The organism is Stutzerimonas sp. 21-1 (assembly GCF_056336065.1).
This window is the reverse complement of sequence record NZ_CM150500.1, coordinates 1,924,420-2,377,398: the sequence shown is the minus strand read 5'-3', so window position 1 is coordinate 2,377,398 and position 452,979 is coordinate 1,924,420. Positions and strand designations below refer to the sequence as shown.

The window sequence follows — 452,979 nt, the reverse complement described above, 5'->3', positions numbered from 1 at the left end:
CGTCGCTGCCGAACAGGTGATACAGCGGCACGGCCTGCCAATGCCCCGGTTGCGGAGCGAAGGCAGCGGTCGGCGCGAACCAGGGCAGCGTAGCGCCGCGCGATTCGAGCAGGCGTACGCCCGGATCGCCGGCGCGCAGATGGCCGCCGACCTCGTCCTGGAACTTGTTCCAGGCCTGCGGCGAATTCCAGCCCGGCGACCAGGCGAACGGGATCTGCTGACGTGCCTCGGCCGAGCCGGAATAGCCTTCCATGGAGAAGGCGAACGGCGAGTCGATGTCTTGTGGCTGGCGCGGCTCGTGCACGCTGATGTCGGCACGCATCGCCGTGCGACCGCTGTAGCGAAGGGGCTCGCGGGCCATTTTCAGACCCTTGATGCGAAATTCGGCCTTCGGCGCCGCATCACGAATCGCGGCCAGCAGCGGATGACTGGAGGCACAGGCTTCGGTCGCCTGATCGAGGCGGGTCCAGTCCACCGGGCGATGCTCGCGGGTCGACTGCAGTGCATGCAGCCAACGCCAGCCTTCGCGGATCAGGATGCTGCTGTCGTAGTAGCTCGGCTCGAACACCTGGAAGAAGCGCTGGGCACGGCCTTCCTGGCTGACCAGGGTGCCGTCGCCCTCGGCGAAACTGGCGGCCGGGAGCAACAGATCGGCGCGCGCGGCGGTCTCGGTGTGCTGGTGATCGGCGACGATCAGCACGTGCGCGGCATCCAGCGCAGCGTCGACGTCGGCGCGTGCGGCGCGGCGGTACAGGTCGTTTTCCAGCACCAGTACGGCATCGGCATGGCCACTACGCAATGCCTGCAGCGCGGCGTCCACCGACTTGTCGGCGCGCTCGTCGGCCAGCAGCAGGGCCATGCCCAGGCTGTTGGCTTCGGCAGCCACCAGACTGATCGAGGCGTTCTTCTCGCGATTCTTCAGCGCCTGGGCGATGTTCGCTGCGGCCTTGAGCACGGCTTCGGAGCCGAGCGACGCGCCGGAGACGATCAGCGGGCGCTTGCCTGCGAGCAGGGCGTCGGCAATGCGTTGCGCCAGTTGCACCGCGTCGGCTTCCAGTCCGGTAACCGCTGGTGCGCTGGGGTCGATGGCGTGTGCGACGGCGAAGCCCAGTCGGGCCAGGTCGTCGGGCGCGGCCTGCACGCTTTCGGCGGCGACGTCGTCCAGGCGAGTCTCGCTGACGCAGGCGATGAACAGCGGGCTCAGTGCGCGCTGGGCAACGTTCTGCACGGCGGCCTGATGCCACTCGGGAATCTTCGCCGCGGCGGCGATTTCGGTGGCCTTGCCCTTGACGGCTTGGCGCAGTGACAGCGCCAGACGCGGAGCAGTCTGGGTCAGGTCCTCGCCGAGGACGAAGACGGCGTCGTGTTCTTCGATCTCGCGCATCGACGGCGTTGGCAGCGGGCCGTTCTGCAACAGCTCACGGATCAGCTGTAGGTTGTGCAGTTCCTGGGCGGCGATGCCGGAATAGAAGTTGTCCGCGCCGACCAGTTCGCGCAGCGCATGGTTGCTTTCCAGGCTGGCGCGCGGCGAGCCGATGCCGATCAGCCGACGACCGGCAAGCAGCGCGGCGGCCTTGTCCAGTGCGGCGTCGACGCCCAGCTGGACCTGTCCGGCACGCAGCAGCGGTTGGCGCGGACGATCCTTGCGGTTCACGTAGCCGTAGCCGAAGCGGCCGCGATCGCAGAGGAAGTAGTGGTTGACTGCACCGTTGAAGCGGTTCTCGATGCGGCGAATCTCGCCGTAGCGCTCACCGGGGCTGATGTTGCAACCGGCCGAGCACTGCTGGCAGATGCTCGGGGCGAACTGCATGTCCCACTTGCGGTTGTAGCGTTCGGAGTGGGTCTTGTCGGTGAACACGCCGGTCGGGCAGACCTCTACCAGGTTGCCGGAGAATTCGCTCTCAAGCACGCCGTCCTCGACGCGACCGAAATAGACGTTGTCATGCGCGCCGAACACGCCGAGGTCTTCACCGCCGGCATAGTCCTTGTAATAGCGCACGCAGCGATAGCAGGCGATGCAACGATTCATCTCGTGCGCGATGAACGGGCCGAGTTCCTGGTTCTGGTGGGTGCGCTTGGTGAAGCGGTAGCGGCGCTTGTTATGGCCGGTCATCACCGTCATGTCCTGCAGATGGCAGTGACCGCCTTCCTCGCACACCGGGCAGTCGTGCGGGTGGTTAATCATCAGCCACTCCACCACGCTGGCGCGGAAGGCTTTGGCTTCCTGGTCGTCGATGGAGATCCAGGTCTTGTCGGTGGCCGGGGTCATGCAGGACATCACCAGGCGGCCGCGGGTATCGTTTTCGTCGCTGTACTGCTTGACCGCGCATTGGCGGCAGGCACCGACGCTGCCCAGCGCCGGGTGCCAGCAGAAGTAGGGAATGTCGAGTCCGAGGGAGAGACAGGCCTGCAACAGGTTGTCCGCACCGTCGACCTCGTAGGCTTTGCCGTCTACGTGGATCGTGGCCATTTCTAGGTCTTCTCATCCGCTTGCGCGGGTCAGGCTAATAGGAAATCTGCTTCTGAGGCGGAGCGCTGAGGCTGACGGGCTGAATGCGCCTCGCGTCGAGCCTTTCGTGCTCCGCGTCGTTCAATTCTCTATGCCGGCTGCGTAGGCGCCTTCGCCTCTTGCGCGACGCCCGCTTCGAACTCGTGTCGGAAATACTTCACCGCGCTGCCCAACGGCTCCACCGCGCCTGGCGCGTGGGCGCAGAAGGTGCGGCCCGGTCCGAGGAAGTCGACCAGTTGCAGCAGCGTATCGATGTCCTGCCGGCTCCCCTGGCCGCGTTCGAGCGCGCGCAGGATCTTCACGCTCCACGGCAGGCCGTCGCGGCATGGCGTGCACCAGCCGCAGGATTCGCGGGCGAAGAACTCTTCCATGTTGCGCAGCAGCGAGACCATGTTGATGGTGTCGTCAACGGCCAATGCCAGGCCGGTGCCCATGCGCGTGCCGACCTTGGCGATGCCGCCGGCATACATCTGCGCCTCGAGGTGCTCGGGCAGCAGGAAGCCGGTGCCGGCGCCGCCGGGCTGCCAGCACTTGAGGCGGTAACCGTCGCGCATGCCGCCGGCGTAGTCTTCGAACAGCTCGCGGGCGCTGATGCCGAACGGCAATTCCCAGATGCCGGGATGCTTGACCTTGCCGGAGAAGCCCATGAGCTTGCTGCCCATGTCTTCGCTGCCCGGCCGCGCCAGGCCTTTGTACCAGTCCACGCCGTTGCCGATGATTGCCGGCACGTTGCACAGGGTTTCGACGTTGTTCACGCAGGTCGGCTTGCCCCAGACGCCGACGGCGGCAGGGAAGGGCGGTTTGGCGCGCGGGTTGGCGCGGCGGCCTTCGAGGGAGTTGATCAGTGCGGTTTCTTCACCGCAGATGTAGCGTCCGGCACCGGTGTGTACGAACAGCTCGAAATCGAAGCCGGAACCGAGGATGTTCTTGCCGAGCAGGCCGGCGGCCTTGGCTTCCTCGATGGCGCGGTTGAGGTTGTGCGCCGCATCGACGTATTCGCCGCGCAGGAAGATGTAACCGCGATAGGCCTTGAGCGCCCGGGCGCTGATCAGCATGCCCTCGACCAGAAGGTGCGGCAGCTGCTCCATGAGCAAGCGGTCCTTCCAGGTATTGGGTTCCATCTCGTCGGCATTGCACAGCAGGTAGCGGATGTTCTGTGCTTCGTCTGCTGGCATCAGGCCCCACTTGACGCCGGTGGGGAAGCCGGCGCCGCCGCGACCCTTGAGTCCGGAATCCTTCACCGTCTGCACGATGTCGGCCTGGGCCATTTCGGCCAGCGCCTTGCGCGCGGCAGCGTAGCCGTTCTTCTGCTGGTATTCGTCGAGCCAGACCGGCTGACCGTCGTCGCGCAGGCGCCAGGTCAGCGGGTGGGTTTCCTCGTTGCGCGCCACGCGGTTGGCCGGGCCGAGGGAGGCGAGCATTTTCGTCGTGCTGCGCGTCATGGGTAGGCCTCCAGCAGGGCGGCGACGCCTTCGCTGCGCACGTCGCCGAAGGTGTCATCGTCGATCATCAGTGCCGGGGCCTTGTCGCAGTTGCCCAGACAGCACACCGGGATGAGGGTAAAGCGGCCGTCGGCGGTGGTCTGACCCGGTGCGATGCCCAGCTGACGCTGCAGTGCCTCGAGGATCGATTCGTGGCCGCCGATGAAGCAGGTCATGCTGTCGCAGACGCGGATGATGTGGCGACCCACCGGTTGACGGAAGATCTGGCTGTAGAAGGTAGCCACGCCCTCGACATCGCTGGCGGGAATGCCGAGCAGCTCGCCGATCGCATCGGCGGCACCGTCCGGCACCCAGCCGCGGGCCTTCTGCACGATCTTCAGGGCTTCGATGGAAGCCGCGCGCGGGTCTTCGTAGTGGTGCATCTCATGCTCGATGGCCGAGCGTTCGGCTGCGCTGAGGGCGAAACGGTCAGTCTGGATAAGCGTGCTCATATCAGCGGTCCACGTCGGCCATGACGAAATCGATACTGCCCAGATAGGCGATGAGGTCCGCGACCATGCTGCCGCGGATCACGGCCGGGATCTGCTGCAGGTGCGGGAAGCTCGGCGTGCGAATGCGCGTGCGATAGCTCATGGTGCTGCCGTCGCTGGTCAAGTAATAGCTGTTGATGCCCTTGGTGGCCTCGATCATCTGGAAGCTCTCGTTGGCCGGCATCACCGGCCCCCACGATACCTGCAGGAAGTGCGTGATCATGGTTTCGATGTGCTGCAGCGTGCGTTCCTTCGGCGGCGGCGTAGTCAGCGGGTGATCGGCTTTGTAAGGACCTTCGGGCATGTGTTTCAGGCACTGCTCGATGATGCGCAGGCTTTCGCGCATCTCCCCCATCTTCACCAGGCAGCGGTCGTAGGCATCGCCATTAACCGCCAGCGGAACCTCGAACTCGAAATGCTGGTAGCCCGAGTAGGGACGTGCCTTGCGGATGTCGAAGTCGCAGCCTGTAGCGCGCAGGCCAGCACCGGTGGTGCCCCACTCCAGGGCCTCCTTCGTGTTGTAGGCAGCCACGCCTTTGGTGCGGCCGATCAGGATGCTGTTCTTCAGCGCGGCCTTTTCATATTCGACCAAGCGTTTGGGCATCCAGTCGAGGAATTCGCGTACCAGGCGGTCCCAACCGCGCGGCAAGTCATGCGCCACACCGCCGATGCGGTACCAGGCCGGGTGCATACGGAAACCGGTGATGGCCTCGATTACCTGGTAGGCGCGCTGGCGGTCGGTGAAGGTAAAGAACACCGGCGTCATGGCGCCAACGTCCTGAATATAGGTGCCCAGGTACAGCAGATGGTTCTGGATGCGGAAGAACTCCGCCATCATCACGCGGATGAAGTCGACGCGGTCCGGCACCTTGATGCCGGCGAGTTTTTCCACGGCCAGCACGTAGGGCAGGTTGTTCATCACCCCGCCGAGGTAGTCGATACGGTCCGTATAGGGAATGAAGCTGTGCCAGCTCTGGCGCTCGGCCATCTTCTCGGCGCCGCGATGGTGGTAACCGATCTCCGGTACGCAATCGATGATTTCCTCGCCATCGAGTTGCAGGATGATGCGGAAAGCGCCGTGCGCCGAGGGGTGGTTCGGGCCGAGGTTGAGGAACATGTAGTCCTCATGAGGGCCGCTGCGCTTCATGCCCCAGTCCTCGGGCTTGAAGCGTAGGGCCTCCTGCTCCAGGTCCTGCTTGGCGGCGGTCAGGCTGTAGGGATCGAACTCGGTCGCGCGTGCCGGGTAGTCCTTGCGCAGCGGATGCCCTTCCCAGGTCGGCGGCATGAGCATGCGCGCAAGACGAGGATGTCCGGTGAAGTCGATGCCGTACATGTCCCAGACTTCGCGCTCGTACCAGTTGGCGTTCGGCCAGACACCGGTAGCAGTCGGCAGGCTGAGATCCTTCTCCGACAGTGCGACCTTGATCATCACGTCGCTGTTACGCTCCAGCGACATCAGATGATAGAAGACGCTGAAGTCCGCGGCGGGCAGCCCCTGGCGCTGGGTGCGCAGGCGCTCGTCGACACCGTGCAGGTCGTAGAGCATCACGTAGGGTTTGTGTACCTGGCGCAGGAAGCCCAGCACCTCGATCAGGCGCTCGCGTGGCACCCAGAGGACCGGCATGCCAGTGCGGGTGGGCTGCACGGTAAAGAGGTCGGCGCCAAAGCGCGCATTCAGTTCGACGACGATATCCTGGTCGTCAGCCTTGTAGGGCGGGATGTACAGAGCGCTGTCTGCAGTCATGATCTCGGTCGCTTTCGGTCAACGTTGGGGTGCGAGCAGACCTTCCCGCGAGGGAAGGCGGAAGCTGGATCACACGTCGTCGGGGCTGCGCAGGTTGGTTACCTGGATACGCTGTTCGCGTCGCTGTTCTTTCTGCGAAGGCATTTCGGCACGGTAGATGCCTTGGTCGCCAACGACCCAGGACAGCGGGCGGCGCTCCTTGCCTATGGAGTCCTGCAGCAGTTGCAAGCCTTGCAGGAACGCCTCGGGGCGGGGCGGGCAGCCGGGTATGTAGACGTCCACGGGGAGGAACTTGTCGACCCCCTGAACGACCGAGTAGATGTCGTACATACCACCGGAGTTGGCGCACGAACCCATGGAAATGACCCACTTGGGCTCGAGCATTTGTTCGTAGAGACGCTGGATGATCGGCGCCATCTTGATGAAGCAGGTGCCGGCGACCACCATGAAATCGGCCTGGCGCGGCGAGGCTCGGATTACCTCGGCACCGAAGCGGGCGATGTCATGTGGTGCGGTGAAGGCAGTCGTCATCTCCACGTAGCAGCAGGACAGGCCGAAGTTGTACGGCCACAGGGAGTTCTTGCGCCCCCAGTTGACCGCATTGCTCAGCACGTCTTCCAGCTTGCCCATGTAGATGTTGCGATGGACTTGTCCTTCTAGCGGGTCGGCAACAGTCTCCTGCTGGCCGATCGGATAACGGTCGATGACCGCATCCGGATCGATCCGGGTAAGTTTGTATTGCATGTGAAGAGCCTCATTGTTTTAGCTTCGCCTGTCGCTCGCGACGGCTTGCAGGCGCCCAATCGAGCGCCCCAACCCGCCAAAGGTAGACAAGACCCGCCAACAGAATTGCTATGAATACGGTAGCTTCAATGAGGCCCGCCCAGCCGCTTTCGCGCACTGATACGGCCCAGGCAAAGAGATAAAGGGCTTCAACGTCGAAGATCACGAAGAGCATCGCGACCAGATAGAATTTTGCGGAGAGTCGCAGGCGGGCGCTGCCAGTGGGGACGATGCCGGATTCGAAGGGTTCGTTCTTGGCACGGCCCCAGGCTTTGCTGCCCAGCAGGCTGGAGGCGCCGAGCATGAAAGCGCAAAGGGCGATGACACCAAGAAGAAATACTGCGAAGCCCCAATTGTGGGACAGAGCTACATCAGGCATGCCGGGCCCCTTTAACGGAACGGCTTGAATAAGTCCAGCTTGCGACAGCGACCATGCGTCGCAACTCCTAATGGCCGGGCATTCTATGCGTCTGCAAAAATTAAGTACATGTTTCTGTATGAAACTTATTGAGGTTTTCTCTAGCTTTAATTGATTTCATCAATGCTCGCAGCTTAGTTCGACATCATCCGCACCAAGCCGTCTGGGGCGCGTGCCAGCTTCGAATTACGATGGTGGTCGGCGCGAGAAAAAGCGCTGTCGCTACTTCTTGCTGCGACTTCGCCGATCACGAGAATCGCAGGACTCTTCAGCTTGAAGGTCAAGGCGTCGCGGCACATGTCGGCGAGGCTGGAGCGGCATTCGCGTTGCTGCGGTAGTGAAGCGTTCTCGATCATCGCCACTGGTGTACCGGCGGAAAGTCCGCCCTCCAACAGCCCGGCCTGCACCTGTTCCAGCTTGCTCACACCCATGTACACCACCAGCGTGGTGCCGCTTTTCGCCAGCGCCTGCCATTCCGGACTGCTGTCGTCGAGCGTGTGCGCTGTTACCAGGGTGACGCCGCGGGCGACGCCGCGCTGGGTCAGCGAGATGCCGCACTGGGTGGCTCCGGCCAGGCCGGCGGTGATGCCGTTGACCAGCTCGACCTCTATGCCGCGTGCCGCCAGCCATTCGGCTTCTTCGCCACCGCGACCGAAGATGCATGGATCGCCACCCTTGAGGCGCACCACACACTTGCCCTGACGGGCGTAGCGCAGCATCAGCCGGTGAATGAAGGCCTGCGGCGTCGAGCGGCAGCCGCCGCGCTTGCCCACCGGGATGATGCGAGCGTTGGGGCAGTGTTCAAGCACGGCGGGGTTGACCAGGTCATCGATCATCACTACCTGTGCTTCGCCCAGTGCGCGTACGGCCTTGAGGGTCAGCAGCTCCGGGTCGCCAGGGCCGGCGCCTACCAGCCAGACTTTTGCGCTCATAGGGTAATCCTCGTCTTGGTTGGTATCAGAGAAGTGCGCGTTCCGGCTGGCTGGCCAGCAGACGCTTGATTTCGGGCACGCAGGAGCCACAGCTGGTGCCGCAGCCGAGCTCCTGCTTGAGGCCGGTCAGATCGAGACCGCGCTCGATGCCTGCACGGACCTTGTTCTGGCTGACGTTCATGCAGTTGCACAGAGTACGGTCGGTGCTGATGGTCGCGCCGCCAGGTGGCGCGCTGAGTGGAGCCAGCAGCCAGCGACGCAGTTCGGCGTCGGCGCTGCCGCTTTCCCAGAGTCCGCGCAGCCACTGCCGGGCGACGGTCTCGCCGGCCAGGCGCAACGCGACGATACGGCCTTCCTCGATGCGTACGCGCTTGCCGACCGCGCGACGCGGGTCGTCATAGGCCAGCACCGGGCCTTCGTCGAGGCCGAGCAGGCTGTCGATGGCGTCCAGCTCGGCAGCCGTTGGCGCCGCATTCCGGGCGGCGCGGATCAGCAGTGCCGAGCGTTCGCGCCCGCCGAGGCTGAAGCTGGCGTAGTCGAAGGTTTCGAACAATGGCCGCAGCGCCTCGAAGCGTCGCTGCACATCGCCTTCAACCAGCGCAAAGAACTGCCAGGGCAATTCGACCTGTTCGACTTCGATGCCGGCGTGCTTGAGTTCCGGCTGCTTCGACAGCGGATCGACGCTGGCCAGAGTCAGTACGTTGCTGCCCAGCCCCTTGAGAAAGCGGTCGCCCCAGTGCATCGGCAGGAAGGCCTGGCCGGCACGCAGGCTGTCGTCCTTCTGCACCGGCAGGATCAGGCTGCCGCGACGGCTTTTCACCGTCACCAACTGGCCGTCCAGCAGACGCCGGCGACGCATGTCATCGGCGTTCATGCCGAGCAGTGCTTCCTCGACATGGCCGAACAGCCGCGCGGCGGTGCCGGTGCGGCTCATGCCGTGCCATTGATCACGCAGCCGGCCGGTATTGAGCGTCAGCGGATAGCGCGCCTCGCGCTTTTCCTTCGGCGCCTGGTAGTGCTCGGCGATGAAGCGCGCACGACCAGTGGCAGTGGGAAACACACCGTCACCATACAGCCGCGCGGTGCCCTGTTGGCTGCCCGGCGGGAATGGCCACTGCTGCGGACCGAGGGTGTCGATCAGTGCGTAGCTCAGGCCGCTGTAGTCCAGATCGCGGGCCGCGGTAAGCGGCTTGTACTCCTCGAACAGCGCCTCGGCATTCTCGAACGCGAACAGGCTCGGCTCGCCGGGGCGCAGGCGACGTTCCAGACGTCGGGCGAAATCGCAGGTGATCGCCCAGTCCGCACGGGCTTCGCCGGGCGCCGGCACAGCGCGACGCACATGGCTGATGCGGCGCTCGGAGTTGGTCACGGTGCCTTCCTTCTCGCCCCAGCTCGCGGCCGGCAGCAGAAGGTCGGCGTAGCGGCAGGTTTCGGTCGTGAAGAAGGCTTCCTGCACCACGACAAAGGGGCAGGCGGCCAGGGCCTCGTGGACGTTCTGCTGGTCCGGCAGCGACTGCGCCGGGTTGGTGCAGGCGATCCACAGCGCCTTGATCTTGCCGGCGCGCACCGCCTCGAACAGCTCGATGGCGGACAGTCCAGGCTGCTTGGGCAGCTGCTCGACACCCCAATAGCCCGCCACTTCGGCACGGTGTTCGGCATTGGTCGCGTCGCGGTGTCCGGGCAGCAGATTGGACAGGCTGCCGGTTTCGCGGCCGCCCATGGCATTCGGCTGGCCGGTGAGCGAGAAAGGCCCGGCACCCGGCTTGCCGATCTGTCCGGTGGCCAGGTGCAGGTTGATCAGCGCGCTGTTCTTGGCGCTGCCGGCGGTTGACTGATTCAGCCCCATGCACCAGAGAGAGAGAAAAGCTGGAGCGCTTCCAATCAGCCGTGCACAGGTTTGCAGATCATCTACCGAGATGCCGCAGAGGTCGGCGACCATCGCCGGGGTGTAGTCGCGCACCAGGCTTTTCAGCGCATCGAAGCCTTCGGTATGGGCATCGATGAAGCGGCGGTCGATCCAGCCTTCCCACATGAGGATATGCAGCAGGCCGTGGAACAGCGCGACATCGGTGCCGGGCAGGATCGGCAGGTGCAGGTCGGCCAGCTCGCTGGTGTCGGTGCGCCGCGGGTCGATGACGATGAGGGTCATCTCCGGCCGCTTCGCCTTGGCTTCTTCCAGGCGGCGGAACAGCACCGGATGGGCGTAGGCCATGTTGCTGCCGGTGATCAGCAGGCAGTCGGCCTGCTCGATGTCCTCGTAGGAGCAGGGCGGGGCGTCGGCGCCCAGGCTGCGCTTGTAGCCGACCACCGCCGAGGACATGCACAGCCGCGAGTTGGAATCCAGGTTGTTGGTGCCGACCAGCGAGCGGGCCAGCTTGTTGAAGGCGTAGTAGTCCTCGGTGAGCAACTGGCCGGAGACGTAGAAGGCGACGCTGTCCGGGCCGTGCTCGCGGATGGTCTCGGCGAATACGCTAGCCGCGTGCTCCAGCGCGCTGTCCCAGTCGGTGCGGCTGCGCGCCAGGCTCTTGCCCAGGCGCAGCTCGGGGTAGAGCGCGCGAGCGTCCAGATCGCCGGTCAGGTGCAACGTCGAGCCCTTGCTGCACAGCTTGCCGAGGTTGGCCGGATGGCTGGGGTCGCCAGCCACGTCGAGGATGCGCTCGCCGTCGTGCTCGATCAGCACGCCACAGCCGACTCCGCAGTAGCAGCAGGTCGAGGCGGTTGTCATACGCATGGCGTCGTCTCCTGGAAAAAGGTGCTGGTCAATTGCGCGTGTTCAGGCCGCGCATTCCTTGCGTGGGTTCAGCGAAAGCTGTACACGCCCGTTCTCGACGCGCGCCGCGTGACGATGGGCGCAGCCGACGTCCGGGGCCAAGGCCTCGCCGCTGGCCAGATCGATCTGCCAGTTGTGCAGCGGGCAGGCGACCTGCTTGCCGTAGATGATCCCCTGCGACAGTGGCCCGCCCTTGTGCGGGCAGCGATCGTCGAGGGCGAAGACCTGATCGTCCGCGGTGCGGAATATCGCAATGTCACCCTTGGGGCTGGCGACGATGCGCGAGCCGAGCGGGTTGATTTCATCCAGTGCGCAGATATCGAGCCAGTTCATGCGGTGTCTCTCCAGATCAGGTGCTCAGGCGTTTTCCAGCTGCTTGACGGCGATGCGGTCGAATTCCTTCTTTAGCTGCGGCTTGGAGAGCTGCTCGTGCCACGGGTCCTGCTCGAAGGAGAGCGAGAACAGCAGCCGCTGATGCAACGCCTTGCGTCGCTCGGCGTCGTCCAGCACGGCCTTCTTGATGTGGTCCATGCCGACGCGCTGCATGTAGTGCACGGTGCGCTCAAGGTAGAAGGCTTCTTCGCGGTAGAGCTGGAGGAACGCCAGGCTGTATTCCATGACGTCTTCGGCGCTCTTCACCTTGACGAAGAACTCGCCGGCCTCGGTCTTGATGCCGCCGTTGCCGCCGATGTACAGCTCCCAGCCGGAGTCCACGCCGATGATGCCGACGTCCTTGATGCCGGATTCGGCGCAGTTGCGCGGGCAGCCGGAGACGGCCAGCTTGACCTTGTGCGGCGACCACATGTTGAAAAGGGCGTGTTCCAGGTCAATGCCCATCTGCGTGCTGTTCTGCGTACCGAAGCGGCAGAACTCGCTGCCGACGCAGGTCTTCACTGTGCGGATGGATTTGCCGTAGGCGTGGCCGGAAGGCATATCCAGGTCTTTCCAGACACCCGGCAGGTCTTCCTTCCTGATGCCCAGCAGGTCGATGCGCTGGCCGCCGGTGACCTTGACCATCGGCACCTGATACTTGTCCGCCACATCGGCGATGCGCCGCAGCTCGGCGGCATTGGTGACGCCGCCCCACATCCGCGGGATGACCGAGTAGGTGCCGTCCTTCTGGATGTTGGCGTGGGCGCGCTCGTTGATGAAGCGCGATTGCGGGTCGTCCTTGGCTTCGCCCGGCCAGGTGGAGATCAGGTAGTAGTTCAACGCCGGCCGGCAGGTGGCGCAGCCGTTTGGCGTGCGCCAATCCATGAAGGCCATGGCCGCCGGGATGCTGGTCAAGTGGTGCTCGCGAATGGCCTTGCGCACCTGACCGTGGTTGAGGTCGCTGCAGCCGCAGATGGCCTTCTCGCTCTTCGGCTTGACGTCGGCGGCGCCGCCCACGGTATTGATCAGAATCTGCTCGACCAGCCCGGCACAGGAGCCGCAAGAGCTGGCGGCCTTGGTGTGTTTTTTCACCTCGTCCACCGAGAACAGCCCGTGTTCCTGGATCGCCTTGACGATGGTGCCCTTGCACACACCGTTGCAGCCGCACACTTCCATATCGTCGGGCATGGACATGGCCTTGCTCTGGCCCTGGTGACCAGCGTCGCCGATGGCGCCTTCGCCTGAGCCGGCCGCACCGAACATCAGATGGTCGCGGATCTGCGCGACGTTCTGGCCCTCGCGGACCTGGCGGAAGTACCAGCCGCCATCGGCGGTGTCGCCGTAGAGGCAGGCGCCGACCAGTACGTCGTCCTTGATCACCAGCTTCTTGTAGACGCCGCCGATGGGGTCGGAGAGGGTGATGGTCTCGGTGCCGTCGCCGCCGATGAAATCGCCGGCCGAGAACAGATCGATGCCGGTGACCTTGAGCTTGGTCGAGGTCACCGAGCCCAGATAGCGGGAGAAGCCGAGCATGGCCAAGTGATTGGCGCAGACCTTGGCCTGTTCGAACAGCGGCGCGACCAGGCCATAGGCGATGCCGCGATGGTTGGCGCATTCGCCGACAGCGTAGATGCGCGGGTCGTAGGTCTGCAGGGTGTCGTTGACCAGAATGCCGCGATTGCACGGGATGCCGGCCTGTTCGGCCAGTTCGCTGTTGGGGCGGATGCCGGCGGCCATCACCACCAAGTCGGCGGGGATCACTTCACCGTCCTTGAACTTGACCGCGCAGACCCGGCGTTCGCCGTTGTCGAGCAGTTCGGCGGTGTGCTTCGGCAGGAGAAACTTCAGGCCACGGCTTTCCAGCGCGCTCTGCAGCAGGGTGCCGGCGGTCTTGTCGAGCTGGCGTTCCATCAGCCAGTCACCGATGTGCACCACGGTGACGTCCATGCCCCGCAGCTTGAGGCCGTTCGCCGCTTCCAGGCCGAGCAGGCCGCCGCCGATGACCACCGCGTGTTTGTGGGTTTTGGCTGTTTCCATCATCACCTGGGTGTCGGCAATGTCGCGGTAGCCGATTACGCCCTGCAGGTCCTTGCCGGGAATCGGCAGGATGAACGGGCTGGAGCCGGTGGCGATGAGCAAGCGGTCGTATTCCGCCTCGCTGCCGTCATCGGCGATGACCCGGCGTCTGACGCGGTCGATCTTCACCACCTTGCGGTTGAGCATCAGGCGGATGTCGTTCTCGGCGTACCAGTTCAGGTCGTTGAGCACGATCTCTTCGAACTGTTGTTCGCCGGCCAGCACGGGCGAGAGTAGGATGCGGTTGTAGTTGGGATGCGGCTCGGCGCCGAACACCGTGATGTCGTAGAGGTCGCGGGTGAGCTTGAGCAGCTCCTCCAGGGTTCGTACGCCGGCCATGCCGTTGCCGATCATCACCAGTTTGAGTTTCTTCATGCCCGTTCTCCGTGCCAGCTGCCGTCCGGCCTGCTCGAAATTTTTCAACAACAAAAAAGGCGTCCCACCGGTTATCCGGTGAGGACGCCTTTGTCCGTGTCCCGCTCGATCGGGAAGCCAGGCTCTCGTCGTTGAGGGGCTGGCGCTATGTTCGCTGGTGATTGGTATAGCAGATGCCATGCCAATTCGTCGCGAGCCGTAAATGCCGGTGAAGGCGGGCGCGAGAGGGATCTGTGCAGCTGCCGGACGCACCACGGCGAGGCCTTATGCGCGCTGCTGGTGCGCCCTTGTTGTAGCGGAGCGCCGATTGACAGGCGCGCGGCCGCTTGCATAAAGTCGTGCCCATGCGCCGATTTAGTCAGCTACTTGCGGGGCGCCGGGAACCGAGAGGTTTCGAAATACCGCTAAAGCGCTGGTTCCGGTGAAGCCTCCCACCGCTGCCCAGCGGAACTCGTGAGGCGGAATCTCCAAAGCATGAACGCAACGCACGCACAGCTACGCCTGGCCCCGATCACCAGCGGCCTGATCCGTTCCAATCCCAAGGTTCTTCTTGGCGGCGCTCACCAGCCGTCCCTGTTGCGCTACCTCGATGGCTGGCCGCGGCGCAACAGTCGCTCGCGTGCGCTGCTGGTGCAGTTCGCCGGTGCCGATGAGTCGCTGGCGCGCTTCGCCGACGACAGTTTCGACCTCGCGGTGATCCAGTCGCCTTCGCCGGACAATCTCGACGAATGCATCTGCGAACTGACCCGCGTGGCGCGGCAGGGCTTGATCACCCGTCGCTGAGCAGCACCAGCCACAACAGCAGATTCGCCAGCAACGAGAGCAGCGCCAGGCCACGCCAGACTTTCAGCGGTTCGCGCTCCAGCCAGGGGCGCGGGCGCTCCGGCGTAGCCAGACATTCCCCCTGTTCGAGGCGCAGCAGCCATTGCTCGGCGGTTTCGAAGCGCTGTTGCGGATCGGCGGCGACCGCCTGCGCCAGCATTGCTTCCAGCCATGTCGGCAGGTCCGGGCGATAGCGGCCGAGCGGCGTCGGCACGCCGAAGCGGCGGTGCTGAAAGGGTTCGATTTCACCGTACGGAAACTGTCCGCTGAGCAGGTAATAGAGGGTGACGCCGACGGCATAGAGATCCTGGGCCACGCTCGGCGCGGCGCCGGCAAACGCCTCGGGGGCGAGAAAACTCGGTGTGCCGGGCAGGCTGCCGGGTGCATGGCGTGACAGCCCCGGGCAGAACGCCAGGCCGAAATCGAGGATGCGCAGCTCGCCGTCGTCGCCGATGTGCAGGTTCTCCGGTTTGATGTCGCGATGCAGGATGTTGCGTCGATGCAGCAGGCCCACCGCGCGGATCAGTTGCGTGGCCAGCGGCAGCCACTCGTCCAGATTCAGCGGACCGGCTTGCTGCACGCGCTCGGCCAGCGTCTGGCCGGCGTATTCACGCTGCACGTAGTACAGCTGCTGGCGTTGTGGCAGCGGGTGCAACTGGGCGACGCTGCGTGCGGCGGCGCGACGCATGAACCACTCCTCCTGCAGCAGCGCCGTCGCCGCCTCGGGGTCGTCCCGCCGAGTCGCCGGCAGGGTTTTCAGCAGCCAGGCCTGGGCCTGCTCGTCGCGCACGCGATACAGCAGCGACTGGCGCGACGTGTGCAGCAGGCTTTCCACCCGCCAGCCTTCGAACAGCTGGCCGGTGCGTAGCGGCGGCGGCAACGGCCAGTGCGGCAGCTGCGCGAGGGCGTCGGCCAGCACTGCGTCGGGCAGGGCGTCGATGCGCAGCAGCAGGGCGCTGGCGTTGTCCTGGCTGCCGTTGCGATGGGCCTGCTGAATCAACGTGCGAGCCGCCACGTTGAGATCCGGCTGTTCGCCCAGCAGTCGCGCGATGGTGCGCTCGTCGACGCTCGCCCAGACGCCATCGCTGAGCAGCACGAAGCAGTCGCCGACGTGCAGCTCGCCGTCCAGATAGTCCATCCGCAGATGCTGATCCAGCCCCAACGCGCGCTTGAGCACGTGCTGCATGCCGGCCTGTTCCCACACGTGGTCTTCGGTCAGCCGCTGCAGCTGCCCGCCCTGCCAGCGATAGGCGCGGCAGTCGCCGATATGCGCGAGGGTAAAGCGCCGGCCGCGCAGCACCAGCGCGGTGAGTGTCGTCAGCAACGGCTGGCCGCCGCCACTGGCCTGCAGCCAGCGGTTGTGCGCGACCAGCACGCGGTCCAGCGCCTGGGCCACTGCCCAGGTTTCCGGGGTGGCGTAGTAATCCAGCGCCAGCGCCTGCAGCGTCGCCCGCGCGGCCAGCCCACCGTCGGTGCACTGGCTGACGCCGTCGGCCAGGGCAAACAGGCAGCCCTTGCTGGCAGCCAACCCGGGCAGCGGGGTCGCCACGCGGATGGCGTCCTGGTTCTCTTCACGCGGGCCGGTGGCGCTGGCTTCGCCGAAAGACAGTTGTAAAGACACGGCAACCTCCGGCCGCGCTAGACCCGCGCGGCGGTTACGGCCGCCGAGCCCCAGGTGGTGCGCCAGCGGCGCTTGACGCCCTGCAGGCCGAACCAGGCCACCACACCGAGACTGGCGAACAGCCACAGGCCGAGCTGGTAATCGCCGGTGGACTGCTTGACCGCGCCGAGCCCGGCGGTGAGCAGGAAACCACCGATACCGCCGGCCATGCCGACCAGCCCGGTCATCACACCGATCTCCTTGTGAAAACGCTGCGGCACCAGCTGGAACACCGCACCGTTGCCGGCGCCGAGGCTGAGCATGGCGACCACGAACAGCGCCAGCGCAGCCGTGGCACTGGGCAGGTTGAAGCCCACCGCGGCGATACAGATCGACGCCACGGTGTACATCACCAGCAGTGCGCGGATGCCGCCGATGCGGTCGGCCAGGGCACCGCCGAGCGGGCGCAGCAGGCTGCCAGCGAACACACAGGCGGCGGTGTAGTAACCGGCCTTCACCGGGTCGAAGGCGTACTGGTCGTGAAAGTAGCCGGGGAGGGTGCTGGCCAGGCCGAGGAAGCCGCCGAAGGTCACGCTGTAGAAGAACATGAACCACCAACTGTCGCGGTCGCCCAGCGCCTTCAGGTAGTCGGCGACGGATTTCGCTTTGGGCCGGTTGGGCGCGTTTTTCGCCACGCTGGCAAAGATACCGAGCGTCAGCACCAGCGGGATCAGCGCCAGGCCGAACACATTGTTCCAACCGAACATCGACGCCAGCACCGGCGCGAACAGCGCCGCCAGCACGGTGCCCGAGTTGCCTGCGCCGGCGATGCCCATCGCCTTGCCCTGGTGTTGCGGCGGATACCACTGCGAGGCCAGCGGCAGCGCCACGGCGAACGAAGCGCCGGCCATGCCGAGGAACAGACCGAGCAGCAAAGCCTGCTCGTAGCTGCGGATGCCTTGCAGCCAGGCCACTAGCAGTGCGCCGATCACCACGATCTGGCCCAGCAGGCCGGCGCTCTTGGGCGAGGTGCGGTCGGCCAGCATGCCGAGCATCAGGCGCAGCACCGCGCCGGAAAGAATCGGCGTGGCGACCATGAAGGCACGTTGCTGGGTGGTCAGGCCCAGGTCCGCGGCGATCTGCACGCCGAGCGGGCCCAGCACGTACCAGACCATAAAGCTCAGGTCGAAGTAGAGGAAGGCGGCAAACAGGGTCGGCGCATGGCCGGCTTTCCAGAAACTCGTGTTCATCGTTCGGCTCCAGTTCGGAAGGCGCGGCGGCGCTGCCGTCGCGCATGAGGCGGTTGCTTCGTGGCCCCGACAGCGGGGCGGAAACGACAAAGGCGCCGCAGCACACCTGCCGGAACAGGGTGATGCGACGCCTTTGTCGGGGTCGGTAGCCGCCGTTGGTTACCGTTGCAGAGCGTTGAGCAGAAAGCGTGCCAAGCGCTGGAGCGTGCTGTGGCGCGGCGTGCGGGCAACGCTGGTGGCCGGTTTGCGTGGCCGACGCGCGCTTATGGCGCATGCTGGGTGCAAATCGGGGCGCTGACGCACGGTGCCGGGCTGCTGGTAGGCTTGCCGCAAAGCGACTGCAAGCCGCAAGGAGTGAACGATGACGCGTATCGCCACGCTGACCCTCAACCCGGCGATGGACCTGGCTGTCAGCACGGCACGGGTGCTGCCCACCGAGAAGCTGCGCTGCGCGCATCCGCGTCACGACCCCGGTGGCGGCGGCATCAACGTGGCGCGGGTGGTGCGCATCCTCGGGGGCGACTCGCTGGCCGTCTATCCCGCCGGCGGCCCGTTCGGCGATCTGCTGCGCCGCGCGCTGGACGACATCGGCCTGGCGCATCTGCCGGTGGCGATCGCCGGCGACACCCGCGAGAGCTTCACCGTCGACGAGCAGGAAACCGGGCTGCAGTACCGCTTCGTGCTGCCCGGCCCGGTGCTCGGCGAGCAGGAGCGCCTGGGCTGCCTGGCCGCGTTGCGCGGGCTGCATCCTGCGCCGGGCTATCTGGTGGTCAGCGGCAGCTTCACGCCTGGCATCGAGCCGGCGTTCTTCGATGAACTGCTGGCGCTGGCGCGGCAGATCGGCGCGCGGCTGGTGATCGATCTGTCCGGCGAGCCGCTGGCCTACGCCGCGCGGCGCGGTGGCGCTTACCTGATCAAGCCGAGCCTGAACGAACTCGCCGGTCTCATGGGCCGGCCGCTGGAAAGCGAGGCGGCGCAGGCGGCGGCGCTGCGTGAGCTGATCCAGCGTGGTGCCGCCGAGATCATCGTGCTGTCGCTGGGGGCGCAGGGCGCGTTGTTCGCCTGTGGCGACCGGCTCGAACGCCTGCCTTCACCGGCGGTGCCGGTGGTCAGCGCGGTAGGTGCTGGCGACAGCATGCTGGGCGCCATCGTGCATGCCCTGGCGCAAGGCTATGAGCTGGGTGCGGCCGTGCGTTTCGGCGCGGCGGCCGGCGCGGCGACGGTGATGCGTCCGGGCACCCAGCTCTGCCTGCGCACGGATGTCGAGCGGCTGTTCGCCGGGCGGCCGGTCGACGCCAGCGCGTGAGCCCGCCGCCTGCCGCTCAGTGGCCGAGCAGTTCGTTCATCGCGATGATCTGTTCGGCCACCTGGATCAGCTTCTGCTGGCGGCTCATGGCCTGGCGCCGCATCAGCGTGTAGGCCTCCTCCTCGTTGCATTCGCGCAGCTTCATCAGCAAGCCCTTGGCCAGCTCGATGCGCTTGCGCTCGGCCAGCTGCTGATCGCGGGCATGCAGCTGGGCGCGCAGCGCCTGGTCACTCTCGAAGCGCGCCATCGCCACGTCGAGAATTGGCTTCAGTCGCCGCGCGTGGATGCCCTCGACGATATAGGCGCTGACCCCGGCACCGATGGCCTGGCGCATGGCATTTGGGTCGTCGTCGTCGGTGAACAGCACGATCGGCCGCGGGCGATCGCGGCTGACCAGCACCACCTGTTCCATCACGTCGCGGCCGGGGGAGTCGGTATCGATCAGCACCACGTCCGGGCGCACGGCCTCGACGCGTTCGGGCAGGTCGATGATCGAGCTGCAGGCGTCGATGACCTCGAAGCCGGCGTCGACCAGCGCACTGCGCAAGCGCCCGACCTTCTTCGGCGTATCGTCGACCAGCAGGATGCGCAGTACTTCGCTCTGCATCAGCGGCTACCTCCCGAAGTATCGTCGGCCAGCGCATGCAGGGCGAAGCTGCGGGCATAGGCGGCCGGATCGCTGCCGTCCCAATGGCTGTCGCCCAGCAGCAGGCTACTGCGATTCGACGTAGCAGGAACGGCAACACCCAACGCACCGGCGGCGTCCCGATACAGCGCGGTCTGCTGCACGGCGCAGGCCACGGCGTGGTAATCCGGGTCATGCCGCAGCAGGCCCCAGCGGCGCAGCTGGGTCATGAACCAGACCCCGTCGGAATGAAACGGCATGTTCACTGCGCCGTCGGCGAAGAAGCGCAGCGGATGCGCGTCCTGCCAGGCGTTGCCGAGGCCGTCGCAGTAATGCCCGAGAAAGCGCGGCGCGATGGCCGTCAGCGGTGCGTCGACATAGTCGCGGGCGGCGATCAGCTGCGCGGTGCTGCGGCGATTCTCGTCGTTGCGCTCGATGAAACGGCTGGCGGCGAGTACCGCCATGATCAGCGCGCGGGCGGTATTGGGGTATTGCTCGACGAACGCACGGGTGCAGCCGAGGACCTTTTCCGGGTGATCCGCCCAGATCGACTGGCTGGTTGCGAGGGTGAACCCGGTCTGTTCGGCCACAGCCTGCGCGCCCCAGGGTTCGCCCGCGCAGAAGCCGTCGATGCGACCGTGGCGCAGGTAGCCCACCATCTGGGCCGGCGGAACCACCAGGGTGCGCACGTCGCGCAGCGGATGGATGCCGTGGGCGGCGAGCCAGTAATACAGCCACAACGCGTGGGTGCCGGTGGGGAAGGTCTGGGCGAAGGTCAGGCGTGCACCGCTTTGGCGCACGCAGCGGTGCAGCGCTTCGGCATCGGTCACGCCGGCTTCCTTGAGCGGCATCGACAGACTGATGCTCTGGCCGTTCTGCGCCAGCCCCATGAGCACAGCCATGTCCACCGGCGCACTGCCACCGATGCCCAGATGCACGGCGTAGATCAGGCCGTAGAGGCCGTGGGCGGCATCCAGCTCGCCGTCGAGCAGCTTGTCGCGCAGTCCGGCCCAGGAATGCTGGCGGCGCAGGTTGAGTGTCAGCCCGAACGGCTGGGCGAAGCCCTGGGTGGCAGCGACGATCAGCGAGGCGGCATCGGTCAGCGCCATGAAGCCGAGGTTGATGCTGCTTTTCTCCGGAGCATCGCTTCCGGCGACCCAGGCGAGGGCGTCATGGCGCGGTGGGCGGGGCGTTGCGGGCATGCGGGCGACCTTGTCGGTACGGGCCGGCACGCAGTTCGCACCGGCTTCGGTCAGCTCCGTAGCAAGCGATATGCCAGGGCCGCTGCGGCCAGGCACACCGGCGGGGAGGTCAGCGCGGGTACAGAGGCGGCAGCACGCCGGGTTCCTGCTCGGCGGCGGGTGTCTGCGCCGGCGGCAGGGTCTGGATCGCCTGCCAGAGCGCGTCGCCTTGCCAGCGCTGGCCGGTTTCGCTGTACAGGGCGCCATTGAGGCCGTCGAGCGCATCGGACAGCGGCACGAAGCGCGCCGCCATATCGGCGAGGGTTTCCGGTTGCTGCCGCGCCCAGGCGTCCAGCGCCTGGCGGGTGGCCTGGGTGTCGTTGGCCTGGCAGGCCCGACGCAGGTCATCCAGCAGGCTGCGGGGGGTGGGCCCGGGCTGCAGGGTGCGTACGGCCGGCTGGCGCCGTGCACGCCACCACAGCGCGAAGCCGAGTGCGGTGGTGAGCGCGAACAGCGCGGTACTCAGTTGCCACGGCCAGAGCAGTGCGCGCGGACGGGTGCGTGTGCCGGCCGGCCGCGGTTCCAGCGGCGGTTGGTCGAGGTTGGCGTTGGGCGCGACCTGCAGGGTGCGCGCGGCGAGCGTGGTGCGTTCGAGACGGTCCTCCAGGGTGTTCCACCAGACCACTTCGATGGCTGGCAGCCGCAGCTCGCCGCTGCCGGTCGGAACCAGCGCCTCGCGTTCCTCGCGGCTGCCGATCAGGCCGTTGCTGTCGACCTCGTCGGCGAGGTTGGGCTGGTCCGGATAGCGGCGCAGGCCGGCGATACGCGCGGTACCGACGGACGGCAGCTGCGCGCCGGACAGACCTTCGGCCTTGAGCAGCAGGCTGCGGGTCAGGGCTTCGCCATGCATGGCCTGATCCGGCTCCGGGCTCCAGGCTTCCACCAGGGTTACACGGGTGGCCGGCAGCCAGGGGGCGTCAGCCGGATAGCTGGCGGGCCTGGGCTTGACGTGCAGCGGGATGCTCGGCGACTTGACCTGGGTGGCCTTGCCCGGACGCGGGCCGAGCAGGGAACTGCCGCTGGCGACGGTGGTGGCGCTGAACAGCTGGCTGGGAATCAGCAGATCGCCGCTTTGCTGCGGGAACAGCGCATAACGGATCTCGATCACGCCGTGGCGCAGGCCGTTGATGGTCTTCTCGTAGGTGCGTGGCTCGCCGAGGCGCTCCACCCGCGCGTTCGGCATCTGCAAGGGCGACAGGTTGCTGTCGTCGTACAGCGACACGGAGTGGAAGATGCGCAGGGTGAGGATCACCTGCGCCTGCACGTAGACGCTGTCGCGGTCGAGGCTGGCGTCGATGAAGATCGGTGCCAGCTGGTCGCCGTCATCCGTGTTGCCCGAATCCTTTACCAACAGCGTGATCGGCTGGCTGCGTAGCTCGCCCAGTTGCAGCGGCGGGATGACCAGCTGGCCGCTGCGCCGGGGGCGCAGGGTGGTGAGCCAGCGGGTGGTCGAGCGGGTTTCGCCCTGAACGTTGGACAGGCTGTTGAGCTGGCGGGTATCGAAAACCTCGAACAGCTCGTCCAGCGGCTGCAGGTCGGGCTTGCCGAAGACCGTGGCGTTGCGCACCTCGAGGGTCAGTTCGAGGGTTTCATCGAGGCTCAGCTGCGTGCGATCGACACTGGCGTGCAGGTCCGCGGCGTGGCTCGGGACAGCCAGGAGAGCGAGCAGTACAAAGGCCATCAGGCGGATCATCGATTCAGTTCCTGGCGCTTGCGTTGTTCGTAAAGGAATTTGCGGCGCAGCAGCTCGCCCGGATTGTCCGGAATCTGCCGTAGCCACTGCTCCATCGCCTGCTGGCGCTCACGGGCCGGTAGGTCTTCGAGCGGCGTTGCGGGGGCCTCGGTATCCGCCTCGGCTGGCGGCGGTTCGCTGGCCTGCGACGCGTTGGCGGGTGCTTCGCTGGCGCCCGGTTCGGCGTTGGGCGACGGCGTTGCCGGCTGCGTGGTGTCCGGCGTGGTGGGGCTGGTCTGCGCGGTGGGCGGCGGCGGTGTTGTGGCACCGGGTTGCTCGCCGGCTTGCGGCTGCTCGGGTGCTGACTCCTGCTGGCGCTGGCGCAACAGTTCTTCGACCAGCGCCTTGTTGCGCTGTGCCGGCGCCAGGTCGGGTTGCCGCTCCAGCGCCTGTTCGTAGGCTTCGAGGGCGGCCTCCAGCTGCTCGCTGCGTGCCAGCGCATTGCCGCGGTTGTAGTGATCGCTGGCGCTGTCACCAGTGGCGAAGCGTTCGGCGGCTGCCGCGTAGTCACCGGCGCGGTAGAGCGCGATGCCCTGCCAGCGCGGGTCCTCGAAGCGTTCGGCGGCCTCGGCCGGTCGCTGCGCCTGCAGCAGACGCTGGCCCTGCTGATCCGGGCGCAGCCAGAGGTCGGTGAACTCCAGGGCACTGGCCGGCTGCGGCTGCAGCAGCAGGAGCGGCAGGCAGAACAGCCAGCCGCGGCGCCCTGCGCAGGCGGCGAGCAGCAGCAGCGGCAGCAGCAGCCAGTAGCCCTGGTCGAGCCAGGCATCCAGGCGGGTGGTTTCGTCCTGCTTGAGCATGCCGCCGCTGGCCTCCAGCAGGCCGAGGTTGTGCAGGTCGGCATCGTCCAGGCGCGCCTGCTGGTAGCGGGCCCCCAGTTCGGCGGCGAAGCGGCGCAGGCCGGCGTTGTCCAGCCGCGGGATGAGGATGGCGCCGTGTTCGTCCTTGAGGAAACTGCCGTCCTCGCCGGCGATCGGCGCGCCCTGTTCGCTGCCGATGCCGAGGATCGCCAGGCGCTCGCCGCGCCCGCCCAGCAGTTCGGCGATGTGTTGCTGCGCCGCATCGTCGATCGCGCTGGTCATCAGCAGCAGTCGCCCGCGGCCCTGGGCGCCCTGTTCGAGCAGTGCCAGGCCTTGTGCCACGGCCAGATCGGCGCGTCGTCCAGGTTCGGGCATCAATGCAGGGCTCAGCACGTTCAGCAGGTTGGTGGTGGTGGCCAGATCGTCGGACAGCGGCACCAGCGTGTGTGCGCTGCCGGCATAGACGACCACGGCCGTCTGCGCGTCGGGGCGGCTTTCGATCAGGTCGAGCAGCTTGCGTTTGGCCTGTTCCAGGCGTGATGGCGGGCTGTCGGCGGCGAGCATGGCGGGCGTCGTTTCGAGCAGCACCACCAGCGGATCGGCGCGTTTCAGGCTGGGTTGCTCCAGGCGCTGCCAGCTCGGCCCGAGCAGGGCCAGGCAGGCCAGCAGCCAGGCCAGCCCGAGGGCGACCCAGGGCAGGCGGCTGTTGCGCAGGCGACCGCGGGTCAGCAGCGCGGCGTGGAACGCCTCGGGAAGCAGGCGCTGCCAGCGGCCGATCTGCCGCTGGCGGTGCCAGAGCCGCCACAGCAGCCAGATCAGCAGCGGTACGATCAGCAGCCAGAAAGGCCTTAGCAGATGCGGCCAGAACGCGCTCATCGACGTCGCTCCAGAGCCGCGGCGAGGCGTTGCAGCGGCGCCTGCCAGAGATCGGCGGCGACCAGGAGCAGGCTGATCAACAGCGCTGCGCTGAGCGGCCAGGCGTACAGCGGCTGGGCGATGCGGGCGCGGGCCGGCTGCTGCGCCGCTGGTTCGAGATGATCGAGGGTATCGCCGATGACTTGCAGCTCGGCGCTCGAACGCGCACGGAAATAGCGACCTCCGGTGCGCTCGGCGATGGCCTGCAGGGTCGCTTCGTCCAGCTCCAGTCCGGGATTGAAGCCGAAGCGACTGAGCACGCCGCCTTCCTCGGCGTCGGCACCGATACCGATGGTGTGAATCTTCACCTGCTCATCGGCAGCCAGCTGTGCCGCGATCAATGGCGCGATCTCGCCGCCGTTGTTGGCGCCATCGGTGATCAGCACCAGTACCCGGCTGTGCGCGGGGCGCTCGCGCAGGCGCTTGACGGCCAGGCCGATGGCGTCGCCGATGGCGGTGTTGCTGCCGGCGATGCCGACCACCGCTTCGTCCAGCCAGGTGCGCACGGTGCGTCGGTCGAAGGTCAGCGGCGATTGCAGATAGGCCTTGCTGCCGAACAGGATCAGCCCGACGCGATCACCGTGGCGGGCCTCGATGAAGTCGCCGAGCAGCAGCTTGACCAGCTCCAGACGGCTGATTTGCTCGTCCTGCCATTGCATGTCGGGGTAATCCATCGAGCCGGAAACGTCCACTGCCAGCAGCAGGTCGCGCCCGCTGGTGGGCAGCGGCAGCGGCTCACCGAGCCATTGCGGGCGGGCGGCGGCGAACAGCAGCAGCAGCCAGATCGTCAGGTAGGGCAGCTGCTGACGCCACGCCGGCAGCGCGACCCGTGCGCGGCGGCCGGACAGGGTTTCCAGCTCGGCGAGAAAACTCACCTTGAGCGCCGCTTCGCCGCTGTCGGCCGCGGGCAGCAGCCAGCGCAGCAGCCAGGGCAGCGGCAACAGCAGCAGCATCCACGGCCAGGCCAGCTCAAACATGCTTGCGAATCCAGATCTCGACGGCTTGTTCCAGCCCGTCGATGGCCTTGTCGTCGAGCCGGCATTCGGCGCGGTAGGAGCCTTCGACCAGCACCATCCAGCGGGTCAGGCCGGCGGCCGGGCAGCGGCTGTCGAGAAACGCCAGCCAGGCGCGGCCGCTGAGCGTATGTGGGTGGTTGTCCGGGTAGCGCGTGCGGCACAGCCGCTTGAGCAGGGCGTTGAGCTGTTGCAGCCAGTGGCTGGCGGGCTGCCCGCCGTAGGGCTTGATGAGCTTGGCCAGTTCGAGCAGCGCGGCCTGGCGCTGCGGGTCCAGCGGCGCTTCGGCGGGTGCGCGGCGCGGGCGCACCCGCTGCAACAGACGGTAGCGCTGGTGCCACAGACCGGCAAAAGTGCCGATCAACAGCAGCGCCAGCAGCCACCAGCCCGGTGCCGGCGGCCACCAAGAAATCGCCGCCGGCAGGATCGGCGGTGCGAGTGGATCGAGCGGGTTCATGCGTGTGCCCCGGCGTGCTGCACGCTGAGGTGCTCGCGCAGTTGTTCGACCGGGTCGCGCTGCGTGTCGAGCGGCATCAGCGGTACGCGCAGCCGGTCGGCCAGGCGCTGCCAGCGAGCGCCGCGCGCCTCACCCAGCTGACGATAGGTCTGGCGCAGCGTGGCGTCGTGGGTGTCCAGCTCCAGTCGCGCGCCGCGCTCGGCGAAGCGCAGCAGGCCGGCGGCGGGGAGGGCATGGTCGAGCGGATCGAAGACCGGCAGCAGCAGCAGATCGACGTGCCGCGCCAGCAGGCTGAGCTGCTGCTCGGCGGTGTCGGTCAGGGTGCGTTCGTCGCACAGGATTACCGCCAGGCTGCCCGGACGCAGCACCTCCCGCGCGCGGCGCAGGGCCAGGCCGAAGGCATCCGCTTCGATGGGCGTATCGCTGTCGAGCCGGCCGTTGGCGCGGGCCAGGCGGTCGAGCAGTTGCAGCAGGCTCTGCTTGTTGCGCCGCGGTTTGATCTCGTGGTGCTCGGCGTTACCGAACACCAGCCCGCCAACCCGGTCGTTGTGCAGCAGCGCGGCCCAGCCGATCAGGCTGGCGGCCTCGGCGGCAAGCACCGACTTGAACACCCGCGCGCTACCGAAGAACAGCCGGCGGCTCTGTTCGACCAACAGGTAGATGGGCCGCTCGCGCTCCTCGTGGAACAGCTTGGTGTGGGGCTCCTGGGTGCGCGCGGTGACGCGCCAGTCGATGGTGCGCACGTCGTCGCCGGCCTGGTAGACGCGCACCTGATCGAAGTCCACGCCGCGCCCGCGCAGCTTGGAGTGATGCAGGCCGACCAGCGGGCTGCGCCGGTGCGGCGTAGAGAACAGCGGCACCTCGCGCACGCGATGGCGCAGGTCGATAAGGGCTTTCAGGCTGGTGCGCACGCCGGTTTCGGCCGGCGGCGCGGAGGGCTGCGCGGCCGGGTGCATTTCAGGCGACCGCGACCACGTCGAGAATGCGTTGCAGCACGCGGTCCTGGTCGATGCCGGCGGCTTCGGCCTCGAACGAGAGGATCAGGCGGTGGCGCAACACATCGAAGAGCATGGCCTGGATGTCTTCCGGGCTGACGAAATCGCGTCCGGCCAGCCAGGCATGCGCCCGCGCGCAACGGTCGAGCGAGATCGAGCCGCGCGGGCTGGCGCCGTAGGCGATCCATTCGGCCAGCTCGGCGTCGTACTTGGCCGGGGTGCGCGTGGCCATGATCAGCTGCACCAGGTATTCCTCCACCGCGTCGGCCATGTACAGCCCGAGAATTTCCTTGCGCGCGGCGAAGATCGCCTGCTGGCTGACGCGATGCTCCGGCGCGGTTTCGCCATTGATGGCCTCGCCGCGCGCCTGTTGCAGGATACGGCGCTCCACCGAGGCGTCGGGAAAGCCGATCTTGACGTGCAGCAGGAAGCGGTCGAGTTGCGCCTCGGGCAGCGGGTAGGTGCCTTCCTGCTCGATGGGGTTCTGCGTGGCCATTACCAGAAACAGCGGCGGCAGGTCGTAGGTGCTGCGGCCGATGCTGACCTGGCGCTCGGCCATCGCTTCGAGCAGCGCCGACTGCACCTTGGCCGGAGCGCGGTTGATCTCGTCGGCCAGCACCAGGTTGTGGAAGATCGGCCCCTGCTGGAAGACGAAACTGCCGGTTTCCGGGCGGTAGATTTCGGTGCCGGTGATGTCCGCCGGGAGCAGGTCGGGGGTGAACTGGATACGGTGGAATTCGGCTTCCAGGCCTTCGGCCAGCTCCTTGATCGCGCGGGTCTTGGCCAGGCCGGGGGCGCCTTCGACCAGCATGTGACCATCGGCGAGCAGGGCGATCAGCAGACGCTCGATCAGGCGGTCCTGCCCGAGGATCTGGGTGGAAAGGAACTGTCGCAGCGCGATTATCGATTCACGATGATCCATCGTTTCAAGGCTTCCGGTGGGGAGGAAACGCCGGCGTGCCCGGCTGCTGGCGTGCGGCCCCGCGCCGCGCCGACGAGCGCGCACTTTACTGCATTTGCGGGCATCTGGACTAACGTTGAACCATGAGCCTGTGGCCTCGGTCACTACCGACGGTCCCCCTTTCTGCAAGTCAGATGGAGCATTTCATGGCGTTCTTCACCGCTGCCAGCAAAGCCGATTTCCAGCAGCAGTTGCAATCGGCCCTGGCGCAACACGTAGACGGACAGCTGCTTGCCCAGCTGGCGCTGTTCGCCGAGCAGTTCTTCGGCATCGTTGCGCTGGCCGAACTCACCGAGCGACGCATGAGCGACCTGGTCGGCTCGACCCTGGCCTCCTGGCGCCTGCTGGAGCGCTTCGAGCCGGAGCATCCGCAGGTGCGGGTATTCAATCCGGACTACGAGAAGCACGGCTGGCAGTCGACCCACAGCGTGGTCGAGGTGCTGCACCCGGACATGCCGTTTCTGGTCGACTCGGTGCGCATGGAGCTGACGCGCCGCGGCTACAGCATCCACACCCTGCAGAACAGCGTGCTACAGGTGCGCCGCGCGGCCGACGGCAGCCTGCTCAAGCTGTTGGCGGCGGATGCGGTCGCTGACGACAGCTCGGTCGAGTCGCTGATCTTCATCGAGATCGACCGCTGCGCGAGCCCGGCCGATCTGCGCGAGCTTGAGCAAGCGCTGCTCGGCGTGCTGGCCGATGTGCGGCTGGCGGTTGGCGATTTCCATGCGATGAAGAACAAGGTGGCGGAGGTGCGTACCCTGGTGCAGGCGGGCGATCTGGCCCAGCGCATCGATGGCGAGGAGCTGGCGGAAATCGAGGATTTCCTCGACTGGCTGGCCGATGACCATTTCACCTTCCTCGGCTACGAGGAATTCACCGTCAGCGACTCCCCGGAAGGCGGCTGCATCGTCTACGACGAGACCTCGCTGCTCGGACTGTCACGCAAGCTGCGGGTCGATCTGAGCGCTGAGGAGCGCTCGCTGTTGCCGTCGTCGCGGGCCTATCTGCGCGAGCCGCTGCTGCTGTCGTTCGCCAAGTCGTCGACGCCCTGTCGCGTGCATCGTCCGGCCTATCCGGATTTCGTCTCGATACGGGAGTTCGATGCCCACGGCCAGGTCGTGCGCGAGTGCCGTTTCATGGGGCTGTTCACCACTTCGGTGTATACCCAGAGCGTGCGGCGCATCCCCTACATCCGACGCAAGGTCGATGCGGTGGTACGCCGCTCCGACTTCGGCGGTTCGACGCATCTGGCCAAGGAGCTGGTGCAGGTGTTGGAGATGTTGCCGCGCGACGAGCTGTTCCAGGCTTCCGAGCAGGAGCTGTACGAGAACGCCGTGGCCATCGTGCAGATTCAGGAGCGCGCGCGGTTGCGCCTGTTCCTGCGCTTCGACCCGTACCGGCGCTTCTGCTATTGCCTGGTCTACGTACCGCGCGACAGCTATTCGACCGAGTCGCGCATGCGCATGCAGCAGGTCCTGCTGGAACGCTTGCAGGCCAGTGATTGCGAGTTCTCCACCTACTTTTCCGAGTCGGTGCTGATCCGCGTGCAGTTCATCCTGCGGCTGGACCCGAGCCGGCTGCCGGAAGTCGATCCGCAACGGCTGGAGCAGGAAGTCCTGCAGGCCTGCCGCAGCTGGCAGGACGAGTACGCCGGGCTGGTGGTCGAGCGCTTCGGCGAAGCGCAGGGCATCAACCTGCTCGGCGACTATCCCAAGGGCTTCCCGGCGGGCTACCGCGAGCGTTTCTCGGCGCAGTCGGCGGTGGTGGACATGCAGCATGTGCTCAGCCTGAGCGACGAGCGCCCACTGGTGATGAGCTTCTACCAGCCGATCACTGCCGAGGAGAATCGCCTCCATTGCAAGCTCTACCATATTGATACGCCGCTGCCGCTGTCGGACGTGCTGCCGATCATGGAGAACCTCGGCCTGCGCGTGCTGGGCGAATTTCCGTTCCGCCTGCAGCACAAAAGCGGGCGCGAGTGCTGGATTCACGATTTCGCCTTTACCTATGGGGCAGGGCTGGAAATCGACCTGCTGGAGATCAACGAGCCGCTGCAGGATGCCTTCGTCAACATCAACAACGGCGCGGCGGAGAACGATGCCTTCAACCGCCTGGTGCTGACTGCCGGTCTGACCTGGCGCGAGGTGGCGCTGCTGCGCGCGTATGCGCGTTACCTCAAGCAGATTCGCATGGGCTTCGATCTGGGCTACATCGCCAGCACGCTGCTCAACCACACCGATATCGCTCGCGAGCTGGTGCGCCTGTTCAAGATGCGTTTCTACCTGGCGCGCAAGCTCGGCGAGGACGACCTGGCCGACAAGCAGCAGCGGCTGGAGCAGGCCATCCTGACCGCGCTGGACGAGGTCGCGGTGCTCAATGAGGACCGCATCCTGCGGCGCTACCTGGCGCTGATCAAGGCGACCCTGCGGACCAACTTCTACCAGCCGGACGCGAATGGCCGGGCCAAGGAATACTTCAGCTTCAAGTTCGATCCGCGCGCGATCCCGGAAATGCCGCGGCCGATCCCGATGTTCGAGATATTCGTCTATTCGCCGCGCGTCGAGGGCGTGCACCTGCGGGCCGGCAAGGTGGCGCGCGGCGGTCTGCGCTGGTCCGATCGCGAGGAGGACTACCGCACCGAGGTGCTCGGCCTGGTCAAGGCGCAGCAGGTGAAGAACGCCGTGATCGTGCCGGGGGGGGCCAAGGGTGGCTTCATCCCGCGCCGCCTGCCGGCCGGCGGTTCGCGCGACGAAATCCAGGCCGAGGCGATTGCCTGCTACCGCATCTTTATCAGCGGTCTGCTGGATCTCACCGACAATCTCAAGGACGGCCAGGTGGTGGCGCCGGCCGGCGTGCTGCGCTATGACGCGGACGATCCGTATCTGGTGGTGGCCGCGGACAAGGGCACGGCGAGCTTCTCCGATATCGCCAATGGCATCGCCGCCGACTACGACTTCTGGCTCGGCGACGCCTTCGCCTCCGGCGGCTCGGCCGGGTATGACCACAAGAAGATGGGCATCACGGCGCGTGGCGCCTGGGTCTCGGTACAACGGCACTTTCGCGAGCGCGGGATCGATGTGCAGCGCGATGCCATCAGCGTGATCGGCATCGGCGACATGGCCGGCGACGTGTTCGGTAACGGCCTACTGATGTCGCCTGCCGTGCAGCTGGTGGCGGCGTTCAACCACCTGCACATCTTCGTCGACCCCGATCCGGACCCGGCACGCAGCTTTGCCGAGCGCCGGCGGCTGTTCGAGTTGCCGCGTTCGGCCTGGACCGATTATGACAGCACGCTGATCTCGTCCGGCGGCGGCGTGTTCTCCCGTTCGGCCAAGCGCATCGTCATCACCGCGCAGATGCGCGAACGCTTTGCCATCGATGCCGAGCAACTGACGCCGAACGAGCTGATCAATGCATTGCTCAAGGCGCCGGTCGATCTGCTGTGGAACGGCGGCATCGGCACCTACGTCAAGAGCAGCACGGAAACCCACGCCGACGTGGGCGACAAGGCCAACGACGCGGTGCGCGTGGACGGCAACGAGCTGCGCGCCAAGGTGGTAGGCGAGGGCGGCAACCTCGGCATGACCCAGCTGGGGCGCGTGGAGTACGCGCTGCACGGTGGCAGCAGCAACACCGATTTCATCGACAATGCCGGCGGCGTGGACTGCTCCGACCACGAGGTGAACATCAAGATTCTGCTCAACGAGCTGCTGGCCGCCGGCGACATGACCGGCAAGCAGCGTGATCAGTTGCTGCACGAGATGACCGACGCGGTTGCCGAGCTGGTGCTGTACGACAACTACAAGCAAACCCAGGCGCTGTCACAGGCACAGTACCGCTCGCGTGAGCGCGCCGGTGAATACGTGCGGTTGATCGCGGCGTTGGAAAGCGAAGGGCTGCTTGATCGCAAGCTCGAGTTCCTGCCCAGTGACGACGCGCTCGCCGAACGGGCGGCGCTAGGCAAGGGGTTGACCCGCCCGGAGCTGTCGGTACTGATCTCCTACAGCAAGATCGAGCTGAAGGAGGCGCTGCTCAAATCACGCGTGCCGGACGACGATTACCTTGCCCGCGAAATGGAGAGTGCATTTCCGCAGCTGCTCGGCGAGCGCTACCGCGACGTCATGCTGCGCCATCGCCTGCGGCGCGAGATCGTCAGCACGCAGATCGCCAACGATCTGGTCAACCACATGGGCATCACCTTCGTTCAGCGGCTCAGCGAGGCTACCGGCATGAGTGCGGCCAATGTTGCCGGTGCCTATGTGATCGTGCGCGACATCTTCCATCTGCCGCACTGGTTCCGGCAGATCGAGGCGCTGGACTACAAGGTGCCGGCCGAGTTGCAGCTGCGGCTGATGGACGAGCTGGTCCGGCTCGGCCGACGGGCAACCCGCTGGTTCCTGCGCAACCGCCGCAGCGAGCTGGACGCCGCTCGCGACGTTGCGCATTTCGGCCCGCGTGTCGCCGCGCTGGGGCTTAAGCTCGACGGTTTGCTCGAAGGTTCGACGCGCGAACTCTGGCAGTCGCGCTACCAGCGCTACACCGCGGCGGGTGTTCCGGAATTGCTCGCGCGAATGGTCGCCGGCACCAGTCACCTGTATACGCTGCTGCCGATTCTCGAAGCGGCAGACGAAACCGGGCAGCCGCCGATCAAGGTCGCGTCGACCTATTTCGCCGTCGGCGGTGCGCTGGAGTTGCCCTGGTATCTGCAGCAACTCACCAGCCTGCCGGTGGAGAGCACCTGGCAGGCACTGGCACGCGAGGGCTTTCGTGACGATCTCGACAGCCAGCAGCGCGCTATCACCGTGTCGATTCTGCAGATGGAGAGTGGCGCACAGCAGCCGGCCGCCTGCGTCATGGAATGGCTGGAGCAGCGTGGCTATCACGTCGATCGCTGGCGCGGCATGCTGGCCGAGCTGCGCGCCACCAACACGCCCGACTGCGCAATGTACGTCGTAGCCAGCCGCGAGCTGCAGGATCTGGCGCAGGCGCCAGTGAGGCATGGTGAATAAATGGCGAGGGTGGCGGCTGAGGATAGCCGCCACTGCGGACTGTTTTACGAGTCTTGCGGCTGGCCGAGCTTGAATCGCGTGATCTGCGGCAGGTTGCGCAGATAGCGCACCATGTCCGGCGCGCCGGCGCGTTTCAGCCCTTCGCCGATAGCGCTGGCGGTAGGGTGGTGTTTCTCCAGCAGCAGCAATTCCGAGTTGCTGGCGTTACGTAGCACGGTCAGGCGCGCATACGGCACCTGCGTGTCGAGCAGCAGCGCCATGAACTCCGCATCGCTCCAGGCCTGGGCGGGCATTGCAATGGCGTGGTACTGCTCGTCCAGCGCACGCAGCCCGGCTCGGTCGAGGCGGTAGACGACAAGCTCGGCAGGCATCAGCAGTTCAAGGCCGCGCAGGCGCGCATAGGCCACCGCACTGGCGAATGCCTCGACGTGGTGCTCTCCGGCCCAGTACAGGCGTTCACCCAGCCAGCCGGCCTGGCGCAGCTCGATGGGCTCATCCTGCGCATGGCCGGGCAGGGCGATGCCGAGGGTACGCAGGAAGTCCTTGTAGCTGATGATGCGGGTGCGCCGGCAGGCCTCGGTGGCGGCGAATGCTTCGATGCTCGGATAGGCGATGCCGTCGGGACTCTGGCCGCCGAGACCGTCGATCTGGCGCAGGTCGATGCTGGCCAGCGACTGACTGTCTTTCTGAATCAACCGGCTCAGCGCAGCGTGCGCGCGCGCCTTGTCTTCCTGTACCGGACCCGAAAGTGCACCGCGCGGCAGCTCCAGCAGGCGCTGCAGGCAGGGGCCGTCATTCCAAAAAATGCTCGGCTCCGGCTCGTAAAGCGGCGCGAAAGGCAGGTTCAGCCGACTCGCACGCTCTAGCGTCTGATGGCCGGGTTGTGCGCGTAGCCCCAGCCGCTGGGCCAGGCGGGTGATGTGAGTGGACAATGAAGGCATGGACTCGGGCAGGCTCGTCACGATGCTTGAGCTCGGAAAGTACTCTGGGGAGTGTGGCAGACCGAGCCGCGAAGCGCACCTGCCTTGCGCGCTTCATGCGCCGGGCAGCAGCGGACCGATTGGCTATGGCGGCCGGAACGGCGCGCCGATGTGCGAGGATTGCTGCAATTGAACACGAGGAGCCTCCATGCCTAGCCTGGTGCTGGATATTGCACTGCCTGCCGAGCGCCTGCTGGCTGCCTATCAAGGGCACGCCAACCGGGTTCTGCTGCGCAGCCGCGACGGCAGACGAATCAGCCTACCGGTGCATCATCTGCGGCCCTTTGTGACTCGCGAAGGGGTATTTGGTTCCTTCGAGCTGGAATTTGCCGAGCAAGGCCAGCTGATCGGCCTGCACCGCTTGCGCTGAAGCGCCTTCGGAGCAGCCGTGCAGGCGGCTGAAATACCGCGTCGCCTGCTATACTCCGCGGCCATCACTTCCCGAGATTCTAGGCTGCGTATGTATAACCTGGCCCGCCAGATGCTGTTCAAGCTGTCCCCGGAAACGTCTCACGAGCTGTCGCTCGATCTCATCGGCGCCGGCGGCCGCCTGGGTATCAATCGGTTGCTGAGCAAGTCGCCGGCAAGCCTGCCGGTGCGCGTCATGGGCATCGATTTCCCGAACCCGGTCGGGCTCGCCGCAGGCCTGGACAAGAACGGCGAGGCCATTTGCGGGTTGTCGCAGCTGGGCTTCGGTTTCATCGAAGTCGGCACCGTCACGCCACGCCCGCAGCCGGGCAATCCGAAGCCGCGCATTTTCCGTCTGCCGGAAGCCGAGGCGATCATCAACCGCATGGGCTTCAACAACCATGGCGTCGATGCGCTGCTTGCGCGGGTGGACGCCGCGCGCTTCAAGGGCGTGCTGGGAATCAACATCGGCAAGAATTTCGATACGCCAGTGGAGCGTGCCGACGAGGATTACCTGCTGTGCCTGGACAAGGTTTACCACCATGCCAGCTATGTGACCGTCAATGTGAGCTCCCCCAATACGCCGGGGCTGCGCAGCCTGCAGTTCGGCGACTCGCTCAAGCGTCTGCTCGAAGCGCTGCGCCTGCGCCGCGAGGATCTGGAGATCGAGCATGGCAAGCGCGTGCCGCTGGCGATCAAGATCGCCCCGGACATGACCGACGAGGAAACCGTGCTGGTGGCCGAGGCGGTTCTGCAGGCTGGGATGGACGCGATCATCGCGACCAATACTACGCTGAGCCGTGAGGGTGTCGCGGGGCTGGCGCACGCCGACGAAGCAGGGGGATTGTCGGGCGCTCCGGTGCGCGAGAAATCCACCCACACCGTGCGCGTGTTGGCGCAAACCCTCAGTGGCCGGCTGCCAATCATCGCCGTGGGCGGGATCACCGAGGGGCGCCACGCCGCCGAGAAGATCGCCGCCGGAGCGAGCCTGGTTCAGCTGTATTCGGGATTCATCTACAAGGGGCCGGCGCTGATTCGCGAGGCGGTGGATGCGATTGCCGAGTTGCGCGCGAAGGCGCAGTGACTAAGAGGTCGGAATCGAGATCGGAATCGGCCCGATGCGGGGCTCCGGATCGGAGCCCCTGGGCTTCTAGCCCGCCGCCCGGATGGGGCGTGCGATGAAGAGTCGGTCAGGTCGGGGAATCAGCCGACCGCGTGGAGTTCGTTCAGTCGATGCAGACCGGCGGTGCCGGTCAGACCATCCCAGTTGTCGCCGCGACCCTCCCGCCAGCCGTTGATCCAGGCTTGGCGCACAGTGGGATGGGTGAAAGGACACAGGTCGCGAGATTTGCCATGTATGCCGTGTTGATAACCGCGCAGGAATGCTCGTTCCATCGGATCACGCTTGAGTCTTCTCATTGGGTATTGCCCTCAGTGGTTGACTGGTGTTCCTGGTGGCCTCATGGCGAGACCGGGCAGACAGGCTGCCGTTGGGTCCGCTGCCGGCGTGGCGGACGCCATCGACCTCATTGCGATGGTCGATTGGGACGAGTTCTAACCCAATGGCCGAGAGGCTGGAATGATCGTTTTGTCATAAGTAGGTAACCAAACTATGGTTCAGCCCATAAGCAGTGTGTACTGCCGGGCCTAGAGCCACCCGCCCGCAACCGCGCGACAGCGCCGGCGCGCGTCTGTGTGACGCAGGGCAATTTTTTTGCTGGGCCATTCCGACGAAGGGTCGGATCGTTCCGCTTCGAACACTCACTGGAAGCATCCATGACCGACCGTCACGAACTCATTCTCACCTGTCCCAAGGGACTCGAAGGCTTGTTGCTGGAGGAAGCCCGGCAATTGGGGCTGGAGGACGCGCGTGAGCAGACCGCGGCAATCCGCGGTTTCGGCGCCCTGGAAGTCGCGTATCGTCTGTGTCTCTGGTCGCGCCTGGCCAATCGCGTGCTGCTGGTGATCAGCCGCTTTCCGACCACGACCGCTGAGACCCTTTACGAAGGCGTGCGCAGCGTGGACTGGGCCGAGCATCTGGAACCTGGCGGCAGCCTGGCAGTCGAGTTCAGCGGGCGCGGGTCGGGTATCGACAACACTCATTTCGGCGCGCTCAAGGTCAAGGATGGCATCGTCGACCGTCTGCGCACCGCCAGCGGCGAGCGACCCACGGTCGACAAGCTCAACCCTGATCTGCGCGTGCACCTGCGCCTGGACAAGGGCGAGGCGGTGCTGTCGCTCGATCTGTCCGGGCACAGCCTGCATCAGCGCGGTTATCGCCTACAGCAGGGCGCTGCGCCTCTCAAGGAAAACCTGGCGGCGGCGGTGCTGATCCGCGCCGGCTGGCCGCGCATTGCGGCGGAAGGCGGCGCGCTGACCGATCCGATGTGCGGCGTGGGTACTTTCCTCATCGAGGGCGCCATGATCGCCGCGGACATCGCGCCCAACCTCAAGCGCGAGCGCTGGGGCTTTAGCGCCTGGCTCGGACATGTGCCGGCGCTATGGCACCGCTTGCATGATGAGGCCGAGGCTCGCGCTGCGGCCGGTCTGGCGCGTCCGCCATTGTGGATTCGGGGCTACGAGGCCGATCCGCGCCTGATCCAGCCAGGACGCAACAATATCGAGCGTGCCGGGCTGGGGAGCTGGATTCGCATCTATCAGGGTGATGTGGCGACGTTCGAGCCGCGTCCCGACCAGAACCAGAAGGGACTGGTGATCTGCAACCCGCCCTATGGCGAGCGCCTGGGCGATGAGGCAAGCCTGCTGTATCTCTACCAGAACCTCGGCGAGCGTCTGCGTCAGGCCTGTCTCGGCTGGAAGGCGGGGATCTTCACCGCGGCGCCCGACCTGGGTAAGCGCATGGGTATTCGCAGCCACAAGCAGTACGCCTTCTGGAACGGTGCGCTGCCGTGCAAGCTGCTGCTGATCAAGGTCGAGCTCGACCAGTTCGTGACCGGCAATCGCACCGCGGCACCTCAGGCGAACGCCGCGCCGGCGCCGGTTGAGGTCGCGCGGCTGAGCGAAGGCGGGCAGATGTTTGCCAATCGCCTGCAGAAGAACCTGCGCCAGTTGGGCAAATGGGCGCGCCGCGAGGGCATCGAGTGCTACCGGCTGTACGACGCCGACATGCCCGAATACGCCGTGGCGGTGGACCTGTATCGTGACTGGGTACATGTGCAGGAGTACGCGCCGCCGCGCTCGATCGACCCGGACAAGGCCCAGGCGCGCCTGCTCGATGCCCTGGCGGCCATTCCGCAGGCGCTGGGTGTGCCGCGCGAGAAGGTCGTGGTCAAGCGCCGCGAGCGGCAAAGCGGGACGCGCCAGTACGAGCGGCAGGCGGCACAGGGGCAGTTCCTGGAGGTCGCCGAAGGCGGCGTGAAGCTGCTGGTCAACCTCACCGACTACCTCGATACCGGGCTGTTCCTCGATCACCGACCACTGCGCTTGCGCATCCAGCGCGAAGCGGCGGGTAAGCGCTTTCTCAACCTGTTCTGCTACACCGCGACCGCCACGGTACACGCGGCCAAGGGCGGCGCGCGCAGTACCACCAGCGTGGACCTGTCGCGGACCTATCTGGACTGGGCCCGACGCAATCTTTCGCTCAACGGTTTCTCTGATCGTCAGCGGTTGGAGCAGGCCGATGTCATGGAATGGCTGGCGGCCGATCGCGGCGAATACGATCTGATCTTCATCGATCCGCCGACCTTCTCCAACTCCAAGCGGATGGAAGGGGTGTTCGATGTGCAGCGTGACCATGCGGTCCTGCTGGACCTGACTATGGCGCGGCTGGCGGCTGGCGGCACGCTGTATTTTTCCAACAACTTCCGTAAGTTCGAACTCGACCCGAGTATCGCCGAGCGCTACGCGGTGGAAGAGATCAGCGCCGCTACGCTGGACGAGGATTTCCGGCGCAACCCGAAGATCCACCGGGCTTGGCGACTGCAGGCTCGCTGACGGCGGGCATCGCTAGAATGCATGGCTAGAAATGCATGAGGGCGGCCCGAAGGCCGCCCTCATGGCAATCAGCGCTGGGCTGTGTCCGCGTGTCGCTGGTTGTGCAGGCTGACCAGCACCTGATCGAGGATGGATGACGCACCCCACGGGCGTGGATGGTTGAGAATCGCCACCACCGCCCAGGTATTGCCGTCGCCGTCGCGGCTGTAGCCGGCAATCGCGCGCACGGTGTTGAGCGTACCGGTCTTGATATGTGCCTTGCCGGCGACTTCGGTGTTGCGCAGGCGCTTGCGCATGGTGCCATCCACCGCAGCCAGCGGCATCGAGGAGATGAACTCCGCTGCATAGGGGCTGCGCCACGCGGCCTGCAACAGACTGGCCAGTTCGCGTGCGCTCACGCGTTCAGCGCGCGAAAGGCCGGAGCCGTTCTCGATGACCAGATGCGGGGAAATCAGGCCCTTCTTCGCCAGCCACTGCCGAATGACTCGCTGCGCGGCCTTGGAGTCGTCGCCATCCGCTTCGTTGCGAAACTCCGCGCCGAGGCTGAGGAACAGCTGCCGGGCCATCGTGTTGTTACTGTACTTGTTGATATCGCGGATGATCTCTACCAAGTCCGGCGAGAACGCCCGCGCCAGCAGGCGCGCATCGTCCGGCACCTGGGCGACGCGATCCTGGCCGAGAATGCTACCGCCCAGTTCCTGCCAGATTGCGCGCACTGCGCCTGCGGCGTAGTTGGGATGGTCAAGCAGAGAGAGGTAGGTCTGGGACCGGCAGCCGGCGGCCAGCTTGCCGCTGACCACCACTGTCACGCCGTCGGCATCGCGGACCGGGTTGAACAGCACGTCCGGCCAGCCCGGGCATTTGGCGGCTGGCAGCGGCTTGACGCGGTTGTCGATCTTCACGTTGGCTATCGGCGGTTCGACGGCCACGCTCACCTTGCCTGCATCGTTGCGCACGATGAAGCGCAACGCCTTTAGGTTGACCAGCAGCGAGTCGGGGCCGACCAGAAAGGGCTTGTTCTGGTCGCCGCCATCGTCATTGAAAATTGGCAGTTCGGGCTGGACGAAATGGCTGCGATCGAGCACCAGATCACCGGTGACCTTGCGCACGCCATTAGCCCGCAGATCACGCAGCAGCAGCCAGAGCTTCTCCATGTTCAGCTTCGGATCGCCGCCACCCTTGAGATAGAGGTTGCCATTGAGCGTGCCGTCGACCAGCGGACCGTCGGCATAGAATTCGGTCTTCCACTGGTGGCTGGGGCCGAGCAGTTCCAGCGCGGCGTAGGTCGTCACCAGTTTCATCGTGGATGCGGGGTTGACCGAGACGTCGGCGTTGACGAAGGTCGGTGCGCCTTTGGCGTTGAGCGGCAGCATTACCACCGACAGGGCATTAGTCTCGATTTTATTGGCCTTGAGCGCCTTGACTACCTGCGGCGGCAGGTTCTGGTTGACCGGCGCAGCGTGCGCGGGCCAGGCCAGCGGCGCCGCCAGTGCGGCGATGGCCATGCAGCGGAGAAATTTATTCATCTGACGGCGCCTCTGAAAAACGGGCACGAATTGCTGGTCGCGGCATACGGATCCCCACTGCTTCAAGGGAAAAGGTGCGGGCATTATGCCTGCGCACCGGAGGCACGGTGCCCCACTCCGATAAGCGTAGCCGGGCAGGCCATCATCCTGCAAAAGGGCAGTGCGATGAATATTGGCGGCCAGTGCTGCGGGCAGGGTGGTTTCGTCGCCTAAGCGCGGCGTAGCTGGTACAGTGCGCGCCGTTATCAAACTAGAAAAGGATCACTCCAGATGGCTACCAACCGCTCGCGTCGCCTGCGCAAGAAGCTCTGTGTCGACGAATTCCAGGAACTCGGCTTCGAGATCAACCTGACCTATCGCGAAGGCGTGGACGCCAAGGCCGTGGACGATTTCCTCGAGGCGTTCGTTACCGAAGCGATGGAAGCCAAGGGTCTCGGCTATATCGGTGGCGAGGATTATGGTTTCGTTTGCCTCGCTAGTCGCGGTTCGGTCAGCGAAGAGCAGCGTGCGCAAGTGGATGCCTGGCTGAAGGGGCGTGCCGAGCTGGCCGAATACTCCGTCAGCCCGCTGATGGATGTCTGGTACCCGGAAAACCCGATCAGGACCGAGGCGTAGTCACGTCTCGCGCCTGCTCATCTTGAGCCGTCGCCTGCGGTCGTTTCGACGACCGCCTGGTGATGAGGCGGCGCAGCAGGTACATGACCAGCGTTGCGCCGAGGGCGATCCCGACGCCGATGGTCGCATTGATCAACCGCATTTGCGGCAGGTTCCAGTCCTGCGCCAGGGTTTCGGCCAGCAGCAGGAAGCCGAGCGTCGCCTGCAGGACGAACAGCCCGTAGTGATGCGCCTGGAACGCCCGTCCGAAAAAGATCAGCGGCAGCAGGATCATCACCATCAACGGTGGATCCGCCAGGCTGTGCCCCATGTAAATCAGGATTACCGCCGCGCCGAGAACGCCCAGGCAAGCCTGTAGCGCCCGCATCAGACTACGTTCCATATCCAGTTGCAGCATGGTGAATACCGCCAGCGTCAGCCAGTAGCCGCGTGGCAGGTCCGCCAGTTCGACGATTGCGCCGCCGAGTGCACAGGCCAGCACATAGGTCAGCGCATGTTGCCTCCACTGACGGATCGGCGTACGCCGTGCATGGCGTCGCAGCACGCGCAGCAGGCTCATCAGACGCGGCATGTAAGGCCACATGCGCAAGCCGTGTACGCCGCGCATGCCGAACGCGAGCAGCGTCACCCACAGCCCACCGAGCGCAAACAATATTGCGATCGCATAAGGGTTGTTGAAATCGGCGATGCCGTACTGGCCCTGCCCCAGGCACAGGCAGATCGCCAGGCCGATGCCGAGCTTGCCGGCTTCGTTGCCATAACGCTGCAGCCAAGCCAGCAGCAGGCCGTAGAGAGCAAACAGGCCGAGGCTGATCAGCGGATGAGTGGCGGACCAGAAGCCCAGTCCGGCACTGCAGGCGCCCAGTGCGATTAGCAGCAACATGCGTAGCATGCCGAAGCGATGCAGCGGGTTGGCCTTGGCTGCCTGAAATGCCCCCACTGTCGCCCATAGAAACCCCGGATGCCCGCTGAACAGGCCGAGCAGCAAGGGCAGGGCGCAGCCCAGCGTGGCAACCGCGGCCGCACCCCAGGCGGGGCGCCCGGGGTGCCAGCGCAGGCTTTCGGTCAGCAGATGCCTCATGAGTTACACCGGGCTGGAACGGCCAGTCATCTCGCTGGCCATTTCCGTTGCATAGCTGTCGGTCATGCCGGCGATGAAATCGATCACTCGCAGGAAGGAGTGATACAGCGGCGCGTTCGGATTAGGTGCATTACGGCCCAGCAGATCGAGAATGCGCTGATTCTTGAACGAGAGGCTGCGCCCGCGATGCTGTTCCAGTGCGGCACCGCAGAACGCGTTAAGGAGAATTTCGAGCGTGGTGTAGGCGCCGATCTCGTGGAGCGTCTTGCGCTTGTCCTGGAAAATCTTCTCGCGCGCCAGGGCCTTGGCCTGCAGCACGCACTCCTTGGCGGGGCCGTGCATGTGCTCGACCAGATCGCCCGGCAATTGTCCTCGCAGCAAATTGTGCTGCTGCGCGACGAAAGCGCGAGCAGCGGCGTTGGTGAGGTGCTCGATCGCCTTGCCCCGCAGGATTGCCAGCTTGCGCCGCCGGGAGTCCTTCGGACCGAGCTGGCGATAGGTTTCCGGCAGATCGTCGCCAACCAGGCCGAGCAGTAGGGCTTCGACCTCCGGGTAGTCGAGCAACTCCATTTCCAGGCCGTCTTCAAGGTCGATCAGCCCGTAACAGATGTCATCTGCCGCTTCCATCAGGTAGACCAGCGGATGACGACCCCAGCGCTGATCCTCCACCAATGGCAGGCCGAGCTTCAGCGCAATCTGTTCGAGCAGCGGTCGCTCGTTCTGATAGCAGCCGAACTTGTGCTTCTTGTAGCCCAGCGCCTCGGCATGCCGCGAGGTCCATGGATACTTGAGGTAAGTCCCCAGCGTGGCGTAGGTGAGTCGTGTGCCACCGTCGAACTGGTGGTACTCCAATTGCGTAAGCACCCGAAAGCCTTGGGCGTTGCCTTCGAAGTTAAGGAAGTCCGAACGCTGGAAATCGCTCATGTCATCCAGCCAGCCGCGATCCGCAGCTTGCTGGAACCAGTGACGGATTGCGTCTTCGCCGGAGTGGCCGAAGGGCGGGTTGCCGATGTCGTGGGCGAGGCAAGCGGACTGTACGATCATTCCCAGATCGGCGGGGGAGCACCATTCGGGCAGTTCGTCGCGCAGCACTTCACCGACCCGCATGCCGAGCGAGCGACCGACGCAGCTGACCTCCAGCGAATGGGTCAGGCGTGTGTGGATGTGATCGTTGCTGGAAACTGGGTGCACCTGGGTCTTGCGGCCCAGACGGCGAAACGCGCCGGAGAAGATGATGCGATCATGATCCTTGTGAAACGGACTCCGCCCCAGCTCTTCGCTGCTGTGGCTGGATTTGCCGAGTCGTTCACGGGTAAGCAGGGTATGCCAGTCCAAGGACTATCTCCATATGGCCTCCAGCGGGCGCGACTAAGCTAGCACAGTAATCGCCATCCACCGATGCGGCTAAGGTCCCGTCGCATCGGTGCAGGTTTTACGGTGCTTTTCCATGTGTCCACGTGAAGCACAACTCCTAGCGCAATTTGCTGCGCAACTTCTGCTGCCCTTTGATCAGCGGATAAAGCGTGATAGCGACGCGAGCAAGCGTACCGATTCTGCCCAGCCGACGACCAAACAGCGCCAGGACCACGGTCGCGGCCATCATTAGCGGTTTCTTCCCTGTGCCTCCGTCCACACTTTCGCGACGTCTGGCCAGCATGCTTCGCGCCTGTTCGAATGGATGGCTCAACGGCTGCGCATGGTAGAGCAACTGCTGGCGGTGCATTTCCATCCGCAGGCGAACCAGCTCTTTGCGCATATCCAGATCGGTGGCGGTGCTCAGTTGCTGACTCATGGCAATAGGCGCTCCCGGTCGCGGGTGAGTTCCTCAATCGTGGCCTGAAAGGGTGAGGCGCACGCTTTGGCAAGCTTCAGCGCACGACCGATACACATCGCCATGCCCACAGCATAAATAGCGCAAAGCACTAGGATTGCGGTGATTCGGTAGCTGTCCCAGAAGACGATCACCAATGCTGCGGAAAGGCCGATCAGTACCAGCAGCCCCAGGATCAGGCTGACTCCGGCGAGGAGAAAAAGCCGCACAGTCCTGGCTTTTTCCTCCTGCAATTCGATGCCGAGCAGTTCCAGATGCCCCTGCAGCAGGCCGACAAACGCCCCGCTCAGTTTCTTCAGCGAAGGCTTTGGTGCCTCTTCGCCGGGTTCGACCTCCATTGACTACCTCGACTTAGCGACGTGAAGAAAGCAGGCCCAGCAGGAAGCCGACACCAGCAGCAATGCCTACCGATTGCCAGGGGTGGCTCTGGACATAGTCTTCGGTGCACTGAATTGCGGCTTGGCTCTGCTCGCGCATGGAGGCTTCGCGATCCTTCAGTAGTGTTTTTGCCCGAGCTAGATTCTCATTGATCTTGCCGCGTAGCTCTTCGCTCTGTAGGCCAGCCGTTTCCTGAGTGTGCTTGAGCAGGCGCTCGGTATCCCCTATCAGCGTGTGAAATTCGTCAATCAGGGCGTTTTGCGCATTGTGCAGATTGCGCCGATGAGCCGACTTGTCGAGCAGCGGCGCACGTTGATCATGAGGCGTATCGGGAATTGGGGTTTCGTCGGTAGTGCCGAAGGTAGACTCGGTAGACATGGGCGGCTCCTCGAGATTGTGCCGGAACGATGCGTTCCGGTGCTGTAAGTTTCGAGCATAGCCGGCAGGTAAGGTTCCCGCTTCGTTTCGAGGATAGCGCGGTGGAGTTGCTGGATTTAAATTTTTCACTAGATAAAAAGAAACCCGCCGAGGCGGGTTTCTTTTTATCTGCTGCAGCAATACAGCAAGACGCGATTACATCAGCGGGATAGTATAGCTAACGATCAGGCGGTTTTCGTCGATATCGTTCGCTGCACCATTGCTGCGGAAAGTGGCATTACGCCATTTGAGCCCCAGGTTCTTGAGTGCGCCATCCTGAATAACGTAACCGATGTCGGTATCTCGCTCCCATTCCTTACCCTCCGAGACACCGGCACGCTCGAAGTTGTCACCAGTGACATAGCGAGTCATGAAGGTCAGGCCAGGAATGCCGATGGCAGCGAAATTATAGTCGTAACGAGCTTGCCACGATTTCTCGTCAGTCTGTGCGAAATCGCCGATCTGTACATAGTTGACCAGATAGGGGTCTACGCCACCGCCGACATAGGCGAAGCCGGTATCACCGGACATCTTCTGATAACCAAGGCCGAAGCTGTGGCCGCTGATGGAGTAGGTGACCATTGCGCCGAACGCCTTGTTATCGACGTTTGTATTGCCGTCATCCTTCGAACGCTGATAACGCAGATCGGTCTTCAACGACTGACCATCTGCGATCGGCAGCACGTGAACGAGGTTCAATGCATGCTGCTTATAGTTATCTTCAAGATTGCTGTAATAATAGGACGCACTCAGGTCCTTGGTGAGCTTGTAAGTACCGCCGAGGTAAACAAACTCATCAGATTCCGTAGCGCCGGTAATACCTTTGCCGGAGGTATTAATGGTGATGTCCTGATCGTTGGTGGAGTTACGATCATTGAACTGGTCGAAATACGCGACATCCAGAGTAAGGTTGTCAATTTCGTTGGAAACAAGCTGAGCACCACGCATTGTGGCCGGCAGCAGACGACTATCGCTGGTAGCAATAGCCATATTCTTGGGTTGCAGCGTACCGACTTTCAGAATGCTCTTGGAAACTCTGGCCTTAGCAGTCAGCCCCAATTGGGAATAGTCATCCGGTGCTCCTGAGTCACCGACCGGCAGCAGGCCGGTGCCGGTACGATCAGGACTAGAGTCCAGTTTGACGCCGAGCAAGCCAAGGGCGTCAACACCGAAACCTACGGTGCCTTCCGTATAACCAGACTCAACGCGCAGCAGGAAACCCTGTGCCCATTCGTCGGCTTTGGATTGGCCAGCGCCGTCTTGGCGCCAGTCGCGATTGAAATAGAAATTACGCAGTTCAAGGCCAGCCTTGGTGTCTTCGATAAAGGCAGCTTGAGCCATGGACGGGATAGCCAGTGTTGCTCCCAGAGTGGCCAGGGCCACGCCCCGGGCGATGGGGGTCTTGAGCATTTCTTATTTCTCCTCGTTGGATGATGCTCTGAAAGTCGCTCTTTACGGCGTCCTGCAATAAAACATTACAGGACAATTTCAACCTTTAGACTTTAGTCTTCAGGAGCACACAGTCAACGTGCTAGACGGCGCCGTCTGTATGTTCCCCGCATCGACTGCTCCAGTGATATTGCACCTGACTGTCAAAACGGCATCTGTTGGATGTGAATTACCCTGCAATCTGTCCGTTGCTTCGGGTTGCGGCATCCTAGCGTTTCGGTGCGCGAGAGTCGAATTTTGCGGTTAATCAAGCCGAGCGATGCGTGGAGCTTCACAAAACCATGCTGGGGAGGGAGGTGGCTACCGATAGCAGCCAATCGTGAAGCGACTGCTAGAATGCGTTCATAGCTGGAAATATGAATGAGTCGCTTATGCTGCCTGAGTGTCAGCTTTTCGGAACCCTTGGTTGCCACTTGTGTGAGCAGGCCGAGGAGATATTGATGCCGCTGGTTGAGCATGGCCTGCTGGTGGAGCTACTGGATATTGCTGAAAGGCCGGAGTGGGTTGATGATTACGGTCTGCGCATTCCGGTGTTGCGTCGAGTTGATACCGGAGCGGAATTGGATTGGCCGTTCGAGGCTGAGCAGATAGTGGGTTTTCTGCAGGTCTGAGGCACCGTGCCTACTGTATGGCGACATGTTTCGCGGAAACGAAAAAAGCCGACTTAAAAGTCGGCTTTTTTAATTCTTGCATTGGGTCGTGCAAGAGATTCGGGAATTGGTCGGAGCGACTGGATTCGAACCAGCGACCTTCTCGTCCCGAACGAGACGCGCTACCAAGCTGCGCTACGCTCCGAAGATGGCGCGCATTCTACAGAAAAAGTTTTGTCGCACAAGGGCTTAGTAAGGATTTTTTTGAGGGGCGCTTGGCTGCGGTCGATCAGGCGCGGGGCCTGGCGAAGAGCCGAGGGTTGGCTGAAGGGGGCGCCAACCCATCGGGCGGATACTCAGAGCTCGCGGACGGTCCGAACCTGATCCTTGTTGACCTTGCCGGGATTGCCGTCGAGCTGTTCGTACTCGTAGAAGCCGGATTCATCGTCGTACTCGGGGTGGTCGAGCGTCTGGATTTCTCGGCCATCGTTGAGGGTGATAACGCTCGGATTGGCGCATCCGGTCAGTGCCCCCAGCCCGACGATGACAAGCAATGCAGGAATGATGCGTGAGGTCATGGTCCTTGCCTCCTTGGTTATGATGCAAGTGGGACGGGCGTCAGCCAGGCTAAGTTCCCGAAACCTCAGCGTTCGAGTAGTTCCGGGGTGTTGAGGTTGGCCAGGCGTGGATCGTCCTCGGCTAGATCCAATGCTCGTGATCCTAGCGCCAGCAGTACCTGGCGAGGGCTGCGAGCGCCGGCCTGCCAAGCTGCTTCGAGACGCGCAGCCAGGTGTGTTGGAATCATGCTGAACAACGGCTCCCACTGCGCTGAGCGGCGCACCATCAAGGGATGCAGAGGATCCTGCGTGGCAATTGCGTGGAGGCTCCGCAGCAGCAGCGCATCGATCATCGGAGCGTCGCAGGGCAAGACCATCAGCCAATCATGATGTGCAGCGGCAAGCCCCGCCCGAATCCCGGCCAATGGACCGGGATAATCGGGTTCTTCATCTGAGAGCAGGCGATCCGCGTAAGGTGCATAGGCGGTCTGGTTGCGGTTGCATGACAGCAACAGATCGTCGGTTAGTGCGCGAACGGTCTCGTGCACCCAGGCAATCAGCGGTCGTCCATGCCACTCGATCAATCCCTTGTCCCTGCCACCCATGCGCTGGCCTCGACCGCCGGCAAGCAACAGGATGGAGCACGCAGGAAGAAGGCGGTCGCTCATGGCAGGCTCCGAGAAAAAAGGCAGTGATATACACCCGGTCTGTTTGCATCACAACTGGGCGCATCAGGTCGTGATCGATCGTTTCGATGACGCTTTCGCGTCGCCCATTTACGTGACTTCTCCGCGGTAACGCGCTGTAGTGCTTGGTGGATCAGGCGTTTCGCATGCCTCTGACGTCGATTATTCATTTGGTGAGCGTGGCTGAGTGTTATGGCTGCTTGCCGCTGGAGGCTGTCCTTTTGCCGAGGCGCAAACAAATCCTCGAAAGCATTGTCTATCTGCAGCATCCGCTCTCAAGCGCAGGCTGAGCGCCGGCTTTCCGATGCCTTCACAACAAGGAGAACGATGATGATGCAGGAGAGAAATGTCTGGGTCGATTATGCCAAGGCGATAGGGATCATCCTGGTCGTTTATGGGCACGTCGCGCGCGGGGTGTTCAACGCGGGCCTGCCTATGGATGAAGCCAATTACGTACTGGTGGACAGCATTATCTACAGCTTCCACATGCCATTGTTCTTCTTTCTGTCGGGGCTTTTCTTCTTCGACTCGCTGCAAAAACGTGGCAAGGGCGGGTTGATCATCAACAAGGTCGATACCATCGTTTACCCGTTTATCGTCTGGTCGCTGTTGCAGGGGCTGATCGAGGTTGTGCTTTCCAACTACACCAATGGTCAGGTAACACTGGTCGAAGTGTTCTCCCTGTTGTGGATGCCGCGAGCCCAGTTCTGGTTCCTGTATGCGCTGTTCTTGGTGTTCTTGCTCTGCTCCTTTCTATACGCGCGAGCTGATCGTCGTTACTTCTTGCCGATGGTGGTTCTGTTTGGCGTGCTTTTCATATTCAAGGACGCGCTCACGGTCAATACGGCGACCAGGTTCATCCTCGGTAATACCGTTTTCTTTGCACTAGGCATTTGGTTCAACGAGGTTAAGCAGTTCTTTCTGGCGCGCTGTATACAGCTGACGCTGTTCTTCGGGGCTCTTTTTGTGGTCGGGCAGTACCTGTTCCACATAACGTTCGGGATGAACTATGTGGATGGTGGTTTGCCTGTGCTAGCGCTGGCGACCATTTCGATCTTCTTTATGGTCGCGCTCTCCATGTGGCTGGGGCAGTTCCGGGTGGGCTGGTTGCTGTTCCTCGGTGCGTCGTCAATGACGATCTATCTGATGCACATCCTGGCAGGCAGTGGCGTGCGCGTAATTCTTGCCAGCTTCCTGGGTATCGATTCGATACCGGTGCATCTGGTGCTGGGAACGCTGGTTGGTATCGCGGCGCCGCTGCTTGCCCAGATCGTGATCAATCGCTACCGGCTTGGTTTTCTTCTCACACCGCCCAAGCCCGTTTCAGCATCCAATCTCCGCGTGCGCAGGGCGATGGCGCAGTAACTGCGGCGTAGCCGAAGGTTCAGGGCGCGGTCAGCTGCCGGTGGGCGCGTTCTTAACCGCATGTTAGTCGTTGGATCTTCAGATTCTTGTCGGTGTGGATGTTCAGTCGCCGTGAATCGTACTCCAGGGTAACGACCTGATCCGGGCGCAACAGGCGTGCGGATTGAGCTCCGGCCAGTTCGCGTGCCTGCTCGAGCAATTGTGGGGTGGCGATTCGGCCCAGCAGGTGCTGCACGTGCTGCGAGTCGCACATATTGCCGGCGGCTTCGGTGGTTGCAGGATGCCACTGGCAGCCTGCAAGAAATGACGCGACGAATAGCAACACTACGCAAAGCGGTTTGGACATGTGCTTTTCCCATTTAGGCTGATTGAATTCGATCTACTACGATCAACGTTAGTGACGGACAAGCAAAAGGTAAAATGCCGGCCAACCAAAGTCCGTCACGAAATACCTGACAAGCGGGAACCGAAGCGGCTGTCGTTCGTCTTACTGGTGATGGCCTTTTGCAGTTGCACAGGCCGATCTCGAAAAAGGAGTAGCACCATGTTCAGCTCATCCCTGCTCAAGCGTGTCGCTGCCGTTGTGGCGGCTTTGCATTTCATGCTGGTTGCGCAGATTCCGATGGCACAGGCGGCGATGATCGGTACGCCCGAAGTGATTGCCGAGCAGCAACAGCAAGTCGATCGCCAACAGCTGCTTACGATGTTGGACGATCAGGACGTGCAGAAGAAACTCGAGTCGATGGGAGTCGATCGGACTCAGGTAGAAAAGCGTATTAACAGCCTGACCCCCGCAGAACTGGCGCAGTTCAACCAGCAGCTCGACCAGGCCCCGGCCGGTGCCGGTGTGGTTGGGATAATCGTGCTGTTTCTAGTGATCTTCATCATCACGGATATGCTTTGTGCAACCAACATTTTCAATTTCGTCAATTGCATCAACCGTTGACCCGACGCCTTGGTTGGCCAGTATTGCTGGTCATCGTTCTGCTCGGCGGCTGTGCACAGAAACCGCTGAACATCGGTAGTGCTCGGCTGCCGGGGCAGATCGAACTTGTCGATACACCATTCTTCGCGCAGGAGGATTTTCAGTGCGGACCTGCGGCGCTGGCGACAATGCTGGTGCATGGCGGACGGCCAGTCACTCCTGAACAGTTGGTCGATCAGGTCTATATCCCGCAGCGCCGTGGAAGCCTGCAGGTAGAGATGGTGGCCGCTGCGCGTGCGAACGGGATGTTGGTGTATCCGTTGCGCCCGCGGCTGGAAACGCTCTTGGAGGAAGTGGCCGCGGGTAATCCGGTTCTGGTTTTGCAGAACCTGGCCTTCGATCGCTGGCCGCAGTGGCATTTCGCTGTGGTGATCGGCTACGACCTGGGCGAGCAGGAGATCATTCTGCGCTCCGGGACCACTCGGCGTTGGGTCGGCAGTTTTCATCAGTTCGAGCGCAGCTGGGCAAAGGGGGATCGCTGGGCAATCGTGACGGTTAGGCCGGATCGATTGCCAGCGACGGCCGAGGAGGCGGTCTGGCTGCGGGCAGCGAGTGACCTTGAGCAGGTGGGGCTGGTGGATTCAGCGCAAGTGGCCTATCGCGTGGCCGGCGAGCGCTGGCCTGGCGGCATGCCGTGGTTTGCGCTAGCTAACAGCGAATATGCACTGGGTGATCGGCAGGCTGCAGAGCAGGCGCTGCGCATCAGCGTGAGCCGCGACGCCGGATTCGCTCCCGGCTGGTTCAACCTTTCGCATGTATTGGCAGAAAAAGGATGCTTCAACGAAGCGCAGCAGGCGCGCACTTGCGCGGCGAGTATCTCGCCGCAGGACACGCGCTTTGCCGAGCCTCTGCCGTTGCCCGTCGCTGGTGCGCGACAGGCTTGCCAGGCGATTCCTGCCTGTCGCTAATCTAATCAGATGCCCAATCTATCGCGCAGACTGTAGTACAGCGCCCCAAGCGCGCTCAGCGGCACGCGTAGCTGATGGCCGCCAGGGAAGGGATGGTGCGGCAGGCTAGCGAAAGCGTCGAAACGTTCCGCCTGGCCGCGCAAGGCTTCGGCGATGATCTTGCCGGCCAGGTGGGTGTAGGTGACGCCGTGGCCGCTGCAGCCCTGCGAGTAGTAAATGTTGTCTCCCAAGCGTCCGACCTGCGGTAACCGCGACAGCGTAAGCAGGAAATTGCCGGTCCAGCTGTATTCGATCTTGACGTCTTGGAGTTGTGGAAAGGTCTTTAGCATCTTGGGACGAATGATCGATTCGATATCGGCCGGGTCACGCGCGCCATATGCCACGCCACCGCCGTAGATGAGGCGTTTGTCGGCAGAGAGTCGGTAATAGTCGAGTAGGTAGTTGCAGTCTTCGACGCAGTAGTCCTGCGGCAGTAGACGGTGGGCGAGATCACCGTCCAGCGGTTCGGTTGCAATTACCTGGGTTCCACATGGCATCGATTTGGCGGCGAGCTCAGGCACTAGTCCACTAAGGTACGCGTTGCCGGCAATTACCAAGAATTTTGCATGTACCGAGCCTTGTGCGGTGTGCACCACTGGCGCAGGACCGCGATCGATACGGATTGCCTGGCTTTGCTCATAAATGATCCCGCCCAGCGACTCCAGCGCCGCAGCCTCGCCCAGCGCAAGGTTAAGTGGGTGGATGTGGCCGCCCAGCTTGTCCAGGGTTCCGCCGATATAGCGATCGCAGGCGACGATCTGGCGAATGGCATCTTGATCGAGCACTGCCAACTGGTCGTAGCCATAGCGCTCCCAGAGCGCTTTCTGCTGCTCGAGGTGGTGTATTTGTTTGTGCGTGAAGGCTGCAAAAACGCCGCCGTTCTTGAGGTCGCACTGGATGCCGTAACGCGCGATGCGTTCACGAATGATCCTTCCGCCTTCAAACGCCATCGCGCCGATCAGGCGCGCTTCGTCGACGCTAACACTGCGCTCCACGCTGTCGAGATCCCGACTGTAGCTGTTGACGATCTGGCCGCCGTTGCGCCCAGAGGCGCCGAAGCCTACTTGGGCCGCCTCCAGGACCACCACCTGATAGCCTTGTTCGGCGAGAAACAGGCCGGCGGAAAGGCCGGTATAGCCGGCGCCGATGACGCAGACATCGGCGTGCTTGCTTTCACGTAATGGCGGCCGTTCCGGTGCTGGATTCGCTGAAGCAGCATAGAAAGACGGGGGGTAGGGTGTGTGCGGCATTTCGATATACCTGTTGTATATATTTGACGCGATGCTAGCGCGAGCGCTGGTGCTCCGCCAGCGCTGCCGTTCCATCCGCTCGCGTCCCGGTAAATTTTTCAGATATCAGCGGCTTAGCTGAAAAAAAGCTTGACTCTCGCGGGGCTGGCTATAGAATGCGCCCCCATCGAAGGCACATAGCTCAGTTGGTTAGAGCACCACCTTGACATGGTGGGGGTCGTTGGTTCGAATCCAATTGTGCCTACCAATTCGAAAAGGGTCGCGAAAGCGACCCTTTTTTTTGGCTTGCTTGTCAGGATGCGTGGCTTTCTGAAAGCATGTCTGTTTCATTCTTCCAGTGACTTCGGTTTGTGCGGCTCGAGCCTACCGGCATCTGCCACTGTGCGGCAGGAGATTCGCTGAATCGCTTTCCTGGCTCATCCCAACCCATGTGGCCTTTGGTAGGGGTCACCACTAGGAGAGGAGGCGCCATGCCCATCATTACTCTTCCTGACGGCAGTCAGCGTTCGTTCGATCATGCGGTGTCCGTTGCGGAGGTTGCGCAGTCCATCGGTGCGGGACTAGCCAAGGCGACGCTCGCCGGCAAGGTAGATGGCCGGCTGGTCGATGCGTGTGATCTGATCGAGCGCGATGCCAGCGTGCAGATCATCACGCCGAAGGATGACGAGGGGCTGGAAATCATCCGTCACTCGTGTGCGCACTTGATCGGGCATGCGGTGAAGCAGTTGTATCCGACGGCGCGGATGGTGATCGGGCCCGTGATCGACGAGGGCTTCTATTACGACATTGCCTACGAGCGTCCCTTTACGCCGGATGACGTCGCCGCGATCGAAGCGCGAATGCGCGATCTCATCGACAAGGATTACGATGTCGTCAAGAAGGTCACTCCGCGCCAGGAAGTGATTGATGTCTTCAGTTCGCGTGGCGAGGAATACAAGCTGCGCTTGATCGAGGACATGCCGGACGAGCAGGCGATGGGGTTGTACTACCACGAGGAATACGTGGACATGTGCCGTGGTCCGCACGTCCCTAATACCCGCTTTCTTAAGGCTTTCAAGCTGACCAAGCTGTCGGGCGCGTACTGGCGTGGCGATGCCAAGAACGAGCAGCTGCAGCGTATCTACGGTACGGCCTGGGCGGACAAGAAGCAGCTGGCGGCCTACATCCAGCGCATCGAGGAGGCAGAGAAGCGCGATCACCGCAAGATTGGCAAGCGCCTTGATCTGTTTCATACGCAGGAAGAAGCGCCGGGCATGGTTTTCTGGCATCCGAACGGCTGGACGCTCTACCAAGTGCTTGAGCAGTATATGCGTGCCGTGCAGCGCGATAACGGCTATCTGGAGATCAAGACGCCCCAGGTGGTGGATCGGGTTCTCTGGGAAAAGTCGGGACATTGGGCGAACTACGCCGAGAACATGTTCACCACCGAGTCGGAGAGTCGTGATTACGCGATCAAGCCGATGAACTGCCCGTGCCACGTGCAGGTCTACAACCAGGGGCTCAAGAGCTACCGCGAGCTGCCGTTGCGGCTGGCTGAGTTCGGTGCCTGCCACCGCAATGAGCCGTCCGGCGCGTTGCATGGGATTATGCGGGTGCGCGGCTTCACTCAGGATGACGCGCATATCTTCTGTACCGAAGAGCAAATGCAGTCCGAGTCCGCGGCATTCATCAAGCTGACTCAGGCGGTGTATGCTGATTTCGGTTTCGACGATATCCAGCTCAAGCTGTCGACTCGCCCGGAAAAGCGCGTGGGTTCCGATGAGCTGTGGGATCGGGCTGAGGCGGCTCTGGCTGCGGCGCTCGACAGCGCTGGGCTGGCATACGATCTGCAACCGGGTGAAGGTGCATTCTACGGACCCAAGATCGAATTCTCGCTGAAAGATTGCCTCGGCCGGGTCTGGCAATGCGGTACGTTGCAGCTGGACTTCAATCTGCCTATTCGTCTGGGTGCTGAATACGTCAGTGAGAACAATGACCGCCAGCATCCGGTGATGTTGCATCGCGCAATTCTCGGTTCATTCGAGCGCTTCATCGGTATCCTGATCGAGCACTACGAAGGAGCCTTCCCGGCTTGGCTGGCACCGACTCAGGCGGTGGTGATGAATATCACCGACAAGCAGGCCGAATTTGCTCTCGAAGTTGAAAGAACCTTGAGTCAAAGCGGGTTTCGTGCCAAGTCCGACTTGAGAAACGAGAAGATCGGCTTTAAAATCCGCGAGCATACTTTGCTCAAGACTCCTTATCTCTTGGTTATCGGGGATCGGGAGGTTGAGACTCGCTCCGTTGCTGTGCGCACCCGCGAAGGCGTCGATCTGGGCTCCATGCCCCTCGAGCAATTCGCGCAGCTGCTGGCGCAGGCGGTTTCCCGGCGTGGTCGCCAAGATTTGGAGTAATAGCTATTAAGCGTGAAATGAGACAAGACAAACGAACCGCACCCAAGGCCCCGATCAACGAGAATATCTCGGCTCGTGAGGTCCGTTTGATTGGTGCTGACGGCGAGCAGATTGGCATCGTCTCGATTGATGAAGCGCTTCGAGTAGCAGAAGAAGCAAAACTGGATCTGGTGGAAATTTCCGCTGATGCCGTTCCGCCGGTTTGCCGGATCATGGATTACGGCAAGCATCTCTTCGAGAAGAAGAAGCAGGTCGCAGCGGCGAAGAAAAACCAGAAGCAGATCCAGGTAAAAGAAATCAAGTTTCGTCCAGGGACGGAAGAGGGAGACTATCAGGTCAAGCTGCGCAACCTGATTCGTTTCCTTAGCGAGGGAGACAGGGCCAAGGTTTCGTTGAGATTCCGTGGTCGTGAGATGGCCCATCAGGAGCTGGGAATGGAGTTGTTGAAGCGGGTCGAAACCGATCTGGCTGAATACGGTTCCGTCGAACAGCATCCGAAGATGGAAGGACGCCAGCTGATCATGGTCATCGCTCCCAAGAAGAAAAAGTAACCACCAGGGCACTGGCAGGCCTTGCGGTTATTTGTAATCACCCACACTGTGGAGATCGAACATGCCAAAGATGAAGACTAAAAGTGGTGCTGCGAAGCGCTTCAAGAAGACTGCTAACGGCTTCAAGCACAAGCACGCTTTCAAGAGCCACATCCTGACCAAGATGACCACTAAGCGTAAGCGTCAGCTGCGCGGTTGCTCGCAAGTGCATCCGTCCGACGTTGCAAAAGTGGAGCGCATGCTGCGCGTTCGTTAATCCGGTCAAGACTCAGAGGAATAACTCATGGCTCGTGTTAAGCGTGGCGTCGTTGCCCGTCGCCGTCACAAGAAAATCCTGAAACTCGCCAAAGGCTACTACGGTGCGCGTTCGCGCGTGTTCCGCGTCGCCAAGCAGGCGGTAATCAAGGCTGGCCAATATGCCTACCGCGACCGCCGTCAGCGCAAGCGTCAGTTCCGCGCTCTGTGGATCGCTCGTATCAATGCCGGTGCGCGTGTTAACGGTCTGTCCTACAGCCGTTTCATCGCTGGCCTGAAAAAAGCGGCCATCGAGATCGACCGTAAGGTTCTGGCCGATCTGGCAGTGAATGAGAAAGCGGCGTTTGCTGCGATTGTCGAAAAAGCGAAAGCTTCTCTGGCTTAAGCCCCGGCAATCACAGGCTTTCTAGCCTGCTGCAACGTCATCAATAGGGGAAGAGTCTCATGCTCTTCCCCTATTTTGTATTTGCGAGGGGCTTTTGCAAAAGTGCGCGTGGCACCGATCTGCGCCTCGATCGGCGGCCAGTGCGGTTCTGCAAGAACCTCTGGAGGTTGTGTACATGGAAAACCTGGAGGCACTGGTCTCGCAAGCGCTCGAGGCTGTGCAACGAAGCGAAGACGTCAACGCCTTGGAGCAGATTCGGGTCCAGTACCTGGGAAAGAAGGGCGAGCTGACGCTGGTGATGCAAACATTGGGGAAGCTTTCGCCGGAGGAGCGACCCAAGGCAGGCGCGTTGATCAACGCGGCCAAATCCCAGGTTCAAGACGTTCTCAACGCCCGCAAGGCTGAGCTTGAGCAGGTGGCGCTGGGCGCTCAGCTGGCAGCTGAGCGCATTGACGTTTCCCTGCCTGGGCGTGGCCAGGTCTCGGGCGGCCTGCATCCAGTGACCCGTACGCTCGAGCGCATCGAACAGTTCTTCAGCCACATCGGATACAGCGTTGCCGAAGGGCCTGAAGTTGAGGATGACTATCACAACTTCGAGGCCCTCAACATCCCGGGCCATCACCCGGCGCGGGCGATGCACGATACCTTCTACTTCAACGCCAATATGCTGTTGCGGACCCATACATCTCCGGTTCAGGTACGAACTATGGAGTCCCGCCAGCCGCCAATCCGGATCGTTTGCCCGGGGCGAGTCTATCGCTGCGATTCTGATATCACTCATTCGCCGATGTTCCATCAAGTAGAGGGCTTGCTGATCGACGAGGGCATCAGCTTCGCCGACCTAAAAGGCACCATCGAGGAATTTCTGCGGGTGTTCTTTGAAAAACCGCTCGGTGTGCGCTTTCGACCTTCCTTCTTTCCGTTCACCGAGCCTTCGGCCGAAGTGGACATGCAGTGCGTGATGTGCAGCGGTAAGGGCTGCCGGGTATGCAAGCAGACTGGTTGGCTTGAAGTCATGGGCTGCGGCATGGTGCATCCGAACGTATTGCGGATGTCCGGCATCGACCCGGAGAAATACCAGGGGTTTGCCTTTGGCATGGGTGCCGAGCGCCTGGCCATGCTTCGCTATGGCGTCAATGATTTACGCCTGTTCTTCGATAACGACCTGCGGTTCTTGGCGCAGTTTCGCTAGGCGCGGTGCCCGTCAACGAATTTAGGAGAACAGAATGAAATTCAGTGAACAGTGGCTGCGGAGCTGGGTTAATCCGCAGGTTTCTCGTGACGAACTGGTAGCTCGTCTGTCGATGGTTGGCCTCGAGGTTGATGCCGTTACTCCCGTCGCCGGTATGTTCAGCGGTGTGGTGGTTGGCCAGGTGCTGAGTGTAGAGCAGCATCCCGATGCCGATAAGCTGCGGGTTTGTCAGGTCAGCAACGGTGTCGAAACCTTTCAGGTGGTTTGCGGTGCGCCGAATGTGCGCGCCGGATTGAAGATCCCTTTCGCCATGATCGGTGCGGTGCTTCCGGGTGACTTCAAGATCAAGAAGGCCAAGCTGCGCGGAATCGAATCCAACGGCATGCTTTGCTCGGAAACCGAACTGCAGGTCGGTAACGATGGCAGTGGTTTGATGGAATTGCTCGATGACGCACCGGTTGGACGCGACTTTCGCGACTATCTGGGGCTGGATGATGCGACCATCGAGATCGGCCTGACTCCGAATCGGGGTGATTGTCTGTCGCTGAAAGGTCTGGCGCGCGAAGTGGGTGCGATATATGACGTCGCAGTGAATGTTCCGTCTGTTCCGGCTGTTGCGGAAAGCCACGAACAGCGTCTTTCTATTGAAGTGACTGCCCCACAAGCCTGCCCGCGTTATCTGGGGCGTGTCATTCGTAATATTGATTGCTCGCGCCCGACGCCGTTGTGGATGGTGGAGCGTCTGCGTCGCTCTGACGTGCGCAGCATTGATGCGGTCGTCGATATCACCAATTACGTGATGCTTGAGCTCGGACAACCACTCCATGCCTTCGATCTGAAGCAGATCAACGGCGGCGTTCGAGTGCGGATGGCTGACGAAGGCGAAAAACTGGTTTTGCTGGACGGCCAGGAAGCGACGCTGCGCGCTGATACGTTGGTGATCGCAGATCATCAGCGAGCCTTAGCCATCGCCGGTGTAATGGGTGGCGAGCATAGCGGTGTGGCCGCGCAAACCCGAGACATTTTCCTTGAGAGCGCGTTCTTCGACACCATCGCCTTGGCCGGTAAGGCTCGCTCCTATGGTTTGCATACCGACGCGTCGCACCGCTATGAGCGTGGTGTCGATCCTCAATTGGCTCGAATCGCCATGGAGCGTGCCACAGCGTTGCTGCTTGAGATTGTTGGCGGCGAAGCGGGCCCAATCACAGAGGTAGTAAGCGAAGTCGATCTGCCGAAAATTGCTCCGATTACGTTGCGCGCAGAGCGCATCAGCCAGATGCTGGGTTTGCAACTCGAGCCTACTCAGGTGGTTCGGTTGTTGACCTCGCTCGGCTTGAGCGTTACCGACGACGGCATCGGCCGTTGGCAGATCGGCGTTCCCAGTCATCGTTTCGATATCAGCCTAGAGGTCGATCTGATCGAAGAGCTGGGCCGGCTGTATGGCTATGATCGTCTTCCCGTGCGCTATCCGCAGGCGCGTCTTGCACCGGAAGCGAAGGCTGAAGCTCGTGCAGAGTTGCCGCTTTTGCGGCGTCTGCTAGTCGCACGTGGTTATCAGGAGGCAATCACCTACAGCTTTATCGATCCGAAACTGTTTGAGCTGTTCGCGCCTGGGGTAACGCCGCTGCAATTGGCTAATCCGATCTCCGCTGATATGGCAGTGATGCGTGTATCGCTGTGGCCGGGCCTGATCAAAGCGTTGCAGCACAATCTCAATCGTCAGCAGTCGAGGGTACGTTTGTTCGAAGCCGGCTTGCGTTTTGTTGGCCAGCTGGACGGGCTGAAACAGGAATGCATGCTGGCCGGTGTGGTGTCCGGCAGTCGTTTGCCTGAGGGATGGGCTAACGAACGCGAGCTGGTCGATTTCTACGATGCTAAGGCGGACGTCGAGGCGTTGCTGGCCTACGCGGGTGATGGTGGGTCGTATCGGTTCGTTGTTGCCGAGCATTCGGCTCTGCATCCTGGACAAACCGCTCGTATTGAGCGGGACGGCCGGCTGGTCGGCTACATCGGCAGACTGCATCCGGAGTTGGCCGGTAATCTAGGAATCGATCAGCCGGTTTATCTGTTCGAATTGCTCGTTTCAGAAATTGCCGAAGGGCGCCTCCCACAGTTCAGCGAGCTATCGAGATTCCCCGAGGTGCGGCGGGATATTGCTCTGCTCGTCGACCGCGACGTCGCAGCTGAGGCAGTGACGCGGTGTATTCGCGAGGCGGCTGGGGAATACTTGGCTCACCTCAAGCTATTTGATGTGTATCAGGGCAAAGGTATTGATCCCTCTAGCAAAAGTGTGGCAGTCGGCTTGACCTGGCAACACCCTTCACGCACTCTTAATGACGAAGAGGTTGGCGCTGCTATGCAGAGCATCCTGACCTCTCTGGAAGAAAGGTTTAACGCCACGTTAAGGAAATAGCGTATGGGGGCTCTGACGAAAGCTGAAATGGCGGAACGTCTATACGAAGAGCTAGGCTTGAATAAGCGTGAAGCCAAGGAGTTGGTCGAGCTTTTTTTCGAAGAAATACGCCAGGCGCTGGAACATAACGAGCAGGTGAAATTGTCCGGGTTTGGCAATTTCGACCTGCGTGATAAGCGCCAGCGCCCTGGTCGTAACCCGAAAACAGGCGAAGAAATTCCTATCACGGCCCGCCGCGTCGTAACTTTCCGTCCAGGGCAAAAACTCAAAGCCAGAGTCGAGGCCTATGCTGGAACCAAGTCATAACGACGAACTGCCGGCCATCCCTGGCAAGCGCTATTTCACTATCGGTGAGGTTAGTGAGCTTTGCGCGGTGAAACCCCATGTACTGCGTTACTGGGAGCAAGAGTTTCCGCAGCTTAATCCTGTGAAGAGAAGAGGCAATCGGCGGTATTATCAGCGACAGGATGTGTTGATGATCCGTCAGATTCGTGCACTCCTTTACGAGCAGGGATTTACTATTGGTGGAGCTAGGCTGCGTTTGTCAGGTGATGAGGCGCGCGAAGACACCACGCAGTACAAGCAACTGATTCGCCAGATGATCTGCGAATTGGAGGAAGTGCTACAAGTTCTGCGTAAGTAGAGCGCGGCAAAACCACCGGAAGAAAAACCTTCACATTTTCAGTCGCTTAATGTATAGTTTCGTCCGTTTTCAGCTTTCGCAGAAGACTTCGGGGCGTAGCGCAGCCTGGTAGCGCACTTGCATGGGGTGCAAGGGGTCGAGTGTTCGAATCACTCCGTCCCGACCAAAAAATCCCTAGAAAATCCAGTTACTTAGCGGTAACTGGATTTTTTATGGGCGATGATTTTTGCTCCTACCATTTTTTGCTCCATTTTTTGCGCCACCGCTGTTTAAGGACAGCCAACTGCAATCTGCCTATCTGGCGCGAGTAAGATATAGACACGCTGGCCCCGTCTCGGTCGCGTTTGCAGTCACCAACCCCCTTCACGGCACCATCTGATAACTCGATCAGGAGAACGATCCCTCCTACCGGCGCGAGCTGCACCAAGCTGCTCGGCGTTGTGATCAAACGATGCCGAGTTTGGCAAGGTTGCCGGTGACGACCGTAGCGATCTACTGGTTCGCACGTAGGTCATGTCCGAGACCCAGTGCCGGTTGGCATGATCCGAGGCGAACTGGCGATCCAGATGATTCGGCGCAATCGGCAGAGCGTGACGACTGCTGGAAACCAGCCGCCAGCGCTTGCGCGAGCGAACGCTCAAACCGGCTTCGCGCATCAGTCGGGCAGCCCGGTGCCGACCACACGCATGCCCCACGGCCGCCAGTTCGGCCTTGATTCGGAGATGGCCATAGATCCCATTCACCTCATAATGGATGGTGCGGATCTCCTTGCTCAGGCGTCGGTTCGCCATCCCTCTCGTCGAAGGAGGCCGCTGCTGCCAGGCATAAAAACCGCTGCGCGATACCCGCAGCAGCCGGCACATTGGCGCTACGGGGTAGCGATCGGCCAACGCCTCGATGGCGCGGAACCTCACTTCGTGGGCTGCGAGAAGATGGCGAGCGCCTTTTTTAAAACATCGCGCTCCATGGTGACCTGGGCCAGTTGCTGGCGTAGCCGACGCAGTTCCGCGCTCTCGCCACGCTGCTTGCCATTGCCCGGAAAAACATCGTCACCTTGCTGTTCGTACTGGCGCTTCCATTTGCCCAGCAGGCTTTCAGCAATGCCGAGCGTCTCGGCGACATGACGAAGCGGCGTGCCAGCAAGCACCTGGTCTACCGCATCGCGTTTGAAAGATTCGGGAAAACGTCGTCTGGTCTGGGTCATGAACACTCCTTGCGGCGGACATTATCCACCTTAAGTCAGTGTCCACTCAGCCCGGGACAGACCAGTGCGTGGCCTGACGTACCCTTAAGGCAGAGATCTTAGATGCATCAGTCTGAGTGGCGCGTTATTGCCCTGCATGTTCACCGGCTATCTGCAGGTTACCAAGGAGCAGACAGGCTACGAACGTACGGATCCCTGCAAGGGATCACTCACCGCTATATTCGCAGCCACTGGTGCAGGTTTCGTGGATACGTATGCGCGAGAGTTCTGGAAGGAGCGGTTTTAGCTCGTTCCAGATCCATTTGGCGAGATTTTCGCTGGTTGGGTTTTCGAGGCCCGCAAGGTCGTTGAGATAGTTGTGATCCAGCCGTTCATAGATGGGGCGGAAGATCGCTTTGAGTTCGCTGAAATCCCGAATCCAGCCGGTAAATGGGTCTACTTCGCCAGCAACGTAGATGGCCACACGAAAAGAGTGGCCATGGAGGCGTCCGCATTTGTGACCGGCGGGCACATTCGGAAGCCGATGAGCAGATTCGAAAGTGAACTCTTTGAAAATTTCCACAAGAAACTCGCTAAATGGTGAGCCGACAATGTGATGATTTTACTGCCTTTACTGGGAGCCGTCGCGAATAGCCGACCAGCTTGGTCCAAGAGTGCTAAGGAACTTGACGGGTAGGGCTGGCGCTCAAATGTGCGAGCTGGACACAGATAATGCGTTATTGCAGAGTACGCCCCTTTCTCTCAAGTCTGGCTCGCGTAACGGTGAAGTTTGATGAATGCAGTGGTGGTTGCGGTCGGCGTCATGCTGATCATGAGTTTGTGCCGAGTGCACGTTGTGGTTGCGTTAATCGCCGGTGCGCTGTGCGGTGGGCTTCTTGGTGGATTGGGCATCGAGTCCACGCTTGCCGCATTCAATAAAGGACTCGGAGGGGGCGCAACGGTTGCGCTGTCGTACGCGCTGTTGGGAGCATTCGCCGTGGCCATCGGTAAGAGCGGTCTCGCTCATGCGTTGGCTGACAAGGCGCTGATGATGGTTGGAAACCGGGCGGCCCATACGGGGCAGTCCGTCAAATGGATAGTGATTGCCTTGTTGCTGGTGGTTGCGATCTCTTCCCAGAACATTTTGCCCATTCACATCGCCTTCATCCCGCTGCTGGTTCCGCCCTTGTTGTCTGTGCTGTCCAGCTTGCGCATCGACCGTCGTTTGATCGCCTGTGTTCTGGCTTTTGGGTTGATCACGCCTTACATGTTTTTACCGGTCGGTTTTGGCAACATTTTCCTCAACGAGATACTGCTCGCCAACGTTGCGAAAGGTGGAGTGGACGTATCTCAGGTAAAGGTGACGGAGGCGATGCTGATCCCGGCGCTTGGGATGGTCGCTGGGCTGATCATCGCCTTCTTCAGTTATCGCAAGCCGCGTGATTACGATCTGAGCCGAATAGACGCGGTGGAGCGGGTCAACGCAACCTACAGCCCCGTCACATTGCTCGTGGCGGCAATTGCCATTGGTGCTGCGTTCATTGTGCAGCTGTGGCTGGATTCGATGATTATCGGTGCGCTTGCCGGGTTCGTGATCTTCTCCGCCTCCGGTGTGGTGCGTTGGCGCGAGGCGGACGACCTCTTCACCGAGGGTATGAAGATGATGGCCATGATCGGCTTCATCATGATTGCTGCGGCGGGGTTCGCCGAGGTCATGCGAGAGACCGGTCAGGTGAAATCGCTGGTAGACGCCTCCGCCGCGTGGATTGGCGACAGCAAGGCTGTGGCTGCGCTGCTGATGCTATTGGTTGGCCTTTTAGTAACCATGGGTATCGGTTCGTCGTTCTCGACGGTACCGATTATTGCGGCGATCTTCGTGCCGCTAGGGGTGGAGCTGGGTTTCAGCCCGCTTGCGATCGTGAGCCTGGTGGGCACGGCGGGCGCATTGGGCGACGGTGGCTCTCCCGCGTCGGATTCGACCCTGGGGCCGACCGCTGGCCTCAACGTCGACGGCCAGCACAACCATATCTGGGACACTGTGGTTCCAACGTTTCTCCACTACAACTTGCCGCTGCTCGCCTTTGGCTGGGTGGCGGCAATGATCCTGTGATTCGATAGGATCGAACGAAGAGGGCAGGGTAATTCCTGCCTTTCTTTTTTGCTCGAATAGAAAAGCTGCGCACTCGCCAATCCGTATGTTGACTAACTGGATAGCACAACGAATTTCTGGGTGAGGCATGATCAAATCGACGCTCGAGCAGAAGACATTCCTCGTATTACTGGTGCTGGTTTCCCTGGCATTCGGATGGATCCTCCTGCCGTTCTATGGCGCGGTGTTCTGGGCAGCGGTGCTTGCCATACTCTTCTCGCCATTGCAGCGCCGACTGCAGCAGCGCTTCGTAGGGCGCCCGAATGTCGCCGCATTGCTGACTTTACTGATATGTCTGTTGGTGGCGGTTATTCCGGTAATCGTTATTGCCGGAATGCTCGTGCAAGAAGGTGCTGCGCTATACCAGCGCATCGAGACCGGCGAGCTGGATGTCGGTAGTTACCTGGCACAGCTGAAGTCAATGATGCCGGATGGTCTGCAAGCACAGCTCCAGCGATTCGGCTTCGGCGATCTCGACAGCCTGCGGGAAAAACTTTCCAGCGGTGCGTTGGAAGGCAGTCAGTTTCTAGCGACGAAAGCATTTAGCTTTGGGCAGGGTACGTTTCAGTTTCTGGTGAGCTTCTGCGTGATGCTCTACCTGCTGTTCTTCTTCATTCGCGACGGGCGTGAGCTGGTGTTGCGGATTCGGCAGGCGCTGCCGCTGAGCGATACCCAGAAACGACGCTTATTCAATAAGTTCACCCGAGTGGTGCGTGCCACTGTGAAGGGCAATGTCATTGTCGCGATTACACAGGGCGCGCTCGGCGGAGTGATTTTCGCGGTGCTCGGCATATCCGGTGCCCTGCTCTGGGCGGTATTGATGGCGTTCCTGTCACTGCTTCCCGCCGTAGGCGCCGGGTTGATCTGGACGCCCGTCGCGATCTACTTCCTATTCAGCGGCGCAGTCTGGCAGGGCGTGGTTCTGATCCTGTATGGGGTGATGGTCATCGGCTTGGTGGACAACATCCTTCGTCCGATCCTGGTGGGCAAGGACACCAAGATGCCGGATTACCTTGTCCTTATTTCCACCCTCGGCGGGCTCGCTCTGTTCGGGCTGAATGGCTTCGTAATCGGGCCACTTATCGCGGCGTTGTTCATCTCATCGTGGGGGCTTTTTACCAATGGCGATCGGCCTCGAGGTTCAGCCGATACGCGCGAATGAGTGCAGTGTTTTTCAATCAAGGGCCGGCGGAGCCGGCCTTGATCTGGGTGCCCTTACATCAGTCGCTTGCCGTCCTTGCGGCTGATGATGACCGTTGCAGAACGCGGCCGCAGGCCTGGGCCATCCGGCCAGCTGCTGCTGTAATTGCCCGGCGTAGAACCCTCACCTGGATGCTGGATGTTCACGAACAGCGTGCGGAAATCGGGCGTTGCGGTAATGCCGGTCACCTCCGCGCCTAGCGGCCCGACCAGGAAGCGCTTGGTTTCCCCGGTTCTGGGGTCGGATACCAGCATCTGATTGTTACCGAACGGGCCCGATCTCAGCTGGCTGCCGCTCATGTCGGTCTGGATCCAGAGCCGGCCTTCGTCATCGAACCACAGCCCATCCGGACTGGCCAGGATGTTGCTGTCGTCCAGAGTTCGGCCCTTCGGCGTTCTGCTGTCGCCCTGCGGGCCGGCCATCAGGTAGATGTTCCAGCGAAAGCGGGTTCCCGCGTAGTCGCGGCTTTCTTCCGACCAGCGAATGATATGACCGTAAGGATTGGGAGCGCGCGGATTGGCTGCATCGGCCTCGCTACGCGCGCTGTTGTTGGTGAGGGTGAAATAGACATCACCGTTATCCGGGTGAACCGCACCCCATTCCGGGCGATCCATGCGCGTGGCGCCGGCGATGTCGGCAGCCAGACGGGTGTTGATCAGCACTTCGCCCTGATCGGCGAAGCTTACGCCGGCCGTTGCGCACGCCTGCTGAAATTCCGGGTCGTCAATGTCCAACGCCAGCCAGTCGCCGCTGCCATCTGCATTGAAGCGCGCTACGTAGAGCGTTCCCGCATCCAGCAGACGACCATCGCTACGCAGCGGGCGGTAGCGGTCACGGCTGACATACTTGTAAATGTATTCGTTCTGCGAGTCGTCACCGGAGTAGCACACCAGCGGGCGGCCCGGTTTGACAGGCGCAAACACCAGCCCTTCGTGCGCAAAGCGGCCGAGGGCGGTGCGTTTTACCGGCATGGCGTCCGGATCGAACGGATCGATCTCCACGATCCAGCCGAAGGTGTTCGGCTCGTTGCGATAGTCGGACTGCGCATCGGTGCCGCGGCGTTTCGCATCGAAACGCTGAAACTCATCGCCAGCGATGGTCTCCCAGGCATAGCGGCTGGTATCACGTACGCCGTAACGGCTGAGTTCACGCGGCAGCTCACTGTCCTGGCTGGCAAAGTAACCGGCCCAGTTCTCTTCGCAGGTCAGATAGGTGCCCCACGGGGTAAAGCCGTTCGCGCAGTTGTTCAGTGTGCCGCGGGTCGAGGTGCCGCTCGGGCTGTAGCGGGTGCGCAGCAAGGCGTGCCCCTTGGCGGGGCCTTCAATTCGCATGGGGGTGGCGCCGGTGATGCGGCGATTGCGGGCAGATGGCAGTACGGACCAATCACCGCGTACGCCGCGACGGATCTCCACTACGGAAACCCCGTGCGCATTGATTTCCTTACGGACTTCGTCGACTACGGTGCGTTTGCCGTCGACCACGGTCGGCCCGTTGGGGTGCAGCAGCGGCGCATCGATGTACTCGTGATTCACCACCAGCAATCCGTGATCGCTCTGGTGCCCGCCGTATTTGGCATTGATTGGGAAGAAATGCATGCCATCGTGATGCATGCCGGTCTGGTGCGCCTGGTCCTCGGCGCTGTTGCTGGCGTCCTCCAGATAGGCCGGATAGCGCCCGCTGATAGGGGTGCCCCACGGGATGAACGTCGTTGCGATGTATCCCGGCGGGACGCTGATGCCATCGTGGCGAGTAACTGGAACCGCTGAAAATGGAAGCCGGCTGCGGCGTTTCAGCGGAAAATCCTTGAGCCGCTCTGCCGATTGGCTAGCGGCCTGGACTGCGCCCGGAAGTGTCGCCCCCAAGAAGGCCAGCGCGCCTAGCGAGGCGCCACCTGCCAGTACCTGGCGGCGGCCGAGGTTGATCACATCCTGAATATGGGCGTTCCCGGAACGGTTGCTGGGTAGCTCATCGCCGTTACCGAAAAGAATATTGTCGTTGTCAGTGCTCACGTCGCGTTCCCTGAGTCGATTGACGGAATCCTGACTCTAGTTTTGTCGTGAGACAGCTATATGACACCGCTCCGCGGGGCGACGAACAACATGAACGCCCGAAACGCAAAGGCCCCGGCTATATGCCGGGGCCTTTGCTACACCGCAGCCTGTTGCCAGGCTGAAACCGTTCCTTAGTGGAACTGGTTCATGGTGTTGTCTTTACCGCTCGCCTTCAGAGCTGCTTCGCCAGCGAAGTACTCTTTGTGGTTGTCGCCGATGTCGGAGCCAGCCATGTTCTGGTGCTTGACGCAGGCGATGCCCTGACGCAGTTCCTGACGCTGAACGCCCTTCACGTAGGCCAGCATGCCTTCTTCGGCGAAGTAGCCCTTGGCCAGGTTGTCGGTGGACAGCGCGGCGGTGTGGTAGGTCGGCAGGGTGATCAGGTGGTGGAAGATGCCAGCCTGAGCGGAACCGTCGCGCTGGAAGGTACGGATCATTTCGTCTGCACGAGCGGCCAGTTCGGTTTCGTCGTAGTCGACGCTCATCAGCTTGGCGCGATCGTAGGCGGACACGTCCTTGCCTTCGGCAACCATGGCGTCGAACACCTGCTGACGGAAGTTCAGGGTCCAGTTGAAGGACGGGCTGTTGTTGTACACCAGCTTGGCGTTCGGGATGACTTCGCGGATGCGGTCAACCATGCCCTTGATCTGGCCAACGTGCGGCTTCTCGGTTTCGATCCACAGCAGGTCGGCGCCGTTCTGCAGGGAGGTGATGCAGTCCAGGACGCAACGGTCTTCGCCGGTGCCCTTGCGGAACTGGAACAGGTTGGACGGCAGACGCTTCGGACGCAGCAGCTTGCCGCCACGGTTGATGACGACGTCGCCGTTGCCCAGGTCGGCAGCGGAAACTTCTTCGCAATCCAGGAAGCTATTGTACAGGTCGCCCAGGTCGCCCGGCTCTTTGGTCACGGCGATCTGCTTGGTCAGGCCGGCACCCAGGGAGTCGGTACGAGCAACGATCACGCCATTGTCGATGCCCAGCTCAAGGAAGGCGTAGCGGACGGCAGCGATCTTGGCGAGGAAGTCGGCGTGCGGAACGGTCACTTTACCGTCCTGGTGGCCGCACTGCTTCTCGTCGGAAACCTGGTTCTCGATCTGGATGCAGCAAGCGCCTGCTTCGATCATGCGCTTGGCCAGCAGGTAGGTAGCTTCCGGGTTACCGAAGCCAGCGTCGATGTCGGCGATGATCGGAACGATGTGGGTTTCGTAGTTGTCGATCTGGTTCTGGATCTCGGCAGCCTTGGCGCTGTCACCGGCTTCGCGAGCGGCGTCCAGGGCGGTGAACAGCAGGTCCAGTTCGCGGCTATCGGCCTGACGCAGGAAGGTGTACAGCTCTTCGATCAGGTTGGAGACTGCGGTCTTCTCGTGCATCGACTGGTCCGGCAGCGGGCCGAACTCGGAGCGCAGAGCGGCAACCATCCAGCCGGACAGGTAGAGGTAGCGCTTGTTGGTGGTCTTCAGGTGCTTCTTGATGGAGATCAGCTTCTGCTGACCGATGAAGCCATGCCAGCAGCCCAGCGACTGGGTGTAGACGGACGAGTCGGCATCGTACTCGGCCATGTCCTTGCGCATGATGTCGGCGGTGTACTGAGCGATTTCCAGACCGGTCTTGAAGCGGTTCTGGGCGCGCATGCGGGCCACGGATTCCGGGTTGATAGCGCTCCAGCTGCTGCCGAACTTCTCTTTCAGGGCGGCAACTGCCTTGATGTCGTCTTGATATGCGGACATGGTCAATCCTTCATAGATGTGAATTTGGTTGAGCACCGACTTTCCCACCAAAAACTGCGTGCTAACGGATCAATGCGAGCAACACGCGGCAGAGTGTCGAACTGCGACCAGGACGAGGATTGAAACCGAGGAGGAGGGCATGGACACGATCGCCGGGCTGGCTCTTGGTTGCGAAGCTCCCGGTTGGCGTGGCTGCCGTGGGGCTCGACAACGTCGAGACTACAGTCTGACTGATGCGTTAATCGCTTCCCCGTCCCTCAGGACGACTCGTTCCAGTCGCAACCTCGTCAGTCCGCCTTGTGGGCAGTACAGTCACGGAGCGGCTCGGCTGGTTGGCTGGAGCGCGCCCCGGAGACCCTTTCCAGAGCCTCTGGTTAGCGGGAGCGGGGCAATGATGCGCTGCCGGGAAAGTCTCGTCAATCATTTTGTAGTGTTTTTTTTGTGGCACTACATAAGCGGGGCGTGGCTACATTACGCGAAGCGCTGTTACTCCAGCACGTCGACTTTCAGTCGCAGCGAAAGGTCTTGCTGGCCCTGCGTGCTGTAGCGTCGCAAGGTGCCGTCGTGTTGTGACGAAGCGCTTTCGTCGATGCCGCCCAGGCTGATCCATTCGCCAACGCGACCACTGACGCGGGTATCGGCGAGCTGTGTTTCGATCACATTCGGGTTCATCTGATTGACGCGATCACGGTTGCTGCTGACGGTGATCTGTACGCGATCGCCGATGAGATTGGCCGTCACGTAGAAACCGCGGGTGACGTCGCGATACTGCGTCTGCTGGTAGATCCGGCCGTAGCCGTCGGTGCCGCTGGTGGTCAGCGGTACGCTCTGACCGACCTGGATCAGTGCCGGATAGCCCTCACTGGTCTGGATTTGCTGGATGCCGCCGCCCTGACTGCTGGTCGAGCGCCGGATGATGCGCACCTGGTCACGGCCATGACGTTCGCCACGGCCCGTCTCGAACTCGACATCTCCGGCACGGATCGAACCATCCACGCCGTAGCCGCTGGCGTTGCCAGCAGCCGAATCCTGGGTGTCGACACTGATAAGCAGGCGCTTGGGTTCGCTGTCGAGCTGCTCGAGTACCTGCCGAAGTTCTGTGATCGCCGCTTGCGGCGCATTAACGATCAACTGATTGCCGTAAGCATTGACCCGACCCTGCTCACCGATCACCGATTGGGCTACCGGCAGGACATCCTCAGCCATCCGGTATTGCAGCGGAATGACCTCAGTGGCGGCGTGCAATGGCAGGCAGACGGCCAGAGCGAGTGCGGCAAGATGGCGGCGTACGGTCATAGCAGAAAGCTCCGCAGGTTGGCATCGGACAGGCTGTGTTCCCAGGCCTGGTCGAAGCTCGACTGGCTCACACGGACCCGCGCCGGGTTGTTGTACAACGCATACCCGTTATAGGGATCGCGATGGGGACGTATCAGTAGGCCGCTTTTGTCCGCGATCAGATAGGTGTCCTCTTCGCGCGGATACTCGGGATTGACCTTGCGAATCTGGGCATTGCTGCTGAGGCGCCTGACCAGCGTCAGCAGGCGGTGACCGCTCTGCACGGCCCGGGTGGAGTCCTCGAGGTTGCGCGGGTGCGCCAGCAGAAAGCGTGTGCAGGCCTGCTGGATACTGCTGTGGTGAAACAGCCAGGGTTCCAGGTCAGGGCTGTAGAGACACAGGTTGCGCTGCGCCTGCTGGAAGAACGCCAGCGCGTGAGCGCGCACCTGGTCGGGGCTAGTGAAATGCTGCACGTCGGCGTCCGCGCCGAGCCGCGCCGACGCGGGCTGCCAGGGCGTCGGCTGCGGCTGGTCCGGCAGCGGATTGTGCACGTCGAACCGCCCTGGCGATTGGAAGTCGATGACCAGCGGCTCGCCTGTATCGTCCCGGTCATCCTCGGCGTTGTCGTGCATGACGAACCTCAGTGGCTCTTGCGCAGCATGTCCACGTGGGGGATGCCGGCTTCGAGAAACTCCTCGCTGACGACCTCGAAACCCAGTCGCTCGTAGAAGCGGGTCGCGTGTACCTGAGCGGTGAGTTTCTGTTCACGCAGGCCGCGGCGTTCGGCTTCGGCGATTACCGCCTGCATCAGCGCGTCGCCCACATTCATTCCGCGCCAGTCGCGCAGAACGGCGACACGACCGATCTGGCCGTCCGCGAGCAGCCGTGCGGTACCGATGGCGTAACCGTCCTCGAGCGCAAGGAAATGCACGGCCTCGACATCGTCGGCATCCCATTCCTGCTCCGGCGGGACGGCCTGTTCGGCGATGAACACCGCTTCGCGTATGCGCCGCAGGTCGGCGTTATCCTTCTGCCAATCGGCGATGCGTACTTGGATGTTATTCATCAGCGAACTCCAGGCTTCCCTGTTTGATCAATTCCTGCAGCAGCTTACGCCCGTCGTCATCGCCAAGCCACGGAGCAAGATTGTCCTCGTGCAAAGCGTCGGCCGAGCAGATCAGCTTGAGCAGATCGCGCAGCTGAGCGGGCAGCAGACGACTCTGGCCGCTGGCGAACAGCAGCAGCCCGAGATCGATCTCACTCCAGGCCATGCGCGCCGCGGGATTGCGTACCAGCACGGCGCCATCGGCGAGCGCCGCGCGCAGATCCTGCTCGGTCAGTTCGACGCCTTCGATCCGCTCGGGATAGCGTGGCTCGGTCATGAACTGGCCGAACCAGGTCAGCAGCAGACGCTCGTCGCCCATGTGCTCGGCCAGCAGCGCTTTCAGACGCTCCAGCGCGTCGCTCTGAATCTGGTAGGGATCGTCGCTCGGTTGCAGATCTGCGTCACCGTAGCGTTCTTCGTCTGGCAGGAACTGGGCGAGGAAATCGGTGAAGTGGGTCAGTACCTCAGCGGCGCTGGGCGCGCGGAAGCCTACCGAATAGGTCATGCAGGCATCCTCGGCTGTGCCGAAGTGCGCCAGGCGCGGTGGCAGGTACAGCATGTCGCCGGGCTCCAGAACCCATTCGTCGGTGCCCTGGAAGTCGGCGAGGATACGCAGGTCGCCATGTTCGAGCAGCGCGCTGTCGCTGTCGCACATCTGGCCGACGCGCCAGCGCCGCTGACCGTGCGCCTGCAGCAGGAACACGTCGTAGTTGTCGAAATGCGGGCCGACGCCGCCGCCCGGCGCGGCGTAGCTGATCATCACATCGTCGATGCGCCAGTTCGGGAGAAAGCGGAACTGTCCAAGCAGCTCGGCCACTTCGGGTACCAGCTGATCGACGGCCTGGACCAGCAGCGTCCAGTCACGCTCGGGCAGCTGCTGGTAGGTGTCCTCGGCGAAGGGACCGCGGCGCAGCTCCCACGGGCTGTCACCATGCTCGATGACCAGGCGCGACTCGACTTCCTCCTCGAGGGAAAGACCGGCCAGCTCGTCCGGCGAGATCGGGCTTTGGAAATTCGGGATGGCCTGGCGGATCAGCAGCGGCTTCTTCTGCCAGTAGTCACGGAGGAACTCCCGCGCGCTGAGGCCGCCCAGGATTTGAAGTGGAACATCAGAAGTCATGCGTAACACCTTGCTCTATATGCAGAGCTGCAAATAAAAACGCCCGGCGCAGCCGGGCGTGCGTATAGGGAAATCGCTCAGACGCGCTTGGCCTGCTCGCCGGCGTTGCCGATGTAGCTGGCCGGAGTCAGTTTGCGCAGTTCGGCTTTGGCTTCGGCCGGAATCTGCAGCGCGTCGATGAAGGCCAGCAAGGCGTCCGGAGTGATGCCCTTGCCGCGGGTGAGATCCTTGAGTTTTTCGTAGGCGTTTTCCACGGCATAACGACGCATGACGGTCTGCACCGGCTCGGCCAGCACTTCCCAGCAGTTGTCCAGGTCGTCGGCGATGCGCGCAGCGTTCAGCTCCAGCTTGCTGATGCCCTTGAGGCTGGCTTCGTAGGCGATGACGCTGTGGGCGAAGCCCACGCCCAGGTTGCGCAGGACCGTGGAGTCGGTCAGATCGCGCTGCCAGCGGGAGATCGGCAGTTTGCTGGCCAGATGCTGGAGGATGGCGTTGGCGATGCCGAGGTTGCCTTCGGAGTTCTCGAAGTCGATCGGGTTGACCTTGTGCGGCATGGTCGAAGAGCCGATCTCGCCGGCCACGGTCTTCTGCTTGAAGTAACCAAGGGAGATGTAGCCCCAGACATCGCGGTCGAAGTCGATGAGGATGGTATTGAAACGCGCGATGGCGTCGAACAGCTCGGCGATGTAGTCGTGCGGCTCGATCTGGGTGGTGTAGGGGTTCCAGGTCAGGCCCAGGTCCTGCTCGATGAATTCGCGGGCGTTGGCTTCCCAGTCCACCTGCGGATATGCGGACAGGTGCGCGTTGTAGTTGCCCACGGCGCCGTTGATCTTGCCCAGCAGGGGCACTTCGGCGACCTGCTTGATCTGTCGCTCCAGGCGGTACACCACGTTGGCCAGCTCTTTGCCGAGCGTGGTCGGCGAGGCCGGCTGCCCGTGGGTGCGGGAGAGCATCGGCACGTCGGCGAACTTGACGGCCAGCGCGCGAATCGCCTCGGCAATCTGGCGCATCAGCGGCAGCAGTACCTGGTCGCGACCTTCGCGCAGCATCAGCGCATGGGACAGGTTGTTGATGTCCTCGCTGGTGCAGGCGAAGTGAATGAATTCGTTGACGGCGGCCAGTTCCGGCAGCTGCTTGGCCTGCTCCTTGAGCAGGTATTCGACGGCTTTCACGTCGTGATTGGTGGTGCGCTCGAACTCTTTGACGCGCTCGGCATGTTCCAGCTGGAAATTCTCCGCCAGCTTATCCAGCAGCGCGTTGGCTTCGGCAGAGAACGGCGCGACTTCCGGGATACCTGGGTGAGCCGCCAGGCGCTGGAGCCAGCGCACTTCGACCTGGACACGGCAACGGATCAGGCCGAATTCGCTGAAGATCGGGCGCAGGGCGCTGGTTTTGCCGGCGTAGCGGCCATCGACGGGGGAAACCGCCGTGAGCGAGGAAAGCTGCATAGAGGGCATTCTCGGACAGTCGGGCAACGAAAAGGGCGCAGATTATACACGAAAGCGCTGGCCGCCGGACCGCACGCGCGGATGAATGCGCCGGTCCTGAACGACTTTCGTCTGTCGGCGCTGTCGGCAGCGAAACCGCTGCGGTTGGGCGGTTAACGTGCCGTCAGTGGATATCGGTCTGCGAGCGGACCTTGGGATACAACGCATCGAGCAGTTTGCGTCGGCTGATAATCATCTGCCAGCGATGCCCGCCAAGCTGGCGCCACAGGCGGGCCGAGCGGATGCCGGACAGCAGCAGCGCGCGAATTTTCGCGGCGTTGTCCGGCTGCTGCAGGTGGCGCATGTCACCTTGCACCTGAATGCGCTGGCGGAAGGTGCTCAGAGTGTCCTGATACAGGCCGCCGAATGAGGCGATGACATTTTCATGCGTCAGGCCGAAGTGCTCGACCTGTTGCTGGATCTGATCGAGCCGGCTACCGATGACCTGCAGCATGTCGCCACGCTTGTCCAGCTGACGCTCGAGACCGACCATCGCTAGGGCGTAGCGCAGCGGTTCGCGTTGCAGGCTGCTGCTGTCGCGCTCCAGCGCGCCTACCAGGGCGCGATAGCCGTCGCGCAGATTGAGGTCGTCGCCGCCGTAGATTTCCAGCGTCGTCTGCGGGTTGCGTGCCAGCAGACTGCCGAGCATGCAGGCAACCTGTGCGGTGGGAGCCTGGCCAGTGCGGGCGATACGATCGACCAGCACGGCAGCCTCGAAGACGGCGCCGAGCGCGATCAGTTGCTCTTCGACGGCGCTCATGGGTGGGCTCCTTCGAACCAGGGTTCGGCGCGCTCAATCACGCCGCCGCCCAGGCAGATTTCGCCATCGTAGAAGACCACCGACTGGCCAGGGGTCACGGCGCGCTGCGGAGCGTCGAAGACCACCCGGTAGCCCTGTGCAGTTTTCTCCAATGTGCAGCCTTGATCTGCCTGGCGGTAGCGCACCTTGGCGGTCAGTCGGCGCGGGGCGCTGATATCCAGCGGATTGACCCAATAGATTTCCGAGGCGAGCAGGGCGCGGGAAAACAGCCAGGGGTGATCGTTGCCTTGGCCGACGATCATCACGTTGCGTTGCAGATCCTTGCTGAGCACATACCAGGGTTCGTCCGAGGTGTCCTTGAGTCCGCCGATGCCCAGGCCCTGGCGTTGACCGATGGTGTGGTACATCAGGCCGTGGTGGCGGCCGATGACTTCGCCGTCGATGGTTTCGATGTTTCCCGGCTGAGCGGGGAGGTACTGCTTGAGGAAATCGCTGAAACGGCGCTCGCCGATGAAGCAGATGCCGGTGGAATCTTTTTTCTTCGCCGTGGCTAATCCGTATTTCTCGGCGATTGCCCGCACGGCAGGCTTTTCCAGCTCGCCGACGGGGAAGAGTGTCTTGCCCAGTTGTGCGCCGCCGACGGCGTGCAGGAAGTAACTCTGGTCCTTGTTCGGATCCAGGCCCTTGAGCAGCTCGCTGCGTCCGTCCACGTCGCGGCGACGTACATAATGGCCGGTGGCGATCAGGTCGGCGCCGAGCATCAGGGCATAGTCGAGGAACGCCTTGAACTTGATTTCGCGGTTGCAGAGGATATCCGGGTTGGGCGTACGTCCGGCCTTGTACTCGGCGAGGAAGTGCTCGAAGACGTTGTCCCAGTATTCGGCGGCGAAATTGGCGGTGTGCAGCTTGATGCCGATCCTGTCGCAGACGGCCTGCGCGTCGGCGAGATCTTCCTTGGCGGTGCAGTACTCGGTACCGTCGTCTTCCTCCCAGTTCTTCATGAACAGGCCTTCTACCTGATACCCCTGTTCGAGCAGCAGAAGGGCGGAAACGGAGGAGTCTACGCCGCCGGACATGCCGACAATGACGCGGGTGTTTTCCGGGGCGGTGATGGCTGAAGCAGGCATAGGGATTTCGCTGGCAGGATCTGCAAAAAGGACCGGATTCTAACAGGCTGCCGAACACATGTTGAAATCGTGTCAGTCGCGAACGACCTCCAGCGCGTGTACCGGGCCACGCAGATAGTCGTCGATGCAGCGCAGGACGAGTTCACTGCGCCAGCGTCCAGGTTGCGCGGCCAGCTCATCGCGACTGAGCCAGGTGGCCGCTACGATGCCGTCATCCAGCTCGCGTTGCGGATCGTGCCGGATCGCCTTGGCGGTGAAGCAGACGCGTTGGTAGGTCACACCATTGCTCGGTGCGGTGTAGAGATAGATGCCGGTTACACCGGTAAGCTCCACGTCCCAGCCGGTTTCTTCGAGCGTTTCCCGTATCGCGGCCTGGCGCAGGGTTTCGTTGGCCTCCAGATGGCCGGCGGGCTGGTTGAGCACCAGGCGTCCGGCCTTCAGTTCCTCGACGAGAAGGAAGCGACCTGAATCCTCGATGATCGTGGCCACGGTTACATGGGGGCACCAGTCCATAAAAAATTCCTCGTAAGACACTGCGCGAGCGTAACAGTCGCAATAGTCGCTGGCGGGTGTAAAAACGGAAAAACCCCGGCGCGAGGGCCGGGGTTTTCCTTGAGCGGGCCGAGGGCGGCCCGCGCCTTCCTTTAACGCAGCGCAGCGAGCGCGTTGTTGAAGGTCTGGCTCGGACGCATGACCTTGCTGGTCAGCTCCGGGTTGGAGCGGTAGTAGCCGCCGATATCGACCGGCTTGCCTTGCGCGGCGTTGAGTTCGGCAACGATGGTCGCTTCGTTCTCGGTCAGCGTTTTGGCCAGCGGAGCGAAGCGTGCCTGCAGCTCGAGGTCTTCGGTCTGCGCGGCCAGTTCCTGGGCCCAGTACATTGCCAGATAGAAGTGGCTGCCACGGTTGTCCAGCTCACCCGTCTTGCGCGACGGCGACTTGTTGTTGTCGAGCAGTTTGCCGGTCGCTGCATCCAGCGTCTTGCCCAGCAGCTTGGCTTTCGCGTTGTTGGTCTTGATGCCGGTTTCTTCCAGGGAGACCGCCAGCGCCAGGAACTCGCCGAGCGAATCCCAGCGCAGGTGGTTCTCTTCGATCAGCTGCTGCACATGCTTGGGTGCCGAGCCGCCGGCGCCAGTTTCGTACATGCCGCCGCCGGCCATCAGCGGAACGATGGACAGCATCTTGGCCGAAGTGCCCAGTTCCATGATCGGGAACAGGTCGGTCAGGTAGTCACGCAGTACGTTGCCGGTTACCGAGATGGTGTCACGGCCACGAATCATGCGCTCCATGCTGACGCGGATGGCTTCGTTGTAGCCCATGATGCTGATATCCAGGCCGCTGAGGTCGTGCTCTTTCAGATACTTCTCGACCTTCTTCTGCAGTTCGCGGTCGTGGGCGCGCTCCGGGTCGAGCCAGAAGATTGCCGGGGTGTTGGACTGACGGGCGCGGGTAACGGCCAGCTTGACCCAGTCGCGGATCGGCGCGTCCTTGGTCTGGCAGGCGCGCCAGATATCGCCTTTCTCGACTTCGTGCTGCATCAGCACGGTGCCGTCGGCCAGTACGACGCGCATGGTGCCGTCGGCGGTCATCTCGAAGGTCTTGTCGTGCGAGCCGTATTCTTCAGCCTGCTGGGCCATCAGGCCAACGTTCGGCACGCTGCCCATAGTCACCGGATCGAATGCGCCGTTGGTTTTGCAGAAGTTGATCATCTCCTGGTAGATGCGGGCGTAGGTGCTTTCCGGCATTACCGCTTTGGTGTCCTTCTGCTTGCCATCCTTGCCCCACATCTGGCCGGAGTTGCGGATCATGGCCGGCATCGAGGCATCAACGATGACGTCGCTCGGAATGTGGAGGTTGGTAATGCCTTTGACCGAGTCGACCATCGCCATTTCCGGACGGTGGCTGTATACCTCGTGGATGTCGTGCAGGATTTCTTCCTGCTGCGAGGCCGGCAGCGATTTGATCTTGTCGTAGACGCTGCTGATGCCGTTGTTCGGGTTGACGCCCAGTTCGTCGAACAGCTTGCCGTATTTGTCGAACACGTCTTTGTAGTAGACGCTGACGGCGTGGCCGAAGACGATCGGGTGGGAAATCTTCATCATCGTGGCTTTGACGTGCAGGGACCACATCACGCCGGTTTCCTTGCAGTCCTGCAGGGTGTCTTCGAAGAAGTCCCGCAGTTTCTTGCAGCTCATGAACATGCCGTCGAGCACTTCGCCCTCGAGCAGGGAGAGTTGTTTCTTGACCTGAACCTGGCCGTCCTTGCCGACGAACTCAAGGCGCACGTCACCAGCCTTCTCCATCGTGATGGATTTCTCGCTGGAGAAGAAGTCGCCACCGCGCATGTAGTCGGCATGCGACTGCGAAGCCTTGCTCCACTTGCCCATGGAGTGCGGGTGCTTGCGCGCATACGCTTTGACGGCCGCAGGGGCGCGACGGTCGGAGTTGCCTTCACGCAGCACCGGGTTGACGGCGCTGCCGAGCACCTTGCCGTAGCGCGCGCGAATTTCTTTCTCGACGTCGGTCTGCGGATCTTCCGGATAGTTCGGCACGTTGTAGCCGAGTGCCTGTAGCTCAGCGATGGCCGCCTTGAGCTGGGGCACCGAGGCGCTGATGTTCGGCAGTTTGACGATGTTTGCATCCGGCTGCATGGTCAGCTCGGCGAGTGCGGCGAGACTGTCCTCGACACGCTTGTCGGCGTCCAGGTGGTCGGCAAAATTCGCAAGGATGCGCCCTGCAAGAGAGATGTCGCTGGTTTCGACGGCGATGTCTGCGGAGGCGGCGAACGCTTCGACGATAGGCAGAAGCGAGTAGGTGGCGAGAGCAGGGGCTTCGTCGGTGAAGGTGTAGATGATCTTCGAACGGGTGGGCATATCGTGTTGACTCTCTTCTTTGCTGGGCGTGCTCAAATCCTCGAAATGCGCAGGTAGGCGCTATGGCTCTCCGTTTCGTCGAGCCGGAAGTCAAGGGTTCGCCGCGGTGATGTTGGGTGCATCAGTAGAGTGTGGAGCATTTGATCCGTCAGGCCGCGGTAGCAGTGCGACGGCTTCAAGAAGCGGCGTCTCGATCCGGGACAGGCGCTCCTTATGACTCGTTAGTCACCTACGCAGTATACCATCGTGCCGGTACGTCGAAGAATGTCGTCGCATAAGACGAACGAACATGTGGTCTGGCTGGATTCAAGTGGGTTAACCTCGGGCGCTGACCATTGTCAACCACGAAACGGAGTCCAGCATGGGATACCAAAAGATCCAGGTGCCAGCCAGCGGTGACAAAATCACCGTCAATGCCGATAACACTCTGAATGTTCCCGATAACCCGATCATTCCTTACATCGAGGGCGACGGCATTGGTGTCGATATCAGCCCGGTGATGATCAAGGTCGTCGATGCTGCTGTCGAGAAAGCCTATGGCGGAAAGCGCAAGATCGCCTGGATGGAAGTGTTTGCCGGCGAGAAGGCCACCCAGGTTTATGATCAGGATACCTGGCTGCCGAAAGAGACGCTGGAGGCCGTTCGTGACTATGTCGTATCTATCAAGGGGCCGCTGACCACGCCCGTTGGCGGTGGTATCCGTTCGTTGAACGTAGCTCTGCGTCAGGAGCTCGACCTGTACGTCTGTCAGCGTCCGGTACGCTGGTTCACTGGCGTGCCCAGCCCGGTGAAGAAGCCTGGCGACGTCGATATGGTGATCTTCCGTGAGAACTCGGAAGACATCTATGCGGGCGTTGAGTGGAAGGCGGGTTCGCCTGAGTGCGAAAAGGTGATCAAGTTCCTCACCGAGGAAATGGGGGTCAAGAAGATCCGCTTTACCGAGAACTGTGGCATCGGCATCAAGCCGGTATCGCTCGACGGCACCAAGCGTCTGGTTCGCAAAGCCCTGCAGTATGCCGTGGACAACGATCGCAGCTCGGTGACCATCGTCCATAAAGGCAACATCATGAAGTTCACCGAAGGTGCCTTCAAGGAATGGGGCTACGAAGTGGCGCGGGACGAATTCGGCGCCGAACTGCTCGATGGTGGTCCGTGGATGCAGTTCAAGAATCCGAACACTGGCAAAAACATCGTCGTTAAAGACGCGATTGCCGACGCCATGCTGCAGCAGATCCTGTTGCGTCCGGCTGAGTATGACGTGATCGCTACCCTCAACCTTAACGGCGACTATCTATCCGATGCTCTGGCGGCCGAGGTGGGAGGCATCGGTATCGCGCCGGGGGCCAACCTTTCCGACACGGTCGCCATGTTCGAAGCCACCCACGGCACTGCGCCGAAGTATGCAGGTCAGGACAAGGTCAACCCTGGTTCGCTGATCCTCTCCGCAGAGATGATGCTGCGTCACATGGGCTGGGTCGAAGCGGCCGATCTGATCATCAAGGCAACCGAGGGCGCCATTGCTGCGAAAACCGTCACCTACGATTTCGAGCGTCTGATGGAGGGTGCGCAGTTGATGTCCTGCTCGCAGTTCGGCGATGCGATGATCAAGCACATGTAATCAGCCGCCTGAAAAGGCACTCGCTAAACCGGCCGCCTGTGGGCGGGCCCGGTTCAGAGCGAGCTTTCCGATGGCAAAAACAAAAAGGCCGATCATGGATCGGCCTTTTTGCGTTCGGCTGGCGCTCAGGCGTCTACCGGAGTGGCGGCCTGAATTGTCGGAGCTGCGACATCCGCCGACACCTGCTGAGGCCGGATATCTGTTGCGTGAAGGCCCTTCGGACCCTGCAGGATATTGAACATGACTGCTTGCCCAGCTTTGAGTGTCCGATAGCCTTCCATTTGGATGGCGGAGTAGTGGGCGAACAGGTCCTCATCACCGCCGTCTGCTACGATGAAACCGTAACCTTTGGCGTTGTTGAACCACTTGACCTTACCGCTTAGCATGCTGTTGTCCCTCTGCAAAGGAGTCCACTAGTGGAGTAACATCCATTTCATTCCGCGCTTGCAGCCTTGGGCCTTCATTGCGCGCAACCCATTTGCCCGATATAGGCACTTACTGTTTGTATCATCGTTTTGCCGATAGTCAAGGCGACTCGTCAGCTGGCTGTTAGCCCGTTCATTTACCTGGCCTCGGCGCCACGACCAGAACCGTATCCGCATGCGTGCATTTGCTCAGATTCGACTAACATTCAATCAGGATTCCGACCGAGAAGAGGACGATGCTTCCGGCTTGGCCGTGCAGGAAGCCAAGCCGGAATTGAAGGCACCACCGATGTATAAGGTGGTCATGTTCAATGACGACTACACGCCAATGGATTTTGTCGTCGAGGTGCTGGAAGGCATCTTCAATCACAATCGGGAAGTGGCGACGCGGATCATGTTGGCGGTGCACACGGAGGGCCGCGCGGTGTGTGGTACGTACACACGAGATGTGGCTGAAACCAAAGCGCTGCAAGTCAATCAATATGCAAGGGAATGCCAGCACCCGCTGCTTTGTGAGATCGAGAAGGACGGTTAACTCCGATTGCTGGGGAAGAGGTGAAGCTATGTTGAACCGTGAGCTCGAAGTCACTCTGAATCTGGCTTTCAAAGAGGCCCGCGCCAAGCGTCATGAATTCATGACGGTCGAACACCTCCTGTTGGCTTTGCTGGACAACGAAGCAGCCGCAACGGTATTGCGTGCGTGCGGTGCCAGTCTGGACAAGTTGCGGCGTGATCTGCAGGAATTCATTGACTCCACTACGCCCCTGATTCCTCCGCACGATGAGGAGCGGGAGACGCAGCCTACGCTTGGGTTCCAGCGTGTTCTGCAGCGTGCAGTTTTTCATGTTCAAAGTTCCGGCAAGCGCGAAGTCACCGGTGCCAACGTGCTGGTGGCCATCTTCAGCGAGCAGGAAAGTCAGGCGGTATTCCTCCTCAAACAGCAGAATGTGGCCCGCATCGATGTGGTCAATTACATCGCGCACGGAATCTCCAAGGTTCCCGGCAACGCGGGGAATCCTGAGAACGATGCCGAGATGCAGGATGACGAGGGGAGCGATTCGGCCGCCACGAGCAATCCGCTGGATGCCTATGCCAGCAATCTCAATGAGCTAGCGCGCCAGGGGCGGATAGATCCTTTGGTAGGGCGCGAGCATGAGGTCGAGCGCGTCGCGCAGATTCTCGCGCGTCGTCGCAAGAACAATCCGCTGCTGGTAGGTGAGGCCGGCGTCGGTAAAACCGCCATTGCCGAGGGGCTTGCCAAGCGAATCGTCGACAATCAGGTTCCGGACCTGTTGAGCGACAGCGTCGTGTACTCACTCGATCTCGGTGCGCTGCTGGCGGGCACGAAGTATCGCGGTGATTTCGAGAAGCGCTTCAAGGCATTGCTGCACGAACTGCGCAAGCGGCCGCAGGCCATTCTTTTCATCGACGAAATCCACACCATTATTGGCGCCGGAGCGGCATCGGGCGGTGTGATGGATGCGTCCAATCTGCTCAAGCCGCTGCTTTCCTCCGGTGAGATTCGTTGCATTGGCTCGACGACGTTCCAGGAGTTTCGCGGGATCTTCGAGAAGGATCGCGCGCTGGCCCGACGCTTCCAGAAAGTCGATGTGTCGGAGCCCTCGGTGGAAGATACCGTGGGCATCCTGCGCGGCCTGAAGGGGCGTTTTGAGCAGCATCACCACATCGAATACAGCGACGAGGCGCTTCGGGCCGCGGCCGAGCTGGCTTCGCGTTACATCAATGATCGTCATATGCCCGACAAGGCGATCGATGTCGTCGACGAGGCCGGTGCGTTCCAGCGTCTGCAGCCCGAGGAGCGCCGGGTGAAGCTGATCGATGTCCCGCAGATCGAGGACATCGTTGCCAAGATTGCGCGCATTCCTCCGAAGCATGTGAGCAGTTCCGACAAAGAGCTGCTGCGCAACCTGGAGCGTGATCTGAAGCTCACGGTGTTCGGTCAGGATGATGCGATCGATTCGCTCGCAACCGCGATCAAGCTTTCACGTGCAGGGTTGAAGGCGCCTGACAAGCCGGTTGGTTCGTTCCTTTTCGCCGGCCCGACAGGTGTCGGCAAGACCGAGGCAGCCAGGCAGTTGGCTCGGGCGTTGGGGATCGAACTGATTCGATTCGATATGTCTGAGTATATGGAGCGGCATACGGTGTCGCGTCTGATTGGTGCGCCTCCGGGGTATGTCGGTTTCGACCAAGGTGGTTTGCTGACCGAGGCCATTACCAAGCAGCCGCACTGCGTGCTGTTGCTCGACGAGATCGAGAAGGCGCATCCCGAGGTCTTCAATCTGCTGCTGCAGGTCATGGACCACGGCACGCTGACCGACAACAACGGGCGCAAGGCTGATTTCCGCAATGTGATCATCATCATGACCACCAATGCGGGAGCGGAAACCGCTGCACGAGCCTCCATCGGCTTTACCCTGCAGGATCATGCTTCGGATGCGATGGAGGTCATCAAGAAGAGCTTCACGCCAGAATTCCGCAACCGCCTGGATACCATTATCCAGTTCGGTCGGCTGAGCCATGACGTCATCAAGAGCATCGTTGACAAGTTCCTCATCGAGCTGCAGGCGCAACTTGAGGACAAACACGTGACGCTCGAGGTTACCGACGCTGCGCGGGGCTGGTTGGCTGAGCACGGTTACGATGCGCGTATGGGCGCGCGTCCGATGGCTAGGCTGATTCAGGACAAGATCAAGCGCCCGCTGGCGGAGGAGATTCTGTTCGGGGAGTTGGCCGAGCACGGCGGCATCGTGCATGTCGATATGCGTGACGGCGAGCTGTTTTTCGACTTCGAGACGACTGTCGAGCTGGCTTGATCGATAACCTTGGCGAGCGCCTGGCTTCGGCCGGGCGTTTTGCTTTTCGGATTACCGATTGATCTGCAGATACAAAAAAGCCCGGAAAGACCGGGCGTTTTTCTCGCGACTCGCTTAGCGAGCGCGGTAGGTGATGCGCCCCTTGCTCAGATCGTAGGGGGTCAGCTCCACGCGAACCTTGTCACCGGTAAGAATCCGGATGTAGTTCTTGCGCATCTTTCCGGAGATGTGCGCAGTAACGACGTGCCCATTTTCCAACTCCACGCGAAACATGGTGTTAGGTAGGGTGTCGACGACAGTACCTTCCATTTCGAAGCTGTCTTCTTTCGACATTCAGTAAAGTCCTCGATATATCAAGAAGAGCCCGGTGCAAGCACGCCCAGGCAAAAGCGGCAAGCATTGTGCCCGAAATGGCAGGATGAGCCAAGGGCTTCAGCTGAGCGTCACCCAGCGCTGGTTGACCAGCAGCTCGATGGGGCGGTACTCGGTCTTGTAATTCATCTTGCGGCAGTTCTTGATCCAGTAGCCCAGATAGACCGCTTTCAGCCCGAGGCGAGCCGCTTCGCCGATCTGCCAGAGGATGGCATAGCGGCCGAGGCTGCGCCGTTCGTCCGAGGCATCGTAGAACGTGTACACCGCCGACAGGCCGTTAGGCAGCACGTCGGTGACTGCCAGGGCCTTCAGGAGGCCATCGAGACGAAACTCATAGAAGCGGCAGAACGACAGGTCGCGAACGAGAAACGTGTTGAACTGATCGCGGCTCGGGGGGTACATGTCGCCGTCGGCGTGGCGTTTCTCGATATAGCTGGCGTAAAGCGCGTAATACTCTTCGGTGAACGCCGGCTTGACGGGCCTGACCTGCAGGTCGGCGTTTCGCTTGAGGATGCGCCTCTGCTGACGGCTCAGATTGATGCCTGTGGCCGGAATGCGTGCCGGAATACAGGCCGAGCAGCGCTGGCAGTGAGGGCGATACAGGTGATCGCCGCTGCGCCGAAAGCCCATCTCCGAGAGTTCTGCGTAGACCTGCACATCCATGGGCTGGCTGGGGTCGAGAAACAGCGTGGTTGCCTGCTCGTCGGGCAGGTAACTGCAGGGGTGCGGCTGGGTCGCATAGAACTTGAGGCGGGCCAGGGAAGTCATGGTCAACTCTCGCAAATCTTGCGATCAGTGTAGGTCAGCTTGTCATGGCCGACTAGGCGCTCCAGTCGGCTTGGCTGGGCTGATCGATATATGTCGCGAGCGCCTGCGCAAACGTCGCGCGCGGTATTGCTCTGGCACCGAAACTGGCCAGATGCTGTGTTGGCATCTGGCAATCGATCAGTTCGAAACCCCAGTCGCGCAAATGCTCGACCAGGGTCGCGAAGCCCACTTTCGAGGCGTCCGTGGCGCGGCTGAACATGGACTCACCGAAGAACAGGCGACCAAGGGCCAATCCATAGAGCCCGCCGACCAGTTCGTCGTTGCGCCAGACCTCCACGGAGTGTGCAACGCCCATGTCATGGAGTTCGCAATAGGCGAGTTGCATCTCGCGGGTGATCCAGGTGCCGTCGGCGTAGCTGCGCGGCGCGGCGCAGTTTTCGATCACCGCGCGAAACGCCCGGTCGAAGGTGACGCGATAGGTGCCCTGGCGCATGCGCTTGCGCAGGCTCCGCGAAATATGCAGTTCGTGCGGATAAAGCACGGTTCGCGGGTCGGGAGACCACCACAGCAGCGGCTGACCCTGTTGATACCAGGGAAAGCAGCCGTGACGATACGCGGCGAGCAGGCGTTGCGGGCTCAGATCGCCGCCGGCCGCCAGCAAGCCGTTGGGTTCACGCAGCGCCTTTTCCAGTGGGGGGAAGGCGAGTGAATCGCGTTGCAGCCAAGTCAGCATAGGGGGAGAGGGCGGGGCGAAAGCCCCGCCGAAGGGTCAATTGTCGAGGTATTTTTCGGCGTCCAGCGCGGCCATGCAGCCAGCGCCGGCAGAAGTGATCGCCTGGCGGTAGACATGATCGGCCACGTCGCCGGCGGCGAACACGCCGGGAATGCTGGTGCAGGTGGCGTCACCGTCACCGCCGCCCTTGATCTTCAGGTAGCCGTCCTTCATGTCGAGCTGTCCCTGGAACAGATCGGTGTTGGGCTTGTGGCCGATGGCGATGAACACGCCAGTCAGATCGAGCGTTGATTCCTCACTGGACAGCGTGTTCTTCAGGCGTACGCCAGTGACGCCGCTGGCATCGCCCAGAACTTCCTCGAGGGTATGGTTCCAGTGCAGGCGGATATTGCCGTTGGCGGCCTTCTCCATGATCTTGTCCTGCAGGATCTTCTCCGAGCGCAGCTTATCCCGGCGGTGGATCAGGTGGACTTCCTTGGCGATATTCGACAGGTACAACGCCTCTTCGACGGCGGTATTACCACCGCCGATCACGGCGACCACCTGATTGCGATAGAAGAAGCCGTCGCAGGTCGCGCAAGCGGATACGCCGCGCCCGGAGAAGGCTTCTTCGGAGGGAAGGCCGAGATACTGCGCGGAAGCGCCCGTGGCGATGATCAGCGCATCGCAGGTATAGGTGCCGCTGTCACCCTTGAGCGTGAACGGACGTTGCTGCAACTGTGCGGTATGGATGTGATCGAAGACGACCTCGGTGTCGAAGCGCTCGGCGTGCTTCTGCATACGAACCATCAGGTCCGGCCCGGTGAGGCCCTCGACATCACCGGGCCAGTTGTCGACTTCGGTGGTGGTCGTCAGCTGGCCGCCGGGCTGGATGCCGGTGATCATCAGCGGCTTCAGGTTGGCGCGCGCGGCGTACACCGCGGCGGTATATCCGGCAGGGCCCGAGCCGAGAATGATCAGACGCGAATGCTTGACTTCACCCATAAAAAGCCCTCATAAGCCTTTGTTGCGAATAGAGAAGCGTGCTCCAGTCGAGCCGCGCTGCGAAAACCGGCGTTTATGCTACACCGAAGCATCGCCAAAAGCCCAAGCCGACGCGGAACCGGCATGCGATCGAACCGACAAACCCGTACAATGCCGAGGTTCTGGCTGACTACGGTTCATCGAGGCGCCGCAGGCGCAGGAAATACAGCGTTTTGAAGAATTCCTCCTCTACTGCGCCAGCAGTCGTCTGGCGCCAGCAGTTGCATTACCGCCTGAAGGAGGGCGCACTGATCGCCCTGGGTGCCCTGTGTGCCTACCTCTGGATGGCGTTGCTCACCTACGATCCGTCCGATCCGGGCTGGACCCACACCAGCAATGTTCAGCAGGTGCAGAACGCCGCCGGCCGAGCCGGTGCGTGGTTCGCCGATGTGCTGTTCATGGTGCTGGGCTACTTCGCCTATGTGTTCCCGTTGTTGCTGGGAGTGAAAACCTGGCAGGTGTTCCGCGCGCGCCATGAGGCCTGGCGGTGGAATGGCTGGCTGTTTTCCTGGCGGTTGATCGGCCTGGTAATTCTGATCCTTTCCGGCTCCGCGTTGGCCTATATTCATTTCCAGTCAGCCGAAGGGCTGCCGGCCTCATCCGGGGGCGCGCTGGGCGAAAGTCTGGGGCAGTTCGCGGTTCTCTCGCTGAACGTGCAGGGCAGCACGCTCGCTCTGCTGGCGTTGTTCCTGTTCGGTCTGACCGTCTTTACCGATCTGTCGTGGTTCAAGGTCATGGACCTGACCGGCAAGATCACGCTGGATCTCATCGAACTGATCCAGAGCTTCTTCAGCCGCTGGTGGAACGCCCGCGCCGAACGCAAGCAGCTGGTCGCGCAGTTGCGCGAGGTCGACGACGTGGTGAGCGAAGTGGCCGCGCCGATGGTTCGCGACCGCCGCGAGCAGGCCAAGGTCAAGGAACGCATCATCGAGCGTGACGAGGCGCTGGCTCGGCACATGAGCGAGCGCGACAAGCGCGTCGCGCCGGTGATTGCACCGCCACCGCCGCCGAAAGCCTCCGAGCCGAGCAAGCGCGTGCTCAAGGAAAAGCAGGCCACGCTGTTCGTCGATCCACTGGTCGAAGGCAGTTTGCCGCCGATCTCGCTGCTCGACGCGGCCGAGAAGCAGCAGAAGCAGTACTCGCCGGAATCCCTTGAAGCGATGTCGCGGCTGCTGGAGATCAAGCTCAAGGAATTCGGCGTCGAGGTGGTCGTCGAGTCCGTGCATCCGGGGCCGGTGATCACTCGCTTCGAAATTCAGCCGGCGGCGGGCGTCAAGGTCAGTCGTATCTCCAACCTGGCCAAGGACCTGGCGCGCTCGCTGGCGGTGATCAGCGTGCGGGTGGTGGAAGTGATTCCCGGCAAGACCACCGTCGGCATCGAGATTCCCAACGAGGACCGCCAGATCGTGCGCTTCTCCGAGGTGCTGTCGTCGGCGCCGTATGACGACGCCAAGTCGCCCGTCACGCTGGCGCTCGGCCACGATATCGGCGGTAAGCCGGTGATCGCCGATCTGGCAAAGATGCCGCACCTGCTGGTGGCCGGTACTACTGGCTCCGGTAAGTCGGTAGGGGTCAACGCGATGATCCTGTCGATCCTGTTCAAGTCCACGCCCGAGGAGGCGCGGCTGATCATGATCGATCCGAAGATGCTCGAGCTGTCGATCTACGAGGGTATCCCGCACTTGCTCTGCCCGGTGGTCACCGACATGAAGGAGGCCGCCAATGCGTTGCGCTGGAGCGTCGCCGAGATGGAGCGGCGCTACAAGCTGATGGCGGCGATGGGTGTGCGTAACCTGGCCGGCTTCAATCGCAAGATCAAGGAAGCCGAGGAAGCGGGTACACCGCTGACCGATCCGCTGTTCCGCCGCGAGAGCATGGACGACCAGCCGCCGCTGCTGAAGGCGCTGCCGACCATCGTCGTGGTCGTCGACGAATTCGCCGACATGATGATGATCGTCGGCAAGAAGGTCGAAGAGCTGATCGCGCGTATCGCCCAGAAGGCGCGTGCGGCGGGCATCCACCTGATCCTCGCCACCCAGCGGCCGTCGGTCGACGTGATCACCGGCCTGATCAAGGCGAACATTCCGACCCGCATGGCGTTTCAGGTCTCGAGCAAGATCGACTCGCGCACCATTCTCGACCAGGGCGGCGCCGAACAACTGCTCGGCCACGGCGACATGCTCTACCTGCCGCCGGGCACCGGCCTGCCGATCCGCGTGCATGGCGCCTTCGTCTCCGACGACGAAGTGCACCGTGTGGTCGAAGCCTGGAAGGCCCGTGGCGCACCGGATTACATCGAAGAAATCCTCGTTGGCGTGGAAGAATCCGGCAGTGGCTTCGACGGCGGAGCAGGCGAGGGCGGTGGCGAAGGCAGCGAGGAGGACCCGCTGTACGACGAGGCCGTGCGCTTCGTTACCGAAAGCCGCCGCGCGTCGATTTCCGCCGTGCAGCGCAAATTGAAGATCGGTTACAACCGCGCCGCGCGAATGATCGAGGCCATGGAAATGGCCGGCGTGGTGACTTCCATGAACACCAATGGCTCGCGCGAAGTCATCGCGCCGCCACCTATGCGCGATTGACTCGCTTCGAGGGCTTCATGCAATTGATCCGTTTGCTGTGTGCATCCGTCCTGCTGGTCGCGCTGGCCCCAGCGCATGCCGACCAGGCTGCATCGACCAAGCGACTCACCGGGCTGCTCAGCCAGGCCGAGACTCTGACCGGGCGCTTCTCCCAGCTGTCACTCGATGGTAGCGGCACCCAACTGCAGGAAACCTCCGGCGAGCTGGCGCTCAAGCGCCCCGGACAGTTTCGCTGGCATACCGACGCGCCGATGGAGCAGCTGCTGGTCTCCAACGGCGAAAAGGTCTGGCTGTATGACCCGGACCTGGAGCAGGTCACCATCCAGAAGCTCGACCAGCGCCTGACCCATACGCCGGCGCTGCTGCTGTCGGGCGACGTATCGACCATCAGCGAGAACTTCGAGGTCTCCCACAAGGAGGCGGGCGATGTCGTCGACTTCACGCTCAAGCCCAAGGCCAAGGACACGCTGTTCGACAACCTGCGCCTGTCGTTCCGCGGCGGAGTGATCAACGACATGCAGCTGATCGACAGTGTCGGCCAGCGCACCAACATCCTGTTCATGGGCGTGAAGATGAACCAGCCGCTGAAGGCCGATCTGTTCACCTTCGAGATTCCCGAAGGCGCCGACGTCATTTCCGAGTGACCGGTCGTTCCCCGAGGCCCGAATGTTCCGGGCCGTGCCAGCAGAGGTAGCCGTCCGCGATGGACCTGTTCAGCCGCGAACCCGTTGCCCAGCCGCTCGCCGCGCGGTTGCGCCCGGCCAGCCTCGACGAGTACGTCGGGCAGGAGCATCTGCTCGCGCGCGGCAAGCCGCTGCGTGAGGCGCTGGAGCAGGGCGCCTTGCACTCGATGGTGTTCTGGGGGCCGCCGGGAGTCGGCAAGACCACGCTGGCCCGGCTGTTGGCCAAGGTTTCCGACGCGCATTTCGAGACGGTTTCGGCGGTGCTGGCCGGGGTCAAGGAGATTCGCCAGGCCGTAGAGATCGCCAAGCAGCAGGCAGCGCAGTACGGCCGGCGCACGATCCTGTTCGTCGACGAGGTGCATCGCTTCAACAAATCGCAGCAGGATGCGTTCCTGCCCTACGTGGAAGACGGTACGCTGATTTTCATCGGTGCCACCACCGAGAATCCTTCCTTCGAGCTGAACAACGCACTGCTCTCGCGGGCGCGCGTCTATGTGCTCAAGAGCCTCGACGAAGCCGCGCTGCGCAAGCTGGTCGGGCGGGCGCTGAACGAGCCAAAGGGGCTTGGCGATCTGCGTCTCGAGCTGCCGGAAGAGAGCTTCCAGATGCTGCTGGCGGCTGCCGATGGCGATGGCCGCCGCCTGCTCAACCTGCTGGAGAATGCCTCGGATCTGGCCGAGGAGGGCGGTTCGATCGGGCCCGACCTGCTACGGGATCTGCTCGGCGATAGTCGCCGGCGCTTCGACAAGGGCGGCGAGGCGTTCTACGACCAGATCTCGGCGTTGCACAAATCGGTGCGCGGGTCCAACCCGGACGCCGCGCTCTATTGGTTCGCGCGCATGCTCGATGGCGGCTGCGATCCGCTGTACATCGCCCGCCGCGTTGTGCGCATGGCCAGCGAGGAAATCGGTAACGCCGATCCGCGGGCGCTGCCACTGTGCCTGAACGCCTGGGACGTGCAGGAGCGCCTGGGCAGCCCGGAGGGCGAGCTGGCGGTGGCGCAGGCGATCGTCTATCTCGCCTGCGCGCCCAAGAGCAACGCCGTCTACACCGCGTTCAAGGCCGCCATGCGTGATGCTGCCGAGAACGGCTCGCAGGAGGTGCCGCTGCACCTGCGTAACGCCCCGACCCGATTGATGAAGGATCTGGGGTACGGCAACGAGTACCGCTACGCCCACGACGAGCCGGACGCCTATACCGCGGGCGAGGATTACTTCCCCGAGGCGATGGAGCCGCGCCGCTATTACCATCCGGTTCCGCGCGGGCTGGAAAGCAAGATTCGCGACAAGCTCGAACACCTGGCGCGGCTCGACCGCGAAAGCCCGCAGCAACGGAGAAAACCATGATCCGCATGGTTCTGGCCGTCACCTGTGGCGGCGTGATCGGCACGCTGCTGCGCTTTGCCATCTCCACCTGGGTCAGCACCCAGTGGCCGCGACAGTTCTATCTGGCCACGCTGGCGGTCAATCTCATCGGGTGCCTGCTGATCGGCTATCTCTACGCGACCTTTCTGCTGCGTCCGGAGATTTCGCCGGAGCTGCGGGGGGCGCTGATCATCGGTTTTCTCGGTGCGCTGACGACCTTCTCCAGCTTCTCGCTGGATGCCTTGCGACTGCTGGAGAGCGGGCAGATCGCAATCGCCTTCGGCTATCTCGCGTGCAGCGTACTCGGCGGCCTGCTGGCAGCCTGGGCCGGGCTGGCGCTGGCAAGGTTATGAACCCGCGCGGCTTCAAGTAAACTCCGTTCCCTCTTCGCCTTTCATCCAAGCTTTCACAGACGAGACCCACCATGCTTGATTCGAAACTGGTACGCACACAGCTACAGGACGTGGCGGCCCGCCTGGCCACCCGCGGCTACCAGCTGGACGTGGCGCGCATCGAGGCGCTGGAAGCCCAGCGCAAGGTGGTGCAGACCCGCACCGAGCAACTGCAGGCCGAGCGCAATGCGCGCTCCAAATCCATCGGCCAGGCCAAGCAGCGCGGCGAAGACATCGCGCCGCTGCTCGCCGACGTGGATCGCATGGGCTCGGAACTCGAATCCGGCAAGCAGGAGCTGGACCGCATCCAGGGCGAGTTGGATCAGCTGATGCTCAGCATTCCCAACCTGCCGCACGAGTCGGTACCGGTCGGCGAGGATGAAGAGGGGAACGTCGAGGTACGTCGCTGGGGTACGCCGGCGACCTTCGACTTCCCCGTGCAGGATCATGTCGCGCTCGGCGAGCAGCATGGCTGGCTGGACTTCGAGACCGCCGCCAAGCTCTCCGGGGCCCGTTTCGCCCTCATGCGCGGGCCGATCGCTCGCCTGCACCGCGCGCTGGCGCAGTTCATGATTGACCTGCACACCCGTGAACACGGCTACGAAGAGGCCTACACGCCTTATCTCGTGCAGGCTCCGGCGCTGCAAGGCACCGGCCAGTTGCCGAAGTTCGAGGAAGACCTGTTCAAGATCAGCCGCGAAGGCGAGGCCGATTTCTACCTGATCCCGACCGCCGAGGTCTCGCTGACCAATATCGTCGCCGGCGAGATTCTCGATGCCAAAGAGCTGCCACTGAAGCTCGTCGCGCACACGCCGTGCTTTCGCAGCGAGGCCGGTGCTTCCGGACGCGACACCCGCGGCATGATCCGCCAGCACCAGTTCGACAAGGTCGAGATGGTGCAGATCGTCGAGCCGTCGAAATCCTTCGAGGCGCTGGAGAGCCTGACTGCCAACGCCGAGAAGGTCCTGCAGCTGCTGGGCCTGCCGTACCGCGTACTGGCGCTATGCACCGGCGACATGGGCTTCGGCGCGACCAAGACCTACGATCTCGAGGTTTGGGTACCGAGCCAGGACAAATACCGCGAGATTTCCTCGTGCTCCAACTGCGGCGACTTCCAGGCCCGGCGCATGCAGGCGCGCTATCGCAACCCGGAGACCGGCAAGCCGGAGCTGGTGCACACCCTCAATGGCTCTGGCCTCGCCGTGGGGCGTACGCTGGTCGCGGTGCTGGAAAACTACCAGCAGGCCGACGGCAGCATCCGCGTGCCGGATGTGCTCAAGCCGTACATGGGCGGTATCGAGCTCATCGGCTAAGCCTCGCACAGATGGGTGCGGACGCCGCGCCACCCACGCGTGGCGTTGCGGCAAATGGCCCATCCTTGATTTTCGACAGGGGCAGGCCGATGCCGATCGGCTCAGATGCCCCTATCTACTGAGCTGAAATCGGGATCGAGCCGCATGGATTACCTTCCTCTGTTCCACAATCTCCAGGGCCGTCTGGTTCTGGTCGTCGGCGGTGGCGATATCGCCTTGCGCAAGGCGCGGCTGCTGTCCGAGGCCGGCGCGGTTCTACGGGTGGTTGCGCCACAGCTCGATCCGCAGCTGGTCGCGCTGGTGGAGCAGCAGGGCGGCACGATCGCGCCGCGCGGCTATGCCGACGGCGACCTTGCCGGCTGCGTGCTGGCGATTGCCGCCACGGACGACCAGCCGCTCAATGCACGCGTCTCGCAGGATGCCCGCGTGCTGGGCGTACCGGTTAACGTGGTGGATTCGCCCGAGTTGTGCAGCGTGATCTTTCCGGCCATCGTCGATCGCTCGCCGCTGGTGATCGCAGTCTCCAGCGGTGGCGATGCCCCGGTGCTGGCCCGATTGATCCGCGCGCGTATCGAAACCTGGATTCCGGCGGCCTATGGTCAGCTCGCCGGGCTGGCCAAGCAGTTTCGTGCCCAGGTCAAGGCACGGTTTTCCGACGTCCAACAGCGCCGGGTGTTCTGGGAGGAGGCGTTCCAGGGGCCCATCGCCGAACAGGCACTGGCGGGTCGTACCGCCGAGGCCGAGCGCCTGCTGGCGGAGAAACTCGCCGGTGCCGCGCCGCGGGCACTGGGCGAGGTCTACCTGGTCGGCGCCGGTCCGGGCGATCCCGATCTGCTGACCTTTCGTGCGCTGCGGCTGATGCAGCAGGCCGACGTAGTGCTTTACGACCGCCTGGTGGCGCCGGCGATCGTCGACCTGTGCCGGCGCGACGCCGACCGCATCTACGTCGGCAAGCAGCGCTCCGAGCATGCGGTGCCGCAGGACCAAATCAACCAGAAGCTCGTCGAGCTGGCCAGGCAGGGCAAGCGCGTGCTGCGTCTGAAGGGCGGTGATCCGTTCATCTTCGGTCGTGGCGGCGAGGAGATCGAAGAACTGGCCGCCAACGGCGTGCCGTTCCAGGTGGTCCCGGGCATCACGGCGGCCAGCGGTTGCGCCGCCTACGCGGGGATTCCGCTGACCCATCGCGACCATGCGCAATCGGTGCGCTTCGTCACCGGCCATCTCAAGGACGGCACCTGCGATCTGCCGTGGACGGAACTGGCGGCGCCGGCGCAGACGCTGGTGTTCTATATGGGGCTGGTCGGCTTACCGATGATCTGCCGCGAACTGATCGCGCATGGCCGCGCTGCGCACACGCCCGCCGCACTGGTGCAGCAGGGCACGACGCGCACCCAGCGGGTGTTCACCGGCACGCTGGCCGAACTGCCGGAGCTGATCGCCGCGCAGGAAGTCCAGGCGCCGACTCTGCTGATCGTCGGCGAGGTGGTGCAGTTGCGTGAAAAGCTGGCCTGGTTCGAAGGTGCCGAGGCCTGACGCTCGCCAGAAATGAAAAAGCCCCGGATTACCGGGGCTTTTTCATCATGCAGATGGCGGAGGCGGTGAGATTCGAACTCACGGAAGAGTCTCCCCTTCGGCGGTTTTCAAGACCGCTGCCTTCAACCACTCGGCCACACCTCCGCATGAAGCGGGCGCCATAGTACCGGATCGAAACACACTGTCAAACACTGCGCGTCAAACTGCTCCCGGTGCTCTGTTATAGTCACCGACGAATCGTTTTCATCCTCGGGAGTGTCGCCATGCACGAACACGAATACGCGCTTAGCCACACGCAGGTCGAACAGCGCGAAGTCAGCAAGGTCCTGCGCAACACCTATGGCCTGCTGGCCATGACGCTGGCCTTCAGCGGCCTGATCGCATACCTCGCCATGCAGGCCAACGCCGCGTATCCGAACATCTTCGTGGTGCTGATCGGCTTCTACGGTTTGTTCTTCCTGACCGCCAAACTGCGCAATTCGGCCTGGGGCCTGGTTTCCACCTTCGCCCTGACCGGTTTTATGGGCTATACCCTCGGTCCGGTGCTGAACATGTACCTGGGCCTGAGCAACGGCGGCGAGCTGATCAGCTCGGCGCTGTCGATGACGGCGCTGGTGTTCTTCGGCTTGTCGGCCTACGTGCTGATCACCCGTAAGGACATGAGCTTCCTCAGCGGCTTCATCACCGCAGGCTTCTTCGTTCTGCTCGGCGCCATGCTGGCCGGCTTCTTCTTCGAGATCACCGGGCTGCAACTGGCGATCAGTGCCGGCTTCGTGCTGTTCTCCTCGGCCTGCATCCTGTTCCAGACCAGCGCGATCATCCACGGCGGCGAGCGTAACTACATCATGGCCACCATCGGCCTGTACGTTTCGCTGTACAACCTGTTCCTCAGCCTGCTGCAGCTGCTGGGCATCTTCGGCGGCGACGACTGATCGCGCGCCGGATCGATTGAGCCCGCTTCGGCGGGCTTTTTCGTTTTTGCGGCTCGCGTATCATGTCGGCCCCAGCAACCCACTGGTGAGCCATGAAATTCGCGATCGCCCTGTTTTCTCCTCCCCATGCGCCGGCCTCGCGCCGCGCCTTGCGCTTTGCCGAAGCGGTGCTGGCCGGCGGACATGACATCGTTCGGCTGTTCTTCTATCAGGACGGGGTACATAGCGCGTCGGCCAACATCGTGACCGCCCAGGACGAGCTGGACGTTGCCGTTGAGTGGAGTCGCTTCATCGCTGCACATCAGCTGGACGGCGTGGTGTGCATCGCCGCCGGCCTGCGCCGTGGTGTGCTGGACGAGCAGGAGGCGCGCCGCTATGCGCGCGCTGCCGCCAATCTGGCCGCGGGCTGGGAGCTTTCCGGTCTGGGTCAGTTGCACGAGGCGGCGCAACAGGCCGACCGTCTGATCTGTTTTGGAGGTGACTGATGGCGCGTTCGATGCTGATCATCAGCCGTCGGTCGCCCTGGTCCGGGCCGGGCGCGCGTGAGGCGCTGGATATCGTGCTGGCCGGTGGCGCGTTCGAGCTGCCGCTGGGCTTGCTGTTCCTTGACGACGGCGTGTTCCAGCTGGTGCCGGGACAACAGGCCGCGTGCCTGCAGCAGAAAGACCTCGGTGCCAACCTGCAGGCCTTGTCGCTGTTCGGCGTCGAGGCGCTCTACGTCGCGTCGCGCAGTCTTGCCGAGCGCGGCCTGGAGGGGCAGCCGCTGAGCCTGCCGGTGGAGCCGCTCGACGATGCCGGCCTGCGCGCACTCATCAATCGCTACGACCATGTGATCACTCTCTGATGGCGACCCTGCACGTTCTTTCCGCTTCACCTTTCGCCAGCGACCATTTCGCCGGCTGCCTGCCACTGCTCGGCGCGGGCGATGGCCTGCTGCTTTGCGGCGATGCCGTGTATGCGCTGCGGGCCACCACGGCCCAGCGTTGCCAGCTCGAACAGCTTGCGGCAGACGTTGCGCTGTACGGCCTGGCCGAAGATGTCGAGGCTCGCGCGCTCGGCGAACTGCCTGTGCGGGTGGCGCTGCTCGATTACCCGGGCTTCGTCGAACTCTGCGGCCGCTTCGAACGGGTCAACAGCTGGCTATGAGCGTCCTGAACGTGGACGGTCGGCACATCGAGCTGGACGACGACGGCTACCTGCGTGATCTCGCCGAATGGAACGAGGACGTGGCCCAGGCGCTCGCCGAGCGGGAAGGGCTGGCGCTCGAAGCCGCGCATTGGGAAGTCATCCATCTGCTGCGCGACTTTTATCGCGAGTTCCAGCTGTCACCGGCCACCCGGCCGCTGATCAAGTACGTCGCACTCAAGCTGGGCGCGGAAAAGGGCAACAGCCTGCACCTCAATCGTCTATTCAACGGCACCCCCGCCAAGCTGGCCGCCAAGCTGGCGGGCCTGCCCAAACCGAGCAATTGTCTATGAGTCTGGTTACCCCTGAAGAGCATCCATTTGCCGTTTTCGTGCGCATTCTTGGCAAGGGCAAGCGGGGCGCACGCGGCTTGACCCGCGAGGAGGCCCGCGAGGCGATGGGCATGCTGCTTGATGGTCAGGTTGAGGAGGCTCAGCTCGGCGCCTTTCTCATGTTGCTGCGGCACAAGGAGGAGAGTGCCGAGGAGCTGGCCGGCTTCACCGACGCGGTGCGTGCGCGGGTAGGCGAGCAGAGCATTGCGGTCGATCTCGACTGGCCGAGCTATGCCGGCAAGAAGCGTCATCTGCCGTGGTATCTGCTTGCTGCGAAATGCCTCGCCGGCAACGGCGTGCGCATCCTGATGCACGGTGGCGGCGCGCACACCGCCGGGCGCCTCTACAGCGAGCAGTTGCTCGATATGCTCGGCATTGCGCGCTGTGCCAGCTGGCAGGAAGTAGGGGCCACGCTCGATCGCGACGGCCTGGCGTTCATCCCGCTCGGAGCCTGGATGCCGACGCTGCAGCGCATGATCGACCTGCGCAATGTGCTCGGCCTGCGCTCACCGGTCCACTCGCTGGCGCGCATCCTCAATCCGCTGAACGCGCGCTGCGGTTTGCAGAGCATCTTCCATCCCGGCTATCAGGACACCCACCGGGAGGCGAGCCGGTTGCTGGGCGACCACGCCATCGTGATCAAGGGCGAGGGCGGGGAGATCGAAATCAACCCGGACAACATTTCCCATCTGTACGGCGCCACCGCCGGCGAGGCCTGGGACGAGGAGTGGTCGGCGCAATCGGCGCAACGCCATGTCAAGCCTGCGACGCTCGAGCCGCAGCACCTGCTCGACGTCTGGCATGGCCGCGCCAGCGACGCCTACGGCGAGCTGGCCGTGGTGTCGAGTATGGCGCTGGGCCTGCGCGGGCTCGGGCATCCGCGTGAGACGGCGTTCGAGCTGGCGCAACGCTACTGGGCGCAGCGCAATTCATCGAACTGACGGATCGGTTAGACCAAGCATTCGGTCCCATCGACCGAACCATCGTCTCTAGAGTGCTTCCTAATAGAAACGACTGGAGGCACGAATGGGATTGTTGATCGATGGCCAGTGGCATGACCGCTGGTACGAAAGCCGCGACGGACGTTTCGAGCGTGAGCAGGCCAAGCGCCGTCACTGGATCACCGCGGACGGTAAGCCGGCTGCCGATGGTCAGCCGGGATTCAAGGCCGAGGCCGGGCGCTACCACCTGTATGTTTCGCTTGCCTGTCCGTGGGCCCACCGCACGCTGATCTACCGCAAGATCAAGGGGCTCGAAAGCCTGATCGACGTCTCGGTGGTGAGCTGGCTGATGGCCGACCACGGCTGGACGTTCGACCGCAGCACCGGCTCCAGCGGCGATGCGCTGGACGACGATCGCTACCTGCACCAGCGCTACACCCGCGACGATCCGCGTTACAACGGCCGCGTGACGGTACCACTGCTGTGGGATCGCAAGCAGCAGCGCATCGTCAACAACGAATCCTCCGAGCTGATCCGCATCTTCAACAGCGCGTTCGACCACCTGACAGGATCGTCGCTCGATCTCTATCCCCAACCGCTGCGCGGTGAGATCGACGCGCTCAATGCGCGTATCTACCCGGCGGTCAACAACGGTGTCTACCGCGCCGGCTTTGCCACCAGCCAGGAGGCTTATGAAGAGGCCTTCGCGCAGGTTTTCAGTACGCTGGACTGGCTGGAGCGTCGCCTAGACAAGCTGCGCTATCTGACCGGTGAGTATCTGACCGAGGCCGACTGGCGGCTGTTCACCACGCTCATCCGCTTCGACGCGGTGTACCACGGTCACTTCAAGTGCAACCTGCGGCGCATCGAGGACTATCCGAACCTCTCCAACTGGCTGCGCGAGTTGTACCAGTGGCCGGGGATCGCCGACACGGTGGATTACCGCCATATCAAGGGGCATTACTACCAGAGCCATCGGCAGATCAACGGCAACGGCATCGTGCCGCAAGGCCCGGCGCTGCAACTGGAGCGCGCGCACGATCGCGAGCGCCTACCGGGCCTGGGCATCTTCAATCGGTCGACTGCGGCCGTTCTGTCCTGAGCGCGACGGCTGCGCAAACGGCCAATTCACCCCTGAGATAGCCGCAGTATCGCTCGCCCATCCGCCGTCGGGGCGGCGCGGCGGCGATGCACCGTGCATACTGCGCGGCCAAGCAAGGGTGGATGGACGCGATCGATGTGGGGGCTTTCCGGCTATCTCGGCCTTTTTCTGGCGGCGTTCGGTGCGGCGACGCTGCTGCCGATGCAGTCCGAGGCGCTGCTGGCGGGCTTGCTGCTGTCGGAGCGCTATGCCGTCTGGGGATTGCTGGCGGTGGCCAGCGCCGGCAACGTGCTCGGCTCGCTGGTGAACTGGCTGCTGGGGCGCTACGTCGAGCGGTTTCGCCACAAGCGCTGGTTTCCGGTCAACGAACGGCAGCTGACCCGCGCACAGCAGCACTATCACCGCTACGGCCGCTGGACCTTGCTGCTCAGCTGGATGCCGATCATCGGTGACCCGCTGACACTGGTGGCCGGGATGATGCGCGAGCCGCTGTGGAGCTTCGTGCTGATCGTCGCGCTGGCCAAGACGACGCGCTATCTGATGGTGGTCGGCCTGACGCTGGGCTGGATGTGACGGACGTCGGGTTGGAAACCGCAGCCGACTGAACGATGATCCCGTGCGACGTCCAGCGGATACCTCGGCACGCATGACCCACGCACCGTCCTCGACCACACGCCTTACCGTTACGCAACGTGACAGCATCTCCGTGCGCCTGGTGCGCGAGGCGCTGCTCGCGTTCGAGCGCGCCGATCTGTCGGGCGCGCAACTGCTGGCCGAGCTGGGCCTCGATCCGGCCTGCCTGCGCGATCCGGACGGGCGCGTCGATGTGCGCGACTACACGCGGCTGTGGCTCGGGCTGGCGCAGCGCTTCGATGACGAATTGTTTGGCATGGATCCGCGTCGACTGCGTTCCGGCGGCTTTGCCTTCATCAGCCGCTGCTGTATCCAGCAACCCACGCTGGAAAAGGCCTTGCAGCAGGCGCTGAGCTTCTTCGGCCTGGAGCTGGAGAACTTTCGCGGCAAGCTGATCCGCAGCCAGAGCCTGGCCGAGATCGTGCTGCGCGAGCGCACCGCCGAGCCCGCGCGGGCGTTCTGTTACTTCACGTTCTGGATGCTGCTGCACGGACTGGCCTGCTGGCTGGTGGGCCGGCGCATCCCCTTGTTGGCGGTGGAATTGCGCTGCGCCGAGCCGGAGTACACCGACGACTACCGGGTGATGTTCTCCGACAACCTGCGCTTCGCGCGGCCGTCGACGCGCATCATCTTCGCCGCCGAAGTGCTCGATCTGCCGATCCGGCGCAGCGAAGCCGAGCTGCACAGCTTCCTTGCCGAGGCGCCGGCGAACATCCTGGTGCGCTATCGCGACCATTCCAGCCTGGCCAGCCGAATCCGTCAGCAGCTGCGCCATCTGCCGGCAGAGCAGTGGCCCGATGCGGCGACGCTGGCGCAGCGTCTGTGCATGTCCGCCTCGACGTTGCGCCGCCGGTTGGCCGAAGCGGGCCAGCCCTACCAGACCATCAAGGACGGCCTGCGCCAGGAGATGGCCACGCAGTGGCTGGCCGATGCCAGCGTCAGCTACGGCGAGATTGCCGAGCGGCTCGGGTTCGCCGATGTCAGCTCGTTCTACAAGGCGTTTCGCAAGTGGACGGGCAGCAATCCCGGCCACTACCGCAACCTGATTCTGGCGCCGACGCAGCATTGAACGTACGCGCCGGCAGCACCCGTCGCCGTCGTGATTGCGCTTTGCCATTGGCCAAAACGCTCAGGCAGGTTGAGTAGATCGGCCATTGCCGCTCCCGTGTCGTTGTCTAAACATGAATCCCGGCTTCGCACCGAATAACAACAAGCACGGGAGAGAGCCATGCAGATTCGCGACAGGGTATTCCTCATCAGCGGTGGCGCTTCGGGGCTTGGTGCCGCCGCGGCGCAGGCGCTGGTCGAGGCGGGTGGCAGCGTGGTGCTGGCCGATCTCGACGAGGCGGCGGCCATCGCCCAGGCCGAAGCGCTCGGCGCCGGCGCACTCGGCGTGCGGGCCGACATCCGCGACGAACAGGCCGCGCGCCACGCGGTGACGACGGCCCGCCAGCACTTCGGTGCGCTGCACGGGTTGGTCAACTGCGCCGGGGTCGCCGGAGGCGAGAAAATCCTCGGCCGCCACGGCCCGCACGGCCTCGACAGTTTCAGCCGCATCGTCGGCATTAACCTGATCGGCACCTTCAACATGCTGCGCCTGGCCGCCGAAGCGATGGCCGAGAACGCGCCGGATGCCAACGGCGAGCGCGGCGTGATCATCAATACCGCGTCCATCGCGGCCTACGACGGACAGATCGGCCAAGCAGCCTATGCGGCCTCAAAGGGCGGCGTCGTCAGCCTGACCCTGCCGGCCGCCCGCGAGCTGGCGCGCTTCGGTATCCGCGTGATGACCATCGCCCCCGGCGTGTTCGAGACGCCGATGATGGCCGGCATGACCCAGGAAATTCGCGATTCGCTGGCCGCCGGCGTGCCGTTCCCACCACGTCTGGGCCGCCCCGCCGAATATGCCGCGCTGGTGCGGCACATCTTCGAAAACAGCATGCTCAACGGCGAGGTGATCCGTCTCGACGGCGCCTTGCGCATGGCCGCCAAATAAAAAGGAAATGCACATGAAAGATGATCCGATCGTAATCGTCAGCAGCGCGCGCACGCCGATGGGCGGCTTCCTGGGTGACCTGCTGGGCATGACCGCTCCGCAGCTCGGCGCGGCGGCAATTCGCGCTGCGGTGGAACGCAGCGGCCTGCCGCCGGAGAACGTGCAGGACGTGCTGATGGGCTGTGTGCTGCCGGCCGGGCAGGGCCAGGCGCCGGCGCGGCAGGCGGCGCTGGGCGCCGGGCTGACCCGCGCCACCACCTGCACCACGGTAAACAAGATGTGCGGTTCGGGCATGCAGACGGTGATCCTGGCGCATGACCAGCTGCTCGCGGGCAGCTCCGACATCGTCGCCGCCGGCGGCATGGAGAGCATGTCCAATGCGCCGTATTTGCTCGACCGCGCCCGCGGTGGCTATCGCATGGGGCATGGCCGGGTGCTCGATCACATGTTTCTCGACGGCCTTGAGGACTCGTTCGACAAGGGGCGCCTGATGGGCTCGTTCGCCGAAGAGTGCGCTGATACTTTCGGCTTCAGCCGCGAGGCGCAGGATGCCTACGCACTGGAGTCGCTGCGCCGGGCGCAGGTTGCGATCGCCGAAGGCCGTTTCGCCGAGGAAATCGTCACCCTGGAAGTCACCCAGGGCAAACAGCAGCGCACGGTTCGCGACGACGAGCAGCCGCCCAAGGCTATGCCGGAGAAGATCCCGAGCCTGAAGCCGGCGTTCCGCGAAGGCGGTACGGTGACCGCTGCGAACTCCAGTTCGATTTCCGACGGCGCCGCCGCGCTGCTGCTGATGCGCCGTTCCGAAGCTGAGCGCTGGGGCCTGCAGCCGCAGGCGGTGATCCACGGCCACGCGGCTTATGCCGATGCACCGAATTTGTTCACCACCGCGCCGATCGGGGCGATCCGCAAGCTGATGGAGCGCACCGGCTGGCGTCTCGAGGACGTCGATCTGTTCGAGATCAACGAAGCCTTTGCTGTGGTGGCGATGGTGGCGATGCGCGAGCTGGGGCTGGATCACGCCAAGGTCAACGTCAACGGCGGCGCCTGCGCGCTGGGGCATCCGGTGGGCGCGTCCGGCGCACGCATTCTGGTCACACTGCTGGCGGCGCTGCGCGCGCGCGGCTTGCGGCGCGGTGTGGCGGCGATCTGCATCGGCGGTGGCGAGGCCACGGCGATGGCTGTCGAGCTGATCTGAGGAGGCGCCCATGCTGCCCAACGAAGACCAGTGCGCCATCGCCGAGATGGCGCGGCAGTTTGCCGAAGAGCGGCTAAAACCCTTCGCCGAGCAGTGGAGTCGCGAGCACCGCTTTCCGGCCGAGGCCATCGGCGAGATGGCGGCGCTGGGCTTCTTCGGCATGCTGGTGCCGGAGCAGTGGGGCGGTAGCGACACCGGCTACCTGTCCTATGCCATGGCGCTGGAGGAAATCGCTGCCGGCGACGGCGCCTGCTCGACCATCATGAGCGTGCACAACTCGGTGGGCTGCGTACCGATCCTGCGCTTCGGCACCGAGCAGCAGAAGCGCGACTTCCTCATGCCACTGGCACGTGGTGAGCAAATCGGCGCCTTCGCCCTGACCGAGCCGCAGGCCGGCTCCGATGCCAGCAGTTTGCGCACCCGCGCCCGGCGCGACGGTGACCATTACGTACTCAACGGCGCCAAGCAGTTCATCACCTCCGGCAAGCACGCCGGCATGGTGATCGTCTTTGCGGTGACCGACCCGGAGGCTGGCAAGCGCGGCATCAGTGCCTTCATCGTGCCGACCGACAGCTCCGGCTATCAGGTGGTGCGCGTCGAGGACAAGCTCGGCCAGCACGCGTCCGACACCTGCCAGATCGCCTTCGAAGACCTGCGCGTACCGGTGGCCAACCGACTGGGCGAGGAGGGCGAGGGCTACCGCATTGCCCTGGCCAACCTGGAAGGCGGACGCATCGGCATCGCTGCGCAGGCGGTCGGCATGGCTCGGGCGGCATTCGAGGCGGCGCGCGACTACGCCCGGGAGCGCGAAGCGTTCGGCAAGCCGATCATCGAGCATCAGGCGGTGGCCTTCCGCCTGGCCGACATGGCGACGCAGATCGCCGTGGCGCGGCAGATGGTGCATCACGCTGCCGCGCTGCGCGAAGCCGGGCGTCCGGCGCTGGTGGAGGCTTCGATGGCCAAGCTGTTCGCCTCCGAAATGGCGGAGAAGGTGTGCTCGGCGGCGATCCAGACGCTCGGCGGTTACGGCTACCTGGCCGACTTCCCGGTAGAGCGCATCTACCGTGACGTGCGCGTCTGCCAGATCTACGAGGGCACCAGCGACATTCAGCGCCTGGTTATCGCCCGCAACCTGGGAGAGTGAGCGAAGCGTCATGCGGCGCGGCGAACCGCCGTGCCGAGCACAGCCGGGAACGCCGGCCACCTGAAAATAACAACAAGACGAGGTAGGAAACATGCAGACAGGCTTGATGCAGAACGCGCCCCTGTTGATCAGTGGCATCCTCGCCCACGCCGCACGCGCACACGCCGATCGCGAGATTGTCTCGCGGCTGGTCGGCGAGCTGCTCTGGCGTTACGACTACGCCGGCCTTGCCAGCCGCGCCGCGCAGGCCGCCACGATGCTGCGCAGGCTCGGCATCGAGGCAGGCGACTGCGTGTCTTCGCTGGCGTGGAACACCCATCGTCATTACGAGCTGTTCTTCGCGGTGCCGGGTATCGGCGCGGTGCTGCATACCGCCAACCCACGGCTGTCGGATGAGCAGATCGTCTACACCATCAACCACGCCGGCAGCCAGGTGCTGTTGTTCGACAGTTCCTTCGCCGAATGCGTCGCTAGGTTGCGGCCGCGCCTGGACAATATTCGGCATTTCATCGAGCTGGCAGCCCACCCCGTTTCCGCAATGGCCGACGTACAGGGCTATGAGCGACTGATCGCTGCCGCCGCGCCGCTGGATTGGCCGCAGTTCGACGAGAACGCCGGTGCCGTGCTCTGTTACACCTCCGGCACCACCGGCGATCCCAAAGGTGTGCTGTACAGCCACCGTTCCGTGGTGCTGCATGCGATGGCGGCGGGGTTGTCCGGTGCCTTCGGCCTGTCCGCTTTCGATTGCATCATGCCGTGCTCGTCGCTCTACCACGGCACCGCCTGGGGCCTGCCGTACGCCGCGGCGATCAATGGCTGCAAGTTCGTCCTGCCGTGCGACAGGATGGACGGCCCGAGTCTGCAGGAGCTTATCCAGAGCGAAGGCGTGACCATTTCCGGTGGCGTGCCGACCATCTGGACCATGTACCTGGCCCATCTTGAGCGCAGCGGTGAGGACGCCGGTACGCTCGCGCGGCTGGTGATCGGCGGCTCCGCGGTGCCCCGCGCGATGGCGGAAACCTTCCAGACCCGTTACGGCGTTGCGGTCTGCCAGCTCTGGGGCATGACCGAAACCAGCCCGTTGGGGGTGGTGGCCACGCCGACGCCCAGATTGGCCGGGCGTGGCCCGCAGGCCGTCAACGATACGGTCTGGACGCGCCAGGGGCGTTTGCAGTTCGGCATCGAACTGCGGGTGGTGGACGAACAGGGCCACGAGCTGCCACGCGACGGCGTCAGTGCCGGTCGTCTCAAGGTGCGCGGACCGTGGACGGTGGAGCGTTACTACCGGAGCGAAACCAGCGCGCTGGACGAGGACGGCTGGTTCGATACCGGCGACATCGCCACGCTGGATGCCGATGGCTTCATGCGCATCACCGATCGCAGCAAGGACGTGATCAAGTCCGGTGGCGAGTGGGTCAGCTCCATCGATATCGAGAACGTTGCGGCCGCGTGTCCCGGCGTGAAGGTCGCGGCCGTGGTCGGCGTGTTCCATCCGAAATGGGAGGAGCGCCCGCTGCTGGTGATCGAGCCGCATGCTGACGCCGAGGTCACCGCCGAATCGGTCCTCGCGCACTTGGAGCCGAACATCGTCAAGTGGTGGATGCCCGATGCGGTGGTCTTCGACGCCGTGCCGCTGACCGCCACCGGCAAGATCGACAAGAAAGTGCTGCGCGAGCGCTACCGCGACCATCTGCTCGACAAGCCGCTGAATGCAGCGAACCAGTAGTCGCCACCGCACGGTGTTCTCGCGTCGAAGCGGAGCGCCTGCGGCTGGCAGGAACGGGGAGGGGGTATGAGCGAGACGGAGCAGGATCGTCAGGGGCCGCTGTGTGGCCTGCGCGTGCTGGAGTTCGCCGGCATTGGTCCCGGACCGCACTGCGCGATGCTGCTGGCGGACATGGGCGCCGAAGTGCTGCGCGTCGAGCGCGAGGGCGGTACGGGATGGGCGAACCCGGTGGTCGACCGCGGCCGCAAGGTGGTGACGCTGAATATCCGCAATGCTGCAGGGCGGGCGCGCTGCCTGGAACTGGCGCAAGGCGCCGACGTGCTTATCGAGGGGTTTCGTCCGGGCGTCATGGAGCGCCTGGGCCTCGGGCCGGACGAGCTGCTGGCGCGCAACCCGCGGCTGATCTACGGGCGCATGACGGGCTGGGGCCAGACCGGACCATTGGCCCGGGCGGCCGGGCACGACATCAACTACATCGCGCTGACCGGGGCGCTGGCCGCAATCCGCGGCGAGAGCGGACCGGCGGTGCCGCCGCTGAATCTGGTCGGCGATTTCGGCGGCGGCTCGCTGTATCTCGCCGTGGGTATCCTCGCTGCACTGTGGGAACGCGAGCGCTCGGGCCAAGGGCAGGTGATCGATGCCGCAATCGTCGATGGCGTGTCGTCGCTGATGACCTTTTTTGCCGGGCTGCTACCCAGCGGGCGCATCGAGATGCAGCGCGAGCGCAATCCACTGAGTGGCGCGGCGCCGAACTACCGGTGTTACCTCTGCGCCGATGGTCGTGAGATCGCCATCGGCGCGCTGGAACCGCCGTTCTGGCGCGAGTTGCTCGAACGCATCGACGCTCCGCAAGCGCTCTGGGAGGGCTGCGCGGACCCGACTGTCTGGACCGAGCAGGGCGACGCGCTGGCACGGTTGTTCGCCAGCCGCAGCCAGGCCGAATGGTGCACCCTGCTGGAGGGCAGCGATGCCTGCTTCGCACCGGTGCTGCCTCTGGAGGAAGCAGCCGGGCATGTTCACATGCGCCAGCGCGGCATCTATCAGGAGGTCGACGGCCAGTTGCAAGCAGCGCCTGCGCCGCGCTTCTCACGCACCCCGGGCAAGGCCCGGCGCACGCTGCGCGTAGCGGAAGCGGACGCCCGCTGGGATTGATGCGAGCTGTCGCCGTTGCCCGCCGCGTGCGTCTGCCGGCTTGGCGGTTCACGCTCACGAACAGGTGATGAATGTGCGAAGTTCATTGTTCGACGATCCGTAATTCACGCCGATTCACTAAAGCCTCTTGGTCTCGATGCCGCGACGAAGAGGCGGGCGGGATATCAGAAGTTGAATAAGCAGATGAACTTCAGGTGGTGCGTAGACTGTCGACGGGATGTTGCAGAAGTGCCTGTAAACCAATGTTCATCCGGCTGTAATGCTCGACCTAGACGAGCCGCGCGTCGGTTCGAATTGCATCGGCACGAGAGCTGGCTACCCTCAATGTAGATGCCAATTATTACAACAAAAAGCGGGGAGTCAGACGTCATGAACAATTACAACGAGCCTGTAGTTGCACTTGAACTATGCCGCTTCTGCGCGCATTGCATTGCTGCCATTGTTGTGGCCGGCATGTTGTTCATTGGTTTGATCGGGTCCTGGAGCGTGGCCCTGAATGTAGGCTTGATACCACTGCTCGCTCTTGCGGCCTCCGATCTGCTGGCCAAGCGTCAGGAAGATGCGCTGCAATCGGCGATCCGCGCCTGAGCACGCTGCGTCGGCGCAACCCATGGCGCCGACGCCCTTCCGATAGCACGCATGGCAGCTGCCGGTTCCCGTCGCCGCCACCTCCCATTCCAAGCGGTTCTCAAGTCTTTACCGTTTCTGCCGCCGCCACACTGGTGCGCGCTGGGGTGGCGTGCCGGTGTTACCGCTTCACGAAAATGTAACGATGCTTGGGGCGCACGGTAACGACGATGTCCGTTTTTTGTGCGCACGACGCTTCGCGGAAAATCGTAACTCTATGAAAAATAAGGATTTATAAAAGCTGGCACGCCGAATGCTCTATCTCTGGCACAACAAAAACAAGAAAGCAGAACCCACAACAAAAACAACACGTAGCGACTCCAACACAATAAAAATAAGCACATGGAGGCGTAGCAAACTGATTCTTTTGGAGAGGAATTGCCCGACAGGTTTCCTGTCGACCGGGCCGAGAACGACAAAACTGCCATGAGGCAGCGCCAGAACCGGTTGAGCCCGCGAGGACAGTGGCAAATCAGCGACCAAAAAAATCCGTTTGTTCTTAATGTCCCGAACATGGGACTGCGTCGGGCCTTGGCTCGAACCGGGCGCTCAACAAAAACAACAAGCCCGTCAGCAGAAGAAGAACAAAGCAATAACTCTTGAAGGGGAGCCGTCAGGCTCCCCTTTTTATTTGCGCCTTCGCCAGTACGGCTGCTCAGACCGTGGCTGGCGAAGAGCGGCGCACCTCCCAGCCTATCCCGCCAGGTCGAGTACTTTGAGGATGAAGGCATACTCCAGTGCCACGTCCTTGAGCGCCTGATAACGGCCGCTCATGCCGCCGTGCCCTGCGCCGAACTCGGTCTTGAGCAGCAGCAGGCTGTCGTCGGTGCGCGTGGCGCGCAGCTTGGCGACCCACTTGGCGGCTTCCCAGTACTGCACGCGGCTGTCGTTGTAGCCGGCCACGACCAGCAATGGCGGATAGGCCTGCGCGCGGACATTCTCGTACGGCGCGTAGGCCTTGATGCGTTCATGCACCTCAGGATGATTCGGGTCGCCCCACTCGTCGTACTCGGTCACGGTCAGAGGCAGATCGGCGTTGAGCATGGTGTTGAGCACGTCGACGAAGGGGACCTCGGCGATTGCCGCACCGAACAGTTCCGGGCGCAGGTTAAGCACCGCGCCGATCAGCAGGCCACCGGCGCTGCCACCACTGATCGCCAGGCGCTGCGACGTGGTGTAGCCATCGGCCAGCAGTTGTTCGGCGCAGGCGATGAAATCGGTGAAGGTGTTCGGCTTGTGTTCCAGTTTGCCGGCGCGGTACCAGGCTTCGCCCAGATCGCCGCCGCCGCGCACATGGGCGATGGCGAAGATGAAGCCGCGGTCGAGCAGCGACAGTCGCGCATGCGAGAACCAGGGATCCAGGCTGTGACCGTAAGCACCGTAGCCGTAAAGATAAAGCGGCGCCGGCTTGCCGAAGCTGTCGCGGCGGCCGACCAGGCTGATGGGAATCTGCGTGCCGTCCTGGGCGGTAGCCCAAATGCGCCGGCTTTCGTAGGCATCGGCATCGAACGGACCTTCCACCGGGGTTTCCTTGAGCACCGTCTGGCTGCCGTCGGCGAGAGTCAGTTGGCGGATCTGCGCGGGCCGGTTCAGCGCCTCGTAGCGCACGCGGATCACCTTGCTGGTGAATTCCAGCGAGTTCTGCACGTGCAGGCTGTAGGCCGCATCCGGCAGTTGCAGGCGATAGGGCTGGGCGCCCTGCGGGCGTACCTCGATCACCGGCAGGCCGCTTTCACGCAGGGTCAGAGTGAGTGCCTCGGCGTTCAGGCTGACGTCCTCGAGCATCACCGCGTCGTCATGCGGGACCAGCTCCTGCCAGTGCTCGCGGCCCGGCTCGGCCTCGCTGGCGTGGTAAAGGGCGAAATTGATGCCCGCCTGGTTGCTGCGGATCAGCCAGCGCCACTGACCTTCGTACAGGCCGTGATCGGGGAAATACTCGTGGTCTTCCCGGCGTGGCGCCAGGCAGGTCCAGTTGCCTTCCGGCTGGTCCGCCGACAGTACCCAGGCTTCGCTGGTGGTCTTGCTGTGGGAGAGGATGACCAGCTGGCGTTCGGAGCTGGCGCGGTAGCAGTGCACGAAGAAGCGCCCGTCCGGATCGTGGAACACCGCGGCGCTACCGGTCTCGCCCAGTCGATGGCGGTAGATTTTGTGCGGTCGGTGGGTGTCGTCCAGTTCGCCGTAGAACAGAGTCTGGCTGTCGTTGGCCCAGGTCATGCTGCCGTCGCAATCGTCGAAGGGCAGCTCCGACACCGCGCCGCTGGCCAGGTCTTTGACGAACAGCCGGTAGATTTCGTCGCCTTCGCGGTCGAGGCTGTAGGCCAGCTTGCTGTGGTCCTGGCTGATGCTGAAGGCGCCCAGCGACAGGAAGCCGCCGCCGGCCAGCTCGTTGGGGTCGAGCAGTAGCTGCTCGGCGCTTTCGTCCACCGTTAGCGAACCATCCAGCGGACGCGGGCAGCGGTAGTGCCGTGGGTACTCGTCACCAGCCGTGGTGCGCTGGTAATACAGCCACGGACCCCAGGGCGAGGGCAGGGACAGATCGGTTTCGCGAATGCGGCCTTTGATTTCCTGGAACAGGGTTTCGCGCAGTTCGGCCTGATCGGCAAGCTGCTGCTCGAGGTAGATATTCTCCGCCCTGAGATAAGCCAGCACGTCCTCGGCGTCACGATTCTCCAGCCAGCGGTAAGGGTCGGTGCCGGTATCGGCGCGGGCGATGGGGGCTTGGGACATGCAGTACTCCGGTCTGGGGCGGCGGCGTTTCGGTCCGCGTTTGGCGTGCAATGAAAGGCGGCAGTGTACCCGCTCGGCCCTTTTGAGGATTGACTGACGCGGCGGGCTACGGTTTCCGCGATGGGTGCCGCTCGCCATTGGTGGATAGATGCTGCAAATGGCTGGGGATTCCTGCGGTTGAGAATGACCGATCAGTCGCGAAATGTCCGTATCCGCCTCGATGAGAGAGCCGATTGACAAGGCGGTGCTTTTGCTCGAAGGTGTGCCGACCCAAATCAAACGGGCGTATGAATCGAGCGTTTGTCAGTGCATCGCCGATTGCCCGATGTATCGTGTCGGTGGGTGTCGTCGCCGCGAGGCGCGGTCGCAGTAGGCCGAAGACGTGCGGCACGTAACGTTCAGCTTCCATTCCTGGAGATCAGTTGATGATTTACGAAGGTAAAGCCATCACGGTTAAGGCTCTTGAGAGCGGCATCGTCGAATTGAATTTCGACCTCAAGGGTGAGTCCGTCAATAAATTCAATCGCCTCACTCTCAACGAACTCCGTCAGGCGGTCGACGCCATCAAGGCCGACGCATCGGTCAAGGGCGTGATCGTCACCAGCGGCAAGGACGTATTCATCGTCGGTGCCGATATCACCGAGTTCGTCGACAATTTCAAGCTGCCCGATGAGGAGCTGATCGCCGGCAACCTCGAAGCCAACAAGATCTTCAGCGATTTCGAAGACCTGGGCGTGCCCACCGTAGTTGCCATCAACGGCATCGCCCTGGGTGGCGGTTTCGAGATGTGCATGTCTGCCGATTACCGCGTCATGTCCACCGCCGCCAAGGTCGGGCTGCCTGAAGTCAAACTGGGCATCTACCCGGGCTTCGGCGGTACCGTCCGCCTGCCGCGCCTGATCGGTGTCGATAACGCCGTCGAGTGGATCGCGTCCGGCAAGGAAAACGGTGCCGAGGATGCGCTCAAGGTGCACGCGGTCGATGCCGTCGTCGCTCCGGAAAAGCTGCAGGAAGCCGCATTGGATCTGGTCAAGCGCGCCGTCGCCGGCGAGCTGGACTACAAGGTCAAGCGCCAGCCGAAGCTGGACAAGCTCAAGCTCAATGCCATCGAGCAGATGATGGCATTCGAAACCACCAAGGCCTTTGTGGCTGGCCAGGCCGGTCCGAACTACCCGGCCCCGGTCGAAGCCATCAAGAGCATCCAGAAAGCCGCCAACTTCGGTCGTGACAAGGCGCTGGAAGTCGAGGCCGCCGGCTTCGTCAAACTGGCCAAGACCTCGGTCGCCGAAAGCCTGATCGGCCTGTTCCTCAGCGATCAGGAACTGAAGAAGAAGGCCAAGGCCTACGACAAGCAGGCGCGCGACGTGAAGCTCGCTGCAGTGCTGGGTGCCGGCATCATGGGTGGCGGCATCGCCTACCAGTCGGCCGTCAAAGGCACGCCGATCCTGATGAAGGATATCCGCGAAGAGGGTATCCAGATGGGTCTGGACGAGGCCTCCAAGCTGCTCGGCAAGCGTGTCGAAAAAGGCCGTCTGACCGCTGATAAGATGGCGCAGGCGCTCAACGCGATCCGTCCGACCATGTCCTACGGCGACTTCGGCAACGTCGATATCGTCGTCGAAGCCGTGGTCGAAAATCCGAAGGTCAAGCACGCCGTGCTGGCCGAGGTGGAAGGCCACGTTCGCGAAGACGCGATCATCGCTTCCAACACCTCCACCATTTCCATCAGCTACCTGGCCCAGGCGCTCAAGCGTCCGGAAAACTTCTGCGGCATGCACTTCTTCAACCCGGTGCACATGATGCCGCTGGTGGAAGTGATCCGTGGTGAGAAGACCAGCGAAACCGCCATCGCCACCACCGTCGCCTACGCCAAGAAAATGGGCAAGAGCCCGGTCGTGGTAAACGATTGCCCGGGCTTCCTGGTCAACCGCGTGCTGTTCCCGTACTTCGGCGGCTTCGCCCGCGCCATCGCCCACGGTGTCGACTTCGTTCGCGCCGACAAGGTGATGGAGAAGTTCGGCTGGCCGATGGGCCCGGCCTACCTGATGGACGTTGTTGGCATGGACACCGGCCACCACGGCCGTGACGTGATGGCCGAAGGCTTCCCGGATCGCATGAAGGACGACAGCAAGACCGCCGTCGACGTCATGTACGAGGCCAACCGCCTCGGCCAGAAGAACGGCAAAGGCTTCTACGCCTACGAGATGGACAAGAAGGGCAAGCCGAAGAAGGTCGTCGATGCTGAGGCCTACGAACTGCTCAAGCCGATCGTGGCCGAGACGCGCGAGCTGTCTGACGAGGACATCATCAACTACATGATGATCCCGCTGTGTCTGGAAACGGTGCGTTGCCTGGAAGACGGCATCGTCGAGACCGCTGCCGAGGCTGACATGGGCCTGATCTACGGCATCGGCTTCCCACCCTTCCGTGGGGGCGCGCTGCGCTACATCGATTCGATCGGCGTTGCCGAGTTCGTCGCGATGGCCGACAAGTACGCCGACCTGGGCCCGCTGTACCACCCGACCGCGAAGCTGCGTGAGATGGCTGCCAACGGCCAGCGCTTCTACGGTTAATCGAGGGAGAGAGAATTCATGAGCCTGAATCCAAGAGATGCAGTCATCGTCGACTTCGGTCGCACCCCGATGGGGCGCTCCAAGGGCGGCATGCACCGTAACACCCGTGCTGAAACCATGTCCGCACAGCTGATCGACGGCGTGCTGGCGCGCAACCCGAAGATCGACCCGGCTGAAGTCGAGGATGTGATCTGGGGCTGCGTGAACCAGACCCTCGAGCAGGGCTGGAACATCGCGCGTATGGCCTCGCTGCTGACCCGCATTCCGCACACCAGCGCCGGCCAGACCGTGAGCCGCCTGTGCGGCTCGTCCATGAGCGCGCTGCACACCGCCGTGCAGGCCATCCAGACCGGCAACGGTGACGTGTTCGTCATCGGCGGCGTGGAGCACATGGGCCACGTCAGCATGATGCACGGCGTCGACCCGAACCCCCAGCTGTCGCTGCACGCCGCCAAGGCGTCCGGCATGATGGGCCTGACCGCCGAGATGCTCGGCAAGATGCACTGCATCACCCGCGAGCAGCAGGATGCCTTTGGTGAGCGTTCGCACCGCCTGGCGCACAAGGCTACGGTGGAAGGCAAGTTCAAGGACGAGATCATTCCGATGGAAGGTCACGACGAGAACGGCTTCCTCAAGGTCTTCGATTACGACGAAACCATCCGTCCGGACACCACCCTGGAAAGCCTGGCCGCACTGAAGCCGGCATTCAATCCGAAGGGCGGCACCGTGACTGCGGGTACTTCCTCGCAGATCACCGACGGCGCGTCCTGCATGATCGTCATGTCCGCCCAGCGCGCCAAGGATCTCGGTATTCAGCCGATGGCCGTGGTTCGTGCCATGGCGGTGGCGGGTGTCGACCCGGCAATCATGGGCTACGGCCCGGTTCCGTCGACCCAGAAGGTGCTCAAGCGCGCCGGTCTGACCATAAATGACATCAGCCACGTCGAGCTGAACGAAGCCTTCGCCGCGCAGGCGCTGCCGGTGCTCAAGGACCTCAAGCTGCTCGATCAGATGGAACAGAAGGTCAATCTGCATGGCGGCGCCATCGCCCTGGGGCACCCGTTCGGCTGCTCCGGTGCGCGTATCTCCGGCACTCTGCTGAACGTGATGAAGCAGAACAACGGTACGCTGGGTGTCGCCACCATGTGTATCGGTCTGGGGCAGGGGATCAGTACGGTCTTCGAACGCGTCTGACAGATGCAGATGACTGCGCTAGGCTGACAGCCGCGCCCGCAGGTTCGCGGGGCGGATTGTCAGACGGTGCATGGAAGCCGGGGCCAAGTGCCCCGGTTTTTCTTTTTGTGACGGCAGGGGAAGCAGATGATGCAGGTGGAGCCGGGGCGATATCGCCATTACAAGGGGCCCGAATACCGGGTGTTCGCCGTGGCGCGACATTCGGAGACGGAAGAGCCGATGGTGTTCTATCAGGCGCTGTACGGTGAGTACGGACTGTGGGTGCGCCCATTGTCCATGTTCGTCGAGACCGTCGATGTCGATGGCGAAACTGTGCCGCGGTTCGCTCTGATCGAGGCCGAGCCGAGCCGTTACTGATGCGTGCGAACGCTTGCTTGCCAGGCTCGGCGCTTGACCTCGTCGCGCTCGCCACTATATATAGCGGTGCCTTCGGACAGAGTGGCCGTCTTTGCACTCGTTCATGCGTTCTCGGGCATGCTCGGAAAGCTCATTGAGGCGCGTCGACGCCGCTGCCAGCAGTCCGACCTCCGGTCGCCGATTTGCGCGCACCTTGCCGCAGATACTCGCTCCGTTCACCTCTCGATTCAGGAACTCTGCTCTCCATGGGTAAATCGCTGGTCATCGTGGAATCACCGGCCAAGGCCAAGACAATCAACAAGTATTTGGGCAACCAGTACGTGGTGAAGTCGAGTATCGGCCACATCCGCGACCTTCCCACCAGTGGTTCCGCCAGCAAGGAGCCGGCAAAGCGCGGCAAGGCCGCCGCTGGCGAGACGCCTGCACTGTCGCCCAAGGAGAAGGCCAAGCGTCAGCTGTTCGCGCGCATGGGCGTTGACCCGGAGCATGACTGGAAGGCCAAGTACGAGATCCTGCCGGGCAAGGAGAAGGTGATCGAGGAGCTGCGTCGCCTGGCCAAGGAAGCTGACACCATCTATCTCGCGACCGACTTGGATAGAGAAGGGGAGGCGATCGCCTGGCACCTGCGCGAATCCATCGGCGGCGATGACAGTCGCTACAAGCGCGTGGTGTTCAACGAAATCACCAAGAAGGCGATCCAGGAGGCGTTCTCGCAGCCCGGCGAGCTCGACATCAATCGCGTCAATGCCCAGCAGGCCCGGCGTTTCCTCGACCGCGTGGTCGGTTACATGGTGTCCCCGCTGCTGTGGGCGAAGATTGCCCGCGGCCTGTCCGCTGGCCGGGTACAGTCGGTGGCGGTGAAGCTGGTAGTGGAGCGCGAGCGTGAAATCCGCGCCTTCGTGCCAGAAGAATACTGGGAAGTGCATGCCGACCTGGCGACCGCGCAGCAGGCCAAGGTGCGCTTCGAGGTGGCCCGCCAGAACGGTGAGGCGTTCAAGCCGCTGAACGAAGCGCAGGCCACCGCCGCGCTGGAGAAACTCAAGAGCTCGAACTACCGCGTCAGCAAGCGCGAGGACAAGCCGACCTCCAGCAAGCCGTCGGCACCGTTCATCACCTCGACCCTGCAGCAGGCTGCGAGCAACCGCCTTGGCTTCGGCGTGAAAAAGACCATGATGATGGCGCAGCGGCTCTATGAGGCCGGCTACATCACCTACATGCGTACCGACTCGACCAACCTTTCTGCCGACGCCATCGCCATGGTGCGTGGCTTTATCGAGAGCGAATTCGGTGGCAAGTACCTGCCCGAGAAGGCCAATGTCTATTCGAGCAAGGAGGGCGCGCAGGAGGCGCACGAGGCGATCCGCCCGTCTGACGTCAATCTGCGCCCCAACCAGCTTTCGGGAATGGAGCGTGACGCCGAACGCCTTTACGAGCTGATCTGGCGCCAGTTCGTGGCTTGCCAGATGCCACCGGCGCAGTACCTGTCCACCAGCGTGACGGCGGCGGCCGGCGAGTTCGAACTGCGCGCCAAGGGCCGCATTCTCAAGTTCGACGGCTACACCAAGGTCATGCCGCAGCAGAGCAAATCCGGCGAGGACGACGTGCTCCCGGATATGCAGCAGGGCGAAGCGCTGGCGCTGCTCAAGCTCGATCCGAGCCAGCACTTCACCAAGCCGCCCGCACGCTACTCGGAAGCCAGCCTGGTCAAGGAGATGGAGAAGCGCGGTATCGGTCGTCCGTCCACTTATGCGGCGATCATTTCCACGATTCAGGATCGCGGCTACGTCTCGCTGCACAACCGCCGCTTCTATTCGGAAAAGATGGGCGACATCGTCACCGAGCGTCTTTCCGAGAGCTTCGAGAACCTGATGGACTACGGCTTCACTGCCGGCATGGAAGAGCATCTGGACGATGTCGCGCAGGGCGAGCGCGAATGGAAGCATGTGCTCGATGAGTTCTACGGTGACTTCAAGCGCAAGCTCGAACAGGCCGAGGGCAGCGAGGATGGCATGCGCGCCAACCAGCCCACCCTGACCGATATTCCCTGCAAGGTCTGCGGCCGGCCGATGATGATCCGCACTGCATCCACCGGCGTATTCCTCGGCTGCTCTGGCTACAGCCTGCCGCCCAAGGAACGCTGCAAGTCGACGATCAATCTCGTGCCGGGTGACGAAATCGCTGCGGATGACGAAGGCGAATCCGAATCGCTGGTGCTGCTGGGCAAGCATCGCTGCCCGATTTGCAGCACCGCAATGGATGCCTACCTGCTCGATGAGAAGCGCAAGCTGCATATCTGCGGCAACAACCCCGATTGCTCGGGCTACGAGATCGAGGAAGGCCAGTACCGTATCAAGGGCTATGAAGGCCCAAGCCTGGAATGCGACAAGTGCGGCAGCGAGATGCAGCTCAAGACCGGTCGCTTCGGCAAGTTCTTCGGCTGCACCAACGCCGAATGCAAGAACACCCGCAAGCTGCTGAAGAACGGCGAGCCGGCGCCGCCGAAGATGGACGCGGTGAAGATGCCGGAGCTGCGTTGCGAGAAGGTCGACGACACCTACGTACTGCGTGACGGCGCATCTGGACTGTTCCTGGCTGCCAGCCAGTTTCCGAAGAACCGCGAGACACGTGCTCCGCTGGTGAAGGAGCTGATTCCGCACCGTGACGAGATCGATCCGAAGTACCACTTCCTGCTGGATGCGCCGCAGCAGGACGCGGAAGGTCGCCCAACGGTGATCCGCTTCAGCCGCAAGACCAAGGAGCAGTACGTGCAGTCGGAAGTCGAAGGCAAGCCGACCGGTTGGAAGGCCTTCTTCGTCGGCGGCAAGTGGAAGGTCGAGGAAAAGTAACGCACGCCGCTGCGGCGATGCGCTCGCAGATGCCGTCTGGCTAGACGGTGTCTGCGGTTGTTCTGCTCGGCCTGTAACGCTGGCGTTGACGGGCGTCGAAGTTCATTCTTGCAGTTTCCCGATATTCGGAGAGCGCCCTCATGGCTCACGAGCTCTACACCCGGACCAATCAGAAAATCTACTTCGCCGGTCTGTCGCTGGATAGCTGGCGCAAGGCCGAAGCGTCGGGCTCGCTGAATGCGCAGGGACTGATCCAGGCCGAGCGTGAGGCGAGCCTGTTCCATCTCTACGGCGCCTTGCTGGGGCTGTGTCATGAAATCGCCGGCTACTACCGCTCGCCTGGAGCCGGTGCGTCGCGGGTCGAACTGATTCTCTCGCGTTCAGTTCTCGACGCAGCGCCGAGTCCGGAGCTGGCCGAGCTGGTGGAACTGGCCGAGCAGGGAGAAACCTGGCTGGCCAGCCTGTTGCAAGCCTATGCGGCGCTATTCGAGCCGCCGCGTGCGCCGGCAAAGGTTAAAACCGACCCACGCCAGCCATTGATCGAGGCCGTCAGCCTCGACGAGCCAGAGCCCGCTCTGACGCGTGACGAGCTGGAACTCTGGCGACAGAACCTGAAGAGCCTGGCCTTGCGCTTTCGCGAGTCGCTGACCGAGTGGTAAGCGGCGCTTCCACATCATGACGGTTCTGGCTTGCGAGTCAGCATGACCAGGGCAATGCCGCAGAGAATCGCCGTACCGGCGATGAGCAGGCGGTCCGTCAGTGCTTCGCCAAGCAGCAACGCTCCGGCAACGGCGGTCAGCAACGGCACGCTCAGTTGCACGCTGGCGGCCTGGATTGCCGTCAGACCGGGTAGCGCCGAATACCAGATGGCGTAGCCGACGCCGGAGGCGAGGGCGCCCGAGAGCAGCGCGTAAACCAGGCCCGGGATATCCCACTGCAACTGATTCCAGACCGACAGGCTCAGCAAGATGCCCAGCGGCACCGCTCGCACGAAGTTGCCGGCCGTGGCATTCAGCGGATTGGCGGTCCCGCGTCCCCGCAGCGAATAGATTCCCCAGGCGACTCCGGAGGCCAGCATCAGCAGGGCAGCATGCCATGACGGTGCGCTGCTGCCCGGCAGCAGCAGAAATACCAGGCCGCCCATCGCCAGGATCAGGCCGACTACCTGCCAGCGACCGAATCGCTCGCCACGTATCAGCCCCCAGACGATCATGCTCAGCTGTACGGCGCCGAACAGCAGCAACGCGCCGGTGCCGGCGTCGAGATGCAGATAGGCAAACGAGAACGCCGCGGCGTACACGAACAAGGCCGCCGCACCGTACCAGTCACCGCCCGGTATCGCGCGACGTTCCCGTCGCAGCATCAGAAACCAGAGTGTCAGCGCACCGCCAAGCAGGCGCACGCCGGTGAAGCTGGCGGGATCTATGGCGGTGTCTCGCAAGGCGATCCGGCACAGCAGCGAATTGCCGGCGAAGGCAAGCATGGCCAAGGTGGTAAGCAGCAGAATGCGGGGTGTCATGGAGACTCGGCCTGTTCTTGTGTGTTGTGCCGGGCAGTGTCGGTTCGAGCAATGCTACGTCGTGGACGGTCACCATGAAACCCGGATCGTAGCGGGTTGCCTGATGCTGGAAGGCTGCTGCGTCGATAGTCGGCTGGTACAATGCACGCCTTTCTCTGAGAGCTGATCGAATGCCTACCTCGTTTCTGGAAATTGTCGAGCTACCTGACGGCCGCATCGTACTGCGCCGTGCCGAAGACGAAGAGGTGCTGGTGACGCTGGATTTCTCCGATGACGCGAAACTTTTTCTGCAGGGCCAGCATGTGGAAATCGCCAAGGCCATGTTCAACGTGGGCGTGCAGATGGCTGGACGGATGTCGGAAGGTGATAGCGAGATCGAGTACGAGGATGAGCCGCGGGTACTGCACTGAACGAGGTGGGGTGTAGCGGGGGAATTCGGCACGATCCATGTGCCTGTCGGGACTATTTAGCTAGCGGCCCAGGCGAATGTTGAGACTCTGAGCGTTGCCCTGGCTGGCGGCGCTGTGCAACGTGCTGCGCATGCGGGCATCCATGTGAGCAAACCAGCTGACGACGGTGTGGCTACAGCCGGAAGTCAGCGCCTTGCAAGTCAGCTCCAGTGCGCCCTGAATACCGCGCGGCTGCAACAGGATGATGCGTTCGCGGTTCAATCCGGTTTCGCGCAGCCAGTGCGACGACAGAAATGCCGGAGGGGCGACCAGCGTCAGCCAGCGGCTGTCGGGGGCATCGCTGAGTTCGCGCAGCATGGGGGCGAGTAGCAGTCGACAGTGCTCGCTGTTGCCGCTCAGGCTCAACTCGCTCAGGCGCTCGAGTTGCGGCGGTGGCGGTTCGGCGAGAAAGGGCGGCATGCCATGAGCGATCAGCCCCTCGAAGAGAGACAGCTGCGGCTTGGCGTTTGTCGTGGGGAGGTACTGCATCGAACGTCTCCTAGCGGCGTATCACGCCGACACTCAAGCCCTCGATCACGAAGTCTTCATGTTCGAGATCCACTTCGATAGGTGCGAACTCGGCGTTTTCCGCCAGTAACCACACTTTGTCACCTTCGCGCTTGAGGCGCTTGACGGTAACCTCCTCGCCCACCCGTGCGACGACGACCTGGCCGTTGCGCGCGTCGCGGGTGCTGTGGACCGCCAGCAGGTCGCCATCGAAGATGCCGATGTCCTTCATGCTCATGCCACGTACCCGCAGCAGGTAGTCGGCGCGCGGGTGGAAAAAGCCTGGGTTGATCTGGCAGGACTCCTCGACATGCTGTTGCGCCAGGATCGGTGCGCCTGCCGCCACCCGGCCGATAATCGGCAGACTGCCTTCCTGGGCAGCGGGCTCGAAGTCGGGAATGCGTATCCCGCGCGAGGCGCCGGGCGTCATCTCTATTGCACCTTTGCGCGCGAGCGCCTTGAGGTGTTCTTCGGCGGCGTTGGGCGACTTGAAGCCGAGCTCCTGCGCGATCTCGGCGCGCGTCGGCGGGTAGCCGTGGTCTTCCAGGCAACGCTTGATGAAGGCGAGGATTTCCGACTGGCGGGGCGTCAGCTTGATCATGGGGGTCTCTGTTCTTTTATACAGTGACTGGGATTATATACAGTGATCGGGTGTTGGCAATCGAGTTCTGCGAGCATTCGGTCGCGACGGCGGTGAATGCGAAGATGAGCTAGGCGCCACGCCGCTTTCATGGTTGACTTGGCTATTGGCTGAAACGTAAGTTTCAAACAGATGTTTGTCATTGGAGGGGGCATGGCGCAGTCCGAGACAGTCGAGCGCATTCTGGACGCAGCGGAGCAGCTGTTCGCTGAAAAAGGCTTCGCTGAGACTTCGCTTCGCCTGATCACCAGCAAGGCAGGCGTAAACCTGGCGGCGGTGAACTATCACTTCGGTTCGAAAAAGGCGCTGATTCAGGCAGTCTTCTCGCGCTTTCTCGGACCCTTCTGCGCCAGCCTGGAACGCGAGCTGGATCGTCGCGAGTCGATTTCCGATAAGCCGGATACGCTCGAAGAACTGCTGGAAATACTGGTTGAGCAGGCCCTGGCGGTTAAACCACGCAGCGGCGACGACCTGTCGATTTTTATGCGCCTGCTGGGGCTTTCGTTCAGCCAGAGCCAGGGCCATCTGCGCCGCTATCTGGAAGACATGTACGGCAAGGTATTCCGCCGCTACATGCTGCGTGTGCACGAGGCAGCACCGAACATTCCGCCGATCGAGCTGTTCTGGCGCGTGCATTTCATGCTCGGTGCGGCGGCTTTCAGCATGTCCGGGATCAAGGCACTGCGCGCGATTGCCGAGAACGATTTCGGTGCCCGGACTTCGATCGAGCAGATCATGCGGATGATGGTGCCGTTCCTGGCGGCTGGCATGCGGGCCGAGAGCGGCGTGGCAGATGCTGCGCTGGCCGAGGCCCAGCCCAAGGGTCGGCGCAACGCCGTAGCCATGCCGGCGAAGGGCTGAGGGTGCTAGGCGTCAGGTCCTTCGTCTAAGCTAGCCGCCCATGACCCATCTCGATTGTTTGTACATCTCCCTTGCCGACCAGCAGCTCTACGGCTTTGCCGACGGCAAGTTGCGTTGCCGCTTTCCGGTATCCACCGCCCTCAATGGCGCCAGCGAGCGCAACGGCTCCGGTTGCACGCCACGTGGTCGGCATCAGGTACGTGCGCGTATCGGTGGCGATCTGCCGCTCGGCGCGGTGCTGCGTGGTCGGCGCTGGACCGGAGAGATCTGGTCGGCCGAACTGCACGAGCGCTTTCCCGGGCGCGATTGGATTCTGAGCCGCATTCTCTGGCTGAGTGGCTGCGAAATCGGCCGCAATCGACTCGGCGATGTCGATACCTTTCGCCGCTACATCTACCTGCACGGCACGCCTGATTGTGAACCCATGGGCGTTCCGCTGTCTCACGGTTGCATTCGTATGCGCAATGCCGATCTGGCGCGGCTGTTCGAGCAGGTGCCGCTGCATTGCCCCGTCCACATAGAAGAACATGCCCGCCCGGAATGGGCCGGCGCCGAACTCGCTCAAGGATTTATCTGACCCATGCACGGTTCACTGATGCTGGATATCGGCGGTACCTGGCTGACGCCCGAGGATCGCCACCTGTTGCGCCAGCCGGAAGTCGGCGGGTTGATTCTGTTTGCTCGCAATATCGAGCACCCCCGCCAGGTGCAGGAGCTGTGCCGTGCGATTCGCGCGCTGCGGCCCGATCTGTTGCTGGCGGTGGATCAGGAAGGTGGGCGTGTGCAGCGGCTGCGTCAGGATTTCGTCCGGCTACCAGCAATGCGTGAGTTCTCCCGGCATGCTGACGGCGCGCGCCTGGCTGAGGTCTGTGGCTGGGTGATGGCTACCGAGGTGTTGGCGGTGGGTCTGGATATCAGTTTCGCCCCGGTGCTCGACCTCGATCACCAGCGCAGTGGCGTCGTCGGTACGCGTGCCTTCGAGGCGGACCCACAGCGCGCGGTCGAGCTGATCGGCGCGTTCATCCTCGGTATGCGTGCGGCCGGTATGGCCACGACCGGCAAGCACTTCCCCGGTCATGGCTGGGCTGAGGCGGATTCGCACGTGGCGATTCCGGTTGACGGGCGCAGCCTCGACGAGCTGCGCGATCACGACCTGGTGCCGTTCCGCGCACTGGCGCCTGTGCTCGATGCGGTGATGCCGGCGCACGTGATTTTTCCTGAAGTCGATGCGCAGCCGGCAGGCTTTTCGCGCCGCTGGCTGCAGGACATCCTGCGTGGCGAGTTGGGCTTTCGTGGGGTGATCTTCAGCGATGATCTATCGATGGCAGGGGCGCATGTAGCGGGTGATGCTGCGGCCCGCATCGAGGCTGCGCTGGTGGCCGGTTGCGACATGGGGCTGGTATGCAACGACCGCGCAGCCGCGGAGCTGGCGCTGACCGCGTTGCAGCGCCTGGGTGTGCGGCCCGCGCCGGCTCTCGCGCGCATGCGCGCCGCCGGCACCGCGTCGCTTGACTACAAGCAGCAGCCGCGCTGGCTCCAATCGATTGCGGCGCTGCGCAGCGCCGGGCTCATCGACTGATCACGCCGATACTCCAAGGAAAGATTCCATGACTGTCCACGCCATTATCGGCGGCACTGGCCTGACCGAACTCAGCGGGCTCGTGCTGCGCGAGATCAGATCGATCGAGACGCCCTACGGCCTGCCTTCTGCCGACATCGTGTGCGGCGAGTTCGCCGGGCGGGAGGTCCTGTTTCTCGCCCGTCACGGACACCCGCATCGCATCGCGCCGCATCAGGTCAACTACCGGGCGAACCTGTGGGCGCTGCGTCATGCCGGCGCACAGGCTGTCATCGCGGTAAATGCCGTCGGCGGCATCCACGCCGCTATGGGTACCGGGCATTTTTGCGTACCGCATCAGATCATCGACTACAGCTACGGTCGCGAACATACCTTCTTCGCCGGCGACCTCGACCATGTCACCCATATCGATTTCAGTCATCCCTACGATGCGCAACTGCGTGAACGGCTGATCGCCGCGTTGCAGGCTCAGGGTTGCGCCTTCAGCTACCGCGGCGTCTATGGCTGCACGCAAGGGCCGCGCCTGGAGACGGCGGCCGAGATCGCCCGAATGGAGCGCGATGGCTGCGACATCGTCGGGATGACCGGCATGCCCGAGGCTGCGCTGGCGCGTGAACTGCAGTTGCCTTACGCGTGCCTGGCGCTGGTGGTCAATCCGGCGGCGGGCAAGGCGAACGAGGTGATCACCATGGGCGCGATTGAGGCGGCGTTGGTCGAGGGTATCGGTCTGGCCCGTGCCGTGTTGGCCCGGGTTCTGGCCTGAGCGTCGACATACAAACGAGGTCGCGGACGGAAACCGGCCTGTCATCCAAATGTAGGAAACTGCCTTCTTTTATGGTCGCTCCCCGTTGCGGCCCAAGCGCCGCTTGTTACACTGAGCCGTCCTTTGGAGTACCGGTATGCTTTGCCCGCCACGAATAACAAGAACGCTAAACACCGTGGTTCTGCTGGGTCTTTTCAGCCTGCTGAGCGGTTGCTCCACCTGGTTCGGCGCCGAGTTTCGCGATCCGCGCGTCGAGCTGACGAAGGTCGAGATCATCAAGGCGCGGCTGCTGGAACAGCAGTTTCTGCTGCGCTTTCGCATCGACAACCCCAACGACCGCAGCCTGCCGGTACGCGGGCTCGTCTACACCGTGCACCTGAACGATGTCGAACTGGCCAGCGGCGAATCCAGCGGCTGGCTGACGGTGCCGGCCAACGGCTTCGACTATTACGAAGTACCGGTGCATACCAACCTGTGGCGACACATGAAATACATCGTGCGCCTGCTGGAAAAGCCTGATCGGCCGATCCGCTACCGCTTCGACGGCGAGATCAAGACCGGCCTGATGTTCGGCCGCAAGGTGCATGTCGCGAGCAATGGCGAGATAATCCCCGGCAACTTCATCCCTGAGTAGTAGACGCAACATGAACCACGAAACCCACGTCCACGGCCCCGACTGCAATCACGACCATGACCATGCGCACGATCATCATGTGCACGGGCCGCACTGCAATCACGGCCATCATGAGCCGGTACGCAATCCGCTGAAGGATGTCGGTCGCAACGACCCGTGCCCGTGCGGCAGTCAGAAGAAATACAAGAAGTGCCACGGCGCCTGACCGACCATGACTCCGCTCGTTGTCACGCTGCTGGTCGTTGCGACGCTGCTGGTCGGCGCGCTGGCCGGCTACGCGTTGTACCTGTGGCGCCGGGTGTGGCGTAACGAGCGACTGCTGGCTGAGGCGCAGACCAAGCGTCACGCTGCGCTGGCTGAAGACCTGCGGATTCTCGCCAGCTGTCTGTTGGACGAGCAGCTGCCGCTGATCGAAGGTGCCATCCGCATCAAGGTGCTGCTCGACAACTACGACTCTGCACTGGGGCAGGACCCGCGCTGCGAGGTGTTCCAGAGACTGTTCGAGGCGACTGAGCAGGTCCCTACGCACGCTGCGTGGAAGGCACTGGACAGCAAGGAGCGACGCCGTCACGAGGCGAACTTCAGCGCCTTGGAGCTGCAGCACAAGGCGGCCGCGCGACGCTCGGCGCGCTGGTTGCTCGACGAGGCGCTGCCCAAACCCGGCCGCGCGGCCTGAGGCGTCAACCCCGGCACTTCCTGCGGCTCATACACTCACTACCATTACTACCGGCTTTGCGCTCTCAGGAGTCGTCGATGACGCTGCGTCTGCCTTTTCCCTTGGTTCGCCTGACCGTTGGCATGGCGTTCGGCCTGGTCAGCCTTGCCGGTTGCCAGTCCTATCTGGACAACCGCTACAGCGCCAGCCTGCCGCCGGCGCAAGGTATCCAGCCGTTGTCCGGCCTGGCCGGCAGCGCGAGCATTCGGCGTAATCCCCTGGGCATGCCCTTGATCGAAACCTCGTCGTTTCACGATGCGCTGTTCGCGCTGGGCTACGTTCACGCCACGGACCGCCTGAGCCAGATGGTCAGTCTGCGCCTGACCGCTCAGGGCCGGTTGGCGGAGATGGCCGGACCGGGCGTGCTGGAGATCGACCGCTTCATGCGCACGGTGAATTTGCGCCAGAGCGCCGAGCTGCTCTATCGCGAAAGCTCGCCACGGATGAAGAAGTTCTTCGAGGTCTACGCCCGCGGCGTCAACGCCTATCTGTTCCGTCACCGCGACCGCTTGCCGATGGATCTAGCCGAGTCCGGCTACCGCCCCGAATACTGGAAGCCCGAGGACTCGGTGCTGGTGTTCTGCCTGCTCAATTTCGGCCTGTCGGTGAACCTGCAGGAGGAGATCGCCGCGCTGGTCATGGCGCAGAAGGTCGGCAGCGACAAGCTGGCCTGGCTGCTGCCTACCTACCCGGACGAGCCGCTGCCGGTGGAGGAGGCGGCCAAGCTGCAGGGGCTGAACCTGGGCGGGCAGATTCCGGGGCTTGCCGCGCTGGAGCGCGCCGCCGGTCAGGTCGCGGCGCTGAACATGCTCGGCGTCGCCGCATCGAACAACTGGGCGATTGCCGGCAGCCATACGCGCGGTGGCAAGCCGATCCTGGCCAACGACACCCATCTGCCGCTGTCGATGCCCTCGTACTGGAATTTCGTGCAGATCCGCGCACCGAAATTCCAGGCCGCAGGTGTCTCCATTGCCGGTGTGCCGGCGGTGGTCGCCGGTTTCAACGGCAAGCTGGGCTGGGGCATGACGATGGTCATGGGCGACAACCAGGACCTGTTCCTCGAGCGGATTCGTCGCGAAGGCTCGCGCCTGATGTATCAGGCCGACGGCAAGTGGCTCGCCGCGCGCGAGCGGCATGAGACGTTCTTCATCAAGGGGCAGCGGCCGGTTCGCGAAATCATCTACGAAACCCGCCACGGCCCGTTGCTCAACAGCGCACTGGGCGAGCGCAAGCACCCGATTCAGCCGATGCAGCTCGGCAGCGGCTATGGCCTGGCGCTCAAGACCACGCAGCTGGAAGCGGACAAATCGCTGGATGCGTTTTTCGACCTCTCGCGCGCGCAGTCCGTCGATGAAGCCTTCGCCGCCACCGGCAGGATCGGCACGAGCGCGTTGAACATGGTCTTCGCCGACCGTCAGAGCATTGGCTGGCAGGTGACCGGACGTTTTCCCAACCGTCGTGAAGGGCTCGGGCTGATGCCGTCGCCCGGCTGGGACGGGCGCTACGACTGGGACGGGTTTGCCGATCCGATGCTGCATCCCTACGACCAGGACCCCGCGCAGGGCTGGCTGGGCACCGCCAACCACCGCATAGCACCGCGCGGCTACGGCATGCAGCTTTCCAGCACCTGGTATGCGCCGGAGCGCTTCGAGCGTCTCGCCGAGCTGGCCGGGCGCGGCAAGCACGACACCCGCAGCACCATCGCCATGCAGTACGACCAGACCACGACATTCGCCGCCAAGCTCAAGGCGATGTTCGAGGTGCCCGGGATGGCCGAGCCGCTGCGTGCCGCCATCGCGGCGCTGCCAGCCGGCGAGCGTGCCAAGGCCGAGGAGGCCTACCGGCGGCTGCTGGCGTTCGACGGCCGTCTCGCCGCCAGCTCGGCGGATGCCGCGCTGTATGGCGCGTTCCTGCACGAAAGTGCGCGCCATACCTTCCTCGATGAACTGGGGCCGGACGACAGCCAAGCCTGGAAAGCCCTGCTGCAGGTGTCTGGCCTGTCCTATTCGGCGCAGGCCGATCATCTGCTCGGCCGCGACGACAGTCCGTTCTGGGACGACATCGGTACGCCGCAGGTCGAGGACAAACCGGCGATCCTGGCGCGCAGTCTGGCCGCAGCGGTGAATCTGCTGGAGGCGCAGCTGGGGCACGACCGCAGCGGCTGGCAGTGGGGCAAGCTGCATCGTTACGAGTGGCTTACCGGCAGTACCCAGCTGGCGCCGCACCTGCCGGCGGGGCAGGCGCGCTCGATCAAGGCGCTGCATGGCTATCTGAATCGCGGACCCTATCCGGCGGGTGGCGACCACAGCACGCTGAACGTCTCGGCGTACCACTGGGGTGAGGGGTTCGATACCTGGCTGATTCCGGCGATGCGCATCATCGTCGACTTCAATCAGGCAGAGCCGATGCTGGGGCTGAACAGCTCGGGGCAGTCAGGCAATCCGGCCAGCCCGCACTATGCGGATGGCATCGATGCCTGGATGAAAGCTCAGTACCTGAGTTTCCCGTTCCAGCCGGCCAACCTGGACAAGGTCTATGGCACCCGGCGCCTGTTGCTGACACCGAAGAAATAGCCGCTTCGCGTGGTCGAGGTGGCAGCGCTAGGCGCGAACCACCTCGATCACGCGGATTGTGTCCGGTGCGGGGTAGTGCCAGCGGACTTGCACGTCCCAGAACTGCGTGCCATAGCGCCGTTCGGGATCGGGCTTCTGGTACGCCGGGCGTGGGTCCTGCGCCAGGCACTGTTCGATCAGTTCCACCAGCGGCTCGCCCAGGCGCAGCGCCTCGCCACGGGCCTGAGCCAGCCCTGACTCGCTCCACTGCACCTCGAGCAACCGGGGCGGTGCCGCCGCCATCGCGTTCGTGGCGTCTGGCAAGGCGTCGGCGTAGGGCACGTAGGGTTTGATATCGAGCACCGGCGTACCGTCGAGCAGATCGATGCCGGAAAGCCACAGCCGATTCGCCTCCACCTTCTCCAGCTTCACCACCGATTGGCCGATGCCGTTGGGGCGATGGGTCGAGCGGGTGGCGAACACGCCGGTCATGCGGTTACCGCCCAGGCGCGGCGGACGCACCCTGAGACGCGGCTTGTCCTCCAGCGCCTGGTGGAACAGGAACAGCAGCCAAACATGGCTGACCTGCTCCAATCCGGCCACCGCCTCGCCGGTGTCGAACGGCGGCAGCAGTTCCAGCACGCCGCGTGCGGCAGGGGCTAGCTGTGGCTGGCGCGGGATGGCGAACTTCTCTTTAAAGCAGGAGTGCAGGATTCCGACAGGGCGGACGTTATGCAGCATGGAAGGCGCCCGGGAAAGGAACGAGGCTGCGGATGATACGCGCCGCACGCGGCGAGAACACCCCGCGCCGCGAGCGCGGGGCGCAGGTTCGACTACAGGCCCAGCAGGCGCGCGACGTAGTCGGCGTCCTTGTCGCCACGGCCGGACAGGTTGACCAGGATGTGCGTGTCCTGCGGCAGCGTTGGCGCCACACGGATCGCCCAAGCTATCGCGTGGGCGCTTTCCAGCGCCGGGATGATGCCTTCCACGCGCGACAGGGTCATGAACGCGTCGAGGCATTCCTGATCAGTCGCCGTCTGATAGTTCACCCGGCCGAGATCCTTCAGATAGCTGTGCTGTGGGCCGACGCCGGGGTAGTCCAGCCCGGACGCGATGGAGTGCACCGGCGACGGATTTCCCTCGGCATCCTCCAGCACGTAGCAGGCCATGCCGTGCAGCTCGCCCGGCTTGCCCTTGGACAGCGTCGCCGAGTGACGGCCGGGCTTGTCCAGGCTCTCGCCGGCCGGCTCGATACCAACCAGGTCGACCGCGGCATCCTCAAGAAACGCGGTGAACATGCCCATGGCATTGGAGCCGCCACCCACGCAGGCGACGACCTGATCGGGCAGACGGCCATGTTTGGCCAGGAACTGCGCACGCGCCTCGGTACCGATGATCGACTGGAAGTCGCGCACCATCTTCGGGAACGGATGCGGGCCAACCACCGAACCGATGGCGTAGATGTAGTTGTGCGGGTCTTTCAGGTATTCCTCGAAGGCGCTGTCCACCGCTTCCTTGAGCGTCGCCGCGCCGCGGGTCACCGGCACCAGCTTGCAGCCGAGGATCCTCATCTTGGTGACGTTGGGGTGTTCCTTCTCGATATCCACCTGGCCCATGTGGATCTCGCAGGGAATGCCCACCAGCGCGCAGGCGGTAGCCAGCGCCACGCCGTGCTGGCCGGCGCCGGTTTCGGCGATCACCTTCTGCTTGCCCATGAATTTGGCCAGTAGCGCCTCGCCCAGGCAGTGATTGATCTTGTGCGCGCCGGTGTGGTTCAGGTCCTCGCGCTTGAGATGAATCTGCGCGCCACCGAGCTGCTCGGACAGGCGTCGGGCATGGAAGATCGGGCTCGGCCGGCCGACGTAGTCAGCGAAAAGGGCCGCCAGTTCCTGCTGAAAGTCCTCGCGCTGGCGGATTTCCTCGTACGCCAGGTTGATGTCGTCCATGGCCTGTTTCAGGTGCGGCGGCACCAGCTGGCCGCCATAGGGGCCGAAATATCCGTTGGCATCAGGCATGGCGGCGAAGCGCGAGTCTTGGGTCATGGTCGTGCGAGTCCTGATAGGGGGCGTGAAAATCTGCAGTTTATCGGAGGTCATTCGTTCGGGGCTGCGGCAGATCAGCATGCACGTCGGCCTCGTGCATCCACAGCGATCAGTGTGGCGCGTGGTTGCCCACCGAGGCCGCGCTGGACGAGCTGCCAGATCCCGCAGGAGCGGTGATAGCGGGTATTCACGCGGCGACCCGGGCCGAAGCGTGGGCGGATTCTATGCCGCCTCACCACGATCGCGGAATCCGGCGCGAGGTCAGCAGTATGTGGCCGAGGACCGAGGTCGTTCTTCCATCAATCGCTGGTTTGGGCGGAGCTTGGTCGGTGGGGAGGCGGGCGGCAGATTGCTCCTCAGCCGCAGCGTGGAACTAGCCGGCCTGGGTGCAGGCTCGGTTGAATCTGGAGTTAGCCATCACGCTCGGTAGCTGGTCGCCTTGAGAATTGGTGGATCGAGGTAATTTCCCCCGGTGCTATTCCGAGCGATTCCAGAAAATCCTGATGCGCATCGGGTGACATCTTCTCGAATTCCGCATGCCATTTTTGCATTCCTTCTTCGTTCAATCCGGTGGAGGCGAGTAGCGCAATCCACTGCTCCTTGGTAATTGAACGACTCTTTCGCAGCCTGCGCGTCGCCGAGCAATTGGGCGATGACGTGTTGTTGCTGTCGGAGTCTGGCGATTTCCTCGTTGACCTTCTGCAAGTGACGTTCCAGCACCACAGGAGCAGATGCGCCATCGGCCTGTAATAGCGCTCCGATGACATCCAGCGAGAGCCCCGCATCGCGATAGGTCATTATCCCTACCATGCGCTGCACATCATCTTAGGAATAAAGGCGATAGCCAGATTGGTGAGGAGAAAATATAAAGATCTCGATGGCCTCGATGCTTATTTGGGATGTGGTTTGATATTTTCTCTAGTGTAAGCTCACCATGCTTTTCAAGCATTTTTTAGTATTTTAATTGCATGCCCTTTCATGGCGATTGGCCAGCTTCTAACGATTAAGCTAACGGGCGGACAAAAGCGCAGCTTTTGGACGTCCAGCGAACGAAGTGAGCGAAAGTTGAGCGCATTGTTATGCGCTGAACTGGCCCAGGGCTGCCATTAACGAAATAGAGAACACGAAAATTCCGACGCAGCATACATACGCCTCATTTTTTGATCCGCTCAACCATTCGCGCTTGGGGTATTTCCCAAGTGTGACGGCTTTTACAAAAGGCCAGCCTATAGCGTAGAAGAAGGTTCCGAGTAGTAACTCGCTTACTACGTAGCCTAGGAAGCGGAGTATCGGGCTTAGTAGTTCGTCCATGTGGCTCCAGCGTATAACGTTTGGCTAAGGGGCCGGCTTAAGCCGGCCCCAGTGAGCGAAGCGAACGATTTGAGCCAGTTGTTAGGCTTTTAACCACTCGCGCAGGAGTGAAGCGGTGTACGGTTCGAAACTTTTAATTACCCAGAGAAATAATGCTAGCTTCAAAGCCAAGATGACCCAGGAGAAAAAACCATATCGGCTATGCCTTAGCCAGTCGTCTAGAAATTTAGGGCCTACGAATACAAACCAAAGCACGGGGGACACTAAAAATATTGAAGTTATCCAGTTTTCGACGGTGTTCGGCTTTACGGTAATTATGGCTAGCGGAATGCACGCGAGCATATGCCATAAGCCGGTATGGCGTTTTTTATGTAGCGGGATATTCAGCGGTTTTGATGGCATTCGATAGCCTAACGTTTGGTTAAGGGGCCGGCTTTAGCCGGTTCCGAGTGAGCGAAGCGAACGGCTTGAACGATTTGTTATGGGCGCTCTGCAGAGGAGCCTACAACGCTCAAGCAGTAGTCTCTTGTTGTGACCACTGTATGCATTACAGAGCCCGCGGCCTCGCCAAAATTCTCCGGGACAATCCATTCGCAGAATGCAGTTAGCTCCCCAATAGTTGAGCCAACTATCGCGGAGTATCTCTTCTCGCCCTCTTTAAGGCTTAGCGGTTGCTTGGTTTCATCGTCGATGATGTGTGCTGCGTATTTGCTGCGAAATTGATAGATCTTTCTGCTCTCTATTTCGGCTTTGAGCCTGCGGCAGCTTAATTTCACATCTTCAGGAAAGGAATTTATTTCCTTGCCGTAGTGATTGAGTGCCTCCCACAGCTTTGAGAGCGAAACTATTAGTGAGGTTGTGCACATTCTGAAATAGGAGATTGTTTTTTGGCTGGCAGGGTCAAAATTTTCTCCGGCCAGATGCTCTCTAATGGCTGTCGTGGCTGTTGTTAGATCAACTATTTGATCTACCAGTATCCATTTCAAATGATTAAGCTTCTCGTCCATGTGATAGTGACCATAACGATTAAGCTAACGGGCGAGCAAAAGCGTAGCTTTTGCGAGTCCAGCGAACGAAGTGAGCGACAGTTGATCGCATTGTTATGTTTCTCCTACACCGTGGCTAGTCTAGGAAGTCCACTGGGACTGTCTTCATAAACTCTTTAGCTCTTTTAATGAGAGCTTCCCACCCGGCTTTAGGCGTTTCGGTTACGCCATTTTCAATAAGTGACTTCTCAAGTAAGTCAGCTAGCCCCCAGATAGCTCTCTTTTCCTCATTTGAGAGGCTGTCGTATGGCTGCAGGTCTGAAAACTTGTCAGAGATTACCTCCCAGGCGAGCAGGAGGTGGCCAAGGGGTATTTTGATCGATGCTTCTTTAGAGAAATCTTCGGTTTCCATTTTGGAGATTTCCTGCACTTGAAGCATAACTATAAGTAGGCGACACAAATGGCGTAAAAAACTACGTCACATGTGTCGCATAAAATTCTTTGTCACCTTGCAAGTCCTTGTCTAGCCTGAAAAACGCATCAACAGATGCGACACGAATCAGGGAGCAACAGCGACATTGATAACAAGCCTAGGCTGCTCGACCAGGTGCGAGGGCAGATTCGATTGCGACACTATTCGATTCGTACCGAAGCTGTCTATTTGGAGTGGATCAGGCGCTTCATTCGTTTTCATAAGTACCGACATCCACAGGATATGGGCGCGTCTGAAGTGGAGGCCTTTCTCAGTGATCTGGCGGTGCGCCGTGATGTTTCGGCGTCCACGCAGAACCAAGCGCTGTCGGCGATTCTGTTTCTGTACAAGCAGGTGTTGCAGATAGAGTTGCCGTGGCTGGAGGGTGTGATCAGGGCGAAGCACGCATTTGCTGAGAGCGGCCAGGACATTCGCACGGTGCAGGAACTGCTCGGCCATGCCGATGTAACCACGCAGATCTACACTCATGCCTCAATCGCGGTGGTCTGGCGATGCTCAGTCCGCTCGACCGCCCATAAAGAAGCCCCGCATGAGCGGGGCTTCTTTGGCAGGCGCGGTGATCAGATCACTTCGGCCCAGAGGTCGTACTCGTCGGCGTTGGTGACGCGTACACGGACTTTGTCGCCCGGCTGCAGCGGCTGTTCGCTGTCGACGTAGACCATGCCGTCGATTTCCGGTGCGTCGGCCCAGGAGCGGCCGATGGCGCCGTCTTCGTCCACTTCGTCGATCAGCACGTCCATCTCGCGACCGACTTTCAGCTGCAGGCGCGCTGCGCTGATGGCCTGCTGGTGGGCCATGAAACGGTCCCAGCGGTCTTGTTTGACCTCGTCCGGTACCGGCTCCAGGCCCATATCCTCGGCCGGTGCGCCGTCGACCGGTGAGTACTGGAAGCAGCCGACGCGGTCGAGCTGGGCTTCGGTCAGCCAGTCGAGCAGGTACTGGAAGTCTTCCTCGGTCTCGCCGGGGAAGCCGACGATGAAGGTGGAGCGGATGGTCAGCTCGGGGCAGATCTCGCGCCACTTCTGGATGCGTGCCAGGGTCTTGTCCTCGAAGGCCGGGCGCTTCATGGCCTTGAGCACCTTCGGGCTGGCGTGCTGGAAGGGGATGTCCAGGTACGGCAGGATCTTGCCGGCGGCCATCAGCGGGATCACGTCGTCGACGTTCGGGTACGGATAGACGTAGTGCAGGCGCACCCATACGCCCATCTTGCCCAGCGCTTCGCACAGCTCGAGCATGCGCGTCTTGACCGGCTGGCCGTCCCAGAAGTCGAGCTTGTACTTGAGGTCGACGCCGTAGGCGCTGGTGTCCTGGCTGATCACCAGGATTTCCTTCACGCCGGCCTTGACCAGGCGTTCGGCCTCGGACAGCACGTCACCGACCGGGCGGCTGACCAGCTTGCCGCGCATCGACGGGATGATGCAGAAGCTGCAACTGTGGTTGCAGCCTTCGGAAATCTTCAGGTAGGCGTAGTGGCGCGGGGTGAGCTTGATGCCCTGCGGCGGCACCAGATCGACGAAGGGGTCGTGCTCGATGCTCGGCGGCACCACTTCATGCACGGCGTTGACCACCTGCTCGTACTGCTGCGGGCCGGTGACGGCCAGCACGCTGGGGTGTACGCCGCGGATGTTGTTCTCGTCCACGCCCATGCAGCCGGTGACGATCACCTTGCCGTTCTCGGCGATGGCCTCGCCGATGGCATCCAGCGATTCGGCCTTGGCGCTGTCGATGAAGCCGCAGGTGTTGACCACCACCACGTCGGCATCCTCGTAGGACGGCACGATCTGGTAACCCTCCATGCGCAGCTGAGTAAGAATGCGCTCGGAGTCGACGGTTGCTTTAGGGCAGCCGAGGGACACGAACCCTACACTTGGGACTTTATTCGACATGACAGGCCGGGCCTCGGTGATGCGGCAGGGGAAAAATGGCGCGAGATTATACAGCGATCTGCGCCTTTTCGATGCACGTAGCGATGCCGAATATCAGCTCGCACGATGAGCCCGCCGGCAGCGAATCGCCGCAGTGTCGCGGCGATTCGCTGTGCACCAGCGATGTTCAGCCGCGGTAGTAGCGTTGCGGCACGAACGGCGTCTTGGACACTTTCATCGGTACGCGCTTGCCACGCACCAGCGCCCAGACCTCGCTGTCGAGCGCGGCATGGCTGCTGGCGACATACCCCATCGCCAGCGGCGCGCCCAGGCTCGGGCCGAAACCGCCGCTGGTGACCTGGCCGATCGGGCTGCCATCGGCATCGACCAGCTCGGCACCTTCGCGCACCGGCATGCGGTCCTGTGGCAGCAGGCCGACGCGCTTGCTCGGCACGCCGTCGCGCTGCTGGGCGAAGATGCGTTCGGCACCCGGGAAGCCACCGGCCCGCGCACCATCGGCGCGGCGCACCTTGGAGATGGCCCACAGCAGGCTGGCATCGATGGGGGTGGTGGCGCTGCTCATGTCGTGGCCGTACAGGCACAGGCCGGCTTCCAGGCGCAGCGAGTCGCGCGCGCCGAGGCCGATCGGCTGGACTTCCGGCTCGGCCAGCAGGGCGCGGGCGAGCTGTTCGGCGGCGACCGCCGGTACGGAAATCTCGAAACCGTCCTCGCCGGTGTAGCCGGAGCGGCTGACATAGCAGTCGATGCCGGCCACGGCGACCCGCGCGAAGTTCATGAAGGTCATCTTCGTCACGTCCGGCGCCAGGCGCGCCAGCACGTCGACGGCGCGCGGTCCCTGCAGGGCGAGCAGCGCGCGCGACTCGAACAGCGATTCGATCTCGCAGCGGTCGCCGATGTGTTTGCGCAGATGGGTAAGGTCCTGCTCCTTGCAGGCGGCGTTGACCACCAGGAACAGCCGGTCGTTGCCCAGGTTGGCGACCATCAGATCGTCGAGGATGCCGCCGTTCTCGTCGGTGAACAGCGCGTAGCGCTGCATGCCCACCGGCAGGTCGATGATGTCCACCGGCACCAGGCTTTCCAGCGCGGCCGCGGCCTGCGGGCCGTGCAGCAGGATCTGGCCCATGTGCGATACGTCGAACAGACCGGCCTGCTCGCGGCAGTGCAGGTGTTCCTTGAGCACGCCCAGCGGGTATTGCACCGGCATGTCGTAGCCGGCGAACGGAACCATCTTGGCGCCCAGTTCCAGATGTAGGGCGTGCAGCGGAGTTTTTTCCAGGGACATTGCTCGTTCCTCAATATGAAGGAGCCGCAAACTTCAAACCGCACGCTGCAGGGTGAAACTGACGTTTCACCTGCCGCTGCCGATGTCAGCTTGCCGCTGCTTTTTTCAACATTCGATGATGTTCACGGCCAGCCCACCGCGGGCGGTTTCCTTGTACTTGCTCTTCATGTCCGCACCGGTCTGGCGCATGGTGCGGATGACCTTGTCCAGCGAGATGAAGTGATGACCGTCGCCGCGCAGCGCCAGGCGCGCGGCGTTGATCGCCTTCACCGAGCCCATTGCGTTGCGCTCGATGCACGGCACCTGCACCAGCCCGCCGACCGGGTCGCAGGTCAGGCCGAGGTTGTGTTCCATGCCGATCTCGGCGGCGTTCTCGACCTGCGGCGGAGTGCCGCCGAGCACCTCGCACAGTGCTCCGGCGGCCATTGAGCAGGCCACGCCGACCTCGCCCTGGCAGCCGACCTCGGCGCCGGAAATCGAGGCGTTCTCCTTGTAGAGGATGCCGATGGCCGCAGCCGTGAGCAGGAAGCGCTCGACGCCCTCGATGTTGGCGCCCGGGATGAAGCGCATGTAGTAGTGCAGCACTGCCGGCACGATGCCGGCCGCGCCGTTGGTGGGCGCGGTAACCACGCGTCCGCCGCTGGCGTTCTCCTCGTTCACTGCCAGCGCGTAGAGGTTCACCCAGTCCACTACCGACAGCGGGTCGCGCAGGGCGGCCTCGGGGTTACCGCTCAGCTGGCGGTACATCGCCGCCGCGCGACGCTTGACCTTGAGGCCGCCGGGCATGATGCCCTCGTTGTGGCAGCCGGCTTCGACGCAGTCCTGCATGACCTGCCAGATGCGTTGCAGGCCGTTGCGGGTTTCCTCGTCCGGGCGCCAGGCGCGCTCGTTCTCGCGCATCAGCGCGCTGATCGACAGACCGTGCTCGGCGCACAGCGCCAGCAGTTCGGCGCCGCTGCGAAACGGGTAGGGCAGCGGGGTACTGTCCTCGACGATGCGATCGGCACCGGCGGCGCTGTCGTCGACCACGAAGCCGCCGCCCACCGAGTAGTACTCACGCGAACGCAGCTGCAAGCCAGCGGCGTCGAAGGCACGAAAGATCATGCCGTTGGGATGGTATGGCAGCGGCTTGCGGATCAACGCCAGGTGTTCCTTCTCGACGAAGCGGATCGGCCGCTCGCCGCCCAGTTTCAGCTCGCCGTTGGCGCGGATCGTCTCCAGACGCTGCGGGATCAGCGCAGTGTCGACCCGCTCCGGCAGTTCGCCTTGCAGGCCGAGCAGCACGGCCTTGTCGCTGCCGTGGCCCTTGCCGGTGGCGCCGAGCGAGCCGTACAGCTCCACCCGTACGCTCGCCGTGGCGGCCAGCAGATCGTCGCGACGCAGGCCGTCGACGAAGCGCACCGCCGCGCGCATCGGGCCGACGGTGTGCGAACTGGATGGCCCGATGCCGATCTTGAACAGGTCGAAAACGCTCAGGGACATGGCATGTACTCCGATTGCGGGAGCCGTACCAGCGGCCCGCGCAACATCGATGGCCTGGTTATTCAACATAGACGGGGAACGTCGCGCAGAGGTCGGTGACCTGGGCTTTGACGCGCTCGATCACCGCCGGATTGTCGATGTCATCGAGGATGTCGCAGATCCAGCCGGCCAGCTCGCGGCACTCGCCCTCGCCGAAACCGCGCGTGGTCACCGCCGGCGTGCCGATGCGGATGCCCGAGGTCACGAACGGCGACTGCGGGTCGTTGGGCACGGCGTTCTTGTTCACCGTGATATGCGCGCTGCCCAGCGCGGCGTCGGCGGCCTTGCCGGTCAGGCCCTGGCGGATCAGGCTGACCAGCATCAGGTGGTTGTCGGTGCCGCCGGACACCACGTCATAACCGCGGCCGACGAAGACTTCGGCCATCGTGCGGGCGTTCTGTACCACCTGCGCCTGGTAGTCGCGAAAGCCCGGTTCCAGCGCTTCCTTGAAGCACACCGCCTTGGCGGCGATCACATGCATCAGCGGGCCGCCCTGGGCGCCCGGGAATACGGCGGAGTTGAGCTTCTTCTCGATCTCCTCGTTCTTCTTCGCCAGGATCAGGCCGCCACGCGGGCCGCGCAGGGTCTTGTGGGTGGTGGTGGTGACCACGTCGGCGAACGGCACCGGGTTGGGATACAGCCCGGCCGCGACCAGCCCGGCGACGTGGGCCATGTCGACGAACAGGTAGGCGCCGACCTTGTCGGCAATTGCGCGGAAACGGGCGAAATCCAGCACGCGGGAATAGGCGGAGAAGCCGGCGACGATCATCTTCGGCTTGTGCTCGACGGCCAGCCGCTCGACTTCGTCATAGTCGATCAGGCCCTGCTCATCGATACCGTATTGCACGGCGTTGTACAGCTTGCCCGAGGAGGAAACCTTGGCGCCGTGGGTCAGGTGGCCGCCGTGGGCCAGGCTCATGCCGAGCAGGGTGTCGCCGGCATTGAGCAACGCCAGGTACACCGCGCTGTTGGCCGAGGAGCCCGAGTGCGGCTGGACGTTGGCATAGTCGGCGCCGAACAGCTCCTTGGCGCGATCGATGGCCAGCTGCTCGACCACGTCGACGTACTCGCAACCGCCGTAGTAGCGCTTGCCCGGGTAGCCTTCGGCGTACTTGTTGGTCAGGCCGCTGCCCTGGGCCTGCATGACCTGCGGGCTGGTGTAGTTTTCCGAGGCGATCAGCTCGATGTGGTCTTCCTGGCGGCGGTCTTCGGCCGCGATGGCCTGGGCCAGCGCCGGGTCGTACTGGGTCAGCGTCAGGTTCTTGTGGAACATGTTTTTCACCTCTTGTAGGGAGCGGGCGCGACGCGCGTCGCGCCTCGAATCATCGGTTCGCGCCTTCAGCGCTCGAAGGACACGGCCGCCTGCATACGGCGCCGGGCGAAATATTCACGGGTGAGCTTGACCACCACCGGGCTGAGCAGCACCAGCGAGATCAGGTTGGGAATGGCCATCAGGCCGTTGAGGGTGTCGGCGACCAGCCAGGCGAAGTCGAGCTGGGCGACGGCGCCGAAGGGAATCGCCACGACCCAGAGCACGCGGAACGGCAGGATCGATTTGGTGCCGACCAGGTACTCCCAGCAGCGCTCGCCGTAGTAGCTCCAGCCGAGGATGGTGGTGTAGCTGAACACCACCAGCGACAGCGCCAGAATGTACTGGCCCACGCCCGGCAGAGCGGTCTCGAAGGCCACGCTGGACAGCGCCGCACCGCTGGCGCCGCTGGTCCAGACGCCGGTGGTGAGGATCACCAGGGCGGTCATCGAGCAGACGATGATGGTGTCGATGAAAGTGCCCAGCATGCCGATCAGCCCCGAGCGCACCGAGCAACGGGTGGTGCCGGCGGCCTGCGCGATACCGGCAGTGCCCAGGCCCGCTTCGTTGGAGAAGATGCCGCGCGCCACACCGAAGCGGATCGCCGCCATCACCGCTGCACCGGCGAAGCCGCCGGTGGCTGCGGCCGGGTTGAAGGCGTGGTCGAAGATCAGTGCGAAGGCGCCGGGGATGGCCTGATAGTTGAGTGCCAGCACGGTCAGCGAAGCGACGACGTAGCCGACGCACATGAACGGCACCAGCATCTCGGCGACCTTGCCGATGCGCCGGACGCCGCCGAGGATCACCATTCCGGTGACGACCATGGTCGCCACGCCGGTGGCCCAGTCCGGAATGCCGAACGAGCCCTGCAGCGCGTCGGCCATGCTGTTGACCTGCACCATATTGCCGATGCCGAAACCTGCCAGGCCGCCGAACAGCGCGAAGACGCCGCCCATCCAGGCCCACCGGCTGCCCAGGCCGTTCTTGATGGCGTACATCGGCCCGCCGACATGCTCGCCGCGCTCGTCCTTCTCGCGGTAATGCACGGCCAGCACCACTTCGCAGTATTTGGTGGCCATGCCCACCAGCGCCGTACACCACATCCAGAACACCGCGCCGGGGCCGCCGAGGAAGATCGCCGTGGCCACGCCCGCGATGTTGCCGGTGCCGACGGTAGCGGCCAGACAGGTCATCAGCGCCTGAAACGGGCTGATCTCGCCGGATTCCTCATCGTCCTTGTGGCGCCCTTTCCAGAGCAGGGCGAAGCCGGCCGGGATGTTCAGCCAGGGCATGAATTTCAGATAGATCATCAGGAACAGACCGGTGCCGAGGATCAGCACCAGCATGGGGACGCCCCAGACAAGGGCATTGATGTCGTTTACCAACGTATTGAGGGTTTCCATAACTACTCCAATCTTGTTTTTATTTGGTAGCCGGTTATTGGCGTGGCCCGGAGGCGGTGGGTGCTTGTGGCTCCCGTGTTGTTATGGGTACGGTTTGGTAGTGAGGACACTGGCCGGCGTGCGGCGGGGGATCGCCCCGCCCGCAGGCCGGCTTCCGGTCGAGGCCGGGGGCGCGTCAGTCCTGATAGACCTCCATCGGTGGGCACGAGCAGACCAGGTTGCGGTCGCCGTAGACGTTGTCGACACGCGCCACGGGCGGCCAGTACTTGCTGTCCACCGCGGTCTTGCCGGGGTACACCGCCTGCTCGCGGCTGTAGGGATGCGACCACTGGCCGGCCAGTTCTGCCGCAGTATGCGGCGCGTTGGTCAGCGGGTTGTCGGTGCTGTCCAGCTCGCCGTTTTCCACCGCACGGATTTCCTCGCGGATGGCGATCATGGCGTCGATGAAGCGATCCAGTTCCTCCTTCGACTCGCTCTCGGTCGGCTCGATCATCAGCGTGCCGGCCACCGGGAAGGACATGGTCGGCGCGTGGAAACCGAAGTCGATCAGGCGCTTGGCCACGTCATCCACCGAGATACCGCTGGAGTCTTTCAGCGGGCGCAGGTCGAGGATGCACTCATGCGCCACCAGGCCGTTGCCGCCGGTATAGAGCACCGGGTAATGCTCCTCCAGGCGCCGGGCGATGTAGTTGGCGTTGAGGATCGCCATCAGCGAGGCCTGCCGCAGGCCTTCACCGCCCATCATGCTGATGTACATCCAGGTGATCGGCAGGATGCTGGCGCTGCCGAACGGCGCGGCGCAAACGGCACCGTCCTTGCGCTCCATCCGGTCGTGCCCCGGCAGGAACGGCGCCAGGTGCGCCTTCACGCCAATCGGGCCGACCCCCGGGCCGCCGCCGCCGTGCGGAATGCAGAAGGTCTTGTGCAGGTTCAGGTGCGATACGTCGCCGCCGAACTGCCCCGGGGCGCACAGGCCGACCATCGCGTTCATGTTGGCGCCGTCGATGTACACCTGGCCGCCGTGCTGGTGAACGATGGCGCAGATCTCGCGGATGCCTTCCTCGAATACACCGTGGGTCGAGGGGTAGGTGATCATCAGCGCGGCGAGCTGAGCCGCGTGCTGCTCGGCCTTGGCGCGCAGGTCGCCGATATCGACGTTGCCGCGGCTGTCACAGGCCACCACCACCACGCGCATGCCGGCCATGTTGGCGGTCGCCGGGTTGGTGCCGTGGGCCGAGGAGGGGATCAGGCAGACATCGCGCTGGTCGTCGCCGCGGCTCTGGTGATAGGCGCGGATCGCCAGCAAACCGGCATATTCGCCCTGCGAGCCGGCGTTGGGCTGCAGCGAGACGGCGTCGTAACCGGTGGCGGCGCAGAGCATGCGCTCCAGGTCGTCGGTCAGCTGGCGGTAGCCCTGGCTCTGCTCGGCTGGCGCGAACGGGTGCAGGTTGCCGAATTCCGGCCAGGTGATCGGGATCATCTCGCTGGCGGCGTTGAGCTTCATGGTGCATGAGCCAAGCGGGATCATCGCGCGATCCAGCGCCAGGTCCTTGTCCGAGAGCTTGCGCAGGTAGCGCATCAGCTCGGTTTCGGAGTGGTAGCGGTTGAATACCGGGTGCTGCAGGATCGCCGACTGACGCAGCAGGTCCTGCGGCAGTTTGGTCGCGCTGCTGGCCAGCGCATCGAAGCTCGGCAGGCTCTGGCCCGGCTCGGCGAAGACTTCCCACAGACGCTCGACCGCAACGCGATCGGTGGTTTCGTCCAGCGACAGGCCGATGCGCCCGGCATCCACTTCGCGCAGGTTGATGCGCATGTCGCGGGCCTGACGGTGCAGCTGCGCGGTGCGCTCGCCCGTGGCGAGGGTGAGGGTGTCGAAGAAGCTCTGCTGCTCGACGGTAACGCCCAGCGCGCGCAGGCCCTCGGCGAGGATCACGGTCAGCTGGTGCACCCGCCGGGCGATCTGCGTCAGGCCGCGCGGGCCGTGGTAGACGGCGTACATGCTGGCGATGTTGGCCAGCAGTACCTGCGCGGTGCAGATGTTGCTGGTGGCCTTCTCGCGGCGGATGTGCTGCTCGCGGGTCTGCATGGCCAGGCGCAGTGCCGGCTTGCCGTGACGATCCACCGAGAGGCCGACCAGCCGGCCCGGCATGTCGCGCTTGAACGTGTCGCGGGTGGCGAAGTAGGCGGCATGCGGACCGCCGAAGCCCAGCGGCACACCGAAGCGCTGCGCGCTGCCGAGCGCGACGTCGGCGCCGAATTCGCCGGGCGGGGTGAGCAGGCACAGCGCCAGCAGGTCGGCAGCGACTGCCACCAGCGCCTTGGCGTCATGGAAGCGCCCGACCAGTGCGCTGTAGTCGAAGATGTCGCCGTTGCTCGCCGGATACTGCAGCAGGGCGCCGAAGTACAGGCTGACATCGTCCAGCTCGCGCTCGTCGCCGACCACCACTTCGATGCCCAGCGGCTCGGCGCGGGTGCGCAACACGTCGAGGGTCTGCGGGTGGCAGTGCTGCGAGGCGAAGAACGCCTTGGCGGTCTTGTTCTTCGACAGGCGCTGGCAGAAGGTCATGGCCTCGGCGGCGGCGGTGGCCTCGTCGAGCAGCGACGCGTTGGCGATCTCCATGCCGGTGAGGTCGCTGATCAGCGTCTGGAAATTCAGCAGCGCCTCCAGGCGACCCTGGGAGATTTCCGGCTGATAAGGCGTGTAGGCGGTGTACCAGGCCGGGTTTTCCAGCAGGTTGCGCAGGATCGGCGCCGGCGTGTGGGTGCCGTAGTAACCCTGGCCGATATGGCTGGCGAACTGCTGGTTCTGCGCGGCGATGGCCTTGAGCCGGGCCAGGGCCTGAGCTTCGCCGAGACCGGCGCTCAGCTCGAGCACGCTGGTGTCCTTGATGCTGTCGGGGATCACGCTGGCACCGAGCGCCTCCAGCGAGTCATAGCCCAGCTGCTGCAGCATGGCAGCGGTATCGGTCGCACGCGGGCCGATGTGACGACCAACGAATTCGTTGGCGGTGTCGAGGGGGAAAGGCTTGTTCATCGGGCCTCCTCAGACATCGTCGCTGGCGTTGAGCAGACGGTCGTAGGCGGCCTGGTCGAGCAGATCGGCCACGGCGCTGGCGTCTTGCGGGCGGAAGCGGAAGAACCAGCCATCCTGCAGCGGCGAGCTGTTGACCAGCTCCGGGCTGGCTTCCAGCGCGGGGTTGACCTCGACGATTTCGCCTTGCAGCGGCATGGCGATATTGCTGGCGGCCTTCACCGACTCCAGTACCGCGACCTCGTCACCGGCAGCGTATTCCTGCAGCTCCGGCAGCTGCACGAAAACCACATCCCCCAGCGCCTCCTGGGCGAACGGTGTGATACCCACGGTGACCAGGCCGTCGCTATCCAGACGCAGCCATTCGTGATCGGCCGTAAAACGCAATTCGCTCATGGGTGAACTCCTGACTCTTGTTAGGGGCCCGCGACAATCCGCAGCGGGTGGAAAGGCTCGTGCGTTGCAGCGAGCGATTACCCTGATCAGAGCAAGGACAATGCCTGATTTGAAATATCCTTATAAATCAGTAGCTTGTCCAATTCGTGAGCAAGCCGTCGTGATCGATCTGGAGCGATTTCGATACAGCTGAGGCGACAGAGCGCACGCCAGCGTGCGCAGTCGGCCGCTTTGATGCTCTGTAACGATTTCATTCCGTTTGTAGCGAAATCGAAACGGCGCTGGAGCCAATGCGACATGGGCGCTGAGCGGGGCGTTTGGCGACCGCTTACCGGGAGGGAATGCCGTACTTGCGCAGGCGCATGGCGATGGCCGTGTGCGAGGTGCGCAGACGCGTAGCCAGCAGGCGGCTGGAGGGGTAGCTGGCGTAGAGCGTTTCCAGCAGTTCGCGCTCGAACTGGCTGACCGCTTCGCTGAGGCTGCCGACTTCCTCGGTAGGCACGGCGGTGGTGGTGCAGGCGATGTCCAGATCGCTGATTTCCACCGCGCTGCCTTCGCAGATTGCCGCGGCGCGGAAGATCACGTTCTGCAATTGCCGCACGTTGCCCGGCCATTGGTTGGCCAGCAGCGCCGGATAGGTGGCCGGCACCAGGCGGCAGGGTGTGCGGCGAATCTGCGCGCAGGCCTGTTCGAGGAAATGCCGGGCCAGCTGCAGGATGTCCTCGCCACGCTCGCGCAGCGGCGGCACGGCGAGGGTGAGCACGTTGAGGCGGTAGAACAGGTCTTCACGGAAATGGCCTTCATCGACCATGCGCTGCAGATCGCGGTGCGTGGCACTGAGGATGCGCACGTCCACGCGGATCTCGCGCTCGCCGCCGACGCGACGGAAGCTGCCGTCGCTGAGAAAGCGCAGCAGCTTGGCCTGCAGATAAGGCGACATCTCGCCGATCTCGTCGAGAAATACCGTGCCCTGGTGCGCAAGCTCCAGCAGGCCCGGCTTGCCACCGCGCTGGGCGCCGGTGAAGGCGCCGGGCGCATAGCCGAACAGCTCGCTTTCGGCGAGGTTTTCCGGCAGCGCCGCGCAGTTCAGCGCGAGGAAGGGCGCGTTGCGCCGTGCGCTCAGCGTGTGGCAGGCACGCGCCACCAGCTCCTTGCCGGTGCCGGTTTCACCCTGGATCAGCAGCGGCGCATCCAGGCTGGCGACACGCAGCACGCGGGCCTTGAGGGTGCGCAGCGGCGGCGAATCGCCGAGCAGCGCATCCAGACCTTCGGCGTGATCATGGTGCAGCGCCGCCAGGCGGCCGCCGATTCGGTTCGGGGTGTAGAGCGTCAGCAGCGCGCCGGCCAGCTGGTGCGCGCCCGGCAGGTCGGGATCGCTGATCGGCATGGCGTCGAGCAGCAGCGACTGGCCTTCGAGCGTGACCTCGTGCATCGGCAGGCGAAAGCCGTGCGCCAGCAGATTGCTGTGCAACTGCGCATCGCCGAACAGCGCGCTCAACGGCTGGCCCTGCGGATCGTGGCCGGTCAGCTCGATCAGCGCCGGGTTGGCCAGCAACACCTGGCCGCTGGCATTCACCGCCAGCACCGGATCGGGCATGGCGGCGAGCAGCGCGTAGAGCTGCAGGTTGCGTTGCTGGCCCGGCAGGAGGTCAACCACCTCGACCGCCCGTACGCCCCGCACGTTGAACAGCGCCTCGCGCAGTTCTTCGAGTACCTCGGCGCTGAGCGCCGGCGCGTCGATATAGACATGCGGCGGAATCATCTCCACGGCATCGAGGTTGAGGTTGCGCCCGCCGAGCAGCGCAAGAACTTCCTGGGTGATGCCGACGCGATCGATGAAGGTGACGTGGATGCGCATGGGTGAGCCGGGGCGATTGCGGGAGAGCGCAAGTATGCCGCTATTCGCCGCGCCTCACACGCGGGCGAGCGGGGCGCTATTTCGACAGGAAGGTCGGTTCGGCCAGGGGCAGCGACTCGGCCTCCAGGCCCAGGCGCTGCGCGTCGGACAGGTCGCGAACCGCCGCGCGGGCGGCCATCCCGGCGTTGGCGCGGTATTCGCTCGGAGTGCAGCCGACGAGCTGTTTGAACGCCCGGGCGAAGTAGGACGGATCGCGAAAGCCCGCCTCGTAACCGATGGTGGTGATGGACATCCGGCTGTTGTCGAGCCGGTCCTTGGCCAGCTCCAGGCGCTTGCACAGCACGTACTCCTGGTAGCACACGCCGTGCACGTCCTTGAACAGGCGGCTGAAGCGCGAGGGCGTCATCCCGCACAGCTGCGCCAGGTCCCGCTGGTCGATGTTCTCGCACAGGTGCTGGTCGATGTAGTGCAGCGCACGGGCGAGCGACTGGTGCTTCTGGTGATCGGCAGTCAGACGGATGCTGGCCGGCAGGTCGGGGAAGTGCTCGCTGGGAATCTTGCGGTTGCCGCCCTCGGGGTGCTGGCGCAGTTCGCAGAGCTGTTGCAGCGCCTGGCGATAACGCTGCAGCTCGGCGGCTGACAGCGGCAGGGTGAGGTACTCCCACACCCGCGAGCGCATCGCCCACACCGCCAGCTCTTCGGAGTGCTGCACGGTGAACATGGTGATCGGGATCGACGGCGCGGCGCGCTTGACCTGCTGCAGCTGGTTCAGGCCGAGCACGTCGGGGCGATCGTAGTGCATGCAGATCATGTCGATCCGGCGGTTGTGCGGGCTCGCGACAAGGCTGTGGCTCTGTAGCAGACGGCATTCGGCGAACGGGGTGAACTGTTGCATCAGCGTCGCGGTACTGCGGTCGTGTGACAGGTCGAGCCAGAGCAACAAAGGAAGGGTGGGCGAGTTTGACTTCTGCACAGACTCAGCTCTTGGTTGTACTTGTTCGCAGAGAGTATTGGCGATGCGCCATCAGTCGCTAGGAATGGATTCTGCTAAGCGCTGCGCTAGATGGCTATTTGCCGTTATGAGTGTGCGAACGCTTCCCATCCTCCCCGTCAACGTCGCCAGAGGGCGCCAACCAGAGCGTTTGCGGCCTCTGGAAATTGAGTCCTAGCGACCCGCAACGGAGTCCTAACTGCGTAGTGGCACTCTGACTATCTTTCACCTCGAGCGGCGCACGAAGCGTTGCCAGCTGTTGAACCGACATTCCTCAGTGAGGTGAGCGAAATGACCATTCAAACGATCAAGCGCGCGGTGCTGAAGTTCGCGAAGGACGAAGACGGGCTGACCATCGTGGAGTATGCGGTGGCGGGTGGGTTGATTACGGCAGCGGTGGTACTCGGATTCACCAACCTGGGCGCTGCGGTACTTGCAAGGATCAATCAGCTCATCACTGCGCTTGGCGGAACTCCGGCGGCTTAAACCGTGAGCTTCCAAGGCGGAATCAGCGGACTTTTCCTGCTAGCCCTGCTGGGTTATGCGGTGGTCAGCGACCTGCGCCACCACCGCATCCCCAACCTGTTGATCCTGACCGGTTTGGCGCTGGGGCTGGCCGGGCAGCTGTTCAGCGGGGGGCTGGCCGGGCTGGGGCAGGGGCTGCTGGGGGGATTGATCGGCTTCGGGCTGTTTCTGCTGCTGTACGCCGTGGGCGGTATGGCGGCCGGTGATGTGAAGCTGATGGGGATGGTCGGGGTGTTCCTGACGCCCGCACAGGCGCTGAGTGCGACCGCCGCCAGCCTGATGGCCGGCGGTCTGTGCGGGCTGGCCCTGGTGGTCTGGCGCCGGCAGTTGCGCCAGACACTGGGTCGCTACGGGCTGATGCTGCGCACCCAGACCTACCTGGCAGCCGTGCCGGGCGAGGTCGCCGGGCAACCGTTTCCCTACGCCATCGCGATTCTGCTGGGCACGCTCGCCAGCGGCCTGTGGTTCCACTTCAACTAGCGCGGGAGACCGCCATGTACGCCGTCAGCGATAGCGATGCCTACCCGAGCGAGCGTGAAACGGTGCAGCGCTTGGCGCCGCAGCCGCGCACCATCGCCGAGACCGGGCTGAGCGACCAGCTGCTCGTCGACCTGCTGTGCAAGCACCTGCACGAAAGCGGCGCGCTGGACATGGCGCGTCTGGTCGACCGGCTGGCGTTGCCCGGCACTGTGCTGGAGGAAGTGCTGGGCCTGCTGCGCAAGGATGGCCGCATCGAGGTGCTCGGCCAGCACAACGGCCAGGCGCTGCGCTACGGTCTGACCGAGCGAGGCCGTAACGCCGCGCGCGATGCGCTGGACCGCGGCGGCTACATCGGTGCCGCGCCGTTTCCGGTGAGCACCTATCGCTCGCTGGTCAAGCTGCAGACCGTCCACCACGCACGAATCGACGCCGAGAAGATGCGCGCGGCCTACAGCGGCGTGGTGCTCGCCGGTGAACTGCTCGACCAGCTCGGCGTGGCGGTGAATTCCGGCCGCGCGATCATGATCTACGGCCCGGCCGGCACCGGTAAGACCTACATCAGCGGCCGGCTGATACGGCTGTTCAGCGAAGCGATCTGGGTGCCGCACGCCATCGCCGTCAACGATGCGGTGGTGGAAATCTACGACCCGCAGATTCACCAGCGCCTGGATGAGCCCGGGCAGAACAACCTGCTGCTCAACGAAGGCATCGACCGGCGCCTGCTGTGCTGCATGCGCCCGCTGGTGGCCTGCGGTGGCGAACTGAGCATGGAACAGCTGGACGTGCGCTACGACCCGCTCAGCCGGCGCTTCCTGGCGCCGCTGCAGCTCAAGGCGAGCAACGGCCTGTTCATCATCGACGACCTCGGGCGCCAGCGCATGCCGCCGGCCGAGCTGTTCAACCGCTGGATCGTGCCGATGGAGGAAAAACGCGACTTCCTCAACCTCGGCGGCGGCCGCCAGTGCGTGTTGCCGTTCGACCTGATCCTGGTGTTCTCCACCAACCTCAATCCGCTGGAACTGGCCGACGAGGCCTTCCTGCGGCGCATCGGCTACAAGCTGCGCTTCAGCTACCTCAAGCCCTCGGAATACCAGGGCATCTGGCGCCAGGAGAGCGAGCGCCTGGGGATCGACTTCGATCCGCAGCTGCTGCGCTACGTCCTGCGCGAACTCTACGAGGCCGAAGGCATGCCGCTGGTGCCCTGTCACCCGCGCGACCTGCTGGGCATGGCGCTCGATCGCCAGCGCTACGTCGGTGCCAGCGGCCCGCTGACCCCGGACGACCTGCACTGGGCCTGGCAAAACTACTTCGTTCAGCTCGACTACCTCGAATAAGGAGATGCAGACATGGGCTCACGTACCCTCACGCTGATCGCGCTGTCGCTGCTGCTCGGTCTGGGCGCGGTCTGGATGGCCAACAACTGGCTGAGCGCCCGGCTCGACGCCGGCACCACCGACAACACCCAGAACGTGGTAGTGGCCACCACCGAGATTCCCTTCGGGCAGATGGTCGAGGCGCAGCAAGTGACCCTGGTGCGCATGCCCAAGGGCACCGTGCCGGACGACTCCTTCGCGACCACCGAAGAGGTGATCGGCAAGATCGCCACTTTCGGCATGCTGCGCGGCGACGTGCTGCGCGGCGCGCGGCTGGCCGAGCACCTGGGCGGCAGCACGCTGGCCTCGCTGATCGCCACCGACAAGCGCGCGGTATCGGTGCGCGTCGACGATGTGGTGGGGGTGGGCGGCTTCCTCCTGCCGGGCAACCGGGTCGATGTGCTGGCCACCAAGCGCAAGGGCAGCGGCGACGAAGCCGAGGCCAAGACCATTCTCGAAGACCTGCGCGTGCTGGCCGTCGACCAGACCGCCAGCACCGACAAGACCCAGCCGGTGGTGGTGCGCGCGGTGACGCTGGAAATGACCTCCGAGGAGGCCGAACAGCTGGTCAAGGCCATGACCGAAGGGCGCCTGCAACTGGCGCTGCGCAACCCGCTGGATAACCAGAAGAAACCCGTCGCCGCCGCGCCGGCCCCGGCTCCCGTGGCGGTGGCGCCGAAACCGGTGGTGCGCCGCCGCGCGCCGGCGGATAGCGGCGTGACGATCATTCGCGGCACCGAGGTGAACATGACGAAGGTGGGCCTGTAGGCCACCACCGCCAGCGACGCGCGGCCGCGACGGCCTGACATGCAAGGAGAGGGGCTATGAAGAACATGCGCAGAGTGGGGGCTCTGGCCCTGATGCTGGGTAGTCTGGCGATGCTGTCCGGGCTGGCGGGCGCCGAAACCGTGCCGGCAGTACGCGCCACGCCGGCGGCCAATATCAGCGACGTGCAGGTGCCGATCTACAAATCGCGGGTGCTGACCACGCGCACGGCGGTCAAGCGCATCTCGGTGGGCAACCCGGCGATTGCCGACATTCTCATCACCAGCCCGACGCAGCTGTACCTGCTCGGGCGCTCGCTCGGCAGCACCAACGTGCTGCTGTGGGACGGCAACAACCGGCTGATCGACAGCCTCGATCTGGAAGTGGTGCACGACCTGAGCGGGCTGAAAGGCAAGCTGCATCAGGTGCTGCCCAACGAGCCCATCGAGGTGTTCAGCGCCCAGGGTGCGCTGGTGCTGCGCGGCCAGGTCAGCAATGCGGCAGCGATGGACAGCGCGTTGAAGCTGGCCGAGAGCTACGCCCAGCAGGCCACCAAGGACGACAAGCAGGGCGCGCTGGCCGGTGCTGCAGCCGAGCAGCCGATGCCGCTGATCAATCTGATGAGCGTCGGCGGCAGCCAGCAGGTGATGCTGGAGGTGAAGGTCGCCGAGATGCAGCGCAACCTGTTCAAGAACCTCAACGTGCGCTTCAACGCGCTGGACTTCGGCTCGTCCGGGCGCTGGTCGGGCGGGGGATTCAACAATGGCGACGGGCTGGGCTTCGATGAGGACGGCCTGGTCAACCCGACCACGCTGTTCGGCGACGGCACCGGCATCTTCGGCCAGTTCCTGTCGGACAACTTCCTCTTCAACGTGGTGCTCGAAGCGGCCAAGGACAACGGCTCGGCCAAGGTGCTCGCCGAACCGACGCTGACCACCCTGACCGGGCAGCAGGCGGAGTTCATCTCCGGCGGCGAATTCCCGGTGCCGATCACCGAGGACGACGGCATCACCATCGAGTTCAAGGAATTCGGCGTCGGCGTGAAGTTCCTCCCGGTGGTGCTGGATTCCGGGCGGATCAACCTCAACCTCAACGTATCGGTCAGCGAACTTTCCAATGCCAACTCGCTGGTGCTCGACACCGGCCTGGAAAGCATCCTCGGCAACGGCGTCAATCAGGTCATTCCGTCGCTGACCAAGCGCAGCGCGCAGTCCACCGTCGAGCTGGGCAACGGCCAGACCATCGCCATCGCCGGCCTGATCAGCGAGAACACCCGCGACTTCGTCAGCCGCTTCCCCGGCCTGGGCGATGTGCCGGTGCTGGGCCAGCTGTTCCGCAGCCAGCAGTTCATCCACGGCGAAACCGAGCTGGTGATCCTGGTCACGCCGCACCTGGCCAAGCCGGTGGATGCGCGCACGGTACGCCTGCCGACCGAGCATTTCGTCGAACCCAGCGACGCCGAGTTCTACCTGCTCGGCAAGACCAAGGGCAGCACGCCGGGCCGCGCGGTGCCGGTGAGCCTGGGTATCAGCGAAGGCCGCTTCGGCCACGACCTCAAGTAACGGAGCCGCCACCATGAAAACCATCGTTCCGCTGTGCTTGTTCGCTCTGCTGGCCGGTTGCATTCCCTATCAGGAAGGCCGCGTCGGCCCGCTTGGCAGCTCGGTCAACGCCACGCTCTACCAGCAGATCGCCGACCAGCAGACCGCCGCCAACCCGGGTACGGCGCTGCCGGCAACCGGCTTCGACGGCCCGCTGACCGAGCAGGTGCTCGACGGCTACCGTGACGTCACCGGCGATGCCCGGCAGGTCGCGCAGCCGATCCAGATCAACGTGGAAAACTGAGGTCGGCGCCATGCACGCCTCACGCGCAATGCACTCGCTACCCCGGCACCAGCGTGGCTCGGTCCTGGCGCTGGTCGGCCTGGCGCTGGCCGCGATCCTGCTGATGGCGGCGCTGGCGCTCGATGGCAGCCACATGCTGGTCAACAAGACGCGCCTGCAGAACGCCGTGGACGCCGCCGCGCTGAGCGGCGCCAAGACGCTGCAGCAGGTCATGGGCTCGGGCAATGCCGGCACGCTGAGCCGCGATGCCGCGCTCGATACCTTCCGGCGCAACGCCGAGGCGGCCGGCAACCGCGAGCTGGGCGAGGCGGTGGGCAGCGACCTGGGCGGATTCGTGCGCGTCGAGCTGGCAGCCAGCGTCTATGGGCCGTTCGCCTTCCCGGGGCCGACCGATGCCCGCTATGTGCGCGTGACCGTTGCCGAGTTTCCGCTGGCCCGTTTCTTCTGGGGGATGCTGTCGATGTTCGGCAGCGACGCGGATAAGCGCGTGGCCGCTGTCGCCACCGCCGGCCCCAGCCCGACCAGCCCCTGCAACATTGCCCCGCTGATGGTGTGCGGCAATCCCAGTCAGTACGACCCGGACGCCGGGCTGTTCTGGGGGTATCGCTTCGGCGGCCTGCAGGTGCTCAAGGGCGCCGCCGGTAACGAACCGACCATCGGCCCTGGCAACTTCCAGTTGATCCGCCTGGGCGACAGCAGCGGCGGCGCGGATGTGCGCGAGGCGCTGGCAGGCGGCATCGAGCAGTGCAACAGCGTCGGCGAGTCGGTGGAAACCGAGCCCGGCAACACGGTCGGCCCGGTGTCGCAGGGCTTCAACACGCGCTTCGGCGAGTACAGCGGCGCGCTGTCCAACAGCGCTGGCCAGTACCCGCCCGATCTGGTCACCGATTACAGCTCGCCGCGCATGACCTACAACGACAGCACCGGCAAGGTCGAGCACCAGGGCGAGGAAGTCAGCTCCCGTGACGGCGACCTGAGCACGCCGAGCGCGGCGCTGCTGGATTACAACGACTGGCATCGGCGCGTGGCCGACTGCCCCAACGGCTGTCGTAGCGACGGCGTGTTCGAGCGGCGCGTGCTGAAGATCGTGGTCGGCAACTGCACCGGCAGCTCAGGCGGGCAGACCTCGGTGCCGGTGCTGGGGTTCGGCTGCTTCTTCCTGGTCCAGCCGCTGCCGACCGGCGCCGGCAACCAGGCGCAGATCTTCGGCCAGTTCATCCGCGAATGCGAAGGCGACAACGTGCCGGATATCGATCCGGTGGACGACGGCGGCCCGCAGATCATCCAGCTGTACAAGACCTACATCGACAACAGCCGCACGCCGAGCAGCGATTCGTGAGGAGGCGACCATGCACAGCCTGACGAACACCCGGACGCGCCAGCGCGGACTGGCGATGGTGGAATTCGCCATCGCGCTGCCGCTGCTGCTGCTCCTGCTGCTGGCTATCGGCGAAATGGGCCGCCTGCTGTACCAGTACAACAGCCTGCTGCAAGCCAGCCGTGACGCCAGCCGCTTCGTCGCCGGCCAGGCCTGGAACCGCACGCTCGGACGGCTGGAGCTGACCGACGAGTTGCGTGCCCAGGCCCGTGCGCTGGCCGTGTACGGCGTGCCGGTGGCGAGCGCCGGCAGCCAGCCGCTGGTCAGCGGACTGACCACCGCCCAGGTGACAGTGGGTGCGCAGGGGACCGATCACGTGCAGGTCAGCATCAGCTATGCGTTCCGCCCGATCATCGGCAGCGGTCTGCCGGACGTCGGCTACGGCGCGCGCGTGCTGAGTTTTCCGCTGGTGGCCACCAGCGTGATGAGGGCGCTGTGATGAACGCCAGGCGCATGCGCGGGGTGTACGTGGTGGAGTTCGCCATCGTCGGGCTGCTGCTGTTCGTGCTGCTGTTCGGCGTGCTGGAAATGGGCCGGCTGTTCTTCACCGTCAACGCGCTCAACGAAACGGTACGCCGCGGTGCGCGGCTGGCGGCGGTGTGCAACATCGACGATCCGCGCATCCTGCGCCGGGCGATCTTCAACGCGGCCGACGAATCCGGCGCCAGCAGCCTGATCGCCAACCTCGACAGCAGCGACCTGCGGCTGGTGTACCTGGACGCCAACGGCGCCGAGATCGCCCCGGCAGCCGCCGGCGGCTCGGGCTTCAGCAACATCCGCTACGTGCAGCTGCGCGTGGAGAACTTCACCTTCAACCTGCTGATTCCCGGCCTGGGCGGCGTGTTCACGCTGCCGCCGTTCTTTTCCACCCTGCCTCGCGAAAGCCTCGGCCGCCACGCCGAGCCTGATGTCATCCCGGAGATCACGCCATGCTGAATACACTCGAAATGCCCAGCGTCGCCGTGACCGGTCGGCAAACCCTGCGCATGTTGATCAGCAGCCGCGACGCTGCCGCGCTGACCCGCCTCAAGGCGCTGGTCCAGGAGCTGCCTGGCCTGGAAGTCAGCACCCGGCTGGTGAACAACGGCCACACCGATCCGCTTTACGGGCTGGAGCAGATGCCCGATGTGCTGCTGCTGCATGCCAGCCACCTGTGGCGCGAGGAGCTGGGCGCGCTGCAGCAGCACCCGGCGCAGTTGCGGCCGCCGCTGCTGGTGTGTGGCCCGCAGGACGATCGCGATTGCATGCGCCTGGCGATGCAGGCGGGCGCACGGGATTTCTTCCCGGAGCCGGTGCTGGCGCACGAGCTGCTCGCCGCCATCGGTCGTATCTCGCTGGAGCTGCGTGACGGCCAGGCATGCGGCGGCAAGGTGATCGCCATCATGAACGCCAAGGGCGGCTCCGGCGCCACCATGCTGGCCTGCAACCTGGCCCACGCGCTCAGCGCCCGCGGCCGGCGCACCTTGCTGCTGGACCTGGACCTGCAGTTCGGCAGCGTCGCGCATTGCCTGGACGTGCATCCGACGCACAGCCATATCGAGGTGCTGCAGCGCGTCAATGAACTGGACGGCATCGCGCTGCATGGCTTCTGCAGCCACTTCAGCCCGACGCTGGATGTGCTCGGCGGACGCGCTGGCGAGCTGTGCCTGACTCAGGACGTGCAGCTGGAACAGCTGGAAAGCCTGCTCAGCCTGGCGCGCGGCAGCTATGACTGGGTGGTGGTGGACCTGCCGCGGCAGATCGACCACCTCACCGGCATCGCCCTGGAGCAGGCCGATCACGTTTATGTGGTGATGCAGCAGTCGCTCAGCCACCTCAAGGATGCCGCGCGGCTGGTGCGCATCCTTCGCGAAGACCTCGGCGTTGCCGGCGAGCGCCTGCAGGTGGTGGTCAATCGCTACGACAAGGCGGCACCGGTCAGCCTCAAGGACATTGCCGAGGCGCTGCGCTGCGGCGAACCGCAGAAGCTGCCGAACGATTACGCGGTAACCAGTGAAAGCCAGAACACCGGCGTGCCGCTGGAGCTGCACGCACCGCGCGCGGCGCTGACTCAGAGCATCGCGCAGATGAGCCGGGAACTGCTCGGTGGCGAGGCTGTGGCGCCGGGGCTGCTCAAACGCACCTTTGGCCGATTCTTCGGGGGTTGATCATGCTCAGCGAACTGCGCAACCGCCTGCAGGCAGGCAAGCGAACCCCGCCCAGCGCACCGACGCCGCAAGCCGCGGCCGCAGCGGCGGAAAACGTCATGGCCTGGGAGAGTGCGACGGTCGAGTCGCTGTACGAGACCCGCAGCCAGCTCAACCCGATCGATGCCGAGTGGCGCGAGAAAATCTACCAGCAGCTGCTCAAGGTGATGGACCTGTCGCTGCTCGATTCCCTGGAGCCGGCGGATGCGACCTGGCAGATCCGCGAAATCTGCCAGCGCCTGCTCGACGAGCATGCCGCGCCGGTGAGCGCCGCCGGGCGCCAGCAGATCATCAAGCAGATCACCGACGAGGTGCTCGGCCTCGGCCCGCTGGAACCGCTGCTGGCCGACGCCACGGTGTCGGACATCCTGGTCAACGGCCATGCCTCGGTCTACGTCGAGCGCCACGGCAAGCTGCAGCGCACCGACGTGCGTTTTCGCGACGACCAGCACCTGCTGAACATCATCGATCGCATCGTTTCCAGTCTCGGCCGGCGCATTGACGAATCCTCGCCGCTGGTGGACGCGCGGCTGAAGGACGGCTCGCGGGTCAACGCGATCATCCCGCCGCTGGCCATCGACGGGCCGAGCATGTCGATCCGCCGCTTCGCCGTGGACCTGCTGAATGCCGAGAGCCTGGTGCAGATGGGCACGCTGACGCCGGCCATCGCCCTGGTGCTCAAGGCCATCGTGCGCGGGCGGATGAACGTGCTGGTGTCCGGCGGTACCGGCACCGGCAAGACCACCATGCTCAACGTGCTGTCGAGTTTCATCCCGCACAACGAGCGCATCGTCACCATCGAAGACTCGGCCGAACTGCAGCTGCAGCAGCCGCACGTGGTGCGCCTGGAAACCCGACCGCCGAACATCGAGGGGCGTGGCGAGGTGAACCAGCGCGAGCTGGTGCGCAACAGCCTGCGCATGCGCCCGGACCGCATCGTCATCGGTGAGGTGCGTGGCGCCGAGGCGCTGGACATGCTGGCGGCGATGAACACCGGCCACGACGGCTCGATCACCACCATCCACGCCAACACCCCGCGTGACGCCCTGAGCCGCATCGAGAACATGGTGTCGATGAGTGGTGCGACCTTCCCGATCAAGGCGCTGCGCCAGCAGATCGCGTCGGCCATCGACGTGGTCATCCAGCTGGAACGGCAGGAAGACGGCAAGCGGCGGCTGGTCAGCGTGCAGGAGATCAACGGCATGGAGGGCGAGATCATCACCATGACCGAGATCTTCACCTTCGAGCGCCGCGGTATTGGCGAGCACGGCGAGGTGCTCGGCGATTACCGGCCGACCGGCATGGTTCCGGCGTTCCGCGACGTGCTGGCCAAGCGCGGCATCGAGCTGCCGCTGGAGCTGTTCCGCCCGGACTGGATGGAGGCCCTGCAGCCATGAGCCAGCTCCCCGCGGAATTCTTCCTGGCGTTCTTCGGCATGATCTTCGTCGCGGTGTTCCTGCTCAGCCAGGGCCTGACGGTGCCGGTATTCGGCGAGGCGGGGCGCGTGCGCAAGCGCATCCGCGAGCGCCTGCAGCTGCTGGAACAGGCCAGCGACCTGCCGAACATGCAGGTGCTGCTGCGCCAGAAGTACCTCAAGCGCCTGTCGCCGCTGGATGCCGCGCTGGAGCAAATGCCGCTGATGGAGCGGCTGGCGCAGGCGATCGAGCAGAGCGGGCACCACTACCGCGCCTATCGCGTGGTGCTGCTGGGGCTGGTGCTGGGCGTCGCGGTGGCGCTGGCCGGCTGGTTGCTGCTGCGGCTGTGGTGGCTGGCGGCGCTGCTGGGGTTTGCGGCGTTCTGGCTGCCGCTGCTGAAGATCGGTCGCGACCGCGCCCGGCGCTTCGCCGAGTTCGAGGAGGGCCTGGCCGATGCGCTGGACGCCATGTGCCGGGCGCTGCGCGCCGGTCATCCGTTCAACGAAACGCTGCGCCTGGTGGCCGAGGAGCACCAGGGCGCGGTGGCTCACGAGTTCGGCCTGACCTTCGCCGACATCAACTACGGCAACGACGTGCGCCGCGCCATGCTCGGCCTGCTGGAGCGGATGCCGAGCATGACGGTGATGATGCTGGTGACCAGCATCCTCATCCACCGTGAAACCGGCGGCAACCTGACCGAGGTGCTGGAGCGCCTCAGCCGGTTGATTCGCGAGCGTTTCCGCTTCCAGCGCAAGGTCCGCACGCTGTCGGCCGAAGGGCGGATGTCGGCCTGGGTGCTGGTGTCGGTGCCGTTCGTGCTGGCCGCGGTGATCATGCTGACCACGCCGGAGTATCTGCCACTGCTGGTCAACGAACCCATCGGGCAGAAACTCAGCATGGCGGCCTTCGGCGCGATGCTGCTGGGCATCTTCTGGATACGCCGGATCATCCGTATCCAGGTTTGAGTGAGGGCGCGGTGATGGACTATCTCTACGGACTGGTGCAGAGCGTGGTGGGCGATGAGCAGCAGGTGCGGCTGATCTTCCTGCTGGCCGTGGCACTGAGCGCGATGCTGGCGGTGGGCACCCTGTCGGTGCTGGTGATGGGCCTGCAGGACCCGGTGCGCCGGCGTCTGGCGGTGATCAAGCGCGGTGGCCTGCGTGGCGCCGAACATGCCGCGCAGGCGCCACGCGGCAATCTGCATGTGCTGCTGGAGCAGGTCGGTCAGCGCTTCGTCAGCGCCGAAGACGGCCAGCGCTCGGCGACCGCCGCACTGCTGCAGCATGCCGGCTACCGCTCGGCCGCGGCGGTGCAGATGTATTGGGCGATCCGCCTGCTGCTGCCGCTACTGTTGCTGGTGGCGACCTTGCTGGTGCTGCCGATGCTGACCACGCCCAGCCTGACCACCGGCCTGCTGGTGGCGGGGCTGGCGGTCGGCCTCGGTTGGCTGGCCCCGGCAGTGATCGTCGAGAAGCGCCGCGACCGCCGGCAGGCACGGCTGCGCGGTGCGTTTCCCGATGCGCTGGACCTGATGGTGGTCTGCGTGGAGTCGGGGCTGGCCCTGCCGCAGGCCATCGAGCGGGTCGCCGAGGAAATGGCGGTGAGCCAGGCCGAGCTGGCCGAGGAGCTGGCGATGGTCAATGCCGAGATTCGCGCCGGCATTTCCAGCGCGGCGGCACTGGCGCATCTGGCCGAGCGCACCGGCCTGGAGGATGTACGCGGGCTGGTCAGCCTGCTGGCGCAGAGCATCCGTTTCGGCACCAGCGTGGCCGACACGCTGCGCATCTACGCCGAGGAGTTTCGCGACCGGCGCACCCAGGCGGCCGAGGAGCAGGCCGCCAAGATCGGTACCAAGCTGGTGTTCCCGCTGATTTTCTGCCTGTGGCCGAGCTTTTTCCTGGTCGCCATCGGCCCCGCCATGATCGGCGTACTCAAAGCGTTCGGGAGATTGTGAGATGAAAAGAATCAGTCTGCTGCTGGCCCTGTCGGCCGTGCTCGCCGGGTGCCAGTCGATGGGGCCGGAGCCGGGCGAGGGACGTTCCATCTACGCCGGCAACCATTCGGTGCTGTACCGCGCACGGCAACAGGCCGGTTCGCTGGAGCAGGCGCTGCAGCTCGCCGACATGGCCTATCAGGCGGGGGATCTGGATCAGGCGCTGTTCCAGTATCTGCGCGTGCTGGAACTGGAGCCCACGCGGTATTCGGCGCTGGTCTGGGTGGGGCGGATTCACCGCGAGCGCGGCAACATCCAGCTTGCCGAACTGGCCTTCGAGGAGGTGCTGAGCAAGGCGCCGAACGATCTCGACGCGCTGGCGGAGATGGGCATGCTGCAACTGGCCAAGCGCGATCAGGACGCGGCGCGCGAGCTGCTGTCGCGCGCACTGCTGCGCGATCAGCAACGCCTGGCGAACGCGCCGCAGAACGCCATGCCCGCGGTGGATGCGCTGAAGGTGGACCGGCAGTCGCCGCTGCGCCTGTACAACGCGCTCGGCGTGCTGGCCGACCTGACCAACGAGTTTCCGCTGGCCGAGCGCTACTACCGGCTGGCGCTGCAGATCGAGCCGCGTTCGGCGCTGGTGCAGAACAGTCTCGGCTACTCGTACTACATGGCCGGACACTGGGCGGAGGCCGAGCAGGTCTACCGCCGCGCGCTCGACCGCAACGGCAGCTACGCGCCGCTGTGGCGCAACTACGGCCTGTTGCTGGCGCGCACGCAGCGCTACGAGGCAGCGCTGTCGGCGTTCGAACAGATCGGTTCGCGCGCCCAGGCCAGCAACGACGTGGGTTACGTCTGTCTGGTGGAGGGCCGGCTGGATGAGGCCGAGCAGTTCTTCCGCAGCGCGATGGAGCAGTCGCCGTCGCACTACGCCACCGCCTGGGACAACCTTGAGCGCGTGCGTCAGCTGCGCAAGGTGCGCCAGCTCGGCCAGGAGCCGATCCAGGCGGAGGCGGTCGCCGCGGCGGCCGAGGTCAAGGTGTTCGCCGTACCGTAGCGGCGCCGGCCAGCGAGGGACTGCTGCGCGTCGCGCGACGCGGACCGCGCGGCAGGTAGCGCTTGAGCGCCAGCGCCGGTGCCTCGACCAGATGCCACGAGAGCACGGCGGCCAGCAGGCTGGCGCTGAAACCCAGCACCATGAATGGCAATAACGGCAGGCTGCCGGCGCTCCAGTGCATCAGCAGTTGCTGGAGCGGGAAACTGAAGATGTACAGGCCGTAGGAAAAATCGCCGGCCTTGCCGAAGCCGGCGAGTCGTGGGATGCGCAGGTGCGCCAGGTAGATCACCAGATAGGGCAGGGTCAGCGAATGTACCAGCGGCCAGATGCCGTGGCCGGCGCTGAGCAGGCTGGCCGCCAGCAGCGGCACGGCGATCTTCCAGCTCCAGCGGATGCGATGGCGGTACAGGTACAGCACCGCACCGAAATAGAAGAACACCCCCAGCCGGCTGAACTTGCGCAGCAGGTCGCTCTGCAGATCGAACGCCGCAATCAGGTAGAACTGCGTGGCGAACAGCAACGCCAGCCCGAGCAGCGCCATGCGTCGGTTGAACAGCCCGAGCATGCCCAGCAGCACCACCGAGGCATACATCAGCACCTCGTAGGGCAGGGTCCAGAGCGAGCCGTTGACCGTGTTGGGGAAGGGGTTGTCGACGAACACGCCGGGTAGCTGGAACTGCGTCAGCAGCGCGATGTTGCCCAGGTAGCCAAGCGTCTGCGGCCCGCTCCAGTAGTCGGCCGGCGGCAGCTGCGTGGCCAGCGGCCCGATCACCAGCACGCCGAGCAGCACCGAAACGGCCAGCGCCGGAAAGATGCGCAGCGCTCGCTTGCCGACGAAATCGATCACGTTGCGGCTGTTGAGCCAGGACGCGGCGATCAGATATCCGCTCATCACGAAGAACAGGTGAACGGCAATGTCGGCGCTGTCGTAACGGCCGGTGAACAGGCGTACCGGCTCGCTGGTGCCTCGGCCGGACAGCCAGAAGCTGTGGCCGAACACCACCGCCGAGGCGGCGAAGAAGCGCAGGAAGTCGAAGTTGTTGTCGCGCGAATCGGTGGCATTCATTGCCGTCAATCTCCTGGATGAGGGGTCAGCGCAGCGGGAACGCCTCGCTCATGCCCAGCGCGCGGCTTTCGCCGTCGCGGATGGCACGTTCCAGCAGGCGCAGGCGTTGTGGGGCGTTGCACCGATGGGCGACGAGTCGCAGCAGGGCGAGGAAGACCGTGCGGTTCAGGCGCAGTAGCCAGCGCGAGCCGACCCAGACGTGGGTGTCGAACCAGGCCTGGTTGCGCGCGCTGTAGTAGGCGCGAAAATCCGAGTCGCCGAGCAGGAAGGCCTCGTAGATGTTGCGGGTGTGCGCCTTGATGTTCCACGACAGCTCCAGCTCGTCGATCAGCGCATCGGTGAGCAGGTACAGCTTGCCGCCGTCTTCGGTGATGCGGCGGGTGTATTCGGTGTCGTCGGCGTACAGCACCAGTTCGCGCAGCGGCACGCCGATGCGCTGGTACAGGCTGCGATGCGCGAGCATGCCGCCGTACGGCGCGAACGGCAGGCTGATGCGCCGTGGCGGTGTGCCCCGCGGCATGCCCCAGGGCAGGCGTCGCCAGAGCTTGTAGGGCAACTGGGCGATGTGAAAGCCGAAGTAGCTCGAACGCGGCTGGATGGCGAAGCAGGCCGGCACGCCCTGGGCGATATCGGCCTGCTGGGTGGGGCGAAAACCCAGTACCGCGACACGCGCCAGACCGTGCTCGTTGCCCAGTTCGGTCAGCTCGCGATGGAGGATGTCCACGGCGGCGGCGCTCGGTGCGTTGTCGTCATCCATCATCCAGATGTATTCGGCGCCGCGCTGCAGCGCGGCTTCGATGCCGACCGCGTAGCCGTTGGCCGAGCCGCTGTTGTGCGGCAGCTCGATTAGCTCGACCTGTTCCGGCCAGCGTTCGCGCAGCGTGTCGAGCGCGGCAGTGGCGGCGTTGCTCACCACCAGCACACGCTCGATGGCCGCGAAGGCCAGCGCGCGTTCGATCAGCTGTTGCAGGTAGCCCAGGCGGTCGCCGTAGGTCACGGTCACAATCGTGGTGGTGCGTTTCATGGGCGTCTCGTGGCGGGGCGGTTTCAGGCTTCGTCGGCGGTGGACAGCAGGCTGCCGTGGGGGGCCGCTGCGGGCTGATCGTCATCGTTGGGGTGGAACAGTGCGTGGAAAATGACCACGTACTCCGGCCCCGTCCCGGTCCCGGCGGGTTGCGATACCGGGACGATTTCGATGTAGGAATAGCCGTCGGCGAGGATCATTGGACGTCGGGTATTACCTGGGCGATGCATGATGGTTCTCCTGCGCATCGATTGATGCGCCTGTCGATCAGAACGAGTAACGGCGGGTATCCGGGGTACTGGGCAGGTAGGGCTGGACGGCCGGTTCGGCGATCACGCGGATAGTCGGTGGCGCCGGTATGGCGATGGCGCGCAGCGCTTGCCGCCGCGAGCAGGCGGCGCGCGGCTGCGTCTTGATGGCGCTCTCGTAAACGGCCACGCCGATGCAGCGCGTTGCGGCCGGGCTGGTTACCTGGCGTGGCTCGGCATGCACGGTCTGTACGATCAGCAAGACCAGACCGAGGGTGCGGCCAGCTTTCATCCACTGCTTTGCGGTGTTCATCCTTGAATCTCCGTGAGGTGGGTTGCGTTCTGGTCAGGCGTGCTTGGCCGAAAGCAGCGGCTGGATGGCCGCACGTCCTTGCAGCGCCAGTTGTCCGTCGAGCAGCGACACTTCCCGTATTCGCGCCTCGACGAAAGCCTTGATTTCCTGCTTGAAGCGCTCGCCACCGAAGCGCTCTGCGTTGCTGCGGCAGTTGCTCGCGCTGATGCGCTGGCGATGCGTCTCGAAGGTCCGCACGGCGGCGACGATCGAGTCGATGCTCTGCTCGGGATAGAACACCCCGGTGGGCTTTTCATGCTCCAGGCCGCGGATGGTTTCCAGCACGCCGCCGCGGGCGAAGGCGATGACCGGCGTGCCGCAGGCCTGGGCTTCGATCGGTGCGATGCCGAAGTCCTCCTCGGCGGCGAAGACGAACGCGCGGGCACGCTGCATGTACTGGCGCAGCACCTCGTCGCTCTGGTAGCCCATCAGGGTGACGTTGGCGCCGGCGACTTCGCGCACGCGCTCCATTTCCGGGCCGGTACCGATCACCACCAGGCGTTTGTCCGGCATCGCCGCGAAGGCTTCGACGATCAGCGGAATCTTCTTGTACGGCACCATGCGCGAGGCGGTGAGGTAGAAGTCTTCCTTGGCCTCGTGCAGGGTGAAGCGGCTGGTGTCCACCGGCGGGTAGATGACCGTCGACTGGCGCCGGTAGCTCTTGTTGATGCGCTTGGCGATGAAGTGCGAGTTGGCGATGAACTCGTCGACGCCGCTGGCGGTGCGCTGGTCCCACATGCGCATGTAGTGCAGCAGCATGCGCGCCAGCTTGGCCTTCATGCCGCGATCCAGGCTGGCTTCGTGCAGGTACTGGTGCTGCAGGTCCCAGGCGTAGCGGATGGGCGAGTGCACGTAGCTGATGTGCAGCTGATTGGGGCCGGTCAGCACACCCTTGGCGACCGCGTGGCTGCTGGAAATCACCAGGTCGTATGCGGACATGTCGAGCTGTTCGATGGCCAGCGGCATCAGCGGCAGGTACTTCTGGTAGGCGCTGCGCGCCTTGGGCAGTTGCTGGATGAACGTGGTGGTGGCGCGCTTGCCGCCCAGCCGCGCGCGGTCTTCATCGGACAGGAAGTCGATGACGGCGAACAGGTCGGCTTCCGGCCAGGTCTCGCACAGCGCGGCGAGTACCCGTTCAGCCCCGGCATAGGTCACCAGCCAGTCGTGAACGATGGCGATTTTCATGGGGTCACCTCGATAGTGGCGGTGCGGCAGCGCGGGGCGCCGGCGCACGAATGGGGTGATGTGGCTTTGTTAGCGCTGGCCGGGGTTCCAGCGGGCGATTGCCGGGTGGTTGTGCTTGCCGGCCAGGGTGCGGTCGATCAGGCGCGACACCGTTCGGGCCGAGGCCTCCCACGAGTAGCGTGCCACGTTGGCGCGGCCGAGTACGCGCAGGTCGTTGCGCAGGCTGGCGTCCTGCAGCACGCGGCTCATGGCCAGGGCCATCGAGCGGACGTCCAGCGGGTCGAAGTACAGCGCGCTTTCGCCGAGCACCTCGGGAATCGACGCGGCGCGCGCGGCGATCACCGGGCAGCCGCAGGCCTGCGCCTCCAGCGGCGGAATGCCGAACCCTTCGTACAGTGAGGGAAACACGAACGCCCGCGCGCCCTGGTATTCCTCCACCAGCTCTTCGTCACTGAGGCGCCCGAGCATGCGGATGCGCTGGTTGCCGTTGACCAGGCAGTTGCCGGCGGAAAACGCCGAATGCGAGCCGCCGACGATGCGCAGCTCGGTATCGTCGAAGCCTTCCAGGCTGAGAAAGGCGGCGACCATCCGCTCGAAATTCTTGTGCGCGTTCGGCGAGGAAACGGCCAGCAGGTACGGCTTCGCTGCGCCCTGGCAATCGCTCGCGCTGAACGGCCGGAAGCGCGGCGCCACCGCATTCGGCACCACGCAGATGTTGTGTGCGGGGTAGCCGTAGTGCTGGGCGATTTCCCGGCGGGAGAACTCGCTGACGGTGATCAGTGCGCGGATACGGCGCAGCAGCAGCGGTGTCATGGTCTGGTAGAAACGGCGGAACAGCGGCGAATAGCTTTCCGGGTGGCGCACGTAGGTGATGTCGTGATGGGTGGCGATCTGGTTGGCGTAGGCCAGCGGGGCCGTGTTGCATAGCGAGACCAGCGGCGGCCGGCCGTTGCGCGCCAGCCACAGGGGCAGATCCAGCTGCTCCCACAGATGGCCGCGGTTGCGGCCGATGCGGCGCACGTTGAGCTGGGTGGCGCTGTCGCGCAGATGCACGTCATGCGGTGCCACGAACAGCAGATCGCTGCGCAGCTTGCCCAGTTCGAGGCACAGCTGCTCGGCAAAGCGCTGCACCCCGCGAATCTCCTGGCTCAGGAAACGAGCGTTGATCACGATCATGGGACTACTCCTTCAGAGGCCTGCGCCAGCGATCCGGCGCCGGCAAGACGCAGTGTTTCAGCGCGTCGGCGACGCGCGGGTACTGATGATCTTGGGGAACTCGTTCAGCTCGATGCGCGCCGTGCAGGCCTGGCCGGCAGCGGCGCAGTTCCAGCGCACGTCGCTGGCGAAGCGTCCGCGCTGCGGCGTGGCGGTATCGAGCATCTGTACGTTGCCGGCCCGGCCACGCGCGCTTTCGATGGCCAGCGTGCGTGGGCGGCCGCCGGTCCAGGCGACCAGCAGCTCGTCGTCGTCGCGGGCGAAGCGCAGCAGCACCACCTCGCCACGGGCGCGGCGCTCATGGCCGAGCAGTTCGTATTCGCCGACGATCTCGCTGATCGCCTGCAGCACCGCGTACGCCGGTTTGGCCGAGTAGTCGTGGCGCAGCAGGCCGAAGTTGTGCTCGCGCTCGCGGCGGTCGGTGCCGTCGTTCCGGAAGTCGTACCACCACATGCCCTTGACGTTCGCCAGCGTGCGGGCGAGGAAGTAGCTGCGCGCCAGGTAGGCCGCCTGCAGTTTTTCGCTGACGCCGCAGGCGCCGTCATGCGCGGGCCAGGCCATCTCGGTCAGGTACAGCGGTACCGGCCGGCCGGCGGCCACGCTCAGCTGCTGGTCGACCTCGGCGAGCCAGTCGATCCAGGCTTCGGGCGTGTCGCGCCGCCAGCCGCGGCAATGCACGTACGGATGCAGCGACAGGCCGTCGACCGCTTGCAGCACGCCATGCTCGATCAGCCGCCGGGCGAAACCGGACTCGATGCCCTGAGTCGTCACCGCGCCGGCCAGCACCCTGGCGGCCGGGTCCTGCTCGCGGATGATGCCGGCGGCATCGGCGATCAGGCGCGCATAGTCCTCGCTGAAGGCGGGGCTGTGCGGGTCTTCCACGTCCCACTCGTTCCACACTTCGTAGTGCGCGACCTGGCCCTTCAGCGCGCCGGCCAGGTGGCTGACGTAGCGGTTGAACGCCGCGCGCACCGGCTCGCTGCGGGGTTTTTCGCCCTCGCCGTGAAAGTGGTTGCCGTAGCCGAGGATGAACAACGTATCCAGGCCGTGCCGGCGGTTGTCGGCAAGGTAGCGCTGCCAGGATGGCTCGATCAGCAGGCGGTTGCGTTCGCGTTCCACATAGGCCCAGTGCGCATCGGTGCGCACCGAGGTGATACCGGCGGCGCTGGCGAGCGCGCCGGGCTGCTTGCCGGCTACACCCTTGTGCAGCTCATGCGAGCAGACGCCAACGGTGAACAGCGGGTCGGCGGTCTGCGCCGCCGTGGTCAGGGTGAAGCCGAGCAGGCTGCCGAACAGCACCAGCGGCCATAGGGCGAAGCGATTCATCATCGGTCTCGTCATGGTTACGCCAGGCGGCGGGGATCGGTGATGCGTGACGTCATCAGGCTGGCTGCCGGTCGGTCGAGCGGGGTGAGCACGTGGGCGATCGCCAGGCCGAGGAACAGGCTGGCGACGGGCACCTCCAGCACGTCGGTGGCCCAGGCCACCAGGCAGATGCAGAACACCGCGCCGAGCAGGCCGCTGCGCACGCGCGGGCCGCGTTCGTGCAGGCGCAGCAGCAGCGGCAGGGCCAGCAGGTACAGCGCCACGCCGCTCAGGCCGAGCATTCCCCACAGGTACAGCGCGGTGTTGTCGGCGATGGCCAGCAGCTCCAGGCCCGGAATGGGAAACGCCGTGCTGCCGCTGCCAACCGCGCCGAAGCCCGCACCCCACCAGATCGAGGCCTGGGTCGTCACGTTGTCGATGAAGTTCGGCCAGCTGTTGACCAGGCGATCGGCGAACGAGGCCAGCAGGCTGCTGCTGACCGCGGCGATGGGGTCGATGCGCAACAGCAGGCTGGCGATCGGCAGGGCCGCGCCGCCCAGCACCGCGAGGAAAAACGCGGTGGCGCTGGCGAAGCGGTACGCGGCGAAGGTCAGCATGAGCAGGGTGACCACATACGCCGCCACGCTCGACTTGTTGGTGGTCAGCACGATGCCGGCCAGCGACACGCTGTAGAGCAGCACGCGCAGCAGCCGCGAGCGGATGAATGCGGCGAGAAACAGGCTGTACACGGCGATCATCACCGACAGGCTGGTGGACATGCGTGCAAAGCCGCCGATGCGGTCGATATCGTCCATCGCCCAGGAGCGATTGCCGCTCAGTTCCACGTCGCCGAGCATGTAGCTGTAGCCCTTCCACGGCACGCTGATGAGCATGTCCAGCGCGATGCCGACGAACGAGGCGAGCAGGCAGAAGCCGATCACCCGGATCAGCAACGCCAGCTTGCCTTCCAGATACCGGCCGCAGATCACGCCGAACAGCAGCGGGATGTAGATGAACAGCGCGAAGCCGATGTTGGCCAGCTCCGCGCCGTTGAGCAGCGCCAGCCAGGCCGAGGTCACCAGCGCCAGCAGCACCAGCCAGAACAGCGGCTGGCCGCGGTAGCCGAGCAGCTCCAGGCCGAGCGCGGCCAGGCACGCCATCTTCGGCAGGTAGAGCAGCCAGGACACTCCGGCCAGCGCGCTGTAGTAGCGCAGCGCACCGGAGAAGGTCTCGGTCAGCAGCAGTGCGGCGGCGATCAGCGTCAGCAGCGTCGGTTTATCGATCTCGAGCGGATGCGATGCGGGGCGTCGTGCAGTGATCAGCAGGCTCTGGTTCATGGCGAATGCTCGTTCCCTGAAGCGTTTTGCGCAGGATGGACTGGTACTCGTCCAGCATGCGTTCCCTATCCAGCAGCGGTTCGACGCTGGCGCGCGCCTGCCGGCCCAGCCGCTCGCGCAGCTCGGCGTCGAGGTACAGCCAGAGCATGGCGATGGCCAGCGAATGCGGTTCGTGCGGCGAGCAGAGCAGGCCGTTGAGGTTGTCCTGGATGATTTCCGGCAGGCCGCCACGCTGGGTGGCGATCACCGGGACGTGGTTGGCGCAGGCCTCCACGGCGACCAGCCCGAAGGGTTCGTCCCACAGCGATGGCACCACCAGCACATCGATCTCGCGCATGAAGTCGTCGGCCTTGCGATAGCCGTGGAAGGTGACCTTGCTCGGGTCGGCCTGGGCCTTGAGCCGCGCTTCGTAATCCAGCTTGCCGCGCCCGGCGATCTCCAGGCGCGCGTCGATGGCCAGCGCCTGGAATTGCTCGATCAGCCAGGCGACGCCCTTGTTCTCCGACAGCGTGCCGATGTAGCCGAAACGCAGCGGCTGGTTCGCCGGGCGCGCCGCCGGCGCGTGCTGCTCGGCATTGGCTTCGCTGCGGTTGTGCACCACATGGCGACTGGCGTTAGGAAAGTAACCGTGGCTGGCGACCCGCTCTAGCACGAAGCGGCTGACACCGATCACCGCCGCCACCTGTGCCGAGGCGCCGGCGTGGCGGATGCGCATGAACCGGCATTGGCCGCATTGCTGCGTACAGACCTTGCCGTGGTTGAACATGGTGTCCTTGGGGCACAGCAGATAGAGGTCATGCAGCACCTGGACGATCGGCACGCCGGCGGCGCTGATCTCGTCCCAGGCGGAGATCGACCAGCCGGTGAGGTTGTTGCTGACCACGATGTCCGGCCGCTCCAGCGCAAGCACGGCGCGTACGTAGCGGCGCATGCGCTGGTTGTAGCGATCGAGCAGGTGCCAGCCCATGCGCGCGAGACGGCCGGGGCGCTGCTGGGTGTAGTGCCAGTAGAGGTTGTGCAGGCCCGCGCGGTAGACCCGCACGTTCTGCTGCAACTGCTGCTGCAGGCCGGCATCCGGTCCGGTCGCCAGCACGGCCACGTCGCAGCCGCGCCGTTGCAGACCTTCGGCCAGCTGGCGCAGCACCACTTCGGCGCCGCCGCCGATGTGCGGCGGATAGAAGGCGTTGAGAAAAAGGATCTTCATCGGTTCGAGACTCGCTGATGCCGGGCAATCCGGCCGTTCATGCAAAGCACTGCAGGTAGTGGTTCGGCACCGTGATCTTCTGCTGCCGATGCAGCAGGTTGAGCAGGATGATCGAGCGCTGCTCGCCGTCGCTGGCGACGAAGATCGCCTCCAGCTCGTGGAGGCCGCCGCCACTGACCTGGACCCGCTCGCCCGGGCTGAACGGCGCCGCGGCCATCACCGGTACGGCCAGGCGCTGGCGCAACTGCTCGATCAGCTCGTCCTGCACCGGAATCGGCTGGCCACCGAAGCTGACGACCCGGCTGACGCCGCGGGTGGAGCGGATCGGGTACCAGTTGTCCTTGCCGGGATCGAGGCGGATGAACAGGTAGCCGGGGAACAGCGGCTCGGCGTGGCGCGCCTGCTGCCTGCCGCCGGTGGTGTTGCGCAGCGGGCGGTAGCACTCGTAATGCTGGCGCTGCAGGTGCTCTTCGGCCCGCGATTCCTGGCGTGGCTTGGTCTGGATGAGGTACCAGCGCGGTGTGTGGAGTGGCGTCATGTGAGGTCCTTCCCGGAGTGGATCGGCCAGCCTGGCCGGAATGAGGATCAAGCCAGGTGCAGCGTCGGCCTTGTCTCGCGCCCTTCGATCACGCCGAAGCGGCCGAGCATGTCCTTGAGCGTTTTGCGGTCGTTGAACATCAGCACGTCGATGATCGACAGCGCCGGCACGAACGGGTGGTTCAGCTGCGGGTAGCTCAGGTCGTCGTCCATACGCAGGAAGCGCAACAGCAGGCCTTCGGCGCGGAATCGGGCAGGGCAGTACAGGTCGATGCCGCCGATGGGATTGAGGTACAGCTCGCCGTCCATGCGCCGGGCGATCTGGATGACGCGGTCCTGCTTGTCCATCACCGGCGGCAGGCACAGGTCCGAGCCGCGGAAAATCGGCGTGGTGATGCCCATGTACTGGCACAGGCGGCGCAGCGAGTGCTCGGTGAACAGCGCCAGGTTGCGCTCCGGGTATTCGAGAATCTCGCGCAGCAGCGGCACCACCTGTTCGCGCTGCGGTGCCTTGGCGTAGGCATGCTCGATCTTGCGCAGCAGGGTCTGGGCCTGCTGGTCGAAGTCGTCACTCAGCCAGCGCTCGTTGATGCGGTCGTACTGGTGTCCCTTCTTCAGGGGAAAGGTGATCAGCTTCGGCTGGCCGTCACCCAGAATCCGGTTGCGATTCATCCATGAGCCCTTTTCGTACTGCAGGTCGTCGCCCAGTACGAACACGTCACTGACGTTGATCAGTTGAAAGTAGCCCAGGTACGGAAACAGGTACGGTTGCATCATGGCGATGGTGCGGAGCACGGCGCTTCTCCTTGTGCGTTGTCAGGCTTTCTGGGGATAGCTGTAGTAACCGTAGGCGCCGGTGTCGTACGCCGAGTTGGAGGCGCGGCGGCGTATGCCGTTGAGGATCGCGCCCTTGAGCAGCACGCCGTTGTGCATCAGGCGGCGCTTGGCAGCCTCGATCTGTGCGCCGCTGCTGACGCCGAAACGCGCCACCAGCAGGCTGGTGCCGGCCTGCTGGGCGACCAGCACGGCATCGGTCACGGCCAGCACCGGCGGGGTGTCGACGATGACGAAGTCGTAGTGCTGCTCGGCTTCCTTGAGCAGCCGGGCGAAGTTGTCGTGCATCAGCAGTTCGGATGGATTCGGCGCGTTGCAGCCGCTGGCGATGAAGTCCAGATTCTTCTGTGCGGTGCGGCGGGTCACCTCGTTCAGCGGCAGTCCGCCGGCGAGTGCGTCGGACAGGCCGTGGCGCGGTGTGAGGCCAAGCACGCGATGCAGGTAGCCGCGGCGCATGTCGGCGTCGATCAGCAGCACGCGCTGGCCGCTCTGGGCGATGACCGCCGCCAGGTTGCTGGAGACGAACGACTTGCCGACGCCCGGCGTCGGGCTGGTGATCATCAGCACCCGGTTGCGCGCCTCGAGGGTGGCGAACTTGAGGCTGGTACGCAGGCTACGCATGGACTCGACTGCCAGATCGGCCGGGTCGGTGAGGCTGAGCAGCCGGGCCAGACCGTCGTTCGCCTTGTGTGCTTTTTGCAGTTGCTCCTGACGGCTGGAGAACGGCGTGGCGGCATACACCGGAATGCCGAGCTTCTCGATCACGTCGGGGCTTTCCACGCCGCGATAGAAGGCCTGGCGCAGCAGGATGACCAGCGCCGAGGCCAGCAGTCCGAGAAAGATGGCGATGCCGACGATCAGCGGACGGATTGGCTTGGCCGGTTTCTCGGTGGTGGTGTAGGCATCGTCGATGATGCGCACGTTGCCGATGGTGCCGGCGCGCAGGACGTCCTGCTCCTGGGCCTGGTTCATCAGCAGCGTGTAGGTTTCGGTGGTGACTTCCATGTCACGCTTCAACCGCAGCAGCTCCTGCTGGGTTTCCGGCAACGCATCGACCTTCTTCAGCAGCTGCTCCTTCTGCGTCTGCAACTGGCCGATCTGTTTCATCAGCGTCTGGTAGATCGGGTGTTCGCGGGTGTACAGCCGGTTGTACTCGACGCGTTTGAGGTTGTGCTCGGAGAGCAGTTTTTCCAGCTCGACGATCTGCTCGAGCACCGATTCGGTCTCGATGCTGATGTCCACCGACTTGGCGCTGGTCTGGTAGGCATTGAGCGCGGCCTCGGCCTTTTCCAGCTCCTTGCGCACCAGCGGCAGCTGCGAACGCAGAAACTCCAGGCGCTGCGCGGCCTCGGCCGAGCTGCGTTCGACGTTCTGGCGTACATAGAGGCGGCCGATTTCGTCGAGCACGGCGGTGGCCTTCTGTGCGTCGGCGTCTTCCAGCGACAGATAGATGATCCCGGAGTCCTTGCCGGCTTCGCCGACCTTGAGCCGGTCCTGGTAATCCAGTGCGGTGGTTTGCGCGCGGCTGCGCACCAGCTCGAACTCGGTGCCGGGACGCGCCAGCAGTTCGCTGATCTGGACCTTGAAGCCACGGCCGGCCACGGCCTGGCCCACTTCACCGCGCAGCAGTAGGGTTTGTTCTTCGTCCAGCAGGCGATAGCCACCGTCGTTCTCGGCGATGAGGGTGAGCTTCTCGCCCAGGTAGGCCGGCGGTACGTCGAGCTGGAATACCTCGATCTTCTCGCCGCCCCAGGCATGGCTGGCGAGGCCGAACAACGGCGCGGCCAGCGGCCCGTCGACGGCCGGGTCGTGTTGCCGCGCGAGGTAGCCGCCCAGCAGCGGCAGCCGCTTGGGTTTGGCGGTGATGTAGAGCTTGAGGTTTTCCACCGTCTTGCCCAGCACGGCGCGCGACTTGAGCAGGGAAATCTCGGTGACGGCCTGGGATACCGAATCCGGCCGGGGTACGACTTCCGGCACGCCGGTGATACCGGTCTTCTTCGGCTCGATCTGGATCATCGCGGTGGCTTCGTAGATCGGCGTGGCGACTACGGCGTAGGCGATGCCCAGGGCGGCGAACAGCCCGGTGATGCTGGCGATCAGTCCCTTGTGGTCGTAGGCGGTACGCAGAATGCCGGCCAGATCGATACGGCTGTCCGTGTCGTATTCCAGCGAGGAGCGGGTCAGTGCAGTCATTTGGGATCCATCCTGATGGTGCAGTGAAACAGGGTTCTGGAACTCAGCCTTTGGCCGGTCGCGGGGCCAGGCGCCGCAACAGGTTGAGTCCGAGGTTCTGGGCAACACCGCAAAGCGCCTGCAGCTTGCTGAGCGGCGAGAGGAGCGCCAGGCACTCGCTGGCGACCTGGCCGAGGAAGTACTCGTACAGCTCGCGTTTGCCGATGCGCTGGTAGTAGCGCGCCAGGCAGTAATGGGCGTGCAGGGTCATCTGGATGCGCTGCCGGCTGGGGCGCATGGAGAAGATGCCGCCTTCGTGAACGCGGTAGGCCGCCGGTTTGATCTCGGCGATGAACTTGCCTTTGCCGTGAGCACCGAGCAGCGACCACCAACAGATGTCCAGCACTTCCACACCGAGCAGCTCGGGCGGCAGCTCCTGCAGCAGGTTGCGAAAGCACACGGTCAGCGTGGAGAACGGCCGGCCCTGCATCAGCTCGCGCGCGCTGGCGTCCTGGCGCAACTTGCCGGTGAACTGCGGGCTGCGGATGACGCCCTGGGTGTTGAACATGAAAGCGTCGTGGTAGGTCAGCACGTAGTCGCGGTGGCGTTCGAGGAAATCCACCTGGATCTGCAGCTTGCGCGGATCGGTCCAGTAGTCGTCGCCCTCGCAGTAGGCGATGTAGCGACCCGCCGCACGGGCGAACAGCCGTGTGCTGAACGGTACGCCGAGGCTGAACTGGTTCTGCTGCTGGTAGATCGGTTTGACGATGCCCGGGTAGCGCGCGGCGTACTCGGCGATGATCGCGGCGGTCGCATCGGTGGAGGCGTCGTCATGCACGATCACTTCAAAAGGGAAGTCCGTTTCTTGCTGGAGAAAGCTATCCAGCGTCTTCCTGATAAACGCGGCGTGGTTGTAGGTCAGGCAGATGATGCTCAGCGTCGGCTCGGTGCGGCCTTGCCAGCGCGACCTGATGTCGTCTTCGCTCTTCAATTCCATGTCACAGGCTCGGTTTGGTGATCAACACGTAGAGTTTGAGAACCAGCGACCCGGAGCTGGCGGCGACCAGGACCAAGCAGATCAGGCCGCTGCTGGCCAGCCCCAGCAGGATGTCGATGCGCTCGTCGCTGGCGATCGCATCGAACAGCGGTTCGCCGAGCAGCAGGCCGAGGAAGGTCACGGCGGTGATACGGATCAGGTCTTTCAGCCAGATGCCGTGCAGGCCCGGAACGAAGCGCCGGTGTACCAGCGGCGGCCAGATGACGAAGGTGATCAACCGCAGGCCGAACCACGCCAGTGCCGCACCGAGCGCGCCGTGCTGCAGCACGGCCCAGACCACCAGCGGAATGCTGATCGCCGTGGATACGACGCTGAACCAGATGTGCAGGCGCAGCTCGCCGAAGGCGTACTGCAGGTAGAACTGGAAGGCGCCTACCGCCAGGATCGCGCTGCCCAGCACGTACCAGGCGAGGATCGGCTCGCTCCATGCCGCGGCCTGCGCATCGCCGGTCCAGGCGAAAATCAGTTCCCGCGAGTGGAAGGCAATCACCGCCGCCATCGGGAACAGCACACTGCAGACGAAGCGGCTGGCGTTGAGGTACAGCGCGCGCATGTCGGCGATCCGCCCTTCGGCGGTGAGCATGGTCATGCGCGGCAGCAGTGTCTGCACCAGCGGGTTGGTCAGGGTGAGCAGCCCGGTAGCGATCAGCGCGACCAGCGAGTAATAGCCGTATTCCTTGAGCAGCAGCACCTTGGAGAGCAGCACCTTGTCCAGCTGCGTGAGGACGATCCACAGCACCGAGGTGAGCGTCATCCCCGCGGCGAAGGGCAGTACCGGCCTGACCACCGACCAGTCGAAACCGGTGAACAGATGCGGGTTGGGCATCAGCGCATAGGCGCGCGAGGCCATCAGCAGGGTTTCGATCAGCGCGACCGCAACCTGGAAGACGAAGAAGTCGCGCGGATCCTGCGTCACGAAGGCGACCAGAAACAGCCCGCCGAAGTAGCGCAGGGTGGCGATCAGCATGTTCGCGCCGTTCAGCCAGCCATGCAGCTCCAGCCCTTGCAGGCCGCTCTTGTACAGCGTCGCGTATAGCCGCAGGCCGACCAGCACGCCCATCAGGCTGATGCACTGGGCGAGTGTGGCGCCGCTGAGTTCGTGGGCTTGCAGCCAGTGTTCGGCAATCCAGCCGCTGGCGGCGTGGATGCTGGCCCACGTCAGCAGAGCGATGGGGACGAAGATGATCTCGAACGAGCGCAGCAGGCGGCCCGGCTCGGTCAGCTCGGCAAAATCCTCCGCCTGCCCGCGGTAATGGGCGATCTGCCGGACCAGCGAGGGCGACAATCCGGCATCGAGCAGTTGCAGCCAGGCCTGCAGCACCGCGAAGAAGCCGATCAGTCCATACGCCTCGGCGCCCAGATGGCTGAGGTAGAACGGCAGGATGACGATACCCACCAGCAAGGCGTAAGCCTGGCCAAGGTAGTTCAGGCCGGTGTTGCGCAGTACCGAAAGCCGTTTCGGATCAGGCATGGTGTTAGGTGCGTCCATTCGAATCAGGAAATACGTTTGCAGGTGGCGACGGTGAGCTGCGGCTGCGCCAGGTCAAAGGCCCGGACCAGCGGGTTGAACAGCGCGCGGCTGGCCTGTTCGCTGTGAATCGATTCATGAATCAGGGTTTGGATGACGCGGCTCTGCACCTTGGGCGGTAAGCCCGGGTAGATCGGCAGGCACAGCACGCGACGACTGAGCGCGCGCGAGCGCGGCTGCGGAGCCTGCGGCTGCAGGTACTCCAGCGTGTCCAGCGAGGGGTAGAAATAGCGCCGCGGATTGATGCCGTTGTCGTTCAGCTGCTCACGGCTGCGCAGCAGCTGCAGTTCGTTCGCCAGCGCAACGGGAAAATAGCTGTAGTTGCGCTGGCTGCCCGGTTGCGGCGCCTGCAGGTCGAAATAGCCACCCAGTTCGCGCTCGTAGCGTTGGCCAATCTCGGCACGTTGGTCGAGGATGTCCTCGATGTCGTCGAGGATGCACAGCCCCATCGCCGCGGAGAATTCGTTGAGCTTGGCGTTGATGCCGATGCCCTGAATGATGTCGGTATCGACGATGCCGAAGTTGCACAGCAGGCGAATCCGCGCGGCCAGCGCGTCATCGTTGGTGACGATCGCGCCACCCTCGATGGTGTGAAACAGCTTGGTGGCATGAAAACTCAGGGTGCTGATGTCGCCCCAGTTGAACACCGACTGGCCGCCGTGACGCACGCCGAACGCATGGGCACCGTCGTACACGACCTTGAGGTTGTGCCGGTTCGCGATGCGCTGGATGTGTTCGACCGCGCAAGGATTGCCGAACACGTGGGTGGCGACGATGGCGCTGGTATCGGGGGCGATGCACGCTTCGATCCGCTCGGGATCGATGTTCCAGGTGGCTTCGTCGATGTCGGCAAAGATCGGCCGGATGCCTTCCCATTGCAGGGAGCTGGTCGTGGCCACGAAGCTGAACGGCGTGGTGATCGCGCTGCCGGTGAGCCCCAGGGCCCGGTAGGCGATCTGCAGGGCGATGGTGCCGTTGTTGGTGAGGATGATGTTCCTCACACCCAGGTATTCCTGCAGCCGCTGTTCCAGCGCCATCACCAAAGGGCCCTGGTTGGTCAGCCAGCCCGTGTCGTAGATGCGGTCGACGTAGGCTATGAACTTGTCTTTGTTGCCCAGGTAAGACTTGGTCACGTTGATCATGTCGATTTCCTTATCGGGCCATGCGGCCCTTCTCCGGTTTCTGGCCGGCAAGGGGAGGGCAGTCAGACGGCGTGCTGGTCGCTTATCTGGCTGGCGCGACGTGCACGGTGCTGGTTGACCGCCAGGATCAGGCTGGTCAGCAGGCTGCCGGCATGCGGATCGCCGTAGTGGAAGATCGCCGTGGCACGGCGATAGGCCGGGTTGCAGGGCTCATTGGCGTGCAGTGAGCGATAGCCCCAGAACAGATAGAGGTTGCCGGGCACCAGACGCAGACGCTGCGGCCGAAGCAAATGCAGCCGTATGCCGAGGCTGATCAGCTTGCGTGTGAAGGTGTTCTGCACCAGCGCCTTCTCCAGCACGTTTAGCAGCACACTGGGGCGAACGCGGCGCCGATTGGCGAATAGCAACAGATCGCCGCGCTCGTTCGGCTTGCCCTGCTGGGGGATTTCGATAGGGAGCAGGGCGGTCACCAGACTGGCATCGAAGTGAAAACAGTTGGACTCGCGCCGGCCGCTGCCGCCCTGAACGCAGCGCAATACGGGGAATATTTCGGAACTCGGCGCGCTGTTACCGGCCGCCTGTCGATAAACATCGGCGAGCATCTTCTGGAAATCAGGCGATGCCTTCAGCGCAACGAGCGGACTTCCGGCCAGCGCATTGTCGCCGTGATACGCGAAGTAGTTGCCTTCATGTCGCTCGGCGTCGATGGAAAGCTGCTCTCGAAGTTCTTCAAGCTGCGATCTGCTGAGGAAATCGGGAATGCAGGCGTAACCTTCGTTATTTATTGCCTTGGCAATAAGAGCGGTGGAACTATTGTCTAAGTTGCTAGTTTGGGCGCGCACAAGTTTCTCCCGCAGAAAAGAGGGAAATATGAAGATTGTCTTTACATGAATTTGTTTCTGGCGGCGCGTTCTTCGCTCTGAACGCGGTCAATTCATATTAGTGGCGAAACGAGTATGTGTTTCGCGCGTTAGCCTGGCTTACTTCTATATGAATTGCGGCTATTAGGCCGGTGGAAAACCGGCAATGCTACCGCCCATGGGCCTTTCAGCCGTTTCGCCGTTCAGCACCTGTACCGTCTTGCCTCAACTTCTACAAAGCAAAGCAATTATCTGCCCAGTAACTTTTCTTCGGGCAAAGCTACCGCACTGACCGCTCTCTTCGGTTCTTGAAATGAAAATTCTTCGGGGCTTCGCTGGCGGTATAACTCAGCTGCTGAACTTGATCGCTCCCGATGATCTTAACTGCTCGCAGCGCACTACTCCGTTCGGCAATAGATATCCGTCAAAGTGTGATCGAAGTCAAGCTCGCGGAGACGTTTTTTTGTTGCTTGGCGAGGCCTGACGAAGCAGGTCACATAACCTGCTGAATGGTAAAGGAAATTTATTTTGACGGTTTCCGTGAGAATCAATCCTTGGGTGGATTGCGATTCTCTTGCCTGTATTTCAATTGCTGATAATAGTTGAGCGCGTTACTAAGAGAATGCCCATAGAAATAAGCGCTCTTTTTTAAATGCTAGCCGGAATAAGTAATTGAGAAATGAGAGTTGCTTTCATTACGAGCGATAAGCCGCCACAGAAGCCGGAGTGCGGGGCGAGGAGGGGTGGCAGCTTGTGCCTGGTGCGCTTCGACAGAACGAGGGTAGAAACGAAAAAGGCCACTCGATGAGTGGCCTTTTGAATTGGTTGCGGGAGCCGGATTTGAACCGACGACCTTCGGGTTATGAGCCCGACGAGCTACCAGACTGCTCCATCCCGCGCCGTGAATTCTACGCGCTGAGCCTCGGCTGTCAAGCCGATTTCTTAAGAAATTAGCTTTTTAATCAGCGGGTTAGCTTTGCAGTGGGCTACAGGGAAAACAAAAAAGGCCACTCGATGAGTGGCCTTTTGAATTGGTTGCGGGAGCCGGATTTGAACCGACGACCTTCGGGTTATGAGCCCGACGAGCTACCAGACTGCTCCATCCCGCGGCGCGAATTCTACAGGTTCTGTCGCGATTGTCACGCCCTTATTAGAAAATTTTTCTGAACGGCAGTGGCAGGCTGAAAATCTTCGTCGGGTGATCGCGGTGGAGCACGCGTGGTCGGGGGTGGCGCCGGGCGATCCGCATCATTCCCCAGAGCAGCGCCAGCGCGACCAGGAACCAGCCGAAGAGCATCAACGTAAGAGTGAAGGCGGGCGTCATCATGTAGCGCATCCTGTGCTGCGGGTCTCGTCCTGTGGCTATGCAGTGGACCTTGTGTGCCCGAAGCGGTTCCAGAACGGCCGGAACGCCTGTGAGTGACGTACGGCCTAAACTGCAGGGGAATAAAGGAGGAGACAGCCATGCGTGTTCATCTTCTGCTCGCGCTCGGGTTTGTGTGGTGGGCAAGCGCTACAACCGCGCAATCGGACGGTGAGTTGCCGGAGCGTGGAACTGCTTACGACGGCGCGCGAGAAACCGATACCGCCGTGAAAGGAAGGTCGGAAGCGGGCAAGCCCGCGGATCAGGCACCGAAACGCCTGACGATCCCGCTCGAGCGGAATGCCGGCGAACCCGGTCATGGAGGGAACGAGACCGATATGGTCCACCATCGACGTGAGCTGCGAGACAAGTCCGACGATTGATCGTGTGCGTCAGGGCGTCATGAGCAGGGTGTCGGCCGGCATTCATCGTTGCGGCCGATCTCCGTACAATGCCGTCCTTTTTTCACGAGACGTCACGGACCATGCAGATCGCTCTTGCACCGATGGAAGGACTGGTCGACGAAATCCTGCGCGATGTCCTGACCCGAGTGGGTGGCGTCGACTGGTGCGTGACCGAGTTCATTCGCGTCTCGGACCGCCTTTTGCCGCAGAGCAGCTTTCGCAAGCTTGCACCGGAGCTGGCCGAGGGCGCGGTGACCCGTGCCGGTACGCCGGTACGGGTGCAGCTGCTGGGCTCCGATCCGGCCTGCCTGGCAGACAATGCCGCCTATGCCTGCACGCTGGGAGCGCCGGCCATTGACCTGAACTTCGGCTGCCCGGCGCGAACGGTCAACAAATCGCGCGGCGGCGCCGTGCTGCTCAGGGAGCCGGAGCTGCTGCACGCCATTGTCTGCGAGGTGCGCCGCAGCGTTCCGGCACATATTCCGGTGACCGCGAAGATGCGTCTGGGCTTCGACAGCCCGGATGGTGCCCTCGATTGCGCGCGTGCACTGACCGCTGGCGGCGCGCAGCAGTTGGTGGTGCATGCACGCACCAAGCTGGATGGCTACAAGCCGCCGGCGCATTGGGAATGGGTGGCCAAAGTGCGCGACGTGGTGGAGGTGCCGGTGTACGCCAACGGCGACATCTGGTCGGTGGATGACTGGCGCCGTTGCCGCAAGGTCAGTGGTGTCGAGGATGTGATGCTGGGGCGCGGGCTGGTTTCGCGTCCCGATCTGGCCCGTCAGATCGTGGCGGCGAGGCAGGGGCAGGCGCTGGCTGAGATGAGCTGGGACGACTTCAACCCCATGCTGGCCGATTTCTGGCGCCAGGCCCGCGGCAAGATTGCACCGCGCTACGCGCCCGGCCGACTCAAGCAATGGCTGGCACTGCTGACGCGCAATTATCCGCAGGCGTCGGAATTGTTTGCCGAGCTTCGTCGGGAGAATGACTGCGAGCGGATCGATGCCTTACTCGGCGTGGATACCCAGGCCATCCGCCAACGAGCGTTGGCGTAGCAGGCTCAGCGTCCGCCGCTGACATCCAGCAACGCGCCGCTGGTATAGCTGGCGCCGTCACTGGCGAGCCAGAGAATGGCCTCGGCGACCTCACGCGCGTCGCCACCGCGTCCGAGCGGAACGCTTGTCTTGACCCGCTCGATCCGGTCCGGCTCGCCGCCACTGGCGTGGATGTCGGTATAGATCACGCCGGGACGCACCGCGTTGACGCGAATGCCTTCGCCGCCCACTTCCTTGGCCAGTCCCAGCGTCATGCTGTCGATGGCGCCCTTGGCTGCCGCATAGTCGATGTACTCGCCGGGGGCGCCGAGGCGTGCGGCTGCCGAGGAAAGATTGATAATCGCGCCGCCGTGCCCGCCGTGGCGTGTCGACATCCGCTTGATTGCCTCGCGAGCGCAGAGAAAGCTGCCGATCACATTGGCGCCAAGCACGCGGCTCCAGCGTGCCGCGTCCATTTGCTCCAGGCGCATCTGTCGCTCCAGCATGCCGGCGTTGTTGACCAGCACGTCGAGGCGGCCGAATTCCCGATCAAGCGCGGTGAACAGGTCGAGCACTTCATCTTCACGGGAGACATCGGCCTGTACCGCGATGGCCTGCACGCCGAGGCGCTGGGCCTCGTGTAGCACCTGGCGCGCGGCATCTTCCCGATGATGGTAGTTCAGGCACAGGGCGTAGCCCCGTTCTGCCGCCAGTTGTGCGGCGGCGGCGCCGATGCCACGGCTGGCGCCGGTGATCAGCATGACCTTGGACATGGTGGGCTTCTTTATTAGTTGTTTGCCTTGCGCTCGGCGGTACCCGCCACGCTATCGAGCAGCGCCATGAACGCTCTTGCGGCATTGGATAGCGTTCGCTCGGTGTGCCGGATATAGCCTAGCTGGCGCGTCAACTGGATGCCCGGCAAATCCAGGCGAACCACCTGTTCGTCGAGCATGCTGCGAGGCAGAACGCTCCAGGCGATGCCGATGGAAACCATCATCTTGATCGTCTCCATATAGTTGGTACTCATGGTGATGTTGGGCGTCAGTCCTTCGCGTTCGAACAGGCGGTGCGCGATGTGATGAGTGAAGGTGTTGCCGCCGGGAAATACCGCGGGATGGCTGGCGATATCCGCCAGCGTGATCGTGGGCCTGCGCGCCAGCGGATGTTCGGGCGCGACGACGAAATCGAGCGGGTCGTCCCAGACCTTCACTGCCTTCACCGGCTCGGCCGTCTGCGGCGCCAGAGTGATGACCGCCAGTTCGGCACGGCCATGCAGCACCTCGTCATAGGCGATTTCCGAATCGAGAAAGCGAATGTCCAGGTTCACCTGCGGGTGGGCCCGGGTGAACGCGCGCAGCAGTGGCGGTAAGCGATGCAGGCCGATGTGATGGCTGGTGGCGAGTGACAGCCGCCCGCCGATGTCACCGTTGAGATTGGTCAGGGCGCGGCGGGTGTCCTCCAGAACGTTGAGAATCTGGTAGGCACGTGGCTGCAGCGCGCGGCCGGCCTCGGTCAGGCTGATTTCGCGACCCAGCCGATCGAACAGGCGCACATCAAGTTGACCTTCCAGTGCGGCGATCCGCTTGCTGACGGCTGGTTGTGTCAGGTGCAGACGCTCGGCTGCCAGAGAGAAGCTGCCGGTTTCGGCGACCGCAATAAAGGCGTTGAGATTGGCAAGATCCATGGGATCTCCAAGTCGTTGATTGGCGCTACGAGCCGGATAAATGCGTGTTAACCGGCGGCCCATGTGATTCCCGTAAGGAATGCTTCGAATAAAAAATATGAATTTGAGTAATTCAATTCAAGCCCCTAGGATCGCCCCATAAGCGCAAGGGCTATTCGCCCCGCATAGAAAACAGATGAGGAAAACTTCGATGGCCGGCAAAACGCTCTACGACAAGCTTTGGGAGATGCACGAGGTGAAGCGGCGTGACGATGGTTCGTCGCTGATCTACATCGACCGCCACATCCTGCATGAAGTGACTTCGCCCCAGGCCTTCGAAGGGCTGCGCCTCGCCGGCCGCAAGCCGTGGCGCATCGACGCCAACATCGCGACGCCGGACCACAACGTGCCGACGACAAAGGGTGAGCGCCAGGGCGGCCTGGAAGCCATCGCGGACGAAGTCTCGCGCATTCAGGTGCAGACGCTGGACGAGAACTGCGACGACTTCGGCATTCTCGAATTCAAGATGAACGACGTGCGCCAGGGCATCGTCCACGTCATCGGCCCGGAGCAGGGCGCCACTCTGCCGGGCATGACCGTGGTCTGCGGCGATTCGCATACCTCCACCCATGGCGCCTTCGGTGCTCTGGCGCACGGTATCGGCACTTCGGAAGTCGAGCACGTGCTGGCCACTCAGTGTCTGGTCGCCAAGAAGATGAAAAACATGCAAGTGCGCGTCGAAGGCAAACTGCCGTTCGGCGTCAGTGCCAAGGACATCGTGCTCGCGGTGATCGGCAAGATCGGTACTGCCGGTGGCAATGGCCATGCGCTGGAGTTTGCCGGCAGCGCCATTCGCGACCTGTCGATGGAGGGCCGCATGACACTCTGCAACATGGCCATCGAGGCCGGTGCCCGTGTGGGTATGGTCGCTTGCGATGAGAAAACCGTCGCCTATGTAGAAGGTCGGCCTTATGCACCGAAGGGTGCGGATTGGGAAAAAGCGGTCGAAGTCTGGAAAGACCTGGTGTCCGATGAGGACGCAGTATTCGACACCCTCGTCGAGTTGAAGGCAGAGGATATCAAGCCGCAGGTCAGCTGGGGCACGTCGCCGGAAATGGTACTGGCGGTCGACCAGCGCGTGCCGGACCCGGCCGCCGAAGCCGATCCGGTGAAGCGCGATTCCATCGTTCGCGCTCTCAAGTACATGGGCCTGAACGCCAACCAGCCGATTACCGAGATCAAGCTGGATCGTGTGTTCATCGGTTCGTGCACCAACTCGCGCATCGAGGATCTGCGTGCCGCCGCTGAAGTGGCCAAGGGCCGCAAGGTCGCCGCCAACGTCAAGCAGGCGCTGGTAGTACCGGGTTCCGGCCTGGTCAAGCAGCAGGCCGAAGCCGAGGGGCTGGACAAGATCTTCATCGAAGCCGGCTTCGAATGGCGTGAGCCCGGCTGCTCCATGTGTCTGGCGATGAACCCGGACAAGCTGGGGAGCGGCGAGCATTGCGCCTCGACTTCCAACCGCAACTTCGAAGGGCGTCAGGGTGCCGGCGGTCGTACTCATCTGGTGAGCCCGGCCATGGCTGCCGCCGCCGCGGTGACCGGTCGTTTCATCGATGTTCGCGAACTGATCCAGGCCTGAGGAGCAACAGCATGAAAGCCTTTACCCAACACACCGGCCTGGTCTGCCCGCTGGATCGCGCCAACGTCGATACCGACCAGATCATTCCCAAGCAATTCCTCAAGTCGATCAAGCGCACCGGCTTCGGTCCCAACCTGTTCGACGAGTGGCGCTATCTGGATGTTGGTCAGCCGAATCAGGACTGCTCCAACCGCCCGCTGAACAAGGAGTTCGTGCTGAACTTCCCGCGCTACCAGGGTGCCAGCGTGCTGCTGGCCCGTGAGAACTTCGGCTGCGGCTCGTCCCGCGAGCATGCTCCGTGGGCGCTGGATGAGTACGGTTTCCGCGCCATCATCGCGCCGAGCTTCGCCGATATCTTCTTCAACAACAGCTTCAAGAACGGCCTGCTACCGATCGTGCTGAAAGAAGAGGAGGTCGATGCGCTGTTCCAGCAGGCCGAGGCCACCGAGGGCTATCAACTTACCGTCGATCTGCAGGCCCAGACCGTGACGCGCCCGGATGGTGTGCAGTACCGCTTCGAGATCGACGCTTTCCGCAAGCACTGCCTGCTCAACGGGCTGGACGACATCGGCCTGACCCTGCAGGACGCAGACGCGATCAAGGCGTTCGAGAGCAAGCGCCGGCAGGTCCAGCCCTGGCTGTTCGGCGCGATCAAGTAAACGAGCGTGCAGGTAGGGTGGAAAACCGCGCAGCGTTTTTCCACCAGAGGATTCCGGTGGATAAGGCCGATGGCCGTTATCCACCCTACGAAAAATAGAGGAATGCAATGAGCAAGCAGATTCTGGTTCTTCCGGGTGACGGTATCGGTCCGGAAATCATGGCGGAGGCCGTCAAGGTACTGCAGCTGGCCAACGACAAGTTCCAGCTCGGTTTCGAGCTGAGCTATGACGAACTGGGCGGCGCTGCAATCGACAAATATGGCGTGCCACTGGCCGACGAAACCCTGGAGCGCGCCCGCAAGGCGGACGCCATTCTGCTGGGTGCGGTGGGCGGTCCGAAGTGGGATACGATCGATCCTGCCATCCGGCCCGAGCGCGGCCTGCTGAAGATCCGTTCGCAGCTGGGCCTGTTCGGCAACCTGCGCCCGGCGCTGTTGTATCCGCAACTGGCCGACGCCTCGACTCTGAAACCGGAGGTTGTTGCGGGGTTGGACATCCTCATCGTGCGTGAGCTGACTGGCGGCATCTATTTCGGCCAGCCGCGCGAGAGCAAGGTGCTCGAGAGTGGCGAGCGCATGGCCTATGACACCCTGCCATACAGCGAAAGCGAGATCCGCCGCATCGCCAAGGTTGGTTTCGATATGGCGATGTTGCGCAACAAGAAGCTCTGCTCGGTAGACAAGGCCAACGTATTGGCTTCCAGCCAGCTGTGGCGCGCCGTGGTCGAGGAAGTGGCCAAGGATTACCCAGAGGTCGAGCTGTCGCACATGTACGTCGACAACGCCGCCATGCAACTGGTGCGCGCGCCCAAGCAGTTCGACGTGATCGTTACCGACAACATGTTCGGCGACATTCTGTCCGACGAGGCATCCATGCTCACCGGCTCCATCGGCATGCTGCCATCCGCTTCGCTGGACGCGAGCAACAAGGGCATGTACGAACCCTGCCATGGCTCGGCACCGGATATCGCCGGCAAAGACATCGCCAACCCGTTGGCAACCATTCTCTCGGTTTCGATGATGCTGCGTTACAGCTTCAATCAGCTGGTTGCGGCGGACACTATCGAGCGCGCGGTCAGCGATGTGCTCGACCAGGGGCTGCGTACCGGCGATATCTGGTCCGAGGGCTGCACGAAGGTAGGTACCCAGGCAATGGGTGATGCGGTAGTCGCGGCGCTCGCGAAGTTGTAAGCTCTTTGCCCGCCTTTCTATATGTGCGGGCCACTTTTTCTATAGGTGTAGTTGCGATGAAACGTGTAGGTCTGATCGGTTGGCGCGGGATGGTCGGTTCCGTGCTCATGCAGCGGATGCTGGAAGAGCGGGATTTCGATCTGATCGAACCGGTGTTCTTCACCACCTCGAACGTTGGCGGCCAGGGGCCTGCCATCGGCAAGGAAACCGCTCCGTTGAAGGACGCCTACAGTATCGATGAGCTGAAGGCGCTGGACGTGATCCTGACCTGCCAAGGCGGCGACTACACCAACGAGGTTTTCCCGAAGCTGCGCGAAGCAGGTTGGCAAGGTTACTGGATCGATGCCGCCTCGGCACTGCGTATGCAAGATGACGCCGTTATCGTGCTCGATCCGGTGAATCGCCGCGTGATCGACCAGCAACTGGATGCCGGCACCAAGAACTACATTGGCGGTAACTGCACCGTCAGTCTGATGCTGATGGGCCTTGGTGGTTTGTTCGAAGCGGGCCTCGTGGAATGGATGAGCGCCATGACTTATCAGGCCGCATCCGGTGCTGGCGCTCAGAACATGCGCGAACTGATCAAGCAGATGGGAACCATCAACGCCGCCGTTGCCGATGAGCTTGCCAATCCGGCGAGCGCCATTCTGGATATCGACCGCAAGGTTGCCGAGAGTCAGCGCGGTGAAGCGTTCCCCGTCGATAACTTTGGCGTGCCGCTGGCCGGCAGCCTGATCCCCTATATCGACAAGGAACTGCCCAACGGGCAGAGCCGTGAGGAATGGAAAGCGCAGGCCGAGACCAACAAGATCCTTGGTCGCTTCAAGAACCCGATCCCGGTTGACGGTATCTGCGTGCGCATTGGCGCCATGCGCTGCCACAGTCAGGCACTGACCATCAAGCTGAACAAGGATGTGCCGATTTCGGACATCGAGGGGCTGATCAGTCAGCACAATCCGTGGGTCAAGCTGGTGCCGAACCATCGGGAGGCCAGCATGCAGGAGCTGAGTCCGGCGGCCGTTACTGGCACGCTGAGCGTGCCGGTCGGACGCTTGCGTAAGCTCAACATGGGTTCACATTTCCTCGGAGCCTTCACCGTTGGAGATCAATTGCTCTGGGGGGCTGCGGAGCCGCTGCGCCGGATGCTTCGTATACTTCTGGAGCGTTGAGTCGCTCTTAAAAAACCGCGGTTAGCCGCGGTTTTTTTTCGCCTGCATCCTGCAGACTGTGCGCCGGCACAGCGTCAAATATCAGGTGGGTGTCCCTTGTTGGACAGTGGACGGTGAGCGTTGGGTCTGGCGGGCGTTAGTGAGCCCGGGCTTCGGTGTGAAGAAGCCCGACAGCGCGCAGGGACTGGGTCAGTCAAATTGTGGATTGAGTCTGATAACGTGCCAAAAGCGTCGGAGTGGAATGCTGCGCCGTCCGCCAAGTTGTTGATAAAACACCATCTGTAAAAGATACTTACTGGTAATTCGAAGAACTTTTCTAAGTTGTGCTAGTACGGCCTATCGCTGATCGGGGGCGCTGCAAAGCGCGGGCAGTGACATAAGACCCTTTCTCAAGCTTCGAGAAAAAGATAAACAAAGGATAGACAATGGTTCGGGTTCGAAATCTGGTACTGGCAATTGCAGCTGCTACTGCGCTGACTACCGAGGTGGCCCATGCGCTGGGGCTTGGTGAGGTGCGGCTGCAATCGTCGCTGAATCAACCACTGGTTGCGGAAATCGAACTGCTTGACGCAAAAATGCTCTCTCCGGGCGAGGTGGTCCCCTCGCTCGCCTCTGTTGAAGAATTCAACCGCGCCGGAATTGATCGTCAGTACTTTCTGACCGATCTGAAATTCACTCCGGTGCTACGGCCGGACGGCAAAAGCGTCATCCGAGTCTCATCGACCAAGCCGGTGCGTGAGCCTTACCTCAATTTCCTGGTTGAGGTTCTATGGCCCAGCGGTCGCTTGTTGCGTGAGTACACATTGTTGCTGGACCCCCCGCTTTATTCTCCGGAAACCGTAGCTGCGGTTGCCCCGCAGTTGCCAATCGCTTCGGTGGCGCCCGCTCGCACGCCGAGTGTTTCGGCTGCGCCGAGTCAGGTGAAGTCGCCATCATCCGCGTCGACGACGGGGCAGGCGGCTGAGCGCGTGTCGACCGGCTCCGAGTACAAGACCTCTTCGCACGATACGCTCTGGGAAATTGCCGAGCGCAACGCGGGTTCTGGCACGGTCCATCAGGCCATGCTTGCCATCCAGGATTTGAATCCGAACGCTTTTATCGATGGCAACATCAACCGCATGAAGAGCGGTCAAGTCCTGCGTCTGCCCAGCGCCGAGCAGATCAACAGTCGCACTCAGGCCGAGGCCATTGCGCAAGTCGCCGAGCAGAATACGATCTGGCGGCAGGCGCGCACGGCGCCTCGCGATGTAGCAAAGCAGATTGATGCGACTCGCCGGACCGCTGCAGGCGAAGCGCCTGCCCAAAGTGATAATCGGGATAACCTGCGGCTTGTGGCTCCGGATGCTGGAAAATCCACCGCCGGCAGTGATACCGGCTCCAGCGGCGACAGCAAGGCGCTACGTGATCGCCTTGCCACCACTCAAGAGAGTCTCGACTCCAGTCGGCGCGAAAATGTCGATCTGAAAGAGCGCTTGGATGAGCTGCAGGGTCAGTTGGAGAAACTCCAGCGTTTGATGCAGCTTAAGGATGATCAGCTGGCCAAGCTGCAGGCTCAGCTAGCAGTCGATGGTGAGACGAGCAATGTCGAGCGTCCATCGGAAGATGCTGCACAGGCAATTCAAGCTGATTCCGCGTCTGCTTCTAAACCGCAGAGCGATGAAACGGATAACGCCAGCGAGAACAAAACCGAGCTGACTCCTGATCAGGAAACAACGGCAAGCGCTGCGGCGCCTGCTTCGCAAAAGGCCCAGCCGTCCAAGCCGGCAGCGGCACCGAAGCCGGCTCCTGCAGCTCCCGTGGTTCCGGCGTCTGAAGAGCCGAGCTTGCTTGACGAATATCTGGCCAATCCGATGCTGCTCGGTGTGCTGGGTGGAAGCGCGCTGCTACTGTTGTTGGTTGGGTTGATGGCGCTATCTCGCCGTAACGCAATGAAGGAAGCTGAGCTTCAAGAGCAACTCATCGCGGAAAGTGAGAACGAAAGCTTCAATTTGCAGCCCGGGTCGCTACAGGATCTGCATTCAGACTCGGGCGCATCGCTCCCGAGCACAGCCGCTACCTTTGTCGAAACCGAACCGGTTGCTCCGACGCATGCCTCTACCGGTGATGCTCTGGCAGAAGCTGACATCTATATCGCCTATGGCCGTTTCAACCAGGCCGCCGAGTTGCTGCGCAATGCCCTAAACGACGAACCGCAGCGCAGTGATCTACGCCTGAAGCTGATGGAAGTTTATGCAGAGCTGGGTGATCGCGACGGTTTTGCTCGCCAAGAGTCGGAGTTGCGCGAAATTGGTGGTGCCGGTAGCGATATCGAACGACTCAAGCTCAAGTATCCGGCCATCGCCACCATAGCAGCCGTTGCAGCGGTAGCAACGCATGCCGATCTTGATAATTTCGATCTGGACGATTTGCAGTTCGAGGAGCAGGTATCTGCGAAGGCTGCCGGGCAGGATCCAGACGACGCCTTCGACCTGAGTTTGGACGATCTGGATATCGATCTGGACAGCGATCAGGTCAGCCTAACCCCGGCTACGCCAGTCAGCGAAACCGCGCAGCCCGAAACCCTGGACTTCGACGATCTATCGTTTGATGAGCCGGCGCCCAGCGCGACAGAGAATGCAGGTGTGGACGATCATTTTGCCGACTTGGCAGAAGAGTCCCCGTTAGCAGCTTCCCTTTCTGAGGATCTGGATGATTTCTCCTTCGATCTCGGAGCTGAGGAACAACGCATTTCTGGGGATGAGGGGCAGCCGTCGGTAGAAAGCTTCAGTTTCGATCTGAATGAATCCTTGGAAGACGTTGCGACCAACCGCGATGCCAAGGCAGATGAGGAGCTGCTGTCGGCTGACTTCGATCTGTCCCTTGATCATGAGCCAGTGAGTGAGTCGCAAATTGAGAGCGCGGTTGACCAGTTCGATGGTGTGGATTTTGATCTTCCAGTTGATAGTCTGGATGTCGCTAAAACAGCGTCTTCCGACGCTTTGAATGCGGAGCCTGAAAGCGCGGCGGAGGAGGATGATTTCAACTTCTTCTCGGATACCGATGAGGCCACAACCAAGCTCGATCTTGCCCGTGCTTATATCGATATGGGGGATGCCGAAGGCGCTCGCGATATTCTCGACGAGGTACTCTCGGAGGGCAGCGAGCAACAGCAGCAAGAGGCGCGAGAGATGCTCGCCAAGCTGGCCTGATGCTTCACGACGTACCCAAAGCGGCAGCCGAATCGGCTGCCGTTGGCGTTTCCAGAATCGCGCTAGGTGTCGAGTACAAAGGGTCGCGTTACCGTGGCTTCCAGCGCCAGCGTGCGGGTGTACCTTCAGTTCAGGAGGCGCTGGAGCGCGCGTTGAGCAGAGTTGCCGGCGGACACCCCGTTGCCTTGAGCTGTGCAGGACGCACGGACGCCCTGGTGCATGCGAGCGGACAGGTGGTGCACTTCGATACTTCAGTTGAGCGCAGCATGCACGCCTGGGTCATGGGGGCGAACATGAATCTGCCGGGTGATATCAGCGTGACGTGGGCCAAGGCGATGCCGGCTCATTTCGATGCGCGCTTCAGCGCTATGGCGCGCCGATATCGGTATGTCATCTACAACGACCAAATTCGCCCTGCTCACATGGCTGAAGAGGTTACCTGGAACCATCGACCACTCGACATCGAAATGATGCGCGAAGCGGCCAAGGCGCTTGTCGGTACCCATGATTTCAGCGCCTTTCGGGCGCGACAGTGCCAAGCCAAGTCGCCCGTGAAGACGGTGCATCATCTGCAGTTGCTACAGCATGGCAAGTTCATCGTGATCGACGTGCGTGCCAATGCATTTCTGCATCACATGGTGCGCAATTTCGCCGGTGTTCTGATGACCATCGGAGCGGGCGAGCGCCCGGTTGAGTGGGCTCAGCAGGTATTACAGACGCGTATACGTCGAACCGGTGGGGTCACGGCTCATCCATATGGATTGTACCTGGTACGGGTTGAATACCCGGAAGAGTTCAAGCTGCCTCAACGGTATCTTGGTCCGCACTTTCTTTCCGGTCTTGCCGATCATCAGGACTCCTGCTTGAACAATGGCTAGCGTTACGGCGCTAAGCTCGAATGATCGTCTATGTTCACGCGCTGCTGGCTTCTGCGAGCCGTCCGTTCGGCTTGCAGGCAGCACGGCTTTTGCTACCATCCCTTGTCTTTCGCAAAGGTAGTAAGACTTGTCGGTCGTTCGAAGCAAAATTTGTGGGATTACCCGGGTTGAGGACGCTTTGCTCGCCGCGGAGGCTGGGGCGGACGCCATCGGTCTGGTGTTTTATGCCAAGAGTCCGCGTGCGGTCGACATCAGGCGGGCACGGGAAATCGTCGAGGCATTACCTCCCTTCGTGACCGTGGTCGGCCTTTTCGTGGATGCCAGTCGCTGTGAGGTCGAAGACACACTGGATGCGGTTGCGCTCGATGTGCTGCAGTTCCATGGCGATGAGGAGCCTGCTGACTGCGCAAGATTTCATCGTCCCTGGTTCAAGGCGCTACGAGTTGCACCGGGATTCGACATTGGCGCCGCGGCAGCTAGATATGCTACGGCTGGAGCTACCGCATTGTTGCTCGATACCTATATAGCGGGTGTGCCAGGGGGGACGGGAGCGCGTTTTGACTGGTCGCTTATTCCTGACGATTTGCCCAAGCCTTTGATACTGGCAGGCGGTCTGACCTGCGATAACGTGGCCGACGCGATTGCCCAGGTGCACCCTTATGCTGTTGATGTGAGCGGTGGCGTTGAATTGAGTAAAGGCATCAAGAGCGCCGAAAAAGTTCGCGCGTTCATTCAACGAGTTCGCTCTGTCATGTGACGCTTGGCGGCTCTTTGCCGTCCAGTACGAATCGCTGGTTCGACTGGCGCCAGGCGGTTAGTTTGCCCGGAAAAGCGGGACGCCCCCCCCCTCTAATTTAGCGAGTGCGGAGTGCCGAGCCGCGACAATACATTTGATCGGGGCGCGAGATTAATGCGACCCGAATGGAAGCTTTGGAGAACAAGAGCATGAGCAACTGGCTGGTAGACAAGCTGATCCCTTCGATCATGCGTTCCGAGACACAAAAGAGCTCGGTGCCCGAAGGGCTGTGGCACAAGTGTCCCTCCTGCGAGGCTGTGCTGTATCGCCCCGAACTGGAAAAGACGCTGGATGTGTGTCCTAAATGCCAGCATCACATGCGCATTGATGCTCGCACCCGACTGGACATCTTTCTCGATACCGAGGGTCGCGAAGAAATCGCTAGCGACCTGGAACCAGTGGATCGACTCAAGTTTCGTGACAGCAAGAAGTACAAGGATCGCCTGTCTGCCGCGCAGAAGCAGACTGGCGAAAAGGATGCTCTGATCGCGATGCAGGGCACGTTGTTCAAGGTGCCGGTTGTTGCCTGTGCCTTTGAGTTCTCCTTCATGGGTGGTTCGATGGGCGCTATCGTTGGCGAGCGCTTCGTGCGTGCCGCCAACGTGGCGCTGGAACTGCGTTGCCCGCTGATATGCTTCTCTGCGTCCGGCGGCGCGCGCATGCAGGAGGCCTTGATTTCGCTGATGCAGATGGCAAAAACGTCTGCTGTGCTGGCGCGTATGCGCGAAGAGGGGCTGCCTTTCATCTCGGTGCTAACCGATCCAGTATACGGCGGCGTTTCGGCCAGTTTGGCAATGCTGGGCGACGTCATCGTGGCCGAGCCAAAAGCGTTGATTGGCTTCGCCGGACCGCGAGTTATCGAGCAGACCGTTCGTGAGAAACTTCCTGAGGGTTTCCAGCGCAGCGAGTTTCTGCTGGATCACGGTGCCATCGATCTAATTATCCCGCGTGCCGAGCTGCGGCCCCGTCTTTCCCGCCTGCTTGCGCAGTTGCAGCGACTGCCAGCGACCGTTGCGCCTGCGCAGGTTGCGGCCTCTGCATGAGTGCTCGCGGCCTCGCCGATTGGCTGAGTTATCTTGAGCAGCTGCATCCCTCGACCATCGACATGGGGCTCGAGCGGGTTCGCGAGGTCGCGCAGCGGCTGGGCCTTGGGCGTCCCGCACGAAAGGTGATCACGGTCACCGGGACCAATGGCAAAGGCTCCAGTTGCGCCTTCATCGCCTCGTTGCTGCAGGCCCAGGGCCTCAGTGTCGGTGTCTACGCATCGCCGCATCTGCTGCGCTACAACGAACGGGTGCGCATCGGTGGCCTGGAAGCCGATGATGACGCGCTCTGCGAGGCTTTCGAGGCCGTCGAACAGGCGCGTGAGAACACCTCGCTTACCTATTTCGAGATGGGTACCTTGGCGGCTCTATGGCTTTTCCAGCGAGCCGGACTTGACGCCGTAGTGCTAGAGGTCGGCCTTGGCGGGCGACTGGACGCCGTCAATCTGATCGATGCTGATGTGGCGGTGATCACCAACATCGGTCTCGATCACGCTGAGTGGCTGGGCGATGATCGGGAGAGCGTCGGTTTCGAGAAGGCGGGGATTTTTCGCCCCAATGTTCCTGCCGTATGCGGTGATCTGGAGCCCCCCATGTCGGTGCTGGGGCAGGCTGAGAGGCTGGCGGTGCCTTTGCGGTTACGTGGCCGGGACTACGATCTGGCAAGCGGAATTGCCGGCTGGCACTGGCGCGGCGTCGACGCGGCCGGCAAGCCGCTTGAGCTGCACGATCTCCCGCTGTTGTCGCTGCCGATGGAAAATGCTGCGCTTGCGCTGCAGGTCTACGCTTTGTTGGATTTGCCGTGGCAACCTGAGACTCTGGCAAAGGCGTTACAGCAAACCCGCATCAGCGGCCGCTTCGACCGCCGGGCGATTCGCTGGAGCGGTCGTACGCTCAATCTATTGTTGGATGTCGCGCACAACCCTCATGCGGCCAGCTACCTGGCGAATTATCTCGAACAACAGACATTGACTGGCCAGCGCCTGGCCGTGTTCGGCTTGCTGGCGGACAAGGACCTCTCCGGCATCCTGAATGTCCTGCTGCCGCACGTGAGCGAGTGGGCGGTCGCGCCGCTTGCCAGCCCGCGTTCGCGCCCCGCGGCGGAGTTGCACGCGGCCTTGGCTGAGCGCAAGGCTGCGGTGAGCGCCCATACATCGCTTGTGCAGGCGCTGGAGTCGCAGTGCGAAAAAGCCGGCGAGCAAGACGAGATTCTGTTATTTGGATCGTTCTATTGTGTAGCGGAAGCGCTGCAATGGCTCGCCACGCGTACGGAGGAAGCGGGAGATGGCACTGCTGGATAAGGGATTGAAACAGCGCATGGTCGGCGCGTTGGTGCTGATCGCCTTGGCGGTGATCTTCGTGCCGATGCTGTTCACTCGCGAAGATGATCTGCGCCATGTCGTTGTCGATGCCCCGGCTATGCCCAATACACCGCCGGTGGCTCAGATCGAAATCGAGCCGGTGGAAGTCCCGGAGCCTAAATCGATTCCCGAGGGTTTCGAGATCGTCGAAAACGATGCCAGTGCCAAGTCGGCGGCTGTCCCTTCAGAGCCGACCGAGTCTCCAGCGGTGGCCGAGCCGGAGCAGGTGAAAGCGCCTGCGCAGACGACGCCTGTGCCGCAGCCTCGTGTGGATGCCGACAACCTGCCGGTGAGCTGGTCTATCCAGTTGGCCAGCTTGTCCAACCGCGCAAGCGCAGAGAAGCTGCAGAAGACCCTGCGTGAGCAGGGCTATAACGCCTACATTCGCGCCGCAGACGGAATGAATCGGGTGTTTGTCGGGCCACTCATCGAGCGCGACGAGGCCAACCGTTTGCGCGATCAGTTGCAGCGCCAACAGAAGCTGAATGGTTTCGTAGTGCGCTTCAAGCCGGAACCGCGCTGAGGGCCCGCTCCGGCAAGCGAGAGGCTCGTCGGAGCGAGCGTTCCGCTCGGCGCGATAGTGCAGGGTGTTTGTGCTTACTCCGTCGCCGGCCCTCTGCTAAAATGCGCCGCCTTTCCTCTATGCAGAAGACGTCGTGGTTTTTACCTGGGTCGATTGGATCATCGTCGCCGTCGTTGCTGTCTCCAGTCTGATTAGTCTGAAGCGAGGCTTCGTCAAGGAAGCCTTGTCCCTGCTGACCTGGATCATCGCCGGGGTGATCGCCTGGATGTTCGGCGGTGCGTTGTCGCATCATCTGGCCGAGTTCATCAGTACGCCCTCGGCACGAATCATCGCTGCTTGCGCCATCCTGTTCGTTGCCACCCTCTTGGTGGGGGCGCTGGTTAATTTCCTGATCGGTGAACTGATTCGGGTGACGGGGCTTTCTGGTACTGACCGTTTGCTGGGGATGGTATTCGGTGCGGCGCGCGGTGGACTGTTGGTAGTGGTGCTGGCCGGTTTGCTCAGCCTTGCGCCGGTTCAGGAGGACCTCTGGTGGAAGGAGTCCGTTCTGCTGCCGCATTTCCTGCTGGTTGCCGACTGGTCGAAGAACCTGATTCTTGAGTTCAGCAGCCAGTGGCTGGCCAGTTCGCTCGATCCGTCCGGTTCTGCAAAATTTATTGAAGACGCTTCTGGCAGCTTCCTGCCTGCGCGTCAGCCTGAAACAAACTGAGGGGTTCCTTGCATGTGTGGCATTGTCGGCATTGTCGGTAAGTCGAACGTCAATCAGGCGCTGTACGACGCGCTTACCGTACTGCAGCATCGCGGGCAGGATGCCGCCGGTATCGTCACCAGTCACGACGATCGCCTGTTTCTGCGCAAGGACAACGGTCTGGTGCGTGACGTGTTCCAGCAACGTCACATGCAACGTCTGATCGGCAATATGGGCATCGGCCATGTTCGCTACCCCACCGCCGGCAGTTCCAGTTCGGCCGAAGCGCAGCCGTTCTATGTCAACTCGCCTTATGGCATCACGCTCGCACACAACGGCAATCTGACCAACGTCGAGCAGCTCACCAAAGAAATCTACGAGTCGGATCTGCGCCATGTGAACACCAGCTCGGACTCGGAAGTGCTGCTCAACGTGTTCGCTCATGAGCTGGCGGTACGCGGCAAGCTGCAGCCAACCGAGGAAGACGTGTTCGCTGCAGTCAGCAAGGTCCACGAGCGTTGCCGCGGAGGTTATGCGGTGGTGGCGATGGTGACCGGCTACGGTATCGTTGGCTTCCGTGATCCGAATGCAATCCGTCCGATCGTCTTCGGCCAGCGTCATACCGACGAAGGCGTCGAGTACATGATCGCCTCGGAAAGCGTCTCGCTCGACGTACTCGGCTTCACCGTGATCCGCGATCTGGCGCCGGGTGAGGCGGTGTATATCACCACCGACGGCCGGTTGTTCACTCGTCAGTGCGCGGACGCTCCGAAACTCTCGCCGTGCATTTTCGAGTACGTTTATCTGGCGCGCTCCGATTCCCTGATGGATGGCGTATCGGTATACAAGGCGCGCCTGCGGATGGGCGAGAAACTGGCGGACAAGATTCTGCGCGAGCGTCCCGAGCATGATATCGACGTGGTTATCCCGATTCCGGATACCAGCCGCACCGCTGCGCTTGAGCTGGCGAACCGGCTGGGGGTGAAATTCCGCGAGGGCTTCGTCAAGAACCGCTATATCGGCCGGACCTTCATCATGCCCGGCCAGGCGGCGCGCAAAAAGTCGGTGCGCCAGAAGCTCAACGCCATCGACCTCGAGTTCCGCGGCAAGAACGTGTTGCTGGTCGACGATTCCATCGTGCGCGGAACCACCTGCAAGCAGATCATTCAGATGGCGCGCGAGGCCGGCGCGAAGAACGTGTACTTCTGTTCGGCAGCACCCGCGGTGCGCTACCCGAACGTTTACGGCATCGACATGCCCAGCGCCCATGAGCTGATCGCCCACAACCGCAGCACCGAAGAAGTGGCCGAGCTGATTGGCGCCGACTGGCTGATCTATCAGGACCTCGAAGATCTGATCGACGCTGTCGGTGGCGGCAAGGTGAAGATCGAACACTTCGATTGCGCGGTGTTCGATGGCAAGTACATCACTGGCGATATCGATGACGCCTATCTGCACAGGATCGAGCAGGCGCGCAATGACCTCAGCAAGTCCAAGGCCAATGCCGTCAGCGCCATCATCGATCTGTACAACGACTAAGCTGGGCGCCGCAGCGGCGGCTGCGGTGCTGGAGGTAGCAAGAATGACCACTGAGTGGGAAGCCGGGCGGCTGGACAGCGATCTCGATGGTGTCGGGATCGACACCCTGGCCGTGCGTGCCGGACAGCATCGCACCCCGGAGGCAGAGCACGGCGAGCCGCTGTTCTTCACCTCCAGCTATGTGTTCCGCAGCGCTGCGGCCGCGGCTGCGTGCTTTGCCGGTGAAGTGCCGGGCAACGTCTATTCGCGCTACACCAACCCGACAGTGCGCACCTTCGAGGAGCGAATCGCCGCGTTGGAAGGTGCCGAGCAGGCAGTCGCGACGGCGTCTGGGATGGCCGCGATTCTGGCGACCGTGATGAGCCTATGCTCGGCCGGCGATCATATCTTGGTGTCGCGCAGCGTGTTCGGCGCCACCGTTTCGCTGTTCGAGAAGTACTTCAAACGCTTCGGTGTACAGGTCGACTACGTGCCGCTGACCGATTTTTCGGCGTGGCAATCAGCTTTCAAGCCCAACACCAAGCTGGTGTTCGTCGAATCGCCGTCCAACCCGCTGGCGGAGTTGGTGGATATCGCTGCGCTGGCACAACTCTGCCAAGCCAACGGCGTCCTGCTTGCGGTCGACAACTGTTTCTGCACGCCGGTGCTGCAGCAGCCACTGGCGCTCGGCGCCGATATCGTCATTCATTCGGCGACCAAGTACATCGATGGACAGGGGCGCTGTCTGGGTGGCGTGGTTGCGGGAGGCAGAGAACAGATGAAGGAGATCGTCGGTTTCCTGCGCACCGCTGGGCCGACGCTCAGTCCGTTCAACGCCTGGGTATTCCTCAAGGGACTGGAAACCTTGCGCCTGCGCATGCAGGCCCACTGTGCCAGCGCACAGCAACTGGCCGAATGGCTGGAGCGCCAACCTGCGGTGGACCGGGTCTATTACGCAGGCTTGCCCAGCCATCCGCAGCATGAACTGGCGAAGCGTCAGCAGAAGGGTTTTGGTGCCGTGTTGAGCTTCGAGGTCAAGGGAGGCAAGGAGGGGGCCTGGCGCTTTATCGATGCCACCCGACTGATTTCCATCACCGCCAACCTGGGCGACAGTAAAAGCACCATCACCCATCCGGCCTCGACTACGCACGGCCGGCTGTCTGCCGAAGATCGCGCCAGCGCTGGCATCAGCGACAGTTTGATTCGCGTGGCGGTCGGGCTGGAAGATGTCGCCGATCTGCAGGCCGATCTGGCACGCGGCCTCGCGGCGCTCTGATTCGTCGGAGCGGCCAGCTACCTCTGGCAGTCGCGCGAATGAGCCTCTGCGGCTTATTCGCGCGTAGGCCCGATTCTCAGCACGATGCCGTCCAGCCGCTGTTCCTTCGAGAGTTGCTCGCGCAGGCGCGTGGCCTCGTCGCGACTCGCCAGCGGCCCGACGTAGACCCGGCTGGTGTTGCTGCCCGGTCGAACATAAGCCTCATAGCCAAGCCCGACCAGGCGTTCACGCAGCGCGTCGGCATTAGCCGGATTGCGCAGACTGGCCAGCTGAATCGCCCAGCTGCCTGTAGCGCTGGAGGGGACGCCCGATTTGGTGCTGCGCGGCGGCGGAGGTGGTGCCAGCGAACCTTGGCGTGGCTCGTTGGCGCGCAGATCGATGGCTGGCGCCGGTTCGCCCTGGCCATCGAACAGACGCTCGGGATTGGCTGGAAGAATGGTGGGGCTGGCCGAGTCAGTCTCGATCACGCGGATATCGCTGTACTTCTTGCCTGACAGCGCGGCCAGGCCTGCGCGATCGCGCACCACCGTCGGGCGTAGGAATACCATCAGGTTGCGTTTGACATGGCTTTCCTGCGTCGAGCGGAACAGCGCACCGAGCAACGGAATATCGCCCAGCAGCGGAACCTTGGAGTCGGTGCGGGTTACGTCGTCCTGAATCAGGCCGCCGAGCACGATCACCTGGCCATCCTCGGCAAGGATAGTGCTCTTGATCGAACGCTTATTGGTGACCAGGTCCACGGCCTGTGCGGTGAGGCTCGCAGTGGGCGCGATGGACGAGATTTCCTGCTCAATCTGCAGGCGCAGCGTTGCGCCCTCATTGATGTGCGGAGTTACTTTCAGCGTAACGCCGATATCCTGCCGCTCGATCGTAGTGAACGGATTGTTCGCGCCCGAGGAGTCGGTGGTATAGGCACCGGTCTGGAACGGCACATTCTGGCCCACGAGGATTTCCGCCTCCTGGTTGTCCAGTGTCAGCAGGCTCGGCGTCGACAACAGGTTGCTCTTGCTGTTGGACGACAGTGCCGTGATCAGCGCACCGAAGCTGCGTGTGCCGATGCCGATGATTGCGCCATCGGGCAGGTTGCTCGGTATCTCGTCCTCGTTGATGGCGTTCAGCACGCTGCCGATCGACAGCCCGGTGTTGCCGAAATTAACGCCGCCGACGCCCCCGGTGCCGCCGCGCGCATCGACAGCCCACTGCACGCCTAGGGCGTCGCTGATATCGCCGGAAACCTCGACGATTGCTGCCTCGACCATGACCTGTGCGCGCGGCACGTCCAGCTGGCGGACGATGCTCTCCAGCGTGCCGATCAGCTCTGGCTCGGCCAGCAGCACCAGCGCGTTGAGGCTCTCGTCGGCGCGAATCAGGATGTTCTGGCTGCGGGTGGTGGTTGTTTCGCCTTCGCCAGAATCCTTCAGGCCTTCGGAGATATCGCCGAGGGTTTCGGCTAGCGACTTGGCATCGTTGTGTCGCAGACGGATCACCCGCGTATTGGCCGAGCGGGTAGCGGGGGTGTCCAGGGTCTGTGCCAGGCTGGCCAGCTTGCTGCGAGCCTGCGGTGGGCCGATGAAAATCAGCTGGTTGGTGCGCGAGTCGGCGATTATCTGCAGCCCGGCTGTGTTTTTTGCGTCGCCACGAATCAGTGAGTTGCGCAGGACTTCGGCGATATCGGTGGCCCAGCCGTGGCGCAGATTGAGCACGCTGTAGTCGTCGCTCTCGGTGCGGTCCAGCTGCCTTACCAGATCCTCGATACGCGCGATGTTGGCGCTACGGTCGCTGATGATCAGCGCGTTGGCAGACGTGACCGCGGCCAGATGGCCATACTGCGGGACTAGCGGGCGAATCAGCGGAATCAACTCGGTCGCCGCGGTGTGCTGAACCTGGATGACGCGTGTTTCAAGTTGATCGCCGCCGGCCGGACCACCACCGGCCTCGGCCTTCGCCTCGGCGTTAGGCACGATGCGCGCGACGTCGCCCTGTGCCAGCACGCTGAAACCGTGAGTCGCCATCACCGAAAGAAATAGCTGGTAGACCTCATCCATCGTCAGCGTGGCGTTGGATACGACGCTGACTTGACCCTTGACCCGTGGGTCGACGATGAACGTCTGGCCGCTGAGCTGGCTGACCTGATCGATGAATGCGCGGATGTCGGCATCCTTCAGGTTGATAGTCCAACCGTCTTCTTGGCTGGAACTTGGCTCAATACCGGTATCGCCAACTGCCGCCAGTGCAGCCGGCGGCATGATCAGAACGCTGGAAAGGGTCAGGGCAAGCAGCGGACGCATGAGAAACGGCGGCATCGTTCAGTCATCTTCCTTGGTCGGTACGTTCGGGGTGGGCGAAGCGGGCGGGCTGACGGCGTTCTCCAGTTGCTGGCGCAGCGCCTCCATCTGTTGCTGCATTTCCTCATCGCCCGCATCCTCGGTCTCGTACGGTTGCGGCGCCTCATCGGGAACGAACACCGGCGAGCGCACGGCAGGAAAGTCCAGCCGTTCTATCTGACCGTCGCGCATGAGTTGCACGTGGTCCGGATGCACGCTGCGCAGCACCACGCCGCTTTGTAGCTCCTGGCCCTGCCAGACCAGCTGGGGTGGTTGACCGTCGAGCTGAATAATGGCGCTGGAGCGACTAGGGTCGGCATGCACGAAGCTGCCATGCAGGGTTACGCCTGCGGCGCTGGTCGTTGCACTGCCCTGAAGCGCGGGCGGCGTGCCGAAAAGGGCGTCCAGGCGCGATGGATCGGAACTGCCGGTAGCGTTGACGGCAGGGGGGCTGACCTCTGCCGTGAGAGGGGCGCGGCTCAGTTGCCACACCGTTTTGATCTGGCTCGCCAGGTAGATACCGAAAAGGCAGACCAGCAGGGCGCTCAGGGCTAGCGGGACGTGCTGTCGATAGTTCCGCAACGGTCCGGGCAAATACAAGCGAGGTACTCCATGCCGCATCGTGATGTTATGTCCGTTACGTCTTCAACCTTAGGCACATATCGCGCTTTTCGACAGGCGACTGTCGCGAGACTCGTTAAGCCTGTTGCCGTTGCGGCAGAACAAAGACCGCAGGGCAGTGCGATAGTGCCGCGGCATGATTTCAAATCCGTGAGCCAGTAACGATGGACCAGCAGCGCGATAAAAAAATCCAATGCTGCTGTTGACTTAGCTAAGGGGGATCAGTAAATTGCGCGCCTCGCAAGGCGATCGGCTGATTAGCTCAGCTGGGAGAGCACCTGCATCACACGCAGGGGGTCGGCGGTTCGATCCCGTCATCAGCCACCATCTTTGCGAGACCGACGCGCAGCGGTAGTTCAGTCGGTTAGAATACCGGCCTGTCACGCCGGGGGTCGCGGGTTCGAGTCCCGTCCGCTGCGCCATATCTTCCGCCGTTATCAAACGATAATGAGTGGGCAAAGAAAGCTGCCTGGGCAGCTTTTTTTTCGCCCGTTGTTTTTGCTCGGCGTGCCGCCTTGGGAGTGAGCCGCATCATTTGGGCCGATCGGCTAGAATCGCCTTCTCATTAATCTCCGGCGTGCTGATGCGGTTGCGATTGGCACGGCCACAGCCTACGGCCCCGCTTGCTATATGCCTTCTGCCCAGACCGCTGCCGAACGCATCGCCGAACTGCGTAGCGAAATCGACGCGCATAACTACCGTTATTACGTTCTCGATGAGCCGAGCGTTCCGGACGCTGAATACGACCGTCTGTTCAATGAACTGAAAACGCTGGAAGCCGAACACCCTGAGCTGGTGACGCCCGAGTCGCCGACCCAGCGCGTCGGTGGTGCGGCGTTGGCGGCGTTCGGCCAGGTACGCCACGAAGTGCCGATGCTGAGCCTCGGCAACGCCTTTGAAGATCAGGACCTGCTCGACTTCGACCGACGTGTGCGCGAAGGGCTGGACATGCCGGCCGGCGACCTGTTCGGCGACGGCGCCGAGGTTGAATATAGCTGCGAACCTAAGCTCGACGGTTTGGCCGTCAGCCTGCTCTATGAGAACGGCCATCTGGTGCGCGGTGCGACCCGTGGCGACGGCAGCACCGGCGAAGACATCAGCGCCAACGTGCGCACCGTGCGCAATATTCCGCTCAAGCTGCATGGCACTGGCTGGCCGTCAGTGCTCGAGGTGCGTGGTGAAATCTACATGCCGAAGGCGGGCTTTGAAGCGCTCAACGCACGGCAGCTGGCAAGCGGCGGCAAACCCTTCGCCAATCCGCGTAACGCTGCGGCCGGCAGCCTGCGGCAGCTGGACCCGAAGATCACCGCCGCGCGTCCGCTGGAGTTATGCGCCTATGGCATCGGTCGCAGTGACGGTGAGCTGCCGGATACCCACATCGGCGTCCTTCACGCGCTCAAGGGGTGGGGATTGCCCATCAGTCGAGAGCTGAAGCTGGCCAAAGGCGTTACCGAATGTCGTGCCTACTACGACGCCATCGGCGAGAAACGCGACTCGCTGGCCTATGAGATCGACGGTGTGGTGTTCAAAGTGAACGCCGTCGCGCAGCAGCGCGAACTCGGTTTTCGCGCCCGCGAGCCGCGCTGGGCTATCGCCCACAAGTTTCCCGCGCGGGAGGAGATTACCGAGCTGCTCGACGTGGAATTCCAGGTCGGTCGTACCGGCGCCATCACGCCGGTCGCCCGGCTCAAGCCTGTGCAAGTCGCAGGCGTCACCGTATCCAACGCGACTTTGCACAACATGGACGAAGTCGCCCGCCTAGGCGTGATGATCGGCGATACGGTGATTGTCCGCCGCGCCGGTGACGTGATCCCGCAGATTCTCGGCGTAATCGCTGAACGCCGGCCGGCAGACGCGCGGGCGGTGCATGTGCCTGAGCAGTGCCCGGTCTGCGGTTCTGCCGTGGAGCGCACCCAGCTGATCAAACGCAGCAAGGGTCGCGAGTCGGTCAGCGAAGGCTCTATCTACCGTTGTGTCGGCCGTCTGGCCTGCCAGGCGCAGCTCAAGCAGGCGATCATCCATTTCGTTTCGCGCCGCGCGATGGATATCGACGGGTTGGGTGACAAGATCGTCGAGCAACTGGTCGATCGCGGCTTGGTCAGTTCGCCAGCGGATCTGTACTGTCTGACCTATGAGCAGATCATCGAGCTGGAAGGGTTCGCCGATATCTCCACGCACAATCTGCTCAACGCCATCGACGCCAGCCGCAGGCCGACCCTCGCGCGTTTCATCTTCGCCCTGGGCATTCCCGATGTCGGCGAGGAAACCGCCAAGCTGCTGGCGCGGGCGCTAGGCTCACTCGATCGCATCGCGCGGGCGTTGCCGGGCGTACTGGTGTACCTGCCGGACGTCGGCCTGGAAGTCGCGTACGAAATCCACAGCTTCTTCGAGGACGAGCACAATCGCTCGGTGATCGCGCAACTGCGCGAACGTGGCGTGGAATTGCAGGAGGAGGGCGAGTTGCATCCGGAGTTCGCCGCCTGTGCCACGCTGTCCGGTCTTCTCGATAAGCTGAACATTCCGTTTATCGCCAGCACTGGCGCTCAGCGCCTGGCCGAGCGTTTCGGCAGTCTGGATGCGATCATCGCCGCCGACTGGCTCGATTTGCGCCAGGTTGAACGCCTTACCGAAAAGGCTGCGCGCTCGCTGCGCGATTATTTCGACAAGCCCGCAAATGCCGAGCGCGCCCGCGCCATCGAAGTCCAGTTGCGGGAATTTGGCATGCACTGGGAAAGCGAGAAGAAAGTCGCAGCAGGTCTGTCCCTGGCCGGGCAAACCTGGGTGCTGACCGGCACGCTGGAAAGCATGAGCCGCGACGATGCCAAGGCTAGGCTTGAAGCGCTGGGTGCCAAGGTCGCCGGTTCGGTTTCGGCCAAGACCACCTGCGTGGTTGCCGGGCCAGGCGCCGGTTCTAAGCTCGCCAAGGCAAACGAACTCGGTCTGACCGTGCTCGACGAGACTCAGTTTCTCGAGCGGCTTGCTCAGCTGGGCTAGGTAAAGGGGTAACGCAGCCCAGCCCGGCAAGCGCTGAGTGAATATGCGTCGTACGCTGCGTGGCCGCGGTTAGCCGCGAACGTTCAACATCAACCTCCGCTTTGCGTCCCGTCCAAACCGGCAGTACTGCCTAGCTGTAGGGTGGATAACGGCGAAGCCTTATCCACCAACTGCTCCCGCGGCAGCTTGCAGGTGTTCTCTACGCGATCTCCGTACCTGGCCGCCTTTCAGTCGCCTGCCAACAGGCTAACCACTGAATCGGCTCATCCTGCCGGTACAGCATCAATGTCTCCATTCCCCCGCATTAAAGAATTCTGCTCCCCACCCGAAAAGCTTCGCAGGTGGGCTCGCATGTAGTTCCGAGTTCGCCGGTGTCGTACAGGTTGTCTCCGGGGCTTGCAAATTTTTTCAAACGCCTCCTAAAGCTCACCGAAACGACGCCGATAAGCTAATCGAATGCGAACTCAATGGGTGCCTGGGCACAAGCCGGCCCGGAGTCGCAAGCTCAGGCAACCAAAGTAACTAGCGCCCTTGGAGGCTCATCATGGCTCTTACTGTCAATACCAACATCGCTTCGCTGAATACTCAGCGCAATCTACAGTCTTCGTCCAACGCGTTGGCCACCTCCATGCAGCGCCTGTCCACTGGTAGCCGCATCAACAGCGCCAAGGATGATGCCGCCGGTCTGCAGATTTCGAACCGTCTGACCAGCCAGATCAACGGTCTGGGTGTTGCAGTGCGCAACGCCAACGATGGTATTTCCCTCGCGCAGACAGCTGAGGGGGCTCTGCAGCAGTCGACCAACATTCTTCAGCGGATGCGAGATCTTTCTCTGCAGTCGGCTAACGGCTCGAACAGCGATTCCGAGCGCAGCGCGCTGCAGCAAGAGGTAACTCAGCTACAAGAAGAGTTGGATCGTATCGCTACAACTACCACCTTCGGTGGGCGTAAGTTGCTGGATGATACGTTCGGGACCTCTAAGTTCCAGGTTGGCTCTCAGGCTAATGAAACAATTTCTGTTACTTTGAATGGCGCGAGCTCAGCGCAACTAGGTAACAACAAATACGATACAGTGGGGTCCGTTACCGGTAAGTTTGTTACTACCGCAACTAACGGGGCTACTGCAGTAGCAGCTGCTGCTAACTTTAAGATCTCGAATGATAAAGGCGCTACCGGGGCTATCACTTATGGAGCCGGAGCTAGTTCGAAAACTATCGCTGACGCCATCAATACTGAAACTAGCAGTGCTGGTTTGGGGGTGACCGCTTCTGTTGAGAACGAGTTGACGCTCAGTGGCTTTGCAGCAACCGCTCAGGGTGAGACCGTTGATCTAAATATCAACGGAACAACCGTAACGGTCTCTAACTTTAACGGCAACGATCTGACCGCGTTGAAGAATGCTATTAACGCGGCTGGCGTTAGCGGTGTTACTGCTGAACTCGACGGAAGCGATAAAGGTAAGCTGGTTCTGAAGGGCAGTGACGATATTAGCCTATCTATCACCGATACCAATGCTGGTAACGCATCGTTTACCGTCACGAATCAACTTAATACCTCTGCCACCGTAACTGAAGGTGCTGCGAACCCAACTATCGCTGTGGGCCAAATTAAACTTGAAGGCGTAAACGAATTTGCAGTAGCGGGTGCCTCGACCGAGATCTTTGGTGCTGCCTCGGCGTCTTCAACTGTTGATTCTGTTGCATCGATCAATATTTCCACTGCAGATGGCGCTCAGGATGCGATTTCAGTAATCGATGCGGCGTTGAAGTCGATCGATGCTCAGCGTGCGGATCTGGGTGCTGTGCAGAACCGCTTCGACAATACGATAGCCAACCTGCAGAACATCGCTGAGAACGTTTCCGCCGCTCGTGGCCGCATCCAGGACACTGACTTCGCCGCCGAAACCGCGAATCTGAGCAAGAACCAGATTCTGCAACAGGCTGGTACTGCGATCCTGGCGCAGGCCAAGCAGCTGCCGCAGGCCGTTCTCAGCCTGCTGCAGTAAGCGAGGCTCACCGATGGGGTGGTTATTCCACTCCATCGATTCATTGAGAGGTGAATCATGGACGTCGCAAGAGCAGCGAATGCCACGCTTGCGTCATCCTCGTCGAGCAACACGTTGCCCGGTTTCCGTCAGGAAGCCGGGCTTTCGTCGTTGCAGGGCGAAGGTGAGCCTGGCAAGGCACCGCAAAAAGCGGATGTTAATGAAGCGGTTGAGCGAATCCGTACGCAAGTAAAGGGCCTGCAGCGCGATTTGAACTTCAGCGTGGACGATTCCACCGGTCAGGTTGTGGTGCAGGTGCTGGATGGCGACTCGGGCAAGGTGGTGCGGCAAATTCCGTCCGAGGATATCCTGCGCCTGGCAGAGCGTTTGGACGAGATGCGTAGCCTGTTGTTCGAGGCTAAGGCCTAACGGCACGTTTCTTGTTTCGCAGCAGATCGATACGGTCGTGTGGTTTATTTGACGAGGTAAGGCTATGGTAGGCGTAACAGGCATCGGTTCGGGTCTCGATATCGACAGCATCGTGGCGGGGATGGTCGCTGCTGAGCGAGCTCCGAAGGAAACCCAGCTTGCCAACCTCGAAAAAAAGACGACAACGCAAATAACGGCTGTTGGTGCGCTAAAGGGCGCAATCAGTGATTTCCAGGCAGCGCTGGCTGCGCTGAATAAACCAGAGCTGTTCCAAGCGCGCTCGGCTACTTCCAGCAAGTCGGATCTCGTCGGCGTTACGGCGACAACCACCGCGGGAGCTGGCAACTATCAACTGGAAGTCAAATCACTGGCGAGCAGCAGCAAGGTTGCACTGGCCGCGATTCCCAATACGGCCGAAGCCCCCGCGCGTTTTACCAGTGGAACGTTCGAGGTCTCGCTTGGTGTGCCAGGAATCCCGCCCGCGCCAAACACCAAGGAATCCTTTTCCGTCACGATTGACGAGAACAACAACACGCTCGCCGGTGTGCGTGATGCAATCAACACGGCCGGGAAAGACATGGGTGTTAGCGCCACCATCGTCACGGACGAGTATGGCTCTCGACTGGTGCTGAGTAGCAGCAAAACTGGCGCAGGGCGCGATATTACCGTCACTGCAACCGGGGCAGACGAACCTGGGCTCATAGGTCTTTCCGCATTGAACTTCACCGGTACCTCAGGCACCGGCAAAGATGCTCGCGTGCTGACTTCAGCACAGAGTGCTGAATTGTATGTCGACGGCTTGAAGGTAATCAGCGAGACCAACAAAGTCGACGGTGCCATTGAGGGCATCACGCTCGACCTTAAGGCCAAAACCGTTGCAAACGAACCGCTGACCATCGCGGTAGCGGAAGACAAGGCGGGGGTTAAAAAGCAGATCCAGTCCTTTGTCGACAGCTACAACAAGCTGATCGGTGTGATTAACGCGCAGACCAAGGTCACGTCGGTCGGCGAGGACAAGGCGCCCGTAACAGGCGCATTGGTGGGCGATGCCACAGCGCGCACCTTGCTCAACACGATTCGCAACGAGCTGGTTAACGTGCAGGGCGATGGTGCACTGCGTGCGCTGACCGATATCGGTATCACCACCCAGAAGGATGGCACCCTCGCCATTGACAGCGCCAAGCTGGACAAGGCGATGGCCAGTAACTTTAGCGAATTGTCGGGCCTGTTCACGGGTGATAAGGGGCTGGCTTCCCGGCTCGACGCAAAGCTGAAGCCATACACCGAGACCGGCGGAATACTCGAGCAACGCAACAAGGCAATGACTGAGACGATCTCCAAGATTGATGATCAGAAGGAAGCTCTGACTCGTCGCCTTACCTCGCTCCAGGAGCGGCTGTACAAGCAGTTCAACGCCATGGATTTACTGGTGGGGCAGTTGTCCAATACATCGTCGAGTTTGTTGGCCTCGCTGGAAAACCTGCCGTGGGCAGCGAATAACTCGAAGAAGTAAGGTATTCCGCTTCAAAGAAAAGCCGCCGCCAGGCGGTTTTTTGTTTTCAGAACGAACTCAAGTCCTACGCTAGGCGACCGATAACTAGGCATGTGAAATTGATGTGGCAAGAGGCTCATCCAAATGAATGCTATGGCAGCAATGCGGCAATACCAGCAGGTCGGCGTAAAAGCGCAGGTTACCGAGGCCGATCCGCATCGTCTGATCCAAATGCTGATGCAGGGTGGCCTGGATCGTATAGCGCAAGCCAAGGGCGCTATGGAGCGTGAGGCCTATGCTGAGAAAGGCGTGCTGATCGGCAAGGCGATCAACATCATCGGCGGGCTGCGCGACGTACTGGATAAGGAGGCGGGCGGCGAGCTGGCCACCAATCTTGAGCGTCTGTACGAATACATGACGATGCGCCTGTTCGAAGCTAGCCGTCACAACGACGTGAGCAAGCTGGATGAGGTGGCGAAGTTGCTTGGTGAAATCAAATCCGGCTGGGATGGCATTGCCTGAGCATTCAGCCGAAGGAGTCTCAGATGTCCACCTCGGCGCGGCGTTTTGAGGAGCTTGGTCGTGCATTGCGCGAGGCTCTGGCGTGCCAAGATTGGGACGCCATTACCGAGCTTGATACACAAGTTAGCGCACTGCTTGGCGAAGTTGCGGCGGATGAGGCGGAGGCCGATCAGGTATTGCGTCAGCAACTGGACGATCTGGTGCGTCTGTATGCGCAACTGCAGCAGGATAGTCGCGCTGAGCGGGAACGGCTAGCACTGGAACTGACGCGTCTGAGTCAGTCGAAGCAGGTCGCAAACGCGTATAAGCCGCTCGACTGATTCAGAAGCCAGCGCGGAGTGCGCTCGCCTAGTGCGGGTGTGAAAAAGGTCGCACGAGATTCACATCGAGGCCGGCTTGTCTCGCAGCGCCGACCTCTCGTCGCTTAACGATACTCGCAGAGATAGGCGGTATCGGTAACGACCTTCAGTTGGAACTTGCTGTTCGCCGGCACGGTGAACTGGGTGCCCGCGCCGAAGGTTTCGTATTTCTCGCTGCCGGGTAACTTCACGTCCAAACTGCCGGCAATCACATGCATGATTTCCAACTGACCAGTACCGAACTCATAGTCGCCCGCCGCCATGACGCCGATGGTGGCTGGGCCTGCGGCCATGTCGAACGCGATGGATTTTACGGTGCCGTCGAAGTACTCGTTGACCTTGAACATGGCGATTACCTGAAGGGTTAAAAAAGAGTGGTCAGTATGCCCAAGTGCTACGCGGGCGTCATCTGCCGGTCGCGGGTGCGGTTACGCAGTGAGTTGAGTGGTTGTCTGAGCGATCAGCTGCGAAAGATGAAGTACACCGCCCCGACCAGGCACAGGCCGGCCCATAGGTAATCGAGCTTTAGCGGCTGTTGCATGTAAAGGACGCTGAAGGGTACGAAAACTGCCAGGGTGACGACTTCCTGCATGATCTTTAGCTGGCCGATCGATAGTTCGGTGTAACCGATGCGATTTGCCGGCACCATCAGCATGTACTCGAAGAAAGCGATGCCCCAACTGATCAGGGCGGCGATCAGCCACGGCTTGCCGTTCAAGGTTTTGAGGTGGCCATACCAGGCGAACGTCATGAACAGGTTGGAGCAGCAGAGCAGGGTGGCGGTTTGCAGCCAGATGGGCATAGCGGAAGGCTCGTGAGGAAATGGGCGTCAAAGCCTATTCTGGGCGTGGTTACGTCGCAATACGCGCTTCTGGTGTGCGCAACTTCGTCTGAATTATTATCGTCTCCCTGTTTTTTGCTGGTCGTTCTTCCATGGATTGCCGTCCTGGTTGCGGTGCCTGTTGCATCGCCCCTTCCATCAGTTCGCCGATACCTGGCATGCCACATGGCAAGGCCGCAGGCGAGCGCTGCTTGCATTTGTCGTCGCAGTTTCTCTGTCTACTTTTCGGTGATACACGGAGACCGGCGGTATGCACGGCGTTCGGCGCCGATCCGTTATGTTGTGGCACCAGTCGCGAAGAGGCGATTCGTTTGCTTGGGTGGTTGGAGCAGGCGACCGCCTGAGTGAGTCGTAGGCAGCTATAAGCCGGCTAGAAGTAGTGTTGGATCCAGAAAAAAGAAAGGCTGCCCGTGGGCAGCCTTCTCGTTTGGCTCCAGTGCTTAGCGCGGCAGATCGCGCTGTGCATGGCCAGTGTAAAGCTGGCGCGGACGCCCGATTTTCTGGCCGGAGGCGATCATTTCCTTCCAGTGCGAAATCCAGCCCACAGTACGCGACATCGCGAAGATCACGGTGAACATACTCGTCGGAATGCCGATAGCCTTGAGGATGATGCCCGAGTAGAAGTCCACGTTCGGGTACAGGTTGCGTTCGGCGAAGTAGGGATCCTTCAGGGCGATTTCTTCGAGCTTCATCGCCAGTTCCAACTGCGGGTCATTGATGCCCAGCTCGCCCAGCACCTCGTCACAGGTCTTCTTCATGACCTTGGCGCGCGGATCGAAGTTCTTGTAGACGCGATGGCCGAAGCCCATCAGTTTGAACGGATCGTTCTTGTCCTTGGCCTTGGCCAGGAACTTCTCGATGTTCGATACGTCGCCGATTTCATCCAGCATGGTGAGCACGGCTTCGTTGGCGCCGCCGTGAGCCGGTCCCCAGAGGGCGGCGATGCCAGCTGCGATACAGGCGAACGGGTTGGCACCGGTGGAGCCGGCCAGTCGCACGGTAGAAGTCGATGCGTTCTGCTCGTGGTCGGCGTGCAGGATGAAGATGCGATCCATGGCATTCGCCAGCACCGGGCTGATCGGTTTGATCTCGGCCGGAGTGTTAAACATCATGTGCAGGAAGTTTTCCGAATAGCTCAGATCATTGCGCGGATACATGATCGGCTGGCCCATGGAGTACTTGTACACCATGGCGGCGATGGTCGGCATCTTGGCGATGAGGCGATGCGCGGAGATTTCGCGATGCTGCGGGTTATTGATGTCCAGCGAGTCGTGATAGAACGCGGACAAGGCGCCAACGATGCCGCACATCACGGCCATCGGGTGGGCGTCGCGACGGAAGCCGTTGAGGAAGGTCTTCAGTTGCTCATGAACAATGGTGTGGTTCTTGATGGTGCTGACGAACTGGGCTTTCTGCTCGGTGGTCGGCAGTTCGCCGTTGAGCAGGAGATAGCAGGTTTCCAGATAGTCGGATTTTTCCGCCAGCTGCTCGATGGGGTAGCCGCGATGAAGCAGGATGCCCTTGTCGCCGTCGATATAGGTGATCTTGGACTCGCAAGAGGCGGTCGACATGAAGCCGGGATCGAAGGTGAAGTGACCCGTGGAGGTCAGGCTTCGGACGTCAATTACATCAGGCCCTACGGTACCGGTTAAAACGGGCAGTTCGACGGGGGCGGTGCCCTCGATGATCAACTGCGCTTTCTTGTCAGCCATGTATGGCCTCCTGTTTTGTGCTTGGAATCATCATGGCCCCCCACGCAGGGCCCGCATCACTATAGTGTGATAAATCGCAAAGTCAATTTGCTCGAACCCATGCTGCAGAGGGGTTTGCGGGGTATCGGTGCAGCATGGGGCGACTGTTTACGGCATTTATATAGGGGCTGCCATCCGCCTTTAGTGGCACTTCACCACATTGTCATTAGTGACCTAACTGTTTATACTCGGAAACCGACCGGCAGGGGCCTTACAGGCGACATTCTGTAGGTTGTCACTCGTGGGTAGCGGGTACTGCTGCGTACTCTTCCCAACAACTTTGCCCTGCGTTCAGGGGCTCTCAAGTGTGAAAAGAAGCCGTGAAAAGCCAACGACCTGTAAACCTAGATCTTAGGACAATAAAACTCCCAATCACTGCTTACACGTCGATTCTCCACCGTGTATCCGGTGTCATTCTGTTCGTCGGTATCGCCCTGTTGTTGCTTGCGCTCGATACCTCGCTGTCTTCTCCAGAGGGCTTCGAGGAGGTTCGAGAGTATCTGGGTGGTCCGCTGGCGAAGCTGATTAGCTGGGGGCTGCTGTCCGCACTGCTGTACCACCTCGTGGCGGGTGTTCGTCACCTGATCATGGATGCCGGCCACGGTGAGACGCTGGAAGGCGGCAAGCTGGGCTCGAAAATCGTAATCGCCGTTTCGGTGGTGCTGATCGTTCTGGCGGGGGTGTGGATATGGTAACCAATGTCACAAACTTTTCGCGTTCAGGCCTCTATGACTGGATGGCGCAGCGCGTTTCTGCGGTGGTCCTCGCGGCTTATTTTCTGTTCCTGCTGGGTTATCTGATCGCAAATCCAGGGTTGGAGTATGCGCAGTGGCATGAGCTTTTCTCTGCCAATTGGATGCGGATCTTCAGTCTGCTGGCTTTGGTTGCCCTGAGTGTGCACGCGTGGGTGGGTATGTGGACGATTTCCACCGACTACCTGACCAACATGGCGATCGGTAAGTGGGCTACCGGTGTGCGTTTCCTGTTCCAGGCGGGGTGTGGCATTGCCATGTTCACCTTCTTCGTCTGGGGCGTGCAGATTCTGTGGGGTATCTGATTCATGGCTAATATTCGTACGCTTTCCTTCGACGCCATCATCGTAGGTGGCGGTGGCGCCGGTATGCGCGCGGCACTGCAGCTGTCGCAGTCCGGCCATAAGACCGCGGTGGTCACCAAAGTCTTCCCGACTCGCTCTCACACCGTTTCCGCTCAGGGTGGCATCACCTGCGCCATCGCGTCGGCCGACCCGAACGATGATTGGCGCTGGCACATGTACGATACCGTCAAAGGCTCCGACTATATCGGTGACCAGGACGCTATCGAGTACATGTGTTCTGTAGGTCCGGAGGCCGTGTTCGAGCTCGAGCACATGGGGCTGCCGTTCTCCCGTACCGAGCAGGGTCGCATCTATCAGCGTCCGTTCGGTGGGCAGTCCAAGGACTTCGGCAAGGGTGGCCAGGCTGCGCGGACGTGCGCTGCAGCTGACCGTACCGGTCACGCGCTGCTGCATACTCTCTATCAGGGCAACCTGAAGAACGACACCGTTTTCCTCAACGAGTGGTACGCGGTCGATCTGGTGAAAAACCAGGACGGCGCTGTCGTGGGTGTCATCGCCATCTGCATCGAGACTGGCGAAACTGTCTACATCCGTTCGAAAGCTACCGTTCTTGCCACCGGTGGTGCTGGTCGTATCTATGCTTCGACCACCAATGCCCTGATCAATACCGGTGACGGCGTGGGCATGGCCCTGCGTGCCGGCGTGCCGGTTCAGGACATCGAGATGTGGCAGTTCCACCCGACCGGTATTGCTGGTGCTGGCGTGCTGGTGACCGAAGGTTGCCGCGGTGAAGGCGGTTATCTGATCAACAAGCATGGCGAGCGCTTCATGGAGCGTTACGCGCCGAACGCTAAGGATCTGGCCGGTCGTGACGTCGTTGCACGTTCGATGGTCAAGGAAATCCTGGCGGGCAACGGCTGTGGCCCGGATGGCGATCATGTAATGCTGAAGCTGGATCACCTGGGCGAGGAAGTGCTGCACAGCCGCCTGCCGGGTATCTGCGAACTGTCGAAGACCTTCGCCCACGTCGACCCGGTTACTGCACCGGTACCAGTCGTGCCGACCTGCCACTACATGATGGGTGGTATCGCCACCAACATTCAGGGTCAGGCAATCACGCAGGACGCCAGCGGCAACGACAAGATCATTGACGGCCTTTTCGCTGTCGGCGAAGTGGCTTGCGTATCCGTGCATGGTGCCAATCGCCTGGGCGGCAACTCGCTGCTCGACCTGGTGGTCTTCGGTCGTGCGGCCGGTCTGCACCTGGAGAAGGCCCTCAAGGAGGGCATCGAGCATCGCGGTGCTAGCGAAACTGATCTGGATGTCGCTCTTGGCCGTCTTGCAGGCATCAACGAGCGCACCACTGGCGAGGACGTTGCTCCGCTGCGCAAGGAACTGCAGAACTGCATGCAGAACTACTTCGGCGTGTTCCGTACCGGCGAATACATGCAGAAAGGTATCGCCCAGCTGGTCGATCTGCGTCAGCGCATCGCCAACGTGAAGATCTCTGACAAGAGCCAGGCGTTCAACACCGCGCGCATCGAAGCGCTCGAGCTGCAGAACCTGCTGGAAGTTGCCGAAGCTACGGCGATTGCGGCGGAAACCCGCAAAGAATCCCGTGGTGCGCATGCTCGCGAGGACTTCGAAGAGCGTGACGATGAGAACTGGCTGTGCCACACCCTGTACTTCCCGGGTGAGAAGCGCGTTGCCAAGCGTGCCGTGAACTTCGCTCCGAAGACCGTTCCGGCCTTCGAGCCCAAGGTTCGGACTTATTGAGGTCGCCGAATATGTTGCAAGTGAGTGTTTATCGCTACAACCCCGATCAGGACGAAAAGCCGTTCATGCAAGATTTTCAGGTCAATACCGACGGTAAAGACCTGATGGTTCTCGACGTCTTGGCTCTGATCAAGGAACAGGACCAGGGTTTCTCTTATCGTCGCTCCTGCCGTGAAGGTGTGTGTGGCTCTGACGGCATGAACATCAACGGCAAGAACGGCCTCGCCTGTATCACCCCGCTGTCTGCTGTGGTGAAGGGCAATAAGCTGGTTATTCGTCCGTTGCCGGGACTGCCGGTCATTCGTGACCTGGTGGTCGATATGAGCATCTTCTATAAGCAGTACGAGAAGGTGCGCCCTTATCTGATGAACGATACGCCACCTCCGGCTATCGAACGTCTGCAGAGCCCGGAAGATCGCGAGAAGCTGGACGGATTGTACGAGTGCATTCTTTGCGCTTGCTGCTCGACCAGTTGCCCGTCCTTCTGGTGGAACCCGGACAAGTTCCTTGGTCCGGCTGCGTCGCTGCAAGCCTATCGTTTCCTGGCTGATAGCCGGGACACGGAAACCGAGGAGCGTCTGGCAGCACTGGACGATCCGTTCAGCGTGTTCCGTTGCCGTGGGATCATGAACTGCGTTGATGTCTGTCCGAAAGGGCTGAATCCGACCAAGGCGATTGGTCACATTCGCAACATGCTGCTGCAGAGCGGTACTTGATGAAAGCGCGGTCGTGAGCGCTTCGCTGGCTGCGAACGACCGACACTGTATTGCTGTGGTACCTGCGGCGCCGGAGTAACATCCAGGCGCCGTAGCTTTAGTAGGAATTTCAGCCCAAAAAGTCGGAATTCCACTCTGAAAATTTGTTGACCAGCAGGAGCATCCGGGGCAGTTCCCGGAAACTATCTGCGCGGTCCGTAGTGGCTTTACCTGAGTCGCTGCTTCAGAACTTGGGAAGTCATGCTGCGGTCTCCACGCTGGTGGTGTCTCCTTATCAAAGGTGACCAGACATGCAAGAAAGCGTAATGCAGCGCATGTGGGACAGCGCCCACCTATCCGGTGGTAACGCTGCCTATGTGGAAGAGCTTTATGAGCTCTACCTGCACGACCCCAACGCAGTGCCCGAAGAGTGGCGCACTTATTTCCAGAAGTTGCCTTCTGGCGGCAGTGCGGCAGCAGACGTGTCGCACTCGACGATTCGTGATCATTTCGTGTTGCTGGCGAAGAACCAGCGTCGCGCACAGCCTGTCTCTGCGGGTAGTGTCAGCAGCGAGCATGAGAAGAAGCAGGTCGAAGTTCTACGGCTGATCCAGGCATATCGACTGCGGGGTCATCAAGCGGCGCAGCTTGATCCCCTGGCACTGCAGCAGCGTCCGGTTCCCGCTGATCTTGCGATCACCAACTACGGTCTGACCGACGCAGATTTGGATACCGTCTTCCGCACTGGCGATCTGGCGATAGGCAAAGACGAAGCCAGCTTGCGTGAAATCCTGAAGGCGCTGCAAGAGACGTATTGCCGCACCATCGGCGCGGAGTTTGCCCATATCGTCGATTCCGAGCAGCGCAACTGGTTCATCCAGCGCGTTGAAAGCGTACGTGGCCGTCCCGAATTCTCGCCGGAAATCAAGGGCCATCTACTGGAGCGACTGACAGCTGCTGAAGGGCTGGAAAAGTATCTCGGCACCAAATATCCGGGAACCAAGCGTTTTGGTCTGGAGGGTGGTGAGAGCCTGATTCCGATGCTGGACGAGATCATCCAGCGCTCCGGCTCCTATGGCACCAAGGAAATCGTCATCGGCATGGCCCACCGCGGCCGCCTTAACGTGCTGGTCAATACCTTCGGCAAGAATCCGCGCGACCTGTTCGACGAATTCGAAGGCAAGAAGGTCGAAGGCCTCAGCTCCGGTGACGTCAAGTATCACCAGGGTTTCTCTTCCAACGTAATGACTCCCGGCGGCGAGATCCATCTGGCGATGGCTTTCAACCCCTCGCACCTGGAAATCGTTTCGCCGGTAGTCGAAGGTTCGGTGCGTGCGCGTCAGGATCGTCGCTGTGATCCGGCCGGCGACAAGGTTCTTCCGGTAACCATCCACGGTGACGCCGCTGTCGCCGGCCAGGGCGTGGTGATGGAAACCTTCCAGATGTCGCAGACGCGTGCGTACCGCACCGGCGGCACGATCCGCATCGTGGTTAACAACCAGGTCGGCTTTACCACTAACAAGCAGGAAGATGCGCGCTCCACCGAGTACGCGACCGACGTGGCGAAGATGATCCAGGCGCCGATCTTCCACGTTAACGCAGACGATCCTGAAGCGGTGCTGTTCGTCACCCAGCTCGCGGTGGATTATCGGATGCAGTTCAAGCGCGATATCGTGCTTGATCTGATCTGCTATCGCCGTCGCGGTCATAACGAGGCCGACGAGCCGAGCGGCACCCAGCCGCTGATGTATCAGAAGATCGCCAAGCAGCGCACCACCCGTGAGTTGTACGCCGATGCGCTCATCCAGTCGAATGTGCTGGATGCTGAACGTGTTCAGGCCAAGGTTGATGAGTATCGCACCGCGCTCGATAACGGGTTGCACGTGGTCAAGAGCCTAGTCAAGGAGCCGAACAAGGAACTCTTCGTTGACTGGCGTCCGTATCTGGGCCATGCGTGGACCGCACGTCATGACACCAGCTTCGATCTGAAGACTCTGCAGGATCTGTCCAGCAAGTTGCTGAGCGTCCCGGAAGGCTTTGTCGTCCAGCGCCAGGTGGCCAAGATACTTGAAGACCGGCAGAAGATGGGCGCGGGCGCGCTGGCCATCAACTGGGGCTTCGCGGAGACCATGGCCTACGCAACGCTGCTGTTCGAAGGCCACCCAGTGCGTATCTCTGGCCAGGACGTCGGTCGCGGCACCTTCTCGCATCGCCATGCTGCGTTGCACAATCAGAAGGACGGCAGCACCTACATTCCACTCCAGCACATCTATGAAGGGCAGCCGCGTTTTGATCTGTACGACTCGTTCCTTTCCGAGGAAGCGGTTCTGGCGTTCGAATACGGCTATGCCACTACTACTCCCAACGCCCTCGTGGTTTGGGAGGCGCAATTCGGCGACTTCGCCAACGGTGCGCAGGTCGTTATCGACCAGTTCATCACCAGCGGCGAGCACAAGTGGGGCCGTCTCTGCGGTCTGACCATGCTGCTGCCGCATGGTTATGAAGGGCAGGGCCCGGAGCACTCCTCTGCGCGTCTGGAGCGCTACCTGCAGCTCTGCGCCGAGCAGAACATCCAGGTCTGCGTACCGACCACCCCGGCTCAGGTCTATCACATGTTGCGTCGGCAGGCGATTCGCCCGCTGCGCAAGCCGCTGATCGCCCTGACGCCGAAGTCGCTGTTGCGTCACAAGCTCGCGATCTCGACGCTGGAGGAGCTTACCGAGGGTTCGTTCCAGACCGTTATCCCGGAGATCGATCCGATCGAAGCGGCCAAGGTCGAGCGCGTGATCATGTGCAGCGGCAAGGTCTACTACGACCTGCTGGAAAAGCGCCGCAACGAAGGTCGCGACGATATCGCCATCGTGCGTATCGAGCAGCTCTATCCGTTCCCTGAGGAGGACCTCGCCGAGGTGCTGGCGCCTTATCAGAACGTCAAGCACATCATCTGGTGTCAGGAAGAGCCGATGAATCAGGGCGCGTGGTACTGCAGCCAGCACCATATGCGCCGCGTCGCGACTGCGCATAAGAAGGAACTGTTCCTGCAATACGCTGGTCGTGATGCATCCGCGGCCCCGGCGGTCGGTTATGCATCGATGCATGCCGAACAGCAGGAAAAGCTCCTGCAGGACGCCTTCACCGTTTAATCCATTGCTATTGCGAGAGGCCGCGCACGACGCGGCCTCGATGCAGAAAATCGAATCAAATAGGACTCCTGATAATGGCTATCGAGATCAAAGCCCCTACCTTCCCGGAATCGGTTGCCGACGGCACCGTAGCAACCTGGCACAAGCAGCCGGGTGAGGCGGTCAAGCGCGACGAGCTGATCGTCGACATCGAAACCGACAAGGTCGTCATGGAAGTACTGGCCGAGGCTGACGGCGTTCTCGTCGAAATCGTCAAGAACGAGGGCGACACCGTTCTCAGCGGCGAGCTGCTCGGCAAACTGGAAGCAGGTGCCACTGCTGCGGCACCGGCAGCTGCGGGTGCTCCGGCTCAGGCGCCTGCAGCGGCTGCTGCTCCAGCCGCCGCCACCGAAGATGCGATCCTGGCTCCGGCAGCGCGCAAGCTGGCCGAAGAGAATGGCATCGATCCGAACAGCCTCCGCGGCACCGGCAAGGATGGTCGCGTAACCAAGGAAGACGTGGTCGCTGCCGTCGAAGCCAAGAAATCCGCTCCGGCCGTTGCCGCCAAGCCCGCTGCTCCGGCTGCCGCCGCGCCGATCTTCGCTGCCGGGGATCGCGTCGAGAAGCGCGTGCCGATGACCCGCCTGCGTGCCAAGGTCGCCGAGCGTCTGGTCGAAGCCCAATCGTCGATGGCCATGCTGACCACGTTCAACGAAGTCAACATGAAGCCGATCATGGAGCTGCGCGCCAAGTACAAGGACCTGTTCGAGAAAACCCACAACGGCGTTCGTCTGGGCTTCATGTCCTTCTTCGTCAAGGCAGCGGTAGAAGCGCTCAAGCGTCAGCCCGGCGTCAACGCCTCGATCGATGGTAACGACATCGTCTACCACGGCTACCAGGACATCGGTGTTGCCGTCTCCAGCGATCGTGGCCTGGTGGTCCCGGTTCTGCGCAACGCTGAGCACATGACGCTGGCCGAGATCGAAGGTGGCATCAACAACTTCGGCAAGAAGGCCAAGGCCGGCAAGCTGACCATCGAAGAAATGACAGGCGGTACCTTCACCATTTCCAACGGTGGTGTCTTCGGTTCGCTGCTTTCCACGCCGATTGTCAACCCGCCACAAACCGCTATTCTCGGTATGCACAAGATCCAGGAACGCCCGATGGCCGTTAATGGTCAGGTGGTTATCCTGCCGATGATGTACCTGGCGCTGTCCTACGATCACCGCCTGATCGATGGTAAGGAAGCAGTTACCTTCCTGGTCACCATGAAGGACCTGCTGGAAGATCCGGCTCGCCTGCTGCTGGATATCTGACAAAACAGCTACAAGCGACAAGCGGCACGCTGCTCGAAAGAGAAGCCCCGCTTGTGGCTTGTGGCTCGTTGCCTGCTGCTTAGAAAGAGGATTCGTAATGAGCCAGAAGTTCGACGTCGTCGTCATCGGGGCTGGCCCCGGTGGCTATGTGGCCGCTATCAAGGCCGCACAGCTGGGATTAAAAACCGCCTGTATCGAGAAGTATCAGGGCAAGGATGGCAAAACTGCGCTGGGCGGAACCTGCCTGAACGTCGGTTGCATCCCTTCCAAGGCGCTGCTGGACAGCTCGTACAAGTACCATGAGGCCCACGAGAGCTTCAAAGTCCACGGCATCAGCACCGGTGAAGTGGCGATGGATGTGCCGACGATGATCGCGCGCAAGGATCAGATCGTCAAAAACCTCACCGGCGGCGTTTCTGCGCTGATGAAAGCCAATGGCGTTACTGTCTTCGAAGGTCACGGCAAACTGCTGGCCGGCAAGCAGGTCGAGGTGACTGGTCTGGATGGCAACGTCCAGACCCTGGCGGCCGAGAACGTCATTCTGGCCTCCGGTTCCACTCCGGTGAACATTCCGCCGGCCCCGGTCGACCAGAAGGTTATCGTAGATTCCACCGGCGCCCTGGATTTCCAGAGCGTGCCGAAGAAGCTGGGCGTGATCGGCGCTGGCGTTATCGGTCTGGAGCTGGGTTCGGTATGGGCGCGTCTGGGCGCCGAAGTGACCGTAATCGAGGCGATGGACAAGTTCCTGCCGGCCGCCGACGAGCAGATCGCCAAGGAAGCCTTCAAGGTCCTGACCAAGCAGGGTCTGAAGATTCTGCTGGGTGCGCGTTTGACCGGTTCGCAGGTGTCTGGTGATCAGGTCACCGTCAGCTTCACCAGCGCCGAAGGCGAGCAGCAGATGACGTTCGACAAACTCATCGTTGCTGTTGGTCGTCGCCCGGTCACTACCGATCTGTTGGCTGCCGATGCTGGTGTCGACATGGACGAGCGTGGCTTCATCTTCGTTAACGACCAGTGCGCTACCAGCGTTCCGGGCGTCTATGCGATCGGTGACGTAGTACGCGGCGCGATGTTGGCGCACAAAGCGTCCGAAGAGGGCGTGATGGTTGCCGAGCGCATCGCCGGTCACAAGACCCAGATGAACTACGACCTGATTCCGTCGGTTATCTACACCCACCCGGAAATAGCTTGGGTCGGCAAGAGCGAGCAAGCTCTGAAGGCCGAAGGCGTCGAAGTGAACGTGGGTGTGTTCCCGTTTGCGGCCAGCGGTCGTGCGATGGCGGCCAACGACACTGCAGGTCTGGTCAAGGTCATCGCCGATGCCAAGACCGATCGCGTGCTGGGCGTTCATGTAATGGGTCCGAGTGCTGCCGAACTGGTCCAGCAGGGCGCCATCGGCATGGAATTCGGTACCAGTGCCGAAGATCTGGGCATGATGGTGTTCTCGCACCCGACGATGTCCGAAGCGCTGCATGAAGCGGCACTGGCGGTCAATGGCCACGCCATTCACATCGCCAATCGCAAAAAGCGCTAATCGCTAAACGCTTTTTGTGAAAAAAAGCCCGGCCTGTTCCTAGGAACACGCCGGGCTTTTCTTTGACTAAAGTAGAATGCTTTTCGGTCAATACAGGTTCCTGAAAGGTATCTCGAATAGTTTTCAGGAACTTGCGTTGAAGGGGGCAGGGTGCGTCAGGGGCCCTGCTTGAATGCAGTACCTAAAAACAACGGTAAGAAGCATGAATCTTCACGAGTACCAAGGTAAGCAGCTGTTCGCTGAATATGGTCTACCGGTTTCCAAGGGCTATGCGGTCGACAGCCCGAAAGAAGCTGCCGAGGCCTGCGACAAGATCGGTGGCACCGAGTGGGTGGTCAAAGCACAGGTCCATGCCGGCGGTCGCGGCAAGGCGGGCGGCGTCAAGCTGGTTCGCAGCAAGGACGAAGCCCGAGCCTTCGCCCAGCAATGGCTCGACAAGCGACTGGTGACCTACCAGACCGACGCCAACGGGCAGCCGGTCAGCAAGATCCTCGTCGAAGCCTGCACCGATATCGACAAGGAGCTCTACCTGGGCGCGGTCGTCGATCGTGCCAGCCGGCGCATCGTGTTCATGGCGTCCACCGAAGGCGGTGTGGATATCGAGAAGGTCGCGCATGACACCCCGGAAAAGATTCTCAAGGCGACCATCGATCCGCTGGTAGGCGCGCAGCCGTTCCAGGCGCGTGAACTGGCGTTCCAGCTGGGGCTGAAAGGCGATCAGGTCAAACAGTTCGTGCACATCTTCGTCGGCCTGGCGCAGCTGTTCAGGGATTACGACCTCGCGCTGCTGGAAGTGAATCCGCTAGTGATCAAGAAGGACGGCAACCTGCATTGCCTGGACGCCAAGATCAACATCGACAGCAACGCTATCTATCGCCAGCCGAAGCTGCGTGACATGGCCGACCCGTCGCAGGATGACCCGCGCGAGGCGCATGCGGCCAAGTGGGAACTCAACTACGTCGCTCTGGACGGCAACATCGGTTGCATGGTCAACGGTGCGGGACTGGCGATGGGCACCATGGATATCGTCAACCTGCACGGCGGCAAGCCGGCCAACTTCCTCGATGTCGGCGGTGGTGCCACTGAGGAGCGCGTCACCGAGGCGTTCAAGATCATCCTCTCCGACAGCAACGTCGCCGCGGTGCTGGTGAACATCTTCGGTGGCATCGTGCGTTGCGACATGATTGCCGAGGGCATCATCGGAGCAGTGCGCGAAGTAGGCGTGCAGGTACCGGTAGTGGTGCGGTTGGAGGGCAATAATGCCGACCTGGGCGCCAAGATGCTGAGCGAAAGCGGGCTGAACATCATCGGTGCGCAGAGCCTGACCGATGCGGCCATTCAGGTTGTCAAAGCCGTGGAGGGCAAGTAATGAGCGTGCTGATCAACAAGAACACCAAAGTCATCTGCCAGGGTTTTACCGGCTCGCAGGGTACCTTCCACTCCGAGCAGGCGATTGCCTATGGCACACAGATGGTCGGTGGCGTCACGCCGGGCAAGGGCGGCACGCTGCATCTCGGTCTGCCGGTGTTCAATACCGTCAAGGAAGCGGTAGAAGCGACGGGTGCCGATGCCTCGGTGATCTACGTGCCGGCGCCGTTCTGCAAGGATTCGATCCTCGAGGCCGCTTTCGGCGGTATCAAGCTGATCGTCTGCATCACCGAGGGCATCCCGACGCTGGACATGCTCGAAGTGAAGATCAAGTGCGATGAACTGGGCGTGCGCCTGATCGGGCCGAACTGCCCGGGCGTTATCACTCCCGGCGAGTGCAAGATCGGTATCCAGCCCGGGCATATCCACCAGCCGGGCAAGGTCGGCATCGTTTCCCGTTCCGGCACGCTGACCTATGAAGCGGTCAAGCAGACGACGGACGCCGGTTTCGGCCAGTCCACCTGCGTCGGTATCGGTGGCGACCCGATCCCGGGCTCGACGTTCATCGATATCCTGACCCTGTTCCAGAACGATCCGCAGACCGAAGCCATCGTCATGATCGGCGAGATCGGTGGTTCGGCCGAAGAAGAGGCCGCCGCGTTCATCAAGGCCAACGTCACCAAGCCGGTGGTGTCCTACATCGCGGGCGTTACCGCGCCGGCGGGCAAGCGTATGGGCCACGCGGGTGCGATCATTTCCGGCGGCAAGGGTACGGCGGATGAGAAGTTCGCTGCCCTGCAGGACGCCGGTGTGAAGACCGTGCGCTCGCTGGCAGACATCGGCAAAGCGCTTGCCGAGGTCACCGGTTGGAGCATGAAGGGCGCCTGATCGCTCTGTTGCTTGTCGAAGGCCACCCCAGCGGGTGGCCTTTGCGTTTTCTGCGCCTGAACCGACGGTTTGCCTCGGCATACATGGCAGGACAATGGCATCATTGCCGCCCTCAGCGTCGTCTGCTGTCTTCACGAGAGATGCCGGCACGCAACAATGGACCGACCCAATCAGGCCGAGATCCCGATTTCCAAACTCACGGAGACTTCCCCAATCCATTTCCGCCGTTGCGATCAGAATGCCGGTGCCTCTTCAGGCCCTGGCGGCATTGCTGTTCTCGATGGCCACATCCTTTCCGGTAGTTGTTTCGCATGAATCGTTTGAAAGGCTTCGATCTGCTGGCCCTTGGCTTCATGACCTTCGCGCTGTTCCTTGGCGCCGGCAATATCATCTTCCCTCCCAGCGCCGGCATGGCCGCTGGTGAGTTCATCTGGCAGGCGGCGCTGGGCTTCCTGTTCACCGGGGTAGGGCTACCGCTGTTGACGGTCGTCGCACTCGCTCGCGTGGGCGGCGGCATGGACCGGCTCACCGCGCCGCTCGGCCGGGTCGCCGGTACGTTGCTGGCGATCGCGGTGTACCTGGCGATCGGTCCGCTGTTCGCCACCCCGCGCACGGCTGTGGTCTCGTTCGAGATGGGCATCGCACCGTTCACCGGCAATACGGCGGCACCGCTGTTAGTCTACACCGCGCTGTTCTTCTCCGCTGTGCTGTTCCTGGTACTGAACCCCGGGCGTCTGGTCGACAGTGTCGGCAAGATCATCACGCCGGTGCTGCTGGCGGCACTGCTGGTGCTCGGTGGGGCTGCGCTGTTTCTGCCGGCAGGCGAAATCGGCAGCGCCGCCGAGAGCTATCGTGCCAGCCCGATGATCAAGGGATTTCTCGAAGGCTACCTGACGATGGATACGCTCGGCGCGCTGGTCTTCGGTATCGTCATTGCCACCGCGATCCGCGACAAGGGCGTGAGCGACGCAACGTTGGTGACTCGTTACTCGATGACGGCCGGCGTGATTGCAGCGATCGGTCTGTCGCTGGTCTACCTATCGCTGTTCTACCTCGGAGCCACCAGCCAGGGTATCGCCGGGGACGCGCAGAATGGCGTGCAGGTCCTGACCAGCTACGTCCAGCACACCTTCGGTACGATGGGCAGCGTGCTGCTGGCCGTGGTGATCACGCTGGCCTGCCTGACCACGGCGGTTGGCCTGACGGCCGCTTGCGGTGAGTTCTTCAGCGCGCTGCTGCCGGTTTCGTACCGCACTGTGGTGATTGTGTTCAGCCTGTTCAGCTTGCTGGTAGCCAACCAGGGCCTCACCCAGCTGATCAGCGTTTCCGTACCGGTGCTGGTCGGTCTGTACCCGCTGGCCATCGTGTTGATCGCGCTGAGCCTGCTCGATCGGCTCTGGGTCTCGCAGGCGCGGGTGTTCCGGCCGGTGATGGCGGTGACGCTGATTTTCGGTGTGACCGACGGGCTGGCTGCGGCCGGTTTCACCCAGCTGGTTCCCTCCTGGTTCGGCGCGCTGCCGCTGGCCGCTCAGAGCATGGGCTGGCTGGTACCGGCATTGGTGACCCTGATCGTTGCCGCGCTGGTCGATCGTCTGCTGGGCAAGCCGCGGCAGGTATGAGCGCGCGGGTGGCTCTTCGCTAACGCGCACGGGTGCTGGCGGTCATGCGACCTCGCTATAATCCGGCGCAGTTCACGAGGGGCTGCCCATGATGTTTCCCGATCATCTTCTGCCGCACGTCGTCGCGGTCGCCTGGTTCATCATCTGCTGGGCTGGCTATACCCGTTATGCCACCTGGCGCGGCCGCGATACCGCCTGCCTGGCCAGTGTGCTGCATCTGTACCGGCAGGACTGGATGCAGCGCCTGCTGCTGCGCGACAACCGCATTGCCGACGCCAATGTGATCGGCAATCTCGAGCGTAACGCCTCGTTCTTCGCCTCCAGCACGCTGATCATCCTCGCCGGTGTGCTCACCGCGCTGGGGGCTTCCGATCGCGCGGTCTCGCTGCTGGCGGATCTGCCCTTCGCCCAGCCGGTCAGCCGCGGCCTCTCGGAAATCAAGCTGCTGGGGCTGGCGGTGGTATTCGTCTACGCCTTCTTCACCTTCAGCTGGTGCATGCGTCAGTACAACTTCGCGGCGGTGCTGGTCGCTTCCGCGCCGATGGCCGGTGAGCGCAACGTCAGCGATCACGAGCGCAAGGCGTTCGGCCAGCGCGCGGCGCGTGTTCTCTCGATGGCGGCCAACCAGTTCAACTTTGGTCTGCGTGCCTATTACTTCGGTATGGCGACGTTGGCTTGGTTCATTCACCCGTGGTTCTTCATGGCGGTCACAACCGGTGTGGTCCTGGTGCTCTATCGTCGGGAGTTTCACTCCGACGTGCTCAGGGTCATGGTGTTCACGCCAACTTCCATCAGCGACTCGCTCAAGGAGTAGGGCTGGTGCTGGCGAGCCGCTATGATGCCCGGCTCGATTGATCATCCGAGTGTGCAGATGAGCGATAGCCAGATTCTCGAACGTACCCAGCGTTTTCTTTCCCTGCTGCGGCACTGCCAGGTGCTGGGCTTGAGCGTTGAACATGCCGACCGCAGCGGGCTGACCCTGCGCCTGCCGTACAGCGAAAAGCTGATCGGCAACCCCGAAACCGGCGGCATTCACGGCGGTGCGATCACCACGTTGATGGATACCACCTGCGGGATCTCCACGGCCTGCGCCCTGCCCGAGCTGGAGGTCTGTCCGACGCTCGACCTGCGTATCGACTACATGCATCCGGCCGAACCAGGGCACGACGTGTTCGGCTTCGCCGAATGCTATCGCGTCACCCCGACGGTGATCTTCACCCGCGGCGTCGCCTACCAGCGCGATATCAACGAACCGATCGCCCATGTGGTCGGTGCTTTCATGCGTATGGGTAAGGGCACGCAGCCGGCAGGCGGGAAGGGCACGCAGGCATGAGCAAGGTGAACTTCAACGAGCTGGTCCGTCAGGCGCATGCCAGCAACGACTACGATCCGCTGATCAATCTGGTGCCCTACGCACGCCTGATCGGCATCGAGTGTCTGCGCCTGGGCGACGACATGGTGTTCCGCCTGCCGCAGAACGAAGACAACATCGGCAATCCGATGCTGCCGGCGATTCACGGCGGCGTCATCGCGGGCTTCATGGAACACGCCGCGATGCTGCATCTGCTGATGTTCATGGGCGCTCCGCATTTGCCGAAAATCATCGACTTCTCGATAGATTATCTGCGGGCCGGTCACTATCGTGACACCTTCGCTGCCTGCCAGGTCTGGCGCCAGGGCCGCAGGGTCGCCAACGTCGCGATCACTGCCTGGCAGACCACTCAGGCTGAACCCATCGCCACCGCACGCTGCCATTTCAAGATCGACGAACCCTGACGTTCGCACATGGGGGCGGCCGGCTGGCGACCACCCACGTGTGATTCAAGGATTGTGAATGGATGCGTTGTTGATTCTCGGCGGTGTGCTGTTGACCCTCGTCGGGCTCGTCTGGCTGGTAAGCCTCGCTTTCGGCACCAGCCTATTCTGGGGAATCGGCAGCCTGCTGCCGCCTATCACCCTGGCGTACGTGGTGCGCCACTGGAACGTGGCGCGCAAGGCCATGCTGGTCATCGGGCTGGGCTTCATCCCGACGATCGTCGGTCTTTCCTTGCTGGCCGCGCGCGACCCGGAGCGGCTGACGGCCATCTTCAGCCTGCAATGGCTGCCGCAGGAGGTGAAGCCCGAACTGGCCACCGAGCTGCGTGGCCAGCTCAACGGCCGCACCTTCAAGCCGCAATATGGCGAGCTGATAAATGGGGTGCTGACGTTGCGTGCCGGCACGGAGTTCTTCGCCCAGCAGGAAGTCAGCATCCATCTGCCCGAAGCGGAGAGTGGGGCGCTGGCGCTGGATGTGCTGCCGGACGATGAAGGCGCGCTGCCGGTGATCCATCTTTCGTGGCTGGAGCCGGGACGTGAATTGCCCGAGTCGCGGCGCATCACGCGCGGCTATACCCTGCATCTCAATCTGGTGCCGGAGGCGCCCAACCGCCTGCACGGCGATTTTCATCTGGTCTTGCCACCGCACTTTGCGACCAGCCTGAGCGGTAAGGTCGAGCTTTACAGCAGTCAGCTGCGCTTTCGCGACGGCGCTGTCGACCGCCGGCACGACTCCGTCGATACGCTGGCCTACGTGGCACGCGACTACCTGCAGCGTCGCCACCGTACCCGCGATGTCGAACTGGCGCCGCTGGATGACATCAAGCTCCCGGCCACCCGGCTGGAGCTGACGGTGCGTGGGCAGATCGCCGGTGAAGCGGCCGAGCAACCGCTGGTGCTGCTCAAGACCGCGCAGGGCTGGGCGGTGGATGGCGACGATTACCCGCTGCTGGCCGTCGAGCCGCAGCCGGAGGCGAAACCGAGCGTGGCCGAGGCGCAGCCGGTTGCCGTAGCGCCGACCAGCAACCTCGACCGTCGGCCACGCTTCTCCCTGGAGCGGCTGCTGCAGAACCCTGGCCGTTACGAGCATCTGCTGGTACGCGCACATACTGAGCGAGGGGGCGTGGCGGAAGGGCGTTTCGCCGGTCTCGACAAGGACGGCAACCTGCGTATCCGCCGGGTCATCAGCGGCCCCGGCGAGGCCTACTACAACCTGGCTCCGGGCGAGATCGTTCTGCTGGAACTCCTCGAACCGTAAACGCTGCCCGGTGAACCACTCGGCCGTTGCACGCTTGCGCGGCCGTCGCGACCCTTGAAATCCGTCACTCGACCCCCATCTGCCTGACACTGCCGCAGCCGCGGCCCGTGCCAATCGACGATGTGGAGTGTGTGACCGATGAGTGTGGAGACTCAAAAAGAAACCCTGGGCTTCCAGACCGAAGTGAAGCAGCTGCTTCACCTGATGATCCATTCGCTGTACTCGAACAAGGAAATCTTCCTCCGCGAACTGATCTCCAACGCCTCCGACGCGGCCGACAAGCTGCGCTTCGAGGCGCTGGCCAAGCCCGAGCTGCTCGAAGGCGGCGCCGAGCTGAAGATCCGCCTGTCGTTCGACAAGGATGCCAAGACCGTGACCCTCGAGGACAACGGCATCGGCATGAACCGCGAGGACGTCATCGCCCATCTGGGCACCATCGCCAAGTCCGGTACCGCCGATTTCCTGAAGAACCTCTCCGGCGACCAGAAGAAAGACTCGCACCTGATCGGCCAGTTCGGCGTTGGCTTCTACTCGGCTTTCATCGTCGCCGACAAGGTCGATGTCTACAGCCGCCGTGCCGGAACACCAGCGAGCGAGGGCGTGCACTGGTCCTCGCAGGGCGAGGGCGAATTCGAAGTCGCCACCCTCGACAAGGCCGAGCGCGGCACTCGCATCGTCCTGCACCTGAAGAAGGGCGAGGAAGAGTTCGCCGATGGCTGGCGCCTGCGCAACATCGTCAAGAAGTACTCCGACCACATCGCGCTGCCTATCGAACTGCCAAAAGAATTCCATGGCGAGGAGAAGGACAAGCCGACCGAAACCGAGTGGGAAACCGTCAACCGCGCCAGCGCCCTGTGGACCCGTCCGCGCAGCGACGTGAAGGACGAGGAATATCAGGAGTTCTACAAGCACGTCTCCCATGACTTCGAGAACCCGCTGGCCTGGAGCCACAACAAGGTCGAAGGCAAGCTGGAATACACCTCGCTGCTCTACGTGCCGGGTCGCGCGCCGTTCGATCTGTACCATCGCGAAGCGCCCAAGGGCCTCAAGCTCTACGTGCAGCGCGTGTTCATCATGGATCAAGCCGACGAGTTCCTGCCGCTGTACCTACGCTTCATCAAGGGCGTGGTGGACTCCAACGACCTGTCGCTGAACGTCTCGCGCGAAATCCTGCAGAAGGACCCGGTGATCGACAGTATGAAGTCGGCGCTGACCAAGCGCGTGCTGGACATGCTGGAGAAGCTCGCCAAGGACAAGCCCGAGGATTACCAGAGCTTCTGGAAGCAGTTCGGCCAGGTGCTCAAAGAAGGTCCGGCGGAAGATTTCGCCAACAAGGAGAAGATCGCCGGCCTGCTGCGCTTCGCCTCCACCAACGATGCATCCGGCGAGCAGACGGTGTCGCTTGCCGACTACCTCGGCCGCGTCAAGGAAGGCCAGGACAAGATCTACTTCCTCACCGGCGAGAGCTATGCGCAGGTCAAGAACAGCCCGCACCTGGAAGTCTTCCGCAAGAAGGGCATCGAAGTGCTGCTGCTCACCGACCGCATCGACGAGTGGCTGATGAGCTACCTCACCGAGTTCGACGGCAAGCAGTTCGTCGATGTGGCGCGCGGTGATCTGGACCTCGGCAAGCTGGACTCCGAGGAAGACAAGAAGGCCCAGGAAGAAATCGCCAAGGCCAAGGAAGGGCTAATCGAACGCCTGAAAGGTGCGCTCGGTGACGAAGTGGCCGAGGTGCGTGTATCCCATCGTCTGACCGATTCGCCGGCGATTCTCGCCATCGGCGAGCAGGACCTGGGTCTGCAGATGCGCCAGATTCTCGAAGCCAGCGGGCAGAAGGTGCCGGAAGCCAAGCCGATCTTCGAGTTCAACCCGCAGCACCCGCTTATCGAGAAGCTGGATGCCGAGGCTGACGAAGACCGTTTCGCCGACCTCTCGCACATCCTCTTCGACCAGGCCGCACTGGCCGCCGGTGACAGCCTGAAGGACCCGGCTGCCTACGTGCAGCGCCTGAACAAGCTGTTGGTGGAACTGTCCGCCTGATCTGAAACAGCGGCTGAAAAAAGGCCCGCTTCTCACCCCGTCATTCACGTTCCCGTGGATGGCGAGGCGAGGGCGGGCCTTCGTGTTTCTGTGCGGATTACAGGGGGTAGTGGGCCAGCTCGCGGGCGATCAGCAGGCGCTGGATTTCGCTGGAGCCTTCGTAAATCTGCGTGATGCGCGCATCGCGGTAATAGCGCTCGACCGGGTAGTCCTCCAGGTAGCCGTAGCCGCCGTGTATCTGCACCGCCTGCGAGCAGACTTTCTCGGCCATCTCCGAAGCGAACAGCTTGGCCTGTGAAGCCTCGGACAGGCAGGGCAGGCCGGCGCTCTTCAGCCGCGCGGCATGCAGGATCAGCAGGCGCGCCGCGTTCAGCTGGGTCTGCATATCGGCGAGCATGTTGGCGATGCTCTGGTGCTCGGCGATCGGCTTGCCGAACTGCACCCGCTCGCGGGCATAGCGCAACGCGGCCTCGAACGCGGCGCGGGCGATGCCGAGCGCCTGCGCGGCGATGCCGATGCGACCGCCTTCCAGGTTCGACAGGGCGATGGCCAGACCCTTGCCACGTTCACCGAGCAGGTTTTCCTGTGGGATGCGACAGTCGCTGAGCGATACCGCGCAGGTGTCCGAGGCGCGGATGCCCATCTTGTGTTCGCTGCGTTCCACGACGAAACCGGGGGTATCGGTGGGTACGAGAAACGCGGAGAGTCCTTTCTTGCCTAGTTCCGGGTCGGTGACGGCGAAGACGATGGCCAGCTTCGCGCGGCGCGCGTTGCTGCAGAACTGCTTGCTGCCGTTGAGCACCCAATGGCCGTCCACCAGTTCGGCACGGGTGCGCAGGTTGTGCGCCTCCGAACCGGCCTGCGGTTCGGTGAGGGCGAAGCAGCCGATGGCGCGGCCGCTGGCCAGCTCGGCCAGCCATTCATCCTTCTGCGCCTGCGAACCGTAGTTGAGCAGGGGGCCGCAGCCGACCGAGTTGTGGATGCTCATCAGCGCGCCGGTGGCGCCGTCGCCGGCGGAGATTTCCTCCACGGCCAGGGCGTACGCCACGTAGTCGATATAGCTGCCGCCCCATTGCTCCGGGACGACCATGCCCAGCAGGCCCAGCTCGCCCATCTGCGCCACCAGCGCGTCGTCGATCCAGCCGGCCTTCTCCCAGGCCTGTGCGTGAGGCGCGATCTCGCGGCGGGCGAAGTCGCGTGCCATGTCGCGGATCATGCGTTGGTCTTCGCTGAGTTCGAGGTCATGCATAGCGCTGTCCTTCTTGTCGTTGGCGTGCCGGTGCTCAGACCGTGGCGCTGCGCCGGGTCTTGCCGGAGGTGGTCTTGAAGCCGGCGAAAAACGCCTGTACCCGCTCGGGGGTGACTTCGGCCAGCGTCGGCGGATTCCAGCGTGGCGACTTGTCCTTATCAATGATCAGCGCGCGCACGCCTTCCATGATGTCGCCCTGGGCGAACCACTGGCGATCCAGATGCAGTTCCAGTGCGAAGCACTCGGCCAGCGGCAGGTCGCGACCACGACGCAGCATCTCCCGCGTCACGCACATCGCCAGCGGCGAGCGGCTGTCGAGCACCTTGAGGGTTTCCTCGGCCCAATCGCTGAACTCGCTGCGGGTTTCGGCGGCCAGCGAAGCGCGAATGGCCGCTACGTCGTGCTGGCCGAAATGCTCCTCGATGGCCTGGTGCAGGGCCTTCAGCTCCGAGCCGGGCAGGCGGTTGGTGCCAAGCGTCGCCACCAGCGTGCGCAGCGCCTCCTGTGGATGGATGCTCCAGCTCATGTGGTCGAGGCAGCGATCCAGTTCGGCGATCTGCTCGTGACTGATGCACCAGTCGGCCAGGCCGGCATGCAACGCGTCGGCCGCGCGGATCGGCAGGCCGGTCACGCCCATATAGGTGCCCAGCTCGCCGGGCAGACGCGAGAGGAAATAGCTGCCGCCGACATCCGGGAAATAGCCGATGCCCACCTCCGGCATGCCCATGCGCACCCGTTCGGTGATCACCCGCAGCACCGCGCCTTGCACCAGGCCCATGCCGCCGCCGAGGACGAAGCCGTCCATCAGCGCTAGCAGCGGCTTGGGGTAGGCGTGGATGTACTGGTCGAGGGCATATTCCTCCTCGAAGAAGGTCTCGTGCTCGGTATCGCCGCGCTTGAAGCTGTCGTACAGCGAGCGGATGTCGCCGCCGGCGCAGAAGGCCTTCTCGCCGTTGGCGCGCAGCACCACGGCTTGGATCGCCGGATCGGCAGCCCAGGCGCGCAACTGCTGGTCGAGCAGGCGCACCATTTCCAGGTTCACTGCGTTGAGCCCGGCCGGGCGGTTGAGGGTGAGGTGGCCAATGTGGTTGCGCACGGCCGCCAGCACGGGGCGTTCGGTTTCACTCATGGGTGGAATCCTTGCGGTACTGATGGATGATCGCGGAGAAGTCCAGGCCGCCGTGGCCCTGCGCGCTGAAGGCTTGGTAGAGCTGCTGGGCCAGCGCGCCGAGGATCACTGGTTGGCGCGCCTGCTTGGCCGCTTCGGTGGCGAGGCCGAGGTCCTTGAGCATCAGGTCGGTGCCGAAGCCGCCACTGTAGCCGCGCGAAGCCGGCACGTTGTCCAGCACGCCGGGGAACGGGTTGTAGGTGTCCGAACTCCAGCAGCGACCGCTGGAAGTGTTGATCACCTCGGCCAGAGTCTTGGCATCCATGCCCAGTGCTACGCCCAGCGCCATGGCTTCGGCCACGCCGATCATCGAGATGCCGAGCAGCATGTTGTTGGCGACCTTGGCCACCTGGCCGTTGCCGCTATCGCCGCAGTGGATGATGTTCTTGCCCATGGCCTCGAGTAGCGGCCGGGCGCGCGCGAAGTCCGCCGTGCTGCCGCCGACCATGAAGGTCAGGGTGCCGGCCGCCGCACCGCCGGTGCCGCCGGAGACCGGCGCATCGAGCATCGGGTTGCCGTGCTGCGCGGCCACCGCGGCGACGTCGCGGGCGCTGTGCGGGTCGATGGTCGAGCTGTCGATCAGCAGTACGCCGGGGCGCACGTTCTGGATCAGCCCGTCGTCGCCCAAGTAGACGCTGCGCACGTGGGGCGCGGCGGGAAGCATGGTGATGATGACGTCGGCGTTGCCGCGGGCGATGGCGCCCGGCGATTCGGCTGGCAGCGCACCCGCTTGAACCAGGTCGCGCACCGCGGCGTCGTTGAGGTCGAACACGCTGAGCGCGTAGCCGGCCTTGAGCAGGTTGCGCGCCATCGGTGCGCCCATGTTGCCTAACCCGATGAATCCGATGTGCATGGCTCGTTCCTTTTGTTCTTGTGCGCCATTGCCGAGCGGCGTGGCTCAGCGGTTCTTGAACTCTGGCTTGCGCTTCTCGGCGAACGCTGCCATGCCTTCTTTCTGGTCGGCGGTGGCGAACACCGCGTGGAAGACCCGGCGCTCGAAGCGGATGCCTTCGGCCAGCGTGGTTTCGAAGGCGCGGTTGACGCTTTCCTTGACCATCATGGTCGCCGGCAGTGACTTCTCGGCGATCACCCGGGCGGCTTTCAGGGTTTCCTCCAGCAGACTTTCCTGCGGGAAGATGCGTGCCACCAGGCCGGCGCGCTCGGCTTCCTCGGCATCCATCTGGCGGCCGGTCAGGCACAGGTCCATGGCTTTTGCCTTGCCGACGGCGCGAGTCAGGCGCTGGGTGCCACCGATGCCCGGCAGCACGCCGAGGTTGATTTCCGGCTGGCCGAAGCGGGCGTTGTCGGCGGCGTAGATCATGTCGCACAACAGCGCCAGCTCGCAGCCGCCGCCCAGTGCATAGCCGGCCACCGCGGCGATCAACGGCTTGCGCCGGCTGGCGATGCGGTCGGCTTCGGCGAAGAAGTCGTCGAGGTAGATCTGCGGGTAGTTGAGGTCGGCCATTTCCTTGATGTCAGCACCAGCGGCGAAAGCCTTGGCCGAGCCGGTGAGTACGATGCAGCCGACCCCAGGATCGGCCTCGAGCTGGCCGAGGGCAGCGTTCAGCTCGCTGATCAGCTGGCTGTTCAGGGCGTTGAGCGCCTGCGGGCGGTTCAGCGTGATCAGCGCGACGCGATCCTGGATGTCGACGAGCAGGGTTTCGAATGTCATGAGCGTTCCTTGAGGGCCGGCGTATTCGCCGGCCCGTTGCGGGTCACTTGAGGTTGATGGTGGTGTTGACCGTGGAGCCGACCGCGTCCTCGTCGAACCAGCGTTCGGTGACGGTCTTGGTCTGGGTGTAGAACTGCACCACCTGCTTGCCGTAGGGGCCGAGGTCGCCGAGCTTGGAGGCACGCGAGCCGGTGAAGGAGAACATCGGCACCGGCACCGGGATCGGCACGTTGATGCCCACCTGGCCGACGTCGATTTCTTCCTGGAAGTGCCGCGCTGCGGCGCCCGAGCGGGTGAAGATGGCGGTGCCGTTGCCGTTGGGGTTGGCGTTGATCAGGGCGATGGCTTCATCCATCGTCGCCGCGCTCATCACGCACAGCACCGGGCCGAAGATTTCTTCCTGGTAGATGCTCATTTCGGCTTTCACGCCGGAGAAGATCGTCGGCGCGACGAAGTTGCCCTTGTCGAAGCCGGCCACCTGCGGGTTGCGCCCGTCCAGCTCCAGGGTCGCGCCTTCGGCGACGCCGCGCTCGATCAGCCCGCTGACGCGATCCAGAGCGGCACACGAGACCAGCGGGCCGAGGTCGGCGCCCGGCTCGGTGCCGGCGCTGACCTTGAGCGACTTCGCCTTGGCCACCAGGTCGGGAATCCACTGCTGTGCCTCGCCGACCAGCACCACCACCGACAGCGCCATGCAGCGCTGGCCGGCGGCACCGAACGCGGCGCCGGCGATGGCGTTGAGGCTCTGGTCCTTGTGCGCGTCGGGCAGCACGATGGCGTGGTTCTTCGCGCCCATCATGCACTGCACGCGCTTGCCGGCGGCGCTGGCACGGTTGTAGACGTGGGTGCCGACGCGGGTCGAGCCAACGAAGGACACCGCCTTGATGACCGGGTGGTCGCACAGCGCATTCACCACGTCCGGGCCGCCGTGCACCACGTTGAGTACGCCCGGTGGCACGCCGGCTTCCAGCGCCAGTTCGCACAGGCGCATGGTGACCATCGGGTCCTGCTCGGAGGGCTTGAGGACGAAGGTGTTGCCGGTGGCGATAGCCATCGGGAACATCCACAGCGGGATCATCGCCGGGAAGTTGAACGGGGTGATGCCCGCGCAGACGCCCAGCGGCTGCAGCAGGGTGTAGGTATCCACGCCGTTGGCGACATTGTTGGCCAGCTCGCCGAGCTGCAGGTTGCCGATGCCGGCAGCATGCTCGACCACTTCCAGGCCGCGGAACACGTCGCCCTCGGCATCGGGCAGGGTCTTGCCCTGTTCGGCGGTGAGGATGGCCGCCAGCTCCTTCATATGCTCGCGGATCAGCTGCTGATAGCGGAGGAAGACGCGCGCGCGGGCGCCGATCGGCGTCTTGCGCCAGGTCTTGAACGCCTCGGCGGCGCTGGCGACGGCGCGGTCGACTTCCGCCGCGGTGGCGAACGGCACGCGCGCCAGCACTTCTTGAGTGGCGGGATTGACGACGTCGCGCCAGTCCTGGGTGGTGGATTCGACGAACTCGCCGCCGATCAGCAGTTTCACGCTGGGGATGGAACCGGTCATATCGCTCTCCGCCTGATTAGGCTCAGTTGTTGTTATCGGCTCGCGGACAGCTGCGAGAGGCTGCCTTGATCCTAGCAATGCAAAAAAACGCAAGACAATGCGGCCTGCTGCAGAGTCGTTGTGCAAATATGCACGGGAACCATCGGCCAGAGCGGCAAACATGGACTGGGACAACCTGCGTTACTTTCTCGAAGTGGCCCGTGCGGGGCGGCTGACCACCGCGGCAAGGCGGCTGGCGGTCGATCACACCACCGTGTCGCGGCGTCTGCAGGCGCTGGAAAAAAGCATGGGCGCGCAGCTGTTCCTGCGCGAGCCCGGTGGCTATCGCCTCACCGAAGCCGGGCGCAACCTGCTGCCGCGGGTCGAGGCGATGGAGAGCGCCAGTGCCGCCATCGAGCATTCGCTGCCGAGCATGGGCGACGGCCTTTCCGGGCAGGTGCGCATCGGCGCCACCGAGGGTTACGGCACGGTGATGCTGGCCGGCCAGCTCACCGGGCTGAGCCGGCGCTATCCGCACCTGAATATCGACCTGCTGGCGCTGCCGCGCGCGGTGCGCCTGTCACGTCACGAGGCAGACATCGTCATCACCCTGGAGCGGCCGGAGCGCGGTCCGTTCATCATCACCAAGCTGACCGACTACGTGCTGCGGCTGTATGCGTCGCCCACGTACCTGGCCGAGCACGCGCCGATCCGCAGTCGCGACGATCTGGCCGCGCATCGCTTCGTCAGCTATGTCGACGATCTGCTGTTCAGCAAGGAGCTGCTGTTTCTCGATGGCATCGCCGACGCCCGCTCCATCGGACTGCGCAGCACCAGCCTGCTGGCCCAGCAGGAAGCGGTGGCGATGGGGGCGGGGATCGCCATTCTGCCGGCGTTTTCCGCCGATGCCGATCCGCGCCTGCAGCTGCTGTTGCCCGACGCGGTGAGCTTCAACCGCACCTTCTGGATGCTGATGCCCATCGAGTTCAAAGACCTGGCGCGTATGCGCACCACCTGGGACTACCTCAAGGAGCTGGCACAGCAGAATCAGGCACGACTGCTGGGCCTGCCGCCAGGTTAAGGCCGCGCCGGATCGAGCCCGGCGCGGTCGCGGCCCTGGTTACTGCGTGCCCGGCATACCGGCGGTGAGCCGCGTCGGTTGCGCCGACGGTACCTGCCGGCTCGGCCGGGGCGGCTGGCAAAGGCTGTCGGCACCGGCCTGCAGGTAGGGTTGCAGGATCGGCGCCATGCCCTTGAGCGTCTGTACCGGCAGCGCCGAGGTGAAACGGAAGCTGTCGGCCGCCAGCCCGGGCACGTAGGCGGTCAGCGTGCCGAAATGATTCGGTCCCAAGTAGAAGACGAAGGTGGCCGTGCGGTTCATCGCCAGCGAGCTGATCAGCCGGCCGCCGGCCGCGACGGTGTCGATACGGTTGTCGCCGGTGCCGGTCTTGCCACCGACGCGCAGCGGGCTGCCGTCGCTCTGCACGAAGCTACCCTGCAGGCGCCGCGCGGTGCCGCCTTCGACGACCTGAGCTAGGGCCTCGCGCAAGGTCGCGGCCACTTCGTGCGGCAGCACCTGCTCGCCGATGTTCTGGCGTATGCCGAGACGGGTCTCGTAGGGCGTACCTTCGGCGAAGTGCAGGCTGTCGATGCGCACGCTCGGCAGGCGCACGCCGTCGTTGAGGATGATGCCCATCAGTTCGGCCAGCGCGGCCGGCCGGTCGCCCGAGCTACCCAGCGCGGTGGCCAGCGATGGCACCAGGTTGTCGAACGGATAGCCCAGTCGCTGCCAGCGCCGATGGATGTCGGTGAAGGCCTCGACCTCCAGCATGATGCGGATACGGCTGTCGCGAGCGCTCTTGTGCCGGCTGCGGAACAGCCAGCCGTATACTTCCTGGCGTTCGTCGCGGCTGGCGGCGACCACCTCCGACAGGTTGGCGTCGGGATGCTGGATCAGGTAGCCGAGCAGCCACAGGTCCAGCGGATGGGTGCGCGCGATGTAGGCCTGATCCGGCAGGCTGAACGCACCGGGACCGTAGCGGGTGTACAGCGCGTCCAGATCCTTGGCGTCGAGACCGGCGGCCGGCAGGCGCGAAGTCAGGAAGTGATCGAACGCCGCGCGCGGCGCATCAGGCAGCAGATAGCGATGCACCGCCGCCAGCCGTACCGGCGTCGGGCGCATGCCCTGCAGGAAGGTTTCGATACGCTGCTCGGCGGACTGCCCGCGGTACTTGCGCCAGAAGCGCTGGAGGAAGATCGAGCCCTCGCGGTCGGCGAACTGGGTGAGGTATTCGAGGCGCCGCGGGTCCTTGTCGTTCTTCAGCAGCTCGGCGCTGTTGATCGCCTCGTGCGTGCTGTAGCTCACCAGATCGCGCATCAGCCGCACGAACGGCAGGTTCAGCGATTCGCGCAGCGCGTCGCGCACGCTGGCGATGCGGTGGTCGTCCTCGCGGCGGAAGTTGTTGAAGTGGTGCAGCCCGGCGCCGGTGAAGAAGCGCTCGGCCGGGCTTGCCGAGTAACGCCGCTCCATCGCCGCATCGAGCATCGCCGGCAGGCTGCGATCACTGCTCTGCGCCAGGTAGGCCACGGCCCAGCGGCTGAGCGGGTCGCGTACGTCCAGTTCGCGCAGCTGGCGGGTGTCGAGGATCGAGTAGCGCTGATGCAGCTCGGCGATCATCTCCAGATAGGTGGTCAGCACGCGCAGCTTGGCGGTGGAGCCGAGTTCCAGCTTGCTGCCTTCGTTGATGTCGAACGGCTGGTTGGTGTTGTCGGTCTGCACCCGCACGCGGAAACCCTGCTCGCCGCGCTCGAACAGCGTGAAGCTGTAACGCACGTCCGCGGTTTTCTCCGGCGAGAGCATGCGTTCGCCGAACAGGCCGACCTCGGCGGCCACCTGGGGGTCGGCAAGGCTCGCCAGGTAGGCGCTGATCTTGGTCTGCAATTCGCCCTGCAGCGGCGTGCTGGCGGTGAGGTCGAGGCGGTCGAGATCGTACAGCGGCATGCCCAGCAGGCCGGCCAGGCGCATGCGCGCGACGCTGATGCCCTTGGTGGCCTCCACCGTGCGGATCGCCGGCTTGCGCTGTAGATCGCGGAACTCGACCTGCTGGGCGAGGGCAGCCTCGCGCAGGCGGGTATCGACGATGCCGCCGGCGGCCAGCAGGCGGATGTGGCTGTCGGTCAGCGACGCCAGCTCCTTGCGGCCGGCGCCGAGGTAGTAGGACGGCCGACGCTGCGCGATCAGCAGCGAAAGCACCTGGCGCAGCGCCAACCCGCGGGCCTGGAGGTCGCTGTCGGCGTTGCGGCGCGGATCGAGCAGGCGGTTGACCTCGGCGAAATCGGCGCCGTACCACAGCCGCAGGCCATCGGCGATGCCGTGGACCTCGCCATGACCCGACGCGGCCGAGAGCGGCACGCTGTTGAGATAATCGCGCACGATGCGCTGGCGGGCGGCAAGGGTCTGTGGCCCTTCGCGATAGGTGCGCACGCTGGCGGAAACCATCTGCCGCAGCTTCTCTTGCGGATCGCCGGTGCGCCCCTCGGGCGAATGGCGGTATTTCTCCACCTGCGTCGCCAGGGTGCTGCCGCCGGATGCCTGGCCACCGAGGCCGAGGCGTTTTTCCAGCTGGCTGATCGCCGCCTTGGCGAAGCGCGGCCAGTCCACCGCCGGGTTGACGGTCGGCCGGCTGGCGTCCAGCAGGCCGCGGTCCTCGATGAACAGCAGGCTCAGCGCCACCAGCGGCGGAATGTCCTCGAAACTCTCGTAGAACTGCTGCGGGTAGCTGTTGGCATACAGCGGCAGGCCGCGGCAGTCGTAGATGGTCAGGCCGACCTGCGACTGGTGCCGATAGGGTACGAAGAAGCCGCGACTGGCGTAGTCGAGCAGCGCTGGCGAAAAGCGCGCCTGCGCCTGCACCTCGAAGCCGCGCGCGCTCAGCCGTTCGATGAACGTTGGCAGCTGCACGTAGCCCAGCCGGCGGTCGAACGGACCGTCCTCGGGGAAGCGGATTTCGCTGCTCGGGCCGGGGGCAAGGTGATAGTCCAGACTCGCGGCATAGCGGCTGACCCAGCGGGCCTGCCACTGCGAAGTCTGCAGCTCATGCCAGGTGGCATAACCCCCCACGCCCAACAGTGTGGCGAACAGCAGCAGGCCGAGCGGGCGCATCCGGCGGCGATCCTTCTTCGGTGTGGGTTTTCGGGAACGGTTATTCGGAGCGCATTGCGAGCGCCCTGCGGGAGGAGTGTCGGACCGCCATACTGCGCCCATATCGTGTGCCTGGCTTCCTGCAAGTTGCTGATAGCAGTCTAGTTCTGGCCGCGACTATAAGCGAAGCGAGATGGATGAACGGAAGGCTCAGCGGCGCGGCCTGGCGGGACGCAGTCAATCGTTGAAGGCGGCCTGGAGCAACTGCGGCATCAGCTGCGCCGCCGTACCACGCAGCAGGAACTCGCGTTCGGCATGGCTGCCGAGCGGTTGCGGGTTGACGTGCGCCAGCACGGCACCGGCCCGCCAGGCGCGTTCGGGGATCTGTGCGGCGGGATGCACCACACCAGAAGTGCCCACGGAAATCAGCACATCGCAACTGTCGGCCGCGGCGAATGCTGCGGTGAGTGCCGCTTCCGGCAGGCTTTCGCCGAACCAGACCACGCCGGGACGCAGCCTGCCGCCGCAGTGTTCGCAGCGCGGCGGTTCGAGGTGGCGGCCGCCTTCGGGTTCGTCGGGCAGGCCGAGCGGCTGGCTCGGTGAGCGTGCGCAGGCGAAGCAGCGCGGTTGGTGCAGGCTGCCGTGCAGGTGGATCACCTCGGTACTGCCGGCACGCTCGTGCAGATCGTCGACGTTCTGCGTGACCAGCGTGAGTCTCGGCACCCGCTGCGCCAGTGCGGCAATGGCGAGGTGGGCTGGATTCGGCTGCGCCAGCAGCACCTGCATGCGGCGCCACTCGTACCAGCCCCAGACCAGCGCAGGGTCCTGGCGAAATGCATGCGCGGTGGCCAGCGTCGCCGGATCGTAGCGCTCCCACAGACCGCTGGGCGTGTCGCGAAACGTGGCAATGCCGCTCTCGGCCGAGACACCTGCACCGGTGAACACCAGCACGTGACGCGCGCCGCGCAAGGCGGTGATGAGCGCTGCGGGAATCAAAGCGAACTCCTGTTTCCGAAGCCGACCCGTGTCGTCGACCGGGGCCGCCAGCTATACCATCGGTGTCAGGGTTTCTCCAGCGCGGCGGAGGTGGACAGCTCGTGGCCCATCGGCGTCGCGTCGGGCAGGCTGACGCTGGCGCTCTCGAAATCCGGACTGTGGACTTCCGAATCCAGCGGCATGTGACTGTAGCGAGCTGGCGCCGGCTGGCGCTGCGGGGGTGTCGCGCTGAGCAGTCGCTTGGCCTCGCAGCGACCGCTGATGCCGCGTAACAGCACCAGAGCGCCGGCCGCTGCCTGCAACAGCCCGCTCGCACCGCCGCGGCGCGCCCCCAGGCCAAGCAACAGCAGGCCGCCGGCCAGCGAGGCAGCGCGTTCCCAGCCATGCACGTTCTGGTCGCGGGATTCGTAGGGTGAGTTCATCGGGCAATCCTCGTCAGGGCTGATGCAGCAACTGACTGCGGGTTGCCACAGGCGTTCCGCGGCTGCGGCGCTGTCAGCCCTGGCGGGCGATCAACGCGGGATCGGCTGGCTGCTGCGGGATATCGGCAGGCTCGATGTCCCAGTCGCCGTACAGGTACCAGTCTTCGCCGAGCATCTCCGCGGGGTGCATCGTGCGGTCGGCGCCGTTGCCGCAGCCCAGCGAGGTCGCGGGGCAGTAGCGGTCGCAGCCCCAGCAGATGCGTTCGGGATGCGGCGGGTTGAGCGGGAACTTCTTGGCCATGAGGCTACCTCGCGCTCAGCGAAGCGGAATCGGCAGACGAGAGCGCATCCGTCAGCCGATCTGCCAGCCCAGGCTGCGCCAGCACCGCGCAGAGCGCGGGGATGAGCAGGCAGCCGTCCGGCTGAATTTCGATGCCATGTGCACGCAGGTGCAGCAGGCCTTCTCGTTGCAGTTGCTCCAGCAGCGGTTGCAGCGTTGCGAAGCGTTCCTGGAACACAACGCCGGCGCGTGCCTGCAGGCTGGTGAAGTCCAGGTAGCCGTCGCACAGCAGTTGTTCGATGATCGCCCGCAGCCCACGATCGACACTGGCAGGCAGCAGGCCGCGGTCAGTAGGAAGCTGGGCCTGGGCAAGTGCCTGCCGGTAATCCGCGATCGACGAGTGATTGCGCACGTAGAGATCGCCGACCCGGCTGACCGCGCCGGCGCCCAGACCGAGATGGTCGAACTGCGCGAGCGTGGTGTAGCCGCCGATGTCATGGCGCAGGCAGCCAAGCTCCTGCGCCATCGTCAGTTCGTCGTGAGGCAGGGCGAAGTGGCCCAGACCGATGAAGCGGTAGCCAGCCGCGGCGAGGCGCTCGATGCCGCAGCGGTGCAATGCTTGGGTGACATCGGCCGGCGCGAGGCTGAGGCGCCGCGAGGCGGGGGCCGGCAGTTGCCGGTAATCGAACATCGAGACGCGGTCGGGCTGCAGCTCGATGATCGAGTCGAGCTTGCGCGCGAAGCTGGTGGGCGTCTGCCAGGAACGACCGTAGCCGAGGTCCACGTTCACCGAGAGGTAGTGCAGCGTGCGTGCCGCCTCGATCAGTGCGCGGATGCGGCTGGTGCTCTGGAAATACTCGACGGAATTGCCCAGATCGGCATGCAGGTCGGGGACGCTGACGCTCAACTGGTTGAAGCCCAGCTCACGCAAGACGCCGACCAGCGGCCAATCAGCATGGGCGAGTTCGACCTCGACGCTGAATTCGTTCGGCTCATGAGGGTTGAGCTCGAAGCGAGATTGCAGATGGCCGACCAGCCGCCGCAACTGGTCGAGGCTGGCGCGGCCGGCGTTGAGCTGCAGACGCTCAACGCGGGGATGCTCGCCGAGGTGACAGGCGAGCAGGTCGATTTCGCGCTCCAGATCGGCGATGTAGAGCGTCAGCTCGTCGTGCGGCAGCAGCGGTAGCTGCACGGCGAGGGAAAGGGGGCGTTGTGCCTTGCGGCTGTCGCGCAACGCGCGCAGCAGGTCGAGCGGTGCGATCGCGGTGGTGAAATCGGCAGTTCGCGGGTACCCGCACTGATGCGGGTCAAGCTGCCCGTAACGTTGCATCAAGTGGTCGTTCCAGCGTACAGAGCCAAACATTTGAGCCTCCGAACGGCGCGTATGTATTGGCAATGTGGTCATAGAAGCCTCTTGGAGCGTTGATAAGGGTCAAGACCTAGTCGATTAGTGGGTTAAGGGGTGACGCAATGCACCAAAGGCAGTCGTCGCGGCCAAGCAAGCTGCCTTTGGCGCTGGGTGTTACTTCTGGCTCAACACCCACTCGGCGAGAATCTTCGCCTCTTCGTCGGTTACCGCGTTTGGCGGCATCGGGATCGGGCCCCAGGTGCCCTGAGTGCCGTTCTTGATCTTGCCGGCGAGCATGGTGGCGGCGTCCGCCTGGCCTGCGTACTTGGCTGCGACTTCCTTGTAGGACGGGCCGACCAGCTTGGCGTCGATCGAATGGCAGGCTGCGCAGGCCTTGCTCTTGAACAGCGATTCGCCGTCCTGCGCCAGCGCCGGCTGCAGAGCCAGAGCGCCGCCGAGGGCGAGCATGGAGATCACGATTTTTTTCATGGGTATTTCCTTTGGGTTAAGACGGTCGCGATTTCTCTGACTCAGCGAAATCGCGACGACTCCCAGGTCAGGCACCTGAGAGCCTCGCTGCAATTGTCCGTCGCGCTTTAAGTGATATCTAATGAATACAAATGCAGCTTGATAACAATATCGTTGAATCATTGTGGCTATTTGTCGCACCACAACGGTGCAGGCCCGCGAAGCGTACGACCGTTCCTCTCGCCAGCCGCCTGCGGCCGTGAAAAAACCTTACTATATCAATGACCTACATCTCATCGGATCTCGCATGCTGGCTGCCGTGAAGCGCTACACCCTGCTCGTTGCTGGAACGCTGGCGCGCTGCTTCCCACGCACAGCGGCACATCTGCGTAACGAGGACGAGCTGGTATTTCGCCGCTGGGGCAAACCGGTCGTAGCACCGGCCGGTGGCAAGGCAGGGAAAGTACGCAAGGGGAACGGCAGGCAGGACGCAGGCAAACCTGCGAAGAGCCCGCCGGCACGCCAACGAAGCGCGCGGCCGGTGGCTGCCGACGGTATCTACGCGTCCAGTGAGCTGCCAGTCAGCGCGGCGCAGATCGAGACCATGCGCGAACAGGTTGGCCGCGCGGTGGCGGCCGGCGTCATCAGCATGCCGTCGGATGAGCAGTGGGCGATGATCCTGTGTGGCAGTCCGCTGACGCGGATCTTCGCCGGGGCGGGTTCGGGCAAGTCCACCACGCTGGTTCTGCGGGTGGTGTTCATGCTCTGTCATCTGGGCATCGAACCGGCGCGGCTGACGGTGATTTCCTTTACCAATGCCTCCTGCGCAGAGCTGCGCGAGCAACTGCTCAAGGTGCTCGGCTTCTGGGGATTTCCTTTCGATGCCGCGCAGGCGCGCGAATGCGTACGTACCTTTCATGCCGCGATGGGCGTGCTGGCGCGCGAGGTGCTGGGCCGGCAGCAATGGTTCGAGCAGCTGGACGACAAGGCCGCATCGGCCGACCAGCCGGACAATCCGCTGACGGCCGCGCGCTTGCGTCCGGCACAACAGCGGCTGCTGAAGCAGGCCTACCAGCGCTGTTACAGCGCCGAGGAGGCGTTTCGCCGGCAGGTGCATGAGCTGCTCGGGCTGCCGCCGCCCGCGGCCGAGCCTGCCAAGGGCAAGCGTGCGACAGCGAAGGCCCCGCTGGATGGTTTCAAGCTGACCGGCGAGTTCCGCGCGCTGCCGCTGTACGAGGCGTTCCATGTGCAGACCGGTTTCATTGAAAGCATCGGCCTGCGCGTCGACCGGCTGCAGCCCGGCGTGCTGCAGTGCGCGCCGCGTGAGCGGCTGTTCGTCGAGGCACTGGTGGCCTTCCATCGGCATTTCGAGGCCTGCCTGGCCGAGCAGGGTTTGCAGACGTTCAACGGTGCCTTTGTGCAACTCAGCGAGCGCCTGGCCAGCGGCGAAGGCGTCGGCAAAGAGCACCTGGCGCCGTTCACTCATCTGCTGATTGACGAGTTCCAGGACATCTCCCCGCAGATCGTCCAATGGCTGCAGGCGTTGCATCGCCGCGTGGTGCGCAACGGCGAGGCGCCGAGCCTGATGGCCATCGGCGACGACTGGCAGTCGATCTATGGCTGGCGCGGCAGCTCGCCGGAGCTGTTCATGGACTTCGACAAGTATTTCCCGCGGCGTGGCGCCAAGGGCAGCGAGACGCTGCTGCTGGAAACCAACTACCGCTCCATCGAGCCGGTGATTCGCGATGGCGAGGCGGTGCTGGCCGGCGTGCAGTTCAAGCAGGCCAAGACCAGCCGGCCATGCAAGCCGACGCAGCCGGGTGACCACGGGGTAAAGCTGATCACCGGTTTCGAGCTGAACAAGAGCCTGCCGAAGCTGATCGAGGCGATCACCGCGCAATGTGCCCATGTGGCCGAACGGCAAAGCCGCGAACGCACCCCGGTGCTGCTGCTCAGCCGGCGCAACGAGCCGTTGCGGACCATTCAGGCGCAGCTGGACCGCAAGCTGCCGGTCAAGGCCTACACCATTCACCGCGCCAAGGGTTTGCAGGCCGAGGTCGCGATCATCGTCGACGATTGCCTGCCGGCGGAGAAACACCCGCTGCGCAACGCGCTGTACGCCGCGTCGGGCTTCTTCCGCAACAGTTACGACCAGGCGATGGCCGATGAAAGCCTGCGTCTGGCCTATGTGGCGATCACCCGCGGCGTCAGCCGGGTGTTCTGGTACACGCGCAAGCCCCAGGGCGCCACGACACTGTTGCGCCAGCGCGGCTAGCGCAACAGCAGCGCAACTACTGTACCGGCCAGCAGCAGCGACAGGCCTTTCCAGAACAGCAGCGGGTTGCGCTCCAGCAGCGGCGGGCGCGCGCGGTTGAGAAAGGCCGGGTTGGGCTGGCGCAGTTCGAAGACGAACTCCGACAGCTCGGTATAGCGCCGCGCCGGATCGGGATGCAGCGCCTTGCCCAGGACCTCGTCGATCCATGCGGGGATATCGCGCTGTGCATGGCGCAGCGGCTGGTAGCGCAGGCGCCGCTGCGCTGCTCGGGTGCGCGCCCTGGCAACATCGGCGCCGTAGGGCAAGCGACCGCTGAGCAGCTGATAGGCAATCACCGCCAGCGAATACTGATCCGAACGCGGCGTGCCGGCCTCGCCGAGGAAGTATTCCGGGGCAGTATAGGCGGCGGTGCCGAGCAGGTTGTCCTGCGTTCCCGGCGCATTGCGCTCGGCGAGCCCGGCGACGCGGGTCGAGCCGAAATCGATGATCTTCAGCGTGCCGGTGGCGTCGATCATCAGATTTTGCGGGCGCAGATCCTGATGCAGCATTTCCAGGCGGTGGAAGGCGCGCAGACCGCGGGCGATCTGCTCGACGATGCCGCGCACGGTTTCCAGGTCCGGCTGTGGATGGTCGAGCATCCACTGCGCAAGCGTTTGGCCATCGATGAATTCGCTCACCGTGTACAGGTAGCGGCGCTGCCGCGGTGGCGGACAGGCCTTGACCACATGAGGATTGTCCAGGCGGCGGGCGATCCACTCCTCCAGCAGAAAGCGCTCCAGATAGGCCGCGTCGCCCCGCAGATCCATTGACGGCGTCTTCAGCACCACCGTGGCGCCGCTGGCTTCGTCGACGGCCAGGTGCACATGGCTGCGGCTGCTGACGTGCAGCTCGCGAACGGTGCGATAGCCGTCGAACTGCATGCGTGGCTCCAGCAGCGGCGGCAGCGCCAGTTCACCGAGCTGCCGCTGCACGTCGTCGACGGCCTGCTGCGGCAGGCTGTCGATGCGCACCAGTTGCACGGTGAGGTTGTCGTCGCTGCCGTTGGCCAGTGCCCGCTCGACGATCCGTCGCGCCGCCAGGTCGAGCTCGTCGCCATGCTCGGCAACGAGCTGCGCCACATCCCGTGCGCCGATGTGCTCGTAGACGCCATCGGTGGCGAGCAGGAACAGATCGCCGACCGCCAGCGGCAGGGTGCGGTAGTCGATCTCCAGGTGCCGGTCGATGCCCAGCGCTCGGCCGAGGTAGCTGGTGTCCGCCGACACGCGCACGCGGTGATCTTCGGTCAGCTGTTCGAGGCCGCCGTCGCGCAGTCGATAGATGCGCGCATCGCCGACGTGGAACAGGTGCGCGCTGGCGGACTTGAGCACCAGCGCGCTGAAGGTGCAGACATAGCCGCGGTCGCGATCATAGCGGTGCGGGCTGTGGCGGGTCTGCGCATGCAGCCAGGAATTGATCGCCACCAGCACCCGCTGCGCCGACTGCTTCACCGACCAGGCGTCGGAGGTGCAGAAGTAGTCGGAAAGAAAGCTCGCCACCGCTGTTTCGCTGGCGATATGGCTGACCTCACTGCTGCTGATGCCGTCGGCCAGCGCGATGGCGATGCCCTTGCTGGCGAGCTGGGCACCGATGGGCACGCAGGCGCCGTGAAAGTCCTGGTTGGTCGGCTTGCGCCCGCGGTCCGAATGCTGGCCGAGGGAAATGGCGAGTTGGCTGGGCATCTTCAATCTGCGCGAAAGCCCCGGCGGGACTGCGGACCGGGGCCTTCGTTCACTCCAGGGTCAGTAGACGGTGCGCTTGGGCGCGGTGCGCACGTGGGTGGTGTAGAGCGTCAGGCCGGTGAAGGCCAGGCCGCCGACCAGGTTGCCTAGTGCGGTGGGGATTTCGTTCCAGAGCATGTAGTCCATCACCGAGAAGTCGCCGCCCATGATCATCGCCGAGGGGAACAGAAACATGTTCACCACCGAATGCTCGAAGCCCATGAAAAAGAACAGCATGATCGGCATCCACATGGCGATCACCTTGCCGCTGACCGAGGTGGAGATCATCGCGCCGACCACGCCCATCGACACCATCCAGTTGCACAGCATGCCGCGCAGGAAGATGGTCGCCCAACCGGCCGCGCCGAACTCGGCGTAGCCCAGGGTGCGGTCCTCACCGATGTGCGAGATCTTCTCGCCGATCGGCCCCGGGTCGGTGGAAAAGCCCATGGTAAAGACGAAGGCCATCATGAAGGCGACCACCAGTGCACCGGCGAAGTTGCCGAGAAACACCCAGCCCCAATTGCGCAGAATGCCATTCACGGTCACCCCAGGACGGCGGTCGAGCAGGGCCAGCGGGGTGAGCATGAATACCCCGGTGAGCAGGTCGAAGCCCATCAGGTAAAGCATGATGAAACCCACCGGAAACAACATCGCGCCAACCAGTGGTGAGCCGGTCTGCACGGTAACGGCTACGGCGAACACCGCGGCGAGGGAGAGGATGGCGCCAGCCATGAAGGCGCGGATCAGCGTGTCGCGGGTGGACATGAAGATCTTCGATTCGCCGGCGTCCACCATCTTGGTGGTGAACTCCGAAGGGATTATGTAGGACATGGCGGATGCTCTCGAATGGTTGGCAGAGGCTTGCAAATCTTGGCTTTCGGGGCGCCGCCGCGTTACGCGCGGCAGCGCCGGGTTTTCAGGCGACGCCGATCTCCACGGCATCGCCATTGAGGCGCACCGGCCAGACGCGCAGGCGCTGTTCCGGGTATTCCAGGCAGCTGCCGTCCCTGAGGCGGAAGTGCTGCTTGTACAGCGGCGCGGCGATCACCAGTTCACCCTTGAGGCTGCCGACGATGCCGCGGCCGATGACGTTGGCGCCCGACTTCGGATCACGGTTGTCGACGGCGAACAACTGCTCGCCCTCGGCGTTGTCCGGCAGGTGGAACAGCGCGACCTGGGCGCCTTCGTGCCAGGCCACCACACCGGAGTTGGCGACCAGATCGCCACGGCGGCACAGCGCCTGCCAGGGCGCCGTGGCGGCGGAACGGGAGTCGAGACGAACGACGTTGGACTGGCTCATCAGAGCACCTCCTGGGTAAGTGGGATCAGGTGAAGTTCGCTGGCGCGCACCGGCCGACGCTGGCCGCGCTCCTTGACGAAGTGGATGTCCGGGTCAGGGCGTGCATCGTTGACGAAGGTGCGGAAGCGCTTGAGCTTTTCCGGGTCGCCGATGGCGTTGGCCCATTCGCATTCGTAGCTGTCGACCACATGCTGCATCTGCCTTTCCAGCTCGGCGGCGAGATTCAGGCTGTCGTCGAGAATTACCGCCTTGAGGTAGTCGAGGCCGCCTTCCAGGCTCTCGCGCCAGACCGAGGTGCGCTGCAGCTTGTCCGCGGTGCGCACGTAGAACATCAGCACGCAGTCGATGGTGCGGATCAGCGCTGCGTCGTCGAGGTCGGTGGCGAACAGTTCGGCATGCCGCGGGCGCATGCCACCGTTGCCGCAGACGTAGAGGTTCCAGCCCTTGTCGGTGGCGATCACGCCGATGTCCTTGCTCTGCGCCTCGGCGCATTCGCGGGTACAACCGGAAACGGCGAACTTGATCTTGTGCGGCGCACGCAGGCCCTTGTAGCGGTCCTCCAGGCGCAGCGCCATGCCGACGCTGTCCTGCACGCCGTAGCGGCACCAGGTGCTGCCGACGCAGGATTTCACCGTGCGCAGGCTCTTGCCGTAGGCGTGACCGGTCTCGAAGCCGGCGGCGATCAGCTCGCCCCAGATGTCCGGCAGTTCATGCAGCTGAGCGCCGAACAGGTCGATGCGCTGGCCGCCGGTGATCTTGGTGTAGAGGTCGTATTTCTTCGCCACCTGGCCGATGGCGATCAGCCCCTCGGGGGTGATCTCGCCGCCCGGGATGCGCGGCACCACCGAGTACGTGCCGTTCTTCTGCATGTTGGCCATGAAGGTGTCGTTGGTGTCCTGCAGCGGAATCAGCGCCGGATCGGTGATCGGCTGGTTCCAGCAGGAGGCGAGGATCGAACCCACCGTCGGCTTGCAGATGTCGCAGCCGACATGCCCACGACCGTGCTTGGCCAGCAGCTCGGCGAAGCTCCTGATGCCCTCGACGCGGACGATGCCGTAGAGCTCCTGACGGGTGTAGGCGAAGTGTTCGCACAGGCTCTTGTCCACCGCCACGCCGCGCGCGGCCAGCTCGGCATCGAATACCAGCTTGAGCAGGGCGCTGCAGCCGCCGCAGCCGGTGGCGGCCTTGGTGATGGCTTTCAATTCGCCGAGATCGGTGACGCCGGCATCGACCTGGCAGCAGACCGCGCCCTTGCTGACGTTGTGGCAGGAACAGATGGTCGCGCTGGCCGGCAGCGCGTCCGGGCCGAGCGCGGGAGCGCCCTCGGATTGCGGCAGGATCAGCCCGGACGGGTCGGCCGGCAGCTTGATGCCGTTCTGCGCGTACTGCAGCAGGGTGTCGTAGTAGCTGTTGTCGCCGACCAGCACCGCGCCGAGCACGGTCTTGCCATCGGCGGATACCACCAAACGGCGGTAGCTGGCGGTCGCCTCGTCGATGAAGCGGTAACTGCGTGCACCCGGCGTGGCGCCGTGCGCATCGCCGATGGAGCCGACGTCGACGCCAAGCAGCTTGAGCTTGGTCGACATGTCGGCGCCATAGAACGGCTCGTGCGGCTGCTCGGCGAGCTGCGCGGCGACGCTGCGCGCCATGCTGTAGCCGGGGGCGACCAGGCCGAACACATTGCCGTTCCAGCTGGCGCACTCGCCGATGGCGAAGATCGCCGGGTCCGAGGTGCGGCATTCGCTGTCGATGACGATGCCGCCGCGCGGGGCAATCTCCAGCTCCGCGACCCGGCCGAGGGCGTCCTGCGGGCGGATGCCGGCGGAGAACACGATCAGGTCGGTTTCGAGGAATTCACCGTCGGTAAAGTTCATCCGCCAGGCGTAGTCCTCGCCGGCGACGATCTCCTGGGTGGCGCGCGACAAGTGCACGCCAACGCCGAGGGCCTCGATGCGCGCCTTCAATGCCGCGCCGCCTTCGTCGTCCAGTTGCACCGGCATCAGGCGCGGGGCGAATTCGACGACATGGGCTTCCAGTCCGAGCGACTTCAGCGCGTTGGCCGCTTCCAGGCCGAGCAGACCGCCGCCGACCACCACACCGCGACGGGCATTGGTCGCCGCGGCGCGGATGGCGTCGAGATCATCAAGGGTGCGGTAGACCAGGCGCGCACTGCCTTCGGCACCGGTGATCGGCGGTACGAAGGGGTAGGAACCGGTGGCCAGGATCAGCTTGTCGTAGGGTTGGCGACCGCTGCCGGTGACGACTTCCTTGCGCTCACGGTCGATGCCCAGCACCTGAACGCCCAGATGGGTGTAGACGCCGTGGCTGCTGTAGTAGTCGGCCTCGCACATGGCCAGCGACTCGGCATCGCGGCCGCCGAAGTATTCGGACAGGTGCACGCGGTCATAGGCGCGCTGGCGCTCCTCGCCGAACACATGCAGCTCGTAGCGGGTGAGGGCGCCGCGCTCGATCAGCTGTTCGATGCAGTGGTGACCGACCATGCCGTTGCCGACGATGACCAGTTTTTGGTGCTTGAGCGGAGTGACGGTAGAACTCATGGCCTTTCCTCAGTCGAGCTGCTGCGGCACGCGGCCGGCAAAACGCAAAAAGGCGCCTGGAGCTGGTATCAGCTCCAGGCGCCTTTGCCTGGTAATTAGTGGTGTGTGGGGTGGTCGGTCAGGCCTCGTTGCCTGCTACACCCGGTCCCGCGCCGCTTGGCTTGACGGTCGCCGCTGACCGTCTGGGACGTCCTGCCTTGGTTCGGCAGGTGTTGTCTGGGTAATTGCAGCTAGCGTGCCAAGTCATTGGAAACCGTGCTCCGGCGCTGGCGCTGCGCCGGAGAGTGCGGCTTTGCGGGGTGCCGGGCCGCTTCGCCGTTCGCGCGGAGGGGTAACCGGCGAGAGTGCACGCGGGCAGCGCGTTGAACCAGAAGGGTGCGGCGCGCTGCGCGTATTCCCCGCTTTGGGGCGATGGCGACGACCCCGCTGCGCAAGTGCGGGGCCGGCCGTCAGGGCGTTGCTCAGCGCGGTGTTGCGCTGTCCCGCTGCAGGCTTGCCGGACGCGCCTGCGGCTTGGCCAGCAGCAGCTGCGCGGTGCCGATGCTGCGTTCGAGGAAGCCGCCCTCGCAGTAGCAGAAATAGAACTCCCAGAGCCGGTAGAACTGCTCGTCGTAGCCCAGCGCTTCCAGCTCGTTGCGCGCGCGGCGGAAGTTCTCGTGCCACAGGCGCAGGGTGCGCGCGTAGTGCCAGCCGATGTCCTCCAGGTGCAGCAGGTTCATGTCGGTTTCGCGGCCGACCAGCTCGGTCATCCGCTGCACCGACGGCAGTGCGCCGCCGGGGAAGATGTAGCGCTGGATGAAGTCGACGCTACGCCGCGCTTGCTCGTAGCGCTGGTCGCGGATGGTGATGGCCTGCAGCAGCATCAGCCCGTCGGGCTTGAGCAGGCGCGCGCACTGGCGGAAGTAGGTCGGCAGGAAGCTGTGGCCGACGGCCTCGATCATCTCGATGGACACCAGCTTGTCGAACTGGCCGTCGAGATCGCGATAGTCCTTGAGCAGAAGGGTGACGCGATCCTGCAGGCCCGCCTTCTCGATGCGCGCCTGGGTGTAGGCGAACTGCTCGCGCGACAGCGTGGTGGTGGTCACCCGGCAGCCATGGTTGACGGCGGCGTACAGCGCCATGCTGCCCCAGCCGGTGCCGATCTCCAGCAGGTGATCGGTCGGCTTGAGTTCGAGCTTGTCGCAGATGCGCGCCAGCTTGTTCAGCTGGGCCTGTTCCAGGCTGTCGTCGGCACGCTCGAACAGCGCGGCGGAATACATCATGGTCGGGTCGAGAAAACGCTCGAACAGCGCGTTGCCGAGGTCGTAGTGCGCCGCAATGTTGCGTTGCGAGCCGGCGCGGCTGTTACGGTTGAGCCAGTGCAGGCCCTTGAGCAGCGGCCGACCGAGCCGCGCCAGGCCGCCTTCGAGGCTGTCGAGCACATCGAGATTGGCGACGAACAGGCGAATCACCGCAGTCAGGTCGGGGCTGCTCCAGTAGCCGTGGATATAGGCTTCGCCAGCGCCGATGGAGCCATTGCTGGCGATCAGGCCCCAGGCGGCGCCGTCGTGCACGCGGATCTCAGCGCTGACGCCGGTGCCACCGTCGCCGAACAGCAGGCACTCGTCACCGTCGTGCAGGCACAGCTGGCCACGGCGCAGCTGGCCGAGCTGGCGCAGCACGCTGCGACGCAGCAGTCCACTGGCCAGACCCAGGCCGGCCGCCGGGGTGGCTTTGACGGTCATGCTAGAGCTTTTCATGGCGGGACTCCGGAACAGTAACGGTGGCCACGGCGTAACGGCCGTCGGCGGGTTGGTGGGAGAAGATCGGGGTGCGCTTGAGCAGCAGGCGCAGTGCCTGCCAGTAAATGGCGAGCACGGTCTTGCCGGTCATCCAGGGGAAGCGCAGCAGGTAGCGATGCACGGCGGCGCGCGAGAGTGGCTCGTGCTTGAGGCCGAGGGTGGCATCGAACAGCTTGCGCTCGCCCTGCCAGTCCTCCATGTGCACGCCGATGGCCTCGCCCGGCGGGTTGAAGCGCATGCGGTACTCGAGGTTGCCGGGCAGGAACGGCGACACGTGAAAGGTCTTCGCCACGTTGCAGCGCAGGTTGGCGTTGCCGCTGGCCGGCAGCACGTAGTGGTAGCGCTCGCGCCAGGGCGTGTTGCTCACTTCGCAGAGGATCGCCGCCAGCCGCTGCTGTTCGTCGAAGCAGTAGAAGAAGCTCACCGGATTGAAACTCAGGCCCCAGCTGCGCGGCTGGGTCAGCAGACGTACCGGGCCGCTGATCGTACGCCCCAGCGCCTCGCTGACGCGCTGACGCACCGCATCGGCCAGCGACATCCCGTGGCGGGTGAACTCCGGCAGGTAGTCGGTTTCCCGGAAGGCGAACGCGGCGAAGCGACCGCGGCCGCTCAGGGCGGACAGCCCGAGCACCGCGTCCTGTTCGGCGAGGTCCAGATAGAGCAGTCCCATGCGGTAGTGGAAGGCATGCGCACGCGGCGCAAAGCGCCGGTGCTGCACCCAGCCGTGGTACAGCGCGCTGTGGACGATGGCGCCGCTCATAGCGATTCACCGAAGGCGGCCGCCACGCGCAATGCGCTGACCACGCCATCTTCGTGGAAGCCGTTGCCCCAGTAAGCGCCGCAGAAGTAGCTGTGGCGGGCACCGAGCAGCTCCTCGGCGCGGGCCTGAGCGGCGATGCCGGCCAGGCTGTACTGCGGATGGGCATAGGTGAAGCGGGCCAGCACCAGTTCCGGGTCGATCGCCTCGCTCTGGTTGAGGCTGACGCAGAAGGTTTCCGGCGCCTCGATGCCCTGCAGGATGTTCATGTTGTAGGTGACGGCGGCCAGCTGTTCGCTCGGGCCACCGAGACGATAGTTCCAGCTGGCCCAGGCGCGACGCCGGCGCGGCAGCAGACGGGTATCGGTGTGCAGCACCACCTCGTTGTCGGCATAGCCGATGGCGCCGAGGATTTCCCATTCGGGGCCGGTGGGTTCGGCCAGCAGCTTCAGCGCCTGGTCGCTGTGGCAGGCGAACACCACCTTGTCGAAGCGTTCGGCGCCAGCCGGGCTGTGCACGGTGACGCCGTGCTGGTCGCGCGCAACCTCGAACACCGGGCAGTTCAGCCGGATGCGTTGGCTGAATGCGCGGGTCAGCGGCTCGATGTACGCGCTCGAGCCTCCTTCGACCACGTACCACTGCGGGCGCTCGCTCACCGAGAGCAGGCCGTGGTTCTTGAAGAAGCGCACGAAGAACTCCCGCGGAAACTCGAGCATGTCGGCCAGCGACATCGACCAGATCGCTGCCCCCATCGGCACGATGTAATGGTCGATGAAACGCTGGCTGTAGCGGCCCAGGCGCAGGTAGTTGCCGAGGGTGACGTGCGGGCCGATACGACCGTTCTGGTAGTCGTCCAGCGCTTCTCGATTGAAGCGCAGAATGTCGCGGATCATGCCCCAGAACGGCGGTGAGAACAGGTTGCTGCGCTGCGCGAACAGGGTGTTGAGGTCGTGACCGTTGTACTCCAGATCGTTGAGCGGGTCGCAGACCGAGAAGCTCATCTCGGTTGGCCGATACGCCACGCCAAGCTGGCGCAGCAGCTTGATGAAGTTGGGATAGGTCCAGTCGTTGAAGACGATGAAGCCGGTGTCCACCGCGTAGTCCTGACCTTCCAGGCGCACGTCGACGGTATGGGTGTGGCCGCCTATCCAGCTGGCGGCCTCGAACACGCTGACGTCGTGCTGGCGGTTGAGCAGGTGGGCGCAGGTCAGGCCAGCGATGCCGCTGCCGATGATGGCGATCTTCATGATGGTCTTATCCGTGGTGGTCCGTGCGCGCCATGCGCTGGCCCAGGGCGTACTGCAGGCGTGCGGGCAGGAGGGACAGCAGGCGCAGTCCGGCAATGAACGGCGCGGGGAACTGGATGTGCAGCGGCCGCTGCTCCAGCCGCTGCGCGATGTAGCGCGCGGCCTTCTCCACCGGCCAGCGCAGCGGCATGGGGAAGTCGTTGCGGCGGGTCAGCGGCGTATCGACGAAGCCCGGGCTGACCAGCGTGACGTCGATGTGCTCGGCGGCCAGGTCCAGGCGCAGCGATTCGAGCAGGTAGCGCAGGCCGGCCTTGGATGCGCCATAGGCGCCGGCGCGCGGCAGCGGCAGCCAAGTCACCGAACTGCCGACGCCCACCAGCAGCGGGCGCTCACCACGGCGCAGCAACGGCAACGCCGCCTCGATGCAGTAGCCAGGCGCGATCAGATTGGTGCGCAGCACGCGTTCGAGCAGTTCGGCCTGGAAATGCCGGGCGTCGATGTACTCGCAGGTGCCGGCGTTGAGGATCAGCGTATCCAGCGCACCCCAGCGTGCGTCGATCTCCGTGGCGATGGCGCGCACCTGCGCCGCGTCGGTCAGGTCACCCGGCAGCACCAGCACCTGCTCGGGGTATTGCCGGGCAAGGGCATGCAGCGGCTCGGCACTGCGCGCCGACAGTGCCAGCCGGTGGCCTTCGGCGAGCAGCTGACGCGCCAGTCCGTGGCCGATGCCGCTGCTGGCGCCGGTCAGCCAGATACGCCGAACGGCGTTCACGCCAGCCTCCGTTGCAGCCAACGGATCGCCGTGCCGAGCAGTGGCACATGCTGATAGAGCAGGGCGCCGGCATCGAAGAAGTCGCGGTGCCGTTCGACCTTGCCCTCGCCATTCCAGCGCAGCAGCGAGCAGCCTTCGAGGCTGATCAGCTGGCCACAGTTGAGCCGTGGGTGACGGTAGCTCATCACCCAGCGCAGATAGCCTTCGCCTTCGCGCACGGGGTCGAACCCGATGAACTCGAAGTCCAGCTGCGTGACATTGGCGTAGAGCGCGGCGAAATAGCGTTGCAGCGCCTCCAGCCCGACGACTTCGTGCAGCGGATCGGTGAAGTGCACCTCGTCGGCATACAGCTCGCCGAGACGATGCAGGTTGCCGGCATCGAGGCTGGCGAAGCGGCGGGCGAAGTCGTGCAGGAAATCACTCATGGCTGCACCTGCGGCAGATTGCGGAACGCCGCCAGTACCCGCGCGCGACTCTCGCCGAGATCGACGATCGGGCTCGGGTAGCCTCCCGGCGCGAACAGCCCGCCGAGCGTCGCCGGGTTGTGGATGTCGCGGCGGCTGAGCCCTTGCAGTTCCGGCAGCCAGTGACGCAGGAAGCGGCCGTCCGGGTCGAAGCGCTGTGACTGGCTAATCGGGTTGAACAGGCGGAAGTAGGGCACCGCGTCGGTGCCGGTGGAGGCGCTCCACTGCCAGCCGCCGTTGTTGGCCGCCAGGTCGCCGTCGATCAGCTGGCGCATGAACCAGCGCTCGCCTTCGCGCCAGTCGATCAGCAGGTTCTTGCTGAGGAACATCGCGGTGATCATGCGCAGGCGGTTGTGCATCCAGCCGGTTTCGCGCAGCTGGCGCATGGCCGCGTCGACAATGGGGAAGCCGGTGCGGCCTTCCTGCCAGGCGGCGAGGTCATCCGGGGCGTGGCGCCACGGCAGTGCCTCGGTTTCGGCGCGGAAGGCGCGATGCATCGAGACGCGCGAATAGCCGACCAGGATGTGTGTATAGAACTCGCGCCAGAGCAGTTCGTTGATCCAGGTGACGGCGCCGCTGCTGCCGCTGTCGAGTTCGCCACGATTGCCGGCGAGCGCGGCATGCAGGCACTGGCGGATCGAGATCACGCCGGCGGCAAGGTACGGCGACAGCTGGCTGGTGCCGGGCTCGGCGGGCAGATCGCGGCGCTGCTGGTAATCGTCCAGCGCCTCGTCGGCAAAGGTCGTCAGGCGCTGGTAGGCGTGGGCTTCCCCGGCCGGCCAGAGTGCCTGCAGCGTGCTGGCGGGCACGGCGAAGCCCGGTACCGCGGTGGGTAGCGGATCGCTGGTTATCGCCAGCGGCACCTGCGGCGCGAGCGGCGGCAGGCACGGTGGCAGCGACAGTTGCAGGCGCGCCAGGCAGCTCTTGCGGAACTGGCCGAACACCTTGAAGTAGCCGCCGCTCTGGGTCAGTAGCGTGCCCGGGGCGAACAGCAGACGGTCGAGATAGCGCTGCGTGATGATGCCGTCCTGATGCAGCGCCTCGCTCACCGTGTGGTCCCGGCGTTGCTCGTCGACACCGTAATCGTCATTGAAATGCACAGCGCGCACGGCATGCTCGTGGCAGACCTGGCGCAGCGCCGCGGGGACCGTTTGCCAGTCATCGGCGTGGCGAATCAGCAGCGGCACGTTGAGGCGGCGCAACTCCGTGGCCAGCTCGGCAAGGTTGCGCAGCCAGAAGTCCACCTTGCACGGCGCATCGTCGTGGATGCGCCACTGACCGGGCGTGAGCAGGAACAGCGCGATCGTCGGCCCGGCAGCCATGGCGGCGCTCAGGGCGGTGTTGTCGCTTACGCGCAGGTCGCGACGTAGCCAGATCAACTGAGTCATGCGTGGCTCTCCGTGACGTCAGGCAGCAGCCCGCCTGCCTGCAGCTGTTGCAGTGCCGCCAGTGGATCGCCAGCCAAACGCAGGCCCGGCTGCTGGGTCAGGGCATCGCCGTGGATATGCACGGCGGGACCGGCGAGCAGCAGTGGCAGCTCATGCTGCGTGAGCAGGCGCGGCAACTGGCGCTGCAGGCAATCGGCATCCAGGCTGTGCCCGGCATGCAGCAGCAGGGCGCGCGGGGAGATGCGCTCCAGCGCGAGGCTGAGTTCGGCCAACGGCACCTTCCACTCGACCAGCTCCACCGGGCAGCCGCTGCTGGACACCAGCCAGGCGGTCAGCCACAGCCCGGCGTCGAACGGTTCATCACCGAGCGTCGCCAGCAGCAGCGGGGCGCCGGCGTACTGGCGATTGTCGAAATAGATGCGGGTGGCCAGTTTGCTGCGCAGCCAGCTATCGAACAGCGCGCGTTCTAGTGCGGCACCGAACTGGCCGTGCCAGCGTTGGGTCAGCCGCGCCTGCAGCGGCAGCAGCAGATGCTGGCAGAGCGTGAGCGGCGGATAGACCGTCAGCGCGCGGTTGAAGGCGTCGTCGAGTTGCCGTTCGTTGAGTCGCTCGACGGCTGCCAGCAACTCGTCCTGCAGCGTCACCCAGAGGTTCTGCTCGACCGGAGCGGACGCGCGGCCGGCGGTCAGCAGCTGTTTGATCTGGCTGACGGCCACGCCACGGTCGAGCCAGGTGAGGATGTCGCGAATGCGTTGGACATGGCCGTCGTCGTACAGCCGGTGCCCCTTGGCGGTGCGTCGCGGCACGATCAGCCCGTAGCGGCGCTCCCAGGCGCGCAGCGTCACGGGGTTCACCCCGGTCAGCCGGGCAACGTCGCGGATCGGCCGCCAGCCGGGTTCGAGGTCGGCCGGAATGTTGTCGAACGCATCGCTCATGATCAGATTCCGTTACGCAGGCTGAGGTCTTCCGGGTGCGGCTGCAGGTAGGCCTGGCGCTCGATGTAGTGGTGCGGGTGGCGGCGGAAGTGGTGCTTGAGCAGTGTCAGCGGCACCACCAGCGGGACGATGCCGGCGCGGTATTGGTCGATCAGCCGGCGCATCTCGCGGCGATCCTCCGACGCGAGCGCGTTCTTCAGATAACCGCTCAGGTGCTGCAGCACGTTGCTGTGGGTGCCGCGCGTGGCCGGGCGCTTCAGCGCCTGCATGAACTGGCTGAAATACCCTGGCGCGAACTCGTCCACCGAGCAGTCGCGCAGGCTCGCCACCATCCGCCCCAGCTCGCGGTATTGCTGCGGGTGCGCGGCCATCAGCTGGTACTTGTAGCGTGAGTGGAAATCGACGATGGCCTTGCGCGTCAGGCCGGCCTGCACCAGACGCTGCCATTGCGCATAGGCATAGACGCGGGTGAGGAAGTTCTCGCGCAGCACCGGGTCGTTCAGGCGGCCGTCTTCCTCGACCGGCAGGTCGGGGCGCGCCTCCATCAGCGCGCGGGCGAAGATGCCGGTGCCGCCGCCGGGGACGGTGTGACCGTTGTCGCGATAGACCTTTACCCGCTCCATGCCGCAGGACGGCGACTTCTGCATGAGGATGAAGCCGCTGATATCGTCCAGCTGCGCCGCCATTTGCCGGCCGTAGGCGGCCAATGCGTCGGTGACGTCCAGCTCGCGGCGCACGGTGCCGCGAGCGCGGGGGTTTTCCGGCTCGCCGACCAGGCGAATCGGCTCGCGCGGCGTGCCCAGGCCGATGGCGACCTCCGGGCACAGCGGGACGAACTCGACGTGCCGCGCCAGCACATCGCTGCACAGCGACGATTGCTTGTGGCCGCCGTTGAAGCGCACCGGATTACCGAGCAGGCAGGCGCTGATACCGATCTTGGGCGTGGCGACGGAGCTGTGCATGGGATGACCTCATCTTGTACAAGTAGGGCTTCTGTACAACTTGAGGTCATCATAGGTATTGAGTTATACAAGTCAAGCTACAATGTACAAGTAATTGCGAGATTTTGTACAGGTTAAAGAGGTTCGGCGGGCGACGCTCAATGCCAGCCCATGCGCCAGCACTGGTTGTCGCGCAGCTGACGCCAGTCGATCCATTCGCTGCGCAGGCTGTACACCGCCTGCAGCTCGACCTGTTGCAGCACGCCGGCTTCATCGTGCAGCAGGTCGATCACGAGAAAATGCTTCTCACGATTGCGTGGCTCGCATGCCGTCCACTTGGACAGCCTGAGCTTGGCCGGATTGAAACGGTTCACAGGCTTGCCAGCAGCAGCTGCGCGGCTTGCTGACCACTGCGCCAGGCGCCTTCGACCGTGCCGTCCAGGCACCAGTCGCCACAGGCAAACAGGCCTTGCTGCTGGTCGCCCAGTGCACCCCAGTCAGTTCGCCGGGCTGGGTAGGCGTACAGCCAGCGGTGGGCGAGGGCGAATTGGGCTGGGGGCAAGCGCCGGCCCAAGCGCTCGGCGAAGGCGTGGGCGAGGCGGTCGATAACGGCTTCTTTCGGCAGGTCCAGGTGCTGGCGCGTCCAGTCGGCGGTCGCGTGCAGCACCCAGCTGTCGAGCCGGTTGTCGCGGCCTGGCTTGGCACTGTCGTGCGTTGCCTGTTGGAGGATTTCATCGTCGAACCGGAGGCTGTGTTGCGCACCAGGCTGTGCCTCGGCAAAGCCGAGCGCCACCGCCCACACCGGCTCCATGACGACGCTGGCGGCGCGCGCGGCGAGCGCAGGCGCCGCGGTCAGCAGCACGCCGGCCTGCGGTGCCGGTAGCGCGACGATGACGTGGCTGAACGGCCCATGGCTGGCGCCGGCGGTATCAAGCAGCTGCCAGTGGCGTTCGCCGCGAAACACTTCGCTGATCCGGCAGGAGAAGGTGGTCGGCAGGTCGCCGAGCAAAGCGCGGCTGATCGCGCTCATGCGCGGCGTGCCTACCCAGTACGGTTGCGGGCCGTCGATGGCAGTCCAGGCGCACAGCTTCCGGCGGAGGCCCAATCAGCGAGCGCCGTAAGAAACGCAGGGTCCTGCGCGAGGAATCCAGGCGCGCCGAGGTCCAGTGCACCGATCTCGCTGCGTTTGCTGGAGATGCGGCCGCCGCTGCCGCGGCTTTTGTCGAACAGCTGTACAGGCAGGCCGGCCTGTTGCAGCGCATGGGCTGCCGAAAGGCCAGCCATGCCGGCACCGATGATGGCGATCGTCTGAGTCATCGTTCACCTCCAGTTGGAGATGGGCAGGCTACGTGAGTGCAAAACCTTATACAATAAATTCATCGCGTACAGGTGTATGCTGAGATCAGCGAACAATCCGCACGTGCTACGAGGAGACCCGCATGAACATCCTGCTCACTGGCGGTACCGGCTTGATCGGTCGGGCACTGTGTCGGCACTGGACCGCGCAGGGACACAATCTCTGGGTCTGGAGCCGCACTCCGCAGCGTGTCGCGCAGCTGTGCGGGGCGCAGGTTCGCGGTGTCGGCGAGCTGAGCGAACTCGACGCTCAGACACTGGATGCGGTGGTCAACCTGGCCGGCGCGCCCATTGCCGACCGACCCTGGAGCAAGGCGCGCCGCGCACTGTTGTGGCAAAGCCGGGTGCGCCTAACCGAACAACTGGTGGCCTGGCTGGGGCAGCGCGAGCAGAAGCCGCAGGTACTGATCTCCGGTTCGGCGGTCGGCTGGTATGGCGATGGCGGTGAGCACAGCCTGACCGAAGACAGCCAGGTGGTTACCGGCGACTTCGCCAGCCAGCTCTGCGGCGCCTGGGAAGAAACCGCGCGCGAGGCCGAGGCGCTCGGCATTCGCGTGGTGTTGGTACGCACCGGACTGGTGCTGGCCGCCGACGGCGGGTTCCTGCAGCGGCTGTTGCCGCCGTTCCGTCTGGGGCTGGGTGGGCGCATCGGCAGTGGCCGGCAGTGGATGCCCTGGATTCATCTCGATGACGAAATCGGCCTGATAGATTTTCTTCTGCACCAGCCACAGGCGCGCGGCCCCTACAATGCCTGCGCGCCACAGCCGGTGCGTAATGCCGATTTCGCCCGCGCCCTGGGCCGGGTACTGCATCGTCCGGCGCTGCTGCCGGTGCCGGCGTCGGTGCTCAAGCTGAGCCTTGGCGAGTTGTCCGGTCTGCTGCTTGGCGGTCAGCGGGCGTTGCCGGCGCGGGCGCAGGCGGAGGGCTTCGTCTTTCACTTCGACAGCCTCGATACCGCGCTGGCTGACCTGTTGACGCAGCCCGGCTCCCAGCGCCTGCGCCATGTGTGAAAATACCGCGCCGCGTGCAGCACGGCGGCGCGCCCCCCAAACCGTAGTCAGGAATGTTGCATGACAGAGCAGGCGTTGTTGTTGGTCAATCTGGGTTCGCCAGCCTCCACCGAAGTCGCCGATGTGCGCCGCTACCTCAACCAGTTCCTTATGGACCCGTATGTCATCGACCTGCCCTGGGCGCTGCGGCGCCTGCTGGTGTCGCTGATCCTGATCAAACGGCCGGAGCAATCGGCGCATGCCTATGCCTCGATCTGGTGGCCGGAGGGCTCGCCATTGGTGGTGCTGAGTCGACAGTTGCAGGAAGCGGTGCGGCCGCACTGGACGCAGGGGCCAGTCGAGCTGGCGATGCGTTACGGCGAGCCGTCCATCGAGACCCGGCTGGTCGAGCTGGCCGGGCAGGGCATCAACCGGGTCACCCTGGCACCGCTCTATCCGCAGTTCGCCGACAGCACGACGACCACGGTCATCGAGGAGGCCCGGCGGGTGATCCGCGCGCACGGGCTGAAAGTGCAGCTGTCGATCCTGCAGCCGTTCTACGACCAGCCCGAATACCTCGATGCGCTGACCGCCAGCGCCGCGCCCTACCTGCAGCAGGGCTTCGATCATCTGCTGCTGAGCTTCCACGGCCTGCCCGAGCGCCATCTGCACAAGAGTGATCCGACCGGGGCGCACTGCCTCAAGGGTGACGATTGCTGCCAGCGCGCCGAAGGCGAGGTGCTTGCCAGCTGCTATCGCGCACAGTGCATGCGCACCGCAGCGGGTTTCGCCGCGCGCGCCGGATTGCGTGACGATCAGTGGTCGGTGTCGTTCCAGTCGCGGCTGGGCCGGGCCAAGTGGATCGAACCCTACACCGAGACGCGCCTGGATGAGCTGGCCCAGCGCGGTGTGAAGAAGCTGCTGGTGATGTGTCCGGCGTTCGTTGCCGACTGCATCGAAACGCTGGAGGAAATCGGCGATCGCGGCCGCGAGCAGTTCATCGAGGCGGGCGGCGAGGATCTGCTGCTGGTGCCGTGCCTGAATACCCACGAGGACTGGGTGCAGGCGCTGGTCGCGCTGTGCCGCCGGGCGCCGCAGGAACTCTGAACCGCGGCGCCCGGCGCACTCAGCTGCCGGCGCTGGCGCGCTGCGGCTGAGTGACGACCATTCGTTCGAACTCTGCCACCGGCATGGGTTTGCCGAACAGGTAGCCCTGATAGCGATGACAGCCGTTGGCGAGCAGCGCCTTGCGCTGCTCCTCGCTCTCCACCCCTTCGGCGATGACCTCAAGACCCAGTCCGGCCGCCAGTGCGCAGGTGGCGCGCACGATGGTCTGGCTGCTGGCGTCGTCCGGCAGGCCGCGGACGAAGGCCTGGTCGATCTTCAGCTGATCCAGCGGCAATTGCTGCAGGTAGCTCATGGACGAATAGCCGGTGCCGAAGTCATCGATGGAGAAGCGGATGCCGTGCGCCTTCAGCTGGTTCATCCGCGCGATGGCCTCGGGCATGTTGTCCAGCAGCAGCGTTTCGGTCAGTTCCAGCTTGAGCCGCTGGGGGTTGGCGCCGCTGGCTTGTAGCAGCTCCAGCAGCAGGGTGATGAAGTTGCCCTGATACAGCAGGTGCGCGCTGATGTTGACCGCCAGCGTGAGTTCGTCGAAGCCGGCGCGGCCGGACCATTGCGCGAGCTGCAGACACGCCTGCCGCAGCATCAGCATATCCAGCTCCTGGACGAGGCCGGCGCGCTCGGCCTGGACGATGAACTCCGCCGGCGACAGCAGGCCGCGCTGCGGATGCTGCCAGCGCACCAGCGCCTCGGCGCCGATCAGCCCTCTGTTTTGTTCCATCTGCGGCTGCAGATGGAGGAAGAACTCGCCCGTCAGCACGCCGCGGCGGATTTCTTCCTCCAGGCGCAGGCGCTCCTGCACGGCCTGTTGCATGCGCGGGTCGAAGAAGCGCAGGGCGTTCTTGCCCGACAGCTTGGCTTCGTACATCGACATGTCGGCGCGTTTCATCAGCTCTTCGCTGGTGCTGTCGTCCTCGCCGAACAGCACCACACCGATGCTGGCGCTGCTGTGCAGGTTCAGCTCGTCCAGGCGATAGGCACCATCCAGCGAGGTGAGCAGCTTCATGCCGACATGCTCGGCCTGGCTGCCGGCCAGTTCGGCATCGCTGGCCAGACCTTCGAGCATCACCACGAACTCGTCGCCGCCGAGCCGCGCCACGGTGTCGCTGGCACGGGTGTTGGCGGACAACCGCCCGGCGGCCAGACGTAGAACCTCGTCGCCGGTCTGGTGCCCGTGCAGGTCGTTGATGTTCTTGAAGTTGTCCAGGTCGATGAACATCAGGGCGCCCAGCTGGCCGGTGCGCCGGCTGGTTGCCATCGCCTGCTGCAGGCGATCGAGCAGCAGCCGACGGTTAGGCAGACCGGTCAGCGGGTCATAGAAGGCCAGATGGTGGATGCGCTGTTCGGCGAGCTTGCGGTCGGTGATGTCGGAGAAGGCGGCGACGTAGTGGCTGATCTTGCCCTGCGCATCCTTGACCGCGCTGATGGTCAGCCACTCGGGATACACCTCACCGCTCTTGCGCCGGTTCCAGATCTCGCCGATCCAGGTGCCGGTCGTGGCGATGCTTTCCCACATCGCCCGGTAGAAGTCCGCGTCGTGCTTGCCGGACGCCAGCAGGCGGGTGGTCTGGCCGATCGCTTCCTCGCTGGTGAAGCCGCTGATCTGGGTGAAGGCCTTGTTCACCCGCAGGATGCGGTTGTCCGCGTCGGTGATGAGCATGCCCTGTTGCGATTCGAAGGCGATTGCAGCGATGCGCTGTTCCAGCTCGGCATCGGTGCGTTCGGTGATATCGCGGCTGAGCCAGACCACCGCGCGCTTTTCCATGTCTGGAATGTCCAGCGCGAGGGCACGGCCCTCGAAAACCCGCCGGTCGCCGAGCGTCTGCATCGTGTATTCGAGCAGCTGTGGGGTATCGCTGCGCAGCGTTTCTTGAATGAAGTCGAGGAAGCGCTGCTCCTCAGCCGGCGGCATGACGTCGTGCAGGCGGCGCCCGATCAGGCGCGAGGCATCGTCGTAGAGCAGGCTGCGTTCGGAGCAGATGATGTCCAGGTAACGTCCGTCCTCGTCGATTACCAGCAGCAGATCGGGTAGGGCCTGGGTGATGGCGCGCAGCCGCGCCTCGCTGACTTTGAGCGCCTGCTCGGTGCTGTTACGTTTGATCAGGTCGCTGATCAGCAAGCCGAGGGCCGTCGTGCCCAGCGGCAGTGCCACCAGCAGCGTCGCGGCGACTTCGCGAAAGGCCGTCAGCACCACGGCGGTCGGCAGCAGCAGCGCGACCAGCCCCAGCACCCCAAGATGCAGGAGCAGGCCGAATGCCAGCAGCTGCCAGCAACCGATGCGCACCAGGCCGCGCTGATGGCAGTAGCGATAGGCGAGCCCGAGCACGATGGGCAACAGCACGTTGCCCAGGCCCGTCAGCATCCCGATGCCGCCGAGCCAGATGCGATAGGCCGCGGCCAGCGCGCCGGCGATGCCGGCCACCAGCGGCCCGCCGAACAGCGCGGCCATGCTCAGCACCACGGTGCGCGCATCGAAGACCAGTCCGGCCTGAATGGCGTTGGGGATCATCATGCCGATGATGCAGGCAATGCCGAACCAAATACCGGCCGCACATTGCGCCACGGGTCGGTCTTTTCGTGTCCAATTGCTCGAGTAGAAGGAGAGCGGCCAGCACAACGCGAACAGAATGATCGTGTTTTCTACGAGGACGTTGGTAATCAACGAGCGTCATCCAAGGGCGCCATGCGCCCGACTGCAGGAAATGGCGGAGTGCCATTATGCCATGAAACGTCAATGACATCCTCTGCAGTCAGCGTCAGCCGGGCGTTTGCGCCTATCTTGGAGCGCCCGCGAGGCGTTCGTTCAGGCGTTGCGCTCAGCCAGTTGCGCTTCGAGCTGACGCACTCGCGCTTCCAGCTCCTCGACCCGCTGCAGCGCATCGACTTCGGCGGTGACATCCTTCTGGATGCCGATGAAGTAGGTCAGCTGGTCGCCTTCGTTGAATACCGGCGTGATCGACAGCTCGTTCCAGAACGGCGTGCCGTCCTTGCGGTAGTTGCGGATCACCTGACGGCACGGCTGGTTGCTCTTCACCGCCTCACGAATCGCCTGCAGGCCCGGCTGGTCGCGGTCATCACCCTGCAGGAAGCGGCAGTCGCGGTAGAGAATGTCATCCACGGCATAGCCCGTGAGCCGTTCGAAGGCCGGGTTGGCGTAGATCAGGATGTTGTCGTCACCTTCCTGCTCGGCAACCACGATTCCGTCGTTGGAGGCTTCGATTACCAGTTGCAACAGCTTGGCATTGATCATGGCGCGGGATCCTGAAGGGGCGTGCGGCGCATTCTAGAACAACTGCGCCCGGCCTAGCGCTCACAGCACACGCAGGTGCGCTGCAAGCGGTGTGCTAGTCGACCTGCTTGCGAAAGAACAGCGTGACCTGGCCCAGTTCGACACCAAATTTGCTCATGAAGGAGCGGTTGGCCAGGGTGTTCTCGTCGATCAGGTACATCCAGTCGTCGAAGTCCACCTGATAGACGCTGTCGTCCACCGGCAGGCTGAGTACATAACGCCAGCGCAGGGCGTTGCCGGCCACTTCGCCGCGAGCTTCGCCGATCACGTCGGCGGCGGTGCCACGCCAGCGGCCGGGGCTGTCTTCGGTGAGGGTCCAGACGCGCCGTTGCGTGGTGCCGTCGCTGTAACGAAAGCGCTCGTCGAGGATCAGCTGGTCGCCGTCCAGGCTGCCGGTGATTTCGACATGAAAGCGCTTGACCACCTCGCCGGAGCGCTTCTGGAACATGCCCCAGGCATCGACGTGCCCGACGAAGTACTCGCGCAGGTCCAGCCGCGGTTCTTCGTTGCGGTAATGCTCGACCTCCACGGCCGTGCAGCTGACAAGCAGCGCGCACAACATCAGCATCAGGGTTCTTTTCATGACGTCGGTTCTCCGCAGGGCAGGGGCGTGAGCAGGCGGGCCGCTACCAGTTTCAACAGGCAGGGCAGCCCGGCGTAGACCAGGGCAAGGTTCCAGGTTGTCGGTGAGCCGGGCTGATAGCCGACCCAGGCCAGCAGCGGCAGCGCAAGGCCGGCCAGCGCCAGGGCGAGCTTGGCGAGAAAGCTCCACAGGCCGAAGTAGGCGGCGGTCGAGTCGCGCTGCTCGACGGGAATGATGTCGGCCAGCAGCGCCGGTGGCAGGGCCAGGTCCGCGCCGAGGGCCAGGCCGGACAGCAGGCACACGCCGGCATAGGCCCATGCGGACCCTGGCTCCAGCAGCACGGCCCAGATGAACGCTGCGCAACCGGTGAGCATGCCGAGCCGCCAGCTGCGCCGCTTGCCCAGGCGGTCGGCCAGGCGCGTCCAGAACGGTAGCCCGAGCGCGCCGCTGACGAAGTACAGCGCCAGAAACAGCCCGGCCAGCTTCGCCAGCTGCAGGCGATCGGCGATGAAGAACAGCGCAAGCGTGGCCGGAATGGCGACGGCCACCGCGTTGATGAAATACACACCGGCGAGCCGACGGAACGCCTCGTTGCGCAGTGGCAGGCGCCAGCTTTGCGCCTCGCTGCGCGCGACCCGCTGCGGGCGCGGCGCGGCGCGTATCAGCATCGCGCTGCCGAGGCACAGCAGCACGGCGAACGTCAGCGCGAACACGCCGAGCGCGGTCGACATGCCGTACGGCGTGGCCAGCGCGGTAGGCAACACGCTGGCCAGCACCACACCAATCAGCCCGGCGCCTTCGCGCCAGGCCGCGACGCGCGTGCGGATTTCGGGTTGGTCGGAAAGCCGTGCACCCCAGGCCAGGTAAGTGATGTTGATCAGACTGTGCAGGGTATAGGTGAGCGCCAGCAGTGCGCCCAGCCAGCCCGCCAGAACGAAGCCGCCGAGCCCGTCGGGCGGGATCAACAACGCGGCCATCGCCGCACTCAGCAGCACGGCCGAGCCAGCGAGCAGCAGGTTCCAGCCGCGTGCGGAGCGGCGGTCGATCAGCCGGCCGAGCCAGGGGTCCTGGGCGGTATCGAGCAGCCGGGCGAGAAACAGCACCGTACCGGTCAGCGTCAGACCGAGGCCGAGGTCGGCCGCATAGAAGTTCGGTACCAGCACGTAGATCGGCAGCATCGCCATCGCCAGCGGCAGGCCGAGCAGCGCATAGGCAGCGAGCGCCGGGGCCTTCATCGTTCGCCCAGCAGGTTGCGCCGCAGGGCCTGGTCGCGGCTGCGCGGGTCGAGCCAGATGGCGAAGAAGGCCTCGGCGAATGCCGGATCGGCGACCTTATGCTGCAGTCGATCGTTGACGTAAAAGCGACAACCGCGGCCGGGCAGATAGACGCCGGTGATGCGCTCGCCAGGCTGCACATCGACGAAGGCCTTGTGCATCTGCGCACGCCAGTCGCGCATGCGCGCAGAGTCTTCCGGCATGCCGGACAGCCGTTCGATTTCCGCAAGACTGGTACGCACGAAGTCTTCGCGGCTGATGGCGCGGTGATATGTCAGTTCCAGCGCGAACGGCGTCTGCGCTTGCAGCGGCGCCATCGCGCTCCACAGCCGCGCGTCGTAGATACGGAATCCGAAGAAGCGCAACTCGCCCTGGCCGACCAGTCGCGCCTCGGGCACCGCTTCGCGCCAGCTGGCCGAGGCGCCGAGCGGGATAAGCCCGAGCAGGCAGATGAGCACGAGGCGGCTGACCATGGCACGCAGCTCAGCGACAGCCAGCCAGGGTGATCGACACCGATTCGGCAAAGCGCAGCGCGTGAGGCTTGTCGACTTCGACCTCGGCATAACTGACCGCCGGATGCGCCATCACCAGGTCGAGGATTTCCTGGGTCAGGCGTTCGAGCAGGGCGAAACGGTTCTGCTCGACATGCTGGATGATCGCCTTGGTGATGGTGCGGTAGTTCAGCGCGCGGTCGATATCGTTGTCGCGCACCGCCGCCACGGCCGGGTAGAGCACGGTCAGGTTGATCAGCACATCCTGGCGGTTGAGGATTTCGTCCTCGTTGATGCCAATGTAGGTGCGCAGGCGCAGGTCCTTCACGCGGATACGCGCCATACCGGGTTCCAGCCGCGGCATCACTGCGACCTGCCGATCAGCTGGAGGAATTCCATCCGCGTGTTGCAGGAGTTGCGGAAGGCCCCGAGCATCACCGAGGTATTCATCACCGAATTCTGCTTCTCGACGCCGCGCATCATCATGCACATGTGCTTGGCCTCGATGACCACCGCAACGCCGGCGGCACCGGTGACTTCCTGAATGGCTTCGGCGATCTGTCGTGTCAGATTTTCCTGGATCTGCAGCCGGCGCGCGTACATGTCGACGATCCGCGCGACCTTGGACAGGCCGAGCACACGCCCGGTGGGAATGTAAGCCACGTGGGCCTTGCCGATGAAGGGCAGCAGGTGATGCTCGCACAGCGAGTACAGCTCGATGTCCTTGACGATCACCATCTCGTCATTGTCGGAGGCGAACAGTGCGCCGTTGACGATCTCTTCCAGGCTGCGCTGGTAGCCGCCACACAGGTATTGCATGGCCTTGGCCGCGCGTAGCGGCGTGTCGCGAAGGCCCTCGCGTTCGGGGTCTTCACCCACTCCAAGCAGTATTTGGCGGTAGTGGCCGGGCAGGTCGTTCATGGTGGTTCCTTCAGTCGCCGCTGGCGAAGGGCAGTGCGCTGACGTACGCGCCAGCGGTATGTGAGTAAACCTATACGAATATTTTTATTTGTACAATAATTTGTACGGTAGATGATTTTTGTACAGGTGCTGGGATGTCGAGAAAGCGAATGTCCTGCGCGGACTTGCGCTTCGCCATGCGTCGCGGTCAGGTCGAGCAGGTCGAACTGCATGGTTTGCGCTGCTGTGGTTACAGTGCGTGGATCGTCGACCGAACTGGTCGGCGTGCGGCGTTTGCCGATGGCGGGCGGACGATCTGGAACGACCAGGGCAGTCTCAAGCGATTGCTGCGCGGCTGCGGGGTACGCGAGGTGTACTGGTGCCAGCCGGTCAGCCACGACGAAATGATCGGCCGGCCGAGCTGCCTGGAGGCTGCGCCTGCCGCTTTACGCCAACGACTGAGCTTCAGGATGCCGGCGGTTTTTGCCTGATCGCGCATTGCGCTCCGCAACGGCTGGCGCCCTCGGGATGCGGCAACCAATCCAGGTGCGGTCGGAGCGCGGCAAACAGCGCGTAGGCGAGCCGCAAAAGCGGCCGGAGCGGTTTCCAGCCCAGGGGCGCCGCCCATGCGCCGTGGCCCGCGAGGCGCCAGCTCCAGTAGGTGGCGTCCACGCCAGTCAGCCACACGCCACTGGCGCTGCGCGCATGCAGGCGGCGGCGCAGCTGTGACTGATCCTTGTCCAGCCCGGCGCAGGAGAAGTCCGCCGCACTGATATCTACCAGCAGCAGCCGCGCAGGGTCGGCCGTACGCTCCAGCCAGCGAACTTCGCGCGCACAGAGCGGGCAGGCGCGATCGATAAACAGCGTCAACGGTAGATCGGGCAGCATTTCATCGACTCTCGCGTTTGTACAACCTTTGTAGAGGGTATCTGGCGAAATGCTGGGTTACAATCGCGACACTCTTTCCGACCGAGCCGCCCCATGACCGATTCCCACGGCGCTTCGACACTGGCCCCGAGCACATTCGAGCAACAGGAGCTGTTTCCCATCCGCGAGGTGTGCCGACTGACCGGGATAAATCCGGTCACGCTCCGCGCCTGGGAGCGCCGTTACGGACTGATCCAGCCGACGCGCACCGACAGCGGCCATCGGCTTTATTCGCTGGCCGACATCGAGGCGGTGCGCAACATCCTCGCCTGGACCGAGCGCGGTGTGGCGGTGAGCAAGGTCGGCAGCATCCTCGAACGCAGCGCCGCGACCCGCGCGGCCGGCGATGGGCAGCGCCCGGCAGTGGCTCAGGAAGCGGTCAACGCCGATCGTGGCGAGTGGCAGGGCCAGCTGCGCCAGGCGATCAGCGATTTCGACAGCGTGCGGCTCGAACAGCTGTACGGTCAGATATTTTCCACCTATCCGTTGACGACCGTGTTCCACGACGTGCTCCTGCCGGTGTGGCAGGAGTGGCTGTTGCGCCATGAGGAGTTCGGTCGTACCAGCGAATGGCTGTTCCTCGATGCCTTCCTGCGCAGCCGCGTGTTGCAGCGGCTGCAGCTCGGACAGTCGGCGGGCGCGCCGGTCGTGCTGCTTGCGGCATTGTCCGCTCAGTGTCGCGAACTGGAGTTGCTGGTGGCAGGCCTGCTGCTTGGCAGCGACAGCCTGACGGTGCGGGTGCTGCCAAGCGGTCAGCCGCTGGAGGAGCTGACCCTGGTGTGCGAAAAGGTCCGTCCGCAGGCGCTGGTGCTGTACGCCAATGTGCCGCCGAGCGGCGCGCAGGTGCGTCAGCTGAACCGCCTGGTATTGCGCCTGGAGTGTCCGCTGGCGGTCGCGGGCGAGGGCGCGGCGCTCGCGGAGGACAGCCTGCGTGGCTCGCCGATTGCCAGTCTGGGCAGTGGCGGCCGACAGATGCAGCAGCGTCTGCAGCAATTCCTGGCGGGCCGTCTGGATACCTGAGGCGTCAGCCGGCTGAACGTGGAAGGCGCCTCACGGCAGCGGTTAGTGCGCAAGCAGCATTGTGCTGCGCCGCGAATTACGCCGATGCTGTGCGTCCTGCGAACCGTTTGCCGACGACATGCCATGGCCCATCTGCGCTTCGATCCCACCGCTGCACCGCAATGCTTCTCCACCGCCGAAGGGCTGCGGGTGCGCGTGTTGCAGTTGCCTGCCGGGAGTCAGGCGGCTGCGCTGGTGCGGGTGCATGCCGGCGCGCACGATGCGCCGGTCGCCTATCCAGGCCTGGCGCATTTCCTCGAGCACCTGTTGTTTCTCGGTAGCACTGGCTATCCGGTAGAGGACAGTCTGATGGCCTTCGTGCAGGGTTGCGGCGGCCAGCTCAACGCATCGACCCGCGAGCGGCATACCGATTTCTTCTTTCAGCTGTCGGCCGAGAATTTCCAGGGCGGATTGCAGCGTCTGCTCGACATGCTCGCGCGACCGCTGCTCGATCCGGCCGCGCAGCTGCGCGAGCGCGAGGTGCTACAGGCCGAATACCTCGCCCGCGCGCAGGACAGCGAGACGCTATGCGACGCCGCGCACGGTACGGCGCTGGATACCGCGCATCCATTCGCCGCCTTCCACGCCGGCAATCGCGCCAGCCTGCCGGTGGAGAGTGCGGCGTTCCAGCAGGCGCTGCGGGGGTATCACCAGCGCTTCTATCACGCCGGTGCGCTTGAACTGCTGGTCGCCGCGCCGCTCGAACCCGCCGCGCTGCTCGCCCTGCTGGAGGCGCCGCAATGTCGGTTCGCGGCGCGGGCGCAGCCTTCACCCAGCCTGCCGCCGCTGCATGCGGCGCCGCGCAGCGTGCGCTTGCAGCTCGCCAACGGTCGTCCGCGGCTGGAGGCAGCGTTCTGTCTCGACGGCATGCCGCGTGGCAGCGCGGCGGCGCTGGACGCGCTTGCCAGCAGTCTGCAAGCCGAGGCGCCGGGCAGCCTGTTCGCAGTGCTGCGCGACCACGGCTGGATCGATCGTCTGCGCTTGCGCGTGCCTTACTGGCACACCGACCAGGGCGTGGTGGTGATCGAGTTCGGCCTCACCGCAGAGGGGCTGGCGGCGCGGGCCGGCATCATCGACGCGCTGCACAGTTGGCTGGCGTTCCTTGGTCAGGAGGCGGTGCTCACGCCGTACTGGGACGAGTACCGGCGCGTGCGTGAGCGCAGCCTGCAGGTAATGCCGCCGCTGGCGCGACTGCGCCACTGGGTCGAGCCGGAGGCGCTGCTGGCGTATGAGCAGCCGGATACGGTCTATCAGGCGCTGCGCGAGGTTGTGGTCCGCTTGCAGAGTGCACCGGCGATCCTCACCGCGGACCCGCGCCCGGCACCGCCCATCGAAACCGCTGGCTTTACGCTGCACATGGCTGCCGAGCAGCTGCCGACCATCGCGCCGCCGATCTGGCGCTGGACGCTACCGGCAGGCAATCCATGGTTGCGCGCGCGACCGCTGCCGTCGCCGACGCAGGCCGAACAGGCGCTGCGCTGCGTCGGCCCGCTGGATGCCAACGGGCAGGGCGCGCTTTTCCTGCACTGGCGCTTCGACGGGGCGAGCCCGGGCGGGTTGTGGCATGTGCTGGACCGCGCGTTGCGCCCGGCGATCCAGGCGGCGCGGCAGGCCGGTGTCGAGCTGCGTTTCGAGGATTTCGGCAATGGCTGGTGCCTGAGCCTGTTCGGCTATGCCGCCGCGTTGCCGGTCATCGCGGACGATCTGCTCAAGCTGCTGAGCGAGCCGCCAGACAGCGCCTATGTCGACGGCGGCAGGCAGTTCGCCGAGGCCGCGCGGTTGCACGGCGAAGAATTGCTCATTCGCCAGCTGATCGGTCGCCTGCCACGGCTGCTGGGCAGCGCCGATGCCGCCATGTCGGTGCCGCTCGATCGGGCTGCACTGTCCGCTGCCTGGGCGCGGGCGCACTGGCAGGCGCTGGCGGTCGGCCTCGCCCCCGAGCTGAATGACGCGTTGCATGCGGTGCTGGGCGACACGCCCGGCCGACCTCTGCGCGAGCCGGCGGACGTCCCGCGTCCGTGGTACGCAGGGCGCCGGCTCTGGTGGTGTCTGGGCGAGCCTGCCGCCGAGACGGCCGTGCTGCTGTTCTGCCCGCTGCCTACCCGCGACGCGCGCCAGGAAGCCACCTGGCGCGCGCTGGCGCGGACGATGGAGAGTGGCTTCTTCCGGCGTCTGCGCAGCGAGCTACAGCTGGGTTACGCGGTGTTCTGCGGCTTTCGCCAATTCGGTGAGCACGCGGGCATCCTTTTCGCGGTGCAGTCTCCCAGCGCCACGGCGGCGCAGATCGTCGCGCATATCGAGGAGTTCCTCGCACGGCTGAGCGAAAGTCTGGATTCGGACACCGCGCAAGTGCCGGGCGACAGTGCCCTGGACGATCCGCGTCAGCGCGCCGAGCGTATCTGGCAGGCCTGTCTGGCCGGCCAAGCCATTGACCATCCGGCTCAAGTCGCCGCAGCCATGCGCGAGTTGCGGCCCGAAGCACTGCGCTCCGCGCTCGCCACGCTGCGCAATGCGCAGGGCGGCTGGTGCTGCCTGGCCAACGCAGCGGCACCCGATGCCCGCTGGCAGGCGCGCTGACCGCTCGAAAATCGCTCTCGCCTCAGCAGATACCGCCGGCGCGCGCCACCGCTCGGGCGCGGCGGCGCGCGCCCGCAACCGGCGTGCCAGCCCGGCCAGTACTTCCAGCTGCTTTGGGTTTACGACCTAAGGGCTGTTTCCGGGGAGCAGGGGAGCAGTGCTTTGAGACCGAGCCTCGATCCGCAGCCAAAGTACTAGCGTTTCGCCGCTATGGCAGCGTATGTGGCCCCTGATGGCCTTTCGATAATCGCTCCGTCACGACTGCTTGTCGTCAATACAGCGGAGAGCGCCATGCACAACAACAAGAAAGCCGTTTCAACCCTGCTGCCCCTGGCCCTGGCCAGCGCCGTAGCTATGACCATGAGCCAGTCGGCTGTCGCCGAAATCGTGCTCTACGATCAAGATGACACCAAGTTTTCCACCGATGGCTACTTCAACACCTTCTACGTCAACAGCGACGTGGATCGTGACGGCGAGCAGTTCGATCGCCGGCAGTCGCGGGTCAAGATGGGCTTCCTGCCCAACTGGATCGGTTTCAACTTCACCAAGCAAGTCGGCGATCTGAAGCTGGGCGGCCGCTCCTCGTTCTGGGTGACGATCAACGACAGCGACACCAATGGCACCGAAACCGGCATCGACGTTCGTCAGTTCTACGCCACCGCCGCCAACGAGCAGTGGGGTGAGGTGCTGTTCGGTAAGGACTTCGGTCTGTTCTCCCGTTCCAACATCCTGCTCGACGAGATGCTCAGCGGTTATGGCCAGGTCAGCGATGTGCTGGGTCTGGTCGACGGCGGCGGCGTGTCCTTTGGCAATATCGGTACCGGCTACCCGTATCCGTTCCCGACCTCGCAGATCACCTATCGCTCGCCTGAAATGAGCGGCCTGCGTATCGCCGCCGGCATCATGGACCCGGTGGACACCACCGAGGACACCAGCAAGGCGCTCAGCAAGGCCTATCAGGAAGCGCCGCGCTTCGAGACCGAGATCACCTACCAGTTCGATCTGGGTGGCACCAAGTTCTACACCTGGATCAACGGCATGCAGCAGAGCTCGGATAACACCGATAGCACCGTTGAAGAAGTTGATTCCAAGGGCCTGGGTTACGGTATCCAAGCCAAGATGGGTAACCTGTCGCTGACCGCTTCCGGCTTCCAGGCCGAGGGCATCAACCCGTTCTTCACCAACAACGCCGGCGAAGCGCTGCTGCGCGAAGTCGACAGCGACGGTTACCTGCTGCAGGGCTCCTACCGCTTCGGCAAGAATCGCCTGGCGCTGTCCTATGGCAAGACCAAGGACGACGGCAACGGTCTGGGTAGCGAAGCCGAGTACGAAACCCGTGGCGTCGCGCTGTTCCACAGCATCAACGACAACCTGACGCTGGTTGCCGAGCTGAACCAGTTCGAGATCGCCGGCAAGGATGATCCGACTCTGGACGAAGACACCCGCACCTTCGCGGTCGGTGCTGCACTGAGCTTCTAAGCGCAGGATCAGGGTGCGAATGGCAGTCGAACCGTAGGTCGCTCCATTCGTTGCATGGCAGTGGGCCCGTCGTCGAGCGTACGACCCACGCCCTGACGGTACGGCGTTCAAACGTCGCGACCGACAACAAGGCTGGTACCCGCGAGGGGCCGGCCTTTTTGCTGGTCGGCGCTGCAATTTCGCCGCTTCACGCCGTTCCACACCGCCTGCCGCACGCGCTGGAAGCGCGCTCCAGCCATTCGATGCATCCGTCACGCCGCGCTGCGTTGTTTCGCCGCGCTGCTACCTAGGCAGGCCTTTTCCGGTACTCAAGTAGCATTTTCGTACCCAAAGCCCTACCCAAGAATGGGGTCAATCCGATTCGGTGGTGCGGGAGTGTGGTGCGTGAGCGAACAGCAGACGGAGGTGATTCGCACGGCGATGTCCGAAGCCTGCCAGGCGGAGACGGTCGCGCAGGATCTGGCACGCCAGCTGATGCATCCGCATCTGGGCTTCGTGCTGTTCTTCTGCTCGGCCGAGTACGACCTGCCGGCGCTGGGCGACGCGCTGCGCCAGTACTTCGGCGGGGTGCGTCTGGTCGGCTGCACCACGGCCGGGGAAATCACCGCTCAGGGCTACAACCGTAGCTGCGTCAGCGCCATCGGCTTCGATCACCGCAACTTCTCCATCGCCTGCGAATTGATCGATGAAATGGAGCGCTTCGGCCTGGTGGAGGCGCAGCAGCTGGTGGAGCGCCTCGGCAGCGATTGCCGCAGCAATTCGCTGGCCCCGATCAAGGACCACAGCTTCGCGCTGACCCTGCTGGATGGCCTGTCCAGCCGCGAGGAAGTGGTGCTCGCCGCACTCAGCGCCGCATTCGGCAGCATTCCGCATTTCGGCGGCTCGGCCGGCGACGACAACCATCTGACTGACACCCACGTCTATTACGACGGCAAATTCCACAGCGGCGCGGCCATCGTGGTGTTGATCAACACCTGGCTGGATTTCGAGGTGTTCACCACCCATCACATCCTGCCGCGCAGCGAGAAGCTGGTGGTAACTCGCGCCGACAGCCACGGCCGGCGCGTGTACGAGCTGAATGCCGAGCCGGCTGCCGAGGAATACGCGCGGCTGATCGGCGTGAACGTCGCCGATCTCGACCATCGCCTGTTCGCCGCGCATCCGCTGGCCGTGCGCATCAACGATCAGTACTACGTGCGCGCCATCCAGAAGGTCAACGACGACCTCAGCCTGACCTTCTACTGCGCGGTAGAGAACGGCATCGTGCTCACCGCCATGCAGCCCGGGCCGCTGATGCCGAACCTGGAGGCGCTGTTCCAGCGGCTTGAGCAGCGGCTCGGGCCACCGTTGCTGACCATCGGTTGTGACTGCTTCCTGCGGCGTCTGGAGATCGAGGCCGCCGGCACCAGTGAAGAGACTTCGGCTTTTCTCCGACGCCAGCAGGTGATCGGCTTCAACACCTACGGAGAGCAGTTCAATGGCATGCACATCAACCAGACCTTCACCGGTGTCGCCATTGGCCGCCCCGGCGGACGGGGCGGTCGCTGAGCTGCTGAGCCGGCAGGCCGAGCTCGAACGGGAGAACCTCAAGCTCAAGCGCATCAATGCCGCGCTGATCGAGCGCGTCGAATCCGGCGGCGCGGGACGCGATGCGTCCTATGCGGCATTCCAGCATTCGGTGGAACTGGCCGAGCAGGTGCGCGAGCGCACCGATGCGTTGAATCAGGCGATGGCCGAACTCAAGGGCAGCAACCAGTTGCTCAGTGACGCCCGGTTGCGTGCCGAAACTGCCCACCAGAACCTGGTCGACGCCATCGAGAGCATTTCCGACGCCTTCGTGCTGTTCGACAAGGATCAGCGCATCGTCCTGTTCAATCGCCGTTTCAAGTCGCTGTGGAGCCGCACCCGTGCACGCATCAACGCCGGCACCCGCCTGGCCGAGGTGCGGCGGATGGCTGAAAGCACCGGGCTGATCGTCGAGGAGCATCGCGGCAAGGGTGACGAGCCCATCGTCTATCGGCTGCACAACGGGCGTTGGGTGCAGGTCAGCGAGCGGCCGACCCGCGAGGGCGGCCTGGTGATGCTCTACACCGATATCACCGAGGTGAAGGTCAGCGAGACCATGCGCCGCGAGCAGGCGCTGGCGCAGAAGTCGCGGCTGCTGCAGCGCGCCGTGGACAACCTGTCCCAGGGCGTGGCGATGGTCAGCGCGGAGGGTGCGCTGGAGCTGTGGAACCGGCGCTTCCTGGAGGTCTGCGGGCTGGCGCCGATCGAGGCGCATCGGCCGTTCGAGGAGGTGATGGCCGACAGCGAGCTGCGCCTGCTGACGCCCAACACGCGCGACGCCAACGGCCGACCGATGCGCGAGCTGGAGCAGCGCATGTTCGATGGCCGCATGCTGGAAATCCGCACCCACGCGCTGCCCACCGGCGGCTTCGTCAACACCTTCACCGACATCACCGAGCGCTATCGCCACGCCGAGGCGCTGCGCCAGAGCGAGCGGTGGATTCGCCTGATCACCGACCACGTGCCGGCGCTGATTGCGTACGTGTCCTCCGACCTGACCTACGAATTCACCAACAAGGTCTACGAAGAGTGGTATCGCTGGCCCAGCGACGGCATGCTCGGCCAGTGCCTGCGCGAAGTGCACAGCGGCGAGCACTGGCGCCAGCTGGAGCCCTACATCGACCGCGCGCTGTCCGGCGAGAGCGTCAGCTTCGAGATGGCCGAGCGCAACCACGCCGGTCAGCAGCGCTACATGCTGCGCTCCTACGTCCCGAACCGGTTGGCCAGCGGCGAGGTTGCCGGCATCTTCGTGCTCATCCAGGACATCACCGACCGCCGGCGTACCGCCGAGGCGCTGCACCAGGCCTATCAGAACCTCGAACAGCGGGTGCGCGAGCGCACCGCCGAGCTGACCAGCCTCAACGACCAGCTGTTGCGCGAGATCGAGGAACGCAGCCAGGTCGAGGCGCGTCTGCGCGAGGCCAAACGCGAGGCGGAGCTGGCCAACCTGTCGAAGACCAAGTTCCTCGCTGCGGTCAGCCACGATCTGCTGCAGCCGCTGAATGCCGCGCGGCTGTTCACCAGCGCGCTGCTGGAGCAGCCGGCGACGCCGAGCGGCGGGCTGATCCGCAACATCAGCAACTCGCTGGAGGACGTGGAGAACCTGCTGGGTACGCTGGTAGATATTTCCAAGCTGGATGCCGGCGTGATCAAGCCGGATATCGCCCCGTTCGCCGTCAGCGAGCTGCTGGAAAACCTCGCGCTGGAGTTTCGCCAGCTGGCCGGTTGCGAACAGCTGCAGCTGGATTTCATTCCCTGCTCGGCGCTGGTACGCAGCGACATCCAGCTGCTGGCACGCATCCTGCGCAACCTGCTGACCAATGCCATCCGCTACACGCCGCAAGGGCGGGTGCTGCTCGGCTGCCGGCGGCGGCGCCAGAGCCTGTCGATCGAGGTCTGGGACACCGGCGTCGGCATCGCCGAAGACAAGCTCGACGAGATATTCCAGGAGTTCAAACGTGGCGACGGCGTGCGGCCGAATCAAGATCGCGGCCTTGGCCTCGGTCTGGCCATCGTCGAGAAGATCGCGCGCATGCTCGGCCATCGCATCCAGGTCGGTTCACGGCTCGGACATGGCTCGCGCTTTGCCATCGAGGTTCCTCTGGCGCGCCGCGCGCCCAAGGCGCGGCCCGAGCCGAGCACCGCGGAACTGGCGCTGGAGCGCCTGCAAGGCGCGCGTGTGTGGGTGCTGGATAACGACACGGCGATCTGCGCCGGCATGCGCACGCTGCTCGAAGGCTGGGGCTGCGTGGTCACTACGGCGCTGTCCGAGGAGGACCTGGCGCGCCAGGTGGACAACTTCCACGCCGAGGCCGACCTGCTGATCGCCGACTACCATCTGGACAACGGCCACACCGGCATCGACGTGGTCACTACAGTCAACGACCGCCGCGCCAGCCCGCTGCCGGCGCTGATGATTACTGCCAACTACAGCAACGAACTCAAACAGCAGGTGCGCGAGCTGGGCTACATGCTGATGCACAAGCCGGTGCGGCCAATGAAGCTCAAGACCGCCATGTGCCACATGCTGGAGCACGGCCAGGCGGGCTGATTACTCCGGCTCTGCGCGGCCGGGCAGGGCGGCCGCACCCGCGATCCTCCAAGTCTGCAGCGCACCCTCGCGGTGTTCTGCTGTCAGTTGCACGGGGCGCCGAAAAACCGGGCGTCCATGTGCAGCAGCCGAGGACCGTTTCATGTTCGGATTGGAAGCACTCGAACTTGCGCGAATCCAGTTCGCCTTCACCATCTCGTTTCACATCATTTTTCCTGCGATCACCATCGGCCTGGCCAGCTACCTGGCGGTGTTGGAGGGGCTGTGGCTGAAGACCCGGCGCGAGGTCTATCGCGACCTGTACCACTTCTGGCTGAAGATCTTCGCCGTCAACTTCGGCATGGGCGTGGTATCCGGTATCGTCATGGCCTACCAGTTCGGCACCAACTGGAGCGCTTTTTCGGAGTTCGCTGGCAGCGTCACCGGCCCCTTGCTGACCTACGAGGTGCTGACTGCCTTCTTCCTCGAGGCGGGCTTCCTCGGCGTGATGCTGTTCGGCTGGAACCGCGTTGGCCCGGGGCTGCATTTCTTCTCCACGGTGATGGTGGCGCTCGGCACGCTGATTTCGACCTTCTGGATTCTCGCCTCCAACAGCTGGATGCATACGCCGCAGGGGCACGAGATCATCGACGGCATCGTGGTGCCGGTGGACTGGCTGGCGATCATCTTCAATCCGTCGTTCCCGTACCGCCTGACACACATGGCCACGGCCGCATTCCTCGCCACGGCGTTTTTCGTCGGCGCGTCCGCTGCCTGGCACCTGCTGCGCGGGCGCGACAATCCGGCGATCCGCAAGATGCTCTCGATGGCGATGTGGATGGCCCTGCTGGTGGCGCCGCTGCAGGCGGTGATCGGCGATCTGCACGGCCTCAACACGCTGGAACATCAGCCGGCGAAGATCGCCGCGATGGAGGGGCATTGGGATAACTCCTCGGGCGAACCGACGCCGTTGCTGCTGTTCGGCTGGCCGGACATGGAGGCCGAAGAAACCCGCTACAAGGTCGAGATTCCCTACCTCGGCAGCCTGATCCTGAAACACAGCCTGACCGAACCGATCCCGGCGCTGAAGGACTTCCCGCCCGAGGACCGTCCCAATTCGACGGTGGTGTTCTGGTCGTTCCGCATCATGGTCGCGCTGGGTCTGCTGATGATCCTGACGGGCGTCTGGAGCCTGCTGCTGCGCCGCGGTGATCGCCTCTATCACTCGCGGCCGTTCCTGCGGCTGGTGTTTTGGATGGGCGCGTCCGGCCTGCTGGCGTTGCTCGCCGGCTGGTTTACCACGGAGATCGGCCGTCAGCCGTGGGTGATTTACGGCCTGATGCGTACCGCCGATGCGGTGTCCGCGCACAGCGCCGGGCAGCTGGGGCTGACCCTGGCGTTGTTCGTCGTGGTGTATTTCGCGGTGTTCGGCGTCGGCATCGTCTATGTGCTGCGACTGGTCGCCAAGGGGCCGGTGGTCAACGAGGGGCGCGAGCAGGGCGTCGGCGGCGCGGGCCAGCCGCGCACGCCAATGCGGCCGATCTCGGCGGCGGACGAGGCGCTGGACGAACAGGGTGGCGATCAACTGGGGCAGGGGAATTGAGATGGGTATCGATCTTTCACTGATCTGGGCGGTGATCATCATCTTCGGGATCATGATGTACGTGGTGATGGACGGCTTCGATCTGGGCGTCGGCATCCTCTTTCCGTTCGTGCCCGGGCGCAGTGACCGCGACGTGATGATGAACACGGTGGCGCCGGTGTGGGACGGCAACGAAACCTGGCTGGTGCTCGGTGGTGCCGGGCTGTTCGCGGCGTTTCCGATGGCCTACGCGGTGGTGCTGTCGGCGCTGTACCTGCCGATCATCCTGATGCTCATGGGGCTGATCTTCCGCGGCGTCGCCTTCGAGTTTCGCTTCAAGGCCAGCGAACGGCGCCAGCACATCTGGGACAAGGCCTTCATCGGCGGCTCACTGACGGCGACCTTTTTCCAGGGCGTGGTGCTGGGGGCATTCATCAGCGGGCTGCCGGTGGAGGGGCGTACATTCGCCGGCGGCGCGTGGGACTGGCTGACGCCGTTCTCGCTGTTCTGCGGGCTGGCGCTGATCGTCGCCTACGCCTTGCTCGGCTGCACCTGGCTGATGATGCGCACCGGCGGCGAGCTGCAGAAGCGCATGCATGACCTGGGCGTGCCGCTGGTGTGGGCGGTGCTCGCCGTCACTGGCATCGTCAGCCTGTGGACGCCACTGACCCACCCGGACATCGCCGAGCGCTGGTTCAGCCTGCCCAACCTGTTCTGGTTCATGCCGGTGCCGATCCTCGTGCTGCTCTGTGCCTTCGGCCTGCTGCGCGCGATCCGCCGCTACGCCAGTTTCACGCCGTTCCTGCTCACGCTGGCGCTGATCTTCCTGGGCTATAGCGGTCTGGGCATCAGCCTGTGGCCGAACATCATCCCGCCGTCGGTGAGCATCTGGGACGCCGCGGCGCCGCCACAGAGCCAGGGCTTCACGCTGGTCGGCGCGCTGCTGATCATTCCGCTGATCCTGATGTACACGGCCTGGAGCTACTACGTGTTCCGCGGCAAGGTCAGCGCCGAGGACGGTTATCACTAGGAGGCGGTCATGTCTGGTATGGAGCAGAAGACATTGTGGCGGCGTCTGGCCTGGCTGGTGTTGCTCTGGAGCGGCAGCGTGCTGGCGCTGGCATTGGTGGCCTGGCTGCTGCGCCAGGCGATGCAGGCGGCCGGTTTGAGTGCGTGAGCGAATGCCCGTGCACTTCGTCGGTGCGGGCAGCGTCCCGCGCGGACGTCATCGTTCCTTCATCTGTGGCTTATAGCTTGGTTGGCACGCGGCTTGATGCGAATCCGCACGAGCCACCTCTGCAAACTGGAGCCAGAACGATGGACGACTACCAGGACGAACTACTCGAATTGCGCGCCGCCGAACAGGATTGCCCAGACGCCAGTGAAGACGCAGTCGAACTCTGATCAGGGCAGCTGACGCTGCGCACGGCGGTATGCGCCGGGTGTCTGCCCGGTCCAGCGGCGAAACGCGCGCTGAAAGGCTTCGGCCGAGGAAAAGCCGAGCAGCCAGGCGATCTCGCCGAATGCCGAATCGGTGTCGCGGATATAGGCCATCGCCAGATCGCGGCGCGTGTCGTTGAGAATGTCGCGGTAGCGGGTGCCTTCCTCGTGCAGCTTGCGCCGCAGCGTCCAGCTGGGCAGCTGCAGGCGGCTGGCGATCTGCTGCAGGTCCGGTTCCTGGCCCTTGAGCAGCGGTCCGAGGACCTGGGTGACGCGTTCGCGCAGGCTGCGCGTGCGCGTTAGGCGCGTCAGTTCGGCCTCGCAGAAGGCCAGCAACTGTCGCCAGGTCGCTGGGCAATGCTCCGGGTTGCGCAGGGCGAGCGCCGCCTGATCCAGATGCAGCTCGTTGGCGCTGGCGCCGAATGCCACGGCACGACCGAACAGCGCCTCGTAGCAGGCGGCGTAATCGGGGGCGGGAAATTCGATATGCACGGCGCTGGGTACCAGGCGCTCGCCGGCCAGCCGTTGCAACTGGGTCAACCAGCTGGCCAGAACGGTGTCGACCACGAAGCGGTTGAACGCGTTGTACGGGCTGATCGAATAGAAGCGCAGCCACGCGCCGCTGGCATCCTCATGAAAGCTGGAACTGCCGCGGTAGTTGGACGCGTACAGCGGTTCGAAGCGGATCAGCGTGCGCGCCGCTTCACGCACGTTCGGCGCCTGCGCCGCGGTGATGCCGGCCAGACCGAGGTGGCTCGGCAGGCGCAAGCGACCCATGTCCAGACCGAGCGCGGCATCGCCGGCCAGCTGGATGGCCGCGTGACCGAGGCGCATGTAGCGCGGAATCGACAGACGTCCCTGCGGCTCGGCCAGGCGCTCGGCGTCCAGTCCATAACCAGCGAGCAGCGGTTGCGGGTCCAGCCCGCGTTCGCGCAGGGCTTCGCCCAGACTCAGCGTGAAGCTGACCGACAGATCGCCCAGGCGCACCGGCTGTGCCTTGAGCGTCACGGTTGCAACCACAGATTGGTCAGCTGCACCGGCGTACCGTGTAGGTTACGCGCCGGCTTGCGCGGTGAGCCGAGCAGGTTCCACGGCACGCCGAGGGTGCGCACCGCCATGTAGGGGCGCTCGCCTGCGGCGATGCCGGAGGCTTCTGGGCAGGCTTCGGCCCAGTCGTCGCGTGCGCCGGGCACAGCGAGCAGCACGGCATCTGCCGGCGGAGGCTCGCGATAGGCATCGCAGCCGATCAGCACCGCCAGCGGGCCGGCCGGCGTCGCCAGCGTCTGGCGCTGGATATGCTCCGGCGCTGCGCTGTAGCGCCGTTCGTAGCGACCCAGTGCACGCTTGTACTGCAACGGTTCGATCGGCTGGCCGGAACGGTCGAACGTCAGGCTGATCTGGCGCAACGGACCCTCGCCGATCCGCAGCCGACCATCCTCAAGCCGCGGCTCCGGCAACACGATGGAGCCGGCCACCAGGGTGACGCCATAGTGCGCCGCCAGCTCGCCGAAGATCGCCTGATAGGCCTCGGCCATCCGTTTTGCCTTGAGCAGCAACACCGCCTCGGTGCGCCGGTCGTCCTTCTGCTGGTTGCCCGTCAGCGCGCGCAGGTAGCGGCCGGGATTGCTCAGCGCCGTCCACTGCATGGCATCGCGCAGCGTGCGTGCCTGCTGCACTTCGGGTTTTTCACCGAGCGCGAACAGGCCGGTGCCGACATGCTCGGGCAGCACGACGATGGTCTTGGCGTTCAGCAATCCGGCGGCACGGGCCTGATCGAGATAGGTGGCGAACTTCAGCCGCAGCCGCTGCGGGCTCTGATAGTCGGCCGGCTGCAGCCGCGTCTCGATGCCGAGCAGGTTGCCGTCGTCACCCGGTACGCCGACGCTGTGGATCGGCAGGGTGCGCAGGTCGGAGAGCAGTGGGCCGCTGCGCCGGTCACCGGTCCAGTTCAGGTAGAGGGCCAGACCGGTGAGGGCGAGCAGCAGAAGTACCAGCAGTTTCAAATAGACGCGCATGAGTCGGATCGCTTGGGGCAGGCAATCAGACTAGGCAAGGCTGTCGGGCTTGCCAACCCTTTTGCGCAAGATGATCAGGAACTTGTCACTTTCGATCATTGAGCGGGTGGAAGGCTGTGGTTATCGTCGCTGCACATCGACCGCGTCCCACGAGGCGCGGCAATTGCCATGAGGAACGACTATGACCGCCTACCCGCATCTGCTGGCTCCGCTCGACCTGGGCTTCACCACGCTGCGCAATCGTACCCTGATGGGTTCCATGCACACCGGCCTCGAGGAAATGCCCAATGGCTTCCAGCGTATGGCTGCGTTTTTTGCCGAGCGCGCACGTGGCGGTGTCGGGCTGATCGTTACCGGCGGCGTCGGGCCGAACGAGGAAGGCTCGGTACGTGCCGGCGCGGCCAAGCTGTCGACGGCCGAGGAGGCCGAGGAGCACAAGATCGTCACCCAGGCGGTGCACGAGGCAGGCGGCAAGATCTGCATGCAGATCCTGCATGCCGGGCGCTACGCCTACAGTCCCAAGCTGGTGGCGCCGAGTGCGATCCAGGCTCCGATCAACCCGTTCACACCGCGTGAGCTGGACGAAGAGGGCATCGAGAAGCAGATTCAGGACTTCGTCAACTGCGCCCGGCTGGCCCAGCAGGCCGGCTACGACGGCGTCGAGATCATGGGTTCCGAAGGCTACTTCATCAATCAGTTCCTGGTCGCGCACACCAACCACCGCACTGATCGCTGGGGTGGCAGCTACGAAAATCGCATGCGCCTGCCGGTGGAGATCGTCACGCGTGTGCGTGATGCGGTCGGGCCTAATTTCATCATCATCTACCGGCTGTCGATGCTCGACCTGATCGAGGGCGGCAGCGAATGGAGTGAAGTGGTGGCGCTGGCCAAGGCCATCGAGCAGGCCGGCGCCACGCTGATCAACACCGGCATCGGCTGGCACGAGGCGCGGATTCCGACGATCGCCACCAAAGTACCGCGTGCGGCTTTCACCAAGGTGACCGCCAAGCTGCGCGGCGAGGTGAAGATTCCGCTGATCACCACCAACCGCATCAACACCCCGGAAGTTGCCGAACAGGTGCTGGCCGAGGGCGATGCCGATATGGTGTCGATGGCACGCCCGTTCCTGGCCGACCCGGATTTCGTCAACAAGGCCGCCGCCGGCCACAGCGAGGCGATCAACACCTGCATCGGCTGCAATCAGGCCTGCCTGGACCACACCTTCAGCGGCAAGCTGACCAGCTGTCTGGTCAATCCGCGCGCCTGCCACGAGACCGAGCTGAACTACATTCCCACCATCACGGTGAAGAAGATCGCCGTGGTCGGTGCCGGTCCCGCAGGCCTCGCCGCCGCGACGGTCGCCGCCGAGCGCGGCCACGACGTGACGCTGTTCGACTCGGCCGCCGAGATCGGCGGCCAGTTCAATGTCGCCAAGCGCGTGCCGGGCAAGGAAGAGTTCTACGAGACACTGCGCTATTTCGCCAATCGGCTGCAGGAAACCGGCGTCACGCTGCGTCTGAACACCCGCGTAGGGGTGAGCGAGCTGCTCGCTGACGGTTTCGATGAGGTTGTCCTGGCGACCGGCATCGTGCCGCGCACGCCGGACATCCCGGGCGTCGATCATCCGAAGGTGATCGGCTACCTGGATGCGATTCTCGAGCGCAAGCCGGTCGGGCAGAACGTCGCGGTGATCGGTGCCGGCGGCATCGGCTTCGATGTCTCCGAATACATCACTCACGATGGCGAATCCACCAGCCTGGATCGCGAGGCGTTCTGGAAGGAATGGGGCATCGATCTCGGTCTGCAGGCGCGCGGCGGCGTGGCTGGGGTGAAGCCGGCACCGCATGCGGCGAAGCGGCAGGTCTATCTGCTGCAGCGCAAGAAATCCAAGGTCGGCAACGGCCTGGGCAAGACCACCGGCTGGATTCATCGCACCGGGCTGAAGAACAAGCACGTGCAGATGATCAGCGCGGTCGAATACCTGCAGATCGACGACGCCGGCCTGCACATCCGCGTCGCCGAAGGCGAGCCGATGGTGCTGCCGGTGGACACGGTGATTCTCTGCGCCGGGCAGGAGCCGCTGCGCGAGCTGCAGAATGGCCTGCAAGCGGCCGGTGTGTCGGTACACCTGATCGGTGGTGCGGATGTGGCCGCCGAGCTGGATGCCAAGCGTGCCATCGATCAGGGTTGCCGGTTGGCGGCGAGCCTCTGATGTTGCGTGCTGCGGCCCGGTGCAATGCCGGGTCGCAGCGTTTGCTTTAGCCAAACCCATCGCAAATAAACCGGCTGGCGTGCCCGCGCCATCTGAGCGGCCGGGTCGCTGCCAACCCAGTCACATTGCCCCCGCAATCGTTTCCCCTAAACTTGCGCAACCCGCGAGATAGCCGCGCGCGTTGATGGCGATGCGCTATCTGCCGACTACCATTGCCTTGCTTGCGAGCGAAAAGGGACATCGACAATGCAGATCAAACCGCAGATGGTCGAGGCCGTGCTGTTCTTCAATGAGGGCGGCATTTGCAAGGAAATGCTGTTTCCCGAATTCGAGGCTGTGCTCGACGGTGTGGTTAACCTTCGTGAGTTCGCCGACCAGCAAATGCGCGCTGCCTACGTGTTGATCGATCCGCGGCTGCATATTCGCGCGGCCGTGTTGTTCTACATCGATTTCAACGATGACGGCTCAGCCGACAACGGCTGGAACATCCCGCTGCGCAACCTGGCCGAGCGCACCGGGCGCGGCCCCGATCTGGGCGCCGGGCCGATCCGTCTCGCCTGCCGCAGCCAGTGCCCGGTGACCTGGCACCAGATGCACCTGTGGGACCCTAATCAGGACGGCGAAACCAGTAAGGTCTTTTCGCTGCTGGTCGAACGGGTGAAGCGCAATCAGCTTGGCCTGCTGGTGGAAGAGGAAGCGCCGACGGCGGTTCCGGCCGAACGTCTGCAGATGGTGGCCGAGGATGCCTGGTATCCGCGCGAGGCGGCCAAGGGCGAAGTCAGCAAGCGTTCGGAAGCCACCGCCCTGGAGCAGCGGCAGAAGGCTGCGCTGCTGATCAAGCAGCAGCGCCAGCGCATCGCCAATCTGGAACGTCAGCGAGACGAGGATGTCGCCAGGCTGCGTGAAGCGGCACAGACTCAGCTCCGACAGTTGCAAGGCGAGCTGGCCGATCTGCAACTGCGTCTGCAGCAGCAGGTCGATCTGAACGCCAGCCTGCATGCCCAGGTTGTCGAGCAGGCGCAGGCCTTTCAGAGCGCGCGCGAGGAAATGAGCCAGCAGCTGCGCACTCTGGAAAAGAACGGTCGAATCGAAGTCAGTGCCGCGCGTGATCAGTTCGAGCAGGAAGCGCAGGCGCGCATCGCCGCGGCTGTTGCCGAGTACAAGGAACAGGTCGCCATCCGCGACGTGGAGCTGGCCTACCGCAACGAGCTGGATGCGCAGTTCGAGGAAGAGATCCGCCGTCTGACCGCCGAGCGCGACGAGTTGGCCTCGCGCAAGGATGATCGGATTCTCGAACAGCTGGCACGCCAGGGCGTGCAGTTCATGGCCTACCATCCGGGGGCTGGGCATCTCACCATCGCCCTGCAGGACATGGCCCGCTACCAGGCCAACCCGCTGGCCTATGCCGCCGCCAAGTGCTCCGTTTCCGAGGAGCAGTACCGCCAGTGGCTGGAGCATTATCAGCAGCCTGCCTGCGTCGGGCGCCTGCCGAGCGGCGAGCGCTGCGCCATTCCCCTGGACAAGATCGACACCCCGAGCCGTTTTGTCATCGGTCAATCCAATTGCTGTTCGCGCCATCGCGCCGAGAGCCGCGAACGCACTGGCAGCTGATGGTTGTCGCGGATTCGTTCGCAGTCGACGTGGTGTTGCAGGAGCTGCGATTCGACTGGTTGCGTGGCGTGCGTCTGGCGGTGCTGCGTCTGGATCTGGTCGATCCGGAACTGTCGGGCAACAAGTGGTTCAAGCTCTCGCATCACCTTGCCGCCGCCCACGCAGCACAGGCTCCTGGCCTGATCAGCCTCGGCGGCGCGCATTCCAACCATCTGCACGCGCTGGCTGCGGCGGGACAGCGTTTCGGATTGGCGACTGTCGGCCTGCTGCGCGGCACCGAGCAGGACACGCCGACCGTGCGCGACCTGCAGCGTTTCGGCATGCGACTGCACTGGCTGGGCTACGGCGGCTACCGTGCCCGCCATCAACCACAGTTCTGGGACGCCTGGCGGGCGCTTTATCCGAATTATCACTGTGTCCCCGAGGGCGGCGGCGGGCTGGCCGGCGCCTTGGGCTGTGTGACGCTGGTGGCGCAGATTAGGGCGCGGCTGGGCGAGATCGGTTGGGATGACTATGAGGCGCTTTGGCTGGCGGTCGGCACCGGGACCACTCTAGCCGGTCTGGTGATCGGCGAGGCCGGAAACCATCCGGTGATCGGTGCGCTGGCGGGGCCGCCAGCACATGCGGTGCCGGACGACGTGCGACGGCTGTTGGACGAGGCCGGCAGGGCGGATGCCGGTTATCGGCTGGTGGATGCCAGCCGTGGCGGGTTTGGCCGCTTCGATGGCGAACTCGCCAGGTTCATCCTGCAGGCCGAGCGCGATAGCGGACTGCCGCTGGATCCGGTGTATACCGCCAAGGCGCTGCTGGCGCTGCGCGCGAGCATCGACGCGGGTGAGTGGGAGGTCGGCAGCCGGCTGGTGTTCATCCATACCGGCGGACTGCAAGGACGTCGCGCCGCCGAAGAGCAGTTATTGCGCCTGCGTGGCTGAGCAGCTCGCGCGTTGGACCGGTTGCGCAGGTGTGGTCAGCCGGCGAGACCGAGCAGCCAGCCACCGACTCCACCTGCCGCAACGACCAGCCAGGGCGGCAGCTTCCAGACCATCAGCGCCGCGAGGGCCAGCAGAGCGGCGGCGAAGTCCGTGGGGCCACCGATGGCGCTGGTCCACACCGGATCGTAGAGCGCGGCAAGCAGCAGACCGACGACCGCTGCATTGATCCCGCCCAGCGCCGCCTGGGTGTGCGAGCTTTGGCGCAGCTGCTGCCAGAACGGCAGGGCACCGATGACCAACAGAAACGACGGAACGAACAGCGCCAGCAGGCAGACGGTTGCGCCGAGCCAGCCACTGGGTGCGATGTTCATCGAGGCACCGAGGAATGCCGCAAAGGTGAACAACGGGCCGGGTACGGCCTGCGCTGCGCCGTAGCCGGCGAGGAAAGCGTCCTGGTCGACCCAGCCGGTCGGCACCACTTCAGCCTGCAGCAGCGGCAGCACCACGTGACCGCCGCCGAACACCAGCGAGCTGGTGCGATAGAACGCGTCGACCATCGCCAGCAGGGAGTTCGAGGAGGCCTGCGCAAGCAGCGGCAGACCGAGCAGCAGGGCGAAGAACAGCGCCAGCAAGACCAATCCGCTGCGCCGTCCGACCGTGACCCGCAGCTCCGTGGTGGCCGGTGCACTGTTGGTGCGGAACCAGCAGAGACCGAGCAAACCCGCCACGACAATCACCGCCACCTGTGTCCAGGCCGACGGCAGCGCCAGCAGCGTGATTGCCGCAAGAACGCTGATGCCGATGCGCAGGCGGTCAGTGCAGAGGCTGCGGCTCATGCCCCACACGGCCTGGGCCACCACCGCGACGGCGACAATCTTCAGGCCCTGCAGCGCACCGCCGGGTAGCGCATCGCCCCACGAGCGGATGCCGATGGCAAACAGCGCGAGGGCGATGGCCGAGGGCAGGGTGAAGCCGGCCCACGCCGCCAGGGCGCCGCGATAGCCGCCGCGCAGCAGACCCACCGCCAGACCGACCTGACTGCTCGCCGGACCTGGCAGGAACTGGCACAGCGCGACCAGATCGGCGTAGCTGCGTTCGTCCAGCCAGCGGCGGCGTTCGACGAATTCGTTACGGAAGAAGCCAAGATGCGCAACCGGCCCGCCGAACGAGGTCAGACCCAGGCGCAGAAACACCAGGAAGATCGCCCAGATGCTGGATTGCGAGGTGGCGGCAGGGTGATGCGGAGCAGTCATGATCGGTCCGTTGGCTTACGTGCGAAGAGCGTTGCAGGCTGGCGGTCGGCCAGCTTAGTCGGACTTCATGACAAGCTGAAGTAGCTCACTGCGCCGGGTTCGGCCAGTCATCGCCTACCAGAAACAGGCGCTCCTGCTCGACCCAGGCATTAGCGTCGGCTTCCAGACGCACCAGCAATCGGGGCTGCGTTGCGACTGGCGCGCTGGCGAGCCAAGCGGCAAAATCTGCCGCCGTCCATAGCTGCTCCGCATCGATGCGCGCCGGTGCCAGCCAGCGCTGGCGTGCCAGCGGCTGCCAGTGGGCAGTCGGCTGCGAGTGCATGAGGTCGGGCCATTGCGCCTCGCGCAACCAGCGCCCGTGCAGGTGTTGCGGATTGCAGTCGGCGGGTTGCGCGCAGCCGGATGGCCACGGTCGGAACAGGTAGCCGCCCAGCCAGAAACTGCTGCGTACCGGTTGGCAGGTCAGCTCGCGCAGCAGGGCGGTGGCGGGTTCCGCACCCGCCAGCGGCAACTGGTGCTCGCGCAGGTGCGCCAGTTTGAGGTCCAGCCGATCGAGGCTGCCTGGCCCCAGCCAGTGATCGTGCCGATGCCCTTCAGCCCGATCGAGACCGAGGTAGAACTTCACAGCCAGTTCGAGGTGGTGCACGCCCTCGGCGTCGCGTAGCAGCAGGTCCAGCTCGCCCAGCGTGTGCCCGGCCTGGCGGATCGGCAGGTTCGCCGCCAGCAGTTCGACATCCGGCACCTGGCAGAGCGCGAATTGCCAGAGCCGCTCGTAATACAGCCCCAGCCGGCGAATGCTGCGGCTGGCAAGCCAGCCGTGCAGCGCCGAAGGATCGTCGTCCTGGCGCAACAGCCAGTCGGCCAGCAGCTCCGGCTGGGCCAGCCATCGGCTCGCCGCCAGCGGATGGCGCTGCGCCCAGGGGCCGCCGTCGAGCAGCGGCGGCGAGACGATGGCCCAGGCGAGGTCGCGTACCTGCGGGTCCAGGAGTCGTGCCGGCAAGTCGTACAGACTGGGAATAGACATGCCAGCAGCATAGCCGAGGTTGGTTTGCCGCTGGTTCGCGGTTTCGCCCATAATCGCCGCGCCGGTGGATCACATGCGCCTGCGCGTGTTCCAAGCGATGTGAGGCCGTGCCCGGCGCTTGCTTCGCCGGCGCTGTTCGCCTGCCCCGTCCCGCCATGCACACCTGGGAGCCTCAATGGAGCAATTTCGCAATATCGGCATCATCGGCCGCCTGGGCAGTTCCCAGGTGCTGGATACCATCCGCCGGCTGAAGAAGTTTCTCGTCGAGCGCCACCTGCACGTGATTCTCGAGGAAAACATCGCCGAGGTCCTGCCCGGCCATGGCATGCAGACCTCCTCCCGCCAGCGCCTGGGCGAGGCCTGCGACCTGGTGATCGTGGTCGGCGGCGACGGCAGCCTGCTCGGCGCCGCGCGGGCGATGGCCAAGCACCGCGTGCCGGTGCTGGGAATCAACCGCGGCAGTCTGGGCTTTCTCACCGACATCAAGCCGGACGAGCTGGAAGAGAAGGTCGCCGAGGTGCTCAGAGGGCAGTACACGCTGGAGAACCGCTTCCTGCTCGAGGCCCAGGCGCGGCGCTTCGAAGAAACCATCGGGGCGGGCGATGCGCTCAACGACGTGGTGCTGCATCCGGGCAAGTCGACGCGGATGATCGAGTTCGAGCTGTTCATCGACGGCCAGTTCGTCTGTAGCCAGAAGGCCGATGGTCTGATCGTCGCCACGCCGACCGGCTCCACCGCCTACGCGCTCTCCGCCGGCGGACCGATCATGCATCCGCGCCTGGACGCCATCGTCATCGTGCCGATGTACCCGCACACGCTGTCCAGCCGCCCCATCGTGGTGGACGGCAACAGCGAGCTGAAGATCGTTGTGTCGTCGAACATGCAGATCTATCCGCAGGTGTCCTGCGACGGGCAGAACCATTTCACCTGCGCACCGGGCGATACCGTCACCGTACGCAAGAAATCGCAGAAGCTGCACCTGATCCACCCGCTGGATCACAACTACTACGAAGTCTGCCGGACCAAGCTCGGCTGGGGCAGTCGCCTCGGCGGAGGCGATTGATGGAGCTCGATCCCGGACGCGGTTATGACCTGATCGGCGACGTCCACGGCTGCGCTCATGCGCTGGGACGCCTGCTGGATGGGCTCGGATATCGCCTGCAGGGTGGTGTCTGGCGGCACCCGCGCCGACAGGCGATCTTCCTCGGCGACATCATCGACCGTGGGCCGCATATCCGCGAGGCGCTGCATCTGGTGCACGACATGGTCGATCACCAGCAGGCGTACTGCATCATGGGCAACCACGAATTCAATGCGCTGGGCTGGTACATGCGAGCGCCGCCGGGCAGTGGCCGGGAGTTCGTACGTGATCGCTCGCCGCGTTTCGCCCGCCTGCTGCAGGAAACTTTTCAGCAATTCGAACACCACGCCGCCGAATGGCAGGCCTTTCGTGACTGGTTCTACGAGCTGCCGCTGTACCTGGAGACCGAGCGTTTCCGCGCGGTGCACGCGTGCTGGGACGCCGATGTGATCGCCCGCCTGCAGCCATTTCTCAATGAAGGGCGGATCAACCCGGCGCTTCTGCGCGAAGCGGGACTGCCCGGCAGTTTCATCTGTCAGGCGTTTGACCGGCTGCTGCGTGGCACCGACATGCCGCTGCCGCACGGCATGACGCTGACCAGTGAGGAAGGTTTTGTGCGCACCTTCTTCCGCACCAAGTTCTGGGAGGAGAACCCGCAGACCTACGGCGATGTGGTGTTCCAGCCCGGAGGCCTGCCGGACCATGCGGCGCGTCTGCCGCTGTCGCCGCAGCAGAAGAGCCGGCTGTTCCTCTACGGGCCGGACGAACCGTTGCTGTTCGTCGGCCATTACTGGCGGCGCGGGCAGCCGGGGCCGCTGCGCGACAATCTGGCCTGCCTGGATTACAGCGCGGTGAAGAAGGGCAAGCTGGTGGCGTATCGGCTGGATCAGGAAACCCGTCTGGACCCGGCGAAATTCGCCTGGGTCGACGTCTGCGCGGTGTTCCGCACATGAGTGTCGTGGTCGAGGCGTTGCGCCTGCCGTTGTCGCAGGATCTGAGTGGGTTCGTCGGGCTGCTGCGCCATCTGCGAGTGCCGTGCCGGGTTTCGGTGGAGGGCGACCAGCAGGTGTTGCGGGTGCCGGACGCAGCGGTCGAGCAGGTGCGCGAACTCTATGCGCGCTATCCCGACGGCGGCGCCGTGCCGGTGGCGGAGCAGCCGCGGCGGTGCGGTGGTTTCATCGCAGCCTTGCGTGCCAGCCCGCTCACGGCGGTGGTGTTGATTGTCACGCTGCTGGCCGCGTTGATTACCCAGCTCGGCGATAACTTCGCGACCATCCGCTGGCTGAATTTCGTCGATTTTCGCATCGACGGCGAGTACGTCTATTTCGCCACGCTGGAGCAGACGTTGGCGGCGGGGCAGTGGTGGCGGCTGCTCACGCCGATGTTCGTGCATTTCGGCATCCTCCATCTGGCGATGAACGGCATGTGGTTCTGGGAGCTGGGGCGACGAATCGAAGCCCGTCAGCGCGCCTGGATGTTGCTGGTCCTGACCGTGCTGTTCGGCCTGGTGTCCAATTTCGCGCAGTACCTGTTCGGCGGACCGGGCATCTTTGGCGGTCTGTCCGGTGTGCTCTACGGTCTGCTCGGCCATTGCTGGCTGTTCCAGCGTTTCGCGCCGAACGCGGCATACCGGCTGCCACCGGGCGTGGTAGGGCTGATGCTGGTCTGGTTGGTGATCTGTCTGAGCGGCGTCATCGACGTATTGAGCTTCGGCACCCTGGCCATCGCCAATGCCGCGCATGTCGGCGGCCTGGTTGCCGGGTGTGCCACCGGTGCTGTCGGCGGGCTGCTGGCGCGCAGCAGGCGGTAACTGCCGCTGCTGCCGGGTCGCCGGCGGCCAATTCCGGTAGAATGCCCGCTCGTTCCCTGGGAGCTGGCCATGTCGTCCTTTATCCAAACCGCCGAAAACATCACCCCCGAAATCTACGCAAGCCTCAAACAGGCCATCGAGCTCGGTAAATGGGCTGACGGCCGCAAGCTGACTCCCGAGCAGAAGGAAACCTGCATGCAGGCGATCATCGCCTGGGAGATGAAGAACCTTCCCGAGGAAGAACGCACCGGCTACATGGGTGGGCAGGAGTGCGGTTCCAAGAGCAAGAAGGCCGAGGCCCCCATCGATACCAGCCTGTTCGCCCCGGCTTCGGGAACCCGCCACTGATGCGGGAACTCGGACGCGGCGCGCTGGAGAAGATGGCGGTCCAGCTTGAATCCGGCGTGCCGGTGCAATATGCCTTCCGCCTCGGCGAAGGGCTGGTGCCGGTCAACCCGCTGATCGGTCGGCAGATTCGCCTGGAATACCTGGGCGCCATCCACTGCACTCATTGCGGGCGCAAGACCAACAAGAGCTTCAGCCAGGGCTACTGCTATCCCTGCTTCAAGAAACTGCCGCAGTGCGATACCTGCATCGTCAGCCCCGAGAGGTGTCACCACGAGCTGGGCACCTGTCGCGACCCGGACTGGGGTACGCAGTTCTGCATGACTGATCATGTGGTCTATCTGGCGAACTCCTCGGGCATCAAGGTCGGCATCACCCGCGCCACGCAGCTGCCGACGCGCTGGCTCGATCAGGGCGCGAGCCAGGCGCTGCCGATCATGCGTGTGGCCACCCGCCAGCAGTCGGGTCTGGTGGAAGACCTGCTGCGTAGCCAGGTTGCCGATCGCACCAACTGGCGTGCGCTGCTCAAGGGCGATGCCGAGCCGCTCGACCTGATCCAGACGCGCGAGCACATCTTCGATGCCTGCGCCGAAGGGCTGCGGTATTTGCAGCAGCGTTTCGGTCTGCAGGCGATTCAGCCGCTGGCCGATGCCGAAGTGGTGGAAATCCGCTATCCGGTGGACGCGTATCCGACCAAGGTGGTCAGCCTGGATCTGGACAAGACGCCGGTGGTCGAGGGCACGCTCAAGGGTATCAAGGGCCAGTACCTGATTCTCGATACCGGGGTGATCAACATTCGCAAGTTCACCGCCTATCAGGTAGCCGCCAGCGCTGCGTCGTAGGGGGAAACGCGCGAAACGCTTTTCGGTCAGCTGCCTCGACGGGGCTGGACCATCCGCGTGGAAAAGGCTCCGCCGTTTTCCACCCTACAAGTCCGTCGCGGCAGACGCTAAGCTCGGACTCATCCACAGCCCGGCCTCCCGGGCTGGCATACATCGCACATTCCAGCTTGAAGCGTGCCGCTTGAAGCTCAGCCGACGAGGTTTCCATGCGTACCGAACAACCGAAAGTCATTCATCTGAAGGATTACCAGGCGCCTGAGTACCTGATCGATGAAACTCACCTGACCTTCGAGCTGTACGAGGACCGTACTCTGGTGCACGCCCAGCTGGTGATGCGCCGCAATCCCGAGCGCCCGGCTGGCAAGTTACCACCGCTGGAGCTGCACGGGCAGGAACTCGAGCTGCTGTCCATTGCGCTGAACGACCGCGAGCTGGGCCCGGGCGACTACCAGATCAGCAGTGATTGCCTGAGCCTGCAGCCGGACAGCGACGCCTTCGTCATCGACAGTTCGGTGGTCATTCATCCGGAAACCAATACTGCGCTGGAAGGGCTCTACAAGTCCGGCAGCATGTTCTGCACGCAGTGCGAGGCCGAGGGCTTCCGCAAGATCACCTACTACCTCGATCGCCCGGACGTGATGAGCAAGTTCACCACCACCGTGAGCGCCGAGCAGAAGGCCTATCCGGTGCTGCTGTCCAACGGCAACCCGATTGCCAGCGGCAGCGAGGACAACGGCCGCCACTGGGCGACCTGGGAAGACCCGTTCAAGAAGCCGGCCTATCTGTTTGCCCTGGTGGCGGGTGACCTCTGGTGCGTCGAAGACAGCTTCACCACCATGAGTGGACGCAACGTGGCGCTGCGCATCTACGTCGAGCCGGAAAACATCGACAAGTGCCAGCACGCCATGGACAGCCTGAAGAAGTCGATGAAGTGGGACGAAGAGGCCTACGGCCGCGAGTACGACCTGGACATCTTCATGATCGTCGCGGTCAACGACTTCAACATGGGCGCCATGGAGAACAAAGGCCTCAACATCTTCAACTCCAGCGCCGTGCTGGCGCGCGCCGAAACCGCCACCGATGCCGCCCACCAGCGCGTCGAGGCGATCGTCGCCCACGAGTACTTCCACAACTGGTCGGGCAACCGCGTGACCTGTCGCGACTGGTTCCAGCTGTCGCTCAAGGAAGGCTTCACCGTCTTCCGCGACTCGCAGTTCAGCGCCGACATGAACTCGGCGACGGTCAAGCGCATTGAGGACGTTGCCTATCTGCGCACCCACCAGTTCGCCGAGGATGCCGGCCCCATGGCCCACTCGGTGCGCCCGGAGTCGTTCATCGAGATTTCCAACTTCTACACCCTGACCGTCTACGAGAAGGGTGCCGAAGTGGTGCGCATGATCCAGACGCTGCTCGGCAAGGTAGGTTTCCGCAAGGGTAGCGACCTCTATTTCGAGCGCCACGACGGCCAGGCCGTGACCGTCGATGATTTCGTCAGGGCGATGGAGGATGCCAACGGCGCCGACCTCTCGCAGTTCAAACGCTGGTACAGCCAAGCCGGCACGCCGCGTCTGGCTGTCAGCGAACACTACGATGCGGCGGCGCAGACGTACCGCCTGACCTTCCGCCAGAGCTGCCCACCGACGCCGGGCCAGCCGACCAAGCAACCGTTCGTGATTCCGGTGGAGCTGGGACTGCTGGCTGCCGATGGCGCAGACATGCCGCTGCGCCTCGACGGCGAGGCGCAGGCCGTGGGAACCAGCCGTGTGCTGGCAGTCACCGAGGCCGAGCAGAGCTTCACCTTCGTCGATGTGGCCGAACGTCCGCTGCCGTCGCTGCTGCGCGGTTTCTCCGCGCCGGTGAAGCTGGAATTTCCCTACAGCCGCGACCAGCTGATGTTCCTCATGCAGCACGATTCCGACGGCTTCAACCGCTGGGAAGCGGGCCAGCAGCTGTCGGTGCAGGTGCTGCAGGAGCTGATCGGTCAGCACCAGCGCGGCGAGGCACTGGCTATGGACGAGCGTCTGGTCGAGGCGCTGCGTAGCGTGTTGCAGAACGACGCCCTCGATCCGGCGATGGTTGCCGAGATGCTTTCGCTGCCGGGCGAGGCCTATCTCACCGAGATCAGCGAGGTGGCGGATGTCGATGCCATCCATGCGGCGCGCGAGTTCGCCCGCCGGGAAATCGGCAGCCGCCTGTTCGAGCCGTTCTACCAGCGTTATATGAACCACCGCGAAGTCTCGCGGCAGACGCCCTACGTGGCTTCGGCGGAGCATTTCGCCCGCCGTGCGCTGCAGAACATCGCGCTGGCCTATCTGATGTTCAGCGAGCGTTCGGACATCCTGTCGCTGTGCCTGGACCAGTTTGATAATGCCGACAACATGACCGAGCGCCTGTCGGCGTTAGCCTCGCTGACGAACTCGCCTTTCGAGGAAAAGCGTGCCAAGGCGCTGGAGGTCTTTGCCGAGCACTTCCACGACAACCCGCTGGTGATGGATCAGTGGTTCAGCGTGCAGGCGGCTAGCCCGTTGCCCGGCGGCCTGGAGCGGGTGCAGACGCTGATGCAGCACCCGGCCTTCACCTTGAAGAACCCGAACAAGGTGCGCGCGTTGATCGGTGCCTTCGCCAACCAGAATCTGGTGAACTTCCACCGCGCCGATGGCGCCGGCTACCGCTTCCTCGCCGATCAGGTGATCACCCTCAACGCGATGAACCCGCAGATCGCCTCGCGTCTGCTGGCGCCGCTGACCCGCTGGCGCAAGTACGACGACGCGCGCCAGGTGCTGATGAAGGGCGAGCTGGAACGCATTCTGGCGTCCGGCGAGCTGTCCAGTGATGTCTACGAAGTAGTGAGCAAGAGCCTCGCCTGAGGCCGGGCAGGGTGGAAGCGCGCGGCGCCTGCGTGACTTCCGCCCATCGTCTGCAACGGACGGCCAGAAATACCTCTTCGAAGGTGCTGCACCCCGGTGGGTGAGCGTTTTCGCGGGTTAACAAATCATAACGTCCGGCCAATTGTAAGCGCGCGCGGAAGCTGGCTAGCATGGCTTCGTCTGCCATAGCAGGCCCTTACCTAATAAGAATAAAGGGGGTATGTATGCGTGAGCCCGTTCTGCGGCGCACACTGTTCGGCTGCGCCACGAGTCCCGTTCGGACGGCCGTGACGCGTTTTTGCCCGTCGCTTGCCAGCATGTTTTCCTGCTGCGCACTTGTGTTGCTGACATGCGCGCCGTTGCCACTGCTGGCCGCTACCGATATCCAGGCTCGCGATTCGATCCAGTCGCCCAAGGCGGCGACAACTCTCCTGCTCGACATCACCCAGGCCGGCACTCGTCTCGTTGCCGCGGGGGATCGTGGCCACATTCTATATTCCGACGATGCTGGCAGCAGCTGGACTCAGGCCCGCGTGCCGACCCGGCAGATGCTGACCGCCATTCACTTCGTCGATGCTCAGCATGGCTGGGCCGTCGGCCACGATGCGCTGGTGCTGGTTACCCGTGACGGTGGCCTGACCTGGACGGCGCAGCATGAAGATCGCGAGCGTGAAGCCCCGCTGCTGGACGTCTGGTTCGCCGATATGCGGCACGGTATCGCCGTAGGGGCGTACGGTGCGCTGATCGAAACGACCGACGGTGGCGAAACCTGGAACGACATCAGCGATCGCCTCGATAACGAGGACGGTTATCACCTCAACGCCATCTCCCATATCGAAGGCTCCGGGCTGTTCATCGTCGGCGAGATGGGCAGCATGTTCCGCTCGACCGACCTTGGGCAGAGCTGGGAGCGCGTCGAGGCGCCATACGAAGGGTCGCTGTTCGGCGTGCTGGGCGAACGGCCTGGCGTGGTGCTGGCCTTCGGGCTGCGCGGACACCTGTTTCGCTCGGATGATTTCGGCACCAGCTGGAAGCAGATCGAGGTGAACGACGAAGGTCGTCCGCTGCGCTCCGGCCTAGCCGGCGGGGTGTTTACCGAAAGCGGCGTCGTGATCGTCGGGCATGGGGGCGCGGTGCTGACCAGTCGCGATGGCGGCCGGACGTTCAGCGTGATTCACCGCGGCGACCGACGTTCGTTGGCGAGCGCACTGGTCAACGAACGCGGCGAACTGGTTCTGGTCGGGCAGGGCGGGGTGTACCTCGCGGATGCGACCGGCGAAGAACCAGCTCAAAAACAATAAGAATCGGGGCACACACCATGAGTTCGCATCACCAGGACAAGGCGACATTTCTTGAGCGTCTGATCTTCAACAACCGGCCGGTCGTGATTCTGCTGTGCCTGCTGGCGAGCATCTTCCTGTTCTTCCAGGCGACGCAGGTTCGCCCGTCCACCAGCTTCGAGAAGATGATTCCGCTGAGTCATCCGTACATCAAGAAGATGATCGAGTTTCGCAACGACCTGGCCAACCTGGGCAACACCGTGCGCATCTCGGTGGAGGCGAAGGAAGGCACCATCTTCACTCAGGAGTACATGGAAACGCTGCGGCAGATCCATGACGAGGCGTTCTACATCCCTGGCGCCGACCGCTCCGGTATGAAGTCGCTGTGGAGCCCCAGCGTGCGCTGGACCGAGGTGACGGAGGAGGGCTTCGACGGTGGCGAGGTGATCCCGCAGACCTACGATGGCTCCGCAGAAAGCCTGAACGAGCTGCGCAACAACGTGCTCAAGTCCGGCCAGATCGGTCGGCTGGTAGCGAACAACTTCCGTTCCTCGATCATCGACGTGCCGCTGCAGGAGTCGTACTCCGATCCGAACGATCAGAGCCGGCAGATCAAGCTGGATTACCAGAAGTTCTCCCATGAACTCGAGGAGAAGATTCGCGACAAGTACGAGGCGCAGAACCCCAACGTCGAGATCCATATCGTTGGCTTCGCCAAGAAGGTCGGTGATCTGATCGACGGCCTGGTCATGGTCGTCGCGTTCTTCGCTACGGCCTTCCTGATCACGCTGGTCCTGCTCTACTGGTTCACCTGGTGCATCCGCAGCACCATCGCGGTGCTGATCACCACCCTGATCGCGGTGGGCTGGCAGCTGGGTCTGATGCATCTGGTCGGCTTCGGTCTCGATCCCTATTCGATGCTGGTGCCGTTCCTGATCTTCGCCATCGGCATTTCCCACGGTGTGCAGAAGATCAACGGCATCGCGCAGCAGTCCAGCGATGCCGACGATGCGCTGACCGCCGCCCGACGCACGTTCCGCCAGCTGTTCCTGCCGGGCATGATCGCCATCCTGGCTGATGCGGTGGGCTTCATCACGCTGCTGATCATCGATATCGGGGTGATTCGCGAGCTGGCGATCGGCGCCTCCATCGGTGTGGCGGTGATCGTCTTCACCAACCTGATCCTGCTGCCGGTGGCCATTTCCTACATCGGTATCAGCAAGAAGGCGGTCGCCCGCAGCAAGCGAGACGCCGTCAGCGACCACCCGTTCTGGCGCCTGCTGTCCAACTTCGCGCATCCGGCGGTCGCTCCGGTTTCGGTGGTGCTCGCACTGCTGGTGGCCGTCGGTGGCTTCTGGTACCAGAAACAGCATCTGCAGGTGGGCGACCTGGATCAGGGCGCGCCCGAGCTGCGCCCGGATTCGCGCTACAACCAGGACAACGATTTCGTCATCCGCAACTACTCCACCAGTTCCGATGTGCTGGTGGTGATGGTCAAGACCGCTCCGGAAGGCTGCTCGCACTACGACACGCTTTCGGCGATGGACGAGCTGATGTGGAAGATGGAAAACACCGAGGGCGTGCAGTCGGCCGTATCGATGGTTTCGGTTGCCCGGCAGGGCATCAAGGGCATGAACGAGGGCAGCCTGAAATGGGAAACGCTGTCACGCAACCAGGACGTGCTCAACAACTCGATTTCCCGCGCCGAGGGGCTGTACAACTCCGATTGCTCCGTGGCGCCGGTGATGGTGTTCCTCAATGACCACAAGGCCCAGACGCTCAAGCGTGTGGTTGCCGAGGTCGAGGCGTTCGCCGAGGAGAACAATCGCGAAGGTCTGGAATTCCTGCTGGCGGCGGGTAACGCCGGTATCGAGGCCGCCACCAACGAGGTGATTGCCAAGTCGGAGCTGGTCATCCTGATCCTGGTCTACCTGTGCGTCGCTGGCATGTGCCTGATCACCTTCCGCTCGCTGGCCGCCACGATCTGCATCGTGCTGCCGCTGATCCTGACCTCGATTCTCGGCAATGCGCTGATGGCTTTCCTCGGCATCGGCGTGAAGGTCGCGACGCTGCCGGTGATTGCGCTGGGCGTGGGTATCGGCGTGGACTACGGCATCTATATCTACAGCCGCCTGGAAAGCTTCCTGCGTGCCGGGCTGCCGCTACAGGAGGCCTACTACGAAACGCTCAAGTCCACCGGCAAGGCGGTGCTGTTCACCGGTCTGTGCCTGGCCATCGGCGTGGCGACCTGGATGTTCTCGGCGATCAAGTTCCAGGCCGATATGGGCCTGATGCTGACCTTCATGTTCATCGTCAACATGTTTGGCGCCCTTTGGCTGCTGCCGGCACTGGCACGTTTCCTGATCAAGCCGGAGAAGCTGGCTGGCAAGGTGGGAGGCTCCCTGTTGGCGCACTGAAACGCGCTGCGTCAGGTCGAGGCCCGCATCATGAGATGCGGGCCTTTTTCTTTGCGCATGCGAATGCTGGCGATGTGTCCGCTATCGAGCCAAGCGAAATGGCATCGGCGTATAATCGCCCGCTTTTGTCCAGTGCAGAGGGAAGGTCATGCGCGAGCGCTTGCTGGCGACGGAGAAGGTGAAGTCGATCGACTGGTGCGAGGGGCGACTGCGCTTGCTGGACCAGCGCCGCCTGCCGATGCAGGAGATCTGGCAAACCTGTGATACCGCCGCCGACGTGGCGAGCGCGATCCGCGAGATGGTGGTGCGCGGTGCGCCGGCTATCGGAATCTGCGCCGCCTATGGACTGGCAATGGGGCTGCGCACGCGTCTTGCCGAGGGTGGCGACTGGCGCCTGGCGCTGGAAGAAGATTTCCGCCTGCTGGCCGAGTCGCGTCCGACCGCAGCGAATCTGTTCTGGGCCTTGAGGCAGATGCGCGAGCGGTTGGAGCGACTCAAGCCCGGCGAAGACCCGCTGGTAGCGCTTGAGGCTCAGGCCGCTTCGATTCACGCCAGCGACCGCGAAGCCAACCTGACGATGGCGCAGTTCGGCCTGGAGCTGATTCGCAAGCACCGGGACAGTCCGCAGGATCTGCTCACGCACTGCAATACCGGTGCGCTGGCGAGCGGCGGATTCGGCACGGCGCTGGGGGTGATTCGCGCCGCGCATCTCGGCGGCCTGGTGGAGTGTGTTTATGTCGGTGAAACCCGTCCCTGGCTGCAGGGCTCGCGGCTGACCGCCTGGGAGCTGCAGGGCGAAGGTGTCCCAGTGTGTGTGCATGCGGATTCGGCGGCTGCGCACCTGCTCAAGACCCGCGCTATCAGCTGGATCATCGTCGGCGCCGATCGCATTGCCGCCAATGGCGACGTTGCCAACAAGATCGGCACCTACTCGCTGGCGGTGCTGGCCATGCACCACGGTGTGCGCTTCATGGTGGTGGCGTCGACTTCGGCAATCGACCTGACGCTGGAAAGCGGTGACGACATACCGCTGGAGGAACGTGCCGGCACGGAACTGCTGGAGGTCAACGGCCAGCGCTGCGCAGCGGATGTCGCAACCTTCAACCCGGTATTCGATATCACGCCGGCCGACCTGATCGATGCAATCGTCACCGAGAAAGGCGTGGTCGAGCGCCCCAGTGCCGCGGGAATCGAGGCATTGCTGAGTCGCAGCCGGCTGCACTGACGTCGCCTGCGGCGCAACAGTCCCTGAACCGCGCCGCAGGCCATCCGGCATGCTTCTTCGTTACACCGCCGGCCTCCAGCGACTCCCCGCCTTGTGTTACCATTCCGCGCTTATCGCAGGACCCTGCTGACTAAAAGGAACCAGGCTTCCATGGGCGAACTGGCCAAAGAAATCCTCCCGGTCAATATCGAAGACGAACTCAAGCAGTCCTACCTCGATTACGCCATGAGCGTCATCGTCGGACGGGCGCTGCCGGATGCGCGCGATGGCTTGAAGCCGGTGCATCGCCGCGTGCTTTTTGCCATGAGCGAGCTGGGCAACGACTGGAACAAGCCGTACAAGAAGTCTGCCCGTGTGGTCGGCGACGTGATCGGTAAATATCACCCGCACGGCGATTCGGCCGTCTACGACACCATCGTGCGTATGGCCCAGCCGTTCTCGCTGCGCTACATGTTGGTCGATGGCCAGGGCAACTTCGGCTCCGTCGACGGTGACTCCGCCGCCGCCATGCGTTACACCGAGGTGCGCATGGCGCGCCTGGCGCACGAGCTGCTCGCCGACCTGGACAAGGAAACCGTCGACTGGGTGCCGAACTACGACGGCACCGAGCAGATTCCGGCGGTCATGCCGACCAAGATCCCGAACCTGCTGGTCAACGGTTCCAGCGGTATCGCCGTGGGCATGGCGACCAACATCCCGCCGCATAACCTCGGCGAAGTCATCGACGGCTGCCTGGCGCTGATCGATAACGCGGACATCAGCATCGACGAGCTGATGCGCTACATTCCCGGTCCGGATTTTCCCACGGCGGGCATCATCAACGGTCGTGCCGGCATCATCGAGGCCTATCGCACCGGCCGCGGGCGCATCTACATCCGCGCGCGCGCCGATATCGAGGACATCGACAAGGTCGGCGGCCGCCAGCAGATCGTCATCACCGAGCTGCCGTATCAGCTGAACAAGGCGCGGCTGATCGAGAAGATCGCCGAGCTGGTCAAAGAGAAGAAGATCGAAGGTATCACCGAGCTGCGCGATGAGTCCGACAAGGACGGCATGCGCGTGGTCATCGAGCTGCGTCGCGGCGAAGTACCGGAGGTGATCCTCAACAACCTCTATGCCCAGACCCAATTGCAGAGCGTGTTCGGCATCAACGTGGTGGCGCTGGTCGACGGTCAGCCGCGTACGCTGAACCTCAAGGAGCTGCTGGAAGCGTTCGTTCGTCACCGCCGCGAAGTCGTCACCCGGCGTACCGTCTACGAACTGCGCAAGGCGCGTGAGCGTGGCCATATTCTCGAAGGCCAGGCGGTCGCGCTGTCCAACATCGATCCGGTCATCGCGCTGATCAAGGCGTCGCCGACGCCGGCCGAGGCCAAAGATGCGCTGATTTCCACGGCGTGGGAGTCCAGCGCCGTCGAGGCGATGGTCGAACGCGCCGGTGCCGATGCCTGCCGCCCGGAAAATCTCGATCCGCAATACGGCCTGCGCGAAGGCAAGTACTTCCTGTCGCCGGAGCAGGCCCAGGCGATCCTCGATCTGCGTCTGCACCGTCTGACCGGGCTGGAGCACGAGAAGCTGCTCAGCGAATACCAGGAAATTCTCGCCCAGATTGGCGAGCTGATCCGCATCCTGACCAACCCCGTGCGGCTGATGGAAGTCATTCGCGAGGAGCTGGAGAACGTCAAACGCGATTTCGGCGATGCGCGTCGCACCGAGATTCTGGAATCCCGCCTGGACCTGACGCTGGCCGACCTGATCACCGAAGAAGAGCGCGTGGTCACCATTTCCCACGGTGGCTACGCCAAGTCGCAGCCGCTGGCCACCTACCAGGCGCAGCGCCGCGGTGGCCGTGGCAAGGCCGCGACCGGAGTGAAGGAAGAGGATTACGTCGAGCACCTGCTGGTCGCCAACAGCCACACCACGCTGTTGTTGTTCTCCAGCAAGGGCAAGGTGTACTGGCTCAAGACCTACGAAATTCCCGAAGCCTCGCGCACCTCGCGTGGTCGACCGCTGGTCAACCTGCTACCGCTAGACGAGGGTGAGCGCATCACCGCGATGCTGCAGGTCGATCTGGAAGCGCTGCGCAAGCAGGCGCCAGAAGGAGACGAGGAGCTGGATGACGAAGCGCTGGTCATCGAGCACGACGAGGCAGATGAAAGCGAGTCCGAAGACGCCGACGATGACGGTCGGGACGAGCCGACCGGCGCCTACATCTTCATGGCGACCGCCAAGGGCACGGTCAAGAAGACGCCGCTGGTGCAGTTCAGCCGGCCGCGCACATCGGGCCTGATCGCACTGAAGCTGGAGGAGGGCGACACCCTGATCGCCGCCGCCGTGACTGATGGCGCCCAGGAAGTGATGATGTTCTCCGATGGCGGCAAGGTCATCCGCTTCAAGGAAAGCAAGGTTCGTATCATGGGGCGCAATGCCCGCGGCGTGCGCGGCATGCGTCTGCTCGAAGGGCAGCGGATCATTTCCATGCTCATTCCCGAGCCGGAGGCGCAGATCCTCACCGCGTCCGAGCGTGGCTACGGCAAACGCACCTCGATGGCGGAGTTCCCGCGGCGTGGGCGTGGCGGTCAGGGCGTCATCGCGATGGTGACCAACGAGCGTAACGGACCGCTGGTGGGCGCCGTGCAGGTGCTCGAGGGCGAGGAGATCATGCTGATTTCCGATCAGGGCACGCTGGTGCGTACCCGCGTCGACGAAGTGTCGTCGCTGGGCCGTAACACGCAGGGCGTCACGCTGATCAAGCTCAGCAAGGGCGAGCATCTGGTCGGCCTGGAGCGGGTGCAGGAGCCGTCCGAAGAGGAAGTGCTGGAGGACATCGAGGCGCTTCTCGACGAGGAAGCGCTGGAGAAAGAGATGCCCGTGATCAGCACCGAACCGAGTGAAGACGAGTTGCTGGGCGGCGCGGGCGACGTGTCGCCGGATGTCGTGCCTACCGACGACGAGCAGTGATCTGGCGGCAAGCGGCCGCTTGAGTGGGTGCCCCTTCGCCGCACCCGGCGAAGGGGAGTTGTTCCGAATGGCTGGTTATCAAATTCGATTGAGAGCAAACGACGTGAGCAAACGCGCCTTTAACTTCTGCGCCGGTCCGGCCGCACTTCCGGAAGCTGTCCTGCAACGCGCCCAGGCGGAACTCCTCGACTGGCAGGGCCGCGGCCTGTCGGTGATGGAGATGAGCCATCGCAGTGACGAATACACCGCTATCGCCAGCAAGGCCGAGCAGGATCTGCGCGATCTGCTGTCGATTCCGTCGAATTACAAGGTGCTGTTCCTGCAGGGAGGTGCCAGCCAGCAGTTCGCCGAGATTCCGCTGAACCTGCTGCCTGAAGATGGCGTCGCCGACTATGTCGACACCGGCATCTGGTCGCGCAAGAGCATGGAAGAGGCGCGTCGTTTCGGTGCCGTCAACCTCGCTGCCAGCGCCAAACCCTACGATTATTTCGCCATTCCCGGGCAGAACGAGTGGCAGCTGAGCGACAACGCGGCCTATCTGCACTACGCCAGCAACGAAACCATTGGCGGCCTGCAGTTCGACTGGGTGCCAGACCTGGGTGACACGCCGCTGGTGGTGGACATGTCGTCCGACATTCTGTCGCGTCCGATCGATGTGTCGCAGTTCGGCCTGATCTACGCCGGTGCCCAGAAGAACATCGGTCCCAGCGGCCTGGTGGTGGTGATCGTGCGCGAAGACCTGCTTGGTCGCGCCCGCTCCAGCTGCCCGACGATGCTCGACTACAAGATCGCGGCGGACAACGGTTCGATGTACAACACCCCGGCGACCTTCTCGTGGTACCTATCCGGGCTGGTCTTCGAGTGGCTGAAGGAGCAGGGCGGCCTGGAGGCGATGGAGCAACGCAACCGCGCCAAGCAGGAGCTGCTCTACGGCTTCATCGATTCCAGCGAGTTCTACACCAACCCCATCAGCATCAACGCGCGCTCGTGGATGAACGTGCCATTCCGCCTGGCTGACGAGCGTCTGGACAAGACCTTCCTCGCCGGAGCCGACGCGCGCGGGCTGCTCAATCTCAAGGGCCATCGCTCGGTCGGTGGCATGCGCGCGTCGATCTATAACGCGGTCGGGCTGGATGCCGTCGAGGCGCTGGTCGCCTACATGAGCGAGTTTGAGAAGGAGCACGGCTGATGAGCCAGGCTGATCAGCTCAAGGCGTTGCGTGTGCGCATCGACAGCCTCGACGAGAAGATTCTCGAGCTGATCAGCGAGCGCGCCCGCTGTGCCCAGGACGTGGCGCGGGTGAAGACCGCCACGCTCGCCGAAGGTGAGCAGGCGGTGTTCTATCGCCCCGAGCGTGAGGCCTGGGTGCTCAAGCACATCATGGAGTTGAACAAGGGCCCGCTGGACAACGAGGAAATTGCTCGCCTGTTCCGCGAAATTATGTCCTCCTGCCTGGCGCTGGAGCAGCCGCTGCGGGTGGCCTACCTAGGACCGGAAGGCACGTTCTCTCAGGCGGCGGCGCTCAAGCACTTCGGTCACTCGGTGATCAGTACGCCGATGGCGGCCATCGACGAGGTATTTCGCGAGGTGGTTGCCGGTGCGGTGAATTTTGGCGTGGTGCCGGTGGAGAATTCCACCGAGGGCGCCGTCAACCACACGCTGGACAGCTTCCTCGAGCACGACATCGTTATCTGTGGCGAGGTTGAGCTGCGTATCCACCACCATCTGCTGGTGGGCGAGACGACCAAGACTGATCGCATCACCCGCATCTACTCCCACGCCCAGTCGCTGGCGCAGTGCCGCAAGTGGCTCGATTCGCATTATCCGAACGTTGAGCGTGTGGCGGTTTCCAGCAACGCCGATGCGGCCAAGCGGGTGAAAAGCGAGTGGAATTCCGCAGCAATCGCCGGCGACATGGCGGCGCAGCTGTATGGCCTGCAGAAGCTGGCCGAGAAGATCGAAGATCGCCCGGACAACTCCACGCGCTTCCTCATCATCGGTAGCCAGGATGTACCGCCGACCGGCGACGACAAGACCTCGATCATCGTATCGATGCGAAACAAGCCAGGAACCTTGCACGAGCTGCTGATGCCATTCCATGCCAATGGCATCGATCTCACCCGTATCGAGACGCGTCCGTCGCGCAGCGGCAAGTGGACGTACGTGTTCTTCATCGACTTCCTCGGCCATCATCAGGACCCGCTGATCAAGGATGTGCTGGAGAAGATCGGGAAGGAGGCGGTAGCGCTGAAGGTGCTGGGTTCCTATCCGAAGGCGGTACTTTAAAGACAGCCGCAGGCTGACGGCCCAAGCCGCACATGGATCGGCGAGGGCTGTTGCTTGCGACTCGAAGCTCGAGGCTTTTTAGCTATGTCCTGTGATTTCCTCGCTCTGGCGCAGCCAGGCGTGCAAAAGCTGTCTCCCTACGTGCCGGGTAAGCCGGTCGATGAACTGGCGCGCGAGTTGAATCTGGATCCGGCCGGTATCGTCAAGCTGGCGAGCAATGAGAACCCGCTCGGACCGAGCCCTCGTGTGCTGGAAGCCATTCGCAATGAACTGGCGGAGCTGACCCGTTATCCCGACGGCAACGGTTTCGTGCTCAAGCAGCGACTGGCCCAGCACTATGCGCTGCGGATCGACCAGATTACGCTGGGCAACGGCTCCAACGACATCCTTGAGCTGGTGGCGCGTGCCTATCTGGCGCCGGGTCTGAACGCGGTGTTCAGCGCGCATGCCTTCGCGGTCTATCCGATCGCGACTCAGGCGGTCGGTGCGCAGGGCAAAGTGGTACCGGCGCGCGATCACGGCCATGACCTGGATGCCATGCTGGCAGCGATCGACGAAAACACCCGCGTGGTATTTATCGCCAACCCGAACAATCCAACCGGCACCTGGTCCGACGCGGAGGCGCTCGAGCGGTTCCTCGCGCGCGTCCCGGACTCGGTGTTGGTGGTGCTGGACGAGGCCTATATCGAGTATGCCGAGGGCGGCGAGATGCCGGATGGCCTGGCGTTTCTCGCTGCGCATCCCAATCTGCTGGTATCACGGACCTTTTCCAAGGCCTATGGGCTGGCGGCGTTGCGCGTGGGCTATGCGGTCTCCTCGGCGCAAATCGCCGATGTGCTCAACCGCGTTCGCCAGCCGTTCAACGTCAACAGTCTGGCCCTGGCCGCCGCTTGCGCGGCACTGGACGATACGGAGTATCTGGCCGCCAGCCGCGCGGCTAACGCCGCCGGCATGCGCCAGCTGGAAGCGGCGTTCGCTGAGCTCGGCCTGCGCTGGATTCCCTCGAAAGGCAATTTCATTGCCGTCGACTTCGGACGCGACGCGGCGCCGATCAACCACGCACTCCTGCAGGAGGGGGTGATCGTGCGGCCGGTGGCCGGCTACGGCATGCCGACCTTTCTGCGCGTGTCGATCGGCACCGAGGCGGAGAACGCGCGCTTCATCGAGGTATTGCGCAAGGTGCTTGCCCAGTGAGCAAAGCCTGGGCACCCGTTGCGGGTGAACCCCTCGTCGGTCGGCTGGTGGTCATCGGCCTCGGCCTGATCGGTGGCTCCTTCGCCAAGGGACTGCGCGAGCTGAAACTGTGCCGCGAGGTCGTCGGTTTCGATCTGGACGCCCGCTCACGCGAGCTGGCGGTCGAGCTCGGTGTGGTCGATTCCTGTGCCGAAACGCTGGAGCAAGCCTGCGCCGGTGCCGATGTGATCCAGCTGGCCGTGCCGATCCTGACGATGGAAAAGCTGCTGGCGCAATTGGCTACGCTGGACTTGGGCGATGCGGTGCTCACCGATGTCGGCAGCGCCAAGGGCAACGTCGTGCGCTGCGCGCGCGAAGTGTTCGGTAGCATGCCCGGTCGTTTCGTCCCCGGGCACCCGATCGCCGGTTCGGAGCAGAGCGGAGTCACCGCCGCACAGGGTTCGTTGTTCCGCCGGCACAAGGTGATACTGACGCCGTTGGCCGACACCGATCCGACCGCCCTGGCACTGGTGCATCGGCTGTGGTCGGCGCTGGGCGCGGATGTCGAGCACATGGAGGTTCGTCACCACGATGAAGTGCTTGCCGCAACCAGCCATCTGCCGCATCTGCTGGCGTTCGGCCTGGTCGACTCGCTGGCCAAGCGCCACGAGAACCTCGAGATATTCCGTTATGCGGCCGGCGGTTTTCGGGATTTCACCCGCATCGCCGGCAGCGACCCGGTGATGTGGCACGACATCTTCCTCGCCAATCGTGAAGCGGTGCTGCATACCCTGGACGATTTTCGTAGCGACCTCGATGCTTTGCGCGCCGCGGTCGATGAAGGAGACGGGCACAAGCTGCTCGGCGTGTTCACTCGCGCCCGCGCCGCCCGGGAACATTTCAGCAAAATACTGGCTCGCAGAGCCTATGTGGACGTTATGCATTCCAATGATCTGATCTTCCTGGCCAATCCGGGCGGCAGCCTGGCGGGACGGCTGCGCGTACCGGGCGACAAGTCGATTTCCCATCGCTCCATCATGCTCGGCTCGCTGGCCGAGGGCACTACCGAGGTGGAGGGCTTTCTAGAAGGCGAGGACGCGTTGGCCACCATCCAGGCCTTTCGTGACATGGGCGTGGTTATCGAAGGGCCGCAGCAAGGTCGCGTGACCGTACACGGTGTCGGCCTGCATGGCCTGAAGGCCCCGCCGGGGCCGATCTACCTGGGTAATTCCGGCACATCCATGCGCTTGCTGGCCGGCCTGCTTGCCGCGCAGCCGTTCGATACCACGCTGACCGGCGATGCCTCGCTTTCCAAGCGCCCGATGAATCGCGTTGCCAAGCCGCTGCGCGAAATGGGTGCGGTGATCGAGACCGAGGCAGACGGGCGCCCTCCGCTGACCATCCGTGGCGGTCAGCGGCTGTCGGGAATGCACTACGAGATGCCGATGGCCAGCGCACAGGTTAAGTCCTGCCTGTTGCTGGCCGGTTTGTATGCGGCCGACCAGACGTCCGTCACCGAGCCGGCACCGACGCGTGATCACACCGAGCGCATGTTGCGTGGCTTCGGCTATCCGGTGGATGTGCAGGGCAGCACCGCGCGGGTCGAATCCGGACACAAACTGCGCGCGACTCACATCGAGGTGCCGGCAGATATTTCCTCGGCAGCATTCTTCATGGTGGCCGCGAGCATCGCGCCGGGTTCGGACGTGTTGCTCGAGCATGTCGGCATCAACCCGACGCGGACTGGCGTGATCGATATCCTCAAACTGATGGGTGCCGATATCACGCTGGAGAACCAGCGTGAGGTCGGCGGTGAGCCGGTCGCCGATATCCGCGTGCGAGCAGTCGAGCTCAAGGGTATCGATATTCCCGAGGAGCTGGTACCGCTGGCGATCGACGAGTTCCCGGTGCTGTTTGTAGCTGCGGCCTGCGCGCAAGGTCGTACCACGCTACGTGGTGCCGAGGAGCTGCGGGTCAAGGAATCTGACCGCATCCAGGTGATGGCCGACGGTTTGCAGACCCTGGGCGTACAGGCGCAGCCGACGCCCGACGGGATCGTCATCGAAGGCGGCCCGATGGGTGGTGGTGAAGTCTGGGCGCACGGCGACCATCGTATCGCCATGTCTTTCAGCGTGGCCGCGTTGCGGGCCAGCGCGCCGATTCGCATTCATGATTGTGCCAACGTCGCCACCTCATTCCCCAATTTCCTCGTCCTGGCCGAACGCGCCGGGATGCGCGTACACGCGGAGGGCGGATCATGATTGCTGCGGCTCCCGTCATCACCATCGATGGGCCGAGCGGCTCCGGCAAGGGCACGGTCGCGGCGTTGCTGGCCGGCAAGCTCGGCTGGAAGTTTCTCGACTCCGGTGCGCTGTATCGGCTGCTGGCGTTCGCCGCGCGTAACCACGGCGTCGATCTGACCAATGAGGAAGCGCTGAAGGTCCTGGCGGCGCACCTGGACGTGCAGTTCGATAGCGCACACGACGGACATGGCATGGTCATCATCCTCGAAGGCGAGGATGTCACCGAGTCCATTCGCAACGAACAGGTCGGCGCCGGCGCCTCAAAGGTCGCTGCGCTGCCGGCGGTCCGCGAAGCTCTGTTGCAGCGGCAGAAGGCATTTCGCGAAATACCCGGCCTGGTGGCCGATGGTCGGGATATGGGCACGGTGGTATTTCCCGACGCGCCACTCAAGATTTTCCTTACCGCAAGCGCCGAAGAGCGTGCACGCCGCCGGTACCTGCAGTTGAAGGCGCGTGGCGATGATGTTAACCTCGCGAGTCTTCTCGAGGAGATTCGGGCGCGCGACGAGCGCGATACCCAGCGTGTGGTGGCACCGCTGAAACCGGCAGTCGATGCTATTCAGCTGGATTCCACTACACTTTCCATCGAGCAGGTGCTGGAACAAATTATGGCCGAGGTCGCCAAGCGCGATCTGGCCTGATGAACGGAACGCCGAAAGGCGGCCAGACAGACCGGCGAGACGAGTGATCGCCGCACCGGCTGTTAACAAGGAGGCATGTGGGAGACCAGACCCAGTCCCACAGGCCTTTTTTTATATGAATGAACCCATATCGTCTGGGATGTGGAGATTGGGCGGATCCTCGCCCGAAAACAGCAGGAATCAACATGAGCGAAAGCTTCGCAGAACTTTTTGAAGAAAGCCTGAAATCCCTCGACATGCAGCCGGGTGCCATCATCACCGGTCTGGTGGTCGACATCGATGGTGACTGGGTCACTGTCCATGCCGGTCTGAAATCCGAGGGCGTCATCCCGGTCGAGCAGTTCTATAACGAACAGGGCGAGCTGACCATCAAGGTGGGTGACGAGGTCCACGTTGCTCTGGACGCGGTGGAAGATGGCTTTGGCGAAACCAAGCTGTCCCGTGAAAAGGCCAAGCGCGCGGAATCCTGGATTGTTCTGGAAGCGGCTTTCGCTGCAGAAGAAGTGGTCAAGGGCGTCATCAACGGCAAGGTCAAAGGTGGCTTCACCGTCGACGTCAACGGCATCCGTGCGTTCCTGCCGGGTTCGCTGGTCGATGTCCGTCCAGTGCGCGATACCGCTCACCTGGAAGGCAAAGAGCTGGAATTCAAGGTCATCAAGCTCGACCAGAAGCGCAACAACGTTGTTGTTTCCCGCCGCAGCGTCCTGGAAGCCGAGAACAGCGCCGAGCGCGAAGCTCTGCTGGAATCCCTGCAGGAAGGCCAGCAGGTCAAGGGTATCGTCAAGAACCTCACTGACTACGGCGCGTTCGTTGACTTGGGCGGCGTTGATGGTCTGCTGCACATCACCGACATGGCCTGGAAGCGCATCAAGCATCCGTCCGAGATCGTCAATGTTGGCGACGAGATCGACGTCAAGGTGCTGAAGTTCGACCGCGAGCGCAACCGCGTATCGCTGGGTCTGAAGCAGCTGGGCGAAGATCCATGGGTTGCCATCAAGGCCCGTTACCCGGAAAACACCCGCGTAATGGCTCGCGTCACCAACCTGACCGACTACGGCTGCTTCGCCGAGCTGGAAGAAGGCGTCGAGGGTCTGGTGCACGTGTCCGAAATGGACTGGACCAACAAGAACATCCATCCGTCGAAGGTCGTACAGGTCGGCGACGAAGTGGAAGTTATGGTTCTGGACATCGACGAAGAGCGTCGTCGTATCTCCCTGGGCATCAAGCAGTGCAAGTCCAACCCGTGGGAAGACTTCTCCAGCCAGTTCAACAAGGGCGACCGCATTTCCGGCACCATCAAGTCGATCACCGATTTCGGTATCTTCATCGGTCTGGACGGCGGCATCGACGGTCTGGTTCACCTGTCCGACATTTCCTGGAACGAAGCCGGTGAAGAAGCCGTGCGTCGCTTCAAGAAGGGCGACGAGCTGGATACCGTCATTCTGTCGGTCGATCCGGAGCGCGAGCGCATCTCCCTGGGCATCAAGCAGCTGGAAGACGATCCGTTCTCCAACTACGCCGCCGTCAACGACAAGGGCAGCATCGTTCGTGGCACTGTGAAAGAAGTTGACGCCAAAGGCGCCATCATCGATCTGGGCAACGACATCGAAGCGACCCTGAAAGCGTCCGAAATCAGCCGTGATCGCGTCGAAGACGCGCGCAACGTACTGAAGGAAGGCGACGAAGTCGAAGCCAAGATCATCAGCATCGACCGCAAGTCCCGCGTGATCAGCCTGTCCATCAAATCCAAAGACGTCGAAGACGAAAAGGATGCGATGAAAGAGCTGCGCACCAAGCAGGAAGTTGAAAGCACCGGCCCGACCACCATTGGTGATCTGATCCGTGCTCAGATGGAAAACCAGAACTAAGTTCAGGCTTTTCGTTGAAAAAGGGCGACTTCGGTCGCCCTTTTTTGTGGCTGTGATTTCGCCATCTAGTGACTGATGGGTCAGTGCGTCTTGTGTGCGCGAACTGCCAGCGCGTGATTGACCTGCAGCCAATTCTCCACGGCTTCCGCGCCGATTTCGCTGAACACCTTCTCCAGCAAGCGAACCTGTTCGCGCCGCAACTGCTGTTCCAGTTTTGCGCCCTCGTCGGTGAAGCGCAGCATGCGCTTGCGCTTGTCGTCCTCGGCAGTAAGGCTTTCCACCAGATGCATTTCGACCAGCTGACGCAAGGGCGTATTGAGCGCCTGCTTGCTCACGCCCAGATAGCCGAGTAGTTCCTTCACGCTGAGTCCTGGGTAGCTGCCGATGAAAAAGAGAATGCGATGGTGCACGCGTGAAAGACCGCGGCGAGCGAGGATCGCGTCAGGTTTGGCGGTGAAGGCCTGGTAACCAAGAAAGAAGGTTTCCATGATTCGTCGCTGGGTGTTGCTTTTTTTTAGGTCAGTCATATTGACGTATTTATTCTGACGAGAGTAGTTTTGGTCAAGAAGTTTGACTCATTTTGCTTGCCTTCGCATCCGGTGCCCCAATGGCCTTCTCCGAACGTATCGACCGCCTGAAAAGCTCTCTCATCCGCGAAATTCTTGCTGCTGCGCAACGACCGGAAGTCATGTCGTTCGCCGGCGGTCTGCCGGCCGAACCAATGTTGCCGGAAGTCGACTGGGCGCAGATGCCGACCAGCATGGGGCAGTACGGCATGAGCGAAGGCGAGCCCATGCTGCGCGAGCTGATCGCGGCACAGGCGCGTGAGCTGGGCATTCAATGCGAAGCGAGCCAGGTGTTGATCGTCAGCGGTTCCCAGCAGACCCTGGACCTGGCATCGAAACTGTTCATCGATCCCGGCACCGAGGTGCTGGTCGAAGCGCCGACCTACCTTGCCGCGCTGCAGGCTTTCCAGCTGTTCGGCGCCCACTGTCTGGAAGTGCCGCAGGAGGCCGATGGACCTGAGTTGAGCGCCTTGCGACAGCGGTTGGAGCAGCACAAGCCGGCTTTCGCTTACCTGATTCCGACCTTTCAGAACCCATCCGCGGTGCGTTATAGCGAGGCCAAGCGGGAGGCCGTGGCTGCGCTGCTCGACGAGTTTGGTGTGACGCTGATCGAAGATGAGCCATATCGCGAGCTGGTGTTCGACCAGGGTAGCGCCACCCCGATCGTCAGCCGTTTGCGCAGTGCCAGCTGGATCTATACGGGCACAGTGTCGAAGACGCTGCTGCCAGGCTTGCGCGTTGGTTATCTGATAGCCAGTTCGGACCTGTTTCCCTATCTGTTGCGATTGAAGCAGTCGGCGGACCTGCACACCAATCGCATTGGCCAGTGGCAGGCTTTGCAGTGGCTGGGGAGCCAGCGCTACAACGAACACCTGGCGGAGCTGCGCGACTTCTACCGTCTGCGCCGAGATGCCATGCAGGCCGCGCTTGTCGAACACTTCTCCGACCTCGCGACTTGGGAAACGCCGCAGGGTGGTCTGTTCTTCTGGCTAGTTCTCAGGCAACCACTGGACACCCGCACGTTGCTTAAGCCCGCGCTGGAGCAAGATGTGGTTTTCATGCCGGGCGAACCGTTCTTCAGTGAGCCGGATCGGCACCCGGGTTATCTGCGGCTGAATTTCAGTCATGTTGCGCCGGAGCGGCTCGGAGAAGGTCTGCGCCGCCTGGCCGGGGTAATACGCGATGCGTTGGCTGCCGAGGCGGCTTGAAAGGTCGCCGTGGTGACTTTAGGGGATGCGAGCATGTACAAGGTTTATGGCGATTACCGTTCCGGCAACTGCTACAAGATCAAGCTGATGCTGCATCTGCTCGATCAGCCGTACGAGTGGGTGCCGGTCAACATCCTGCGCGGGGAGACGCGCTCTGAAGAGTTTCTGAAGAAGAATCCTAACGGCAAGATTCCCGTGCTCGAGCTGGAAGACGGCTCATGCCTGTGGGAGTCCAATGCGATCCTCAATTATCTGGCGGAAGGCAGTGAATTTCTGCCCAGCGATCCGCGGCTGCGCACTCAGGTGTTGCAGTGGCAGTTCTTCGAGCAATACAGCCATGAGCCCTTCCTCGCTGTGGCCCGTTACATCAAGGTGTATCTCGGCATGCCGGAGGAGCGCCGCGAAGAGTACGAGGCCAAGCAGCTGGACGGCTATCACGCGCTCAATGTGATGGAGCAGCAACTGCTGCGTACCCCGTACCTGGTCGGCGATCGTTATTCGATTGCGGATGTCGCGCTCTATGCCTACACACACGTGGCGGAGGAGGGAGGCTTCGATCTTGCAGGCTATCCGGCGATTCGTGCCTGGCTGCAGCGTGTTGCCAGCCATCCCCGGCACGTGGGTATGTTCGACTGATCGATACCTGAGCCGAATTGGATGGGTGGTGAGCAGGCAGCCCTGAGCAGGCTGCCGATGCTCGGCTGAAGCAGGGACTTACTTGACCAGGCCGAGGAACTCGGCGCGGGTTGCAGCGTTGTTGCGGAACTGCCCGAGCATCACCGAAGTGACCATCGACGAATTCTGCTTCTCCACGCCGCGCATCATCATGCACATGTGCTGCGCCTCAATGACCACCGCTACGCCCGCGGCATTGGTGACCTGCTGCACGGCTTCGGCGATTTGACGGGTCAGGTTTTCCTGAATCTGCAGGCGTCGCGCGTACATGTCGACGATCCGAGCTACCTTCGAAAGCCCCAGCACCTTGCCGTTAGGCAGGTAGGCGACGTGAGCCTTGCCGATGAAGGGCAGCATGTGGTGCTCGCATAGCGAATACAGTTCGATGTTCTTCACCAGCACCATTTCGCTGTTGTCGGAGCTGAACAGCGCGTCGTTGGTGACTTCCTCGAGGGTTTGCTGGTAGCCCTTGCACAGATACTGCATGGCTTTGGCGGCACGCTTGGGCGTGTCGAGCAAGCCTTCGCGGGTAACGTCCTCGCCAAGTTGGGCGAGAATCTCGGTGTACTGTTGTTCCAGGGACATTGAACTACCTGTCAGCTGCATGGGAGCGCAAACGCGAAAGGGTAGGCGGCAGTCGTTCGGCTGGCAAGTGCCAAGCAGGTTACGAATCGGCCATTACCCTGTGGCAATGGCGCTATTCGTCCCGGCCTTCGAGCATCGTGCGCTTGAGCATGACGTAGACCGCGCCGGCACCACCGTGGCGAGGCGTGCAGGAAGCGAAGCCGAGCACCTGGGGATGCTGGCGTAACCAGGTGTTGACGTGGCTCTTGATCAGCGGGCGCTTGCCATCAAGACGCGCCGCCTTGCCGTGAGTGACGCGAACACAGCGGATTTCGTATTTGCTGGCTTCGGCGATGAAATCCCAGAGCTGCTCGCGGGCACGTTCAACTGAAAGACCATGCAGATCGAGGCTGCCCTCGAACGGAATCTGTCCCGCCTTCAGTTTGCGCATCTGCGCATCCTGCACGCCCGGGCGCGCCCAGTAGAGTTCGTCCTCGGCGCCTACGTCGATGACGAACTGATCGGACAGGCCGTCGATGCGGACTTGTTCGACGCTGACCTGTGCGTTGGCACGGCGTTTGGCGATCTGCTCGCGATTGTCGCGTGGCTTGCCGGTTTCGGCGCGCGCATGGGTGATCGGTTTGACGCCCTTCACGGCGGACTTGAACAGGGAAAAATCGTCGTCTTCTTGCATGGGACCTCCGGCAGCGCGTCAGTTTATCCCAGGTTGCGGGCCAAGGGGTCGGCCTGGCCTGGAACGGGCCGCCTCGAGGTTAGTCGCGTCTTTTCATCAGGCCGGGAGAAAGGCTCAGCTCGCTTGAGCGACGGAGCCGGCGCCGGCACCAGCGCCAGAGAAGCATGGCAATTGCGATCAACACCAGGCCAAGCACCAGCGCCGTCAGCGCGGCGTCTCTGGCTGCCAGGGCGCCGAGCGAGCCGCCATAGCCAGCCAGAGATGCCCCACCGGCGACAAGCAGCAGCACACCGACAACGGCGAGCAGTGCAGCAATCGCGACGATCAGGCGTCGGCCCCAGCTCTTTCGTTCGGACGGGCGCAGGCGGCGGGCATCGAATCCATCGGAAAGCTTCATTGCGGTTACCTCTCGATGAACAGGCTATGACCGGCATGCAACCGGTCAGGTTCATTCGCCAGGGCGGTACCGCCGGTCGCGGCGTTCAGCGGGCCAAGGCCTCGACGTTCGGTACGCAAACCGCGAAATTGTCGGCCAGGATGGTCATTTCCATCCGATGGACCTGATCGGCATCCACGCTGCCTTCACCCATCGGCAGATTGCGCGTCGCGCATGCGCTATCGACCAACGTGCAGCGATAGCCGTAATCCTTGGCGGCCCGCACCGTAGTGCTGATGCTGGAATGGGTCATGAAACCGCATACGATCAGGTCCAGACGGCCATGCTTCTGCAGCAGGTCATGCAGGTCGGTGCCGGCGAACGCATTGGGCAGACGCTTCGCAACTACTGCTTCGCCTGGCAGTGGTGCGGCTTCCGGCATGATCTGACCGCGAAAACCCTGCGGATCGAACAGGCCGCCAGTAATTCCCAGATGATGAACGTGTACCACCGGAGCACCGGCTTCGCGGGCGGCTGCCAGCAGGCGGGTGATTTCCGGCAGCGCGGTGGGCAGCGCCGGCAAAGCCAGCACGCCAGTGCGATATTCCTCTTGAGCGTCAATGACCAGCAGGGTGGCGTTCGCCAATGTTGCAGGTGCGTAGCTGCGGCCACTGAGTTGAAGCATGGTCTGTGGCGTGGTCATTATCGACTCCTATTGAATGGGGGGCTGATTGTGGCGCCAGAATGCGGCGATGTGAACCATCTTGACCGCACACGGGTCAGGATAGGGCCGCCCGGCGCTGATCAGGCATGGCTTGCCGGAGGCGGGCAGGGTACTGCGCGGCGGCGCGATAGTGGTGCTATCAAAGTGCGTATTTACAAAGCCGCGCGCGTCGGTCGGCACTCCCTTGGGTAGGGTATCGAGCACGCGCTCGCAGCCGCTCCCGGGGCCCTGTTAAACTCCGCGCCCTTTTACCGGAGATGTCGTCATGAGCGCTTCGCCCTCACGTCTGCGCACCCTGCGCGACTACGTTCGCTGGGCCGTCAGCCAGTTTCACCGCGCGCAGCTGTTCTTCGGTCATGGCACCGACAACGCCTGGGATGAGGCACGCCAATTGGTGCTCGGCGCGCTGCATCTGCCGTGGGCCATGTCCGATGCCTATCTGGATTGCCGCCTGGAAGACGACGAATGCGCGCACCTGGCGGCGCTGCTGCGCAGGCGCATCGAGGAGCGCGTGCCGGCGGCGTATCTGCTCGGCGAGGCCTGGTTCTGCGGCTTGCCGTTCATCGTCGATGAGCGTGTGCTGATTCCGCGCTCGCCCATCGCCGAACTGATCGAGCAGCGCTTCCGTCCCTGGCTCGCGCACGAACCCGCGCGGATTCTCGACCTGTGTACCGGTTCAGGCTGCATCGGCATCGCCTGTGCCTACGAGTTTCCTGACGCCGAGGTCGTGCTGGCCGATCTCTCTTTCGATGCGCTGGAAGTGGCCAACCAGAACATCGAGCAGCACGAACTGGAAGAGCGGGTCTATACGGTGCAGAGCGACGGCTTCGATGGCCTGCCGGGACAGCGTTTCGATCTGATCGTGTCCAATCCGCCATATGTCGATGCGGAGGACTTCGCCGACATGCCGGCCGAATACCATCACGAGCCCGCGCTGGGGCTGGCCTGCGGGGACGACGGCCTGAACCTGGTGCGTCGTATGCTGGCTGAAGCAGCCGATCACCTGAGCGAGCACGGCACGCTGATCGTTGAAGTGGGCAACAGTCAGGTGCATGTCGCCGAACTGTATCCGGAAGTGGATTTTACTTGGCTGGAGTTCGCCAAGGGCGGGCATGGCGTGTTCCTGCTGGCCGCCCGGCAATGCCGGGAGCATCAGGCGTTGTTCCGCGAGCGCCTGACGCAGCGCTGATCAGCGCGTCGCCATCCAGATCAGCAGGCCGGCCTGGAACAACGCGAAGACGATCAGGCAGACGATGGTGAAGCGCAACGCGCCGTCTTCGCGACGCAAACGGCTCATGCGTTCCTGCATCTGGCGAATGTGCGTGTCCTGCTCTTGCAGATTGCGATCGGCCTGTTCGAGCATCGCAGCTGCGTCGAGCAGCTCGATGATCTGCACCTTTTCGGCATTCCAGTCGCCACGTAGTGCACTCACGCGTGGTGCACCGTAGGTGGCTTTCGGCGATGTCTGCGGGTAGTCGACGTCGAAGCCTTGGGTACGCAGGCAGTGATCGCGACGCAGCCGTGAGTCCTCGCTGGCCGAGTCGTTCGCCAGCGAACCGCCTTCGACGAGGTAGTGCGACCAGCGCTTCTGGGCCCAGGCGATGCCTTGGGCGAGTAGAAAACGGCCCAACCCTCGGTTGACGGGTTCGAGATTCAGTCCGGTGTCCGGGCCGAAGCGTAGCTCCTTGCTGCGATGGTCCGCCCAGATTTCCAGCACGTTGCGCTTTCGCGAGAGGACCTGCCCCGGCAGATTGATGTGCAGGCGCAGCAGGCTCTGGTCCGCGCTGTGTCGCTCCACTCGTGCCAGCTCCACGAAACGCAGCGGCCGCGGCCCGCCATCGCGCTCGGTCGGCAGCGGCGCCAGACGTAGTAGGTGGAATCGTTCGGGCACCAGATCGGCCCACGGATGCTGTGGCGGCGGCGTGGTGTCGGGGGCGTTGGTATCAGTCATCGGCGCGTTCCTTGGCTGCGCTGACTCGCAAGCGGTTTGCGGTTGAGTCGCCGACTTATCGGCCGGTAGCGCTCGGACTGGATACTGGCAGGATGCCATTTCGCTCCAGAAAACGCGTGATGCCCTGCAATAGCGCATCGGCGATAGGCAGTTGCGGCGCATCGTAAGAGGCCAGTTGCTGGTGCCCGGTCGCCGGGACGATACGCAACACGTGGTTCATGCTCTCGATCAGCGCGAGCTCGGCATCCGGCTTGGCGCGCTTGAGCGCCTGCGCGTCACGTGCGCCCACCTGGATGTCGTGTGTGCCCTGGACGATCAGCGTCGGCACCTCGACGGCGGCGATAGCGGCGGCCGGGTCTTGGGCAAACAGCGAAATCAGATAGGGTTGCACGCTGGGCCGGAACAGCACCTGCAGCGGTTCCGGGATATCGGCATGGCTGCGGCCGGCCTCCAGTTCATCGATGAGGAAATGGCTGGTGGCCAGCAACGCCGGCGGCAGGCGCCCCTGCAGCTGTTCGCGCAGCACGTCGCCGATGGGGCGGCCACTGCCGGCAATGCTGATCAATGCCGCGGCGTCTGACTGCGGCGCCGCGAGGCTGGCGATCAGAGCACCTTCGCTGTGGCCGATGAGGATCAGCTTGCCCAGACGCGGATCCTCGCGCAGGCGAGCGCTCCAGGCCAGCACGTCGCGGACGTAGGCATCTACGCTGAGGTCGCGTTCCTGCGGGGCTGCCGACAGGCTGGCGCCGACGCCGCGCTTGTCATAGCGCAGGCTCGCCACGCCCTGTTTGGCCAGGCCTTGCGCCAGCCGCTTGAGGCTGTCGTTACGACCGGCGGGGTTGTTACCGTCACGGTCGGTCGGCCCGGAGCCGGCGATCAGCAGCACCACCGGCACCGGTTGCGTGCTTTTCGGCAACACCAGACTGCCTTGCAACACACCGTGGCCGGTATCCAGCCTCAGGGTCTGGTTGAGCAGCGTACGTGCCTGGACGAGCGGGGTGGTCAGGGTCATCAGCAATACGATCAGCAGGATGCGCATGGAAAGGGCTTCGCCGGAAACGGAGGCGGTTCGATGCGGCCGCGGCCGCAAGGTTCACCGTTGCGCCAGTATGCGCGCCCGTCGGGGGCGGTGAAACCGCGCCCGGCTCAGGTATACTCCGGCGCCTGTTTTCAAGGTCGAATCGCGGAGCGTCCTGCATGTCCGGCAATACCTACGGCAAGCTGTTCACCGTCACCACCGCTGGCGAAAGCCACGGCCCTGCGCTGGTGGCCATCGTCGACGGCTGCCCGCCGGGGCTGGACCTGTCGCTGGAAGACTTGCAGCGCGATCTCGACCGCCGCAAGCCCGGCACCAGCCGGCACACCACCCAGCGGCAGGAAGCCGATGAGGTGGAAATTCTCTCCGGCGTGTTCGAGGGCAAGACCACCGGTTGCCCGATCGGCTTGCTGATTCGCAACACCGACCAGAAGTCCAAGGACTACTCGGCGATCAAGGACCTGTTCCGCCCGGCTCACGCCGACTATAGCTACCACCATAAATACGGCCTGCGCGACTACCGTGGCGGCGGCCGCAGTTCGGCGCGCGAGACGGCCATGCGCGTCGCTGCCGGCGCCATCGCCAAGAAGGTCCTAGCAGGCATGGGCATCAGCGTACGCGGCTACATGAGCCAGCTCGGCCCGATCGAGATTCCGTTCAAGACCTGGGATTCGGTGGAAGAGAATGCCTTTTTCAGCCCCGACCCGGACAAGGTGCCGGAGCTGGAGGCCTACATGGACCAGCTGCGTCGCGACCAAGATTCGGTCGGCGCGAAGATCACCGTAGTCGCCGAAGGTGTGCCGCCGGGTCTCGGCGAGCCGATCTTCGATCGCCTGGATGCCGAACTGGCCCACGCGCTGATGAGCATCAATGCGGTGAAGGGCGTGGAGATCGGTGCGGGCTTCGCCTGTATCGCCCAGCGCGGCACCGAACACCGCGATGAGCTGACCCCGCAAGGCTTCCTGTCCAACCATGCCGGCGGCATCCTCGGCGGCATCTCCAGCGGCCAGCCGATCGTCGCGCATCTGGCGCTCAAGCCGACGTCCAGCATCACCACACCCGGCCGCTCGATCGATACCGACGGCAACCCGGTCGAGGTGATCACCAAAGGCCGTCACGATCCCTGCGTGGGCATCCGCGCCACGCCGATTGCCGAGGCGATGATGGCCATCGTGCTGCTGGATCACCTGCTGCGTCATCGCGCGCAGAATGCCGACGTGCGGGTGGCCACGCCGGTGCTGGGGCAGCTCTAAGCGCCAGGCTCCGAGCTGCGGCTGACGGTCTGCAGCTCGAATCACCCGTCGCTTGAGGCTCGCAGCTCATGGCTAGGCTTCCGTACTGGCACCTCTCCGGTTTTTATCTGTTCTATTTCGCGCTGCTGGGCGCAACGGCGCCGTTTCTCGGCCTGTATTTCGAGTATCTGGGCTTTTCGCCAGCCCGTATTGGCGAGCTGGTGGCAATCCCCATGCTGATGCGCTGCATCGCGCCCAATCTGTGGGGGTGGCTGGGCGACGTCACCGGCGAGCGCCTGCGCATCGTGCGTCTCGGTGCGCTGTGCACGCTACTGTCGTTCGGCTTGATTCTGGTCGACAAGAGCTACGCCTGGCTGGCGCTGGTGATGGCCTTGCATGCGTTTTTCTGGCATGCGGTGCTGCCGCAGTTTGAAGTCATCACGCTGGCGCACCTGCACGGACAGGCCGCGCGCTACAGTCAGATCCGCCTGTGGGGCAGCATCGGTTTCATCCTGGCGGTGGTCGGTCTGGGCCTGGCGTTCGAGCGGCTGGGGCTGGATGTCTATCCGGCGGTGGTGCTGCTGATCATGGCCGGCATCGTCATGAGCAGCCTCTGGGTGCCCAATGCCGAGCCCGCGCAGCAAGCGGAAGTGGCCGGGCAGGGCGGCTTCCTGCGCCAGCTGTGGCGCCCCGGCGTGCTGGCGTTCTACCTCTGCGTAGGGCTGATGCAGCTCTCGCACGGGCCGTACTACACCTTCCTCAGCATCCACCTGGAGGCGCTCGGTTACACGCGCACCACCATTGGCCTGCTCTGGGCGCTGGGTGTGGTAGCGGAAATCCTGCTGTTCTTGGTCATGGTGCGACTGCTCGAGCGCTTCAGTCTGCGCCAGGTATTGGCAGCGAGCTTTCTGCTGGCGGCGCTGCGCTGGCTGCTGCTGGGCAACCTGGCCGATCATCTGCTGGTGTTGCTAATCGCCCAGGTGATGCACGCCGCCACCTTCGGCAGCTTCCATGCCGCGGCGATCCATTTCGTCCAGCGCAGTTTCGGCCATCGCCAGCAGGGCCAGGGACAGGCGTTGTACGCCACCCTGGCCGGTGTTGGCGGCGCGCTTGGTGCTCTGTATTCCGGCTACGCCTGGAGCAGCCTCGGTCCGGCGTGGACCTTCACCATCGCCAGCCTGGCGGCGCTGGCGGCAGCCGTTATCATTGCCGCACGCATGCGGGACCAGCCAACGTAAAAACTGGCGAGTCCGCTCGCATCCCCACACCAGTCTCCGGAGAGTCGTACATGAGCGTCCTCAGCGTCTATCACCAGAATCGCCCCGAACAACCGCTCAAGGTGCTGACCCACCACGACGATATCGCCGCGACCCTGGCCGAGGCCGAAGTGCGCCTCGAGCGTCTGGATGCGCGCGCGGCGCTCGCCGCAGATGCCAGCCCGGAAGAGGTGCTCGCGGCCTACCGTCCGCAGATCGACCGCCTGCAGGCCGAGCGTGATTTCGCCAGCGCCGACGTGCTGCGCGTGACCGGCAATGATCGCCAGCAGAATGAGCTGCGTGCGCGCTTTCTCGAAGAGCACCGTCATGCCGAGGACGAGGTGCGCTTCATCGTCGCTGGCCGCGGGCTGTTTTCGTTGCGTTTCGGCGAGCTGGTTTACGCCGTGCTTTGCGAGAAGGGCGACCTGCTGACGGTGCCCGCCGGCATTCGCCACTGGCTCGACATGGGCGAAAACCCGCATCTGGTCGCCATCCGCCTGTTCCGCAACAGCGAAGGCTGGAGCGCCGAGTTCACCGGTGACGACATCGCCAGCCGTTTTCCGCGGCTGGAAGACTGAGCGCCACCGGAAAAGCGCAGAGCGGGCACGGAGGGCCACGTCGCCTATCCGCCCTGCATCTGAACCCTCGAACCCATCCGGCATCCTAATTACACAGTCACCGTAATCAGGAGCCATCCCATGAGCGACGCTTTCGGCGGCCTATTTGGCCTGATCATCCTGGCGCTGGATATCTGGGCGATCATCAGCGTGGTCCGTAGCGACGCCAGCAGCGGCAAGAAGGTGATGTGGGTGCTTCTGATCGTCATCCTGCCGGTGCTTGGCCTGATCCTCTGGGGGCTGATGGGGCCGCGCGGCAACCGCCCGGACCAGCGCGCACTCTGAGGTCGCGATGGACAACTGGAACACGCTGCTGGCCGTCCTGCTCCTGCTGGCTGACGTGCTGGCGATCCTCCACGTCTGGCGCCAATCGATCGAAACCGGGCGCAAGGTGGTCTGGAGCCTGGTCATCCTGCTGTTGCCGGTGGTCGGGTTGATCATGTGGGCGATCGCCGCGGCGCCCTTTGGCAAGGTGCGACTCTAAGGCGTGCCGCTCGTGCGCGCTTCAGGGGTACGTGGGGTCGCATAGTCCTGCCAGATGTGGACGGCCGCATAGGCGCGCCACGGCCGCCACGCTTCGGCACGTGCGGCCAAAGCCTTGGCGCTGATGCCGGTGGCACCCCACAGCGGGCCCTTGAGCAGGCCGAGATCGCCTGCGGGAAAGGCATCGGCCGCCCCGAAACCACGTAGCGCGATGTATTCGGCCGTCCATGGGCCGATGCCGGGCAGTTCGCACAAACGTCGCACCAGCGCCTCGGCGCCATCTTCCACATGCAGACCCAGAGCACCTTCGGCTACCGCTGCCGCCAGGCGCCGCAACGCCTGCACCCGCTTGAGCGGCATGCCGATGCGCTCGAGCGGGTCTTCAGCGATGGCCTGCGGGGTAGGAAACAATACAGACAGCCCGGGCGGTCCGTCTGCCAGCGGCTCGCCCAGGCGTTCCAGCAGGCGCCGGGTGATGGTCACCGCGGCCTTGACCGTCACCTGCTGGCCGACGATGGCCCGCACCGCCTGCTCGAACGGATCGAACGCGGCCGGCAGGCGCAGTCCGGGATTGGCCGCCACCCGTGGCCCCAGCAGAGGATCGGCAGCGAAATGCTCAGCGATGGCGCGCGGATCGGCATCGAGGTCGAACATCTTGCGCACCTTTTCGACGAGCGGTGGCCGATATGGCTGCAGCCGCTCGCTGCAGGTCAGTTCCAGCGCTGGCTGTTCGGTCAGCGGCCGCACGCTGAACCAACCCTCGACGCCGCCCAGGCGCAGGCTGCGGCTGTAGCGATCCACCTCGAGATGTTCGACGCCGGGCAACAGCCGCAGGGCGAAATGCTGCTGGAACTGCTGCCAGTCCCACGGCGCGAGGTAGGGCAACAACAGCGGTGCGGACATGCGGATACTCCTGGCTATGACGGTGCGTGCCCGGCGGGACGGTCGCTCTGCCCACCCTAGCCGGCGGCGCGTCGCTTGTCGTTCCAACGTGTGCTTTCGAACCTGATGGTTTCCGCTGTCACGAAGGCCAACGTAGAATTCCGGTCCTTTTCGTGGGTGGCACTGCTGTGCCGCCCGTCACGCCAACCCGCTACGGACCGTCGATGCGCTGTACGCTCGACGACCAACCAAGGGGACTCCCATGAGCGAATTCCAGGAAACTCTCTACGAGGGATACGGCCAGCGCCTGCAGATGGATCGTCTGCTGCACGAAGTACGCAGCGAGCAACAACACCTGGTCATCTTCGAGAATGCCCGCATGGGCCGTGTGATGGCGCTCGATGGCGTCATCCGTACCGCCGAGGCGGATGACTTCATTGGCCACGAAATGCTCGCGCATGTGCCGATCTTCGCCCACGGGCTGGCGCGCCGCGTGCTGATCATCGGCGGTGACGACGGCGGCATCCTGCGCGAGGTTGCGCGTCATCGCGATATCGAAAGCATCACCCTGCTCGGGACCGACCCGGTCGTGGTGGCGCTGTGCCGGGAGTTTCTGCCGAATCATTCGGCCGGTGCCTTCGACGATCCGCGGCTGCAGATATCGAATGACGATGTCCTGCGGTTTCTCGCCACCACCGAACAGCGCTTCGACGTCATTCTTGGCGCATCCACGGCGGGTGAGGTCCTCTCTTCGGAGGAGTTCTACCAGGCCAGCCGGCGCTGCCTGAACGACGACGGAATCCTGGTGGTGCGCACCGGCGTGCCGTTCATGCAGCTGGGCGAACTGCAGTCCGCCGCCAAGCGCATGCAGGGCCTGTTTGCCGACTGGCACTTCTACCAGGCTGCCGCACCGACCTGCATTGGCGGGGCGCTGGCGTTCGCCTGGGGTGCATGCAGCGTGGAGAGCCGCAAGCTGCCGCTGGAAACCCTGGCGCAGCGCTTTGCCGGCAGCGGCATCGTCACCCGTTACTACAATCCGCACATTCACGTCGGCGCATTCGCGCTGCCGCAGTACGTCCTGCAGGCGATCGGCAAGCCAAGCAACGACTGACGTCTCGCGCCCGCCGCCCGGCGGGCGCTGCCGTTCATGCCGGAAAAAAAGCCCATGGCATGAACACCCCCGGCATCCCATACTCAGATCAGGTGAGGGCGGTGAGACCCACGTGCCCACCTGCCGAAGCGTTTTCCGTCCATCGATCGAGAGGAGGTTGAATCATGAGTACCACCTTCCACGAGGATGTCAGCAGCAACGTTCTTCGCCAGATGAAAGAAGGCGGCTTCGATTTCACCCGGGTTCATCCCATCGAGTTCTATGCGGTCTTCGAGGACCGCGATGGTGCCCACGCGGCCGCGCGCAACTTTCGCGGCGAATCCATCAATGCGCAGATCCTGCCGCGCGAGGACGGCACCTGGAATCTGCAGGTCAGCAAGGTCATGTACGCCACCTTCGACAGCATCGGCAACTTCGAGCAGGACCTGGAGGAGCTGGTGGAGCCACTTGGAGGTGTGCTCGACGGCTGGGGCGTGACCCAGGAACTCGGCGGCGGCGGTTTCTAAGCACGCCTGTCGGCGTTCAGCTTCGCAGCAATCCACTCTGCAGCGCCTGGTCCCACGGTGGGACCGGGCCGAAGCGCTCCTTGAGAAATTCCAGCAGCAGGCGCGTGCGCGAGTCAGCTTCGCGGGTCAGGCGCAGCGCATAGATGCCACTGGCTTCCGGTCGCGGCAGCCCGCGCGTGCAAAACAGCGGCAACAACTCGCCACGCAGCAGGTATTCGCTGATCAACCAGGTCGGCAAGTGGGCGATGCCCAGCCCCGCGAGCACCCCGGACAGCAGCGCCTCGGCGTTGTTGGCGACCATGCGCAGGCGTCGCGGGCGGAACAGCCTGGCTTCACCATCCTGCTCGAAACGCCAGGCATGCGGTGGCGCCAGCGCATCCCAGTCGAGGCCGTCGTGGCCGGGCAACTCGTGCGGTTGCGTGGGCGTGCCGCGCCGCTGCAGGTACTCCGGGCTGGCGCAGGCGATGCGCACCATCGGCGCCAGTGGCGTGGCCACCAGACGGGTGTCGGCCAGTGGGCCGATGCGCAGCACTAGATCGACCTTGCCCAGATGCTCACCATGCAGGTCGATGAAGCTGTCGATCAGGCGTAACTGCACATCCACACCGGGATAGGCGCAGAGAAAGTCGGCGAGCGCCGGGGCCAGATGGCGACGGCCGAACGGCGTCGGTGCGTCGATGCGGATCAGCCCTTCGGGCGTGGCGTCCAGTGCGCTGGCTTCGGCGCGGGCCAGTTGCAGTTCGCGCACGATGCGCCGAGCGCGCTCGGCGAAGGCCTGGGCGGCGGGCGTGCTGCGGATGCCGTGCGTGCTGCGGCTGAACAGCGTACAGCCCAGCGAGTGCTCCAGCGCATCGATGCGCCGCGCGACGGAGGACGGTGTCAAACCGTGCAGGCGCGCGGCGGCGGAGAAATTGCCGGCTTCCAGCACGTCGAGGAACAGACGCAGTTGATCGGCGAAGGAGTGTGGCTGCATTGGCGATCCTCTGTTTTGCGATATGCGCAAAGCCATTGTGCGCGGCTGTGCGTATCGAGGCCAGGCGCACAGCCTTACCATTGCGTTTTTCGACGGAGCGACGCCGTGCCTGTATTCGATATCGGCTTGAACGTACTGCTTGGGCTGGCGCTCGGTGCGCTCGGTGGTTTGTTCGGCATCGGCGGCGGGCTGATCGCGATCCCGGTGCTCGGCGTGCTGTTCGGCCTGGATCAGCAACTCGCACAGGGCACGGCATTGGTGATGGTGGTGCCGAACGTGCTGCTGGCGATCTGGCGTTACCACCAGCGCAACCGCATCGACTTCCGCCACGCGGCGGCGCTTGCGCTGCCGAGCTTCTGCTTCGCCATCTTCGGCGCGGCATTGGCCGTATCGCTGGATGCCAGCCGCATGCGCCTGGCCTTCGTCGGCTTCCTCTTCGCGTTGGCGGCCCACACGCTGCTGCGGGCGTTTCGCCGTACCGCGCCGGGTAACGGACAACTGCGTCATCCCTGGCCGTGGCTCGGTGTGCTGGGCGCAGGTGCCGGCGCGCTCGGCGGCCTGTTCGGTGTCGGTGGTGCGGTGCTGGCGACGCCGGTGCTGACCAGCGTGTTCGGCACCAGTCAGGTTGTTGCCCAGGGGCTGTCGCTGTCGCTGGCGGCGCCGAGTACCGGCGTCACGCTGGCAACCTATGCGCTGCACGGACAGGTCGACTGGATGCTCGGGTTGCCGCTGGCGGTCGGCGGTCTGCTCAGCATCAGCCTCGGCGTGCGGCTGGCGCACGCCTTGCCGGAGCGTCTGCTGCGCGTGCTGTTCAGCGGCTTCCTGGTGGTCAGCGGCGTACTGCTGGCACTGGAAGCCTGAGGTGTCCGCCGGCCGCGTCTGTGCCGCGCGGCTGCCGCCGGTTGCGGCGCTGGGGTAACATCGCCGCCTTCTCAGGTTGCGGTCCGTAGTCATGGATCAGTCGTCGCCACTTGCCCTGTACCGGCAAGCCATCGCCCGTGAGGGTTTCGTCAGTGATGCCGCCCAGCTGCGCGCCGTCGATCTGCTGCAGCACTGCCATGAGCAGGTGCACGCGGGCGAGGTGCCGGGCGGTGTCTACCTGTGGGGGCCGGTAGGGCGCGGCAAGACCTGGCTGATGGACATGTTCCATACCAGCTTGCGCGTATCGGCGCGGCGTCAGCATTTTCATCACTTCATGCGCTGGGTGCACATGCGCCTGTTCCAGCTCAACGGAACGGCCGATCCACTGCAGGCGCTGGCCCGTGAGTTGGCCGGCGAGGTGCGGGTGCTGTGCTTCGACGAGCTGTTCGTCGGCGACATCGGCGACGCGATCATTCTCGGACGGCTGTTCCGGGTGATGTTCGAGGAAGGCGTGGTCATCGTCGCGACGTCCAATCAGCCGCCGGATCAGCTGTACGCCGATGGCTACAACCGTGAGCGCTTTCTGCCGGCGATCGAGGCCATCGAGCGCCACATGCATGTCGTCGACGTGGATGGCGGTGCGGATCATCGCCTGCGTCCCGGCGCGGCGTTGCAGCGTTACTGGGTCGCCGCGCCGGATGCGCTGCAGCGAGCCTTCGCGGGTCTGGCCGAAGGCGAGGGCAGCGCCGCGCCGCTGGAACTCGGCCATCGTCTGTTGCAGGTGAAGCGGCGTAGCGACAGGGTGCTCTGGTGTCGTTTCGCCGAACTGTGCGAGCAGCCGTTCTCCGCGCTGGATTTCATCGAACTGTGCGATCGCCACGAGGCGATCCTGCTCGATGGTGTGCCCCAGCTGGGCGGCGTGCAACGCGAGGGACGCATCGCCCGCGGCACCGAGGACGCGGTCACGCAGGTCAAGGCCGGCGACCGCCAGCTACCGCGGCTGGCCGCGCATGACGATGCGGTGCGGCGCTTCATCGCGCTGGTGGACGAGTGCTACGACCGCCGCGTGCCGCTGTACATCGAGGCGCAGGTGGCGCTTGAGGATCTGTACGTCGAGGGCTACCTGGCCTTCGCCTTCCGCCGCACGCTCAGCCGCTTGCGCGAGATGCAGTTGCGGCGCTTCGGTTGAATCAGTCGCGGTAGAACACTTGCACCAGGTGGTAGCCGAATTGGCTTTTCACCGGCCCGTGCACCTCGCGCAGTGGCTTCTTGAAGATCACCTGATCGATGCTGCGCACCATCTGCCCCGGGCGCACCTCGCCGAGGTCGCCGCCTTTCTTGCCGGACGGGCAGGTGGAGTACTTGCGCGCCAGCACGTCGAATGCCTCGCCATTGGCGATGCGCTTCTTCAGCTGCGCAGCTTCCGCTTCGGTCTTGACCAGAATGTGGCGCGCCATGGCTTTGGGCATTGCGAGGGTACTCGGGTTGCGGGGCTGGCGATTGTAGTGCGCTGGCCGCGGATGTCGACCGGCGCGTTGGCTGCATGAACGATGGGCGGTAGTTTCGCCCGCGCCGCGGATACCGCCACCATCACCCTGTCCAGCGCATTAGGGGTGAACACATGACGGCGAGCGCTCGCGAACCGACCCTGGTGGTGATGGGCGTCAGCGGCTGCGGCAAGACGCAGACCAGCCGGGCGCTCGCCGCTGAGCTGGGCGTGCGCTATATCGAGGCGGATGACTTCCATCCGGCGGAAAACCTTGCGCAGATGCGCGCCGGCCTGCCGCTGACCGATGCCCAGCGTATCGGCTGGCTGCAGGCGCTGGGCGATGAAATGCGGCGGGCCGTCGATGATGGCTGCGGCTTCGTGCTGGCCTGCTCGGCGCTCAGGCGCGGCTATCGCCAGGTGCTGCGCGATGCGGTGCCCGGGCTGCACTTCGTCCATCTGGTCGTCGACCCGGAAACGGCACGCCAGCGGGTTGGCGCTCGGGTCGGACATTTCATGCCGGGCAGCCTGGTCGACAGCCAGTTCGCCACGCTCGAATCGCCCGCCGGCGAACCCGGCGTGCTGAGCGTGGACGCTCGCCAGCCGCCCGAGGAGGTGCGTCAGCGGATCATCGACTGGCTGCGCGGCGAAGGCTCGATGCTGGCTGCTAGGCCGGCACGTCCTGACGCGCGCTGATCTGCTGGGCGATCTCGATCATCTGTTCGCGCATCCAGCGGTTGGCCGGGTCCTGATCGGTGCTTTCGTGCCAGTAGATGTGGGTCTCCAGCGGCGCGATTTCCACCGGCAGATCGGCCTGATGCAGGTTGTGGCGGCGGGCGAAACGTTCCGGCACGGTGACCACCATGTCGGTCTGTTCGATCACCTGGGTCGCCATCAGGTAGTGCTGCGAGCGCAGGGCGATCTTGCGCTGCAGGCCCATCTTGCCCAGCGCCAGGTCGACCAGACCCAGACCGCTGCGGCGGCTGGAAATATGCACGTGCGACAGCCCCAAGTACTGCTCCAGGCTCAGCTTGTCCTTGGCCAGCGGATGGCCGGGGCGCATCGCGCAGATGTAGCGGTCCTCCAGCAGACGCACGTGGCGTACCTGCGGGTCGGTGTTGAGCGGGGCGTCCATGGCGAAATCCAGGCGGCCGGCGGCCAGTTCCTTGGTCGTCTCGCGGCGCTTGGCCAGCATGCTCTCGATCTTCACGTTCGGCGCCAGGCGGCGCAGGCGCTGGAACAGCGGCGGCAGCATCACGGCCTCGGTGAGGTCGGTCATGCTGATGCGAAACACCTTGTTCGCCTGCGCCGGATTGAAGGTGCGGCTCTCCTGCACCGATACCCGCAACAACTGCAGGGCGTTGCGTACCGGGCCGATGATGTTCTGCGCCATCGGCGTGGGCACCATGCCCTGCGCGGTGCGTACGAACAGCGGATCGTTGAAGGTCTCGCGCAGGCGGGCGAGGGCGTTGGACACGGCGGGCTGGGTGATGCCGACGATCTGCCCGGCGCGAGTCAGATTGGCCTCGGTGTAGATGGCATCGAAGACGATGAACAGATTCAGATCGACCTTGTTCAGGTTCATTGTTGTGCTCTCCGGCGTGTATCGGAATTCGCCGATCATATATCGGTGATGAATGTTTATATACGAGGAAAATAGCTTAGATAAATCTCAGGGCCTCCTCTAGCATCCAAAACTACAAAACATTACCTGCCAGAAGGTTGTCGCCCATGGATTTCGCCTACTCCCCGAAGGTTCAAGAGCTGAGAGAGCGCGTGCAGGCGTTCATGGACGCTCACGTCTACCCCGCCGAAAAAGTTTTCTATCAGCAGGTCGCCGAAGGTAATCGCTGGCAACCGACCGCCATCGTCGAGGAGCTCAAGGCCAAGGCGCGGGCGGAAGGGCTGTGGAACCTGTTCCTGCCGGATTCCGAGCTGGGCTTCGGGCTGACCAATCTGGAATACGCGCCGCTCGCCGAGATCATGGGCAGCTCGGGTCTCGGCCCAGAGGCCTTCAACTGTTCCGCGCCGGATACCGGCAACATGGAGGTGCTGGTGCGCTACGGCAGCGAGGCGCAGAAGCGCCAATGGCTGCAGCCGCTGCTCGCCGGCGAGATCCGCTCCTGCTTCGGCATGACCGAACCGGGCGTGGCCTCCTCGGACGCCACCAACATGCAGGCCCGCGCAGTGCGCGAGGGCGACGAGTGGGTGATCAACGGCCGTAAGTGGTGGACCTCAGGCGCCAACGACCCGCGCTGCAAGATCATGATCTTCATGGGCCTGACCAACCCGGAAGCCCCGCGCCATGCGCAGCATTCGATGATTCTGGTGCCGATGGACGCGCCGGGCGTCACCGTGCTGCGCCACCTGCCGGTGTTCGGCTACGACGACGCGCCGCATGGCCACGCCGAGGTGCTGCTGGAGAACGTGCGGGTGCCTTATGAGAACGTGCTGCTCGGCGAGGGGCGCGGCTTCGAGATCGCCCAGGGTCGCCTCGGGCCGGGACGCATCCACCACTGCATGCGCTCGATCGGCGTCGCCGAACGGGCGTTGAAACTGATGTGCGAGCGCTCGGTGGCGCGCACGGCGTTCGGCAAGCCGCTGGCGCGACTGGGCGGCAACCTCGATCACATCGCCGATTCGCGCATCGAGATCAACATGGCGCGGCTGCTGACGCTCAACGCCGCACACATGATGGACACGGTCGGCAACAAGGTCGCCGCCAGCGAGATCGCGCAGATCAAGGTGGTGGCACCGAATGTGGCGCTGAAGGTAATCGACCGCGCTATCCAGATGCACGGCGGTGCGGGGGTCTCCGACGATTTCCCGCTGGCCTACTGGTACGCCGGACAGCGCACGCTGCGCCTGGCCGACGGTCCGGATGAGGTGCATCGCGCTTCGATCGGCAAGCACGAGCTGGGCAAGTACGTGCCGCGGGAACTGCTGCGCGGCCATTGATCGAGCAAGCAACCTGTCGAACGGGCCTTGCACTGGCGTGCCGGGCCCGTTCGCGTTCAATAGACCCAGATTTCCACCCGGCGATTCTTCACCCGGCCGCTGCCTTCATTCGAAGCCACGGGAAGTTCGGCGCCCATCCCATTGATATCCCTGAAATAGACGTCGAAACGGTTCAGCTCGCGGCGCACCGTCATGGCGCGCAGTTTGGACAGCAGCGCGGCGCGCGCCGGATCGCTCTGTGCATCGCCGAATCCAACCAGTACCGCGCTGTGGGTGAGCTTGCCGTGGCTGCGCAGGTAGTCGACCACCCGTGCGAGATCGCGCTGTGCCTTGTTGTCCAGCTGCGCGCTGCCGGCCTCGAAGCGGAAATTCACGGTCAGCCGGCGCGCCTCGTTGGCCAGCTGCTGGTAGAAGGCCGGCATGTCGGCCTGCGGCACCTGCTTGACCGCCTCGACATGCTGCGCGATGTAGCCGGATTGCTCGACGATGCGCTGGCCGGCGATGCTGTGGATGAACTCGATGTAGGCCTGCGTCCAGGGCGTCTGGTCACTGGGGCGGGCATACAGGAACAAGCGGCGCGACAGCGGATAGTCCTCGGTCGCGACCAGCGCGCTGTGCGGCGGCATCGGCTGCGACTGGCCGTCGGCAATCGCCAGTGCCTTGGCCTTGCCCAGCGAGGCGAGGCCGGTGAAGCCGATCGCGCCGGGGTTCATGCTCACGGCGCGGGCCAGATCGTCGTTGGATTCGTAGCGCCGGGCACGTTCGGCGAGGGTCTTGCCCTGGCGCGCCAGGACCAGTTCGTTGAAGGTGTCCCAGGTGCCGGAGCGGCTGTCGCGGGCATGCAGTTGCACGGTCAGATCCGGCCCGCCCAGCTCGCGCCAATTGGCGATCTCGCCAGCGAACAGGCCGGCCAGCTGCGCGGTGTTCAAGGACTGCACGGGATTGTCCGGGTGCACCACGATGGCCAGGCCGTCGATCGCGATGACCTGTTCGGCCTGGGCGCTGCGCATGTCGCCTAGGGCGGCAAGCTCGTCGCGCTCGCTACTCTTGATTGGCCGCGAGGCCGCTGCCAGATCGCCGCTGCCGTCTTTCAGGCCGGCGAAGCCGGTGCCCGTGCCATGCGCCGCCACCGTCGCCTGCACGGGTTCGCCCGCCGAAGTGCTGGCGACGATGCGCTGTTCGTTCTCCACCCCGGTCGGCTCGATGCGCACATCTTTCAGGCCCTGGGCCTCGAACAGGCCGGCGATCAGCATCGGCGCGAGCCTGGCGCCCACGGTGTTGGAGCCGTGAATCCGCAGCACTGGGCTGCCGTCGTCCGCCACCGGCAGTTCGCCGACGGCGTGCAACGAAACGCTGCAACCGAGACCGAGCACAAGCAGTGACAACGCCCGTCTGCATAACCCGCCCAGCACCACCCGTGATGTCATCGCGCTACCTCCCCTGTGAAGGCCGCGAGATTAAGTCAGTTGGATGACTGAAATATGACAGCGGGCGCTCTACGACGCGGGCTGTGAGCCATGTGGCAGTTGCGCGGTCAGAGGCTTGACGCCGCGTCGAAACGCGGCGGAGGCATCAGGCGCAGTCGATCCACACCGGGCAGTGGTCGGACGGCTTGTCCATCGCGCGGATGTCGTAATCCACGCCGCAGTCGCGGACCCGCGCGTGCAGCGGCGCGGTGGTGAGGATGTAATCGATGCGCAGGCCACGTCGCGGATCGTCTTCGAAGCCGCGGCTGCGGTAGTCGAACCAGCTGAAGCGGTCGGTGACGGCCGGGTTGAGTGTGCGGAAGCTGTCCTGCAGGCCCCAGGCCTTGAGACGCCCGAGCCACTCGCGCTCCTCGGGCAGGAAGCTGCACTTGCCGGTACGCAGCCAGCGCTTGGCGTTCACCTCGCCGATGCCGATGTCGCAATCTTCCGGCGAGATATTGAAGTCGCCCATCAGCGCCAGCGCCTCGCCCGGCGTGAAGCGCTGTTCGAGCAGCGCCAGCAGGTCCGCGTAGAACTTGCTCTTAGCGGGAAATTTGACCGGATGCGCGCGGCTTTCGCCCTGCGGGAAATAGCCGTTCATGACCGTCACCGGCTGGCCGCTGGCGTCGGCGAAGCGGCCCCAGATGAAGCGCTTCTGCGAATCCTCACCGTCGTCGGGAAAGCCCTTGTGGATTTCCAGCGGCGCCTGGCGCGAGAGCAGGGCGACGCCGTAGTGTCCCTTCTGCCCATGAAAATGCACGTGGTAGCCGAGCGCCTCGATGTCCGCCTGGGGGAATTGCTCGTCGGCGACTTTGGTTTCCTGCAGGCCGATGACATCCGGCTGGTGACGGTCGATCAGCGCCGCCAGCTGGTGCGGTCGCGCGCGAAGACCATTGATGTTGAACGAGACGATTTTCATGAGCAGAGCAGGTTCCGGCGAAAAAACGCAGAGTTTAACAGGCGTTTTGAGCCTGTCAGGCCTCGCCGGGCCCGCCAGCGAGCGTGTGCCGGCCAGTCGCAACCGACCGGAAAGCCTGCAATGGCCCGACGCCAGTGCTAACGTGCTTCTCAACCGCACGACAAGAGAGCCGACCATGACGGATACGTTGGAAATCAGGACGTTGGACAGCGGCTACGCCCGCGAAGCCCGTTCCCTGCTGTACCACGCCTACCGCCACGACCCTACCTTCGCCTACCTGTTCGACGTCGATCGCCCCGGCTACGACCAGCGTGTGCGCGCCACGGTGCGCGAGCTGGTCAACCAGCACTTCCTGCAGGACCAACCGGCGCTGGGCCTGTTTCTCGAGGACCGGCTGATCGGCGTGGCGCTGATCGCGCCGCCGCAGCGCCGCCTGGACGTCACCGAAAGCTGGGTCTGGCGCCTGCGCATGCTGCTGACCGCCGGCCTGCGCTGCACCCGGTGCTATCTCGACTACCACGCCACGGTGCTGAGCTGCCTGCCGCCCGGCGCGTTCCATGTGCTGCCGCTGCTGGGCGTGCATCCGCAGTTTCAGGGCCGGCGCTACGGCGAGCGGCTGCTCGAAGCGCTGCACAACTGGTGCGCCGACGATCCGGCTTCCGAAGGGCTGGTTATCGACACCGGTAACGCGCGCTACCTCAACTTCTACGAGCGCCAGGGCTACGAGGAAATCGGCCAGGTCGCGATCGGCCCGGTGATCGAGCACGTGTTCTTCCACCCCGCACCGCAGCGCGTCACCGCGTCCGATCCCATCGTCGAGTGAATTGTCGTGCGGTTTCGCCGGTCTCATCCGGCGAAACCACCACGCTGCCGTCCATGTCCGCCGTCCCGCCATATGCCGCATGCGAGAGCGTGCGGTGCTAGCATTCCTGTCCATGCCGATCTCGATCAGACGCAGCATCGCCTGCGCCGTCCTTCTCTGTCTGACCTGCGCCAGCGCCTGGGCAGCGGAACTGGACGTGCGGCTGGAGCCGGACAACCGCACGCTGCGCCAGAACGTCGAGAACTACATCGGTGCGCTGGGCGAGCGTGACGAGCGCGAACTGCTGCGCTACAGCCGCATCGCCCATCGCCAGGCGGAAAAGGCCTTGCAGGCGCTCGGCTATTACCAGGCGCAGATCGACAGTCAGGTACAGGGCGGCGAGACGCCGCGGCTGATCCTGCGCATCCAGCCCGGCGAGCCGGTGCGTCTGCGCAACGTGCGTGTGCAGGTCGAGGGACCGGCGGCGCAGCAGGCGACGTTCCGTGTGCCGCAACGGCTGCACAGCGGCGAGGTGCTCGATCACGGGCGCTACGAAGAGACCAAGCAGCAGCTGCTGAACCAGGCCTCGCGCTACGGTTATTTCGATGGTCGCTTCAGCCGACAGCGCCTGGATATCGACCCTCGGCAGGGTTATGCCGATATCGATCTGGTATTCGACAGCGGCCCGCGCTATCGCCTCGGCGAGGTGGAGTTCGCCGGCGATACGCCTTTCGACGAGGACCTGCTGGCGCGCATGGTGCCGTTCGCCGCCGACACCCCCTACGATTCCGACCTGATCGCCGAACTGAACCGCGCGCTGCAATCGAGCGGCTATTTCGAGGGCGTACGGGTGGACGCCAACCCGGCCAGCGCGCGCACGCAGCGGATTCCCGTCGCCGTCCAGCTGACCACGCGCAAGCCGCGCACGATGGGCATCGGCCTGGGCTTTTCCACCGACGTCGGGCCGCGCGTGCGCTTGAACTGGACGCGCCACTGGGTCAACCCGCAGGGCCACAGCTACGGTGCGGAAACCGAGCTGTCGGCGCCGCGGCAGAACGTCGGTCTGTACTACGACGTGCCGCTGGACCCGCCACTGACCGACAAGCTGCGCTACGTCGCCGGCTACCAGTACGAAGAGCTGGCCGACACCGACAGCCTGAGCCGCCTGCTCAAGCTCGGGCCGGAATGGCACAGCGAGCTGCCCAGCGGCTGGCAGCGCGTGCTCTCGCTGAAATGGCAGCACGAGGAGTATCGCCTCGGCGACGATTCCGGCCTGAGCACGCTGTTGATGCCCGGCGTGGCCTACAGCTACCTGCGCAGCGACAGCCGCATCGATCCCAGCGAGGGTTATCGCCTGCAGTTCGAGCTGGCGGCCGCCAAGGACGGCGTGCTGTCGGATGCCAATCTGGTACACGCCAACGCCCAGCTGCGCGGCCTGACTACGCTCGGCAAACGCCATCGTCTGCTCGGCCGCGTGCAGCTGGGCGGCAACTGGACCGACGAGTACGTCAACGTGCCGCCGTCGCTGCGCTATTTCGCCGGTGGTGACCAGAGCGTGCGCGGTTACGACTATCAGAGCCTGTCGCCGACCAACTCCGACGGCGATCGCATCGGCGGCCGCTACCAGTTCGCCGCGAGCGCCGAATACCAGTATTCGATCGCCGAGCGCTGGCGTGTAGCGACCTTCGTCGACCAAGGCAATGCCTTCAACTCGCTGGACTTCCCGACGCTCAAGAGCAGCGTCGGCGTCGGCCTGCGCTGGGTGTCGCCGGTCGGACCGATTCGCATCGATCTGGCCCACCCGCTGGACGGCGATACTGGCGTGCGCCTGCATTTCTCGATGGGGCCGGAGCTGTGAAGCGTCTCGGCTGGTCGCTGCTTGCACTGCTGCTCCTGCTCAGCGTGGCGCTGGGCGGGCTGTTCGGCACCACCGCCGGTAGCCGCTGGCTGCTCCAGCGCGTGCCGGGGGTGCAGGTCGAGGGGTTTGCCGGCCATCTCGCGGGGCGCTGGCAGGCCGAGCGCTTGTTCTGGCAGCAGGGTGAGCAAGGCGTCGAGCTGCTCGCGCCGCGCTTCGCCTGGTCGCCGGGCTGCCTGTTGCGGCTGACGCTGTGCATCGACGAGCTGGTTGCCGAAGACGTGCAGTTGCATTTTCCGCCGGGCGCCGAAGATACCGACAGCACGCCGTTCAGCCTGCCGGACATTCAATTGCCACTGGCGCTGCGCGTGGAGCGCATTGAACTCGGCCGTGTTCGGCTGAACGACGTCGAACAAGTGCAGGGCCTGCAGCTACGCGCCGACTGGCGAGGCGAGGGGCTGGATATCCAGGCGCTGCACCTGCGCCGCGCCGATGGCGAGCTGCAGCTCAGTGGACGCCTGCAACCGAGCGGCGCCTGGCCATTGGCGCTGGTTGGCGAGGCGCAGCTCGGCCTGATCGAAGGGCAGCCGTGGACGCTGGCGCTGCGCCTCGATGGTGAATTGCGCGACCGGCTGGCGCTCGCCGTCGACAGCCGCGGCTATCTCGACGGCACGCTCAGCGGCTACCTGCAACCGCTGGCCGAGCACCTGCCGGCGACCCTGCGCCTGCAGGCCGAGGGCTTTCGCGCCACACCGGAACTGCCCGACCGCCTGCGCCTGGACGCCGTCGAACTGACCGCCAGCGGCGACCTGCAGGACGGCTATCGGCTGCTCGGTAACGCCGAATTGCCGGGTGAGGGCGGGGTGGTGCGACTGGCGCTGGACGGTCTGGTCAAGGCCAGCGGCGCGACACTCGAGGTGCTCGAACTGGATGCTGGCGACGGGCAGTACGTGCGCCTCGCCGGCCAGCTCGACTGGCAGCAGGCGCTGGCCGGCGAGGCGAACCTGGCCTGGCGCAACTTTCCCTGGCAGCGACTCTACCCGCTGGCAGAGCCGCCACCGGTCAGCCTGCGTGAGCTGGACGCTCAGCTGCAGTACGACGATGGCGCCTACCTTGGTCACTTCGAGTCGGCGCTGAGCGGTCCGGCCGGCGATTTCAGCCTGGACAGCCCGCTCAGTGGCAACCTTGAAGTGGTACACCTGCCGCAGCTGCAACTGCGCGCTGGGCAGGGTGCCGCTACCGGCAGCCTGAGCGTCGGTTTCGCTGATGGCGTCGACTGGAAGGCCAACCTGCAACTGAGCGAGCTGGACCCGGCGTATTGGCTGGCGCAGCTGCCCGGCCAGCTCGGCGGTACGCTCAGGAGCCGTGGCGCACTGCGCGACGAAACGCTGCAGGCCGAGGCGGAGCTGGACCTTGCCGGCCAGCTGCGCGGCCAGTCGAGCCAGCTGCAACTCTCGGCGGCCGGGCAGGGCCCGAGCTGGGACGTCCCGCGCCTCGACTTGCGCGTCGGGGCCAATCGTATTCATGGCTCCGGGCGCTGGAGCGAGAAGCTGGACGGCGAACTGAGTGTGCAACTGCCGCGTCTGGCACAGCTCTGGCCCGGGCTCCGGGGCCAGCTCGACGGTCTGGTGCAACTGGCCGGCACCGCGGTCGCGCCACAGGGTTCGGCGCGGCTGAACGGACGGGCATTGGCTTATCAGGCCAACCGGGTGGAGCGCCTGCGTCTCGATGCGGCGCTTGGCGAAGGCGAACGGGCGACGCTGCGGCTGGTCGCCGACGCGCTGCAGCTGAGCGACAACGACATGGGCAAGCTGCAGCTCGATGCCAGCGGCACGCGCGCGCGTCATCAGGCTGAGCTACGGCTCGATGGGCCGACGCTGGATCTCGCCGCCGCGCTCGACGGCAGCCTGCAGGATGCCGACTGGCAAGGCCGCCTGCTGCGCGCGACGCTCCAGGCCCATGAACAGCGCTGGGCCTTGCAGAGCCCGGCGGCGATCCGCCGGAGCGCCGATGGCCGCGTGGAGCTGGGCGCACACTGCTGGCTGGACGCCCCGGCATCGCTCTGCGCCGAGGAGCAGCGGCTGCTGCCGGAACCGCAACTGCGTTACCGGCTGCGTGATTTCCCGCTGGATAGTCTCGCCGGCTTCTTCCCCGAGGATTTTGCCTGGCAGGGCGAGCTGAACGCCGATCTGCACCTGGATCTGCCGGCCGCCGGGCCGAACGGCGAGCTGCGCATCGACGCCGGCGCCGGTGTGCTGCGCCTGCGCGAGGGAGAGGCCTGGCACGATTTTCCGTACCGCACGCTGACGCTCGACAGCCGCCTGCGGCCCGAGCGCATCGACAGTCAGCTGCGCTTCGATGGCGGCGAGCTGGGTGAAGTGGACGTCAGCACGCGCATCGATCCGCGCCGTGCGCTCAAGCCGCTGGAGGGCGAGTTCCGCCTGCGTGGCCTCGATCTGGCGGTCGCGCGACCGTTCGCGCCGATGGTCGAACGCCTGCAAGGCGAACTGAACGGCAGCGGACGGCTGGCGGGCAGCCTGCAGGAGCCCGAGCTACAAGGGGAGTTGCGCCTGAGCGGCGGCGAGGTTGCCGGCAGCGAACTGCCCGTGACGCTGGAGCAATTGCAGGCACGTCTGCTGATCGATGGTCAGCGGCTGCGGATCGACGGCGACTGGCGCAGCGGCGAGCAGGGGCGTGGTGCGTTGAGCGGCACGCTGGACTGGCACGCCGCGCCGGACCTCGATCTGCGCCTGACTGGCGAACGCCTGCCGGTGGTGGTCGAGCCCTATGCCGATCTGGAAGTCGATCCCGCGCTGCGTATCAGTCTGGCGGACAAGCAGCTGGCGATCACCGGAACGGTGCGCGTCCCGCGTGGCGCGATCACGGTGCGCGAGCTGCCACCGGCGACGGTCAAGGTTTCCGAGGACGCACGCATCGTCGGTACCGAGCAGGCGCCGGCGCAGACGCCGCTGGCAGTGAAGATGGACATCGACGTGGAGGTCGGCCAGGAGCGCCTGCGCTTCGCAGGCTTCGGTCTCACCGCGGATCTTGCCGGCCGTCTGCACATTGGTGACAACCTCGATGCCCGCGGCGAGCTGAATCTGAACAACGGCCGCTATCGCGCCTACGGCCAGCGCCTGACCATCCGTCGCGCGCAGCTGCTGTTCACCGGCGTGCTCACCCAGCCGTATCTGGATATCGAGGCGATCCGCACCGTTCAGGCGCATGACGTGGTGGCCGGCCTGCGCATCACCGGCAGCGCCGAGCAGCCCCGAGTGGACGTCTTCTCCGAGCCGGCGATGAGTCAGGAGCAGGCGTTGTCCTATCTCGTGCTCGGCCGGCCGCTGGGTGCCGACAGCGGCGACAGCAACCTGCTGGCCCAGGCCGCGCTGGGGCTCGGGCTGGCCGGCAGTGCCTCGATCACCGGCGGACTGGCGCAGCGCCTGGGGATCGAGGAATTCCAGCTCGATACCGAAGGCAGCGGCGCCGCCACCAGTGTGGTCGCCAGCGGCCGGCTGTCCGAGCGCCTGACGCTGCGTTACGGAGTCGGGGTGTTCGAACCTTCCAATACCATCGCGCTGCGCTATCAGTTGACCCGGCGCCTGTTCCTCGAGGCGGCGAGCGGTCTGGCCAGTTCGCTCGATCTGTTCTATCGGCGCGATTTCTGAGCGGAGGCGTTGTCGTACTCAGTCCGGGGCGCCCGTTCGACGCCCGTCCAGATTGGTGCTCGTCAGTGATTACGATCCTGACCGTCTAGTCTGGATCGGACTGTCGAAAAATCGCCAAAGCAGCGTGATTCAAGACTCGCAGCGATATCGTGCGGTGCTAGCATTTGCGTCGTCTCGCAAGCCTTCTGGGACCTCGCCGCGCCGATGATCGGCACCGGACGGTCGCGTAATCCAAGGCTCCCGCTCAAGAACAAAAGGTGCATCGAATGGAATTCCTGCAAAACCTGGTCAATGACGTAAACGCTTTCATCTGGGGACCGCCGATGCTGGTGCTGATCCTCGGTACCGGCCTGATCCTGATGGTGATGCTCAAGTTCATGCCGCTGCTGCGTATCGGCACCGGCTTCGCTCTGCTGTGGCGCGGCCGCAGCCGGGGCGCCGACGAAAGCGGTGAGATCACCCCGTTCCAGGCGCTGATGACCGCGCTGGCCGCGACGGTGGGCACCGGCAATATCGCCGGCGTGGCCACCGCGATCTTCCTCGGCGGCCCCGGTGCGTTGTTCTGGATGTGGTGCACGGCGCTGGTGGGCATGGCCACCAAGTACTGCGAGGTGGTGCTGGCCGTGCATTACCGCGAGAAGGACAGCCGCGGCGAACACGTCGGCGGACCGATGTATGCGATCAAGAACGGCCTGGGCAAGAAGTGGGTCTGGCTCGGCACGGCGTTCGCCATCTTCGGTGGCCTGGCGGGCTTCGGCATCGGCAACATGGTGCAGGTCAACAGCATGGCGCATGCGCTGGAAACCACCTTCGCGGTGCCGCTGTGGGTCACCGGCGTTGCGACGATGGTGATCGTCGGCCTGGTGATTCTCGGCGGCATCCGTCGGATCGGCGTGGTTGCCGCTTCGCTGGTGCCGTTCATGTGCGCGGCCTACATCATCGCTGCCATCGTGGTGCTGGTGGTCAACGCCGAGGCGCTGCCGGCGACGTTCGAGTTGATCTTCACCCACGCCTTCACGCCGATCGCCGCGACTGGCGGCTTTGCCGGTGCGGCAGTGATGGCGGCGATCCGTTTCGGCGTAGCGCGCGGCATCTTCTCCAACGAGGCCGGGCTGGGTACGGCCGGTATCGCTCAGGCGGCGGGTACCACCTCCAGTTCGGTACGCTCGGGGCTGATCGGCATGCTCGGCACCTTCATCGATACCATCATCGTCTGCTCCATGACCGGCCTGGCGATCATCTGCACCGGCGTCTGGACCAGCGGCGAGAGCGGCTCGGCATTGTCCGCGGCGGCATTCGAGTCGGCCATGCCGGGTGTCGGCGGGATCATCCTCACGCTGTCGCTGGTGGTCTTTGCCTTCACCACCATCCTGGGCTGGAGCTACTTCGGCGAGAAGTGCTGGGAGTTCCTGGTCGGCACCAAGGCGATCCTGCCGTTCCGGGTGATCTGGGTAGTTGCCGTGCCGTTCGGCGCCATCGCCCAGCTGGATTTCGCCTGGCTGTTGGCCGACACGCTGAACGGCTTGATGGCCATCCCCAACCTGATTTCGCTCTTGCTGCTGAGCCCGGTAGTGCTCAAGCTGACCCGGGAATATTTCGCGCGCCGCTGAGGCCGCGTGTCCGTTGTCTGTCCTGCCGCGCGGCGTGTCCGCGCGGTACGGTTTCACCTATGCGTGTCTATCAAAAAAAGGAACAATCCATGAGCGAAGTGACCCTGCACGGTACCCCCATCCAGGTGGCCGGCGACTTTCCGCAAACCGGCCAGCAGGCCAAGGCATTCCGCCTCGTCGGCAACGATCTGGCCGATGTCGAACTGGGCAGCTTTTCCGGCAAGCGCAAGGTGTTGAACATCTTCCCGAGCATCGATACGCCGACCTGCGCGACCTCGGTGCGCACCTTCAACGCCAAGGCCAATGCGCTGCAGAACACCGTGGTGCTGTGCATCTCGGCGGACCTGCCGTTCGCGCAGAAGCGCTTCTGCGGCGCCGAGGGGCTGGAGAACGTGGTGAACCTGTCCACCATGCGTGGTGCCGAGTTCCTCGTCGATTACGGCGTGGCGATTGCCAACGGCCCGCTGGCGGGTGTCGCCGCACGGGCGGTAGTCGTGCTCGATGAGCAGGATCGCGTGCTGCACAGCGAGCTGGTCCGCGAAATCGGCCAGGAGCCGGACTACAACGCCGCGCTCGCAGTACTCGGCTAATAGCTGTTCATGACGGATGCCGTGCAACGCGGCGTCCGTTCTCTTTCTGACGACATAAAACCAGCGACCACACCGACGCCGCCTGTCGCGCTCAATTGGTAGGCCGCTGCGCTAGCGGCTAGCGTTCCCCCCGTTACCATCGATTCGGATGGTGCCCAGGCCCGCGTAGTGGCAAAACACGATTAATCTGCCAGCCAGCAAAATCTTTTTGCCCCACAGCGGTCATAGAGCTGATTGCCAAAGAATGGATTCACTTTATGCCCACCTCGCACGTAAAAAAGATTGGTGTCAGCGGTACCGGGATGATCGCCAGGGGTTTTATTCGGCTGATCAAGCAGCACTATCAAGACATGGAAATCTCGCGTGTCCTCACGCGACGACCGCTCGCCACACTGACCGATTTTCCTCTTGCCGAGCGACTCACCAATTCGCTCGATGAGCTCATCGACCATTGCGATCTGCTGGTCGAATGCAGCGGTGACGTGTTCCACGGCACGGAGGTGATCGAGCGGGCATTCCAGGCCGGATTGCCGGTGGTGACGGTGAACGCGGAACTGCAGGTCACCACGGGTTCCTACCTGGCCGGCAAGGGCTTTCTCACCGAAGCCGAAGGCGACCAGCCCGGCTCGCTTGCGGCGCTGCATGAAGATGCGCTGCAGATGGGATTCCAGCCGCTGGTCTACGGCAACATGAAAGGCTATCTGAACCATGATCCGTCGCCCGAGGACATGGCTTACTGGGCCAATCGCCAGGGCATCAGCATCGACCAGACGACGTCCTTCACCGACGGCACCAAGGTGCAGATCGAACAGGTGATCGTCGGCAACGGCCTGGGTGCCACCATCACCCGTCAGGGCCTGGAGGGCCTGGCGTCGACCAATCTGGACGACAGCGCCAGCCTGCTCGGCATGATGGCCGAGCGCCTCGGCCAGCCGATCGTCGATTACGTGGTGCCATCCGGCTATGCCGCTGGCGGCGTGTTCCTGGTTTGCCGGCACGACGCCGAACAAGCGCCGGCGATCGAGTACTTCAAGCTCGGCCGCGGGCCGTACTACACGCTGGTGCGGCCGTTCCATCTGTGTTCGCTGGAAGTCGGCAAGACGGTACGGCGGGTACTCGCCGGTGGCGGGGTGCTGCTGAACAACTCGACCGCGCCGACGCTGGGCGTGGCGGCCATTGCCAAGCGTGCGATGAAGCCGGGCGAGCTGATCGAGCGCGGCATCGGTGGTTTCCAGTTCCGTGGCGAGGCGATCAAGCTCGACCAGCATCCCAACCACGTGCCCATCGGCCTGCTGCGCAAGACCGCGCTGCGCCGGGCGGTGGAGCCGGGGCAGATCATCACCTTCGACGACATCGATATCCTGCCCAGTCGTGCGCTGGATATCGTGATGGAGCAGCGCCGCGCGCCGGTCAAGTCGACGCCAGAGTGGGATGCATCGCTGCTGCCGCCCATGGGCATGGTCGCCATCGGCGGCTGAAACACCGCTGACTAGTGGAAGGCCGCCGCGAGCGGCCTTCTGCGTTCTGGTGTTCGCGCTGGTTATCGGGCTTCATCGCGCTTCATTGCAGGGTCAGATCGTCGCCGCGCTCTTGCTGCCAGTCGTCCAGCCCCGGCGCGGCTTCCTCACCTGCCATGCGGTGGATGATGGTGAAATAGTCCTGCTTGAAGCGGTCCTGCATGATCTCGCTGCGATTCTTCACCCGTACGGCATAGATGGTCTGCACGTTCTGGTGATCGAAATCGCGCCAGTACTGCTCGTCCTTGAGCAGGCGATAGTGATGGTTTTCCAGGGCGGCGATCACCGCTTCGCTGTCGGCGCTGCCGGCGCGCTGCACGGCGGCGGCCCACTGACGCACGATGCCGTAGGCGGTGGCTGCGGTGCTGCCAGGGTAGGCCTGGTGCTGACGGATGAACTCGTCGACGAAGGCCTGACCCTCGACGCTCTTCTCCAGCTTGGGCACCTGCCAGTTCCACGCCTCGGTGCCGATCACATTCTCCATCACCAGCGGCCCGGCCTGCTCGACGATGCTCTGGGTCAGGTTCGGCACGATGACCTGCATGCGTTTGCCCAGCCCCATGTCATTGGCCAGACGCATGGTCTGCACGAGGTCCTGGCCCAGCAGCACGATCACCAGCATGTCCGCCTCGCTGGTGGCTGCCTTCTTCAGGGCTGCCAGATAGTCGCTGCGGCGCGCGCCGTGCGCGGCGATCTTCGAGTAGCCGTGGCGGGCGCGGTCGCGGCTCTTGGTCGCTTCGCGCAGCGCCTGCTCCATGCTGGCGCCCCAGGCGTCGTCGAGGCTGATGTAGTGATAGCGACGGTTGGGCATGTGCCAGCTCAGGTACTGGCCCAGCACCTTGGCGCTCATCCAGGCGCTGTTCGATTCGCGGAACAGATGACGATGGCCGTCGTGGCCGGTGATCTCGTTGGCGTAGGCCAGCGTTGGGAAATACAGCAGACCCAACTCGCGGGCGCGCTGGCCGGCGGCGAGGGCTTCTTCGCTGTTGGCGCCGCCGAAGACCATGCGCACGTTCTGCGCAGCAAAGCGCTCGACGTTGGCCACGGCCTTCTCAGCACGGGCGGCGGAGTTATGACTGATCAGCTGCAGTGGCCGGCCGAGCACGCCACCCTGGCTGTTGATCTGGTCGATGGCGAGCAGGGCGCCGCGGCGCAGCTCCAGCCCTTCGGACTTGTAGTTGCCGGTGCTCGGGTAGTTCAAACCCAGCCGCAGCGGCTCGGCGGCCTGCAGCGGCGCGACGACACAGAACAGTAACAGGGCAACCAGGGCGTGACGGAACATGGCTCGTTTCCTTGTGAGCGGGGGACTGCACGTTGTAGGCGGCGCCGCGGTGCGTCGAAATAGTCTTTTCCGGCCAAACGCATGCGACTTCGGTGCCGAGCCGGTGCAGGCCCGGTGCCATCTCGCGCCGCCAGCCCAGATGTGGCGCGGCCTGCGGCACGGTATTGCTACCAAGGGAGGAGGAAAATCGACACTGCGGGCAATTGTTGCTGGGGCGGGGCGAACCAAGAATCTGCAACAGACCGGGAAAATTTCCCGGCATAACAATGAACCCGCAGAGGTAGCCGCAATGAAGCACACCGGTCTTCGCAAGCCCTTCGCCCTGACGGCGCTATGCGCTGCAATGGCGATGTCCAGCCTGTCGGCCTGGGCCGTCACCGACCAGGAAATCCTCGACGACGCCAAAACCACCAACCAGATCGTCACCAATGGCATGGGGCTGCAGGGCCAGCGCTACAGCCCGCTGAGCACCCTCAACACCGAGAACGTCCAGCAGCTGCGTCCGGTTTGGGCTTTCTCCCTCGGCGGCGAGAAGCAGCGCGGTCAGGAAGCGCAGCCGCTGATCAAGGACGGCGTGATGTACATCACCGGCTCCTATTCGCGTGTCTATGCCGTCGATGCACGCACCGGCAAGGAACTGTGGCAGTACGACGCGCGTCTGCCCGACGGCATCATGCCGTGCTGCGACGTGATCAACCGTGGTGTGGCTCTGTATGACGACCTGGTGATCTTCGGCACCCTCGACGCCAAGCTGGTCGCGCTGAACAAGGACACCGGCAAGGTGGTCTGGAAGAAGACCGTCGCCGACTACAAGGCCGGCTACTCGCTGACTGCGGCGCCGCTGATCGTCAAAGGCAAGCTGATCACCGGCGTATCCGGTGGTGAATTCGGCGTGGTGGGCAAGGTGGAAGCCTACAATCCGAAGAACGGCGAGCTGCTGTGGACCCGTCCGACCGTCGAAGGCCACATGGGCTACGTCTGGAAGGATGGCAAGAAGGTCGAGAGCGGCATCTCCGGCGGCGAAGCCGGCAAGACCTGGCCGGGCGACCTGTGGAAGACCGGTGGCGCAGCCACCTGGCTGGGCGGTTACTACGACCCGGACACCGACTCGCTGCTGTTCGGTACCGGCAACCCGTCGCCGTGGAACTCGCACCTGCGTCCGGGCGACAACCTGTATTCCTCCTCGCGTCTGGCCATCGACCCGGATGACGGCTCGATCAAGTGGCACTTCCAGTCCACCCCGCATGACGGCTGGGACTACGACGGCGTCAACGAGCTGATCTCCTTCGACTATCAGGAAGGCGGCAAGACCATCAAGGCTGCTGGCACGGCCGACCGCAACGGCTTCTTCTACGTACTGGACCGCACCAACGGCAAGTTCATCCGCGGTTTCCCCTTCGTCGACAAGATCACCTGGGCCAAGGGCCTGGACAAGAACGGCCGTCCGGTCTACGACGAAGCCAACCGTCCCGGCGCGCCGGGCGCCGAGAAGGGCAAGTCGGTATTCGTTGCACCGTCGTTCCTTGGCGGCAAGAACTGGATGCCGATGGCCTACAGCCAGGACACCGGGCTGTTCTACGTGCCGTCCAACGAGTGGGGCATGGACATCTGGAACGAGAACGTCGCCTACAAGAAAGGCGCGGCCTACCTGGGTGCTGGCTTCACCATCCATCCGCTGAACGAAGAATACATCGGCGTACTGCGCGCCATCGATCCGAAGACCGGCAAGGAAGTCTGGCGTTACAAGAACTACGCACCGCTGTGGGGCGGCGTGCTGGCCACCAAGGGCAACCTGGTGTTCACCGGCAACCCGGAAGGCTACCTGATGGCCTTCGACGCCAAGACCGGCAAGAAGGTGTACGAGTTCAACACCGGCTCCGGCGTGATCGGCTCCCCGGTCACCTGGGAAATGGACGGCGAGCAGTACGTCTCCGTGCTGTCCGGTTGGGGTGGTGCGGTCCCGCTGTGGGGCGGCGAAGTCGCCAAGCGCATCAAGGACTTCAACCAGGGCGGTACGCTGTGGACCTTCAAACTGCCGAAGGACATGGTCGCCAAGCGTTGATCGTGTAACCGCAAGCGAAAAGGCCGGCTCAAGTAGCCGGCCTTTTCATTTTTCAGGCTGCCGGCGCGTCGGAGCGGTTGTTGCGCCGCAGCTTCTTCGCCCGCGCTTCGAGCAACACGTACACCAGCGTGGCGAACAACAACGGAATCAGGAAATACACCACCCGGTAGCCGATCAGGCCGCCGACGATCGCCCCGCGACTCATCTGGTCCGACAGCAGGGCGACGAATACCGCCTCGATCACCCCCAGCCCGGCCGGAATATGCGTCACCACGCCGGCGATGCTGCTGATCATCAGCACGCCGAGCACCTGCGGATAGGCGATCTTCTGCGACAGCATGAAGTACACCACCAGCGCCATCAGTCCCCAGTTCAATGCCCCCAGCAGCAGCTGCACCAGTGCCAGGCGCAGTGAGGGCAGCTCGATCTCGTGTCGACGGATGGTCCACGAGCGCCGCTTGGAAAATCCGCACAGCCCGAGGTAGACCAGGCACACGCCAATCAGCACCACGCCGAGCAGGCGCAGCGCCGTAGCGCCGATTTCCCATTCCGGCGGCGGGGTGATCCAACCCATCGCGAAGATCAGGCCTGCCAGCCACATGTAGCCCAGCCAGTTGGTCAGCAGGCTCAGGGTGAACACCCGGGTGATCTGCGCGGGGCGCAAGCCCAGGCGCGAGTAGAGCCGGTAGCGCAGCGCGATGCCGCCAACCCAGGCGCTGAGGTTGAGATTGAACGCGTAGCAGACGAAGGTTACCGGCAGGATCTGCCGCACCGGCAACGCGTGACGCACATAGCGTTTACCCAGCACGTCGAAGAAGCAGTACACCACGTAACTGCCGAGCATCGCCGCCCCGGCCATCCACAGTGTCTCGGCCTTGTAGTTGCGTAACGTGCGCAGGACTTCCTGCCAGTCCAGCGTGCGTGCCAGGCTGACCAGCAGTACGACCACCAGGACGAAGAACACGTAGGTGAGGATCTTCTTCAGCAGCGGCCAGCGCTTGCGCCAGCCACTGCGCTGCGCGGCATGGGAATGACTCATTGATGCTCTCGCTGCAAGGGTTGGGCGGTTGGCACGGCCGAGGGTGGTGCCTCGACCGTCGCCGGGGCGATCACCTGATCGATCGGCTTGAGTTTCGGCTTGTGCGCCGGGAACAGCCCGACCAGCTCGGGGAAGTGCCGCAGGAAATGGAAGATCAGGAACGCCAGCGGCGCGCGCCACCAGTAGCCGCGCACCATGCGCTCCAGCGGAATGCGCCGGCAGTGGTGCTGCATCAGCGTATCTAGCTTCTCGTACAGCTGACGGTTGAAGCTGTGGTCGCGAATGATCAGGTTGGCTTCCAGATTGAGCGACAGGCTCAGCGGATCGAGGTTGCTCGAACCCACCGTCGACCATTCGTAGTCGGCCAGCGCGACCTTGCCGTGCAGCGGGCGGCGGCAGTATTCGTGGATCTCCACGCCGTCGCGCATCAGGTAGTTGTAGAGCATGCGCGCACCGAACTTCGCGATCGGCATGTCCGGCTCGCCCTGGAGGATCAGCCGCACCCGCACACCGCGTCGCGCGGCGTTGCGGATCTCGCGCAGCACGCGATAGCCAGGGAAGAAATAAGCGTTGGCAATCAATAGCCTGGAGCGTGCATCTCGAATCGCTTGCAGGTATTGCTGCTCGATATCGTTGCGATGCTCGTCGTTATCGCGCGTCACCAGCAGCGCCCGCGCCTCGCCGCGGCTGGTGCCGGCATAGCCGCTGGCCTGGGTGTACGGCCGCCGCTGCCACCAGCGGCGCGGCGCCCGGACCGGCCCCAGCGCTGCGATGGCGAAGCGGTGGATGTCGTGCACCACCGGGCCTTCGACGCGCATGGCGTAGTCCTGCTTGGCGGCGGGGCCGAAGTCCTCCAGATGGTCGGCGGAGAAGTTGATGCCGCCGATGAAGGCGACCTCGCCATCGACCACCACGATCTTGCGATGCAGGCGGCGGAACACGTTCAGCCGCGTGCCAAGAAAGCGCTTGCCGGGGTCGAACATGTGGATGCGAATACCGACCTGGGTCATTGCCATGACGAACTCGCCGTGAAGGTCGGCCGAGCCATAGCCGTCCACGGTGACATCGACGCTGGCGCCGTTCTCCGCGGCGCGGATCAGCGCGCGCTGCAATTCGGCGCCGACCTTGTCCTCGAACAGGATGAAGGTCTCCAGCAGCACCTCTTTCTCCGCGCTGGCGATGGCCTCGAACACGGAGGGGAAGAACTCCTCGCCGTTCTCCAACAACTGCAGTCGGTTTCCGTCTCGCCAATGGAAGTTCATAGCTGTATCTCCACCGCCAGGGGCAGATGATCCGACAAGTGCGTCCAGGGTTTGGTGCCCAGAATCGTGGCGCCGCGGGTGGCCGCGTTGCGCACGTAGATGCGGTCCAGACGCAGCATCGGCCAGCGTGCCGGGAAGGTCTTGGCGACCTGGCCGTGGCCGACGGCAAAGGCTTCGTGCAGGCCGGCGCAGCGATCCAGGGTCCGCGTCGCGCGCAACCGCCAGTCGTTGAAGTCGCCGGCCACCACTACCGGAGCGCCTTCGGGCAGGCTGTCGAGCAGATCGCACAGCAGCTCCAGCTGCTGCGCACGATGCGCTTCGCGCAGCCCGAGATGAACGCAGATGGCATGGAATTCGGCGTGCCCGGGCACCTGCAGCACGCTGTGCAGCAGGCCGCGGCGCTCGGGACCGGCGATGGACACGTCGAGGTTTTCGTAACGCAGGATGGGGAATTTCGACAGCAGCGCATTGCCGTGGTCGCCGTCGGGGTACACCGCGTTACGGCCGTAGGCGAAGTCGGTCCAGATGCTGTCGGCGAGAAACTCGTACTGCGGCGTCTGCGGCCAGTCGTGAAAGCGCAGCGCGTGCTTCTCATGGGTGCCGAGCACCTCCTGCAGAAACACGATGTCCGCCGACACCGCGCGCACGGCCTCGCGCAGCTCCGGGAGAATGAAGCGCCGGTTGAGCGCGGTAAAACCCTTGTGGGTGTTCACCGTCAGCACGTGAATCGAGTGCACGGCGGTGGCCATGTGGGCGTCAAGATCGCTGGTATCGAGCAGGTGGTCTTTCTTTTCCAGGGTCACGGGAATGTTCCTTCGAGCTGGCCCGGGGTGGTCGACAGGGTTTGGTCCAAGCCCAGGCGCTGCAGCAGCTGGCGCGCGTCGTACGGCGCCCGGACCTTCACGTCGTTGTCGAAATAGCAGTACACCTCGCGCGGATGCCGCGTCGGTGCCTGATGCGGGTCGATGAGCTGCGCATCGTCCGGCTGCGTGCCTTCGTTCCAGCGGCGAATGCGCCGGCACCAGCGATCCAGCGCCTCGTCGGTGTAGCCACTGGTGTAGAGCTTCTCGGCGCCGTGCAGGCGGATGTAGACGAAATCGCCGGTCAGGTCCTCGCGGTAGGGCCATTTGCCGGCGGTGTCCGCCACCACCAGCGCCACCCGGTACTTGCGCAGCAGCGCGACGAAGGCCGAGTCGACGAAGCTCTCATGGCGGATTTCCACGGCGTGGCGCAGCGGACGCTTGCGGTCGATCTGCAGCAGGCTGCGTCCCTCCATGCGCGGTTCGCAGGTTTCGGCAACGGCCAGCGCGGCCTCGGTGTCATGCGGGAGCTGCGCCAGAAACGCCTCGAACAGCGGCGGATCGAAGCGGAACGACGGCGGAAACTGCCAGAGCAGCGGGCCGAGCTTCTTCTGCAGGGCGAACAGCCCCGAGGCGAAGAAGTTGGCGATGGGCTTCTCGACCTCGCGCAGGCGCTTGATGTGGGTGATGAAACGCGGCGCCTTGACGCTGAAAACGAAGCCCTCCGGCGTGTCGGCGTACCAGTCGGCGTAGCGCTCCGGCGTCTGCAGCGCATAGAACGAGCCATTGATCTCGATGCTGCCGACTGCCCGCGAGGCAAAGTGCAGCTCGTGCTTCTGCTTCAGCCCCTCGGGATAGAAGTCGCCGCGCCAGGGCGCGTAGCGCCAGCCGGAGATGCCGATGTGGATGCCTGCCATCGTCGCCCTCGAATCGGCCGTTAACGCGGATTCTGCGGCGCGGTCGGATCGCTGGCCGGGAAGGTCTGTTCGATGGCTTCGTCGAGTTTTTCCTCCCCCTGGCCCGAGCCTGCTGCCTCGCCCCGCGAACTGGCCTGCGGCTGCAGCTCGACCTTGATCCAGCCGTTCTCGCGGCGGTCGAACGCCTCGAACGCAGCGATCGCGTCGGTCATCGGCTTGACCTGCGTGAGCACCTTCGCCGGGTCGATTCGCCGCGCCTGGATCATCTCGATCAACCGCGGGATGTACTTGCGGTGGTGGCAGTTGCCCATGTTAATGGTGAGGTTCTTGTTCATCGCCTGGCCGATGGGAAAACGCATCGCCTCCGGCGAATAGACGCCGATGATCGACAGCGTGCCGGCCTTGGCCAGGGCCTGGACCGCCCACTCCAGCGCCTGGGACGGCGCGTCGCCCGGCTGCCACTGGGCGTTGTCGTTGGGCGCCGGTGCATGGCCGGTGGGCTGCTCGCCGCAGCAGCCGTGCTCGGCGTCAATGCCGACGGCATCGATGGCACGGTCCACGCCAATGCCGCCGGTCAGCCGCTGGAGCGTTGCGATCGGGTCTTCGCGGTTGAAATCGATGATCTCCGCGCCCTGACGCTTGGCGGCGCGCAAGCGGTCGGGGTACTGATCGATGGCGAACACGCGGCCGGCGCCGAGCAAGCGGGCGCTGACGATGGCGAACAGGCCGACCGGGCCGCAGCCGAACACCGCAACCGTATCGCCGGGACGGATTTCGGCCATCTCGGCGCCGAAATAGCCGGTGGGGAAGATGTCCGAGAGCAGGATCGCCTGGTCGTCGCTGATATCCGAGGGCACGCGTACCAGACCGATGTTGGCGAACGGCACGCGGGCCTTCTCCGCCTGCAGGCCGTGGAACGGTCCGGTACCGGCGGGGCCGCCGTAGAACGCCGTGCCGGCCTGTTTGCCGTTGGGGTTGGCGACGTCGCACTGGGCGAAGTAGCCGGCGCGGCAGTAGGCGCAGTTGCCGCAAGCGATGGTCGAGGGAATCACCACACGGTCGCCGACCTGCAGGTTGCGCACGTCCTCACCGAGTTCCTCAACGATGCCGACGCCCTCGTGGCCAAGGATGGTGCCCGGCTGCATGCCGCCGACGGTGCCGCGCACGAAGTGCAGGTCGGTGCCGCAAATCGCCGACGCGGTGAGGCGCACGATGGCGTCGGTGGGGGCTTGAATGCGTGGCTCGGGAACATCCTCCAGGCGAATGTCGCCGACCGCGTGATAGACAACAGCTTTCATAACCACTCCAGCTCGCCAGACGCGTGGTGTGCACGGCGGCGAGTCGATGGGGCGGAGGGAAACGAGCAGTTCGCATGCTGCAGGATGAACGGCGCGATGCTCGATTCGCGGCTCCGCGGGATCGGAAGAATTCGAACGGACGTGGCGTCTTTGCCACCGCTCACATCTGTTCGGACTTTCTCCGATTGGGGCGGTTCATCTTTTTTTCCGTACGGCGTCGGCGCGCAACGCCGGCGCCGGGCGGCGGTTCAGGCGCGTGCCAGGCTCCACGGCGGCTCGCCGGCGAAGGCCTGGACCAGATAATCGATCATCGCGCGCACCTTGGCCGGTGGCCGACGGTCGGGCGGGTAGATCGCGTAGATGCCGCCCAGCGTGACGCACGGATGGTCCAGTTCCAGCGCGACCAGCGCGCCGCTGCGCAGCGCCTCGGCAACGATGAACTGCGGCTGGTAGATCACACCCTGACCGCCGATGGCGGCGGCCAGCAGCGCAGTACCGTTGTTGGCGACCAGATCGCCGCTGATCGCGACGCTGACATCGCCCTCGTCGCCGAACGTCCAGCGCTTGGCGCCGACCCGCGAGGACAGGCTGTAGCCCAGGCAGTTGTGCTGAGCCAGCTCGGCGACACGGCGGGGAATGCCGCGCGCGTCGAGGTAGCTCGGCGCGGCGCAGACCTGCAGCGGGCAGTCGGCCAGGCGCCGCGCCTGCAACGGGCTGTCTTCCAGCTTGCCGATGCGCACCGCCAGGTCCCAGCCGTCATCGAGCAGGTCGACATGGCTGTCGGTCAGGCCCAGCTCCACGCGCACCGCCGGATGGCGCTGGCTGAACTGCGGCATCAGCGGAGCGATGAAGCCTACGCCGAACGACAGCGGCACGTTCATGCGCAGCAGGCCGGTGGCCTCGATGCGCTGCGAGGCGACGCTGGCTTCGGCCTCGTCGATATCCGGCAGGATGCGCTGGCAGGCTTCCAGGTAGTCGCTGCCGGCTTCTGTGAGGCTCAGCCGGCGAGTGCTGCGGTGGAACAGTTTGACGCCCAGGCGCCGCTCCAGCGCGTCGACATGCTTGGTCGCCATCGCCGGCGACATGTCCAGCTGGCGGGCGGCGCCGGACAGGCTGCCGACGCTGGCGGCACGCACGAAAACCCGCATGCTGGTGATTCGATCGAGCATCTCAGTTCCTACTCTGGGTAATAAGTCTTCCCTTCGAGCGGCACATTCTCACACGCCTGACTGTAGTCCATGCTGGTGCTTACTTTCATTTGCGGAGTAGCACCATGACCGATGTCATCGTCTCGCCCCCGGAACAGCGCATGCCGACGCTGTTCGTTCCGCACGGCGCCGGGCCCTGTTTCTTCATGGACTGGAACCCGCCGACCGCATGGAAAGCCATGGCCGATTTCCTCAAGAGCGTCGCTGCCACGCTGCCGGCTCGCCCGCGCGCGATCCTGATGGTGTCGGCGCACTGGTTGCAGACGGCCTTCAGCGTCACCGGCGCGGCGCGGCCGGAACTGATCTACGACTACCACGGCTTTCCCGCGCACACCTACGAGCTGCGCTATCCGGCGCCGGGCGAGCCGCAACTGGCGGCGCGCGTAGCGACGCTGCTCGGGCAGGCGGCGCTGGCGAACGCCACAGACCCGCAGCGCGGCTTCGACCACGGCATGTTCATCCCGCTGAAGCTGATGTTCCCCGACGCGGACATCCCGGTGGTGCAGTTGTCGCTGCGCAGCGATCTCGATCCGCAGGCGCACCTCGCCGCCGGCCGCGCGCTGGAACCGCTGCGCGACGAGGGTGTGCTGATCGTCGGCAGTGGCATGAGTTTTCACAACATGCGTGGTTACGGTGATGCGCGCTTCACGCCGATTTCCGCCGAGTTCGATCACTGGCTGAGCGCTGCGGTCGAAGCCGCACCGGCACAGCGCGATCACGCGTTGCAGCACTGGGAACAGGCGCCATCGGCGCGGCTCTGCCATCCGGCGCGCGCCGAAGAGCATCTGCTGCCGCTGCTGGTCGCCGCCGGAGCGGCGGGGCAGTCGAGCGGGCGCAAGCTGTTCGGCGACCGGGTCATGGAGACCGAGCTATCCGCATACGGTTTTGGTTACGACGACTGAGGAGAAGGCAATGCATATCGATCTATCGGGCAAGAAGGCCATCGTCACCGGTTCCACCGACGGCATCGGCCTGGCCATCGCCATCGGCCTGGCCAAGGCGGGCGCCAGCGTGGTGCTGGTGGGCCGCGAGCAGGGGCGCCTGGATGCGGCGCTGGCACAGCTGCGTGAAAGCAGCGGCCGCGCCGACGTCGTCGGCGTGGTTGCCGATGCCGGCACCGCGGCGGGCTGCCAGACGCTGATCGCCGCCCAGCCGGAGGCCGACATTCTGGTCAACAACCTCGGCATCTACGGTGCCCGGCCGTTCTTCGAGATCGGCGACGAGGAGTGGCAGCAAATATTCGAGGTTAATGTGCTCAGCGGCGTGCGCCTGTCGCGGCATTACGCCCGCGGCATGCAGGCGCGCGGTTGGGGGCGCATTCAGTTCATCTCCAGCGAGTCGGCGCTGAACATCCCGGCGGAAATGGTCCACTACGGCGTCAGCAAGGCCGCGCTGCAGGGCGTCTCGCGCGGGCTGGCCAAGGTACTCGCCGGCAGCGGCGTGACCGTTAACAGCATCCTGCCGGGGCCGACGCGCACCCACGGCGCGCTGGCGATGATGGCGGCGATGGCCGAGGAGCGCGGCGTGTCGGTGAGCGAGATGGAAGCGCTGTTCCTCGAGGAAAACCGCCCCTCTACGCTGCTCAAGCGCTTTGCCACGCCCGAGGAAGTGGCCAACCTGTGCGTCTATGCAGCCTCGCCGCAGGCGAGCGCGACGACCGGCGCGGCACTGCGTGTCGAAGGAGGCATCGTTGAAAGCATCGCCTGAGCTGCACTACCCGTGCAGCAGCGCCGCCACGGTGGCGACCGCCAATCCGTCGCGGCTGATCAACCGGCTGTGCAAGCACTGGGCGCACAAATTACCGGTGCGCCACGACGAGCAGGGCGGCGAAATCACGCTCAGCATTGGCGAGTGTCGCTTGCGCGCCGCCAAGGCTGGCCTGGAGGTTCAACTGCACGCCGCCAACTCCGCACAGCTGCGACAACTGCAACAGGTGGTCGCCGACCATCTGCTGCGCATGGCATCTGGCGAGCCCCTGGAGTTCGCCTGGCACGCCGGCGCCGGCGCGGCACCGGCCGAGGAGCGAAACAGGCTGCATGACACGCGCGAACGCTACGGCAGGGTCAGCCGTGGCTTCCATTGGCTGATGGCCGGACTGATCGTCTGGCAGTTCCTCAAGCTCGGCGACCGCATCGACGAAGGCGAGCACTGGATCGGCCAGACGCTGGTGCCCTGGCACATCTCCATCGGCGCCTTGCTGCTGGTGCTGGTGGTGCTGCGCGTGGTCTGGGCCTCGACCCAGCGCGGGCAGCGGCCGCTGCCGGACCCGACCACGGCCGTGCTGGTCAAGGGCGGCCATCTGGCGCTGTACGCCTGCATGCTGTTGCTGCCGGTCAGCGGCATCCTGTTCATGCTCGGCAATGGCTACGGGCTGGAGGTGTTCGGCGTGCAGCTGGCGACGAAAGGGCCGGAAATCGCCTGGGCGGCGTCGCTGGGCAGCATCCATTCGCCGCTCGCCTGGCTGACCGTGCTGCTGGTGGTCGGTCACGCCGGCATCGCGCTGCTGCATCACCTCGTTCGGCGTGACGGTGTGCTGCAACGCATGCTGTGAGCGTTACGGCTCGCTCATCGCGAAGTTCGGCAGCGAATCGACCGGCTGGGCGAAACGGAAGGGGATGGACGCGAGTTCGTCCCCGACTTTTTTCTGCACCACGAAATGCAGATGCGGCCCGGTGCTGCGCCCGGTGTTGCCGGAGTCGCCCAGGCGAGTGCCGATCTTGACCTGCTGACCGGGGCGAACCTGCAACGAGCCGCGGCGCAGGTGCAGGTAGGCGCTGTGGGTGCCGTCGGCATGCTCGATGCGCACATAGTTGCCGGCCGGATCGGGAAAACGCCCGCGCTGACCATCGCGCACCTTCACCACCGTCCCGGCGCGCGCCGCGACGATCGGTGTGCCCACCGGCATGGCGATATCCACCGCGTAGCGGCCTTTGGTGGTGTTGTGGCTGTAGTCGCCGCCGGCGCCCTGGGAGATGCGGAACGGTCCGCCTTTCCAGGGCAGGGCATAGGCGTGCCCACCGACGTGGCCGCCGGCCATGCGCCGCGCCGGATCGGGCGCATAGATCATTCCGTAGCTGAAGCTGTGGCGGTACATCAGCGGATAGCCGACCTGGCGCTTGACCAGCGTCGCCACGCGCAACTGGCTGCGCGGCGGCACCGTCTTGCGGATCACGCCGTCGCGCAGCCCGGCGACGTTGACCAGCCGGCTCAGACGCAGCGTCGCTTCAACCGGCACGTCCAGCTCGTTGCGCACATCCAGCACCTTGCCGGAGCGTGTGGGATTGACCAGCAGGCGCACCGTGGCGGCGCGATTGCTCGGCACTTCGATGGGTTTCGCCGCGCTGCTGGCCGTCGCGGCGCTCGGTGCGAGGGTGGTGCCCAGCGCGAGCAGCAGCGCCAGGGCAAAGGGTCGGATTGCGTACATGGGCCTGTGATCCGTCACGAAAAGGACTGTTCGCCTGCCTCTGGCAGGTGAATCGGGTGGTCGCCACGGCGTTCGAGGGTGCGAGGCGGCCACAGGTTCACTGCCATACGTCGTGAAGTCGGTTCAGCCAGTCATGCGCGGAACGTCGAGCGGGCTGACGAGCCCGCTCATCCGCGCGCCCGGCGCCGGCTCATTCGTCTTCCTTGATCAGCTCCAGCAACAGCAGCGAACGTCCGGTCACCGCGTATTCGTCGTTGAAGTCGAAACGCTCCGGGCGCACCAGCGGCTGGTTGGTGTCGATCAGGCGATTCCAGAAGATCCCTTGCGGCACCTCCGGCAGGGTGAAGTTCACCAGGTCATGGTGGGCGTTGACGATCAGCAGCAGCGTCACGTCCGAACCCGCGCGACGGATGCCGGTGGGCTGCGCGCGGCCGTCGAGCAGCATGCCCATGCAGCGGTTGTGGGCGTCCTGCCATTGCTCGATGCTCATCTCCTCGCCATTGGGCGCCAGCCAGGTCACGTCCTTGACGCCCAGTTCCTCGTTGTAGGCGCCGACCAGGAAGCGGGTGCGGCGCAGCATCGGGAAGCGCTGACGCAGGCGGATCAGCTTGCGCACGAAGGCCAGCAGCCCGTAGCTGTCTTCGCTGATGTCCCAGTTGACCCAGCCGATCTCGCTGTCCTGGCAGTAGGCATTGTTGTTGCCGTGCTGGGTACGGGCGAATTCGTCACCGGCGACGATCATCGGCGTGCCCTGCGCGAACAGCAGCGTGGCGAAGAAGTTGCGCATCTGCCGGTAGCGCAGGGTGACGATCTCGGGATCATGCGAGGGGCCTTCGACGCCGTGATTCCACGACAGGTTGTTGTCGCTGCCGTCGCGGTTGCCCTCGTCGTTGTCCTCGTTGTGCTTGTGGTTGTAGGACACCAGGTCCTTCAACGTGAAGCCATCGTGCGCGGTGACGAAATTGACCGAGCTGAACGGCCGCCGCCCGCGCTGGTTGTACAGATCGCCAGAGCCGGTCAGCCGTGCGGCGAAGTCGGCGAGCTTGCCGTCGTCGCCTTTCCAGAACGCGCGCACGGTGTCGCGGAACTGATCGTTCCACTCGGCCCAGCCGGGCGGGAAACCGCCGACCTGATAGCCGCCGGGGCCGCAGTCCCAGGGTTCGGCGATGAGCTTGGTCTTGGCCAGCACCGGGTCCTGACGGCAGGCGACGAGAAAGCTGTGGCGCTCGTCGAAGCCTGCGTGTTCGCGGCCGAGGATGGTCGCCAGGTCGAAGCGGAAGCCGTCGACGTGCATCTCCGTGGCCCAGTAGCGCAGCGAGTCGGTGACCATCTGCAGGACGCACGGGTGGCTCATGTCCAGCGTGTTGCCGGTGCCCGAATCGTTGACGTAGTAGCGCTTGTCGTCCGGCATCAGGCGGTAGTAGGAGGCGTTGTCGATGCCGCGCATGGACAGCGTCGGGCCCAGCTCGTTGCCCTCGGCGGTGTGGTTGTAGACCACGTCGAGGATGACTTCGAGATCGGCGTTGTGCAGGTGCGCGACGGTTTCCTTGAGCTCGCTGATCTTGCCGCTGGCCAAGTAGCGCGGGTGCGGCGCGAAGAAGGCGATGCTGTTGTAGCCCCAGTAGTTGGTCATGCCCTTTTCCAGCAGGTGCTGGTCCTGGACGAACGCATGAATCGGCAGGAACTCGATGGACGAGACGCCGAGCTTGCGGATGTAGTCGATCACCTCCGGCGTCTTGAACGCGGCGAAGGTGCCGCGCGCCTCGTCGGCGACTGCCGGGTGGCGCATGGTGTAACCGCGCACGTGGGTCTCGTAGATGATGGTCTTGTCCCACGGCACCTGCACCGGATGGTCGCGACCCCAGGTGAAGGCCGGGTCGATCACCTTGCACTTGGGCACGAAGGGCGCGCTGTCGCGCTCATCGAAACTCAGGTCGCCATCGGGGTGGCCGATGGTGTAGCCGAACAGCGCTTCCGACCAGCGCAGCTCGCCCACCAGTTGCTTGGCGTAGGGGTCGATCAGCAGCTTGTTGGGGTTGAAGCGATGCCCGGCTTCCGGCTCGTACGGGCCGTGCACGCGGTAGCCGTAGATCATTCCCGGATGCGCGTCGGGCAGGTAGCCGTGCCAGATTTCGTCGGTGTATTCCGGCAGCTCGATGCGCTCGATCTCGGTCTCGCCCTTGTCGTCGAACAGGCACAGTTCGACCTTGGTGGCGTGGGCCGAGAAGATCGCGAAGTTCACCCCCAGGCCATCCCAGGTCGCGCCCAGCGGAAACGGCAGGCCCTCTCGAACCCGCGAAGGCGTCACGACCGGGGAAGCAGGACTCTTTTTCTGAAGGCTCATGGAAACTCCGTGATTGGCGCATGAAAGAACGACCCGGCCGGACGGGCTGGCCGGGGCACTGCAGCGGCTGCGGGACGCTTGTCAGGCGTCTTTCTTGGCTTTCGAGCTGCGTGGCTTCTTGGTCGGTTGAGGCGCCGGTTGGGGCGCATCGCTGGCAGCGGCCGGGCTGGCGACTTTCTTCGTCGTCGCGCGCGCGGCGCGTGGCTTGCTGGCTGGTGCGCCGGCATCGGCTGCCACCTCGGTGGGTTTGCTGGCCGGCTTGCGGGCGCGGCTGGCCAGCTTGGCGCTGGGCGCGCTCTGCTGCGCTTCCACCAGCTTGCGTGCCATTTCCCAATGGCGCTCCTCCTGGCCGTGCGGACAGCCTTCGGATTGCCAGATCTGGTAGGCGAATTCGCGGATGCGTTGTTCTTCTGGGTTCATTGTTCGGATTCTCCTGATGAACATCCGGTTGTGTGCAGGACCTCCACCGACAGCTCGTCGAGTACCTGCGCCACGCTCAAGCCGGCTCGTTGGAATGTGACTGCGGTTGAAGAAAAAAGTCGCTGCAGCGGCCGACCGTCCAGCGCCTCGGGCAATAGCACGCGGGTATCGCCCCAGCGTTCGGCGGCGATGCGCGGCAGCGGGCTCCCGTCCAGCAAGGCGCTGCTCAGGCGCGGGACCAGCACCACCAGCCAGTCGCCATCTGCCTCGCGGGCGAAGGCCAGCAGGTGCTCGGCCTGCACGCCCTCGACCGTCAGTGGTTGGTAGCGCCCGCCGGCGAACAGCTGCGGCCGGGCGAGGCGCAGGTTCAGCGTGCGCGCGATCAGCCATTGCTTGATGCGGGCGTCGTGCCAGCCGGCCAGCAGCTCGGCGGGGTTGGCGGCGGGGTCGAAGCTGGCGCGGCGGGCGGCGAAATCCACCGGCCGGCGGTTGTCCGGGTCGACCAGACTGAAGTCCCAGTAATCGGCGCCCTGGTAGAGGTCCGGCACGCCGGGCGTGGTCATGCGCAGTAGCGTCTGGGCGAGGCTGTTCAGCGCACCGGCGGGCGCCAGTTCGAGCGCTGCGGCGGCAATGGCCTGACGCAGGCGGGCGTCATCGCCCAGCAGCAGGCGTTCGACGTATTGCTGGCAGGCGCCTTCATACGCCTCGTTGGGCGCGGCCCAGGTGCTGCGCAGCTTGGCTTCGCGCACGGCCTTGCGCTGCCATTGCAGGATGCGTTCGCAGTAGCCGCCCAGGCCCTCGCGATCATCCGCGCGCAGCTCCAGCGGCCAGCTGCCGAGCAGGGTCTGGAACAGCAGCAGTTCGTCGGCGGGCGAGGGCGCCAGGCCATCGTCCAGCGGCTGCAACAGCTCGGCGGCCAGCGCGCGCCATTCCTGCACCTTGCCGGCGAACCAGTGCGCGCGTTCGCTGAGTACGGCGATGCGTGCGCGGGTGTCTTCGCCGCGCTTGTGGTCGTGGGTGGCGGTGGTCAGCAGGTTGTGCGGCAGGTGTTCGGCGCGCTGCATGCATTCGGCGTGGAAGTCGGCTGGCGAGGCGCTGAAGCGCTGCGGGTCGAAGCCGACGTCGTTGCGTGACAGCAGCACGGCGGAACGGTAGCAGGCGGTGTCTTCCACCGCCTTGGCCGCCGCCGGCGAGGTGAGCTGCTGGAAGCGCGCGCAGACGTACCGGCGCAGCTTGCGCTGCGGTCCCGGCGGCAGGTGGCGCAGGCTTTCGCCACCCAGCCAGCGCTGCAGATGTTCGAGCAGCGGCCAGTCGCTTTCGCCCAGCGTGGTGCGCGCGCCTTCCAGCGCCTGCTGGAAGAACGGCTCGTCGGCCGCGCGCCGGCCCGGCGCGGCGATGTAGGTGCGGTAGACCGGGAAGTGCACGATCAGCTCCAGCAACGCCCGGCGGATCTGCCCGAGGGTGATGTCGCGGGTCATCACGTCACCGCGCGCCACCTGCAGCAGCGCCTGTGCCACGGCCTCGAAGTCGCCGGCCAGCGGCCCGGTGAGCACCAGCTGACGTGCCTGCCGGGCTTCTTCGAGAAAGTCCGCCGGGCGCCCGCTGGTGTCACTCCAGAGCGCGCAAAGCGGCGCCTGCCCGGCCGGGTCGTGCTGCAGCAGCGACACCTGGTTCATGAATTCATAGCCGGTGGTGCCGTCCACGCCCCAGTCGTCGTGCAGATGCTCGCCGGCGGCGAGGATCTTCTCCACGTAGATCGGCACGTGATCCTGCACTGCCTCGGGCGGACGCGCGGCGTTCAACCGGTCGACCCGCCGACGCAGGCGCCGGCAGTAGCCGCGCGGGTCGGCGAGGCCGTCGATGTGGTCGATGCGCAGGCCGTCCACCAGGCCGTCGGCCAACAGCTGGAAGACCTTCGCGTGGGTCTGCTCGAACACCACCGGGCGCTCGACGCGCAGGCCGCCCAGCTCGTTGATGTCGAAGAAGCGCCGCCAGTTGATGTCGTCGGCGGCGGTGCGCCAGCTCGCCAGACGGTAATGCTGGCGTTCAAGCAGCGCGTGCAGGCGCTGAAAGCCCTCGGCGTTTGTCGCATCGTAGCGGGACAGGGCCTGCTCCAGCTGCTGGCGGGTGTCGGCGTCTTCGAGCTGCTGGGCGAGGTCCGCACGCAGCCTTTGCGCGGTGAGGTAGGGCGCCGGCTCGGTCTTCAGTGCATCGAAATGCTGGGCCAGCGCGCGCAGCTGCGGGTGTTCGGTCTGGCGCAACACTTCGCCGTAGCTCGGTGGCGTCAGCGGGAAACGGTGCTCGTAGTGCTCGGCATAGAGCGCGCCGTTTTCCACGTCCAGGCGCAGCACGACGTTGCCCTGCTGCAGGGCTTCGCCGTAGTCGCTGCCGAGGAAGGGCACCAGCAGCTGCCCTTCGAGCAGCGGGTCCGGCGAGTTCCATTCGATGTCGTAGAACTGCGCATAGGGGCTGCGCTTGCCCCATTCGAGCACGTCCAGCCACCAGGGATTGCCGGCACCGCCGACCGCCATGTGGTTGGAAACGATGTCGAGGATCAGCCCCATGCCGCGCGCCCGCAGTGCCTCGACCAAGCGCCGCAGTGCCGCCTCGCCGCCCAGTTCGGGATTGATGCGGGTCGGGTCGATCACGTCGTAGCCGTGCATCGAGCCGGGGCGGGCGGTCAGCAACGGCGAGGCGTAAAGATGGCTGATGCCGAGCGCGGCGAAGTAGTCGACCAGCGCAGTGGCGTCGTCGAGGGTGAAGTCGCGGTGGAACTGCAGGCGCAGCGTGGCAGTAAGCGGCTTCATCGACGGCTTCCTTCGCGGTGATCGTGGCGGGCCTTGTTCAGGCAATGCAGGCGGCGGCTGCAGCAGGCCTGGTCGAGCAGGGCGGCGCTGTCGTGCGGGTAGCGCCGTCGCCAGTTCGGATGGACTTCGACGATGCCGGGCATGTTGGTCTGCTCGCTGAGGCCGAGCGCATCCTCCACCGGCAGCAGCGCCAGTGGTGCGGGGGTATGACCGAGGAAACAGGCGGCGGCATCGACCGCCTCTTGAACCTCCAGCAGCTGCCCGGGATCGCGTCCGCTGTCTTCGCAGAGCACGCGGTTCAGCCCGGCGCGCTCGTGCTCGCGGGCGCGCCACTGCGACTCGCGATCCGCTTCGCTGAGCTGGCCGATTCTGATCCGCCAGTCGATGTCATGCCCGCTCCACCAGCCGGCGAGCGGTGGGATGTCATGGGTGGTGCTGGTCGCCAGCGCCTGATCGGAATACTGCCCGGCGCGCTGAAAATGGCCGTGGTGCTGCTCGAACAGCAGCACGCGCATGCCGAGTATGCCGCGCGCGGCGAGCACCTCGCGCAGGCCTTCGGGAATGGTGCCGAGGTCTTCGCCGAGGATCACCGCACGGTGCCGCCAGGCCTCCAGGCAGAGCAGGCGCAGCATGTCGTCGAAGGGGTAGTTGAGGTACACGCCGCGCTTCGGATCGGCGCCGGCCGGCATCACCCACAGGCGCTTGAGGCCCAGCACGTGGTCGATGCGCATGCCGCCGGCGTGCGCGAGGTTGGCGCGCAGCATCTCGATGTAGGCGCGAAAGCCGTGGCGCCGCAGGCCCCAGGGCGAGAAGGCGGAGATGCCCCAGTTCTGCCCGGCGCGGTTCATTACGTCCGGTGGCGCGCCGACGCTGAGCGCGGCCAGCAGTTCGGACTGCCGACTCCAGGCCTGGCTGCCGCCGCCATCGGCGCCGACGGCCAGGTCCGAGATCAGGCCGATGCGCATGCCGGCGCTGCGCGCGGCGACGTGGGCGCGCTGCAGCCCGCGCGCCATCAGCCATTGCCCGAAGGCGTGATAGCTGATCGCGTCGGCGTGTTCGCGGGCAAAGGCGGCCACCGCCGGGCTGGCCGGGTCGCGGTACTCGGCCGGCCAGGCATTCCAGTGCTGCGGGTTGCCCTCGGCGTCGCGCAGGTGGTCGTGCAGCGCCTCGAAGCGGCAGTGGTTTTCCAGCGCTTCGCCACCGCTGGCGCGGAAGCTGTCGAAATCGACCTGCTGCGCGTTGCCGCCGCGACTGAAATCCTCGAACAGCTGACGCAGCAGGCGCTGACGGCTGAGCGCCACGGCAGGCCAGTCGATCAGCTCCAGCTGCTCCAGGCGTTCCCGCTCGCGGCCCAGCTCGCAGGTTTCGATGGCCTGCTGCACCGGGCGTTCGCCTAGGATCGCGCCGGGCGAGGCGTGCAGAACGTTGAGGAACAGCCGGCTGGATGGCGAGTAGGGGCTGTACTGATGCGGGTAGGCACTGAACATGGCGTGCACCGGGCTGATGCCCAGTGCGTCGGCCCCATGGGTGGCAGCACTGCGGGCCAGGGTTTCCAGCGCCTGGGTATCGCCCAGGCCGCCGTCGCCCGGCCGGCGCAGGGCGTACAGCTGTACGGTGAGGCCCCAGGCAGCGGCACCGGCGATTTCCGCCACGGTCGGGCAGGCATGCGGCGCCACGGCGACGGTCAGCTGATGCTCGGCGATGTTCAAGTGGTAGTAGCCGGGTGTGATGATCGCCGGGAGCCGCGCCTGCTCGTCGAGCTGGCCGTGCCGGGCTTCGCCGTCCTCGGACGTCAGCTGGTAGTGGCTCGCCGGCGCGAAATAGCCGCCCAGCTCCAGCGCGGCGTGCTGGTCGCAGGTCAACAGGGGCGGCACGCCGCCATGGTTGTACTGCTGCGCGAGCAGCTCGAGGCTGGCCTGGACGTCGGCCTCACTGTGCGCGGCCAGCCCGAGGCAGCCGAGCACTTCGCGAAGCACCTGTGGCTCGACGCGTTGCCGGCGGTTGTCGGCATCCGTCCAGTCGACGGACAGCCCCGCGGCAGTAGCCAGGCGGATCAGCGCTTCGTCACTCATGGTCTTTCTCCAGATACAGCCTGGCCAGACGCGGCGCCAACGCATCGCGCGCATCGACCGTCTCGCGGCTGGCGAACAGCAGTTCGGCTCCCGGCGCGGCCTCCGACAGCGCTGCGACCTGCTCGCCGAGGTTCAGCTCCAGCCGCAACCGGCAGCCGTCGCCGAGGCGCCAGTGCACCAGCACCGCCGCGTCGCCCAGCACGCGGGCATCGAGAAAACGTGCGCCCGGCAGGCGCGGCACGATCTCGCGCCGGCGAATGTCCAGCAGCTGGTTGTACAGCGCATGCCATTCGGCATGTCCGGGCTCCTGACGCGCGCCGAAATCCGGGCGCGAGGCGTCGAAGGTGGCGATGGCGTTGGGGTCCGGGATGCGCTCGCGGGTGTTCTCGTCGGCAAATTCGGCGAACTCGGCGAACTCGTTGCGGCGGCCTTCGCGCACGGCGTCCGCCAGTTCGCCGTGATGGCTGGTGAAGAACAGGAACGGCTGGCGCGCGCCCCATTCTTCGCCCATGAACAGCAGCGGAATCATTGGTGAGAGCAACAGCACGGCGGTCGCGGCGCGCAGCGATTGCGGGTCGGTGAGGCTGATCAGGCGTTCGCCGAAGGCGCGGTTGCCGATCTGGTCGTGGTTCTGCAGGAACAGCACAAAGGCCGTCGGCGACAGGTGCCCGCTGGGTTCGCCGCGCGTCTCGCCATGGCGGTTGGCCTCGCCCTGGTAGATGAAACCCTCGCCGAGAAAGCGCGCCAGCTTGGCACTGGCGTTGCCGTGGTAGTCGGCGTAGTAGCCCTGGTGTTCGCCGGTGAGCAGGCAGTGCAGGACGTTGTGGCCGTCGTCGTTCCACTGCGCGGTGAAGCCCTGGGCCAGCAGGCTGGCGCGGTTGTCCTCGTTCTCCAGCACCAGGTGGACGTGCCGGCCAGGCTCGGTGGCCTCGCGTACCCGGGCCGCCAGTTCGGTGAGGAAGCTGCGTTCGGGGATGGCGTGCACGGCGTCCAGGCGCAGGCCGTCGAAACGGTACTCCTGCAGCCACATCAGTGCGTTGTCGATGAAGAAATCGCGAACCTCACGGCGGCGGAAGTCGATGGCATCGCCCCAGGGGGTCTGCTGGTCGTGGCGGAAGAAGTGCTTGGCGTAGCGGCCGAGGTAATTGCCGTCCGGGCCGAAGTGGTTGTAGACCACATCGAGGAAGACCATCAGCCCGTGACCGTGGGCGCTGTCGATCAGCTGCTTGAGTTCGGCCGGCGAGCCGTAGGCCGCCTCCGGTGCGTAGGGCAGGACACCGTCGTAGCCCCAGTTGCGCTCGCCGGGAAACTCCGCCAGCGGCATCAGTTCGATGGCGGTGACGCCCAGGGCAGCGAGGTCCGCCAGGTGTTGCTCGACCCCGGCAAAGCCACCGAGCAGGCCGACATGCAGTTCGTAGAGCACCGTTTCGTGCCACGGGCGGCCCTGCCAGCCGGCGTGACGCCACAGGTAGTCGTTGGGGTCGACCACCACACTGGGGTCGTGCACATCGCCGGCCTGCGCGCGTGACGCCGGGTCGGGCACCTGCAGTTCGCCGTCGATGAGAAAGCGATACAGCGTACCCGCGCCATACGGAGCGTCCACGCCGTACCAGCCGTTCGCTTCGGGCTGCATCGGCAGCGTTTCGCCGCCAACGATAACCAGCGCCACGCTTGCGGCATCCGGCGCCCAGAGCCTGAAGCGGGTGGTGTTGCAGTCCAGCAGTTGTGGGCCGTGTCGTCCGATGGGGGCACGCATGGATGGCATTGACAGTCCTCGGGGTTGGCGCACTCAGGAAATGGCGTGGGCGACCTCGCGGTGTACCCCCAGCAGTTGCTGGTACAGGTGGTCGTACGGGGCGATGGCGTGGCGCCAGAAGAACCCGGTGGCCATCGCCCGGCAGCGCATGCCGCAGAGCAGGTCCGGCCGCTGGTGAATCTCCAGGGCGCGCAGCACCGCGTGGCGATAGCTGTCGACGCTGGTCTGGTCGAACAAGAAGCCGGTCAGCCCGTCCTCGATGGAGTCGGCCAGGCCGCCGGTGCGGCGGGCGATCGGCAGCGAGGCGTAGCGCTGGGCATACATCTGGCTGAGGCCGCACGGCTCGTAGCGCGAGGGCATCAGCAGAAAATCGCTGCCGGCGAACAACCGCCGCGCATCGAGTTCGTTGAAACCGATATGCGCGGCGACGCGGCCCGGATAGCGACGGGCGAGTTCGCGCACCTCTTCTTCGATGTGCGGTTCGCCCTGGCCGAGAATGGCCAGCTGGCCGCCGTTGGCGACGATGGTTTCGGCGACGGCCAGGGTCAGGTCGATGCCTTTCTGCTGCACCAGACGTGACACCACGGCGAACAGTGGACTGGCGTCGGCCTCGAGGCCGAACGTCTGACGAACATAGGCGGCGTTGGCGGCCTTGCCCTGCCAGTCGCGCGCACTGAAGCCGCGCACCAGATGAGGGTCGCTCTGCGGTTCCCAGCTTTCATCGATGCCGTTGAGCAGGCCGCTGAGCAGGCCCTGGCGCGCCTTCATGCGCAGAAAACCTTCCATGCCGCAGCCGAATTCTTCGGTGGTGATTTCCTGCGCATAGGTCGCGCTGACGGTGGTGACGTGGCTGGCGTAGGCGATGCCGGCCTTGAGCAGCGAGAGCTTGCCGTAGAACTCCATGCGTTCCACGCCGCAGGCCTCGTGCGGCAGCGCCAGTGCGCGGCGCAGGCTCATGTCGATGTTGCCCTGGTAGGCCAGGTTGTGAATGGTGAACACGCTCGGCGTGCGCAGCCCGCGCCAGTGCATGTAAGCGGGCGTGAGCCCGGTGGGCCAGTCGTGCGCGTGCACCAGTTCCGGTGTCCAGCGGATGCAGGCGGTGCCGGCGGCGATTTCCGCGGCGGCCAGGCACAGGCGGGCAAAGCGCACCGGGTTATCCGGCCAGTTATTGCCGTGGCCGTCGCCGTATGGGTTGCCGTCGCGCTCGTAGAGCTCCGGGCAGATCAGCACGTAGATGATCAGGCCGTCGGGCATGTCCATTCGGCCGATGCGGCAGGCAGGGATCTCCGCCTGGGCGCCGAGGCTGCCGACCACGCGGATCGCATGACCGCTGCGCAGCACCTGCGTGTAGCCGGGAATCAGCACGCGCACGTCGTGCAGCGTACCGAGCGCGCGGGGCAGGGCGGCGGACACATCGGCCAGCCCACCGGTCTTGATCAGATCGGTCAGCTCCGAGGTGACGAAGAGGATTTTCTTTTTCTCGCTGTGACTGCTGCGAACCTGCAGCACCGGGCGCGGCGTTAGCCGAATGGCGGGCTGGGTCTTGTTCAGGCGAATGGAACCGGCGTTCACCGCAATACTCATCACGATCTCCCCAAGTGATCCGGCATCCAGGCGCCGGCGCCAGTTACGAGCATATTTCTCCAGTGCAACGATCTGATGACCGTCACAACCGTGAACACGATAGGCAGGAATCAATATTGCGAGCCGCCGAACGGCGGGGGTGGGGCTACGCTGGCCCTACCAAAAACCAGACCGGGCAGTCTGTGAGAAAGTTCTGGTTTCGCTTGAAAAAGACCGGGTGCGGAACTCGTTTCCGACAGGCTGCTCCGAACGGTAGGCAAACCGTTACGGAGGCGATCATGCAAAGGCTCGAAGAAGTGGTGGCATTCCTGCGCGACCGGCAGCTAGTGCTGAGTACGGCCGAGTCCTGCACCTGCGGGCTGATGGCCTCGCTGCTGGCCGATATTCCGGGCTGCGGGCAGGTGCTCGACAGCGGCTTCGTGGTCTATTCACCGCCGGCCAAACACCGGCTGCTGCAGGTTAGTTTCGCCACCATCGAGCGCTTCGGCCTGACCAGCGAGCAGGTCGCCACCGAAATGGCCACGGGTGCGTTGCATGCCAGTACGGCGTCGCTCAGCGTGGCCAACACCGGCGTTGCCGACGATGCCCAGGAGGACGAGGGCGGCACCCAGTGCTTCGCCTGGGCGCTGCGCGAGGCTGAGCGGCTGGTGTCGATCAGCGAAACAGTGAAGTTCGATGGTGACCGCGTGGCGATTCGCAAACAGGCTGCGCGCTACGGGCTCGAGCAGTTGCCGCAGCGCTATGCGCAGCTGCAGGGGCTGCTGATCAGTCAGGGCTAGCGGCGTGCAGTCAGTCGGACGGGGGGAACTCCCTGGACGGCGTGCGTTTCACACCCAACACAGGGTCCGACATTCACGCCTTACAGGAGACGCCCATGCAAAGTGCCCAGACCGGCCACGACGTCCGTACCGAACGCCTCATCGAATGGCTGCGCGATGCCCACGCGATGGAGGTTCAGGCCGAAACCATGCTCACCAAGCAGGCCAGCCGCATCCAGCACTATCCCGAGCTGAAGGCGCGCATCGAGCAGCACATTACCGAAACCCAGAACCAGTCCCGCTTGATCGAGGGCTGCCTGCGCCGCCACGACAGGTCCTATTCCGGGCTGAAAGACCTGGGCGGCAAGATGCTGGCGATGGGGCAGGCGATGGGCGGCATGATGGTCAATGACGAGATCGTCAAAGGCGCGCAGATGGGTTACGTGTTCGAGAACCTGGAAATCGCCTCCTACAAGATTCTCATCGCGGCTGCCGAGGCCGTTGGCGATCTCGAGACCAAGGAAGTCTGCGAACGCATTCTGGTCGAGGAAATCGCGATGGCCGACTGGCTGCGCGACCATCTGCCCGAATTGACCCACGCCTACCTGACGCGCGCCGCCGAGCCGCATGTCGAGGCCAAGCGTTAAGCGCCGCCTCCACGTCGGCGGGAGAGGGAGCGCAGCCCGCCCACATTCAGCGCACCGTTCGCGCAGCTGCCCGGGGGGCGGCGGCGACGCGATGGGAACCTTCGATGAAACCCAGACCGCTACTGAAGACCTTCACCTTCGCCATCCTGCATTTCGCCACGGCCTTCATCGTGGTCTATGCATTGACCGGCAATGTCGCGATCAGCGGCGCAGCGGCGCTGATCGAGCCGCTGCTCAATACCGTGGTGTTCTATTTTCACGAGCGCGCCTGGAACCGCTTCGGCCGGCAGACACCGCAGCAAAGCCACAGCTACGGGCACGACGTGTTCATGAAATACCTCGCGCGGCGCAAGGGCACCCGCCCCGAAGCCTCGGCTATTCGACGGAGCTGAGCGTTGCGTGCTCGGCCGGCATTTCGCTGCGCGTGACCAGCATCTCGATGCGCAGCTCCTGTGCCAGACGCACAAGATTGGCGGCGTCGCGGCACTGCTCATGGGTCACGCCGTGTACCGTCAGTTCTTCGTGTTCGGCCTGGGCATCGTACAGCCGCACACTGAGGCCGCTGGGTTGCTCTATGCATTCGCAGCGATAGGGGCGCAGGTAGTCGTGCAGGATCGCTTCGATCTTGAACAGGGGGAGTCGCGAGCCCATAAAATCCTCCTTTTCTGTAGGGGCGGAACACTGCACCGCGGCATCGTCATCTTGGCGACACAATGACCGTAGCAGCCGCTTGCCGGTTGTAAATTGCCGTTGGGCGCCAATTGCCGACCATGCGGCAACAGGCCCGTGAGACGGTGTTTTTGGCCGCGACCTTTCATCGGAAGGCACGTCGGCCCGGCGATCAGCCTCGCTGAACTTCATACCGCAGGGGGATGACAAAACTGCTAAGGCGGACCGAAACCTGCGGAGGACCACATGAAGAAAGCATCCCTGGCGCTGGTACTAGCCGGCGTACTGACATTGCCCGCACTGGCGCAGTATCCGGCCGGCACGCCTGGCGACGATCGCGCCTCGCCGCCCAGCACGATGGGTAATCCGACGCCGCACGAAGAAGTAGAAACCCGCAAGGACGAGCAGGGGCGCACGGTTACCGAAGATGGCCGCCCGGTGGTCACGCCCAAGCATGATCGGGAGGCGGAGCCGTCCACCGATCCGACGCGACACTCGGCACCCGGCGGCCACGACGATCCCTCCACCAGCGCCGGCGAGCTGGATTGACGGGGCGTCATGGCGCTCGACGAATACCAGCGCAAACGTGACTTCGCTGCCACGCCCGAGCCGGCCGGCACGCGTAAGCGCGCCCGGCGCAGCGAGCAGGCGCTGCAGTACTGCATCCAGAAGCATGACGCCACGCGACTGCATTACGACTTCCGCCTGGAACTCGACGGCACGCTGAAGAGCTGGGCGATTCCCAAGGGACCGAGCCTGGACCCGGCGGTGCGCCGGCTGGCGGTGCATGTTGAGGATCATCCCCTGGACTACGCCAGCTTCGAGGGGCACATACCCGAAGGGCACTACGGCGCCGGTGACGTAATCGTCTGGGATCGGGGCGTCTGGCTGCCCGAGGGCGACCCGCAGGACGGTTATCGCAAGGGCAAGCTGAAATTCACCCTGCAGGGCGAGAAGCTCGCCGGCAGCTGGAACCTGGTGCGTACCCGCATGGCGGGCAAGCAGGAGCAGTGGTTCCTGATCAAGTCGCGCGATGAGGCGGCGCGCGAGCAGGCCGATTACGACGTGACCGCCGCCCAGCCGGACAGCGTGCTCAGCGAGCGCACCCTGCTGCCGCGCCAGCGCGGTACGGCGCGCAAACGCACCGAGGAAGATCCGCCCAAGCCGGTGAAGCGCCCCGGTCGCACGCGAAAGAGCGCGGCGACCAAGGCGCCGCCGCAAGTGCTACCGGGCGCCGTTGCCGCCGACCTGCCGGCCACGCTGACGCCGCAGCTGGCCACGCTGGTGGATGCGGTGCCGAGCGGTGACTGGCGCTACGAAATCAAGTTCGACGGCTACCGTATCCTCGCGCGAATCGATGCGGGGCGGGTGCAGCTGTTTACCCGCAACGGTCACGACTGGACGGCGAAGATGCCGCAGCAGGCTGCCGCGCTGGCCGGGCTCGGACTGCAATCGGGCTGGCTCGATGGCGAGGTGGTGGTGCCCGACGAGAACGGCACGCCGGATTTCCAGGCGCTGCAGAACGCCTTCGAGGCCGGGCGCAGTGGCGGCATCCTCTATTACCTGTTCGATGCGCCGTACCTGCACGGGCTGGACCTGCGCGCGGTGCCGCTGGAGCACCGTCGTGCGGCGTTGCGCGAGGTTCTGGCGCGTAGCGATAGCGATCTGCTGCGGTTTTCCGAGGATTTCACCGAGCAGCCGCAGAGCATTCTCGACAGCGCCTGCCAGATGAAGCTCGAAGGGCTGATCGGCAAACGCGCCGGCAGCAGCTATGTCGGCAAGCGCAGCAGCAGCTGGATCAAGATCAAATGCGGCAACCGCCAGGAATTCATCATCGTCGGCTACACCGCCCCCAAGGGCACGCGCACCGGTTTCGGCGCATTGCTGCTGGGGCTGCATGACGATGACGGGCATTTGCGCTACGCCGGCAAGGTCGGCACCGGCTTCGATCAGGCGACGCTGACCAGCCTGCATCGGCGTTTGCAGGCGCTGGAAATCGCCCGCTGTCCGTTGGCCAAGGCGCCACCGGCGGCCGATGTGCGCGGCGCGCAATGGCTCGAACCGCAACTGATGTGCGAAGTGGCCTATGCCGAGATGACACGCCAGGGCGTGGTGCGGCATGCGGTGTTTCATGGCTTGCGTACCGACAAACCGGCGCAGGCGATCACCCACGAGCGCGCCCGACCGGCCAAGGCGGTACACAGCCGAAGCGGCAAGCGCGATGCGGACGATCCGCTCGCCGGCACCGGTGTGCGCATCTCCAACCCCGAACGCATCATCGACCCGCACAGCGGCACCACCAAGCTCGAACTGGCGCGCTTCTACGCCCGCATCGCGCCGTGGCTGCTGCCGCAACTGCGCGACCGCCCGCTGGCGTTGGTGCGTGCGCCGGAAGGCATCACCGGCGAGCTGTTCTTCCAGAAGCACGCGGACAAGCTGAGCATCCCGCACATCACCCAGCTCGATCCGGCGCTCGACAAGCACGGTGCGCTGCTGGTGATCGACAGCCGCGAAGCGCTGGTCGGCGCGGCGCAGATGGGCACCATTGAGCTGCACGCCTGGAATGTCGTCGCCCCGGGGCTGGAACATCCGGACCGCTTCGTGCTGGACCTCGATCCGGATCCCGCCTTGCCCTGGAAACGCATGGTCGAGGCCACGCAGCTGACCCAGACGCTGCTGGACGAGATCGGCCTGCAGTCGTTTCTCAAGACCAGCGGCGGTAAAGGGCTGCATATCGTGGTGCCGCTGGCGCCGGCGCACGGCTGGAGCGAGGTGAAGTCCTTCAGTCATGCCATCGCCCGCTATCTCGCCAAGTTGCTGCCGAGCCACTTTTCCGCCGTCAGCGGACCGAAGAACCGTGTCGGCCGCATCTTCATCGACTACCTGCGCAACAGCCGCGGCGCCAGCACGGTGTCGGCCTATTCGGTTCGCGCACGGCCGGGCCTGCCGGTTTCAGTGCCGATCCACCGCGACGAACTGAGCGAATTGCAGGGCGCCAATCTGTGGACGGTCGGCAACCTGTTCGAGCGTCTGCAGGAGCTGGGCGAGGCGGATCCCTGGGCGGAGCTGCCGCAGGTACGACAACGCATCGACGACGACATGCGCGCACGGCTGGGTGGTTGAGCCGCGCGCAGCACCCCCATCACAGTGAGGTAAGCGTCATGGACACACCGTACGACGAATCACCCAACGCGCCGGCGACCGGTGACGACACGCCTGTGGTGCAGCATCAGGGGCTGGTGATCGAGCTGGACGCCGGGCAGGGCCTTGGCCGGATCGAGACGACCGACGGCCGGCAATTGCCGTTCCACCGCCGCGATGTGACCGGTGGCGCGTTCGATGGCTTGCGCACGGGTGATCAGGTGCGCTTCGCCGAGGAGCTGGGCGACGAAGGTCCGGAGGCGAGGAAGGTGGAGCGCGGCGAGGTATAGCGCGCTGTTCGGCAGCGCAAAAAAAACAGCAACGGCGCCATTGGCATCGTTGCTGTTCGACACGCTACGTGCGGTCAGAAATTGTGGCAGTCCGGCCCCTGGCGCAGATACGACGTCACATGGGTTTCGCCCTTGGAGTCGACGTAGGTCATCTTCGCCTCGACGATCTCGCAGCCGCCGGCTGGAACTTCCAGCGAAACGACCTTGGCGATGTCCAGCTGGTCGCCGTACTGATAGGCCACGGGCGCGGTTTCGGCACTGGCCAGCGGGGCGCACAGCGCCAGACCGGCGATACACAGCAGCTTTTTCATATCGAACCTCTAACGATGTGTCTGGCGGTCGACAGGGCCAAGCCGGGTACCGCCCGAAGCCGGCTCACGTCTGAGGTGCGCCAGCGCAATAAACAGGGCCGCAACGAGGAGAGCGGCCCGAAAGGGGCAATGACCGCGAGAGCGAAGGAGCACTCGATCGGGCGGTCTAGCGGTGCAGGGAAACCGCTGTTGCCACTGACGCAGGATACGCCGCGACGTATCGGTAAAAAATGACGAGCATCGTCATAGACCTTTACCGAATCAGCAACAATCAGGCCCAGTAGTTCGGGTTTTGAATGATCTGGTGATAGCTGTCGAAAGCCTTGGGCAGTTCCAGCTTGAGAAACTCCAGCCAGGTCTTGATCTTCGCATCGAGAAACCGCCGCGACGGGTACAGCGCGTGGATGTGCTTGCACTGCAGGCGGAAGCCCGGCAACAGGCGCACCAGCGTGCCGCGCTGCAGCGCCGGCGCGGCCACGTAGTCGGGCAGCAGGCAGATGCCCATGCCGGCCTCGGCGGCACTGGCCATTGCCTCGGCGACGTTGACCTTGAAGGTGTCGCCTGGGTGGATCAGGTGCACGGCGTCGCCGTCGTTGAATTCCCAGGCATCGGCGAACACCGGATCGACCAGACGCAGGCAACGATGCTGCTGCAGCTCCTGCGGGGTTGTTGGAGTGCCGTGCTGCCTGAGGTAGCTGGGCGCGGCGCAGACGAGGTTGAACACAGAGCCGAGGTTCTGCGCGATCAGCTCGGAATCCGGCAGCTCGCGTGAAAGCGTGATGACCACGTCCAGGCTTTCGCCCAGCAGATCCGGTTGGCGCTGCGAGAGCATCAGCTCCAGATTCACTTCGGGATACTGCTCGCTGTAACGGCTCGCCAGCGTGGCCAGCATCTGGATGCCGAGCCCGGTGGTGGAGTGCACGCGCAGCCGTCCGCGCGGTGTCAGGTGCGCGCCGCTGGCCTCCAGCCGGGCCTGTTCGAGCTGGGCGAGAATCTGCCGACTCTGCTCGAGGAAGCGCTCGCCGGCTTCGGTCAGCGCCAGCCGCCGGGTGGTGCGATGCAGCAGACGCGCCTGCAACTGGCTCTCCAGTTCGGCGACCTGGCGCGAGACCTGAGCCGTGGAGGTCGCCGACTGCGCCGCGGCCGCGGTGAAGCTGCCGGCGTCGACCACCCGCACGAACGCCCGCATGGCCTGCAGCATATCCATTGATGTTTACCTCCTGGTGCAACTGACTAGGCGAATGGTGCCCGCATCGAGAGAAGGGGAGAAGCGTTGTTTCGTTTTGCGCAAGTATCGCCGCCGCACACCTTATCGGCGCTTGACGCGCGCCCGACACCACGCAGACTAGCTGCCTCCGTTGGTTACCGAGGCGCTTCGCTCATGATGCTCGACGATCTCCGCCGCTGGGCCAGGCTGCTCAAGCGCCAGGTGATGGTGCTCTGGTTCGCATGCCGGGATCCGCGTACGCCCTGGCTGCCCAAGCTGATCGCCCTGTGCGTGGTGGCTTATGCGCTCAGTCCCATAGACCTGATTCCCGACTTCATCCCGGTATTGGGCTATCTGGACGACCTGCTGCTCCTGCCGCTGGGAATCTGGCTGGCGCTGCGCCTGATGCCCACCGCGCTGCTGGAAGAATGCCGCCAGCAGGCGCTGGCCTGGGAAGCGCAACAGACGCCACGGCCGGTCAACCGGGTTGCGGCGGGGGGGATCGTGCTCATCTGGCTGGGGCTGCTCGCGTGGCTCTGGTATCTCTACGCCGCAAGCCCGGCCGGCCTCTGATCAAGGAACAACTGCGTGGAACTGTTACGTCTGGTTGGCCTGTTTGCCCTGACCGCGCTGGCGGAAATTCTCGGCTGCTATCTGCCCTGGCTGGTCCTGAAGCAAGGCAGGAGCGCGCTGCTGCTGGTGCCGGCCGCGCTTTCGCTGGCGCTGTTCGCCTGGCTGCTGACGCTGCATCCGACCGCGGCCGGGCGCACCTATGCCGCATACGGCGGCATGTACATCGCGGTCGCGCTGCTCTGGCTGCGGCTGGTCGACGGCGTCGCGCTGACGCGCTGGGACATCGCCGGCGCCACCATCGCGCTGGTCGGTATGGCGGTCATCGCGTTGCAACCGACCCCGCACTGATCGCTCAATGCACGGCGGCCACGCCCGGCTCGGCGCCAGCGGCGGTCGTCCAGCCACCACCCAGGGCGAGGAACAGATCGACCTGATCCTGTGACAACCGGGCCTCGGAGGCGGCGAGGGTGGCTTCGCTGGCGGCCAGCGTGCGCTCGGCGTCCAGACTGTCGAGGTAGGCGAGCCGGCCTTCCTGATACAGCGTGCGGCTGTACTCGGCGGCTGCTTTAGCGGCATCGCGCGACTGGCGCAGGGCGCGGTTGCGCTGCAGATCGTCGGCGTAGCGGGCGAGCAGCGTCTGGGTTTCACGCAGCGCTTCGAGCACCACGCCATCGAAGCGGGCGAGCGCCGCGTCGGCACCGGCCTCGGTGGCGCGCACGCGGGCGCGGTCGACCTGGGTCGGGAAGTGCCAGGCGATATGCGGGCCAAACGCCCAGCGCCGGGTGATCGGATCGCCCATGTGTTCGAGCATGCCGGTGTAGCCGGCGCTGGCTCCGAGGCTGACTTCCGGATACATCATCGCGGTCGCCACACCGATATCGGCGGTAGCGGCGGCCAGTTGCCGTTCGGCGGCGCGAACGTCCGGGCGGCGTTTGAGCAGGGCTGCGCCATCGCCCACCGGAATCGGCTGGCTCAGCTGCGGCGCATGCGTACAGGTAGCGACTGTCGGCGGCAGGTCGCCGGGCGTGCGGCCGAGCAGGGCGGCCAGCCGGTAGAGTGCGGCCGCCTTCTTGGTCTCGAACGGCGGCAGTTCGGCGCGCAGCGCTTCGGCCTGGGCGCGGGCGCGCGCCACGTCGATCTGATTGCCGCGCCCACCGGCGAACAGCCGCTCGGCGACGTCCAGCTGACGTTGCTGGATATCCAGCGACTTCCCGGCGATGTGCAGTTCCTCGGTGGCATGGCAGGCTTCGACGTAATCGCGTACGACCTGCGCCACCACGGTGATGCGCGCGGTATCCAGCGCGGCCTGGCTGGACTGGGCACTGGCGGCGGCCGATTCGGTGGCGCGCTGCAGCTTGCCGAACAGGTCGAGCTGATAGCCGACGGTCAGCCCGGCGTCGGCGAGGTTCATCACCGGCAGCTTTTCATGCAGTGCCAGCGCTTCGCTGGACAGCTGGCCGCGTGCGAGCGAGCCGCTGCCGCCGATCTCGACCTCCTGCGCGTGATGCGCCATCTGGTAGCCCTCGTAGGCACGCCGCAGGTTGTGGTAGGCCAGGCGCACGTCGCGGTTGCCGTCCAATGCGGCGCGCACCAGCTGGTCGAGCAGCGGGTCATCGTACAGTCGCCACCAGTCATCGGGCAGGGTGCTTGCGCTGACGGCGGCGTTATCGGCGAGATCGAAGGATTTTTGCGCCTTTTCCTGCTTGATGACCGCCTCGGCAGGCACCTGGTAATCCGGGCCGACGGCCGAGCAGGCCGACAGCAGGGCGATCAGCGCGAGCGGCGCGCAGCGCGACGTGCAGCTCATGGCTTCACCGGCTGCGCATCCGTGGCGACGGGCCAAGGCAGCACCGAGAGCGTCGCCGTGCGGCCGATGACCATGCGGATATCGGTCTGCTGGTCCTCGTCCAGCACCACCCGCACCGGAATGCGCTGGGCCAGGCGGACCCAGTTGAAGCTCGGGTCGATGTTGGGCAGCAGCGAATTGCCGCGTGCGCGATCGCGGTCCTCGATGCCTGCGGCGATGCTCTGCACATGGCCCTGCAGGTGCTGCGACTCGCCCATGATGTGGATGTCCACCGGCTGGCCGATGGCGATGGCGTGCAGCTTGGTTTCCTCGAAGTAGCCCTCGATGCGCAGGGAGTTGGTATCGACGATCGACAGCACCGGCGTGCCGGTTTTCACGTAGTCGCCGACGCGCATGGTCTGGTCGCTGAGATAACCGTCCACCGGGCTGAGCACGCGGGTACGCTTGAGGTCCAGCCGCGCCACGCCGAGCGCGGCCTCGGCGGTGGCCAGCGCGGCCTCGGCACGCTTGACCTGGGTGTCGCCGATCTCGACAGTTTCGGCGGCGATCAGGTCCTTGAGCACTCGGTTACGTCTGGCTTCGCGGCGCGCCTGATCGAGCTGTGCGCGGCGCTCCAGTACGGTGGCCTCGGCTTCGTCGACAGCCAGTTCGAAGCGTGCCTGGTCGATGACGAACAGCACCTGGCCGCGGCTGACCTTCTGGTTGTCACGCACGTGCAGTTCGGTCACCAGCCCGGAAACGTCCGGCGCGACCTGGATGATGTCGGCGTGAACGTGGCCGTCGCGCGTCCAGGGCGCTTCCATGTAGTAGTCCCACAGATGCAGGCTGACGACGACTGCGGCGGTCACGGCCAGCAGGGTCAGCAGTACCGAGCCGATGGCGGGTATCCAGTTCTTCACGCATTCACATCCTGGGTACGAGGTTGAACAGGGCGCCGAGCACGAGGATGTACAGGGCGAGGTTGAACAGCGGCGGGTGCCAGACCCAGCGGTAAAAGCCGAGCCGCCGCAGGGCCGCGGCGATCACGCTCTTCACGCCGTAGGCGGCCAGCATCGCCACCAGCAACACCGGCACGTAGACGCCGTAGACATTCAGGTGACCGGTCATGCGAAGGCTCCGGCAAGGTCCGCCGTGGATGGCGGCGGTTGCATCGGCACGCTGGCCGGTGCATGGGGAAACAGCGCCAGGCGCAGGCCGTTCAGTGCCTGTGCAGCCTTGCGGGCGATGCGCGTGGGATCGTCCTGCAGTAGCCGCAGCGCGGTCTCCAGCGCTTGCAGCAATTCCTGCGCGGGCGGCAGTTGGCGATGCGCGCGGGCGCAGGCGAGGAAGTGTTCACGGACCTGTTGCAGCACCGTTTGCACCTGCTGCTTTTTGCTGCGCGTCAGATGCAGCTCGCGCAGTTCCAGCAGCCGGAAGCACACGCGCAGCTCGCGCGTGGCATCGTTGAGCGCCTGGCCGTCGTCGCCCAACTGGGTGAGGCGCGGCAGCAGCTGTGCGGTGCGATCGACGAAGCTCGAGGCGACCGTCGCGTAATCCCGCTTGCGTCGCGTCACGGCCAGCTCGGCCAGGCTCAGCCAGCCATGCCGTTCCAGCCGGCGCGCGGCCCAGAACGTACCGAACGGCCGGCTCAGACGCGCCCAGACCAGCGCGAAGATCACGCCGAGCGCAGTCGATAGCGCGATGTCGGCGAACAGCTGGAAGTCCGCGCGATAGCTGTCCTGGATGGTGATGTTGGAGATCGTCTGCACGGCCACCAGGATCACCGTGCCGGCATGTTGCGGGCGGCCGGCGAGGGTGCCGAGCAACAGCAGCGGCACGGCGAGGAGGGTGGCCAGGCTGCCGAAGTCGTGCACGTTGGGCATCAGCGCGAACAGATAGATGCCCGCCGCGACGGAGGAAAACAGCGTGGCGATCAGAAACGAGCGGATAAACGGGGCCGGATTGTCCTGACTGGCGAAGAAGCATCCGGCTACCGCGGCGATGAACACGCCGCTGTAGCCATATTCCCAGCCGGAAACGAACCACAGCATGCACAGGCAGAAGATCGACACGGCAACCGACGCGGCGGAGAACGCCAGCAGGCCGTAATCATAGTGGCGCGGTCCGCCGATCAGCTGCTGCACGTGGTAGCGCAGTGCCGGCGCCGCCTCGGCATGGCCGTCGCGAAACTGCTGGTGCAGATCGAGACAGTCCTGCCAGAGATCGACCAGCGCGCGCAGCTGACGCAGGCCGCTGTCGATCGCAAGCGCGTGGGTCGGATGGGTATCGCAGAGCCAGGCGGCCAGTTGCATGCCGCGTTCGCGCAGGTGTTCGGCGCGCCCGTCCGGCGCATCACCCTGGATCCACCGATCAACATCCTGCAGGTATTCCTCCAGTTCCGGCAGCAGCCCATGCAGCTCGTCCTGCAGACGGTGCAAGGCGTCCGCCGCGGAAATCAGCTGCGGCATCAGCATCGCCATGCGTGCCCGAAACTCGCGCGCGTGAGTGGCTGACAGATGACTGCTGCTGTCGTAGCTCAGGTGATTGATCATGCCGTCCAGGCCCATCACGTCGACCAGCAGCGCGTTCAGCGCGCGCTGATCGGCCTCGCCAAGGTGCCGCGCATTGAGCATGCGGCTGACGGCGGCACGGCCATCCTGCAACAACAGGCCCATCTTCGCGCCGAGCGTGGTGGCGATACGGCTGGGAAACAGCACGGCATTGACCACACTGGCGCAGACGATCCCCAGCAGGATTTCCTCGGAGCGCGCCAGAGCGACATCGAAGATCGTCGACGGGTGATTGACCTCGGCCAGGCTGACCAGCGGCACCGTGTAGGCAGCCAGCATGAAGATGTAGCTGCGCGGCGAGCGGTCCAGCAATGATAGAAAGAGTAGGGCGCCGATCCACAGCGAGATCACCAGGCTCAGCATCACCGGTTGCTGGGCGAACATCGGCAGCAGTACGACCGACGCCGCCGCACCGAGCAGCGTGCCCAGCGCGCGGTAGATAGCCTTGGAGCGCGTCGCCCCGGAAAGCGGGTGCGACACGACATACACCGAGGCCATCGCCCAGTACGGGTTGTCCAGCGGAATCGCCAGGGCAATGTAGAGCGCGAGCAGGGCAGCAATCAGCGCCTTGGCCGAAAACAGCCATTCGCGCCAGGTCGGCATGGTCATAGCAAGTCTGTTCTGAAGAAGCGCGCGCCGGGGAGGAGGTGACAGGGCGCCACGCAAGCACACAAGAAGTTACATTTAACGCGAATTCGCTATGACAAATTGAACAAGCACTAGGACAATTACGGCCTGTTCGGGCGTGCGATATCGACGCAAACGCCCGTCTTGCCTTGCTGAATCACGACAATGACCAAACGCATACCCAATTACGCGCTGTACGGTCAGGCCGCCTTGCCGAGCTGGCAGAACCTGCTGCATCTGGAGTGGATCAGCACGCGAGGCGAGTCGCATCAGCGCGAAATTCGCCCGCATCAGCACGATTCGTTGCTGCAGATCGTCTACGTGCGTCGGGGGCACGGCGAGGTTTCGCTGGAAAACAGCCGCATGGCGTTTCAGGCGCCGTGCCTGATCCTGCTGCCGCAACGCACCGTGCATGCGTTTCGCTACAGCGCCGAGACTGACGGCCCGGTCATCACGGTGGCACAGCGGCCGCTCGAGTCGACGGCGCGCATTCTCTCCGCCGATCTGCTGGCATTCCTGCAGCGCCCGGTAGTCGTGGCGTTGCCGTGGCCAGCCGATGGCACCGAGCCGATCTGGCCGCTGTTCGAGCTGATCGAGGCCGAAGCCGAAAGTCAGGCCCCCGGAAGCGTCGCTGCCGGGCAGGCGCTGCTGGCTGCGTTGCTGCTGCGCATCACACGGCTTGAGCGCCCGGCGCCGGCACCGATCCAGAGCCGCGGGCGCCGCTCGGCCATGCTGGGGCGGTTTCGCGAGCTGGTCGACACGCATTATCGTCAGCAGTGGTCCCTCGGCCGCTATGCCGAGGCGCTCGGCGTCACAGTGGCCACGCTGGGGCGTGCCTGCCGCGAACAATTCGGCGAATCGCCAAGCGCCATCGTCAATGCACGCATCGTCCGCGAGGCGCAGCGGCAACTGGCGTACACCAGTCTGGATATCCAGCAGATCGCCCGCGACCTGGGCTTTGCCGATGCGGCTTACTTCAGTCGGTTCTTCCGCAAGCAGTCCGGTCTCAAACCCAGCGAGTTTCGCGCCGCGTTCCGCGATGCGCAGTCGTGAGCAGCGAAAGCGGATGAATGCAAAGCGATGCAGAGAACGCATTTGGTGCCAGTGACTACCCTCAGTTGGTATCTTTGAGTTCTCATAATGCACATGGCCTTATGTTGAGCGGTGTCCGGACAATGCTTGCAGCTCCGGGCGCCGGTTAACATAGGGCCGATTATGAGAGCCGCTATCCCGCTTACCATCCCTGAACGCCTTGTACGCGATGCTCGGCTCTACTCGGCGCGCGGTCACGATCTGGACGCGGTTTGCTACGTCCTCGAAGACTATGGTCGGTTGGTTGCCGAGCTGCGGCAGCTTCGCCGGCGAGTGTCCGACCTCGATGACGAAGGGGCAGAGCTGGAATCGCTTCTTGACGAACTTCGGCAGATCGCCCGCCGTGTTCTTGAACTCTGAATGACCGGCTTACCTCGACTCGCCGCTTGCGGCGATTAGTCGCCTGCATGGCCTCCAGTCGTGCGCATAGCAACCGCGACGACACCCCCAAAGGGGCCGACCTCCAGCCATACGAAAAAGCCCCCCAGCGGGCTGCGTGACCACTGAGGGGCTTTTCGCGTTCGTCGTCGTTCTGTCCCGCCTCAACCTCAACCCGTGCCCTGATCTGCTCAAACCACACAGCTCCGGGGCTTTTCTCTGCCGCTCTCCCCAGATCGTCAGCGGCTCCGCTGGTTAGGTCCCGAAGGTTCGGAGGTTCAGCGCTGCTTTTCGACCTCGGAGCATTGATGCATGAGCTTTTTCGGCAAAATCTCTCCGTTTGCCTCTTTGATTTTGTCAATCAACAAAGCACGCGCCCACTCGCATTTTTCTTTCGTTTCGTACCGATTTAGATCTAGTGCGTCGCCTGCGCCTCCGGCGATGGCGATCCACAGCATCCATTCTGTCATTTTCGGTCCTACGTTCTGGATCGGGCGGGGTGGGGGTGCTGTAACACCCCCAATTTGGTATGGAATCCCGTACTTTTTCAGTCCTTCTGCAGGACCTCCTCGCGGTATTTCAATACATCCTTTGTGGTTATTTGGCCGAGGTGCTTCCAGAGCGTTGCATTCACCAAATCGGCCTCCGCTATGTCTTCTCTCGTCTCGACGATCATGTTTATTCGCCTCTCTTTGATCACCTCGACGAACTCGTCCCGCACGCGATAGGGCTTCGTCACAGTCTTCATTTCCTGTTGTTCCTCTGATGCCAGTTATTCTGTCACGCGTTGCTTTGTAACGCGTAACGGCGTATAAGTTCGCCCGTACCGTAACGTGTAACGCTGAAACGGATGCCGCGAATGCAGTCTGCAGATCAAAAATCACGGATGTTTATCGACTACCTGTCGGTAGAGCAGGTTTATCCGTTCGATCTGCCGAAGATCGCCCCCGTCACCATCGAGAAGTATTGCTCTCGTACTGGTGAACGGCTCGCTACCACTCAGCCTAAGGTCAAGTACGAGGGTTCCTATTCGACGTCGATCACGGTTCGTGTCGATGGCTGCAAGCTGATCGTTCAAGGCAACCCGAGCGCGGTCGATCGGCTCGACAACCTGTTCGGCTTCCAGACCGTTGAGCAGTGCGTCGTGGTTTACAACCGCATCTTGGCGAACATGAAAGACGACGAGGGCAGGGCGGTTTCGCTTCCGCCGCTGACAAAGTGCACCCGACTCGACTTCTTGCAGGCACAGGCTTCCCGCATCAAGGAAGTCCAACTCGATGACGGCACGATTCAGACCGTCGAGACCACTCACCGCCACACGACGCTGGGCGATGGCATGCGTATTACGCGCATCGACCTGACGACCAATCGCTCAGTTGGTCAGGGCAACGAACTCGACTATGTGTCCGGCCTCAGCACACAGCGTGCCGGCTACAAGGTCGGCCATCTGTTCGAGGATGGTTGCACTGTCGATTGGACCGCCCGCGACCAGTACCGCAAGGCGTACATCAAGGCCGTGGCCCTTGAGAAATTCACGCTCCCCAAGGCTCGGCGGAACTTCGGCGACGACTCGCCCGAGGTCGTTTATCTGCGCGAGCTGATCGCTTACTGCAAGTCGAACGGCGTTGTTCGCATGGAACAGGAACTCAAGCGTGAGTACCTCCAGCGTGAGGGCCTTTGCTGGTGGGGCCTGTTCGATGAATCCCGCTTCCAGACCATACACGACGCATTTTTGAAGATAGACGACCGACTGAAGGTGACGGCTATGGATTTCGAGACGATCGCAGATCACCTCATTTCCGAGGGGATCGTGAAGAACAACAAGGCTGCGTACACCACTGCCATGTATGCGCTCCAGTGGATGACCGGCAAGGCCAAGTTTGATTTCGAGAAGTCCTCAGTTAAGACCCACCGCGCGCGGCTTCGCCAGATCGGAATCGACATTGCCAACCCATGCGACACCTCGAAGGTGCGCCCGGTCATTCACACCGCCAGCCGTGAGGTTATCCCGGTTGACGTGCTGCAAATTCCGTCTTGGTACCGCCGTCCGAATCATTTGCAGGTGGCCGCATGAGCCTGCCCCGGTGGTTTGTTTTCGCCGCTCTGGCGCTGTTTGTTCAGATCGTCGCGTGCGGCGCTCTCTACCTCGCTTTGCAGGTGGCCGCATGACTCGCCATCTCTATTTTGCGTTCACCTTCGGCGGATTGCCTGTTGCGCCGGCCCGTATTGGCCATGATTCGCCGCTCGTCCTTGAGCATCCAGACTCTGGTTGCCGCTACTCGCCCATTGCTTGGCTTCGCCTTCGGGGCTTCGCGAAATGATCGCCGCTACCTGCTCGCTGCTCGCGACCCTCGCCGGTGGCGCGATTGCGCTTTACCTCGTGCGCTTGGGGTTCCGCCCATGATCCAGATGCACACCGACTATCCGGCCAACGGCATGACCGTTTCCGAGTTCCGCCGCCAGCAGATGCGGCGCTTTTACTCCCGTCCGAACTCCGACCACCTGCGCAGCCAGGTGGCCGAAACCATCGCCGAACTTGATCGGCGGAAAGAGCAGGGCGCTAAGCCCGAGCGCGTCTGGACGTTCGAGTCTGAGACCCGTTTAACCCCGTGCTTCGCCGACGTTTTCGGCTTCTAGGAGACCCACCCATGCACATCATCAAAGGCACTGTTCTCGGCGTTGTCGACAAAGGCGAACCCGATAAGCGCTGGGCCATCGTGGCCGTTCAAACCATGTCCAAGGATCGCGACGGCTTCGACGTGACCAACACCGTGAAGGCCCGCGTATTCGGCGACGCCATCAAGAACGGTCTCCACAACGCTTACCGCCAGCAGGTCGGTGTCGAGGTCTTCATGCCCGTCACCTGCGAGGTGAACGACCGTTACAACTCGATTGACTACCTGCTCGCCGGTGTCCCGCTGCGCTTGCAGGAAGCCCGTCCTGCTGCTGCGCCTGCTGCTGCGGCCGCTGCCGCACCTGCCCGAGCTGCCGGGGCTAACTAACAATGGCCGTCGTATCTGTTCAAGCGTGCACTCAATGGACCGAAAGTTCCGGTGCCGTTTCATGTACGCAACTTGAATGGGTGCCGGCTTACTTACTTCCTCCATCTGCGGAGGGGTATCTCACCCTGTTAATGGGTGGGTTTGATGCGTCGGCGTTCCGTATTGGATTTGCCTCGGCTATTGGCTTGTTTGCCATCGGCTTTGGTGTCGGCGTAGTGCTGTCAATCATGCGCAAAGCGCGTTCTTGATCTTTAAGGAGCTTCATCATGGAAAAACTTCAAACCCTGTTCCGTAACGCCTCCATCGTCGCTGTTGGCTCGGCTGTTGCGTCTTCTCCTGTTTTCGCGGAGTCGTTGATTGATACCGCCACTACCGCCGCCCTCGATCAGGCATCCGGTGACGGTACTTCGGTGGGCAAGCTGGTTATCGCTGCCGTTGCGATCATCGTCGGTGTGTCGCTGGTTATCAGCATGATGCGCAAGGCGTAATGATCTGGTCGCTGCTGCTGGGCGTTCTGTTGGCCAAGGCGCTAATAGCAGGCATGCAAGTCGGCCAGTATCAGTAACCATAAGGCCTCGGGATTCCGGGGCCGTTTTTTTTACGGCATCTTTTCGATGTGGTGAACATTATGGCGAACCTCTGCCGATATCTTCTCGTAGCCGTTCTTTTGGTTTCCTCTGGTGCATTTGCTGCTGTTGAGGTGCCTCGATATCACGGCAAGATTGGCTCGTGGGAATCACCCGGTAAAACCTCTAAATCTGCCGCGTGCCGGGCTGTATTCGAAATTGAAACCGCATATACCTTTCTCGCGGCTGGCTCCGGTGAATCTTCCGGCTCGTGTCTTGGTACTCAAGGGACGCAGAATTTTCAAGTTGGCTCGTGGATTCGTCGCTTTATCATCTGTGAACATGGTTCCACTGATGGCGTAACCTGTGACCCTCCGCCAGAGAATGACTGCAAAGAGGGTGACTTATTTCCCGCTCGTGGCGCCGATTCTCCAATTATTACTGGTGGCGATGGTACTAAGATTGTTGCGTCTTCTCCGCCTACCAATGTTTGTTATAACTCCTGTTCTTATGCCGGGACTCAGGGCGAAACGCGTAGTAGTGGCTGTTATATTTCGGCTGCCGATTCCACTATGGGTTACTGCAACTATGTAATTAAAGGCACGGGTCAGAGTTGCACGACTGAAAACTATCAGTTTGCCAAAAGTGGCGATCCTCTTAACCCGCCTCCTGATCCTGACGCTCCACCCCCCGTTATTTGCCCCCCTGGTTGGGGTATGTCTGGCAATACCTGTTTCCCTAATCCCCCCGATCCTGATGGCGGTGACGGCGGTGATGGCGGTACTGGTGGCGACACTGGCGGTTCTGATGGCGGTGGTGATGGCTCTGGTGGTGGAGGAGGCGGGGGTGGTGGCGGCGGTTCTGATGGTGGCTCGGACGGCGGTTCTGACGGCGGCTCCGATGGCGGCGATTCCGGCTCCGGTGATAACCCCGATGGTGGTATCGGTGGCGGTGGTTCCAGTTCTGGCGGTACTCCCGGTACTGGTGAGGGTGACGGCCTGTTCAAGCCGAAACAAGGTTCCTTTGACGGCTATTTGAAAGATGCGGACGAAGTAATCGCCGGTTACAAGGCTCAACTCAAAGCCGTTTCCGATAAGTACAAAGGATTGATTGATTCGAAGCTGAATATAAATCTTTCGCCGGCTGGCGGTGGTCTGCCTTGTTTTTCGTTCACTTATCGCGGATCGAATCAACAGGTGTGCTTGAGCACATATGAGGCTGAGGCGTCCACTTTGCGCAATGCAATACTTCTAATTGCTGCGCTTGCATCGTTGTTTATTGTCTTCTCTCGGAGGTCTGAGTGATGGATGCATTCGTTACCGATATTATTAATTTTCTCCAATCTGTTTGGGATTGGTTTTACGTTGGCATTTATGAGTTCACCAAGTCGGCTTTTGTTCTTTTAACGAAGTATTGTATTCAGGCTTATTTCTCCGTCATGATCTTTGCTGCAGAGATTGGCTTCGAGGTGTTCAGCCAGCTAATGAAAGATGTTGGTGTTTCTCAATATGTTCAGAGCAACTATGCGTCGCTCGATGTTAAGTTGCGCTCCGCGCTGGCGTTCTTTGGTATTCCTGATGCCGTCAATATGATTGTTTCCGCTATCGGCACTCGCTTCGCTATGCGGTTTATTCCGTTCATTGGTCGCTAATTATGGCTATTAAAATTCACCACGGGCCAAACGGCTCTTATAAAACCTCCGGTGCTATCCAAGATGATCTTGTGCCCGCTATCAAGAAAGGGCGCTATATCATCACCAATATTCGCGGCCTGACCCGCGAGCGTGTCTTTCAGGTTTTTCCCGATACGCCGTCTAGTTTGGAAGTTCTGAATCTTGAACTTGAAAATCCGGACGATTTGGAGCGCATGCGCAACTGGTTTACTTGGGCGCCTCGCGGTGCATTTATCATCTTCGATGAAACTCAGTTGATATTTCTCAAGTCGTGGAGGGAAGGGGATTTAAAGCAATTCGATTTTCCCGGCGGTCCTAAAGCTGCAAAAGAAGCTGACCGGCCTATGAATTGGCTCGATGCCTGGACACGCCACCGGCATTTCAACTGGGACGTAATTCTCACCACGCCAAACATCTGCTATATCCGCGACGATATCCGCAATACCGCCGAGAAAGCCTATCTTCATAGCAACCTTGCAGTTATCGGCATCAGTGGCCGTTACAAGGAAACTCAACATGCTGCGATTGAAAATCGCCCGCCAGCACGCGATACAATCGTAGAACTCAAGAAGATCAAAAAAGAGACGTTTAGACTTTATGACTCAACAGCAACCGGCGTCGTTACCGATACCATCGCGGGCAAGAGCATTTTTAAACAGCCTAAAGTTCTACTATTCATGGCAATTCCGGCCCTTGCTATTGGGTCTGTTATTAACGACGGCGGACCTAGTTTTCTCGCTGATCCGGCTGTACGGTCTGCTCCTGCTGGAAATCTTCCGGCCGGTCCTGCGTCTGCTACGGTGGCTGTTCCGGTTCCTGCTGCTGCGCCTGTTGCTGTTCCTGATCGTGTTCTGGCTGTTCAATCAGTTGCTCAGGCTGCTCCTGTAGATCATCCGTTCGCAGGCCGAGCGATCGACGTTCACGCCGGTGTGCGTTCCGAGACTGGCCGTCGAACTTACATGTTCTCAATCACTGGTCCCGATGGGCGTGTTCTGAACCTGACGGACCGCGAACTCGCAGCAGCCGGTTATCTGGTTTCGGGGGTCAGTGAGTGTGTTGTCCGACTGCGTTATGAGGCATGGACCGCGTTCGCCATCTGCCAAGGTTCCACCCGTCGAGCCGCCGAGCGGCTCGTCTCGGAGCGTAGCGGCGAGACGGGTGGAACCGTTCTTTCCCAGCCCGGTTCGGTCTTAGCCGCCGTTGACGCAGCGCCTGATACTGAATACGTCCCCAAGGCCCTGCCTAAGCTCTGATTGGGCGGTTCTCATAATGCACATGGCCTTATGTTGAGCGGTGTCCGGACAATGCTTGCAGCTCCGGGCGCCGGTTAACATAGGGCCGATTATGAGAGCCGCTATCCCGCTTACCATCCCTGAACGCCTTGTACGCGATGCTCGGCTCTACTCGGCGCGCGGTCACGATCTGGACGCGGTTTGCTACGTCCTCGAAGACTATGGTCGGTTGGTTGCCGAGCTGCGGCAGCTTCGCCGGCGAGTGTCCGACCTCGATGACGAAGGGGCAGAGCTGGAATCGCTTCTTGACGAACTTCGGCAGATCGCCCGCCGTGTTCTTGAACTCTGAATGACCGGCTTACCTCGACTCGCCGCTTGCGGCGATTAGTCGCCTGCATGGCCTCCAGTCGTGCGCATAGCAACCGCGACGACACCCCCAAAGGGGCCGACCTCCAGCCATACGAAAAAGCCCCCCAGCGGGCTGCGTGACCACTGAGGGGCTTTTCGCGTTCGTCGTCGTTCTGTCCCGCCTCAACCTCAACCCGTGCCCTGATCTGCTCAAACCACACAGCTCCGGGGCTTTTCTCTGCCGCTCTCCCCAGATCGTCAGCGGCTCCGCTGGTTAGGTCCCGAAGGTTCGGAGGTTCAGCGCTGCTTTTCGACCTCGGAGCATTGATGCATGAGCTTTTTCGGCAAAATCTCTCCGTTTGCCTCTTTGATTTTGTCAATCAACAAAGCACGCGCCCACTCGCATTTTTCTTTCGTTTCGTACCGATTTAGATCTAGTGCGTCGCCTGCGCCTCCGGCGATGGCGATCCACAGCATCCATTCTGTCATTTTCGGTCCTACGTTCTGGATCGGGCGGGGTGGGGGTGCTGTAACACCCCCAATTTGGTATGGAATCCCGTACTTTTTCAGTCCTTCTGCAGGACCTCCTCGCGGTATTTCAATACATCCTTTGTGGTTATTTGGCCGAGGTGCTTCCAGAGCGTTGCATTCACCAAATCGGCCTCCGCTATGTCTTCTCTCGTCTCGACGATCATGTTTATTCGCCTCTCTTTGATCACCTCGACGAACTCGTCCCGCACGCGATAGGGCTTCGTCACAGTCTTCATTTCCTGTTGTTCCTCTGATGCCAGTTATTCTGTCACGCGTTGCTTTGTAACGCGTAACGGCGTATAAGTTCGCCCGTACCGTAACGTGTAACGCTGAAACGGATGCCGCGAATGCAGTCTGCAGATCAAAAATCACGGATGTTTATCGACTACCTGTCGGTAGAGCAGGTTTATCCGTTCGATCTGCCGAAGATCGCCCCCGTCACCATCGAGAAGTATTGCTCTCGTACTGGTGAACGGCTCGCTACCACTCAGCCTAAGGTCAAGTACGAGGGTTCCTATTCGACGTCGATCACGGTTCGTGTCGATGGCTGCAAGCTGATCGTTCAAGGCAACCCGAGCGCGGTCGATCGGCTCGACAACCTGTTCGGCTTCCAGACCGTTGAGCAGTGCGTCGTGGTTTACAACCGCATCTTGGCGAACATGAAAGACGACGAGGGCAGGGCGGTTTCGCTTCCGCCGCTGACAAAGTGCACCCGACTCGACTTCTTGCAGGCACAGGCTTCCCGCATCAAGGAAGTCCAACTCGATGACGGCACGATTCAGACCGTCGAGACCACTCACCGCCACACGACGCTGGGCGATGGCATGCGTATTACGCGCATCGACCTGACGACCAATCGCTCAGTTGGTCAGGGCAACGAACTCGACTATGTGTCCGGCCTCAGCACACAGCGTGCCGGCTACAAGGTCGGCCATCTGTTCGAGGATGGTTGCACTGTCGATTGGACCGCCCGCGACCAGTACCGCAAGGCGTACATCAAGGCCGTGGCCCTTGAGAAATTCACGCTCCCCAAGGCTCGGCGGAACTTCGGCGACGACTCGCCCGAGGTCGTTTATCTGCGCGAGCTGATCGCTTACTGCAAGTCGAACGGCGTTGTTCGCATGGAACAGGAACTCAAGCGTGAGTACCTCCAGCGTGAGGGCCTTTGCTGGTGGGGCCTGTTCGATGAATCCCGCTTCCAGACCATACACGACGCATTTTTGAAGATAGACGACCGACTGAAGGTGACGGCTATGGATTTCGAGACGATCGCAGATCACCTCATTTCCGAGGGGATCGTGAAGAACAACAAGGCTGCGTACACCACTGCCATGTATGCGCTCCAGTGGATGACCGGCAAGGCCAAGTTTGATTTCGAGAAGTCCTCAGTTAAGACCCACCGCGCGCGGCTTCGCCAGATCGGAATCGACATTGCCAACCCATGCGACACCTCGAAGGTGCGCCCGGTCATTCACACCGCCAGCCGTGAGGTTATCCCGGTTGACGTGCTGCAAATTCCGTCTTGGTACCGCCGTCCGAATCATTTGCAGGTGGCCGCATGAGCCTGCCCCGGTGGTTTGTTTTCGCCGCTCTGGCGCTGTTTGTTCAGATCGTCGCGTGCGGCGCTCTCTACCTCGCTTTGCAGGTGGCCGCATGACTCGCCATCTCTATTTTGCGTTCACCTTCGGCGGATTGCCTGTTGCGCCGGCCCGTATTGGCCATGATTCGCCGCTCGTCCTTGAGCATCCAGACTCTGGTTGCCGCTACTCGCCCATTGCTTGGCTTCGCCTTCGGGGCTTCGCGAAATGATCGCCGCTACCTGCTCGCTGCTCGCGACCCTCGCCGGTGGCGCGATTGCGCTTTACCTCGTGCGCTTGGGGTTCCGCCCATGATCCAGATGCACACCGACTATCCGGCCAACGGCATGACCGTTTCCGAGTTCCGCCGCCAGCAGATGCGGCGCTTTTACTCCCGTCCGAACTCCGACCACCTGCGCAGCCAGGTGGCCGAAACCATCGCCGAACTTGATCGGCGGAAAGAGCAGGGCGCTAAGCCCGAGCGCGTCTGGACGTTCGAGTCTGAGACCCGTTTAACCCCGTGCTTCGCCGACGTTTTCGGCTTCTAGGAGACCCACCCATGCACATCATCAAAGGCACTGTTCTCGGCGTTGTCGACAAAGGCGAACCCGATAAGCGCTGGGCCATCGTGGCCGTTCAAACCATGTCCAAGGATCGCGACGGCTTCGACGTGACCAACACCGTGAAGGCCCGCGTATTCGGCGACGCCATCAAGAACGGTCTCCACAACGCTTACCGCCAGCAGGTCGGTGTCGAGGTCTTCATGCCCGTCACCTGCGAGGTGAACGACCGTTACAACTCGATTGACTACCTGCTCGCCGGTGTCCCGCTGCGCTTGCAGGAAGCCCGTCCTGCTGCTGCGCCTGCTGCTGCGGCCGCTGCCGCACCTGCCCGAGCTGCCGGGGCTAACTAACAATGGCCGTCGTATCTGTTCAAGCGTGCACTCAATGGACCGAAAGTTCCGGTGCCGTTTCATGTACGCAACTTGAATGGGTGCCGGCTTACTTACTTCCTCCATCTGCGGAGGGGTATCTCACCCTGTTAATGGGTGGGTTTGATGCGTCGGCGTTCCGTATTGGATTTGCCTCGGCTATTGGCTTGTTTGCCATCGGCTTTGGTGTCGGCGTAGTGCTGTCAATCATGCGCAAAGCGCGTTCTTGATCTTTAAGGAGCTTCATCATGGAAAAACTTCAAACCCTGTTCCGTAACGCCTCCATCGTCGCTGTTGGCTCGGCTGTTGCGTCTTCTCCTGTTTTCGCGGAGTCGTTGATTGATACCGCCACTACCGCCGCCCTCGATCAGGCATCCGGTGACGGTACTTCGGTGGGCAAGCTGGTTATCGCTGCCGTTGCGATCATCGTCGGTGTGTCGCTGGTTATCAGCATGATGCGCAAGGCGTAATGATCTGGTCGCTGCTGCTGGGCGTTCTGTTGGCCAAGGCGCTAATAGCAGGCATGCAAGTCGGCCAGTATCAGTAACCATAAGGCCTCGGGATTCCGGGGCCGTTTTTTTTACGGCATCTTTTCGATGTGGTGAACATTATGGCGAACCTCTGCCGATATCTTCTCGTAGCCGTTCTTTTGGTTTCCTCTGGTGCATTTGCTGCTGTTGAGGTGCCTCGATATCACGGCAAGATTGGCTCGTGGGAATCACCCGGTAAAACCTCTAAATCTGCCGCGTGCCGGGCTGTATTCGAAATTGAAACCGCATATACCTTTCTCGCGGCTGGCTCCGGTGAATCTTCCGGCTCGTGTCTTGGTACTCAAGGGACGCAGAATTTTCAAGTTGGCTCGTGGATTCGTCGCTTTATCATCTGTGAACATGGTTCCACTGATGGCGTAACCTGTGACCCTCCGCCAGAGAATGACTGCAAAGAGGGTGACTTATTTCCCGCTCGTGGCGCCGATTCTCCAATTATTACTGGTGGCGATGGTACTAAGATTGTTGCGTCTTCTCCGCCTACCAATGTTTGTTATAACTCCTGTTCTTATGCCGGGACTCAGGGCGAAACGCGTAGTAGTGGCTGTTATATTTCGGCTGCCGATTCCACTATGGGTTACTGCAACTATGTAATTAAAGGCACGGGTCAGAGTTGCACGACTGAAAACTATCAGTTTGCCAAAAGTGGCGATCCTCTTAACCCGCCTCCTGATCCTGACGCTCCACCCCCCGTTATTTGCCCCCCTGGTTGGGGTATGTCTGGCAATACCTGTTTCCCTAATCCCCCCGATCCTGATGGCGGTGACGGCGGTGATGGCGGTACTGGTGGCGACACTGGCGGTTCTGATGGCGGTGGTGATGGCTCTGGTGGTGGAGGAGGCGGGGGTGGTGGCGGCGGTTCTGATGGTGGCTCGGACGGCGGTTCTGACGGCGGCTCCGATGGCGGCGATTCCGGCTCCGGTGATAACCCCGATGGTGGTATCGGTGGCGGTGGTTCCAGTTCTGGCGGTACTCCCGGTACTGGTGAGGGTGACGGCCTGTTCAAGCCGAAACAAGGTTCCTTTGACGGCTATTTGAAAGATGCGGACGAAGTAATCGCCGGTTACAAGGCTCAACTCAAAGCCGTTTCCGATAAGTACAAAGGATTGATTGATTCGAAGCTGAATATAAATCTTTCGCCGGCTGGCGGTGGTCTGCCTTGTTTTTCGTTCACTTATCGCGGATCGAATCAACAGGTGTGCTTGAGCACATATGAGGCTGAGGCGTCCACTTTGCGCAATGCAATACTTCTAATTGCTGCGCTTGCATCGTTGTTTATTGTCTTCTCTCGGAGGTCTGAGTGATGGATGCATTCGTTACCGATATTATTAATTTTCTCCAATCTGTTTGGGATTGGTTTTACGTTGGCATTTATGAGTTCACCAAGTCGGCTTTTGTTCTTTTAACGAAGTATTGTATTCAGGCTTATTTCTCCGTCATGATCTTTGCTGCAGAGATTGGCTTCGAGGTGTTCAGCCAGCTAATGAAAGATGTTGGTGTTTCTCAATATGTTCAGAGCAACTATGCGTCGCTCGATGTTAAGTTGCGCTCCGCGCTGGCGTTCTTTGGTATTCCTGATGCCGTCAATATGATTGTTTCCGCTATCGGCACTCGCTTCGCTATGCGGTTTATTCCGTTCATTGGTCGCTAATTATGGCTATTAAAATTCACCACGGGCCAAACGGCTCTTATAAAACCTCCGGTGCTATCCAAGATGATCTTGTGCCCGCTATCAAGAAAGGGCGCTATATCATCACCAATATTCGCGGCCTGACCCGCGAGCGTGTCTTTCAGGTTTTTCCCGATACGCCGTCTAGTTTGGAAGTTCTGAATCTTGAACTTGAAAATCCGGACGATTTGGAGCGCATGCGCAACTGGTTTACTTGGGCGCCTCGCGGTGCATTTATCATCTTCGATGAAACTCAGTTGATATTTCTCAAGTCGTGGAGGGAAGGGGATTTAAAGCAATTCGATTTTCCCGGCGGTCCTAAAGCTGCAAAAGAAGCTGACCGGCCTATGAATTGGCTCGATGCCTGGACACGCCACCGGCATTTCAACTGGGACGTAATTCTCACCACGCCAAACATCTGCTATATCCGCGACGATATCCGCAATACCGCCGAGAAAGCCTATCTTCATAGCAACCTTGCAGTTATCGGCATCAGTGGCCGTTACAAGGAAACTCAACATGCTGCGATTGAAAATCGCCCGCCAGCACGCGATACAATCGTAGAACTCAAGAAGATCAAAAAAGAGACGTTTAGACTTTATGACTCAACAGCAACCGGCGTCGTTACCGATACCATCGCGGGCAAGAGCATTTTTAAACAGCCTAAAGTTCTACTATTCATGGCAATTCCGGCCCTTGCTATTGGGTCTGTTATTAACGACGGCGGACCTAGTTTTCTCGCTGATCCGGCTGTACGGTCTGCTCCTGCTGGAAATCTTCCGGCCGGTCCTGCGTCTGCTACGGTGGCTGTTCCGGTTCCTGCTGCTGCGCCTGTTGCTGTTCCTGATCGTGTTCTGGCTGTTCAATCAGTTGCTCAGGCTGCTCCTGTAGATCATCCGTTCGCAGGCCGAGCGATCGACGTTCACGCCGGTGTGCGTTCCGAGACTGGCCGTCGAACTTACATGTTCTCAATCACTGGTCCCGATGGGCGTGTTCTGAACCTGACGGACCGCGAACTCGCAGCAGCCGGTTATCTGGTTTCGGGGGTCAGTGAGTGTGTTGTCCGACTGCGTTATGAGGCATGGACCGCGTTCGCCATCTGCCAAGGTTCCACCCGTCGAGCCGCCGAGCGGCTCGTCTCGGAGCGTAGCGGCGAGACGGGTGGAACCGTTCTTTCCCAGCCCGGTTCGGTCTTAGCCGCCGTTGACGCAGCGCCTGATACTGAATACGTCCCCAAGGCCCTGCCTAAGCTCTGATTGGGCGGTTCTCATAATGCACATGGCCTTATGTTGAGCGGTGTCCGGACAATGCTTGCAGCTCCGGGCGCCGGTTAACATAGGGCCGATTATGAGAGCCGCTATCCCGCTTACCATCCCTGAACGCCTTGTACGCGATGCTCGGCTCTACTCGGCGCGCGGTCACGATCTGGACGCGGTTTGCTACGTCCTCGAAGACTATGGTCGGTTGGTTGCCGAGCTGCGGCAGCTTCGCCGGCGAGTGTCCGACCTCGATGACGAAGGGGCAGAGCTGGAATCGCTTCTTGACGAACTTCGGCAGATCGCCCGCCGTGTTCTTGAACTCTGAATGACCGGCTTACCTCGACTCGCCGCTTGCGGCGATTAGTCGCCTGCATGGCCTCCAGTCGTGCGCATAGCAACCGCGACGACACCCCCAAAGGGGCCGACCTCCAGCCATACGAAAAAGCCCCCCAGCGGGCTGCGTGACCACTGAGGGGCTTTTCGCGTTCGTCGTCGTTCTGTCCCGCCTCAACCTCAACCCGTGCCCTGATCTGCTCAAACCACACAGCTCCGGGGCTTTTCTCTGCCGCTCTCCCCAGATCGTCAGCGGCTCCGCTGGTTAGGTCCCGAAGGTTCGGAGGTTCAGCGCTGCTTTTCGACCTCGGAGCATTGATGCATGAGCTTTTTCGGCAAAATCTCTCCGTTTGCCTCTTTGATTTTGTCAATCAACAAAGCACGCGCCCACTCGCATTTTTCTTTCGTTTCGTACCGATTTAGATCTAGTGCGTCGCCTGCGCCTCCGGCGATGGCGATCCACAGCATCCATTCTGTCATTTTCGGTCCTACGTTCTGGATCGGGCGGGGTGGGGGTGCTGTAACACCCCCAATTTGGTATGGAATCCCGTACTTTTTCAGTCCTTCTGCAGGACCTCCTCGCGGTATTTCAATACATCCTTTGTGGTTATTTGGCCGAGGTGCTTCCAGAGCGTTGCATTCACCAAATCGGCCTCCGCTATGTCTTCTCTCGTCTCGACGATCATGTTTATTCGCCTCTCTTTGATCACCTCGACGAACTCGTCCCGCACGCGATAGGGCTTCGTCACAGTCTTCATTTCCTGTTGTTCCTCTGATGCCAGTTATTCTGTCACGCGTTGCTTTGTAACGCGTAACGGCGTATAAGTTCGCCCGTACCGTAACGTGTAACGCTGAAACGGATGCCGCGAATGCAGTCTGCAGATCAAAAATCACGGATGTTTATCGACTACCTGTCGGTAGAGCAGGTTTATCCGTTCGATCTGCCGAAGATCGCCCCCGTCACCATCGAGAAGTATTGCTCTCGTACTGGTGAACGGCTCGCTACCACTCAGCCTAAGGTCAAGTACGAGGGTTCCTATTCGACGTCGATCACGGTTCGTGTCGATGGCTGCAAGCTGATCGTTCAAGGCAACCCGAGCGCGGTCGATCGGCTCGACAACCTGTTCGGCTTCCAGACCGTTGAGCAGTGCGTCGTGGTTTACAACCGCATCTTGGCGAACATGAAAGACGACGAGGGCAGGGCGGTTTCGCTTCCGCCGCTGACAAAGTGCACCCGACTCGACTTCTTGCAGGCACAGGCTTCCCGCATCAAGGAAGTCCAACTCGATGACGGCACGATTCAGACCGTCGAGACCACTCACCGCCACACGACGCTGGGCGATGGCATGCGTATTACGCGCATCGACCTGACGACCAATCGCTCAGTTGGTCAGGGCAACGAACTCGACTATGTGTCCGGCCTCAGCACACAGCGTGCCGGCTACAAGGTCGGCCATCTGTTCGAGGATGGTTGCACTGTCGATTGGACCGCCCGCGACCAGTACCGCAAGGCGTACATCAAGGCCGTGGCCCTTGAGAAATTCACGCTCCCCAAGGCTCGGCGGAACTTCGGCGACGACTCGCCCGAGGTCGTTTATCTGCGCGAGCTGATCGCTTACTGCAAGTCGAACGGCGTTGTTCGCATGGAACAGGAACTCAAGCGTGAGTACCTCCAGCGTGAGGGCCTTTGCTGGTGGGGCCTGTTCGATGAATCCCGCTTCCAGACCATACACGACGCATTTTTGAAGATAGACGACCGACTGAAGGTGACGGCTATGGATTTCGAGACGATCGCAGATCACCTCATTTCCGAGGGGATCGTGAAGAACAACAAGGCTGCGTACACCACTGCCATGTATGCGCTCCAGTGGATGACCGGCAAGGCCAAGTTTGATTTCGAGAAGTCCTCAGTTAAGACCCACCGCGCGCGGCTTCGCCAGATCGGAATCGACATTGCCAACCCATGCGACACCTCGAAGGTGCGCCCGGTCATTCACACCGCCAGCCGTGAGGTTATCCCGGTTGACGTGCTGCAAATTCCGTCTTGGTACCGCCGTCCGAATCATTTGCAGGTGGCCGCATGAGCCTGCCCCGGTGGTTTGTTTTCGCCGCTCTGGCGCTGTTTGTTCAGATCGTCGCGTGCGGCGCTCTCTACCTCGCTTTGCAGGTGGCCGCATGACTCGCCATCTCTATTTTGCGTTCACCTTCGGCGGATTGCCTGTTGCGCCGGCCCGTATTGGCCATGATTCGCCGCTCGTCCTTGAGCATCCAGACTCTGGTTGCCGCTACTCGCCCATTGCTTGGCTTCGCCTTCGGGGCTTCGCGAAATGATCGCCGCTACCTGCTCGCTGCTCGCGACCCTCGCCGGTGGCGCGATTGCGCTTTACCTCGTGCGCTTGGGGTTCCGCCCATGATCCAGATGCACACCGACTATCCGGCCAACGGCATGACCGTTTCCGAGTTCCGCCGCCAGCAGATGCGGCGCTTTTACTCCCGTCCGAACTCCGACCACCTGCGCAGCCAGGTGGCCGAAACCATCGCCGAACTTGATCGGCGGAAAGAGCAGGGCGCTAAGCCCGAGCGCGTCTGGACGTTCGAGTCTGAGACCCGTTTAACCCCGTGCTTCGCCGACGTTTTCGGCTTCTAGGAGACCCACCCATGCACATCATCAAAGGCACTGTTCTCGGCGTTGTCGACAAAGGCGAACCCGATAAGCGCTGGGCCATCGTGGCCGTTCAAACCATGTCCAAGGATCGCGACGGCTTCGACGTGACCAACACCGTGAAGGCCCGCGTATTCGGCGACGCCATCAAGAACGGTCTCCACAACGCTTACCGCCAGCAGGTCGGTGTCGAGGTCTTCATGCCCGTCACCTGCGAGGTGAACGACCGTTACAACTCGATTGACTACCTGCTCGCCGGTGTCCCGCTGCGCTTGCAGGAAGCCCGTCCTGCTGCTGCGCCTGCTGCTGCGGCCGCTGCCGCACCTGCCCGAGCTGCCGGGGCTAACTAACAATGGCCGTCGTATCTGTTCAAGCGTGCACTCAATGGACCGAAAGTTCCGGTGCCGTTTCATGTACGCAACTTGAATGGGTGCCGGCTTACTTACTTCCTCCATCTGCGGAGGGGTATCTCACCCTGTTAATGGGTGGGTTTGATGCGTCGGCGTTCCGTATTGGATTTGCCTCGGCTATTGGCTTGTTTGCCATCGGCTTTGGTGTCGGCGTAGTGCTGTCAATCATGCGCAAAGCGCGTTCTTGATCTTTAAGGAGCTTCATCATGGAAAAACTTCAAACCCTGTTCCGTAACGCCTCCATCGTCGCTGTTGGCTCGGCTGTTGCGTCTTCTCCTGTTTTCGCGGAGTCGTTGATTGATACCGCCACTACCGCCGCCCTCGATCAGGCATCCGGTGACGGTACTTCGGTGGGCAAGCTGGTTATCGCTGCCGTTGCGATCATCGTCGGTGTGTCGCTGGTTATCAGCATGATGCGCAAGGCGTAATGATCTGGTCGCTGCTGCTGGGCGTTCTGTTGGCCAAGGCGCTAATAGCAGGCATGCAAGTCGGCCAGTATCAGTAACCATAAGGCCTCGGGATTCCGGGGCCGTTTTTTTTACGGCATCTTTTCGATGTGGTGAACATTATGGCGAACCTCTGCCGATATCTTCTCGTAGCCGTTCTTTTGGTTTCCTCTGGTGCATTTGCTGCTGTTGAGGTGCCTCGATATCACGGCAAGATTGGCTCGTGGGAATCACCCGGTAAAACCTCTAAATCTGCCGCGTGCCGGGCTGTATTCGAAATTGAAACCGCATATACCTTTCTCGCGGCTGGCTCCGGTGAATCTTCCGGCTCGTGTCTTGGTACTCAAGGGACGCAGAATTTTCAAGTTGGCTCGTGGATTCGTCGCTTTATCATCTGTGAACATGGTTCCACTGATGGCGTAACCTGTGACCCTCCGCCAGAGAATGACTGCAAAGAGGGTGACTTATTTCCCGCTCGTGGCGCCGATTCTCCAATTATTACTGGTGGCGATGGTACTAAGATTGTTGCGTCTTCTCCGCCTACCAATGTTTGTTATAACTCCTGTTCTTATGCCGGGACTCAGGGCGAAACGCGTAGTAGTGGCTGTTATATTTCGGCTGCCGATTCCACTATGGGTTACTGCAACTATGTAATTAAAGGCACGGGTCAGAGTTGCACGACTGAAAACTATCAGTTTGCCAAAAGTGGCGATCCTCTTAACCCGCCTCCTGATCCTGACGCTCCACCCCCCGTTATTTGCCCCCCTGGTTGGGGTATGTCTGGCAATACCTGTTTCCCTAATCCCCCCGATCCTGATGGCGGTGACGGCGGTGATGGCGGTACTGGTGGCGACACTGGCGGTTCTGATGGCGGTGGTGATGGCTCTGGTGGTGGAGGAGGCGGGGGTGGTGGCGGCGGTTCTGATGGTGGCTCGGACGGCGGTTCTGACGGCGGCTCCGATGGCGGCGATTCCGGCTCCGGTGATAACCCCGATGGTGGTATCGGTGGCGGTGGTTCCAGTTCTGGCGGTACTCCCGGTACTGGTGAGGGTGACGGCCTGTTCAAGCCGAAACAAGGTTCCTTTGACGGCTATTTGAAAGATGCGGACGAAGTAATCGCCGGTTACAAGGCTCAACTCAAAGCCGTTTCCGATAAGTACAAAGGATTGATTGATTCGAAGCTGAATATAAATCTTTCGCCGGCTGGCGGTGGTCTGCCTTGTTTTTCGTTCACTTATCGCGGATCGAATCAACAGGTGTGCTTGAGCACATATGAGGCTGAGGCGTCCACTTTGCGCAATGCAATACTTCTAATTGCTGCGCTTGCATCGTTGTTTATTGTCTTCTCTCGGAGGTCTGAGTGATGGATGCATTCGTTACCGATATTATTAATTTTCTCCAATCTGTTTGGGATTGGTTTTACGTTGGCATTTATGAGTTCACCAAGTCGGCTTTTGTTCTTTTAACGAAGTATTGTATTCAGGCTTATTTCTCCGTCATGATCTTTGCTGCAGAGATTGGCTTCGAGGTGTTCAGCCAGCTAATGAAAGATGTTGGTGTTTCTCAATATGTTCAGAGCAACTATGCGTCGCTCGATGTTAAGTTGCGCTCCGCGCTGGCGTTCTTTGGTATTCCTGATGCCGTCAATATGATTGTTTCCGCTATCGGCACTCGCTTCGCTATGCGGTTTATTCCGTTCATTGGTCGCTAATTATGGCTATTAAAATTCACCACGGGCCAAACGGCTCTTATAAAACCTCCGGTGCTATCCAAGATGATCTTGTGCCCGCTATCAAGAAAGGGCGCTATATCATCACCAATATTCGCGGCCTGACCCGCGAGCGTGTCTTTCAGGTTTTTCCCGATACGCCGTCTAGTTTGGAAGTTCTGAATCTTGAACTTGAAAATCCGGACGATTTGGAGCGCATGCGCAACTGGTTTACTTGGGCGCCTCGCGGTGCATTTATCATCTTCGATGAAACTCAGTTGATATTTCTCAAGTCGTGGAGGGAAGGGGATTTAAAGCAATTCGATTTTCCCGGCGGTCCTAAAGCTGCAAAAGAAGCTGACCGGCCTATGAATTGGCTCGATGCCTGGACACGCCACCGGCATTTCAACTGGGACGTAATTCTCACCACGCCAAACATCTGCTATATCCGCGACGATATCCGCAATACCGCCGAGAAAGCCTATCTTCATAGCAACCTTGCAGTTATCGGCATCAGTGGCCGTTACAAGGAAACTCAACATGCTGCGATTGAAAATCGCCCGCCAGCACGCGATACAATCGTAGAACTCAAGAAGATCAAAAAAGAGACGTTTAGACTTTATGACTCAACAGCAACCGGCGTCGTTACCGATACCATCGCGGGCAAGAGCATTTTTAAACAGCCTAAAGTTCTACTATTCATGGCAATTCCGGCCCTTGCTATTGGGTCTGTTATTAACGACGGCGGACCTAGTTTTCTCGCTGATCCGGCTGTACGGTCTGCTCCTGCTGGAAATCTTCCGGCCGGTCCTGCGTCTGCTACGGTGGCTGTTCCGGTTCCTGCTGCTGCGCCTGTTGCTGTTCCTGATCGTGTTCTGGCTGTTCAATCAGTTGCTCAGGCTGCTCCTGTAGATCATCCGTTCGCAGGCCGAGCGATCGACGTTCACGCCGGTGTGCGTTCCGAGACTGGCCGTCGAACTTACATGTTCTCAATCACTGGTCCCGATGGGCGTGTTCTGAACCTGACGGACCGCGAACTCGCAGCAGCCGGTTATCTGGTTTCGGGGGTCAGTGAGTGTGTTGTCCGACTGCGTTATGAGGCATGGACCGCGTTCGCCATCTGCCAAGGTTCCACCCGTCGAGCCGCCGAGCGGCTCGTCTCGGAGCGTAGCGGCGAGACGGGTGGAACCGTTCTTTCCCAGCCCGGTTCGGTCTTAGCCGCCGTTGACGCAGCGCCTGATACTGAATACGTCCCCAAGGCCCTGCCTAAGCTCTGATTGGGCGGTTCTCATAATCTATATTATGTTAAATATGATATTTATCGACGGTGCCTCATGCGGTCGTCTGGCGCAAATCCCTGGAACGCCCCAACGACACTGAGCCACCGCTCAGCCTTCATCTTCTGCCCTTTGATCTTCATCAACGTTAGATGCCGGCCGTGGACGCTGCCCGCTGCGCTGCCTCCTTGCGTGCAACTGTGCGTGTTATGTTGCGGCGTCCACTTCATCGGGAGTCTTTCCATGCTGCTTCGCCTATTGACCGCGAGCTGTCTGAGTGCGTTTTGCCTGGCTGCGAACGCCCAGGAGCATCATCATTCATCGTCTGCACCAGCGCAGGCCGCCACCGTTTCGGTGAGCCAGGCTTGGTCGCGTGCCATGCCGCCGAGCGCTGCGAACGGTGCGGTTTATTGCGTGCTGAGTAATGCGGGCGATCAGGATGATCGGCTGATCGCAGCGCACACGCCGCGCGCGGAGAAAGCCGAGCTGCACACCCATGTGCGCGAAGGCGACATGATGCGTATGCAGCAGGTGGATTCCGTAGCTGTTCCGGCTGGCGAATCGGTCCGTTTTCAACCCAGCGGCAACCACGTGATGCTGTTCGGTCTGAAGCAACCGTTGGCGGCTGGCGAGCGCTTCGAGCTGACGCTCGAGTTCGAACATGCCGGCGAAATTACTACCAATGTCGACATTCTCGACGAAGCGCCGGCCGCGCCATCGGCTGCCAACCAGCACATGCATCACTGATCGAGTATCGTCGGGCGCCAGATCGGCGCCCTCCTTTCCTGTGGCTGCGCCCGCTCAGATCGACGCAGGCGTGCGCATGGTGACGAACTCTTCCGCCGCCGTGGGATGAATGCCCACGGTTTCGTCGAATACCCGCTTCGTCGCACCGGCCTTCAGGGCAACGGCCAGCCCCTGCATGATTTCGCCGGCATCGGGTCCGGCCATGTGGCAACCCAGCACGCGATCGGTTTCCGTATCGACCACCAGCTTCATCAGGCTGCGTTCCAGGCTGTCGGTCATGGTCAGTTTCATCGGGCGGAAGCGGCTCTCGAAGACGGTGACCTTGCGGCCCTGCTTGCGCGCCTCTTCTTCGGTCAGGCCGACGGTTGCCATGTTCGGCAGGCTGAACACCGCTGTCGGAATGCAGTTGTAGTCCACCGGACGATAATCTTCCGGTTTGAACAAGCGACGCGCCACCGCCATGCCTTCGGCGAGAGCGACCGGCGTCAGCTGCACGCGGCCAATGACGTCGCCGATGGCAAGAATCGATGGAATCGAAGTGCGGAACTCGTCGTCGACGGCGATGAAGCCACGCGCGTCCAGCGCCACCTCGAGCGTGTCGAGCCCCAGTCCGTCGAGCATCGGCCGGCGGCCGGTCGCGTAGAAGATGCAGTCCGCTTCCAGCGTCCGACCGTCCTTGAGCGTCGCCAGCAGGCTGCCATCCGTTTGCCGGTCGATGCGGGCGATATCCGCATTGAACTGCAGATCGACGCCCTTCTTGATCAGTTCGTCCTTCAGATGATCGCGCAGCGAGCCGTCGAAGCCGCGCAGGAACAGTTCGCCGCGATACAGCAGCGAGGTTTGCGCGCCACAGCCGTGGAAAATCGAGGCGAACTCCACTGCGATGTAGCCGCCACCGACGACCAGCACGCGCCGCGGCAGCGCCTCCAGATAGAACGCCTCGTTAGAGGTGATGGCGTGTTCGCGTCCGGGAATGTCCGGCACCTGCGGCCAGCCGCCGGTGGCGATCAGGATGTGTTCGGCACTGTAGTGTTTGCCGTCCACCTCGACGGTGTGCGCGTCGACCAGGCGCGCATGCGCCTGCAGCAGGGTCACGCCGCTGTCGACCAGCAGGTTGCGATAGATGCCGTTGAGGCGCTGAATCTCGCGGTTCTTGTTGGCGATCAGCGATGTCCAGTCGAAGCTCGCGCCCTCGACGGTCCAGCCGTAGCCCTGTGCCTGGGCGATGTCTTCGGAGTAGTGCGCACCGTAGACCAGCAGTTTCTTCGGCACGCAGCCGACGTTGACGCAGGTGCCCCCCAGATAGCGGCTCTCGGCCACGGCAACCCGTGCGCCGAAGCCCGCCGCGAAGCGCGCTGCGCGCACGCCGCCGGAACCGGCGCCGATGACGAATAGATCGAAGTCGTAAGCCATGAGATGTTGTCTCCTTCTAGAGCGGGACAGCATACCCCAGCCATCGCGCACCCATCAGCGGAGGAGTGACGCATGCCCCCTACCCTTACCCACATCGCCCTGCATGTGCCGGATCTGGATGCCTGCATCGATTTCTACTCACGCTTCTGTGGCATGCAGGTATTCCACCAACGCGCGGGCAAGGGCTCGCGCATCGTCTGGATGGCCGAGCCCGGAAAGGAACGCGAGTTCATCTTCGTGATCATGCCGGGTGGGCACGACCGCGTATTGGCCAGCGACGACTACAGCCATTTCGGCTTTGCCCTGGACAGCCGCGCCGCAGTCGATGCGATTGCCGACGAGGCGCGTGCGGCCGGTTGTCTGATCTGGGAGCCGCGCGACGAACCCTATCCGGTCGGCTATTACTGCGGCCTGCGCGATCCTGCGGGCAACTATGTGGAATTCAGCTACGGCCAGCCGCTCGGCCCCGGCGCGCAGGAACTGCCGGCCCCCTGAAACGAAATGGGCCACCCGAGGGTGGCCCATTTCATCCAGCACTGCGTTCTGTGATCAGTACGCCTTGCCGGTCAGGTAGAAGTGTTCGTAGCAGAAGTTGGTCGCCGCGATATAACCCTCGGCGCTACCGCAGTCGAAACGCTGGCCCTTGAACTTGTAGGCCAGCACGCAGCCGTCCTGCGCCTGCTTCATCAGCGCGTCGGTGATCTGGATCTCGCCGCCCTTGCCCGGCTCGGTCTGCTCGATCAGCTCGAAGATGTCCGGTGTCAGGATGTAGCGGCCGATGATCGCCAAGTTGGATGGCGCATCTTCGGGCTTGGGCTTCTCGACCATGTGGCTGACGCGGAAGATGTCGTCGCGGATCATTTCGCCGGCGATCACACCGTACTTGCTGGTTTCTTCCGGCGGCACTTCCTGGATCGCCACGATCGAGCAACGGAACTGGTTGTACAGCTTGACCATCTGCGCCAGGACCGGATCGCCGCCGAGGTTGATGCACAGGTCGTCTGCCAGCACCACGGCGAACGGCTCGTCACCGATCAGCGGGCGGCCGCTGAGGATGGCGTGGCCGAGGCCTTTCATTTCGATCTGGCGGGTATAGGAGAACGTGCACTCGTCGATCAGGCGGCGGATACCGACCAGATACTTCTCCTTGTCGGTGTTGCGAATCTGGTGCTCGAGCTCATAGCTGATATCGAAGTGGTCTTCCAGCGAGCGCTTGCCGCGTCCGGTCACCATCGCGATTTCGGTCAGGCCCGCGGCCAGTGCCTCTTCGACCCCGTATTGGATCAGGGGCTTGTTCACCACCGGCAGCATTTCCTTGGGCATGGCTTTGGTTGCAGGTAGAAAACGCGTGCCATAGCCGGCAGCGGGAAAAAGGCATTTCTTGATCATGTGAGTCCTTGAAATAAAGGTTCCAGTTGATGCACTGCCTTGATAGATAGCAGCTGCCCTCGCGGGGTTCGCCGGAAGCCCGACGCAGAGGCTACGACCATGCAAATCACAGGGGGTTCGCCGGCCTGCGGCAAATCCGGGAGTGCGCCGACCTTGCAACCGCCGGGACTACGAGCAAGCCAACAAACAGTCCCGTTCAGCGGGCGCCACGCTAATGGCTATTGGCCCGTCTGTAAATGCTCTACAGCGGTCTCGTGAAACAAAAAATCCTGCCTCGAACGGTGCCCTCAGGCCGCGTCGCAAGCGGCCCGCTGCGGAATCGGCACTTAGCTGATCCAGATCAGCGAACGCGATGATTTCACTGAAGTTTGCCGTTTGGATGACGCCAACTGTACGTATCGCAAATATCATATTGCCACTATCGTTATTGCCCGGCGTGCAGCCTGCCTTTTCCCTTTAAAGAACGCGGCTATTAGGCCGATAGCGAGTCTGCAGTCATTTGGCGCCCGCCTTGCCGCTGCCCGGCATGTGCGCGCAGCAGTAGATCTAAGGACGAACATGACCAACTCCCCCGCTCCTCGACAACTGTCCGTACAGACCAAGATCAACCTGGCGCTGCTGCTGGTGCTGCTGCTGATCATGTCCGCCTCGCTCTACATCGCGGCCAGCGCCGAGAAGAACCTGGTCCTGCACGTGGTCGAACAGCAGACCAAGGATGCCGCCGACTCCTATTTCGACAGCATCAACACCATGATGCTGACTGGGACGATGGCCCAGCGCGATGTGCTGCGGCAGAAAATCCTCGCCCGCCCCGGCGTGATCGACGCGCGCATCGTGCGGGGCGATGCGGTCATCAAGACCTTCGGCGCCGGTTTCGACCATCAGGCGCCGGCCGATGCGCTGGACCGCAGTGCCCTGGCCGGCAAGGCGATCATGGAGGTCACCAAGCAGGACGGTCGCCGGGTGCTGACCGTGATCAACCCGATCCTGGCGCATGCCGATTATCGCGGCACCAACTGCCTGACCTGTCACCAGGTGGCCGAGAACACCGTGATGGGCGCCGTGCGCATCAGTTATGACCTCAAGGCGCTGGATGCCGAGGTCGAGCGCAACATCTGGCTGCTCGGCGGCATCCAGCTGCTCCTGCTGCTCGCCGGCGTCGGCGTGATGATCTACACCGTGCGCCGCGTGATCATCAGCCGCATCCATGCCATGCGCCACACGATGGAAGCGATGACCCGCGACGAAGACCTGAGCCGCAGCGTGTCGATCGGCGCGCAGGACGAGATCGGCGCCATGGGCAATGCGTTCAACCGCATGATCGAGAAATTCCGCCACAGCCTCGAAGCCGTGGCCGGCGTGACGCGCCAGCTGGGCGACGTCTCCGACCGGGTATCCCATGTCGCGGAGAAAACTCTCGGCGCGGTCATGGAGCAGCGCAGCGAGACCGACATGGTCGCCTCGGCGATGAATGAAATGAGCGCCACCGTGCAGGAAGTCGCGCGCAACGCCAACCAGACCGCCACCGCCTCCAACGACGCCGACCGCGAGTCCAAGTCCGGCGTGCATGTGGCCGGTGAAGCGCTGGACGGCATCGACAGCCTCATCCAGGACATCGAAAAAGCGGCCGTCGTCGTCCGCCAGCTGGAAGCGGACAGCGCCAGCATCGACACGGTGGTAGGGGTCATCAACGGCATCGCCGAGCAGACCAACCTGCTGGCCCTGAACGCGGCCATCGAGGCTGCGCGGGCCGGCGAGCAGGGCCGCGGCTTCGCCGTGGTCGCCGACGAAGTGCGCACCCTCGCCTCGCGCACGCAGAAGTCCACCGAAGAAATCCAGAGCATGATCGAGCAGCTGCAACAGGGCGTGGGCAATGCCGTGCAGGCGATGATCGCCGCCCAGTCGCGCGCCCGCTCGGGTTCCGATTGCGTGGCCCGCGCGGCGCAGAGCCTCGGTGCCATCGCCGACGAAGTCGGCACGATCAACGAGATGAATACCCAGATCGCCACCGCCGCCGAGCAGCAGAGCGCCGTCGCCGAGGAAATCAACCGCAACATCACCAACATCAGCCGGATCGCCGACACCACTTCGGCTGATGCCACCCAGACCTCGCAGATCAGCGAGGAACTGGTGCGTCTGGCCGCCGAGCTGAACCGTCTGGTCGGCCAGTTCAAGCTCTGAACGCCGAGCGCGGGGCGCCCTGCCCCGCGCCGTTACTGCAGCGGGAGCCCACCCGGCGTTCGCCGCCGTACTTCTTGATCGGAAACAGTCGGCTCGCGTGCGCGAATCGGCGATAATCCGCGCCAGCCTCTCGGCCGGACCGGCGTATGCCGCGGCCTTCCCCTCTTTCAACCCGCAAGGTGAAACCGAACATGGACCAAACGCCGAGCTTCAACCGCGCCCTGGTCGAGAAATATGACCGCCCGGGTCCGCGCTACACCTCGTATCCCACCGCGCCGCAGTTCCACCAAGCCTTCGCCGCCGACGACTACCGCAACGCCGCGCGCGCCAGCAACGAGGCGCCGACGCCCAAGTCGCTGTCGGTGTACATCCACATCCCGTTCTGTAAAAGCCTCTGCTACTACTGCGCCTGCAACAAGATCATCACCCACAAGACCGAGCGCGCCGTCGAGTACCTCGAATACCTCAAGCGCGAGATCGCCATGCAGGCCGCGCTGTTCGACCGCTCGCGCAAGCTGACCCAGCTGCACCTGGGTGGCGGCACGCCGACCTATTTCACCAGCGAGCAACTGGCCGATCTGATGGCGACGCTGCACCAGGCGTTCAACATGGACGATAGCGACGATCACGAGTTTTCGTTGGAAGTCGACCCGCGCACCGTCACCCCGGAGCAGATCCACACGCTGCGCAAACTGGGCTTCAACCGCCTGAGCTTCGGTGTGCAGGACTTCGATGCCAACGTGCAGGCCGCGGTCAACCGCATCCAGACCGAGGAGCAGACCCGCGAGCTGGTGCAAGCCGCACGCGACGCACAGTTCAAGTCGGTCAGCGTCGATCTGATCTACGGCCTGCCGCTGCAGACCGTGGAGAGTTTCAACACCACGCTGAACAAGATCATCGACATCCGCCCGGACCGCATCGCTGCCTACAGCTACGCGCACCTGCCGGATCTGGTACGCGCGCAGAAGCTGATCCGCCCGGAAGACATGCCGCCGCCCGAGCGCAAGCTGGAGCTGCTGGAGCTGACCATCCAGCGCCTCACCGCTGCCGGCTACGTCTACATCGGCATGGACCACTTCTCGCTGCCGGATGACGAGCTGACCCTCGCCCGCGCCAACGGCACGCTGCAGCGCAACTTTCAGGGCTACTCGACCCATGCCGATTGCGACCTGATTGGTCTCGGCATCTCCTCGATCGGCAAGGTCGGCGACAGCTACAGCCAGAACGTCAAGGAGCTGTCTCAGTACTACGCGCGCCTGAACGAGGGCATCCTGCCGGTGCAGCGCGGCTACCAGCTCAGTGCCGACGACCGCCTGCGTCGCGACGTGATCATCTCGCTGATGTGTCACGGTCGCATCGATTACGCGGCGATCGAGCGCAAGCACGGCATCAACTTCCGCGAGTACTTCGCCGATTCGCTGGCACAGCTGGCCGAGCATGTTGCCGATGGGCTGGTGGAGCTGCGTGACGACGCGCTGATCCTGCTGCCGCAAGGGCAGCTGATGATGCGCAACGTTGCCATGGCCTTCGACGCCTACCTCGGCGGCGAGCAGCGCGGGCGCTTCTCCCGCACCGTCTGAGCCCCTCCACGAAGCGGGCGCTTGCCCGCTTCGTCTTTCCGCCGATCGTCCCGGCGTTGCCAAAACACGTCATAACTGGATAAATAGCCAGTCTTAAGCCGGGCGCCTCCGCCCTGTGTGAGCAGACGTGCGATGCGCCAGCCTCTGGAAAATCCCTTCTACTACCTCGATAACTTCGAGCGCGTGCTTGCCTGGGTCGGTCAGCACCATGGCGACCTGCTGGACGAGGACGAACGCGCCTTTCTCGACGCTTTCCCTCAATTGCCCCGGCCTTCGCGTGCACTGCTGGTGCGCATGGTGATGCGCAAGGGCGAGCTGTTTCGCGCGAGCAAGCTGCGCTACGCCGAGATCGGCTGCGCGTTGCAGGCGAGCGAGCCGCTGGTTGCGCGCGGCTGGATCGACCCGGCGCCGGTGCTGGCTCTGGAGCAGCTGTTTGCATTGCTGAAGAAGGATGAACTGTTGCAGGCCTTCGATTCGGCCGCCGCCGGGCTGCGCAAAACCGAGCTGCTGGACTGTCTGCGCGCCAGCCACGCCAGCGCGCAGACGCTGCACCAATGGCACCCAGCGCTGGATGACCGGATATTTGCCTTGCGCATCAGCGCATTCAGCGAACGCCTGCGGTTGATGTTCTTCGGCAACGCCCATCAGGACTGGTCGGAATTCGTCCTGGCCGATCTCGGCATCCATCGCTACGAACAGGTGCCCTTCTCTCCCGCCTCACGGGCCTTCGCCAGTCGCGCGGAGGTGGATGCCTACCTGCACTTGCAGCACTGCCGCGAACGCTTCGATGCCGGCGAGCCGCTTCCGGAGCTGCTCGCCGATGTTCCCGGGCAGGCCTTCGCCAACCCCTGGCTGGAAAGTCGGCGTGGCAAGTTATTGCTGCGCATCGGTCAGCAGCTCGAACGCCAGGGCGAGTTCGGGCACGCGCTGCGCGTGCATGCTGGCAATAGCTATCCCGGGGCGCGCGAGCGGGCCATTCGCGTGCTCGAACGCTGCGGGCAGCCGGAGGCCGCGCTGACGCTGGCATTGCAAGCCGCCGCCGCACCGGAATCCGAGCACGAAGGCCAGCAACTGACGCGAATCCTGCCGCGCCTGCAGCGCAGTCTCGGTTTGCAGCCGGCAGCGCGCCGGCATTCGGCGACGGCGGGGCGCATCGACTTGCTGCTGCCGCCCCCGACGAGTGCCGTCCGCGTGGAAGAGGTCGTGCGTGCCCACCTGAGCACGACCGACGCGCCCGTGCACTACGTGGAAAACACCCTGCTCGGTTCGCTGTTCGGCCTGCTGTGCTGGGACGCGCTGTTCGCACCGCTACCGGGCGCGTTCTTCCATCCATTCCACTGGGCACCGGCGGACCTCAACCGGCCTGATTTCCATCAGCGTCGCGTCGAGCTGTTCGCCGGCTGCCTCGCTCTCCTGGATGGCGACGACTATCGCGAGTGCATCCGACGCACCTTCAATGCGAAATACGGCATCCACAACGCCTTCGTCAGCTGGGGCATGCTCGACGAGGCGCTGCTGCAGCAGGCGCTGGACTGCCTGCCGGCAGTGCACCTCAAGCTGATCTTCCAGCGCATGCTCGCCGACATCGGCAGCAATCGCAGCGGCCTGCCGGACCTGATCCAGTTCTGGCCGGTGGAACGTCGCTACCGGATGATCGAGGTGAAAGGCCCCGGCGACCGCCTGCAGGACAACCAGCTGCGCTGGCTGGCCTTCGCCGATGAGCACGGTCTGCCGGTCAGCGTGTGCTACGTGCAGTGGGCGGAAAGCGCAGCGTGAGCTATCGGATTGCCGTGCGGGCGCTCTGCGAGTTCACCGCCAAGCAGGGCGATCTGGACCTGCGCTTCACGCCCTCGCCCACCGCGCTGGAGGGCATTGCCGGCCACGCTCAGGTCACCGCGCGCCGGGGCGCGGGCTACGAGCGCGAAGTTGCCCTGGAAGGGACGTTCGGTGCACTCACCGTGCGCGGTCGGGCCGATGGCTACGATCCGCAGCGCAACCGCCTGGAGGAGATCAAGACCTTCCGCGGCGACCTCTCCCGCCAGCCGGCCAACCATCGCCTGCTGCATTGGGCGCAAGCCAAGGTCTACGGCTGGCTGCTCTGCCAGACGCGAGGACTGACGGAAATCGAGCTGGCGCTGGTGTATTTCGACGTGCTCAGCCAGAACGAAACGCTGCTGCTCGAACGCCACAGCGCCGACGAGCTGCGCCAGTTCTTCGAGGCGCAGTGCACGCGCTTCCTCGCCTGGGCCGAGCAGGAGCTGGCCCATCGCGTGCAGCGTGATCTGGCGCTGCACGCGCTGAAATTTCCCTATGGCGAATTCCGCCACGGCCAGCGTCAGCTAGCCGAAGCGACATACAAGGCCGCCTGCACCGGCACCGTGTTGATGGCGCAGGCCCCGACCGGTATCGGCAAGACGCTGGGCACGCTGTTCCCGCTGCTCAAGGCGATGCCGGGTCAGCAGCTGGACAAACTGTTCTTCCTCGCCGCCAAGACCTCGGGGCGACGCCTGGCGCTGGACGCACTGCAGACGTTGCAGCGCACTGGCGCGAACCAGGTGCGCGTGCTGGAACTGATCGCCCGTGACAAGGCCTGCGAGCACCCGGACAAGGCCTGCCACGGCGAGTCCTGTCCGCTGGCACGCGGTTTCTATGACCGGCTGCCAGCGGCGCGCCAGGCCGCGCTGGCGCACCCGCAACTGGATCAGGCGACGCTGCGCGAGGTGGCCCTGTCCCACGATATCTGCCCTTACTACCTCAGTCAGGAAATGGCGCGCTGGGCCGATGTGGTGATCGGCGATTACAACTACTACTTCGACGTCAGCGCCCTGCTCCACGGGCTGACGCTGACCAATCAGTGGCGCGTCTGTGTGCTGGTGGACGAAGCACACAACCTCCTCGAGCGCGCTCGGAGCATGTACAGCGCCGAGCTGGATCAGCGAGATTTCAAAGGCTTGCGCGCCAAAGCTCCCGCACAACTGCACAAGTCGCTCAGCCGCATCCAGCGCTGCTGGAACGAGCTGCACCGCGACCAGCCCAGCGAGTACCGCGTGCTGGCGGAACTGCCGCAGACGCTGATCGGCGCGCTGCAACAGCTGGTCAGCGCCGTTACCGATTACCTGGGCGAGAACCCCACCGGCGTGGACGCCGCCGTGCTCAACGCCTACTTCCAGGCGATGCACCTGTGCCGCATGGCTGAACTGTTCGGCGAGCATTCGCTGGTCGATTGCACCTTGCTGCCCGCTGGCGGTTCGGCTCGCGGCAAGGTTTCGCGGTTGTGCCTGCGCAACGTGATCCCGGCGCCGTTCCTCGCGCCACGGCTGGCGCAGGCGCGCTCGTGCGTGCTGTTTTCCGCCACGCTCAGCCCGCACCGGTTCTACGCCGACACCCTGGGCGTGCCGGCCACCAGTGTCTGGATTGACGTGGATTCGCCCTTTCGCGGCGAGCAGCTGCAGGTCCAGCTGGCGCGGCATATCTCCACCCGTTACCAGGACCGCGAGCGTTCCCTGGCGCCGATCGTTGCGCTGCTGGCCGATCAGTATCGTCGGCGGCCGGGCAATTACCTGGCGTTCTTCAGCAGCTTCGACTACCTGCAACAGGTCGCTGCGCTGTTCGCCGAATGCCATCCCGACGTGCCGTTCTGGCAACAGACCCGCGGCATGCAGGAGAGCGCCCGCGAGGCGTTTCTCGCCCGCTTCGAGGCGAATGGACGTGGTATCGGCTTCGCCGTGCTCGGCGGCGCATTTGCCGAGGGCATCGATCTGCCGGGCAACCGGCTGATCGGCGCGTTCGTCGCCACCCTTGGCCTGCCGCAGGTCAACCCGGTCAACGAACAGCTGAGGGCGCGAATGGAGGCGGTGTTCGGCAGCGGCTACGACTACACCTATCTCTACCCTGGCCTGCAGAAGGTGGTGCAGGCGGCCGGTCGGGTGATCCGCACCACCCAGGACGAAGGCGTCATCCACCTGATCGACGATCGTTTTGCCCGCACACAGGTACGCCGCCTGTTGCCGTCGTGGTGGGAAGTCCGCAGTTAAGCTGCAACTTGAAGCCGTATGCCAAGACAGCGACATAACACACTGAATTTACAGCTAATAAATTTCAGCGATTCACGCGGATCGCAAACGCATAGGCCGGCCTGGGATCGCTTCTATACTCGAATCGAACCCACCGGAGGATCCCGCCATGCGTCGCCTTCTCAGTTTCGCCGTTGTCGCTCTCTTCAGTGCTCCGCTCTGGGCCATGCATTGTCCGATGGACATGGCCAAGATCGACGAACAGCTCACCGCCAATCCGCCCAGCGACGCCGCCACCCTTGAACGCGTCAAGCAGCTGCGCGCCGAGGGCGAACAGCTGCACAACGCCGGCGACCACGCCCAATCGGTCAAGGTGCTGGGCGAAGCGCTCGACCTGCTCGGCATCAAATCCTGAGCCGTAAGCGCCCTGGCAATTGCTTGCCAGGGCGCGCTTCTCACAGCTTGGCGATCGACACTTCGGTGGATTTGACGAACGCGATCACCTCGCTGCCGACCGCCAGCTCCAGCTCGCGCACCGAGCGGGTGGTGATCACCGAGGTGACGATGCCGGCGGCGGTCTGCACGTCGATCTCCGACAGCACATCGCCCTGGACGATCTCGCGAATGGTGCCCCTGAACTGATTGCGTACGTTGATGGCCTTGATGGTCATGGTGTTGCTCCGTCTGAGTGGTTGGTTTTGAATGGTCAAAGCGCCCAGCGCAGTTGCGTGGGCAAGGGTGAAACGGGTTCGGCCCGTGGCGGCAGTTCCGGCAGCGCGAGTACGCGGTTGAGCACCTGTTCTTCCAGCGCGGCGAGGCTGGCCGAGCCGCGATTGCGCGGGCGCGGCATATTCACGGCGAGATCCAGGCCGATCTGGCCGTCCTCGATGAGAATCACCCGATCCGCGACCGCCACCGCCTCGCTGACATCGTGGGTAACCAGCAACACGGTGAAGCCGTGCCGCTGCCACAACCGCTCGATCAGTTGCTGCATCTCGATACGCGTCAGTGCGTCCAGCGCGCCGAGCGGCTCGTCGAGCAGCAGCAGGCGCGGCTGATGGATCAACGCGCGGGCCAGCGCCACACGCTGCTTCTGCCCGCCGGACAGTGCCGCGGGCCAGTCGTTGGCGCGCTCGGCGAGTCCTACCGCCGCCAGCGCATCGGCCGCTTGCGGCCGCCAGTCGCCGCTCAGACCGAGGCCGACGTTGTCGATCACCCGCTTCCACGGCAACAGACGGGCGTCCTGGAACATCAACCGAGTGGCGTCGCGCGCGGTGCCAAGCGAGCCAGTGTCGGCGCCGAGCGAACCACGGCTAGGTTGTTCGAGCCCGGCCAGCAGGCGCAGCAGCGTGCTCTTGCCGCAACCGCTGCGCCCGACCACGGCGACGAACTGCCCGGCCGGAATCTGCAGATCGATGTCCCTGAGCACCTCGCGCTGGCCGAAGGCCTTGCCGACGCCCTCGATGGTCAACGGGATGCCGCCGGGCGCAGCGCTCTGGTGGATACGATGCAATGCGGTCATTGCGCACCTGCCTTGGCCTGATAGGCCGGGTGCCAGCGCAGCCACGAGCGTTCCAGCGCGCGCGCCGCAAGGTCGGCCAGCTTGCCGAGCACGGCATAGAGCAGGATCGCCAGCACCACCACGTCGGTCTGCAGGAACTCGCGGCCGTTCATCGCCAGATAACCGATGCCGGCGCTCGCCGAGATGGTTTCGGCGACGATCAGCGTCAGCCACATGAAGCCGAGCGCGAAGCGCACGCCGACCAGGATCGACGGCAGCGCGCCGGGCAGGATCACCTGGCGGAACAGCGCGAAGCCGGACAGCCCATAGCTGCGCGCCATTTCCACCAGCCCGGCATCGACGCTGCGAATGCCGTGATAGGTGTTCAGGTAGATGGGGAACAGCGTGCCGAGCGCAACGAGGAAGATCTTTGCGCTCTCGTCGATGCCGAACCACAGGATCACCAGCGGAATCAGCGCCAGATGCGGCACGTTGCGGATCATCTGTACCGAGCTGTCGAGCAGGCGCTCGCCCCAGTTCGACAGGCCGGTGATGAAGCCCAGCGCCAGGCCGATACCGCCGCCGATGGCGAAGCCGATGCCAGCGCGCCAACCGCTGATGGCCAGATGAGTCCAGAGATCGCCGCTGGCGATCAGCGTCCAGCCCGCCGCCACCACCGCGCTCGGTGCCGGCAGGATGCGCGTGGACAGCAACCCGAAGGCCACCGCGCCCTGCCAGGCCGCCAGTAACGCCAAAGGCAGCAGCCATGGGGCCAGACGCTGGCCGAAAGAATGAAGGGTCATAGTTTGCTCCGTTCTGCTCATGCACTTCGTAGGCGGGACATCGCGCAATTCGCTTTTCCAGCGCCAGGTGGGAAAGACCTGCGGTCGTTTCCCACCCTATGCAGCCCGTATCGATTCAACTGGCCGCAGCGGTTTTGGGCAGGATGTCGCTGGAGATCATTTCGCCGAACGGGCTGACATAGCCGCGGCTTTCCGGCCGCGGCGGCTGGGCGATATCCAGATGCGGGAACAGCAGCTCGGCGACGCGGTAGCTCTCCTCCAGATGCGGATAGCCGGAGAAGACGAACGTATCGATGCCCAGCTCGGCGTATTCCCGGACCCGCGCCGCCACGGTGGGGCCGTCGCCGACCAGTGCCGTGCCGGCACCGCCGCGCACCAGACCGACCCCAGCCCAGAGATTCGGCGCCACCACCAGCCTGTCCCTGCGCCCGCCATGCAGCGCGGCCATACGCTGCTGGCCGACCGAATCGAAGCGCGCCAGCGAGGCCTGCGCCTTGGCGATGGTGTCGTCGTCGAGATGGCTGATCAGCCGCTCGGCGGCGGCCCAGGCCTCGTCGTTGGTTTCGCGCACGATCACATGCAGGCGGATGCCGAACCGCACGGTGCGCCCGTGCCGCGCGGCGCGTTTGCGCACATCGGCGATCTTCTCGGCGACGGCGTCCAGCGGCTCGCCCCAGGTCAGATACAGCTCGACCTGCTCGGCCGCCAACTCATGCGCGGCCTCGGACGAGCCGCCGAAGTACAGCGGCGGGCGCGGCTGCTGAATCGGCGGATAGAGCAGCTTGGCGCCCTTGACCTGAAGATGCTTGCCGTCCAGGTCGACGGTCTCGCCCTCCAGCGCGCGGCGCCAGATGCGGGTAAATTCGACGGCGGCTTCATAGCGCTCGGCGTGGCTCAGATTCAGCCCGTCGGCTGCCAGCTCGTCCGGGTCGCCGCCGGTGACCAGATTGAACAGCGCACGGCCGTTGGAGAGCCGGTCCAGGGTCGCCGCCTGCCGCGCCGCGACGGTCGGCGAGATGATTCCCGGACGCAGGGCGACGAGGAATTTCAGACGCTGCGTCACCGGGATCAGCGAGGCGGCGACCAGCCAGGAATCCTCGCAGGAGCGTCCGGTGGGAATCAGCACGCCACCGAAACCCAGGCGGTCGGCGGCCTGGGCGATCTGCGTGAGGTAGCCGTGGTCGACCGCGCGAGCGCCTTCGGCCGTGCCGAGGTAGTGACCGTCGCCGTGGGTCGGCAGGAACCAGAAGATGTTAAGACTCATGGGAATGCTCCATATCCATTGGGGTGCGCGACGTCTGCGCCGCGCGGAAAATTCGGTCGGGGTGCGTTATTCGGCGTGCTGGGCGATACGCTTGGGCGGCGTCCAGACGACGCTCTCGATGACCAGCGGTCTGGGAATCAGCTTGAGCGCGGTGAAGGTGTCGGCGATGGCCTGCTGCGCGCGCACCACCTCCGGCGTGATCGGCCGCGCGCCATAGCCCTGACGGATCACCGCCTTGCGGGTGATCTCGCTCGGCAGGCCGAGCAACGGCGCAACCTGGGCGGTGGCCTCGTCAACGTTGTCCTCGACCCACTCGCCGATATCGCGGATTTCCTCGATCAATACGCCGAGCACCGCGGGATTGCGCTCGGCGAAGGGCCGCGCGGCGAGGTAGAACTGGTGATTGCTGACCAGCCCCTGACCGTCACGCAGCGTATGCGCCTGCAACTGCTGTTCCGCGGCAGCCTGGAACGGATCCCAGATCACCCAGGCATCCACGCTGCCGCGCTCGAAGGCGGCGCGGGCGTCGGCCGGCGGCAGGTAGATCGGCTGGATATCGGTGTAGCTCAGCCCCGCCGATTGCAGCGCGCGCACCAGCAGGTAGTGCACGTTGGAGCCCTTGTTCAGCGCGATCTTCTTGCCCTTGAGCTCGGCCAGCGAACGGATCGGGGAGTCCTTGGGCAGCAGGATCGCCTCGCCGCTCGGCGCCGGCGGTTCATGCGCGACGTAGAGCAGATCGGCACCGGCGGCCTGGGCGAACACCGGCGGGGTTTCGCCGGTCACGCCGAAGTCGATCGAGCCGACGTTGAGGCCTTCGAGCAACTGCGGGCCGCCGGGAAACTCGGTCCACTGCACGGTGAATCCCTGTTCCGCCAGCCGCTTCTCCAGCGTGCCGCGTGCCTTGAGCAGCACCAGCGTGCCGTATTTCTGATAACCGATACGCAGGACGTCGCCCTGCTCCGATGCAGCCTGAACCTGAGAAATGGCGCCGAAGGAAATGGCCGCGGCAAACAGGGCGACCAGTCCGCAACGCAAGGTATTGGTGCGCATGGCACTCTCCTTTGCAGTCTGGATGTGGATTTACGGCCTGCTTGCCCGTTGGCGGGCGAGTGAGACTGTAGAACCGCCGTCAGGCGGGTGTTGCGCAGGTAACCCGGTGGCAATCCGGGAATACGGTTGGGGTTAGATGCTCCAGCGCGCGCTGGTCAAGCGCTCAGACAGCAGTTGCGGGTTCAGCGGTTGCGGGCGTCTGGCCAGAGCGGCATACAGCTGCTGCAGCGATTCGACCAGCCGTTCGTGCAGTTCCGGCGCCAGGCTGGCCGGGCGCTGCGGCTCGGCATAGGCGATCTGGGCATCGGTCGCATACACGCCGTGCAGCATTTCCTTGGCCTTGAGCGCGGCGAGCACCGGCTTGAGCGCGTAATCGACCGCCAGCATGTGCGCCACGCTGCCGCCGGTCGCCAGCGGCAACACCGCCTTGTGCGCCAAGGCGCGCTCGGGCAGCAGGTCCAACAGGGTTTTCAGCGCACCGGCGATGGAGGCCTTGTACACCGGCGTGGCGATCAGCAGACCGTCCGCCCGCGCGACATGTTCGAGCAGTTGCCGTACCCGTGGACTGTCGAAGCGCGCGTGCAGCAGATCCGCGGCATCGAAGTCGCGCACGCCATAACGCACCACTTCGACGCCACGCTGGTGCAACCAGTCGCCGGCTATATCCAGCAGCACCGCCGAGCGCGAGCGCTGGCTGGGGCTGCCGGCGAGAGAAACGACCAACATGCGGGAATTCCTTCTCGTGCTCGCTCAGCGATTGGGCTGCGGGGTCAGGCGCAGATACGGCTTCACCGCGCGGTAGCCCTTGGGAAAGCGCTGTTTGAGCTCTTCCTCGTCCTTGATCGAGGGCACGATCACCACGTCATCGCCGTCCTGCCAGTTGGCCGGGGTGGCGACCTTGTGGTTGTCGGTCAGCTGCAGCGAATCGATCACCCGCAGGATCTCGTGGAAGTTGCGCCCGGTGCTCGCCGGGTAGGTGATGGTCAGGCGCACCTTCTTGTTCGGATCGATGACGAACAGCGAACGCACGGTCAGGGTGTCGCTGGCGTTCGGATGGATCAGGTCGTACAGCTCGGAGACCTTGCGATCGGCGTCCGCGAGGATCGGGAAGTTGACGCGGGTGTTCTGCGTCTCGTTGATGTCGTCGATCCACTTGATGTGCGAATCCACCGGGTCCACGGACAAGGCGATGGCCTTGACGTTGCGTTTGGCGAATTCGTCCTTCAGCTTGGCGGTAAAACCGAGCTCCGTGGTGCACACCGGAGTGAAGTCGGCGGGATGGGAGAACAGCACGCCCCAACTGTCGCCGAGCCATTCGTGAAAGCGAATGCGGCCTTCATTGGAGTCCTGTTCGAAATCGGGGGCGATGTCGCCGAGGCGAATGCTCATAGTTCTGCTCCTTCAGTGGTTCGTTGAGGTGGGCACACTATGCGCATTGCCGGTGCGAATTAAAAAGAATAAATAATGATTTATCTATAACCAAAACTATTGATAGACGCTATGCCTTTCCGGCTGCCGGTCGCTAGGAATACTGGCGGATCAGCTGCTGGAGGCGCTCGCAAGCGGCAGCAAGGCGCTCCTCACTTGCGCGCGCGACACCGAGAAGCAGCCCCGGTCGTTGTGGGTCGGCCGGAGAGAACCATGTCGACAGCGGCGATGGCGCCAGTCCGAAGGCCAGCGCCTCACGAGCGATAACGCTATCGCGTGCCCCTTCGGGCAGCCAAAGCAGTACGCCGAGCCCCGCCGGACGCACCGGATAATCCATCGCCTGCAACGTCGCGTGCAGCGCGGCGCTGCGACTCGCATAGACACGCTTCATGCGACGCAGATGCCGCATGTAATGGCCGTCGCGCATGAACTCGGCGGTGGCGGTTTGCACGGCGGGGCCGGGAGCCGGTGCAAGACACATCACCGCTTCGGCGAACCGCGGAACCAGTGCTGCCGGGACGACGACGAAGCCGAGCCGCAGCGTGGGGCTGATGGTCTTGCTGAACGAGCCGATGTGGATGACGCGGCCGGCGCCGTCCAGCGATGCCAACGCCGGTGCCGCGCGCCGCTTCAGCTGCAATTCGCCGAGGTAGTCATCCTCGATGATCCACGCGCCGGAGCGCGCCGCCCAGTCAAGCAGCTGAACCCGCCGGGCGAGCGACAGCGGAACGCCGGTGGGCGCCTGCTGACCGGGCGTCACCAGGGCCAAGGCGGCATCCGGCGCATGCTGCATGCCGTAGGCGACGTCGATGCCATCGTCGTCCACCGGAATCGGAACCGGGGTGACCTGTGCGATTTCCAGCGCTTTGCGGCTGGGCGGGAACCCCGGATTCTCCACCCAGGCCGAGCGCCCTTCTGCCCTGAGTACTCTGAGCGCGACGCCGAGCGCGCCGGAGAACCCAGCGGTGATGAACACCTGGGATGGACGACATTCGATGCCGCGTGACAGGGCCAGGTGTGCGGCAATCTCGTTGCGCAGCACCTGCTCGCCGCGAGGGTCCGGATAGATGAGCTGAGCATGGACTTCGGTGCGGGCGGCATGTGCGCGCAGGCGCGCAAAGAGCGTCACCGGAAAACTATCCGAGGCGGGCACGCCATTCTGGAAAACCGCCGCTCCGCTCAGAAATTCCTGGTACAGCGGCGGCAGCGCATCCGCCGCGCCCGACGGCTCCGACAAGGCGATCTTCGGGGGATGATCGGTCACCCGGGTGCCGCCGGCACCGCAGGAGACGACCAGCTGCTTGTCCGCCAAGCGCTCGTATGCGGTCTTGACGGTACCTCTGGCGACGCCCAGTTGAGCGGCGAGGTCCAGCCATGACGGCAGCCTGGCGCCAGGCGCGAGCACGCCGCTGTTGATGGCTGCGGTGATACCGATGCGGATCTGCTCGGCCAACGGGGTCTCGGCAGTCCGGTCCAGCTTCAGGTCAAGAATTTTCATGCCGCATGGTATATCCGAAACTAACGTTTTCGGTTCTTTTTGGTGAACCTCCGCGGTCGCATACTGGCCGCCGCCCTCAAAGGAGATCCCCATGAAGCCCACACGCTTGCTACTGCCCTTGCTGACCGCCATCGGAATGACCTTCGCCGGCGTGGCCAGCGCCCACACCCCCGGCGATACGATCAAACCCAACTTTTCCCACGCCTTGCCGAACATTCCGGGCAAGTCGCTGATGGCCGTTGAGGTGACCTACGCACCGGGAGGCGCATCGATGCCGCACCGTCATGCGCAATCGGCATTCATCTATGCCTATGTCGTTTCCGGCCGGATCGTCAGTCAGGTGGCCGGGGAGCCGGAGCGCACCTACTCGGCGGGAGAAACCTGGTACGAAATGCCGGGCGCGCATCATGTGGTCAGTCGCAACGCGAGCGACTCCGAACCGGCCAAGTTGCTGGCGGTGTTCGTCGTCGATTCCGACGACGATGTCCTCACCACCCCTGACGGGCAGGACTCCGGAAATGAATGAACGACTGGACTACGCAAAAGCCTCGCCCGGCGCGGTGAAAGCCCTCGGCGGCGTCTATGGCTATGTCACCCAGTGCGGTCTCGACGAGGTGCTGGTCGAACTGGTTTACCTGCGGGTCAGCCAGATCAACGGATGCGCCTTTTGCCTGGACATGCACACCCGCGACCTCGCCAAGAAGGGTGTCGGGATCGAGAAACTGGCGCTGGTGCAGACCTGGCCCGAAGCCGGCGAGCTGTTCAGCGAACGGGAACGCGCGGCGCTGGCCTGGGCGGAAAGCGTAACCCGCGTCGCGCAGACCGGCGTTCCGGATGCCGAGTTCGCCGCGGCCCGACAAATCTTCGATGAAAAGGAACTGGCCGATCTGACCGTGGCCATCAGCCTGATGAATGCGTACAACCGCCTCGCCATCAGCTTCCGTCGAGTGCCACAAGCGGTTCTCACCGCCAAGACTTGAATGCCGAAACGCCCGTCACGGCCTGCGAACCACCGAAAACCCCTCACGCAACTACAGGATGAAACACATGGAACAGCGATTCGACGTCGCCCAACTTATCCCCGAAGGCTACCGAGCCATGTATGCCTTGCACACCTACGTGCAGGGCGCTGGCCTGGATCTTGGTCTGCTCGAATTGGTGCGTCTGCGCGTATCGCAGACCAATGGCTGCGGTTTCTGCGTCGCCATGCATATCCCGCTGGCGCGCAAGCACGGCGTCAGCGAGCACCAGATCAATCTGGTCGCCACTTGGAAGGAATCGCCGGTTTTCAGCGCTCGCGAGCGGGTCGCGTTGGCCTGGGCCGATGCGGTCACCAGCCTGGCCGGGCAGGAGGTGTCGGATGCGGTTTATGAACAGGTGAAAGCCGAGTTCAGCGCTGAGGAGATCGCCAAACTCACGCTGTGCATCGGCGAGATCAATACCTGGAACCGCCTGATGATCGCTTCGCGCACCCCACCGACGTTGTAACCGTCATCCCAGCCGGATCAGCGCGCCGCATCCTCGAAGCGATTGACCTGGCGCAGGCTCTTGAAGCCCAGCGCCCAGCCGCCGGTGACTGCCAGGGTGCAGGCGCAACCCAGCAGCGCCGCCGGCACCGCGCCGAGCCATGCGGCGCTGAGGCCGGCGCGGAATTCGCCCAGCTCGTTGGATGAGCCGATGAACAGCATGTTCACCGCATTGACCCGGCCACGCATGGCATCCGGCGTGGAGAACTGGATCAGCGAGGAGCGGATGTAAACGCTGATCATGTCCGCCGCGCCCGCCACCACCAGCGCGGCGAACGACAGCCAGAACAGCGTGGACAGCGCGAACACCAGGTTGGCCAGGCCGAACAGCGCCACGGCGATGAACATCACCCGCCCGACCTGCCGGTCGAACGGCCGCACGCTGAGGTACAACCCCACCGCCACTTCGCCGATCGCCATCGCGCTGCGCAGCAGGCCGAGGCCGGTGGGGCCGACTTTGAGCACGTCCTGCGCGTAGATCGGCAGCAGCGCCACCACGCCGCCGAGCAGCACAGCGAACAGGTCCAGGGAGATCGTACCGAGGATGATCGGCCGCGATCGGATGAAGCCGATGCCCGCGGTAAAACGCGTCCAGGCACCGGTTGTCAGCGTCTCGCGGCGTTCGGCGAAGCGTACCGGTACGCGCCACAGCAGCAGCGTGCCGACCACGAAACCGACCAGGCAGGTGCCGTAGGTCAGCGCGCCGCCGCCCAGTGCGTAGAGCGCGCCGCCCAGCACCGGGCCGCCGATGGTGGCCACGCGCATGATCATGCTGTTGGCGGCGATGGCCGCAGCCAGACGCTTGCGCGGCACGATCTGCGGCAGCAGGCTGGACAACGCCGGTCCGGTGAAGGCCCGCGCGCAGCCATACAACACCAACACGCCGTAGTAGTAGCTCACCGCCTCGCCATGCAGCGACAGCCAGAGCAGCGCCGCGGCGCAGGCGGCTTCGAGCAGCCAGCTCAGCGCCAGGATCAGCTTACGGTCGTAGCGGTCGATCAGGTCACCCGCCGGCAGCAGCAGGAACAGCATTGGCACGAACTGCGCCAGGCCGACATAGGCCAGCGACAGCGGATCGCGGGTGATGTCGTAGACCTGCCAGGCAACGACCACTGCCTGGATCTGCATGGCGAACACCGCCAGCAGACGAGCGGCGAGAAAGGCGGCGAAACCGGGAAGACGGTAGACGGATGAGGTGGTCAAGGCTGGAATCCGCGCGGCAATTGCAGCGCCCGTACCGTAACGGCCGGGCGAAAGCGGATCAGCCTACTGGAGCGCACGGGCCGCAGGCAAACCGGGCCGCCACGTTCCACGCCTCAGTCGTCGGGCGATTCTGCTTCGGCTCAGGCGGCCCGACGGCGGCTCTGGTCGATGCGTTTCTGCAGGCGATACAGGTAGCCGAAGCCCTGCTCCCATCGATGATGGCCGGATTGCACGTTGATGTGGCCGACGCCCGGAAGGATCACCGTCTCGCTGCCCCAGTCGATTCCCAGAACACGGGCGCGCTCGGCGCTGGCGGCGGTGTCGTTGTCGGAGCCGACCAGTTGGCTGGCGAACGGCAGCGCCTGGTGCGGGATGGGCGCGAAGTCGCGCAGCGCCTCGGGGCAGTTGCCGCGCTCGACATCCGCCGGCGCCACCAGCAGTGCACCGCGTACACGTTGCAGTGACGCCGGATCGGCCATCTGCGCCCAATGCGCCACGGTCACGCAGCCCAGGCTGTGGGCGATGAGAATGGTCGGCTGATCGCTGGCGTCGATGCTGCGTTGCAGCTCGGCTACCCAGTCAATGCGGCGCGGCTGGAGCCAGTCCTGCTGCTCGACGCGCGCGCTGTTCGGCAGGCTGCGCTGCCAGTGGCTCTGCCAATGATCGTCCGGCGAGCCTTGCCAGCCCGGCACGATCAGATAACGGATGGAATCGCTGTACATCACCTGCCCTCCTGTCGATGCGGCGCAGTCTAGGTCAGGCCTTACGAGATCAAAAAGAATAAAAAATGATTTGCTTATTCCATTAATCAGGAAAGCATCGATGTACATCAAGCTGATGATGTAATTCGATTTGGTTATATAAATGTTCTTAAACGATATTTTTAAGCATATAACCTCACACCTATTATCCGCCCCACACCTCCCCTGGCTGCGTTTCATCCCGAAGCGCATGGAGGTTTTTCATGGAGAGCAACCGATGAGCGCGACCCTTCGCAATCTGGAAGGTCAGGACGAAGCCAGCATCCTGCGCGAAATCCGCAGCGCCCTGAGCGGCCTGAAGTTCGGCTCGGTGGAGATCACCGTGCACAACGGTCAGGTCGTGCAGATCGAGCGCAAGGAGAAGTTCCGCCTGCAACCGACTGGCAAGACCGCCTGATTCGCTAGAACCGAACCAAGCCCGACTGGACCACCGGAGGGCGTGCAAATGAGAACGACACCATGACCACGCACCGGTACTGCCGCTGTCATCCGCGAATGCGGAGCTGACCAACCTGAACACCCACAAGCCAACGCAAAAAAACGATTTCTTCATTCAGGAGCTGCACATGTCCATTCGTCGCTTCGCCCTCGCCGCCCTGGCGAGCGCCCTCCTCGCCGGCCCCGCGGTGGCCGCCGAGTCTCTGCTCAACGTGTCCTACGACCCGACCCGTGAGCTGTACGTGGAATTCAATCAGGCCTTCAACAAACACTGGCAGGCGCAGGGCCACGAGCCGATCCAGATTCAGCAGTCTCACGGCGGTTCGGGCAAGCAGGCCCGCGCAGTGATCGACGGGCTGCGCGCCGACGTGGTGACCCTGGCGCTGGCCGGCGACATCGACGAGCTGCAGCGCATCGGCAAGCTGATCCCCGAGGACTGGCAGTCCCGCCTGCCGCAGGCCAGCACGCCCTACACCTCGACTATCGTCTTCCTGGTGCGCAAGGGCAACCCGAAAGGCATCAAGGACTGGGATGACCTGGTCAAACCGGGCGTCGAGGTGATCACGCCGAACCCAAAGACCTCCGGCGGCGCCCGCTGGAACTTCCTCGCCGCCTGGGCCTTCGCCCAGCAGAAATTCGGCGACGAAGCGCAAGCTCAATCCTTCGTCGAGAAGCTCTACAAGAATGTGCCGGTGCTGGATACCGGCGCCCGCGGCTCGACCGTCACCTTCGTCAACAACGGTATCGGCGACGTGCTGCTGGCCTGGGAGAACGAAGCCTTCCTGGCTTTGAAGGAACAGGGCGGTGAAGACTTCGAGATCATCGCGCCTTCGCTGTCGATCCTCGCCGAGCCACCGGTGGCGGTGGTGGACAAGAACGTCGAGCGCAAGGGTACGCGGGCGGTAGCCGAGGCCTACCTGAACTACCTGTACAGCGAGGAAGGCCAGCGCATTGCCGCGAAGAACTTCTACCGCCCGCGTAACGAGGCCGTGGCGGCCGAGTTCAAGGCGCAGTTCCCGGCGCTGAAGCTGGTCACCATCGACGATGACTTCGGCGGCTGGAAGGCCGCGCAACCGAAGTTCTTCAATGATGGCGGGATCTTCGACCAGATCTACCAGGCGCAGTAAGCGGAAATTCGTAGGGTGGATGGCCGAAGCCATCCACGCGCTCGAGGCACTGGCCTGCACCCGGCAGGATCAGGCGCGATGCGCGTGGAAGATCGCTTTGCGAGTCTTCCACCCTACGGTCTTCCAGCGTTTCGGCTTCCACCTCTGAAACCGACCGAGACCAGACACGATGTCTACCCGATCTTCCTCTGTCATACCCGGCTTCGGGCTGACGCTGGGCTACACCCTGGTGTACCTCAGCCTGTTGGTGCTGATTCCCCTGGGTGCGCTGTTTCTCAAGACCACCGAACTCAGCTGGGACCAGTTCGTCACCATCATCAGCGCGCCGCGCGTGCTGGCGGCGCTCAAGCTGAGCTTCGGTACCGCCTTCGCCGCCGCCGTGCTCAACGGCGTCATCGGTACGCTGCTGGCCTGGGTGCTGGTGCGCTACCGCTTTCCCGGGCGCAAGGTCATCGAGGCGATGATCGACCTGCCCTTCGCCCTGCCGACCGCCGTGGCCGGTATCGCGCTGACCGCGCTGTATGCGCCGAACGGGCCGATCGGCCAGTTCGCCACGCAGCTGGGCTTCAAGATCGCCTACAGCCCGCTGGGCATCACCCTGGCGCTGACCTTCGTCACCCTGCCGTTCGTGGTGCGCACGCTGCAGCCGGTGCTGGCCGACATTCCGCGTGAAGTCGAGGAAGCCGCCGCCTGTCTCGGTGCCAAGCCCTGGCAGGTGGCGCGGCATGTGTTGCTGCCGGCGCTGCTGCCCGCCTGGCTGACCGGCTTCGCCCTGGCCTTTGCCCGCGGCGTCGGCGAGTACGGCTCGGTGATCTTTATCGCCGGCAACATGCCGATGAAGACCGAGATCCTGCCGCTGCTGATCATGGTCAAGCTGGACCAGTACGACTACGCCGGCGCCACCGCCATCGGGGTGCTGATGCTGGTGGTGGCCTTCATCCTGCTGCTGGCGATCAACCTGCTGCAGCGCCGCATCGCGCGTTCTTGAGGAGTCCGGCATGTCTTCCGTTTCGATAACCACGACCGCCAGCGCCACCGCCAACGCCGCGCGGCGCGGCAATGCCTGGGGCCGGCGGGTGCTGATCCTCGCCGCCTGGCTGGTGTTCGCGCTGTTTTTGCTGCTGCCGTTGCTGATCGTCATCAGTGAGGCGCTGAAGCAGGGTTTCGGCACCTTCTTCGAGGCGATCTTCGAGCCCGACGCCATTGCCGCACTGCAACTCACGCTGCTGGCCGTGGGCATCTCGGTGCCGCTGAACCTGGTATTCGGCGTCGCCGCCGCCTGGTGCGTGAGCAAGTACGAGTTTCGCGGCAAGAGTCTGCTGGTCACGCTGATCGACCTGCCGTTCTCGGTGTCGCCGGTGATCGCCGGCCTGATCTACGTGCTGCTGTTCGGTGCCCAGGGCTATTTCGGCGAATGGCTGAGCGAGCGCGATATCCAGATCGTCTTCGCCGTGCCGGGCATCGTGCTGGCCACGTTGTTCGTCACCGTGCCCTTCGTTGCCCGCGAGCTGATCCCGCTGATGCAGGGACAGGGCAGCACCGAGGAAGAAGCCGCGCGGCTGCTCGGCGCCAGCGGCTGGCAGATGTTCTGGCATATCACCCTGCCGAACATCAAATGGGGCCTGATCTATGGCGTGGTGCTCTGCACCGCGCGGGCGATGGGCGAGTTCGGCGCGGTGTCGGTGGTCTCCGGGCATATCCGCGGGCTGACCAACACCCTGCCGCTGCACGTCGAGATTCTCTACAACGAGTACAACCATGTCGCCGCGTTCAGCGTGGCCAGCCTGCTGCTGGCCCTGGCGCTGCTGATCCTGCTGCTCAAGCAGTGGAGCGAATCGCGCCTCGCGCGCCTGCAAACCGGAGCACATGCATGAGTATCGAAGTTCGCAACGTCAACAAGCGCTTCGGCCAGTTCCAGGCGCTGAACAGCATCAACCTCGACATCCACAGCGGCGAGCTGGTGGCCCTGCTCGGCCCCTCCGGCTGCGGCAAGACCAGCCTGCTGCGCATCATCGCCGGGCTGGAGACGCCGGACACCGGCAGCATCGTGTTCCACGGCGAGGACGTGTCCAGCCACGACGTGCGCGACCGCAACGTCGGTTTCGTCTTCCAGCACTACGCGCTGTTTCGCCACATGACGGTATTCGACAACGTCGCCTTCGGCCTGCGCATGAAGCCGAAGAAGCAGCGACCGAGCGAGGCCGTGATTGCCCAGAAAGTCCACGAACTGCTCGGCCTGGTGCAGCTGGACTGGCTCGCCGACCGCTATCCGGAGCAGCTATCCGGCGGCCAGCGCCAACGTATCGCCCTGGCCCGCGCGCTTGCGGTCGAGCCGCGTGTGCTGCTGCTCGATGAGCCGTTCGGCGCGCTGGACGCCAAGGTGCGCAAGGAACTGCGCCGTTGGCTGGCACGGCTGCACGAGGACGTGCACCTGACCTCGGTGTTCGTCACCCATGACCAGGAGGAAGCGATGGAAGTCGCGGACCGCATCGTGGTGATGAATAAGGGCGTAATCGAGCAGGTCGGCACCCCGGCAGAGGTCTACCGCAACCCGGCCAGCGAGTTCGTCTACGACTTTCTCGGCGATGCCAATCGCCTGCAGTTGGGCGACCGGCCGCTGGTGTTCCGCCCGCACGAGGTGCTGCTGTCGCGCGAGGCGGTGGCCGACTACCAGATCGGCGAGGTGCGCGACATCCGCCCGCTGGGCGCAATCACCCGCGTGACGCTGCGCGTGAACGGCCAGGATGAGCCAATCGAGGCGGAAGTCGGCAACGACCACGCCAGCCTGATCGGCGTGCAACGCGGCGCGACGTTGTATTTCCAACCTTGCCCCGCCGCCCAGCGGTACGGCATCGCGAACGCCTGATGCAACACGCCGGGCGCCCGTCGCGGCGGCCGGTCTCCTGCGCAATCGGGTAACCTGGCGTCGAGTCTCGTCATAGTGCTCGCGGTGTCGGGCTTGAATGCTTCATCGCCGCCGCAATCTTCTGCGATTGAAGCACTCTGATAGCTGGCGTTTACCCTTTGAGCATTGCATGAACGAACCCACCTCCTCCCCGAGCCCGGCGCTGCCGCCGGTGCTCGCCGGGCCGCTGTTGCGCCGCGTCGAAACCACCCGGCTGGTGTTCTGGCTGGTCGGCAGCGAAGCGCTGACATTGCGCCTGCAGCTGAACGTCGACGGTGAACCGGAACGCGTGCGGACCCTCAGCGACGACGAGTGCACGCGAATACGGGTCGGCACGTCGGCGTGGCTGCATCTGATCGATGTGAAGCTCGACGAGCCACTGCCCCAGGACCGGCCGATCCGCTACGACCTGCGCCTGCTCGGCCATGCTGCCGAGCCTGGCATCGCGCAGTGGGCGCCGCATCTGCTGCATGAAGGCGAACGCATGCCGCTGTTCGTTATTCGGCCGCGCTTCGACAACCTGCTGCATGGCTCCTGCCGCAAGCCGCATCACGCCTCCGCTGATGGACTCGTCTGCGTCGATCGCCTGCTCGACGAGGCGCGGCAGGCACCGGAGCAATGGCCGGCGGCCTTGCTGATGACCGGCGACCAGATCTACGCCGACGATGTCGCCGGGCCGATGCTGGTGGCGATCCACGCGCTGATCCGTCACCTGGGGCTCTACGGCGAATGTCTGGAAGGCGCGTTGGTGGCCGACAGCGCCGAGCTGCTGGCGCACCCGGCAACCTATTACCGGCGCGAACAGCTGCTACCGGCGTTCAAGGCCAGCGAGGCGTTGCGCGAGCGCTTCTTCGGCGGCGCGGAAAAGCCAGTGTTCACCACCGCCAATGCGCACAATCACCTGGTGACCCTGTCCGAGGTGCTGGCGATGTACCTGTTGGTGTGGTCGCCGGTGCCCTGGCAGCTGATCGATCCGGTCGCACCGTCGCTCGACGGCGAGCTGGCCCGGCGTTATGCACGTGAAGCCGAGCAGATCGATGCGTTTCGCCGCACCTTGCCGCGCGCGGCGCGGGCGTTGGCGCATGTGTCGACGCTGATGATCTTCGATGACCACGACATCACCGACGACTGGAATCTCTCGGCCCGCTGGGAGGAAACCGCCTATGGCCACCCCTTCTCGCGGCGCATCATCGGCAATGCGCTGGCGGCCTATCTGCTCTGCCAGGGCTGGGGCAACCAGCCCGAAGCCTTCACCACGGTGCTCGCACCGCTGCAGCGGCTACTGAATAGCGCGCGCGACGGCGCGCTCGACTGCCAGGACCAGAACGATGCGGTCGACGCCCTGCTCGCCTTCGCCAACTGGGGATATGTGCTGCCCGGCGAGCCGGCTCTGGTGGTGCTCGACACCCGCACCCGGCGCTGGCGCAGCGAACGCAATCTGAATCGACCCTCGGGCCTGATGGACTGGGAAGCGCTTACTGACTTTCAGCACGCGCTGCTCGATCATCACTCGGCGGTGATCGTCTCGCCGGCGCCGATGTTCGGCGTCAAGCTGATCGAAACGGTACAGCGGGTATTCAGCTGGCTCGGCTACTCGCTGCTGGTCGATGCGGAAAACTGGATGGCCCATCGCGGTGCGGCGCAGGTGATGCTCAACATCTTTCGCCACACGCGCACACCGGGCAACTACGTGATTCTCTCCGGCGACGTGCATTATTCGTTCGCCTACGAAATCCGCATCCGTGGCCGGCGCAGCCGTCCGCAGCTGTGGCAGATCACCAGCAGCGGGGTGAAAAACGAGTTCCCGCGCCGCCTGCTGGATATCTTCGACCGCCTGAATCGCTGGCTCTACTCGCCGCGCTCGCCGCTGAACTGGCTGACCAAGCGCCGAAGGGTCAAGGTGCAGCCCTGGTTGCCCAGCCGCAGCAGCGCCGGTGAGCGTCTGTGGAATGCAGCGGGGATCGGCCATGTGCGACTGGATGCCGAGGGCCGTCCGGCGCTGGTGGAGCAGATCAACGCCGACGGTTCGCCCGCGGTTCAGTTCCGACGACAAGTCTGATTGTCCACCGCTCAGCCGCATGCGACGCTGCGCGCCACGCGAGGTAACGACTTTAACGACGCGGCGGCCGGAACCGGCCACGCGCGACGGGTTCAAACCGCGTGCCATAGGCCAGCAAGCGGCTGAGCGGCGCCATTTTCCCTTTCAGTGACAAGGATTTTTACGTGTTCGATTCGATTACCGGGCTGATCAGCCAGGGCGGCTACTTCGGCATTCTTGCGCTGATGCTGCTGGAAAACCTGTTCCCGCCGATTCCCTCGGAAGTGATCATGCCGCTGGCCGGGTTTCTCGCCGCACGTGGCGAGCTGAACATCATTGGCGTAGTGATCGCCGGGACGCTCGGTTCGTTCCTCGGCGCGCTGCCTTGGTACTACGCCGGCGCCCTGCTCGGCGAAAAGCGCATGCGGCGGCTGGCCCAGCGCTACGGTCGCTGGCTGACGATATCGGGGGACGATGTCACCGAGGCCGGCATCTGGTTTCGCGCGCACGGGCGCAAGGCGGTGTTCTTCGGCCGTCTGGTGCCGGCGATCCGCACGCTGATCTCAGTACCCGCCGGCATCGCGCATATGCCGTTCCGTTCCTTCGCCTTCTATACCCTGGCGGGTTCGGCGATCTGGACCTTCTTGCTGGCGCTGGCCGGTTACCTGCTGCATGCCGAATACGACCGCGTCGCCGAGTACCTGGACCCGGGTTCGAAGATCGTGCTTGGCGTGATCGTGCTGGTCTACGTCTATCGTCTCGTGCGCAACGGCCACGCGCTGCGCCAGCGGCAAGGCGAATGAGGCCGCAACGGCTCAGTCTCGCGGCTGGCCACGGCCGCTGAGCAGAATCGCCCGGCGGCGCTTGCCCTTCATCAGGGTTTTCATGAGGCTGCGCCGGGCCTGCTCGTCCAGGTAGAACGCATCCGGATCGGGCAAGTCGCCTTCGCGCAGAAAATGCCCGTCCGGCTCGGCCGGCTCCACCACTTCCACCACCGTCGCGGCGCCCGCGCCACGGATGGCGTCCCAACCCTTGCCGTGGCCTTCGACCAGCACCGGTGTATCACCGGGGTAGCCCTGCAGGATTGCTATCAGTTCAGCCGCTGTCATCGTCCGTACCATCGCCAGTGAGCGCGCAGGCGCAATGAGCGGCATCTTATCCGCTTCGCTGCGGTTATCCGTAGGCGTAGGGAGTCAGGCAGGAATGGACTGGTATGCCGGCGCCGGCAACTCGCTGCCCGCGTCGGCCAGTCGGGTCTGCGTGTTTTCCAGCAACGGGAAGATACCCTCCAGCACGGCCACCAGCTGCGGATCGAAATGCACGCCCGCCTGTTCGCGCACATATTGCTGGGCACGCTCGGCCGGCCACGGCTGTTTGTAGGGGCGCGGTGAACGCAGCGCGTCGTATACATCGCACAGGGCGACGACAGCGGGATGTATTCGAAAATAGCGAAAGAAGATGAATTGCGGATGGCCGTATAGCCAACGATCTGCAGCCGCATAAGGCGCGGTAAAGCAGTACGGAGCGCGGAACTAGGGTCACCTGGACAGGTGAAGCGGGAATGCTCATTGGTGCCCGGAGCGGGGGTCGAACCCGCATACCCTTTCGGATGAGGGATTTTAAGTCCCTTGCGTATACCAATTTCGCCATCCGGGCGGAGCGCTGTAGTGGCCGCCAAGGTGGATCGCGGCGGCGCAGGACTATAACCAGCTACCCGGCTTCACGCAACCGCACCGGTCGTGCATCGGCGGAGGGTTGCCGGGTTGATATGCGAGCTATGAGGTCGACTGTGTTTTTCATGCCCCAAACAAAAAGCCCCGCAAGCGTTAACTTGCGGGGCTTTCGATACTGGAGGCCGATGTCGGAATCGAACCGGCGTACACGGATTTGCAATCCGCTGCATAACCACTCTGCCAACCGGCCTCAAAACAATGACGCCGCATTCTCTGCGGCGTCATCTACAACAAATTGGAGCGGGAAACGAGACTCGAACTCGCGACCCCGACCTTGGCAAGGTCGTGCTCTACCAACTGAGCTATTCCCGCGTTGTCTTGGTGACGGGCGCCATTCTATAGGATCAGAGCGCGACGTCAAGCCCTTGATTAAAAAAGTTTTATTTCTTTTCGGCGCTCAGATGAGGCCAGGCCGCGTTCAGGTAGTTGATCATCGACCACAGCGTCAGTCCGGCTGCGATGAAGAGCAACGCGTAGCCCAGGCTGACCCAGATCGTCAGAGCTGGCGGATTGGCCAGCAGGATCACCAGCGCCACCATTTGCGCTGCGGTTTTCCATTTACCGAGATTGGAGACGGCTACCTGCGCGCGCGCACCCAGTTCGGCCATCCACTCGCGCAGCGCCGAGACGACGATCTCACGCCCGATGATGATGGCTGCCGGTAGCGTCAGCCACAGGTTGGCATGCTCGCCGACCAGCAGCACCAGGGCGACGGCCACCATCAGCTTGTCCGCCACCGGATCGAGGAAGGCGCCGAATGGGGTGCTCTGCTCCAGGCGACGGGCCAGGTAGCCATCGAGCCAATCGGTCACTGCGGCAATGGTGAACACTGCACTAGCGGCCAGATAGCTCCAGTGAAATGGCAGGTAGAACAGCAGAATGAAGATTGGGATCAGCAGCACGCGCAGCACGGTGAGCAGGTTTGGAATATTCATCGGTACCACTGATCAGCGAAATTGGCGGTGATTCTACTCACTGTGCAGAGCGGCATAAATCGACTCGGCAAGCTTTTTACTGATACCCGGCGCCTTGGCGATCTCGTCCAGGCTGGCACGGCAGAGTTCCTGAAGACCACCGAAGTGCTTGAGCAGTTCGCGTCGCCGCTTCGGTCCGATGCCCGCCACGTCTTCCAGGCTCGATGTACGCCGAGCCTTGCCGCGTCGCGCACGGTGGCCGGTAATAGCGAAACGGTGAGCCTCGTCCCGCACCTGCTGGATGAGATGCAGCGCCGGCGAGTCGGCCGGCAGCGTGAATTCGTGCGCCGCGTCGTTGAGATACAAGGTTTCCAGGCCTGGCTTGCGGGTGACGCCCTTGGCCACGCCGAGCAGGATCAACTCGGGCACCGCCAGCTCTTCCAGCACTTCGCGCGCCATATTGAGCTGGCCCTTGCCACCGTCCACCAAGAGGATGTCGGGCAGCTTGCCCTCGCCTTCGGCCGCCTTGCGAAAACGCCGCGAGAGCGCCTGGTGCATCGCCGCATAATCGTCTCCGGCGGTGACGCCTTCGATGTTGTAGCGGCGGTAGTCCGACTTCAGCGGCCCCTCGGGGCCGAACACCACGCAGGACGCCACCGTTGCCTCGCCGCTGGAATGGCTGATATCGAAACATTCCAGGCGTGACGGCAGTTCGTCGAGCTTCAGCGCCTCGGCCAGCGCGTCGAAACGCGCCGACAGGTGCTGGCGATTGGCGAGTCGCGCCGACAGCGCCTGCTCGGCATTGGTCAGCGCCAGCTGTTGCCAGCGGGCGCGCGTGCCGCGTACACGATGCACGATGCTCAGCTCGCTGCCGCGCAATTCCGCGATCGCGCTGACCAGCGTGGGAAAGTCCTCATGCACGGCATTGACGATAAGCTCGCCCGGCAAGTCGCGCTCACTCGAGCCGAGGTAATACTGCTCGAGAAACGCCAGCAGCACGTCGCTGACGCTCTCCTCGATGGCAACCTGGGGGAAGAAATTCTTGCTGCCGAGCACCCGCCCGCCACGCACGCTGATCAGATGCACGCATGCGCCGCCCGGGCTTACGGCGGCGGCGACGATATCGACGTTGCCATTGCCGCCTTCCATGCTCTGCTGGTCCTGAACGCGGCGCAGGATGCCGATCTGGTCGCGAATCTCGGCGGCGCGCTCGAACTCCAGGCTCATCGCCGCCTGCTCCATGTTGCGCGACAGCTCTTCGGCCAGCGCATTGCTGCGCCCTTCGAGAAACATCACCGAGTGACGCACATCCTCGGCGTACTCGGTCGGATCCACCAGCTTTACGCAGGGCGCCTTGCAGCGCTTGATCTGGTATTGCAGGCAGGGTCGGGTGCGATTGCGGAAATAGCTGTCCTCGCACTGGCGCACCAGGAACGCCTTCTGCAACAGCCCCAGGCTTTCGCGAATCGCGCCGGCGCTCGGATAGGGACCGAAATAGCGCCCCGGCTCCTTCTTCGCGCCGCGATGGATGCTCAGGCGCGGAAACTCACCGGCGGAAAGAAATACGTACGGATAGGACTTGTCGTCGCGCAGCAGGATGTTGTACGGCGGCCGCCACTGCTTGATCAGCGTCTGCTCGAGCAGCAGCGCCTCGGTCTCATTCGCCGTGATGGTGGTTTCCACCTGGGCGATCTTTGCCACCAGCGCGGCGGTTTTCGGCGCTTGGCCGGTCTTGCGGAAATAGCTGGCCAGGCGCTTCTTGAGATTCTTTGCCTTGCCGACGTAGAGCAGTTTTTCGTCGGCATCGAACATCCGGTAGACGCCGGGATGCCCGCTGCATGCCGCCAGGAAGGCGGATGAATCGAATCCGCTGGCCATCAGTTGATGGTGTCAACCATGCCGTGGCGTACGGCGAGCAGTGCCAGCTCGACATCACTGGTGATCGAGAGCTTCTCGAAGATCCGATAGCGGTAGGTGTTCACCGTTTTCGGCGACAGGCAGAGCTTGTCCGAGATCGCCTGGACCTTCTGGCAGTTGGCGATCATCAGCGCAATCTGGATTTCCCGCTCGGACAGCAGATCGAACGGCGAGCCATTCTGCTGCGGCTGGAAGGACTTGAGCGCCAGCTGCTGGGCGATCTGCGGGCTGATGTAGCGTTGGCCGGCGAAAACCATGCGGATCGCACGAATCATCTCTTCCAGCGCAGCGCCCTTGGTCAGATACCCGGCCGCGCCGGCCTGCAACAGACGCGTCGGAAACGGATCCTCTTCGCAGATCGTGACGGCGATGACCTTGAGATCCGGGTGGCTGCGCAGTAGCTTGCGAGTGGCTTCCAGGCCACCGATGCCGGGCATCTTGACGTCCATCAGAACCACGTCCGGCTTGAGTTCGCGAGTCTGCTTGATCGCCTCCTCGCCGCAGTCAGCCTGACCAACCACGTACAACCCGTCGATATCGGCCAGCATGCGGGTAATGCCCGTGCGAACCAGATCGTGGTCGTCTACCACCAGCACCCTAATCAACAGACACCTCGTCAATGCAATTCAAAGCTGGCTGGCTGCGCGCTTCGTGATAACGGCGAACTGTACCAAAGAAAATGCCAACCTCGCCTCATCCGAGGTGACGAAAAATCGTCGCAGCCACTCCGCCACAATGGCTACGACCCGCGACGCAAAGCGTTTGGCGCCACCTGTCAGCCAGAACCTACAGCGCAATGCTTGTAAGCCATTGGCTATGGAGTGCAGACCATTCAGGGCCGCAACGCCAGTATTCGCCGTGCGCCCAGCGCGACCAGGATTCCGATCAGACTGCCAATCAGCAGGTCCGGGTAGCGCGATCCGCTCCAGGCGACCAGCGCTCCGGCCACGATCACACCGGCATTGATCAGCACATCGTTGGCGGAAAATATCCAGCTGGCACGCATATGCACGCCGCCTTCGCGATGTCGGTGAATCAGCAGCAGGCAGAGCACGTTGGCCAGCAAGGCGATGCTGGCGACGACCATCATCGACAGCGACTGCGGTTCGCTGCCGAAGACGAAGCGCCGCCCCACTTCGATCAGCAGCCCAATGGCAAGCAGCAACTGGAGCAGACCGGCGAGCCGCGCGGCGTTCATCTGCAGTTGGGCGCCACGGCCAACTGCATACAGCGCCACCCCGTAGACGGCGGCGTCGGCGAACATATCCAGCGAATCGCCGATCAGCCCGGCGGACTGGGCAATCAGTCCGGCGAACATCTCGGCCACGAACATGAAGGCATTGATCGCCAGCAGCAGCTTCAGGGTCCGCGCTTCGCCGGCCTCGTTCGCGCTGGTCGGCTGGGCATCGGCAGACGCCGCGCGGGTTTCGAGCAGCGTCGCCCCCAATCCGAGGCCACCCAGCCGCTCGGCAATCGGTGCGATGGCGCCATCATGCGTAACCCGAAGCTGCCGGGCGGAAAGATCGAATGCCAGGCCGCCTGCCGACACGTGACCGTCTAGGGCCATGCGGATGATCCGCTCCTCCGCCGGGCAATCCATCTTCGGCACGTGGAACAGGCTGACCCAGCGGCCACCGTCCGCAGGCACGTGCGTTACCCCAGAATTCGGTGCGCAACTGCAGCGGCCACCGCAGTCACTCATCGCGCCTGAACCAGCGCGGCGATTTCATCGGCCGTCAACACTTTGCCCGCCGACACGACCGTTTCATCGATGACCAGCGCCGGCGTGCTCATCACCCCGTAACGGGCGATTTCGCCGAAGTCGGTCACCTTGACCACCTCCGCCTCGCGCCCCAGCGCCGCCAGCGCCTGGCGCGTATTATCGGCCAGGGTCACGCACTTCCTGCAACCGGAACCCAGGATCTTGATCAGCATGGCGAAACTCCCATCTCAGATGAACAGGTAAGCAAATGCATTGAACAGGTAGCCGATCAGCATGATGCCCATCAGCACGATGGCAATGAACAGCGCCAGCAGCGGCGCCTTGACCACTTTTTTCAGCATGATCAGCGACGGCAGCGACAGCGCGGTGACCGACATCATGAACGCCAGTACGGTGCCCAGGCCAACGCCCTTGGCGACCAGCGCCTCGGCGATCGGCAGAGTGCCGAAGATGTCGGCGTACATCGGCGCGGCCACCAGCGTGGCCAGCGGCACCGACCACCAGTTGTCCTGGCCGATGACCTTTTCGATCAGACCCGCCGGAATCCAGTTGTGAATGGCAGCGCCGATGCCCACGCCGATCAGGATATACAGCCAAACCTTGCGGATGATCTCTCCCACCTGCTCGCGAGCGTAGGTCAGGCGGTCGCGCAGGGTGAGCTGTTCCTGTGGGAGGTCCAGGACCTTCTGTTGCGTGACGAAGGCCTCGACGTACTGCTCCATCCCAACCTTGCCAATCAGCGTCCCGCCGATCACTGCCAGCACGATGCCCACTACCACGTAGGCCAGCGCAATCGACCAGTTGAAGATGCTGGCCAACAGGATCATCGACGCCAGATCGACCAGCGGCGAGGAGATCAGGAACGAGAAGGTCACCGCCAGCGGCAGACCCGAACTGGTGAAGCCGATGAACAGCGGGATCGACGAGCAGGAACAGAACGGCGTGACCGTTCCCAGCAGTGCGCCGGTGAGGTTGGCGCGAAAGCCGCGCATACGACCGAGAATGCGCCGTGTGCGCTCCGGCGGGAAATAACTCTGGATCCAGAAGATACCGAAGATCAGCACCGACAGCAGGATGAAGATCTTGATCACGTCATAGATGAAGAAATGCAGACTGCCGCCGACCCGACTGGCCATATCCAGGCCGAATACGTCCTCGACCAGCAGCCGCACCAGATACGCCAGCCAGTCCATGCGCAACAGCTGGTCGTTCAGCCACTTGAAGATTTCCATGCGTCGTTCCTCAGCTGCGCGGCAAGGCGCGTTCGTACCAGGCGCGGGTGCTGTTGACCATGCGCACCAGCCAGAGCATCACCGGGACTTCGATCAACACGCCGACCACCGTGGCCAACGCCGCGCCGGAGTCGAAACCATAGAGCACGATGGCCACCGCCACCGCCAGCTCGAAGAAGTTGGAAGCACCGATCATGGTCGCCGGTCCGGCCACGTCGTGGCGCACCTTCAGGCGGCGGCACAGCCAGTAGCCGAGCGCGGCGATGAACAACGTCTGCAGCAGCAGCGGTACGGCAAGGATGCCAATCACCAGCGGTTGCTCGACGATGGTCTTGCCCTGGAAGGAGAACAGCAACACCAGCGTGGCCAACAGGGCGACGATGGAGAACGGTGAAACCTTCCCCAGCACCGCTTGAAAATGCGCCTCGCCGCGCTTCATCAGCTGCGCGCGCAGGAACTGGGCGATGGCCAGCGGGATGACGATGTACATCACCACCGAGAGCAGCAACGTATCCCACGGCACCGGAATGGATGACACGCCGAGCAGCAACGCAACGATGGGCGCGAAGGCGAACACCATCACCAGGTCGTTGAGCGCCACCTGGGTGATGGTGAAGTTGGCGTTGCCATTGCACAGGTAGCTCCAGACGAACACCATTGCCGTGCAGGGCGCGGCGCCGAGCAGGATCAGCCCGGCCATGTAACTGTCCAGCTCGTCGGCTGGTAGCCACTCGGCGAACAGCACCTTGATGAACAGCCAGCCGATCAGCGCCATGCTGAACGGTTTGACCGCCCAGTTGACGAACAGCGTCACGGCCATGCCGGCCTTCTGCTCGCGGACTTCGTGCAGCGCGCCGAAATCGATCTTCATCAGCATCGGCACGATCATCACCCAGATCAGCACACCTACCGGGATGTTGACCCGCGCCACCTCCATCGCCCCCACCGCCTGCGCGGCCTCCGGCACGAGTAACCCGAGCGCCGTGCCGGCGGCGATGCACAGGAACACCCACACCGTCAGGTAGCGTTCGAAGAAGCCCAGCGGAGCTCCCGCGGACTGCTTCATGGCGACCTCACATGCGTTTGTCATTTGTTGTTCACCTTGGTTGATACAATCTGACGATCACGATATTCGCTTTACCGTATATATTCAAAACAATATATTTGCCAAATGCCGGTCTGACGGAGATCAACATGAATCGGAGAAAGCGTGTCCTGTTCCTCTGCGTGGCGAACTCATCGCGCTCGCAAATGGCGGAAGCGTTGCTGCGCCACCTCGACTCCGAGCACTTCGAGGCCGTCAGTGCCGGCACCGCGCCGACCCAGGTGGATCCGCGCACCCGTGAAGCGCTGGAACACCTGGGTGTGTCCACCGCGGGACTGGTCAGCAAGTCTATCGAGCAGGTGACGGGCGAGCCCTTCGACTATGTCATCACCCTGTGTGACAAATCCGCGCTGGAGTGCCTGTCGCTTCCTGGCGCCGGCGAGTACATCGCCTGGAATTTCGCGGATCCGGCAACGAGCCCGCAGCCGGATGCCTATCGCAGGACGCTGCAGGAGATCCACGAGCGGCTAAGGATGTTCGTGCTGATCACCAGCAAACCCACCAGCGCAATCGCGCAAAGCGCTTCGCTATCGCCGGTCGAGCTATTCAAGTGTCTGGCCGACGAAACCCGTGCGCGTATCGCGCTGCTGGTCAGTCTGGAGCAGGAACTGTGCGTATGCGAGCTGACCGCGGCGCTGGACCAGGTCCAGCCCAAGATTTCCCGCCACCTCGCGCTGCTGCGCAGCTGCGGCCTGCTGGAGGACCGGCGTAACGGCCAATGGGTGTATTACCGCCTGCACCCGCAACTGCCCGCATGGGTCACGGATATGCTCAAAACGACCCTGGCGAACAACATCGAATGGCTGCGTCAGGACGTGCAACGCCTCTGGCAGATGCGCGACCGGCCTGGCCGCAAGCCCGCCTGCGACTGAAACGCGGCCTGCCCCCCACCTCTTTACCCGGATGAAGCCCATGTCCAACGATCTGCCCAATATCGACGCCGAACTGCTCGGCGCCCCCAGCATGGACAAGCTCGGCGTCGTCGATGCGCTCGCCACCCACCCGCCGCGCATCCTGCTGCTCTACGGCTCCAATCGCGAGCGCTCGTTCAGCCGGTTGCTGACCCTGGAAGCCGCGCGCCTGCTCGAAAGCATGGGCGCCGAGACACGCATCTTCCACCCCGCCGGCCTGCCCCTGCCGGACGACGCGCCGGACGATCATCCCAAGGTGCGTGAACTGCGCGAACTGATGCAATGGTCCGAAGGCCAGGTGTGGTGCTCGCCGGAACGCCATGGCGCGATGAGCGCGGTGTTCAAGGCGCAGATCGACTGGGTGCCGCTGTCGCTCGGCGCCGTACGCCCGACGCAGGGCAAAACCCTGGCCTTGATGCAGGTCAGCGGCGGCTCGCAGTCGTTCAACGCCGTCAACCAGATGCGCGTACTCGGACGCTGGATGCGCATGTTCACCATCCCCAACCAGTCATCCGTAGCCAAGGCGTGGCAGGAGTTCGACGAGAACGACCGCATGAAGCCTTCGTCCTACTACGACCGCGTGGTCGACGTGATGGAAGAGCTGCTCAAGTTCACCCTGCTGCTGCGCGGGCGAGCCGAGTATCTGGTCGACCGCTATTCCGAACGCAAGGAATCGGCCGAAGAGCTGTCCCGCCGCGTCAACCAGCGCAGCATCTAACAGGCTATCAATCCGTCAGAGACTCGATCATGACCATCAAAGTAGGCATCAACGGCTTCGGCCGCATCGGACGCTTGGCCCTGCGCGCAGCGTGGGGCTGGCCGGAGCTGGAGTTCGTGCAAGTCAACGATCCGGCCGGCGATGCCGCGACCCACGCCCACCTGCTCAACTTCGATTCGGTGCACGGTCGCTGGCAGCATGAGGCGCGCAGCGAGGGCGACTGCATCGTGATCGGCGGCAAGCGCATCCGGGTCAGCGCGAACAAGGCCATCGCCGACACCGACTGGAGCGGCTGCGATCTGGTCATCGAGGCCAGCGGCAAGATGAAGACCGTCGCGGTGCTGCAGGGCTACCTCGACCAGGGCGTCAAGCGCGTGGTGGTCAGCGCGCCGGTCAAGGAGCCAGGCGCACTGAACATCGTCATGGGCGTCAACGACCAGTTGTTCGACCCGACGCAACACCGAATCGTCACCGCCGCCTCCTGCACCACCAACTGCCTGGCACCGGTGGTCAAGGTCATCCACGAGTCGCTCGGCATCCGTCACGGCTCGATCACCACCATCCACGATCTGACCAACACGCAAAGCATCCTCGACCAGCCGCACAAGGACCTGCGCCGCGCCCGCGCTTCGGGCATGAGCCTGATCCCGACCACCACCGGCTCGGCTACGGCGATCGCGGAAATCTTTCCCGAGCTGCGCGGCCGGCTGAATGGCCACGCCGTGCGCGTGCCGCTGGCCAACGCCTCGCTGACCGACTGTGTGTTCGAGGTCGAGCGCGCCACCACGGCGGAAGAAGTGAACCAGCTGCTCAAAGCTGCTGCCGATGGCCCGCTCCAAGGCATCCTCGGCTACGAGGAACGCCCGCTGGTTTCTATCGATTACCGCACCGACCCGCGTTCATCGATCATCGATGCGCTGTCGACCATGGTGGTCAACGGCACGCAGGTGAAGATCTACGCCTGGTACGACAACGAGTGGGGCTACGCCAACCGCACCGTGGAGCTGGCGCGCAAGGTCGGTCTGGCCGGCTGAGGCCGGCCTTGCCGTTCAGGTGGAAGATCGCTGCGCGCGTTTTTTCCACCCTACGGTATCGATCGCGGATCGTAGGGTGGAAAACGGCCACCGGCCTTTTCCTCCTGCTACCCATCACGCTGGCCTGGAACCGTTCATGCGCGCCCTCACCCGCCTCTCTCCCGAAATCCGCCAGTACCTGCTGATCACCGGCAATTACTGGGCATTCACCCTCACCGATGGCGCGCTGCGCATGCTGGTGGTGCTGCATTTCCATGCGCTGGGCTATACGCCGCTGCAGATCGCGGCGTTGTTCTTGTTCTACGAAATCTTCGGGGTGGTGACCAATCTGGTGGGTGGCTATCTCGGCGCACGCCTGGGGCTCAATCGCACCATGAACATCGGCCTGGGCATGCAGGTGGCGGCGTTGCTGATGCTCACGGTGCCAGCCGCGCTGCTCACCGTGCCCTGGGTGATGGCCGCGCAGGCGCTGTCCGGCATTGCCAAAGATCTCAACAAGATGAGCGCCAAGAGTTCGATCAAGCTGCTGGTGGCCGACGGACAGCAAGGCACGCTGTACAAGTGGGTGGCGATCCTCACCGGCTCGAAGAATGCACTCAAGGGCGTCGGTTTCTTCCTTGGTGGCGCCCTGCTCGCCGTGCTCGGTTTCCAGGGCGCGCTGCTGGTGATGGCAGCCGTGCTGGCGCTGATCTGGTTCGCCAGCCTGGCGCTCCTGAAGCAGGACCTCGGCAAAGCCAAGGCCAAGCCGAAGTTTCGCGACATCCTGTCCAAGAGCCGGGCAATCAACATCCTGTCGGCGGCGCGGCTGTTCCTGTTCGGCGCGCGCGACGTCTGGTTCGTCGTCGCCCTGCCGGTTTACCTCGCCGGGGTGTTCGGCTGGGATGTCTGGCAGGTCGGCGGCTTTCTCGCCGCCTGGGTAATCGGCTACGGCATCGTGCAGTCACTGGCGCCGGCGATCACCGGCAAGCGCCGCGGCCACGTACCCGACGGGCGTGCCGCATTCCTCTGGGCGCTGCTGCTGGCCGGACTGCCCGCGGCAATCGCGCTGGGGCTGGGCAGCGACGCACCGGCGCAACCGGTGCTTCTCGGCGGTCTGCTGATATTCGGTGCGCTATTCGCGGTGAACTCCTCCCTGCACAGCTACCTGATCGTCTCGTACGCCAAGGAAGATGGCGTCTCGCTGGACGTCGGCTTCTACTACATGTCCAACGCCCTCGGTCGGCTGATCGGCACCCTGCTTTCCGGCTGGGTCTATCAGGCCTATGGGCTGACGGCCTGTCTGTGGATTTCCAGCATCTTCGTGCTGCTCGCGGCGCTGATCTCCATCGCCCTGCCACGGCACGCACAAGCGATGGCGTAATCGCGGCGAGATACTCGCCGTGCGCCAGCTACGGCCGTAACGTCCAGACCAACGCCCAGGCGCCCAAAACCAGCATCGGACTTTGTGCGAACCGAGTCGCGGCCGCGACGGCAGCCCTTGTCTGAACTGTCCGCCGAGCCGCGATCCGGTCGATTACTGACCTTCCAACTCACGTCCCTGCCGGCGCCGCATCAGCCGATAGGCCGCCGGCAACACGAACAGCGACAACAGCGGCGCGCTCAACATGCCGCCGACCATCGGTGCGGCGATGCGGCTCATCACCTCGCTGCCAGTGCCGGCGCCGAGCAGGATCGGTAGCAAACCGGCGACGATCACCGCCACCGTCATCGCCTTGGGCCGCACGCGTTGCACCGCGCCTTCACGAATCGCCTCGCATAGCGCCGCCTCGTCATGCCGGCCAGCCTGCTGGCGGTCGCTCCAGGCATGCTTGAGATAGAGCAGCATGATCACCCCAAACTCCGCCGCCACCCCGGCCAGGGCGATGAAGCCGACGCCGGTCGCCACCGACAGGTTGTAGCCCATCAGGTAGAGGAACCAGACGCCGCCGGTCAGCGCGAACGGCAACGTCAGCATGATCAGCAGCGCCTCGTCGATGCGGCCGAAAGTCAGGTAGAGCAACACAAAGATGATCAGCAGCGTCGCCGGCACCACCAGCTTGAGCCGCTCGTTGGCGCGCTCGAGAAATTCGAACTGACCGGAATAGCTCAGGCTCATGCCCGGCTGCAGTTCGACGCCGGCGCTCACCGCCTGTCGCAGATCGGCCACCACCGAGGCGATGTCGCGCCCGCGCACGTCGACGTACACCCAGCCGGACAGTCGCGCGTTCTCGCTGCGCAGCATCGGCGGGCCGTCGCTGACACGCACCCGCGCCACGCTGCCGAGGGTGATCTGCGCGCCCTGCGGCGTGAGGATCGGCAGCTGTTCCAGCGCCTGCGGCGAGTCGCGCCATTCACGCGGATAACGCACGCTGATCGGGTAACGCGCCAGGCCTTCCACCGTTTCGCCGACGGTTTCACCGCCGATGGCGCCGGCGACGATGGCCTGCACGTCGGCGATGTTCAGCCCGTAGCGAGCGGCGTCCTGGCGATCGATGTCGATATCGATGTAGCGCCCGCCGACCAGGCGTTCCGCCAGGGCCGAACTGACGCCCGGCACTGTCTTGGCAATAGCTTCGACCTGCTGGCTGACCCGGTCGATCTCCTCCAGATTGGCGCCGGCGATCTTCACCCCGATGGGACTCTTGATGCCGGTGGCGAGCATGTCGATGCGATTGCGGATCGGCGGAATCCAGATATTGGTCAGTCCAGGCACCTGCACCGCGCGATCCAGCTCCTCCACCAGTTTTTCCGGCGTCATGCCGGCGCGCCACTGCTCGCGGGGCTTGAACTGAATGGTGGTCTCGAACATCTCCAGCGGCGCCGGATCGGTGGCCGACTCCGCGCGCCCGGCCTTGCCGAACACCGTGGCGACTTCCGGCACCGTACGGATCATCCGGTCGGTCTGCTGCAGCAACTGTGCGGCTTTCTGCGCCGACAGGCCCGGCAGCGCCGAGGGCATGTAGAGCAGATCGCCCTCGTCCATCGGCGGGAGGAACTCGCCGCCCAGCCGAGACATCGGCCACAGCGTGGTCGCCAGCACCAGCAGCGCGGCGAGGAGCGTGGTTTTCGGATGCCCCAGCACGGCGTCGAGCGCCGGCCGGTAGAGGCGGATCAGCCCGCGGTTGAGCGGATTGCGCGCCTCATCCGGCAGCCGGCCGCGAATCCAGTAGCCCATCAGCACCGGCACCAAGGTCACCGAAAGCCCGGCAGCAGCGGCCATCGCATAGGTCTTGGTGAACGCCAGCGGGCCGAACAGCCGGCCTTCCTGTGCCTCCAGGGTGAACACCGGAATGAACGACAGGGTGATGATCAGCAGGCAGAAGAACAGCGCCGGGCCGACCTCCTGCGCCGCCTGGGTCATCACCCGCCAGTGCTCCTCGCCCTCCAGCGTCCGGCCCGGGTTGGCATGCCGCCAGGCTTCGACCTTCTTGTGCGCGTTCTCGATCATCACCACCGCCGCATCGACCATCGCGCCGATGGCGATGGCAATACCGCCCAGCGACATGATGTTGGCGTTGATGCCCTGGTAACGCATCACCGCGAAGGCCAGCAGCACGCCGATCGGCAGCGAGACGATGGCCACCAGGGATGAGCGCAGGTGCCAGAGGAACAGCCCGCAGACCAGCGCCACGACGATGAACTCCTCCAGCAGCTTGAAGCTGAGGTTGTGCACCGCGCGGTCGATCAGCTGGCTGCGGTCGTAGGTGGTGACGATCTCCACGCCCTGCGGCAGGCTCTTTTTCAGCTCGTCGAGCTTGGCATGCACGGCCGCCAGGGTTTCCCGCGCGTTTTTGCCGCTGCGCAGGATGATCACGCCACCGACGGTTTCCCCTTCGCCGTCCATTTCGGCGATGCCGCGGCGCATCTCCGGGCCGAGCTGGATGTGCGCGACATCACCGAGCGTCACCGGCACCCCGGCGGCACTGAGCTGCAGCGGAATCTGGCGGAAGTCGTCGAGCGTCTGCAGGTAGCCCGAGGCGCGCACCATGTACTCGGTTTCCGCCAGCTCCAGCACCGCGCCACCAGTTTCCTGGTTGGCGCGGCCGATAGCCTCGGTCACCTGCGCCTGGGTCACGCCGAGGCTGGCCATCTTCAGCGGGTCGAGCAGCACCTGGTACTGGCGGACCATGCCGCCGATGGTGGCGACCTCGGCGACGTTCGGCAGAGTGATCAGCTCGAACTTGAGGAACCAGTCCTGCAGACTGCGCAGCTGCGCCAGGTCGTGCGTGCCGCTGCGGTCGACCAACGCGTACTGGTAGATCCAGCCGACACCGGTGGCGTCCGGGCCGAGCGACGACTTGGCGCCGTCCGGCAGGCGGCTCTGCACCTGACTCAGGTACTCCAGCACCCGCGAGCGTGCCCAGTACAGGTCGGTGCCGTCCTCGAACAGCACGTAAACATAGCTGTCGCCGAAGAACGAGTAGCCGCGCACGGTCTTCGCGCCCGGCACCGAGAGCATGGTGGTGGTCAGCGGATAGGTGATCTGGTTCTCGACAATCTGCGGCGCCTGCCCCGGATACGGCGTGCGGATGATCACCTGCACATCGGACAGGTCCGGCAGCGCGTCGATCGGCGTGATGCGCAGCGACCAGATGCCCACCGCGGTCATCAGCAGCGTCGCCAGCAGCACCAGGAAGCGATTGACCACCGACCAGCGAATCAGCGCGGCGATCATGGCTGCTGCTCCAGCTGCTCGATGACCAGCCCAGCGCCAGTCTCGCGTACGGCGAAGCGCACCCGGTCATCGACCTGCACCCCGTGCAGCAGATGCGCATCGGCCACCGCGAAGCGCATGGTCATGCCCGGCATTCCGAGGGTCTTGAACGGGCCGTGGGCGATCTTCACGCCCTGCGCGGTGATCCCGATGATGCGTCCTTCGGCCTCATGCAGCGCTGCATCGATCGGCACTTGGGTCGCATGCATCGTATGCGCGCTCGGCGCGGCGGGCTCATGCATCGCGTGGGTGGAAGGCAAGGCTGGTGCGGCATCGGCATGTTCATGTGCCTCTGCCGGCGGCGCGACAACGGCGGTGATGCCGCGCAGGCTGGCCTCGGAATCGAGCAGGAACTGCCCGGACGCGACCACCTGCTGGCCCTCCTCCAGCCCCTGCAGGATGGCGGTCTGGCTGCCGTTGTCGACACCGAGCTGCACCTCCACCGGACGATAGCGGCCGCCGGCCTCGGCGAGCATCACCAGCGCGCGCTTGCCGGTGCGGATCACTGCCTCGCTGGGGATCAGCAATGCACTCTGCGCGCCCTGCTCGGCCAGTTCGACCCGTGCGCTGAGGCCTGGGCGCAACCGGCCCTCGGCGTTGGGCAGTTCCACCCGCACACGCAGCGTGCGGCTGGCCGCCGTAGCCTCGGGCAACACCGCCGTTACCGTGCCGGCGATTGGCTCACCGGGCAGCGCCGGCAGATATGCCGTCGCCACCTGCCCCGTGCGAATGCCGCCGGCCTGCGCTTCAGGCACCGCGACTTCGAGCCAGACGCTGTCCAGCCCGTTGATCCGCGCCAGCGGCGCGCCAACGCCGACGTTCATGCCTTCACGCACGTCCAGTTCCTGCAGCACACCGCCGATGGGTGCGCGCACGGTCTGCTGCGCCTGCACGCGACCGGAGCGCTCCAGCTGGCGGATCGCCTCGGCGGGCATGCCGACCAGCCGCAGGCGCTGACGCGCACCGTCCAGCAGCGCGCGATCGCCGCTGCGGCGCAACGCGAGGAATTCCTCTTGCGCCGCCACCCACTCGGGTATCAGCAGGTCCACCAGCGGCGCGCCGGCCTTTAGCACATCACCCGGCGCCAGTCGGTAGACGCGCTCGACAAAGCCCGCCGCGCGCGCCTGCACCAGCGCCACGTCACGATCATTGAGGCCCAGCACGCCGACGGCCTCGATGTTGCGCGTCAGCTGGCCGCGGCTGACCGTTGCCAGGCGCACGCCGAGGTTGTGGGTGATGCCGGCGTCGATACGCACCGCCGGCGCACCGCCGGCGTCTGCCTCGTCGGCGTAACGCGGCACCAGGTCCATATCCATGAACGGTGATTTGCCCGGTTGCTCGAAGCGTTGCTGCGGCACCATCGGGTCGTACCAATAGAGCACTTTGCGCTCGCTGACGGCACGGGCCGAGCCATCCTGCGGCGCGGCATGCGGCTGACGCGAGGCCAGCCAGTAGCCACCGGCCAGCCCCAGCGCGGTGGTGACGGCGATCAGTACGCCGGTCTTGAGAACGGTCTGGCTCATTGCGCGTCTCCATAGGCGAAGTACAGGCGGCTGGCGGCAATCGCCTGCAGGCCTTCGAGGTCGATTTCCTTCAGGCGCGTTTCGATCAGTTCGCGGCGCGCCGCCAGCAGCGTCTCCAGCTCGCCGCGACCGGCGCGGTAGTCGGCCAGACTGAGTTCGCTGCGCTCGCGCGCCAACGGCAGCAGCACCTCGCGGGTGCGCGTCAGGGCACGTTGCAGGCGCTCGAGTTCGGCCAGTTCGTCGTCCAGTTGCTCGGCGAACTGCCGCTCCAGCGCCTCGCGCTCGGCTTCCAGCTGGTTGAGTTCGGCATGCCGGGCGGCGATGCGCGGGTTCTGCCGCGTGCTGGTGAACAGCGGCAGGTCGAAGCTGACCTGCAGGTTGACCATGTCGCCGAATTCCTGCCCGCGGCGCAGGTAGTCCACTTCCCAGCTCCAGTCGGGCTTCTTCTCGGCGGTCGCCTCGCGGATACGCGCTTGCGCCTGCTGCGTCATCGGCGTGTAGGCCTGCAGTTGCGGATGCTGGTGCAGCTCGCGCTGCAGCGCCGGGGCTTCGAGCGACCAGTGCGGCACGCTGCCCTCCAGCGGCTCGCTGGCGGCTTCACCGATCCAGCGGGCCAGCGCCGCGCGGGCCTGCCGGCGCTGGCGATGGAGTTCATCGGCGCGCTCGTCGAGCAAGGCCGCTTCCTGGCGCGGCAGCACGCTGTCGGCGGCCTGCCCGCGTCCACCGGCAATCCGCGCCCGCACGGTATCGCTGAGCAGGCGATTCTCGGCATAGAGCGCGTCGAAGGTCTCCAGCTTGCGCTCGATGGCGTGGCTGGCGATCCACGCCTGGGCAGTGGCCTGGCGCACGTTCAGTGCCTCGACCGCGCGCTCGGCGGCGGCACGCTGGACGCCGGCATTCGCCACCTCGACTCGGGCGCGGCGCTTGTCGCGGTTGGGCACATCCTGCATCAGGCCGACCATGCTCATGGTCATACCGTCGCGGTCCAGGCTCCAGCGGTCGTTGCCTTCGATCGGCACGCTCTGTACGCCGAGCAACAGTTTCGGGTCGGGCAGTTCGCCGGCAGGTACGGCGTCGCTACGCGCGGCCTGCAGTTTGGCCGCTTCGGCCTGCAGGGACGGCGCCTGCTGCTGGGCCAGCGCCAGGGCCTCGTCGAAGCTCAGCGCGCTGGCGGCAGCCGGCAACGCCAGGGCGCACGCGGCCACGGCGGCACGCGCGCGAATGTCTCGCATCAATCGGGATTGCATGTGCGGATTCCTCGGATCCTGCGTGCCGGACGGGCACGCGCGAGGTCAGTCGCCAGGCGACGGACCAGTCAGCTCGGATGGGGAATCAGGCGCACGGGGGACGCCAGACGTCGGCGCCGTTACGCGAGGGAATGAAATCGGGAAGGTAGACGATCAGCCGGGACGACGGCGCATCGACGTCCGCCCGGGGGACGGCGAACTGCAACAGGCAGCCGGTCTTGCACTGATGGCCGCTCTTGCACTGTGAATTGCCATCGTGCCCGTGGTCGCCATGCTGGTCGGCGTGCTGGTCCGCGGCATGCTGCATGGCGCCATGTTGCGTGTCTGCCGGCTGCATCGTGCAGGGCTGCGGCATGCGCTCAGCCGCGACCAGCCCGTTGACGGGAAGCGCGAGACTGATCAGCAGTAGCAGGCACAGCGACAGACAGGTTTTCATGGCGGCCAGTGTAGTGGCGGACGGGCTAAGAAGAACTTGATCGAGATCGGCTTCAGGCACCGTCCGCGGACGGTCGTTCGCCGAGCAGGTGGCTGAGTACGGAGCGCATCTTGCCGGCCTTGACGGGCTTGTTCAACACCGGCACGCCAAGCCCCTGCAGCTGTTTGCGGCACTCGTCGCTGCGGTCGGCGGTAATCATCACCAGCGGAATCGCCGCATTGAAGTGCAGCCGCAGCGCCTGCACCACTTCCCAGCCGGTGACCCCGAGATCCAGGTGGTAGTCGGCCAGGATCAGCTCCGGCGCACGTCCTTGCAGCACCTCCAGCGCGCTGGCCTCGTCGGTGGCAGTGAGCGCTTCGCAGCCCCACTGGGTGAGCAACGCAGCCATGCTGTGCAGGATGCTGAGTTCGTTGTCGAGCACCAGCAGGCGCCGCCCAGGCAGCGGGTTGCCCAGCTGCGGTAGGCCGGCCAACACCTCGCTCGTGCGCGCCGGCAACGCCTCGGCCAGCGGCACCTCGATGCTGAAGACCGAGCCGCGCCCCGGCTGCGAACGTACCTGGATGCGGTAGTCGAGCATCTTGGCGATACGATCGACGATCGCCAGACCCAGACCGACGCCGCGCCGCTCGGCGGCACGCTCGACGTTGAGCTGGTTGAATTCGAGGAAGACCGACTGTATCTGCTCGGCGGGAATGCCACGCCCGGTGTCCCAGACCTCGATGCGCAGCGCGGCGCCGCGCTTGCGTGCACCGAGCAGCACCCGGCCGCGTTCGGTGTAGCGGCAGGCGTTGCTGAGGAAGTTGCGCAGGATGCGGGTCAGCAGGCGGAAATCGCTCTGGATCGCGTATGCCGGAATGAAATGCACCAGTTGCAGGCCAGCCGCCGCGGCGACCGGCTGGAACTCGGACACCAGCGGCAACAGCACTTCGTCCAGGCGGTAGGTGTCGATATCCGGCTTGATCGCGCTCTGATCGAGCTTGGAAATATCCAGCAGATCGGTGAGCAGGTCTTCGGCACCTTCCAGCGCCTGATGCGCGCGCTCGACGAGGTTAAGTTCCTCGCCGGGCAGCTTGCGCTCGCGCAGGGTCGAAATCAGCAGGCGCGCGGCATTCAGCGGTTGCAACAGGTCATGGCTGGCGGCGGCCAGGTACTTGTCCTTGCTCAGGTTGGCGGCTTCAGCCGCGTCGCGCGCATCGCGCAGCTCGCAAGTACGCTCGGCGACGCGCTGTTCGAGCTGCTCGTTGAGCTGCAGCAGGCGCAGCTGGGCGAGCTTGCGCTCGGTAATGTCGGCGACGAAGCCTTCCACCAGGCCATCTTCGTCGGGCTTGAGCAGCAGGTTCATGAGCACGTAGATGGCGCTGCCATCCCGCCGCCGCAGCCGCGTTTCGTAGCCGAACAGACCGTGCTGCTGGCTCAGCGTGTAGCGAATCTGCCGCAGCTCATCCTCGCCGCCAATGAACAGGTGATGCGAAAGATCGGTGAGCGCCCACAGCGCTTCTTCCGGGGTTTCATAACCCAGCATTCGTGCCAGCGCCGGGTTAGCCGCGCGAATGCCCTCCTGCAGGCTGGCCTGGAAAATGCCATGCACAGCGTGCTCGAACAGCCATTTGTAGCGATTGCGCTCGGCCTCCAGCTCTTCCAGGCGCGCCAGCAGCTCGGGGTAATGGCTCTTGCGCGCCGAATGGCTGCCGAAGCCGAGCAGCTGGGTCAGCGCCCGCTGCTGCTCGTCAGAGGGCTTCGGCATAGACGACCTCGACGTCCCTCTGCGTCGACGAGCGCGGATTGGTGAGGATGCACGGGTCCTGCATCGCATGGTGGGAAAGGAACGGAATATCGGTCAGCCGCACGCCGTGCAGCCCCAGGCTTTCGTTGAAGCCGATCGCCTGCTTGAGGCTGATCAGGTGGGTGACCAGTCGCTCGCGTACCTGCCGGTGGTTCAGGCCACGGGTGTCGATGCCCAGCGTCTGCGCGACCACCTTGAAGCGGTCCGGCGCGGCGTCGTAGTTGAACGCAACCACATGCTCGACCAGCACCGCGTTGCACAGGCCATGCGGCAGGTCGAGATAGCCGCCGAGGCTGTGCGACATGGCATGCACTGCGCCGAGGATCGCGTTAGAGAACGCCAGGCCCGCCTGCATGCTGCCGAGCATGATCTGCTCGCGCAGTGCCAGGTCGGCCGGGTTGCTGATCATCTGCACCAGATTGCCGTTGATCAGGCGCATCGCCTCCAGCGCGTGCGGGTCGGTCAGCGGGC

The 452,979-nt window shown here is 63.7% G+C and carries 414 protein-coding genes, 11 tRNA genes and 4 pseudogenes (2 of these 429 cut by a window edge); 224 read left to right on the top strand and 205 right to left on the bottom strand.

Translation table 11 applies throughout. The features are described 5' to 3' along the window. The 10 genes from nuoG to nirB (AC0ZJQ_RS11445) all read right to left on the bottom strand — a co-directional run. Positions 1-2,470, bottom strand: the 5' portion of a protein-coding gene (gene nuoG / locus AC0ZJQ_RS11490) for an NADH-quinone oxidoreductase subunit NuoG (RefSeq protein ID WP_165594618.1). 260 nt of this gene lie to the left of the window's left edge; only the first 2,470 of its 2,730 coding nucleotides appear in the window; its start codon is at positions 2,468-2,470; its stop codon lies beyond the left edge, outside the window. A gap of 128 nt (positions 2,471-2,598) precedes the next feature. Beyond that, positions 2,599-3,951 carry an NADH-quinone oxidoreductase subunit NuoF gene (nuoF, locus tag AC0ZJQ_RS11485; protein ID WP_314018963.1) on the bottom strand — a complete coding sequence of 451 codons (1,353 nt, stop codon included), beginning with the start codon at positions 3,949-3,951 and terminating at the stop codon, positions 2,599-2,601. Beyond that, a complete protein-coding gene (gene nuoE / locus AC0ZJQ_RS11480) occupies positions 3,948-4,442 on the bottom strand; it encodes an NADH-quinone oxidoreductase subunit NuoE (RefSeq protein WP_155550551.1) in 495 nt (164 codons plus the stop codon). The genes nuoF and nuoE overlap by 4 nt, the downstream gene beginning before the upstream one ends. Position 4,443: 1 nt before the next feature. Further along, the gene (nuoC, locus tag AC0ZJQ_RS11475) at positions 4,444-6,225 is read right to left on the bottom strand and encodes an NADH-quinone oxidoreductase subunit C/D (protein ID WP_155550552.1); all 1,782 of its coding nucleotides are present in this window, start codon (positions 6,223-6,225) and stop codon (positions 4,444-4,446) included. A gap of 69 nt (positions 6,226-6,294) precedes the next feature. Further along, positions 6,295-6,969: a NuoB/complex I 20 kDa subunit family protein gene (locus AC0ZJQ_RS11470; protein ID WP_155550553.1), complete on the bottom strand. Its 675-nt coding sequence runs from the start codon at positions 6,967-6,969 to the stop codon at positions 6,295-6,297. Positions 6,970-6,979: 10 nt separating this feature from the next. Further along, entirely contained in the window at positions 6,980-7,387 is a 408-nt protein-coding gene (locus tag AC0ZJQ_RS11465; protein ID WP_003289584.1) for an NADH-quinone oxidoreductase subunit A, read from the bottom strand. Between the two features lie 173 nt (positions 7,388-7,560). Beyond that, complete coding sequence (gene cobA, locus AC0ZJQ_RS11460; RefSeq protein ID WP_155550554.1) at positions 7,561-8,358, bottom strand: uroporphyrinogen-III C-methyltransferase; 798 nt, start codon at positions 8,356-8,358, stop codon at positions 7,561-7,563. A 25-nt stretch (positions 8,359-8,383) separates the two neighbouring features. Then, positions 8,384-11,089, bottom strand: a complete 2,706-nt coding sequence (locus AC0ZJQ_RS11455; RefSeq protein WP_476476689.1) for a nitrate reductase — start codon at positions 11,087-11,089, stop codon at positions 8,384-8,386. A 42-nt stretch (positions 11,090-11,131) separates the two neighbouring features. Continuing rightward, the gene (gene nirD, locus AC0ZJQ_RS11450; protein WP_155550556.1) at positions 11,132-11,461 is read right to left on the bottom strand and encodes a nitrite reductase small subunit NirD; all 330 of its coding nucleotides are present in this window, start codon (positions 11,459-11,461) and stop codon (positions 11,132-11,134) included. A 24-nt stretch (positions 11,462-11,485) separates the two neighbouring features. Next, positions 11,486-13,951: a nitrite reductase large subunit NirB gene (gene nirB, locus AC0ZJQ_RS11445; RefSeq protein ID WP_476476688.1), complete on the bottom strand. Its 2,466-nt coding sequence runs from the start codon at positions 13,949-13,951 to the stop codon at positions 11,486-11,488. Positions 13,952-14,425: 474 nt separating this feature from the next. On the opposite strand from nirB (AC0ZJQ_RS11445), the gene AC0ZJQ_RS11440 reads away from it, so the two are divergent. Next, the gene (locus AC0ZJQ_RS11440; protein WP_476476687.1) at positions 14,426-14,734 is read left to right on the top strand and encodes a class I SAM-dependent methyltransferase; all 309 of its coding nucleotides are present in this window, start codon (positions 14,426-14,428) and stop codon (positions 14,732-14,734) included. Here AC0ZJQ_RS11440 and AC0ZJQ_RS11435 read toward each other — a convergent pair. Then, positions 14,721-16,394: a bifunctional protein-serine/threonine kinase/phosphatase gene (locus AC0ZJQ_RS11435; protein ID WP_102829240.1), complete on the bottom strand. Its 1,674-nt coding sequence runs from the start codon at positions 16,392-16,394 to the stop codon at positions 14,721-14,723. The two genes, AC0ZJQ_RS11440 and AC0ZJQ_RS11435, sit on opposite strands and share 14 nt — an antisense overlap. 17 nt (positions 16,395-16,411) lie before the next feature. After that, positions 16,412-17,623 carry an MFS transporter gene (locus tag AC0ZJQ_RS11430; protein ID WP_165594614.1) on the bottom strand — a complete coding sequence of 404 codons (1,212 nt, stop codon included), beginning with the start codon at positions 17,621-17,623 and terminating at the stop codon, positions 16,412-16,414. 361 nt (positions 17,624-17,984) lie between these two features. On the opposite strand from AC0ZJQ_RS11430, the gene AC0ZJQ_RS11425 reads away from it, so the two are divergent. After that, positions 17,985-18,929: a 1-phosphofructokinase family hexose kinase gene (locus tag AC0ZJQ_RS11425; protein ID WP_165594613.1), complete on the top strand. Its 945-nt coding sequence runs from the start codon at positions 17,985-17,987 to the stop codon at positions 18,927-18,929. A 16-nt stretch (positions 18,930-18,945) separates the two neighbouring features. Here the strand turns inward: AC0ZJQ_RS11425 and AC0ZJQ_RS11420 are convergent, their stop codons facing one another. The 8 genes from AC0ZJQ_RS11420 to AC0ZJQ_RS11385 form a co-directional block, all read right to left on the bottom strand. After that, entirely contained in the window at positions 18,946-19,536 is a 591-nt protein-coding gene (locus AC0ZJQ_RS11420) for an ANTAR domain-containing response regulator (RefSeq protein WP_165594612.1), read from the bottom strand. Then, positions 19,536-20,756, bottom strand: a complete 1,221-nt coding sequence (locus tag AC0ZJQ_RS11415) for a CmpA/NrtA family ABC transporter substrate-binding protein (protein ID WP_165594611.1) — start codon at positions 20,754-20,756, stop codon at positions 19,536-19,538. Before AC0ZJQ_RS11415 ends, AC0ZJQ_RS11420 begins: the two co-directional genes overlap by 1 nt. A 109-nt stretch (positions 20,757-20,865) precedes the next feature. Then, the gene (locus AC0ZJQ_RS11410; RefSeq protein ID WP_476476686.1) at positions 20,866-22,488 is read right to left on the bottom strand and encodes a BatD family protein; all 1,623 of its coding nucleotides are present in this window, start codon (positions 22,486-22,488) and stop codon (positions 20,866-20,868) included. Next, complete coding sequence (locus AC0ZJQ_RS11405) at positions 22,485-24,200, bottom strand: VWA domain-containing protein (protein ID WP_476476685.1); 1,716 nt, start codon at positions 24,198-24,200, stop codon at positions 22,485-22,487. Before AC0ZJQ_RS11405 ends, AC0ZJQ_RS11410 begins: the two co-directional genes overlap by 4 nt. Next, positions 24,197-25,216, bottom strand: coding sequence for a vWA domain-containing protein (locus tag AC0ZJQ_RS11400; RefSeq protein ID WP_301618164.1), 1,020 nt, complete (start codon positions 25,214-25,216; stop codon positions 24,197-24,199). The genes AC0ZJQ_RS11405 and AC0ZJQ_RS11400 overlap by 4 nt, the downstream gene beginning before the upstream one ends. After that, positions 25,209-25,709 (bottom strand): DUF4381 domain-containing protein, encoded by a 501-nt coding sequence (locus AC0ZJQ_RS11395; RefSeq protein ID WP_476476684.1) that lies wholly within the window; start codon positions 25,707-25,709, stop codon positions 25,209-25,211. Before AC0ZJQ_RS11395 ends, AC0ZJQ_RS11400 begins: the two co-directional genes overlap by 8 nt. Further along, complete coding sequence (locus AC0ZJQ_RS11390) at positions 25,706-26,665, bottom strand: DUF58 domain-containing protein (protein ID WP_476476683.1); 960 nt, start codon at positions 26,663-26,665, stop codon at positions 25,706-25,708. Before AC0ZJQ_RS11390 ends, AC0ZJQ_RS11395 begins: the two co-directional genes overlap by 4 nt. 1 nt (position 26,666) lies before the next feature. Next, positions 26,667-27,626 (bottom strand): AAA family ATPase, encoded by a 960-nt coding sequence (locus AC0ZJQ_RS11385; RefSeq protein ID WP_003289560.1) that lies wholly within the window; start codon positions 27,624-27,626, stop codon positions 26,667-26,669. Positions 27,627-27,811: 185 nt separating this feature from the next. On the opposite strand from AC0ZJQ_RS11385, the gene AC0ZJQ_RS11380 reads away from it, so the two are divergent. After that, entirely contained in the window at positions 27,812-32,674 is a 4,863-nt protein-coding gene (locus AC0ZJQ_RS11380; protein WP_476476682.1) for an NAD-glutamate dehydrogenase, read from the top strand. A gap of 44 nt (positions 32,675-32,718) precedes the next feature. Here the strand turns inward: AC0ZJQ_RS11380 and AC0ZJQ_RS11375 are convergent, their stop codons facing one another. Next, positions 32,719-33,615 carry a DUF6685 family protein gene (locus tag AC0ZJQ_RS11375; RefSeq protein ID WP_008568986.1) on the bottom strand — a complete coding sequence of 299 codons (897 nt, stop codon included), beginning with the start codon at positions 33,613-33,615 and terminating at the stop codon, positions 32,719-32,721. A 187-nt stretch (positions 33,616-33,802) separates the two neighbouring features. Between AC0ZJQ_RS11375 and AC0ZJQ_RS11370 the strand changes: the two genes are divergently transcribed. Together AC0ZJQ_RS11370 and AC0ZJQ_RS11365 are read left to right on the top strand one after the other, a co-directional pair. Continuing rightward, on the top strand, positions 33,803-34,024 hold the full coding sequence (locus AC0ZJQ_RS11370; RefSeq protein ID WP_008568987.1) for a DUF2835 domain-containing protein: 222 nt from the start codon (positions 33,803-33,805) through the stop codon (positions 34,022-34,024). A 90-nt stretch (positions 34,025-34,114) separates the two neighbouring features. Beyond that, positions 34,115-35,146 carry a quinone-dependent dihydroorotate dehydrogenase gene (locus tag AC0ZJQ_RS11365; RefSeq protein WP_476476681.1) on the top strand — a complete coding sequence of 344 codons (1,032 nt, stop codon included), beginning with the start codon at positions 34,115-34,117 and terminating at the stop codon, positions 35,144-35,146. A 119-nt stretch (positions 35,147-35,265) separates the two neighbouring features. Here AC0ZJQ_RS11365 and rmf read toward each other — a convergent pair whose 3' ends face one another. After that, entirely contained in the window at positions 35,266-35,481 is a 216-nt protein-coding gene (gene rmf, locus AC0ZJQ_RS11360) for a ribosome modulation factor (protein ID WP_003289553.1), read from the bottom strand. A 357-nt stretch (positions 35,482-35,838) separates the two neighbouring features. On the opposite strand from rmf, the gene rlmKL reads away from it, so the two are divergent. Further along, entirely contained in the window at positions 35,839-38,016 is a 2,178-nt protein-coding gene (rlmKL, locus tag AC0ZJQ_RS11355) for a bifunctional 23S rRNA (guanine(2069)-N(7))-methyltransferase RlmK/23S rRNA (guanine(2445)-N(2))-methyltransferase RlmL (protein WP_476476680.1), read from the top strand. A 68-nt stretch (positions 38,017-38,084) separates the two neighbouring features. Here the strand turns inward: rlmKL and dacB are convergent, their stop codons facing one another. Continuing rightward, on the bottom strand, positions 38,085-39,542 hold the full coding sequence (gene dacB / locus AC0ZJQ_RS11350; protein ID WP_213663623.1) for a D-alanyl-D-alanine carboxypeptidase/D-alanyl-D-alanine endopeptidase: 1,458 nt from the start codon (positions 39,540-39,542) through the stop codon (positions 38,085-38,087). 270 nt (positions 39,543-39,812) lie between these two features. Between dacB and AC0ZJQ_RS11345 the strand changes: the two genes are divergently transcribed. Continuing rightward, a complete protein-coding gene (locus tag AC0ZJQ_RS11345) occupies positions 39,813-40,157 on the top strand; it encodes a YggL family protein (protein ID WP_273528178.1) in 345 nt (114 codons plus the stop codon). Here AC0ZJQ_RS11345 and AC0ZJQ_RS11340 read toward each other — a convergent pair. The 6 genes from AC0ZJQ_RS11340 to AC0ZJQ_RS11315 form a co-directional block, all read right to left on the bottom strand. Next, positions 40,141-41,238 carry an FUSC family protein gene (locus AC0ZJQ_RS11340; protein WP_476476679.1) on the bottom strand — a complete coding sequence of 366 codons (1,098 nt, stop codon included), beginning with the start codon at positions 41,236-41,238 and terminating at the stop codon, positions 40,141-40,143. The genes AC0ZJQ_RS11345 and AC0ZJQ_RS11340 overlap by 17 nt on opposite strands. Before the next feature lie 3 nt (positions 41,239-41,241). Further along, on the bottom strand, positions 41,242-42,573 hold the full coding sequence (locus AC0ZJQ_RS11335; RefSeq protein WP_165594603.1) for a deoxyguanosinetriphosphate triphosphohydrolase: 1,332 nt from the start codon (positions 42,571-42,573) through the stop codon (positions 41,242-41,244). 136 nt (positions 42,574-42,709) lie between these two features. Beyond that, the gene (locus AC0ZJQ_RS11330) at positions 42,710-43,030 is read right to left on the bottom strand and encodes a hypothetical protein (RefSeq protein WP_476476678.1); all 321 of its coding nucleotides are present in this window, start codon (positions 43,028-43,030) and stop codon (positions 42,710-42,712) included. Further along, positions 43,027-43,407 carry a phage holin family protein gene (locus AC0ZJQ_RS11325; protein ID WP_301618138.1) on the bottom strand — a complete coding sequence of 127 codons (381 nt, stop codon included), beginning with the start codon at positions 43,405-43,407 and terminating at the stop codon, positions 43,027-43,029. Before AC0ZJQ_RS11325 ends, AC0ZJQ_RS11330 begins: the two co-directional genes overlap by 4 nt. A 13-nt stretch (positions 43,408-43,420) precedes the next feature. Then, positions 43,421-43,825, bottom strand: coding sequence for an ElaB/YgaM/YqjD family protein (locus AC0ZJQ_RS11320; RefSeq protein WP_476476677.1), 405 nt, complete (start codon positions 43,823-43,825; stop codon positions 43,421-43,423). Positions 43,826-44,020: 195 nt separating this feature from the next. Continuing rightward, positions 44,021-45,274 (bottom strand): OprD family porin, encoded by a 1,254-nt coding sequence (locus AC0ZJQ_RS11315; RefSeq protein ID WP_008568999.1) that lies wholly within the window; start codon positions 45,272-45,274, stop codon positions 44,021-44,023. Between the two features lie 410 nt (positions 45,275-45,684). Between AC0ZJQ_RS11315 and AC0ZJQ_RS11310 the strand changes: the two genes are divergently transcribed. After that, the gene (locus AC0ZJQ_RS11310; RefSeq protein WP_008569000.1) at positions 45,685-45,924 is read left to right on the top strand and encodes a glutaredoxin family protein; all 240 of its coding nucleotides are present in this window, start codon (positions 45,685-45,687) and stop codon (positions 45,922-45,924) included. A 107-nt stretch (positions 45,925-46,031) separates the two neighbouring features. Here AC0ZJQ_RS11310 and AC0ZJQ_RS11305 read toward each other — a convergent pair. The 3 genes from AC0ZJQ_RS11305 to mobA form a co-directional block, all read right to left on the bottom strand. Further along, positions 46,032-46,108, bottom strand: a tRNA-Pro gene (locus AC0ZJQ_RS11305). 151 nt (positions 46,109-46,259) lie between these two features. Continuing rightward, positions 46,260-46,481: a YgdI/YgdR family lipoprotein gene (locus tag AC0ZJQ_RS11300; protein WP_008569001.1), complete on the bottom strand. Its 222-nt coding sequence runs from the start codon at positions 46,479-46,481 to the stop codon at positions 46,260-46,262. A gap of 65 nt (positions 46,482-46,546) precedes the next feature. Next, positions 46,547-47,128: a molybdenum cofactor guanylyltransferase MobA gene (mobA, locus tag AC0ZJQ_RS11295; protein ID WP_476476676.1), complete on the bottom strand. Its 582-nt coding sequence runs from the start codon at positions 47,126-47,128 to the stop codon at positions 46,547-46,549. A gap of 351 nt (positions 47,129-47,479) precedes the next feature. Between mobA and AC0ZJQ_RS11290 the strand changes: the two genes are divergently transcribed. Next, on the top strand, positions 47,480-48,511 hold the full coding sequence (locus AC0ZJQ_RS11290) for an acyltransferase family protein (RefSeq protein ID WP_476477773.1): 1,032 nt from the start codon (positions 47,480-47,482) through the stop codon (positions 48,509-48,511). Positions 48,512-48,563: 52 nt separating this feature from the next. On the opposite strand, the gene AC0ZJQ_RS11285 is transcribed toward AC0ZJQ_RS11290, so the two are convergent. Continuing rightward, positions 48,564-48,857: an I78 family peptidase inhibitor gene (locus AC0ZJQ_RS11285; protein ID WP_476476675.1), complete on the bottom strand. Its 294-nt coding sequence runs from the start codon at positions 48,855-48,857 to the stop codon at positions 48,564-48,566. Between the two features lie 198 nt (positions 48,858-49,055). Here AC0ZJQ_RS11285 and AC0ZJQ_RS11280 point away from each other — a divergent pair, with 198 nt between their 5' ends. Next, complete coding sequence (locus AC0ZJQ_RS11280; protein WP_008569006.1) at positions 49,056-49,457, top strand: PA2779 family protein; 402 nt, start codon at positions 49,056-49,058, stop codon at positions 49,455-49,457. 23 nt (positions 49,458-49,480) lie between these two features. After that, entirely contained in the window at positions 49,481-50,404 is a 924-nt protein-coding gene (locus tag AC0ZJQ_RS11275; protein ID WP_476476674.1) for a PA2778 family cysteine peptidase, read from the top strand. A 5-nt stretch (positions 50,405-50,409) separates the two neighbouring features. Here the strand turns inward: AC0ZJQ_RS11275 and AC0ZJQ_RS11270 are convergent, their stop codons facing one another. Beyond that, complete coding sequence (locus tag AC0ZJQ_RS11270; RefSeq protein WP_476476673.1) at positions 50,410-51,693, bottom strand: NAD(P)/FAD-dependent oxidoreductase; 1,284 nt, start codon at positions 51,691-51,693, stop codon at positions 50,410-50,412. Between the two features lie 170 nt (positions 51,694-51,863). Here AC0ZJQ_RS11270 and AC0ZJQ_RS11265 point away from each other — a divergent pair. The 10 genes from AC0ZJQ_RS11265 (at position 51,864) to AC0ZJQ_RS11220 (ending at position 59,691) form a co-directional block, all read left to right on the top strand. After that, a tRNA-Val gene (locus AC0ZJQ_RS11265) sits at positions 51,864-51,940 on the top strand. A gap of 223 nt (positions 51,941-52,163) precedes the next feature. Next, positions 52,164-54,086 carry a threonine--tRNA ligase gene (thrS, locus tag AC0ZJQ_RS11260; RefSeq protein ID WP_476476672.1) on the top strand — a complete coding sequence of 641 codons (1,923 nt, stop codon included), beginning with the start codon at positions 52,164-52,166 and terminating at the stop codon, positions 54,084-54,086. Beyond that, the gene (infC, locus tag AC0ZJQ_RS11255) at positions 54,086-54,637 is read left to right on the top strand and encodes a translation initiation factor IF-3 (RefSeq protein WP_177313814.1); all 552 of its coding nucleotides are present in this window, start codon (positions 54,086-54,088) and stop codon (positions 54,635-54,637) included. Before thrS ends, infC begins: the two co-directional genes overlap by 1 nt. 61 nt (positions 54,638-54,698) lie before the next feature. Next, positions 54,699-54,893 carry a 50S ribosomal protein L35 gene (gene rpmI / locus AC0ZJQ_RS11250; protein ID WP_003298367.1) on the top strand — a complete coding sequence of 65 codons (195 nt, stop codon included), beginning with the start codon at positions 54,699-54,701 and terminating at the stop codon, positions 54,891-54,893. 27 nt (positions 54,894-54,920) lie between these two features. After that, a complete protein-coding gene (gene rplT / locus AC0ZJQ_RS11245) occupies positions 54,921-55,277 on the top strand; it encodes a 50S ribosomal protein L20 (RefSeq protein WP_008569012.1) in 357 nt (118 codons plus the stop codon). A gap of 175 nt (positions 55,278-55,452) precedes the next feature. After that, complete coding sequence (gene pheS, locus AC0ZJQ_RS11240) at positions 55,453-56,469, top strand: phenylalanine--tRNA ligase subunit alpha (RefSeq protein ID WP_155550576.1); 1,017 nt, start codon at positions 55,453-55,455, stop codon at positions 56,467-56,469. Between the two features lie 34 nt (positions 56,470-56,503). Beyond that, positions 56,504-58,882 carry a phenylalanine--tRNA ligase subunit beta gene (pheT, locus tag AC0ZJQ_RS11235; RefSeq protein WP_476476671.1) on the top strand — a complete coding sequence of 793 codons (2,379 nt, stop codon included), beginning with the start codon at positions 56,504-56,506 and terminating at the stop codon, positions 58,880-58,882. A 3-nt stretch (positions 58,883-58,885) separates the two neighbouring features. Then, a complete protein-coding gene (ihfA, locus tag AC0ZJQ_RS11230) occupies positions 58,886-59,188 on the top strand; it encodes an integration host factor subunit alpha (RefSeq protein ID WP_003282572.1) in 303 nt (100 codons plus the stop codon). Beyond that, positions 59,169-59,525 carry a MerR family transcriptional regulator gene (locus AC0ZJQ_RS11225; RefSeq protein WP_476476670.1) on the top strand — a complete coding sequence of 119 codons (357 nt, stop codon included), beginning with the start codon at positions 59,169-59,171 and terminating at the stop codon, positions 59,523-59,525. The genes ihfA and AC0ZJQ_RS11225 overlap by 20 nt, the downstream gene beginning before the upstream one ends. A gap of 89 nt (positions 59,526-59,614) precedes the next feature. Next, positions 59,615-59,691: transfer RNA gene (locus AC0ZJQ_RS11220), tRNA-Pro, on the top strand. A 184-nt stretch (positions 59,692-59,875) separates the two neighbouring features. Here the strand turns inward: AC0ZJQ_RS11220 and AC0ZJQ_RS11215 are convergent. The 3 genes from AC0ZJQ_RS11215 to queD all read right to left on the bottom strand — a co-directional run bounded on the left by AC0ZJQ_RS11215 (position 59,876) and on the right by queD (position 61,291). After that, the gene (locus tag AC0ZJQ_RS11215; protein WP_476477772.1) at positions 59,876-60,316 is read right to left on the bottom strand and encodes an IS3 family transposase; all 441 of its coding nucleotides are present in this window, start codon (positions 60,314-60,316) and stop codon (positions 59,876-59,878) included. Between the two features lie 119 nt (positions 60,317-60,435). After that, a complete protein-coding gene (locus AC0ZJQ_RS11210; protein WP_237263438.1) occupies positions 60,436-60,729 on the bottom strand; it encodes a transposase in 294 nt (97 codons plus the stop codon). Positions 60,730-60,934: 205 nt separating this feature from the next. Continuing rightward, positions 60,935-61,291, bottom strand: coding sequence for a 6-carboxytetrahydropterin synthase QueD (gene queD / locus AC0ZJQ_RS11205; RefSeq protein WP_314018885.1), 357 nt, complete (start codon positions 61,289-61,291; stop codon positions 60,935-60,937). A gap of 210 nt (positions 61,292-61,501) precedes the next feature. Between queD and AC0ZJQ_RS11200 the strand changes: the two genes are divergently transcribed. Both AC0ZJQ_RS11200 and AC0ZJQ_RS11195 read left to right on the top strand, forming a co-directional pair. Then, complete coding sequence (locus tag AC0ZJQ_RS11200) at positions 61,502-62,818, top strand: Na+/H+ antiporter family protein (RefSeq protein ID WP_314018883.1); 1,317 nt, start codon at positions 61,502-61,504, stop codon at positions 62,816-62,818. A 127-nt stretch (positions 62,819-62,945) separates the two neighbouring features. Continuing rightward, on the top strand, positions 62,946-64,019 hold the full coding sequence (locus AC0ZJQ_RS11195) for an AI-2E family transporter (protein ID WP_301620371.1): 1,074 nt from the start codon (positions 62,946-62,948) through the stop codon (positions 64,017-64,019). 53 nt (positions 64,020-64,072) lie between these two features. Here the strand turns inward: AC0ZJQ_RS11195 and AC0ZJQ_RS11190 are convergent, their stop codons facing one another. From AC0ZJQ_RS11190 to AC0ZJQ_RS11140, 11 genes are all read right to left on the bottom strand, one after another. Then, a complete protein-coding gene (locus AC0ZJQ_RS11190) occupies positions 64,073-66,067 on the bottom strand; it encodes a PhoX family protein (RefSeq protein ID WP_476476669.1) in 1,995 nt (664 codons plus the stop codon). Positions 66,068-66,240: 173 nt separating this feature from the next. Then, positions 66,241-67,836: an isocitrate lyase gene (locus AC0ZJQ_RS11185; RefSeq protein WP_165594569.1), complete on the bottom strand. Its 1,596-nt coding sequence runs from the start codon at positions 67,834-67,836 to the stop codon at positions 66,241-66,243. 486 nt (positions 67,837-68,322) lie between these two features. Beyond that, positions 68,323-69,132: a secretin N-terminal domain-containing protein gene (locus tag AC0ZJQ_RS11180; RefSeq protein ID WP_155551708.1), complete on the bottom strand. Its 810-nt coding sequence runs from the start codon at positions 69,130-69,132 to the stop codon at positions 68,323-68,325. Beyond that, on the bottom strand, positions 69,129-69,743 hold the full coding sequence (locus tag AC0ZJQ_RS11175; protein WP_476476668.1) for a DUF7931 domain-containing protein: 615 nt from the start codon (positions 69,741-69,743) through the stop codon (positions 69,129-69,131). Before AC0ZJQ_RS11175 ends, AC0ZJQ_RS11180 begins: the two co-directional genes overlap by 4 nt. Before the next feature lie 8 nt (positions 69,744-69,751). Next, positions 69,752-70,177, bottom strand: a complete 426-nt coding sequence (locus tag AC0ZJQ_RS11170; protein ID WP_008570779.1) for a GNAT family N-acetyltransferase — start codon at positions 70,175-70,177, stop codon at positions 69,752-69,754. Next, positions 70,170-71,336, bottom strand: coding sequence for a ribosomal protein uL16 3-hydroxylase (locus tag AC0ZJQ_RS11165; RefSeq protein ID WP_167135750.1), 1,167 nt, complete (start codon positions 71,334-71,336; stop codon positions 70,170-70,172). The genes AC0ZJQ_RS11170 and AC0ZJQ_RS11165 overlap by 8 nt, the downstream gene beginning before the upstream one ends. A 77-nt stretch (positions 71,337-71,413) precedes the next feature. Further along, positions 71,414-72,784 (bottom strand): adenylosuccinate lyase, encoded by a 1,371-nt coding sequence (gene purB, locus AC0ZJQ_RS11160; RefSeq protein WP_155551712.1) that lies wholly within the window; start codon positions 72,782-72,784, stop codon positions 71,414-71,416. A 163-nt stretch (positions 72,785-72,947) separates the two neighbouring features. Then, positions 72,948-73,583 carry a high frequency lysogenization protein HflD gene (hflD, locus tag AC0ZJQ_RS11155; RefSeq protein ID WP_102828647.1) on the bottom strand — a complete coding sequence of 212 codons (636 nt, stop codon included), beginning with the start codon at positions 73,581-73,583 and terminating at the stop codon, positions 72,948-72,950. Next, positions 73,580-74,710 (bottom strand): tRNA 2-thiouridine(34) synthase MnmA, encoded by a 1,131-nt coding sequence (gene mnmA / locus AC0ZJQ_RS11150; RefSeq protein WP_476476667.1) that lies wholly within the window; start codon positions 74,708-74,710, stop codon positions 73,580-73,582. The genes hflD and mnmA overlap by 4 nt, the downstream gene beginning before the upstream one ends. 72 nt (positions 74,711-74,782) lie before the next feature. After that, positions 74,783-75,223 (bottom strand): NUDIX hydrolase, encoded by a 441-nt coding sequence (locus tag AC0ZJQ_RS11145; RefSeq protein WP_155551714.1) that lies wholly within the window; start codon positions 75,221-75,223, stop codon positions 74,783-74,785. A 131-nt stretch (positions 75,224-75,354) separates the two neighbouring features. Continuing rightward, complete coding sequence (locus tag AC0ZJQ_RS11140) at positions 75,355-77,580, bottom strand: NADP-dependent isocitrate dehydrogenase (protein ID WP_155551715.1); 2,226 nt, start codon at positions 77,578-77,580, stop codon at positions 75,355-75,357. Positions 77,581-77,941: 361 nt separating this feature from the next. On the opposite strand from AC0ZJQ_RS11140, the gene icd reads away from it, so the two are divergent. Continuing rightward, positions 77,942-79,198: an NADP-dependent isocitrate dehydrogenase gene (gene icd, locus AC0ZJQ_RS11135; RefSeq protein ID WP_008570788.1), complete on the top strand. Its 1,257-nt coding sequence runs from the start codon at positions 77,942-77,944 to the stop codon at positions 79,196-79,198. 125 nt (positions 79,199-79,323) lie between these two features. On the opposite strand, the gene cspD is transcribed toward icd, so the two are convergent. Beyond that, positions 79,324-79,584, bottom strand: a complete 261-nt coding sequence (gene cspD, locus AC0ZJQ_RS11130) for a cold shock domain-containing protein CspD (protein WP_008570789.1) — start codon at positions 79,582-79,584, stop codon at positions 79,324-79,326. Positions 79,585-79,798: 214 nt separating this feature from the next. On the opposite strand from cspD, the gene clpS reads away from it, so the two are divergent. Further along, on the top strand, positions 79,799-80,158 hold the full coding sequence (gene clpS / locus AC0ZJQ_RS11125) for an ATP-dependent Clp protease adapter ClpS (protein WP_008570790.1): 360 nt from the start codon (positions 79,799-79,801) through the stop codon (positions 80,156-80,158). A 28-nt stretch (positions 80,159-80,186) separates the two neighbouring features. Beyond that, positions 80,187-82,457 (top strand): ATP-dependent Clp protease ATP-binding subunit ClpA, encoded by a 2,271-nt coding sequence (clpA, locus tag AC0ZJQ_RS11120; RefSeq protein WP_237263449.1) that lies wholly within the window; start codon positions 80,187-80,189, stop codon positions 82,455-82,457. A 114-nt stretch (positions 82,458-82,571) separates the two neighbouring features. Here clpA and infA read toward each other — a convergent pair whose 3' ends face one another. The 4 genes from infA to trxB all read right to left on the bottom strand — a co-directional run bounded on the left by infA (position 82,572) and on the right by trxB (position 85,314). Continuing rightward, positions 82,572-82,790 (bottom strand): translation initiation factor IF-1, encoded by a 219-nt coding sequence (infA, locus tag AC0ZJQ_RS11115; RefSeq protein ID WP_002553999.1) that lies wholly within the window; start codon positions 82,788-82,790, stop codon positions 82,572-82,574. A gap of 99 nt (positions 82,791-82,889) precedes the next feature. Further along, positions 82,890-83,597: an arginyltransferase gene (locus tag AC0ZJQ_RS11110; RefSeq protein WP_102828642.1), complete on the bottom strand. Its 708-nt coding sequence runs from the start codon at positions 83,595-83,597 to the stop codon at positions 82,890-82,892. A gap of 52 nt (positions 83,598-83,649) precedes the next feature. After that, positions 83,650-84,330, bottom strand: coding sequence for a leucyl/phenylalanyl-tRNA--protein transferase (aat, locus tag AC0ZJQ_RS11105; RefSeq protein ID WP_155551717.1), 681 nt, complete (start codon positions 84,328-84,330; stop codon positions 83,650-83,652). 36 nt (positions 84,331-84,366) lie between these two features. Further along, complete coding sequence (gene trxB / locus AC0ZJQ_RS11100; RefSeq protein ID WP_237263450.1) at positions 84,367-85,314, bottom strand: thioredoxin-disulfide reductase; 948 nt, start codon at positions 85,312-85,314, stop codon at positions 84,367-84,369. 161 nt (positions 85,315-85,475) lie between these two features. Here trxB and ftsK point away from each other — a divergent pair, with 161 nt between their 5' ends. The 6 genes from ftsK to cysG all read left to right on the top strand — a co-directional run bounded on the left by ftsK (position 85,476) and on the right by cysG (position 93,217). Further along, positions 85,476-87,932: a DNA translocase FtsK gene (gene ftsK, locus AC0ZJQ_RS11095; protein ID WP_178091732.1), complete on the top strand. Its 2,457-nt coding sequence runs from the start codon at positions 85,476-85,478 to the stop codon at positions 87,930-87,932. A gap of 17 nt (positions 87,933-87,949) precedes the next feature. Beyond that, a complete protein-coding gene (gene lolA, locus AC0ZJQ_RS11090; protein WP_008570800.1) occupies positions 87,950-88,576 on the top strand; it encodes an outer membrane lipoprotein periplasmic chaperone LolA in 627 nt (208 codons plus the stop codon). Positions 88,577-88,635: 59 nt separating this feature from the next. Then, a complete protein-coding gene (locus AC0ZJQ_RS11085; protein WP_476476666.1) occupies positions 88,636-89,961 on the top strand; it encodes a replication-associated recombination protein A in 1,326 nt (441 codons plus the stop codon). Next, complete coding sequence (gene crcB, locus AC0ZJQ_RS11080; RefSeq protein WP_008570802.1) at positions 89,958-90,332, top strand: fluoride efflux transporter CrcB; 375 nt, start codon at positions 89,958-89,960, stop codon at positions 90,330-90,332. Before AC0ZJQ_RS11085 ends, crcB begins: the two co-directional genes overlap by 4 nt. 71 nt (positions 90,333-90,403) lie before the next feature. After that, the gene (serS, locus tag AC0ZJQ_RS11075; RefSeq protein ID WP_213663163.1) at positions 90,404-91,684 is read left to right on the top strand and encodes a serine--tRNA ligase; all 1,281 of its coding nucleotides are present in this window, start codon (positions 90,404-90,406) and stop codon (positions 91,682-91,684) included. A 144-nt stretch (positions 91,685-91,828) separates the two neighbouring features. Continuing rightward, complete coding sequence (gene cysG, locus AC0ZJQ_RS11070; RefSeq protein ID WP_237263453.1) at positions 91,829-93,217, top strand: siroheme synthase CysG; 1,389 nt, start codon at positions 91,829-91,831, stop codon at positions 93,215-93,217. Positions 93,218-93,271: 54 nt separating this feature from the next. On the opposite strand, the gene AC0ZJQ_RS11065 is transcribed toward cysG, so the two are convergent. Further along, positions 93,272-93,361 (bottom strand) — tRNA-Ser (locus tag AC0ZJQ_RS11065). A 119-nt stretch (positions 93,362-93,480) separates the two neighbouring features. On the opposite strand from AC0ZJQ_RS11065, the gene AC0ZJQ_RS11060 reads away from it, so the two are divergent. From AC0ZJQ_RS11060 to AC0ZJQ_RS10990, 15 genes are all read left to right on the top strand, one after another. Beyond that, entirely contained in the window at positions 93,481-94,149 is a 669-nt protein-coding gene (locus AC0ZJQ_RS11060) for a Bax inhibitor-1/YccA family protein (RefSeq protein ID WP_008570805.1), read from the top strand. A 92-nt stretch (positions 94,150-94,241) separates the two neighbouring features. Then, positions 94,242-94,634, top strand: a complete 393-nt coding sequence (tusD, locus tag AC0ZJQ_RS11055) for a sulfurtransferase complex subunit TusD (RefSeq protein WP_476476665.1) — start codon at positions 94,242-94,244, stop codon at positions 94,632-94,634. Further along, the gene (gene tusC / locus AC0ZJQ_RS11050) at positions 94,634-94,993 is read left to right on the top strand and encodes a sulfurtransferase complex subunit TusC (protein WP_476476664.1); all 360 of its coding nucleotides are present in this window, start codon (positions 94,634-94,636) and stop codon (positions 94,991-94,993) included. The genes tusD and tusC overlap by 1 nt, the downstream gene beginning before the upstream one ends. Beyond that, a complete protein-coding gene (tusB, locus tag AC0ZJQ_RS11045) occupies positions 94,993-95,295 on the top strand; it encodes a sulfurtransferase complex subunit TusB (protein ID WP_476476663.1) in 303 nt (100 codons plus the stop codon). Before tusC ends, tusB begins: the two co-directional genes overlap by 1 nt. Next, positions 95,292-95,627: a TusE/DsrC/DsvC family sulfur relay protein gene (locus AC0ZJQ_RS11040; RefSeq protein ID WP_003290025.1), complete on the top strand. Its 336-nt coding sequence runs from the start codon at positions 95,292-95,294 to the stop codon at positions 95,625-95,627. Before tusB ends, AC0ZJQ_RS11040 begins: the two co-directional genes overlap by 4 nt. Continuing rightward, complete coding sequence (locus AC0ZJQ_RS11035) at positions 95,624-96,607, top strand: glycosyl transferase family protein (RefSeq protein ID WP_476476662.1); 984 nt, start codon at positions 95,624-95,626, stop codon at positions 96,605-96,607. The genes AC0ZJQ_RS11040 and AC0ZJQ_RS11035 overlap by 4 nt, the downstream gene beginning before the upstream one ends. 85 nt (positions 96,608-96,692) lie before the next feature. Further along, positions 96,693-97,709: a glutathione S-transferase family protein gene (locus tag AC0ZJQ_RS11030; protein WP_476476661.1), complete on the top strand. Its 1,017-nt coding sequence runs from the start codon at positions 96,693-96,695 to the stop codon at positions 97,707-97,709. A 135-nt stretch (positions 97,710-97,844) separates the two neighbouring features. After that, positions 97,845-98,282 (top strand): YqaA family protein, encoded by a 438-nt coding sequence (locus AC0ZJQ_RS11025; RefSeq protein ID WP_165594551.1) that lies wholly within the window; start codon positions 97,845-97,847, stop codon positions 98,280-98,282. A 73-nt stretch (positions 98,283-98,355) separates the two neighbouring features. Further along, the gene (locus AC0ZJQ_RS11020) at positions 98,356-99,411 is read left to right on the top strand and encodes an AraC family transcriptional regulator (RefSeq protein ID WP_476477771.1); all 1,056 of its coding nucleotides are present in this window, start codon (positions 98,356-98,358) and stop codon (positions 99,409-99,411) included. A gap of 159 nt (positions 99,412-99,570) precedes the next feature. Further along, positions 99,571-100,338 carry an SDR family NAD(P)-dependent oxidoreductase gene (locus AC0ZJQ_RS11015; protein WP_476476660.1) on the top strand — a complete coding sequence of 256 codons (768 nt, stop codon included), beginning with the start codon at positions 99,571-99,573 and terminating at the stop codon, positions 100,336-100,338. A 13-nt stretch (positions 100,339-100,351) separates the two neighbouring features. Further along, positions 100,352-101,536, top strand: a complete 1,185-nt coding sequence (locus tag AC0ZJQ_RS11010) for an acetyl-CoA C-acyltransferase (protein WP_476476659.1) — start codon at positions 100,352-100,354, stop codon at positions 101,534-101,536. 10 nt (positions 101,537-101,546) lie between these two features. After that, positions 101,547-102,680, top strand: a complete 1,134-nt coding sequence (locus tag AC0ZJQ_RS11005) for an acyl-CoA dehydrogenase (protein ID WP_476476658.1) — start codon at positions 101,547-101,549, stop codon at positions 102,678-102,680. Positions 102,681-102,786: 106 nt separating this feature from the next. Beyond that, positions 102,787-104,406 (top strand): long-chain fatty acid--CoA ligase, encoded by a 1,620-nt coding sequence (locus AC0ZJQ_RS11000; protein WP_476477770.1) that lies wholly within the window; start codon positions 102,787-102,789, stop codon positions 104,404-104,406. A gap of 66 nt (positions 104,407-104,472) precedes the next feature. After that, positions 104,473-105,558 (top strand): CaiB/BaiF CoA transferase family protein, encoded by a 1,086-nt coding sequence (locus AC0ZJQ_RS10995; protein WP_476476657.1) that lies wholly within the window; start codon positions 104,473-104,475, stop codon positions 105,556-105,558. Positions 105,559-105,927: 369 nt separating this feature from the next. Beyond that, positions 105,928-106,146 (top strand): hypothetical protein, encoded by a 219-nt coding sequence (locus tag AC0ZJQ_RS10990; RefSeq protein WP_155551733.1) that lies wholly within the window; start codon positions 105,928-105,930, stop codon positions 106,144-106,146. A gap of 732 nt (positions 106,147-106,878) precedes the next feature. Here AC0ZJQ_RS10990 and AC0ZJQ_RS10985 read toward each other — a convergent pair. Continuing rightward, complete coding sequence (locus tag AC0ZJQ_RS10985; protein ID WP_476476656.1) at positions 106,879-108,912, bottom strand: S9 family peptidase; 2,034 nt, start codon at positions 108,910-108,912, stop codon at positions 106,879-106,881. Positions 108,913-109,337: 425 nt separating this feature from the next. Here AC0ZJQ_RS10985 and fadB point away from each other — a divergent pair, with 425 nt between their 5' ends. The 5 genes from fadB to AC0ZJQ_RS10960 all read left to right on the top strand — a co-directional run bounded on the left by fadB (position 109,338) and on the right by AC0ZJQ_RS10960 (position 116,541). Beyond that, on the top strand, positions 109,338-111,485 hold the full coding sequence (gene fadB / locus AC0ZJQ_RS10980) for a fatty acid oxidation complex subunit alpha FadB (protein ID WP_476476655.1): 2,148 nt from the start codon (positions 109,338-109,340) through the stop codon (positions 111,483-111,485). 18 nt (positions 111,486-111,503) lie between these two features. Next, positions 111,504-112,679: an acetyl-CoA C-acyltransferase FadA gene (gene fadA, locus AC0ZJQ_RS10975; protein ID WP_314018784.1), complete on the top strand. Its 1,176-nt coding sequence runs from the start codon at positions 111,504-111,506 to the stop codon at positions 112,677-112,679. 129 nt (positions 112,680-112,808) lie between these two features. Next, complete coding sequence (locus AC0ZJQ_RS10970) at positions 112,809-113,036, top strand: DUF1653 domain-containing protein (protein ID WP_003290002.1); 228 nt, start codon at positions 112,809-112,811, stop codon at positions 113,034-113,036. A 245-nt stretch (positions 113,037-113,281) separates the two neighbouring features. Beyond that, complete coding sequence (topA, locus tag AC0ZJQ_RS10965) at positions 113,282-115,882, top strand: type I DNA topoisomerase (RefSeq protein WP_155551736.1); 2,601 nt, start codon at positions 113,282-113,284, stop codon at positions 115,880-115,882. Positions 115,883-116,022: 140 nt separating this feature from the next. Continuing rightward, on the top strand, positions 116,023-116,541 hold the full coding sequence (locus AC0ZJQ_RS10960; protein WP_102828623.1) for a DUF6586 family protein: 519 nt from the start codon (positions 116,023-116,025) through the stop codon (positions 116,539-116,541). Positions 116,542-116,555: 14 nt separating this feature from the next. On the opposite strand, the gene AC0ZJQ_RS10955 is transcribed toward AC0ZJQ_RS10960, so the two are convergent. Next, entirely contained in the window at positions 116,556-117,401 is an 846-nt protein-coding gene (locus tag AC0ZJQ_RS10955) for a DMT family transporter (RefSeq protein WP_155551737.1), read from the bottom strand. 170 nt (positions 117,402-117,571) lie between these two features. On the opposite strand from AC0ZJQ_RS10955, the gene AC0ZJQ_RS10950 reads away from it, so the two are divergent. Continuing rightward, the gene (locus AC0ZJQ_RS10950; protein ID WP_155551738.1) at positions 117,572-117,811 is read left to right on the top strand and encodes a hypothetical protein; all 240 of its coding nucleotides are present in this window, start codon (positions 117,572-117,574) and stop codon (positions 117,809-117,811) included. A 60-nt stretch (positions 117,812-117,871) separates the two neighbouring features. On the opposite strand, the gene sulA is transcribed toward AC0ZJQ_RS10950, so the two are convergent. Together sulA and lexA are read right to left on the bottom strand one after the other, a co-directional pair. Further along, the gene (sulA, locus tag AC0ZJQ_RS10945) at positions 117,872-118,339 is read right to left on the bottom strand and encodes an SOS-induced cell division inhibitor SulA (RefSeq protein ID WP_155551739.1); all 468 of its coding nucleotides are present in this window, start codon (positions 118,337-118,339) and stop codon (positions 117,872-117,874) included. Positions 118,340-118,349: 10 nt separating this feature from the next. Further along, the gene (lexA, locus tag AC0ZJQ_RS10940; protein WP_476476654.1) at positions 118,350-118,958 is read right to left on the bottom strand and encodes a transcriptional repressor LexA; all 609 of its coding nucleotides are present in this window, start codon (positions 118,956-118,958) and stop codon (positions 118,350-118,352) included. A 192-nt stretch (positions 118,959-119,150) separates the two neighbouring features. Between lexA and AC0ZJQ_RS10935 the strand changes: the two genes are divergently transcribed. The 8 genes from AC0ZJQ_RS10935 to AC0ZJQ_RS10900 all read left to right on the top strand — a co-directional run bounded on the left by AC0ZJQ_RS10935 (position 119,151) and on the right by AC0ZJQ_RS10900 (position 126,122). After that, on the top strand, positions 119,151-119,858 hold the full coding sequence (locus AC0ZJQ_RS10935; RefSeq protein ID WP_102828619.1) for a TetR/AcrR family transcriptional regulator: 708 nt from the start codon (positions 119,151-119,153) through the stop codon (positions 119,856-119,858). A 40-nt stretch (positions 119,859-119,898) separates the two neighbouring features. Next, positions 119,899-120,435: a L,D-transpeptidase gene (locus AC0ZJQ_RS10930; RefSeq protein WP_213663180.1), complete on the top strand. Its 537-nt coding sequence runs from the start codon at positions 119,899-119,901 to the stop codon at positions 120,433-120,435. 3 nt (positions 120,436-120,438) lie between these two features. Beyond that, positions 120,439-121,437 (top strand): beta-N-acetylhexosaminidase, encoded by a 999-nt coding sequence (nagZ, locus tag AC0ZJQ_RS10925; RefSeq protein WP_476476653.1) that lies wholly within the window; start codon positions 120,439-120,441, stop codon positions 121,435-121,437. Between the two features lie 28 nt (positions 121,438-121,465). Beyond that, positions 121,466-122,200 carry an S-methyl-5'-thioinosine phosphorylase gene (locus tag AC0ZJQ_RS10920; RefSeq protein WP_476476652.1) on the top strand — a complete coding sequence of 245 codons (735 nt, stop codon included), beginning with the start codon at positions 121,466-121,468 and terminating at the stop codon, positions 122,198-122,200. 136 nt (positions 122,201-122,336) lie between these two features. Continuing rightward, on the top strand, positions 122,337-122,834 hold the full coding sequence (locus AC0ZJQ_RS10915) for an LEA/WHy family protein (protein ID WP_008570838.1): 498 nt from the start codon (positions 122,337-122,339) through the stop codon (positions 122,832-122,834). 10 nt (positions 122,835-122,844) lie between these two features. Next, positions 122,845-123,039, top strand: a complete 195-nt coding sequence (locus AC0ZJQ_RS10910; protein ID WP_314018770.1) for an SEC-C metal-binding domain-containing protein — start codon at positions 122,845-122,847, stop codon at positions 123,037-123,039. A gap of 6 nt (positions 123,040-123,045) precedes the next feature. Beyond that, positions 123,046-123,510 (top strand): DUF2489 domain-containing protein, encoded by a 465-nt coding sequence (locus AC0ZJQ_RS10905; RefSeq protein ID WP_237263464.1) that lies wholly within the window; start codon positions 123,046-123,048, stop codon positions 123,508-123,510. Between the two features lie 77 nt (positions 123,511-123,587). Continuing rightward, positions 123,588-126,122: a penicillin acylase family protein gene (locus AC0ZJQ_RS10900; protein WP_476476651.1), complete on the top strand. Its 2,535-nt coding sequence runs from the start codon at positions 123,588-123,590 to the stop codon at positions 126,120-126,122. A 27-nt stretch (positions 126,123-126,149) separates the two neighbouring features. On the opposite strand, the gene tsaA is transcribed toward AC0ZJQ_RS10900, so the two are convergent. The 5 genes from tsaA to AC0ZJQ_RS10875 form a co-directional block, all read right to left on the bottom strand. After that, complete coding sequence (tsaA, locus tag AC0ZJQ_RS10895) at positions 126,150-126,842, bottom strand: tRNA (N6-threonylcarbamoyladenosine(37)-N6)-methyltransferase TrmO (RefSeq protein WP_476476650.1); 693 nt, start codon at positions 126,840-126,842, stop codon at positions 126,150-126,152. 92 nt (positions 126,843-126,934) lie between these two features. Then, the gene (gene trpB, locus AC0ZJQ_RS10890; RefSeq protein ID WP_476476649.1) at positions 126,935-128,143 is read right to left on the bottom strand and encodes a tryptophan synthase subunit beta; all 1,209 of its coding nucleotides are present in this window, start codon (positions 128,141-128,143) and stop codon (positions 126,935-126,937) included. A gap of 417 nt (positions 128,144-128,560) precedes the next feature. Beyond that, positions 128,561-128,941 (bottom strand): MerR family DNA-binding protein, encoded by a 381-nt coding sequence (locus AC0ZJQ_RS10885; protein WP_476476648.1) that lies wholly within the window; start codon positions 128,939-128,941, stop codon positions 128,561-128,563. A 992-nt stretch (positions 128,942-129,933) separates the two neighbouring features. Further along, a complete protein-coding gene (locus tag AC0ZJQ_RS10880; protein WP_476476647.1) occupies positions 129,934-130,461 on the bottom strand; it encodes a hypothetical protein in 528 nt (175 codons plus the stop codon). 115 nt (positions 130,462-130,576) lie between these two features. Next, a complete protein-coding gene (locus tag AC0ZJQ_RS10875) occupies positions 130,577-130,852 on the bottom strand; it encodes a hypothetical protein (protein WP_476476646.1) in 276 nt (91 codons plus the stop codon). Positions 130,853-130,987: 135 nt separating this feature from the next. Here AC0ZJQ_RS10875 and AC0ZJQ_RS10870 point away from each other — a divergent pair. Beyond that, a pseudogene (locus tag AC0ZJQ_RS10870) lies at positions 130,988-131,227 on the top strand (phage integrase N-terminal SAM-like domain-containing protein); the annotation flags it as partial. Between the two features lie 105 nt (positions 131,228-131,332). Continuing rightward, positions 131,333-131,401: pseudogene (locus AC0ZJQ_RS10865) on the top strand (integron integrase); the annotation flags it as partial. A 92-nt stretch (positions 131,402-131,493) separates the two neighbouring features. Here the strand turns inward: AC0ZJQ_RS10865 and rimO are convergent. From rimO to AC0ZJQ_RS10820, 9 genes are all read right to left on the bottom strand, one after another. Beyond that, complete coding sequence (rimO, locus tag AC0ZJQ_RS10860) at positions 131,494-132,819, bottom strand: 30S ribosomal protein S12 methylthiotransferase RimO (protein WP_138299757.1); 1,326 nt, start codon at positions 132,817-132,819, stop codon at positions 131,494-131,496. Between the two features lie 166 nt (positions 132,820-132,985). After that, a complete protein-coding gene (gcvT, locus tag AC0ZJQ_RS10855) occupies positions 132,986-134,101 on the bottom strand; it encodes a glycine cleavage system aminomethyltransferase GcvT (RefSeq protein ID WP_476476645.1) in 1,116 nt (371 codons plus the stop codon). A 105-nt stretch (positions 134,102-134,206) separates the two neighbouring features. Further along, the gene (locus tag AC0ZJQ_RS10850) at positions 134,207-135,583 is read right to left on the bottom strand and encodes an L-serine ammonia-lyase (RefSeq protein ID WP_476476644.1); all 1,377 of its coding nucleotides are present in this window, start codon (positions 135,581-135,583) and stop codon (positions 134,207-134,209) included. Positions 135,584-135,641: 58 nt separating this feature from the next. Further along, entirely contained in the window at positions 135,642-136,895 is a 1,254-nt protein-coding gene (glyA, locus tag AC0ZJQ_RS10845; protein WP_476476643.1) for a serine hydroxymethyltransferase, read from the bottom strand. A gap of 65 nt (positions 136,896-136,960) precedes the next feature. Further along, positions 136,961-138,334, bottom strand: coding sequence for an alanine/glycine:cation symporter family protein (locus AC0ZJQ_RS10840; protein WP_476476642.1), 1,374 nt, complete (start codon positions 138,332-138,334; stop codon positions 136,961-136,963). 175 nt (positions 138,335-138,509) lie between these two features. Next, complete coding sequence (gene gcvP / locus AC0ZJQ_RS10835) at positions 138,510-141,368, bottom strand: aminomethyl-transferring glycine dehydrogenase (RefSeq protein WP_008567591.1); 2,859 nt, start codon at positions 141,366-141,368, stop codon at positions 138,510-138,512. Positions 141,369-141,377: 9 nt separating this feature from the next. Beyond that, complete coding sequence (gene gcvH, locus AC0ZJQ_RS10830; protein ID WP_008567590.1) at positions 141,378-141,761, bottom strand: glycine cleavage system protein GcvH; 384 nt, start codon at positions 141,759-141,761, stop codon at positions 141,378-141,380. Positions 141,762-142,089: 328 nt separating this feature from the next. After that, complete coding sequence (locus AC0ZJQ_RS10825) at positions 142,090-143,619, bottom strand: sigma-54-dependent transcriptional regulator (RefSeq protein ID WP_418652419.1); 1,530 nt, start codon at positions 143,617-143,619, stop codon at positions 142,090-142,092. A gap of 76 nt (positions 143,620-143,695) precedes the next feature. Then, positions 143,696-144,592, bottom strand: a complete 897-nt coding sequence (locus tag AC0ZJQ_RS10820; RefSeq protein WP_476476641.1) for a helix-turn-helix transcriptional regulator — start codon at positions 144,590-144,592, stop codon at positions 143,696-143,698. 309 nt (positions 144,593-144,901) lie between these two features. Between AC0ZJQ_RS10820 and AC0ZJQ_RS10815 the strand changes: the two genes are divergently transcribed. From AC0ZJQ_RS10815 to AC0ZJQ_RS10750, 14 genes are read left to right on the top strand one after another with little or no spacing between them, the layout of a single operon-like run. Next, positions 144,902-145,096 (top strand): Flp family type IVb pilin, encoded by a 195-nt coding sequence (locus AC0ZJQ_RS10815; protein ID WP_476476640.1) that lies wholly within the window; start codon positions 144,902-144,904, stop codon positions 145,094-145,096. Positions 145,097-145,099: 3 nt separating this feature from the next. Continuing rightward, entirely contained in the window at positions 145,100-145,615 is a 516-nt protein-coding gene (locus AC0ZJQ_RS10810) for an A24 family peptidase (RefSeq protein ID WP_476476639.1), read from the top strand. A 14-nt stretch (positions 145,616-145,629) separates the two neighbouring features. After that, complete coding sequence (locus AC0ZJQ_RS10805; RefSeq protein WP_476476638.1) at positions 145,630-146,949, top strand: AAA family ATPase; 1,320 nt, start codon at positions 145,630-145,632, stop codon at positions 146,947-146,949. Positions 146,950-146,961: 12 nt separating this feature from the next. After that, on the top strand, positions 146,962-147,756 hold the full coding sequence (gene cpaB / locus AC0ZJQ_RS10800) for a Flp pilus assembly protein CpaB (protein ID WP_476476637.1): 795 nt from the start codon (positions 146,962-146,964) through the stop codon (positions 147,754-147,756). Between the two features lie 56 nt (positions 147,757-147,812). Next, positions 147,813-149,315: a type II and III secretion system protein family protein gene (locus tag AC0ZJQ_RS10795; protein WP_476476636.1), complete on the top strand. Its 1,503-nt coding sequence runs from the start codon at positions 147,813-147,815 to the stop codon at positions 149,313-149,315. Positions 149,316-149,328: 13 nt separating this feature from the next. Then, positions 149,329-149,598, top strand: coding sequence for a hypothetical protein (locus tag AC0ZJQ_RS10790; protein ID WP_008569871.1), 270 nt, complete (start codon positions 149,329-149,331; stop codon positions 149,596-149,598). Between the two features lie 10 nt (positions 149,599-149,608). Continuing rightward, positions 149,609-150,937, top strand: a complete 1,329-nt coding sequence (locus AC0ZJQ_RS10785) for a Tad domain-containing protein (protein WP_476476635.1) — start codon at positions 149,609-149,611, stop codon at positions 150,935-150,937. 10 nt (positions 150,938-150,947) lie between these two features. Next, a complete protein-coding gene (locus tag AC0ZJQ_RS10780; RefSeq protein ID WP_102828597.1) occupies positions 150,948-151,415 on the top strand; it encodes a TadE/TadG family type IV pilus assembly protein in 468 nt (155 codons plus the stop codon). Beyond that, on the top strand, positions 151,415-151,912 hold the full coding sequence (locus tag AC0ZJQ_RS10775) for a TadE/TadG family type IV pilus assembly protein (protein ID WP_476476634.1): 498 nt from the start codon (positions 151,415-151,417) through the stop codon (positions 151,910-151,912). The genes AC0ZJQ_RS10780 and AC0ZJQ_RS10775 overlap by 1 nt, the downstream gene beginning before the upstream one ends. Then, entirely contained in the window at positions 151,906-153,123 is a 1,218-nt protein-coding gene (locus tag AC0ZJQ_RS10770; RefSeq protein ID WP_476476633.1) for an AAA family ATPase, read from the top strand. Before AC0ZJQ_RS10775 ends, AC0ZJQ_RS10770 begins: the two co-directional genes overlap by 7 nt. 2 nt (positions 153,124-153,125) lie before the next feature. After that, complete coding sequence (locus AC0ZJQ_RS10765; protein WP_102828595.1) at positions 153,126-154,559, top strand: TadA family conjugal transfer-associated ATPase; 1,434 nt, start codon at positions 153,126-153,128, stop codon at positions 154,557-154,559. After that, entirely contained in the window at positions 154,556-155,542 is a 987-nt protein-coding gene (locus tag AC0ZJQ_RS10760; RefSeq protein WP_476476632.1) for a type II secretion system F family protein, read from the top strand. Before AC0ZJQ_RS10765 ends, AC0ZJQ_RS10760 begins: the two co-directional genes overlap by 4 nt. 14 nt (positions 155,543-155,556) lie before the next feature. After that, positions 155,557-156,531: a type II secretion system F family protein gene (locus AC0ZJQ_RS10755; RefSeq protein WP_476476631.1), complete on the top strand. Its 975-nt coding sequence runs from the start codon at positions 155,557-155,559 to the stop codon at positions 156,529-156,531. A 1-nt stretch (position 156,532) separates the two neighbouring features. After that, positions 156,533-157,570, top strand: a complete 1,038-nt coding sequence (locus AC0ZJQ_RS10750; RefSeq protein WP_476476630.1) for a tetratricopeptide repeat protein — start codon at positions 156,533-156,535, stop codon at positions 157,568-157,570. Here AC0ZJQ_RS10750 and AC0ZJQ_RS10745 read toward each other — a convergent pair. The 19 genes from AC0ZJQ_RS10745 to AC0ZJQ_RS10655 form a co-directional block, all read right to left on the bottom strand. Next, on the bottom strand, positions 157,548-158,636 hold the full coding sequence (locus AC0ZJQ_RS10745) for an acyltransferase family protein (protein WP_476476629.1): 1,089 nt from the start codon (positions 158,634-158,636) through the stop codon (positions 157,548-157,550). The genes AC0ZJQ_RS10750 and AC0ZJQ_RS10745 overlap by 23 nt on opposite strands. Positions 158,637-158,661: 25 nt before the next feature. Then, complete coding sequence (locus AC0ZJQ_RS10740) at positions 158,662-159,660, bottom strand: glycosyltransferase (protein WP_476476628.1); 999 nt, start codon at positions 159,658-159,660, stop codon at positions 158,662-158,664. A 23-nt stretch (positions 159,661-159,683) separates the two neighbouring features. After that, positions 159,684-159,890, bottom strand: coding sequence for a hypothetical protein (locus AC0ZJQ_RS10735; RefSeq protein WP_476476627.1), 207 nt, complete (start codon positions 159,888-159,890; stop codon positions 159,684-159,686). A 37-nt stretch (positions 159,891-159,927) separates the two neighbouring features. Further along, positions 159,928-160,221, bottom strand: a complete 294-nt coding sequence (locus tag AC0ZJQ_RS10730) for a hypothetical protein (RefSeq protein WP_476476626.1) — start codon at positions 160,219-160,221, stop codon at positions 159,928-159,930. Positions 160,222-160,254: 33 nt separating this feature from the next. Then, a complete protein-coding gene (locus AC0ZJQ_RS10725) occupies positions 160,255-161,445 on the bottom strand; it encodes a glycosyltransferase family 4 protein (protein ID WP_314018742.1) in 1,191 nt (396 codons plus the stop codon). 69 nt (positions 161,446-161,514) lie between these two features. After that, positions 161,515-162,621 carry a glycosyltransferase family 4 protein gene (locus tag AC0ZJQ_RS10720; protein WP_476476625.1) on the bottom strand — a complete coding sequence of 369 codons (1,107 nt, stop codon included), beginning with the start codon at positions 162,619-162,621 and terminating at the stop codon, positions 161,515-161,517. Positions 162,622-162,678: 57 nt separating this feature from the next. Further along, positions 162,679-163,986, bottom strand: a complete 1,308-nt coding sequence (locus tag AC0ZJQ_RS10715) for a hypothetical protein (protein ID WP_476476624.1) — start codon at positions 163,984-163,986, stop codon at positions 162,679-162,681. Between the two features lie 17 nt (positions 163,987-164,003). Continuing rightward, on the bottom strand, positions 164,004-165,302 hold the full coding sequence (locus AC0ZJQ_RS10710; RefSeq protein ID WP_008569888.1) for a hypothetical protein: 1,299 nt from the start codon (positions 165,300-165,302) through the stop codon (positions 164,004-164,006). Continuing rightward, positions 165,241-166,506 carry a glycosyltransferase family 4 protein gene (locus AC0ZJQ_RS10705; RefSeq protein WP_008569890.1) on the bottom strand — a complete coding sequence of 422 codons (1,266 nt, stop codon included), beginning with the start codon at positions 166,504-166,506 and terminating at the stop codon, positions 165,241-165,243. The genes AC0ZJQ_RS10710 and AC0ZJQ_RS10705 overlap by 62 nt, the downstream gene beginning before the upstream one ends. Before the next feature lie 37 nt (positions 166,507-166,543). Further along, on the bottom strand, positions 166,544-167,044 hold the full coding sequence (gene rfaH / locus AC0ZJQ_RS10700) for a transcription/translation regulatory transformer protein RfaH (RefSeq protein ID WP_213663208.1): 501 nt from the start codon (positions 167,042-167,044) through the stop codon (positions 166,544-166,546). A 47-nt stretch (positions 167,045-167,091) separates the two neighbouring features. Further along, positions 167,092-167,838 carry a WbqC family protein gene (locus tag AC0ZJQ_RS10695; RefSeq protein ID WP_008569892.1) on the bottom strand — a complete coding sequence of 249 codons (747 nt, stop codon included), beginning with the start codon at positions 167,836-167,838 and terminating at the stop codon, positions 167,092-167,094. Between the two features lie 21 nt (positions 167,839-167,859). Continuing rightward, a complete protein-coding gene (locus AC0ZJQ_RS10690) occupies positions 167,860-170,070 on the bottom strand; it encodes a polysaccharide biosynthesis tyrosine autokinase (protein ID WP_476476623.1) in 2,211 nt (736 codons plus the stop codon). A 43-nt stretch (positions 170,071-170,113) separates the two neighbouring features. Then, on the bottom strand, positions 170,114-171,046 hold the full coding sequence (locus tag AC0ZJQ_RS10685) for a glycosyltransferase family 2 protein (RefSeq protein WP_476476622.1): 933 nt from the start codon (positions 171,044-171,046) through the stop codon (positions 170,114-170,116). 1 nt (position 171,047) lies between these two features. Beyond that, complete coding sequence (locus AC0ZJQ_RS10680) at positions 171,048-172,577, bottom strand: lipopolysaccharide biosynthesis protein (RefSeq protein ID WP_165594508.1); 1,530 nt, start codon at positions 172,575-172,577, stop codon at positions 171,048-171,050. Positions 172,578-172,600: 23 nt separating this feature from the next. Then, entirely contained in the window at positions 172,601-173,776 is a 1,176-nt protein-coding gene (locus AC0ZJQ_RS10675) for a DegT/DnrJ/EryC1/StrS family aminotransferase (protein ID WP_102828583.1), read from the bottom strand. 62 nt (positions 173,777-173,838) lie between these two features. Further along, on the bottom strand, positions 173,839-174,618 hold the full coding sequence (locus tag AC0ZJQ_RS10670) for a hypothetical protein (RefSeq protein WP_213663212.1): 780 nt from the start codon (positions 174,616-174,618) through the stop codon (positions 173,839-173,841). A gap of 840 nt (positions 174,619-175,458) precedes the next feature. Further along, positions 175,459-175,535 (bottom strand) — tRNA-Met (locus AC0ZJQ_RS10665). 133 nt (positions 175,536-175,668) lie between these two features. Further along, positions 175,669-175,745 (bottom strand) — tRNA-Met (locus AC0ZJQ_RS10660). Positions 175,746-175,786: 41 nt separating this feature from the next. Next, positions 175,787-175,963: a hypothetical protein gene (locus AC0ZJQ_RS10655; protein WP_178091721.1), complete on the bottom strand. Its 177-nt coding sequence runs from the start codon at positions 175,961-175,963 to the stop codon at positions 175,787-175,789. A 137-nt stretch (positions 175,964-176,100) separates the two neighbouring features. On the opposite strand from AC0ZJQ_RS10655, the gene AC0ZJQ_RS10650 reads away from it, so the two are divergent. Together AC0ZJQ_RS10650 and AC0ZJQ_RS10645 are read left to right on the top strand one after the other, a co-directional pair. Beyond that, positions 176,101-176,382 carry a hypothetical protein gene (locus tag AC0ZJQ_RS10650; protein ID WP_008568873.1) on the top strand — a complete coding sequence of 94 codons (282 nt, stop codon included), beginning with the start codon at positions 176,101-176,103 and terminating at the stop codon, positions 176,380-176,382. A 101-nt stretch (positions 176,383-176,483) separates the two neighbouring features. After that, positions 176,484-177,458, top strand: a complete 975-nt coding sequence (locus AC0ZJQ_RS10645; RefSeq protein ID WP_476476621.1) for a tRNA dihydrouridine synthase — start codon at positions 176,484-176,486, stop codon at positions 177,456-177,458. A gap of 5 nt (positions 177,459-177,463) precedes the next feature. On the opposite strand, the gene AC0ZJQ_RS10640 is transcribed toward AC0ZJQ_RS10645, so the two are convergent. Beyond that, positions 177,464-178,210, bottom strand: a complete 747-nt coding sequence (locus AC0ZJQ_RS10640) for an SDR family oxidoreductase (protein WP_008568871.1) — start codon at positions 178,208-178,210, stop codon at positions 177,464-177,466. A 14-nt stretch (positions 178,211-178,224) separates the two neighbouring features. Continuing rightward, positions 178,225-179,121 (bottom strand): LysR family transcriptional regulator, encoded by an 897-nt coding sequence (locus AC0ZJQ_RS10635; protein ID WP_008568870.1) that lies wholly within the window; start codon positions 179,119-179,121, stop codon positions 178,225-178,227. A gap of 190 nt (positions 179,122-179,311) precedes the next feature. On the opposite strand from AC0ZJQ_RS10635, the gene leuC reads away from it, so the two are divergent. The 13 genes from leuC to AC0ZJQ_RS10570 all read left to right on the top strand — a co-directional run bounded on the left by leuC (position 179,312) and on the right by AC0ZJQ_RS10570 (position 195,028). Then, positions 179,312-180,739, top strand: a complete 1,428-nt coding sequence (leuC, locus tag AC0ZJQ_RS10630) for a 3-isopropylmalate dehydratase large subunit (RefSeq protein WP_008568869.1) — start codon at positions 179,312-179,314, stop codon at positions 180,737-180,739. 11 nt (positions 180,740-180,750) lie between these two features. Then, a complete protein-coding gene (leuD, locus tag AC0ZJQ_RS10625) occupies positions 180,751-181,398 on the top strand; it encodes a 3-isopropylmalate dehydratase small subunit (RefSeq protein ID WP_476476620.1) in 648 nt (215 codons plus the stop codon). A gap of 107 nt (positions 181,399-181,505) precedes the next feature. Beyond that, the gene (gene leuB / locus AC0ZJQ_RS10620) at positions 181,506-182,588 is read left to right on the top strand and encodes a 3-isopropylmalate dehydrogenase (protein ID WP_476476619.1); all 1,083 of its coding nucleotides are present in this window, start codon (positions 181,506-181,508) and stop codon (positions 182,586-182,588) included. A 56-nt stretch (positions 182,589-182,644) separates the two neighbouring features. Continuing rightward, positions 182,645-183,757 carry an aspartate-semialdehyde dehydrogenase gene (gene asd / locus AC0ZJQ_RS10615; protein ID WP_165594580.1) on the top strand — a complete coding sequence of 371 codons (1,113 nt, stop codon included), beginning with the start codon at positions 182,645-182,647 and terminating at the stop codon, positions 183,755-183,757. Between the two features lie 425 nt (positions 183,758-184,182). Beyond that, positions 184,183-186,945: a motility hub landmark protein FimV gene (locus tag AC0ZJQ_RS10610; protein ID WP_476476618.1), complete on the top strand. Its 2,763-nt coding sequence runs from the start codon at positions 184,183-184,185 to the stop codon at positions 186,943-186,945. Then, positions 186,945-187,823 carry a tRNA pseudouridine(38-40) synthase TruA gene (gene truA, locus AC0ZJQ_RS10605; protein ID WP_167135520.1) on the top strand — a complete coding sequence of 293 codons (879 nt, stop codon included), beginning with the start codon at positions 186,945-186,947 and terminating at the stop codon, positions 187,821-187,823. The genes AC0ZJQ_RS10610 and truA overlap by 1 nt, the downstream gene beginning before the upstream one ends. Before the next feature lie 127 nt (positions 187,824-187,950). Further along, on the top strand, positions 187,951-188,580 hold the full coding sequence (locus tag AC0ZJQ_RS10600) for a phosphoribosylanthranilate isomerase (protein ID WP_476476617.1): 630 nt from the start codon (positions 187,951-187,953) through the stop codon (positions 188,578-188,580). Between the two features lie 188 nt (positions 188,581-188,768). Continuing rightward, entirely contained in the window at positions 188,769-189,662 is an 894-nt protein-coding gene (gene accD / locus AC0ZJQ_RS10595) for an acetyl-CoA carboxylase, carboxyltransferase subunit beta (RefSeq protein ID WP_008568861.1), read from the top strand. Continuing rightward, on the top strand, positions 189,659-190,963 hold the full coding sequence (folC, locus tag AC0ZJQ_RS10590; protein WP_237263506.1) for a bifunctional tetrahydrofolate synthase/dihydrofolate synthase: 1,305 nt from the start codon (positions 189,659-189,661) through the stop codon (positions 190,961-190,963). The genes accD and folC overlap by 4 nt, the downstream gene beginning before the upstream one ends. Next, positions 190,947-191,546: an SPOR domain-containing protein gene (locus AC0ZJQ_RS10585; RefSeq protein WP_237263507.1), complete on the top strand. Its 600-nt coding sequence runs from the start codon at positions 190,947-190,949 to the stop codon at positions 191,544-191,546. The genes folC and AC0ZJQ_RS10585 overlap by 17 nt, the downstream gene beginning before the upstream one ends. A 133-nt stretch (positions 191,547-191,679) precedes the next feature. Then, a complete protein-coding gene (locus AC0ZJQ_RS10580; RefSeq protein WP_156714291.1) occupies positions 191,680-192,255 on the top strand; it encodes a CvpA family protein in 576 nt (191 codons plus the stop codon). A gap of 12 nt (positions 192,256-192,267) precedes the next feature. Next, the gene (gene purF, locus AC0ZJQ_RS10575; protein ID WP_102828566.1) at positions 192,268-193,773 is read left to right on the top strand and encodes an amidophosphoribosyltransferase; all 1,506 of its coding nucleotides are present in this window, start codon (positions 192,268-192,270) and stop codon (positions 193,771-193,773) included. A gap of 43 nt (positions 193,774-193,816) precedes the next feature. Beyond that, positions 193,817-195,028 carry an O-succinylhomoserine sulfhydrylase gene (locus AC0ZJQ_RS10570; RefSeq protein ID WP_476476616.1) on the top strand — a complete coding sequence of 404 codons (1,212 nt, stop codon included), beginning with the start codon at positions 193,817-193,819 and terminating at the stop codon, positions 195,026-195,028. A 53-nt stretch (positions 195,029-195,081) separates the two neighbouring features. Here the strand turns inward: AC0ZJQ_RS10570 and gspD are convergent, their stop codons facing one another. After that, positions 195,082-197,331, bottom strand: a complete 2,250-nt coding sequence (gspD, locus tag AC0ZJQ_RS10565; RefSeq protein ID WP_476476615.1) for a type II secretion system secretin GspD — start codon at positions 197,329-197,331, stop codon at positions 195,082-195,084. A 3-nt stretch (positions 197,332-197,334) separates the two neighbouring features. Continuing rightward, the gene (locus tag AC0ZJQ_RS10560) at positions 197,335-197,952 is read right to left on the bottom strand and encodes a type II secretion system protein N (RefSeq protein ID WP_476476614.1); all 618 of its coding nucleotides are present in this window, start codon (positions 197,950-197,952) and stop codon (positions 197,335-197,337) included. A gap of 272 nt (positions 197,953-198,224) precedes the next feature. On the opposite strand from AC0ZJQ_RS10560, the gene AC0ZJQ_RS10555 reads away from it, so the two are divergent. The 8 genes from AC0ZJQ_RS10555 to fliT all read left to right on the top strand — a co-directional run bounded on the left by AC0ZJQ_RS10555 (position 198,225) and on the right by fliT (position 205,714). After that, positions 198,225-198,300: transfer RNA gene (locus AC0ZJQ_RS10555), tRNA-Val, on the top strand. Positions 198,301-198,318: 18 nt separating this feature from the next. Continuing rightward, a tRNA-Asp gene (locus AC0ZJQ_RS10550) sits at positions 198,319-198,395 on the top strand. A 208-nt stretch (positions 198,396-198,603) separates the two neighbouring features. Then, positions 198,604-200,967: an NAD-dependent DNA ligase LigA gene (gene ligA / locus AC0ZJQ_RS10545; protein WP_314018700.1), complete on the top strand. Its 2,364-nt coding sequence runs from the start codon at positions 198,604-198,606 to the stop codon at positions 200,965-200,967. A 544-nt stretch (positions 200,968-201,511) separates the two neighbouring features. Continuing rightward, on the top strand, positions 201,512-202,972 hold the full coding sequence (locus AC0ZJQ_RS10540; protein WP_314018698.1) for a flagellin: 1,461 nt from the start codon (positions 201,512-201,514) through the stop codon (positions 202,970-202,972). 57 nt (positions 202,973-203,029) lie between these two features. Beyond that, a complete protein-coding gene (locus AC0ZJQ_RS10535) occupies positions 203,030-203,380 on the top strand; it encodes a flagellar protein FlaG (protein ID WP_314018696.1) in 351 nt (116 codons plus the stop codon). A gap of 64 nt (positions 203,381-203,444) precedes the next feature. Beyond that, the gene (fliD, locus tag AC0ZJQ_RS10530; RefSeq protein ID WP_314018694.1) at positions 203,445-204,893 is read left to right on the top strand and encodes a flagellar filament capping protein FliD; all 1,449 of its coding nucleotides are present in this window, start codon (positions 203,445-203,447) and stop codon (positions 204,891-204,893) included. Between the two features lie 123 nt (positions 204,894-205,016). Beyond that, positions 205,017-205,394 (top strand): flagellar export chaperone FliS, encoded by a 378-nt coding sequence (gene fliS, locus AC0ZJQ_RS10525; protein ID WP_167135500.1) that lies wholly within the window; start codon positions 205,017-205,019, stop codon positions 205,392-205,394. Positions 205,395-205,417: 23 nt separating this feature from the next. Further along, a complete protein-coding gene (gene fliT, locus AC0ZJQ_RS10520; protein WP_314018692.1) occupies positions 205,418-205,714 on the top strand; it encodes a flagellar protein FliT in 297 nt (98 codons plus the stop codon). Positions 205,715-205,818: 104 nt separating this feature from the next. Here fliT and ppnP read toward each other — a convergent pair whose 3' ends face one another. Both ppnP and AC0ZJQ_RS10510 read right to left on the bottom strand, forming a co-directional pair. Further along, positions 205,819-206,100 (bottom strand): pyrimidine/purine nucleoside phosphorylase, encoded by a 282-nt coding sequence (gene ppnP / locus AC0ZJQ_RS10515; RefSeq protein WP_314018689.1) that lies wholly within the window; start codon positions 206,098-206,100, stop codon positions 205,819-205,821. Positions 206,101-206,213: 113 nt separating this feature from the next. Continuing rightward, on the bottom strand, positions 206,214-206,555 hold the full coding sequence (locus AC0ZJQ_RS10510; protein ID WP_008568845.1) for a DMT family protein: 342 nt from the start codon (positions 206,553-206,555) through the stop codon (positions 206,214-206,216). 131 nt (positions 206,556-206,686) lie between these two features. Here AC0ZJQ_RS10510 and AC0ZJQ_RS10505 point away from each other — a divergent pair, with 131 nt between their 5' ends. Continuing rightward, the gene (locus tag AC0ZJQ_RS10505; protein WP_314018687.1) at positions 206,687-206,938 is read left to right on the top strand and encodes a YkgJ family cysteine cluster protein; all 252 of its coding nucleotides are present in this window, start codon (positions 206,687-206,689) and stop codon (positions 206,936-206,938) included. A 96-nt stretch (positions 206,939-207,034) separates the two neighbouring features. Here the strand turns inward: AC0ZJQ_RS10505 and gltA are convergent, their stop codons facing one another. Next, positions 207,035-208,306 carry a citrate synthase gene (gene gltA / locus AC0ZJQ_RS10500; RefSeq protein ID WP_008568843.1) on the bottom strand — a complete coding sequence of 424 codons (1,272 nt, stop codon included), beginning with the start codon at positions 208,304-208,306 and terminating at the stop codon, positions 207,035-207,037. Positions 208,307-208,665: 359 nt separating this feature from the next. Between gltA and sdhC the strand changes: the two genes are divergently transcribed. The 15 genes from sdhC to htpG all read left to right on the top strand — a co-directional run bounded on the left by sdhC (position 208,666) and on the right by htpG (position 226,836). After that, the gene (gene sdhC, locus AC0ZJQ_RS10495; RefSeq protein ID WP_003287773.1) at positions 208,666-209,040 is read left to right on the top strand and encodes a succinate dehydrogenase, cytochrome b556 subunit; all 375 of its coding nucleotides are present in this window, start codon (positions 208,666-208,668) and stop codon (positions 209,038-209,040) included. Then, complete coding sequence (gene sdhD / locus AC0ZJQ_RS10490) at positions 209,034-209,402, top strand: succinate dehydrogenase, hydrophobic membrane anchor protein (RefSeq protein WP_008568842.1); 369 nt, start codon at positions 209,034-209,036, stop codon at positions 209,400-209,402. The genes sdhC and sdhD overlap by 7 nt, the downstream gene beginning before the upstream one ends. Positions 209,403-209,405: 3 nt before the next feature. Next, a complete protein-coding gene (gene sdhA, locus AC0ZJQ_RS10485) occupies positions 209,406-211,178 on the top strand; it encodes a succinate dehydrogenase flavoprotein subunit (RefSeq protein WP_476476613.1) in 1,773 nt (590 codons plus the stop codon). Positions 211,179-211,189: 11 nt separating this feature from the next. Beyond that, on the top strand, positions 211,190-211,894 hold the full coding sequence (locus tag AC0ZJQ_RS10480; RefSeq protein WP_003287766.1) for a succinate dehydrogenase iron-sulfur subunit: 705 nt from the start codon (positions 211,190-211,192) through the stop codon (positions 211,892-211,894). 290 nt (positions 211,895-212,184) lie between these two features. Beyond that, positions 212,185-215,016, top strand: coding sequence for a 2-oxoglutarate dehydrogenase E1 component (locus AC0ZJQ_RS10475; RefSeq protein WP_476476612.1), 2,832 nt, complete (start codon positions 212,185-212,187; stop codon positions 215,014-215,016). 74 nt (positions 215,017-215,090) lie between these two features. Then, complete coding sequence (odhB, locus tag AC0ZJQ_RS10470; protein ID WP_476476611.1) at positions 215,091-216,311, top strand: 2-oxoglutarate dehydrogenase complex dihydrolipoyllysine-residue succinyltransferase; 1,221 nt, start codon at positions 215,091-215,093, stop codon at positions 216,309-216,311. 97 nt (positions 216,312-216,408) lie between these two features. Continuing rightward, positions 216,409-217,845, top strand: coding sequence for a dihydrolipoyl dehydrogenase (gene lpdA / locus AC0ZJQ_RS10465; RefSeq protein ID WP_008568840.1), 1,437 nt, complete (start codon positions 216,409-216,411; stop codon positions 217,843-217,845). A gap of 202 nt (positions 217,846-218,047) precedes the next feature. Then, positions 218,048-219,214: an ADP-forming succinate--CoA ligase subunit beta gene (gene sucC, locus AC0ZJQ_RS10460; RefSeq protein WP_476476610.1), complete on the top strand. Its 1,167-nt coding sequence runs from the start codon at positions 218,048-218,050 to the stop codon at positions 219,212-219,214. Then, positions 219,214-220,101: a succinate--CoA ligase subunit alpha gene (gene sucD, locus AC0ZJQ_RS10455; RefSeq protein ID WP_008568836.1), complete on the top strand. Its 888-nt coding sequence runs from the start codon at positions 219,214-219,216 to the stop codon at positions 220,099-220,101. Before sucC ends, sucD begins: the two co-directional genes overlap by 1 nt. A 311-nt stretch (positions 220,102-220,412) precedes the next feature. Then, complete coding sequence (gene brnQ, locus AC0ZJQ_RS10450; RefSeq protein ID WP_237263521.1) at positions 220,413-221,720, top strand: branched-chain amino acid transport system II carrier protein; 1,308 nt, start codon at positions 220,413-220,415, stop codon at positions 221,718-221,720. A gap of 88 nt (positions 221,721-221,808) precedes the next feature. After that, complete coding sequence (locus tag AC0ZJQ_RS10445; RefSeq protein ID WP_165594483.1) at positions 221,809-222,534, top strand: DUF599 domain-containing protein; 726 nt, start codon at positions 221,809-221,811, stop codon at positions 222,532-222,534. Between the two features lie 57 nt (positions 222,535-222,591). Further along, positions 222,592-223,053: a PaaI family thioesterase gene (locus AC0ZJQ_RS10440; protein ID WP_008568832.1), complete on the top strand. Its 462-nt coding sequence runs from the start codon at positions 222,592-222,594 to the stop codon at positions 223,051-223,053. After that, on the top strand, positions 223,050-223,496 hold the full coding sequence (locus AC0ZJQ_RS10435) for a PaaI family thioesterase (RefSeq protein ID WP_165594482.1): 447 nt from the start codon (positions 223,050-223,052) through the stop codon (positions 223,494-223,496). The genes AC0ZJQ_RS10440 and AC0ZJQ_RS10435 overlap by 4 nt, the downstream gene beginning before the upstream one ends. A gap of 58 nt (positions 223,497-223,554) precedes the next feature. Continuing rightward, complete coding sequence (locus AC0ZJQ_RS10430) at positions 223,555-224,793, top strand: MFS transporter (protein ID WP_155551802.1); 1,239 nt, start codon at positions 223,555-223,557, stop codon at positions 224,791-224,793. A 138-nt stretch (positions 224,794-224,931) separates the two neighbouring features. Next, positions 224,932-226,836: a molecular chaperone HtpG gene (gene htpG, locus AC0ZJQ_RS10425; protein WP_314018672.1), complete on the top strand. Its 1,905-nt coding sequence runs from the start codon at positions 224,932-224,934 to the stop codon at positions 226,834-226,836. A 97-nt stretch (positions 226,837-226,933) separates the two neighbouring features. On the opposite strand, the gene AC0ZJQ_RS10420 is transcribed toward htpG, so the two are convergent. From AC0ZJQ_RS10420 to AC0ZJQ_RS10400, 5 genes are read right to left on the bottom strand one after another with little or no spacing between them, the layout of a single operon-like run. Beyond that, entirely contained in the window at positions 226,934-228,085 is a 1,152-nt protein-coding gene (locus AC0ZJQ_RS10420) for an acyl-CoA dehydrogenase family protein (RefSeq protein ID WP_476476609.1), read from the bottom strand. Between the two features lie 34 nt (positions 228,086-228,119). Continuing rightward, positions 228,120-229,214 (bottom strand): enoyl-CoA hydratase/isomerase family protein, encoded by a 1,095-nt coding sequence (locus tag AC0ZJQ_RS10415; protein ID WP_476476608.1) that lies wholly within the window; start codon positions 229,212-229,214, stop codon positions 228,120-228,122. After that, positions 229,207-230,106 carry a 3-hydroxyisobutyrate dehydrogenase gene (gene mmsB, locus AC0ZJQ_RS10410; protein ID WP_476476607.1) on the bottom strand — a complete coding sequence of 300 codons (900 nt, stop codon included), beginning with the start codon at positions 230,104-230,106 and terminating at the stop codon, positions 229,207-229,209. Before mmsB ends, AC0ZJQ_RS10415 begins: the two co-directional genes overlap by 8 nt. A 45-nt stretch (positions 230,107-230,151) precedes the next feature. Beyond that, positions 230,152-230,925, bottom strand: coding sequence for an enoyl-CoA hydratase (locus AC0ZJQ_RS10405; protein WP_054094944.1), 774 nt, complete (start codon positions 230,923-230,925; stop codon positions 230,152-230,154). Between the two features lie 43 nt (positions 230,926-230,968). Then, positions 230,969-232,474, bottom strand: a complete 1,506-nt coding sequence (locus AC0ZJQ_RS10400; RefSeq protein ID WP_476476606.1) for a CoA-acylating methylmalonate-semialdehyde dehydrogenase — start codon at positions 232,472-232,474, stop codon at positions 230,969-230,971. A 160-nt stretch (positions 232,475-232,634) separates the two neighbouring features. On the opposite strand from AC0ZJQ_RS10400, the gene AC0ZJQ_RS10395 reads away from it, so the two are divergent. Then, positions 232,635-233,534, top strand: a complete 900-nt coding sequence (locus AC0ZJQ_RS10395; RefSeq protein ID WP_314018665.1) for a LysR family transcriptional regulator — start codon at positions 232,635-232,637, stop codon at positions 233,532-233,534. A 39-nt stretch (positions 233,535-233,573) separates the two neighbouring features. Here the strand turns inward: AC0ZJQ_RS10395 and AC0ZJQ_RS10390 are convergent, their stop codons facing one another. The 6 genes from AC0ZJQ_RS10390 to AC0ZJQ_RS10365 form a co-directional block, all read right to left on the bottom strand. Then, positions 233,574-236,717, bottom strand: a complete 3,144-nt coding sequence (locus AC0ZJQ_RS10390) for a transglycosylase domain-containing protein (protein ID WP_391638986.1) — start codon at positions 236,715-236,717, stop codon at positions 233,574-233,576. A gap of 114 nt (positions 236,718-236,831) precedes the next feature. Further along, the gene (locus AC0ZJQ_RS10385; RefSeq protein WP_155551810.1) at positions 236,832-237,590 is read right to left on the bottom strand and encodes an SIR2 family NAD-dependent protein deacylase; all 759 of its coding nucleotides are present in this window, start codon (positions 237,588-237,590) and stop codon (positions 236,832-236,834) included. A 65-nt stretch (positions 237,591-237,655) separates the two neighbouring features. Beyond that, the gene (locus tag AC0ZJQ_RS10380; protein ID WP_155551811.1) at positions 237,656-238,012 is read right to left on the bottom strand and encodes a YgaP-like transmembrane domain; all 357 of its coding nucleotides are present in this window, start codon (positions 238,010-238,012) and stop codon (positions 237,656-237,658) included. Positions 238,013-238,085: 73 nt separating this feature from the next. After that, positions 238,086-238,313 carry a DUF3079 domain-containing protein gene (locus tag AC0ZJQ_RS10375; protein ID WP_008568818.1) on the bottom strand — a complete coding sequence of 76 codons (228 nt, stop codon included), beginning with the start codon at positions 238,311-238,313 and terminating at the stop codon, positions 238,086-238,088. 4 nt (positions 238,314-238,317) lie between these two features. Beyond that, positions 238,318-239,655, bottom strand: a complete 1,338-nt coding sequence (locus AC0ZJQ_RS10370) for an oxygen-independent coproporphyrinogen III oxidase (RefSeq protein ID WP_314018659.1) — start codon at positions 239,653-239,655, stop codon at positions 238,318-238,320. Positions 239,656-239,814: 159 nt separating this feature from the next. Further along, positions 239,815-240,129: a c-type cytochrome gene (locus AC0ZJQ_RS10365; protein ID WP_008568816.1), complete on the bottom strand. Its 315-nt coding sequence runs from the start codon at positions 240,127-240,129 to the stop codon at positions 239,815-239,817. Between the two features lie 286 nt (positions 240,130-240,415). On the opposite strand from AC0ZJQ_RS10365, the gene AC0ZJQ_RS10360 reads away from it, so the two are divergent. Next, positions 240,416-242,383, top strand: coding sequence for a UvrD-helicase domain-containing protein (locus tag AC0ZJQ_RS10360; RefSeq protein ID WP_476476605.1), 1,968 nt, complete (start codon positions 240,416-240,418; stop codon positions 242,381-242,383). Here AC0ZJQ_RS10360 and AC0ZJQ_RS10355 read toward each other — a convergent pair. The 14 genes and pseudogenes from AC0ZJQ_RS10355 to AC0ZJQ_RS10290 form a co-directional block, all read right to left on the bottom strand. Then, positions 242,380-244,101, bottom strand: coding sequence for a bifunctional protein-serine/threonine kinase/phosphatase (locus AC0ZJQ_RS10355; protein ID WP_476476604.1), 1,722 nt, complete (start codon positions 244,099-244,101; stop codon positions 242,380-242,382). The genes AC0ZJQ_RS10360 and AC0ZJQ_RS10355 overlap by 4 nt on opposite strands. Positions 244,102-244,161: 60 nt before the next feature. Beyond that, positions 244,162-244,974, bottom strand: a complete 813-nt coding sequence (locus AC0ZJQ_RS10350) for a formate/nitrite transporter family protein (RefSeq protein WP_476476603.1) — start codon at positions 244,972-244,974, stop codon at positions 244,162-244,164. Positions 244,975-245,059: 85 nt separating this feature from the next. Further along, on the bottom strand, positions 245,060-245,443 hold the full coding sequence (gene nirD / locus AC0ZJQ_RS10345; protein WP_155551816.1) for a nitrite reductase small subunit NirD: 384 nt from the start codon (positions 245,441-245,443) through the stop codon (positions 245,060-245,062). Further along, positions 245,443-248,001, bottom strand: coding sequence for a nitrite reductase large subunit NirB (gene nirB / locus AC0ZJQ_RS10340; RefSeq protein ID WP_476476602.1), 2,559 nt, complete (start codon positions 247,999-248,001; stop codon positions 245,443-245,445). Before nirB (AC0ZJQ_RS10340) ends, nirD (AC0ZJQ_RS10345) begins: the two co-directional genes overlap by 1 nt. Positions 248,002-248,462: 461 nt before the next feature. Then, on the bottom strand, positions 248,463-249,740 hold the full coding sequence (locus AC0ZJQ_RS10335; RefSeq protein WP_155551818.1) for an SAM-dependent methyltransferase: 1,278 nt from the start codon (positions 249,738-249,740) through the stop codon (positions 248,463-248,465). After that, on the bottom strand, positions 249,727-250,542 hold the full coding sequence (locus tag AC0ZJQ_RS10330; RefSeq protein ID WP_476476601.1) for a DUF1365 domain-containing protein: 816 nt from the start codon (positions 250,540-250,542) through the stop codon (positions 249,727-249,729). Before AC0ZJQ_RS10330 ends, AC0ZJQ_RS10335 begins: the two co-directional genes overlap by 14 nt. Continuing rightward, the gene (locus AC0ZJQ_RS10325; protein WP_476476600.1) at positions 250,539-251,786 is read right to left on the bottom strand and encodes an NAD(P)/FAD-dependent oxidoreductase; all 1,248 of its coding nucleotides are present in this window, start codon (positions 251,784-251,786) and stop codon (positions 250,539-250,541) included. The genes AC0ZJQ_RS10330 and AC0ZJQ_RS10325 overlap by 4 nt, the downstream gene beginning before the upstream one ends. Before the next feature lie 7 nt (positions 251,787-251,793). After that, a complete protein-coding gene (locus AC0ZJQ_RS10320) occupies positions 251,794-252,558 on the bottom strand; it encodes an SDR family NAD(P)-dependent oxidoreductase (protein ID WP_165594464.1) in 765 nt (254 codons plus the stop codon). Further along, a complete protein-coding gene (locus AC0ZJQ_RS10315; protein ID WP_165594463.1) occupies positions 252,555-252,983 on the bottom strand; it encodes a nuclear transport factor 2 family protein in 429 nt (142 codons plus the stop codon). Before AC0ZJQ_RS10315 ends, AC0ZJQ_RS10320 begins: the two co-directional genes overlap by 4 nt. After that, on the bottom strand, positions 252,980-254,410 hold the full coding sequence (gene phrB / locus AC0ZJQ_RS10310) for a deoxyribodipyrimidine photo-lyase (RefSeq protein ID WP_165594462.1): 1,431 nt from the start codon (positions 254,408-254,410) through the stop codon (positions 252,980-252,982). Before phrB ends, AC0ZJQ_RS10315 begins: the two co-directional genes overlap by 4 nt. Further along, positions 254,407-255,345 carry a MerR family transcriptional regulator gene (locus AC0ZJQ_RS10305; RefSeq protein ID WP_165594461.1) on the bottom strand — a complete coding sequence of 313 codons (939 nt, stop codon included), beginning with the start codon at positions 255,343-255,345 and terminating at the stop codon, positions 254,407-254,409. Before AC0ZJQ_RS10305 ends, phrB begins: the two co-directional genes overlap by 4 nt. A 2-nt stretch (positions 255,346-255,347) precedes the next feature. Continuing rightward, on the bottom strand, positions 255,348-256,307 hold the full coding sequence (locus AC0ZJQ_RS10300) for a YbgA family protein (RefSeq protein ID WP_314018639.1): 960 nt from the start codon (positions 256,305-256,307) through the stop codon (positions 255,348-255,350). 137 nt (positions 256,308-256,444) lie between these two features. Beyond that, positions 256,445-256,660 carry a TIGR02450 family Trp-rich protein gene (locus AC0ZJQ_RS10295; protein WP_476476599.1) on the bottom strand — a complete coding sequence of 72 codons (216 nt, stop codon included), beginning with the start codon at positions 256,658-256,660 and terminating at the stop codon, positions 256,445-256,447. Beyond that, positions 256,657-257,603 (bottom strand): annotated as a pseudogene (locus AC0ZJQ_RS10290) (NAD(P)/FAD-dependent oxidoreductase). Before AC0ZJQ_RS10290 ends, AC0ZJQ_RS10295 begins: the two are co-directional and overlap by 4 nt. 122 nt (positions 257,604-257,725) lie before the next feature. Here AC0ZJQ_RS10290 and AC0ZJQ_RS10285 point away from each other — a divergent pair. Further along, positions 257,726-258,652 (top strand): TIGR01777 family oxidoreductase, encoded by a 927-nt coding sequence (locus AC0ZJQ_RS10285; protein ID WP_102828528.1) that lies wholly within the window; start codon positions 257,726-257,728, stop codon positions 258,650-258,652. Positions 258,653-258,712: 60 nt separating this feature from the next. Further along, complete coding sequence (hemH, locus tag AC0ZJQ_RS10280; protein WP_102828527.1) at positions 258,713-259,738, top strand: ferrochelatase; 1,026 nt, start codon at positions 258,713-258,715, stop codon at positions 259,736-259,738. A 19-nt stretch (positions 259,739-259,757) separates the two neighbouring features. On the opposite strand, the gene AC0ZJQ_RS10275 is transcribed toward hemH, so the two are convergent. From AC0ZJQ_RS10275 to folE (AC0ZJQ_RS10245), 7 genes are all read right to left on the bottom strand, one after another. Then, on the bottom strand, positions 259,758-262,415 hold the full coding sequence (locus AC0ZJQ_RS10275) for an EAL domain-containing protein (protein WP_476476598.1): 2,658 nt from the start codon (positions 262,413-262,415) through the stop codon (positions 259,758-259,760). Between the two features lie 141 nt (positions 262,416-262,556). Next, entirely contained in the window at positions 262,557-263,003 is a 447-nt protein-coding gene (locus tag AC0ZJQ_RS10270) for a PAS domain-containing protein (protein WP_155551830.1), read from the bottom strand. 94 nt (positions 263,004-263,097) lie between these two features. Then, positions 263,098-263,625 (bottom strand): DUF3833 domain-containing protein, encoded by a 528-nt coding sequence (locus tag AC0ZJQ_RS10265; RefSeq protein WP_167135437.1) that lies wholly within the window; start codon positions 263,623-263,625, stop codon positions 263,098-263,100. Beyond that, on the bottom strand, positions 263,622-264,860 hold the full coding sequence (locus AC0ZJQ_RS10260) for an MFS transporter (RefSeq protein ID WP_314018626.1): 1,239 nt from the start codon (positions 264,858-264,860) through the stop codon (positions 263,622-263,624). Before AC0ZJQ_RS10260 ends, AC0ZJQ_RS10265 begins: the two co-directional genes overlap by 4 nt. Next, a complete protein-coding gene (locus AC0ZJQ_RS10255; RefSeq protein ID WP_167135433.1) occupies positions 264,857-265,372 on the bottom strand; it encodes a chalcone isomerase family protein in 516 nt (171 codons plus the stop codon). The genes AC0ZJQ_RS10260 and AC0ZJQ_RS10255 overlap by 4 nt, the downstream gene beginning before the upstream one ends. Positions 265,373-265,382: 10 nt before the next feature. Then, positions 265,383-265,754, bottom strand: coding sequence for a dihydroneopterin triphosphate 2'-epimerase (gene folX / locus AC0ZJQ_RS10250; RefSeq protein WP_155551834.1), 372 nt, complete (start codon positions 265,752-265,754; stop codon positions 265,383-265,385). After that, positions 265,754-266,311, bottom strand: a complete 558-nt coding sequence (gene folE, locus AC0ZJQ_RS10245) for a GTP cyclohydrolase I FolE (RefSeq protein ID WP_008568790.1) — start codon at positions 266,309-266,311, stop codon at positions 265,754-265,756. The genes folX and folE (AC0ZJQ_RS10245) overlap by 1 nt, the downstream gene beginning before the upstream one ends. Before the next feature lie 149 nt (positions 266,312-266,460). Here folE (AC0ZJQ_RS10245) and AC0ZJQ_RS10240 point away from each other — a divergent pair, with 149 nt between their 5' ends. Beyond that, complete coding sequence (locus tag AC0ZJQ_RS10240) at positions 266,461-266,781, top strand: DUF6482 family protein (RefSeq protein ID WP_476476597.1); 321 nt, start codon at positions 266,461-266,463, stop codon at positions 266,779-266,781. On the opposite strand, the gene AC0ZJQ_RS10235 is transcribed toward AC0ZJQ_RS10240, so the two are convergent. Next, positions 266,756-267,178 (bottom strand): thiol-disulfide oxidoreductase DCC family protein, encoded by a 423-nt coding sequence (locus AC0ZJQ_RS10235; RefSeq protein ID WP_476476596.1) that lies wholly within the window; start codon positions 267,176-267,178, stop codon positions 266,756-266,758. The two genes, AC0ZJQ_RS10240 and AC0ZJQ_RS10235, sit on opposite strands and share 26 nt — an antisense overlap. 93 nt (positions 267,179-267,271) lie before the next feature. Between AC0ZJQ_RS10235 and AC0ZJQ_RS10230 the strand changes: the two genes are divergently transcribed. The 8 genes from AC0ZJQ_RS10230 to AC0ZJQ_RS10195 all read left to right on the top strand — a co-directional run bounded on the left by AC0ZJQ_RS10230 (position 267,272) and on the right by AC0ZJQ_RS10195 (position 279,187). Then, positions 267,272-268,237, top strand: coding sequence for a MerR family transcriptional regulator (locus AC0ZJQ_RS10230; RefSeq protein WP_155551837.1), 966 nt, complete (start codon positions 267,272-267,274; stop codon positions 268,235-268,237). A 123-nt stretch (positions 268,238-268,360) separates the two neighbouring features. Then, a complete protein-coding gene (gene pqqF, locus AC0ZJQ_RS10225; protein ID WP_476476595.1) occupies positions 268,361-270,853 on the top strand; it encodes a pyrroloquinoline quinone biosynthesis protein PqqF in 2,493 nt (830 codons plus the stop codon). A gap of 291 nt (positions 270,854-271,144) precedes the next feature. Beyond that, on the top strand, positions 271,145-272,332 hold the full coding sequence (locus AC0ZJQ_RS10220) for a porin (protein WP_155551839.1): 1,188 nt from the start codon (positions 271,145-271,147) through the stop codon (positions 272,330-272,332). A gap of 384 nt (positions 272,333-272,716) precedes the next feature. Then, positions 272,717-273,880 (top strand): nitric oxide-sensing protein NosP, encoded by a 1,164-nt coding sequence (gene nosP, locus AC0ZJQ_RS10215; RefSeq protein ID WP_043298488.1) that lies wholly within the window; start codon positions 272,717-272,719, stop codon positions 273,878-273,880. Then, entirely contained in the window at positions 273,810-276,449 is a 2,640-nt protein-coding gene (nahK, locus tag AC0ZJQ_RS10210) for a hybrid sensor histidine kinase/response regulator NahK/ErcS' (RefSeq protein WP_165594447.1), read from the top strand. The genes nosP and nahK overlap by 71 nt, the downstream gene beginning before the upstream one ends. Positions 276,450-276,591: 142 nt before the next feature. Then, positions 276,592-278,031, top strand: a complete 1,440-nt coding sequence (locus AC0ZJQ_RS10205) for a cytochrome ubiquinol oxidase subunit I (protein ID WP_102828519.1) — start codon at positions 276,592-276,594, stop codon at positions 278,029-278,031. Position 278,032: 1 nt separating this feature from the next. After that, complete coding sequence (gene cydB, locus AC0ZJQ_RS10200) at positions 278,033-279,040, top strand: cytochrome d ubiquinol oxidase subunit II (protein WP_054094815.1); 1,008 nt, start codon at positions 278,033-278,035, stop codon at positions 279,038-279,040. Between the two features lie 18 nt (positions 279,041-279,058). After that, positions 279,059-279,187 carry a DUF2474 family protein gene (locus AC0ZJQ_RS10195; RefSeq protein WP_138301097.1) on the top strand — a complete coding sequence of 43 codons (129 nt, stop codon included), beginning with the start codon at positions 279,059-279,061 and terminating at the stop codon, positions 279,185-279,187. A gap of 227 nt (positions 279,188-279,414) precedes the next feature. Here the strand turns inward: AC0ZJQ_RS10195 and AC0ZJQ_RS10190 are convergent, their stop codons facing one another. Together AC0ZJQ_RS10190 and AC0ZJQ_RS10185 are read right to left on the bottom strand one after the other, a co-directional pair. Then, on the bottom strand, positions 279,415-280,458 hold the full coding sequence (locus tag AC0ZJQ_RS10190; RefSeq protein ID WP_008568775.1) for an AraC family transcriptional regulator: 1,044 nt from the start codon (positions 280,456-280,458) through the stop codon (positions 279,415-279,417). Then, on the bottom strand, positions 280,455-281,465 hold the full coding sequence (locus AC0ZJQ_RS10185) for a carbon-nitrogen hydrolase family protein (RefSeq protein WP_333394725.1): 1,011 nt from the start codon (positions 281,463-281,465) through the stop codon (positions 280,455-280,457). Before AC0ZJQ_RS10185 ends, AC0ZJQ_RS10190 begins: the two co-directional genes overlap by 4 nt. Positions 281,466-281,646: 181 nt before the next feature. Between AC0ZJQ_RS10185 and AC0ZJQ_RS10180 the strand changes: the two genes are divergently transcribed. The 3 genes from AC0ZJQ_RS10180 to AC0ZJQ_RS10170 all read left to right on the top strand — a co-directional run bounded on the left by AC0ZJQ_RS10180 (position 281,647) and on the right by AC0ZJQ_RS10170 (position 286,220). Further along, positions 281,647-283,677, top strand: coding sequence for an oxidoreductase (locus AC0ZJQ_RS10180; RefSeq protein WP_476476594.1), 2,031 nt, complete (start codon positions 281,647-281,649; stop codon positions 283,675-283,677). Positions 283,678-283,923: 246 nt separating this feature from the next. Further along, the gene (locus AC0ZJQ_RS10175) at positions 283,924-285,288 is read left to right on the top strand and encodes a chromosome partitioning protein ParA (protein WP_476476593.1); all 1,365 of its coding nucleotides are present in this window, start codon (positions 283,924-283,926) and stop codon (positions 285,286-285,288) included. Further along, a complete protein-coding gene (locus AC0ZJQ_RS10170; RefSeq protein ID WP_314020235.1) occupies positions 285,288-286,220 on the top strand; it encodes a 1-aminocyclopropane-1-carboxylate deaminase/D-cysteine desulfhydrase in 933 nt (310 codons plus the stop codon). The genes AC0ZJQ_RS10175 and AC0ZJQ_RS10170 overlap by 1 nt, the downstream gene beginning before the upstream one ends. Before the next feature lie 35 nt (positions 286,221-286,255). Here the strand turns inward: AC0ZJQ_RS10170 and chrA are convergent, their stop codons facing one another. Further along, the gene (chrA, locus tag AC0ZJQ_RS10165) at positions 286,256-287,473 is read right to left on the bottom strand and encodes a chromate efflux transporter (RefSeq protein ID WP_476476592.1); all 1,218 of its coding nucleotides are present in this window, start codon (positions 287,471-287,473) and stop codon (positions 286,256-286,258) included. 85 nt (positions 287,474-287,558) lie between these two features. Continuing rightward, positions 287,559-288,497: a DUF1853 family protein gene (locus tag AC0ZJQ_RS10160; RefSeq protein WP_237263556.1), complete on the bottom strand. Its 939-nt coding sequence runs from the start codon at positions 288,495-288,497 to the stop codon at positions 287,559-287,561. Between the two features lie 175 nt (positions 288,498-288,672). Between AC0ZJQ_RS10160 and AC0ZJQ_RS10155 the strand changes: the two genes are divergently transcribed. From AC0ZJQ_RS10155 to rpsA, 16 genes are all read left to right on the top strand, one after another. Beyond that, positions 288,673-289,560 carry an NAD(+) kinase gene (locus tag AC0ZJQ_RS10155; protein ID WP_476476591.1) on the top strand — a complete coding sequence of 296 codons (888 nt, stop codon included), beginning with the start codon at positions 288,673-288,675 and terminating at the stop codon, positions 289,558-289,560. Continuing rightward, the gene (locus AC0ZJQ_RS10150; RefSeq protein ID WP_155551847.1) at positions 289,560-290,531 is read left to right on the top strand and encodes a metallophosphoesterase; all 972 of its coding nucleotides are present in this window, start codon (positions 289,560-289,562) and stop codon (positions 290,529-290,531) included. Before AC0ZJQ_RS10155 ends, AC0ZJQ_RS10150 begins: the two co-directional genes overlap by 1 nt. Next, positions 290,528-291,388 (top strand): rhomboid family intramembrane serine protease, encoded by an 861-nt coding sequence (locus AC0ZJQ_RS10145; RefSeq protein WP_165594438.1) that lies wholly within the window; start codon positions 290,528-290,530, stop codon positions 291,386-291,388. Before AC0ZJQ_RS10150 ends, AC0ZJQ_RS10145 begins: the two co-directional genes overlap by 4 nt. Positions 291,389-291,457: 69 nt before the next feature. Then, entirely contained in the window at positions 291,458-291,736 is a 279-nt protein-coding gene (locus AC0ZJQ_RS10140) for a YeaC family protein (protein ID WP_008567104.1), read from the top strand. Beyond that, on the top strand, positions 291,736-292,575 hold the full coding sequence (locus AC0ZJQ_RS10135; RefSeq protein WP_207619043.1) for a DUF2797 domain-containing protein: 840 nt from the start codon (positions 291,736-291,738) through the stop codon (positions 292,573-292,575). Before AC0ZJQ_RS10140 ends, AC0ZJQ_RS10135 begins: the two co-directional genes overlap by 1 nt. 206 nt (positions 292,576-292,781) lie before the next feature. Beyond that, a complete protein-coding gene (gene pepN / locus AC0ZJQ_RS10130) occupies positions 292,782-295,442 on the top strand; it encodes an aminopeptidase N (RefSeq protein WP_165594437.1) in 2,661 nt (886 codons plus the stop codon). 317 nt (positions 295,443-295,759) lie between these two features. Then, a complete protein-coding gene (locus AC0ZJQ_RS10125; RefSeq protein WP_155552002.1) occupies positions 295,760-296,743 on the top strand; it encodes a WD40/YVTN/BNR-like repeat-containing protein in 984 nt (327 codons plus the stop codon). A 17-nt stretch (positions 296,744-296,760) separates the two neighbouring features. Beyond that, positions 296,761-299,139, top strand: coding sequence for an efflux RND transporter permease subunit (locus AC0ZJQ_RS10120; RefSeq protein ID WP_008567110.1), 2,379 nt, complete (start codon positions 296,761-296,763; stop codon positions 299,137-299,139). 148 nt (positions 299,140-299,287) lie between these two features. Then, positions 299,288-300,364 (top strand): S-methyl-5-thioribose-1-phosphate isomerase, encoded by a 1,077-nt coding sequence (gene mtnA, locus AC0ZJQ_RS10115; RefSeq protein ID WP_476476590.1) that lies wholly within the window; start codon positions 299,288-299,290, stop codon positions 300,362-300,364. 150 nt (positions 300,365-300,514) lie between these two features. Further along, a complete protein-coding gene (gene gyrA, locus AC0ZJQ_RS10110) occupies positions 300,515-303,322 on the top strand; it encodes a DNA gyrase subunit A (RefSeq protein WP_237263562.1) in 2,808 nt (935 codons plus the stop codon). Positions 303,323-303,425: 103 nt separating this feature from the next. Continuing rightward, positions 303,426-304,511 carry a 3-phosphoserine/phosphohydroxythreonine transaminase gene (gene serC, locus AC0ZJQ_RS10105; protein ID WP_008567113.1) on the top strand — a complete coding sequence of 362 codons (1,086 nt, stop codon included), beginning with the start codon at positions 303,426-303,428 and terminating at the stop codon, positions 304,509-304,511. Beyond that, complete coding sequence (pheA, locus tag AC0ZJQ_RS10100; protein ID WP_008567114.1) at positions 304,511-305,608, top strand: prephenate dehydratase; 1,098 nt, start codon at positions 304,511-304,513, stop codon at positions 305,606-305,608. Before serC ends, pheA begins: the two co-directional genes overlap by 1 nt. Before the next feature lie 84 nt (positions 305,609-305,692). Beyond that, on the top strand, positions 305,693-306,802 hold the full coding sequence (gene hisC / locus AC0ZJQ_RS10095; RefSeq protein WP_237263563.1) for a histidinol-phosphate transaminase: 1,110 nt from the start codon (positions 305,693-305,695) through the stop codon (positions 306,800-306,802). Then, positions 306,799-309,042: a bifunctional prephenate dehydrogenase/3-phosphoshikimate 1-carboxyvinyltransferase gene (locus tag AC0ZJQ_RS10090; RefSeq protein WP_476476589.1), complete on the top strand. Its 2,244-nt coding sequence runs from the start codon at positions 306,799-306,801 to the stop codon at positions 309,040-309,042. The genes hisC and AC0ZJQ_RS10090 overlap by 4 nt, the downstream gene beginning before the upstream one ends. Beyond that, positions 309,039-309,725: a (d)CMP kinase gene (cmk, locus tag AC0ZJQ_RS10085; protein WP_476476588.1), complete on the top strand. Its 687-nt coding sequence runs from the start codon at positions 309,039-309,041 to the stop codon at positions 309,723-309,725. Before AC0ZJQ_RS10090 ends, cmk begins: the two co-directional genes overlap by 4 nt. Positions 309,726-309,910: 185 nt before the next feature. Further along, a complete protein-coding gene (rpsA, locus tag AC0ZJQ_RS10080) occupies positions 309,911-311,593 on the top strand; it encodes a 30S ribosomal protein S1 (protein ID WP_003289660.1) in 1,683 nt (560 codons plus the stop codon). Between the two features lie 80 nt (positions 311,594-311,673). Here rpsA and AC0ZJQ_RS10075 read toward each other — a convergent pair whose 3' ends face one another. Beyond that, on the bottom strand, positions 311,674-312,120 hold the full coding sequence (locus AC0ZJQ_RS10075) for a MarR family winged helix-turn-helix transcriptional regulator (protein WP_155551856.1): 447 nt from the start codon (positions 312,118-312,120) through the stop codon (positions 311,674-311,676). 80 nt (positions 312,121-312,200) lie between these two features. Here AC0ZJQ_RS10075 and AC0ZJQ_RS10070 point away from each other — a divergent pair, with 80 nt between their 5' ends. Together AC0ZJQ_RS10070 and AC0ZJQ_RS10065 are read left to right on the top strand one after the other, a co-directional pair. Further along, positions 312,201-313,367, top strand: coding sequence for an aminotransferase-like domain-containing protein (locus tag AC0ZJQ_RS10070; RefSeq protein ID WP_237263567.1), 1,167 nt, complete (start codon positions 312,201-312,203; stop codon positions 313,365-313,367). 33 nt (positions 313,368-313,400) lie between these two features. After that, on the top strand, positions 313,401-314,003 hold the full coding sequence (locus AC0ZJQ_RS10065) for a glutathione S-transferase family protein (protein ID WP_213663287.1): 603 nt from the start codon (positions 313,401-313,403) through the stop codon (positions 314,001-314,003). Between the two features lie 78 nt (positions 314,004-314,081). Here AC0ZJQ_RS10065 and folE (AC0ZJQ_RS10060) read toward each other — a convergent pair whose 3' ends face one another. The 4 genes from folE (AC0ZJQ_RS10060) to AC0ZJQ_RS10045 form a co-directional block, all read right to left on the bottom strand. Beyond that, positions 314,082-314,627 carry a GTP cyclohydrolase I FolE gene (gene folE / locus AC0ZJQ_RS10060; RefSeq protein WP_008567122.1) on the bottom strand — a complete coding sequence of 182 codons (546 nt, stop codon included), beginning with the start codon at positions 314,625-314,627 and terminating at the stop codon, positions 314,082-314,084. 112 nt (positions 314,628-314,739) lie between these two features. Next, entirely contained in the window at positions 314,740-315,300 is a 561-nt protein-coding gene (locus tag AC0ZJQ_RS10055) for a Smr/MutS family protein (protein ID WP_102828501.1), read from the bottom strand. A gap of 79 nt (positions 315,301-315,379) precedes the next feature. Beyond that, positions 315,380-315,697 carry a hypothetical protein gene (locus tag AC0ZJQ_RS10050; RefSeq protein ID WP_155551859.1) on the bottom strand — a complete coding sequence of 106 codons (318 nt, stop codon included), beginning with the start codon at positions 315,695-315,697 and terminating at the stop codon, positions 315,380-315,382. An 85-nt stretch (positions 315,698-315,782) separates the two neighbouring features. Beyond that, the gene (locus AC0ZJQ_RS10045; protein ID WP_008567125.1) at positions 315,783-316,379 is read right to left on the bottom strand and encodes a cysteine hydrolase family protein; all 597 of its coding nucleotides are present in this window, start codon (positions 316,377-316,379) and stop codon (positions 315,783-315,785) included. Positions 316,380-316,665: 286 nt separating this feature from the next. Between AC0ZJQ_RS10045 and prmB the strand changes: the two genes are divergently transcribed. Beyond that, positions 316,666-317,589 (top strand): 50S ribosomal protein L3 N(5)-glutamine methyltransferase, encoded by a 924-nt coding sequence (prmB, locus tag AC0ZJQ_RS10040; protein ID WP_476476587.1) that lies wholly within the window; start codon positions 316,666-316,668, stop codon positions 317,587-317,589. Here the strand turns inward: prmB and AC0ZJQ_RS10035 are convergent, their stop codons facing one another. Next, entirely contained in the window at positions 317,590-318,351 is a 762-nt protein-coding gene (locus AC0ZJQ_RS10035) for a hypothetical protein (protein ID WP_476476586.1), read from the bottom strand. Between the two features lie 55 nt (positions 318,352-318,406). Beyond that, positions 318,407-319,390, bottom strand: a complete 984-nt coding sequence (locus AC0ZJQ_RS10030) for an alpha/beta hydrolase (protein WP_476476585.1) — start codon at positions 319,388-319,390, stop codon at positions 318,407-318,409. 158 nt (positions 319,391-319,548) lie between these two features. On the opposite strand from AC0ZJQ_RS10030, the gene aroC reads away from it, so the two are divergent. The 5 genes from aroC (at position 319,549) to AC0ZJQ_RS10005 (ending at position 322,976) form a co-directional block, all read left to right on the top strand. Continuing rightward, positions 319,549-320,640 (top strand): chorismate synthase, encoded by a 1,092-nt coding sequence (aroC, locus tag AC0ZJQ_RS10025; protein WP_314020227.1) that lies wholly within the window; start codon positions 319,549-319,551, stop codon positions 320,638-320,640. A 68-nt stretch (positions 320,641-320,708) separates the two neighbouring features. After that, positions 320,709-321,857, top strand: coding sequence for an MFS transporter (locus tag AC0ZJQ_RS10020; RefSeq protein ID WP_476476584.1), 1,149 nt, complete (start codon positions 320,709-320,711; stop codon positions 321,855-321,857). Positions 321,858-321,907: 50 nt separating this feature from the next. Beyond that, positions 321,908-322,453: a 1,2-dihydroxy-3-keto-5-methylthiopentene dioxygenase gene (locus AC0ZJQ_RS10015; protein WP_237263574.1), complete on the top strand. Its 546-nt coding sequence runs from the start codon at positions 321,908-321,910 to the stop codon at positions 322,451-322,453. 120 nt (positions 322,454-322,573) lie between these two features. After that, complete coding sequence (locus AC0ZJQ_RS10010; protein WP_165594421.1) at positions 322,574-322,777, top strand: PLD nuclease N-terminal domain-containing protein; 204 nt, start codon at positions 322,574-322,576, stop codon at positions 322,775-322,777. A gap of 7 nt (positions 322,778-322,784) precedes the next feature. Beyond that, entirely contained in the window at positions 322,785-322,976 is a 192-nt protein-coding gene (locus tag AC0ZJQ_RS10005; RefSeq protein ID WP_165594420.1) for a PLDc N-terminal domain-containing protein, read from the top strand. Here the strand turns inward: AC0ZJQ_RS10005 and AC0ZJQ_RS10000 are convergent. Further along, positions 322,973-323,878, bottom strand: a complete 906-nt coding sequence (locus AC0ZJQ_RS10000) for a DNA-3-methyladenine glycosylase family protein (RefSeq protein WP_476476583.1) — start codon at positions 323,876-323,878, stop codon at positions 322,973-322,975. The genes AC0ZJQ_RS10005 and AC0ZJQ_RS10000 overlap by 4 nt on opposite strands. Before the next feature lie 241 nt (positions 323,879-324,119). Between AC0ZJQ_RS10000 and speE the strand changes: the two genes are divergently transcribed. Beyond that, complete coding sequence (gene speE / locus AC0ZJQ_RS09995; protein ID WP_476476582.1) at positions 324,120-324,968, top strand: polyamine aminopropyltransferase; 849 nt, start codon at positions 324,120-324,122, stop codon at positions 324,966-324,968. Between the two features lie 164 nt (positions 324,969-325,132). After that, entirely contained in the window at positions 325,133-325,474 is a 342-nt protein-coding gene (locus AC0ZJQ_RS09990) for a ribonuclease E inhibitor RraB (protein ID WP_237263577.1), read from the top strand. A 16-nt stretch (positions 325,475-325,490) separates the two neighbouring features. Here the strand turns inward: AC0ZJQ_RS09990 and AC0ZJQ_RS09985 are convergent, their stop codons facing one another. Further along, on the bottom strand, positions 325,491-326,447 hold the full coding sequence (locus tag AC0ZJQ_RS09985; protein ID WP_476476581.1) for a LysR family transcriptional regulator: 957 nt from the start codon (positions 326,445-326,447) through the stop codon (positions 325,491-325,493). Between the two features lie 105 nt (positions 326,448-326,552). Here AC0ZJQ_RS09985 and AC0ZJQ_RS09980 point away from each other — a divergent pair, with 105 nt between their 5' ends. Both AC0ZJQ_RS09980 and zapE read left to right on the top strand, forming a co-directional pair. Continuing rightward, positions 326,553-327,308, top strand: coding sequence for a sulfite exporter TauE/SafE family protein (locus tag AC0ZJQ_RS09980; RefSeq protein ID WP_008567140.1), 756 nt, complete (start codon positions 326,553-326,555; stop codon positions 327,306-327,308). Positions 327,309-327,399: 91 nt separating this feature from the next. Then, the gene (zapE, locus tag AC0ZJQ_RS09975; RefSeq protein WP_165594418.1) at positions 327,400-328,497 is read left to right on the top strand and encodes a cell division protein ZapE; all 1,098 of its coding nucleotides are present in this window, start codon (positions 327,400-327,402) and stop codon (positions 328,495-328,497) included. A 1-nt stretch (position 328,498) separates the two neighbouring features. Here zapE and AC0ZJQ_RS09970 read toward each other — a convergent pair whose 3' ends face one another. Then, positions 328,499-328,777 (bottom strand): peptidylprolyl isomerase, encoded by a 279-nt coding sequence (locus tag AC0ZJQ_RS09970; RefSeq protein WP_003289747.1) that lies wholly within the window; start codon positions 328,775-328,777, stop codon positions 328,499-328,501. A 188-nt stretch (positions 328,778-328,965) separates the two neighbouring features. Here AC0ZJQ_RS09970 and AC0ZJQ_RS09965 point away from each other — a divergent pair. Then, positions 328,966-329,442, top strand: a pseudogene (locus tag AC0ZJQ_RS09965) (gluconokinase); the annotation flags it as partial. Positions 329,443-329,461: 19 nt separating this feature from the next. Here AC0ZJQ_RS09965 and AC0ZJQ_RS09960 read toward each other — a convergent pair. Beyond that, positions 329,462-330,379, bottom strand: coding sequence for a LysR family transcriptional regulator (locus AC0ZJQ_RS09960; protein ID WP_008567145.1), 918 nt, complete (start codon positions 330,377-330,379; stop codon positions 329,462-329,464). A 146-nt stretch (positions 330,380-330,525) separates the two neighbouring features. Between AC0ZJQ_RS09960 and AC0ZJQ_RS09955 the strand changes: the two genes are divergently transcribed. Further along, entirely contained in the window at positions 330,526-331,752 is a 1,227-nt protein-coding gene (locus AC0ZJQ_RS09955) for an acyl-CoA dehydrogenase (RefSeq protein ID WP_054094783.1), read from the top strand. A 56-nt stretch (positions 331,753-331,808) separates the two neighbouring features. On the opposite strand, the gene AC0ZJQ_RS09950 is transcribed toward AC0ZJQ_RS09955, so the two are convergent. Both AC0ZJQ_RS09950 and xthA read right to left on the bottom strand, forming a co-directional pair. Continuing rightward, on the bottom strand, positions 331,809-333,179 hold the full coding sequence (locus AC0ZJQ_RS09950) for a phosphate ABC transporter substrate-binding/OmpA family protein (protein WP_051018661.1): 1,371 nt from the start codon (positions 333,177-333,179) through the stop codon (positions 331,809-331,811). Positions 333,180-333,324: 145 nt separating this feature from the next. Beyond that, the gene (xthA, locus tag AC0ZJQ_RS09945) at positions 333,325-334,137 is read right to left on the bottom strand and encodes an exodeoxyribonuclease III (protein WP_008567148.1); all 813 of its coding nucleotides are present in this window, start codon (positions 334,135-334,137) and stop codon (positions 333,325-333,327) included. Between the two features lie 175 nt (positions 334,138-334,312). Here xthA and AC0ZJQ_RS09940 point away from each other — a divergent pair, with 175 nt between their 5' ends. The 6 genes from AC0ZJQ_RS09940 (at position 334,313) to AC0ZJQ_RS09915 (ending at position 344,140) form a co-directional block, all read left to right on the top strand. Then, positions 334,313-334,960, top strand: coding sequence for a GNAT family N-acetyltransferase (locus AC0ZJQ_RS09940; protein ID WP_008567149.1), 648 nt, complete (start codon positions 334,313-334,315; stop codon positions 334,958-334,960). Between the two features lie 112 nt (positions 334,961-335,072). Then, positions 335,073-336,797, top strand: coding sequence for an autotransporter assembly complex protein TamA (locus AC0ZJQ_RS09935; protein WP_008567150.1), 1,725 nt, complete (start codon positions 335,073-335,075; stop codon positions 336,795-336,797). Beyond that, positions 336,794-340,462, top strand: coding sequence for a translocation/assembly module TamB domain-containing protein (locus AC0ZJQ_RS09930; protein ID WP_178091726.1), 3,669 nt, complete (start codon positions 336,794-336,796; stop codon positions 340,460-340,462). The genes AC0ZJQ_RS09935 and AC0ZJQ_RS09930 overlap by 4 nt, the downstream gene beginning before the upstream one ends. A 266-nt stretch (positions 340,463-340,728) precedes the next feature. Continuing rightward, positions 340,729-342,072, top strand: a complete 1,344-nt coding sequence (locus AC0ZJQ_RS09925; protein WP_155551877.1) for an alanine/glycine:cation symporter family protein — start codon at positions 340,729-340,731, stop codon at positions 342,070-342,072. An 89-nt stretch (positions 342,073-342,161) separates the two neighbouring features. After that, complete coding sequence (tpx, locus tag AC0ZJQ_RS09920; protein ID WP_476476580.1) at positions 342,162-342,662, top strand: thiol peroxidase; 501 nt, start codon at positions 342,162-342,164, stop codon at positions 342,660-342,662. Between the two features lie 302 nt (positions 342,663-342,964). Beyond that, positions 342,965-344,140 (top strand): NAD(P)-dependent oxidoreductase, encoded by a 1,176-nt coding sequence (locus AC0ZJQ_RS09915; RefSeq protein WP_165594577.1) that lies wholly within the window; start codon positions 342,965-342,967, stop codon positions 344,138-344,140. An 82-nt stretch (positions 344,141-344,222) separates the two neighbouring features. Here AC0ZJQ_RS09915 and AC0ZJQ_RS09910 read toward each other — a convergent pair whose 3' ends face one another. Further along, positions 344,223-345,461 carry an ABC transporter substrate-binding protein gene (locus AC0ZJQ_RS09910; protein WP_476476579.1) on the bottom strand — a complete coding sequence of 413 codons (1,239 nt, stop codon included), beginning with the start codon at positions 345,459-345,461 and terminating at the stop codon, positions 344,223-344,225. A gap of 289 nt (positions 345,462-345,750) precedes the next feature. Between AC0ZJQ_RS09910 and AC0ZJQ_RS09905 the strand changes: the two genes are divergently transcribed. Further along, on the top strand, positions 345,751-347,523 hold the full coding sequence (locus AC0ZJQ_RS09905) for a PQQ-dependent methanol/ethanol family dehydrogenase (RefSeq protein ID WP_476476578.1): 1,773 nt from the start codon (positions 345,751-345,753) through the stop codon (positions 347,521-347,523). A gap of 52 nt (positions 347,524-347,575) precedes the next feature. On the opposite strand, the gene AC0ZJQ_RS09900 is transcribed toward AC0ZJQ_RS09905, so the two are convergent. The 6 genes from AC0ZJQ_RS09900 to AC0ZJQ_RS09875 form a co-directional block, all read right to left on the bottom strand. Further along, positions 347,576-348,562, bottom strand: a complete 987-nt coding sequence (locus AC0ZJQ_RS09900) for a lysylphosphatidylglycerol synthase domain-containing protein (protein WP_476476577.1) — start codon at positions 348,560-348,562, stop codon at positions 347,576-347,578. Continuing rightward, positions 348,559-349,824 carry a cardiolipin synthase ClsB gene (gene clsB / locus AC0ZJQ_RS09895; RefSeq protein WP_476476576.1) on the bottom strand — a complete coding sequence of 422 codons (1,266 nt, stop codon included), beginning with the start codon at positions 349,822-349,824 and terminating at the stop codon, positions 348,559-348,561. The genes AC0ZJQ_RS09900 and clsB overlap by 4 nt, the downstream gene beginning before the upstream one ends. Further along, the gene (locus AC0ZJQ_RS09890; protein ID WP_476477769.1) at positions 349,821-350,573 is read right to left on the bottom strand and encodes an endonuclease/exonuclease/phosphatase family protein; all 753 of its coding nucleotides are present in this window, start codon (positions 350,571-350,573) and stop codon (positions 349,821-349,823) included. Before AC0ZJQ_RS09890 ends, clsB begins: the two co-directional genes overlap by 4 nt. Positions 350,574-350,623: 50 nt before the next feature. Continuing rightward, positions 350,624-351,541 (bottom strand): DUF72 domain-containing protein, encoded by a 918-nt coding sequence (locus tag AC0ZJQ_RS09885; RefSeq protein WP_476476575.1) that lies wholly within the window; start codon positions 351,539-351,541, stop codon positions 350,624-350,626. 20 nt (positions 351,542-351,561) lie between these two features. Next, a complete protein-coding gene (locus AC0ZJQ_RS09880; protein WP_476476574.1) occupies positions 351,562-352,839 on the bottom strand; it encodes a zinc-dependent alcohol dehydrogenase in 1,278 nt (425 codons plus the stop codon). A gap of 248 nt (positions 352,840-353,087) precedes the next feature. Then, a complete protein-coding gene (locus AC0ZJQ_RS09875) occupies positions 353,088-354,008 on the bottom strand; it encodes a LysR family transcriptional regulator (protein ID WP_476476573.1) in 921 nt (306 codons plus the stop codon). 104 nt (positions 354,009-354,112) lie between these two features. Between AC0ZJQ_RS09875 and AC0ZJQ_RS09870 the strand changes: the two genes are divergently transcribed. From AC0ZJQ_RS09870 to AC0ZJQ_RS09860, 3 genes are read left to right on the top strand one after another with little or no spacing between them, the layout of a single operon-like run. Continuing rightward, a complete protein-coding gene (locus tag AC0ZJQ_RS09870; RefSeq protein WP_476476572.1) occupies positions 354,113-354,949 on the top strand; it encodes a DODA-type extradiol aromatic ring-opening family dioxygenase in 837 nt (278 codons plus the stop codon). Positions 354,950-354,959: 10 nt separating this feature from the next. Beyond that, entirely contained in the window at positions 354,960-355,754 is a 795-nt protein-coding gene (locus AC0ZJQ_RS09865; RefSeq protein WP_213663313.1) for an SDR family NAD(P)-dependent oxidoreductase, read from the top strand. After that, a complete protein-coding gene (locus AC0ZJQ_RS09860) occupies positions 355,738-356,598 on the top strand; it encodes a DUF2218 domain-containing protein (protein ID WP_476476571.1) in 861 nt (286 codons plus the stop codon). The genes AC0ZJQ_RS09865 and AC0ZJQ_RS09860 overlap by 17 nt, the downstream gene beginning before the upstream one ends. Before the next feature lie 3 nt (positions 356,599-356,601). Here AC0ZJQ_RS09860 and AC0ZJQ_RS09855 read toward each other — a convergent pair whose 3' ends face one another. The 7 genes from AC0ZJQ_RS09855 to glgA form a co-directional block, all read right to left on the bottom strand. Continuing rightward, complete coding sequence (locus AC0ZJQ_RS09855) at positions 356,602-357,471, bottom strand: M23 family metallopeptidase (RefSeq protein ID WP_155551895.1); 870 nt, start codon at positions 357,469-357,471, stop codon at positions 356,602-356,604. Between the two features lie 190 nt (positions 357,472-357,661). Next, positions 357,662-359,815, bottom strand: a complete 2,154-nt coding sequence (gene glgX, locus AC0ZJQ_RS09850; RefSeq protein WP_155551897.1) for a glycogen debranching protein GlgX — start codon at positions 359,813-359,815, stop codon at positions 357,662-357,664. A gap of 81 nt (positions 359,816-359,896) precedes the next feature. Next, complete coding sequence (locus AC0ZJQ_RS09845; protein ID WP_008568744.1) at positions 359,897-360,235, bottom strand: DUF2934 domain-containing protein; 339 nt, start codon at positions 360,233-360,235, stop codon at positions 359,897-359,899. Beyond that, on the bottom strand, positions 360,232-363,042 hold the full coding sequence (locus AC0ZJQ_RS09840; protein ID WP_155551899.1) for a malto-oligosyltrehalose synthase: 2,811 nt from the start codon (positions 363,040-363,042) through the stop codon (positions 360,232-360,234). The genes AC0ZJQ_RS09845 and AC0ZJQ_RS09840 overlap by 4 nt, the downstream gene beginning before the upstream one ends. Further along, the gene (gene malQ, locus AC0ZJQ_RS09835) at positions 363,039-365,114 is read right to left on the bottom strand and encodes a 4-alpha-glucanotransferase (RefSeq protein ID WP_155551901.1); all 2,076 of its coding nucleotides are present in this window, start codon (positions 365,112-365,114) and stop codon (positions 363,039-363,041) included. Before malQ ends, AC0ZJQ_RS09840 begins: the two co-directional genes overlap by 4 nt. Then, positions 365,107-366,879: a malto-oligosyltrehalose trehalohydrolase gene (gene treZ, locus AC0ZJQ_RS09830; RefSeq protein ID WP_476476570.1), complete on the bottom strand. Its 1,773-nt coding sequence runs from the start codon at positions 366,877-366,879 to the stop codon at positions 365,107-365,109. The genes malQ and treZ overlap by 8 nt, the downstream gene beginning before the upstream one ends. A 24-nt stretch (positions 366,880-366,903) precedes the next feature. Beyond that, complete coding sequence (gene glgA, locus AC0ZJQ_RS09825; RefSeq protein WP_476476569.1) at positions 366,904-368,454, bottom strand: glycogen synthase GlgA; 1,551 nt, start codon at positions 368,452-368,454, stop codon at positions 366,904-366,906. Between the two features lie 278 nt (positions 368,455-368,732). Between glgA and AC0ZJQ_RS09820 the strand changes: the two genes are divergently transcribed. The 3 genes from AC0ZJQ_RS09820 (at position 368,733) to AC0ZJQ_RS09810 (ending at position 370,251) form a co-directional block, all read left to right on the top strand. Then, positions 368,733-369,233: a CinA family protein gene (locus AC0ZJQ_RS09820; protein WP_476476568.1), complete on the top strand. Its 501-nt coding sequence runs from the start codon at positions 368,733-368,735 to the stop codon at positions 369,231-369,233. Between the two features lie 95 nt (positions 369,234-369,328). Continuing rightward, positions 369,329-369,859, top strand: coding sequence for a ferritin-like domain-containing protein (locus tag AC0ZJQ_RS09815; protein WP_476476567.1), 531 nt, complete (start codon positions 369,329-369,331; stop codon positions 369,857-369,859). Positions 369,860-369,963: 104 nt separating this feature from the next. After that, on the top strand, positions 369,964-370,251 hold the full coding sequence (locus AC0ZJQ_RS09810; RefSeq protein WP_213663324.1) for a DUF2061 domain-containing protein: 288 nt from the start codon (positions 369,964-369,966) through the stop codon (positions 370,249-370,251). Here AC0ZJQ_RS09810 and AC0ZJQ_RS09805 read toward each other — a convergent pair. Next, positions 370,235-370,510, bottom strand: coding sequence for a DUF1652 domain-containing protein (locus AC0ZJQ_RS09805; RefSeq protein ID WP_008568739.1), 276 nt, complete (start codon positions 370,508-370,510; stop codon positions 370,235-370,237). The two genes, AC0ZJQ_RS09810 and AC0ZJQ_RS09805, sit on opposite strands and share 17 nt — an antisense overlap. 264 nt (positions 370,511-370,774) lie before the next feature. On the opposite strand from AC0ZJQ_RS09805, the gene AC0ZJQ_RS09800 reads away from it, so the two are divergent. The 3 genes from AC0ZJQ_RS09800 to AC0ZJQ_RS09790 are packed head-to-tail and all read left to right on the top strand — an operon-like array spanning position 370,775 to position 373,959. Next, positions 370,775-371,077 carry a hypothetical protein gene (locus tag AC0ZJQ_RS09800; protein ID WP_165594392.1) on the top strand — a complete coding sequence of 101 codons (303 nt, stop codon included), beginning with the start codon at positions 370,775-370,777 and terminating at the stop codon, positions 371,075-371,077. A 9-nt stretch (positions 371,078-371,086) separates the two neighbouring features. Beyond that, positions 371,087-373,651 carry a DNA ligase D gene (gene ligD, locus AC0ZJQ_RS09795; RefSeq protein ID WP_476476566.1) on the top strand — a complete coding sequence of 855 codons (2,565 nt, stop codon included), beginning with the start codon at positions 371,087-371,089 and terminating at the stop codon, positions 373,649-373,651. A 38-nt stretch (positions 373,652-373,689) separates the two neighbouring features. Further along, positions 373,690-373,959, top strand: a complete 270-nt coding sequence (locus tag AC0ZJQ_RS09790; RefSeq protein ID WP_213663326.1) for a cold-shock protein — start codon at positions 373,690-373,692, stop codon at positions 373,957-373,959. 74 nt (positions 373,960-374,033) lie between these two features. Here AC0ZJQ_RS09790 and AC0ZJQ_RS09785 read toward each other — a convergent pair whose 3' ends face one another. Next, on the bottom strand, positions 374,034-374,270 hold the full coding sequence (locus AC0ZJQ_RS09785; protein ID WP_102828459.1) for a DUF2790 domain-containing protein: 237 nt from the start codon (positions 374,268-374,270) through the stop codon (positions 374,034-374,036). Positions 374,271-374,541: 271 nt separating this feature from the next. Next, positions 374,542-375,477, bottom strand: a complete 936-nt coding sequence (locus AC0ZJQ_RS09780) for a LysR family transcriptional regulator (RefSeq protein ID WP_213663327.1) — start codon at positions 375,475-375,477, stop codon at positions 374,542-374,544. A gap of 174 nt (positions 375,478-375,651) precedes the next feature. Between AC0ZJQ_RS09780 and AC0ZJQ_RS09775 the strand changes: the two genes are divergently transcribed. Both AC0ZJQ_RS09775 and AC0ZJQ_RS09770 read left to right on the top strand, forming a co-directional pair. After that, a complete protein-coding gene (locus tag AC0ZJQ_RS09775; protein ID WP_476476565.1) occupies positions 375,652-376,050 on the top strand; it encodes a YkvA family protein in 399 nt (132 codons plus the stop codon). Between the two features lie 21 nt (positions 376,051-376,071). Continuing rightward, a complete protein-coding gene (locus tag AC0ZJQ_RS09770) occupies positions 376,072-376,398 on the top strand; it encodes a YnfA family protein (protein ID WP_476477768.1) in 327 nt (108 codons plus the stop codon). Between the two features lie 4 nt (positions 376,399-376,402). Here the strand turns inward: AC0ZJQ_RS09770 and AC0ZJQ_RS09765 are convergent, their stop codons facing one another. From AC0ZJQ_RS09765 to AC0ZJQ_RS09750, 4 genes are read right to left on the bottom strand one after another with little or no spacing between them, the layout of a single operon-like run. After that, positions 376,403-377,857, bottom strand: coding sequence for an efflux transporter outer membrane subunit (locus tag AC0ZJQ_RS09765; protein WP_476477749.1), 1,455 nt, complete (start codon positions 377,855-377,857; stop codon positions 376,403-376,405). Further along, positions 377,854-378,756, bottom strand: a complete 903-nt coding sequence (locus tag AC0ZJQ_RS09760; RefSeq protein ID WP_165594389.1) for an efflux RND transporter periplasmic adaptor subunit — start codon at positions 378,754-378,756, stop codon at positions 377,854-377,856. Before AC0ZJQ_RS09760 ends, AC0ZJQ_RS09765 begins: the two co-directional genes overlap by 4 nt. 4 nt (positions 378,757-378,760) lie before the next feature. Continuing rightward, the gene (locus AC0ZJQ_RS09755) at positions 378,761-378,964 is read right to left on the bottom strand and encodes a DUF1656 domain-containing protein (protein WP_008568728.1); all 204 of its coding nucleotides are present in this window, start codon (positions 378,962-378,964) and stop codon (positions 378,761-378,763) included. Then, positions 378,961-381,015 carry an FUSC family protein gene (locus tag AC0ZJQ_RS09750; RefSeq protein WP_165594388.1) on the bottom strand — a complete coding sequence of 685 codons (2,055 nt, stop codon included), beginning with the start codon at positions 381,013-381,015 and terminating at the stop codon, positions 378,961-378,963. The genes AC0ZJQ_RS09755 and AC0ZJQ_RS09750 overlap by 4 nt, the downstream gene beginning before the upstream one ends. 183 nt (positions 381,016-381,198) lie before the next feature. Between AC0ZJQ_RS09750 and AC0ZJQ_RS09745 the strand changes: the two genes are divergently transcribed. Beyond that, positions 381,199-382,086, top strand: a complete 888-nt coding sequence (locus AC0ZJQ_RS09745; protein ID WP_476477748.1) for a helix-turn-helix domain-containing protein — start codon at positions 381,199-381,201, stop codon at positions 382,084-382,086. Positions 382,087-382,781: 695 nt separating this feature from the next. Here AC0ZJQ_RS09745 and AC0ZJQ_RS09740 read toward each other — a convergent pair. Together AC0ZJQ_RS09740 and AC0ZJQ_RS09735 are read right to left on the bottom strand one after the other, a co-directional pair. Further along, positions 382,782-382,973 carry a hypothetical protein gene (locus tag AC0ZJQ_RS09740; protein ID WP_476477747.1) on the bottom strand — a complete coding sequence of 64 codons (192 nt, stop codon included), beginning with the start codon at positions 382,971-382,973 and terminating at the stop codon, positions 382,782-382,784. 77 nt (positions 382,974-383,050) lie between these two features. Further along, positions 383,051-383,251, bottom strand: a complete 201-nt coding sequence (locus AC0ZJQ_RS09735) for a hypothetical protein (RefSeq protein ID WP_476477746.1) — start codon at positions 383,249-383,251, stop codon at positions 383,051-383,053. Between the two features lie 111 nt (positions 383,252-383,362). On the opposite strand from AC0ZJQ_RS09735, the gene AC0ZJQ_RS09730 reads away from it, so the two are divergent. From AC0ZJQ_RS09730 to AC0ZJQ_RS09700, 7 genes are all read left to right on the top strand, one after another. Continuing rightward, positions 383,363-384,577, top strand: a complete 1,215-nt coding sequence (locus tag AC0ZJQ_RS09730) for a phage/plasmid replication domain-containing protein (protein ID WP_476477745.1) — start codon at positions 383,363-383,365, stop codon at positions 384,575-384,577. Positions 384,578-384,903: 326 nt separating this feature from the next. Continuing rightward, positions 384,904-385,140 (top strand): hypothetical protein, encoded by a 237-nt coding sequence (locus AC0ZJQ_RS09725; protein ID WP_476477744.1) that lies wholly within the window; start codon positions 384,904-384,906, stop codon positions 385,138-385,140. A gap of 11 nt (positions 385,141-385,151) precedes the next feature. Further along, positions 385,152-385,505 carry a hypothetical protein gene (locus AC0ZJQ_RS09720; RefSeq protein ID WP_476477743.1) on the top strand — a complete coding sequence of 118 codons (354 nt, stop codon included), beginning with the start codon at positions 385,152-385,154 and terminating at the stop codon, positions 385,503-385,505. A gap of 266 nt (positions 385,506-385,771) precedes the next feature. Then, positions 385,772-385,993 (top strand): hypothetical protein, encoded by a 222-nt coding sequence (locus tag AC0ZJQ_RS09715; RefSeq protein ID WP_476477742.1) that lies wholly within the window; start codon positions 385,772-385,774, stop codon positions 385,991-385,993. 140 nt (positions 385,994-386,133) lie between these two features. Then, positions 386,134-387,375: an attachment protein gene (locus AC0ZJQ_RS09710; protein WP_476477741.1), complete on the top strand. Its 1,242-nt coding sequence runs from the start codon at positions 386,134-386,136 to the stop codon at positions 387,373-387,375. Continuing rightward, positions 387,375-387,722: a DUF2523 family protein gene (locus AC0ZJQ_RS09705; protein WP_476477740.1), complete on the top strand. Its 348-nt coding sequence runs from the start codon at positions 387,375-387,377 to the stop codon at positions 387,720-387,722. The genes AC0ZJQ_RS09710 and AC0ZJQ_RS09705 overlap by 1 nt, the downstream gene beginning before the upstream one ends. A 2-nt stretch (positions 387,723-387,724) precedes the next feature. Beyond that, positions 387,725-388,996, top strand: a complete 1,272-nt coding sequence (locus AC0ZJQ_RS09700; RefSeq protein WP_476477739.1) for a zonular occludens toxin domain-containing protein — start codon at positions 387,725-387,727, stop codon at positions 388,994-388,996. Positions 388,997-389,620: 624 nt separating this feature from the next. Here the strand turns inward: AC0ZJQ_RS09700 and AC0ZJQ_RS09695 are convergent. Further along, entirely contained in the window at positions 389,621-389,812 is a 192-nt protein-coding gene (locus AC0ZJQ_RS09695) for a hypothetical protein (RefSeq protein ID WP_476477747.1), read from the bottom strand. A gap of 77 nt (positions 389,813-389,889) precedes the next feature. Beyond that, positions 389,890-390,090: a hypothetical protein gene (locus AC0ZJQ_RS09690; protein WP_476477746.1), complete on the bottom strand. Its 201-nt coding sequence runs from the start codon at positions 390,088-390,090 to the stop codon at positions 389,890-389,892. Positions 390,091-390,201: 111 nt separating this feature from the next. Between AC0ZJQ_RS09690 and AC0ZJQ_RS09685 the strand changes: the two genes are divergently transcribed. The 7 genes from AC0ZJQ_RS09685 to AC0ZJQ_RS09655 all read left to right on the top strand — a co-directional run bounded on the left by AC0ZJQ_RS09685 (position 390,202) and on the right by AC0ZJQ_RS09655 (position 395,835). Continuing rightward, positions 390,202-391,416, top strand: a complete 1,215-nt coding sequence (locus tag AC0ZJQ_RS09685) for a phage/plasmid replication domain-containing protein (protein WP_476477745.1) — start codon at positions 390,202-390,204, stop codon at positions 391,414-391,416. A gap of 326 nt (positions 391,417-391,742) precedes the next feature. Beyond that, positions 391,743-391,979, top strand: a complete 237-nt coding sequence (locus AC0ZJQ_RS09680) for a hypothetical protein (RefSeq protein ID WP_476477744.1) — start codon at positions 391,743-391,745, stop codon at positions 391,977-391,979. 11 nt (positions 391,980-391,990) lie between these two features. Continuing rightward, a complete protein-coding gene (locus AC0ZJQ_RS09675) occupies positions 391,991-392,344 on the top strand; it encodes a hypothetical protein (RefSeq protein ID WP_476477743.1) in 354 nt (117 codons plus the stop codon). A gap of 266 nt (positions 392,345-392,610) precedes the next feature. Beyond that, positions 392,611-392,832, top strand: a complete 222-nt coding sequence (locus AC0ZJQ_RS09670; protein ID WP_476477742.1) for a hypothetical protein — start codon at positions 392,611-392,613, stop codon at positions 392,830-392,832. A 140-nt stretch (positions 392,833-392,972) separates the two neighbouring features. Then, positions 392,973-394,214, top strand: coding sequence for an attachment protein (locus AC0ZJQ_RS09665; RefSeq protein ID WP_476477741.1), 1,242 nt, complete (start codon positions 392,973-392,975; stop codon positions 394,212-394,214). After that, positions 394,214-394,561: a DUF2523 family protein gene (locus tag AC0ZJQ_RS09660; protein ID WP_476477740.1), complete on the top strand. Its 348-nt coding sequence runs from the start codon at positions 394,214-394,216 to the stop codon at positions 394,559-394,561. The genes AC0ZJQ_RS09665 and AC0ZJQ_RS09660 overlap by 1 nt, the downstream gene beginning before the upstream one ends. A 2-nt stretch (positions 394,562-394,563) precedes the next feature. After that, positions 394,564-395,835 carry a zonular occludens toxin domain-containing protein gene (locus AC0ZJQ_RS09655; RefSeq protein ID WP_476477739.1) on the top strand — a complete coding sequence of 424 codons (1,272 nt, stop codon included), beginning with the start codon at positions 394,564-394,566 and terminating at the stop codon, positions 395,833-395,835. A gap of 624 nt (positions 395,836-396,459) precedes the next feature. Here the strand turns inward: AC0ZJQ_RS09655 and AC0ZJQ_RS09650 are convergent. Then, complete coding sequence (locus tag AC0ZJQ_RS09650; protein ID WP_476477747.1) at positions 396,460-396,651, bottom strand: hypothetical protein; 192 nt, start codon at positions 396,649-396,651, stop codon at positions 396,460-396,462. 77 nt (positions 396,652-396,728) lie between these two features. Then, positions 396,729-396,929, bottom strand: coding sequence for a hypothetical protein (locus AC0ZJQ_RS09645; RefSeq protein ID WP_476477746.1), 201 nt, complete (start codon positions 396,927-396,929; stop codon positions 396,729-396,731). Between the two features lie 111 nt (positions 396,930-397,040). On the opposite strand from AC0ZJQ_RS09645, the gene AC0ZJQ_RS09640 reads away from it, so the two are divergent. The 8 genes from AC0ZJQ_RS09640 (at position 397,041) to AC0ZJQ_RS09605 (ending at position 403,421) form a co-directional block, all read left to right on the top strand. Continuing rightward, the gene (locus tag AC0ZJQ_RS09640) at positions 397,041-398,255 is read left to right on the top strand and encodes a phage/plasmid replication domain-containing protein (protein WP_476477745.1); all 1,215 of its coding nucleotides are present in this window, start codon (positions 397,041-397,043) and stop codon (positions 398,253-398,255) included. A gap of 326 nt (positions 398,256-398,581) precedes the next feature. Next, a complete protein-coding gene (locus AC0ZJQ_RS09635; protein WP_476477744.1) occupies positions 398,582-398,818 on the top strand; it encodes a hypothetical protein in 237 nt (78 codons plus the stop codon). Positions 398,819-398,829: 11 nt separating this feature from the next. Continuing rightward, a complete protein-coding gene (locus AC0ZJQ_RS09630) occupies positions 398,830-399,183 on the top strand; it encodes a hypothetical protein (RefSeq protein WP_476477743.1) in 354 nt (117 codons plus the stop codon). A 266-nt stretch (positions 399,184-399,449) separates the two neighbouring features. After that, complete coding sequence (locus AC0ZJQ_RS09625) at positions 399,450-399,671, top strand: hypothetical protein (protein WP_476477742.1); 222 nt, start codon at positions 399,450-399,452, stop codon at positions 399,669-399,671. Positions 399,672-399,811: 140 nt separating this feature from the next. Continuing rightward, a complete protein-coding gene (locus AC0ZJQ_RS09620) occupies positions 399,812-401,053 on the top strand; it encodes an attachment protein (protein WP_476477741.1) in 1,242 nt (413 codons plus the stop codon). After that, positions 401,053-401,400, top strand: a complete 348-nt coding sequence (locus tag AC0ZJQ_RS09615; protein WP_476477740.1) for a DUF2523 family protein — start codon at positions 401,053-401,055, stop codon at positions 401,398-401,400. Before AC0ZJQ_RS09620 ends, AC0ZJQ_RS09615 begins: the two co-directional genes overlap by 1 nt. A 2-nt stretch (positions 401,401-401,402) precedes the next feature. Further along, on the top strand, positions 401,403-402,674 hold the full coding sequence (locus AC0ZJQ_RS09610) for a zonular occludens toxin domain-containing protein (RefSeq protein WP_476477739.1): 1,272 nt from the start codon (positions 401,403-401,405) through the stop codon (positions 402,672-402,674). Between the two features lie 243 nt (positions 402,675-402,917). Beyond that, positions 402,918-403,421, top strand: coding sequence for a copper chaperone PCu(A)C (locus AC0ZJQ_RS09605; RefSeq protein ID WP_476477738.1), 504 nt, complete (start codon positions 402,918-402,920; stop codon positions 403,419-403,421). Positions 403,422-403,475: 54 nt separating this feature from the next. Here AC0ZJQ_RS09605 and gorA read toward each other — a convergent pair whose 3' ends face one another. Next, positions 403,476-404,834: a glutathione-disulfide reductase gene (gorA, locus tag AC0ZJQ_RS09600; RefSeq protein ID WP_476477737.1), complete on the bottom strand. Its 1,359-nt coding sequence runs from the start codon at positions 404,832-404,834 to the stop codon at positions 403,476-403,478. A 72-nt stretch (positions 404,835-404,906) separates the two neighbouring features. On the opposite strand from gorA, the gene AC0ZJQ_RS09595 reads away from it, so the two are divergent. Then, on the top strand, positions 404,907-405,329 hold the full coding sequence (locus tag AC0ZJQ_RS09595; RefSeq protein WP_165594385.1) for a VOC family protein: 423 nt from the start codon (positions 404,907-404,909) through the stop codon (positions 405,327-405,329). 54 nt (positions 405,330-405,383) lie between these two features. Here AC0ZJQ_RS09595 and galU read toward each other — a convergent pair whose 3' ends face one another. Beyond that, complete coding sequence (gene galU, locus AC0ZJQ_RS09590; protein ID WP_476477736.1) at positions 405,384-406,223, bottom strand: UTP--glucose-1-phosphate uridylyltransferase GalU; 840 nt, start codon at positions 406,221-406,223, stop codon at positions 405,384-405,386. A gap of 558 nt (positions 406,224-406,781) precedes the next feature. Between galU and AC0ZJQ_RS09585 the strand changes: the two genes are divergently transcribed. The 5 genes from AC0ZJQ_RS09585 (at position 406,782) to AC0ZJQ_RS09565 (ending at position 414,412) form a co-directional block, all read left to right on the top strand. Beyond that, positions 406,782-408,404, top strand: coding sequence for a methyl-accepting chemotaxis protein (locus tag AC0ZJQ_RS09585; protein ID WP_476477735.1), 1,623 nt, complete (start codon positions 406,782-406,784; stop codon positions 408,402-408,404). Between the two features lie 191 nt (positions 408,405-408,595). After that, positions 408,596-409,984, top strand: a complete 1,389-nt coding sequence (gene hemN / locus AC0ZJQ_RS09580) for an oxygen-independent coproporphyrinogen III oxidase (protein ID WP_476477734.1) — start codon at positions 408,596-408,598, stop codon at positions 409,982-409,984. 132 nt (positions 409,985-410,116) lie between these two features. Next, complete coding sequence (locus tag AC0ZJQ_RS09575) at positions 410,117-411,760, top strand: VRR-NUC domain-containing protein (RefSeq protein ID WP_476477733.1); 1,644 nt, start codon at positions 410,117-410,119, stop codon at positions 411,758-411,760. Continuing rightward, positions 411,757-414,018 (top strand): helicase C-terminal domain-containing protein, encoded by a 2,262-nt coding sequence (locus AC0ZJQ_RS09570; protein WP_476477732.1) that lies wholly within the window; start codon positions 411,757-411,759, stop codon positions 414,016-414,018. The genes AC0ZJQ_RS09575 and AC0ZJQ_RS09570 overlap by 4 nt, the downstream gene beginning before the upstream one ends. Positions 414,019-414,166: 148 nt before the next feature. Continuing rightward, entirely contained in the window at positions 414,167-414,412 is a 246-nt protein-coding gene (locus tag AC0ZJQ_RS09565) for a hypothetical protein (protein WP_476477731.1), read from the top strand. Between the two features lie 40 nt (positions 414,413-414,452). Here AC0ZJQ_RS09565 and AC0ZJQ_RS09560 read toward each other — a convergent pair whose 3' ends face one another. The 8 genes from AC0ZJQ_RS09560 to pdxR all read right to left on the bottom strand — a co-directional run bounded on the left by AC0ZJQ_RS09560 (position 414,453) and on the right by pdxR (position 421,541). Beyond that, the gene (locus tag AC0ZJQ_RS09560; RefSeq protein WP_165594381.1) at positions 414,453-414,668 is read right to left on the bottom strand and encodes a TOBE domain-containing protein; all 216 of its coding nucleotides are present in this window, start codon (positions 414,666-414,668) and stop codon (positions 414,453-414,455) included. 35 nt (positions 414,669-414,703) lie between these two features. Next, entirely contained in the window at positions 414,704-415,519 is an 816-nt protein-coding gene (gene ssuB / locus AC0ZJQ_RS09555; RefSeq protein ID WP_155551923.1) for an aliphatic sulfonates ABC transporter ATP-binding protein, read from the bottom strand. Then, positions 415,516-416,301 carry an aliphatic sulfonate ABC transporter permease SsuC gene (ssuC, locus tag AC0ZJQ_RS09550; RefSeq protein ID WP_370518396.1) on the bottom strand — a complete coding sequence of 262 codons (786 nt, stop codon included), beginning with the start codon at positions 416,299-416,301 and terminating at the stop codon, positions 415,516-415,518. Before ssuC ends, ssuB begins: the two co-directional genes overlap by 4 nt. 115 nt (positions 416,302-416,416) lie before the next feature. After that, entirely contained in the window at positions 416,417-417,565 is a 1,149-nt protein-coding gene (ssuD, locus tag AC0ZJQ_RS09545) for an FMNH2-dependent alkanesulfonate monooxygenase (protein WP_155551927.1), read from the bottom strand. Positions 417,566-417,631: 66 nt separating this feature from the next. Next, complete coding sequence (locus AC0ZJQ_RS09540) at positions 417,632-418,615, bottom strand: sulfonate ABC transporter substrate-binding protein (protein WP_314020198.1); 984 nt, start codon at positions 418,613-418,615, stop codon at positions 417,632-417,634. A 132-nt stretch (positions 418,616-418,747) separates the two neighbouring features. Continuing rightward, complete coding sequence (gene ssuE / locus AC0ZJQ_RS09535) at positions 418,748-419,341, bottom strand: NADPH-dependent FMN reductase (protein ID WP_314020197.1); 594 nt, start codon at positions 419,339-419,341, stop codon at positions 418,748-418,750. A gap of 24 nt (positions 419,342-419,365) precedes the next feature. After that, positions 419,366-420,004: a peroxiredoxin gene (locus AC0ZJQ_RS09530; RefSeq protein ID WP_155551933.1), complete on the bottom strand. Its 639-nt coding sequence runs from the start codon at positions 420,002-420,004 to the stop codon at positions 419,366-419,368. Between the two features lie 133 nt (positions 420,005-420,137). Next, a complete protein-coding gene (pdxR, locus tag AC0ZJQ_RS09525) occupies positions 420,138-421,541 on the bottom strand; it encodes a MocR-like pyridoxine biosynthesis transcription factor PdxR (RefSeq protein ID WP_165594374.1) in 1,404 nt (467 codons plus the stop codon). 91 nt (positions 421,542-421,632) lie between these two features. On the opposite strand from pdxR, the gene AC0ZJQ_RS09520 reads away from it, so the two are divergent. From AC0ZJQ_RS09520 to AC0ZJQ_RS09510, 3 genes are all read left to right on the top strand, one after another. Further along, positions 421,633-422,067, top strand: coding sequence for a cupin domain-containing protein (locus AC0ZJQ_RS09520; RefSeq protein ID WP_165594373.1), 435 nt, complete (start codon positions 421,633-421,635; stop codon positions 422,065-422,067). After that, complete coding sequence (locus AC0ZJQ_RS09515; RefSeq protein WP_476477730.1) at positions 422,060-422,521, top strand: carboxymuconolactone decarboxylase family protein; 462 nt, start codon at positions 422,060-422,062, stop codon at positions 422,519-422,521. Before AC0ZJQ_RS09520 ends, AC0ZJQ_RS09515 begins: the two co-directional genes overlap by 8 nt. A gap of 67 nt (positions 422,522-422,588) precedes the next feature. Then, positions 422,589-423,029, top strand: coding sequence for a carboxymuconolactone decarboxylase family protein (locus AC0ZJQ_RS09510; RefSeq protein WP_165594371.1), 441 nt, complete (start codon positions 422,589-422,591; stop codon positions 423,027-423,029). A 17-nt stretch (positions 423,030-423,046) separates the two neighbouring features. Here the strand turns inward: AC0ZJQ_RS09510 and AC0ZJQ_RS09505 are convergent, their stop codons facing one another. Together AC0ZJQ_RS09505 and AC0ZJQ_RS09500 are read right to left on the bottom strand one after the other, a co-directional pair. Continuing rightward, positions 423,047-424,270, bottom strand: coding sequence for an MFS transporter (locus tag AC0ZJQ_RS09505; RefSeq protein ID WP_165594370.1), 1,224 nt, complete (start codon positions 424,268-424,270; stop codon positions 423,047-423,049). 140 nt (positions 424,271-424,410) lie between these two features. Then, positions 424,411-424,992, bottom strand: a complete 582-nt coding sequence (locus AC0ZJQ_RS09500; protein ID WP_165594369.1) for an alpha/beta hydrolase — start codon at positions 424,990-424,992, stop codon at positions 424,411-424,413. Positions 424,993-425,248: 256 nt separating this feature from the next. On the opposite strand from AC0ZJQ_RS09500, the gene oscA reads away from it, so the two are divergent. From oscA to AC0ZJQ_RS09460, 8 genes are all read left to right on the top strand, one after another. Next, positions 425,249-425,428, top strand: a complete 180-nt coding sequence (oscA, locus tag AC0ZJQ_RS09495) for a sulfur starvation response protein OscA (protein WP_155551945.1) — start codon at positions 425,249-425,251, stop codon at positions 425,426-425,428. 169 nt (positions 425,429-425,597) lie between these two features. Then, complete coding sequence (locus AC0ZJQ_RS09490; RefSeq protein WP_165594368.1) at positions 425,598-426,596, top strand: sulfate ABC transporter substrate-binding protein; 999 nt, start codon at positions 425,598-425,600, stop codon at positions 426,594-426,596. Positions 426,597-426,615: 19 nt separating this feature from the next. After that, positions 426,616-426,744: a hypothetical protein gene (locus tag AC0ZJQ_RS09485; protein ID WP_256663177.1), complete on the top strand. Its 129-nt coding sequence runs from the start codon at positions 426,616-426,618 to the stop codon at positions 426,742-426,744. A gap of 21 nt (positions 426,745-426,765) precedes the next feature. Beyond that, entirely contained in the window at positions 426,766-427,584 is an 819-nt protein-coding gene (cysT, locus tag AC0ZJQ_RS09480) for a sulfate ABC transporter permease subunit CysT (protein ID WP_167135303.1), read from the top strand. Between the two features lie 10 nt (positions 427,585-427,594). Then, positions 427,595-428,470 carry a sulfate ABC transporter permease subunit CysW gene (gene cysW / locus AC0ZJQ_RS09475; protein ID WP_167135301.1) on the top strand — a complete coding sequence of 292 codons (876 nt, stop codon included), beginning with the start codon at positions 427,595-427,597 and terminating at the stop codon, positions 428,468-428,470. After that, positions 428,467-429,462 carry a sulfate/molybdate ABC transporter ATP-binding protein gene (locus tag AC0ZJQ_RS09470; protein ID WP_458989715.1) on the top strand — a complete coding sequence of 332 codons (996 nt, stop codon included), beginning with the start codon at positions 428,467-428,469 and terminating at the stop codon, positions 429,460-429,462. The genes cysW and AC0ZJQ_RS09470 overlap by 4 nt, the downstream gene beginning before the upstream one ends. 169 nt (positions 429,463-429,631) lie before the next feature. Beyond that, complete coding sequence (locus AC0ZJQ_RS09465) at positions 429,632-431,560, top strand: alkaline phosphatase D family protein (RefSeq protein ID WP_314020192.1); 1,929 nt, start codon at positions 429,632-429,634, stop codon at positions 431,558-431,560. A 164-nt stretch (positions 431,561-431,724) separates the two neighbouring features. Beyond that, positions 431,725-432,342: a DedA family protein gene (locus AC0ZJQ_RS09460; protein ID WP_213663365.1), complete on the top strand. Its 618-nt coding sequence runs from the start codon at positions 431,725-431,727 to the stop codon at positions 432,340-432,342. A gap of 12 nt (positions 432,343-432,354) precedes the next feature. Here the strand turns inward: AC0ZJQ_RS09460 and AC0ZJQ_RS09455 are convergent, their stop codons facing one another. The 12 genes from AC0ZJQ_RS09455 to arsB all read right to left on the bottom strand — a co-directional run bounded on the left by AC0ZJQ_RS09455 (position 432,355) and on the right by arsB (position 440,148). Then, entirely contained in the window at positions 432,355-432,648 is a 294-nt protein-coding gene (locus AC0ZJQ_RS09455) for a hypothetical protein (RefSeq protein WP_213663366.1), read from the bottom strand. Positions 432,649-432,732: 84 nt separating this feature from the next. Continuing rightward, positions 432,733-432,879, bottom strand: coding sequence for a hypothetical protein (locus AC0ZJQ_RS09450; protein WP_314020190.1), 147 nt, complete (start codon positions 432,877-432,879; stop codon positions 432,733-432,735). A gap of 229 nt (positions 432,880-433,108) precedes the next feature. Further along, positions 433,109-433,195 (bottom strand) — tRNA-Leu (locus tag AC0ZJQ_RS09445). Positions 433,196-433,388: 193 nt separating this feature from the next. Next, a tRNA-Cys gene (locus AC0ZJQ_RS09440) sits at positions 433,389-433,462 on the bottom strand. 46 nt (positions 433,463-433,508) lie between these two features. Further along, positions 433,509-433,584: transfer RNA gene (locus AC0ZJQ_RS09435), tRNA-Gly, on the bottom strand. A 68-nt stretch (positions 433,585-433,652) separates the two neighbouring features. Further along, complete coding sequence (gene pgsA, locus AC0ZJQ_RS09430; RefSeq protein WP_008567753.1) at positions 433,653-434,207, bottom strand: CDP-diacylglycerol--glycerol-3-phosphate 3-phosphatidyltransferase; 555 nt, start codon at positions 434,205-434,207, stop codon at positions 433,653-433,655. A 33-nt stretch (positions 434,208-434,240) separates the two neighbouring features. Beyond that, complete coding sequence (gene uvrC / locus AC0ZJQ_RS09425) at positions 434,241-436,064, bottom strand: excinuclease ABC subunit UvrC (RefSeq protein WP_476477729.1); 1,824 nt, start codon at positions 436,062-436,064, stop codon at positions 434,241-434,243. Continuing rightward, on the bottom strand, positions 436,064-436,708 hold the full coding sequence (gacA, locus tag AC0ZJQ_RS09420; RefSeq protein ID WP_008567755.1) for a response regulator transcription factor GacA: 645 nt from the start codon (positions 436,706-436,708) through the stop codon (positions 436,064-436,066). The genes uvrC and gacA overlap by 1 nt, the downstream gene beginning before the upstream one ends. Before the next feature lie 227 nt (positions 436,709-436,935). Next, entirely contained in the window at positions 436,936-437,805 is an 870-nt protein-coding gene (locus AC0ZJQ_RS09415) for a cation efflux transmembrane domain-containing protein (RefSeq protein WP_476477728.1), read from the bottom strand. Next, positions 437,802-438,038, bottom strand: a complete 237-nt coding sequence (locus AC0ZJQ_RS09410) for a thioredoxin family protein (protein WP_008567757.1) — start codon at positions 438,036-438,038, stop codon at positions 437,802-437,804. The genes AC0ZJQ_RS09415 and AC0ZJQ_RS09410 overlap by 4 nt, the downstream gene beginning before the upstream one ends. Before the next feature lie 15 nt (positions 438,039-438,053). After that, positions 438,054-439,058: a permease gene (locus AC0ZJQ_RS09405; RefSeq protein ID WP_476477727.1), complete on the bottom strand. Its 1,005-nt coding sequence runs from the start codon at positions 439,056-439,058 to the stop codon at positions 438,054-438,056. Positions 439,059-439,068: 10 nt separating this feature from the next. After that, positions 439,069-440,148, bottom strand: a complete 1,080-nt coding sequence (arsB, locus tag AC0ZJQ_RS09400) for an ACR3 family arsenite efflux transporter (RefSeq protein ID WP_458988290.1) — start codon at positions 440,146-440,148, stop codon at positions 439,069-439,071. Between the two features lie 104 nt (positions 440,149-440,252). Between arsB and AC0ZJQ_RS09395 the strand changes: the two genes are divergently transcribed. The 4 genes from AC0ZJQ_RS09395 (at position 440,253) to arsJ (ending at position 444,186) form a co-directional block, all read left to right on the top strand. Further along, positions 440,253-441,035, top strand: a complete 783-nt coding sequence (locus tag AC0ZJQ_RS09395) for a metalloregulator ArsR/SmtB family transcription factor (protein WP_476477726.1) — start codon at positions 440,253-440,255, stop codon at positions 441,033-441,035. A 40-nt stretch (positions 441,036-441,075) separates the two neighbouring features. Further along, entirely contained in the window at positions 441,076-441,792 is a 717-nt protein-coding gene (gene arsH / locus AC0ZJQ_RS09390) for an arsenical resistance protein ArsH (RefSeq protein ID WP_237265094.1), read from the top strand. Between the two features lie 29 nt (positions 441,793-441,821). Beyond that, positions 441,822-442,826: an ArsJ-associated glyceraldehyde-3-phosphate dehydrogenase gene (locus AC0ZJQ_RS09385; RefSeq protein WP_476477725.1), complete on the top strand. Its 1,005-nt coding sequence runs from the start codon at positions 441,822-441,824 to the stop codon at positions 442,824-442,826. 136 nt (positions 442,827-442,962) lie between these two features. Beyond that, entirely contained in the window at positions 442,963-444,186 is a 1,224-nt protein-coding gene (gene arsJ / locus AC0ZJQ_RS09380) for an organoarsenical effux MFS transporter ArsJ (protein ID WP_476477724.1), read from the top strand. 153 nt (positions 444,187-444,339) lie between these two features. Here arsJ and AC0ZJQ_RS09375 read toward each other — a convergent pair whose 3' ends face one another. The 6 genes from AC0ZJQ_RS09375 to ercA form a co-directional block, all read right to left on the bottom strand. Further along, entirely contained in the window at positions 444,340-447,480 is a 3,141-nt protein-coding gene (locus AC0ZJQ_RS09375) for an efflux RND transporter permease subunit (protein WP_476477723.1), read from the bottom strand. Next, entirely contained in the window at positions 447,477-449,042 is a 1,566-nt protein-coding gene (locus AC0ZJQ_RS09370) for an efflux RND transporter periplasmic adaptor subunit (RefSeq protein ID WP_476477722.1), read from the bottom strand. Before AC0ZJQ_RS09370 ends, AC0ZJQ_RS09375 begins: the two co-directional genes overlap by 4 nt. Further along, positions 449,039-450,289: a TolC family protein gene (locus tag AC0ZJQ_RS09365; RefSeq protein ID WP_476477721.1), complete on the bottom strand. Its 1,251-nt coding sequence runs from the start codon at positions 450,287-450,289 to the stop codon at positions 449,039-449,041. The genes AC0ZJQ_RS09370 and AC0ZJQ_RS09365 overlap by 4 nt, the downstream gene beginning before the upstream one ends. A gap of 85 nt (positions 450,290-450,374) precedes the next feature. After that, positions 450,375-450,785, bottom strand: a complete 411-nt coding sequence (locus tag AC0ZJQ_RS09360; protein WP_237265100.1) for a hypothetical protein — start codon at positions 450,783-450,785, stop codon at positions 450,375-450,377. Beyond that, the gene (locus AC0ZJQ_RS09355) at positions 450,778-452,469 is read right to left on the bottom strand and encodes a hybrid sensor histidine kinase/response regulator (protein ID WP_008567770.1); all 1,692 of its coding nucleotides are present in this window, start codon (positions 452,467-452,469) and stop codon (positions 450,778-450,780) included. Before AC0ZJQ_RS09355 ends, AC0ZJQ_RS09360 begins: the two co-directional genes overlap by 8 nt. Beyond that, positions 452,453-452,979 carry the end of an alcohol dehydrogenase-like regulatory protein ErcA gene (gene ercA, locus AC0ZJQ_RS09350; protein WP_008567771.1) on the bottom strand. Its footprint extends 637 nt past the window's final position, so only the last 527 of its 1,164 coding nucleotides appear in the window; its start codon lies off the right edge, out of view; the stop codon is at positions 452,453-452,455. The genes AC0ZJQ_RS09355 and ercA overlap by 17 nt, the downstream gene beginning before the upstream one ends.

Coding starts and splice junctions, on each gene's coding strand:
- nuoF (WP_314018963.1), bottom strand. CDS start 3,951: ATGACGCGCAGCACGACGAAAATGCTCGCCTCCCTCGGCCCGGCCAAC.
- nuoE (WP_155550551.1), bottom strand. CDS start 4,442: ATGAGCACGCTTATCCAGACTGACCGTTTCGCCCTCAGCGCAGCCGAA.
- nuoC (WP_155550552.1), bottom strand. CDS start 6,225: ATGACTGCAGACAGCGCTCTGTACATCCCGCCCTACAAGGCTGACGAC.
- AC0ZJQ_RS11470 (WP_155550553.1), bottom strand. CDS start 6,969: ATGCAATACAAACTTACCCGGATCGATCCGGATGCGGTCATCGACCGT.
- AC0ZJQ_RS11465 (WP_003289584.1), bottom strand. CDS start 7,387: ATGCCTGATGTAGCTCTGTCCCACAATTGGGGCTTCGCAGTATTTCTT.
- cobA (WP_155550554.1), bottom strand. CDS start 8,358: ATGAGCGCAAAAGTCTGGCTGGTAGGCGCCGGCCCTGGCGACCCGGAG.
- AC0ZJQ_RS11455 (WP_476476689.1), bottom strand. CDS start 11,089: ATGCGTATGACAACCGCCTCGACCTGCTGCTACTGCGGAGTCGGCTGT.
- nirD (WP_155550556.1), bottom strand. CDS start 11,461: ATGAACTGGCTCGATATCTGCGCACTGGATGAAATCAACCCGCTCGGC.
- nirB (WP_476476688.1), bottom strand. CDS start 13,951: ATGAAGAAACTCAAACTGGTGATGATCGGCAACGGCATGGCCGGCGTA.
- AC0ZJQ_RS11440 (WP_476476687.1), top strand. CDS start 14,426: ATGAACGCAACGCACGCACAGCTACGCCTGGCCCCGATCACCAGCGGC.
- AC0ZJQ_RS11430 (WP_165594614.1), bottom strand. CDS start 17,623: ATGAACACGAGTTTCTGGAAAGCCGGCCATGCGCCGACCCTGTTTGCC.
- AC0ZJQ_RS11425 (WP_165594613.1), top strand. CDS start 17,985: ATGACGCGTATCGCCACGCTGACCCTCAACCCGGCGATGGACCTGGCT.
- AC0ZJQ_RS11420 (WP_165594612.1), bottom strand. CDS start 19,536: ATGCAGAGCGAAGTACTGCGCATCCTGCTGGTCGACGATACGCCGAAG.
- AC0ZJQ_RS11415 (WP_165594611.1), bottom strand. CDS start 20,756: ATGCCCGCAACGCCCCGCCCACCGCGCCATGACGCCCTCGCCTGGGTC.
- AC0ZJQ_RS11410 (WP_476476686.1), bottom strand. CDS start 22,488: ATGATCCGCCTGATGGCCTTTGTACTGCTCGCTCTCCTGGCTGTCCCG.
- AC0ZJQ_RS11405 (WP_476476685.1), bottom strand. CDS start 24,200: ATGAGCGCGTTCTGGCCGCATCTGCTAAGGCCTTTCTGGCTGCTGATC.
- AC0ZJQ_RS11400 (WP_301618164.1), bottom strand. CDS start 25,216: ATGTTTGAGCTGGCCTGGCCGTGGATGCTGCTGCTGTTGCCGCTGCCC.
- AC0ZJQ_RS11395 (WP_476476684.1), bottom strand. CDS start 25,709: ATGAACCCGCTCGATCCACTCGCACCGCCGATCCTGCCGGCGGCGATT.
- AC0ZJQ_RS11390 (WP_476476683.1), bottom strand. CDS start 26,665: ATGCACCCGGCCGCGCAGCCCTCCGCGCCGCCGGCCGAAACCGGCGTG.
- AC0ZJQ_RS11385 (WP_003289560.1), bottom strand. CDS start 27,626: ATGGATCATCGTGAATCGATAATCGCGCTGCGACAGTTCCTTTCCACC.
- AC0ZJQ_RS11380 (WP_476476682.1), top strand. CDS start 27,812: ATGGCGTTCTTCACCGCTGCCAGCAAAGCCGATTTCCAGCAGCAGTTG.
- AC0ZJQ_RS11375 (WP_008568986.1), bottom strand. CDS start 33,615: ATGCCTTCATTGTCCACTCACATCACCCGCCTGGCCCAGCGGCTGGGG.
- AC0ZJQ_RS11370 (WP_008568987.1), top strand. CDS start 33,803: ATGCCTAGCCTGGTGCTGGATATTGCACTGCCTGCCGAGCGCCTGCTG.
- AC0ZJQ_RS11365 (WP_476476681.1), top strand. CDS start 34,115: ATGTATAACCTGGCCCGCCAGATGCTGTTCAAGCTGTCCCCGGAAACG.
- rmf (WP_003289553.1), bottom strand. CDS start 35,481: ATGAGAAGACTCAAGCGTGATCCGATGGAACGAGCATTCCTGCGCGGT.
- rlmKL (WP_476476680.1), top strand. CDS start 35,839: ATGACCGACCGTCACGAACTCATTCTCACCTGTCCCAAGGGACTCGAA.
- dacB (WP_213663623.1), bottom strand. CDS start 39,542: ATGAATAAATTTCTCCGCTGCATGGCCATCGCCGCACTGGCGGCGCCG.
- AC0ZJQ_RS11345 (WP_273528178.1), top strand. CDS start 39,813: ATGGCTACCAACCGCTCGCGTCGCCTGCGCAAGAAGCTCTGTGTCGAC.
- AC0ZJQ_RS11340 (WP_476476679.1), bottom strand. CDS start 41,238: ATGAGGCATCTGCTGACCGAAAGCCTGCGCTGGCACCCCGGGCGCCCC.
- AC0ZJQ_RS11330 (WP_476476678.1), bottom strand. CDS start 43,030: ATGAGTCAGCAACTGAGCACCGCCACCGATCTGGATATGCGCAAAGAG.
- AC0ZJQ_RS11325 (WP_301618138.1), bottom strand. CDS start 43,407: ATGGAGGTCGAACCCGGCGAAGAGGCACCAAAGCCTTCGCTGAAGAAA.
- AC0ZJQ_RS11320 (WP_476476677.1), bottom strand. CDS start 43,825: ATGTCTACCGAGTCTACCTTCGGCACTACCGACGAAACCCCAATTCCC.
- AC0ZJQ_RS11315 (WP_008568999.1), bottom strand. CDS start 45,274: ATGCTCAAGACCCCCATCGCCCGGGGCGTGGCCCTGGCCACTCTGGGA.
- AC0ZJQ_RS11310 (WP_008569000.1), top strand. CDS start 45,685: ATGCTGCCTGAGTGTCAGCTTTTCGGAACCCTTGGTTGCCACTTGTGT.
- AC0ZJQ_RS11300 (WP_008569001.1), bottom strand. CDS start 46,481: ATGACCTCACGCATCATTCCTGCATTGCTTGTCATCGTCGGGCTGGGG.
- mobA (WP_476476676.1), bottom strand. CDS start 47,128: ATGAGCGACCGCCTTCTTCCTGCGTGCTCCATCCTGTTGCTTGCCGGC.
- AC0ZJQ_RS11290 (WP_476477773.1), top strand. CDS start 47,480: ATGCAGGAGAGAAATGTCTGGGTCGATTATGCCAAGGCGATAGGGATC.
- AC0ZJQ_RS11285 (WP_476476675.1), bottom strand. CDS start 48,857: ATGTCCAAACCGCTTTGCGTAGTGTTGCTATTCGTCGCGTCATTTCTT.
- AC0ZJQ_RS11280 (WP_008569006.1), top strand. CDS start 49,056: ATGTTCAGCTCATCCCTGCTCAAGCGTGTCGCTGCCGTTGTGGCGGCT.
- AC0ZJQ_RS11270 (WP_476476673.1), bottom strand. CDS start 51,693: ATGCCGCACACACCCTACCCCCCGTCTTTCTATGCTGCTTCAGCGAAT.
- thrS (WP_476476672.1), top strand. CDS start 52,164: ATGCCCATCATTACTCTTCCTGACGGCAGTCAGCGTTCGTTCGATCAT.
- rpmI (WP_003298367.1), top strand. CDS start 54,699: ATGCCAAAGATGAAGACTAAAAGTGGTGCTGCGAAGCGCTTCAAGAAG.
- rplT (WP_008569012.1), top strand. CDS start 54,921: ATGGCTCGTGTTAAGCGTGGCGTCGTTGCCCGTCGCCGTCACAAGAAA.
- pheS (WP_155550576.1), top strand. CDS start 55,453: ATGGAAAACCTGGAGGCACTGGTCTCGCAAGCGCTCGAGGCTGTGCAA.
- pheT (WP_476476671.1), top strand. CDS start 56,504: ATGAAATTCAGTGAACAGTGGCTGCGGAGCTGGGTTAATCCGCAGGTT.
- ihfA (WP_003282572.1), top strand. CDS start 58,886: ATGGGGGCTCTGACGAAAGCTGAAATGGCGGAACGTCTATACGAAGAG.
- AC0ZJQ_RS11225 (WP_476476670.1), top strand. CDS start 59,169: ATGCTGGAACCAAGTCATAACGACGAACTGCCGGCCATCCCTGGCAAG.
- AC0ZJQ_RS11215 (WP_476477772.1), bottom strand. CDS start 60,316: ATGGCGAACCGACGCCTGAGCAAGGAGATCCGCACCATCCATTATGAG.
- AC0ZJQ_RS11210 (WP_237263438.1), bottom strand. CDS start 60,729: ATGACCCAGACCAGACGACGTTTTCCCGAATCTTTCAAACGCGATGCG.
- AC0ZJQ_RS11200 (WP_314018883.1), top strand. CDS start 61,502: ATGAATGCAGTGGTGGTTGCGGTCGGCGTCATGCTGATCATGAGTTTG.
- AC0ZJQ_RS11195 (WP_301620371.1), top strand. CDS start 62,946: ATGATCAAATCGACGCTCGAGCAGAAGACATTCCTCGTATTACTGGTG.
- AC0ZJQ_RS11185 (WP_165594569.1), bottom strand. CDS start 67,836: ATGTCCGCATATCAAGACGACATCAAGGCAGTTGCCGCCCTGAAAGAG.
- AC0ZJQ_RS11180 (WP_155551708.1), bottom strand. CDS start 69,132: ATGACCGTACGCCGCCATCTTGCCGCACTCGCTCTGGCCGTCTGCCTG.
- AC0ZJQ_RS11175 (WP_476476668.1), bottom strand. CDS start 69,743: ATGCACGACAACGCCGAGGATGACCGGGACGATACAGGCGAGCCGCTG.
- AC0ZJQ_RS11170 (WP_008570779.1), bottom strand. CDS start 70,177: ATGAATAACATCCAAGTACGCATCGCCGATTGGCAGAAGGATAACGCC.
- AC0ZJQ_RS11165 (WP_167135750.1), bottom strand. CDS start 71,336: ATGACTTCTGATGTTCCACTTCAAATCCTGGGCGGCCTCAGCGCGCGG.
- purB (WP_155551712.1), bottom strand. CDS start 72,784: ATGCAGCTTTCCTCGCTCACGGCGGTTTCCCCCGTCGATGGCCGCTAC.
- hflD (WP_102828647.1), bottom strand. CDS start 73,583: ATGAGCGCCGTCGAAGAGCAACTGATCGCGCTCGGCGCCGTCTTCGAG.
- mnmA (WP_476476667.1), bottom strand. CDS start 74,710: ATGCCTGCTTCAGCCATCACCGCCCCGGAAAACACCCGCGTCATTGTC.
- AC0ZJQ_RS11145 (WP_155551714.1), bottom strand. CDS start 75,223: ATGGACTGGTGCCCCCATGTAACCGTGGCCACGATCATCGAGGATTCA.
- AC0ZJQ_RS11140 (WP_155551715.1), bottom strand. CDS start 77,580: ATGCCCACCCGTTCGAAGATCATCTACACCTTCACCGACGAAGCCCCT.
- icd (WP_008570788.1), top strand. CDS start 77,942: ATGGGATACCAAAAGATCCAGGTGCCAGCCAGCGGTGACAAAATCACC.
- cspD (WP_008570789.1), bottom strand. CDS start 79,584: ATGCTAAGCGGTAAGGTCAAGTGGTTCAACAACGCCAAAGGTTACGGT.
- clpS (WP_008570790.1), top strand. CDS start 79,799: ATGCGTGCATTTGCTCAGATTCGACTAACATTCAATCAGGATTCCGAC.
- clpA (WP_237263449.1), top strand. CDS start 80,187: ATGTTGAACCGTGAGCTCGAAGTCACTCTGAATCTGGCTTTCAAAGAG.
- infA (WP_002553999.1), bottom strand. CDS start 82,790: ATGTCGAAAGAAGACAGCTTCGAAATGGAAGGTACTGTCGTCGACACC.
- AC0ZJQ_RS11110 (WP_102828642.1), bottom strand. CDS start 83,597: ATGACTTCCCTGGCCCGCCTCAAGTTCTATGCGACCCAGCCGCACCCC.
- aat (WP_155551717.1), bottom strand. CDS start 84,330: ATGCTGACTTGGCTGCAACGCGATTCACTCGCCTTCCCCCCACTGGAA.
- trxB (WP_237263450.1), bottom strand. CDS start 85,314: ATGGGTGAAGTCAAGCATTCGCGTCTGATCATTCTCGGCTCGGGCCCT.
- lolA (WP_008570800.1), top strand. CDS start 87,950: ATGCAATTGATCCGTTTGCTGTGTGCATCCGTCCTGCTGGTCGCGCTG.
- AC0ZJQ_RS11085 (WP_476476666.1), top strand. CDS start 88,636: ATGGACCTGTTCAGCCGCGAACCCGTTGCCCAGCCGCTCGCCGCGCGG.
- crcB (WP_008570802.1), top strand. CDS start 89,958: ATGATCCGCATGGTTCTGGCCGTCACCTGTGGCGGCGTGATCGGCACG.
- serS (WP_213663163.1), top strand. CDS start 90,404: ATGCTTGATTCGAAACTGGTACGCACACAGCTACAGGACGTGGCGGCC.
- cysG (WP_237263453.1), top strand. CDS start 91,829: ATGGATTACCTTCCTCTGTTCCACAATCTCCAGGGCCGTCTGGTTCTG.
- AC0ZJQ_RS11060 (WP_008570805.1), top strand. CDS start 93,481: ATGCACGAACACGAATACGCGCTTAGCCACACGCAGGTCGAACAGCGC.
- tusD (WP_476476665.1), top strand. CDS start 94,242: ATGAAATTCGCGATCGCCCTGTTTTCTCCTCCCCATGCGCCGGCCTCG.
- tusC (WP_476476664.1), top strand. CDS start 94,634: ATGGCGCGTTCGATGCTGATCATCAGCCGTCGGTCGCCCTGGTCCGGG.
- tusB (WP_476476663.1), top strand. CDS start 94,993: ATGGCGACCCTGCACGTTCTTTCCGCTTCACCTTTCGCCAGCGACCAT.
- AC0ZJQ_RS11040 (WP_003290025.1), top strand. CDS start 95,292: ATGAGCGTCCTGAACGTGGACGGTCGGCACATCGAGCTGGACGACGAC.
- AC0ZJQ_RS11035 (WP_476476662.1), top strand. CDS start 95,624: ATGAGTCTGGTTACCCCTGAAGAGCATCCATTTGCCGTTTTCGTGCGC.
- AC0ZJQ_RS11030 (WP_476476661.1), top strand. CDS start 96,693: ATGGGATTGTTGATCGATGGCCAGTGGCATGACCGCTGGTACGAAAGC.
- AC0ZJQ_RS11025 (WP_165594551.1), top strand. CDS start 97,845: ATGTGGGGGCTTTCCGGCTATCTCGGCCTTTTTCTGGCGGCGTTCGGT.
- AC0ZJQ_RS11020 (WP_476477771.1), top strand. CDS start 98,356: ATGACCCACGCACCGTCCTCGACCACACGCCTTACCGTTACGCAACGT.
- AC0ZJQ_RS11015 (WP_476476660.1), top strand. CDS start 99,571: ATGCAGATTCGCGACAGGGTATTCCTCATCAGCGGTGGCGCTTCGGGG.
- AC0ZJQ_RS11010 (WP_476476659.1), top strand. CDS start 100,352: ATGAAAGATGATCCGATCGTAATCGTCAGCAGCGCGCGCACGCCGATG.
- AC0ZJQ_RS11005 (WP_476476658.1), top strand. CDS start 101,547: ATGCTGCCCAACGAAGACCAGTGCGCCATCGCCGAGATGGCGCGGCAG.
- AC0ZJQ_RS11000 (WP_476477770.1), top strand. CDS start 102,787: ATGCAGAACGCGCCCCTGTTGATCAGTGGCATCCTCGCCCACGCCGCA.
- AC0ZJQ_RS10995 (WP_476476657.1), top strand. CDS start 104,473: ATGAGCGAGACGGAGCAGGATCGTCAGGGGCCGCTGTGTGGCCTGCGC.
- AC0ZJQ_RS10990 (WP_155551733.1), top strand. CDS start 105,928: ATGAACAATTACAACGAGCCTGTAGTTGCACTTGAACTATGCCGCTTC.
- AC0ZJQ_RS10985 (WP_476476656.1), bottom strand. CDS start 108,912: ATGTCCCAAGCCCCCATCGCCCGCGCCGATACCGGCACCGACCCTTAC.
- fadB (WP_476476655.1), top strand. CDS start 109,338: ATGATTTACGAAGGTAAAGCCATCACGGTTAAGGCTCTTGAGAGCGGC.
- fadA (WP_314018784.1), top strand. CDS start 111,504: ATGAGCCTGAATCCAAGAGATGCAGTCATCGTCGACTTCGGTCGCACC.
- AC0ZJQ_RS10970 (WP_003290002.1), top strand. CDS start 112,809: ATGCAGGTGGAGCCGGGGCGATATCGCCATTACAAGGGGCCCGAATAC.
- topA (WP_155551736.1), top strand. CDS start 113,282: ATGGGTAAATCGCTGGTCATCGTGGAATCACCGGCCAAGGCCAAGACA.
- AC0ZJQ_RS10960 (WP_102828623.1), top strand. CDS start 116,023: ATGGCTCACGAGCTCTACACCCGGACCAATCAGAAAATCTACTTCGCC.
- AC0ZJQ_RS10955 (WP_155551737.1), bottom strand. CDS start 117,401: ATGACACCCCGCATTCTGCTGCTTACCACCTTGGCCATGCTTGCCTTC.
- AC0ZJQ_RS10950 (WP_155551738.1), top strand. CDS start 117,572: ATGCCTACCTCGTTTCTGGAAATTGTCGAGCTACCTGACGGCCGCATC.
- sulA (WP_155551739.1), bottom strand. CDS start 118,339: ATGCAGTACCTCCCCACGACAAACGCCAAGCCGCAGCTGTCTCTCTTC.
- lexA (WP_476476654.1), bottom strand. CDS start 118,958: ATGATCAAGCTGACGCCCCGCCAGTCGGAAATCCTCGCCTTCATCAAG.
- AC0ZJQ_RS10935 (WP_102828619.1), top strand. CDS start 119,151: ATGGCGCAGTCCGAGACAGTCGAGCGCATTCTGGACGCAGCGGAGCAG.
- AC0ZJQ_RS10930 (WP_213663180.1), top strand. CDS start 119,899: ATGACCCATCTCGATTGTTTGTACATCTCCCTTGCCGACCAGCAGCTC.
- nagZ (WP_476476653.1), top strand. CDS start 120,439: ATGCACGGTTCACTGATGCTGGATATCGGCGGTACCTGGCTGACGCCC.
- AC0ZJQ_RS10920 (WP_476476652.1), top strand. CDS start 121,466: ATGACTGTCCACGCCATTATCGGCGGCACTGGCCTGACCGAACTCAGC.
- AC0ZJQ_RS10915 (WP_008570838.1), top strand. CDS start 122,337: ATGCTTTGCCCGCCACGAATAACAAGAACGCTAAACACCGTGGTTCTG.
- AC0ZJQ_RS10910 (WP_314018770.1), top strand. CDS start 122,845: ATGAACCACGAAACCCACGTCCACGGCCCCGACTGCAATCACGACCAT.
- AC0ZJQ_RS10905 (WP_237263464.1), top strand. CDS start 123,046: ATGACTCCGCTCGTTGTCACGCTGCTGGTCGTTGCGACGCTGCTGGTC.
- AC0ZJQ_RS10900 (WP_476476651.1), top strand. CDS start 123,588: ATGACGCTGCGTCTGCCTTTTCCCTTGGTTCGCCTGACCGTTGGCATG.
- tsaA (WP_476476650.1), bottom strand. CDS start 126,842: ATGCTGCATAACGTCCGCCCTGTCGGAATCCTGCACTCCTGCTTTAAA.
- trpB (WP_476476649.1), bottom strand. CDS start 128,143: ATGACCCAAGACTCGCGCTTCGCCGCCATGCCTGATGCCAACGGATAT.
- AC0ZJQ_RS10885 (WP_476476648.1), bottom strand. CDS start 128,941: ATGACCTATCGCGATGCGGGGCTCTCGCTGGATGTCATCGGAGCGCTA.
- AC0ZJQ_RS10880 (WP_476476647.1), bottom strand. CDS start 130,461: ATGGACGAGAAGCTTAATCATTTGAAATGGATACTGGTAGATCAAATA.
- AC0ZJQ_RS10875 (WP_476476646.1), bottom strand. CDS start 130,852: ATGGAAACCGAAGATTTCTCTAAAGAAGCATCGATCAAAATACCCCTT.
- rimO (WP_138299757.1), bottom strand. CDS start 132,819: ATGTCGAATAAAGTCCCAAGTGTAGGGTTCGTGTCCCTCGGCTGCCCT.
- gcvT (WP_476476645.1), bottom strand. CDS start 134,101: ATGTCCCTGGAAAAAACTCCGCTGCACGCCCTACATCTGGAACTGGGC.
- AC0ZJQ_RS10850 (WP_476476644.1), bottom strand. CDS start 135,583: ATGTCCCTGAGCGTTTTCGACCTGTTCAAGATCGGCATCGGGCCATCC.
- glyA (WP_476476643.1), bottom strand. CDS start 136,895: ATGTTCCACAAGAACCTGACGCTGACCCAGTACGACCCGGCGCTGGCC.
- AC0ZJQ_RS10840 (WP_476476642.1), bottom strand. CDS start 138,334: ATGGAAACCCTCAATACGTTGGTAAACGACATCAATGCCCTTGTCTGG.
- gcvP (WP_008567591.1), bottom strand. CDS start 141,368: ATGAACAAGCCTTTCCCCCTCGACACCGCCAACGAATTCGTTGGTCGT.
- gcvH (WP_008567590.1), bottom strand. CDS start 141,761: ATGAGCGAATTGCGTTTTACGGCCGATCACGAATGGCTGCGTCTGGAT.
- AC0ZJQ_RS10825 (WP_418652419.1), bottom strand. CDS start 143,619: ATGCGCATCCACGTCACCTTCATCGATCGCGTCGGCATCACCCAGGAA.
- AC0ZJQ_RS10815 (WP_476476640.1), top strand. CDS start 144,902: ATGACCATTCAAACGATCAAGCGCGCGGTGCTGAAGTTCGCGAAGGAC.
- AC0ZJQ_RS10805 (WP_476476638.1), top strand. CDS start 145,630: ATGTACGCCGTCAGCGATAGCGATGCCTACCCGAGCGAGCGTGAAACG.
- cpaB (WP_476476637.1), top strand. CDS start 146,962: ATGGGCTCACGTACCCTCACGCTGATCGCGCTGTCGCTGCTGCTCGGT.
- AC0ZJQ_RS10795 (WP_476476636.1), top strand. CDS start 147,813: ATGAAGAACATGCGCAGAGTGGGGGCTCTGGCCCTGATGCTGGGTAGT.
- AC0ZJQ_RS10790 (WP_008569871.1), top strand. CDS start 149,329: ATGAAAACCATCGTTCCGCTGTGCTTGTTCGCTCTGCTGGCCGGTTGC.
- AC0ZJQ_RS10785 (WP_476476635.1), top strand. CDS start 149,609: ATGCACGCCTCACGCGCAATGCACTCGCTACCCCGGCACCAGCGTGGC.
- AC0ZJQ_RS10780 (WP_102828597.1), top strand. CDS start 150,948: ATGCACAGCCTGACGAACACCCGGACGCGCCAGCGCGGACTGGCGATG.
- AC0ZJQ_RS10775 (WP_476476634.1), top strand. CDS start 151,415: ATGAACGCCAGGCGCATGCGCGGGGTGTACGTGGTGGAGTTCGCCATC.
- AC0ZJQ_RS10770 (WP_476476633.1), top strand. CDS start 151,906: ATGCTGAATACACTCGAAATGCCCAGCGTCGCCGTGACCGGTCGGCAA.
- AC0ZJQ_RS10765 (WP_102828595.1), top strand. CDS start 153,126: ATGCTCAGCGAACTGCGCAACCGCCTGCAGGCAGGCAAGCGAACCCCG.
- AC0ZJQ_RS10760 (WP_476476632.1), top strand. CDS start 154,556: ATGAGCCAGCTCCCCGCGGAATTCTTCCTGGCGTTCTTCGGCATGATC.
- AC0ZJQ_RS10755 (WP_476476631.1), top strand. CDS start 155,557: ATGGACTATCTCTACGGACTGGTGCAGAGCGTGGTGGGCGATGAGCAG.
- AC0ZJQ_RS10750 (WP_476476630.1), top strand. CDS start 156,533: ATGAAAAGAATCAGTCTGCTGCTGGCCCTGTCGGCCGTGCTCGCCGGG.
- AC0ZJQ_RS10745 (WP_476476629.1), bottom strand. CDS start 158,636: ATGAATGCCACCGATTCGCGCGACAACAACTTCGACTTCCTGCGCTTC.
- AC0ZJQ_RS10740 (WP_476476628.1), bottom strand. CDS start 159,660: ATGAAACGCACCACCACGATTGTGACCGTGACCTACGGCGACCGCCTG.
- AC0ZJQ_RS10735 (WP_476476627.1), bottom strand. CDS start 159,890: ATGCATCGCCCAGGTAATACCCGACGTCCAATGATCCTCGCCGACGGC.
- AC0ZJQ_RS10730 (WP_476476626.1), bottom strand. CDS start 160,221: ATGAACACCGCAAAGCAGTGGATGAAAGCTGGCCGCACCCTCGGTCTG.
- AC0ZJQ_RS10725 (WP_314018742.1), bottom strand. CDS start 161,445: ATGAAAATCGCCATCGTTCACGACTGGCTGGTGACCTATGCCGGGGCT.
- AC0ZJQ_RS10720 (WP_476476625.1), bottom strand. CDS start 162,621: ATGATCGTGATCAACGCTCGTTTCCTGAGCCAGGAGATTCGCGGGGTG.
- AC0ZJQ_RS10715 (WP_476476624.1), bottom strand. CDS start 163,986: ATGAATCGCTTCGCCCTATGGCCGCTGGTGCTGTTCGGCAGCCTGCTC.
- AC0ZJQ_RS10710 (WP_008569888.1), bottom strand. CDS start 165,302: ATGAACCAGAGCCTGCTGATCACTGCACGACGCCCCGCATCGCATCCG.
- AC0ZJQ_RS10705 (WP_008569890.1), bottom strand. CDS start 166,506: ATGAAGATCCTTTTTCTCAACGCCTTCTATCCGCCGCACATCGGCGGC.
- rfaH (WP_213663208.1), bottom strand. CDS start 167,044: ATGACGCCACTCCACACACCGCGCTGGTACCTCATCCAGACCAAGCCA.
- AC0ZJQ_RS10690 (WP_476476623.1), bottom strand. CDS start 170,070: ATGACTGCACTGACCCGCTCCTCGCTGGAATACGACACGGACAGCCGT.
- AC0ZJQ_RS10685 (WP_476476622.1), bottom strand. CDS start 171,046: ATGGAATTGAAGAGCGAAGACGACATCAGGTCGCGCTGGCAAGGCCGC.
- AC0ZJQ_RS10680 (WP_165594508.1), bottom strand. CDS start 172,577: ATGCCTGATCCGAAACGGCTTTCGGTACTGCGCAACACCGGCCTGAAC.
- AC0ZJQ_RS10675 (WP_102828583.1), bottom strand. CDS start 173,776: ATGATCAACGTGACCAAGTCTTACCTGGGCAACAAAGACAAGTTCATA.
- AC0ZJQ_RS10655 (WP_178091721.1), bottom strand. CDS start 175,963: ATGATGACGCCCGCCTTCACTCTTACGTTGATGCTCTTCGGCTGGTTC.
- AC0ZJQ_RS10650 (WP_008568873.1), top strand. CDS start 176,101: ATGCGTGTTCATCTTCTGCTCGCGCTCGGGTTTGTGTGGTGGGCAAGC.
- AC0ZJQ_RS10645 (WP_476476621.1), top strand. CDS start 176,484: ATGCAGATCGCTCTTGCACCGATGGAAGGACTGGTCGACGAAATCCTG.
- AC0ZJQ_RS10640 (WP_008568871.1), bottom strand. CDS start 178,210: ATGTCCAAGGTCATGCTGATCACCGGCGCCAGCCGTGGCATCGGCGCC.
- AC0ZJQ_RS10635 (WP_008568870.1), bottom strand. CDS start 179,121: ATGGATCTTGCCAATCTCAACGCCTTTATTGCGGTCGCCGAAACCGGC.
- leuC (WP_008568869.1), top strand. CDS start 179,312: ATGGCCGGCAAAACGCTCTACGACAAGCTTTGGGAGATGCACGAGGTG.
- leuD (WP_476476620.1), top strand. CDS start 180,751: ATGAAAGCCTTTACCCAACACACCGGCCTGGTCTGCCCGCTGGATCGC.
- leuB (WP_476476619.1), top strand. CDS start 181,506: ATGAGCAAGCAGATTCTGGTTCTTCCGGGTGACGGTATCGGTCCGGAA.
- asd (WP_165594580.1), top strand. CDS start 182,645: ATGAAACGTGTAGGTCTGATCGGTTGGCGCGGGATGGTCGGTTCCGTG.
- AC0ZJQ_RS10610 (WP_476476618.1), top strand. CDS start 184,183: ATGGTTCGGGTTCGAAATCTGGTACTGGCAATTGCAGCTGCTACTGCG.
- truA (WP_167135520.1), top strand. CDS start 186,945: ATGCTTCACGACGTACCCAAAGCGGCAGCCGAATCGGCTGCCGTTGGC.
- accD (WP_008568861.1), top strand. CDS start 188,769: ATGAGCAACTGGCTGGTAGACAAGCTGATCCCTTCGATCATGCGTTCC.
- folC (WP_237263506.1), top strand. CDS start 189,659: ATGAGTGCTCGCGGCCTCGCCGATTGGCTGAGTTATCTTGAGCAGCTG.
- AC0ZJQ_RS10585 (WP_237263507.1), top strand. CDS start 190,947: ATGGCACTGCTGGATAAGGGATTGAAACAGCGCATGGTCGGCGCGTTG.
- purF (WP_102828566.1), top strand. CDS start 192,268: ATGTGTGGCATTGTCGGCATTGTCGGTAAGTCGAACGTCAATCAGGCG.
- AC0ZJQ_RS10570 (WP_476476616.1), top strand. CDS start 193,817: ATGACCACTGAGTGGGAAGCCGGGCGGCTGGACAGCGATCTCGATGGT.
- gspD (WP_476476615.1), bottom strand. CDS start 197,331: ATGCCGCCGTTTCTCATGCGTCCGCTGCTTGCCCTGACCCTTTCCAGC.
- ligA (WP_314018700.1), top strand. CDS start 198,604: ATGCCTTCTGCCCAGACCGCTGCCGAACGCATCGCCGAACTGCGTAGC.
- AC0ZJQ_RS10540 (WP_314018698.1), top strand. CDS start 201,512: ATGGCTCTTACTGTCAATACCAACATCGCTTCGCTGAATACTCAGCGC.
- AC0ZJQ_RS10535 (WP_314018696.1), top strand. CDS start 203,030: ATGGACGTCGCAAGAGCAGCGAATGCCACGCTTGCGTCATCCTCGTCG.
- fliD (WP_314018694.1), top strand. CDS start 203,445: ATGGTAGGCGTAACAGGCATCGGTTCGGGTCTCGATATCGACAGCATC.
- fliS (WP_167135500.1), top strand. CDS start 205,017: ATGAATGCTATGGCAGCAATGCGGCAATACCAGCAGGTCGGCGTAAAA.
- fliT (WP_314018692.1), top strand. CDS start 205,418: ATGTCCACCTCGGCGCGGCGTTTTGAGGAGCTTGGTCGTGCATTGCGC.
- ppnP (WP_314018689.1), bottom strand. CDS start 206,100: ATGTTCAAGGTCAACGAGTACTTCGACGGCACCGTAAAATCCATCGCG.
- AC0ZJQ_RS10510 (WP_008568845.1), bottom strand. CDS start 206,555: ATGCCCATCTGGCTGCAAACCGCCACCCTGCTCTGCTGCTCCAACCTG.
- AC0ZJQ_RS10505 (WP_314018687.1), top strand. CDS start 206,687: ATGGATTGCCGTCCTGGTTGCGGTGCCTGTTGCATCGCCCCTTCCATC.
- gltA (WP_008568843.1), bottom strand. CDS start 208,306: ATGGCTGACAAGAAAGCGCAGTTGATCATCGAGGGCACCGCCCCCGTC.
- sdhD (WP_008568842.1), top strand. CDS start 209,034: ATGGTAACCAATGTCACAAACTTTTCGCGTTCAGGCCTCTATGACTGG.
- sdhA (WP_476476613.1), top strand. CDS start 209,406: ATGGCTAATATTCGTACGCTTTCCTTCGACGCCATCATCGTAGGTGGC.
- AC0ZJQ_RS10480 (WP_003287766.1), top strand. CDS start 211,190: ATGTTGCAAGTGAGTGTTTATCGCTACAACCCCGATCAGGACGAAAAG.
- AC0ZJQ_RS10475 (WP_476476612.1), top strand. CDS start 212,185: ATGCAAGAAAGCGTAATGCAGCGCATGTGGGACAGCGCCCACCTATCC.
- odhB (WP_476476611.1), top strand. CDS start 215,091: ATGGCTATCGAGATCAAAGCCCCTACCTTCCCGGAATCGGTTGCCGAC.
- lpdA (WP_008568840.1), top strand. CDS start 216,409: ATGAGCCAGAAGTTCGACGTCGTCGTCATCGGGGCTGGCCCCGGTGGC.
- sucC (WP_476476610.1), top strand. CDS start 218,048: ATGAATCTTCACGAGTACCAAGGTAAGCAGCTGTTCGCTGAATATGGT.
- sucD (WP_008568836.1), top strand. CDS start 219,214: ATGAGCGTGCTGATCAACAAGAACACCAAAGTCATCTGCCAGGGTTTT.
- brnQ (WP_237263521.1), top strand. CDS start 220,413: ATGAATCGTTTGAAAGGCTTCGATCTGCTGGCCCTTGGCTTCATGACC.
- AC0ZJQ_RS10445 (WP_165594483.1), top strand. CDS start 221,809: ATGATGTTTCCCGATCATCTTCTGCCGCACGTCGTCGCGGTCGCCTGG.
- AC0ZJQ_RS10440 (WP_008568832.1), top strand. CDS start 222,592: ATGAGCGATAGCCAGATTCTCGAACGTACCCAGCGTTTTCTTTCCCTG.
- AC0ZJQ_RS10435 (WP_165594482.1), top strand. CDS start 223,050: ATGAGCAAGGTGAACTTCAACGAGCTGGTCCGTCAGGCGCATGCCAGC.
- AC0ZJQ_RS10430 (WP_155551802.1), top strand. CDS start 223,555: ATGGATGCGTTGTTGATTCTCGGCGGTGTGCTGTTGACCCTCGTCGGG.
- htpG (WP_314018672.1), top strand. CDS start 224,932: ATGAGTGTGGAGACTCAAAAAGAAACCCTGGGCTTCCAGACCGAAGTG.
- AC0ZJQ_RS10420 (WP_476476609.1), bottom strand. CDS start 228,085: ATGCATGACCTCGAACTCAGCGAAGACCAACGCATGATCCGCGACATG.
- AC0ZJQ_RS10415 (WP_476476608.1), bottom strand. CDS start 229,214: ATGAGTGAAACCGAACGCCCCGTGCTGGCGGCCGTGCGCAACCACATT.
- mmsB (WP_476476607.1), bottom strand. CDS start 230,106: ATGCACATCGGATTCATCGGGTTAGGCAACATGGGCGCACCGATGGCG.
- AC0ZJQ_RS10405 (WP_054094944.1), bottom strand. CDS start 230,925: ATGACATTCGAAACCCTGCTCGTCGACATCCAGGATCGCGTCGCGCTG.
- AC0ZJQ_RS10400 (WP_476476606.1), bottom strand. CDS start 232,474: ATGACCGGTTCCATCCCCAGCGTGAAACTGCTGATCGGCGGCGAGTTC.
- AC0ZJQ_RS10395 (WP_314018665.1), top strand. CDS start 232,635: ATGGACTGGGACAACCTGCGTTACTTTCTCGAAGTGGCCCGTGCGGGG.
- AC0ZJQ_RS10390 (WP_391638986.1), bottom strand. CDS start 236,717: ATGGGCGCAGTATGGCGGTCCGACACTCCTCCCGCAGGGCGCTCGCAA.
- AC0ZJQ_RS10380 (WP_155551811.1), bottom strand. CDS start 238,012: ATGAACTCACCCTACGAATCCCGCGACCAGAACGTGCATGGCTGGGAA.
- AC0ZJQ_RS10375 (WP_008568818.1), bottom strand. CDS start 238,313: ATGGCCAAGAAGTTCCCGCTCAACCCGCCGCATCCCGAACGCATCTGC.
- AC0ZJQ_RS10370 (WP_314018659.1), bottom strand. CDS start 239,655: ATGTTTGGCTCTGTACGCTGGAACGACCACTTGATGCAACGTTACGGG.
- AC0ZJQ_RS10365 (WP_008568816.1), bottom strand. CDS start 240,129: ATGAAAAAAATCGTGATCTCCATGCTCGCCCTCGGCGGCGCTCTGGCT.
- AC0ZJQ_RS10360 (WP_476476605.1), top strand. CDS start 240,416: ATGCTGGCTGCCGTGAAGCGCTACACCCTGCTCGTTGCTGGAACGCTG.
- AC0ZJQ_RS10355 (WP_476476604.1), bottom strand. CDS start 244,101: ATGCCCAGCCAACTCGCCATTTCCCTCGGCCAGCATTCGGACCGCGGG.
- AC0ZJQ_RS10350 (WP_476476603.1), bottom strand. CDS start 244,974: ATGTCCTACATAATCCCTTCGGAGTTCACCACCAAGATGGTGGACGCC.
- nirD (WP_155551816.1), bottom strand. CDS start 245,443: ATGAGCCAGTCCAACGTCGTTCGTCTCGACTCCCGTTCCGCCGCCACG.
- nirB (WP_476476602.1), bottom strand. CDS start 248,001: ATGAGTTCTACCGTCACTCCGCTCAAGCACCAAAAACTGGTCATCGTC.
- AC0ZJQ_RS10335 (WP_155551818.1), bottom strand. CDS start 249,740: ATGAAAAGCTCTAGCATGACCGTCAAAGCCACCCCGGCGGCCGGCCTG.
- AC0ZJQ_RS10330 (WP_476476601.1), bottom strand. CDS start 250,542: ATGAGCGGCGCCATCGTCCACAGCGCGCTGTACCACGGCTGGGTGCAG.
- AC0ZJQ_RS10325 (WP_476476600.1), bottom strand. CDS start 251,786: ATGAAGATCGCCATCATCGGCAGCGGCATCGCTGGCCTGACCTGCGCC.
- AC0ZJQ_RS10315 (WP_165594463.1), bottom strand. CDS start 252,983: ATGAGTGATTTCCTGCACGACTTCGCCCGCCGCTTCGCCAGCCTCGAT.
- phrB (WP_165594462.1), bottom strand. CDS start 254,410: ATGACTCAGTTGATCTGGCTACGTCGCGACCTGCGCGTAAGCGACAAC.
- AC0ZJQ_RS10305 (WP_165594461.1), bottom strand. CDS start 255,345: ATGAGCGATGCGTTCGACAACATTCCGGCCGACCTCGAACCCGGCTGG.
- AC0ZJQ_RS10300 (WP_314018639.1), bottom strand. CDS start 256,307: ATGCACAGCTCCGTCGCCACGCCCAAGATCGGTATCAGCGCCTGCCTG.
- AC0ZJQ_RS10285 (WP_102828528.1), top strand. CDS start 257,726: ATGAACATCCTGCTCACTGGCGGTACCGGCTTGATCGGTCGGGCACTG.
- hemH (WP_102828527.1), top strand. CDS start 258,713: ATGACAGAGCAGGCGTTGTTGTTGGTCAATCTGGGTTCGCCAGCCTCC.
- AC0ZJQ_RS10270 (WP_155551830.1), bottom strand. CDS start 263,003: ATGATCAATGCCAAGCTGTTGCAACTGGTAATCGAAGCCTCCAACGAC.
- AC0ZJQ_RS10265 (WP_167135437.1), bottom strand. CDS start 263,625: ATGAAAAGAACCCTGATGCTGATGTTGTGCGCGCTGCTTGTCAGCTGC.
- AC0ZJQ_RS10260 (WP_314018626.1), bottom strand. CDS start 264,860: ATGAAGGCCCCGGCGCTCGCTGCCTATGCGCTGCTCGGCCTGCCGCTG.
- AC0ZJQ_RS10255 (WP_167135433.1), bottom strand. CDS start 265,372: ATGGTCAGCCGCCTCGTGCTCATCTGCCTGCTCGGGCTTATCCCGCTC.
- folX (WP_155551834.1), bottom strand. CDS start 265,754: ATGCCGCGGCTGGAACCCGGTATGGCGCGTATCCGCGTGAAGGACCTG.
- folE (WP_008568790.1), bottom strand. CDS start 266,311: ATGAACGACCTGCCCGGCCACTACCGCCAAATACTGCTTGGAGTGGGT.
- AC0ZJQ_RS10240 (WP_476476597.1), top strand. CDS start 266,461: ATGTCCTGCGCGGACTTGCGCTTCGCCATGCGTCGCGGTCAGGTCGAG.
- AC0ZJQ_RS10235 (WP_476476596.1), bottom strand. CDS start 267,178: ATGCTGCCCGATCTACCGTTGACGCTGTTTATCGATCGCGCCTGCCCG.
- AC0ZJQ_RS10230 (WP_155551837.1), top strand. CDS start 267,272: ATGACCGATTCCCACGGCGCTTCGACACTGGCCCCGAGCACATTCGAG.
- pqqF (WP_476476595.1), top strand. CDS start 268,361: ATGGCCCATCTGCGCTTCGATCCCACCGCTGCACCGCAATGCTTCTCC.
- AC0ZJQ_RS10220 (WP_155551839.1), top strand. CDS start 271,145: ATGCACAACAACAAGAAAGCCGTTTCAACCCTGCTGCCCCTGGCCCTG.
- nahK (WP_165594447.1), top strand. CDS start 273,810: ATGGCATGCACATCAACCAGACCTTCACCGGTGTCGCCATTGGCCGCC.
- AC0ZJQ_RS10205 (WP_102828519.1), top strand. CDS start 276,592: ATGTTCGGATTGGAAGCACTCGAACTTGCGCGAATCCAGTTCGCCTTC.
- cydB (WP_054094815.1), top strand. CDS start 278,033: ATGGGTATCGATCTTTCACTGATCTGGGCGGTGATCATCATCTTCGGG.
- AC0ZJQ_RS10195 (WP_138301097.1), top strand. CDS start 279,059: ATGGAGCAGAAGACATTGTGGCGGCGTCTGGCCTGGCTGGTGTTGCTC.
- AC0ZJQ_RS10185 (WP_333394725.1), bottom strand. CDS start 281,465: ATGCGCGTCTATTTGAAACTGCTGGTACTTCTGCTGCTCGCCCTCACC.
- AC0ZJQ_RS10180 (WP_476476594.1), top strand. CDS start 281,647: ATGACCGCCTACCCGCATCTGCTGGCTCCGCTCGACCTGGGCTTCACC.
- AC0ZJQ_RS10175 (WP_476476593.1), top strand. CDS start 283,924: ATGCAGATCAAACCGCAGATGGTCGAGGCCGTGCTGTTCTTCAATGAG.
- AC0ZJQ_RS10170 (WP_314020235.1), top strand. CDS start 285,288: ATGGTTGTCGCGGATTCGTTCGCAGTCGACGTGGTGTTGCAGGAGCTG.
- chrA (WP_476476592.1), bottom strand. CDS start 287,473: ATGACTGCTCCGCATCACCCTGCCGCCACCTCGCAATCCAGCATCTGG.
- AC0ZJQ_RS10160 (WP_237263556.1), bottom strand. CDS start 288,497: ATGTCTATTCCCAGTCTGTACGACTTGCCGGCACGACTCCTGGACCCG.
- AC0ZJQ_RS10155 (WP_476476591.1), top strand. CDS start 288,673: ATGGAGCAATTTCGCAATATCGGCATCATCGGCCGCCTGGGCAGTTCC.
- AC0ZJQ_RS10150 (WP_155551847.1), top strand. CDS start 289,560: ATGGAGCTCGATCCCGGACGCGGTTATGACCTGATCGGCGACGTCCAC.
- AC0ZJQ_RS10145 (WP_165594438.1), top strand. CDS start 290,528: ATGAGTGTCGTGGTCGAGGCGTTGCGCCTGCCGTTGTCGCAGGATCTG.
- AC0ZJQ_RS10140 (WP_008567104.1), top strand. CDS start 291,458: ATGTCGTCCTTTATCCAAACCGCCGAAAACATCACCCCCGAAATCTAC.
- AC0ZJQ_RS10135 (WP_207619043.1), top strand. CDS start 291,736: ATGCGGGAACTCGGACGCGGCGCGCTGGAGAAGATGGCGGTCCAGCTT.
- pepN (WP_165594437.1), top strand. CDS start 292,782: ATGCGTACCGAACAACCGAAAGTCATTCATCTGAAGGATTACCAGGCG.
- AC0ZJQ_RS10125 (WP_155552002.1), top strand. CDS start 295,760: ATGTTTTCCTGCTGCGCACTTGTGTTGCTGACATGCGCGCCGTTGCCA.
- AC0ZJQ_RS10120 (WP_008567110.1), top strand. CDS start 296,761: ATGAGTTCGCATCACCAGGACAAGGCGACATTTCTTGAGCGTCTGATC.
- mtnA (WP_476476590.1), top strand. CDS start 299,288: ATGCGCGAGCGCTTGCTGGCGACGGAGAAGGTGAAGTCGATCGACTGG.
- gyrA (WP_237263562.1), top strand. CDS start 300,515: ATGGGCGAACTGGCCAAAGAAATCCTCCCGGTCAATATCGAAGACGAA.
- pheA (WP_008567114.1), top strand. CDS start 304,511: ATGAGCCAGGCTGATCAGCTCAAGGCGTTGCGTGTGCGCATCGACAGC.
- hisC (WP_237263563.1), top strand. CDS start 305,693: ATGTCCTGTGATTTCCTCGCTCTGGCGCAGCCAGGCGTGCAAAAGCTG.
- cmk (WP_476476588.1), top strand. CDS start 309,039: ATGATTGCTGCGGCTCCCGTCATCACCATCGATGGGCCGAGCGGCTCC.
- rpsA (WP_003289660.1), top strand. CDS start 309,911: ATGAGCGAAAGCTTCGCAGAACTTTTTGAAGAAAGCCTGAAATCCCTC.
- AC0ZJQ_RS10075 (WP_155551856.1), bottom strand. CDS start 312,120: ATGACTGACCTAAAAAAAAGCAACACCCAGCGACGAATCATGGAAACC.
- AC0ZJQ_RS10070 (WP_237263567.1), top strand. CDS start 312,201: ATGGCCTTCTCCGAACGTATCGACCGCCTGAAAAGCTCTCTCATCCGC.
- AC0ZJQ_RS10065 (WP_213663287.1), top strand. CDS start 313,401: ATGTACAAGGTTTATGGCGATTACCGTTCCGGCAACTGCTACAAGATC.
- folE (WP_008567122.1), bottom strand. CDS start 314,627: ATGTCCCTGGAACAACAGTACACCGAGATTCTCGCCCAACTTGGCGAG.
- AC0ZJQ_RS10055 (WP_102828501.1), bottom strand. CDS start 315,300: ATGCAAGAAGACGACGATTTTTCCCTGTTCAAGTCCGCCGTGAAGGGC.
- AC0ZJQ_RS10050 (WP_155551859.1), bottom strand. CDS start 315,697: ATGAAGCTTTCCGATGGATTCGATGCCCGCCGCCTGCGCCCGTCCGAA.
- AC0ZJQ_RS10045 (WP_008567125.1), bottom strand. CDS start 316,379: ATGACCACGCCACAGACCATGCTTCAACTCAGTGGCCGCAGCTACGCA.
- prmB (WP_476476587.1), top strand. CDS start 316,666: ATGAGCGCTTCGCCCTCACGTCTGCGCACCCTGCGCGACTACGTTCGC.
- AC0ZJQ_RS10035 (WP_476476586.1), bottom strand. CDS start 318,351: ATGACTGATACCAACGCCCCCGACACCACGCCGCCGCCACAGCATCCG.
- AC0ZJQ_RS10030 (WP_476476585.1), bottom strand. CDS start 319,390: ATGCGCATCCTGCTGATCGTATTGCTGATGACCCTGACCACCCCGCTC.
- aroC (WP_314020227.1), top strand. CDS start 319,549: ATGTCCGGCAATACCTACGGCAAGCTGTTCACCGTCACCACCGCTGGC.
- AC0ZJQ_RS10020 (WP_476476584.1), top strand. CDS start 320,709: ATGGCTAGGCTTCCGTACTGGCACCTCTCCGGTTTTTATCTGTTCTAT.
- AC0ZJQ_RS10015 (WP_237263574.1), top strand. CDS start 321,908: ATGAGCGTCCTCAGCGTCTATCACCAGAATCGCCCCGAACAACCGCTC.
- AC0ZJQ_RS10010 (WP_165594421.1), top strand. CDS start 322,574: ATGAGCGACGCTTTCGGCGGCCTATTTGGCCTGATCATCCTGGCGCTG.
- AC0ZJQ_RS10005 (WP_165594420.1), top strand. CDS start 322,785: ATGGACAACTGGAACACGCTGCTGGCCGTCCTGCTCCTGCTGGCTGAC.
- AC0ZJQ_RS10000 (WP_476476583.1), bottom strand. CDS start 323,878: ATGTCCGCACCGCTGTTGTTGCCCTACCTCGCGCCGTGGGACTGGCAG.
- speE (WP_476476582.1), top strand. CDS start 324,120: ATGAGCGAATTCCAGGAAACTCTCTACGAGGGATACGGCCAGCGCCTG.
- AC0ZJQ_RS09990 (WP_237263577.1), top strand. CDS start 325,133: ATGAGTACCACCTTCCACGAGGATGTCAGCAGCAACGTTCTTCGCCAG.
- AC0ZJQ_RS09985 (WP_476476581.1), bottom strand. CDS start 326,447: ATGCAGCCACACTCCTTCGCCGATCAACTGCGTCTGTTCCTCGACGTG.
- zapE (WP_165594418.1), top strand. CDS start 327,400: ATGGATCAGTCGTCGCCACTTGCCCTGTACCGGCAAGCCATCGCCCGT.
- AC0ZJQ_RS09970 (WP_003289747.1), bottom strand. CDS start 328,777: ATGCCCAAAGCCATGGCGCGCCACATTCTGGTCAAGACCGAAGCGGAA.
- AC0ZJQ_RS09960 (WP_008567145.1), bottom strand. CDS start 330,379: ATGAACCTGAACAAGGTCGATCTGAATCTGTTCATCGTCTTCGATGCC.
- AC0ZJQ_RS09955 (WP_054094783.1), top strand. CDS start 330,526: ATGGATTTCGCCTACTCCCCGAAGGTTCAAGAGCTGAGAGAGCGCGTG.
- AC0ZJQ_RS09950 (WP_051018661.1), bottom strand. CDS start 333,179: ATGACATCACGGGTGGTGCTGGGCGGGTTATGCAGACGGGCGTTGTCA.
- xthA (WP_008567148.1), bottom strand. CDS start 334,137: ATGAAAATCGTCTCGTTCAACATCAATGGTCTTCGCGCGCGACCGCAC.
- AC0ZJQ_RS09940 (WP_008567149.1), top strand. CDS start 334,313: ATGACGGATACGTTGGAAATCAGGACGTTGGACAGCGGCTACGCCCGC.
- AC0ZJQ_RS09935 (WP_008567150.1), top strand. CDS start 335,073: ATGCCGATCTCGATCAGACGCAGCATCGCCTGCGCCGTCCTTCTCTGT.
- AC0ZJQ_RS09925 (WP_155551877.1), top strand. CDS start 340,729: ATGGAATTCCTGCAAAACCTGGTCAATGACGTAAACGCTTTCATCTGG.
- tpx (WP_476476580.1), top strand. CDS start 342,162: ATGAGCGAAGTGACCCTGCACGGTACCCCCATCCAGGTGGCCGGCGAC.
- AC0ZJQ_RS09915 (WP_165594577.1), top strand. CDS start 342,965: ATGATCGCCAGGGGTTTTATTCGGCTGATCAAGCAGCACTATCAAGAC.
- AC0ZJQ_RS09910 (WP_476476579.1), bottom strand. CDS start 345,461: ATGTTCCGTCACGCCCTGGTTGCCCTGTTACTGTTCTGTGTCGTCGCG.
- AC0ZJQ_RS09905 (WP_476476578.1), top strand. CDS start 345,751: ATGAAGCACACCGGTCTTCGCAAGCCCTTCGCCCTGACGGCGCTATGC.
- AC0ZJQ_RS09900 (WP_476476577.1), bottom strand. CDS start 348,562: ATGAGTCATTCCCATGCCGCGCAGCGCAGTGGCTGGCGCAAGCGCTGG.
- clsB (WP_476476576.1), bottom strand. CDS start 349,824: ATGAACTTCCATTGGCGAGACGGAAACCGACTGCAGTTGTTGGAGAAC.
- AC0ZJQ_RS09890 (WP_476477769.1), bottom strand. CDS start 350,573: ATGGCCACCGCCGTGCACTCGATTCACGTGCTGACGGTGAACACCCAC.
- AC0ZJQ_RS09885 (WP_476476575.1), bottom strand. CDS start 351,541: ATGGCAGGCATCCACATCGGCATCTCCGGCTGGCGCTACGCGCCCTGG.
- AC0ZJQ_RS09880 (WP_476476574.1), bottom strand. CDS start 352,839: ATGAAAGCTGTTGTCTATCACGCGGTCGGCGACATTCGCCTGGAGGAT.
- AC0ZJQ_RS09875 (WP_476476573.1), bottom strand. CDS start 354,008: ATGCTCGATCGAATCACCAGCATGCGGGTTTTCGTGCGTGCCGCCAGC.
- AC0ZJQ_RS09870 (WP_476476572.1), top strand. CDS start 354,113: ATGACCGATGTCATCGTCTCGCCCCCGGAACAGCGCATGCCGACGCTG.
- AC0ZJQ_RS09865 (WP_213663313.1), top strand. CDS start 354,960: ATGCATATCGATCTATCGGGCAAGAAGGCCATCGTCACCGGTTCCACC.
- AC0ZJQ_RS09855 (WP_155551895.1), bottom strand. CDS start 357,471: ATGTACGCAATCCGACCCTTTGCCCTGGCGCTGCTGCTCGCGCTGGGC.
- glgX (WP_155551897.1), bottom strand. CDS start 359,815: ATGAGCCTTCAGAAAAAGAGTCCTGCTTCCCCGGTCGTGACGCCTTCG.
- AC0ZJQ_RS09845 (WP_008568744.1), bottom strand. CDS start 360,235: ATGAACCCAGAAGAACAACGCATCCGCGAATTCGCCTACCAGATCTGG.
- AC0ZJQ_RS09840 (WP_155551899.1), bottom strand. CDS start 363,042: ATGAAGCCGCTTACTGCCACGCTGCGCCTGCAGTTCCACCGCGACTTC.
- malQ (WP_155551901.1), bottom strand. CDS start 365,114: ATGAGTGACGAAGCGCTGATCCGCCTGGCTACTGCCGCGGGGCTGTCC.
- treZ (WP_476476570.1), bottom strand. CDS start 366,879: ATGCCATCCATGCGTGCCCCCATCGGACGACACGGCCCACAACTGCTG.
- glgA (WP_476476569.1), bottom strand. CDS start 368,454: ATGAGTATTGCGGTGAACGCCGGTTCCATTCGCCTGAACAAGACCCAG.
- AC0ZJQ_RS09820 (WP_476476568.1), top strand. CDS start 368,733: ATGCAAAGGCTCGAAGAAGTGGTGGCATTCCTGCGCGACCGGCAGCTA.
- AC0ZJQ_RS09815 (WP_476476567.1), top strand. CDS start 369,329: ATGCAAAGTGCCCAGACCGGCCACGACGTCCGTACCGAACGCCTCATC.
- AC0ZJQ_RS09810 (WP_213663324.1), top strand. CDS start 369,964: ATGAAACCCAGACCGCTACTGAAGACCTTCACCTTCGCCATCCTGCAT.
- AC0ZJQ_RS09805 (WP_008568739.1), bottom strand. CDS start 370,510: ATGGGCTCGCGACTCCCCCTGTTCAAGATCGAAGCGATCCTGCACGAC.
- AC0ZJQ_RS09800 (WP_165594392.1), top strand. CDS start 370,775: ATGAAGAAAGCATCCCTGGCGCTGGTACTAGCCGGCGTACTGACATTG.
- ligD (WP_476476566.1), top strand. CDS start 371,087: ATGGCGCTCGACGAATACCAGCGCAAACGTGACTTCGCTGCCACGCCC.
- AC0ZJQ_RS09790 (WP_213663326.1), top strand. CDS start 373,690: ATGGACACACCGTACGACGAATCACCCAACGCGCCGGCGACCGGTGAC.
- AC0ZJQ_RS09785 (WP_102828459.1), bottom strand. CDS start 374,270: ATGAAAAAGCTGCTGTGTATCGCCGGTCTGGCGCTGTGCGCCCCGCTG.
- AC0ZJQ_RS09780 (WP_213663327.1), bottom strand. CDS start 375,477: ATGGATATGCTGCAGGCCATGCGGGCGTTCGTGCGGGTGGTCGACGCC.
- AC0ZJQ_RS09775 (WP_476476565.1), top strand. CDS start 375,652: ATGATGCTCGACGATCTCCGCCGCTGGGCCAGGCTGCTCAAGCGCCAG.
- AC0ZJQ_RS09765 (WP_476477749.1), bottom strand. CDS start 377,857: ATGAGCTGCACGTCGCGCTGCGCGCCGCTCGCGCTGATCGCCCTGCTG.
- AC0ZJQ_RS09755 (WP_008568728.1), bottom strand. CDS start 378,964: ATGACCGGTCACCTGAATGTCTACGGCGTCTACGTGCCGGTGTTGCTG.
- AC0ZJQ_RS09750 (WP_165594388.1), bottom strand. CDS start 381,015: ATGACCATGCCGACCTGGCGCGAATGGCTGTTTTCGGCCAAGGCGCTG.
- AC0ZJQ_RS09745 (WP_476477748.1), top strand. CDS start 381,199: ATGACCAAACGCATACCCAATTACGCGCTGTACGGTCAGGCCGCCTTG.
- AC0ZJQ_RS09740 (WP_476477747.1), bottom strand. CDS start 382,973: ATGACAGAATGGATGCTGTGGATCGCCATCGCCGGAGGCGCAGGCGAC.
- AC0ZJQ_RS09735 (WP_476477746.1), bottom strand. CDS start 383,251: ATGAAGACTGTGACGAAGCCCTATCGCGTGCGGGACGAGTTCGTCGAG.
- AC0ZJQ_RS09730 (WP_476477745.1), top strand. CDS start 383,363: ATGCAGTCTGCAGATCAAAAATCACGGATGTTTATCGACTACCTGTCG.
- AC0ZJQ_RS09725 (WP_476477744.1), top strand. CDS start 384,904: ATGATCCAGATGCACACCGACTATCCGGCCAACGGCATGACCGTTTCC.
- AC0ZJQ_RS09720 (WP_476477743.1), top strand. CDS start 385,152: ATGCACATCATCAAAGGCACTGTTCTCGGCGTTGTCGACAAAGGCGAA.
- AC0ZJQ_RS09715 (WP_476477742.1), top strand. CDS start 385,772: ATGGAAAAACTTCAAACCCTGTTCCGTAACGCCTCCATCGTCGCTGTT.
- AC0ZJQ_RS09710 (WP_476477741.1), top strand. CDS start 386,134: ATGGCGAACCTCTGCCGATATCTTCTCGTAGCCGTTCTTTTGGTTTCC.
- AC0ZJQ_RS09705 (WP_476477740.1), top strand. CDS start 387,375: ATGGATGCATTCGTTACCGATATTATTAATTTTCTCCAATCTGTTTGG.
- AC0ZJQ_RS09700 (WP_476477739.1), top strand. CDS start 387,725: ATGGCTATTAAAATTCACCACGGGCCAAACGGCTCTTATAAAACCTCC.
- AC0ZJQ_RS09695 (WP_476477747.1), bottom strand. CDS start 389,812: ATGACAGAATGGATGCTGTGGATCGCCATCGCCGGAGGCGCAGGCGAC.
- AC0ZJQ_RS09690 (WP_476477746.1), bottom strand. CDS start 390,090: ATGAAGACTGTGACGAAGCCCTATCGCGTGCGGGACGAGTTCGTCGAG.
- AC0ZJQ_RS09685 (WP_476477745.1), top strand. CDS start 390,202: ATGCAGTCTGCAGATCAAAAATCACGGATGTTTATCGACTACCTGTCG.
- AC0ZJQ_RS09680 (WP_476477744.1), top strand. CDS start 391,743: ATGATCCAGATGCACACCGACTATCCGGCCAACGGCATGACCGTTTCC.
- AC0ZJQ_RS09675 (WP_476477743.1), top strand. CDS start 391,991: ATGCACATCATCAAAGGCACTGTTCTCGGCGTTGTCGACAAAGGCGAA.
- AC0ZJQ_RS09670 (WP_476477742.1), top strand. CDS start 392,611: ATGGAAAAACTTCAAACCCTGTTCCGTAACGCCTCCATCGTCGCTGTT.
- AC0ZJQ_RS09665 (WP_476477741.1), top strand. CDS start 392,973: ATGGCGAACCTCTGCCGATATCTTCTCGTAGCCGTTCTTTTGGTTTCC.
- AC0ZJQ_RS09660 (WP_476477740.1), top strand. CDS start 394,214: ATGGATGCATTCGTTACCGATATTATTAATTTTCTCCAATCTGTTTGG.
- AC0ZJQ_RS09655 (WP_476477739.1), top strand. CDS start 394,564: ATGGCTATTAAAATTCACCACGGGCCAAACGGCTCTTATAAAACCTCC.
- AC0ZJQ_RS09650 (WP_476477747.1), bottom strand. CDS start 396,651: ATGACAGAATGGATGCTGTGGATCGCCATCGCCGGAGGCGCAGGCGAC.
- AC0ZJQ_RS09645 (WP_476477746.1), bottom strand. CDS start 396,929: ATGAAGACTGTGACGAAGCCCTATCGCGTGCGGGACGAGTTCGTCGAG.
- AC0ZJQ_RS09640 (WP_476477745.1), top strand. CDS start 397,041: ATGCAGTCTGCAGATCAAAAATCACGGATGTTTATCGACTACCTGTCG.
- AC0ZJQ_RS09635 (WP_476477744.1), top strand. CDS start 398,582: ATGATCCAGATGCACACCGACTATCCGGCCAACGGCATGACCGTTTCC.
- AC0ZJQ_RS09630 (WP_476477743.1), top strand. CDS start 398,830: ATGCACATCATCAAAGGCACTGTTCTCGGCGTTGTCGACAAAGGCGAA.
- AC0ZJQ_RS09625 (WP_476477742.1), top strand. CDS start 399,450: ATGGAAAAACTTCAAACCCTGTTCCGTAACGCCTCCATCGTCGCTGTT.
- AC0ZJQ_RS09620 (WP_476477741.1), top strand. CDS start 399,812: ATGGCGAACCTCTGCCGATATCTTCTCGTAGCCGTTCTTTTGGTTTCC.
- AC0ZJQ_RS09615 (WP_476477740.1), top strand. CDS start 401,053: ATGGATGCATTCGTTACCGATATTATTAATTTTCTCCAATCTGTTTGG.
- AC0ZJQ_RS09610 (WP_476477739.1), top strand. CDS start 401,403: ATGGCTATTAAAATTCACCACGGGCCAAACGGCTCTTATAAAACCTCC.
- AC0ZJQ_RS09605 (WP_476477738.1), top strand. CDS start 402,918: ATGCTGCTTCGCCTATTGACCGCGAGCTGTCTGAGTGCGTTTTGCCTG.
- gorA (WP_476477737.1), bottom strand. CDS start 404,834: ATGGCTTACGACTTCGATCTATTCGTCATCGGCGCCGGTTCCGGCGGC.
- AC0ZJQ_RS09595 (WP_165594385.1), top strand. CDS start 404,907: ATGCCCCCTACCCTTACCCACATCGCCCTGCATGTGCCGGATCTGGAT.
- galU (WP_476477736.1), bottom strand. CDS start 406,223: ATGATCAAGAAATGCCTTTTTCCCGCTGCCGGCTATGGCACGCGTTTT.
- AC0ZJQ_RS09585 (WP_476477735.1), top strand. CDS start 406,782: ATGACCAACTCCCCCGCTCCTCGACAACTGTCCGTACAGACCAAGATC.
- hemN (WP_476477734.1), top strand. CDS start 408,596: ATGGACCAAACGCCGAGCTTCAACCGCGCCCTGGTCGAGAAATATGAC.
- AC0ZJQ_RS09575 (WP_476477733.1), top strand. CDS start 410,117: ATGCGCCAGCCTCTGGAAAATCCCTTCTACTACCTCGATAACTTCGAG.
- AC0ZJQ_RS09565 (WP_476477731.1), top strand. CDS start 414,167: ATGCGTCGCCTTCTCAGTTTCGCCGTTGTCGCTCTCTTCAGTGCTCCG.
- AC0ZJQ_RS09560 (WP_165594381.1), bottom strand. CDS start 414,668: ATGACCATCAAGGCCATCAACGTACGCAATCAGTTCAGGGGCACCATT.
- ssuB (WP_155551923.1), bottom strand. CDS start 415,519: ATGACCGCATTGCATCGTATCCACCAGAGCGCTGCGCCCGGCGGCATC.
- ssuC (WP_370518396.1), bottom strand. CDS start 416,301: ATGACCCTTCATTCTTTCGGCCAGCGTCTGGCCCCATGGCTGCTGCCT.
- ssuD (WP_155551927.1), bottom strand. CDS start 417,565: ATGAGTCTTAACATCTTCTGGTTCCTGCCGACCCACGGCGACGGTCAC.
- AC0ZJQ_RS09540 (WP_314020198.1), bottom strand. CDS start 418,615: ATGCGCACCAATACCTTGCGTTGCGGACTGGTCGCCCTGTTTGCCGCG.
- ssuE (WP_314020197.1), bottom strand. CDS start 419,341: ATGTTGGTCGTTTCTCTCGCCGGCAGCCCCAGCCAGCGCTCGCGCTCG.
- AC0ZJQ_RS09530 (WP_155551933.1), bottom strand. CDS start 420,004: ATGAGCATTCGCCTCGGCGACATCGCCCCCGATTTCGAACAGGACTCC.
- pdxR (WP_165594374.1), bottom strand. CDS start 421,541: ATGAAAATTCTTGACCTGAAGCTGGACCGGACTGCCGAGACCCCGTTG.
- AC0ZJQ_RS09520 (WP_165594373.1), top strand. CDS start 421,633: ATGAAGCCCACACGCTTGCTACTGCCCTTGCTGACCGCCATCGGAATG.
- AC0ZJQ_RS09515 (WP_476477730.1), top strand. CDS start 422,060: ATGAATGAACGACTGGACTACGCAAAAGCCTCGCCCGGCGCGGTGAAA.
- AC0ZJQ_RS09510 (WP_165594371.1), top strand. CDS start 422,589: ATGGAACAGCGATTCGACGTCGCCCAACTTATCCCCGAAGGCTACCGA.
- AC0ZJQ_RS09500 (WP_165594369.1), bottom strand. CDS start 424,992: ATGTACAGCGATTCCATCCGTTATCTGATCGTGCCGGGCTGGCAAGGC.
- oscA (WP_155551945.1), top strand. CDS start 425,249: ATGAGCGCGACCCTTCGCAATCTGGAAGGTCAGGACGAAGCCAGCATC.
- AC0ZJQ_RS09490 (WP_165594368.1), top strand. CDS start 425,598: ATGTCCATTCGTCGCTTCGCCCTCGCCGCCCTGGCGAGCGCCCTCCTC.
- AC0ZJQ_RS09485 (WP_256663177.1), top strand. CDS start 426,616: ATGGCCGAAGCCATCCACGCGCTCGAGGCACTGGCCTGCACCCGGCAG.
- cysT (WP_167135303.1), top strand. CDS start 426,766: ATGTCTACCCGATCTTCCTCTGTCATACCCGGCTTCGGGCTGACGCTG.
- cysW (WP_167135301.1), top strand. CDS start 427,595: ATGTCTTCCGTTTCGATAACCACGACCGCCAGCGCCACCGCCAACGCC.
- AC0ZJQ_RS09470 (WP_458989715.1), top strand. CDS start 428,467: ATGAGTATCGAAGTTCGCAACGTCAACAAGCGCTTCGGCCAGTTCCAG.
- AC0ZJQ_RS09465 (WP_314020192.1), top strand. CDS start 429,632: ATGAACGAACCCACCTCCTCCCCGAGCCCGGCGCTGCCGCCGGTGCTC.
- AC0ZJQ_RS09455 (WP_213663366.1), bottom strand. CDS start 432,648: ATGACAGCGGCTGAACTGATAGCAATCCTGCAGGGCTACCCCGGTGAT.
- pgsA (WP_008567753.1), bottom strand. CDS start 434,207: ATGAATATTCCAAACCTGCTCACCGTGCTGCGCGTGCTGCTGATCCCA.
- uvrC (WP_476477729.1), bottom strand. CDS start 436,064: ATGGCCAGCGGATTCGATTCATCCGCCTTCCTGGCGGCATGCAGCGGG.
- AC0ZJQ_RS09415 (WP_476477728.1), bottom strand. CDS start 437,805: ATGAGTGACTGCGGTGGCCGCTGCAGTTGCGCACCGAATTCTGGGGTA.
- AC0ZJQ_RS09410 (WP_008567757.1), bottom strand. CDS start 438,038: ATGCTGATCAAGATCCTGGGTTCCGGTTGCAGGAAGTGCGTGACCCTG.
- AC0ZJQ_RS09405 (WP_476477727.1), bottom strand. CDS start 439,058: ATGGAAATCTTCAAGTGGCTGAACGACCAGCTGTTGCGCATGGACTGG.
- arsB (WP_458988290.1), bottom strand. CDS start 440,148: ATGACAAACGCATGTGAGGTCGCCATGAAGCAGTCCGCGGGAGCTCCG.
- AC0ZJQ_RS09395 (WP_476477726.1), top strand. CDS start 440,253: ATGAATCGGAGAAAGCGTGTCCTGTTCCTCTGCGTGGCGAACTCATCG.
- arsH (WP_237265094.1), top strand. CDS start 441,076: ATGTCCAACGATCTGCCCAATATCGACGCCGAACTGCTCGGCGCCCCC.
- AC0ZJQ_RS09385 (WP_476477725.1), top strand. CDS start 441,822: ATGACCATCAAAGTAGGCATCAACGGCTTCGGCCGCATCGGACGCTTG.
- arsJ (WP_476477724.1), top strand. CDS start 442,963: ATGCGCGCCCTCACCCGCCTCTCTCCCGAAATCCGCCAGTACCTGCTG.
- AC0ZJQ_RS09375 (WP_476477723.1), bottom strand. CDS start 447,480: ATGATCGCCGCGCTGATTCGCTGGTCGGTGGTCAATCGCTTCCTGGTG.
- AC0ZJQ_RS09370 (WP_476477722.1), bottom strand. CDS start 449,042: ATGAGCCAGACCGTTCTCAAGACCGGCGTACTGATCGCCGTCACCACC.
- AC0ZJQ_RS09365 (WP_476477721.1), bottom strand. CDS start 450,289: ATGCAATCCCGATTGATGCGAGACATTCGCGCGCGTGCCGCCGTGGCC.
- AC0ZJQ_RS09355 (WP_008567770.1), bottom strand. CDS start 452,469: ATGCCGAAGCCCTCTGACGAGCAGCAGCGGGCGCTGACCCAGCTGCTC.